Here is a 459,128-nt window from a genome sequence, read left to right on the forward strand (position 1 = left end):
CGACCAGCCGCCATTTGGAAGCCGTTCTGGTCCAGGTCATGTGGCCAGAGTTCATTGCGAACCTGGAGGGCACCGACTACACGAACGCACTGTTCGTTCCGCTGCGCTTTGTCGACTTCACCGAAGGCTACGACACCAATTCAGCGGTGCTGTTCCCGGAATCCGTAGCCATTCGAGAGACCCCCTCATTTACCTGGGGCGCAATCTTCCAGGATCGCGAAGCAGCCCGGTTCCGCAAGGTGCTGCAAGAGGCCGCTTCCATCACCAATTTGCAGTTGCCTGACGACGCGGCCGAGCTGCTGGCAGATCAGCACCTGACCGAAGAAACCTTCATCATGTGGGATCTGATCCACGACCGCACCCACATGCGCGGCGATCTTCCCTTCGACCCGTTCATGATCAAGCAGCGCATGCCGTTCTTCCTCTACTCGCTCGAAGAGCTGCGCTGCGATCTGACCGCCTTCCGCGAGTCCATGAAGATTGCGGGCAACCCGAAGACCGATGAGAAAACCGCCAAGATGGCCAAGCTGGTCCAGTATGCGGTGATCTTCGATCGGATCTTCCGTTTTGCCATCACCGGCTCGCGCGTTCGAAACTACGATGGACTCGGTGGCCAGCTGCTCTTCGCGTGGATGCACCAGCACCACGTACTGCACTGGACAGACACCAAGTTGAGCATCGATTGGGACCAGGTTCCCGAGGTGGTTGCCTCCTTGGGAGATGCGATCGACGAACTGTACTGGAAGTCCATCGATCGCCCGAAGCTGGCCCACTGGCTGGCCGCCTACGAGCTGGTTTCGGCAACGGTCACTCCCAACCCTGCCTCGCAGTGGGCCAAGGGCCCGGAAGCACTGCCGCTGACCGCGCCACTGCGGGAAATCACCGACCAGGTGATGGACGATGAATTCCCGCTGTCGATGTTCTACGAAGCACTGAACAAGAAGATGTCCAGCGTTATCGAATCCACCAAGGGCATGACCGGCGCCACCGAAATCTAGCACTTCTGCCTTAGGCTAGGAAGCGTGAGCAAAGAAAGTTTCTTCTTGAACCAAACACCACGATTAGTGCTCATCGCCGGTGCCACCTCGGCCTCCGGCATCGCCTGCGCCCACGCGCTGAGCGATGCCGGAGTACGGGTGCTTGCCGTCGGCAGCAATCAAGCCCGATTAGATGAACGCCTGCCCTTTGCCGAGGCCCGCTTCGCCTGCGACCTCGCGGATTTCGCGGCAGTGCGCGAACTGGCCGAAAGCATCCACGCGGCTTACGGCCCGATTGATGGGCTGATCCACCTGGTCGGCGGCTGGCGAGGTGGCAAGTCCATTGCCGGCCAAAGCGATGAGGACTGGGATTTCCTGCACCGCAGCATTTTGACCACTCTGCGCAACACCACGAGAGTGTTTGTCGACGATCTGATCCTCTCGCCGTCCGGTCGCCTGGCGATCGTCAGCGCCGAAGCGGTGCAGAACCCGACTCCCTCCAATGCCAACTACGGGGCCGCCAAGGCCGCGGCTGAGCACTGGGTCAACGCGATCGCAAGGCTGTTCAGCAAGAACGCCGAAAATGCCTCCGCAATCAGCTGGGTGGTCAAAGCGCTCAGCGACTCGGCGCCTGGAGAAGCCGCTCCGGGGCATACTCCGGTGGCGTGGCTCGCCGAGGCGGCACTCGAATTGCTTTCTGATCAATCGGTAGCGCTCAACGGCACCAGGGTTGCCCTGCCCCAAGCCTGAGCCTGCCGCGCAATGGCAGCCCGCACCCGCAGTGACCCAGTTTTTCTCTTACACCCTTTTAAGGACCACATAACGATGACCACACTTCATGACACCGCTGTGCGGGGTTTTGCTTCAGACAACTACTCTGGCGTTCATCCGCGAATCCTCGATGCGATCGCACGGGCTAATGGCGGGCACCAGATTTCCTATGGCGAAGACCAGTACACCGAAGCATTGGGCCAGGTCGCGCACGATGTCTTCGGCGAGGATGCAGCCATCTTCCCGGTCTTCAATGGCACCGGTGCGAACGTCACCGCACTGCAGTCGCTCCTGCCGCGCTGGGGCGCGGTCATCTGCGCCACCACAGCGCATATCAACGTCGATGAAAATGGCGCCCCCGAACGGGTCGGCGGATTCAAGCTGCTCCAGGTGGCAACGCCTGATGGCAAGCTCACCCCGGAACTGATCGACCAGGAAGCCTGGGGCTTCGGCGACGAGCACCGCGCCCAGCCGCTGGCGGTCTCCATCACCCAGGCCACCGAGCTCGGAACCCTGTACTCCCCCGAAGAGATCAAAGCGATCACCGAGCATGCGCACAAGCTGGGCATGAAGGTGCACCTCGATGGTTCGCGCTTGTCCAATGCGGCAGCTTCACTGGGCGTTCCGTTGCGCGCGCTGACCACCGATGCCGGCGTCGACATCGTCTCGCTGGGCGGGACCAAGAACGGCATCCTGCTGGGCGAAGGAATCTTGACCCTGCGCAAGGAACTTGCCGAGGACATGAAGTACCTGCGCAAGATGAACATGCAGCTGGGCAGCAAAATGCGCTTCATCTCAGCCCAGCTGATCGAGCTATACGGCACCGGGCTATGGCGCGAACTTGCCAGCCACTCGAATCTGATGGCGGCCAAGCTCTCTGAGGCAGTGGAGCAGATCGACGGCGTTGAGCTGGTCTACCCAACACAGGCCAACGGCGTCTTCGCGCAGCTGCCAACCGAGGTCAGCGATGAGCTGCGCAAGCATTTCCGCTTCTACGACTGGGATCGCGCGGCCGGCGAGGTGCGCTGGATGTGCTCCTTCGACACCACCGAACAGGACGTGGCGGCATTCATCGCCAAGCTGCGCGAGCTGATGAACGCGCATCTGGCCGCGTAGCTTGCAGGATGGGTCGGCGTGCCGTACCGCACCTCGGGTACGGCACGTTTAGACTCAAATTGTGACCTACGATCGCCCTGCTTCCGCCATCCCGAGCGCCTTTGCGAAGGCCCTCGATGAGTTGTCGCATGCCAAGGTGCGCAAAGAACTGAAGTTCACCGAAATTCCAGCGCCGGGCCGACTGGCTCCCTTCGCCCTGGCGCTCAGCGGAGACGTGATCGACGTTGTTCCTCCCGATCACGGTCCGCACGGGCAAGAGATTGGCCGCACGCCATTCCTGCAGCCCCAGGAGCAATTGGCCACCGGGCGATTCATCCTCCTCCATGATCCGGCTGGACAGGAACTGTGGAATGGGCAGTTCCGCATTGTCACCTATATCCGGGCGCGCTTGGACCACGACATGGGCCAAGATGCCATGCTCGCCTCGGTGGCCTGGTCGTGGCTGGAAGATTCCCTGCGCGAACGCGAGGCATTCCACCACTCGGCCGGGGGCACCGCCACGCGCGTGATCTCCGAGTCCTTTGGCGATCTCGCCGGGGAACAAGACCATATCGACATCGAGCTGCGGGCATCCTGGTCCCCCGATTCGGAGCACCTCGGCCCCCATTTGAGCGCTTGGGCGGACCTGGTGTGCACTTTCGCAGGGTTGCCACCACTGCCTGAGGGCGTGCAGCAGCTGCCGCATCGCCGGCTGAGTTAACCGCCTGTTCCCCGCGGCAGATGCCGGTTGGACCTAGAATGGAAGCATCATGCCGAATTCTGACTCCACCGCTTCCGCATCATCCGCCGCCGGCCTTGAGCCCAATCAACCGGTGCTGGCCCCGCTCACCCATCCACGTGATGGCATTCCCGAGGTCATCAATACCCAAGCAGCCCTGTCCCGCGCGGTGCGCGAACTGAGCGCTGGAACCGGCGATCTTGCTGTTGATACCGAGCGAGCCAGCGGTTTCCGCTACGGACAGCGCGCTTTCCTGCTGCAGATTCGCCGCGAAGGCGCCGGCACCTGGCTCATCGACCCCGAGGTATTGGATGACCTTGGCGAGTTGCGCAGCTTTGTGAACCAGCAACCATGGATTCTTCACGCCGCAACTCAGGATCTGCCCTGCCTCCATGAATTGGGCATGTCGCCTACCGCCTTGTTCGACACCGAATTGGCAGGCCGGCTGGCTGGTTTCCCCCGGGTCTCGCTTGGAACGATGGTCGGCGAATTGCTGGGATTGCAGCTGGCCAAGGAGCATTCGGCAGTAGATTGGTCCACCCGCCCATTGCCCGAATCGTGGTTGAATTACGCCGCGCTAGACGTTGAGGTCCTCGAAGAGCTGCGCCAGAAAATCGCCAAGGTCCTCGAAGAGCAGGGCAAGATGGACTTTGCCCTCCAGGAATTCGAATACGAGCGGAACCTGCCTGATCCGCAGCCGGCCGAAGAACCATGGCGCAAGCTCTCCGGGATCCACAAGCTCAAGGGGCGGCGCAATCTGGCCATCGCCCGCGAGCTGTGGCTCTCGCGCGAAGCCCTGGCTCGCACCCAGGATGTTGCCCCCGGGCGGCTGCTGCCCGATCGCGCCATCATGGCGGCCATTGAACAGCGGGCGGCCAGCGTCCCGGCGCTGCTGCAGATCCCTGGGTTCCACACCAGAAATGCCAAGCGCGATGCTCCGCGATGGATGGATGCGATTCAGCGTGGGCGCAATACCCGCGATTTGCCTGAACTGCGCTCAAGCAAAGCTGGCCTGCCCCATCCCCGGTCATGGGCGGAAAAGAACCCGGCGGCAGCGGCCCGGCTCGACGCCGCAAAGGCCGTGCTCGGCGAAGTGGGCGAATACTGGAACATCCCGGCGGAGAATCTGCTGACGCCCAAATACCTGCGGGAGTTGTGCTGGAACCCGCCGGTGCTGATCAGCGTCGAGACCGTGGCTGAAAAGCTGGATTCGATGGGCGCCCGCCCGTGGCAGCAAGAGCTGCTCTCGGCAGGGTTGGCCCAGGCGTTCGCCAGCAGTTAGGGCCTCTTGCCCGCTTCCAGGCGCACAGGACATGGCGTCTTGTGATGTGCTGCACTTGCACTTCAAGTTACTCCTGAGTAACCTATGGTTTAGGTCACAGTGATGCTGGCCGCTGCCCACTCCCGGGCAGCATGAATCAACCTCAAGGAGCCTTACGGTGAGTGCCAACGCTTCGACCGCGCCCCATACCGCACATCCCTCCCTGGACGATCGCGACGTCGTGTTCATTGATGGAGTGCGCACCCCTTTCGGCAAAGCAGGCGAAAAGGGAATCTACCATGGAACCCGTGCCGATGATCTGGCCGTCAAAGCGGTCCGCGGACTGCTTGAACGAAACCAAAAAGTTCCTGCCGAGAAGATCGACGAAATCTCCATCGCCGCCACCACGCAGTCCGGAGACCAGGGACTGACGCTGGGCCGCACCGTGGGACTGCTGTCCGGCATCCCGAAGTCGGTTCCCGGCTTTGCCATCGACCGCATGTGCGCCGGTGCGATGACCGCTGTCACCGCAACTGCAGGCGGCATTGCCTTTGGCGCCTATGACGTAGTTGTCGCCGGCGGCGTGGAACATATGGGAAACCACCCGATGGGCGCAGGGGCCGACCCCAACCCGCGTTTCCTCTCGGAAAGGATCGTGGACCCGCAGGCCCTGAACATGGGCAACACCGCGGAGAACCTGCACGACCGATTCCCCGCCATCACCAAGGAGCGCGCCGACCGCTACGCAGTGGCTTCGCAGTCCAAGCTTGCCAAAGCCTACGAGAACCAGCAGATCCAGCCTGACCTGATTCCCGTGGCCGCCAAGCGCCCGGGCGAAGGCTGGGCCGTGAATACCCGCGACGAGCCGCCTCGCCCGGGAACCACCATGGAATCGCTGGCCCAGCTGCGCACGCCGTTCCGCGCTCATGGACGCGTCAGCGCCGGCAACGCCGCGGGCCTCAACGACGGTGCCACCGCAGCCCTGCTCGCCAGCGGCCAAGCAGTTCGGGAATTGGGGCTGGAGCCCAAGATGCGCATGGTCTCCTTCGCCTTTGCCGGTGTTGAACCAGATGTCATGGGCTACGGGCCAGTTCCCGCCACCGAAAAGGCGCTGGCCAAGGCCGGATTGGGCATCGAGGACATAGGCCTATTCGAGATCAACGAGGCGTTCGCCGTCCAGGTGCTCTCCTTCCTGGACTACTACGGCATCGATCAGGATGACGATCGGGTCAACCGCTACGGTGGCGCCATTGCGGTCGGCCACCCGCTGGCTTCCTCGGGCGTTCGACTGATGACCCAGCTGGCCCGCCAGTTTTCCGAAGACCACTCCGTGCGATACGGCATCACCACCATGTGCATTGGCCTGGGAATGGGTGGCACCGTCATTTGGGAAAACCCCAATCATCCAGATTTCGGCAGCAAGGCGTAAGGAAAAGACCATGACTGCAACCACCACTTCCTACTCGGCTGTCGCCGAGCTCATGCAGGACGAAACCGTAACCCACTCCTACGTCAGCGATGTGGCCTTGCCCGGAGGCAAGACCCTGGCCCTGCTGACCCTGGACAACGGCCTGGACCACAAGAAGCCAACTACACTGGGTCCTAACGGACTGCTGGAGCTGCGCTCGGCCCTTGAAACCCAAGCGGCACGTGCCAAGGCCGGCGAGATTGACGCCCTGGCCATCACCGGGAAGCCATACTTCCTGATTGCCGGCGCAGACCTGTCGGCGGTCACCCGCCTCAGCGCCCCGGACCAGGCCACCGCCATGGCTTCGCTTGGCCATTACACCTATGAACTGCTTGCCGATCTCGGAGTTCCCACCTTCGCATTCATCAACGGGCTGGCGCTCGGTGGCGGGCTGGAAATCGCCCTGGCGTGCAATTACCGCACGGTGAGCACCGCGGCCGGGGCCCTCGGACTGCCTGAATCCTTCCTTGGCCTGATCCCTGGTTGGGCCGGTGTCTACCGCCTGCCACGGCTGGTAGGCCCGGAGAACGCCTTGAAGGTAATGATCGAAAACCCGCTGAACAACAACCGGACTCTGTCCGGCCCAGCTGCCTTCAAGATGGGCGTTGCCGACGCGCTGTTCGAAGCGGCAGATTTCATCGAGCACTCCACCAAATTTGTTGGCGCCGTCTTGTCCGGAGAAACTGAAGTTCAACGCCCCAACGCTGTTGATCCCAGCGATCCCGAGGTGGCTCGCCGCTGGCTCGACGCAGCTGACCAGGCTGAAAAATTTGTCGATGCCAAGCTCTCTGGCGCAGCGCCCGCCCCGTACAAGGTCTTGGAGGTCTTCCGCAAGGGAATGAGCCTGACCCAGCCTGAATCTGCGCAACTTGAAGTTGAAGCCCTGACCGGCCTGATGCGCACCAATCAATTCCAGAACACCGTGTATGCCTTTTTGGATTTGGTGCAAAAGCGTGGCAAGCGTCCAGCCGGCGCACCGGATGCAAAGCTCGCCCGCCCCGTCTCGAAGGTCGGCGTTGTCGGCGCCGGGCTGATGGCCAGCCAGCTGGCGTTGCTCTTTGTGCGCCGCTTGGGTGTGCCCGTGGTGATCACCGACCTGGATCAGTCACGCGTGGATAAGGGCCTGGCCTACATCAGCGGTGAAATCGACAAGCTGCATAGCAAGGGCCGCATGAGCCAAGACGCGGTGAACCGCGCCAAGGCCCTGGTCACCGGTTCGGTCACCAAGGATGCCTTTGCCGATGCCGATTTTGTCATCGAGGCAGTCTTCGAAGAGCTCAACGTCAAGAAGCAGGTCTTCGCCGAAGTCGAAGCCGTCGTCTCCCCCGAGTGTATTCTCGCAACCAATACCTCTTCGCTGTCGGTGACCGAGATGGGACGCGACCTCAAGCACCCGGAACGCCTCGTTGGCTTCCACTTCTTCAACCCGGTAGCCGTGATGCCGCTGCTGGAAATCGCTGCGACGCAATGGACCAATGAATCCTCGCTGTCCACCGCTTTTGTGCTTGGCAAGAAGCTGAAGAAGACAACCGTCAAAACCCAGGACGCGGCGGCATTTGTCGTGAACCGGGTCTTGCTGCGCCTGATGAGTGAAGTGCAGGCAGCCTTCGATGAGGGCACTGACGCAGCTACTGCCGATTCTGCCTTGACTCCGATGGGGCTTCCGATGAGCCCATTCACGCTGCTGTCCATGGTGGGGCTGCCGGTGGCACAGCACGTCAACGAGTCCCTGAATGCCGCTTTCGGTGACCGCTTCGTGGTTTCCGAGAACCTTCAAAAGCTGATCGATGCAAAGATCACTGCCCTGTGGGTTAAGAACGAACAAGGAGCACAAGTACTCAACCCCTTGGCCGAAGAGCTGCTGGTTCAGGGTTCGAACCCATCTACCAGCGAGGAAATTCTTCTTCGCGTGCAAGATGCGCTTGCGGAAGAAATCGGCTTGCTCCTTGCTGAAGGCGTCGTCGCCGAAGCAGCGGATGTCGATCTGTGCATGATCACTGGTGCCGGCTGGCCCATGCACTTGGGCGGGATCACCCCGTACCTCGACCAGGTCGGCGCTTCCGAGCGCGTAAACGGCAAGAAATTCAACAGCTAGCATCCGGCTGAAAATTTGGGCTCCATCCCTTGCGGGTTGGAGCCCAAAGTTTTCTGGCGCGCTCGGCCGCCCACAGCGGAAACGAGACCGGGCCGTTAGCGATAGCTGGTTCGCAAGGCTGAACTGCTAATGAAAGTTTGGCTTAGCTCTTAGCACCGCCACAGGGTGTTCTGTCAGAATAATTCCATGACTGACATCGCTCAACCAGCCCGCCGCACCGTCATGTGCGCCTCCGCCGCCCTCGGTTCCGCAGCTCTTCTGACTGCATGTGGCGACGGACATTCTGAAGCGCAAGTTCCGGAGGCCTCGCCAGTTCCGTCACCTACCGGTGAAGGCCAGGCAGTGATCGACCTCGCCGAATTGGCGGTTGGGGCGAGAGCCACTGTGCAAGCCAAGCATCCCACGGGGGCTGAAATTCCGGTGCTGCTTTTCCGGCCGGACGAGAAATCTGTCCTCGCCTACTCCAGTGTCTGCACGCACCAGGGCTGTGTGGTCACAACAAAATCCACGAAAGACGACTTTTTCTGCGCCTGCCACGGATCACGCTTTCAACCATCGGACGGCACGGTGACCGATGGACCGGCGATCGCTCCCCTGGCGCGCTACGCGACGGAGATCAAGGACGACAAGGTCATCGTCTTTATCACCGACTCCAAATAAGTCGAGAAATTTTGCAGAAAAGCGGAATGCCGCAACCCCTGTGCGTGTTGCAGCATTCCGCTTTGTGCGCAACCGGCAATTAGAAAAGTGCCACCTTCTGCGGAGCTGGGAAGATGGAATCCAGTTCGGCACGCTCGGCATCCGACGGAACCCAGCGTACTGCCTTGGCGTTCATCTGGATTTGCTCGGGGCGGGTAGCTCCAGCGATGACCGATGACACGGGTAGCTGCGCTGCCAGCCAGGAGAAAGCAAGCTCGATTGGCGCCAGATCGCGATCTGCGGCAAACTGCGCAAAACGATCAAGCTGCTCAAAATCAGAGGTTTCAACCAGCTGCTGACGAGCATGAGTAAGGCGGCTGCCTTCAGGGGCGTATCCCTTGGAATACTTTCCGGTCAGCAATCCGTTGGCTAGCGGGAAGTACGGAAGAACGCCGAGTCCAAACTCGCGCGCAGCAGGCAGCACTTCCAGCTCTGCGCGACGGTCAATGAGATTGTAATGGTTCTGTGCTGAGATGAATCGCTCGGTGCCCAGCTCACGGGCCACATACTCTGCCTGGGCGATCTGCCACCCTGCGCGGTTGGAATGGCCAATATATTGGACCTTTCCGCTGGTGACCAGATCGTCCAAGGCGCGCAGCGTCTCGTCGATCGGGGTATTGGCATCTGGCGTGTGGAATTGGTACAGATCGATATGATCCGTGCCAAGGCGCTTCAGGGAAGCTTCCACTGCCTTCATGATGTACCGGCGAGAACCGCGGGCATTGAAGTCCGGCCCGTTGGCCCCACTGACATCCATGCCGAATTTGGTGGCCAGGACAATGTTCTCGCGGTTCTTGCCCAGGGCCTTGCCCAGGCGCTGCTCGGATAATCCTGCAGTTTTTCCGTAGTTGTCCGCGACGTCGAAGAACGTGATACCGGCGTCCAAGGCGGCGTGAACTACTGCGTCCGAGCCTTCCTGGGACTCGGTAGCGGTACCGGTTCGGCCCAAATTGTTGCAGCCCAAACCCACGACGGAAACGCTCAAGCCACTGTGTCCTAGTTGACGGAATTCCATGCACACCTCGCTGTTTTTCCTTCGCCGCTTTTCTGCGCGACCTTATACCCATAGGCTATCGGGTAGGTGCTGTAACCGAAGAGTTCACGACACAATTCACTGCATTGCATATTTATCCATTAGGATGGAAACATGTCTAAAGTTCTTACCAATCTTCCTGTAGGCGAACGCGTCGGAATCGCGTTCTCCGGTGGCCTCGACACGTCGGTGGCAGTAGCTTGGATGCGCGACAAGGGCGCCATTCCTTACACCTACACTGGCGATCTCGGCCAGTACGACGAACCAGATATTGACGCCGTTCCTGGCCGTGCACTGGAGTACGGCGCCGAGAACTCCCGTCTGGTCGACTGCAAGCCGGCACTCGTCGAGGAAGGCTTTGCAGCTCTTGCCTGCGGCGCCTTCCATATCCGCACCGGTGGCAAAACCTACTTCAACACCACCCCACTGGGCCGCGCCGTCACCGGCACGCTGCTGGTACGTGCCATGCGCGAAGACGGTGTGGATGTCTGGGGCGATGGTTCGACCTACAAGGGCAACGACATCGAGCGCTTCTACCGCTACGGCCTGATGGCCAACCCGAAGCTGCGCATCTACAAGCCATGGCTTGACCCGAACTTCGTCGCTGAGCTAGGCGGTCGCCAGGAAATGTCGGAGTGGCTGCAGGAGCACGGCTTCCCATACCGTGACTCGGCCGAAAAGGCCTACTCGACCGACGCCAACATCTGGGGCGCAACCCACGAAGCCAAGACCCTGGAACTGCTCAACAGCTCGATTGAGACCGTTGAGCCGATCATGGGTGTGAAGTACTGGGACGAGAACGTTGAGATCAAGACCGAAGACGTCTCGGTTTCCTTCGTTGCCGGCCGCCCGGTAGCCATCAACGGCAAGGAATACACCGACGCTGTGGCTCTCGTGAATGAAGCCAACATCATTGGTGGACGCCACGGTCTGGGCATGAGCGACCAGATCGAGAACCGCATCATCGAGGCCAAGTCGCGCGGCATCTACGAAGCGCCTGCCATGGCTCTGCTGTACATCGCGTACGAGCGCCTGGTCAACGCCATCCACAACGAAGACACCGTGGCCAGCTACCACAACGAGGGCCGCCGCCTGGGCCGCCTGATGTACGAAGGCCGCTGGCTGGACCCACAGGCCCTGATGCTGCGCGAATCGCTGCAGCGCTGGGTCGGCTCGGCCATCACCGGTACCGTCACCATCCGCCTGCGCCGCGGCGACGACTACACGATCGTGAACACCGAGGGCGATAACCTCAGCTACCACCCGGACAAGCTGTCGATGGAACGCGTGGGCGACGCAGCCTTCGGTCCAGTTGACCGCATCGGCCAGCTGACCATGCGCAACCTGGACATCGCCGACTCGCGCGGCCGCCTGGAGCAGTACGCCAACATGGGCCTGGTCGGTGGAACCACCGCAGAACTCGTTGGTTCGCTGGAAGCCGGTGGCGCCAATGATATCATCAACGCCACAGCTGTGGACAGCGACGATCTGGCTACCGATCGCGCCATTGAATCGGCTGCTTTCGACGCTGGTACCGACTAAAGGCTAGCCGCTAGTCAAAAACGGATCAGGGCTTCTCTTGAAGAGAAGCCCTGATCCGTTTTAATTTTTACCTTGGTTCCCAGCAGAACAATCCATTGACAGCTGCGAGGAACTGCAACTCCATGATGGAACCACCCAGGGCCAATAGCCGCACAGACTCAGGAATAATTGCCGCGGCCTTAGTGCACTTCGCCATGAACATGAACGCTACATAGACCAAGCAGGTCCCGAGGGTGATTTAGGTACCGAACCAGGCCGCTTGCTGGTTAGGCAGGGCCATCGACTTGCCCGTTTCCGGCCCGATGACAAATCCAGCAACCGTTTGCACCGCGGCTGCGAAGTCCACTCGAACCTAGGCTTCCAGCAATGCCAGCAGCGGGCTGAGAGCCAGCGTGAAGCCAATGAGCGAGACCATCCGCAGGATCAAGCGCACGCGGGCACCTTGCTTGGAATTAGGTGCTGGAAGGTTGAACCCGTGCTCGATAATCCAGGCCACGATCGTCACCAAGACACCGGCCAGAGCCAATTGCGCATGAGCTACCTCGCTGAGAAGCGAAACAATTCCAATTCCAATAATGACACCGACGAATGCTTGGAATACCAGATGAAGGGGCACGCGGGTAGCGCCCATCTGCGGCGACTTACGAGGGGCACCGGGAGTCTCATCCCGATCTTCCTGAGGAATCATATCTCCTAATTTCCTATATCAATCAAGCCGAGAGGATCATGGCGTCTTCGCTGAGTTCTTTGCGAAGCAATAGACCACAGCCTCCGCTGAACGACACCGCCCCGAAGTGCGAAGCCCTCGCTATTTCTTTGAAGCCGAAAGATGCCTGCAAGGCAAGCGAGCTGGTATTCCGTGCATTGACGATGCACCATGCGGTAGTGTCCCGCTCGGCGACCCACTTCAGCCGCGCAGCGGTCAGTATCGAGGCGAATCCACGATGCTGATGCGCTCGCGAAATTTCGACACCAGAGAGGTAGTAGCCAGCCGGAGCAAGCTGATCGCTTGGATCCCACCAGCCAGCTCTCGCCCACCCGACAAGCTGGCCTTGCGGATCCTTCAGCACCAATTGGCATTCATTATCGCCAAATCGGGAGGGTTCTGAAGAACGCCCCAGGGACCGCGACAGTTTCCATATGGCTTCGTGGTCAGAAGCCTGCATGGCTTCAGGCTGAAGGGCAGGCACGGTTCTCTAGTCGAGGGTCATTGGCTTCGGCGGCATTGGGTGCACGCTCTTGAGCTTCTCGGGCGTTGCGTATTCCGCGGTGCCGATGCTCATTTTGGTGAAGTCCAGCTTCGCTTCACGGATGCACGTCTTGATCGCTGCGACTGCCAGTTTAGGCGCCGGGGTGAGAATACGGATGTTGATCTTCCGAGGTGCAAAGTCGCTGGACTCCACGGTGCCCAATCCACGCCATGCCAGGTGCCCGGTCAAAGCTTCCTTGGCCTTCTTTTCCAAGTAGTGGTCACGCTCGGTGCCGGTGGCCGACTTCAACGCGTATTGCACGATGACCCATGACTGATCTTCCTCGCTGATTTCGGCGTAGCCTTCATCGGCGCAAGTCTGCAAGAATCCAGCGAACAGCTCATCGGCACGATCGTTATCTACGTCCTGGACATTGCTGGTGGTGGACATATGGCCCACGCTGCCATGGTTAATGACGAACTGGCCTACTTCTTCGTCCTCGAATTGCTGGAACCACGCTTCGCGGAAGTGCAGTACGTTTTTCTCGTCCAAACGATAGGTGCGAATAATCGCCATTGGTTTCCCTTTACAAGGTCAGTAGATCAATGAAGTGCTTGTGGTTATAAGTTGTGAAGCTGGTCGGCCTTTTCAAGCCAGCCTTGACGGTGCGAGTGGTTGAAGGGTACTTCATCCCGTTGAACCGCATCGAGGAGTTTCGTGCTGGCTGCGCGTATCTCGTTCTTGAGTACCTCGGGGTAGTCCATTGACCGCCCATGTTCCTCGAATTCGTCTTCGTCGTCGAGGAAAGTACCGCGGCTTCGCGACCGGATGACGTCGAGGTCAAGGTCCACCGAATTCACTTCCCAGCCGCCATGCTGCAGCGGACGCCATCCGATGGCATCGGAGAGATCGATGTAGACATCAAAATCCTCGGCAGGATCCGCATACAGCGTGGCGATCCATGACCCCGCGTGAGGAATCAGGCACAGAGCATTTGTTTGAGCCAAGTGGGCGGCGCCAGGCCTTGCGACCAGTGAGCCAGCGGGTTGGAACAACCAGTGCCCGTGCGCATCTTTTCCGAGGTAGAACCCCGGAACCACCCAATGCGGCTGGCCGTTGTATTTCCAGGCGCGGGCTACCACCAAGGCGCCGAAATCGATGCTTTCAGGGTTGCGCGGCAAATCAACGGGGAAGCTGTGCAGTGCACTCATAGCTTGGGAATCTGTCCTGTGGGCAGATCCTGGCCTGGCAGTGGACGGGCAAACGGAACCTTGGTGCCAAGCACTTGGGCGAGCGTGTCCCTTGCCACCTGCTGGGCGGTCAAGCCGACCCGATCAAGAACTTCGGCTCGTGAACCGTGGGCAAGAAATTCGGTAGGCAAGCCGACTTCGTTCAGTGCAGTGTCGACACCAGCTGCACGCATTTCGGTACGCAGACGGGAGCCAACGCCGCCAGCCCGGACTCCATCTTCGATGCACACCACGATGCGGTGGCGAGCAGCCAATGAAATTACCGACTTCGGCATCGGCAGGACCCAACGAGGATCCACCACGGTAACCGAGACACCTTGGCTATTGAGCCGCTGGGCAACGTCAAGGGACAACTCGCTCATGGCGCCGACCGAAACGATCAGGACGTCTGGCGCAGCCTTGTCACCCAGGCGGGCCAATACATCTACGCCATCTGGCAAGCGGTCGATTGCATCAATGGGTTCGCCAACGGAGCCCTTGGAGAAGCGAACAACGCTCGGTGCATCGTTGATGTCCAATGCCTCACGCAGTTCTTCACGCAGCCGGGATGCGTCGCGTGGTGCTGCCAAATGCAGGTTCGGGACAATTTGGGTCAGCGCCATGTCCCACATGCCATGGTGGCTTGCACCATCCGGGCCTGTAACGCCGGCACGGTCAAGAACGATGGTGACCCCGGCCTTGTGCAAGGCGACGTCCATGAGCAATTGGTCGAAGGCACGGTTCAGGAATGTCGCATAAACGCAGACCACTGGGTGCAGTCCGCCGAAAGCCAATCCGGCTGCGGTGGTCATGGCATGCTGTTCTGCGATGCCGACATCGATCACGCGCTCGGGATGCTCCTGAGCCATTTTCTTGAGGCCCACCGGTTGCAGCATTGCGCCGGTGATCGCGACAATATCGTCGCGTTCCTTGGCCACCTTGGCGATTTCTTCGCCGAAGACGCTGGTCCAGCTTTGCGCGCTGGACTTGGATACGGGCAGGCCGGTCACCGGGTCGATGATGCCCACCGCATGGAATTGGTCAGCTTCATCGGCGCGGGCTGGCGCGTAGCCGTGCCCCTTTTCGGTCAAGGCATGGACAAGCACTGGACCGGAATATTGCTTGGCCTGCTGCAGCGCTTCTTCGACTGCGCGCTGGTTGTGCCCATCAATCGGGCCAATGTATTTCAGCCCGAGATCTTCAAAAAGCCCCTGCGGAGCCCACCAGTCCTTGATTCCCTTTTTGGTTGCGTGAAGGGACTTGTAGGTGAATCCACCTACGGGTCCTGCGCCCTTGAGCTTGTCCTTGAGCTTTTCCATCGCGGTTTCGTACGCGGGATGGGTGCGGAACTTATCCAGTTGCTGCCGAAGTCCCGAGAGCTGATTAGCCAAGCCGCCAATAGTCGGGGCGTACGAACGGCCGTTATCGTTGACCACAATCACGGCTTTGCGGTCCTTATCGGCCGCGATGTTATTTACAGCTTCCCAGGCCATGCCACCGGTCAAGGCACCGTCGCCGACGAGGGCCACGGCATAGCGCTCATTGTTGCGCATCAGCTTATTGGCACGGGAAATGCCATCAATCCACGAAAGCGAGGAGGAAGCGTGGGAGGACTCGACCACGTCATGTTCTGATTCGGCCCGGTCGGGGTAGCCGGACAAGCCGCCCTGCTGGCGCAAGGTCTCAAAGTTCTGGCGCCCGGTCACGAGCTTATGAACATACGACTGGTGTCCGGTGTCAAAGACGATGGAGTCTTGTGGCGAGTCAAAGACTCGGTGGATGCCCAGAGTCAGTTCGACGACGCCGAGGTTAGGGCCCAAGTGGCCGCCGGTGCGAGCAACGTTATCGATGAGAAAAGTACGAATTTCATCCGCGAGCTCGTGAAGTTGTTCCAGGGTCAGCGCCCGCAGATCGCTTGGTTTCTTGATGGTCTTCAGCAAAGACACGCTCGTCCCCTTTACAAATTCGCCCGTGGTGGCCGTGAGCCCATGCGAAATACTTAGTCTACCGCGTTGGAAGCTTCTCCTATTATCCGCCACTGCTCCGGATAGCGCGAATTTCCAGGCAATGACGTTCAATACCTCGTCCTGCATTGGTGAACAGCGGATGCTTATTCGAACCTCGCCAGCGCGTCCTGAATCATCCGGTGTCCTTGCGCCTCAAATTCGGCGTCGCCCACTTGATATGCCCAGATGGCCGTTCCGATGGCTTCTCGCAGGAGCATGAGCCGCCATGATGGCTCGTGGCGGGGATCCTCACCGTAGCCTTCGATGAAGGCGGACTCCAGCTCCGGGTGCCCTTTGAATTGCTGGCTGCCCAATCTGGCCAGATCGCTGGCAGCTGGTCGAAACCCGAACCTGCCAAAATCTATGGCTCGCAATTGGCCTTGATCCACCAGCCAATTGCGTGGCTGCCAGTCACCATGAGTTGGAACAAGCACCGCATCTCGGGGCTCTTGCGCGGTCAAGATCCGTTCGATCTCCTTGCATTGGCCCACGCTGATTCGATGTTCCGAGGACAATAATCGACGGAACTTTACGAGCAATCGGGATTCGTAGTCCGGGTCAAGCCGGTGAGCCTGAGAATGGAAGGCCTTTAGCGCGGCACCGGCCTGACGGTGGATAGCTGGACTAAATTCGTCGCCCGTTCCCGCGCAGAGCGTGCCTGGCAAGTAGTCCAAAACCATTAGGCGCAGTTCCTCGCTAGAAAACAGCATTTCTGCAGCGAGACCGCGTGTTTTCAGTTCCCTGGTGTAACTTTGATGCGCGATAAGCTCACGAGAAATATGGTGGTTGCCTTCTCCCCCGGTTTTGACGATGCATTCCTGCTGGCTCGTTCGAAGATGCAGCACTCTTGTGTCGGTAAGGTTCCATGAAAGGTCTCGAACGACCTCAACGTTGCCAAACCAGGCACGCAGTTGAGCTGCTTGTTCAGCGGTCAGGAACTGCGCAGGATCATTTCCAGTCATCGCAAAACCATGGGCTAGCTTCTGGCCGATGGCGCCACATAGACCAGGTGTTCAGCACTGGCGTATCCGCGGGTACGGCCGAAACGTTGTAGCCCCAAACGATCGCAAATTTTCTGTGATGCCTCGTTGCGCGGATCTACAATGGCGAAAACCTGCTGATCCGCGTTCGCCTGGTTGGCGTAGCCAAGCACTGCGCGAGCAGCTTCCGTGGCACACCCTTGGCCTTGAGCCTCAGGGTGCAAATGCCACCCTATTTCGCTGGGTTGATGATCGAAGTCGATGCCGATGGCGCGCTGCATTTCATCGCTCATGGGCTTGCACAATAGGTTTCCGACGAGCCTGCCGGTGTCGCGGCGCGCTACCGCCCAAATCCCTTGCCCGGCTCCACGCACAGCGCGTCGACGGCCAATGGAGGCCAATGCTTCCTCCATCGTCGTCATGAGCGTTGCACCGGGCCCCAAGTACCGCATGGTTTCCGTGCGTGATTCCAAATCCAGCAGGAATGAAGCATCCGACGGCTCCCACGCACGCAGGATCAATCGATGGGTGTGAAGCTCTTTCACAGGCCCTCCTTCCACGCCACGTTTACGCCTGTTCGGCAAAGTTCCACTGGGGTTGGCCGTGCAGCTCGCTAGGCTGTGAGCATGCCACAGATATATTCCGCAATTCCCACGGCCCAGCGCTACGCTTCCTTGTCCGAAGCCTATATTGAATTGTTCGGCCGAGTCGAGCAGGCGGAGCCGGAAGACCGGGAACTGATCACCCAGTGGGCCCAGGACTTGGCAGGCCCTGTACTGGATGCGGGTTGCGGCCCCGGGCAGTGGACGCAAGCCGTTGCAAGCGCTGAACGCCCGGCCATCGGTGTGGACATGGTGCCCGAGTTCATAGAACATGCCACAGCAAACTATCCAGAGTGCACTTTTCAGCAAGCGGACATGAGTGCATTGCCCTTTCCCGATGGCAGTTTTTCTGGGATTCTCGCATGGTATTCAATCATCCACACGCCGCCGGAGCAGCTGCCTGAAGTTCTGAATTCATTGGCCAGAGTGCTGGAACCGGGCGGGGCATTGCTCCTGGGTTTTTTCGCTGCCCAGAAGGTTCATCCATTCGAGCACAAGGTCGCACCGGCATGGTACTGGCCGGTTGGGGAACTATCAATGCTGGTTGAGGCTGCAGGTTTCGAGATCGTGGATCGGGGAACCAGAGACCGAAGCGGGGCCAGGTGCCATGGGCAGATCGTGGCCCAGCGCAATCACATAGATGGCTCGGGGATTAAATAGATTTGAGGCCCAAGGCAAATGCCTTGGGCCTCAAATCTTTGGGTGTTGCGTAACTACCTGAGATTCACCCCGGCGTGTGCCGGGACGGATCTGCTAGTTAGCAGCAGCGATCTGGCGCAGTACGTACTGCAGGATGCCGCCGTTGCGGTAGTAGTCAGCTTCGCCTGGGGTATCGATGCGCAGAACTGCGTCGAACTCGGTCACCTTGCCGTCAACAGCGGTGGCGGTAACCTTCAGGGTCTTCGGGGTGGTGCCGTTGTTCAGCTCGGTCACGCCGGCGACTGCGAAGGTCTCGGTACCGGTCAGGCCCAGCGAATCAGCGGACTCGCCCTCTGGGAACTGCAGTGGCAGAACGCCCATGCCGATCAGGTTCGAGCGGTGGATGCGCTCGAAGGACTCGGTGATGACGGCCTTGACGCCCAGCAATGCGGTGCCCTTGGCAGCCCAGTCACGCGAGGATCCCGAACCGTATTCCTTGCCACCCAGAACGACCAGCGGGGTGCCGGCAGCCTTGTAGTTCTCTGCAGCGTCGTAGACGTAAGCCTGCGGAGCACCTTCCTGGGTGAAGTCGCGGGTGAAGCCACCCTCGACGCCGTCCAGCAGCTGGTTCTTGATGCGGATGTTCGCGAAGGTACCGCGGATCATGACCTCGTGGTTGCCACGGCGCGAGCCGTAGGAGTTGAAGTCCTTGCGATCCACGCCATTCTCGATCAAGTAGCGGCCAGCCGGGGTCTCCGACTTGAACGAACCTGCAGGAGAGATGTGGTCGGTGGTGACCGAGTCGCCCAGCTTCAGCAGCACGCGAGCGCCGGAAATGTCCGACACAGGCTGTGGCTCAGCGGTCATGCCCTCGAAGTATGGTGCCTTGCGCGCGTAGGTCGACTTCTCGTCCCAAGCGAAGGTCGACCCCTCTGGGGTGTCCAGTGCCTTCCAGCGGTCATCGCCGTCGAAGACTCCTTCGTAGCCCTTGGCGAACATGTCCTTGTCGATCGACGAATCGATGATCTCCTGGACCTCGACAGGCGATGGCCAGATGTCCTTCAAGAAGACATCGTTGCCCTCGGCGTCCTGGCCCAGTGCGTCGGTCTCGAAGTCGAAGTCCATGGTGCCGGCCAGTGCGTAGGCGATGACCAGTGGCGGGGAAGCCAGGTAGTTCATCTTCACGTCTGGGTTGATGCGGCCTTCGAAGTTTCGGTTGCCCGAAAGAACTGCGGTGGCTGCGAGGTCGTTGGCGTTGATGGCCTCGGAGATCTCGGCATCCAATGGACCGGAGTTGCCGATGCACGTCGCGCAACCGTAGCCGACAACGAAGAAGCCGAGCTTCTCCAGGTATGGCAGCAGGCCGGACTTCTCGTAGTACTCGGTGACAACCTTCGAGCCCGGTGCGACCGAAGTCTTGACCCAAGGCTTGGAGGACAGGCCCTTTTCGGCGGCATTGCGAGCCAGAACGGCTGCGGCCAGCATGACCGAAGGGTTGGAGGTGTTGGTGCACGAGGTGATCGAAGCGATCGAAACCAGGCCGTGGTCCAGGGTGAACTGGGTGCCATCTTCCTTGGTCACGTCCACGGCTACCGATGGGCGGCCAGCGCCCTGGGTGTCCTCGGAGTCCGATACGTAGTTGTGCAGGTCCTTGCGGAACTGCTCCTTCGCAGAGGACAGCTCGATCCGGTCCTGCGGACGCTTCGGGCCAGAGATCGATGGAACAACGGTGGACAGGTCCAGCTCGAGGTATTCCGAGAAACGGATTTCGCGGCTTGCATCATGCCACATGCCTTGTTCCTTGGCGTAAGCCTCGACCAGTGCCACGTTCTCGTCGCTGCGGCCGGTCAGGCGCAGGTAGTCGAGGGTGACATCGTCGATAGGGAACATTGCGGCGGTCGAGCCGAATTCTGGGGACATGTTGCCGATAGTTGCACGGTTGGCCAGTGGCACAGCTGCCACGCCCTCGCCGTAGAACTCGACGAACTTGCCGACCACACCGTGCTTGCGCAGCATTTCGGTGATGGTCAAAACCACGTCGGTTGCGGTGGCGCCAGCTGGGATCGAGCCAGCGAGCTTGAAGCCGACAACGCGTGGGATCAGCATGGACACTGGCTGGCCGAGCATTGCTGCTTCAGCCTCGATGCCGCCAACGCCCCAGCCCAGCACGCCCAGGCCGTTGACCATGGTGGTGTGCGAGTCGGTGCCGACGCAGGTATCAGGGTAAGCGCGCAGTACGCCGCCCACTTCGCGGGTCATGACGGTGCGAGCCAGGAACTCGATGTTGACCTGGTGCACGATGCCGGTTCCTGGCGGGACGACCTTGAAGTCGTCAAATGCGGTCTGTCCCCAGCGCAGGAACTGGTAACGCTCGCCATTACGCTGGTATTCGATTTCCATGTTGCGCTCAACAGCGCCTGCGAAACCGAATGTGTCGATCTGCACGGAGTGGTCGATGACCATTTCAGCAGGTGCCAATGGGTTCACGCGGGTTGGATCGCCACCAAGGTCCTTGACGGCTTCGCGCATGGTTGCCAAGTCGACAACACAAGGGACACCGGTGAAGTCCTGCATGATGACACGAGCCGGGGTGAACTGGATTTCGGTGTTCGGCTGAGCCGAAGCATCCCACTGGCCCAGTGCATTGATGTGCTCGCTCGTTACGTTCGCGCCGTCTTCGGTACGAAGCAGGTTCTCCAGCAGAACCTTAAGGCTGTAGGGAAGGCTTTCTGAGCCTTCAACCTTGTTCAGTCGGTAAATTTCATATTCGGTTCCATTGACGTCAAGTACGCCCTTGGCACCGAAGCTGTCCACATTGCTCACGTGGGACTCCTCTCGCCAGACACTCATTCTGTTGCACACGCACACTGTAATTCCAGTTAGGAGTTCCTAACTGAGATAGTCAGGATCCTAGCGCGGCAGAGCTAAAAACAGTCTATCGCCAACTGTGAGAAAAAGACTCCTCGGAATAAACTTTCATCGAAATTCGTGTCTGAATGTACGATTTCAGCTCGTTAATGGCGTACAAAGAGCCCGATGGACTCCATATGATGGGTATGCGGGTATAAATCGTGAATCTCGACGTGCTCTAATTCATAGCCGCGTGACGTCAACCGGGCGATATCCCGGGCAAAAGACGCTGGGTCGCAGGAGACGTAACAAATGCGCGAAACACCGCTGGAACCTAGTTCTGCGGCTACATCCTTGTCGATTCCTGCACGCGGCGGATCAAGCACGACCGCGTCCAACTCGGCATCGCGGGACACCTGGCGCAAAACCCGCTCAACGCGGCCGCGAATCACGGTAGCTTGCCCGAACGCCTTCAGATTTTTCTTCGCATCGGCGTGGGTCCCCGGGGCGCCTTCGATCGAAAAAATCCGGCCCTGCTGTCCCACGGACTTAGCCAAGGGCAACGAGAACAGTCCTGCTCCGGCATAAAGATCGGCAATCTGCTCACCACGCACCGGCTCGATCAAGTCGAGAACGCGTTCGCTGAGCAAGCTGGCTGCTGAACGGTGCACCTGCCAGAAACCTTCGCCGGTAATGCGGTACTTCTCTCCCAGGACTTTTTCGCTCAGCCATGGGTTGCCGGCCAAAACCTGCAAGGACCCCTTGCCATCTGCCGCCGACCCGCCATGCTGGCTGAAGGAGGCAACATTCACCCCTTCGGGGAATTGCTTGGCTACCTTAGCGGCTGCACCCTGCATGGTTTCAGAAAGCAGAACCAGGATCGTTTGATCATCCGCGCTGGACACCGCGACTTCCACGCGGTCAATGCCCGTGTAGTCCACTGCGTAGATCCCGCTGCTCTCGATGGCGGAATGCGCCAAGGGCATCGAGTCGATGCTCGTGAGCTTGTTGCTGCGAAAAGCGCTCATCGCCAGGTGGCCCGAGCCATCCACCGAGTACGACATGCGGGTACGCCACCCCAGGCCACCGGCTGCTCCAGCGACCGCTTGAACCGGCGGGAAGTTGTAGTCTTCTGCCTTCAGCCCGGCCAGGCGGGTGAACTGTTCGGCGGCCACCCGTGCTTTGAGCTCGCGCTGATGCTCCAGCGAAATATGCCCGAATTCTGCGCCACCCACCGGGTCGCGGTGCTTCAGCGCGTCAGCTGCATCCCAGAAATGCGGTACTCGGTGCTCGCTGGCCTCGTGCACCTCAACGACGTCCGCGCGCCAGAATTTTGCATCGGGCCCCGATTCGGTCAGCCGAACCGATACCAATTCACCGGGAATGCCGTGGCGCACAAAAATCACGCGCCCCTCGTGGCGGGCCACCGTGTGCCCTCCATGGGCGATATTGCCCAAGCGAACCTGCAGCAGTGGTGATTCAGTCATGTTTTCGTCTTTCATCAGAAGCATTGTTAGCGGTGTGCCGAGTATTCTTCGGTGGCCCCGCCACCGACAGCGCGCGAAGCGCTGAGCAAGCGCCAGGGCACCGAAGCGATGAGCACCCCTGGTTCATAGTGCAGGCGATTTTTCACTCTCAGCGCGGTCTGGTTGTGGACCAGTTGCTCCCACCAATGCCCGACCACGTATTCGGGGATGTACACCACGATCAGTTCGCGTGGCGACTCGCGCTTGATGGAACGAATATGTTCGATCAGCGCACCGGGGATGTCGCGGTAGGGCGAAGCCAAGGCCGTAATCGGCACGGGAATGCCCAAACGCTCCCAGTCTTCAAGGGTCTTTTCAGTCTTCGCGCGCTCCACGTCAACGATGATTGCCTCCAGCTTCGAAGGCCGGGAAGCGCGGGCGAAGGCCAGTGCCCGAAGCACGGGCTTGCGCACCGTGGAGACCAAGACCAGGGCATGCACTCGCGAAGGCAAGGCGGTGGCCGCATAATCCTCGTCGACTGCCAATTCCGCATCGACCTTCTGATAGTGCCGTTGCAGGGAATCCATGACCAGCATCAGCACCACAATGCCCAGCAGCGCCAGCCATGCGCCGTGCACGAACCTGGTAGCCAGGACGACCACCAGCACCAAAGCCGAGAGAATCAAACCGACCAGATTCAGCATGCGCTTGCGCTGTTTTGCAGCGCGAATCCTCCGGTCCGCGACGGGGACCAGAACACGCTTCCAGTGCTTGAGCATGCCCAGCTGGCTGAGTGTAAAGGAGACGAAAACGCCGACAACGTAGAGCTGCACGAGCAAGGTCACGTCGCCTTGGAAGAGCAGCACCAGGACAATGGCGGCCACGCCCAAGGACAGGATGCCGTTGGAGAACCCCAGCCGGTCGCCGCGGGTTCGCAATTGGCGCGGCAGGAAACCGTCGGTGGCCAAGTGGCTGGCCAGCGACGGGAATGAATTAAAGGCCTGGTTTCCAGCCAAGAGCAGCACCGCGATAGTCAACACCGACACGAGGATGAGGCCCAGCGTGTAGTCGCCGAAGACCGCCTGGGCTAATTGCCCCAATACCGGCACCTGGACGAAGCCCTCAGGGATCGGTCCGCCGTGGAGCAGGAATGATTCGTGCGGATCGGCGACCACTTTAATGCCGGTGGCGCGAGCAAGCATCAGGGTGCCAAGCGTGAGTACGCCGGAGAGCAAGCCCAGTACCAGCAGGATCCGGCCGGCGTTTTTGGCCCGGGGCTTGGCCAGTGTCTGGACGTTGGAAATCGGCACTTCGATACCGGTCAAGGCTGCCGATCCGGTGCTGAAGGCACGGAGGATCAGAAGTGCGCCCACCATCCCTTGCAAACCGGTAGAAAATTCTGCTTCGGGGACGATCGTGAATTCTGCGCTGGGCGCCAAGCCGAGGTTTCCGGTGAGAGCCATTACGCCGCCAATGGCAATAAGCAACAGCATCCCGGCAACAAAGAGATACACCGGAATAGCCAGGGTCCACCGCCCCTGGCCGGTGCCACGGAGGTTTCCCACCACCAGCAAGGCCACCAGAGCGGCCGCAACCCAGGCCTTGTACTCACCCAGTAACGGGAATATTGCGCTGAGATACGCGGCCGCCGAAGAGCTGGAGACGGCAACTGTCAGCACAAAGTCAACGAGCAAGGCGGCAGCTACAGCAGTGCCCGAACGTGCGCCAAGATTCTTTTTGACGATCTCGTAATCGCCGCCGCCAGAAGGATACTCAACCACCGATTGACGGTAGGAAAGCACCAATACCACCAGTACGGCCAAGACGGCGACGCCCACGGCCGGGGAGAGCATCGTTGCAGCAATGCCGGCCATGGCCAGGGTCAGCAGAATTTCATCTGGCGCATAGGCCAATGACGACAGGGCGCTGGAGGAGAAAATCGGCAACGCAACATTCGGTGGCAACGGCTTCTTTTTCAGCTGTTCGGTGCTGAAGGGCCGTCCCACCAAAATCCTCTTGAGACCATCAAATAATGCAGGCACGTCATAACGTTATCGCAGGTGCGCAAGGCACACGGGCGGTTCGCCGCCAAGAATCTGGGACCGAACAGCGCTATTGTTGCATTCGGAGCACCGTTAGGCGGTGCTCCGGACTAATCATCGCAAGCAGCAATCCAAGGAGTTCTCGGTGGCACATTTTGTGATCATGGGGTGCGGCCGCGTCGGCGTTTCGCTAGCCCATACACTGGATTCAGCGGGACATTCGGTGGCAATCATCGATCAAGACCCTCATGCTTTCCGCCGTCTGGGCAAGGACTTCGCCGGTCTTACGGTGACCGGACGAGGATTTGACCGCGACACCTTGGAAGCGGCCAAAATCGATGGCGCCTATGCGTTTGCTGCCGTATCCAGCGGTGATAATTCCAACATTCTCGCTACTCGAGTAGCCCGCGAAACCTATAACGTTCCTCATGTGGTGGCCCGTATTTATGATCCGGGACGCGCCGAAATCTACCAGCGCCTGGGCATACCCACGGTAGCTGCAGTGCGCTGGAGCACCGATCAGGTATTGCGCCGAATTCTGCCGGACTATTCGATGCGCGGGGACTTCCGGGAGCCTTCGGGACGTTTGGTTCTCACTGAAGTAGCGCTGAACCGGGACTGGTACGGCCGCCTGGTCAAGGATCTGGAAGCCGCCGCTGGCGTGCGCGTTGCCTACCTCACCAGATTTGGTGAAGGCACAATTCCGCAGAACCGCACCCGCCTGCAGGGCGGGGATCTGGTCCATGTCATGATGCGCATAGACCAGCTCAAGGACGTTGAAAAGATCCTTGCCAGCCCTCCCGCTCCCCTGCCCAACGACTGACTGAGAGGACCCCATGAAGGTCATGATTGCCGGAGCCGGTTCGGTCGGTTCCTCCATCGCCCGCGAACTGCTGATCAACGACCACGAGGTCTTGCTCATCGATATCCAGCCCGAGATGGCGCAGCGCGATGATCTCCAAGGAGTGAAATGGCTGATCGGCGACGCCTGCGAGCTTGCGGTTCTGCAGCAAGCGCATCTAGAGGATTACGATGTGGTGGTCTCCGCCAGCGGTGATGACAAGGTCAATCTTGTTGTCTCGCTGTTGGCAAAGAGCGAATTTGGCATCCGTCGCACCGTAGGCCGGGTGAATAATCCAAAAAATGAATGGATGTTCGACGATGCCTGGGGAGTCGACGTTGCCGTCAGCACCCCGCGCTTGATGACTGCTCTGGTTGAAGAAGCCGTGGAAGTCGGCGACCTGGTGCGCCTGCTGACATTGAAAACCGGCGAGGTCTACATGGTGGAATTTACCGTACCCCACGACTCCGCGCTCATTGGACGCACCATCGGGCGAATTCCCTGGCCGCAGGACACCACGCTCATGGCAGTGGTCCGCGACAAGACGCCCTTCCCGCCAAGTGCAGATGACGTAGTTGAGGGTGGCGATGAAATCTTCTTCATCACCACCCCCCAAGCAGAACCGCTATTGCGCCGGACCTTGCGCGAAGCCACCCGCTAGTTCGCCACTGCCCCCGAGGCGTCGCCGGTTGCGGTTTCAGCTGGCTTGGACAACAGCCAAGCAAACCACAGCCCGGCGGCGTACAGCGGAACGCCCATCAGGGCCCGTGCAACGCCCAATGCCACCACATGATCGGTGTAGTACATCGGCAGCTGCACCGCCAGGCGCAAGGCAAAGACTGCGATGATGATCCACGTCGCGATCTGGTAGCGGCGCAGCCGATCGGCCTTATTCCGCCATTCCACGCCTTCGTTGCGGATGAATCCGAACAGCAGGCCAATCAATGGCCACCGGACCACTACGGAGACAATCAGGGCGAGCAGGTAGGCGCCGGAAGTATAGAACCCGGGGATGTAGTAGTCTTTCGCGTTGCCCGTATGTCGGGCGGCGAAGGCACAAATCAAGATTCCGATCAGGCCAGAAGCTGACTGAATCAACGTGGAGCGCTTGGCCAGGCGGATGACCATGAAGATCACGCCAAGGCCGATCGAGGCAATCAGTGCCCAGGTCAGGTTGCTGCTCAAGGCAAAAACCATGATGAAGATAAAACCGGGCAGCACCGTTTCAAGGATTCCGCGTACGCCGCCGACGGTCGACAGCAGATCAATCCCGCCATCCGCGTTCTGGGCGATATTGGAATTCGCTCCAATCATCGAGGCAAAAGACGGTTTGGCCTCTGGCTCAGGTTGCTGGTCGCCGTCGCGCCCTGATTCCTCGTCGTGCATGATGCCCACTTCCATATTTCAAACAGCACACAGGCTGCCCCGCCACTGCGGAAATTAGTCTCCAGCTACCCGCGGGGAACCGGGACAATTACATAGCGCGGATTAAAGATCGTTGGGATCTGCTCCACCGGAGCGACCATCCCAGAATAGGTAACTTTCACCCCGGGCTTGATACCCGGTACCGACTTCTGCCCCATGAAGATCAAACGCACATGGGCCACCGTGCCACGTCGAGCCGCAACGCTGCCAAGCTTGTCGACTACCACCGCTTTGAGCAATGGCGCCTCGTTGGGCGCGGAGTAGCTGACAGATTGGACGTACCCGGTGTGCTTGACCCTGCCTTTGACGGGCAACTGGTCCAGCGAATCCAGGCACTGATAGTTCACTGTCGGATCCGATGGGCCCAGATGCGCCGCGACCGGCTTATCCTTCAACGACATGATTAGCCGATCTGGGTAATCTCTGGTCCGCGCTCGGGACGCTTGATCTCAGGCTGAGCGTCCTCCTGAACTGGACGGGTCTGAGCATTTGCCGGCACATTCAAGGGCAGCAATTCTGCGGGAGGCAATGGCTTGTCGCCGCGGTTGACGATGACGTCGCGCAAGATCTCATCCACGGTTGCCGCTGCCTCTTCATTGGCAATGGCATTGCCACCGATGACTGCACGAAGGAACCAGCGAGGTCCGTCAATTCCCACGAAACGCAGTGCGACATGGCCAGCGCGGCCATCTGGCAACTGCTGAGGAACCTTGGCCAGCAGCTCTTCGCCATAGTCGCCATCGCGCTTGAATATCTCGCCGTTTTGCGCGGTGATATCGCTCTTGATTTTGTCCTTGATGCCCGGCCATAGCGACTCGGACTTCGAAGAGGAGAAGGCCATGAGCTGCACTCGCGACTCGGCAATTTCCAGCGAAACCGCGATCACTCGCTTATTGGACTCTTCGACGTCCATTCGAACCTTGAGCCCGCTTACCGGCTTGATCAGGATCGAACCGAAGTCGAGGTATTCATTGGTGTCCGCTACATCGTTGATGTCGTAAGGACCAGTTTTTGGTTCGTCAGAACTGGCGGAAACCTCGTTCGATTCAACCGGGGCTTCCTGCTCTTTGGTTTTCTTGCGCTTAAAAATCATGGTTTCCTTAGAAAACTTGGCTGATTGTCAATCAGTGCTTAGTTGGCGCTGAATCCACCGGTGGATCCGAAGCCACCGGCGCCACGGGCCGTCTCCTCGAGGGAATCAACTTGGCTGAACACTGCCTGTTCGACCTTCTGGATTACGAGCTGGGCAATGCGGTCGCCGCGGTTGATCGAAAAGGCTTCTGCCTTGTCGGTATTCAACAGCGTGACCATGATCTCACCGCGGTACCCCGCATCAACAGTTCCCGGGGCATTAACAACCGTTATCCCATGCTTGGTAGCCAGCCCGCTGCGCGGGTGCACAAGCCCGACATACCCATGGGGAATAGCCAGCGCGATGCCTGTGCGAACCAGTGCGCGTTCACCTGGCTGAAGCACCAGTCCTTCGCGTGCGTGCAAGTCAGCGCCAGCGTCCGAAGGATGAGCATAACCAGGCACTGGCAATTCGCTGTCTAGCATCTTGATGGCGATCGAGATTGTTGGCTCACTCATCAGTTTGGTTATCCCCCGGGAGTTTTGTGAAGTGGTCGTTCGATAGTTTCGTTGAGTTAACTCTATCGTGTGCGGCTAGGAATGGGCTGTCACATGCACCCCGTTCTTGGCTCAAAGAATTATTGCCTAGACTTGGAATCATGAGTAACACCAGCCCAGCGGCATCGAGCGTCCTGTACAGCGAAAAACTTTGGCCTTCGGCCAGCACCTGGATTTGGCCAATCATTATCGCAATGACCGCCGGTATCGCTGTTGCGCCGATCAGCGCCCCGCTCGGCTGGGGCATCGGAGCGGCAATGCTCGTTGCCCTCGTGGTCATTTTCCTCGTTCGCGTGCCGAGCATCGAAGTCACCGATTCGACAGTCACTGTCGGCCGTGCCAGCATCGAACGACAGTTTGTCGGCGAAGTAGTAGGCTACCGCGGTGGAGAAGCCTTCAAGCAGCGTGGACAGAAATTGCACGGCCTGGCTTACATGTTGTTGCGTGGATGGCTCGATGGCGTGGTCAAAATGGAAGTTACAGATGAGCGGGATACCACCCCGTACTGGCTTACTTCCACCCGCCGCCCCGAAGAATTGGCGGCTTCCCTAGGCGGAGTCATGTATGAGTTCACCGAAGAAGGCAAGGCAGAAGCCGAAGCCGGGGAAGACTCTCCGCTGACTCCTGAAGACTGATTTCGAGGCTGCCAGAGCAAGAATATCCGCATAGAAGATCCCCAATGCTGAACGATCAGTGTTGGGGATTTATCCTTCGCACTCGCTGCAGAACTTTTGGCCGCTCTCTTCGCGCACCAGCTGCGTACGGTGCCGCACCATGAAGCAAGACGCGCATGTGAATTCATCAGCTTGTTCGCTAAGAATTTCTACGCTGGCTTCCTCCTGGGCCGCTTCTCCGCCCGGCAACACATAATCTTCGGCCAACGATGCTTCAGACTCATCGATCAGGTTTGCCATTTCAGCGGTCTTGCCCGCTTTAAGCTGAGCGATCTCCTTGGCACGATCCTCTTCCGAGATAACGGCTGGTGCAGCAGATTCAATTGCCATGATCGTTTTTCGCTCTTTCCTGCAGGTATTCAATCGAGCCGGTAGGTTCACATCGTGAAAAATCCACACCGGCCTAAAAGTATAACGTTCTTCCGGGCAATCCATTCCCATGGGGCAGGACATCAGCCACCGGCTGAAGATATCGGGAAATAAGGCGTGAAGTTGATGACTATTCTTGCGCCACACCCGGGGCGGTGGTAGGAATTCAGCCTTCGAGGTGGCAGAGTTTTACTCAGGAAATAGAGCGTGTGGAGGGTATTAATGCGTCAGCTGAGACTGGTAGGAATTCATGAAAATGGTTCCAGCCTGCAGGTCAGCAGTGACGACGGGATGAGCTACGAGCTCCCCGTTGATGATGCACTGCGCAGTGCAATGGCAGAAATAGCTCGCTCGCGGGCACCGAGAAATCGCGAAGAGTCCTCGGTCCACTCGCCACGTGAAATTCAGGCCCGCGTGCGTGCCGGTGCTTCTGCCTACGATCTGTCCCTTGAATGGGACATTCCCGTTGAGGACATCGTGAAGTACGAAGGTCCGGTGCTTGCCGAGCGCGAACACATAGCCGAACTGGCTCGCCGTGTGGAGGTCTCCGGTCCTCAAACCGATGCTGAATATCGCGAAGTCTTTGGAGAAGAACCTGCCGATCTGGGCTCCATGGTCGTGCACCGCTTCAACCAGTTGCACATCGATAGCGAAACCGCTCGGTGGAACTCGTGGAAGGATCCAGAAGGCCAGTGGATCATTACCGTTGAATTCGATTCGCCGTTGCCCACTGAAAATGTTGAATCCTTGGGAGCTGACTCCTCTGAGGTATCCGGGAACGTCGCCCGCTGGGCCTTTGCCCCGGCACGCAAAACGTTGAAGAACCTGAATCGCTGGGCCCAGACGCTCAGCGAACAGGTCGCGCCGGAATACTTTCGCCCGATCTCGGCAGTAAGCCAGCCGGAGCCAGAGCAGCCTGCGACCAACACCCCTGAAGCTGACGAAACTGAAGAGCTGGTAACACTGCTCAATGCTCGTCGAGGCCAGCGGCCAAAGGATCAGGATCCAGAACGCGAATCCCGTTTCAATGACATCATTGAACGCGGCATGAGCAAGTACGACACTGATGACGAGGATTCGCTGCCTCACCTTCCGCAGGGAATCTCGCCGCGGACCTCGCAGTTGGTGGTCGTCACCGATTCTGATCAAGGTGACTCCGACGCCGAGGACAAGCAAGGCGAGCAGAACAACGATGATTCCTCGCCGCGCAAGGCGAAGCGCTCATCGGTACCGAGCTGGGACGACATCATGTTCGGCAAGCGCAAGAAGGATACGGATTCCTAATCCGGAACAAGCCGTGCTTGAATGCGATCGGGCAACACCTTCAGGTGTTGCCCGATCGCATTTTCTATTTAGTTCGATGCACCAGCAGCGGAACGTATCGCTCCCCCGCCGTGAGAGAGCCATGCTGACCAACCATTTCAAAGGCCATGGGAGCAACCCTACGACCATCGTAAAAAGCAATGGATTCCGCAGCCAGAATCATCAGGTCCCCGAGCCTGGCTTCATGTTCTGGGGTGATTGGCCCAAAATAGCCACGATCTACGGCCTCTCGACGGGTCAAGATCCACGCCTTGGAACCAAATTCCTTATGCCATGCGTGCTTGACTTTGAGCCTGCTGGCTTCGTCTGTCCCCGGTGCGAAGGTCAGCTGGACTCCACGCGGTTCCCCGCTCGTCAACTCGACGCCATCAACCAGTTCCGGATACCGGCTGTAGTCGATCCGCTGCGATTCTGGAACATCCACCATCCCGTGGTCGCCCGTAATCAGCACCGTGGTTTCTTCCGGCAACCGTGACACGAGGCTCTTGATGACGTAGTCAAGCTCTTCCAAAGTGTCACGCCACTGGCTGGAATCGACGCCGAATTTGTGGCCAGTCTTGTCCAGCTCATTAAAGTACGTGTACACCAGCGCATTGCGCTGGGATTCAAAGACGGTGTGCGTAGCTCGTGCCCGTGCCAACGCCTGATTCGCGGCCACAAATTTAGGCCCGCGCAGCGATGCCCTGGTTAATGCGGACTTCGCAAACATTGGGATAGACACCGTTGCGACATGTATGCCGTGCTCCGCCACCCTTTCGAAAACCGTAGGACGGGTTTGCCAGGCTTCCGGGTTGAGGTCGCTAGGCCAGCCGCCAAGCTGATTGACAACGCGACGCCGGGCCGGATCCACCACGTCATAGCCGAGCATTCCGTGTTCGCCCGGGGTAACGCCGGTGGCAAAACTGCTCAGAGAGGTTGCCGTGGTAGAGGGGAATCCTGTTCCAAGCTTGCGGCCTTCGGCAAATAGTGAACGCAAAAACGGTGCATGCCCAACGTGGCTCTTGAGCTGGTTCCACCCCAAGCCATCAACCATGATCACCACAACGCGCTTAGTCGGTTGGAGCCCCAGAGCGTTGCTGAATCCAGGAACCCCCAATGCAGTTGCAGCCGAGGGAAGAATTTCAGATAGCGTCGCTTGGCCATACTGCGGCGCATCCGGGATTTTTTGTGCTGGCACCGAAAGATCAGCTGCGTTCAGCGACTCGTTCATGCTCAAGCGATCGTTGCCAATCGCAGCCGCACCGCAAATTCGCGTGCTTTATTGACAGCACGCTGTCCATCAGCCTCGGCGCTGACCCGAATAACCAGGTCTTCGGGCTGGGACGTACCGTTGAGCCCGTGGTCGGCATCGCACTGGGGATCGCCGCAGGCAGCCGGAGCCAGGTCAATGCGCTTGGTGCCGCCCCAGGACATGCCGAAGGTCAATTCCTTCACTGGATCCCCGGATGAATAGTGCTGTGGCTGGTGGTACACATAGCTCGTTGCTACCGACGAGATACGTGATAGTGCAATCATTTCAACGGAAACCTGAGCCATAACGTCCTTGCCATGGTCATCAAGCTGCTGGTCATCGACGTGCAAAATGAAAAGCACCTTTTCGCTCTTCACCATGACCGTAATATGGCGGTGCACTTCGGTGTGGTCGAAATGAGTTTCCAGATGTACATAGTGGTCGCGTACTGGCTGCCCGGTCATTGCTTCAGCAAGGACATCTTGAACCATCTGCGGGTAGAAGCCCGCCCGTACCAGATCGTCGAGAAGCTCAGCGCCCGGAGCAGTCGAATATGTTGGAGAACTCATAGGCCAATTCTACTCAGTAGCTACGCCCAATTCACGTTTTGCCCAGCTACTCAGCTTCGCAATGCTCGGCGCACGCTGTCAGTCCGTTGCTCAGCGTTACTGATCTGGATATTAACCGACAAGACACTCAGCGAATTGGCCGAGACCGAGATTGGTGCGAACTTTGCGACAGTGACCTCAGGATGATTGTCCTTGAAGAGCGATACGCGGGTAACAAAATCCTTTAATGCCTCCAGATCCACCGCGGCAAGCCCTTGATATCCCAGTAGCCTGACGCTGCTTCGGGGACGACGAATCAGCTGTTCCAGATCATGTGTTGAGAGGGGTGCCACGCCGTGGGCCCAATCGTCCAAGAGGTTCACGGGATCGCCGCTGAGCCCGAAGGAGATCACGGGGCCAAGCAACGGGTCCTCGACCGCTTTCACTACACAGGCTTGCCCGGCCGGCGCCATGCTTTGAACTTCGAGAGCATCGACGCCGTAGTTCCGCATCAGCAGCTTCATATGGGTGAAGTTTGCCTCCAGGCTCTGCTTATCTGGAATGCTCAAGCGGACCCCTCCGAGGTCCAGTCTTTGGCGCAGGTCTGGATCGTTCGCTTTCAGGGCGACCGGCCAGCCAAGTTCATCCGCTGCTTCAACGGCTTCTGAAACCGTGTTGACTACCCGGGAACCGTAGATCTGAATTCCGTAGAACCCCAGCAGCTTTTGCGCTTGGGCTTCGGAAAGTTCAAGCAGGTTGGTGCCTGAAACCGAAGCCACTAGTTCTGCGAGGTATTCGCCCGCCCCTTCGGCATCGATTCCGTCAGGATCCTCGATGGGTTCGTAGGGAACATCGAGCCATTGCTGATAGCCGTACGCTTTCGCCAAGGCGCCAATGGCCGTAGTGGGCGACGTGTATAGCGGAACCCCTTGCTTCACGCCGCCGGTAATTTCAGAGCTTGACAGGCCTGGCACCAAAGCCACGATCGGCTTCGGCTGGTCAAGGAATTCGCGGGCAACTTTTAAGACCGCTGAGGTTTCCAGTCCGGAATAGGGCAGGTGCGCAAGAAGCACAGTATGCACGTCCGAGTCCTCAACGAGCTCTTTGAGCCGCCGCCGGAGCATGGGAATGGCCCGTGATTGCCCGATGCTGTAATCAAGTTCTTCGCCATGAATGGCGGCGTTGAGGTTCCGGTCTTCGGCAACATCGCAAATAACTTCGGCGATGGTCAAAGAATTCGAAATGATTGCGACATTTGGCCCCTGGGGTGGCGGGAATACCGACAGCAAGGACGTCACATCCAATAATTCTTCCGATGAGCGAACGCGAATGACACCGGATTGGCGCAAGATCGCATTCATCGCGCCTGCTGGCGCTTGCCCGACACGTACCGAGTGGCCTGGCGGGAGCCGGCGGCCCATGACATCAGTCTTGGCCACGACCACCGGCTTGCGGCGCGCTAGCCTGCGTGCAATGCGGGCAAATTTTCGTGGATTACCGAAGGATTCCAAGTACATGGCGACAACGTCCGTACGCAGATCATCCTCGAAAAACTGCATGGCGTCATTGCCCGACACGTCGGCGCGCAAGCCAGCTGAAATTGCGCTGCTGACGCCGACGCCATGTTGAATGCCCATGCCCTGGAGGATCATCCCCATGGCTGCCGATTGGCTGAAAAAACCCACATTGCCCCGGCTCGGAACTCCGGGACTACCCGAAACATGCAGATTGACCGAGGGATCGGTGTTGATGAGCCCAAGGGATGCCGGCCCCAGCACACGCATGCCGTTGGCCCGGGCCAAAGCGACCAATTCGCGTTGTGCCGAGAGCCCTTGAGCAGATTCATATCCGGCGGACATGATGACCAGTGCCTTCACCCCATGCTTGGCGCAGTCTTGGATGGCTTCCAGGACTCGCTCTCGTGGGATGCATAGGACGGCCACGTCAACGGGGCCGGGAAGTTCGGTAACCCTGCCATACGCGACCATCCCTCCAACTTCAAGAGCAGCATCGTTCACCGCATAGACGGTGCCTGTGTAACCGGATTCGACGATTCTCTCCAAAACGTCATGGCCTAATTTTCCCCAGGTGCGGCTTGCACCGATCACCGCTATCGACTGTGGTGATAATAGGCCTGCAACGCTGCTCGCTTCCGCTCGGTGCTCCCGGGACTCGGTGACTTCACGAGACTTCTCGGTGGGGCTGATGGAAAATTCCAGCATCACCACCCCGTCTTCAAAGTGCCTGGCCACCGCGTAACCTGCATCCGAAAAGACCGTCAGCATCTTGCGGTTTTCCGGAAGTACCTCGGCCGAGAATTTCTCGATGCCGTTTTCGCGGGCTGCTGCTGCCAAGTGCTCCAGCAAGATCGAGCCAATGCCAGTCCCCTGATATTCGTCGGAGACGTTGAAGGCAACTTCGGCCTCTTGCGGGTCATCGAGCCGGTCATAACGGCCGACACCAATAATCCTTGATCCGCGCACCACGGTGAAGGCGACTCGATTCACATGGTCGACGTTGGTGAACCGTTCGAGCTCTTTAGGGGTCAGGGAGGACTTGTACGTAAAATAGCGTAGGTAGACCGAGGTTTCGGATTGATGCTTGTGCATCTCTTGCAGGGCCTGCGCATCCATTGGGGTGATGGGCCGCAGATGTGCCGTTGTTCCGTCGCGAAGCACAACATCTGCTTCCCAATGCGCTGGATATGCCGCCGAAAGTTTACGATCCACCATAGGCTTAGAATAGTCGCGACCTTGGTGATGTGCCCAGACGCAACACGAAGTATCGACGGCCCCGGCCGCACCACAGCAGATGAAGGACAAATAGAGTAATGGCTCGTAAGAAGTCTGAAGAGATTCCAGAGGATTTCGTTGAAAATATCGTCGATATCGACGTCACCAATGAAATGGAATCCTCCTTCTTGGAGTACGCCTACTCCGTCATCTATTCGCGTGCCCTTCCCGACGCCCGTGACGGTCTGAAACCAGTACAGCGTCGAATTCTTTTTCAGATGTCCCAAATGGGGCTGCGCCCCGAAAAGGGCCACGTCAAGTCCGCCCGCGTGGTTGGCGAAGTCATGGGAAAGCTGCACCCGCATGGCGACGCCGCCATCTATGATGCGATGGTTCGACTGGCCCAGGATTTCTCGCTGCGCCTGCCGCTCATTGATGGGCACGGCAACTTCGGCTCGCTCGATGATGGACCTGCGGCGCCACGTTATACCGAGGCGCGACTGGCCGCATCCGCTGTGGCGATGACGGCGAACCTGGATGAAGACGTCGTGAACTTCATTCCGAACTACGACAACCAGTTCATGCAGCCCGAGGTGCTCCCGGCGGCTTTCCCCAACCTCCTGGTTAACGGAACCACCGGCATCGCGGTGGGCATGGCAACGAACATGGCACCTCATAACCTCGGCGAGGTGATCGCGGCCGCTCGGCATCTGCTCATAGAGCCCGAAGCCACGGTCGAAGAACTGATGAAGTTCATCCCGGGTCCTGACTTGCCGTCAGGCGGTAGCATCATCGGCCTCGACGGCGTTAAAGATGCGTACCGCACCGGGCGAGGCCTGTTCCGCACCCGGGCTACGGTAGCGCTGGAAAAAGTCTCGGCACGCAAGTCGGCGCTGGTGGTCACAGAGCTGCCGTACGGCGTAGGGCCTGAAAAGGTGATCGAGAAGATCAAGGACGGCGTCAACAACAAGAAGATTGTCGGCATCTCTGATGTTGTTGATCTGACTGATCGCCACCACGGGCTGAAGCTGGTCATTGAGCTGAAGAATGGCTTCAACGCCAATGCGGTGCTGGCTAGCCTGTTCAAGTACACCCCCATGGAGGATTCCTTCGGCATCAATAACGTTGCCCTGGTCAATGGGCAACCGCGAACCATGGGATTGCGTGAACTGCTCACGGTCTATGTCGACCACCGGCTTGATGTCGTGCGCCGACGCACCGTTTACCGTTTGGCCAAGCGTGAAGACCGCCTGCATCTGGTCGAGGGCTTGCTGATCGCCATCGTGGATATTGATGACGTCATCGCCATCATCCGCTCCTCGGAACAGACCAATGAAGCACGCCAAAGGCTGATGACGGTCTTTGACCTCAGCGAGCCACAAGCAAACCATATTCTGGAACTGCGCCTGCGCCAGCTGACCAAATATTCAAAGCTTGAGCTGGAAACCGAAGCAGAGCAGCTGCGCGAGGAAATCGAGAAGCTACGAGCCATCTTGGAATCCGATCAATTGCTGCGTTCTGTGGTCTCCGAGGAGTTGGAAGCCATGGCGGAGACCTTCGGCACGCCTCGTCGGACAAAACTCCTCAAGTCCGCGCAGCTCGCTCCGCTCAAGGGCACCGCCTTGCCGGAAGCGGTCGGCAGCGGCAAGCAGGTCAAGCTGACTATGGAGATTTCCGATAGCGCGTGCTGGGCGCTGCTCTCAGCCACCGGCCAGATCGCTCGCACACACGATCGGGCCCAGCTGGACTTCGCTTCAGCCAGGATTAAGCACGATGTGCTGATCTCCCAGGTGGCCTCCAGTGCCCGTGGCGAAATCGGCGCACTAACCAGCACCGGCAGGATCATGCGCATTTCCTTGATTGATGTGCCCGTGCTGCCTGAGTCCCACGGATTCCCGCAGCTGGCACAGGGTGTTCCGGTGGCCGAATTCCTGAGACTTCCCAAGAATGAAACGGTCATCGCGCTCGTTCCATTAAATGAGGTCCTGGCAATCGGTACCCGCCAGGGCGTCGTGAAGCGAGTGACCCCGGAGTACCCGTTGAACCGTGACGAGTTCGAGGCCATTACGCTCAAGGACGACGATGCGGTGGTGGCCGCTGCGGTAGCTGGAGAAGACGACGAATTGGTCTTCCTCACCCGCGGTGCGCAACTGCTGCGATTCCCCGCCGCTGCTGTGCGCCCGCAGGGGCGCACCGGTCGCGGCATGGCCGGAATCAAGCTCAGCGCCGATGACCACGTTATCTTCTTCGGTGTCGTCCCCCCGTCGGCACAGAATGCCGTAGTGGCAACCATCGCAGCGGGTTCGCAAACCTTGCCTGGAACTTCTGGCCAGTCGGTGAAACTCACCGAGTTTGCCGAATTCCCCGCCAAGGGGCGTGCCACGGCCGGTGTTCGCGCCCACCGCTTCATCAAGGGTGAAGACCACCTGCAGCTTGCCTTTGCCGGGCAGGGACCAGCGCGAGCTAGTTCAAGTGCCGGTGTGGTTCGGGCCTTGCCGACAGAGTTCGGAAAGCGTGATGGATCCGGGGCACCGCTTGCGCAGACCGTCAACATCCTCGGCGGTACTTTGAGCGCTGCCGAATCCTCCGCTGCCCAGGCACCGGACTCACCTGCCGATGCACCAGTCGGCAACGCGGTTCAAGACGAGCATCCGAAGGCAGCCCCGGCGTTCAACCCTGGCGAAGATACCTTGCCCTTTGACGACGGTGGAGTAATTCTCTAAGCAGCTGGGTTCGAGACGAAAAAGGTGCTGCAACAGATTCGAGATCTGTTGCAGCACCTTTCTAGATGGATCAAGCAGCAACCTTGGCTTCCAGCTGGATGCGTTCATGGCACTGTTCGGCCAAACGCTCATCGTGGGTAATGAGCACGACCGTGCGATCCTGCAGTGCACGGCGCAGCGTATCCATCAGTTCAGCGGCCTCGTCTACTCCCAAGTGCGCTGTGGGCTCATCGAGCAGAACCACTTGATGTCCGCCAAGCAGGGCACGGGCAACGGCCATCTTGCAGCGCTGGCCGCCCGAAAGGTGATGTCCGCCAGAACCAATCCTTGTTTCTAGCCCCTCGGCTTGCTGCTGATACCAGGAGTGCAATCCAACTTGCTGTAGCACCTCGACAAGTTGCGCATCCTCGCGTTGCTCCCCTTCGGCTACGCCGAGCATCAGGTTGCGGCGTATCGACGAATCAAACAAGTGGGCTTCCTGTGGGCACCAGGCCACCGAGTTCAGCTTGGCCCCGTGAATCGGACTGCGCATGCCGTGTTCGTCAATGAGGCTCAAGGTGCCAGCGCGCACCGGCAAGGCACCAAGCAATGCGGTCATAAGAGTGGACTTCCCGGAACCGGAAGGACCAACGATGGAGGTCCATCGGCGTTGCGGAATGGTCGCGGTCAGCGTGTCGACCACATTTGGTCCATGGCCATACCCCAGGCTGACTTCGGCCAGCTCGAATCCTGCAACCTCGGGGGTGAAACTGGCAGCGTGATCGTTTTCGCGGCTTTGCTGGTCCTGGTTGGATAGCCCGTGTTGCCCCAGAAGCCCGGTCAATTGTTTCAAGGCTTGCCCTTGCTGGACCGCCAGCAAGGCGCTGGTGGCGCTATCACCCAAGGCCAGGCTCAGCAGCACGGCCAACGCAGTCAACGATGCCGAACTTTGGGAAACCGCGGCCACCACGATCGCCATCAGCACGCTGAGCAATACGGCGAGCGCGGGAGCACTCCCCTGGCCAAGCGCGTGGCGTTGCGCGTCCTTGGTATTTTCCTGTTCAGCGCTATCGACTGAAACGAGAGCCGCGTTGAGGGAACCGTTAATACGCAATGCTGATTTATGCCGCAAGATTCCCAGAATGGATTGGTTCATAGCCATTCGATGGGTCATTTGGCGTACCAGATGCTGTCCTTCAATTCTCTGGACCAGCCATCTAACGGGGAAAGCCAGGAGAATGCCAGCGATGACTGCTGTCCATCCGAATTCCGGCTGGATGAGGAACAAGGCTACGGTTGCGACACCCCAGAGGGTAATGGCTGAGAGTGGCGGGAAAACCACTCGCGCAAGCTGGTCACGCAGTTCATCCACTTCGGCCAGGAAGAAACGCAATACGACAGACGACCGGCTAAAAAGTCCCCAGCGGGCCGGGTCGGCCACCATGGCGTTCCAAATTTTTTCGCGAAGCTTCCCGGCGTATTCGAGGACTGCATCGTGAATGGCCAGCTGTTCCAAGTAGCGGAAAGCTGCTCTGCCGATTCCCAGGGCGCGGACCATGACAAAAGCGACGCTCAAGTGGAGGATCGGTGGCTGATAGCTGGCTTCAACAATCAGCCATCCGCTCAATGCCGCCAAGGCGACGGCACACAAGACACTGATGGTCCCCCACGCCACGGCTTTGGGCGCGCTGCTATAGTCTCTGAGCAGTTCTCGTCGAGGGTTAAACCGCTGTCGGCTCTGATCCAATGCCGCGGAGGCCACTGCATCTTGAACGCCGCTAGCCCGATGATCGGATTCCTGGCCCGACCATGCCGGGTTCGGCGTGATACTGGCTCCACGTCCCTGCGAGTTGTCGATCAACGGATCATGGCTTGCAATGAGAACTGCACAGCGTGCAGGGATTTCGCTGAGCAATTGGCGTACCACCGACGCGTTATCATCATCAAGGTGAGCCGTTGGCTCATCAGCCAGGAGCAAGGTGCATTGGGGGTCGCTGTGCAGACGTGCCACGGCCCGCAGTACTTCTAATCGGCGTAGTTCGCCGGGCGAGTATTCGGCGATTTTGCGCCCAAGCATGTGACCCATCGACAGGCGTTCTGCCAGCTCACTGACAAGTTCGGGCCTAGGTATGTGAATGTCTTGAGCTAGTTGCTCTTCCCCGGTCTCCGCATCAAAACGCGGATGCTGATTGATCAAAGCTATGGAACCCGAAGTTCGAATGGTGCCCTGAACCAGTTCTGGATCAAAAGCATTGTCGCTGCAGCTTGCTTCCACGATCAGCGTGATCAGAGTTGTCTTTCCTGTACCGCTCGACGTAGCGAGGATCTTCCGCTCCCCCGCGCCCAGGCTGAGGTTCAGGTTTTTGCATATTGGTTCGTTGCCTTCGTATCGCACACTGAGATTCTCAATTTCCAGAACCTTCGATGCCCGCGCTGGCGAGGCACCGATAGTGGCAGTGCTTGGAGCAGCTGCAGTCATATTCTGGTACCGCTGATAGGCTGCCAGGCCGTCGTCGGCCGCGTGATAGGAAGACCCGACTTCACGAAGGGCCGAGAAGAGCTCCGGCGCCAGAATCAGGATGGTCAATCCTGCGGACAGTTCCATCGAGCCGTTGACGAGTCTCACTCCGATGAAAACCGCTAGCACTGCTACCGAGAGCGTTGAAATAAGTTCCAGCCAGAAGCTGGACATGAACACGGTCCGGAGGTTGGCCATGGTGGCAATACGGTTCTTCTCGCCGACCTGCGCGATGGCGTTGCCTTGTTGACGTGCCCGGCCCAGGCCTAGGAGCGCAGGTAGCCCTTGGGCTAGTTCATAGAGCTGGCTCGCCAACCTGTCGAGGGATGATTGCGATTCTTTGAGCGTGTCTTGCGTATGCATTCCAATGAGTGCCATGAACAACGGAATCAAGGGAATCGTCAGTAGCAGGATCACCGCGCTGATCCAGTCGAGTCGCAGAATGTAGATGCCGAGCAAAAGCGGAACAGCAGCAGCACCAATGAGAGCTGGAATGAACTTTGTGAAGTAATCGTCCAGCTTCTCAATTCCATGGCTGGCCAGTGTGGCTACCACAGGGATTGAGTTTTGCGTTGCCGGAACAATCACAGGGTGCGAGGCCTCGGTCCTCAGCAGCTGCATCCGCATCCGTTCCTTGGCTCCCATCCCCATACGCCTCGCGCCCGCGTTTAATCCCCACGCGGCGAGTGCACGCAGTATGGCACCAGCACTTGCAACGATCAATAACCGGGGATCGCTCTCTGCGCCGGAGGCCATGGTGGCAATCCACGTTCCCAACGAGTACGCGACAAGCACCAGCCCCAATACTTTGAACACTGAAAAACACGTCAACACGGCGAATTGGCGTGGCGAAATCAGTTCTTTTGGAAGGAATCTTGGGGCTGGCATAGCTCGACTTTCAGGTCCGGTTCAATTATTTAACGATTGAAATCACGTGGTGAGTTTCAGGAATATGTTCCTCACGTAGCCGTTTGCGAAATACCCAGTAACTCCACGCCTGATAGGCCAAAACCAATGGCACGCCAAAAGCTGCCACGATGCTCATCAGCTTGAGCGTGTAGGGAGTGCTGGATGCGTTGTCAACGGTTAGATCAAACGCCGAGTCCAGCGTTGAAGGCAGTACCACTGGATAGGCCGCGACAAATATCGCTGCAACTGCTGCCAGGAGCATGACTCCGAGCGCGATGAAGGACTTTCCTTCTTTTCCAGACCGGCCCATGACACCTGCGGCGATCAGCGCCACAACTGACAGCGCTAGGCACACCCAGGCGAGTGTTGAATTGTTGTTGGAGAGCACCCAGACAGCCCAAAGCAGCATTGGAAGTGCAGCTACCGGCAGCCAGCGTCCCACGAGCTTTCCGGCTTCCTCCCGTACTGGTCCATCGGTTTTCAACCGCAGGAAAGCCAGTGCATGAATCCAGCAGAACGCCACCACGGCGACTCCACCGAGCACTGCATGCCACGTGAGCCAGCCGAAAGCGCCGCCGATGCGGTCCCCATTTTCGTTCAGCGGCAGGCCCAACGTGGTGGACGCGAGCATAGCGCCGACGCCAAATGCTGCAACTAGGGAGCCCAGGCCCAATGCGAAATCCCATGCCTTGCGGGTCAGCGCAGTGATTGCCTTGCCTCGATATTCGATTGCAACCGCACGGAAGATCAAGGCGATCAGCACTATGGTGAGCGGAATATAGAGCGCAGAGAAGAGCGAAGCGTACCAATGCGGGAAGGCGGCGAAGGTGGCACCGCCGGCAGTAAGCAGCCATACTTCGTTGCCGTCCCATACCGGGCCGATGGTATTGAGCAGCAAACGCTTTCTTTTTTCGGTGCTCTTCCCGAGGCCGATAAGCATGCCTACGCCGAGGTCGAAGCCCTCAAGAAAGAGGTAGCCACACCAAAGTACCGCAATGACAATGAACCAGAGTGTTGGTAGCCATTCCATGGTTTTCTCCTTCGTCCGTGAGGCTAGTAGGCGAATGCCAAGACGTCATCGTCGTCATTGTCATCGTGTGGTTTTGCGCCGGTATCATCGTGCTTTTCTGCTGATGAGAGTTCCGTCATGGCAGAAGCTACTCCACCGCGGATATAACGGGTCAAAAGCACCATTTCCACAACGAGCAGGACTGCGTAGATCGAAGTCAGGGAGATCAGCGAGAACAAAAGTTCTCCAGCGCTTACCGTGGGCGAGACAGAGGCCGCCGTGTACATGAAGACCTGGTCAACCCCTCCCATTTGAGGGTTGGGTGCCACGGTGAATGGCTGACGGCCCATTTCGGTGAAGATCCACCCAGTGGCGTTGGCTCCGAAGGGAGCCGCAATTCCCAATACCGCGAGTCGGGAGATCCATTTATTATCTGGAACGGTTCCCTTGCGCGTGATCCATAATGCGAAAGCGGCAGCAACTGCGGAGAGCCCGCCGAAGGTGATCATCAAGCGGAAACCCCAGTAGGTAACTTCCATGACTGGCAAGTAGTCGATTTCTTGCCCTGCGTACTGGCCGAAGGATTCGTCCTCGGGGTAGTACTTTCCGTATTTTTCCTGGTATTCCGGAATCAGTGAATTGACGCCTTTAATTTCGGTGGTGAAATCTCCGTTGGCAAGGAAGGAAAGAATCCCCGGGATTTCAAATACTGCCACGACATCGTCGCAGTCGGTTGAGCCATGAGCAGTGATATCGCCCAGTGACAGGACCGAGAAACCCGTCCCGTCGTGGCATGCGGCTTCGGCAGAGGCCATTTTCATCGGTTGCTGCTCGAACATGAGCTTGGCCTGTTCATGCCCGGTCAACGCGACGCCGAGGAATGCGACCACAGCAACGCTTGCACCGATGCGCAGGGATTTGATCCACACATGGTAGTCGGTCTTGTCGCGGTTCTTCCCTCGACTCAGATCCTCGCCAATGATCACCCGGCCGTTTGCATCAACTGTGTCGATTCCAGCTTTGCGACGACGGTAAAGGTGGAACCAGGAGATACCGAGCAGGAATCCGCCTGCGACGGCGAAGGCCCCGAAAAGTGTGTGCGGGAAGGTGACCAGGGCTGTGTTGTTGGTGAATACTGCCCAGGCATCGGTCATTACGGCGCGACCATCGACAATCTGGGTGCCGACCGGATGTTGCATCCACGAATTCGCGACGAGAATGAAATACGCCGAGAGCATGGTAGCCAGCGACGCGCACCAGATAGTCGCCAGATGCAGGCGCTTCGGCAATTTTTTCCAGCCAAAAATCCAGAGTCCGAGGAAGGTGGATTCTACGAAGAATGCGAGGAGCGCCTCCATGGCCAGTGGCGCACCGAATACGTCGCCGACGTAGCGGCTGTATTCGCTCCATGCCATCCCGAACTGGAATTCCTGCACGATTCCGGTAGCCACGCCCATGATGAAGTTGATCAGAAACAACTTGCCCCAGAATTTTGTCATCCGCAGCCAGTGTTCGTTACCGGTGCGATGCCAAATGGTTTGCAAGACGGCGACTGTTAGTCCCAGCCCAATGGTCAGCGGAACCATCAGGAAGTGGTAAACCGTGGTTATGCCAAACTGCCAGCGGGCAATTTCTAGTGCATCCATTGAATCCTCAATTTATTGCGTGTTGGGATCTTCCAAGACTTTTCTACGTTCCGTAGAAATGCCCTCAAGTATCACCATAGACCATTTCGACAGCCTGTAGAAGTCGCAGGACGTTGATCCCAGCCACATCGCTAAGACCCGGCCCCACCGGAAGAAAGCGAGCACCAATCCGAAGGGCCCTTGCGGGTTCGGCATCCGTTCGCACCGTGGGAAGAAGCCGGCCATTGGCCAGGCGACGGCAAGCTGAAACCCGAATCCGCCACTCTTTTACGTGTCGTAGAAATCTCGGACAAAAATCGCTACAATAGGTGTTTCAAGCAGTGCGCCCAGGACAAGTCCCCGGGCGTGCGGCGAAAGTACTAATGCAAGTGAGGTAAGACCTAGTGGCCAGCCTTGGCGATCTAGAACGTTCCGTCATGGATTTGCTGTGGGATTCCACAGAACCGCTCACCGCGAACGACCTTCGCGATGAGCTCGCGGCGCTTGGCACCGATGCGAAAGAACTCGCAGTTACAACGGTGCTCACTGTGCTTGCGCGTCTTGAAAAGAAGGGCTTGGTTGAGCGCGAGCGCTCCAGCCGCCCACACCGCTACGCTGCTTCATCCTCTCGAGAAGACCACACCGTTGGCCTTCTTAACGAAGCACTGGGCACAGCCCAGGATCGCGAAGCAGTTCTTGCCCGATTCATCGGTGGAATCTCCGCAGATGAAGCAGCTTCATTGCGTGCTATCTTGGACTCAGTAAAGTCCGCATAATTTATTCACACTTCGGGGACTGAGTGCTTCTCACCTCATATTTCCTAGCGGCGTTGGCCATCGCATTAGCCTGGCCGACGCCGTTGGCCTTATCAAAGGCTAAATGGACCACTCGCGCGCCTGTCCAGGCCGTACTCCTATGGCAAGCCATCGCTTTGGGCGGTGGCCTGTCCATGATCGGCTCGATGCTGGTCTGGGGGCTGACGCCATTGGGCGATGATCTCATCTCGGCTATACACGGCAGCTGGCGGCTTCTCACAGGTGATCCGACCGTACGCTACCCCGGTGTCGTCCATCTTTTTGCGCTGAGCACGGCGCTTCTATTCGGGTTTCATTTGGTGTTGACCCTGATTCGCGCTGCCTGGAGAACTTCTAGGCAGCGGGCTAAACACCGGCACCTCCTGCGATTGCTCAGCAACCCGTCGGAAACTCGCCCCAATACTCTGGTCATTGATCACGATATGCCAGTAGCCTACTGTGTTCCGGGCATCTCGCAATCAGTGACTGTTCTCTCCCGTGGACTGATCACACAACTCACTGCCGAAGAACAACAAGCAGTCATCTCCCACGAGCGCTCGCATCTGGATCAACGGCATGACTTGCTGATTCTGGCGTTCACAGCGTGGAACGAAGCCTTGCCGTGGTTGCCAACGTCTAAGCTCTCGCTGGAGGCCGTGCGCCAGCTAATTGAAATGCTGGCCGATGATAAAGCCCTGGAAAGGGTAAACCGCCAAACCCTCTTGAAAGCCATCATTGCGGTGGCCGCTGCCGCAGCAGACGCTGATGGAGTATCCGCCCAACGGAACGCATCGAACGCAGAATTGGTGGGCATGCCCGGCGGGGAAGTTTCGTCACGACGCTTGCAACGCCTGCTGACTCCGGTTGCTCCGCTAGGTCGGGCATCACGCTATCTCGTATTGGCCTGCACGATTCTCTTGCTGGTTTGCCCGACCGTCCTGCTCGTGGCGCCGCGGCTGCTTGCGTGATGAAGCAGCCTTGTCGTTTTCGCGTTAATGCATGTAGTCGCTGGCTTAAGCAGAATTGCCCAAGCCAGCGACTTCACCTTGTAATGCCTAGACGTCGATTCGTTCGCGTTCCAGATCGTCCGCACCGTCAATAATAAATTTCTTGCGCGGCGCAACGTCAGATCCCATAAGCAAATCGAAGACTTCTTCAGCAGCTTGAGCGTGTTCGATACCCACTCGGCGCAGCATTCGATGACGCTGGTCCATGGTGGTCTCTGCCAGCTGATCGGCATCCATTTCGCCAAGGCCCTTGTAGCGCTGAATCGGCTCCTTGTATCGCTTGCCGTCCTTCTCCAACTGAGCAAGCAGCTTGTTCATCTCTGCTTCTGAATAGGTGTAAACCACTTCATTTTGTTTCGATCCGGGATTGACCACTTCGATGCGATGCAAAGGCGGCACAGCAGCATAGACTCGCCCGTGCTCGATCATCGGTCGCATGTAGCGGTAGAAGAGCGTGAGCAACAGCGTGCGGATGTGTGCACCGTCCACATCGGCATCGGTCATGAGAATAATTTTTCCATACCGGGCCTGCTCGATATCGAAGCTTCGGCCCGAGCCGGCACCGATGACCTGAATCATCGCGGCGCATTCCGCGTTGGAAAGCATATCCGAGATGGAAGCCTTCTGAACATTCAGGATCTTGCCTCGAATGGGCAACAACGCCTGGTACTCGCTGGAACGAGCTAGGCGTGCCGTGCCCAGGGCGCTGTCGCCTTCGACGATGAACAGTTCAGACTTGCCGACTTCCTTGCTTCGGCAGTCCAACAATTTTGTGGGAAGCGTTGAGGATTCCAAAGCGGTTTTCCGTCGCTGAGTTTCCTTGTGCATCCGGGCGGAGACACGAGATTTCATCTCGTTAACCACCTTTTCCAACAAAGTGGATGCCTCAGCCTTTTCCGCACGCTTGCTGGAGCCCAGCCGATCGTTAAGCGCCTTCTCGACTACTTTGGAGACGATCTGGCGTACCTGCGGGGTGCCCAGAATTTCTTTCGTCTGCCCCTCGAACTGCGGCTCGGCGAGGCGGACCGTAAGAACTGCAGTCAACCCGGCTAGAACATCGTCCTTTTCTAGCTTGTCTTTCTGCCCGAACTTTAGCTTTCGGGCATTTGCCTCGACGTTTTTGCGGAATGACTTGAGCAGCGCCTGCTCGAATCCGGCGCTATGCGTACCGCCCTTGGGTGTGGCGATAATGTTGACAAAACTGCGGAGCGAAGTGTCATAGCCGATCCCCCACCGTAGCGCGACGTCGACCTCGCACACGCGCTGTACGTCTTCGATGTGGCTGCGACCCTTGTCGTCAATGACAGGAACCTTCTCATGGAAAGAGCCGCTTCCCTGAAAGCGCCAAATATCAGTTACTGGCGAGTCGCTGCTGAGATATTCCGCAAACTCGCTGATGCCGCCGTCGTGCTGGAAAATCTCTTCATGCGGCCCATCAGCACCGGGTGTATCCGGTAGGCCCCGTTCGTCTCGAAGCGTGATGCGCAGGCCGGGAACCAAGAACGAGGTCTGTCGCGCCCGGTCTTGCAAATCCTTGTACGAGAACTTCGCATCGGGGGTGAAGATATGATTATCCGCCCAGTACCGAATGCGTGTACCGGTTACTCCGCGCTTAGCTTTACCAATGACTTCTGGGGACGTTGCCGCCTCGTAGGGAGTGAATGCTGCTTCAGCCTTCTTCCGTCCCTTGTCGGCAAATTTTCCTGGCTCGCCACGACGGAACTGCATGCCGTACGTTTTACCACCGCGGTCCACTTCCACATCTAGACGTGCAGAAAGTGCGTTAACGACCGAAGCACCGACGCCGTGAAGACCTCCGGAGGCGCTATACGATCCGCCACCAAATTTTCCACCAGCGTGAAGCTTGGTGAATACGACTTCCAGGCCGCTCAGTCCAGTTTTAGGTTCGATATCCACGGGGATACCGCGGCCATCATCTCGGACTTCAACGGAGCCATCGGCATGCAGGACTACGCCAATCGCCTGGCCGAAACCGCCCAATGCTTCGTCAACCGAGTTATCGATGATTTCCCAGAGGCAATGCATCAAGCCTCGCGAGTCCGTGGATCCGATGTACATGCCGGGACGTTTGCGGACCGCTTCCAATCCTTCAAGGACTGAAAGGTGTCGAGCGTTGTAATTGTCGGATGAAGCCACTGGGCCTTTGTCTCCTACCTACATAAGAAAGGACGTCGTGAGTCCTATTCTAATCGTTGATGTGTTCGAATATCCGCCATTTTCCGCTGTCTTCGCGTGCTTTCGATAGCTATGACCTTATCCACATCTACTACGCGGTGAGCGAAAGACACCAGTTTTCGGGATAAAGTCAGGGCTCGAACTGGTTCTATTGAGTAACCATCAACTTTAGGAGGCTGGCAATGACTACTACGACCGCTAGTCGTGAATTGAACGCACTCGACCGGTGCGACCGTTGCGGCGCACAGGCCTATGTGCGAGCCGTGCTGGCTTCAACCGGCGGTGAACTGCTGTTTTGCGCTCACCACGCCCGCGATGTGGAACCAAAGCTGCGCCCGCAGTCCTCAGTTTGGCAGGACGAATCTTCGCGACTCTACGAAAAGCCGAAGGTCGAAGCTAACGACTGATTCCGTTCGAGACTAATTGCAAACTGGTGGCCCAACAAGCGTTGAGCCACCAGTTCTTTTTAAACGGCGAATAAAAAATATGGCCAGCGGAACAGTCTGTTCCGCTGGCCATATGATCATGTTGGCTTAGTCGAGGTAGTCGCGCAGCACCTGGGAGCGCGACGGATGGCGAAGCTTGGACATGGTCTTGGATTCGATCTGGCGGATACGCTCACGCGTAACGCCATAGACCTTGCCAATTTCGTCTAAAGTCTTAGGCTGGCCATCGGTCAAGCCGAAGCGCATTGCAACAACGCCCGCCTCACGCTCTGAGAGCGTATCCAGAACGGAGTGAAGCTGCTCCTGCAACAGCGTGAACGAGACTGCGTCAGCGGGAACGACAGCTTCGGAGTCTTCAATGAGGTCACCGAATTCAGAGTCGCCATCTTCACCCAGTGGAGTGTGCAGGGAAATAGGCTCGCGACCGTACTTCTGAACTTCAACAACCTTTTCAGGGGTCATGTCCAGTTCTTTGGCCAGCTCTTCAGGAGTTGGTTCACGACCAAGATCCTGCAACATCTGGCGCTGTACGCGAGCCAGCTTGTTAATGACTTCCACCATGTGAACCGGAATACGGATGGTGCGAGCCTGGTCAGCCATTGCACGGGTAATTGCCTGGCGGATCCACCAAGTTGCGTACGTCGAGAACTTGAAGCCCTTGGTGTAATCGAATTTTTCAACCGCGCGGATTAGGCCCAGGTTGCCTTCCTGGATCAGGTCCAGGAAGAGCATGCCGCGGCCGGTATAGCGCTTTGCCAGCGATACAACCAAGCGGAGGTTGGCTTCGAGCAAGTGGTTCTTGGCGATCTTGCCGTCGTGAATGATCTGCTCGTAGTCCCAGCGCAAACGCTGATCCATGGAGCCGTCGTCTTTTTCCAGCTTATCTGCTGCAAACAGGCCAGCTTCGATGCGCAGTGCCAAGTCGACTTCCTGCTCTGCATTCAGCAGGGCGACCTTACCGATCTGCTTCAGGTAGTCCTTGACGGGGTCAGCGGTTGCGCCGGCAACCATGACCTGCTGCTGCGGGGCATCGTCATCTCCGGTGGAAAGCGTGAAGCCCTTGGAATCGTCTTCAGGCTTGGAATCGGCTCCAGCCTCGGCTTCCTCGTCGCCTTCTGCCACCGCTGCGGTTGATTCGTCCTGTGCTGCAGTGTCTGCAGCTACCTTTTTGGTCCGAGGCTTGGCCTTGGTAGCACGCTTCTTCGCCGCAGGAGTTTCTGCCGATGCTTCAGCCTCGTTGACCTCGGCTTCAGTTGCTTGACGATTAGCGTTCGTCTCAGAAGATGACACGAATAACCTTTCTAACGATGCGTTCCGGATGCACCTGCCGGTAACACCACTATGACCCTGTCAAGTCCGATGACGTTTAATCACTGACTAAACGCCGCAGGGCTGGCACATTGTTATCAACGCTTCAAGCCCGCCTTATGTTCCCAAAATCCATAGATTTCAGGCGAAGGCAATTCGAACCTAACCGGGTCTGTTATCTCATTATCCATGAATTACCACCCAGACACCACTTGAGACACCCCAAGGGCTGAGTTTCAGGAAAAGTTCGCGCGCCACGCCCGCAGTTGATCCGTTGCCCATGAGGGCATCACTCCGTGTTCCATAAGCTTTTGGAGAAGCATGGCTAGTTCATACTTTTCGTTTTCCAGCACTGCTTGTTCCAATAGCACCAGCGCCATCGAACCGCGACCTCGCGCCCATTCAATCCAGGCCAATATGCACAGCAGCGCCTGTCGTGGTTCATCTTGGGCTACACCCAATAGATCACGCGACAGTTCCCACAACCGGTCAACTCGTTCCCAATCTGGCGCGTACCATCCGCGGCCCAATAGGTAATCGGCCAACGGGGCGACCGCGCCTTCTCGCTCGTCGACTGAAATCCCGAAAATAATGTCCAGCGCGCTTTCCAAACCCTCACCCGCCAAAAACGGCAACAGGTCCCTGACTAATTTTGTTTGCAACGATCCCACGTGGATGGCCGCCCGCTGCGGATCTGAATGAAGCTCGGCTGTTGATATGGCGGCGGGCTGTGACAATGATTCGTGCCACGCATCGAGAGACACCATGATGTTGGCGTCTTGGTTACCCACCAATTGGAGCACGTCGTCAGCGTTCGACCATTCCGGTACGCCACTGCCATCCCATGGCTGCTCCAATGGCGCCGAGCCCGCCAGGACCATGGACAGATTAGTTTCATTTGTATCGAGCGCCGGCACATCTTGCACATCTGGCCCGTCCTCGGTGCCATAGGTCCAAATTCTGGAATCCTGCCGACACCAAGCATGTCGCAAACGAATCGATTGATGCGTCAGAGCGGTCTCAAGTTTGGTAACTAGGCTCGAAAACGGCACAACCTGCGAGCCACCGGCATTGCCTGAAACATAGAAGACTACAGCGATATCATCGATGTTCGGAATACGGTGCAGCAAACGGCATACCTGGCCGATCCAGATTTCAAGATCGGGCGCATGTTCCGTAGGCGGTAGATCGACCCGGAGAGTCGCTTCGAGACGATCGTCGTCGATTAGCAGTAATACCGCTGAATTGCGTGGATGAAATCCCAAAGCATGCGGCACATAGGCCAAGATGTCCTTGTAGCTGGACAGTGAAATTGGCTGGCGTTCTGGAGTAGTTGTCATGCATCCACGGTGCACGAGCATGAATCATCAGGTGCTGCTCTCACCACTACTTGTGGAGAACTTCGAAGCCCTGAAACAGGTTCTACTGCTCCGCCAGGTAGCGCCGCGCCTTCCGGCGTTCGATCAGCATGAAGGTTATGCCCAGCGCTGCCATGACGAACTGGAACGACAGCGCAATTCTGAACGACCCCAGGTTGTACAGCTCACCAGAAGAACCATTGGCTTTGTTCAGCATGTCGAGGATGAATCCAATGACATAAATAGTGATGAATGCGCCAACGAAACCGCCGGTGTTCACTAGTCCAGTTGCCGTTCCCAATACACGTGGGGGATTAAAAGTTCGGGCGAAATCGAATCCGATAACCGATGCGGGACCGCCTGCTGCCACGCTGATCATCAATACGATGAGCACCCAGAGCGGAGCCTGCCCTGGCCAGAACAGGACCACTGCCCACATTGCGAGCATCAATCCAATGATGCCCAGAGCATAGTTCGAACGGTGTTCGGCACGTCGCGCGGTAAGGGCGCCAAGTACAGGCCCTAGCACAACAGCTACGACAACGAAGATCGACATCATTCCCGACGCTAGCGTGCTATCCAGGCCTTGGCCCTCAACAAGGAAGGGGTATCCCCAAGTCATCATGAACGTGTTAATCATGAACGCGGTGGTGAAGTGCGTCCAGAAACCAAGCCGGGTGCCAGGCTGCTTGAGCGCTTGCGCAATGCGCGACCTGGACGAGTGTGTTCCGTGTGAAGGACCAGCCCAGCCGTTGCCGTTGCGCACGAAGGCGATCGTGGTAATAAATGTGGCGAAAGCAAAACCCGACATGACCGAGAAAGAGGTAGACCATCCGGCGTTCAGCAATATCATGTGGAACGGGAAAATGCTGATCAGCTGGCCGAGCTGGCCAAATGTACCGGTGAGCTGGGTGAGGACCGGAATTTTCGATCCAGAGAACCATAGCGGCAGGAGCTTGAGGACTGAAACGAAGACCATCGCGTCGCCCATGCCTACCATCACGCGGCCGATCAATCCCATAGGGACGTTCACTGAGATGGCAAGGAAAGCTTGCCCGGCAGCCATCAGCAACGCACCGCAGGTGATCAGGATCCTTGGGCCGAATTTGTCCAGAAGCAATCCGACTGGCACTTGCGCGCCCGCATAAACGACTAGCTGGACGACGGAGAAGGTCGCGAGAATTTGAGCACTGGCGTGAAAGCGTTCTGTTGCTTCAATGCCTGCCACGCCGAAACTAGTGCGCTGGGATATTGCAGATATGTAGGCAACGACGGCAAAGCCATAAACCAACCATGCTTTGGTCGAATTCAAATGTGATTGGCTCACTGGTCTTGATCACCTGACGACGAATCGTCTTGTCCGTTTCTTAACCAATCATCGGTATTTTCGATGGCCGCCAGGAAGTGCTCGGCGCTGGCTCCCAGTTCTTCTGCGTCCGGCATTTGTTTGTCTTCGTCAAGCAACAGTGAACGGGGCTCATGTTCCTGAACATGCGCATCAAAGCGTTCTTCAAATCCGTCGACCATCTGGCGCACGTCATTATTTGCCTCGAGCTGCTCAGCCAGCTGCTGATCGACCAGGCGGCCAGCTTCACGAAGCTTGTCCGTTGGAAGTGCGAGCTTCAGTGCTGCTCCAACATATTCCAGAGTTGCCACGGCAACTGCCGGATATTCGGATTCAGCAAGGTAGTGAGGCGTATGAAGTGAGTAGCCTATGATATCTCTGCCAATTTCAGTCATCCGGATCTCCAACAGGGATGTGATCCCGGCTGGCGACTCCACCGTGGGGCTCCAAGTGGAAATGTTCTCAATCAGATCCTTGCGGTTTCCGTGCGCGGTCACGCCCACAGGCCGAGTGTGCGGAACTGGCATTGGAAGCGATGCTGATCCAACAACGAGAGAGACATTGAACGCTTCGATGAAGCCCAGGAGTTCGGCGATAACCCGCTCCCATTTGAGGTCAGGTTCCACTCCGGTTAAGAACCAGAAGTTGCGGTCCATCTCATCGGTCATCAAGTAGATTTCGATGCGAGGTGCTTGGTATCCGGCAAAGTGGTCGCCGAGGAAAGTCAGCCGAGGTCGCTGAGAGGTGTAGGCAACCAATTCATCGGCGTCAAAGGTGGCAAAAAGCTTGGAGTCGAGGCGTCCGAAAAGTTCATTTGTCACTTGGGAATGCGTCTGCCCGGCGTCGCTCATGCTCTTGAGCAGGACGTACATGCCAAGTCCTTGGAGGCGTGAATCATCCAAGTCGTTTGCGACCATCGTCATCAACGATTCCTTGGACATTTTCTCCTCGATTCGATGCCGAACTCCCTAAAACCCGAGTTCAGCACCACTAGACACTGCTTGGCACCCCATATTCAGAGCGATATTACATACTATCGCTTCTGCGCTTACGCTCGCTGTGAAGTGACGCACGATGAACTGATTCCTCGGATAACATCGGAGATAGCAGATGCGTTGCCCGCGAGCATGCACTACCTTCCGGATTACCATTCCGGAATTCTTGACCTTAGACCCTACAAAGGCACAGAAGGAATGATTTTGTGATCAACTCAAGTGACCTCACTTTGAGCGCCATTGGCACTGACATTAAACGCAAGAGCGCCGACACCTTGGTATTGGGCGTGCTGAAGAACGATGGAAAAGCAACCATCGCAGCTTCACCGTTCACCTCGGAAACCACATCGTCGCTAGAGCAGTCGCTGACTGCCTTGGGGATGTCAGGGAAAGCCGATGAAGTTACCCTGCTTCCAGGAGTAGAAGGTTCTAAGGCAAAGGTCCTGTTGTTCATTGGCCTGGGCATCGCGAAATTGTCCGACCTGACCGACGAACAGCTTCGCCGTGCGGCCGGATCAGCTGCACGTCAGCTCAGCAATGCCAAAACAGCCATCTTCGCGCTGCCTTCCGAAAGCGTCGAGCGCGTGGCGGCTATTGCCGAAGGCATTGCCCTGGGCAGCTACCGCTACGAGAACCAGCGCTCGAAGAAGAGCGACAAGCCGGTGCTGGCCGAGGCGCAGATCGCCACCGCCGTCGCGACTTCCAAAGACGTCCCCGCAGCGCTCAAGCGCGCTGCCATTCTCGGCCGCGCCGTCCGCGGCACGCGCGACCTGATCAATGCCCCGGCAAACTTGCTGTACCCAGAATCCTTCGCAACTGCAGTCAAGGACTACTCAAAGCCACTGCCGTTGAAGGTCACGGTCTTCGATGAGAAGCGCTTGGCCAAGGACGGCTTTGGCGGTTTGCTTGGCGTCGGCGGCGGTTCGGTGCGCCAGCCTCGCATGGTCAAGGTCGAGTACTCCCCTGCCAAGGCCGCTAAGCATATTGCGCTGATCGGCAAGGGCATCACTTTTGATACCGGCGGCACCTCGCTGAAGCCAGCTGCCGGCATGCACGCCATGAAGTCGGACATGTCCGGCGCCGCTGCGGCTTTCCAGGCCGTCGCTGCCATCTCGGAGTTGGGCTTGAACGTCAAGGTCACTGCATGGCTGTGCCTGGCTGAGAATATGCCCGGTGGCGCGTCGACCCGTCCGGGAGACGTGCTGACCATGTTCGGCGGCAAGACTGTTGAGGTATTGAATACGGATGCAGAAGGCCGCCTGGTCATGGCCGATGGGTTGGCTGCCGCCAGCTTGGAAAAGCCAGATGTCATAATCGACATCGCTACCCTGACCGGCGCCCAGATGCTTGCTTTGGGTCTGCGCACCGCGGGAATCATGGGCAATGAGCAGGTGCGGGACGATCTCGTGTCCGTTTCGGACAAGGTTGGCGAATTGGCCTGGGGCATGCCGCTGCCCGAGGAACTGCGTCCAAGCATTGAGTCCCAGGTAGCCGACTTGGCAAATATTGGTGAGCGCATGGGTGGCATGATGACCGCCGCCGTATTCCTGGAAGAATTTGTTGGCGAGGTCGACGGCAAGAAGATTCCGTGGGCTCACATTGACTTCGCTGGTCCAGCATTCAATGAAGGCAGTGCCTGGGGCTACACGCCGAAGAACGGCACCGGCTCGCAGGTGCGCACGCTCGTAGCCTACGCAGAGCAGCTCGCCTCGAATTAATGACCGCCTGACAGCTCACTGATTGGCCTGCGCTGAAACAAAAGTGTTCCCGGCATCAACGCACACCTGCGATTGCTGCCGGGAACAGATTAAAAATAAGAGACATGCCTGACTTTTACGCCCGCGAAGGTGACTCTTTCCGGTTGGCGGTACTAAGGTAAGTTTTGAAACATCACCGTGGATCAATGGTGCGCGCTAACAGGCGTCATGCTCCCAATGATCTGCGACCGATCCCCTGGTCGGCCAAAGCCGGCCACACTTAGCGAATACGAGGGAGCGTTCACGTGGCCGATTCGGCAGCAACGCAAGAATTTGATGTCCTCATCCTCGGCGGTGGATCCGCTGGATACTCGGCAGCATTGCGTGCCATCCAGCTGGGCTACACCGTTGGATTGATTGAAAAAGAAAAGCTGGGCGGCACCTGCCTGCACACCGGCTGCATCCCAACCAAGGCCTACCTGCACGCTGCAGAGCTGGCCGAAAACGCTCGCGAGGGTGCCAAGTACGGCATCAACACCTCGCTGGAGTCGATCGACTTGGCTGGCGTGCGCAAGTACAAGGAAGGCATTGTTGCTGGAAAGCACAAGGGCCTGCAGGGTTTGCTCAAGATGAAGAAGGTCAACGTTATCACTGGTAACGGCCGTCTTGTCTCCCAGGATTCCATCGATGTTGATGGCACCGTTTACAAGGGCAAGTACATCATCCTGGCTACCGGCTCCACCTCCAAGACCTTCGGTCTGGAAATCGGCGGTCGCGTGCTGACCAGCACCGAAGCGCTGAACATGGAAGACCTGCCAAAGAGCGCCATCGTGCTCGGTGGCGGTGTCATCGGCGTTGAATTCGCATCGGTATGGAACTCCTTCGGTGTCGATGTCACCATCGTTGAAGGCCTGCCTTCGCTCGTGCCGAACGAAGACCCAGCCATCATCAAGACCTTGGAGCGCGCTTTCAAGAAGCGCGGCATCAAGTTCAACACCGGCGTCTTCTTCGAAAAGGTCGAGCAGGATGCCAACGGCGTCAAGGTCTCGCTGGCTGACGGCAACGTACTGGAAGCAGACATCGTTCTGGTTGCAGTCGGCCGTGGCCCAGTCACCGAAGGCTTGGGCTTCGAGGAGCAGGGCGTCACTATCGATCGCGGCTTCGTGATCACCGACGAGCGCCTGCACACCGGCGTCGGCAACATCTACGCAATTGGCGACATCGTCCCAGGCGTACAGCTGGCACACCGCGGCTACCAGCATGGCCGCTTCGTTGCCGAGGAAATCCACGGCATGAAGCCAACCATCATCGAGGACATCAACATCCCGAAGGTGACCTTCTGCGAGCCGGAGATCGCTTCGGTCGGCTACTCCGAGCCAAAGGCCAAGGAGAAGTTCGGCGCCGACCAGATCGAAACCACCGAATACAACCTGGCTGGCAACGGCAAGTCTTCGATCCTGGGCACCAGCGGCCTGATCAAGATGGTGCGCGTCAAGAACGGCCCAATCGTGGGCGTTCACGGCATCGGCGGCCGTATCGGCGAGCAGATCGGCGAAGCCCAGCTGATCGTCAACTGGGAAGCTTACCCAGAGGATGTTTCGCAGCTGATTCACGCACACCCAACTCAGAACGAGTCCCTTGGCGAAGCCGCAATGGCTCTCGCCGGTGCTCCACTGCACGGCTAATAGCTTTTGGCTCACCTAGGCAGCGCGTTTTTGCAACGCGCTGCCTAGTCCGCAAAGCTCGGAGGCTCCGCCTCCACCCACAATTCAAGTTTTAAAAACCAAGGAGATACGGGACGATGTCTGAAACCGTAAACCTACCCGCACTGGGTGAAAGCGTTACCGAAGGTACGGTAACCCGCTGGCTGAAGCAAGTTGGCGACCGTGTAGAGGTAGACGAGCCGTTGGTGGAAGTTTCCACCGACAAGGTAGACACTGAAGTTCCTTCGCCAGTAGCTGGCGTCATCGAGGAAATTTTTGTCGCAGAGGACGAGGACGCTGAAGTTGGCGCGCCTCTGGTCCGCATTGGCGATGGTTCCGGTTCGGGCGAATCTGCTCCAGCTGCACCCGCTGCACAGGAAGCACCAGCCAAGGAAGAAGCACCTGCTGCACCAGCTGCACAGGAAGCACCAACCAAGGAAGAAGCACCTGCTGCACCAGCTGCAGCCGGCTCCGCTTCCGGCACCGAGGTCACTTTGCCTGCACTGGGCGAATCGGTGACCGAAGGTACCGTTACCCGCTGGTTGAAGGAAGTTGGCGAGGAAGTCGCCGTTGACGAGCCGCTGCTCGAAGTTTCCACCGACAAGGTTGACACCGAAGTTCCTTCGCCAGTAGCCGGGACTCTGCTGGAAATTCGCGTTCCAGAAGACGAGACCGCTGAAGTTGGCGCCGTGCTCGCAGTGATCGGTGCCGCTGGCGCTGCACCTGCCGCTGCCCCAGCCAAGGAAGAAGCACCAGCTGCTGCTCCAGCGCCTGCAAAGGAAGAGGCCCCGGCCGCTCCTGCAGCACCGGCACCAGCGGCTCCGGCCGCTCCAGCTGCTCCAGCTGCTCCAGCTGCTCCAGCTGCCGAGTCGAACAACGAGTCGGGTTATGTAACCCCGCTGGTTCGCCGCCTTGCCAACCAGCACGACATCGACATCGCTTCGGTCAAGGGCACCGGCGTTGGCGGTCGCATCCGCAAGCAGGACGTGCTTGACGCAGTTGCCGCCAAGGAAGCTGCTGCACCGGCCGCTCCTGTTGCCGCCGCACCAGCTGCTGCAAAGCCAGCTGCACCAGCGGTTGAGGTTTCCTCGCTGCGCGGTACCACCGAGAAGGCTCCACGCATCCGTCAGGTCATCGCCCGTCGCATGCGCGAGTCCCTGGACGTATCGACTCAGCTGACCCAGGTCCACGAGATCGACATGACCCGCATCGTCAAGCTGCGCGGTTCGGCCAAGGCCAGCTTCAAGGCCACCAACGGCGTGAACCTGACCTACCTGCCATTCATCGCCAAGGCTGTTGCCGAAGGCCTGAAGGCTCACCCGAAGCTGAACGCTGAGTACAACGAAGAGACCCAGCAGATCACCTACCACAATGCCGAGCACCTGGCATTCGCAGTCGATACCGACAAGGGCCTGTTGGTTCCAGTGGTTTCGAACGCTGGTGACCTGAACCTGGCTGGCCTGGCTTCGCGCATCGCCGACGTTGCTGCACGTACCCGCAGCAACAAGATCGGTCCAGATGAGCTGTCCGGCGGCACCTTCTCGATCACCAACATCGGCTCGGTTGGCGCACTGTTCGACACCCCGATCATCAACCAGCCTCAGGTAGCTATCCTGGGCACCGGTGCGATCGTCAAGCGTCCAATGGTCATCACCGATGCAGATGGCAACGATTCGATTGCCATCCGCCACATGATGTACCTGTGCCTGACCTACGATCACCGCCTGGTTGACGGCGCTGACGCAGGCCGCTTCCTGCAGACCGTCAAGGCTCGCCTTGAGGGTGGCGCTTTCGAGGGAGACTTGGGACTCTAAGCTCCTAATAGGGCTTCTAGCCATAGCGACGATCGCCCCTGCTGACGAATCAGCAGGGGCGATCGTCGCTTTTCTACGTTCAGTCGAATTTAGATTAGGCTAGGACTATGGAATTCCTGAAACTCATTTTGGTATTTGTGCATGTGCTTGGTGCAGCCGCGATTTTCGGTGGCTGGCTAGCTAACTTCAAGACCCCCACCGTCAGTGTCTGGCAGTGGTACGGTGCCCTCGTTCAGCTGGTGACCGGATTGGCACTCGTGGGTATTGCTGAAGCCGGCACTGACCCGGTCAACCACGCAAAGATTGGCGTGAAGCTGGTCATCGCCATCGTGATCGCTGTAGCTGCGTTTATCGGCCGCAAGAAGATCAAGGCTGGCGAAGAAGTATCGACGGGCATTGCTCATGCTGTTGGAGGCATGGCCTTCATCAATATCGCAGTGGCGACCCTCTGGTCCTAATCCTTATTAGGATCCGCTGCAGGAACCGCAATCCGATGCGCTGAGCATGCATGGGATTGCGGTTCCTGCATCTAATGGCGAAGAACCTTGCCGATTTTCCAGCCGTGCTCTGAAAGCACCAGTTCAATTTCGATCCGCTGAGTCTGGGCAGCCTTGACCGTGTGAATTTGTTTTCCCTTGCGATCGACATAGTTGTATTCGCCTTGGGTTGAATCCGCAGCCAGAATCACGGCATCCCCTTGGCCACGAGCAACAACGGAAACATTTCGAAGCTGCGTCGCCAAACCCTTAAAACTCAGATCCATTTCCCGCAGCGTTTTGATCGTTTCCAGATCCCGCTCCAGCTGCTCAGAGTCAGGTGCGTAAATGGCTTTCAAGTCCCCAGCCGCCAATTTGCTCATGGCCTGATCACGCCGTTGCGTCAGGCTCAGGAAGGCCGAGACAATGGTGTCCTGGTTCAAAGCGCACGCTGGAACTTGGGCGACATCATTGATGCGGCACGAGGATTCAACCGGTGCCGACGGTTCAGATCCCGTATCAGATGCTGTCGCCGCGCGAAGATGGTTGACGCCTACAAGGCTTCCGGCCAATACCGCAATACCCATCACACCGGCACCAACAATTTTCATGGCTCCAGGGGTCCGCCGAAGCGGATGAACAGCCCAATTTTCAGGCTGCCCCTGGTCTTGTGGTGTCAATGATGCTTGTTTCCTCCCCCGCCGTCCTCTGGCCCTATGCTGGGACAGGATATCTGGATGTATGGTTTCCATCAGATGGGTAGCTTCCGGCGAAACGTGGCCTTCCCACCTGATAGGTTCAGCCTGGGCGCTAGAGAACAGCGTCCTCGCAAATTGTTCGGCGCTTGGTCGTTCATGTGGATCCGGGTTGAGGCAATCAATCAATAGGTCTTGGATGATCTGCGGAATACTTGGAAACTTGACCTGCACCGGTGGCCGAATGTTTTGCGCATCCGGTGGCTTGCCTGCCAAGAGGAACCATAAGCAGGCGCCCAGGGAGTAGACGTCCTGCTCCCCCACCGATAGTTCTCGTCCGCCAGGAACTATTTCTGGAGCCATATATCCTGGCGTGCCAGCGCCCGACAACGATTGGGCATCTGAGGCGGACTCCTGAAAGTCAATAATCTTTGGCATGCCGCTTGCAGTCAGCAAAACGTTTGCCGGTGATATGTCCCCATGGCGGATACCCTCTGCGTGCATCATCGATAGCGTTTGCGCCACGGGAGCCAACGCAGTGATGCATTCGCCCAGGCTGAAAACACCTCGACTGTTCACGAGGTCGCCGATGCTTCCGCCCGGGCAATATTCCATGATCAAACCATCGCCCAGTTGGGTCGAGTGCGTGCCGTAAAAATCGACGACATATTTCCGCGACCGAGTGACCGAATTCTGCCTCAAGGACGAGACATCTTCCATAGTCAAACTAAGTTTTAGCACCATGTAAGTTTGGTCACTCTCCCTGCGGATTAGCCAAACTTTACATGGTGACTTGGTACTTAATGGTCTAACGGTGACATGTCCAGAGCTCAAAGGCCACGCAAGAACATTTGTTGATTCATTCATAGCTCCGTTGTAGTTCAAAAACGGAAAACACAAGTTCGTTATCCACAAGTTTGCTGTCATCTATCGAATTAGCGACCAGCGGGACAACGGCGTAGGGTAACCTTCATGGCGATCGAATTCGAACGAGTCGGACTTGGCTCAAAATTTGTGCCCTACATGGAAGCCTGGGACTACCAAATCCAGTTACATGATGCGGTAGCCGCGGACGAACAGTCCCCGAGAGTCCTGTTCCTGGAGCATGAAGCGGTATACACCGCAGGCAAAAGAACTGAACCCGAAGATCTCCCGTTAGACGGAACCCCTGTCGTAGACGTGGATCGAGGCGGCAAGCTCACCTGGCACGGGCCAGGACAACTTATTGGCTACCCCATCGTCAAACTTCGCAAAATGAGCGCGATACGACTTTATGTGGAAACCATCGAAGAAGCGCTGATCAATGTCGTGAGCGACATGGGCATTGCCACGGCGCAGATCAAAGGCCGCTCAGGTGTCTGGGTTCCCGGCAAAAACGGCGAACAAGACCGAAAAATCGCAGCCATCGGACTTCGTATCAGCCACGGAGTAACCATGCACGGTTTTGCATTGAACTGCTCCAACGAGCTAGCGGCCTACGAACAAATCATTCCTTGCGGTATCACCGATGCAGGAGTCACTTCCATCTCGGAAGAGCTCGGCCGAACCGTAACCCCGGAAGACGTTGTCGACCGAGTCCAGACCGAACTCGAACGTCTCCTCACCCCACAAGTCGTCTAGACAATCATTCCCTCCGAAAGAAAGAGCCGATAATGAGCGTCGCACCTGAAGGCCGCCGCATGCTTCGCGTTGAAAAGCGCAACGCTGCCGTACCAGTGGAGCGTAAGCCCGAGTGGATCAAAGCCAAACTAAACATTGGTCCCGAATACGTAGGCCTAAAGAATCTCGTACAGTCCGAAGGACTGCACACCGTCTGCGAAGAAGCAGGCTGCCCAAACATCTTTGAATGCTGGGAAGACCGTGAAGCATCTTTCCTCATCGGTGGTTCCGAGTGCACCCGCCGCTGCGATTTCTGCCAGATCGCTACCGGTAAACCATCACCAATCGATCGCTCCGAACCATTCAAGGTTGCGATGAGCGTGAAGAAGATGGATCTTCGCTACGCAACCGTCACTGGCGTGGCCCGCGATGACCTCGAAGATGAGGGCGTGTGGCTGTATGCGGAGACGGTTCGCCAGATCCACAAGATGAACCCAACCACCGGTGTCGAATTGCTGATCCCGGACTTCAGCGGAAAACCAGAGAACCTGGACGCCATCTGCGATTCGGCCCCGGAAGTCTACGCCCACAACGTCGAGACCGTTCCTCGAATTTTCAAGCGCATCCGTCCCGCTTTCCGCTACGACCGTTCCATGGACGTCATTTCGCACGGACGCAAGCGTGGACTGATCACCAAGTCGAACCTGATCCTCGGTATGGGCGAAACCCGCGAAGAAATTTCCGAGGCCATGCGCGACCTGCACGAAGCCGGTTGCGACCTGTTGACCCTGACGCAGTACCTTCGCCCCACCGATCTCCACCTTCCAGTGGACCGCTGGGTCACCCCACAAGAATTCGTTGAACTGCAGCAAGAGGCAGAAGAAATCGGATTTGCCGGTGTCATGTCTGGTCCGCTGGTCCGCTCTTCCTACCGTGCAGGACGGTTGTGGGCCGGAGCGATGCGCAAGAAGGGTCGCGAAATTCCAGAGGCTCTCTCCCACATCGAGTCTTCCGGGAACACGCGTCAGGAAGCAGCATCCCTGATCAAATAATGATCGATTGAACGTTCCGCAGACCACGACCCCGCAGCCCCCTGGCATCTCACACGCCATGGCTGCGGGGTTGTCTGCCATCTTGCTAGCGACATATGCACCAAAAAAATTTCGCTCCTGATCCAGCGCGACTTAGAACTATCGTCAACATCGCGTAGAATTGAGGCACTATGGCCAAAAACTCCGACAACGACGCTGCTGCGCAACCAAAGCGCGGTTTGTTTTCGCGTAAACCAAAAGCTGAGAAAAAGAACAAAGAACCAGGCCGGCTGAAGCAAATCGGCCAAGTCTTCCAGATGACGCGCCGCAACGACCCTATGGTCGTTTGGTGGATGGCATTGGCTGCCTTGGCTGTAATCGCAGTCTGCTTGGTTATCGGTATCTTGATCAACAACTGGATCACCATGTTGATCATTTCCATTCCTTTGGCTCTTCTTGCGGCGATGTTCATCATGTCCCGCCGGGCTGAAAAAGCTGCCTTCTCCCAGCTAGAAGGACGCCCAGGTGCTGCAGGTGCAGCCATGAGCGTGCTGCGTCGCGGATGGATCCTCAAGCAGGAACCAGTCGCCTATAACCGTCACCAGGATTTGGTCTTCCTCGCCATTGGCCGCCCAGGCATCGTCCTGGTCACCGAAGGGCCTAAGTCGCGAGTTCGCGAACTCGTCGCCTCGGAACGCAAGCGCATTGCCCGTGTTCTGCCGAACGTTCCAGTTCACGTGATCCATGCAGGACAGGACGCGGACCAGACCAGCTTGGTTGATGTCAGCAAGGAAATGAAGAAGCTTCCCAAGTCCATCACCAAGCTCGAGGTCAGTGCCATCGACAAGCGACTGAGCACCCTGACTGCAAATCGCCTGCCGATCCCCAAGGGCGTAGACCCCACCCGCGTTCGGCCTAACCGCCGCGCAACCCGCGGTCGCTAAAAACCTCAATACATAAGAAGCCGCAACAGGATTCCCTGTTGCGGCTTCTTCGTTGTTCTGGCGCATTTGAATTATTTGATGTTAACCAAGATGGTCTTCGGTAGCCGATCGTGCAATCCCCGCTGATCCTGATCGGTAACAAAGACCGGGATGGCCAGGCAAAGTAGCAGCGAGCGAATCAACCCCTGCAAGGGCTTCACCGCACTTCCGTCCATTGACTGCACTTGAAGGCCAAAGGTCCGATGGCCAATAGTATGACCGGTGAATCCGACGCCAATAATCTGCCCGACGCAAAACAGCAACAGGGTTGCAAGGTCATTGAAGTTGAAGAGCCACCAGCTCAGCAGCATGGACAGTCCCCAGTCGATGCACAATGCTCCAATCCTGCGAGGGAATCTTCCAATTGACCCGGGGCCCTTGTCCGGTCGGCCTAGATCCTGTCCAGGCCACTCCTGCGAGTTATGTTGTGGCGGGCCTTCAAGCCACGAACTGAAGTCTTTTCTTTCCACCGCTACAGTCTATCGAGGGATTCTGTGCATCAGTGCGGGCTCAATTTGCCCTGTCTGAGCCCGCCAAGACTCCAAGTCAGTTTGTTACGAACTGCATCGTCCCAAATCAGCGCAATACGATACGCCCGAGCCTCACCCTTGTAACAGGCTGGAAACAATAGAGACACCATTCAGAAATGGATTGTGGGTAAGCTCTATACGTAAGCAAGGGAACCAGCCAGCTCATTCTGTCTGATCGTTCTGTTTACCAATTCTCATATCTCACCAGGGAGTCACCTGCACATGTTTACCAGTCCAGAAGAAGTCTTGGCATATATTGCCGATGAGGACATCAAGTTCGTCGATATCCGTTTCACCGATCTTCCAGGCGTACAGCAGCACTTCAACGTGCCAGCAAAGTCTGTAGATGCCGACTTCTTCGTCAACGGCCAGCTCTTCGATGGTTCGTCCATCCGCGGCTTCGCTGGCATCTCTGAATCAGACATGCAGTTGATCCCAGATGTCACCACCGGTTTCATCGATCCATTCCGCATCGAAAAGACCTTGGCATTCAACTTCTCGATCATCAACCCACGTACCGGTGAGCCTTACCACCGCGATCCACGTGGCGTTGCAGAGCGTGCCGAAGCTTACCTCGAATCCACCGGAATCGCCGATACCGCATTCTTCGCTCCAGAAGCAGAATTCTTCATCTTCGAAGACGTTCGCTACGAGTCGAAGCCAGAAGGCGCTTTCTACTCGATCGATTCCGATGAAGCTCCATGGAACACCGGCCGCAAGGAAGAAGGCGGCAACCAGGGTTACAAGACCGCTTTCAAGGGCGGCTACTTCCCAGTTGCACCAACTGACAAGCAGGCTGACCTGCGTGACGCTATCTGCGTTGAGCTGGACAAGGCTGGCCTTGAGGTCGAGCGCAGCCACCACGAAGTTGGCGCTGCTGGCCAGGCTGAAATCAACTACAAGTTCAACACCATGGTTCACGCCGCTGACGAGCTGATGCTCTTCAAGTACGTAGTCAAGAACGTGGCAGACGCCTGGGGCAAGTCCGCAACCTTCATGCCAAAGCCAGTCTTCGGCGACAACGGTTCGGGCATGCACGTGCACCAGTCGCTGTGGTCCAACGGCGACCCGCTGTTCTACGACGAAAAGGGCTACGCTGGCCTGTCCGACGTCGCTCGCTGGTACATCGGTGGCCTGCTGAAGCACGCTGATGCAGTGCTTGCCTTCACCAACCCAACTGTGAACTCCTACCGTCGACTGGTCAAGGGCTTCGAGGCTCCAGTGAACATGGTTTACTCGCAGGGTAACCGTTCGGCAGGTATCCGTATCCCGATCACCGGTTCGAACCCCAAGGCGAAGCGCATCGAATTCCGCGCACCGGATGCTTCTTCCAACCCTTACCTGGCTTTCGCAGCCCAGCTGATGGCTGGCCTGGACGGCATCAAGAACCGCATCGAACCAGCAGAGCCAATCGACAAGGACCTCTACGAGCTTCCTGCCGAGGAAGCCAAGGACATCCAGCGCGCTCCGGAGAGCCTTGAAGATGCACTGAAGGCACTGGAAGCCGACCACGACTTCCTGCTCGAAGGCGGCGTCTTCACCGAGGACCTGGTCCAGACTTGGATCGAGTACAAGCGTGAAAACGAAATCAAGCCACTGAGCCTGCGCCCGAACCCATACGAGTTCGAGCTGTACTACGGTTGCTAATTCCGATCCTGCGGTAGTCGCGGATTAGTTAGTCAAAAGCTGGGCCCCACCATTGGTGGGACCCAGCTTTTTTGCTTTGCTAGCCTGTAGGCCATGGACATTTCCCAGTGGATCAGCGGACAACGCGACGACGGAGAAATAGTCGGCTATCTTGAACCAATCGCTGAAGACTAGAGCAGGGTCCTGCCCCGCCATGTCCCAGGCCACGCCATTTCCAATGCCTGCGAATATGCGGACGGTGACGGGCTCTTGCAAGAACGTGGAATCAAGGAGCTAATGCAGCCGTGGCGTGGACGCTCGACGGGAACTTCGGCGACGCAACCAGCGAGCTGGCAATCTTAGAACCCTCCGCCCAAGGGATCGTTGTGGCCAATGCGCTGCGCACTAAAGCGCTGAAACCTGCCGAGCGGATCCACGTGGACGGACCCGATGGGCAGCAACGGCTGAAACCCTCTGCGGCACGCGCCAGAATTTGAAATTCAAGCAACGGATGACTGGGCGGACCCTTGTCATCTCTTAATGGTGAGCGCCCTGCCATACCGCCACCGCGTGAATTTTTGCGCCACCAATAGCAATGGAAATACAACCCGCCACCCAAGAAGATCAGAAGGCGCGGTCAACGAACGGATCTCCAGGAAGACGTGCGCAGCGCTACGCGTGAGAATAAAAGCTTCCTCGCCACTGACGGGATGCCCAGGGCGGGTCTTATAGGCGAATCCCACGCGATCAGCGCTGTGGACTGTATCCACCACTTCAATGGGCTCGTCGATGGCTATGGGCCCGAGCACGGCACTGAGCTGGGGACGTGCGCCCATTCGCACCGGTTCTTGCGGTTGCACGACGAACCCGCTGCGGGTTTTTATTTCCCAGCGCATGAGCGACTCGGCAGCTTCGCTCCACACTAAGTCACCAGAGCCCAGGTAGTGCCGCCGTTGCCAAACCCGGTGGGAGGTGGTTATCGGGGCCCAATGCTCTTGCTGGATGCGGGTCAGCGACATGCTGAGTCAGTCTTCGAAGCCATAAAAGAGCTGTTCAAAAACGCTTCGGGCATGACGAGTGGCGCGCAGGTAATCTTCCTCTAGCTCAACGCCGAAGTGCGGCTCATAGCCGCACCATCGTGCTACGGCCTCCATATCCCTCGATGAACTTGGCAGGACATCGCTGGAGCGTCCCGAGGTGATGATTTCAGCGCTTCGGATACGCGTCGCCAACCGCCAGGCGACGGCGAGCTGTTCGCTGTCGTCCTCAGTGATGAAATCCAGCTTCGCCAGCTCTTCCAGGGCTTTCAGGGTCGAGGTGGTTTGCAGCGTCTCATGCTTCCATGCGTGCTGGAGCTGGTAGAACTGAACTAGCCATTCAATGTCGGACAGCGAACCGCGCCCTAGCTTCAAATGGCGATTGGGATCGGCGCCGCGGGGAAGCCTTTCAGATTCAACACGGGCCTTGATCTTGCGAATGTCCCGGATTTCGTTGTCGTCCAGGCCTTTGCCGTAGCGCACGGGCTTGATCAGGTCGATGAAGTCCTGCGCCAGAGCGGCATCACCGGCGAAGGGACGCGCCCGCTGCAGTGCCTGCCGCTCCCAGACTTCGACCCAACGCTCGTAATAGCTTGCATAGGCATCGATGGATCGAACCAGAATTCCCTGGCGTCCTTCGGGACGCAGGTCCGAATCGACCTTGAGTTTCACTTCAGCAGGAATTGCCGGCTTCAAAGGCTTGGAAGTCCACGAAACGAGCTCGGTCACCACGCGCAAGGCTTGTTCCTGTGCCGCTTGGGCCTTGGCTCCGGGAAGCGGACGCTGAATGAACAATACGTCGGCATCGGAGCCGTAGCCGATTTCCTTGCCTCCTTGGCGCCCCATCGCGATCACTGAAATTACGGCGTGTTCGCCATGCTTTTGACGGTCTGCAGCGAGCAGCACCTGAAGCACGCCGTCGACCATTGCTCCATCAATATTCGACAGGGCCTTGCCCACTTCATCGACCGATAGCAGACCCGCGCCATCGGCCAGGGCCACGCGCAAGAACTCACGCCGGCGCACCATGCGGATCATCCGAATGGCGCTTTCGGGCTGCTTGGTGCGGTGAATGATCGACTGGTTCTGCTGCAACAGGCTTTCAAGGTTCTGTGGCATCAAGGATGAATCCGAGCCCAGCCACGCGGCGGCGGCCGGTTCATTAGCCAGCAGGTCGGTCAGGAAACGGGTGTTGGAAAGCAAGTGGCTCAGCCGCTCCGCCGCCGCATTGGTATCGCGCAGCATGCCAAGGAACCAATGGGACTTGCCCAGCGACTCGCTCAACCGCCGGAAGCCCAGCAGCCCGGCGTCGGGATCGACTCCACGGGCGAACCAGTCCAGCAGAACGGGCAACAGCTGGCGTTGCAACGAGGACCTGCGGGATACTCCCCCGGTCAACGCTTCAATATGGCGCATGGCCGCCTTGGGATCCAAATAGCCCAGAGCGCGAAGGCGCGCTTGTGCAGATTCGGCGGTGAGCTTGACGTCGTCTGCCGAGAGATTGGAGCTGCTGACCAGCAAGGGGCGGTAGAAAATCCGTTCGTGGAGGGAACGCACCATGCGCTTGGTCTCGTTCCAGCGGCGCATGAGCTTCTCTGGGCTTGTCGGCTGCAGATCCCCGGCACCGCGAATCGAGCGTGCCAGAACTCGCTGTGCGCTTTCCACGCGTGGCATCAGGTGGGTCCGCCGGAGCTGGTTCAGCTGAATTCGGTGTTCCAGCAGCCGCAAGAAGCGGTACGAATCATCAAAATTCGTTGCGTCTTCGCGCCCGATATAGCCAATCTCGCTCATGGCCTGGATTGCCAAGGTGGTCGTGGGAATCTGGATATCCGGATCTACACGGCCGTGAACCAGCTGGAGAAGCTGGACGGTGAATTCAACATCCCTCAGGCCGCCTGGGCCGAGTTTGATTTGCCACGCAACGTCGTCCTTGTCGATGTTGTTGCTGACCCGTCGACGCATGGCTTGGACAGATTCAACGAAGCCATCCCGTTCGGAACTGGACCAGACCATGGGCGAGACCATGCGCTCGTAGGAACGACCGAGTTCTGTGTCGCCGGCGATACAGCGGGCCTTGAGCAACGCCTGGAACTCCCACGAATGTGCCCACCTGCGGTAGTAGGCCTCATGGGAGGATAAAGTTCGGGTGAGCGCCCCGTCTTTGCCTTCTGGGCGCAGATTCGCATCCACTTCCCAGAGCATCGGCTCGGGGCCCGGGACCATCAGGGCGCGGGCAGTATTCCCGCAAATCACGGTGGCAATGGCCGCTGCCAGGTCCTCTTCAATGCCCGGCGCAGAACCGTGGACGTAAATGACATCCACATCTGAAATGTAGTTGAGCTCTCGGGCGCCGCATTTGCCCATGCCGATAATGGCGATGTTAACGCGGTCTACGTCAAACGGGTCGTACTGTTCAGCTACCTCAGCGCGGGCAATCGCCAGTGCGCCTTCCAGCGCCGCTCCGGCCATATCGGCCAGCTCGGCCGCGACGTTCGGCAGGATTCGTTGCGGGTTGCCCGAGCCCAGATCACGGTGCGCCAAGGAGAGCAGTGCCATCCGGTAGCTTGTGCGTAAACGTTGTCTGGCTTCGGCACCGGTAACCGAGGAGACCCAATGGCCTCGGCTGGTGCGCTGGGCATCGATGGATGTGAGCATGCTTTGCACCAGGTGCTCGCTGGTGGCCTGCACGAACTCTGCCGATGGCGCAGTGCGGACTGTGTCGAGCGCCTGGGGGCAACGTATCAGGAATTCACCGAGCGCCGACGAACTGCCCAGTATTCGGACCAGCCCTTGGCAGCTCTCCGGGTCCATGAAGATATCGATGGCTTCAGGATGGCGGTCAACTAGACGCAGGGCCAAAAGCAGGGCCTGGTCAGGATCGGGCGCATGAGCCATCTTGCTCACGATCAATTTCGGATCAATCGGTGCCAGTTCCTTGGCTTGAAGGAATTTCTTGGCCCGCTCTATATCGCTGAAACCAGCGTTGATCAATGATCGCGAGGATACGTCCGGCATGGTGATTCTTGTTTCTCCCACAAGTCGCCGTGTGCGGGCACACGGCGACATTTCTAGAGGATACTTAGATTTTTATTGAGCTCGTAGGGAGTCACGACCTGGCGGTATTCTTCCCATTCGGCCTTCTTGTTCGAGATGAAGGAGTTGAATACCTGTTCACCGAGGATCTCGGCCATGAATTCGGACTCTTCCATCACACGCAGCGCTTCATGCAGGCTTCCTGGCAACGGCACGTGGCCCGAAGCTCGACGCTCAGCGGTGGACAGGTTCCAGACGTCATCCTCGGTTGGCTCTTCGAGCTCGTAGCCTTCACGGATGCCCTTCAGGCCAGCGCCCAATAGGCAGGCATAGGCGAGGTAAGGGTTGGCCGCAGAGTCGATGCCGCGGTACTCAACTCGAGCGCTTTGCCCCTTGCCGGGCTTGTACAGCGGAACACGCAGCAGCGCCGATCGGTTGTTGTGGCCCCACGAACGGTGGCTTGGGGCCTCTCCCCCGCCCCACAAGCGCTTGTACGAGTTCACGTACTGATTGGTGATTGCGGTCATTTCCGGAGCATGGTGCAATATGCCTGCAATGAAGGAGCGGGCAACATCAGAGAGCTGGTATTCGCGCCCAGCCTCAAAGAAGGCGTTGCTGTCTCCCTCGAAGAGCGAGAAGTGCGTGTGCATGCCGCTGCCCGGGTGCTCAGAGAAGGGCTTGGGCATGAAGGTGGCATGAATCCCCTTCTGCATTGCCATCTCCTTGATAACAGTGCGGAAGGTCATGATGTTATCGGCAGTTTGCAGGGCATCCGCGTAGCGCAGGTCGATTTCATTCTGGCCTGGGCCGGTTTCATGGTGGGAGAACTCCACTGAAATGCCCAGCGCCTCCAAAGTCGTCACGGATGCGCGGCGGAAATCTTGTCCTACGCCGTCGGGCACATGGTCGAAGTAGCCACCGGTGTCGATGGGACGCGGGCGCCCGTTGGCATCCAGCTCCGAGGATTCCAGAAGGTAGAACTCGATTTCTGGATGGGTGTAGCACGTGAAGCCCATATCGGAGGCTTCGCCCAACTGGCGCTTGAGAACCTGGCGCGGGTCAGCACTGGATGGCTGGCCCTCTGGTGTCAGGATGTCGCAGAACATGCGAGAGGTCGGCTCGACCTCACCTCGCCATGGCAAAATCTGGAAAGTGGACGGATCCGGCTGAAGCAGCATGTCAGATTCTGAGATCCGGGAAAGCCCGTCAATGGACGAACCGTCGAAGCCCAGACCCTCTTCAAAGGCATCTTCAACTTCAGCAGGAGCCAACGCCACGGATTTCAGTGATCCAACGACGTCGGTAAACCACATTCGCACAAATCGAACATCACGTTCTTCAATGGTGCGCAGCACAAATTCCTGCTGACGATCCATTTTCCACCACCTTTGAATTTCTAATACCGGCACTGATTACGGCCGGTAAGAAAATTGACCTGTGGCAACACTATATCGGTTCCCACCGGGGCATCCAGTAAGCATCGCCCAGTTCAAGTACGATAAAGTCATTTTATGCCTCAACCTTACCTAGGGAATCCTGAGAAAGGCCCATCCCGCATCCGAATTCATCATTTGCAGCAGGCAAAAAATCGCGGTGAAAAATTCGCGATGTTAACTGCCTACGACGTAATGATGGCCGAAATTTTCGATTCTGCCGGCATCGAGATCCTGCTGGTTGGCGATTCAGCAGCCAATACGGTCATTGGCTATGACTCAACGCTGCCCATCACCCTCGACGAAATGGTGGTCTTCACCAAGGCCGTGGCAAATGGCGCCCAACGAGCCATGGTGGTTGCAGATCTGCCTTTCGGAAGTTATGAGCAATCTCCTGCACAAGCGGTTGAGACTGCGGTTCGCCTCATGAAAGAGGGCGGCGCCCAAGCCGTCAAGATGGAGGGTACCGCCCAGTATGCGGAACATGTTCGCGCCATGGTGCTCGCCGGCGTCCCGGTCATTGGCCACATCGGGTTCACTCCGCAGTCAGAGCACGCTCTTGGAGGATTCCGAGTTCAGGGCCGCGGCGATGCCATGGCTCAAATGAAGGCTGATGCACTGGCGTTGCAGGACGCGGGAGCCTTCTGCATCTTGATGGAGATGGTGCCAAGCACGGCTGCAGCCGAAATTGACGCCGCCTTGAGGGTTCCGACCATCGGCATTGGCGCAGGCGCTTCCACTACGGGCCAGGTGCTGGTTTGGCAGGACATGCTGGGCCTCGGCGCGCGCCGCACGCCTCGATTCGTCAAAAAGTACGCCGATCTTCGCAGCGTCATAGGACAGGCCGTCAGCGAATACCACCAGGACGTCATTTCCGGTTCGTTCCCCTCGGAAGAGTACGAATTCAAGGAATAGCCCCTTCGCGCCGCACGCCAAAGGCGGTGCCCCGAACCAAGTTTTGATCTGGTTCCGGGTACCGCCTTTGCCGTTGCCTACAGGGCGATGGGCCTTTTGGACTACTCGTCGTTTTCCTCGGCCTCATCCCACGCCTCATTGCGCGCCTGGACTTTGCTCATTGCGGCTTCTGCTTCCGCAGCGGACTCATATGGACCTAATAATTGCGACCAATCCGACTGGGGTCCCTTTTCCACGCTCTTGGTGGAAACGTTATACCAGTACTGGCCTTCACCAGGGGTGCCAGCTGAGCTCATTGGAAACTCCTCAATTCTAGGTTGGTACTTCCATCTCCACGTTAGACCACCACGAGAAAATTAGGTGGAACACCACCCTATGCCACGGCCAATCCTGAGCAAGCCAAAACCCGTGTGAAGCTAGAATAAGTTCTATGGCTACAGCTTCAATCGCACCCATTGGAAACCTCACCGCCGGCACCATCTCCCCCGAGCTTCCGGTCCCGAAACATATCGAGCGACCTGAGTACGTGGGCAAAAAAGAACCGTCGGAGAATACTGCGTCGGAAGTCAAGAGCCCCGAAGTCATTGAACGCATACGCGTGGCTTCCAGAATCGCGGCACAGGCCCTCCAAGAGGTTGGCAAAGCGTGCCAGCCCGGAACCACCACGGACGAATTGGATCGTCTTGGCCACGAGTTCCTCATGGACCACAACGCCTACCCTTCGACGCTCGGCTACCGCGGCTTCCCGAAGTCCCTGTGCTCCTCGCTCAATGAGGTGATCTGCCACGGCATCCCTGATAGCACTGTGCTCCAGGATGGCGACATCATCAACATTGATATCACTGCCTACATTGGTGGCGTTCATGGCGATAATAACGCTACGTTCCTGGTCGGTGACGTCGACGAAGAATCGCGCTTGTTGGTTGAACGCACGGAGAACTCGCTGAAGCGTGCCATCAAGGCCGTCATGCCTGGACGTGAAATCAACGTAATTGGCCGCAGCATTGAAACTTATGCCAAGCGTTTTGGCTATGGCGTAGTCAAGGACTTCACCGGCCACGGCGTCGGCGAATCCTTCCATTCGGGTTTGATCATCCCGCATTACGATGCGGCCCCTGCCTACAACACGCTGATTGAGCCGGGCATGGTCTTCACCATTGAGCCGATGCTCACCCTTGGAACTATTGAATGGGACATGTGGGCGGATGACTGGACCGTAACGACCAAGGACAAGAAGCGCACCGCGCAGTTCGAGCACACCCTGCTGGTGACCGACAACGGCGCGGAAATTCTGACTCTCCCATAGCCCCCGCAGGAAAGAGCAAGGCCGGCATTTATCTCCCAGTGGGGATTGAACGCCGGCCTTGCTCATTCTTTATTACGTTGTCACTCCGCGGTCAGCGGCCGCTGGTTGCCCTGCGGAGTGTTGCTTCGGCGGTCGCGCAGTCGTCCGATCGCGTTTTCAAAATCAGTCAACGACTGGAAATTGTGATAAACGCTGGCAAATCGCAGATAAGCCACTTCGTCCAAACGCGACAGCGGTTCAAGGATGGCCAAGCCCACCTGGTGCGCCGGAATTTCGGCCGCTCCCGACGTACGCACAGCTTCTTCCACTTCTTGAGCAAGAATCGCCAGATCGTGGTCGGTAACCGGGCGGCCCTGGCAGGCTTTGCGCACGCCGTTGATGACCTTATTGCGCGAGAATGGCTCCACGGCACCGGACTGCTTGAGCACGCTGAGGCTCGCTGTCTCAGTGGTAGTGAAGCGTCGAGAACACGCGGTGCACTGGCGACGCCTGCGGATGGACACGCCGTCATCAGCAACTCGGCTGTCGACCACGCGGGAATCAGCATTACGGCAATACGGGCAATTCACGGCACCTCCATCTGTAGCTATCGAAGCATTCTCGGTTATTCACGGGTGACGAGAATCCACTCATGTCACCTACCAGTTTAGCGTCTATTGCGCGTTTCGCACTGCGACAGCGTCGCCGTGCGCTGGCAGGTCCTCAGCGTTGGCCAGATTGATCACGTGCGCAGCCACATCGCCAAGCGCGGCCTTGCTGTAATTGATCACCTGGATTGCCTTCAAGAAGGTATTCACGTTCAGGCCCGAGGCGTGCAGGGCAGTGCCGTTGGTGGGAAGTACGTGATTTGATCCGGCGCAGTAGTCCCCTAGTGACACCGGGGCATACGGTCCTACGAAAATTGCTCCGGCAGCGGTAATGCGTGCCGCCGTAGATTCTGGATCGCTGACCATGATTTCAAGGTGCTCGGCCGCATAGGCATTGCAGACCTCGATGCCCTGTTCCAAGTCCTTGACCAGGATGATGGCTGACTGGGTTCCTGACAAGGCCTGGCGAACACGCTCGGTGTGCTTCGTGGCCGCAACCTGCTTGAGCAGTTCGCCTCGTACCGAGCTTGCTAGTTGTGCAGAGTCGGTAATGAGCACCGCAGCGGCATTGGCGTCGTGTTCCGCCTGGGAGATCATGTCGGCAGCGACAAATCTGGGATCCGCGCCCTGGTCGGCAAGGATCGCAATTTCTGTAGGGCCGGCTTCAGCATCAATGCCGACGACGCCCTTAACCAGGCGCTTGGCAGTGGCCACAAATACGTTGCCCGGCCCGGAGATCACGTCAACCGGCTCGATCCCGCCACGCTCGTCATTTTCGACCTCAACACCGTAGGCGAAGGCGGCCACGGCCTGCGCCCCGCCCATGGCGTGGACTTCATCAATGCCCAGCAACTTGGCAGCAGCCAAGATGGTTGGGTGTGGCAGTCCCCCGAATTCTTGCTGCGGCGGGCTTGCCAGCGCAAGGGAAGCAACACCGGCGGCCTGGGCCGGCACGGTGTTCATGATGACCGAGGATGGATACACGGCCAGGCCACCCGGCACGTACAACCCAACGCGACGTACGGCGACCCAACGCTGGGTTACCGTTGCGCCATTGGCGTAGTTCACTTCCGTGTCCTGTGGGCGCTGGGCTGCGGCAAATACCCGGGCACGGTCAATGGACTCTTCCAGGGCCAGGCGGACTTGCGGATCGAGTTCTTCAAGGGCCCGATCCAGCTCATGCTGCGGGACGCGCGTGTGGTCCAGATCCACAAGGTCAAATCTCTTGGCAAGATCCTTGAGAGTTTGCATGCCACGACTGCGGACATCATCGATAATCGCCTGCACGGTCTCGGTAGCGGTTTGCGTGTTCATCTCGGGACGCGGCAAATGAGCTTTGAGCTGTGCATAGCTCAGGGATTCGTTGCGCCAGTCGATGGTGGCGAGGTCTGAAAATTCGGTCTCTGGAATTGTGCTCACCTACCTAGTTTAACGCCGATGACCGGGTGAGGTTTTATTGATTACCTCACCCGGTCATGCAAGCCACCATTATGGGAACTGACAGGTCAACAAACTGGCTGATTTCCGGCGCTACACATCCAAGCAGTGCGGGCCAAGCAGGACCTTCAAGTCGCCAAAGAGCGCTGGATTCGGGTTGACTCGGAAGTTCATCCCCAGGCGCATCAGCGACGTCCCTCGGCTGCCGGTGAGCTTAACGCGCACTTCGGTGTTCCCGCTGTGGGTCCTGAGCACGTCGCCAAGGCGTTGAACCAACGATTCGGTGGCCTTGTGCGTCGGGATGCCGATCACCACAGGGCCGCCATTGGCGTCCTCTGAAATTTCGGGAATCATCATTTCTTGGGCGTTCAACGTAATCGAGCCGTCGTCGCGCCGCTGGACGCGTCCCTTGATCACCACGATCAGGTCATCGGCCAGGATCTCCGCAATCGGCTGGTAGGCCTGTCCGAAGAACATCACTTCCATCGAACCGGAGAGGTCTTCGATTTCACAGCGCGCATAGGGATTGCCGCTCTTCTTGGCGATGCGGCGCTGCAAACCTGAAATCATGCCCGCAATGGAGATGATGTGCCCGTCTTGCGGGCCGTCATCCGAGAGAACATGGGTCACCGGCATGTCCGCGTACTGGTCCAGGGCGGACCCCAGTCCCTGCAATGGGTGATCCGATACGTACAGGCCCAGCATGTCGCGTTCGTACGCGAGCTTTTCCTTTTTGTCCCAGTCGGGCAAGTCCGGAATGGCCACGCTCATGGATTCCGAGGCCTCTTCGGAGCCGAGCGCGCTGAACAAATCAAACTGGTTGGCAGCCTCGTTGCGCTTGACCTGGATAACTGAATCAACAGCTTCTTCGTGAATGGCTACCAGCGCGCGGCGCGGGTGCTTCAACGAGTCGAAGGCACCGGCCTTGATCAGCGATTCAACGGTTCGCTTATTGCATACAACTGCAGGGACTTTGCCCAGGAAATCGCTGAAATCGTTGTAGTGCCCCTTTTCCTTGCGGGCTTCTACGATGCCGGCCACGGCGTTGGTGCCCACGTTGCGAATAGCACCCATGCCGAAGCGGATGTCCTTGCCCACAGGAGTGAAGTTCAAGGCGGATTCGTTCACATCAGGTGGCAACACGGTAATACCGATATGCCGGCATTCATTCAGGTACAGGGCCAGCTTGTCCTTGTCGTCACCGACCGAAGTCAGCAGCGCGGCCATGTATTCGGCAGGGTAATGCGCCTTCAAATAGGCGGTCCAATACGACACCACGCCATAGGCGGCCGAGTGGGCCTTGTTGAACGCGTAGTCGGAGAACGGCAGCAAAATATCCCACAGCGTCTGCACGGCAGCATCGGAATATCCGTTGTCGTTCATGCCCTGCTTGAAGCCAGCGAACTGCTTGTCCAGCTCGGACTTCTTCTTCTTGCCCATGGCTCGGCGCAAGATATCTGCCTGGCCCAAGGAGTATCCAGCCAGCTTCTGGGCAATAGCCATAACCTGCTCTTGGTACACAATCAAGCCATAGGTACCACCGAGGATTTCAGCCAACGGCTCTGCGAGCTCGGGGTGGATCGGGGTAACTTCCTGCAGCCCGGTCTTGCGCAAAGCGTAGTTGGTGTGCGAGTTGGCGCCCATGGGACCCGGGCGGTACAGCGCGATCACTGCGGAGATGTCTTCGAAGTTATCCGGGCGCATCATTTTCAGCAGTGAGCGCATCGGGCCGCCATCGAGCTGGAACACGCCGAGGGTATCGCCTCGGGCCAGCAAGTTATAGGCTTCCGGATCCTCGATGCCCAGGGTTTCCAGGTCAATCTCATCGCCGGTGTTATACCGGATGTTCTCTAGCGCATCGGAGATGATGGTGAGATTTCGCAATCCCAGGAAGTCCATCTTGATCAAGCCCAAGCCTTCGCAGGTTGGGTAGTCGAATTGGGTAATAACCTGGCCGTCCTGGATGCGGCGCATGATTGGCACCACATCAATAATCGGATCGGAGCTCATGATGACACCTGCCGCGTGCACGCCCCATTGGCGCTTCAGGCCTTCAAGTCCCTTGGCGGTTTCGAAGACTCGTGCGGCTTCGGGGTCGGTGGCGACCAAATTGCGGAAGTCCCCTGCTTCCGCGTAGCGCTTGGAGTTCTGGTTCTCGATGTCGTTGAGCGGAATGTCCTTGGCCATCACGGCCGGTGGCAACGCCTTGGTCAGGGTCTCGCCCATGCTAAATGGATATCCGAGCACGCGCGAGGAGTCCTTCAGGGCCTGCTTGGTCTTGATGGAACCGTAGGTCACGATCATTGATACACGTTCATCGCCATACTTCTCGGTCACATACTTGATGACCTCAGAACGACGGCGATCATCGAAGTCGACGTCGAAGTCGGGCATGGAAACACGTTCCGGGTTCAAGAAGCGCTCGAAGATCAAACCGTGCTTGAGCGGGTCCAGGTCGGTAATTCGCATCGCGTAGGCAACCATGGAACCTGCACCGGAGCCACGGCCGGGACCTACACGGATCCCGTGGTCCTTGGACCAGTTGATAAAGTCGGCCACCACGAGGAAGTAGCCCGGGAAGCCCATCTTGATGATGACGTCGAGCTCGTAGTCAGCCTGCTTGCGCGAGGCTTCGGGCACGCCATCGGGGTAACGGTAGTGAAGCCCCTTGTCGACTTCCTTGATCAGCCAGCTGGTTTCATCCTCGCCCGGTGGGCATGGGAACTTTGGCATGTAGTTCGCGCTGGTGTCGAATGAAACCTCGACGCGGTCTGCGATCTCCAGGGTGTTGTCACACGCGTCAGGAAATTCTTTAAAGAGTTCGCGCATTTCGCGCGCGCTCTTCAGATAGTAGCCGGTGCCGGAGAAGGCGAAGCGGCTTCCGCCTTGATCATAGGTCGGCTCATCAAGCGTGGAGCCCGAGTTGATCGCGAGCAAGGCTTCGTGCGCCTTGGCGTCTGCTTCGTGCGTGTAATGCAGGTCATTGGTGGCGACCAGCGGAATGTTCAGTTCCTTGGCGAGGCGCAGCAGGTCCTTGGTGATCCGTCGCTCGATCTCCAGGCCATGGTCCATGATCTCGCAGAAGTAATTCTCCTTGCCAAAGAGGTCCTGCAGTTCAGCCGCCGCTGCCTTGGCCGCGTCATACTGTCCCAAGCGAAGTTTCGTTTGCACTTCGCCAGAAGGGCAACCGGTGGTCGCAATAATGCCTTCGTGGTGTTCGTTGAGCAGCTCGCGGTCCCAGCGAGGGTACTTTCCGAAGACGGAGTCCAGCGATGCGCGGGAGGAACCTTTGAAGAGGTTGTTCATGCCCACGTTGTTGTAGGACAACAGCGTCATGTGGTTGTACAAGCCACCGCCGGAAACGTCGTCGCCTTTTTGCGATTCGTCGGTGCGCCATTTGACGCGCGTCTTGTCATCACGTGCAGTGCCCGGAGTGACGTAGGCTTCAACGCCGATGATGGGTTTCACCCCAGCACCAGTTGCCTGCCGCCAGAAGTCGAAGGCACCGAAGAGATAACCGTGGTCAGTGATCGCCAAAGCCTCCATGCCCTGGCGATTGGCCTCGGCAAAAAGCTCGCCGAGACGCGCAGCACCGTCCAGCATGGAGTATTCGGTATGGGTATGAAGATGAACGAATCCGTCGCGTGTTGCACTCACCCAACCAGTCTAGCGATGAAAACCCTTGGCGGGGTTCAGCAAAGCCCGAGCGGTAGATGTGGTTATTGCGACAGCATGGATTCCTCTGCCTTTGACCTAGTAGTCGCCGCTACGCAGAAGTTCGACGGCACCTTCAAGGTCGGCCGGGTAATCACTTTCATATTCCACCCACTGGCCCGAGACCGGGTGGCTGAAACCGAGCCTTTTGGCATGCAGCCACTGGCGGGTGAGCCCGAGTGCTGCGCCAAGTTTTGGATCAGCGCCATAGGTCTGGTCGCCTGCACAAGGATGGCCAAAGGCTGAGAAGTGGACTCGAATCTGGTGGGTACGCCCGGTTTCCAGATGCACTTCCACCAGTGATGCACGGCCGAAGGCTTCGATGACCTTGTAGTGCGTGACCGATTGGCGTCCACCTTCCAGGACTGCGAACTTCCAATCGTGCCCTGGGTGACGCCCAATAGGAGCATCGATGGTGCCCTCCAATGGATCAGGCAATCCTTGAACCACTGCGTGATAAATCTTCTTGGGGGTGCGCTCTTTGAAAGCCCGTTTCAACGCGGTGTACGCGCGTTCGGACTTGGCTACGACCATCAGGCCGCTGGTACCGACATCCAGGCGATGAACAATGCCCTGGCGTTCCGCGGCACCGGAAGTCGAGATGTTATATCCCTCTGCCATCAAAGCTCCGACAACCGTGGGTCCTACCCAGCCCGGAGAAGGGTGAGCGGCAACTCCAACCGGCTTGTCAATGACTACATAGTCATCGTCATCCGCGATGATCTTCAGCTCTTCCACTTTCTCAACCTTAATTTCCAATGGGTCTCGTTGCGGAGGAATCGTCACGTTCACACGATCGCCAGCCTTGAGCTTCAATGATTTTGCAATGATGCGCCCATTTACTTGAACGTGTGAGTCCTTGCACAGGCTTGAGGCCAAAGTACGAGGGATGTCCAGATGTCGCGCGAGGTAGGCGTCGAGGCGGGCTCCAGCATCTGCTGGTTCGACAAGGAAATCCTGGATAACGGTTTCGTCAGAAATCATTCTTTGGATTCCGTTTCGCCCTGGTCTGATTTCTGCTTAGCCGGGGCATCCCCGATGGTTCCGTCGAGGTTGCGTCCGCGAATCAGCATGTAAGCGACAACGATCATCGAACAAACGATGAATGAGTCCGCAACATTGAAAATCGCAAAATGGGTTACGGAGAACATGTCCACGACGTGGCCGAATCCAAAAGCCGGCTGGCGGAAAATTCGGTCTCCCAGATTTCCGAGAACACCACCGAGCAAGCAGCCCAATACGACTGCCCAACTGAGAACCAATACTCTGCGTGACAGCAGGTAGATCACGAAAATGGCCACTGCTGCTTGGAGCAGCGCGAAGATGATCGTAAAGTCTTCACCGATGGAGAATGCGGCGCCTGGATTCAAGATGTAATGAATATTGAAGATCCCGGGGATGACTTCAATCGACTCGCCGAGCCGCATGTTCCGCTCCACCAAAATCTTCACGACCTGGTCAATGACCAAAGCGATCAGCGCAATTACTAGGCCCGTGCCCAAGAATTTCTTCGGTGACGGGGACTTACCCCCAGTTTGAACTGCGTCCACAGTGATACCTATTAGTTCCTCTTAAACGTCAACGGTGGTACCCGGATAAAATCCGTGCACCACCGTTGATCTTACTAGAAAGCCAGATCAGGTTCTTACCTGTCAGCGACTAGTTCGACTTGCTTGCGTCTGCATCAATCGAGCCCTGGGACTCGAGGTCGCGCAGCTGACCTTCGATGTAGGTCTTCAGGCGAGCACGGTAGTCGCGCTCGAATCCGCGCAGCTGCTCAAGCTTGCGCTCAAGAACAGACTTCTGCTGTTCAAGGGCGGACAAGGTCTTGCGGCTCTTTTCTTCAGCAGAGGTAACCAGCGAATTCGCCTCGGTCTTTGCTTCCGAAATGATCTTGTCACGCTGTTCTACACCGGCAGCAACGTACTCGTCGTGCAAACGCTGAGCCATCGACAGCACGTTGGCTGCGGACTCGGCGGATTCGGTACGTGGTGCTGCGGCAGGAGCGGCTGGTGCAGCCTGAGCTGCTGGAGCAGTTGCAGCAGGAGCTGCGGCTGGCTTCTCCGCGGCAGCAGGCTTGGCTTCGGCCTTCTTCTCTTCGGCCGGCTTCGGAGCTGGAGTTGCAGCCTTAGCTGGCTCAGCTGGCTTGGCCTCAGCCTTCTTCTCCTCAGCTGGCTTTGCAGCAGGAGCAGCCGAAACAGGTGCAGGCACTGCCTGCTCCTTCGATACCGAACCGGCATCCTCACCAAGTTCGGCAAGTCGACTACGAAGAGCCTCGTTCTCACCGGTTAGGCGACGCAGCTCCACTACGATTTCGTCGAGGAAGTCATCTACCTCGTCTTGGTCGTAGCCTTCACGGAACTTGGTCGGCTGAAACCGCTTATTGACTACGTCTTCTGGCGTCAAAGCCATTGGGTCACCTCAATACTGGGATCATTTCCGCACGACCATGTCTTGCCTTGCGAAACACTTACCGTTGTTGTCAGTGTCGCGACCGGTGAAGTCGGAGCACCATTTCCTAAAGGATATAACGATTTGGACACTAAATACGAAATCGAGCTTACGCCCGTGTCTCATATTCTTTGAATCTACAGGGTTTGAACTCTTAGAACAATCCCCGGTTTAGACGAAAATCGCCTAATCAGATCCCTGTAGTACTGCCTAAACTACTTACCACAGCTTTGAGAAGCATTACAACGATAAACAGCAGCAGAAACGACAGGTCAAGACGGATTCCGCCGAGATCTAGGGGTTTAATTCTTCTGCGCAACCACCGCAGAGGAGGGTCGGTTATCGACACAATCGCCGTTGCTGCGATCAAAGCGATACCCGTGGGACGCCAGTGGCGAGCAAAGCTTTCAGTTATATCCAACACAATTCGCATCAAGAGCAGAATTTGCAGGATTGCTAAAGCGAGATAGATGATCCCGAACACCATTTTGCGCTTGTGCTCCTGGTAACTTAGCTCTGATTGAAGAAAGTAGCCTGGGCTTCAGACTGCTTACGGTCTTCTCCAAGCACCTCAACGGTCGCTGGAGAGAGCAGGAACACCTTGTTGGTAACCCGCTCGATGGAGCCGTGCAGGGCGAAAACCAGCCCTGCGGAGAAATCTACGAGGCGCTTGGCATCGGTCTCTCCCATATCAGTGACATTCATAATCACTGGGATTCCGTCACGGAAGTTCTCACCGATGATCTTGGCATCGTTGTAAGAACGCGGGTGAACGGTTGTAATCTGACGCAATTCGGAATCCTCATCCCGTACTGAAGGGGCACGCTTGATTGGGGTGACCGGAGCGCGGTATTCCGACTCTGGTTCTCTAGCTTGTGTTTGCGGTGCAGCCGGCCGTGCGACAGCCTGCGGGCGTGGGGCTTCAGCAGTGCGCTTGGGGGCTGCATCTTCAACAACACGTACCTGGCTCCTAGGCTCGGCTTGTGCTGTTTGGGTTTCTTCTTGCTCGACGGCATCCGCCAAGCCGAGATATACCATTGCTTTGCGCAGTCCGTCAGCCACGATGTTTCTCCTTGTTTATCCCTTGCACGCAACCCCAGTGCATGCTTCCGCTACTTCGACGCTACCGCACAAATTTCGGCAGATAACGTTCATTCGCTCAATTTTGCGCGGTGTGTCGCGCACGCCTAGGCTGCGGGCCAGATCAGACCAGCGAGCCGTCCGGCGTCGCTTGAACGGCGATAGGAAAAGTAGTTTTCGTCTTCCAGAGTGCACACGCCACTTTGTCGCACTGCGACTCCAAGCTGGGCTAGTTCTTGACCGGCTGAGGCTGGAAGGTCCAATCCTGCCGTGCCCCAACGAGTCTCTGAGCGAATCCCGGTTCTGATGCGTTCAGATTCTTCTGCCATCTCAGGGGAAACTTCATAACAAGACCCGCAAATCGATGGACCGATAACTGCTTCGATCTCTGTGGCGCCCAGCATGCTCAGCTGCTCCACGGTGCGGGTAAGGATGCCGTCCAGCAATCCACGGCGTCCTGCATGCGTCGCGGCAGTCAACGTTTCTTGGCCGTTTTTGCTTCGTCCGACAAAAAGAACCGGGAGGCAATCTGCAACCATGACCGCCAGGGCTTGGGTCCCGGTCGGATCAACAAGTCCGTCGCAGGTTGGAGCGGGAGGCTCTGACCATGAAGTGCGCGCCGCAGGTTGCACCGTCAGGACATCTGCTGAATGCACCTGGTTCATGAAGTTAAGCGAGAAACGCCGGACCCCGATCAAGTCCTCCAGCCGGCTTCGATTCTCTGCCACACAGCGAGGATCATCGTTCACATGCAGGGCGAGGTTTCCCTCATCCTGCGAAGTGAACGCCAGTTGAATACTCGGATCAAGGTCCGACGTGAAATGTAGCACTGCTCAGCTTCTCGCTGTTATTTACTTCAGGAAGTCAGGGACATCCAGGTCGTCATTGGAACCGTTGAGGTCCGAATCGACAACATCAGGAAGTTCCTGGAACGAGCCCGCGCTTTCAGCTGCAGGCTTTTCCTCAGCTACAGGTGCTGGCTTTGCAGCTTCAGGCGCTGGGTGCGACTGCGCTTCTGGAACCGAAGCAGGTACCGGCTCAACTGGACGCGATGATACAGCTGGCTTTGCTGCGACCGGGGCCATTGGCTTGCTGGTGACATCTGGCTCGTCGAAGCCGGCAGCAATCACGGTAACGCGTGCTTCATCGCCCAGGGCGTCGTCAATGACGGCACCGAAGATGATGTTGGCTTCCGGGTGGGCAACTTCCTGCACCAGGCGTGCAGCTTCGTTGATTTCAAACAGGCCGAGGTCCGAGCCGCCCTGGATGGACAGCAGGACGCCGTGGGCGCCATCGATGGAAGCTTCGAGCAGTGGCGAGGCAATAGCCAGTTCGGCTGCCTTGACTGCGCGGTCTTCGCCCCGTGCCGAACCAATGCCCATGAGTGCCGAGCCTGCCCCCTGCATCACGGACTTCACGTCGGCGAAGTCGAGGTTGATCAGGCCCGAGGTAGTGATCAGGTCGGTAATGCCCTGCACACCGGAAAGCAGGACCTGGTCTGCTTGGCGGAATGCATCGAGCACCGATACGTTGCGATCCGAGATCGACAGCAGTCGATCGTTCGGGATCACGATGAGGGTATCTACTTCGTCGCGCAGGGCTTCAATGCCCGACTCGGCGGAGTTCGCACGGCGGCGACCCTCGAAGGTGAATGGACGGGTGACGACACCGATGGTCAGTGCGCCGAGCGAACGGGCAATGCGTGCCACGACTGGTGCGCCACCGGTACCGGTACCGCCGCCTTCGCCTGCGGTCACGAAGACCATATCGGCGCCGCGCAGGACGTCTTCGATTTCTTCTACATGATCTTCAGCTGCCTGGCGTCCCACATCAGGGTTGGCGCCAGCGCCCAGGCCACGAGTAAGTTCGCGTCCCACGTCGAGCTTGACGTCGGCATCACTCATAAGCAGAGCCTGGGCATCGGTATTAATGGCGATGAACTCAACGCCCTTGAGACCGACTTCGATCATTCGATTGACTGCGTTTACACCGCCACCGCCGATTCCGACGACTTTAATGACCGCGAGGTAATTCTGTGGAGCTGCCACGTCCCGCTTCCCTTGTTAGATGTGCTACATGTTTACGACTTCAGCCAAAAACCTTCACCTTTAGCCTTAAGGTTTAGGATCTGTCAAGCTATCGCTATTAGAAACGCTATGAGCCGTATGGTCTTTCTGCAACGACCACTTAGGCGTGTCGCTTATTCAAAACTATCTTTCCAGAATTTGTCGGCTTATTGGTCTTCCCGCGCCCAGAGGAACGCGACTTAATAAACCACCGGATTCTCTGGATTGGTCACGTCGATAGTCGTCTTTGAGGCGTACTTGTCGCTCAAGCCCTTGACAAAGATTTTCGCGACCTCGTTTTTCAGTGCCGGTTTAGAAGCGTCTCCCCAAATCAAGGTCCGTTTCTTAGGCAACAACAATTCGGCGAACCCTGCTTTGGACAGCGACGCAGTGGAAACCTGTTTCAGCACCGACCCGTCAACTGTGCTCAAGATCCCGGTCAGCAGCTTGAACTTCTCCGGGTCCTTGGTTTCATCGCTGGCTTTCACTCTGGGCAGCTTCGTCTTGTCGTTCTTGCCCAAGGTTCGCAGCTTCTTGCCGGTATCCGCCACCAAATATTGTTTGTCGCCTTCCACCAGGATGGCCACGGGGACTGCTTCGATGACTTCGACTACCAGGGTGTCTGGCATTTGCGCCTTCACCACGATTTGGTCAATGGCCGGCTGGTTGCCCATCAGCTCTTGAACCTTGGATTCAGAAATTCTCGGCAACGGGGTGCCTTTGAGCGGCTCCAGCGATTCGGCCAGCTTGCCGGCATTGACCAATTTCGTTCCAGTGACCTCAATTTTCTTTGCCGCAAGAACAGGTGAAAAACTCAAGATCAACACCGCTGCCAGACTCAAGACCACGATGCAGGCAGCGATAATAATCAAGAGCTTGCGCCGTCTCTTCTCTGGACTTTCTGGAAGTTCTACGACTTTTGCTTCTTCACCCATGGAACACCTTGTTTGGTTGAAACGACCAACGTCAGTGGCCTATGACAATTTCAAGTTGACGCTAGCTCAGCGACTCAATGATCTGCGAACCCAGCGCCGTAACATCTCCGGCACCGATGGTCATCACTACATCTCCTGGCTCGGCTTGCTCCACCACGTGCGCGACCGCCGCGGCAGGATTCAGCACGTGAGCTGGAACCTCAACACGCGAGGCAATTAATTCACTGGTAACGCCCGGAATTGGTTCTTCACGCGCAGGGTAGATTTCAAGTACTGCCACTGAGTCGGCAAGCGAAAGAGCTTTCGCGAACTCGCGGTAGAACTCCTTTGTGCGGCTGAACAGGTGGGGCTGGAATACCACATGGAGGTGCCCTTCCCCCGCCATCGTACGTCCTGCGGAGAGCGCAGCGAGCACCTCGGTCGGGTGGTGCGCGTAGTCGTCGTAAACCCTCACATCGCCGACGCTGCCTTTGAGCTCGAATCGACGGGCGGCGCCCGAGAAGCTCGCCAGAGCTGCCAGTGCTTCCTCGACGTCGAGACCGGCATCCATGCCAACCGACAGTGCCGCAGTGGCATTGAGCAAGTTGTGCTGGCCGGGGACAGCCAGGTCCAAGGTATAGCTCTGGCCGCTGCCCCACTCGACGCGGGCGGTGAACCGGCCGTTGTCGGTTGCTTGTGCCTGTGAGAGTCGGCGGTCCGCATGGTCGCTGAATCCATAGGTCTGAACTCGAAGGTCACTGCGTTCATGGCGCATCTTGCGAGCAAGGTTATTGGCACCCGGATCATCGGCGCAGCAAATCAGCAGCCCATCTTCCGGAAGCAACCGGGCAAAATCGACAAAGGCCTGATGAACTGCCTCTTCGGTGCCGTAGTGGTCCAGGTGGTCCGCTTCCACATTGGTCACGATGATGACGTCAGGACGGTAGTTCAGGAACGAGGCATCGGATTCATCGGCTTCGGCCACAAAGTAGCCACCCTCCCCCAGCTCGGCGTTGGTACCCAGGCTCGCTATGTTGGCTCCTACGGCGAAGCTGGGACGAGCGCCAACAGCCTTGAGCATGTGGGCGGTGAGCGAAGTTGTGGTGGTCTTTCCGTGGGTGCCCGCGATAGTCACGATCTTATCGTGGCCGCGCATGGTGGCTTCCAGGCCTTCAGAGCGGTGCAGGATCTTCAGGCCTCGGCGAACTGCCTCGTCATATTCCGGGTTGCCCGGTTTGATGATCGAAGAAATCACCACGGTTTGCGCATCGCCCAAATTGGCAGGATCGTATCCGACCTCTATTCGGGCTCCGCGCTGGCGCAAATCCTCCAGCACCGGCAGGTCCTTGGCATCTGTTCCAGAAACTTCCAGGCCATAATCCAGCAGCAATCGAGCAACCGCTGAAACGCCTACACCGCCAACGCCCATGAGGTGTACCTTGCCAAGTTCAGCGTGCAGTTCGTTGGCGCGCAATGCCATGGTCCTACCCTTCCTGCCCCGCACGACGACGGGTTGAAACTTCTTCAATAATTCGACGCGCCATGATTTGTGCGGCGTCGCGTTGCCCTAGCGAGCTGGCTGCCTGAGACATCTGTTCAAGTTTATGCTGATCGCCAAGCAGCTTAATGACATTTTCGGTGATGTAGGACTTGGTGAAATCATCGTCCGAGACCAGAACTGCTCCACCGGCTGCTACAAGTTCGCGGGCATTGAGCTTCTGTTCCCCATTGCCAATAGGCAGCGGAACCAGAACGGCAGCGGTTCCGGCGACGGCGAGCTCGCACACCGTTCCGGCCCCCGAGCGGCACACCATCAGATCCGCGACGGCGTACGCGTAGTCCATGCGGTCCACGTACTCGATCTGGGTGTATCCCTCGTGGGCCAAGACCTGTCCATCCGCATCGAGAATCTGTTTCCCTCGACCGGTGATGTGCACCGTGTGCACGCCGGCCTCATTCAGTTCCGCCAGCGAGGCAGCGATGGAGGTATTGATGCTTTGAGCGCCGGAGGATCCGCCAGTCACCAGCAGAACGATCTTCTCACCGGTAACACCGAAATACTCGCGAGCCTCATCTCGAAGAGATTCGCGGTTCATCTGGGCCACGTTCGAACGCATTGGCATGCCCACCTTCACTTCACCGGGCAAGCCGGTATTGGCGAAAGTCGTCCCGACAAAGGCAGCGGACTTTGCGCCCAGCTTGTTGGCCATGCCTGCCACAGAATTGGCTTCGTGGACAAAAATCGGAATCCTGAGTTGCTTGGCTGCCAGGTAGGCGGGGGTGCACACATATCCGCCAACGCCCAGAACTGCCTCAGCGCCCGTCTGCTTCAAGACACGCTTGGCTTGATTCAAGGCAGCGATAAATCGGAACGGGAACTTCAGCAAATCAAGGTTGAGGCTGCGCGGCATCGGCGCCTTGGGAATCAATTCAAGCGGGTAGCCGGCGTCCGGAACCAATTTTGTTTCCAGGCCGCCAGGTGAACCAAGTGCGGTGATCTGAGCATCTGCTTGCTCATCCTTGACGGCGTCAGCAATTGCCAGCATGGGCGAGATATGACCGGCGGTTCCGCCGCCGGCAACAACAAGACGCATCGCTTCAGTCATCTGGTCTTATGCTCCTTCGTCCCGATCATGCGGGATCAGCGCCCGACGTCATCGATTCGAAGGGCTACAACTTCACTTAGCATGTGAAAATCACAGGCTACTTTGCGTTATTCGGCTTAGCGGTTTTCTTCTCTTCCGAGGAATCAAAGGCAAGTTTTTGGGCCCTGGCCGAAGACAGTACAAACCCCATGGCCAGCATGATTGCCAACATGGCCGAACCACCAGAAGAGATGAACGGCAGCGGCACGCCGATTACCGGCAGGACGCCGGTCACGGTGCCAAGGTTCACGAAAGTCTGCCCGATAACCCACGACATCAAGCAGCCCATCAGGACCTTGGTGTAGAGGTCGCTGGCACGTAAAGCGATGCGGTACATGGCCAGCGCCAGCAGGATGAACATCACCAGCACGAACAGGACGCCGATCAGGCCGAACTCTTCGCCCAAGATGGAGAAGATGAAGTCATTTTGCGCTTCGGGCACGTAGGACCACTTCATGCGCGACTGGCCGGCGCCAACACCGAACCATCCGCCGGAGGCGAAGGCGTGAAGGCCCATGCTCGCCTGGTAGCATAGCTGATCGCTTGGACCGCAGTCGGTATCAAGCCATGCCAAAACGCGCTGTCGGCGGTTGGAAGATCCCATCACTGCAACCGCCAGGCCCACCATGCCGATAAAGCCGAACCCCGCGAGCCACTTCATCTTGATGCCACCGAGGAACATCGCCGACGCAATGATCATCAGCAGCACCAGCGCGGTACCAACGTCCTTGCCGACAACCACGAGGCCAACGATGGCAATACCTGCCGGTGCCACCACCGGAACCACCAGGTGCTTGATGTCATGGAGCATGTGCTGTTTCCGTTCAAGCATGAACGCTGCAAAAACTGCCAGGGCAAGCTTGGCGAACTCACTGGGCTGCAGGCCGACGGGGCCGATCTTGATCCAGTTTCGGTTGCCGAGGACAGTATGCCCAAGGGGCGTAAAGGCGACGAGGAACAGCAGGAGGAAGGCCGCGATTACCGACAACCACGCGAGCTTCTTCAGATTCTCGGGTTTTATGAACTGCATCCCGAGCATGCAGATTATTCCGATGCCAGCAAACATCGCTTGCGACAAGGCGACAGTGAATCCGTCCTTGCCTTTGGCAATTGCCTCAACCGATGCGGAGGACTGCACCATCAGCACGCCGAAGATCGCGAGCACGATGGAGACCACGACGACTAGCCAGTAGTCCATCGAAGCCATGCGACCGCTGGCGTTTTCGACACCGCCGATCAGCTTGGCGAACCAGGGCGTTTTCTGTTTGGCGCCCGTGGACGGTCGTTGCTGCTTCATCGCCATCGGTGCCTCCTGCCTCGGTGTCATCTGTTCGGTAAACGGTTGCCTAGTTGCCTTCGCCAGCTCTATCCATCAGATCACTGACGGCGCTGATAAATGCGTTGCCACGCTGGGCATAGGAGCTGAATTGATCCATGGAAGCTGCTGCCGGCGCCATCAGGACGGTGTCACCTGGCTGGGCCACCTCGGCTGCCTTGTGGACAGCCCGGGTCATCACCTGCGTACCGGATGGCGCGATCCCATCAGCGGCTAGCGCCTGGGCGGTGATGTTGATGACTTCCACCTGGGGCGCCTTGGCAGCCAGGGCCTCAACCAGGCCTGCGGTATCGGTGCCGATCAGCAGCACCTTCGCCAGCCGGTGGGCGTGCTTGGCGATCAGCTCGTCGTATTCCACGCCCTTGGACAGGCCGCCAGCGATCCATACGACGCGCGTAAATGCTGCCAGCGAGGCATCGGCTGCGTGGGGGTTGGTGGCCTTGGAATCATTGATCCACAGAATGTCGTTCTTGCGGGCAACTGCCTGGATGCGGTGATCCCCGGCATCGAATCCGCTCAGGCCCTGGGCGATTGCCTCGGGTTCCACACCATAGGCGCGGGTCAGGGCGGCTGCGGCAGCGGCGTTGGCGGCAGTGTGCCGCGGGACGATCTCGCCGATCTGGTCCAGCGGAATCAGTTCAACCGCATTAGTCCTGCGGTCCTCGATATAGGCGCGATCCACCAGGAGGTTTTCGACAACGCCGATCATGGACACCGCTGGCGAATCGGTGGTGAAGCCAATGGCTCGGCAGCCATCGATCACGTCGGCATTTTCAACCATGCGGATGGTGGTTTCTTCTTCGGCGTTGAAGATCGCAGCGACCTGGGTGCGCTCGTAGATCTTGGCCTTGGCAGCCTTGTAGTTCTCGAATCCGCCATGCCAATCCACATGGTCCTCGGCGATGTTCAGCACCACGGAGGCCAGCGGGGAAATGCTGTGGGTGTAGTGCAGCTGGAAGCTGGAGAGCTCCACCGCGAAGACATCGTAGTCCACCGGTTCGCGGACCGCATCCAAGATCGGGGTGCCAACGTTTCCCACGGCGATGGCCTTGAGGCCTGCAGCCTGCAGAATCGACTCGGTCATGCCCACGGTGGTGGTTTTGCCATTGGTGCCGGTGATCGCCAGCCACTTCGGAGCCGAGTGCCCGGCACGGTTCTGCACGCGCCATGCCAACTCGATATCGCTCCAGATCTCGATCCCTGCTTCATCGGCCTCTGCGATAACCGGGTGGCGCGGGTTCCAGCCTGGCGACACCATCACCAGCTGTGCCCGCTGGCCATCCACCAGGGGCAGGCTCTGGACATTCTGGGCGCCAAGCAGCACATCGTGTGCGCCGACGATCTTCAGTGTTTCTGCCCGCTGCTGGTTCAGCTCGCCGTCTTTGCCGTCAATGACGGTGACGATCGCGCCCAGCTCAATCAGCGTGTCGGCCGCGGAGAATCCGGAGAGCCCGAGGCCCGCAACGACAACCCGCAGCCCTTTCCAGTCGGCATCCCAGCTGGTTAGCGAATCCAGCAATTTCTTGGCATCTGCGCTCACAGTGCGACAACCCATTCAGAGTAGAAGAGTCCCAGTCCGGCGGCGACAAAGAGGCCAGCCAGGATCCAGAAGCGGATAACGACATTTTCTTCGGACCAGCCTGAGAGCTCGAAGTGGTGCTGCAGCGGCGCCATCTTGAACACGCGCTTGCCACCGGAGAGCTTGAAGTAGCCCACCTGGATGATCACCGACAGCGAGATGATCACGAACAGGCCAGCGATCACCACCAGCAGCAGCTGGGTGCGCGAGAGGATCGCGAAGGCGGCAACAGCGCCACCGATGGCCAGCGAACCGGTATCGCCCATGAAGATCTTTGCCGGCTTGGCATTGAACCAGAGGAAGGCGATGAGCGCTCCCGAAAGGGTGGCGCCCAGCAGGGCGAGGTCCTGGGGGTCGCGCACCGAGTAGCAAACATCCAGCGAGTTCATATTGGAGCAGGCCTGGTTCTGCTGCCAGATGCCCATCAGGGTGTAGGCACCGAAGACCATGATCGAGGCACCGGTGGCCAGGCCATCGAGTCCGTCGGTGAGGTTGACAGCGTTGGTGGTGCCGGTAACGATGAAGTTCGCCCAGATGACAAACAGGATCAATCCCAGCATCGGGCCGGCGAAGGCCAAATCGATATTGCTATCGCGCAGGAAGGAAATCGCGGTAGAGCCTGGCGTCAGGCCCTGCTCGTTCGGGAACTGAAGGGCCAGCACGGCGAAGCTGATGCCGATGACGGCCTGCAGCACGATCTTCTGCCAGGCGCGAAGGCCCAGCGAGCGCTTCTTGAAGATCTTGATGAAGTCATCGAGGAAGCCGACCAGGCCCATGCCGCCGAAGAGCAGGAGGACAAGAAGTCCAGAGGCCGTAATTCCGGAGGAGGAGCGTCCCATGAGGGCCAGGATGCCATGGGTGGCGAAGTAGGCAACGAAGACGGCCAGGACAAAGACGACACCGCCCATGGTGGGGGTACCGGACTTGACCGCGTGGGAGTTCGGCCCATCATCGCGAACCACCTGGCCATACTGCTTTTTGGTCAGAAGCTGGATGTACAGCGGCATGGCCACCATGGTTAGTACAAGGGCAATACCTGCGCCCAGGATCAATGCGATCACGCGTCTTCGCCTTCCTTCACGAACGCTGCAATGTCGTCGCCGAGGAAGCGCAGACCGGCCCCATTTGAGGACTTGAACAAGGCGATATCGCCTGGCTGGAGTTCCTTTTGCAGCAGGTCACGAGCCTCGTCCACGCTCTCCACGTAGAAGGCTTCGTCACCCCAGCTGCCTTCAAGCACGGCAGAGTTATATGCTGGCTTGGCTCCCCGGCCAACCACAACAAGTTTCTTGATGTTCATTCGGACTGCCATTCGTCCGAGCAAATCATGTTCGTGGATGCTCTCGTCGCCAAGCTCCAGCATTTCGCCCAGGACAGCCCAGGTGCGGCGGCCAGGAGCACCGTCCTCCCCCAGGCCCAGCTCGGCCAGTGTCACCAGGGCCGCACGCATGGATTCCGGATTGGCGTTGTAGGCATCGTTGATGATGCTCACGCCGTCGGCACGCTCGCTGCGTTCCATGCGCCAACGGCTGTTGGCTCTTTGGCCCTCCAGGCTTTCGGCGATGATCTGCGGGCTGATATCCAGCGCATAGGCGGCATTGGCGGCAGCCAAGATATTGCCCACGTGGTGGCGGCCCAGCAAACCAGAAGTAATCCGCTGGCTGTAGCCGTCGGGGAACTGCAAGGTCAGCTGCGGCTGGCCGGAGCCATTGACGACCACGTCGGCGGCCCAGACCCCTGCGCGTTCGGGCTTCTGCTCGCTGGTGCCGAAGAATCGAACCTGCGCGCGGGCTCGCGATTCCATGCGGGCAACGCGGGGATCCTCTGCATTCAAAATGGCAATGCCGTCGGCGTCCAGGGCTTCTACGAGTTCGCCCTTGGCCTTCTCGATATTCTCGACCCCGCCAAATTCTCCGGCGTGCGCGGTGCCAACACAGAGCACCACGCCAACGTGCGGGTGCACCATATCGGTCAGGTAGGTCAGGTGGCCTACCCCGGTAGCGCCCATTTCGATGACAAAAAACTTGGTATCTTCGGTCGCGCTAAAGACGGTCAGCGGCACGCCAACTTCGCCGTTATAGGAGCCGATAGGTGAAACGGTCGGCGCTACCCGGGACAGAATTCCGGCCAGCAGGTCCTTGGTCGTGGTCTTGCCGGCTGAACCGGTTATGCCGATGACCTTGGCATCGTTATTGGCTTTAAGGTATTCGACGATGTGAGCGGCAATCTTGCCCATGGCTTCAACAGCGTCGTCGACGATGATCGAGGGGTGCACCGCGCGGGCATCGTCGTAGGTCTGGCGCTCGGCCAATGCCAATACGGCGCCGGAGGCCAGAGCTTTATCAATGAAAGCGTGCCCGTCGGAAAATTCCCCGGGCTTGGCTACAAATAAGCAACCAGCGGTGACTTCGCGTGAATCCGTGGTCACAGAAGTAACCACCGTGTCGGAAGCGGCTGAAGCAGTCGCTTCTCCCCCGGTGATCTTCAAAAGGTCGGTTAAAGACAGTTCAATCATGGCATTAAGGACTTTACACTTGAGCGGTGGTGATCGTGGTCTTGTGCCGACTAGGAATTGGTCACAAATCCATGAAGTTTCAGGGCATTTGCCAGTTCAACTCGGTCGTCGAGTTCTACATCGATTCCCGCGACGTCTTGGCTGACTTCGTGTCCGCGACCAGCGACCAGGATCGCGTCATTGGCCTGCGCTAAACTCACAGCGAATTCCACGGCTTTAGCGCGTGGCGCGATGTTGAAAAGCTGGGTTTCTGCCCGTTCGGCGTCAATGGCGCCTTGCGCACCGGCAGCTAGCTGCTCGCGGATCGGCTCTGGCGCTTCGCCATGCGGGTCGTCATCGGTGACAATTACGATGTCTGCGTGGCGTGCGGCCACCGCTCCCATATCCGGGCGCTTGGTCTTGTCGCGCTCACCGGTGGCACCGAAGACCACGATCCTGCGCCCGTTGGCGCCCGGACGGATGGAATCCAGGGCCTTGGCCAGTGCGTCGGAGTTATGCGCGAAGTCGACTACGGCCACTGGGGATTCGGCAACCACCTGCATGCGTCCCGGTACTGCTACCGACAGCGGGTCCTTGGCGTCAAGGGCCTTCTGCAGTGCATCAAGCTCTGCCCCGCTGGCCAGCACCATGACGGTGGCCAAAGCGGCGTTGGCGACGTTGAACATGCCGGGCAGTGCGGTGCGCGTGCGCAGCAGTCGTCCGTCACGGTTCAGCAGCGTGAAGCTATGTCCGAGCCCGGAGTGCGCCAGGTCGGTGACACGCCAGTCGGCTAGTTCATTGTTCTCGTCCAGGCTCAGCGACTGGGTGGGGATCTGAGCATGCTCGGCGAGGCGAGCGCCATAGGGGTCATCAACCATGACGACCGCCGAGGCGCTGTGTTCGGAGGTGAACAGCTGGGCCTTGGTCTGGAAGTAGTCTTCCATCGTGCCGTGCAGGTCCAGATGATCCTGGGTCAGGTTGGTATAGCCGGCGACGGCAAAATTCAACGCATCAACGCGGCCATAGCTCAGCGAGTGGCTGGAAACCTCCATCGCCACAGAACTCACGTCTTGTTGTGCCATGCGAGCCAATACGCCATGGAGCTGCGTGGATTCCGGGGTGGTCAGCACGCTCGGGATGATCTGTCCGCGTGCGGACATCTCGATGGTTCCAATCAGGCCGGTTTCTTCACCGAGGGCCTCGAGGATCGCGCGAATCATGAACGTCGTGGTGGTCTTGCCGTTGGTTCCGGTCACCGCAAATAGCTGGGGGCTGCGTTGATCGGTGCCGTAGACCGCCTGGGCAACCTGGGCGGCGGCCTTGCGCACATCGGCGACAACAGCCACAGGAATCGATAGTTCTTCTGGCAGGAAGTCCAAGCCAGCGGTATCGGTGATGATGGCGCGGGCACCGTTGGAAATGGCAGTGTCAACGAATTCGGCCCCGTGGCGCTTGGCCCCCGAGATGCCCAGGAAGACGTCGCCAGGCTGGACGATCTGCGGGTTCAGGCTGACACCGAGAATCTGCGGAGCGGCGTTGAATTGCGCTCCGGTCCGCACGGCGCCGGCAGCGCCGCACACCTGGTCAAAGCCCACGCCGGCCATATTCTCTGGACGAAGGTACCGTTCCAACTCACGCGGAGTACCGGGATTCTGGACTACCAAGATTTCTTTTGTTCCTTGCCTACAAAGACGTCGTACGCCTCTGACTTAGTCGTGCTCGGTGGCACATTGAATGTGTTGAGCGTATGGCTCATCACGTCGGTAAACGTGTCCGCTACCGAGAAGTCCTTCCAGTTGCCCTTGGGGCGGTACATGGTCGCAACAACAACGAACTGCGGATCTTCCAGCGGGGCCACACCTGCAAATGAATAAGTATAGCCGTCGTAGCCCTTGGCGCTGGCGGCCTGGCCGGTACCGGTCTTGCCTCCGACGCGGTATCCGGGGATCGCTTCCTTGTAGCCGGTTCCGAAGTCGACCACGGATTCCATGATCTTCAGCATTTCCTTGGAGGTGGATTCCTTGACGACACGCTTCTCTTCGGGGTCTGGAATCTTCGTGACCGAGCCGTCATCGTTCCGGTAGCCTTCGATCAGGCTCGGCGACAAGCGGACGCCGCCATTAGCCAGGGTCTGGAAGATCGATGCCGTGTGCAGCACGGTCTGCGAGTAGCCCTGGCCGAACATGGTGGTGTACTGCTGGCGGCGATCCCAATTTTCTGGAGCCGCAAGCTGGCCAGCGCTGGCACCGTTCAGTCCAACTTGGATTGGAGTGCCAAGGCCGAAGGCCTTCATGTAGTCATAGCGAGTCTGCTTGCTCATCTTGTTGCCGACCATCACGGTACCGGTGTTGTACGAGCGGGCGAAGATGCCCGCCGCGGTCATGTCGTAGGTGGCGTGTTCCAAGGAGTCGTTGATCGTTTCCTTGGTAAAGGTCTTTTTGTTCGGGACGGTGAATTCGTCGGTGGGCTTGACTACCCCTTGGTCGAGGGCAGCAGCGAAGATCGGTGCCTTGCCTGTCGAGCCTGGTTCGAAGGCACGGGTGATCGACGTTGAGCGCCGGAACTCCGGAGCGGTGGCACCGGGGTCGTTGGGATCCAGTTCTGCAGAATCGCCAATGGCCAGGATCTTGCCCGTCTTGACCTCGATGGCGATCACGGACACCCACTCGGCGTTGAACTGCGCCTGCTTCTTTTCAGCTGCGCGCTGGGCCACGTAGTTGATGTCCGAGTCGATGGTCAGGATGACGTCTTGTCCATTGACCGCTGGAGTTTCTTCAACCTCGGTGACCGGAATACGCACACCGTCGGCGCTGATTTCGTATTTGCGGCTGCCCGCGGTGCCAGCGAGGTGGTCTTCCTGGCTCAGTTCGAGCCCCTCGGCACCGACCACGGATGTCTGGTCCTCCGAGTTGCGCACAAAGCCGAGCAGCGGGCCGGCGATAACGCCCTGCGGGTACTGGCGTTCGCTGCGCAACAACGATGAGAGGCGAGGGATTCCGATTTCACGGACTTCGTTGCGAACTTCCGGGGTGACGCTCTTGGCGAGCACCACGTACCCCTTGGGCTTGGCGTCCCCTTGCGGGCGAACTTTCTTTGCCAGTTCCTCAGGATCCTGATCGAGCGCCTTGGCCAATTCCTGGATGGCCTGGTCCCAGCTGATGCGTTCGTGCCCGTTGGAGCCGTCGCGTTTGGCGCGGCGAATATCCTCATTCTGTTCGCGCTGATCGATGACGAGGTCATAGCGGTCGACGGAAACGGCGAGGGTGGTTCCATTGCGGTCTTCGATGGAACCGCGCATGGGCGCAATGACCTCTTCGCGTTCGCGGTTCTGCTGGGCCGCGTTGGCAACCGTGGCGGCGTTGATTCCCTGGACCCAGACGAGCCGGGCGAGAATGATCACCAGCAGGGTCACCGAGAGGATCAGTACGAAGCGCATCCGCTTTTTCGCAGTATCGATTGCCGTCGAACTCACAATGAACCTAACTTTCCCTCAGCGTGGATTCCAGCAGTATCAGCTAGCTCTGTTCCAGCTTAGAAAGATCTCGCTACTTTGCTGGGGATTTGATGCTTGGCGCCGGGATCGTGCCGCCATTGAGTTCTGCATCCTGGAAGACCGGGCGACCATCCTCAGCGACCTCCCGATCGCGCTTTTCGGTCTTCACTTCGGCTTCCTTGGAGTCTTGTGCAGACTCGGTCTTCTTCTCTGCTTCTGTTGAGGTCTTGCCCACAGTGGTCTTTGGCGTCGAGGATTTTTTGGATTCAGCCTCCGCCTGGGTCCCCTCGCCTTCGCTGACACTGGCGCCAGGCAATGGCAGGGTTCCATATTCCTGCTTATTGCCCTTGGCCTTGACGGCATCTTCGGCTTCCTGGGTTACCTTGCCTTCTGAGAGGCTGATCAGACCGGGAGCCCCTGGCGAAACCAGTCCAAGGTCCTTGGCCTTTGCCGCCAAAGCCTGCGGTGCAGCCAGTGACTGGGCTTCCTTGAGCAGGGCCTGGTTCTCTTGGGACAGCGCGCGCTCCTGGTTGCGCAGCGAAACAATGTCGTACTGTCGCTGGGCAACGGAGGTGTTGAGCAGCACCAGGGTGACAATGACGCTGAAGGCCAGCAGTACGAGAATCGCGGACATCGTAACCATAGAGCGACGGTTCGATTCCTTGATTCGAGGCACCAAGGAAAGGGTCACTCGCTGACGAGACTCGCCTTTAGGCAATTGGCTGGCAAGCACGGGCTCTGGGCGCAAGGCTCGTGCAGCGCTGCCTTCGACAACTGGCTGGTTGTTCACGGCTGCAATTTTCTGCACGCGACGCGGGGCTCGTTGGCTCATCCTAGCTCCTCTTCAACACTCGCTCCACAGCTCGCAAACGAGCTGAGGCTGCACGGGAATTTTCCGCAATTTCCTGGTCGCTTGGCTTTTCGGTGCCCTTGGTCAGGACCTTGTATTCGGCCTTATGTTCTTCCAGCTCCACCGGGAACCCTGGAGGAGCAGAAGAGGTTGCACCCTGCACAAAGTGCCTCTTGGTGATCTTGTCTTCAAGGGAGTGGTAGCTCATCACGACGACTCGGCCGCCGACATTCAAAGCGCCCATCGCCGCAGGAATTGCGCGCTCCAGCACGTCGAGTTCCTCATTAACTGCGATGCGCAGGGCCTGGAAGGTCCGCTTGGCTGGATGTCCGCCATTTCTGGCGGCGGCGGCAGGAACCACATTCCGAATAATCTCGACAAGTTCCGCCGTCGTCGTAATCCGCGATTTTGCGCGTGCTTCAACGATGGCTGTTGAGATCCGACCCGCGAATTTCTCTTCACCCCACTGGCGAATGATTCGCAGCAACTCGTCGCGCTCCAAGTCATTAACCAGATCCTCGGCGGTTGGCCCTACCGAGGTGTCCATGCGCATATCCAGCGGAGCGTCATAGGAGTAGGCGAAACCACGTTCGCGCTCATCAAGCTGGAGCGATGAAACGCCGAGGTCAAAAAGCACCCCGTCGACACCGGGAAAACCCAGATCGTCGACGACGTCGGCAATTTCGTCATATACGGCGTGGACGAGATCGATGCGATCCTCAAAGGGCTTCAGCCGAGCGCCGGCCAGCTCGTGAGCTTGCTCGTCACGGTCGAGACCAACGAGGTGGAGGTTGTCGAATCGTTTCAGAATTGCTTCCGAGTGTCCGCCCATTCCAAGGGTGCAGTCCACAACGATTGCCCTACGGCCTTCAGCATTTGCACGCTGAATACCTGGTGCGAGGAGATTGACGCAACGGTCCAGAAGTACTGGAACATGGCGTTCGGATGCTGGTCGCTGGGAATCCTGATTTGGCACTGCGCCCCCTTTCGCTGTTCGATCTGTTGTTGAGATCAGATCCCCCTCCAACCAAGTGGTGGTCCACCTTCTGGCTCCGGGGAAGTGAAGCCAGATGATTTGCCCCGCTAGGTGGCTGGAGATCTCATCCCAACATCAACTGTTGCTGGATTGAACCTTGGCCTGGCGGCCTCAGTCCTCATCAGTATCGGAGAAAACATCTTCCTGTTCGTCCAAATACTGCTGCCAAGCCTGCGTGTCCCAGATTTCAATGCGGTTGCCCGCACCAATAACTGTCACTTCACGGTCAAGGCCGCCGTAAGTGCGAAGCACTTGCGGAATCGTGACGCGTCCCTGCTTGTCCGGAACTTCATCAGAGGCCCCAGAGAGGAACACACGTGCGTAGTCGCGTGCTCGTCGTGAGGTCAAAGATGCCTGCGCTAGTTGTTCGTGCTGCTTCTCGAACTCCCGCTGGCTAAAAACGTATATGCAACGTTCCTGACCACGAGTAAGCACCAGCCCGTAGGACAACTCATCACGATATTTAGCAGGAAGAATCAGTCGGCCCTTCTCGTCAAGTTTCGGCGTGTACGTTCCCAGGAACATGCACACCGCCTTTCCGCGAAGTGGCCGGAACCCCCACTCTTCTCTACTTGCCTCCACTTTACTCCACAACCCCCCACTGTCAATGCGATTTTGCTGTTTTCGCGAGAGTCTGGAGTTAAAAATTGGCTAAATTTAGCGGTTTCTTGCACCAACTTCCGGTGGAGCGAAAATGGAGATCACACTCCGATACGGTCTTCGCTTCATAGATTTTTCCTGCAAACCCTGCGGAATCTAGGCAAATCTACGGCCCGTGGTGGGAAGTGGAGGGCCTCGGGGAGGAAAGTGGGGCACGGTTCGCAACGCCGCTGAAAACTGAATCTTGGAATCTCCAGAGAATCCGAATTCCCGGATTGAGGCGTGTCGCGGTCCGTGGCCGCCACTGGCGAGAACACCTGGCCCAGGGGCACGGCGAGACCAATCCTGCGCCTGTTTCAATGCCGTCGGCTCTCAGAGGCGAGATAGGTGGCCATTGCGACTGGAGGTTCTAATCAAAGACAGGCTTTAAAGTAAAAAGAGGTGTAACCCTTGGGCTACACCTCAATGTCTATATGTACGCGTATCAGCTGTCGGACTGATCCCGTTTACGCTGATTCCATCGTTCTTCAAGGCTAGACATGAACTGTGAATTGCTCTTCGCAGCAGACTTCGCTCCATTACCGCCTGCGCGACCGACTTTTCCTGAGGCTGATTTGGTCAGCGCCAACAGCACGCCGCCAAACATAACAGCGAAACCAACAACCCCGAGGATGATGATGTGCTGCGAGATACCAAAAATCAGACCGGCCAGGCCAATGATGACCAGAAGAATGCCCAGCGCAATGTTTCGCGTAGAAAGGCGCCCTACGTTTGCAGGCCCCTTCATACTAGAGGCGAAGCGACGGTCTTCATGCAACTGCTTTTCAAGCTGCTCCAACAAACGCTGCTCGTGTTCCGATAGCGGCATCGTCTTCTCCTTCCAAAGGCAAACTCAACGGTCGTTTACCGTCCTTAGGTTCAACGCCGAGTCAAGGGAAAAAGTTCCCCGATTCTTATGAGCCTTACTACTAGGATAGTCTCTTTTACGGCCAACTTGCCAGTTGATCTTCACCACTGGTCTCATATACTCACCTGGCTCACAGAATACCTTTACTCCCTCGGTCGCAAAAAACGTGCCGGAGTCACCAACGATTGCGGGAACTTCTGTCCAATGAGGTCAGCCACCCGTTCAGCATCCCTCACCTTCTCATCCTTTGGATCAAGACTCAGCTGCAGTCCAGCGGCGGAATCCTCGAGCCGCTCAGCGCGAACACCAATCAATCGCACGGGCTGGGATAGCGGCAACAACTTCGTCAAGAGCAGCATGGCTGCCTCGCCCACGGTTGCCGAGGAGTCCGTCGCGGCTCCGAGCGCCCTTGAACGCGTCAGACCAGTGAAATCACGATATTTTATTTTCAGCCCGACGCCACCAGCCGCCTTGCCATGATCCCTCAAACGCTTGGCCACACGGTGGCTCTGGCGCATCAGTTCATCTTCCAGCAACCGCACTTCAGAGATGTCAACGGCGAACGTGTGTTCAGCTGAGATGCTCTTTTCGTCACGGGTTACCTCCACTGGACGTTCATCGATCCCGTTGGCAAGTCGATGCAAGGATCGACCATGCTCCCCCATCCGGTCAATCAATCGTTCTTCGGGCTCGCGTGACAGCTGCCCGACGGTCTCGATACCCAGTGCGTGCAATTGCTGCCCGGTGCGCTTTCCTACACCCCACATTTTGGACACCGGAAGATCCTCGAGGAACTCCTCTGTGCGTTCTGGTGCGATTACGGCCATGCCATCAGGTTTGGCATAAGTGGATGCAAGCTTTGCGATGAATTTGTTCTTGGCGATGCCCACGCTCGCTGGCAAACCCATGTTTTTCCGTATGTGCTCTCGAATGGTCCGACCTATTTCCATGGGGCCGCCGAGCATGCGCATGCTTCCAGTGACATCCAAAAATGCTTCATCAACGCTGACTTGCTCGACCAAGGGCGTCAGCGTGCGGAAGTAGGCCATGATTTCCCCAGAAGCCTGAGCATACAAGTGGTGACTCGGTTCAATTATTGTCGCCTCTGGCATAAGTGGAATAGCCTGGCTCATTGGCATCGCAGAGTGGATTCCCCTGGCACGGCAGTCATACGAGGCGGAGAGCACAACGCTTCGCCCTTCGGGGAATCCGACGATGACTGGCTTGCCGACCAATTCGGGACGATTGCGCAGTTCCACCGAAACGAAAAAGGCATCCATATCGACATGCAATACCGCGCGATGCACCATCTATGCCTCCCTGTCCCTAATACAACGAACAACTCCACCATACTCGAATATATGTTCGGATTACACCCTAGTTGCATTTGAGGACCTGCGAAGCGCGATCCCAATCAATCACCGGTAGAGTTGTGTCTAACCAGTCGCACTTACCCGAAGAAATGATTTTGCATGTCGCTGCCTGATTCTTTGCCATCCGTCGAGGCCAAAGCCTTGGAGCTGAGCCAAACGTACACCGTTGAAGTTGCACGGTTGCTAGAAGAATTCTTGGCCACGAAAAGTGTTGAAGTTAGCCACATTACTTCCAGTGCAGTCGAAATCGTCAACGCCATCAGCTCGCTCACCAAGGGCGGAAAGCGTTTGCGTCCGCTCTTTGCTTTCTGGGGATATCTAGGAGCTGGCGGGAACAAGGATTCAACCGACATTGTCCGCCTCGGTGTTGCTTTGGAACTATTCCAGGCGGCTGCGCTGATACACGATGACATCATCGACAATTCGGATACGCGCCGCGGGCAACCTAGCGTGCACAAGCGATTCGAAGCGCAACATCAAAAATTGGGATTAGCGGGAAGCGCTGCGGCATACGGCAGTGCGAGCGCCATTCTGACCGGGGATCTTTGCCTGTCGTTGAGCGAAGAAGCATTCTCCGAAATCGACCATCTCCCTAAAGAGGCGCGCGTCATCTTCAACCAGATGCGAACTCAAGTAATGGCCGGTCAATATCTGGACGTTCTCGAGGAATCAGCAGGCCCAGCCTATGATCCTCGTGAAGCGGTGAAGCGCGCGCGCACCATCGTAAGGTTCAAGTCAGCAAAGTACTCCACGGAAAATCCGTTTTTGCTAGGAGGCGCATTAGCCGGAGCTGACGCCGAGCTCATGAACAGCTATTCAGCCTTCGCTTTGCCCCTCGGTGAAGCCTTCCAGCTTCGCGACGATGTTCTAGGGGTATTTGGTGACGCAGACGTTACCGGCAAGCCAACCGGTGGAGACCTATTGGAAGGTAAGCGAACCGAGCTCATCGCCCATGCCCTGCTGCTTTCCACCCTGGAAGAGCGCAGCTTCATTCAGTCGCGTCTCGGTGCTGCAGATATGTCAGTACAGGAAGTAGAACAGCTCAGCAGCATACTTCGCGATAGCGGGGCCCTCGAAGCAACTGAGAACAGCATTAGCGAACTAACTGAACAATCGCGTCAAGCACTCGAAAAATTGCCAATCGACTCGCAGGCTCGTGCCGGGCTCCAACAACTAAGCGACGCCGTCACCAAGCGCATAAAATAGACGCAATAATCACCGGCATATAACAACGGGTCTCAACCCCCCTGATCACTCGGGGCTAGGTTGAGACCCATTCGTTGTTTTTCAAGCAAAACTCCGCGAAGAAAAGAGCTACCAGGCCAGCGCCTGCGCCCTCCTTCTAATTTCAGTTTTACGTCCGGAGCGCAGGGCATTCATCGGCGTACCCGGCAGCGAGTCATCGTCCGTGAACAGCCACGAAATTGACTCTTCGTCGGAATAACCAGCGTCCAATAGAACCGAAAGAGTTCCCTTTAGGCTCTCTACCACCGAGCCGTCCTGGAGAAAATCAGCTGGGATGGAACGGATGTTCCGTTCACCGATTCGCACCGAGATAATTGCACGCTCGTCCAGCAAGCGGTGCACGCGGCGAATGTCTACATCTAATTCTTCTGCCAAATCTGGCAGGGTCAGCCACTGGCCGACTAGTTCTACGATTTCCTTCACCCATCAAGGTTCCCACAAATTCGGAAACTCCGCAGAAACTTTGGGAAAACTCACCTCAGCAGTTTCCATGCGCCACATGAGTAGTGTAAATTTCCTTGTATCACTTTGATAACAATTGCATCACAGACAACATTAGGAACGTAAGCCTCTGGTGTTACCTGTGACGCAATGCCCGTTATTTTCACCGTATATATGAGGATCGACTCCATGCCCCACGAATCCAAACATGTCTCGAAGCATGCGTTAGGCGTAGTAGCAGGCGCGGCCATCCCAGCCGCGGTCATTGGTAGCCTCGCGTTGGCACCTGCCGCGCAGGCAGCCCCCGTATCCCTCCCCAAGACCTCAGGCAGCCTGGCTAAGGCGGTCACCCCAGAATCAATCAAGGTCGCCGAAGACCAGATCAAAGCTCATTTGATCGCATCACGGGTCTCAACCCTCGGCTTGCCCGCCAAGCGCGATGTCAAGGAATTCAGGATTCCTGCTGGCGCGACTTTGTCGAGCATCGCTGTCGAATACCACACTTCTGTCTCCGAGCTGAAGAAGCTCAACGGGCTCAAGAGCGACGTGATCATTGCGGGCAAGACCCTCAAGGTCTCCGGCAATTCGTCGAGCTCCAAGACGACCAAGGGCGGCTCCTCAGGAACGACGACCTATACGGTGAAGAACGGCGATACGCTCAGTGCAATCGCCAGCAAGCACAATATGAGCTTGTCTTCGCTGCTGAGCAAGAACGACATCTCGGCAAGAAAGGTCATCTACCCTGGCAACAAGCTCAAGGTCAACGGCTCCAGCTCAGATACCAAGTCGCCAAGCTCACATACCAAGAGCAAGGGCTCCTCGTCGGGGTCCGCGACCTATACTGTCAAGTCAGGCGACACGCTAGGTAGCATCGCGGTCAAGCACAATATGAGCCTGTCCTCCTTGCTGAGCAAGAACAACATCTCGGCAAGCAAGGTCATTTACCCTGGTGACAAGCTCAAGATCAACGGGTCAGCTTCGAAGAACGAGTCCAATGCTTCTGACAAGAAGTCCTCGTCGAACACTTCTAGCTACACCGTCAAGTCGGGCGATACGCTCAGTGGGATTGCGGCCAAGCACCAAATGGGCCTCTCGGAGTTGCTCAAGATCAACAACATCTCCTCGAGCAAGCGTATTTACCCTGGAGACAAGATCAAGGTGTCAGGCGGATCTTCGACGTCTAAGCCGCAGGCCCCAAGCAAGCCCAAGACTACGACCTCGACTTACACTGTCAAGTCAGGCGATACGCTCGGTGGCATCGCAGTAAAGCACGGCATGTCCTTGAAGTCCCTGTTGGATCTGAACCCTGAGTTCAGCGCTAGCACGCCTTTGAAGATTGGTGCCAAGCTCAAGGTTTCAGGTTCCTCAGTAGCTCCGACTGGTGAGACCAAGAAGGAAAAAATCGGTAACACCTTCGAAGGCCGCACCTACGCTGATCATGTTGTTCGCGATGCCAATGCGAACAAGGATTACCTGGACTCGGTTGATGTCCCAAGCCGTTCCGAAATGCAGGCCCTTATCCGTTCCACCGCCCGGAGCATGGGTGTAGATCCTGCTTTGGCCATGGCACACGCATACCAGGAATCCGGATTCAACATGCGTGCAGTATCACCTGCCAATGCTGTGGGTGTCATGCAGGTACTTCCTAGCACAAGCGACTGGATTGCTTCCCGAATCGGCCAGGACCTCAACGTCTTGAACCCTCGGGACAACGTCACCGCTGGTGTCGCAGTTATTGCCTACAACTTGGACAACACCGATGACCTGGATACCGCCATTGCGGCGTACTACCAGGGTCTTGCTGGCGTCAACAAGAACGGCATGTACGAAGATACCAAGCGATATGTTGCCAGCATCAAGGCACACATGAAGAACTTCCGCTAAGACAACGCAGTGAAGGCGGGGTTAGCACCTAGGTGCTGACCCCGCCTTTAGTCATTTTAAGTACGTTGTGAACAAGTCACGAGTTTCGACGTTCAAGGTCCAATGGCATGTCGATGACAACCCTGGTGCCACCGCTCTCCCCCGCGTCCCAACGGATTTCGCCAGAGAGCTCGCTCGTGACGAGCGTACGGACAATCTGCAGGCCCAGCCCTTCGCGGCGCGGCTCTGCAGGCAAGCCGTGCCCATCATCTTCGATGACCACTCGCAACCAATCAGTCCGATCCGCACCGAGATAGCGTTCGGCCAGCAACGATACCTCACCGTCACGTTGCGCCAGCCCATGCTCAACCGCATTGGTCACCAGCTCATTAATGACCAGCGACAATGGCGTAGCCAAATCGGCATCGAGCATGCCGAATTCGCCTTCGCGTCGTGTTGATACACGCTGTTCTGGCGAAGCGATTTCCACGATGAGCCGGAATTGGCGATCCATCAGGTCGTCAAACTTCACTGTCTCGTTCAATCCCTTGGACAGGAAATCGTGGACCGAGGCGATGGTCGAGACGCGGCGCATCGCCTGTTCAAGGCCCTGCTTGCCATCTTCGGACTTCATACGGCGCGACTGCATGCGCAGCAATGCCGCGACAGTCTGCAAGTTGTTCTTGACCCGATGGTGGATCTCTCGAATCGTGGCATCCTTGGTGACGAGTTCTTTTTCTCGCCGACGGAGTTCGGTCACATCGCGGCAGAGCACCAAGGCACCCCAGCGTTTGGATTTGTTGCGCAAAGGGATCGCTCGCAGCGACAAGGTCACACCGCGGTGTTCCACTTCGGTACGCCACGGCATCTTGCCCTGAAGCACCAGGGGAAGCGTCTCATCCACCACACGCCGGTCGCTAACAAGGGCCATGGTGAGGTCGGCCAAGGGCTGGCCTTGGAGCACATCAGCTGCTCCAAGCCGGCGGAATCCTGAAACCGCGTTGGGACTGGCGAATTCCACGGCACCGTCGACGTTCAAGCGTATGAATCCATCCCCCACACGTGGAGCTCCTCGACGGGAACCTGTTGGGCTGGAGAACTCTGGCCATAGACCCTGAGTTCCCATTTGCAGCAGATCGTCCGCGCTCTGCCGGTAGACCAATTCCAAATTGGACGGGGTGCGAGACTGATTTGGGTCGAAATGCGAGGTGATCACGGCAACCGGGCGGTTTTTACGGACCAGCGGGATCGCCTGGACAGTGGTGAGGCCCATGATGATGTCGTTGCCCGCTTGCTCGGCGGAACGCTGGACCTGCAAGCTTTCCCACGCCCGGTCAACCATGATGCGAAGATCCTTGCGGATTCGCTCTCCCACGAAATCGCTATGGAACGCGGTATGGGATGTGGAAGGGCGAACATGGGCCAAGGCGATATATGAACCATCTCCAGTGGGGAACCACAGTACGAGGTCTGAGAACGCAAGGTCCGAGACCAACTGCCAGTCCCCCACCAGGAGATGGAGCCAGTCCTCATCACCGGGTGCTAGTGCGGCACGTTGACGTAATTCTTCGGTGATGAGGGCCATTGGCGGTGTTTACCTTCTTACGATGGAACGCAACAGGCGAAGTGCCACGGACAGTGAAGCCATGTCGTCGCGTTCGAGGCTGTTTACTTCCTCGAACATAGTCTTCGCACGATCAAGGTTAGCCGCGTTTGCCTCTTCCCACGCAGCAACACGCTCTGCAGGATCCGCAATGTCGCCATGAGCATCCAAGATGTTACCGGTCAGATCCATGATGGTGGTGTACAGGTCATCGCGCATTGCCGCGCGAGCCAGTGCCTGCCAGCGGTCCGAACGCGGCAACATGGTGATCCGGTTCAGAAGGCTGTCGACGCCGAACAGATCGTAGAGCACGAAGTACGTCTCGGCGACCTGGACCGGGGCAACCGAAGCACGGTGCACATACTCTGCAATATCCAGCAACGCATAGGACTCGAACTGAGTAGCCCACATGCTGGCACGCAACTCCGGAATGCCGAAGCCCAGGGCTTCGTCGCGCCATTCGTTGAAGCGCACCAGGTCGTTGCCTCGAAGGATCGATGGCAATGCCTTGCGCAGCTCGGTCACGGTGTTCTGGAACCGGGTTACGGCCTCGGTGACCAGCAGGGTCTCATCAACACGGTTAATGAACCAGCGCGTGGCCCGATCCAGCAGTCGACGCATGTCGTGGTGCTGGCGACCCCAGTGCTTCAGGCTCGTTCCGGCTGGCTGGGCGTTGATTGCATCGAACTGTCGATCGAAGCCGTACACCTCACGCAACGCGCAGAAGACCTTGGCAATCTGGACCTCGCTGGCGCCGGTCTCTTCCATTGCGCGGAAGACATAGGTAATGCCTCCGACGTTCACAATGTCGTTGGCGATCACCGTTGCGATGATTTCCTTGCGCAGCGGGTGGCTCTCCAACTGATCGCCAAAGCGTTCCACGAGCTTCTCAGGGAAGTAGCGGCGCAGGGTTTCAGCAAAGTACGGATCGTCGGCCAAATCTGATTCTGCCAGGGCATTGGCTAATTGGATCTTGGAGTAGGCAGCCAACACCGACAGTTCCGGCGTTGTCATCGATCCACCTGAGGAGCGGCGTTCCTCCAGCGCCGCGGTGCTTGGCAGGAATTCGAGCTCGCGGTTCAGATCCGCTGCGCTTTCCAGCCATTGCATCAGACGCTCGTAGGCAGGAGCCCACGTCAGCGCGGCATGCTTTTCATTGAGCAAGAGTATGTTCTGCTCAAAGTTGGTTTTCAGAACCAGATCTCCCACATTGTCGGTCATCGACAGCAGGAAATCAGTGCGCTCATCGGCGGTGAGATTGCCAGCGGCAATCTGGCGGTCCACGAAGATCTTGATGTTGACCTCGCGGTCCGAGGTGTCCACACCGGCCGAGTTGTCGATGGCGTCGGTGTTCAACAGGACGCCACGGCGCGCAGCTTCGATACGGCCCAGCTGGGTCATGCCGAGGTTACCGCCCTCGCCAACCACCTTGGCGCGCAAATCCTGCCCGTCGATGCGGATCGCATCGTTCGCGCGGTCGCCTACCTGGCCATGAGTTTCGCTGGAGGCCTTGACGTACGTTCCGATGCCGCCGTTGTACAGGAGGTCAACCGGAGCCGACAAGATCGCCTTCAGCAATTCATTGGGGCTCATCTTGGCGGTGTTCTCCGCCAATCCCAGCACGGCACGAATCTCGGCGCTGATTGGAATCGACTTCAGGCTGCGTGAGTACACGCCACCGCCGGCCGAGATCAGGTCCTTGTTGTAGTCGGCCCAGCTGGAGCGAGGCAGGTCATAGAGGCGTTGGCGCTCGTCAAACCCGACTTGGGCATCAGGATTCGGATCAAGGAAGATATCGCGGTGATCGAAGGCAGCCACGAGCTTGACCGTTGGAGTACGACGCAAGCCGTTGCCAAACACGTCGCCAGACATGTCGCCAACGCCTACCGCGGTGAACTCGTCGCGCTGGGTGTCGATACCCAGCTGGAAGAAGTGGCGCTTCACGGACTCCCAGGCACCGCGGGCTGTAATGCCCATGCCCTTATGGTCATAGCCCACGGAGCCGCCAGAGGCAAAGGCGTCGCCCAGCCAATGGCCCTTTTCCGCAGAGAGCGAGTTGGCGATATCGGAGAAGCTGGCGGTGCCCTTATCGGCGGCAACAACTAGGTACGAGTCATCACCGTCACGGCGAACGATGTTTTCAGGGGGAACAATGTGCTCGCCGGTTCCGTCCGTGACCATATTGTCCGTGAGCTGCAAGAGCGTGCGGATGAAGACCTTGTAGGCTCCCTTGCCTTCTTCCATCCAGGCAGCGCGATCTTGTGCCGGGTTCGGAAGCTGCTTGGCGTAGAAGCCGCCCTTGGCACCGGTAGGAACGATCACGGAGTTCTTGACCATCTGGGCTTTCACCAGGCCCAGGACTTCGGTGCGGAAATCTTCTCGGCGGTCCGACCAACGCAGCCCGCCTCGGGCCACGGCGCCGAAACGGAAGTGGGTTCCTTCAACACGAGGCGAATAGACCCAAAGCTCGTGCTTGGGGCGCGGGAACGGCGCGAAGTCGATCTCCTCGGGCGCAAGCTTGAAGGCCAAAGCCTGGTGGCCGGTGAAGTAATTGGTGCGCTTGGTGGCTTCGATGACCTTCACGAAACGGCGAAGCAGCGTATCTGCGTCCAGAGTTGGAACAGCTTCCAAGGCCTCGGTGATCTTCGTTTTTGCCTGTTCACGGGCAGCCTCAGATGCTTCAGCGCTGAGTGCAGGATCGAAGGTCGCTTGGAACAGCTCGACGATGCTGTGGGTGACCGAGGCGTTGCCGACCAAGGTGTTGGCGATGAAGCCGGTCGAGTTCGGCACCCCGAGCTGCAGTAGATAGTGGGCGTAGGCACGAAGCATGGCTACCTGCTGCCAGGAAAGGCCTTCGCGCAGCACCAAGGCGTTGAGGCTATCGGATTCCGCCTCATTGCGTACGACGGCGCAGTAGGCTTCAGCCAGCTTGCTTTCGATGTGGCTGAATTCGATCTCCTGGTCGAATTTCAGGCCCATGTCATAAATGTAGCGCTGTCCGACGCCCTCCGGGTTCAGCTGGTAGGGACGCTCGTCGACGACCTGAAGACCGAGATCCTGCAAGACCGGCAAAATACGTGACAGAAGCAGCGGCTGAGTCACGAAGATCTTCATGCGCTTGGACACCGGCGAATCTGCGTCAACCGGGGTTGGGTCGTAGAAGGATACGATCGGGCCGCTGTCAGCAGAGTCATTCAGGCTGGAGAGCAGGTTGATGTCTTTGAGCGCATCTTCAATTTCGAACTGAACTTTGTACGAGGCCGGGAAAGCTTCGGACCACGCGTTCGAAAGGGTGTTGGCGTCGCCTAGTTCCAGGCTTGCTCGCGCGGTATCGACGATGGCGTCCGACCACGAGCGAACTGCCTTGGCAATGCGCTCTTCCAGCGCGGCGTGATCCACTGCAGGAAGCTGTCCATCGCGCTGCAGGCGCAGGCGGTAGAACAAGCGCACCAGTGCGCCGGCACCAAGCTGAGCTTCATACTCAATGGATTCCGCGACGAAGCTGTCCTTGAGTTCCTTTTCGACGCGCAGTCGGACATCCGTCGAGAAACGATCTCGCGGCAAGAACACCATCGCCGTCACGAAGCGGCCGTAGTCGTCGATGCGCAGGAACACGGAGGTTCGCCGGCGTTCCTGCAGGCGCAGGATGCCCAAGGCGGCCTGGGTCAGATCGTCGACGGAAATCTGGAACATCTCATCACGAGGGTAGGTTTCCAGAATCGTCGTGATGTCTTTGCCCGAGTGGGAGTTCGCGGCAAATCCGGTGTTTTTCAACACGGCTTGGACCTTTTCGCGGACCACAGGTACGGTCTTGACGCTCGAGGTGTAGACGCTTGACGAGAACAGGCCGATGAAACGACGCTCGCCGTTTACCTCGCCATTAGCGTCAAAGCTCTTCACGCCGACGTAGTCCAAGTACACGCCACGGTGCACCGTTGAGCGGGCGTTGGCCTTGGTGATGATCAGTGCGCTCTTGTCGCGAGCGGTAATGCGACCGCGCTTGGTCAGGTGCTGTGGCCCCTGCGTTTCCAAGTCGCGCATGAGTCCCAGGCCGCTGCCGGCGCGTGCTACCAGGACATCTTCGCCATTGACGGATTCCAGATCATATTCTCGGTAGCCAAGGAAGGTGAATTGTCCGTCCGCCATCCAGTCCAGCAATTCCGCAGCTTGGGGAAGCTCGGCAATCTGCTCTGCATGCGCGGTCTGTGGCAAGGTGCGTGCGATGTCCTTGGCGCGGTCGAGCATTGACGGCCAGTCCTTGACGGCAATGCGCACATCGCCCAGGACACTGTACAGGCGCTCTACGAATTCCTCCGCCTGTTCGTCGCTTAGCTCGCGTGCAAGCTCAACGGAAATCCACGATTCAACGTGAGTTTCGGTTCCTGCGGAAATGAGCGTGCTCAGATCCGACAGGGCCGCGGTGTCGCCGCTTGCCACGTGCTGCAGACCGGCGTGGTTGATCTTCACGATCTCGCCCGTCTCGGCTTTGCGTGAAACCACGAACGTTGGGTGCACTACCAGCTGGATCGGTGAATTAAGCCGCACCAATGCAGCGGTGACTGAGTCAACCAAAAACGGCATGTCATCGGTGACAATGTGCACCACCGAGATTCCGTTGTTTCGCGTAATCGCGACGTTGGGGCTTTCCGCTTCGCGTTCGTAGCCGATTTCTAGGTGTGCAGCCACGCGGGACTCGAGTTCGTCTGGCCGGTAGGCCGCCACGTCCTCAGTCGCAATTTGGCTATAGTACTCGCTCACCAATTTTGGGGTGAGAGTCGCATCCATGAATGATTCTGACATGCTGGATTCCGACGAGTTCAACTGAACGCCTCCAAGAACAAAGTTCGATGGACCCGCGCCGTTGCGGGTCACTAGTCTAGTCAACCCTACCCGTTTTTTACGCCTTCAGTTCATGCCGACTTGCTAAAACGACGACTAACCCGTTTCTTGGGTAGATTCGAAGATTTTATGCCGGCCAAGGAACGTATTTCCATACGCAATGAACTTCTGGGAGCTATCTCGAGTAAAGGGCTCCCTGCTAACACTGACGCACTGCATACCGCGCTGTCATTAGGCAGAAAGCCAACGACGTCGTGCATCGGACCAAAGCGATCCCAAGCTTCGATAAGTCTGCGCTTCGGGCTTCTTCCGCTACGGGAAACGCTGACTCTGTTGAAGATGATTTTCGGTTGTAGATCAGCATGGGATTCTTCAAGTTCATCGATAGCTCGAAGGGCTCGTGGAATGCCGACGCTATCTGATTGCACCACCATGAAAATATCATCCGAGCAGCGCAGCATCTCAACCGTCACGGCATTGCGTTGCGGTGCTTGGGTGTCAAAGCTTAACTGCTCATCCAATGCGATATGCGGTGCGACGTCCAAGACAACCAAATCGTAATGGTCCTTGAACGCCAGAGTCGCTCGACGCAGTGCGGACGGCCTGACTTCTGGCCAACGGCTCGATCGGGGAATCCCGGTGCCCACCCGGATGGTTGTGTCCCCTACTTGGACTAGCGAGCACGCTGCGTTAAGGCGGCTAATGTCGGCGCTTCCGGAATCCATGATGCGACAAATTTGCGCTACGGACGCTGACTCATCCATCAGGCCAAGTTGAATAGAGATCGACGCAGCGTACGTGTCGGCATCCAGCAAGACAACGGATCTGCCTGCGGCCGCCGCCTCGACGGCAAAGTTCAGAGCAACTGTGCTGCGTCCTGGAGACCCCGGAGCACTCCAGAAGGAAACTATCCTCCCCTTGTCCCTTGATTCGAGATCTGCCGTCTCACGATCAGCCTTTTCCGGGTTCCCTTCTGGCAGTTTCAGGGATCGAACGGTTGCCGTGATTCGTTGTTCCAAGTCAGACATGGCGATATCGGCCGGAAGCTGCAGCACCTCGGGCATCGGACTGATAGCAGCCGAGCCATCGAGCAAATATACAACTGCAGTGCCCTGACTCAACAGTTCATCAACCTGTTCCATGAGTGGAACTTGTTGAGCATCGGCGATCAGAAGCACTTCCGCGCCAGCCGTTAGACAGGCTGCAACCGCTTCTGCGATTTCGGAACAGACTCTGGTGACGATCAGTTCGCCTTGATAGCTCTCAATTTGGCGAACCATGGATTCCTGTTCATCCAACAGGACTACGGAGATACTCATTATTCAGCTCCAGCAGGGTTGTAAATCACGATAATCCGGGAATCATTTGCCAGTGCTTGCAACAGTGGTTCCAGCTGGTTCGGCTCCACTAGCAGTTCAAGATTGGTGCCTTGCCGGTTGACTAGTCCGCCTCCACTTTCTACACGCGCTGCGACCTCGACCATCGAAGAGAGCTTTTCCGGAACACCGTATGCGTTTCCGCCTGATTCACGTTTAGCGATCCATACGTCAACGAAGCTTCCCGGTCCGATGGATGAAGTTAGGTCCGCTGGCAGTTCGATATTGATGGGTCGACGCGATCCAAGTTCGCTATGCGTCACCGAGGTTACCGGGATCAATTCTCCTGCGCTGATGAAGGTGTTGGCTCGTGCCAGCTCATCCAAGCCTGATTCCGGGTGGAGGTATCGACTGGCCGTCTCGCCGAGCTGAACCTCTTGAGTTTTCATGTTCTCCGACGTGAGCTGCTCGCCGAGGGTGATGTTGGAGCGGGCCACATAAACGGTGGTTGTTTCATGCATTTCGCCGACGAGGTACATGGTTCCGGCCACTGATGCGACAACGAGGACCGTGCCCAGCGCCAAACGTGGATCCTTCCATCCTGGACGCCTGATTCTCGCAGCTTTTGCCGTTGCTGCCCCTTGGACGCCTTGCTCACTCATCGAGGCCCATCCTTCCACCGGGAAATGTGCTTATGGGTGGTGAGCCTACGACAAGTTACTCCGGTAGAAAAGACCCGTTTACTAGGTGTGGATTAATTTAGCGTCGTCGCGACGACCCAGCCTATGGATCCCAGCGGAATCATCCGCTGCGCCGACGGCTCGCTGGAACGCACATACTCATCACGCTGGTGCGTTGAAATGACCAAAAAATCCTTGGCAGCTTGGTCCAGAGTTCCTTCCGCAATCGGTAGTCCATTAATTCCGTAGATTTGGCAGAGGGACCTGTCCCTCAGCATTCCGCGGATAACCGCCGAAAATCGAATTGCCCTACCTTGTGTACTTCTTGCAGCAGCTGGTCTAGTGGCGGCAGGCAAGGCAATGGATTCGACGGCTTGATATCGAATAACCCATTGGGAGAGGTCTGTTTCCAGGCAAAAGTAATCTTCAGCGCTGGGTCCCAGCCGCGCGCGGATCTCTGTGCTGCCGGCCAGCTTGACTGAAAGTTCACACCCGTGAAAACGCGACAAACTTTCACTCAGTTCAGCAGCTGCCCGCTCAATCCGAGTATTCTCAGCGATTTCATCTCGAAGTTGAGCGCGGCTTTGTTCGGCAAGTTGAGCCTCAAGATCATCAAAGAGTGAATCCCAGCGCATGTGCCAACTGTACGAGACAAACTCTTGTTCCAACAGGTCTTCACAAAAACACTTCTAAGTGTCATTATCTTTATCAAATAGCATCAAATGCTATGAAACTACACCTAAGGAAGTGTTAGCGATAATGAAGATGCGCACACAGATCACGCTCGTCCTCTTCACGAGCGCGTGCTTCGTCATCATTTATGTGGGAATAAGTTCAATCCTCGATTTCGTCTCCACGGCAAAGTCCGGCGTGGAACCGGCAGAGTACATCAAATTCCTGGCCAGCATTTCGGCCTTTTTCCTCGCTGCCTTGCTAGTGGTACGCGTGGCAGCTGCAAAAACGCTAGCCTGGGCGGCACAGCATGAGCACCGACAGGTCCTCGGGTTTTTCCATAGGATTGCGCCGCGGTTCACCCGGCGGATCCTCAGCTCCATCGTTGGCACTTCGATTGCGCTCTCTGCCACCGTGGCGGCAAACGCCGGTGGAACAATTCCGGAGGCCGGCCTTCAGAACGCATATGCCGCTGAGCGCGGGAGCTTGCCAGGGGCAACAGAGGCAACTCAGCGAACTGTCCCCAACGCCCAATGGTTTCCTGAGCAGGTCTCCGTGCCGCTAGGCCGGCTGGTCTCTTCAAGTGCACAGCCGAAGCAGGAACATCTAAGAACCACCACTGAGGTGGTTGTGGCCCAAGGCGAGAACTTATGGAGCATCTCCGCAAGGCTTCTCGGCGCGCAGGCAACAGCAGAGGAGATTTCCGTTTATTGGCCACAGATCTACCAAGCCAATCGCCAAGCCATTGGTCCGGATCCCAACCATTTGGAGGTCGGAACGGTTCTCGTCCTTCCCCCAGCCGAATAACTGGCACCCCATCTCACGCGTCACCGAATCAAGGAGTCATCATCATGAGTACCATCACCATCAGCGCACGTTCCACGGCAGCTCTCCCTGTCCCCCGTTCAACGGAATGGACTTCCCGCGAATCATCCGGGGCTGGGGCACCCTGCGAAGCTCCAGCACACCTGCGAAGGGCGTTGGACCACATATTTCATCGTTCGGAGGTTTGCCGTTCCGAGCACCGGGCTGTCGTGGAAATTACCCATTCCGTGGCGCGCGCAGTTTTCGAAATAGTTGCCGGGTATCGAAGCGTGAGCCAGCTGGCCTTTGTTATGGAACCAAATTGCATCGCCAAGCTACAGCGCCGAGCTCTGCTGGAGACGGCGCAATATACCCTGGAACCGGTGCCCGGCACCGCACATGGCCAAATACTATCGTTGCATTTGGACCGCTGCCTATCCGGCAGTTGGGAGTGCACCGCCATCCTCGGCTTTAAAAGCCGCGTCCGTGCCGTGGCTCTCAAGATTGAGCCATGGCACGGACGTTGGCAAGTCACCGACGTGGAACTTATCTAGTTCCGCTTGGCCTTCTTTTTCTTCTTGGTGTTGGTTGCCTGTGCACGCGTGGTGCTGGCTTCCCCATCTTCGTCTGGCCCGGTGAACTGGAGGTTCTTCGGCTTCGCGGATTCATCGATCACTGGAGCGTCAGCGGCAGCCGCCGAACCCGATGGAATGTCCAGATTGAACAGCGCGCCGATGCTTTCCTCGCGGATGCCTTCCATCATGGTCTGGAACATTGTGAAGCCCTCGCGCTGGTATTCCACCAGCGGGTCACGCTGCGCCATGGCACGCAAGCCAATGCCTTCCTTGAGGTAGTCCATCTCGTACAGGTGCTCTTGCCACTTGCGCCCGATCGTGGACAGTACAACGCGCCGTTCGAGATCACGCATGGTGGATGAACCAACCAGCTTCTCGCGCTCCTCGTACTGGTACTTAGCATCAGAATGGATCTCACGCTCCAGGAACTGCGCCGAGAGGTGGCCCACGCCGCCAGCTTCCTCTACAACTTCATCGAGCGTGATGCCAATCGGGTACAGCTGCTTGAGGTTGGCCCAAAGCTGCTTGAGCTCCCACTCGTCCGGGTTGCCCACCTGAGTCGCTTCCAGGACCATGGCCTTGACGACGTCTTCCAGGAAGTGTCCGACCTTCTCTTCCAGATCGCCGCCTTCCAGGATGGCACGGCGGTCCGCGTAGATCGCCTCGCGCTGGCGGTTCATCACGTCATCGTATTTCAGCACGTTTTTGCGCTGTTCCGCGTTGACGCCTTCCACCTGGGCCTGGGCCGACTCGATGGCTCGGGAAACCATCTTGGACTCCAATGCCACGTCTTCTGGCATCGAAGGATTGTTCATGATGCGCTCGGCCATGCCGGAATTAAAGCGGCGCATCAGGTCATCGGTCATCGACAGGTAGAAGCGGGACTCGCCCGGGTCGCCCTGGCGGCCAGCACGACCACGCAGCTGGTTATCGATTCGGCGTGATTCGTGACGCTCAGTGCCAAGGACATACAGGCCGCCAAGCTCGGCGACCTCCTTGGCTTCCTTGGCTACGGTTTCCTTGGCCTTGGCAAAGACTTCGTCCCAGACCTTGTTGTACTCTTCCGGGTTATTCTCCGCGTTCAGCCCGCGGCGTTCCATCTCGGCTACTGCCAGGAATTCGGCGTTGCCACCGAGCATGATGTCAGTACCGCGACCAGCCATGTTGGTCGAAACGGTCACGCCGTTCTTGCGACCGGCCATGGCGACAACGGCAGCTTCGCGGGCGTGCTGCTTGGCGTTCAGCACTTCGTGGCGGATGCCCTTCTTCGAGAGCAGCCGCGAGAGGTATTCGCTCTTCTCCACGCTGGTGGTACCCACCAGGATGGGCTGGCCGGTAGCGTGGCGTTCAGCGATGTCTTCGACGACTGCGTTGAACTTGGCGACTTCGTTCTTGTAGATGTAGTCGGACTGGTCCTTGCGGATTGCCGGCTTGTTGGTCGGGATTTCCACAACGCCCAATTTGTAGGTGCCCATGAACTCGGCGGCCTCAGTCTGCGCGGTACCGGTCATGCCAGAGATCTTCTCGTACATGCGGAAGTAGTTCTGCAAGGTGATCGTGGCCAACGTCTGGTTTTCGGCCTTGATGGTCACGCTTTCCTTGGCTTCAATAGCCTGGTGCATGCCTTCGGAGTAGCGGCGTCCCTGCAGGGCACGGCCGGTGTGCTCATCAACGATCATGACTTCGCCGTTGACTACAACGTAGTCCTTGTCCTTCTTGAACAGTTCCTTGGCCTTGATGGCATTGTTCAGGAAACCGATCAGTGGGGTGTTATTGGCTTCGTAGAGGTTATCGATGCCCAGGTAATCCTCGACCTTTTCGATACCGGCTTCGAGCACGCCAATGGTGCGCTTCTTTTCGTCGACCTCGTAGTCGTCCTCGCGCTTGAGGCGGGAGACAATCTTGGAGAATTCGGTGTACCAGCGGTTGACATCGCCGGAGGCCTGGCCCGAGATGATCAACGGGGTACGGGCTTCATCGATCAGAATAGAGTCGACCTCATCGACAATGACAAAGTTGTGGCCGCGCTGAACCAGTTCATCCTTGCTCCACGCCATGTTGTCGCGCAGGTAGTCGAAACCGAACTCGTTGTTCGTGCCGTAAGTAATATCAGCTTCGTACTGCTTGCGGCGCTCATCCGGCTTCATATTTGCCAGGATGCAACCGCAGCTCAGGCCTAGGAAACGGAACACTCGGCCCATCAGGTCGGACTGGTACTGGGCCAGGAAATCGTTGGTGGTAACCACGTGCACGCCCTTGCCGGTGAGGGCGTTGAGGTAGGCCGGTGCGGTGGCAACCAGGGTTTTACCTTCACCGGTGCGCATTTCAGCGATATTGCCCAGGTGCAGCGCTGCACCACCCATGAGCTGGACGTCGAAGTGGCGCATGCCCAAAACACGGTCGGAAGCCTCGCGAACCACGGCAAACGCTTCGGGGAGCAGATCATCGAGCGTCTCGCCGTTAGCCAAACGTTCGCGGAACTTGTCGGTTTCGCCCTTGAGCTCTTCGTCTGAAAGTTCGCGAATTTCGACTTCCAACGTATTGATCGTGTCGGCGTACTTACGAAGAGTTTTTAGAGTCTTCTTGTCGCCGGTACGCAAAATACGTTCTAGCAATGATGCCACGTGGTAGCTCCCAATATCTCAAGCACAGTATTTTCTGGCGTCTTTAGTCTACGTGAGGATTTCAGCGCATCTGGCAAATCCTCGCCGTTGAGCACTGCTCTTCTAGCGAACAACAATTTGATGGACAGCCTGTTCACAGCCCAACTTGCACTGCATCAAGCCCCAGCCAGCCGGCCATGCGTTCCAACTCGGCCAGCAGTGGCGGGTGGGCCTCAGTTTCCCAGCCACGTTCAAAATGCACGCTTTTGGCGTGCAGCACCCCTCGGGCTCGATCGGCTTTCAAATCCACACGACCCACAAATTCATCGCCGTAGAGGACTGGAAAGACATAATAACCGTAGCGCCGCTTGTGCTCAGGGACATAAATTTCAATCCGGTACTCGAAGTTGAAGAAGCGTTCCAAGCGTCGTCGATTAAAAACCATGGAATCAAACGGCGATAGCAGCCGCAGGTCAGGTTCGATCTTGCGCGGAATCTTGGTTCCCGGCACCATGTAACAAGGTTCGGCTAGTCCAGATACCTGCACCTGTTCAATGCTCCCGGCCGCTGCCTGATGCGCAAGCGCCGATTTGACGTCTCTAATGGGCAAGCGGAAATATTCAGCGACGCAGTGTGCTGTCGCAATTCCCTGAGCCGCCAGCGAGCGGTGGATCAATCGTTCAAGCGCTGCTTGGCGATGCAGTCCGTCGATCTCCAGAGGCTTTCCAAGAACGTCGTGGGCCAGGGCATACCGGCGTTCGAATTGCGAGTTCCTGCCGAGCGTGAGGATCTTGGCCCGCGCGAAGAGTGATTCCGTGACGTATTTGGTGTCGTTCCAGTTCCAGCCCCAATGCTCCTTGGAGGAGGCCGGCGCAACGTCCAATGCCGAGCTAATTTCTCGGGCGCTGGACCCGGGATTTGTCGCAAGGTAGTCCATTACCCGATGGGATAAATCCTGCTGTTCATCGGTGAACCCATCGGACTTGTCAATCCACGTGCGTCGCTGCCACAGGAGCAGATCCGGGACGAGTTCAGAACTCACCACCGAAGCCTCATGAGCCCAATATTCGGTCAAGGGGCCGCCAGGAGTCGATAGGACTTTGTCCAGGCTGCCAATGTCGTAGGCGCCCAGCCTTGCGAAGACCGGCATGTAATGCGCTCGGCGTACTACGTTGACTGAGTCTATTTGCAGTTGCGATATCGCGTGGACGGTGCTGACCATTTTCCGGGCAGTAACTGCTTGTTCGGTTCTGCTTCGAGACAGGCCTTGGGCGGCCAACGCGATTCGCCGGGCCTGCTTTTGGCTCACGACGCGCTGACCGCCCAATGTGGATTGTGCGCTGATGCTTAACCCTCGGTAACTAGTGACTTGTCGCGGTACCCGCGAGTTTCAATTGTCGATTCTTCATTGGAACTCAGCGATGGGTCCAACGAGATGACACCGTACTGGTATTGGGTGCGGCCGTATACAACCGCGTGCTCGCCCGTGGCTTCATCGATGAACAGGTAGAACGGATGCCCGACCAGCTCCATTCGATCTACTGCATCGTCAACGCTCATCACTTCAGCTGGGAAAGACTTGCGGCGAATGACCACTGGCGAATATTCGGCCACTTCTTCGGCCTGAACGGCCTCTGCCGCCTTTTGGGCTTCGAGTGTCGATTCCACCAGGGACTTCTCGCTTGAGACGGTTGGCAGGGCGCTAGTTGCCTCATGCACCGCGACCGGAGTGTGGTTGCCGCGGTGGACCTTGCGCTTGTCGCGAGCCTTGCGCAGTCGTTCCAGAAGCTTTGCGAAGGCGATGTCGAAGGCCGCAAACTTGTCTGCTCCACGAGCTTCGGCTCGAATTGCTGGCCCGCGGCTAACAACGGTCAATTCAACGGACAGCGCCGTGCTCTGGTCACGGGCATGTGATTCTTTGAGGACCTTGACGTCGATGCGTTGAACCTTGGTGGCCAGCTGGTCGACCTTGGTTATTTTTTCATCCACGTACTCACGGAAACGATCCGAAATGGTGATATTGCGTCCGCTGTAGTTCAGCTCCATGGTGTCCTCCAATAGGGAGTCGGGTGACACAACAGTCCGAAAATTCCATCCTTTCGGACTGAAGATGGGCTTTTCGCTGCATCTGTGATGCAACCCATACTTCACCTTAGGCCACCACAGCGAAGATTCAAGTCTCTAAGCGTAGTTTTCCTATCGCGTTCAGCGTAATCACTGTTCAGGCTCATGATTAGGGGGCTTGGTCAAGGCCAATACAATGCCCAAAGTGACGCTGTAACCCGCTTTATGACAGGCCATTGCAGCCTGCCTCAGGGTCGCCCCGGTGGTGAGGACATCGTCAACCAATATGACGGGGCGTCCAGGAGCATCGGCGCGCTCGGCGATGAAATGTTCTTGCCCGCCGCGTCGGGCTGTTCCGCTCTTGAGTTTCTGCGCGCCCGCAAGAACCGAGCGTGCACGGTAGTGAAGCAGGGGCCTGATGACCAGTTCGCTGGGGTACAGCCCCCTGGCCATGCCATGCTCCAGCATCGAAGCCACCGGTGAATAGCCACGCTTGCCCACGGCCTTGAGTGAACTGGGAACGGCAACAATATAGGTGGCCACCGTCCCCGGCTGCGGAATACAGCTGGAATTGATCGCTGCGGCCACGTACGGGGCAAAGACTGCGGCAAGAAAGTAGCGCTGCTTGTTCTTGAACGCCAGCATGGCACGGGCCAATTCCCTGCCATAGATACCGCATGAACTGACCGGCAGCTGATGGGCTAGCAGCGGCAATTCGACGTAGTGGTGATGTCCATCTGGCAGCGGCGGGAGGAAAAGCTGATGCTGGATCTCGGTTCGGCATTCGGGACAGAGCCGAAAGTCAGCTCTGGAGCACACTGCGCAGCTTGTCGGTACCAGAAAATTGGCCAGCTCCCGAAGGCCGAAACTCATCCACCTCATCGGACGCCACTGGCTAAGAGTGTCCAAGGCGCGCAACCATGCTGTCGGTATTTCCATCTTTTGAGGATGGCTTGCAAGATCGTGACTGAGGCCAAGCGGCCGACCGGATGTGGAAAGTGCGGGGGTCTATCCAGGGTAGGCAACGTCCTGTGCAAAATCGTCGAGCTCGTGCCATGAATTGCCCACACGCGTGTAGAGCTTCTCGTTGGTTTCAGCGTAGACCTCGCGCCGTTCGCCAACGCCGGTGGCGATACCGACCATGCCCAGAAGCAGCTGCAGGTGCTCGCTGCCGCCTTCAAAGGTCATCTGCGCCGCCTCTACAGCTTCAGAGTCGTCCAGTGCTGCCACGATAATCGAGCTGTCTGAATCCCATAGCGCGGTATTCACCGGAACCTCCGGATACAGGCGCATCGGAGAATCGGTCAGGCCGCGCGGCACTCCTTCGGCATCGCGGATGATGCCAGCGACATAAACGGTGGTTGAATTGCCATCGGTGGCCACGATCAGGGCCCGGGCGCCATCACGGGAAATCCGCAAGGAATCAATGTTGGCACCTTCCAGCCATGCCACATCGATCGGTCGCGCTTCGCCTTTGGTTTCGGTGTCAGCAGGAATGGCCATGATCGGGGTTTTTGCCCCGTTATCGGCCGTCCAGGTCCAGCCGGCCACGTCCATCGATGGCTGGATCAAATCCTTGCCTGAAAGCGCCAGCCGAAGCTTGCCCGAGTCGTCGATTCTCAAAAGCTGCGTGCGCCGGCCGTTGAGGAACGCGTAGCTGTTGCCCACCGGCGACATCGCAGGATCCCTTGGATCATAGGCCGACACATCTGGCAGTCCGCCCACCGGGATGATCGACCGGCCCTTGACATAAACCAGATCCTGGTCGGAGATACCCACCAGCGTGTCTTGGGTGCTCGGATTGATTTCCGCCGGCTCAATCGCCGATTCATTCGAAGCCAAGTTAACGTCGTTTTCTTCGCGCAGCATCTTGACCGAGTCCACCGAAGACAAGCTGGTCAACGAGGCCTCAAGCTGCTGCATCATCAACAGCAAGGTCTGGTCGGTGGTATCGGCAAAGGAATCAGAATTCAGGTCAATGGTTGCCTCGCGATCGCGCACTGGCACCGCGGAGCGAACCAATTGGCTGGCCGAGGAGAAGGCCGAAACCACCGCGTTCTGCAGGTATGGGGCCGGCCCCTTGAGCAATGCTTCGACCATGGAGGTGGCAGTCCCGGATCCGGAGGTAAACCAGCGGACATCTGGAACGAGGTAGGCGTAGCTGGCGTCATAGAAGTACAGGGTCTGCGCGGCGAAGATCTTGGTGAAAGTCGAGGCTTCGAGCATGGTGCCATCGGGGGCATCAATAATGCGCCACTGGTCATCGACCTTGGCTACCTTGATATCCACGGCCCGGGTTGAATGGCTCGCGTAATTGGTCCGCACCCCTTGAGCGTCCACTTCCCCAGTGATTTCCAATTGGATGGTGTACTGGTTGGCGTCGGCCCCGTTAACCACGTTGAAGGCCTCATAGATCAGCGTTTGGGTGTCTCCGCGCCATGAGTTTTTCAGCTCGGCTGTCATATATTCGCGGGCCACCGCATAGTCCTCGGCGACCGATCGTCCAGCCTCGACAAAACCCTCGACGATGGCCCGGGCATCGGCGCCATCGGACGGCCCTTCAGCTGCGTAGCTGTAGCTTTCGCCGCCGCCGTCTTCTGTTGCTGCCTCGATCTGCTGGACACTGGAGGAACGCGGAATCGAAGCACAACCGGAGAGGACCAGCAGCCCCGCCAAGAGCGAGCAGAGCAATACCCGCAGTTTGTGAGCCACTAGTTCTCCTCCTTTTTCGTTTCGCTGCTCGGCGCGCCCGGATCAGTCACGTCGTCGTCGGCCAGGGCATCATCGAGGCCGAGGATCAATGGCGTGTAGCCGATCTTGGGCACCTCGCCGGTCAGCGGGAAGCTGTCACCCACCGGAGGCAGGATGTTTTCCGGGACGGCCGGTTCCAGGGGCAGTGGCGAAGAATCAATTTCATGGTCTTCGGACTTGGGCAGTGTCAGGCGGAATACCGAGCCAACCTTCGGCTTGCCCCACGCCTCCAAACGCCCCTCATGCAGGCGGGTGTCTTCCATGGAGATCGACAGGCCGAGCCCGGAGCCGCCAGTGGTTCTCGCACGGGCCGGATCGGCACGCCAGAACCTGTCGAAGACGTGCTGGCAAGCATCCTGGGACATGCCAATGCCGTAGTCGCGAACGGAAACTGCCACGGCACCCTGGTTCGCGGCGATAGTGATGTCAATCGGGTTGCTTTCGCCGTGTTCCACCGCGTTTAGAACAAGGTTGCGAATGATTCGCTCGACGCGGCGCGGATCGACTTCCGCCACGCAGCCTTCGCTTGGCGCGTTTAGCCGAATGATCGACCCGTATTCATCGGCGACCGGCGTGGCAGTCTCGATCACCTTGCGGGCGATCGCATTCAAGTCGGTGGACTCCCGGTCCAAGACCGCCACACCGGCGTCAAAGCGGGAGACTTCGAGCAGGTCATTGAGCAGGTGCTGGAAGCGCTCGATCTGGTTGTACATCAGCTCGGCAGAGCGTGCGGTGAGCGGATCGAAACCCTCGCGCGCGTCGTGGATGACTTCCGCGGCCATGCGCACCGTGGTCAGCGGAGTACGCAGCTCATGCGAGACATCGGAGACGAAGCGCTGCTGCATCGCGGAGAGATTGTTCAGCTGGGTGATCTGCTCCTGCAAGGAATGTGCCATGTGGTTGAATGCAGTACCCAAACGGGCCACCTCGTCCTTGCCTGCAACCTTCATGCGCCGGTCGAGATCGCCGGAGGCAATCCGCTCGGAAACATAGGCCGCATCGGCTACGGGTCGGACCACGGTACGCGCCACCGACCAGGCCACAAAACCGACTACGGCAAGAAGGATCAAGCCGGTGAATGCCAGGGCGCGGTTGATGAATTCCAAGGTGGACTGGACGCTGGACAGGTCGTAGACAAGGTACAGCCCGTACTCGCGGCCCGGCGGAATCAGGACCTTGGTGCCAACAACGAGGCCTGGCTGGGCTTGGTCGTCATTGCCCAGTTCAACAGAACGCCAATAGATGCCCTGCTCGCCGGCGATCCTTTCGGCAAGATCCGCCGGGATCACCCGCGTGGTCAGCGATCCCGAAGCCATCGGGCCGACATAGAGGCTCTGGTCTCCGGCGATGGGCATGAGAACAAAGTCGCGCACCACGGTGGCGCCATCGCCCTCGAGGGAGGCGAGCGTCGAGTTGACCAGCGCCTGGGTCGAGGCGCGGTCGGTGGTTGACGCCGATTCGAGGATAGACCGGGCCTGGGTCAGGCCCCGCTCGGACTCCTTGGAGATCTGGTTAACACGCTCCTCGTAGAGCGTGGAAGCAATCTGGTTCGAGAGAAAAGCGCCGGCCGCCAACAGGGCCAACGTGGTGAACAGCAGGGTGGAGATCACCGTGCGATAGATCAAATGCCGTTGCCAGCGCTGCCTGAGCGCCAGCAATGGGCGCCTGAGCCAGGGCTGCAGCTTGGCTGGGGAGAACCGCTTCGATCGAGTTTGGGCAGACACGTCGAGCGGAATCAGCTCCTTGCCGGTCGACGCGGGTGAGCTCAACTCGCCGTACCAGCTTTGTATCCCACCCCGCGTACGGTTTGGATGATCTGTGGCTTCTCGGGGTCGATTTCGATCTTGGAACGCAGGCGCTGGACGTGGACGTTAACCAGCCGGGTATCTGCCGCGTGGCGGTAGCCCCAGACGGCTTCGAGCAGCTGTTCGCGGCTGAAGACCTGCCACGGCTTGCGGGCCATGGTCACCAGCAAATCAAATTCCAGCGGGGTCAGCGAAACGGAATCCTTGCCACGGGTGACCTGATGGCCGGCAACATCGATGGAGACTTCGCCAACCTGCAGGGTTTCGGCCGCGTGGGTCTCGCTCGGGCGCAAGCGGGCGCGCACACGAGCCACAAGTTCGGCGGGCTTGAACGGCTTGGGCACGTAGTCGTCGGCGCCGGATTCCAAGCCACGAACCACGTCGGCGGTATCCGATTTGGCGGTCAGCATGACCACTGGAACATCGGATTCGGCACGGATCTGCTTGCAGACTTCAATGCCGTCGATGCCCGGGAGCATCAGGTCCAGAAGTACCAGGTCGGGGTTGAACTCACGGAATGCTGCTAGTGCACCGGATCCTTCATAGCAAAATGATGCTTCAAAGCCGTCATTTTGCAGAACGATGCCAATCATTTCCGACAATGCCTCATCGTCGTCAACGACTAAAATCCGTGCTTTCATTCCATGTCCCCTATAACCGTAGGCCTGAGGTTCCAACCGTCTGGTCAAACCGGGCAGATCAGCTACCCCACTACTCCTAAGATACATGAACAGCTGCCGTATTCCGGCTGTGACCGGCACGAATAAACCAAACCGTTATGCGTCGACGCGCGTTTGCTCCAACGCCTGGGCATAGGAGGAAAGATGCTGCAAGGTGCTGACCGCCTCAGCGCTGGTGCATCGGGTGAAATCCCCACGGGGCATCAGCGTCATCGAGCCTAGCTGGCTATCTGCCAAGCCAAGTTGCCGCCACGGGCGCAAGATCGAATTAACTGCTTCGACCACCCCCGGAGCCCGCAGCCCGGGAGCGAGCACCTGCAGGAAGACCCTGCCGCCGCCCTCGACAAATCCGGCCACCCGTTCCCATTGGCGATGGCCCATTCCCTGCGGGTCGATGGCCACCGCAGTGGTGCCGGCTTGGGTGAGCAGGTCCATCCGATCGATCCAGCGCTCGTCGCCCGTGGGCAGGTTCAGCAAGGGCTGGATCTGGTGCTGCGGCGCATCGGCGCGGAGCACCTTGAAGAACTCCTCATAGCTGTTGCGCACTTCGGATCGCGGAATCGAGCGCAGCGAGCGGTAGCCGCTGGAGGTTTTGATGGTGCCATCGAGCACGTCAGCGAACTGCGGCTCATCAAGCTGCACGGTGAATGAACGCACGCTGGTGATGCGCGCGAGCCGGTCGAGGTGCTCCTTGAGCCCATGGGCGTAGGCGGCAATGATGTCCCGGCGAGCGCCGTGATCGCTGATCGTCCGCTCGCCACTGGAGAGGTAGAGGCGTGCCGCGAGGCTCCATGGCCCGAGCACCGTGAGCTTGAGCCGCTGGGCAGGCTTCTGCTCGGCACCGAGCACGTCGGCCAGCAGATTTTCGTCGCTGCGCAGGATGCTGCGTGCCCTGCGGGCATCAACACCGTCGTTCACGCCGACGCGCCAGCCGTGCGGCTGCAGGTCGAATCCGATCTCGGCGAGCAGCGTGGCGCTGCGGCCGACCGGGTCGGCCCCTACTCCCCGGTCGGCAAGCTGCGGGAAGACCGCAAGGTTCGGCTCTCCCAGCTCTCCGCGAATGATCTCGTGGATTTGCAGCGGGTCGGTTCCGGGAAACTGGCAGAACGCGGTGGCATGCACGTCGTTGCGCTCTGGCTGATGGGGCTGCTCAGGCATCGTTGTGCGAGTCGGAAATATTCTGGTGGTGGCGGATCACTTCGGAAATCACGAAATTCAGGAACTTCTCGGCAAATTCCGGATCGAGGTGCGCCTCGTGCGCCAGGGCCCGCAGGCGCTCGATCTGTGACTTTTCGCGGTTGGGATCGCTCGGTGGAAGCTTGTGTTGGGCTTTGAGGTGTCCTACCCGCTGGGTCGCCTTGAAGCGCTCGGCCAACAGGTAGACCAATTGTGCATCGAAATTGTCGATGCTGCCGCGGATGGCGTATAGCTCCTGAAGCACTTCATTCTGGACCTCACCGTGCAACGAGCTGGCGTGCGGGTCGAATGACTCATTCAGTGCAGTGTTTTTCGGCTCGTTCATGGTGTTAAGTTTACGGGTTCACCTGCCAGATCTCCCACAAAGTGACATGCCCCCGCTGCGCGGGTCGCGCTGCGGGGGCATGCCAGCCGGTGGTCGAATCAGGGTTAGGCCTGGTTCAGTTCTTCGATCAGTTTTCGGCGCTGGGCCTGCTCGCGCGGGTCCGGGACCGGCAGCGAGGCGATCAGCCGCTGGGTGTAGCTGTGCTGCGGGTTCGCCAGGACCTTGGACCCCAGGCCTTCTTCGATCAGGCTTCCCCGGTAGAGCACGCCCACCCAGGTGGCCAGCTGGTCAACCACGGCCAAATCGTGGGACACGAAGAGCGCGGCGAAACCGAGCTCGTTTTGCAATTCCCGGAACAGCTCAAGGACCTTGGCCTGCACTGACACGTCCAGGGCGCTGGTCGGCTCGTCGGCGATCAGCAGTTTCGGATCCAGGGCCAGAGCACGGGCCAGGGAAGCGCGCTGACGCTGGCCGCCGGAAAGTTCGTGCGGGTAGCGCTGGGCAAATCCTGCCGGCAGCTGGACAGCCTCTAGCAACTGCGCGACCTTGGCCCGGCTTTGCGCCGGGTTGAGGTCGCGATGAACGGCCAGCGGCTCCGCAACGCATTCGCCCACGGTCAGGTGCGGGTTGAAACTTGCAGCCGGGTCCTGGAAGACAAAACCGATCTGTTCGCGCAAGGGCTTGAAGCTGCGCTCCTTGAATTGCGCCATCTCGTAGCCCAGGACCTTGAGGGATCCCGAGGTGATGCGGTTCAACCCCGCAATGCTGCGCCCAATGGTGGTCTTGCCCGATCCCGACTCGCCCACCAGGCCGTAGACCTCGCCGGCATGGATTTTCAGGTCTACGTCCTTGACCGCGGTGAATCCTGGGGCACCCAGGCGCCCGGGGAAATGAACCCCCAGCCCGGCGGCTTCCACCAGGACCTGTGCATCCTCATGGGGGCGCTGGTCCAGATGCTCGGAGGCGCTGTCCCGGCCGAGGTGCGGCACAGCGGCCAGCAAGGACTTGGTGTAGTCCTCCTGGGGCCGTTCGAACAGTTCCAGTGCCGGCGCCTGCTCGACGATCTGCCCCTGGTTCATTACGACCACGCGATCGGCGATGTCGGCGACCACGCCCATATTGTGGGTGATGATCACGATGGCGGTGCCCAGTTCCTCGCGCAGCCCACGCAGCAGCGAGAGGATTTCTGCCTGCACGGTGACGTCCAGGGCGGTGGTCGGCTCGTCGGCAACGATGAGCTTCGGTTTCAGGGCCAGGGCGGCGGCGATGACCACGCGCTGCTTCTGCCCGCCGGAGAATTGGTGCGGGTAGTAGTTCACCCGTTGCTCCGGGTCGGGGATGCCGACCTGGCGCATGGCTTCAATGGCGCGGGCCTTGGCTTCCTTCTTGGAGATCTTGTTGTGGGTGCGAATCCCTTCCATGATCTGCCAGCCCACGGTGAACACCGGGTTCAGCGCCGTGGAAGGCTCCTGGAACACCATGGCCACATCGCGGCCGCGCACGGCGCGCAATTGGGAGCCGTGCAGGGTGAGCATGTTCTTGCCGTTGAGGTAGACCCCGCCATGGGCGGCACCGTTTTCCGCGAGAATGCCCAGGGCGGTGCGGGCCGTGACCGACTTGCCCGAGCCTGATTCGCCAACAATCGCCAGGATCTCTCCGGCCTTGACTTTGAGGTCCACTCCCCGCACCGCTGGCACTGCCCCGGCGTCGGTGACAAAGTCGATATTCAGCCCGTCAATGCGAAGGACATCGGCCCCCGCGTCCTGAGCGCGACGGGTATCAGTTGAACTCTGCTTCACTGGGCTGCTCCTGCCTGTGCGGACTGCGTGATTCGCTTGGCTTTCTTCCGGCTGAAGCGCCGCAGCCGTGGATCATTCAGGTCATTCATGGATTCCCCGACCAGGGTCAGGCCCATGACGGTCAGCACGATGGCCAAGCCCGGGAACAGGCCCGTCCACCAGATGCCGCTGGTGGCATCGGACATCGCGCGGTTCAGGTCATAGCCCCATTCGGAGGCCGCGGTTGGTTCGATGCCAAAGCCCAGGAAGCCCAGGCCCGCCAAGGTCAGCAGCGCCTCGGTGGCGTTCAGGGTGAAGATCAGCGGCAGGGTGCGAGTGGAATTGCGCAACAGGTGGGTGAACATCACTCGCCACGGGCTGGCGCCGATCACCTGTGCCGACTCGACAAACGGTTCGGCTTTCAGGCGCATGACTTCGGCGCGGACCACTCGGAAATACTGCGGTATGAACACCACGGTGATGGAAATGGCCGCGGCCATGATGCCGCCAAAGAGCGAGGACTGCCCCTGCGAGATCACGATGGACATGACAATGGCCAGCAGCAGCGAGGGGAAAGCGTAGATCGCGTCGGCGAGGACAACCATGATCCGGTCGAACCAGCCGCCGAGGTAGCCAGAGACCAAGCCCAGCAGCACGCCGACGAACAGGGACATGATCACGGCGGTCACGATGACCCAGATGGCGGTTTGCGCGCCATACAGGGTGCGGGTGAACACGTCATAGCCAGTGGAGGTGGTACCCCAGATGAACTTTCCATCCGGTGCGGCCTGCCGCGGGAAATCCCCGGAGGCATCCGAGGACTGGGCGAAGTCGAAGGGCACGATCAGCGGCGCCAGGAGCGCGCACAGGAGGAATAGTGCCGAGAGCACGAGCCCGGCAATCAGCATGCCGCGCTGCAGCCCTGAGGACATCCGCAGGTGCGAAATTACCGGGAGTTGTTTCAGCCGGGAACCGGCGGAGGTTGGCAAGGTGGGCGTAGCCATGTTTAGTACCTGACTCTCGGATCGATCAATGCGGCCAGCACGTCAACGATGAAGTTGGTGACGGCAACGATTATGGCCAGCAGCACCACGATGCCCTGCACTGCGACAAAGTCGCGGGCCGTGAGGTATTCGGCGAGCTTGAAGCCCAGGCCGGACCATTCGAAGGTGGTTTCGGTCAGCACGGCCCCGCCGAGCAGCATGGCGATTTGCAGTCCCATGACGGTGATGATGGGAATCAGCGCCGGACGATAGGCGTGCTTGGTGGTCAGGCGGAATTCGCTCACGCCACGTGAACGTCCCGCTTCGACATATTCGCGTCCCAGGGTTCCGATGGCGTTGGTGCGCACCAGGCGCAGGAACACGCCGCCGGTGAGCAGGCCGAGAGCCAGTGCGGGAAGCAGGGCGTGCTCGGCGACATTCCAGAAGGCTCCCATGTTGCCGCTGCGAAGCGCATCGAGCCAATAAATGCCCGAGGGGCTCTGCAGGCCGGTGAGCTCCAGTTCGGTCTGCCAGTCGGCACGGCCGCTGATCGGAAGCCAGCCCAGCCAGACGCCGAAAATCAGCTTCAGGACAAGCCCGGCAAAGAAGACCGGGGTGGCGTAGCCCAGGATGGCCAGGATGCGCAGAATAGCGTCCGGGTAGCGGTCGCGGAATTTCGCGGCGACCAGGCCCAGCGGGATGCCCACCAGCAGGGCAACGATCACCGAGTTGATGGCCAGTTCCAAGGTGGCGGCGCCATAGGTGGTCAGCACCTCGGTCACCGCACGGTTGTCGCTCAGGGTCCGGCCCAGATCGCCGCTGAAGACCTGCCCCAGGTATTCGAAGTACTGGATCAGGATTGGCCGGTCATATCCGGCCTCGTGGATTCGCGCGGCGAGCTGGTCGGGGGTCAGCCGTCCGCCCATGGCTGCGGTGATCGGATCTCCGGTCACTCGCATCAGGAAGAACACCACTGTGATGAGGATGAAGACAGTGGGAATGATCAGCAAAAAACGCGTGATCAAGTAGCGCAGGAACCCGCCGCCTTGATTCTTGGCTTTGGGTGCTGCTATCGGGCTGGTTTCTTGGCCCGGTGGTGACGTGGTGGTCATCGTCAGTCCTTATAGTTCAGGATGCTTGGCACTGTGCCACCGCAAGGTGCTGCGATGGCACATGCCAAGGGGATCCAGCATGCGCGTGGTGTACGGCGCACGCCGGATCCCCTTCGATTTGATGTTTGCAGGCAGGCGGATTACTTGCTCAGCACGCCCAGGCGGAACTTGAATGAAGCATCCAAGGTCTTGTCGACGTCCTTGACGTCCTTGCCTGCGACGGCTACCTGTGAACCCTGCAGCAGCGGCAGCGTGGAGAGGTCCTCAGCTACCATGGTCTGCAGTTTCCCGATCGCCGCGGTTCGCTCGCCAGCGTCGGTCATGCCGCGCTGGTCAGCGATCAGCTTGTCGACTTCTGGATTGTCGTAGTTGTTCGACAGGAAGTTGTCCTTGGCGAAGAACGGCGAGAGGTAGTTGTCGGCATCCGAGTAGTCCGGGAACCAGCCCAGCTGGTAGGCCGGGTAGTCGGTGACGCGCTGCTTCTGGTAGGTCACCCATTCGGTGGACTTCAGATCGACGTCGAACAGGCCATCGGCCTCCAGCTGCTTTTCAACCAGTGCGTATTCGTCACCGGAATTCGGACCGTAGTGATCCGGGTTGTACTGCAGGGCCAGCTTGACCGGAGTGTCCACACCGGCATCTTCCAGCACCTTCTTGGCTTTGGCGGCATCTGGCTTGCCGTCGGTGCCGTACAGGTCCTTGAGTGGTTCGGCTGCCCCGGTGAAGCCCTGCGGAACATAGGAGTATGCCGGGGTGTAGGTGTCCTTGTAGACGTTCTTCGCGATTGCTTCGCGGTCGACCAGATGGGCCGCTGCCTGGCGGACCGCCAGGGACTTTGCCTCATCGGCATCGGCAGTCTTGGCGCCGAATGGCATGGTGTCGAAGTTGAAGACGATGTAGCGCAATTCTCCGCCTGGACCCTTGTGCACGGCCAGGTTCTCGTCCTTGCCAAGGTCCTCGATATCGGTTGGCGTCAGCGAACGCCAGGCGACATCGATCTTGCCTTCCTGGACCTCAAGCTTGAGGTTGTTGGCATCCGCGTAGTACTTGATCGCGGCTTTGCTGTTGGCTGGCTTTCCAAGCACGCCCGCGTAGGAGTCGTTGGCGCTGAACGAGATCAGGTTGTTCTTGCTGTAGGAATCAATAACGTACTGTCCGCCAAAGGCCTTGCCCTCAACGATCTTCTGGTCCTCCAGGAGCTTGTCCGCCGGGAAGACTTCATCATCAACGATCGGGCCAACTGGCGAGGTGAGCACCTGCGGGAAGGTCTGGTCGTTGCCGACCTTCAGCTTGAATACGACGGTGGTGGCGTCGGGCGCTTCTATGGATTCCACGTTGCCGAGCAGCGATGATGGTCCGTTCGGGTCGGCGATCTTCAGCTGGCGGTCAAAGGTGAACTTCACGTCCTTGGAGTCGAGGTCGTGTCCGTTGGCCCACTTCAAACCGCTCTTGAGCTTCACAGTGTATTCGGTAGGCGTAGTGAATTCCGCCGATTCTGCCAAGCTCATCGAAGGCTCGGGGCTGCCCGGCTCGGAGTTCAGCAAGAACGGGAAAATCTGGTTCATGACCATGAATGAGCCGTTGTCGTAGGAACCGGCTGGGTCAAGGGAGGTCACTTTGTCGGTGGTGCCCAAGGTGATAGGGGCACTGGATTCGCCCGAGCCACCGGAGTTGCTGTCTTCTGAGGCTGAGGTGCAACCAGTCAGAGCCAGGGCAGAAATACCCACAACGGCTGCTGCGAGTCGCAGTCCGTTCTTTGTGCGAGTCATGAATCATCCTTTTCTAGATACACGCATATGTTGTGATGATCAACACATGTTTCACATATCCTATGTGATGCACGGCACTATTGACGAACGGTCATCGCGATTATCGGCAAAAAGTGTGCCCTCGGCCGTATCTCGTTGTGCTTGGGGCCACGGGGATTTTCGGCGATGCCGGCATCGCCAAAAAAGTTCTTACCGAGCGTATTCCCCGGTGGCATAAGCTAGATGACAATGATGACTCGTAGAGACGCGGCAATCGCGTTAGATATCCCTGTAGAGATGGCCAAGCGCCATGGCGTACCTTCGCGCATGTCTGAAGCAGAATTCCGGGAGCTGAACACCAACCCGCCTGCGTGGCTGGTTCAGTCAAGGGCCAACCGAACTGGCAAACGCCCGGTATGGGTTCACCTGGTATGCGAAGTCTGCGGGTTCAGCGAATATGAGCGCCCGAAGAAGTGGTGGCCGACCTTCGACTTTGTGCACTGCCACAGCCACTCCCCGGCCCAGCTTCCAAAGCTAGAGGCCGGCAAGACTCGCGTTGAGTACCAAGATATTTCAGCACATATGTTTGGCATCGTTGACGAGGACTACCAAGAGCAAGATACATGCCTTCGAAAATGAAAAGGGCATAAAAATGCCTCCGGGATCAGATGCCAACGCATCCGGTCCCGGAGGTATTTTGCTGTATTAGCGGACCTTTTCGGAGTCCCAAGCGCTCGAACGAGCCGAATCGATGGTTGCCTGTCCAAGCACTCGGCTGCCTTGGTAAACCACCATGGTCTGGCCGGGCGCTACTCCGCGCATGCCTTCTGGCAGGTTGACGACCAGTTCGTCGTGCCCTTCTTCAGAACGCTCCATGTGCGCCACGGCTTCTACAGGATCGCCGTGGGCACGGACCTGGACCATGCAGTTGAACTTCTCGCCGGTGAATACCTCGGCGATAGGCAAACCGGCCCATGAGATGCGGATTCCGCGTAGCTGGTCTACGGCCAGCAACGCCTCTGGTCCGACGATCACCTTGTTTTCCTTCGGACGGATTTCCAGCACAAAGCGCGGCTTTCCGTCGGAAGCTGGGCGGCCCAGGCGCAATCCCTTGCGCTGGCCCACGGTGAAGGCCTGGGCGCCTTCGTGCTCGCCAAGTGGATTGCCCTCATGGTCTACGATCTCGCCTGGCTTCATTTCGATGCGCTCTGCGAGCCACCCTCGGGTGTCGCCGTCCGGGATGAAGCAGATGTCGTAGCTATCCGGCTTATTTGCAACGGTCAGGCCACGGGCAGCAGCTTCGGCGCGGACTTCGGCTTTGGATGGGGTCTCGGCCAGCGGGAACATGCAGTGCTCCAGTTGTTCGTGGGTCAGCACACCCAGAACATAGGACTGGTCCTTGGCCCAGTCAGCTGCTCGATGCAGCTGGGGCGCACCGTTCTCGTCACGCAGGACCTTGGCGTAGTGGCCGGTGCACACCGCGTCAAAGCCCAAGGCCAACGCCTTCTCCAGCAGCGCAGCGAACTTGATCTTCTCGTTGCAACGCATGCAAGGGTTCGGGGTGCGTCCTGCTTCGTATTCATCCACGAAGTCCTGTACGACGTCTTCAGCGAAGCGGTCGGAGAAGTCCCACACGTAGAACGGGATACCCAATTTATCGCAGGCGCGCCACGCATCATTGGAGTCTTCGACGGTGCAGCAACCACGCGAACCAGTGCGCAAAGTTCCTGGCATGCGCGAAAGCGCCAAGTGCACGCCGACAACGTCGTGGCCGGCTTCAACTGCGCGGGCCGCGGCTACTGCCGAGTCCACGCCTCCGGACATCGCTGCTAGTACCTTCATCGTGTAAAACCTGTTCCTGCCGTGTGGATGCTGCTTTCATCGGCTGCCATGCCAGCCTTTTTTGCCCGTGCATATGCTTCGGGCAAAGCGTCTATTAATGCGTCAACGTCGGAGCGCGTCGATGTATGCCCCAATGTGAAGCGTTGCACACTTCGTGCGCTGCGCGCATCGCGTCCCATCGCCAATAGAACATGTGAGGGTTGCGGAACGCCAGCGGTGCACGCCGAGCCAGTGGATGATGCGATTCCGAACATGTCCAAGAGGAAGAGCAACGAGTCGCCCTCGCATTCGGGGAACGTGAAATGAAGGTTCCCGGGAAGCCTCTTGCCTTCGTTGGCGGCATCGCGGGGGCCGTTGAGGACCGCTTCTGGAATCATTTGGGTGATTCGCTGTACTGCGTATTCCCTCAATTCGCTCAGCCGTGAAGCCTCATCATCCAGCTGCGCCTGTACCGCCGTCGCTGCTGCGGCAAAACCCGCCGCGCTAGCTGCGTTGAGCGTTCCGGACCGCAGCTTCCGTTCATGTCCGCCGCCATGCTGCACCGGGGTGAGCACGATATCCCGGCGCACCAGCAAACCGCCAATGCCCACTGGCCCGCCAATCTTATGCGCGCTGATAGCCATGGTGGCGAGGTGGGATTCTGCAAAATTCACGTCCACGGCGCCGAAAGCCTGCACCGCGTCAGAATGCACCGGAATTCCATACTGGGATGCCAACGCGGCAAATTCGGCTACCGGTTGCACGGTGCCCACCTCGTTATTGGCCCACATCAATGTGGCCAGGGCAATCTGTTCGTGATGCTGTTCAAAAAGCGACGCCGCGGTTGAAAGATCCACGACCCCATCCTGATCCACTGGAAGCCACAGCAGGGTCGCGTTTTCGTGTTCTTCAAGCCACATGGCGGTATCCAATACCGCATGGTGCTCTATTCCGGTTAGCGCGATAGTACGCGCCTGGTCGTTTGCGGCGACGCGGTTCCAGAACAAGCCCTTGATGGCCAAATTGTCAGACTCCGTACCACCGGAAGTGAAAATCAGCTCGCTCAGGTGCGCGCCGGCTGCCTGGGCAACAGCGAGGCGGGCGTCATCCACTGCCCTGTTCGCACTGCGTCCGGCGCCATGCAGGGACGAGGGGTTGCCGGTGCGCGAGTACTGCTCAGTGATGGCAGCCAAGGCAGCAGGATTCAGATCGGTGGTTGCCGCGTGATCCAGGTATACGGCGGAAGTATTCATAACCCTTTAATGGTACGGCTTTACCGGCCCTCGTTTGAATGGCCAATACGTGTGAATTGGCCGACCTCAATGGTTTCAAGGCCAGGATTCTCTAGCACCGCCTCGATCAGCGCCGCAGGCCCGCCGAGAAGGGTGCAGTCATCGTAAGGCTCAGTTGAGAGCATCCAGCTGCGATCCGCCGGAAAAGCCAGGGCCGGTCGCTGGCGTTGTGCTCCGTCCACCGTTTCGGCCCACAGCGGGTGTGCCAGGAACTGCGCATCGGCTTCGAACAGGTGATAGTTCCGGTATCCGCCGCCCAATTCCAGTGGTGCCGCGTTCAAGATTTCTGGCCCGAATGCCGGCTTTTGGGCCTCGGCCAACGCCGTTTGGTACGCCTCCCGATTCTCTTCATCGCTCAGCTGCGGATCCGACTCTTGCTCGATTTGGATTCTCTCGCCACCCTCAATGAAGGCATAGCCGGCCCACAGCCCGAGAACATATTCCTGTTCTGGCCTTGCGCCATGGATGAGGGTATCGATGAGCGATTGCCATTGCTGCTCTGGAAGCTGATCCAGCGGCAAGTCGGTGTCTACCCACGCGTCTTCTTCCACCGGATCGCCTTGGGCGTCCAAACCGGCCACAGTTTCAAACAAGTCTGCCGCTGTAATGATGTGGTTGCGGCTCTGGGCTACAGTCCCCCAGTTGACCAGTTGGTCGTCTTCGTCCAAAGCTGGGTGCAAGATCCGAACGTATCGTTCGTAGCCTTCCGGAACCTGTGCCACCACAGTTAAAGGATCCGCCGACGAGCAGGCCGAGGCAATCCATTGGCCTTGCTCTGCTGAAATATGTGAAAACTGCATGTTCTTAGCCTAGCCATGTCCATGTGTGAATTCTGCTTTGGGAATGAGGTCGGTGGTATGAATGAATAAATACCTCGTGACCCGCGACGTTTACTGCAAGGGAGCTTTCATCGATGTTCAGGCCCGAGTTGCTAGATCCCATCCACGAGTTTTCTCGGCAGTCCATCGATTTCTCTCGACGAATAGCCATCATGGCAGTGATCAACCGCACCCCGGATTCCTTTTACGATGCCGGGTCCACCTTCGGACTTGACCAGGCCGTGTCCGCAGCTTTGCAGGCTGTCAATGACGGCGCCGATTGGGTTGATATTGGAGGCGTGCCCTTCTCGCCTGGGCCCGAGCTTGCGTGGGAAGAGGAAGCCGAAAGAATTGTTCCCGTCATACAGGCTGTTCGAGAATACAGCGACGCGATCATTTCAGCGGACACTTTTCAGCCCAGGGTTGCCCAAGCGGCTATCGATGCCGGCGCCGATGTCATCAATGACACGACCGGCCTCGCCTATCCCGAACTGGCAGAAGTCGTCGCCAAGAACAATGTGCATTTAGTGATAACCCACTCGCTGGCCAAGCCGCGAACGATTTACCCTCGACCGCATTATGCCGATGTGGTTGCGGACGTAAGACAGTATTTGAAGGACAAAATTGAAGTGGCTATCGCTGCTGGAATTTCACCATCAAAAATCATTGTTGACCCGGGTCATGATCTCAATAAAAACACAAGGCACACTCTTGAGATCACCAAGAATTTCCAAGCCTTTGCGGACTTGGGATTCCCGGCACTTGCCGCCGTTTCGAACAAGGACTTCATCGGCGAAACCTTGGACCTGCCAAAAGCCGAGCGTACTCTCGGCTCCATGGTCGCAGCCACAATTTGCGCCATGAATGGTGCCCGAATTTTGCGCATGCACAACATCCCCGAGTCGGTGCAAACTGTTCGACTTATTGAAGCCGCGCAGGGCTGGCGCGAGCCGGCTTACCAGATTCACAATATGGGTGATGTGAATCCGCCGGCGCATCCTGAACGAGAACCCAGCAAGTAAAGGAACGACATACATGCGAGCCCTGCTTCCAGAGCCAATCAACAACGTCAGCGATGAACAGTTATTGGAACGCTATAACAGTGCACAACGCCCCTTTGTACGTTTCAATTTTGTCAGCAGCATCGATGGCAGCGCCCAAGCCGATGGCTTGTCCGCGAAATTGGGTTCAAAGGGCGACCAGAGAATTTTCGCTCTGCTTCGCCGTCTAGCAGACGTTATCGTCGTTGGCGCCGGCACTGTCCGTGCCGAAGGTTACGAAGGCGACCTGGTTTCGGCAGAAGACCGAGAGTGGCGCACCCGCAATGGGCTATCCGCCCATCCGGCATTGGCACTAATCTCTGCCGGTTTGCATTTGAACCCCTCCGCAGAGATCTTCAGCCAGTCGCCTGTTCCGGTCATCGTCTTCACCACCGTTGAAGTCACGGACGAGCAACGCGAATCCTATGGAAACGGCGTTGAGCTCATTCAGGTTTCGGAGAGGGAAGGAGGATGCGACCCCAAGGAAGTCGTAGGCCACCTGACCCAGCGCGGACTGGGATTCGTTCATTGCGAGGGCGGGCCTCATATCTTCGGCCAGTTCATGGCTGCTGGCATGGTGGATTCGGCTTGCCTCAGCTACTCTCCGGTTGTCGTAGCCGGCAACGGAATGCGTATTGCAGCCCATGCCCGGCAGACATTCCAGCGCTTTTCCTTGAACCATTTATTCGAAGAAGAGAGCATGCTCTTCTGCGACTACAGGATCGACCAATAAACGCGAAGGTTCTGGAGAGGATGCGAACACCGTTGTGCAGTCCTCCTGGCAACAAGCGGTTGTTTCGACCAGTTCGCGCAAATACCCAATGCACGCTGTGGTGGAGCAAATTCCTGGACGTGATGTAGACCCGCAGCATTGCCAGCGAACGGTCGGAAAACCATGTGGTCGCTCCCGACAAGATCAAAAGTCTTCGCGTGAAACGTGATTGCTGAGCTGTGAGCACAACCCGATTATTTGTGGGGCTCCATTAGCTAAACTGGAATGCACTGGCACATTGCCTTCCCATTCGAGAGGACCTATCTGGACCATGAGCACGCCGAGCCCTTACGAAATCCTTGGTGTTGCTCCTTCGGCCAGCATGGAAGAGATCAAGATTGCTTATCGCCGGGCAGCCAGGGCAACACATCCCGATCTGGGTGGCAGCGAGGAAAAATTCAAGGAAGTCCAACAGGCATTTCAGGATGTCTCTGTTCTGGCGAACCCTTTAAGCCACGACGAAACTTTTCAAAAGCCTGGCGAAGCACCCCGAGCCGGATTCTCCGCCCGTCCATTTGATGAGCGACTGCGCAAATCGCCCCAGCAACCAAAAGCGCAGCTGTCTACGGAATACGTTCCTGAGTTCTCAGATGCGTCGTTCACCTGGTTGAGCAGAGAACTTTCCGAACAGAAGATTCACGGCGAACCACGCAAGCGCGGCTTGTTCGCCAACAGGGCGCGATTGGTCCGCGAAGCCAACACAATCAACTTGCTGAGCAAGAACGTGCTGAACGTATTGCCTGCCGCCCGCCTCGTGAATGGGGTGGCCGCACCGCACGGTGGCCACTATGACCACGTGCTGGTGGCCGGTTATCGCATGGCAGTCATCAATACCATGACACTGCCAGAGGGCTACTACTCTTTCGACGGCAATGTGCTGCGTCATGGAAATAAGATGACCCAACCGCCCGCCTTCTCAATCTCTGCACTCCAGCGAAGCTTCATGCAGATGAACGTGATGGCATTTACCTTGGTCCTCTCCCCAAACGGGAATCGGCACGAACCGGTTATCGAATACCACCGCAATGCGAATCCGGCCCTTGCAACGACCCCGAATGTGCTCAACGCGGCTGGGCTCGTGAGGGAACTAAAACTGTTCTTGGGGTCGGGACCTACCCCAAATGTTGTCGACCGTGCTTCCTTGGCCCATTTACGCGAGGCGATGTACTGAGTTCAATGACGCGAATGCCCACCGGCAGCGCTTAAACTGGTTAAGTGTTTCGTATCGTATTCAACGCCCCAGAGATCCCGGGTAATTCCGGAAATGCCATCCGCCTATCGGCCATTACCGGTGCCGAGCTGCACTTGGTCAAGCCGCTAGGCTTCAATTTCGATGATGCCAATTTGCGTCGTGCGGGGTTGGATTACCATGACATGGCGAACGTCACGGTCCACGAAAATCTTGACGCTGCCTTTGAAGCCTTGGGGGAAGGACGCGTTTTCGCTTTCACTTCTGAGGGCCAAGCGGTCTACTCGGACATTAGCTATGAACCAGGCGACATCTTGCTGTTCGGCAAAGAGTCATCGGGACTCAGCGCGGAAGATAAGAAGCATCCGCGTGTCACAGAACTGGTGCGGCTGCCGATGCTGCCGGGCCGCCGGTCGCTGAATCTGGCTAATACTGCATCGATTGTTGCCTACGAGGCTTGGCGGCAGCATGGATTTGCCGGCGCTTAAAGTACCAGTCTTCAATCGCCGCGTATACAGCTTTACCTAATCTTTATAAAGTAAGCTCTTTACTGTGCCCGTAAGCGTGCGGGTATTGAACTGTGCCGACGACCTTTCGGGAGAATCCAAGACAATGAACGGTAGCCATTCCCAGCACCGCGACGAGCCTCAGGACGAAGACCTGGGACTAGACCTGGTGAGCCACGTGGCCAGCAGTTCACGAGCTGAACGAAAAACCAGACCACGACGCTGGATTTTCGCGGTCGTGGGCGTAGCGGTCATCGCCGTTCTGGCGCTAGTCATCTTCTCCCTGCTCAATGGTGGAACTAAAGCGTCCAAGGCATCCAAGGCCGACGACGCCATCTCAGTTCCGGTCGAGCTCAAAAGTGGCGGGCAAGCTAATCTGAGCAGCTCAAAGTCGGAAGACGCCATCGGCGTTGAACTGACTTCGCTGCCTCCTTTGGAAGAGTCGGAGCAGTATGTTGCTTGGGCCATCCACGAATCGGGCAGCGTCTCGGTCATCACGACAAGCAATGGCGAGGATGCTTCAGCAGGATACGCGCCAGCCGATGACATCATCGCCATTCATATCACCGTCGAAAGCTCGGATACGCCTTCGGCGCCTTCGGAAGATACCGAGGCTTCTGTGGACCTTCCATTGAGCAAGGATGCAAGCTCCCAGGCCAGCCAGGGCTCTTAGCCTAAGCATCAGGCTTCAACTAAAGGTGCCTGTGGCCGATGAGGAATATTTCCTCCATCGGCCGCAGGCACCTTTGGTTTTTGACTGGACCTCGGCTAGAAGCCAGCGATTGTATCGTCAGCGTTCACAGCTACCAGATGGAAGGCTTCAGCTAATCGTCCTTCGGCAAGCTGCGCGCGCTGGCCGTTGGCGACACACTGTTGAAGTACGAACCGCTCCATGGCCGCGACGTCCGGATGCTGCGTGAAATGGGCGCGCAAGGCATCCATTTTCTTATCGAAGTACTCCGTGATGTCGACAAAACCGTTTTCTCGTTCCTTCGGCGCGCCATAGAGCCACAACCAAGGAACCCTGTAGGCTTCCAGGCCTTCTTCTCGAAGTAGCTCCGGGTAGGCGAAGGGATTCTCCACCGCCGGATAAATAGCACGTGTTACCGCCTCGCCACAGGCTAGATGATCCGGATGCGAACGTTGGATTCGATCCCAGTTGCGTTCAGGATGCATCGCCATGACGATGGTTGGCTTGACCTGTCGGATTAGCCGCACGACCTTGCGCATGACGTCGTGGTTAGCTTCGAGGAAGCCGTCGCGTTCGCCCAAGAAGTGCACGGTCTTGACGCCGACTTTTTCAGCCGCCTGCTTCTGCTCGGCGTGGCGCAAAGCGGCGGTTTCTTGTGGGTCTCGATCATCAAAACCACCGGCATCACCATCGGTCATGATGCAATATTGCACCTCGACGCCCGCGGTGGTGAATGCCGCAATGGTGCCCGCAGCGCCAAAATCCAGGTCGTCTGGATGCGCGCCGAAAGCGAGGACCCGTCGGGTTTGCGCACCGAAGAATCTAGATGTTTCGATCATGCTTGGCGGCGTCGAATCTCTTCTGCGGCTTGTGGAAGCACCTTTGACAGATCGCCAACGATACCGAAATCAGCGATTTCGAAAACAGGTGCGTCGACATCCTTATTGATGGCAATGATGCACTTGCTGGTCTGCATGCCAGCCTTCTGCTGAATCGCACCAGAAATGCCAGCAGAAATGAACAACTGCGGTGACACCGTCACACCGGTCTGGCCGATCTGCGCGTCATGCGAGATCCAACCAGCGTCTGTCGCGGCGCGCGAGGCGCCAACAGCACCGGATAGAGCGTCGGCAAGGTCCTCAACAGGGCCGAAGTCCCCGTTGACGCCGCGTCCGCCCGCGACTACTACTCGAGCTTCGGTCAGCTTTGGACGATCCGATACGGCCTTCGCTTCGGTTGCTACAACGCGAATTTGCGGCGCAGCTGCCCCTGGAAGTTCCAGGGCAAGAACGTAAAGCTGCTTGTCCTGCTCCCCCGGCGCGTCTTCGATGCTGTTTGGTTTCATGGTGACAAGTAGTGTTCCACTGGTTGCCTTGGCCTGGGCGCTGTAGCTGCCAGCCAATTCGTCCTTGGTAACGACGAGATCTGCCGAAACATCGGTAGCGTCCGTAATTACTGCTCCATCGAGTCGCACAGCCAAACGAGCTGCGATCTCGCGGTTGAAATTATCGTTGGCAACCAGGACTACATCCGCGGCACTCAGCTTCACCGCGGCTTCGAGGACCGAGAGCGAATGGTCGATGAACGCGTCGTCGCCACCGGAGGCAACAAGAAGCTTGGCTACCCCGTAGCCGTTGACTACTTCTTGAGCTTCCTGCGAAACCTCAGAGGCAACGGCCAGTGTTGCCTCGTCGAAGCGCGATGCGAGGGTCAAAAGCTCGCGTTGTGCCTTGGACGGGACATCGGAAAGTTCGTTGAAAAATACTAGTGCTGAAGGCATGTTCAATATTCCTTAGATCAGCTTTTGTTCGGCCAAGAAATCAACCAAGGCAATTCCAGCCTGGCCACTGTCATTAATGACAGTTCCGGCTTCGCGGGCAGGTCGAGCATTCGCGTTGAGCACAGCAGAATGTGATCCTGACGCTCCAACTGCATCAGCAGCCAAACCAATGCCGGCCAAGTCCACTTCGGTGAGGCCCTTTTTCTTGGCGGCCATGATGGCTTTGAAGTTCGGGTAACGAGGCTCATTGGCCTGATCAGTCACCGATAATACTGCTGGCAGGGCCGCAGCCAGGCTCAGTGTGCGGTCCGCATGGTCGCGTCGAATGGTCAGCTCTCGGCTGGCCGCGTCAAAATCGACGGCCAGGGCATGAGTCAGTTGAGCAAAATTCAGGCGCTCGGCCAGCTGCGCTGGAACAACCGAAGTTTCAGCGTCGGTCGAGGACATGCCAGTGACGACTAGATCCACATCTCCAACATGCTCGACAAGAGCCGCCAACGCCTTGGACGTGGCGATGGTGTCCGATCCAGCCAATGCTTCGTCGTTCAGGTGAAGCCCCGAGCTGGCCCCCATCTGCAAGGCTTTCTTCACAGAATTGCTTGCGCTCTTACCGCCCATAGTTGCTGCAATGACCTCATGCCCAGCGGCGAAGCCTCCCTGAGACTCGACAAGGGCTACGGCCGCTTCGACCGCATATTCGTCAAGTTCTGAAAGTACCGACTCTGCACGGTCAAGACGCAACGACCCAGAGTCGATGTGACGATCAAATTGAACGTCGGGAACATGTTTTACCAGCACCACTATTTTCAGCGGTGCCGTGGTTTCCTCGGTCATTCGAGCCTTCCTACAAGCTTTCGTGTCCAACAGCCCTGGGACTGGTTGGACTTTTTATTCACTGCCTATCGTATCGATACATCACGATTGGCTCGTTCTTTATCGCCGAAAGTGCAAGAAGTGACGCAGGCTGGTTCGTCACCAGCCTGCGTCACCCACTTCACTGCGTCATCATGAAGATTTATTTAGTTTTTTGACAATTCCCCAACAGTGACCTTGGCCGTTTTCTCCTGGCCATTGCGCAGGTACCGAATTTCGGCTTCACCGTTGGCTGCAATTTCTCGAATTGCCGCAGTCACGGTTTGAGAATCGTGTACTGCACGCCCGTTCACGCCAGTGATGACGTCTCCGGACTTCAGGCCTGCCTTTTCGGCGGCCGAGCCGGCGCTCACATCAACAACCTTGGCTCCCACCGAGAAGGACGAAGTATTTTGCGCGCCCTGTTCAGAAGTACCCTGCGCAGTCACCGTGGCTCCGAGCAATCCGTGAGTGGCTGAGCCGTTTTCAATGAGTTCCTGGGCGATGCGCTTCGCATAGTCGATCGGGATCGCAAAGCCCACACCGATGGATCCGCCTTCTTCGCTGGATCCGGAAGAAGCGATGGCAACGTTCACGCCGATGATCTCGCCGTTGGCATTGACCAATGCGCCACCCGAATTACCGTGGTTGATCGCTGCGTCGGTCTGAATGACGTTGACATAGATCGAGCCGCTGGACTGCTGTTGCTGCTGCTGGCCCGGGAATTGGAAGTTGAACTGGCTGTCGTCATCGCCATTGGATTGATCGCTTTCCTCTGGAACAGCGGAAGAAGCGATGGAAATTGTACGGTTCAGGGTGGAGATGATGCCGTCAGTGACCGTTCCGCTCAATCCAAGAGGTGCGCCGATGGCTACAGCAGTGTCACCGACGTTCAGTTCAGAAGATGATCCTAGTGTTGCCGGGACAAGTCCGTCAGCCTGGATGTTGATGACGGCCAGATCTGAAAGTGGATCCGTTCCGACGACCTTGGCCGCGTGCACCGTCCCGTCATTCATTTGGACGGTGATTGTCGGGTCGGACACTTCGCCACCAAGCGTGACCACATGGGTGTTGGTCAGAATGTTGCCCTTGTTGTCCAGCACGATGCCCGAGCCCGAACCGCCGTTTCCGTTTCCTGAAACTTCGATGGTGACCACGCTGGGGCTGGCCTTGGCCGCGGCCGCGGTAACTTCGGTGACCTTGTCGGGATTGTTGATCACCACTCCCTCACGTGGTGCTGAACCTCCGGTGGTTGAGGTGCTGTTTCCATCATTCATGAGGTACGTAGTGCCAGCTGCGGTCAGCCCGCCTACCAGTGCCGCAGCGACCATGCCAGCGATTAAGGTGCTTCCGGCAAATCGCTTCTTGTCCCCGGGCTGCTTCTCTGGAGGAACAGGATATGCGGTTTGCGTATACGCGCCGCCGGCATAGGGAGCACCGTAGGGCGAATTGGACTGGCTATTTTGTCCCGCGCTGTTCTGCGACTGGTAGGAAGATGCTGAATGAGAGCCTGCAGAGTTTTGAGTGGCTGCGCTCATCGGCTCAGTGCGTGGAGCGGTTGGCGACTCGCCAGTGCCTGGCTGCTGGACGCTGGCTGGGTCCTGGTCCATGCGAGGGTAGCGGGCTGTCGGTTCGTTGGAACCGGAAGGCTGGCTATTGTGATCGTTTGATGGCCGTGCAGAATCACCCAAGTTTTCTTCACGTGGCTCATTCGGGGTCTGGCTCATTTCATGCCTCTTTCGAACTATCGAATCTCTTGGGTTTAATTATTCAGGTCTGGTCTGTGGCATCGAATTGTGGTGACTTTGCATCGCCTGTGAGTTAACTATTCTGGCAGCTGAATGTCATAGACGTGCTTCATTAGGACAAATAGAATCAATTCTAAGTGTGAATCCAGTCTCTGGATACACCAGATCGGGTACATCCTGGTTTTAGTGTGACTTAGCTTTTCAGGCAGGAACGGGAAATGGGAATGAAGAGTCGGAAACTGCTAGCCAGTGCAATGGTGGCTTCGGTTGTATCGCTTGGAATAGCTGCGCCGGCATTGGCCGAGTCGCCGGTCACCATCCCGCCTGGCGACTTTGTCATCGATAATTCCGGGGTGCTCGGTTCTGACGAAGCACGCATTGAACAAGAAATCAAAGAGCTCCGAAACGATACCGGACTCAGCCTCTTCGCCATCTACGTTGACGAATTTTCCAGCCCAGCGAAGGCCGATGAATGGGTTAAAGAAGTCGCGGACAAGAAAGGCTTGGGAAAATCCGACGTTATTCTCGCGGTAGCTACCCAAACCCGGCAGGCAAAATTCGTTGGTTCGGACAATGGTCCCCTGGGCGAGCAGGACTCGGAGATCTATAGGTCGCTGATTAGCCCAGAACTCGGTGAAAGCAACTGGGTCGGTGCAGTTGACGGAGCCATCGAGGGCATCAGGAACGTCGAGAGCGGCGGTACAGCGGAGGGCTCTTCAGGCGGCGGCAGCTTCATGACCATTCTTCTCGTGGTCGCTGCGCTGGCAGTGGGTGGCTATTTCCTTCTCGCCCGCCGAAGCCGGAAAAACACCCTCGGGCTTCCGCCACAACAGAACAATTACCCGGGCATGGCGGGGGCTCCTGCTCGGCAGCAGCCGCTGGTCGCATTGGATGAGCTTCGCCTGCAGGCTGATCAGCTGCTCGTGGCTGCCGATGATTCCATCCGCTCCTCGCAACAAGAACTTGGCTTCGCCGAGGCCCAGTATGGCAAGGAAGCGGTATCGGTCTTCGTGCAAGACCTGGCCAAGGCCAAGGAGCACCTCACCGAATCATTCCGCTTGCAGCAGCAGCTGGATGACGACATTCCCGATACCGAAGCAGATCAGCGGTCATGGCTCAACGAGATCATCAACCGCTGCAAGGACGTCAACCAGTCTTTGCAAGAACATGCCGATGAATTCAAGCAACTTCGCCAGCTGGAACAGAATGCTGAAGCCCGCATCACCGAGGTGAAGGCGAATCAGGAACCGTTGAATCAAAGGCTTTCCGCTCGTGTAGCCGACTTTGAACAGCTCTCCGCCAAGTACGATCCGAGTGCAGTCACCCAGATCAAGGACAACGCGCAGCAAGCCGGTGAGCGCCTGACGTTTGCCGCTTCCTCATTGCAGCGGGCTTCTGAGAAGCTCGGGACGAACCGCTCCGACGCTGCGGTACTCATCCAGAACGCCGAAGAGGCCCAAGACCAGGCCAACGTCCTTCTGGAGGCAATCGCCAAGGCTGGCGCATCATTAGAGCAGGCTGAACAGGACCTTCGTGCAGCCGTCGCGCTGGCAGAACGCGACCTGGCCCAAGCTAAGGCGACTTTCGCGTCAGGAACCAGTTCCGATCTCGCCGGACCGATCGCCGGCGTTGAAAGCGCGCTGTCCACAACGCGCCAAGCCATGGCCAGTGGAAAGTACAACCCGCTTGCGCTGATCACGCTTTTGGATGACGCGACTACTCCCCTCGGGCAGGCACTGGCAACGCTTCGCGGCCGCGCTCAGCAGGACCAGGCAGCCAGGGATCAATTGCAGTCCTTGCTCCACACGGCCGCATCCCGTATCAACGGTACAGACGACTACATCCGAGCACGTCGAGGAGGCGTCCGCTCTTCGGCCCGCACTCGTCTTGCCGAGGCACAACGCACCCTGGATGAAGCGCATTCCTTTGCGCACTCGGACCCAGCTCGCGCGGTAGCCGCTGCACAACGATCCATCCAGCTGGCAGACCAGGCAGCCCAAATGGCGGAGAACGATGTCAGCGGCTTCGGCGGGTTTGGCGATGGCGTCGGCATGGGCGGCTATGGGCGTGGACGTGGCGGCGGAGTATTTGACGGTGTTGGTGGTGCGGTGCTCGGTGGCATCCTCATCAATACCATCCTCGGTGGAGGCCACGGCGGTGGTCATTCCGGAGGCAACGACGGCTTCTTCGGTGGCGGCGGCTTCGGCGGGTTTGACGGCGGAGGCGGCGGTGGATTTGGAGGAGGTGACTTCGGCGGAGGCGACGGAGGCAACTTCTAGTCCGCCGATCCAGATTGACCGGCAGTTCATGCAGCATCAACGATTACTTACTCAATAAGGAAGGTCCCATCATGACCAAACAATCAATCTTCGGGCGCATCTCACAGCTGGCCAAAGCCAACATCAATGCCTTGTTGGACTCGGCGGAAGATCCACAGAAAATGATGGATCAGATGGTTCGCGACTACAACGACAACATTGCCGAAGCCGAACAGGCCATTGCCCAGACCATCGGCAATCTGCGCATGTTGGAGGACGATTACCGCGAAGACGAAGAAGCAGTTGCCGAGTGGAGCAACAAGGCTCTAGCCGCGTCGAACAAGGCAGACGAGTTCCGCGCTTCGGGCAAATCGGATGATGCTGCCAAGTTTGATAACTTGGCGAAGGTTGCCATCCAGCGCCAGATGCAAGCTGAATCGGAGATGAAGTCTGCAGAGCCAACCATAAGCTCCCAGCGCGAAATCGTCGAGAAGCTCAAGACCGGCCTGAACCAGATGAAGGAAAAGCGCACTGAACTTGCTGGCAAGCGCGATGAGCTGGTGGCACGTGCTAAGGCAGCTCACGCCCAGAACCAGGTCCACGAGGCTATTAAGTCCGTGAACATCATGGATCCTTCCAGCGAAATCGGACGCTTCGAAGAAAAGGTACGTCGCGAAGAAGCACGCGTTCGTGGAGCTGCTGAACTGGCATCGTCGAGCCTGGACGCGCAATTTGAATCGTTGGAAGACCTGGGCGAGCAGACCGAAGTTGAAGCTCGTCTGGCGGCACTGAAGTCCAAGCAGACAGGTGCTCTTGAAGGCTGAGCCTCTTTGCTAGGATCTTGTGGATTGCGGTGGTGTGCTGATGCTAAGCATCGGCGCACCACCGTTGTTTAACTCGTTAAACAAGAACGGAGACCCTTTCGGATCTCCGTTTCCACTTTCGTGGCGGGGAGAGGATTTGAACCTCTGACCTCCGGGTTATGAGCCCGGCGAGCTACCGAACTGCTCCACCCCGCGTCGGTAAATACAACATTACCAATCGGTGAATGACTTGGCCAATTGAGAGGCAGTGTCCTTTGTCACGCCCTCGATTTAGAGACACTCCGGGCATTCTGGTTGCTGTTGGGGCATTGCTCCATCATGGGCATTTCGCATCCGGCCGTGTTCAGAAGAATAGCCTGGAGACCCTTTTGGCCTCCAGTTCCACTTTCGTGGCGGGTGAAGCGTGGAGTTCCACGACATCCTAGACACCTGGGCCGAGACATCGTTGGCACCATGACGTGTCCAGAAACCACGTCATCTACCACAAGATCAGCGACGCCGGCTTGAGCTCCACTCGGCATCTCCCGCCGCCACATAATCCCTCGACAACGCTACTACCAACTGCCCTGCGCCCACGGCGGCGTCGACAGCGCACTGGCACCGGCCAGCAAAAAACCGCACACCAACCTGCGCCGCACTCCAATGTTTAAAGTCCGCATCCTCGAGCTACGCCGCACTCTCAGCACTGGCTGACTCGATGACAGCTCGCGATACCTACTGCGCTGCTCCGTGCACGAAGAGATCACTGACCAAATCGTCATCGACAGTTTCACCTGGTGCATCAACCACTACGGCCCACCACGAAGCCCCCTGAGAGGCAACGGACTGGTTTACACCACACGGAGCACCTCTGGGTCAACGCACGCCCACGAGCCGAATCGATCGCTGAGCTGCAAAGGATTCTGGATGAATTCCAGCAGGTTTACAACACTGAACGTCCACACCGCGCACTGAACCGGGAAACACCGCATCAGTGGTACAACCGAACGCTCACAGGCCGTCCAAGCGCCAGGAACATCTCTCGTGACCGCGAGTTCCGCATCGGGCATCACCGGGTCGACAGCGGCGGAAAAGTAACCTTGAGGCACGACGGGAAACTGCGTCGCCTAGGGGTGCGGAAAATACACAGGAGAAAGAAAGTCGTGATGCTCATCGACACCGAAGAAGTGACGGTTGTGGACGCAGAAACCTCAGAAGTGCTCAGCAGCCACGTTATCGATCCCGCAAATTCTATTGGCCCGACAAACAGAAATCCCCCGGCCGATGGCCGGGGGAATCTGATAGTTATTTGTAAAGCATGTCGCAACTCATCTGTAGATGATGTTTTGACCCTTCACTTTTGTGGCGGGGAGAGGATTTGAACCTCTGACCTCCGGGTTATGAGCCCGGCGAGCTACCGAACTGCTCCACCCCGCGTCGGTAAATACAACATTACCAACTGATGAACTCAATAGCCAATCGAGCCAAGTGACCTTGATCGCAGGCCGCATTCGGCCCTGGCTCGAAGGAACTCGCCACCCCAGATCCGAAACCGACTCAGGAAATCATCGCCCCTCGCGACAAAATAAATCTCGACAACCCCAAGCAGATTAAAACCATCAATTACCGGGTGGCAATCGACCACAAATCAATTCCCGACCGAGGCCGCAATTTGGTCCAGATATACAAAAATGGAGACCCTCGCGGATCTCCATTTTCGACTTTCGTGGCGGGGAGAGGATTTGAACCTCTGACCTCCGGGTTATGAGCCCGGCGAGCTACCGAACTGCTCCACCCCGCGATGACTAGACAATTCTTGCATCATCGCGGAGCGAAAGCAAATCGGGAGCCCCGTTCCCTATTACCCCTCGGAGCCTTCGCTCGGTGCCGAAGGCTGTGGAGTCTCAGAGGAGCCGCTATCGTCCAGCTTCACTTCCCCATCAACTTCGGTCCCGTTGATCGCCGCATCGGCTTCCACAGCACGGTCCAAGGCATTCTGCAGCTGCTTCTGAGCCTCGCCGTAAGCTGCGAAGTCACCCTTGGCCAGCGCTTCCTGGCCCTTCTTGATGGCCGCGTTAGCATCAGAAAGGGCAGTGGACAGCTTCTGCTCATTGGACTGGCTTGGCGCCTTTTCCCCCTCTGGGCTGTCGCCCGGTGAAACACCTTCTGTTTCACCGGTTACAGCACCCGAGTTGCCGCCAAATACTTCGTCCAGTGCTTCAGCCAATGTATCGGCGAAGCCAACCTGGTCACCGAAGGACACCAGAACCTTGCGCAGGGTCGGGTAGCTGGTCTGGCCAGAGGACTGGACATAGACAGGCTGGACGTAAAGGATACCGCCGCCAACAGGCAAGGACAGCAAGTTGCCGTTCTTGACCTCGGAGGCGCCCTGGCGCAGCAGGTTCAGCTCCTGCGTGACACGAGTATTGGTGTCGAAGTTCTGCTGGGCCTGGCCCGGACCTGGAACAGCCGTGTCTCGTGGCAGTTCCAGCAGCCTGAGCTTGCCGTAGTCTTCGGACTTCACGCCGGCTTGTGAACCAGCGTCAGCTGATGCCGATAGGAAACCGAACAAGACGTTGCGCTGTTGCCCGTTGGAAGCTGCTGCTGGAATGAATGTCGAGGTCAGGGAGAAGCTGGCTTCGTCCTGGGTCGGCATCTTGAGCGACATGAAATATGGTGGCTGCTTAACTCCGGCGGTCGACGAGGTCGGGTCGTCAGGGACGGCCCAGGCGTCATTCGACTCGTAGAAAGCATCCGGGTTATCCACGTGGTACGTCGTAAGCACTTCGCGCTGCACCTTGAACAAATCCTCTGGGTAGCGGACGTGCTCAATCAGATCAGCGGACATATCCTTCAAAGGCTTGTACGAGGTCGGGAAGACCTTCTGCCACGACTTCAGAATCGGATCCTCGGTGTCCCAGGCGTACAACTTCACCGATCCGTCATAGGCGTCAACTGTCGCCTTGACCGAGTTCCTCAAGTAGTTGACCCGACCGGTCATGGACAGGTCCTGGGCATTAGTCAGAGAGTCGGTAACGGCCGAGTCCAACTGCTTTTGCTGCGAATACGGGAAGTCGTTGGAGGTAGTGTAGCCATCGACGATCCATTGCACACGGCCATCAACGATCGCTGGGTATGCGCTGGAGTCCAGAGTCAGGTATGGAGCTACCTTACTAACGCGGTCCCGTGGGTCACGGTCGTAGAGAATCTGCGATTCGGAATTGACCTGCTGGGAGAGCAGAAGGTCAGTTGAAGCGAACTTCAAGGCGTAGACCAAGCGGTTGAACATGTTGCCAACGTTGGGTCCGCCCTCACCGGTAAAGGTGTAGCGCGTGTCCTGGTTCTCGCCACCGGTGCCGGGACGGTCAAGCTCCTGGTCCGTCCAGCCTTCATCCGGTCCACCGACAACAGAGTACTCCGGTGAGTTCTCGCCGAAGTAAATGCGTGGCTCGTAGTCCTTGTCGGTGATCAAGTCACCTGAGGTAGGAATACCGCCCAGCATGAAATCAGGTCGGCCGCCAGCGGCAACTCGATTGCCGTAGGCAGCGACAAGTCCATAACCGTGCGTGTAGTTGATGTGCTGGTTGACCCAGGTATCGGACGGGTCGACGTTCACTTCACGTGCCGCGATCACGGTGTCCTCTACCTTGCCGTCGATTTTGTAGCGGTCGACGTTCAAGTTCTTGGGGAACGTGTAATACCCGCGGAACTGCTGAAGCTGCGCGAAGGCGGTGGAGACCAAGTTCGGGTCCAGCAAGCGAATATTGGCAGTGGTTGCGGTTTCCTCGGCCAGGGCATTTTTCTCGGTGGAGATCTTGGCGTCGTAGTCGGTGACTTCAACATCATCCAGGCCATAGGCCAGGCGAGTCATTTCGATGTTTCGATCGATATAGTCTCGTTCAAGTTCTCGCTGCGAAGGCACTACCTGGTACTGCTGGACCAGGAATGGGTAGACGCCGCTGACCACGATCATCGTGACGACCAGCATCGCCGTACCGATTAGGGGAATCCTCCAGCGCCCATTGAACGCGGCAATGGCAAAGGTGATTGCGATCAGGATGGCGATAATGGCCAGAATCATCCGGGCAGGGATGACTGCGTGGACATCCTTGTAAAGGGCGCCGGCAACACGTCCAGACTGGTCGGTCAGCGTCTCATATTGGCCGATCCAGAAATTGGCTGCCTGCAAAATCAGGAAGACAGCAACGACGATAGCGGTATGAACCCGGGCTGCCTTGCCCACGGTGATGCCGCCACGTTCCTCGACACGAATGCCGCCGTAGAGGTAATGGGTCAGCAACCCGGCAACGCCGCTCAAGAGCACCACTGAAACGAGGAACCCGATAATGAGCGCGATAAACGGCAACGAGAATATGAAGAAGCTCAAGTCCAAGTTGAACTGCGGGTCGTTGTTCCCGAAGGGCGTCTGGTTGAAGAACAGCAGGACGGTCTTCCACTGGCCGGCAACTGCCACGGCGGCAAAGATTCCGACAACCAGCGGAATGCCCACCATGAGGAAACGGCGAATAGGCTCCAACTGAGATTGGTAGCGGGACATGGAATCTTGCTGATTCGCATTCGGCGCGTATACCGGCCGGTGCTTGTAGGCGCTGCGCATCGAGAACCACATAGGCACAGCCATCAACACCAAGGCAATGGCGAAGATGATTAATTTGGCAACGCGCTCAGTCCAGTAGACCTGCGAGAATCCCAACTGGTTAAACCAGAGGATATCTGCATAAAAGTTAGACAAGAAAACGAAGACCGCGACCAAAATAACCACCGCAAAGATGGTCAATGTCAGTGGCGACACTTTCTTGCCAGATGGGCTGGCAGGCCTCTGCGGTTCACGAGGCCTTGGCGGGCCTCCGAACGGACTATCCGATCCGTATGACACTATCTATTCCTTACCTTGGGTTCTCTCCGTTGTTGCCAACGGTGGAACTCGTGTACCTAATTCTTAGACGAGCGAGTACAAGCTTTGATTGTTGCGTCACATTCTTCCCCCGACGCTGGGCTAAATCTATTCACATGACGCGAAGTTCGCTGGGCTTTCTCCGTCCGCGATTTTTGTCAACGCTGTCCGTGCTTGTGACAACGTTGATATCTTCAGGACGTTCAACCCTTCGGGGACTCTTCCCACGACCTCGTTGCAGTTATCCGCAGGTGCCAGGAAAATGGTCGCGCCAGCATTTTTCGCAGCAACCATTTTCTGGGCTATGCCGCCAATCGGACCAACATTCCCTTCAGCCGAGATCTCCCCCGTGCCTGCCACATGGTGATTTCCCGCCAACGAGCCTTCGGTCAGCCGATCAATAATGCCCAAGGCAAACATCATTCCCGCGCTAGGCCCACCCACATTCTGCAGCCCAAACTGAACGTCAATGGGAAACTTGTGTTCGGTACTCAGGTAGATGCCCAGCTGGCGTTCGCCGTCGGCTTCGCCGGTTGTCACTGGAACAACGACATCCTTGTAGTTGCCTTGCTTGTCCTTGCGGCCAACGGTGAGTTCTGCTGGCTTCTCCCCATTGGCATTGAGCGACTTCTTCAGCTCGTCCAGAGAGACGATTTCTTTTCCGTTGTATTTCAAAAGGCGATCGCCCTTTTCCAACGACTTGCTGTTGGCATCAGACGAAAAGTCTGCGACGGTAAGCCAAGTTTTGAAGTCATAGCCGAGTTCTGTAAGTGCCGCGGCAATTGCCAGATCCTGGGATGAGGTCATCATCTGATCGTTCTGCTCATTTTGTTGCTGCGTCGACGTGTTGCGAGAAATGATCGTCTCTTCGGGCACAACGTCTTTGGCAGGATTGAGCAATGCTTCCAGGACTACCGGAATCGTGACCCGGTTCTGCCCTCCCCCTTGGACATAAATGGTCAAGAGGTCTAATTCGCTCTGCGAGGGATAGGTCTTGTCCCCCTCAATCGAAATGACGTCTTTCCCGTTGTCCTCGTCTTTGCCCAGGGTGTTGAAGACTGGGCCGGGAGAACGAATCATGAAGTTTGTCGGCAGGAACAGCATGATGCCAATGAGCAGCAGTGCAAGAACGCCAGCACTGGTTCGTTTAATGGCTTTGGAACCTTGGGGTGCTCGGCCAAATTCGCCGACCACTTTCATCGAGTCCTGTGGTTCCCGTTCGTGCACTGCTCTTGCTCCCGCCAACTATCAAAAAAGATGCGGATCCGTCCTTGCGAACTTCACCACTCTTAGCCTACTGAAGCTTGAGCTCTAAAGGCATCAGCAAGAAGGCGTATTCAGTGTGCCGAAAGCGAACTGTCGCCCAGATTCATGGGAACTAATTGCAAGGCACGGTAGTTTTAAAGGCATGGCACAGAACCCCCCGAATAACCGCCCCAACGGCGACGACGACGATAACAATCAGCAGGATCCTTTTTCTGCCATGTTTGGTCAGCTCTTCGGTGGCGGATTTGATCCCAACAATCTTCCTCCGCAACTTCGCGATGCGCTAGGCGCCCAGGGTGACCCCGAAGCGATGCAAAAGATGATGCAGCAGGCACAAGCAATGATGTCGGCCATGATGAGCAACAATGCTTCATCGGGTCCGGTGAACTGGAAGCTTGCCTCCGATACCGCGCTTCAGGCGTACGCCAGCGACGATCCAGCCGTGTCAGAATCACGTCAGAGCGCAATCAACGACGCTTCGAACCTGGCCGACCTTTGGCTGAATAACTCAACGTCTTTCGAATCCAATGGCTTGGTGACCGAAGCGTGGACGCGCAAGCGCTGGTACGACAAGACCTTGGTAACCTGGAAACAGGTCACCGAGCCAGTTGCCGAATCAGTGGCAACAGCGATCACCGCCGCCATGAAAGAACAAATCCCTGAAGAGATGAAGGGAATGCTTGGCAATTCCGATGGCATGTTCCGCAATCTGGGTGCCAGCATGTTCGGCATGCAACTGGGCACCGCCCTTGGCGGATTGGCAACGGATGTTCTTGGTGGCACCGACATTGGCCTTCCGTTGGCCGGCAGCACCCCCGGAATCATCGCCACCAACGTGGCGAAGTTTGGAGAGGGCCTGGAAATCCCAGAGCAGGAAGTGCTGCTCTACGTCATCCTTCGAGAGAATGCACATGCACGACTGTTCAATCGTGTTCCGTGGCTGAGTTCAAAGCTTATCGGCGCTGTTGAATCCTATGCTCGCGGCATTCACATCGACATGTCTCGAATTGAAGAAGCCGTTCGCGACATCGACCCTTCAAATCCTGAAGCCCTGCAGTCCATGCTGGGTGAAGGACTATTCGCCCCGCAGCGCACGCCGGAACAAGATAAGGCGCTCGAGAACCTTGAGCTAACCCTTGCTCTCATTGAAGGCTGGGTCGACCACGTAGTGTCCCTGGCAGCGGCGAATCTTCCGTTTGCCGAGCACCTGCGGGAGACCATGCGTCGGCGCAGAGCATCGGGCGGGCCCGCAGAGTCAGCTTTTGCCTCGCTAGTCGGCTTGGAGCTACGCCCTCGAAAGCTGCGTGAAGCAGCAGCCCTGTGGCAACACCTTAACGACGAGCGCGGCATCGATGGACGCGACGCCGTCTGGGATCACCCGGATCTCATGCCAACGCATGAAGATCTCAAAGATCCGACGACTTTCACTCAGCGTCGCGAGTTGGCGGATACCGAATTCGACGACTTTGATGTTGCCTTGGGAAAATTGCTGTCCGGTGGGTTCGACAATGTTGATCCCGAGAATGAAGGCGCGGACCCGGAAAAGCCGACGGATCCGAATTCATCTGAAGACCCAGAGAAATAATCACCAGATCCAAGCGGTGGGGAGGAACGCAGTTGCGTTCCTCCCCACCGCTGTTTCAATTGCCACTATTCGGCGTCTTCGCCAAAACCATCGAGCTCGTCTATTGGCCCGCCTAGCTCCTTGGCATGAGAGTTGTAGCCAGCGTGGAAAGCCTCAAGATACAAATCCGCTTCCGAACGCCGCGGAAATCTGTTGAGCAATTTCTGAAATTCAGGCCCATGCCCCGAACGTGGCGCTACCAGATGGGCCAATTCATGAACCAGGACATAGTCGCGGACCCATGAGGGCATTTGCTGGAGCTTTGACGAGAGCCTAATGCTTCTCTGCTGGTAGGAAGCTGATCCCCACCGCTTATTTTGGTTGGTAACCCATCGCACCGTTGTTGGCGAAGCCGAGCCGTCAAAGAAGTGCTGGTCCAGTTCGTGGGCTCTGCGTCCTAGCTCGGTGTCGGTATGCCCAGCATTTCGTCGTTGTCGACTCTGCCGGAATTTTTTGAGCATCTCATCAACGAACGAACGCTCAGTTTTCTCATCAAGCGTGGCTGGAACCTGGATAATCAAGGTTTCGTCGCGCCACTGCGAAGAGATGGTCTTTCGGCGCTTGGTGGAACGCACGACCCGCACCGGAATATCGTCAGGGGCAACGAATTCAAAAATACTCGGTGAAACAGGCATCGAGCTGTGCTCCTCACACACGTAGTCAGTCGGATTCATGCTGCTTGCTGGCGCTTGAGCAACTAGCCCCACGCTAAGGCCGAGGTGTCGGCAAGCAGCCCACCTCGACGCGGCATGTGAACAACTTCTATCCCCGGTAGGATTCAAGAACAGCTAGTACAGCTTCCCCATAGCGTTCGAGCTTGCTGCGCCCGACTCCCGGAATTTTCGATAGCCCCTGGATGGAGCCAGGTTGATGTTCAGCAATGGACATCAGAGTGGCATCAGTGAAAATCACGAAAGCCGGGACCGAATTTGAGCGGGCTACTTCGGATCGCCAGGTGCGCAAGTTATCGAACAAGGCCTCATCATAGGCGGCTGGGCAGGACGCGCAGCGCTTCAGCTTGCGTTCTTTTGCACTGGTCAAGAACGAACCGCAGTTGGAACAGACGGCCGGAATTAGCTTGTATTCACGTTTCTTATAGGTAGTTTGCTGTCGGCTGCTAGCCTGGCGAACTGACTTGATCCCATCCAGGAAGCGAGAGGGGTAGCGATGCGCCCTTCCGCCCGGAGTGCGCGCTAGCGACCAAGACAGGAATAGATGCTTCCGAGCACGGGTAATGCCCACATAGAGCAGGCGGCGTTCTTCGTCAAAACCAGCCTGGTCCTTGGCATAGGAAATGGGCACCAGTCCCTCACTGAGTCCAACGAGGAACACAGCATCCCATTCCAGGCCCTTGGCTGCGTGGAATGACGCCAAAGTGACGCCATCCAGCGTGGGCGCATGCTGGATCGCTGCGCGATCTTCAAGTTCCTTAACCACGTCGTGCAAGGTCGCTTCAGTGCCCTGCTCAATTTTGAGTGCAACGACTTCATCAGCCAGGCGCACCAGAGCGGACAATGATTCCCACCGTTGCCGGACGGCGCCGGTACCTCCGCTGGGAGCATTCACCGAATAGCCATGCGAGGAAAGCACGTCTCGAACTAATTGCGGCACCGAGGTTTCGGCAGCAACGCTCAATGCTGCCCGCAGGGCCAGCATGCCTTCTTTGACTTCTCGGCGAGAGAAGAACCGCTCTGCACCGCGCATGACATAAGGAATCGAATGTGCGGCGAGCGCCTGCTCGAAAGCCTGCGACTGCCCGTTTGTGCGGTAGAGAATGGCAATCTCAGAGATGTCTTGCCCCTCTCCCCGCAGCTTCTTGATGCGCTGGGCGACTTCCTCTGCCTCGTTCTCATCGTCCCTGGCTTCAAAGAAATCCGGGTTTGGACCATGGTCGCGTTGTGCAATCAATTCCAGGGGCTCAGGCCAAGTGACGTTTCGATCCGGAACGGAGGACTCAATCCGCCGAGTCGACAGCACCTTGTTGGCCAGGTTCACTACTTCGGGGGTGGAGCGGTAGTCCCGGACGAGCTTGACCACCTTGGCTTCCGGAAAACGCGTACCAAAGTTCAACAGGAAGTCAGGGCGCGCACCGGTGAACGAGTAAATCGTCTGCGAAGCATCACCAACAACGCACAATTCATTTCGTTGCCCCAACCACAGATCGAGCAGCCGTTGCTGCAATGGAGAAACATCCTGGTATTCGTCCACAACGAAGTGACGATATTGCTGGCGGACATGTGCAGCTACCTTCTCGTTGTCTTCGAGAATGGCAATGGTCAGCAGGAGCACGTCTTCGAAATCGATAACCCCTCGGTCATCTTTGAGTTCTTCGTAGGTTTGGAAAATCCTCGCCATGCTTACCGGCTCCAGGCCATTGGGCATCTCACGAGTTGGGGCGATTTTCGCATAGCTTTCCGGGGTGTGCATCGACACCTTGGCCCATTCAATTTCTGCCGCGAGATCACGCACCATGGCGCGGTCGCTGGAAATACGCAGTCGACGGGCAGCCTCTGCAATCAACGGGGCCTTATGCTCAACCAGATTTGGCAAAGTACTGCCAATGGCCTGCGGCCAAAAGTACTGCAGCTGGCGCAGCGCGGCCGCGTGGAAGGTTCTGGTCTGAACACCCGGCGCACCGAGCTGGCGTAAACGGGTCCGCATTTCTGCGGCAGCACGGGTGGTGAAGGTCAATGCAAGAACACTCGAGGGATTATAAATTCCCGTGTGCACCCCGTGCGCAATACGATGGGTAATGGCCCTGGTTTTACCTGTGCCTGCGCCGGCCAGAATACACAATGGACCGCTGAGCGTTTCAGCTGCTTGCCGTTGTTCAGCGTCCAGTCCCGCCAGCAAATCCTGTACTGGTGGAGCATCGTGTTCTGTCACTTGTCTAGGGCCTCCGGAAGGGGTTCTCCGTACCAACTACGGATCAACGCATGTGCTATTGAAACGCCACGCGGTATGTCTATTGTTCCTGATTCCAGGGCAAGACGCAGATCCTCTCGGCTGAACCAGCGCAGATCCTTGATCTCGGCCCCATCAGGAATCAATTCTTCGCTGATGGCTTCAGCAGCAAACCCGAGCATCAGGGAACGCGGCAATGGCCACGGCTGCGAGCCGCGGTAGGCCACGTCGCCTACATGGACACCAGATTCTTCAAAGATTTCTCGCCGAACCGCTGATTCCAGCGACTCCCCCGCTTCGACGAAGCCGGCGAGCACCGAATACATATGCGTTCTAAAAGTGGCGTTGGCGCCCAGCAATATGCGGTCGTGGCGGTCAATCACCGATGCAATAATCGCAGGATCGGTACGGGGAAATAGCTCATGATCATTCAAAACGCAGCGCTGTCCCCACCCAAAGGTTGAGGACCGGACCTCCGAACCACACTGCGGGCAGAATCGTTCAGAGCGGATCCAGTTGGAGATTGCCTGTGCTTCAACCAACAGCTCGGCTTGGACTTCGGAGAGGAACGTGAAAGCTTCCCGCAGAGAAATCCAGCGCTCAATATCCGCATTCGAATAGTTCTCTGCGTCGACAATGGCCAAAACGTAATCGCTCGAGCCGGATGCGCCGAGATAAACCAGGCGATCAGAATCATGGGCCACGTAACTGGGCCCGTCCACAAAGTACAGTTCCGTGCCACAGGCGGCAGCGCCAAGATCGGAAATCAGCATGACCTTGGTGGAATTCATGGAAAGTTTCTCGCCAAGCAACTCTGGGTTCGGCCGTTCAGTCAGCGGACGCGAAATAAGCGACTGCGCAAAAGGTAGTCCCGTGATTGGAGTTTGATAGTTCTCTGCCAAAGCCATACTTCTAACTTAGTGCACTTGCCCCATCGCTCTTCTGTTCCAAACCGGGTGTGGATAGCCACGTTCGGCGAATTTTCACGTCAAGCCTGAACATTGCCGGTGAATCCCACCATATTCTGTGCGTCATTCAGCCTCTAAGGTCACGATCTCGCATACGGTGGAACTTGTGAAACGCTCTGCCATGGAACTCGCCGCAATTGCCACCGCCGCCGTACCCGGATTAGCTCCGGTGGGTTTTGCGGCATTGTCAGACGACGCAGAAGATTTTGATTCAGCACTAATTGTCGACGCCCTCAAGCACCGGTGGCGTGTTCGCTCGCCGCGGCACGATGAAGCAAGCATGCGATTGGAAGCGGAGCTTTCCGCCCTCCGCGCCTTCTCGGCCAAAGTGCGGGCCTCGCTGCCGTTTGCTCTTCCTTCGGTAGCGGGAACTGTCCGCCAAGGCTCATTGCGTACCTTCGTGTACAAGGACATGCCAGGACACGTTCCTGCCTTGGATGAGCTGGTTGACGAGGGCAGCAGCTTGGCCAAGGCGCTGGGCCAGTGCATGGCGGCCATTCACCAGATCCCAGATGAAGCTGTGGAAGTGGCCGGCCTGCCGACCTACACCGCAGATGAAGTACGCCAGCGCAGGCTCAATGAACTCGATACCGCGGCGGCTACCGGCAAGGTGCCCAGCAGGCTGTTGCGCCGCTGGGAGCACGCCATGGAAGATGTTGCGCTGTGGCGGTTTAACGCATCCGTAGTGCACGGCGACTTCGATGAAGAGCAGCTGCAAATTTCTCACTCAAGCATTACTGCCGTTAAGGGATGGACCGACTTGCATGTTGGCGACCCGGCAGATGATTTTGCCTGGCTCTCGTCTATCGAAGACCAGAAGTTCACGGACCGCGTTTTTGAATCGTATGTTGAAGCCCGCGGCAAGGCCGCCGATCCACACATCATGCGCCGTGCCGCGCTGGCCGCAGAATTCGCCCTGGCGCAGTGGCTCGTCAAATCGCTTGATTCCAAGGATCCACAGCGCATCGCCGAAGCTGATGAGATGCTCCAAGAGCTTGACCACAATATTGCCGAGTTCGGCGGGCAGCCTCTGTCAGTAGTCGAGGCGCCACGTCCCCTGGCTCCGCAAAGCAGCGCACCAGGGCCCAAGCCATCCGACGCGGACAAGGAAACTCCCGTAGCGCAGAAGCCCGCCCCGCTTCCATCGTCGGGCTCGACCGCACCCCGGATTAATACGGCAAAGGTCACTGCCTTGTCGGACCAGGCAACGGATTCAGGCAACTCGCCAACTGCCGTGGCTGCGGAACCTGAAGCGCCAGGCAAGGGCTCGGACGATGACGTGGAGCCTTCGCCGGCTCCGCACGCAGGCAAGGGCGCAGAAGACAACAAGCCCAAAGTCGAGTCGAATATCGAGTCCGGCCAAAAGCCGCCCTCACACAAACCTCAACAAGAGCCGAGTGCATCGAAGTCTGAAGCCGACACAGCGAAACGCAAGGAAGACCAGGACGGCGCCGCAAAGTAGCCCTCCGGGTTCCTTTGCGGCGCCAGCAGCCTCAGCTATCCAGCTGTTCAAAGGCGCTCGATATCATCTGCTCCAGCTCGGTTTCATTCGACAAGTGCTCCGCACGAACCGTCACGCCGGCAGCAACATAATAGAAAGCTGCCTTGATGTCTTCCAGCGCAATTGAGTGCAGCCGGGACCATCCCAACCGGTACACCGCAAGCTGGACAAGCTTGCTCTTCAAGTCCTTGCCATGAGGGACTCGTCCCGTCTTCCAGTCAAGCAGCAGCCATGTGCCATCGTCCATCTGGAAGACTGCATCGATCCTGCCTCGCACTGCCACCGGGCCGACGCGGGTTTCCAACGGAACTTCCACATAGGCTGGCTGCAGCTGGGCCCATTCGCTGGCCAGGAATGCTTCCTTCATTGATTCCAGGTCCAAGGCTTCATCAAGATAGCTGTCGGCAGGCTCGACGAGATCGCCGAGATCCAGCATCGAGGTCTTTTCGTAGAATTCCTCAATCCACGCGTGGAAGGCCGTGCCGCGTCGCGCAGCAAGTCCAGGCCGCCTTGGCACGGGACGGCGAAGATTCTCCAATACCGACACCGGGTCCTCAGCCAATTCGACAAACAGCGAAGCACGCACATGTTCTGGTGCTTCAACGGCTCGTTCGCGATTGCCGAGGAAGGCACGCTGAGCGAGAAGTTTGTGCGCTTCTTCCGCCCATTGCTGGCCTTCGGGGGTTATCGGCTGGCTGCCAGGGTCAGCGCTGAGCACATCGTCGGCGATTTCCTGGATCACTGCGCGTCGCGAATACGCAAGTTCCTTGTTTTTGATTGCTCCGGTAATCCGAGGGCCCACAAGCGGGTCGTAGGGCCACAAGGCCTCCAGCGGAGTCAGCCTGTTGGGGTTCTGCTCTGGCGCCTGGTCGTCCTCTACCCAGAACCCAATTTCAGCTTTTGCTCCAGGGCCCTGGGCCAGCGGCAGCAGCGCGGAGAAGAACTCGGAAGCTTCGGTGGGTTTGCTTCGCGTAGCGGTCCAGATGCTGCTGCTGCAAATGAGCAGCGATTTGGCACGCGTGACCGCAACGTACGCCAATCGGCGTTCCTCGGCAATGTGGTGGTCCTCGACGTGATCCTTGAACAGGGATTCAGCTTCCAATAGCTCCTTGAGCGCTGGCTGGTCGGTGTCCCACTGTGGCAGATCTTTGGCGTCACCGCGCAAAGGCCAAGGCAGGGCCTTGTCGCCGCTGGTCCATCGGTCGGACTGCGAGCCGGGGAATACCCCGTCGTTTAATGACATGACGGCGACGGTGTCCCACTCCAGGCCCTTTGAAGCGTGGACCGTCATCAGCTGAACGGCTTCTGGATCAGCATCCTCGCTGGGAAGCGGCAAGCCCTTTTCCTTTTCAGCCGCTTGCTCCAGCCACATCAGGAAGCCGGCCAGCTCAACGCGCGGAGCGTTGCGGCAATACTCGCGGGCAACATCGGCAAAGGCATCAAGATTGGCTCGCGAGGCATCGCGGTCCACCCAGGGTCGAACAGCAACCTCGATATCGAGATTCATGGCCCGTTCAACTTCGCGGATCAACGTTTCCAGATCATCATTGGCCATGAGCCTCAGGCTGGTCAGCTCGTCTTTGAGAGCTGCGAGCCGGCGCCGGCCTTCTGCACTCAGGCTTCGGCCATCGGAGCTGCTCCAGCCCTCGGATGGCAAGAAATCCAGGGCTTCAATAAGGCTGGCCGCGTCATTGAGTTCTGCTCGGGCCGACTCAACGGCTTCAGCGTCAAGGCCGCCATCGGCCGCGGCGGCCTTGGAATTCAGCCCATGGGAGCGACGCCGTTCGAGCTGGCGGGACCAGTCGGCGAATGCCGCGAGATCGGCGGTGCCGATGCGCCATCGTGCCCCGGAGAGCAGGCGCATCAGCTTGTCTGACCGCAGTGGATCCACCAGCACATGCAGGCAAGCAACAAGATCGGCCACCTCCGCAGTGCTCAGCAACCCGGACAGGCCCACCAGCTGGTAGCGCATGCCGCGCTCGGAAAGAACCTCGCCCATGATGCTCAACTGGCTGCGGTTGCGCGAGAGCACGGCACTGGTTTTCGCGGTCTGCGGATCGTTCTGCTGCTCGGCGGCAATCAAGTCCGCGATGGCCTCGGCTTCCTGGCGAACCGTTGCACAGCGGTTGAGCACCACGCGCCCCGGCTGTGCGAAGGCGGAGGGTTCCAATGGCTTAACGGTGACCGGCCCTGAATGGGCTACTCCCCCGGCGGTGATCTGGTTGGCAGCGGCGAGCACGTTCACGGTATTGCGCCAGGCTATCGTCAGGTGCTTAACGTGGGCGATCTCGCGCTGTTCGCCGCGGACGATGGGGAAGGTTTCCGGGAACCTGAACAGCTGGCCTGCGCTGGCCCCGCGGAACCCGTAGATCGATTGGTTCGGATCGCCGACCGCGGTCACCGGATGGCCTTGGCCATAGAGCTGGGAGAACAACTCCATCTGGGCATGGGAGGTGTCTTGGAATTCGTCGAGCAAGACCACCTGGTGGCTGGCGCGTTCGGCGAGCGCGGCCGCGGGGACTTCCTGTGCGATCCTGGCGGCGTGGGCGACGAGGTCGCCGTAGTCCATGACCCCCAATCGCTTTTTCTCGCGCCCGTATTCCTCGGCAAGTTCGGCGATGGTTGCCCTCGAGGCAAGCTTGTCGATGAGTTTCAGCGCTGCTTGCGTGGGAGCCTTGTCCTTCTCCGCATCCATGGGCAGTGCCCGCAATTTCAGGACCAGGTCGTCGATCCATTGATGCGCTTCGGGGACAGCGGCCAAGTGCTCGGATGCTTCGGAGCTGAAGGAGACGATGGCATCGATGAGGGTGCTGCTCGCGCTGTTGAGGTGCTGGTAGTCCCCCGTGTATTTCTCCAGTACCGAATGCCCCAGCTGCCACGATTGGGCCGCGCCGAGCAGGACGCTATCCTCCTCCAGGCCCAGCCGAAGCCCGTAGTCCTGGACCAGGGTGTTGGCATAGGAATGATAGGTGGACACCGCTGGGTCGAGGAAGTCGCGGGTATCCTCTTCGCTCAGCAGCCCGGTGGCCACCAGTTGTGCGATCTTGGCCCGGATTCGCAGCGACAGCTCACCGGCGGCCTTGCGGGTAAAGGTCACGCCGAGGATCTGCTCGGGTCGAACCAGCTGGTTGGCTACCAGCCAGACGACTTTGTCCGCCATGGTTTTGGTTTTGCCAGAGCCGGCGCCGGCGATAACGAGCATCGGCTCTAGTGGAGCGGCAACAATCTCGGCTTGCTGCTCGGTGGGCGGGAACTTCTCGCCCAGGGCTATCGAGAGTTCTTGCGGGCTGTATTTGATGCTGCTCATGGTTCGGTGACCTGTCGTCCTTCGGCGCAAAGTGGGCAGATTTCCGGCAAGGTGCAGTTGCCCAGAATCCCCGAGGAACCCGCAACGTGGCGGGTAATGAATTCGCTATGCCCCATGAGGCTGGCAGCCTCCAGAATGAGGGTTTTCGCCCAGTCGTCCTCGGCCAGGGACGGTTGTTCCCTGATGGTGGGGCTTTTGGTATTGGTGCCAACGTAGACCAGCGATGCCCCGGCGGGCTGATCGGAAAGTCCCGCGGTGTCCGGGTTCTCCTGCAGCGCCCCTAGCTGGATGGCTGTTTGGTAGACGCCCAGCTGGGGGTGCTCCAGCGTGTCGTTTTTGCTTGGCGCCATGGAACCTGTTTTGAGGTCAACCACGGTGACCCTGCCATTGGCGTCAGCCTCGACCCGGTCAATAATGCCTCGCAGCTGGACCTGCGTTCCATCAGGGGTGGGAACCTCGATTTGGAAGGGCATTTCGCGGGCCACCAGTTCGCGGCCTTCTTGCCTCATGGCGATGCAGTATTGGGCGAACTTCTTGAGCATCAGGGTCGCCCGGTCGAAGTCGCGCTGTCCTTCCCAGTTATCCAATTTCTCCAGTTCCGGCCAGCGCTGCTCCAGGATCCGCTGGTACTCGGAACCGCTGGCTTCAGGGTGCTCTTCTGCTATGGAGTGAATCAGTGTGCCCAAGGACGCTGCGAAGTCATGCGCGGCCGTGCCGCCGGCGCTTTGCACAAACCAATTCAGCGGAGACTTGACCAGCGTCTCGACCTTTGACGGCGAAACTCGTCGTGGCTGATCCTCGGGAACCACCGGTGCGCTAGAAGACAACGGGAGCAAACCCCACCACTGCTCCGGATGGGCACCGCGCACCGGTTGCTGTGACGTGGCCAGCTGGGCCAGGACATTGACCGCGTCGCGATACTGTTCGACGGGGTCGGATCCCTCGGCAACCGGGATGGCGCCAAGCTGGGCGGCTTTGCTTGATTCGGCGGTATTGCGTAGCTGGGCCACAAGGGTTGGCAGGGAGCGTATGCGCGGCACCGCAGTAGTTTCCCTGCCCTCGGGCCCGGGCGGATCGACGAGATCCAGGAATGACGAGGGCTGGCTGTCTTCATTATCGACTGCGGTGCAGATCAGCTGTTCGGAAGCTCGCGACACCGCGTTGCTGAAACTGCGCAGCTCGTCGTTCCTGATCTGGCGCACCAGATGTGTTGGCGTTCGCGTGGCCAGGAATCCGATGCCGTGCTCGACAACGTCAGCTAGCGCGTTGGAGCCCAGCAGTTCGCCGCGCAAGCGCAGATTTGGCCACGATCCCTCTTGCAATCCGGGAATGAACACGATGGGCCATTCCTTGCCGGCGGCAGCTGCCGTGGTCAGCACGGTCACCATATGCCCGCCGGCGGCACGGGTGGCCAGGGAGTCCATCGGCAAGTCCTGATTCAGAATGTGCTCGATGAATTGGGGCACGCTGGCACCTGGCAGCTGGTCAACAAAGCGTTCAGCCGCTTGGAAAAGCGAGAGCACCGCATCCAAGTCATGATCGGCCCGGCGCGCAGTCGTTCCGGTGCCTAGTGCTTCCTCGCGCCAGGCTTGGGCCCGGCCGGAGGCTTCCCACATGGCCCAGAGCGCGGTCTCGGGGGTAGCAGTTCCACTGACAAGCTCGGCATTCAGGGCGCCATACATTTTCAGCAGGCGTTGCAGCCCAAAGGCCGGCTTGCCAAGGTCTTGAGCCAGCTCGGGCTCCCGCAGGCAAGTTTCAAGAAGTTCCTGGCTGGAGCGGCGGCCGCCTTGGGCCGCCTCATGCTGGCGCAAAAGCTGGCGCAAGCGCCGGATTTCCAGTGCTGTGCTCATGCCGTAGCGGGATAGGAGCAGATTCTGCATCAGCAGCGGGTCATCAGCTGCCGAGTTGTTGAAAGCCAATTCCAGAAGGTCCAGCAGCGGGCGAACGGCTCCCTCGTCTTTGAGCGGGATTTCGGCCGGTGGCACTTGCACGGCGATCCCCTGCCCTTCAAGGAATCGGCTGTAGGAACGAACCTGCGATCCGTTGCGAACCACGATGGCTATATCTGAAAGGCTCCGGTTTTCAAAGAGGCTCAACTGGACGATGCGCTGGGCGATGAAGCGTTCTTCTAGCGTTGAATTCTCAAAAGCGAGTGCGTGGCATGCGTCGTCATTGCCCGCCTGCCGCGGTTCAATTGTTCTTCCCCGCAGTCCCGCGGCCAAAGGAACTCGTTGCACGATCCGTTCCCACGCTTTGGTGATCTGTGGCGGCATCCGGTAGCCATGGGCCAGTTCAAGCAATGTGGCTTCGGTGGTGCTCGTGTAATTCTGGGCGAAGCGATGCAGTTCGTCGGTACGGGCGCCTCGGAATCCCTGAACCACGCTATCCGGGGCGGCGAAAGCCACCAACGGCCTGTCTTTGGACAGGAGTGCCAAGAGCCGGTGTTGTGACAACGTTGCTTCTTGAAGATCATCAACGAGGACCAGGGCAAGACGGTCCTGTTCGGCGTGGAGGAAGTCCGGGTGTTCTTCAAGCAGTTCGGCGGCACGGGTAATGAGCCCGGCAGGGTCAAAGGCTTCCGCACTGCCAAGGTCCAGCAGGTCGCGGTACTCCTGGTAGAAATGGGCAGCGGCAACCCATTCAGGCCTGGCAGCTTCTTCTCCGCGCTGCTCGATATCGGCTGGTTCCAGCCCCAGCTCGGAAACACGGTCAAAGAATTCTCGGATCTCCTTGCGGAAACCACGAGTTTCTATAGCCAATTCCAGTTCGCTGGGCCACTGCGGACCAGTGGTCAGGCCCGTGGCGTGCCCTTCGAGCAGGTTGCCGATGAGCGTGTCTTGCTCCGGCCCGGACAGCAGCCGCGGCGGACGTTCCAAGAACGGCAAGAGCCCTTCTACGCGAGCTCGGCGGATGAGGTCAAACGCGTAGGCGGACCAGGTGCGCACGACCGGCTCGGTGAAAGTTCGTTCGGCGCGGCGGCTCAAGTCATCGCGAATGGAGGCGGCGGTCAAGCGCGTGGGGGCAATAATCAACAGCGACTGCGGATCCAGTCCGGCGTCCAGGTGCGCGACGGCCGTGTTGATGAGGGCATTCGTCTTGCCGGTTCCTGGCGCACCGGCAACAAGCACCGGCCCATTTATCGTCTGAAGCTGATCCACGATGTCCTGCCAATCCGACCGTGCCTCATATCGCGTTTCATCCATGGTTATAGTTCATCATCCAATTCGGACATTTTGGGGTTGCCCAGTGACAGCCTGAGGATATCGATTTTCTCCCACTGCGACGGCGTGGGGTTCCATCGGAGCTTCTTCATGTCTACTCGTCGACCCGGTTGTGCGAGTTGTTCGCTATCCCATTGCTCGCGGGCTCTTGGACGGAGCGGTTCAGCAATGTTTCCGTCGGCCCGCAACACCCGCCACCAGGGAGTTCCGCTGGGTGCAGTGGACATGGCTTTGCCTACCTGTCGTGGTCCGCCGCTGCCCAGGAGCTCGGCGATGTCGCCGTAGCTGAGCACGGCACCTGTTGGAATCAGCTGGGCTAGTTGATATACGGCCTGAACGTAGTCGAGCTGGCTTGGCGCTGCAGCATCTGTCATGGTCCTATTCTGCCAAGGAGCAGGCATTGATCCACAACGGGCGCGTCTGGCCGTGGCAGTATCTTGATCTGCCTGTAGCGTTGTACCCATGAATGAATGGCACAAGGGCCTCGCAATTGGCTTTGACTTGGAAACTACCGGCGTCGACACCACCACTGCACGTATCGTGACCGCATCTGTTGTGCTGCTTGACGAACATGGCAATGTGGTTAATCGCCGCGAGTGGCTGGTCAATCCGGAAGTTGAGATTCCTGAGGCGGCTACCGCAGTACACGGCATCTCCACCGAGAAGGCCAGAACAGAGGGCGCCCCGGCCAAGCAGTCGGTTCAAGAAATTCTGCAGCTGTTGATGTTCGCTTCTGAGCAATCGCCCATCGTGGCTTTTAACGCATCCTACGATTTTTCAGTGCTATATCACGAGGCAGTCAGGTACGACCTGCCGCCGTTCTTCCCGGGCAATGTCATTGATCCTTTCATCATCGACAAACAGGTCGACAAGTTCCGCAAAGGCAAGCGCACCTTGGCGGCGGCGTGCGAGTTCTATGGCGTAGTTCTAGAAAACGCGCATACTTCCTTGGCCGATGCCATCGCCTGCGTGGCCGTCGCTCGGCAAATCGGAGAGCGCTACCCGCAGTTGCAGGTGGATCCTCAAGTACTTCATGGTTGGCAGATTGGCTGGGCGCGCGAGCAGGCTGAAAGCTTCCAAGCTTACCTTCGGAAAACGAAACCTGATGCCGTTGTTGACGGCGCATGGCCGATCATGGAGGCATAGGTCACAGGCCCACAAGGCTCTGTGCCTGATATCACAACTCGGCTGATCCCTGATGCGAGATTCCGCGGAAGTCAATAGTTCATGTTCTGTCACAAATCGAAGAATAATCTTCGAGCCGGACAGCTTGATGACTCCCAGCTAAGAATTTTAACCCGGTTTTCACACCCATTCGGGCGATTTTGTTCGATAATGGTTCAATGGAGGGTACTCTCTGTACCCAATTGAGAACTAAAGGAACACGCCTAGTGATCACAGTCAGTGACCTGCGCAAGGTCTACCAGCAGGGCAGCAAGGATGTTGTTGCTCTTGATGGTGTCAGTCTTGAAGTCCCCACCGGGAAAATTCATGGCATCGTCGGACATTCCGGGGCTGGCAAGTCCACCCTTGTTCGTTGCTTGACCTTGCTTGACCAACCGACTTCCGGCACCGTATCCGTCAACGGAAAAGAACTGACTAATGTCAGCTCCGAGGAGCTGCGCAACGCTCGTCGTCGCATCGGCATGGTGTTCCAGCACGCTAATCTTTTTGATTCGCGTACGACCGAGCAGAACGTTGCTTACCCGTTGGAATTGGTTGGCACCCCGAAGGACCAGGTTGCCAGCAAGGTCGCTGAGCTATTGGAACTAGTCGGCCTTTCACAGTTCGCCAAGGCGTACCCATCGCAGCTTTCCGGCGGTCAGCGTCAACGTGTTGGCATCGCCCGCGCGCTGACCACCGATCCGGATGTTTTGCTGTGCGATGAGCCAACCAGTGCTCTCGATCCGAAAACCACGGACGAAATTCTTGAACTGGTCAGGAAGCTGCGTGATCGCCTGAACATCACGGTGCTGATCATCACCCACGAAATGCACGTGGTGAAGCAGGCCTGCGACTCCGTTTCCCTGCTGGAAGGCGGCAAAATCGTCGAGCATGGCGACATCGAGGCCGTCATTACCAACGCTTCGGGACGCCTGGCTTCGACTTTGCTTCCGCTTCCTGGCGACGCGCCCCGCGCTGAAGGCTCAGGCCCGATCCTTGATCTGCTCTACACCGGCCAGCAGGCAACCGAGCCAGTGATTTCCTCCTTGGCCCGCAAGTTCAACACTGACGTCAACGTCCTGGCCGGATCCGTCGAACAACTAGGTGAGCAGCAGTATGCACACCTGCGTCTGCAACTGACCGCAGACGCTGATTTGGAAGCTATCGTGAATCACCTGTCCTCCACTGGAATCGCAGTGACCGTGAAGGGAGCCAAGTAGATCATGGATTTCTTCACTCCAACAGTTCTCAAGGCCATGGGCACCGCCACAGTTGAAACCCTGCAGATGGTAGTCATCTCTGGAATTATCACTGTTGTGATCGGCTTGATCCTGGGCATCTTGCTGCACGTCACCGACAAGGGCGGGCTGACACCCATCCGCTGGCTCAATGTCGTGCTTTCAGCAATCATCGTCAACATCACCCGTTCGATACCGTTCGCCATTCTGATGGTCGCCCTGATCCCGTTCTCCGCGATGGTGGTTGGAGCTTCGCTGGGGCCCATTGCGGCCTCGGTCTCGCTGACCATCGGCACCGTCCCGTTCTTCGCCCGCCTCGTTGAGACCGCACTGCGTGATGTCTCCACTGGCAAGGTTGATGCAGCATTGGTCATGGGTTCAACCAAGATGCAGACTGTCCGCAAGGTGCTCGTGCCTGAGGCCATGCCCGGCATCATCGCCGCCGTTACCACCACCGTGGTGACGCTGATCGGCTATTCCGCCATGGCCGGACTGGTCGGTGGCGGCGGCCTGGGCCGCATGGCCTACACCTACGGCTACACCCGCTACAACATGCCGATCATGCTTGCGACGATCATCATCATTGTGTTAATGGTGCAACTGGTCCAGCTCATCGGCGATGCCATCGCCCGCAAGGTCGACCACCGCTAAGGCAACTCTAGATTTCCACCGGTCCTGCCGGTGGAGCCGTGGAATATGTCATGACACGGCAAACCTCACTCGCAACCGTGCCCCACGGCTCGAAACCAAAGGAAGACAAGCTATGCGCAAAAAGCTCGCACTTGCAATCACCGGCATCGCCACTGCGTTCGCCCTGACCGCCTGCGGCAGCAGCGACCCATCGGCAGACGCCACTGCAACTTTGGACCCGGCAAACCCGGTCACCATCAAGGTCGGCGCCAGCCCCGTCCCGCAGTCCGACATCCTGAACTACATTGACGAGAACCTGGCCAAGGATGCCGGTATCGACCTGGACGTCGTGGAAATCGACGACTATGTCACTCCGAACACCTCGCTCAATGAGGGCACCCTGGACGCCAACTACTTCCAGACCGAGGCCTATCTGAAGACCGAAACCGAGGAAAAGGGCTACAAGTTCGCCCACGGCGCTGGTATCCACGTGGAGCCAATGACCGCCTTCTCGAAGACCTTCAAGGATCCAAAGGACGTCGCCGAGGGCACCACGGTTCTGCTGAACAACGACCCAGTGAACCAGATCCGCGGCATGCGCGTTCTGGAACAGGCTGGCCTGCTGAAGAACATTGCCGACGATGATTCCATCCTCACCGTCCAGGACGACAAGGAAAAGAACCCTCTGTCCCTGAAGCTCAAGGATGCCAACGCAGAGCAGGTAGTCCAGTACTACAAGAGCGACGACTCCATCGGCGTAGCCGTGATCAACGGCAATTTCATCGTCCAGGCCAAGCTGAACAAGGACGAAATCCTGGCTCAGGAATCTGGCGACAACAACCCTAACGCCAACTTCCTGACCTGGCGCGAGGGCGAAGAGACCCCAGCAATCAAGAAGCTTGACGAGCTGCTGCACTCGGATGAGGTTCGCGCCTACATCGAGAAGACCTGGACCGACGGAAGCGTCATCCCAGCGTTCTAATCCAGCCAGTCCTCCCAGGGCCACGACTGTCAACTGCCCGAGATCCACATGGATCTCGGGCAGTTTCGTTTTGCGCCACGTTGTACATCGGCGGATGCAAGGCATAAAAAAACCGGGGGCGGCGGGCACCAAGATCAGTTGGTGCCCACCGTCCCCGGTCGCGTTATGGCGCTTAGGCCTTGGCAGCAGCTGCGGCCTTGGCGGCTGCAGGCAGTGCGGCGAAGATCTTCTCCATCGCGGCATCATCGTGCGCTGCAGAGACGAACCATGCCTCGAATACGCTCGGTGGCAGGTAGATGCCGGAGTCAAGCATGGAGTGGAAGAACGGAGCGTAGCGGAACCCTTCCTGCGCCTGCGCATCGGCGTAGTTGTGCACGCCCTTCGCGGAGGTGCCAAAGGCCACCGAGAACAAGGTCCCAGCACGCTGGATGGAGTGGTCCAGGCCGGCTGCGTTGAAGGACTCGGTGATCGCTGCCTGCAATGCCTCGGACTGCTTCCCCAGGTGGGCGTAGACGTCTTCGGTAGCATGGGTCAACTGGGCGATACCGGCAGCCATCGCTACCGGGTTGCCGGACAGGGTACCGGCCTGGTAAACCGGGCCCAGTGGCGCCAGGTAATCCATGACCTCTGCGCGGCCGCCCAGGGCAGCCGTCGGCAGGCCGCCACCAATCACCTTGCCGAAGGTGTACAAATCTGCAGTCCAGTCCTCGGCCTTTCCTGTCAGGCCCCAGTAGCCGGAGGAGGATGCACGGAAGCCGGTGAGCACCTCATCGAGGATCAGCAGCGCGCCGTGCTTGCTGGTCGTATCCTTCAAGAACTTGTTGAAGCCCTCTTCTGGAGTGACTACGCCCATGTTGCACGGGGCCGACTCGGTGATCACTGCGGCAATGTTGGCGCCATGCTCGGCGAAGGCGGCTTCGAGGGCTGCACGGTCGTTGTACGGCAGCACCAAGGTCTCGGCGGCCGTGGCCGCGGTGACACCTGCAGAACCAGGCAATGCCAGGGTGGCAACACCCGAACCGGCATCAGCCAGCAGCCCATCAAGGTGGCCGTGGTAGCAGCCGGAGAACTTGATGATCAGGTCGCGGCCGGTGTAGCCGCGAGCCAAGCGCACGGCGGTCATGGTGGCTTCGGTACCGGTGGAGACCATGCGGACTCGATCCACACCGCCCATGCGGGATTTGATCAATTGGCCGAGCTTGGCCTCAGCCGGGGTGGAAGCTCCGAAGGACAGGCCACGATCCACCGCGGCATGCACGGCAGCCTGGATTTCCGGGTGGGCGTGGCCCAGCAGCGCCGGACCCCAGGAGCAGACCAGATCGACATACTCCTTGCCGTCGGCATCGGTCAGGTAGGCGCCCTTGGCCCCCACCATGAATGGCGGAACGCCGCCGACAGAACCGAAGGCGCGTACCGGGGAGTTAACGCCGCCGGGCATGACCTCGCGGGCCTCCGCAAAGAGCTGTTCAGAGTTCGACATCAGTCTTACTTACCTTCCTTGAGCCAGCCGGCAACTTCGGCTGCGTAGTATGTGAGGATTTGCTGGGCACCGGCCCGCTTGATGGACAACAGGGATTCAAGGACGGAGGACCTGCGGTCAATCCAGCCGTTGGCGCTGGCTGCTTCGATCATCGAGTACTCGCCGGAAATCTGGTAGGCGGACACCGGTACCGGGGAGAACTCGGCGATGTCCCGCACGATGTCCAGGTAGCTCATTGCTGGCTTCACCATGATCATGTCGGCGCCCTCGGAAATATCCAATTCGGCTTCGATCACCGCTTCGCTGCGGTTGGCCGCATCCATCTGGTAGGTCCGGCGGTCCCCCTGCAGCTGGGAGTCCACAGCTTCGCGGAATGGGCCGTAGAACGCGCTGGCGTACTTGGCGCTGTAGGCCAGCAGCGAAACGTCCTGGCGTCCTGCGGCATCCAGCGCTTGGCGGATGACACCGATCTGGCCATCCATCATGCCCGAGGGGCCGAGCATATGGGCCCCGGCTTCAGCCTGGGCCACGGCCATCTGGCCGTAGATTTCCAGAGTCGCGTCGTTATCCACGGCGCCGTTGGCGTCGAGCACCCCGCAGTGCCCGTGGGAGGTGAATTCGTCCAGGCACACGTCGGACATGACGACCAGTTCATCGCCAACTTCTTCGCGCACGGCTTTGATCCCCTGGTTCAGGATGCCTTGCGGGTCCAGGCCGGCGGAACCGGTTTCGTCGCGTTCCTCGGGAATGCCAAAGAGCATGATGCCGCCCAGGCCGCGTTGCGCAGCATCGTTGGCAGCGGCCTTGAGCGAGTCCATGGAGTGCTGGAAGACCCCTGGCATGGAGGTGATCTCGTTGGGCCGGCTCAGCCCCTCGCGCACGAAGGCGGGAAGGATCAGCTGGCGTGCCGACAGCTCATTTTCTGCGACCAGGCGGCGGATAGCTGGATTCTGCCGCAACCGGCGTGGTCGATGCTGGGGGAAACCCATGGCTCTTCTTTCTCTCGTGACTACTTGGTCTCTTCAGCTGCGGCAACGCCGTCGAGCTGAAGCAAATCCTTGGCCGCGCGGGCCAGGCCCTGCGGGGTTGGTTCTGCAGCGATCGCATGCACCGGCAGCCCTGCTGCTGCCATGGCCTTGGCAGTGGGCGCACCGATCGCGATGGTGTGCACGCTGGGCGGCAGCTGGTCGCCGGCCAGCTGGGTAAAGCGCCGGGCCACGCTGGGCGCCGAGAAGACGACCAGATCCATCTCAATCAGTTTCCCACCAATAGCCCCGGGCGGCAGGATGTTCAGTGCCCCCTTGGCCGTGGCGTCATCCAGCACAGTGCCGGATGCAGGGGCATTGACATTCTGGTAGGCGATCACTTCATCCACCGTGACCGGCTGCCCGGCCAGTCCGGCAGCCAAGGCGGGACTGGCCAGGTCGCCATGCGGATAGCAAATGCGTGCGCCCGGCTCGGGATGCCACTGTTGCAGCATTCCGGCAGCCGATTGCAGTTGCGGCTGGACCTCGGCCTTCCGGCCCAGCGTGGCGGCAATGGCCTGGCTGGTTTTTTCACCCACCGAGGCGATGCGCAACTGCGGTGGCAGAGGCCGCCCGGCCAGCAGCTGCCCCAGCACCCGCACGGTGCTCACCGAGGTCAGCACCAGCCACGAGTACTGCCCGTCGACAAGCCTGCTTGCCATGCGATCCAGGGCTTCGCGGTCCTGCGGCCAGATGGTTTCGATCAGCTGGGCACACCACGAGGTGATACCCAGCTTGTCGAACTCCTGCACGGTGGCCTCGGCTCGCGCCGGGTTGCGCAGGATCAATGCGTGATAGGCCATGGGTGGATGATCTAGGCCAATCCGGCGATCACGGCCGCGCCATCGGCGATCATGGCATGGGCCAGGTCGCGGCCCAATTGCTGGGCCGAGGCGATGCCGGCGGCGGCAGTGCGCGCGCTTCGGCGCATGGTCTGGGATCCATCGGGATTGCACGCCACGGCTTCCAGCACCAGCTCTCCCCCGTCCAGATGCGCCAAGGCACCGATCGGTGCCGCGCAGCCTGCCTCCAGGGTGGAGAGCAGCGAGCGCTCGGCCACCACCTGCAGGCGCGTAGCCTCATCGTCGAAGGCCGCCAGCGCCTGGTCCAGTGCTTCATGGCCGGAGCCCGCGGTGCGCGTTTCCAGCGCCAGGGCGCCTTGGCCCGGTGCCGGGAGCATGATCGAGGGATCGAGGTATTCGGTGATGTACTTTTCCAGGCCCAGCCGGCGCATTCCGGCCGCGGCAAGGATGACGGCGTCCAGGTCCCCCTGGGTGCCGCGTCCGACGCTGCCGTCATCCAGGGTTTCGCCGATCCCATTGACCCGGCCCAGCCTGGTAGGCACGTTGCCCCGGATATCCACGATCTGCAGGTCCGGGCGATGAGCCAGCAGCTGTGCCCCGCGGCGCGGCGAGCCGGTGCCCACCTTGGCGCCCTGCGGCAATTCATCGAGGCCAAGCCCGTCATGCGAGCACAGCGCGTCGCGCACATCTTCACGCGCGGGGATGCAGGAAAGCACCAAGCCCTCGGGCTGGGCGGTCGGCAGGTCCTTCAGGGAATGGACCGCCAAATCGCAGCCGGAGTCCAGGAGGTGCTGGCGCAGCGCCGCGGCAAAGACGCCGGTCCCGCCGAGGCTGGCCAGCGATCCGGTGACCACATCGCCTTCGGTTTTCACCAGCACGGTTTCCACGCCCAGCCCGGAAATTTCGGACAGCTTCTGGGCTGCCCAGCCGGTTTGCGTGGTGGCCAGCGCGCTGCCGCGGGTGCCCACCTTGAAAGTTGCGCTCATGGCTGGGGAACTCCCACTTCCGAGTCGACAGCTGCAATAGTTGGCCGCAGCGTTCCGTCCAGGGCCCGCTTTTCGCAGCATCCCGGACGGCACACATCGAACCACGGCCCGCCTTCAACAACGGATTGGCGCCCCTCGCGCAGGGCCTTGCCGTCGGCGCCGAGCAGGCGTTCTTCGATCAAATCAACCAGGCCGGAGACGAAGGCCGCATGCGTGCCGGGGGTTGCCACCCGGTCAAAGGCCAGGCCCAGTTCCGCGCAGCTGTCCTTGGCTTCGGTATCCAGGTCCCACAGCACTTCCATGTGATCGGAGATGAAGCCAATGGGCACCACCACAACGCCGGCCACGCCAGCGGCGGCATCGGCTTCCAAGGCGTCGTTGATATCCGGTTCCAGCCACGGGGTGTGCGGCGCGCCCGAACGCGACTGGTACACCAGCGAATGCTCCAGTCCGGCAGCTTCATCCACCTGGGACAGGATGTATCGGGCTACCGCGCGGTGCTGGGCGGTGTAGAGGTTTTCGCCCAGGGTCTCGCGGATTTCCTGCGGACCGGCGGCGTTGGCATCACCCAGCGGGATCGAGTGGGTGACAAAAACGATCTTGATCGCACCCCCGGCCTTGCCGGCCTGCTCGAGCTGGGCGCGAACCGTGGCCAGGGAGCTGCGAAGCCCCTCGACAAACGGCTGAACAAAGGCCGGGGTGTCAAAGAACTGGCGCAGCTTGTCGACTTCGACCTCGCGATCCAGGCCGGTGGCCAGAAGACCCATGCCCAAGTCTTCGCGGTATTGGCGGCAGGCCGAATAGCCGGAGTAGGCACCGGTGCCCAGCATCAGCACCTTGCGATGGCCATCATCGGCCAGCTGCTGCAGGGTGTCATTGACGAAGGGGTGCCAGTTGCGGTTGCCCCAGTAGATCGGCAAGTTGATGCCGCGTGCTGCCAATTCGGTTTCCAGCGCGGACTTCAGTTCGCGATTCTGCTCATTGATCGGCGAGACGCCGCCGTTCTTGCGGTAGTGCACCGCAACCTCTTCGAGGCGTTCATCGGGGATGCCGCGTCCGCCGGTGACATTGCGCAGGAAGGGCAGGACGTCGTCCTGCCCTTCAGGGCCGCCAAATGAGGCCAGCAGCAGGGCATCGTACGCTTTGGGGGCCATCCGGCCGTTCTGGTCATAGCCCTCGCGCGGATCGAAGGACTGGCTCACTTCAGTACCTCAAGCGCCTCGGCGGCCGAAATGCGGCGTCCGGTGTAGAACGGGGTCTCCTCACGCACGTGGTGGCGGGCCTCGGTGTAGCGCAGGTGGCGCATCATGTCGACCAGGTCGATCATGTCGTCAGCTTCCAGGCAGATCTGCCACTCATAGTCGCCGAAGGAGAAGGCGGCCACGGTATTGGCCAAGACGTTCGGGAACTCGCGGCCCAGGATGCCGTGGTCGCGCAGCATCTTTCCGCGCTCCGCAGGGTCCATGGTGTACCAGTCGGTGGAGCGAACGAACGGGTAGACGGTCATCCATTCCTTGGCGCGGATGCCCCGCGCGAAGGCCGGCGAGTGGTTCTTGGCGAACTCTGCTTCGCGGTGCACCGCCATGGTCGAGTAGGCGATCTGGGTGCCTTCCAGCAGCGCCGAACGGCGGATCTGGCGCATCGAGGCCTGCAGCAGCTGCGCCGAAGGCCCGTGGACCCACACCATGATGTCGGCATCCTCGCGCATGGCCGAGACATCGTAGATGCCACGCACGGTGGCGCCCTCGGCGGCCAGCTGCTCGATCAGGGCGTCGAACTCGGTGGCGGCCTCTTCGCTGCGATCGATCATTTCGGAGCGCTTGAAAATGGTCCAGAGCGTGTAGAAGAAGGTCGGGTTCTCCCCGGCATTCGCCCGTTCATTCATAACCGGCGAATTGTGCTCAGGTGCGTTGCTCACGTGATGTTCTCCTTGATCTGGGAATCTGAAATTGGATGTGGACATCCACAGTTGTTTGCTAAGTTCTCAGCGGGCGCTGATGGCCACGGCGCGGCGTGCCTGGCCGATCACCCGCGCCAGGCCCGTGCCCGAAATCCAGGCGCCAACCACATCAAGCCCGTCAAAGGGGGCAAGCGCCTGTTCCAGTTGCTTCCGGCGTTCCATGGCGGCTTCGCCTTGCAGCGGCACCATATCGCTGAAGCGCGAGACGGCACTGCCCAAGACATCATCCCGATGCAATTGAACACCGAGAATCTTTGAAGCGTCTTTGATTGCCAACTCGATCAGCTGCTGGTCATCACCGGAATCCACTACGGGATCCTGCTCGCCGATCCGCCCGAAGGACAGGCGCAGGACGTGGGTTCCGGGTCCTGCCTCATCGGCAAGCCACGGCCACTTCGCCGTGGAGTGGGTCAGCGCCTTGGCGGTCAACGGCGCTTGCTTGGAGACCAGCACGCCCGAGCCGCGCGGCGCGTCGTCCAGCTCCGGCTTGTCCACCACCAAGATGGCCAGGGCAATAGCGTTCGGCGCGTTGTCGTTGCTAATTCGCGCCTTGTCCGCCAGCAGCGGGTTGATCAGTTCCAGCGCCCCGGCCGCCGGGGTGGCGATCACTACGCGGTCGGCGCGGATCTCCTGGCCGAGGCTGCTGAGCGCATAGGGAACCGGCGCCTGCGCGTCGTAGCTGATCGCGGTGACCGGCGAGTTCCGGACCAGTGCGGCCCCGTCCTCCTCCAGCTGCTGCACCAACGCCTGGACCATGGTGTGCATGCCGCCGTCGAGCCCGCCAACGCGCGAGCCAGCCGGAGCGGAAGCCTGCAGCGCGGCCACCGCCTTGGCCAGCGATCCGGTTTCCTGCATGGCCTGGCGCAGCCCCGGGGCCGCGGCATCAATTGAAATCTTCGCCGGGTCGGTGGAGTAGACGCCGTTGACCACCGGGGCCACCAGCTGGTCCAGGACCGCCTGCCCCATGCGGGTGCGAACCACCTCGGCCACGGAAAGCTTTTCGGTGGCCCACTTCTTGTTCATTGGCGTAATCAAGTCGGCTGCGGCACGCACCGTGGCAGCACGGCCGATAATATTGCGCACCTCATCGCTGCGGACATCAGCAGGGATGCCCATCAGGGCCGTTGCCGGCATCGGATGCGCGAGAATCCCGTCCTGGCCGTCCTGGATCATCCATGCTGGCTTGCCAGAAGTCTTGGCAATCCGCGGTGACAGCCCCAGCTCATCGAGGTAGCTGGCTACGGTCCCCTGGCGCAGGGCAAAGGATTCGGCACCGGCATCTACCGTCAAGCCGGCCACTTCGGTGGTACGCAGGCATCCGCCAAAGCTGTTGCCAGCTTCCAGGACGGTTACTTCATGTCCGCTCTGGCGCAGGTCCCGGGCCGCGACCAGCCCGGCAATGCCGCCGCCGACGATGACCGCGTGCGGGGCTTGGGCCGGCTCTTCGCCGTGGTGGACCTGCTTGGCGTGCCGTGCCTCGCTGGCCTTGCGCACCTTTTCGAGCAAGCGCAAAGCATGGGCCGGCGCTTCTGCCGCCTTGTCCCGACGCGTAGCTGCTGCGGGCGTTGATTCCTTGCTCACGTACTTAGCACCTTCTACCTTCACACTTTGCGGCCGGAGTCTTGGGCAGGGCATTGCACAGGCTCACCCAAGGCATTGCTTCCAGCTTAGACCCGATGAATTACAGCGAGTGAATGAGCTCGACCACTTTGGTCAGCACCGTCGGGTCCGTGGTCGGCGGAACACCATGTCCCAGGTTCACCACATGTCCGCGAGCCTGCTTGCCTGCCTCAACCACTTCACGCACATGGGCTTCGAGGACCTCCCATGGCGCGGTGAGCAGCGCCGGGTCGATGTTGCCCTGCACCGACACCTCCTGGCCAAGACGGCCGATGGCGGTCTGAAGCGGAATGCGGTAGTCCACGCCCACGGTGTCCACGCCGATATCGCGCATGGCGCTCAGCAGTTCTCCGGTCCCGGTGCCAAAGTGGATCATCGGCACTCCCAGGTCGCGCACGTGGTCCAGAGCCAGGGAAGAATAGGGGGCAACATATTTTTCGTAGTCCGGCAGCGACAGCGAGCCAGCCCAGGAGTCGAAAAGCTGGGCGGCGGAAGCACCGGCTTCAACCTGCGCGCGCAGGAACAGGCCCGATGCCTTGGCGGCCCACTTCATCAGCCCATCCCACACTTCGGGCTCGCTGTGCATCATGGTGCGCGGGCCCAGGTGGTCGCGGCTTGGCTTGCCCTCGACCATGTAGGCGGCCACGGTAAACGGCGCGCCGGCGAAGCCGATCAATGGGGTCTTGCCCAGTTCGGCGACGGTGAGCTTCACCGCTTCGCGGATTGGTTCCAGCGACTCGTCGGTGAGCTCTGGCAGCGCCGCCACCTGCTCTGCGGTACGAATCGGGGTGTCAAGCACCGGACCCACACCGGGAACGATGTCCACGCCGATCCCTGCCAAGCGCAGCGGGATGACAATGTCGGAGAAGAAGATCCCGGCATCAACCTTGTGGCGGCGCACCGGCTGCAAGGTGATTTCGCTGGCCATGGCGGGATCCAGGCAGGAATCGAGCATGCTCACGCCTTCGCGCAGCTTCATGTACTCAGGCAGTGAACGGCCAGCCTGGCGCATGAACCACACGGGGTGATGCGACGGCGTTTTGCCGGTCAAAGCCTGGATCAAAGCGGAATCTCGGGTACGTCCATCAAGCATCGGATGGTTCTGCGACAGGGTCATGTTCCAATTCTGCCAACTCTTGAGTTTAAATGCTCATTCAGGACGTTCGCCTGAAGCCGAAGGTGAGCAACCTAACCCACTGCGGGCGCCCGAATTTAGGCAAACCTGCGTTGTTTGGCTTCCCGATCCGGCTTATTCTAGGGGCACTGTGGTTTTCTTATCTCTTGTCGCTTCGCATTCGCAGCTCGATCTTGAGACCGTCGCGCAAATTAGCGCCTCGGCCGACGGGCTGGCAGCTGCCTCCGTTAACGGCTCGGCGGCCATCAATGGTGCCGTCGTCCTTGCCACCTGCAACCGTTTCGAGGTGTACGCGGATGTTGAACAAGCCGATGACGCCGCCGATCATCTGGTGGCGACGCTGGCGCAGCACACCGACCTCTCCCCTGACTTCCTGGCACGTCGGCTGACCACCCTCGAAGGCGAACCAGTCATCGAGCACCTTTTCTCGGTGGGTGCCGGCCTGGATTCGGCAGTGGTCGGAGAACGCGAAATTGCCGGACAGGTCCGCCGCGCGCTAACCCAGGCGCAGCAGGAAAAAACCACCACCAGCAACCTTACCCGCCTCTTCCAGAACGCCACCCGAGCTGCCAAGGACGTCGGCTCGAACACCGATCTGGGAATGCAGGGCAAATCCGTTGTTTCGGTCGCTCTCGATCTTGCCGAAGAGCTGATGGCCGGCGACCGCGAGTGGTCCGAACAGGATGTTGTGCTCTTTGGCACCGGCTCCTACGCAGGGGCCACCATGGCGCTGCTCAAGGAACGCGGCGTCAAGCGCATTTCTGTGTACTCGCACTCCGGCCGCGCCGCAGACTTCACCGCCAAGCGCGGCGGGTTCCCGCTCTCCGATGAGCTTTTGCCCCAGGCACTGCGTGAAGCAGATGTCATCGTTGGCTGCTCCGGCGGCGGACACCAGCTTTCGCGTGCCGAGCTCGAAGAGCTGCGCGTGAAAAACCACCCGCTGATCGCCATCGACATGGCCTTGACCCACGATTTTGATCCGACGCTGGTTGAATTGCCTGACGCCGAGCTGATCACCCTTGAATCGGTCCGCATGGCGGCACCGACCGAGCAGGCCATGGCCGTGCATGCAGCAAGTCGAATCGTCAAGAAGGCCACCGCAGAGTTCGCCGCTGCCCAGCGCGAGCGCGAAGCCGATTTCGCTATTGTTGCCTTGCGCCAGCACACCAAAACGGTTCTTGATGCGGAGATCGCCAAGGTGCGTGCGCAACACGGTTGCACCGCCGCCGCGGAAGAAGTCGAACTGGCCATGCGCCGCATGGTCCGCCAGCTCTTGCACGTCCCAACGATACGTGCGCGTGAATTGGCCGGCGAAGGCCGCACCGATGAATACGTTGCAGCCCTCGAAACCCTTTATGGCTTGGAGTTCTCCGAGCCACAGGCCACGGAACCCGCTGTACAGCCAGTCCAGGAGCACGCCTCGGCCCTGGCGGCCAGCTGCCCGGTGAACTCCGAATCAAAATCCGCGTAACTAGTACACGAGGATTGATTTTCAGTTCCGCATTCCAAGTCAAAGCATGGAATACTACTTTCAACTAGATCACTTCCCGCAAAGTTCGAGTTGGACGTGGGAGTTGATTGCCTAGCAGGTGGAAAGGCCGGATTCGACATGACGGAACTTGAAAATATCAAAGGTGCCCGTTCACAGCGCCTGCCGCGTGAAGCCCGGCGCCGTCAACTCCTGCAAGCCGCGCACCAGGTTTTTGTTGCCCATGGCTACCACCGTGCGTCCATGGATGAAATCGCTGAAGTCGCTCTCGTCTCCAAGCCGGTGCTCTATCAGCACTTCCCCGGCAAGCGTGAACTGTACCTGGCGTTGCTTGACTCGCACCTTGCCGACTTCAGCCGGCAGCTCGATGAGGCGATCGAATCAACCACCGACAACCGCCAGCGCGTCTTTGCCACCATCAACACCTACTACAGCTACATCAAGGGCGAATCCCAGGCCTATCGCCTGATTTTTGAATCCGATGTTCTTTCCGATGCCCTGATCGCGGGACGCATCGAGAAATTCAACAATGCCCTGGCCACCTCCATCGCCCGAGTTGTTGTTCAAGACACCGACATGAGTGAAGCCGAGGGCCTCTTGGCCGGCCGGGCACTGGCTGGCCTTAGCCAGGTTTCGGCACGTTATTGGGCGTCCACCGACGAAGAAGTGGACCAGTCCACAGCCGTTGATCTGATTTCGCGTTTAGCTTGGCGCGGAATTTCGCAGTTCCCCAAGGAAACATAGCTAAATTAGTCTTCAGGGAACCCATACGGGACACCTAATTCTTTCGAGAGGATCAGCGACAATCATGGAAATCCGGATTGGCATTCAGAATGTAGCCCGCGAAGTTGTACTTGAATCCGAGCTCAGCAACGCAGAAGTCAACGATCTGGTTTCAAAGGCCATCGCCGATGGAACAAGCCTGGCGCTCAAGGACCCCAAGGGCCGCGAAGTATTGATTCCATCTGCTGGGATCGCATACGTCGAGATTGGCCCAGAAGAGGTCCGCCGCGTGGGCTTCGCCCAGTAGCATTTGCACCATGGCAGGCTTCCAGTGCCTGCAAGATTTGGCTGGCTTCCCTTCAAGGGAATCCAGCCATTCTTTGTCTCAATGGTGATTTGATTCACGCAACTGTGGTAGTGCTAAAGGGTGACCGATCGACGAATCCGCAGCCCCCGCCCAGCACCAGCCAGCGACTTGGCCCAACTCCTGCTGGGACTCGAAACAGAATTCGAGGTGCCCGCGCCCTTCGACGAGGCAACCCTTGCTGCCGCCGAGATTGCGGTGGCGAATCTGGTCTTGCCAGCCGAAGACGCCACGGGGATCCCGTTTTTCACCATTGATCCAGAGGGCGCCACCGATTTGGATCAGGCGATGTATCTGGAAAAGACCGGCGATGGCTACATCGTCAACTATGCGATCGCCGATGTGCCGGCCTTTGTTGAACTCGGTGGTGCACTGGACCAGGTAGCCCGCGAACGAGGACAAACCTACTACCTCCCGCATCGCAAGATCACCCTTCACCCGCCCTTGATCTCGGAGGACCAAGGTTCCCTGCTGCCCGAACAGATCCGTCCGGCCTTTCACTGGAAAATCTCCCTTGACCAGCAGGGCGCGCTAGGCGCCGTGGAGCTGAAGCGCGTGCGGATCAAGTCTCGCGCCCAGCTGGACTACGCCACGGCGCAGCAACAGCTCGATGGCGGCTCCAAAGATGAACAGCTTGCACTGCTGGCCGAAATCGGCGCATTGCGAATTGAGCAGGAAAGGCTGCGTGGCGGAGCCTCGCTGAATCTTCCAGACCAGGAAATCGAGCCAGACGGCGACGGCTATCGGCTAGTCAGCCGGGTGCCCCTGCCGCTGGAAGATCACAACGCCCAGATCTCCCTGCTCACCGGAATTGCCGCGGCACGCCTGATGCTCGACTCCGGGGTGGGAATCCTTCGGACCATGCCGCAGCCCGAAGAGCAAAACCTGCAGGAGTTCCGTGCTCAAACCCAGCTGCTGGGCCAACCATGGGATGAAGGGGTCAGCTACGGCCAGTATCTTCATGCCTTGGATGTCAGTGATCCAAAGCAACTGGTCATCATGCATCGCGCCGCTTCCTTGTTCCGCGGGGCCGACTACCACGTCATCAATGGCCAGCCCGAGGCGGAAATGATCCAGGCCGCGCTGGCCGCACCCTACGCGCACACCACCGCCCCGCTGCGCCGCTTGGTTGACCGATTCGTGTTGCTCACCTGCCATTTGCTGGCCACCGGCGAAAGCATCCCCGATGAGCTGAAATCCGCTTTGGAGCAATTGCCATCCCTGATGCGCGAGAGCTCCGCCGCAGCTAATCGGGTCAACCGCGCTTCATTGGACCTCATGGAAGCCTATGTCCTGCAAAGCCGAGTCGGCGAGCAGTTCCACGCCATCATCTTGCAAGGGCAGGGCAACGGCCAGGGGAAAGCTTCCGAAGGGCACCTCCAGCTGGTGGATTTGCCCGTGACAGCCAGCTTCACCGGCACAGCCGAACCAGGTTCATTGGCGACCGTGAGGCTCGTTCGCGCAGATCCGCTGCATCGAAAGATCAGCTTCGAAATCGTGGCCCAAAACTCCTAAGCCAAGGTTTTTGGGCAAAACCCGTTATGCTTGGGCTATTAGAAAATAGGATGCCCGATCGCAATGGGCTGAGAAATTAAACAGTATCTTGGTGGCTTCCCAGCGGTCACCATTCCCTGGGGCAAAGAAATTCCCTTGAGTGAAAGAAGCGATCGGCTCCGCTGGAATTGCGCGGCACCGAGCCGCTCATGCTCACAGAAGCATGGGATGAGCAGGTGCTGTGCCCACATGAAACGAGAATATTAATATCGTGAGTGACACGACTTTGGCAGCAGAGGCTGTCGAACCACAAGACAATGAAACGGTCGCGGAACCAGTCCAGGAAAGTTTTGCCGATCTGAACGTGCGCGAAGACATTGTGGCTTCGCTCTCCGAAGCAGGGATCCTTTACCCCTTCCCGATCCAGGCGCTGACCCTGCCGGTCGCCCTGGGCGGCAACGACATCATCGGCCAGGCGAAAACCGGTACCGGCAAGACCCTGGGCTTCGGCATCCCCGCCTTGCAGCGCGTGATCCGCGAAGGCGACAAGGGCTACGAGGACCTCGAATTCCCGGGCGCCCCGCAGGCCCTGATCGTCGCCCCGACCCGCGAATTGGCCATCCAGGTCGGAGCCGACCTGGCCCAGGCCTCGAAGCACTCGAACATCTCGATCACCACCATCTACGGCGGCCGCCCCTATGAAGAGCAGATCAACGCGCTCAAGGCCGGCACCGACGTCATCGTCGGCACCCCGGGACGCCTGATCGACCTGAACCGCCAGCGCGTGCTGAACCTCAAGCAGGTCAAGACCGTGGTCCTCGACGAGGCCGACGAGATGCTGGACCTGGGCTTCCTGCCCGACGTCGAGCGCATCCTGGCCGCCCTGCCGCCAGTGCGCCAGGCGATGCTGTTCTCAGCCACCATGCCTGGCGCCGTGATCACCATGGCCCGCCGCTACATGACCCGCCCGACGCACATCCGAGCCCAGGATCCAGGTGACGACGATTCGCTGACCAAGCGCAACATCCGCCAGCTGGTCTACCGCGCGCACAACATGGACAAGGACGAGATGGTCGCCCGGCTGCTGCAGGCCGAGGGCCGCGGCAAGACCATCATCTTCACCCAGACCAAGCGTTCGGCCGCCAAGCTCTCCGATGAGCTGGTCGACCGCGGCTTCAACGCCGGATCGCTGCACGGCGACCTGGGCCAGGGAGCCCGCGAACAGGCGCTGAAGGCCTTCCGCGCCGGCAAGGTCGATATCCTGGTCGCCACCGATGTCGCTGCCCGCGGCATCGACGTGGACGACGTGACCCACGTGGTCAACCTGCAGTGCCCGGATGACGAGAACACCTACCTGCACCGCGTGGGCCGCACAGGCCGTGCCGGCAACACCGGTACCGCGGTCACCTTCGTGGACTGGGATTCGGTGCCTCGCTGGTCGCTGATCAATAAGGCCCTGGGCTTGAACGTGCCTGAGCCAGTGGAAACCTACTCCTCCTCGCCGCACTTCTTCGCCGACCTTGATATCCCCAAGGGCACCAAGGGGCGCCTGCCACGGGCGAAGAAGGCCAGCAGCGCCGAGGGCGAAGGCTCCGAACGCGCTTCTGATTCCCCGCGCACACCACGCCGCCGAAGCAATTCGCGCTCGCGCACTCGCACCGTCAACGGCCAGCGCACCGACAAGCCTGCCGTCCAGGGCGAGGCTGTCGAGGCAGAGAGCTCGCGCCACGGCCACTCCAAGGGCAAGCAAGATCGTCCGGCACGGGAGAACGAGCGCCATCGCGAGACTCACAAGCCTGGCGCCGACGCTGAAGAGAACTCGAACGCTGCCGCGCAGGCTCGCCGTCGCCGTCCGCGCCGCCGCACCCGCAGCACCGATGAAGGCGGCCAGGGCTAGTTCCCGATCCCCTCGTCAGTACGTTTTTCCGAAAGGAACCTAAGCCAGCGGTGCTTGCTCAACCCGAAGAATCAGCAATACCTGAAACCGGACCTTCTGGCGCCGACGCGCCAGAGGGTCCGGCGACAGCCAATACCGTGTACCACGGGGATAACCTCAGTGCGCTCTCGGCCTTGCCGGAGCAGAGCTTCACGTTGATCTATGTGGATCCACCGTTCAATACCGGGCGGAAGCAAACCCGCGCCCAACGCACCATGGTGCGTGCCACCGAGGGCGAAGGCGATCGCACGGGGTTCCAGGGCCGCGCCTACAACACCGAGCTGGGTACGGCACGGTCGTATCATGACACCTTCGATGACTACCTCAGCTTCATTGAGCCGCGGCTGCGCCAAGCTCATCGATTGCTCGCTGAAGATGGCACCTTGTATGTGCACCTTGATTACCGCGAGGTCCACTACGTGAAGGTTCTCCTCGACGAGATTTTTGGCCGCGAATGCTTCCTCAATGAGCTGATTTGGGCTTATGACTATGGGGCTCGCGCCAAGAACCGTTGGCCTGCCAAGCACGACACGATTCTGGTGTATGTGAAGGATCCAAAGCGCTATCACTTTGATTCCACCGAGGTGGACCGCGAACCGTATATGGCTCCCGGCTTGGTGACCCCTGAGAAGCGCGCCCTGGGCAAGCTGCCTACCGACGTGTGGTGGCATACGATTGTTTCGCCCACCGGCAAGGAAAAGACCGGCTACCCCACGCAGAAGCCTGAAGGGATTTTGCGCCGGATCATTTCGGCGTCATCACGCCCGGGCGACTGGGTGCTGGACTTCTTTGCAGGCTCTGGAACTACCGGTGCCGTGGCAGCCAAGCTGGGCCGCCAGTTTGTCCTGGTAGACCAGAATCCTGAAGCAATTGACGTGATGCGTTCACGGCTTCCCGAGTCGACGACCTACATCAAGGCCTGAGATCCGGTACCTTCCTGAATAATACGTTGCAGCATTTCCGGCTCGGTGAGATTCTCACCGAGCCGGTTCAGTTTTCCGGTTCCGTGATAGTCGGAAGAGCCGGTGACGATCAAATCGTGTTCGGCAGCGAGTTCTAGCAGCCAGCGTTTGCCTTCCTCGCTGTTATCCCGATGATGCACTTCCACTCCGCCCAGGCCCGCATCAATCATGTCGTGGAAGGTCGAATCGGCTACGACACGTCCGCGCTTTGATGCTTTGGGATGGGCAAATATCGGAACGCCACCTGCTTCACGAACCAATTGCACCGCCTTGGACGGGTCCACGGCCGGGTGGGCGACATAGTAGCGCGAACGGTACGAAAGCACGTTGGCAAAGGCCTCATTGCGGTTTTCCACGACTCCGGCCGTTACCAGCGCATCGGCGATATGGGGCCGCCCCACAGTGGAGCCCGGCTGGCAATGGTTGCGCACCAGGTCCCAAGTAATCGGGTAGTCCTCAGCCAGGCGTTCTACGATGCGCTGCGCGCGAATGATGCGGGCATTCAACGCGAGGTCCAGTTCGTCTAGCAGCGGTTGATAGTTGGGATCGTGGAGGTAGCTCAGCAAGTGAACGCTGATGCCATTGGGGTCCTGGCAGGTGATCTCCATGCCGGGGATGAACCCGAGGCCGATTTCCCTTGCGGTAGCTGCCGCCGGCGCCCAACCGGTGGTCTGGTCATGATCCGTCAGCGCCACCACATCCAGCCCAGCGGCAGCCGCAGAGCGTATCAGCTCGGACGGGGTTTCCGTTCCGTCGGACACATTGGAGTGGGTGTGCAGGTCAATTCGCATAAGCCTAGATTATCCCCTGCGCTGATTCTTTGCTGGGATACCGCCGATGGTGACACACTTGGACTATGACCAATCAAGATTCAACTGCACAAGGCGCAGATCAGCCGTTGGAAGACCGAGTGAACAACCGTTCCCAGCGTCCAACGTCCAAAGCATTCCAAGAATTCATGGCCTCCTCGTGGGCTACCGATACCTCTGCATTGCCCGAACAGGATGCAGCTGCAGGCTTTGCAGCGGCCCGTCGCGCAAAGCTCTCGGAGAATTTTGCAGGCGAACGCCTTGTGATTCCGGCCGGTCCGTTGAAGGTCCGTTCCAACGACACCGACTACCGCTTCCGTCCGCACTCGGCCTTCGCGCACCTCACCGGCCTCGGCGTGGACCATGAGCCAGATGCCGTGCTGGTTATGGAGCCTACCGACGATGGCGCCGGCGAAAAGGGCAGCAACCACGTTTCCACCCTGTACTTCGCTCCCATGGCAGGTCGCGACAGCAGCGACTTCTACCTGAATTCGCGTTCTGGCGAATTCTGGGTTGGCCCACGCCCAACATTGTCGTCGTTGGCCGCCCGCACCGGCCTGCCGACCGATTCGCTGGATCAGCTGGAAATGGCGATCACCAAGAATTCCGGTCCTCAGGCCCTGGGCGGCATTCGCATCCGCCTGGTGCGCGAAGTGGACCTGAATATGGACGCCCTGGTGGATACCTCGCGCATCAACACCGGGCAGGACCTGGAAGCCAGCGACGCGATGGACACCGAGCTTTCGGAGTTCGTCTCGGAAATCCGCTTGGTGAAGGACGAGTACGAAATCGCAGAATTGCGCAAGTCTGTGGCCGCCACCATCAATGGTTTCGAGGACGTGGTGCGCAGCCTGGACAAGGCCATGGCGCATCAGCGGGGTGAACGCGTAGTCGAAGGAGCATTCTTTGCCCGGGCGCGTTTGGAAGGCAACGAGCTGGGCTACGACACCATCGCTGCTTCCGGCAACAACGCGACCATCCTGCATTGGATCCGCAACACCGGTTCCGTCAACGACGGCGAGGTGCTGTTGCTCGACGCTGGTGTCGAAGCTGACTCGCTGTACACCGCCGACATCACCCGCTCGTTGCCAGTATCCGGCAAGTACACCGACGTGCAGCGCAAGGTATACCAGGCGGTCCTCGATGCTGCTGATGCCGCGTTCGCTGCAGTGAAGCCGGGGCTCAAGTTCCGCGACTTGCACCTGATCGCTACGCGGGTACTGGCCGAGCGCCTATCCGAATGGGGCATCCTGCCAGTCTCGGTCGACGAAGCCATGAGCCAGGAGGGCCAGCACCACCGCCGTTGGATGCCGCATGGCACCAGCCACCACCTGGGCCTGGATGTACACGACTGCGCGCAGGCGCGTGCCGAGCTGTACTTGGATGCAGAGTTGAAGGAAGGCATGGTTTTCACCATCGAGCCTGGCCTGTACTTCAAGGATGAGGACCTGGCGATTCCGGAAGAGTACCGTGGCCTGGGTGTGCGCATCGAGGATGACATTCTTGTCACCGCTGATGGCGCCGAGAACCTGAGCGCAGCCTTGCCGCGCAACCCGGATGAGGTTGAAGCGTGGATGGCCAAGCTTCGCGGCTAAGAACGGAGCCTGAAGCTTAAAAACCGAGGGTCCCGGTTCAGTTGCTCAACGCAGCTGAACCGGGACCCTCAAGGCTTTAATTCTGCTTTATGCCCCGGACTCGTTGTCCTTGGACTGGGTCGCAGCAGTGTTCTCCGGGTTCACCTTCGGTTCAACCGAGGAAAGGTCTTGCTCCGGCTGGGAGCCAGCCGACCTGTCCTGCGCAACTGGCTTCTCCTGCTCTGGCTTCGGCGCATCCTCAGCCTGTTCCGGCAGGCTTGCGGCAGGTTCTGCTGCGGGCTGTGAATCATTGACTCGCACGCCGTAACGCGGACGTCCATCAGGCAAGTCGGGGAACTGGCCGCGAGGTGGATCGCTGGACTCGGCGGGCTCCGCAGAACCCTGAGGCTGAGCCGGTGCCTGCACCGGATCTGCTGGTGCTTGCTGCTGTACCGGAGCCGGCTGCGCTGCAGCTGGATGCGGGCGCATTGGCAGTTTTGCCGCCAGGGTGCGGGCTGCCTGGGCATGTTCAAAATCGACAACCACGTCAAAGCTGGTGGCCACGAACTGGCTCGAGGATGCGAAGTCGCGCTTTCCGCGGCGGGTCGAATAGCTCACCACTCCGGCAATCATCCAAATAGCCATGCCCAAGCCAATAGATGACAGGATCTGGTACAGGCCGTTGCCGCCACCGCCAAAGAGCGAGAGCAGCAGGCCAACAAACAGGCCCATCATGCCACCCTGGGCTGCGCCAGACAGCGCCACCTTCGGGTAGGAAAGTTTCGCCGTGACTCGCTCAACCGTGCGCACATCATTGCCGACAATGCTTACCGAGGCGACGGGAAAGTCATTGTCTGCCAGGTAGTCAACGAGCTTCTGCGCGTCGAGGTAGCTGGTGTAGCGTCCAAGCAGTTCTCCGCGAGGCAAACCGTTGGGGCTGATCGAATTTACTCCATGAGGCGAGGTCATATCTATATTGTGCACAGGTTTACTGTGAGCCTGCCTAGTTGTGAACTAACTATCGCTGAGGGTGAAAGAAACAGTTGAGAGCTTGTGGCTTTGCACACCGCAATGATCAATGGGACACGATAGTCTAGAGGTGTGAGCGCACAAGTGTCTAAAATCTTCGTCGCCCGGCTTCTCGGGCTTGATGTCTTCGACCCCTTGGGCGACCGCCTGGGCCGTTTGCGCGATGTAGTTGTTGTCTCCCGCGGCCCTCAGAAACCTGCCGCTTGTGTAGGTCTGGTGGTCGAGGTCCCCGGCAAGCGACGGGTATTCGTGCCGATGACCCGTATCCAATCCATGGAAGCCAACCAGGTCATCTGCTCGGGCTTGGTCAACATGCGCCGCTTCCAGCAGCGTGGCCAGGAAATCCTGGTTGTTGCCGAAATGTTTGACCGCACCATCACCTTTGTCGAGGGCTCGGGCCGAGGCGTCATTGAAGACGTGGGCTTGACCCAGACCCGTCGTGGCGACTGGGAAATCAACGAATACTACGTGCAACGCGGCGTTCCCACTTCCTCCCTCTTGGGCTTGCGCTCGCGCCGACGCGACAAGGTGCTGGTGTCCTGGCAGGACATTCGCCACGGCTCCCAGAACGAGCCCCAGTCCGCTGATACCTTCGTGGCTACGCACGATGAGATGAAGCCGGCCGACTTTGCCGACGCGCTGCATGAAATGAATGAAAAGCGCCGTCTGGAAATTGCCGCACACCTCCAAGATGAGCGTCTGGCTGACGTGCTTCAGGAACTTCCAGACCGCGAACAGGTTGAAATTCTCTCGGCTCTGGGCCTGGAACGCGCCGCGGACGTGCTCGAAGAAATGGATCCGGACGATGCGGCGGACCTTTTGGCCGGCATTGGCGAGGAAACCAAGCACCAGCTGCTGGATTTGATGAACGAGGACGAGGCCAAGGACGTTCGCCGCCTGCTCGCCTATCCCGAGGGCACTGCCGGTTCGGTGATGACCCCGGTGCCGGTGATTCTCACGCCGGAATCGACGGTGGCAGAGGCGCTCGCCTCGGTGCGCCTGGAAGAACTGAGCCCGGCACTAGCTTCCACCGTCTACGTGGTTCGGCCTCCATTGGAAACGCCCACCGGCCGTTACCTCGGCCAGGTTCATATCCAGGCGCTGTTGCGCGCCGCTCCCCCCGAACCGCTGGGCGACATTCTTGATACCGAGCTGGAGTCCATGTCGGATCTTGCCGATATTTCAGACGTTGTCAGGCATCTGGCTACATACAACCTCACCAGCGTCGGAGTCACCAACAAAGAAGGCCGACTTGTTGGAGCCATTACCGTCGACGACGTGTTGGACCACATTCTTCCCGATGATTGGCGCTCTCAAGACTAAACGAGCCCCATCCATAGACAGATCAGCAGAGGAGTTCCAGCTATGGCTGAGCAGCGTAAGACTAATGGCCTGGACACCCCACTGGCAGCACGACAACGATTCTGGCCTCGCTTCTCCCCCAACCCGGACCTGTTTGGCTCGGCCACGGAGAAGTTTGCCCGTTTCATGGGTACCCCGCAATTCCTGCTGTACATGACGGTGTTCTGTGCGTTCTGGCTGATCTGGAATTCCGTAGCCCCCCAAGGCTGGCGTTTTGATGATGCCACCATTGGTTTCACCGCCCTGACGCTGATGCTCTCACTCCAGGCTTCCTACGCTGCGCCGTTGCTGCTGCTGGCGCAGAACCGCCAGGATGACCGTGACCGTGTCTCCCTGTCTGAAGACCGCGCCCGCGCCGAGCGCAACCTCTACGACACCGAATATCTGACACGAGAATTGGCTTCGCTGCGTTTGGCCCTGCGTGATGTGGCGACTCGCGACTATGTCCGCTCGGAATTGCGCAATGTGCTCGAAGAACTGCTGGAGACTGCAGACGGCGAAGAGCTGAATCTTCGCGCCAAGAAAAAGAACAGCGGCAAGAACTCATCCCCGCAGACCGGAATCATCGAAACGGTTGCACCCCAGCAGCGGAAGAATACCAGCAAGTGAGCAATTCAGAAGTACTGTTTGAAGCACTGAAAACTGTCAACGATCCTGAGCTTCGCCGCCCCATCACCGAGCTGGATATGGTGCAGTCCGCCCAGCTGGATGGCCAGAAGGCGCGAGTGACGATCTTGTTGACCATCGCTGGCTGCCCCATGCGCTCGACCATTGAAGCGGATGTGACCGCTGCCCTGCTAGGTGTTGCCGAAGTAGAAGATGTCGATGTCACCCTTGGCGTGATGGATCCCCAGCAGCGGGCCGCATTGCGCGAGCGGCTAGCCAGCCGACGCACGCCGTTCTCTGATCCACAGTCCCTGACGCGTGTTATCGCAGTGGCCAGCGGCAAAGGCGGCGTGGGCAAGTCCTCGATCACCGCGAACCTCGCCGCGCATCTTGCATCCCAAGGGCTGAAGGTCGGACTGATTGATGCCGATGTGCACGGCTTTTCCATCCCGTCGCTGATGGGCATTACGCAGAATCCCACACGCATGGACGATATGATCCTGCCACCGGTGGCGCATGGCGTAAAGGTCATTTCCATTGGCATGTTCCTGGATTCGAATCAGCCGGTCATTTGGCGCGGGCCGATGCTGCACCGTGCCTTGGAGCAGTTCCTATCCGATGTCTACTTTGGCGATCTGGACTACCTGTTCCTTGATCTGCCGCCAGGCACCGGAGACATGGCCATCTCGGTATCCCAGCTTTTGCCGAACAGCGAACTTCTGGTGATCACCACCCCGCAGTCCACCGCAACCGAGGTGGCCGAGCGTGCGGGAACGATTGCGCTGCAAACCGATCAAAAGGTCATCGGCGTGGTGGAAAATATGAGTTTCCTGCAATTGCCCGATGGCACGCGCATGGAGGTCTTCGGTTCCGGCGGCGGAGAGAACCTCAGTGAGTCATTGACCCGCCAACTGGGGTATGACGTCAACTTGTTATCCCAGATCCCGTTGGAAGAATCCGTGCGCGTTGGTTCGGACCAGGGCACTCCGGTGGTTCTTGGCGCCTTGCAGTCGCCAGCAGCCCTGGCACTGCAGGAACTGGCGGAGAAACTAGTACAGCGACCGCGCGGACTAGCCGGGCGATCGCTGCCAATGTCGTTCTAAGCCTGTTGTTCTAGGTAGCTTCGGAATCAAAGGGAGCGGCTTCATTGGCCGCGAGCGGTGGCTGCTTCTGGGTTTCTGTAGCAATCGCTGTGCGGACCGGAGCCGCCGCAGCATTCGGAGCGCTCTTGGCCGCATTGATGGCGTCATCAAATTCGTCGACCAGCGCTTCCTTGATGATGCGGCGTGGATCGTACTGCCGGGGATCGAGTTTTCGCCAGTCGATGTCGGCGACTTCATCGCCGACTTCGTCGCGCAACTGCTCCTTGGCCCCATTAGCCATGCGTCGCACTTCTTTGACGAGGTTGGCTAGCTTTTTGGCGTATTCAGGCAGCTTTTCGGGGCCGAGTATGACGACCGCGAGCACCGCGAGAACAATGAACTCGCTACCGTTAATTCCAAAAAGATCCACGTAGAAAGATTACCCTGTCCCAAGCGAACTCACGAAGTCACCGCGCCACAATGCCGGCCCGGGCACCGCTGGTCAACAGTTAATTGGCGGCCCGAAGCCCCAGAGGAATTCGCGGCAACGACATGGTTTTCGCCGGGCGATTGGCCGGATTGCGATGCGCCAGGGCATCGCGAAGCATGGCGCGGCCGCGGTGGATTCGTGACCGAACCGTTCCGAGCTTCACATTGAGGATCCGGGAAACCTCCTCATAGGAGAAACCTTCCATATCGCACAATACGATGGCGGCACGGAATTCCGGAGACAGCGCCCGCAACGCTTCTTGCACGTCCACATCCAAGTTGTTGAATTCGAAGTAGCGCTCGGGGGTGATGACGTTCCCTGGCAGGCGCTCTTCAGCGCCATCGGCAAATCCATCAAAGCGGATCTTGCTCTTGCGTCGAGCCTGGTCCAGGAAGAGGTTAGTGGTGATGCGATGCAACCAGCCGCCCATGGTTCCAGGAGTGTAGCCATCCAGGGCTTTGAAGGCGCGAACGAATGCTTCTTGGGAGAGATCCTCCGCGTCGTGGCGGTTGCCAGTTAAGCGGTAAGCCAGCCTGAATACCTGTTCGCCGTGCTCATGGACCATTTGTTCCCATGTCGGCGTCGTGGTTTCTGGGGCCGCAACGGCCGAAACTGATTCACTTGGTACATTGTTCACTCTTCAAGTATGAGCTGGGAAGCTGAGCTGAAGCTAAGAATCCCCTACAGGTGAACTATCAAGTTGAACAATTTCGCTTCTCGCGCTGGGTACGATTGATACTGGCCGTCAACTGACAACGTTATTGAGGATCCCCGCCCATGCCTTCGATGAATCCAGAACTCTTCGCGAGCTGGACCTACACCCAGAACCACATCAGCGAGCCCGAGCATGTTGCCCCGGTACGCGAACGTGCGGAGGACCTGGGAGTACGATGCATCGATCCAGCCGGCCGGTCCATGCTGCAGCTGCTGTGCACCTTGCGCCGCCCACGCAACGCGGTAGAAATCGGCTCGGGCGTCGGTGTTGCTTCCCTGGCCATGCTCGAAGCCGTTGGCCCTTCACTGACCTTGACAGCAATCGAATCCGATCTGGAACATGCCAACGCCATGCGCCAGGGGTTGCGCGAGTCCGGAATTCCTCTGGCCCGCGCCAGGATCATCACCGAACGCGCCGAAAACGTGCTCTCGCGCCTGGCTGATCACGCCTATGACCTGGTGCTGATCGATGCCGGCGCTGATTTGCTGCTGGAGTATGTTGCCGAGGCCAAGCGCCTTGTGGGCGTTGGCGGAGTGATTATCGTGAACAATGCCTTTGACGAGCACCGCTTGGCCAAACCGGCCGTACGAAAGACATCCACCGTCATGACCCGTGATGCGTTGCGGATGCTGCGCGAGGACCCGCGATTGCAGACCCATCTGTTCCCCACCGAGCAAGGATTATTCGTAGCCACCGTCATGCCGCCGGCAGCTCCAAAGCCTAGGTAGGCAGGCAAAAAGGACCGACGTGGTTGTCGGTCCTTTATTACTATCGCGTGGTTGCGATCAAGCTGAATCAGTCAGTGACCTTTAGAAGGCAGTCGCGCAATTCGGTCGCTTCAGCGTCATTCAACTCGACGACCAGCCGTCCACCGCCATCGATTGGCAGGCGCAGGATCAGGCTCCGGCCCTCTTTAACGACTTCCATTGGCCCATCACCAGTACGTGGCTTCATAGCAGCCATTGAGCTGTTCCCTTCGTCTGTGGCTAACGCGCGCAACAATTTTTGCGTTACGCACAACCGAATGCCTTGTCCAACATCTGCCCAGATTCCCGGCTGAGTTGGGACTCTTATCTTCTATTATTACTAATTTTCTCTCGTGTCGCTAATCACACGCCGTGACTCCAGGTCACGAATGGTATTTTCCAGAGTCGTGATTTCGGCTGCAAGCACGTCCAGCACATCATCAACCTGATCGCAGCGGTAACCTCGCAGGCCCAGGGAAAAACGCACTTTGTCGATATGTTCTGCGCGCGGATTCTCAGGGAGCAATACTGGCGGCAAAGACGCCTGGTGTTCCACCAATCCGACGATCGGCTCGTGGGGCGACTCGAAGTGCCGGCCCACGCCCAGTTTTTTGCGCTGCCCAGAGAGCAGCATCGCGACGGCCCCCACCAGGAGCAGCGCGATCAAGATCAGCAAGAATGGCATCGACTTCCCCTACACCGCTTGTTCTGGGGCAGGCTGCTTATCAGCCATGCCCAGGACCAGATCCACGGCTTCGTCCGGATCATCGGTCACCGTAAACAAGTTCAAGTCCTTCGCAGCGATGGCCCGTTCCGCGGCGACCGTATTGGTCAGCCAGTCCACCATCCCGCCCCAATAGGATTTGCCAACCAGGACAATTGGGAAGCTCGTGATCTTCTGGGTTTGCACCAAGGTCAAGGCCTCAAATAGTTCATCCAGCGTGCCAAAGCCGCCAGGAAGAACGATGAAGCCTTGCGAGTACTTGACGAACATGGTCTTGCGAACGAAGAAGTACCGGAAGTTCAGGCCCTTGTTCACCGACGCATTCAATCCGGTTTCGAAAGGCAGCTCAATGCCCAGCCCCACCGAAATGCCGTCATTGTCGGCGGCACCCTTGTTGGCCGCTTCCATTACGCCTGGCCCGCCACCGGTGATGGTGGTGATTCCGGCTTCAGCCAAACGGCTTCCGATGCGGTGGGCCATCTGGTAATACGGGCTTTGCGGATCAGTCCGAGCAGATCCGAACACCGCAATCGCTGGGCCGGTACCCGCAAGAGTGCCAAACCCGTTGACGAATTCAGATTGGATCCGCAGGACACGCCACACGTCGGTGTGGGTCACATCTTCCTGCGGGCTCTCCAATAGGTAGTGGTCGAGCTGGTCTTCTGGACGCTTGCCTGGCCAATTCGCTTCGACGTGACGTTGCCCCGCACGAGCGTTCTCTTCGCTCTTTCGCTGATGAACCATAACTTCACTCTATCTGTAAATTCACTCCGAGCCGGACTGTGTCGCGACACCATTAAAGTGACAGTTATGTAACAACTAAGTGTGACTTATTCGAAGTAGCGCGTAGCAAGCGTCACATCAAGTAATGTCTATTGCATGAACAGCGATCATCAGGCTCAGGCTTCTACAGCTGGCCCCATCGTCCAACTGACTGGGGTCAATAAGCACTACGGTGCCCTGCATGTACTCAACAACATCAACCTCGAAGTCACCAAGGGCGAGGTAGTTGTGATCTTGGGTCCGTCGGGCTCGGGCAAGTCCACCTTGTGCCGTGCCATCAACCGACTGGAAACCATCGACGAGGGCACCATCAAGATTGACGGCAACACGCTGCCTTCTGAAGGCAAGGCACTTGCCAAGTTGCGCGCCGACGTTGGAATGGTCTTCCAGTCCTTCAACCTCTTCGCGCACAAGTCCATTCTGGAGAACGTGACCCTCGGCCCGATCCGGGTCAAGGGCATGAAGAAGCCAAAGGCCAAGGAATTGGCAATGCAGCTTCTTGAACGAGTCGGAGTGGCGAACCAGGCCGACAAGCTTCCCGCCCAGCTTTCTGGCGGACAGCAGCAGCGTGTGGCCATCGCGCGAGCCCTGGCCATGAAACCCAAGGTCATGCTCTTTGACGAGCCCACCAGTGCGCTGGACCCGGAAATGATCAACGAGGTGCTCGACACCATGGTGGGGCTGGCCAAGGAAGGCATGACCATGCTTGTGGTCACCCATGAGATGGGCTTCGCACGCAAGGCCGCAGACCGCGTGATCTTCATGGCCGACGGACAAATCGTTGAACAGGCCACTCCGGAAGAATTCTTTACCAATCCGCAATCTGACCGTGCCAAGGACTTCCTCGGCAAGCTCATTACCAACCACTGATTTCATCATCCCGCATCCAACAGGAGGAACCATGCGTAAAACTCGTTTTGGCACCATCGCAGCAATGGCAGCTATCGGGGCAATGGCCCTGACATCATGTGGCGGCTCGGGCAACGAGGCTGACGGCGACAAGATCCGCATCGGCATCAAGTTCGACCAGCCAGGTCTGGGATTCAAGGACGGCGACAACTACACCGGCTTCGATGTGGACGTTGCAAAGTACGTAGCCAACGAGCTGGGCTACCCCGAAGACAAGATCGAATTCGTTTCGGCTCCTTCGGCCAACCGCGAGACCATGCTGCAAAACAAGCAGGTCGACATGATCTTCGCAACCTATTCGATCACCGATGAGCGCAACAAGGTCATCGACTTCGCTGGCCCGTACTTTGTCGCTGGCCAAGATCTGCTGGTTGCTTCCGATTCCGACATTGATGGCCCAGAGGCCTTGAACGGCAAGAACCTGTGCTCGGTAACCGGTTCCACCTCGGCCCAGAAGGTCAAGGACAAGTACGCCGAGGGAACGAATCTGCAGGAGCTCCCGGGCTACGCAGAATGCGTCACCCAGATGAGCGGCGGCACCATCGACGCGGTCACCACCGATGACATCATCCTTGCCGGTTTGGCAGCCCAGCCTGCATACAAGGGCAAGTTCAAGGTTGTAGGCAAGCCATTCAGCGAAGAGAATTATGGCGTCGGCCTGCCAGACGGGACCGACAAGTGCAAGGCCATCAACGAAGCGATCACTAAGATGATCGACTCCGGCGACTGGCAGAAGGCGTTGGACAAGAACACCGAGGGCACCGGATACACTCCAAACTCGAAGACCAACCCGCCAAAGCTCGCAGATACCTGCGCCTAGCATTTCCTGATACAGCGGGGGTCAAGGACTGCCCTTGACCCCCGCAGCATTATTGCTTTCTCATTTGAGCGACTTTTTCGCTCATCGTTCCCCTAGCCGCTTGGCCCTCACCATGGCCACCGAGACAGAGGCTTGCAGTGGAGAATTATTTATCCATATTCACTGAGTACGACATCCCAGGGGCATTCTGGGTCAATATCCAACTAACTTTCTGGGCGGCCATCGGCGCGCTGGTGCTGGGCACAATTCTTGCGCTGCTTCGCATCTCCCCAGTGGCTAGCTTCCAGGCCATCGGCACGAGCTACGTTAACCTGGTTCGAAATACGCCACTGACCATCATCATCCTGTTCGCTGTTCTGGCCCTCTACGGCCAGCTTGGTTTCACCCTCGGCGGAGATTTCCATGCGAACTTCTTCCGCCTGTCGGTTTTGGGCCTTGCGGTGTATCACGCGGCATTCGTCTGCGAAGCCATCCGATCGGGTGTCAATACCGTTCCGCTGGGACAAGCCGAGGCCGCACGAGCGATCGGGCTGAGCTTCTTGCCCGCGGCCCGGCTGGTCATTTTGCCCCAGGCGTTTCGCGGCGCAATCGTCCCGCTGGGTAATACGCTGATCGCCTTGATCAAGAACTCCACCGTTGCTGCTGTTGGTTCGGTAGCCACCGAATCTTCGTCGGTGATGAAGACGATGATCGAGTTCCGCTCCGATATTGTCATTCCGATCTTCTTGACCTTTGCCATTGGCTTCGTGATCATTGTGATCCCTGTGGGACTGTTGACCACGTGGCTGTCCAAGAAACTGGCGGTGGCACGATGAGTGCTTCAATTCTTTTTGATACCCCCGGCCCCAAGGCCCGTCGCCGTATTCTGATTATCAATATCGTCGGCGCACTTATTGCCCTGGGCATCGTGACCTGGATTTTCCTAGGCCTCGCAGCCAAGGGGCAGATGCAGCCAGAGCAGTGGGATGACTTCATCCAAGGCAGCACCTGGAAGAACTATTTGCTTCCCGGCCTGTTGAACACCGTCAAGGCGGCAATCCTGGGAATCATCGGCTCGGTGGTTTTTGGCTTGGTCTTCGGTGTCGGACGCCTATCCCAGAACAAGATGGTCAACGGATTCTGCACGGTCATCGTGGAATTCTTCCGCGCCGTACCAGTGCTGCTGATGATCGTGTTCTTCAACGTGTTCTTCTCGCGCTCCCTGGAGCTGCCAGGGAATACCGCCTTGTGGGCAGTTGTGGCCGCTTTGGTGTTCTACAACGGTTCCGTCGTTGCCGAGCTGGTCCGATCAGGTGTCCACAACCTGCCTAAGGGACAGCGGGAAGCTGGTATCGCCATCGGCCTGACCCGTGGCATGTCGTTGCGGCATATCGAAATCCCGCAGGCGCTTGTTGCGATGCTGCCGGCTTTGATTGGCCAATTCGTCGTGATCTTGAAGGACTCGGCGCTGGGTTACATCATCAGCTTCAACGAGCTCTTGTTCTTCGCGCGAACCTATTCCTCGCCTAACGGCAACGTCTTGCAGGCTTTGATTGTCACGGCGGTCATCTTCATCTTGATCAACTTCACCTTGAGCAAGATCGCAGAATTGACCTCCAAGCGGTTGAGCAGCCGAGTCAAGAAAGACAAGAATGCTCCAGCAGTCGTTGGTACCACTGCCGTGACCTTTGCCGAGACCGGCCCACAAGATGGTCCCAAGGACCATTAGCTTGTAGAACGGCCTCCATCTGGTCAGCAGCGACAGAAGCGCTCCTTGCATCGTGCAAGGGGCGCTTCTGTTTTTATTGCCCTGGTCTTCTCGCCATGGCTAGCTCAGCCATGTGCGCAAGGATTTCAGGCACGTTCGGATATCGTCCTGCGCCACATGCTCGTCATCACTGTGGGCCAATAATGCGTCGCCAGGACCAAAGTTCACGGCAGAAACGCCAAGGGCCGAGAAGCGGGACACATCGGTCCAGCCGTATTTGGGCTTGGGCTCTTGGCCAAGAATCTTGATGAGGTCGGCTGCGATCTCCTGGTCCAAGCCAGGCTTGGCCCCTTCGGCGCCATCGGTTCGCTCGATTTCAAAGCCATCAAAGAGTTCGAAGACGAGGGCTTGTGCTTCAGCCAGCGTCTTGTCCGGGGCAAAACGATAGTTGATCTCGACTTCGCAGTAGTCCGGGATGACGTTTCCGGCGATTCCACCGTTGATACGCACCGCGTTCATTCCTTCGCGGTAGTCCAGGCCCTCCACGGTAATGGTCTGGGGCTCGTAGTCTGAGAGCCGCTGGAGGATCGGTGCGGCGTCATGGATGGCGTTATGGCCCATCCAGGCGCGTCCTGAGTGCGCTGCCTTGCCCCGCGTGCGAATCACGAATCGGCTAGTGCCATTGCAGCCACCCTCAACCGTTCCGTTGGTTGGCTCAAGCAGGATGGCAAAATCAGCTTCGAGCAGTTCCGGGCTGTTCTTCGCCAAACGTCCCAGACCGGATTTGGCGGCTTCCACTTCCTCGTGGTCATAGAAGACGTAGGTGACATCGTATTTGGCATCGGTCAGCTCGGCAGCCAGGGCCAGCTGCACCGCGACCCCGCCCTTCATGTCGGTCGCCCCGCGTCCATAGAGCACGCCGTCGATCACCTGGGCCGGGACCGTGCCCTTGGCGCCTTGGGTGCGCGGCAATGGAACGGTGTCCAGATGGCCCGCCAGCACGACTCTGCGTTCGCGGCCGAAATTGGTGCGGGCAACGATGGCATCCTGATCGCGATGAACCTTCAAGTGCTCCAGCTTCAGCAAGGCCTGATGCACCTGATCAGCAATTTCTTGTTCATTCCCGGAAACAGATTCAATGTTCATGATCTGTTCGGTCAGCACTGCGACGTCCTGTAGCAGGTCCAATTCGTTCACGGTATTCATCGTCCTACGTCTCTAGCTTCACTAGCCTGTCATCTATCAACGTTACCCGGCGTTTCGAGGATACGATCAGTGTATGACTTCAGAATCTGTGACTTCATCCAGTGACTCCACCGTCCGTTTGGCCTCCGGTCATGGTCTTGCCACGATTGCCGCGGATGGAACCGTCCTTGACGTTTGGTACCCAGCCCCTGTCCTTGGCGAGCTTTCATCGGCCGACGAGCTTTCCGGCGAGCTAGCGGCAGCTGCCCAAGACGATGCTGGCCGTGGCACCACCCAGAAGGTGGTCTCGCTGACCATCGATCTTGACGTAGCACCGGCTGACACCGCTGATGTGTGGCTGCGCCTGCATCTGCTATCCCACCGTTTGGCGCAGCCGAACACCATCAATCTTGACGGCATCTTCGGCCACTTGGCCAACGTGGTCTGGACCAACTTCGGCCCATGCCAGGTTGATGGCTTCGAGGTAACCCGCCTGAAGCTGCGTGCTCGCGGCGCGGTCACCGTATATGGCGTGGACAAGTTCCCGCGCATGGTCGATTACGTCGTTCCGACGGGCGTCCGCATTGCTGACGCTGACCGCGTTCGCCTGGGCGCACACCTTGCCGAAGGTACCACCGTCATGCACGAAGGCTTCGTGAACTTCAATGCTGGCACTCTGGGCACCTCAATGGTCGAGGGCCGCATCTCGGCTTCGGTCGTTGTGGGCGACGGTTCCGATGTCGGAGGCGGCGCCTCGATCATGGGTACGCTTTCCGGCGGCGGACGCGAGCGCATCGTCATTGGCGAGCGTGTCCTGCTGGGCGCCAACGCTGGTGTAGGCATTTCGGTGGGCGATGACTCGGTGGTCGAAGCCGGACTCTACGTGACCGCTGGCACCCGGGTGCTTTTGGGCGAGAAGCAGGTCAAGGCCCTTGAACTGTCCGGAGTTTCCAACCTGCTGTTCCGTCGCAACTCGATTTCTGGCGCGGTCGAGGCTTTGCCTCGCGCCGGCCAGACCGTGGAGCTGAACAGCGCACTGCACGCCAACTAAAGACGTTTAGGGGCTCGCTGGATATTCGAGATATTCAGCGGGCCCCGATTCTTTTAAGCTCCCGGGAAAATGATGGTGACCATGGGCTGGATGAACCCGTGGAACGCCTTGGAATCCTGCAGCAATGATGTGCTGGCAACAATTGTCGCTCGGCCGGTGAGCCAGGCACGTGGCTCGTCCAGGGGCATGTCAATAAGCTGGATCTGCTGCTGGGGTGCTGTCGTATCGTGATCCACCCCGTGGTCCAATAAGATCCTCTCTAATTCATCGAGGCGCAGCGGCACATAGTCCAAGCTCTTTTCGACAAATTCCTCGGCATGCTGCTGCGCAAACAGCGTTACTTGGCCGAAATGGGCTTTAGCCAGCTTGGCAAGTGCTGGATAGCCTTCATGGTCCAGCTGCTCGTGCAGTGTCTGCTCAGGAGCGCTCTCCGCCGCGACCTCTCCCGAGGTCAAAGCTCCCCACCAGGCGCTCCACTCCTGCTTGAACTGCCCGTGTGCGGCATCAGTGCCATGGCGGTTCTTTATCACTGAGGTTAAGCGACAGTTGGGCCCGGCTTCGGCGGGATCCACCCCGCCGAGCTCACGTAAGTACAAGGCCATCAACATCGTCTGATTGGTTTTTACCGCCAAAGACCAATTGTTTCCACGACGAAAGTACATGCATACCACCTGACTTTTAGGCATACCCCCCGCAGTCTTAGACTCACAGGATACTCCCGTCCCCGCGCTTAAAACAGACAAGGAGCCTTCCACCATTTGAATGGTGGAAAGCTCCTTGTCAGTGAACGCTACTCGCCCTGTGGCTTAGAGGCCCGGGTAGTTGCGAGCGGTTTCACCCATGTACAACTGGCGTGGGCGGCCGATCTTCAGTTCAGGATCCTTGATCATTTCACGCCACTGCGCGATCCAGCCTGGCAGGCGTCCGATCGCGAACAGCACGGTGAACATCTTCTCCGGGAAGCCCATGGCGGTGTAGATCAGGCCGGTGTAGAAGTCTACGTTCGGGTAGAGCTTGCGCGAGATGAAATACTCATCGTTCAGCGCAGTTTCTTCCAGCTTCATCGCGATCTCAAGCAGCTCGTTCTTGCCCTGCTTGGCCAGCAGGTCGTGAGCGGTCTTCTTGATGATCTTGGCGCGTGGATCGTAGTTCTTGTACACGCGGTGGCCGAAGCCCATCAGGCGTACGCCGTCTTCCTTGTTCTTGACCTTCTGCATGAAGTCTTCCGGGGAGATTCCGGAGGACTGGATCTCGCGCAGCATCTTCAGCACAGCCTCGTTGGCGCCACCGTGGGCCGGGCCGGACAGGGCGTGGATGCCTGCAGAAACCGATGCGAACATGTTGGCTTCGGAAGAACCTACCAGGCGCACGGTGGAAGTTGAGCAGTTCTGCTCGTGGTCCGCATGCAGGATCAGCAGCAGGTCAAGGGCCTTGACCACATCTGGATCCAGCAGGTATGGCTCGGCAGCGGTGCCGAAGCACAGGCGCAGGAAGTTCTCGACCATGTTCATCGAGTTGTCCGGGTACAGCAGAGCCTGGCCGATGGACTTCTTGTGGGCATAGGCAGCCAGCACTGGCAGCTTTGCCAGCAGGCGCAGGGTGGAGCGTTCCACCTGCTCGTCGTCCTTTGGATCCAGGGAGTCCTGGTACCAGGTCGACAGTGCCGAAACTGCGGAAGACAGAACCGGCATTGGGTGCGCATCGCGCGGGAAGCCGCCGAAGAAGCCCTTGAGCTCTTCGTGCAGCAGGGTGTGGCGGCGCAGCGAGTTGTCGAATTCTGCGAGCTGGTCTGCGGTAGGCAGTTCACCGTAGATCAGCAGGTAGGTGACCTCGATGAAGCTGGACTTCTCGGCCAGCTGCTCGATGGGGTATCCGCGGTAGCGCAGGATGCCGGCATCGCCGTCGATGTAGGTGATCGCGGATTTGGTGGCCGCGGTGTTCATGAAGCCAGGATCGTAGGTCACGTTCCCAGTGGTCTTCAAAAGTGGGGCTACGCTGAATCCGTCATTGCCCTCAGCAGCCGGGATAACCGGAAGCTCAAGATTGGATTCTCCAAAGTGTAGCTGTGCAGATGTAGTATCTGTCATTGCTTCTCCTAACCGGAAAGCGTGTAGTTCCGAAAGGTCAGTCGTCACCGTAGAACATACCGCGATTTGACCCTATCCCGCTAATCAGGCTGTCATCTTCACCGGTTGGCGGAGGAATTCAGCCGTTCAACGGCGGCCGCGATCCGTTCATCGGAGGCGGTCAATGCCACGCGGACGTGGCGTTCTCCAGCGGTTCCATAAAAAGCACCCGGGCCGGCAACGATTCCCAGCTCCGCAAGGGCGCCGATGGTCTCGAAGCTTGGCCGATCCTGGGTGCACCACAGGTACAAGCCGGCCACCGAATCTTCAATTCTGAGGCCGAAGTTTCCGAGGGCGGGGCGCAATGCGTCGCGTCGCGCCCGGTACAGTTCGCGCTGCTTGGCTACGTGCTGGTCATCGTTCAGCGCCACCGCCATGGCGTGCTGGATGGGTCCAGGCACGATCATTCCGGCGTGCTTGCGGCTGTTGACCAGCGTTGGCATGAGGTTTGGCGCTCCGGCAACAAATGCCGCGCGGTAGCCTGCGAGGTTCGATTGCTTGGACAGCGAGTACAAAGCCAGCAGGTTATCGAGATTTCCGCCGTTGACCTCTGGGTCAAGGATACTCGGGACCTGGCCTTCAAAGTCTTCCCAACCGAGTTCTGCGTAGCACTCGTCGGAGGCCACGACGGCGCCGATATCGCGGGCCCGTTCAACGATTCGCTGCAGCTGCCCAACGCCGGTTACCTTGCCGGTGGGGTTGCCTGGCGAGTTCACCCAGATGAGCTTCACGCGCGAGAGTTCTTCGGTGCCCAGTTCATCAAGGTCATCGGTGGCGATAGCTGTCGCACCGACAAGTTGGGCGCCAATGTCGTAGGTTGGGTACGCAATTTTTGGACGCACCACGATATCCCCTGCGCCGATTCCCAGGAGCAGCGGCAACCATGCCACCATTTCCTTTGATCCCACGGTTGGCATGACGTCGTTGATGCCCAGGCCGGTGACCTGGCGGCGACGAGCGAACCAATCGACAATGGCCTGGCGGACTTCTGCGGTTCCATGCGTGGTGGGGTAGCCGTGGGAGTTTGCGCCCTCGGCCAGCGCGTCCTGGATGAGCTGCGGGGTGTCATCAACTGGCGTGCCGATGGAAAGGTCCACGACTCCCCCTGGATGCTTCGCTGCCTGCTCGCGGTATGGAGCGAGCTGGTTCCAGGGGTAATCGGGGAGCTCAAGCATAAAAGTAAAACCTAGCCTTGGTTCTGAGGTGGCAAAGCACTGACGAATGGGTGGTCAGTACCGGTGTTACCAATTTTAGCGGCGCCGCCCGGGGAACCAAGTTCATCGAAAAAGTCGACGTTGGCCTTGTAATAGTCGGCCCATTCGTCCGGCACATCATCTTCGTAGTAGATGGCTTCAACGGGGCAGACCGGCTCGCAAGCGCCGCAGTCTACGCATTCATCCGGGTGAATGTACAGCGAGCGCTCGCCTTCATAAATACAATCTACCGGGCACTCTTCGACGCACGCCTTGTCTTTCACGTCGACGCACGGCTGAGCGATGATGTAAGTCACGAGGGCCGAGACCTTTCCTTGCACTTGGTGGTTTCAACACGAGCTGGCCGGATTCCTGGATGCTCTTTGAATCCCTTACCAGCTCAAACTACAGTCTAGTCCTGATATCAATACATCAAAGCGCCCGCGGGCCTGCTGTGACGTAACCGACCATTCACATTTCAGCTTCAGAGGGTTTAGATGAATTCTTCTTACGAAAAGATGACGCGCAAGAATGCTTAGTTTTAGTGATATGACTCCCGGTGAACGTCTAGTTGTGCGCTACCGCCTGCCTGTGGAAGCCAGCACGGCAAGTGGGCGCTTTAGCGACGCGTTGGGCGAGTTGCGGGAAGTCACGGTGGATTCGATCAGCGTGCAGACCCGATCGGGTCTTGTGGTCATCCCGCGGGCTTTGATCACCCATGCCAAACTCGTCCCTCCGGCCCCTCAGCGCCGCCGGCCCCGGACGCCGAAGAACTAGTATCCGGCAGGATCGATGCATCGCGCCGAACCGCTGTTGTGCGACATGTGATTTGATTCTGCCAATCACTCAACGATTTTCCCGTATGCTGTTTTTATGCCTTCTGACAAACTTGTCCAATCGCGAGCACGTGCACTCAGCTCACCGCTGAGGCTTCGTATCCTGCGCTTGTGCCTCCACGAGTCACGAACCAATAAGGAAATCGCGGACATTCTTGATCTGAATCCGGCCACGTCGCTGCACCATGTCCGGACCTTGGTGAACAACGGCTACCTCGCCCCGGAAGAGGCCCGGCGCGGCAACCGTGGCGCAAAGGAAGTTCCCTACCGGAGTACCAAGCAGTCGTGGGGAACGCGCATCCCAGACGCTGCTCCCATGCTTGTCGATACCTTCCTGCAGGAAATTGAGGGACTGGATCCCCAAGAAATCCAGATCATCCGTGTGGGCCTGAAGCTCAGCGAAGAGTCCCGTCAGGAAATGATGTCGCGGCTGCGTTCGGTTATTGAAGACTACGCGATGCGTGAGCCCGAAGAAGATGGCGTGGCAACCTCGCTCTTCCTGGCCCACCACCTGGACATCACTGGCAATAAGAGCAGCTAGAACTGCAGATTCCAAGATCTTTGCACCTGGCATTAACCAGCGAAGGCGCACTCCCCAATCGCGGGAAGTGCGCCTTCGGTGTTTAGTCCGGGCGATGCTGTTTGCGAATAGCTCGCAGGGCCAGCACCAGGCCGATGATCGCAGGAACGATCATTCCATACATCCACAGAGCCGAAGCCAGCGCCGGTCCGGGAAGGTATTGGTAGTACTGCATGCCGAGGATCAGCTGGTCATTGCCGACGTAGGATATCAATCCCACGCAGACATAGCAGCCGATCAGCGCCAGCGCCCCGGACCACAGTTTCCCTGAGGACACCGCAGCCCAGTACACCAGCAGGCCAAGCAGCAGCCAGGCTACTGCAACGCCCCACACCAGCGGCACGTCGTTTCCGGTGTAGCTGATGGAGGCGTGGATAGCAGTGCCAAATAGTCCTGCTACCAGGGCGGCAACAGCTCCGCGCCAAAGCGCTGAGAGGTTGCTGCCCTGGTTTTTTCGCTGATTAGGCGCGAGCGCGTGCACGGGTTGCCTTGGCACGGTCATTGGCGTTCAGCAGCACCTTGCGGATACGGATAGCTTCTGGGGTAACCTCAACGCACTCGTCTTCGCGAGCGAATTCCAGGGACTCTTCCAGGGTCAGAGTCTGTGGCGGGGTCAGGTTCTCGAAGCTGTCCGAGGAAGCTGCACGCATGTTGGTGAGCTTCTTTTCCTTGGTGATGTTCACGTCCATGTCATCGGCGCGCGAGTTCTCGCCAACGATCATGCCCTCGTAAACCTCTTCGGTTGGCTTCACGAAGAAGCTCATGCGTTCCTGCAGGTTGATCATTGCGAATGGAGTCACAACGCCAGCGCGGTCGGCAACAATCGATCCGTTGATGCGGTATTCGATGGCACCTGCCCATGGCTCGTAGCCTTCAGCCAGCGACGAAGCGATGCCTGCGCCACGGGTTTCGGTCAGGAAGCGGGTACGGAAGCCGATCAGGCCACGTGCAGGAACCATGAATTCCATGCGAACCCAGCCGGTGCCGTGGTTGGCCATGTTGGTCATGCGGCCCTTGCGCGAAGCCATCAACTGGGTGATGGCACCCAGGTACTCTTCGGGCACGTCAATGATCATGTGCTCCATTGGCTCGTGGACCTTGCCGTCAACCATCTTGGTCACTACCTGTGGCTTGCCAACGGTCAGCTCGAAGCCTTCGCGACGCATCTGCTCAACGAGGATAGCCAGTGCCAATTCGCCACGGCCCTGGACTTCCCAAGCGTCCGGACGCTCGGTCGGCAGGATGTTCAGCGAAACGTTACCGATCAGTTCCTTGTCAAGGCGGTCCTTGACCTGGCGTGCGGTGACCTTGGCGCCCTTGACCTTGCCAGCAAGTGGCGAGGTGTTGATACCGATGGTCATCGAAATTGCTGGTGGATCAACGGTGATCAGTGGCAGCGGCTTTGGGTTCTCCAAGTCGGTGAGGGTTTCACCAATCATGATGTCCTCGATACCGGCCACTGCGACAATCTCGCCTGGTCCAGCTTCTTCAGCTGGAACACGCTGCAGACCCTTGGTAGCCAGAAGCTCGGTGATCTTCACCTGCTTCATGGTGCCGTCCTGGCGGGCCCAGTTAACCTGCTGGCCCTTGCGCAGGGTGCCGTTGATCATGCGCAGCAGGGCCAGACGGCCGAGGAATGGCGATGCATCAAGGTTGGTGACGTGTGCCTGCAGAACTTCGCCCTCTTCGTAGGTCGGAGCAGGAACGTGCTTGATGATGGTCTCGAACAGCGGCTCGAGATCTTCGTTGTCTGGCAAGGTGCCATCGGCTGGCTGGTTCATCGAAGCGTAACCGGCCTTGCCCGACGCGAAGACCACAGGGACGTTCAAGATGGCGTCCAGATCCAGGTCTGGAGCTTCATCAGCCAGGTCTGATGCCAGGCCCAGCAACAGGTCCATGGAGTCCGAGATGACGCCATCGATGCGGGAGTCCGGGCGGTCGGTCTTGTTGACCACGATGATGACTGGCAGGTTGGCGCTCAAGGCCTTGCGCAGCACGAAGCGGGTCTGTGGCAGTGGGCCTTCAGAAGCATCAACGAGCAGAACCACGCCGTCCACCATGGACAGGCCGCGCTCGACCTCGCCACCGAAGTCAGCGTGACCCGGGGTGTCGATAACGTTGATGGTCATGTTCTTGCCGTCAGCAGCTGGGCCGTTGTAGAACACGGTGGTGTTCTTGGCAAGAATGGTGATGCCCTTCTCGCGTTCCAGCTCGCCGGAGTCCATCACGCGATCTTCGGTTTCACCATGGCTGTCGAATGCGCCGGTCTGCTGGAGCATTGCGTTGACCAGGGTGGTCTTGCCGTGGTCAACGTGTGCAACGATGGCTACATTGCGAAGTTCGTCGCGACTAATGGTGTTAACTGACATGCGTGAAGGCTCACTTCCGCTCGAGGATTTTGGGTCTAAGGAGTCGGGGCCAAAGTCGACCCAACAAACAAGTTTACGCTGTTCCAGCAAATACTCCGGCGCTCTGTGTCAGAACATACAAGAATTTCACGTAAAGTCGCGGAAAATCATGGGGTGGATTGAGTGGAAATCCAGTAGCGCAGGGTCTTGGACCCGTCGGCTGCTTTCAGGTACGGAACCTGCGAGTCTGGAACTCCCCCGCACTTTTGTATCGTCGCGATGGAACCGAAGTTCGTGCTGTCGCAGGTGACCAGCGCGCTCGACACGCCGGCCTCCTGGACTTCACGCAGGCCAAACTGGCAAAGCGCAGTTGCCAAGCCACGGCGGCGGTGCTCGGAAAGAACTCCGTAGCCGATGTGCCCGCCATTTTGAAGCAAGAAATCGTTAAGCTCGTATCTCACCGAGACACGCCCTACCAATTCACCATCATCGAAAGCGCCGAAGAGCGCCGAACGCACCCAGCCCTGAGGGATATGCTCGCCGCGGCGTCCTGCGCTCATCCGGTAGGTGTAGTCCTCCCACAGCTCATCGGCAGACCAAGTCGGCAAGAATTCGAAATCGTCGTCCAGCATGGCCCGATGGGCGTCGATGGCCTGCTGCTCGTCTTGACTAGCTAGTTCACGGAATTCCAGTGCGGCTGAAAGTGTCATGAAGCCATTATGCCAGTGCACCATTCCTTGCCAGTCCAGCGTCCGGCTAGTAGGCGATTTTCTGCCCCTCGATTTCTGCGAACCACTGCACTGTCCCGCCATCCAGGCTGTAGATCTTGCCGGTTCCCGCCTGTTGCCGCGACATATGGCTGGCGGCCTTTCGGGAGCGGACACCGCTCTTGCAAACCATCACGATGATGCCGGCATCGCGTGGTATTTGCGCATGCTCTCCCGCCAGCAATCGGTCCAACGGCACATGAATGCTGTGGGGAATCGCGGCGATGCCACGCTCCCACGACTCGCGCACATCAACGACGAGCACCTCGTTATCCCGTTGCATTGCAGCCAGCTCATGCACGCTCAGGCTGGCGAAAGGATCTTCAATGGCGCAAGAGACCGGCTGGTACTGGCCCAGCTGGACTACTCGCTCGCGCTGCGGGTCGGCGACAAATTCCAAGGACCGAACACTGGCAGCCAAGGCATCGTAGAGCCAGAGCTTGCCGCTGAGCGTGAGGCCAATACCTGTAATCAGCTTGAGCGCTTCGGTGCTCATTACCGAACCCACCACTCCGCACAGTGCTCCGAAGACACCGCCTTCGGCGCAGCTCGGAACCGAATCAGCATCCGGGATTTCCGGGAAGATATCGCGCAGCATCGGGCCGGTTCGCGGGTCAAAAACCGATACCTGGCCCGAAAACTGGAAGAGCGTGCCCCACACCAGCGGGGTCCCGGTGATTTCGGCAGCGTCGGAGGCGAGGTATCTCGTGGAGAAGTTGTCGCTGCCATCAACGACAAGGTCGTAGGCGGCGAAAAGCTCCAGGGCGTTGTCTTCGCTGAGCCGCTGGTTGAGCGGTTCAATGACAACAGTGCTGTTGTGTTCGGCGGCCAGCCTCTGCACGGAATCGACTTTTGGCCGGCCGACATCGGATTCGCGATGCATGATCTGGCGCTGCAAGTTCGACAGCTCTACCGAGTCATCATCGAGTACGCCGATCCGGCCTACTCCGGCGGCAATCAGATAACTGGCGATGGGACTGCCCAGTCCCCCGGCGCCAATAATCAGGACCTTGGCATTGATGATGCGCCGCTGCCCCTCTTCCCCTACCCCGGGCAGGGTAAGATGCCGTGAATAGCGGGCCAGCTGGCCCGGATCGATCCCTGCGGCAGGTTCGCAGAGCGGTTGGCGCAGCATTAGAATTCACCGACCAAGGTTTGCATCATTCCCTGTGCGGGCGAGGACGCAAGTGCGGTATCGCGTCGTGGAATCCTGCCGGCCAGACGGGCCGCGCGGCCAGCTCGCACAGCGTCCCTCATGGCCGCGGCCATCAGCGGAGCGTTATGCGCGCGGGTCACTGCGCTGGCCAGCAGCACGGCATCGCAGCCTAGTTCCATGGCCAGCGCCGCGTCGGAGGCTGTTCCCACCCCGGCATCCAGGATCACCGGAACATTGGCACGGGAAACAATGGTGGAAATATTGTGCGGGTTCAAAATTCCCAGACCTGAACCGATCGGAGCGCCAGCAGGCATGATGGCTGCCACGCCGGCATCCTGGAGCCGCTGCGCCAGTGCAGGGTCATCATTGGTGTAGGCGAATACCTGGAATCCATCGGCCACAAGCTGCTCGGTTGCCGAGTACAGTTCCAGCGGATCTGGCAGCAAGGTGTGCTCGTCTGCAATCACTTCAAGTTTGATCCAGTCCGTTTCCAGCGCTTCACGGGCCAGCTGCGCGGTCAGTACCGCATCACGGGCGGTGAAACACCCTGCGGTATTAGGCAAAGGAATGACGTTGTTGCGCTGGAGCAGCTCATAGACGTTGCCTGCCCCGGCAGCAGAGAAATGGCGGATGGCAACGGTGGTCAATTCCGTGCCAGAAATGGTGAGCGCGCTATCCAGCGTAGTTAATGAGGTGGCCCCTCCCGTGCCCAGGATAAGCCGCGAGGAAAGGGTGCGTCCGGCGACGACAAAAGGGTCGTTGTTGAGATCCAGCTCGGTGAATTCTTGCGATTCCATGCTTAGCCTCCCTGGGCTGCGGTAACGAGTTCTATGCTGTGCCCGTCTTCAAGCGCTTTGCTGTTCCAGCTGCTGCGGGGAATGACTGCGCCGTTCACGGCCGCGGCCACCCCGAGCTTGCTGCCGTCGACTGCTTTTGAATCTGTGTCGAGTTCCTTGCCGATTTGCGCGCTAATGAAGTCACGCAGGCTGGTACCGGCTTCCAGCTGAACTTGCTGGGAATTAAAAATGATGTTGATCAATGTCATCCGAGTTGCTCCAGTGCGGCGGTTGCGGAAAGTGTTGGAAAACGTTGTGGATCAACGTCATTCAACAGTGGATTTCTTTTGTTGTTTTCGGCGAGATCCGCAGTCAATTCGGATCCCAAGGGGCTGAGCAGCACCCCATGGCGCGAATAGCCGGTGGAGAGCACCAGGCCCGGGTCAATGCGCCCGATCAGCGGGCGGTCATCGGCAGTTGCCGGCCTTGGCCTTGCGATGACTTCGTTCAGTGAACAGTCGATAATTCCCGGGACAAGCCTGCGGGCGTTGTCGAGCAAGTTGTACATGGCGCCCACATTGACTTCCGGGTTCTGGTCTTCCCGAACGCTGGCACCGAGCACGAGGCTGCCGTCCTTGCGCGGAACCAGATACACGTTCTGCCGGTGGACAATGCCTCGAATAATCCTGGACAGCAGGGCGGGGCCCGGCGGGCTTTGAATCCGCAGGATGTCACCGTGCACTGGGCGCAATGGCAGCTTGCCCAGTCCCTTCACCGTGCCCAGCGCGGTGGCGATAATGGTTTGATCGGCTGCGAAAACTTTTCCTGAGGCCGTGCGAACGGCGCAGGTGCCTGATCCTTCGGTGACCAGCTCTTCGGCCTGCTCATGGACCAGGTCATTGTGAAAATGCTGGAGCAGGATGCGCACGACGGAACGGGGATCGATCTGATGGTCTTCAGCGCAGAGCACCGCCCCGGAGATATTGCTGGCCAAGGCTGGTTCCAAGGACCTGGCTTGGCTCGGCAACAGTTTTTCGGCGGACAATCCCAATGAGTTCTGCAGCTCCACTAGATCGTGGAGCGCTTCGCGGTCGGCAGGTTCAGCCGCGACGACCAGGGTTGTGCTTTGCAGGTAGTCAGGGCGCACGCCCGTGGCCGCTTCCAGGCGATCAATGAACTGGGGGTAGCGGGCGCTGGATGCGGACAGCAGCTGGTGCAGGGGGCCTTGGCCCCAGACGGTTTCGGCTGCTGGGGCCAGCATCCCGGCTGCTGCGTAGCTGGCGCCCTGGCCAGGTGCCGGGTCGATGATGGTGGTGGTGTGGCCGCGTGAGCTGAGCTCGAATGCGGTGGCTAGGCCGATGATTCCGGAGCCAACAATGTTGACATGCACAGTGGCACGCTTCCTTCCTACGGCGGCATGACCCGCATCAGGTGTAGCGGTCGGCTCAGTGCCCTCTCAGCCTGGTCGGTCTCAGGCTCCCGCGGAGTATTTGCGATTATAAGCATGAGCCAGCCCTGAAAAGCGAACTGCTGTTGACTTAGTCCCGTCATCTTTTGTGATGTACTTACGGACATGGCGCAACAGGAATATCCCGCAGAATTGCCCGTCGATTCTCAACTGTTCAGAGCGGTTGCCGGTCTGGAACAGCAGCTGCTCACTGCCTCGCTGCGTGGCAACCGAAAATTGCTTGGCGAAATCCTGCATGAGAACTTCTTTGAAATCGGCGCAAGCGGAAGAACGTACGACAGGGACCAAGTCATAGAATTGCTGGCTACTGAAGATCCTTCCGCCGAGCGGTTGCGCGTTAGCGAGCCCTTGGCCATCCGGCTATCAGAAAACCTCATCCAGTTGCGCTGGAAGGCCAGCGGCCGTCGCCCGGCACTTCGCAGCTCATTATGGTTCCGCGAGCAAGGCGAGTGGCAGATGCTGTTTCACCAAGGCACGCTCACAGGCCACGGCGCAAGCAAGCCTGCAGGGCTTGTCAGCGTCCGGGCAACAGGCGTTGCCGAGGAATTTAGCGTGAGGCAGCTCAGCGCGTTGGACGCCGGCTCCGTATACGAGGCGTTCATTTCCCATCCGGATATGCGGCGCCAAGGCGATGCCGATACGCCGGAAAAGGCACGGGCCTACGTGGATGCCCTGTTGAACGGCGAACAAAGCCAATTCCCGTTGGCGATCACTGCCAATGACCGGTTGATCGGGCTTGTTTGCGGGACTCTGGATCATTCAAATGCCAATGCTTGGATTTGGTACTGGATGCATCAGGAGTATCGCGGTCGTTCGCTCACTGCGAGGGCAGTTGCCACACTGGCGAATTATCTTTTTGATGATCTTGATTTCTACCGCTTGGAGCTTGGCCTGCGGGCCAATAATCCCGGTTCACGCAGCGTAGCCGAAAACAATGGTTTTCTGCGTGAAGGAACCGAGCGGGGCAAATTCCTTGTCAACGGTGAACGCATCGACGTCTACACCTACGCCCGGCTAAGAACGGATCCGCCCGGCGCTGTAGCTCCGCTGCCACTTCGCCTGGCTTAGGGCTGGGCCCAGACGCAGAAACGCCGCGAAATCCTCGGTGGATTCCGCGACGCTCCTGATGTCCCCTTAGGTTCTGTTCGGGATGTTTATATGCCTGGCGACGTCGGCGGTGCCGGTGGTGCCGAATCCGGGCCGTTGGAGCTCAGCTTGTCGGTATCGATCTTGTTCAGGGTGCGAGCTGCTGCTTCGCGGCCGCCAAGCCCGAAGGCCAGGGCCGCTGCCAGGGCTGCGCCGATGACAATTGCACCGAAGGCCATGTTGATGATCGAGTCCGCAATGCCCATGTATTTCAGGCCCATTGCAACGAACAGCGCGATGGCCGTGTAGCGGATAATCTTCGAGGCAGTGGTGTCGCCCATGAACTTGCCGATCACGTTAGCGACGACGAAGCCTGCGGCAACGATTGCTGCACCGAAGAGGATCTTGCCACCCAGTTCCAGAATCTCATTGAGGATATTGGTGATTGCCGGGAAGTTCAGCATCTGCGCTGCCATCACGCCGAAGAACAGCACGATAGCAATCTTCACGATGCCGGCGATGATGCCCGATGCACTCTTGCCTTCTGGAACAACGCCCCAGCCGGCAACGACGCGATCAGTGCCTACACCGTGCAGGGTGGACTCCAGCAGCTGTCCAACAAACTTTGCAATCAGGAAGCCAACTGCCAACAGCACCAGTGCCATGATGACCTGTGGGATGGCGGTGAAGACCAGCTGTAGCATTTGCTCAGCAGGCTGCGAAATGGCCGCGATTCCCAGGACCTGCAGTGCAGATATGGCAACAACCAGAAGGATCAGGGCGAAGACGATATTCGCGATGATATCGACGATCTTTGCTTGGGCCTCGCGAGACTGGACTTCATCTACCGGCTCATCGCCTGGAGTCAGCTTGCGGACTAGTCCGCTGAAGTCGACAGTTCCCAGGCCAGTGGTCAACAGCTGACGAACAATGTTTGCGATGACATAGCCAATGAAGAAGATAAAGCCGGCGCCGATGAGGTTCGGGATGAATGCCATGACTCCGCCGAGCAGGCCCTGAACCGGCGTAAGAACTTCAGAGAGTGCAAAGACCTGAAGGATTGCGACGAGGCCAAAAAGCCAAACAATCAGTCCAGCGACCTTGCCAAGAGATTGGCCTATTTGAGCTCCGTCGTTTCCCTGCTTCTGCAGGAATTTCACCCTGGTCACTAGTTTGGCTGCAGCCCAGCGAACTATTCGCGCCACAAGCCACGTAATGATGAGAATGACTAGCGCAATGGCTACCTTTTGTAGCATTGACGCCCAGTCGATGTTGCCTAAGACGTTCTCAGTTTGCATGTCTGCTCCTTCAACGTAGGGACACCTTGACCCTACGATGAAGGACCAGCTCTGACTAGGGCAAAGAGTTGAATTTACAGCCTGATTCATTGGAGTTACACAGCTCCAACTGCGAAAACCGAATCTTCCAAGCAAGGATTCAACTAAAACCGCAGAAAGTGATCTCAAACACTACTGAAACGCAAAAAATTTGAAAGTTCTCAAATCGTCAATTCCGTGAATTTCCTTGGAGTGACTTGTAGTTTCTACTTTCCAGCGCTAGCTCACGAGTAGAAAAGTTGAGCCTTAACTATTTATTCAACTACTTCACTGACGACCGAAGCCCCGAGTTCGACCGTGCGTGAGACAGTGCAGTATTTATCGTGCGACAACTTCACAATTCGCTCGACCATGCTGGCTGCTTTACGGCCCTCTTCGGTATCAGGGAATTTCAAATCGAACTCGAGATGAATGTCGTCCATGCGGCTGGCACCGTCTTCGGAAATCTTGTAGCCGCTGGCGCGCACATCAAATTTCTCTGGTTCGCTGCGACGAGTCGTCGCTACGTCAACATCGATTGACGAGCAGCCGGCAATAGCTGCGAGCATCAGCTCAACCGGTGTTAGCAGTCCATCACCCTGGCCAAATTCAACGCTTGCCCCTGTTGCAAGGCTGGTGGCTGTGTACTTGCTTGATTCGGTGCGCTGAACAATAACTTCACGAATTTCTCGGCTGTTTTCACTCATGAAACTATCGTGCCACGTTATCCACTCGCGAGAAGTCGTAACGCCATAAAAGCCGCGGTGAAGACTCATTAACAACAATTGGCACCTGCCGGAACCCGCAGTTTTGGAAAAACTCAATGGCAAGTGTCCGTTGCGCGTCCAAATGAACGCCAGCTTCAGGGCTGTGTTCGATGATGTGGCTCAGGAGCAATCTGCCCACTCCATGGTGGCGATCAGCATGCCGCACCCATAGAATTTCAATTTCCGAATCATTCCAAGCGGCGAAACCCAGAATCTGATCTCCTTGTTGGGCAATTCCCACGTGCAAAGTTTGCGAATATATGGATTCTAGAGCCGTGGCTACAGCATCGAGGTCATATGCCGAGAGGAAATCTAGCCGGCATTCAACAGAGCCTTTCCAGACATCTAACAAGTCCGGAACTTCATCGATGCTCGTCCATTCGCGAAGGACAATCGAGTCTTCCATAAGCTGATTCCTGCTTTCGAACAACTAACCACCATGCTTGAAGGAAATCTAATCCCAGATCAGACTTTACTCAACAACTATTTTCAAGAATCAATCGGATTAGTAGTGGTAGACATCGGTAATCCAGGCTGCTACTTCGACAAAGGCAAACGCTGGACTCGTTCTGCCCAAGCCCGAATTTCGTGCGCCACTAACGCCGGTTGCTCAATATGCACGTTGTGCCCAGCCGATTCAATAATCTTTAAATGCAAGTCCGGGTAGCGCATTGTTAATCGTTGAGGATCTTCGAATCCGGTGACATGATCATCCCTGCCGCAGACGATTGAGACTGGATTGGAGAGTTGATTCTCGCGATGAAGCGGCAGTGGTTCAAGGAAATAGCGCTTGGCAAGTTTGGCCATGGCCCTTAAATCAGCCGACAAAATTCCGGGCAGAACCCATTTCGAGAATTCTTCCCATGCATCCCGAGTTTGGATGACGGCAACATCGGCGAATAGCTCAGCGTCTCTCTTGCTCAGGGACAGAAACAATTCTTGATCGTGGATTGCCACAGCACGTTCTGGAAGCGTCCGCTGCTGGCTATCCGGGTATACCGCCGGAGCAATGAGGAACATCCCTTGCACAGCATCACCGAATCTGTCAGCGATCTCTTGGCATAGGAGCCCGCCCATTGAATTGCCCAATAGAGCGAACGGCCCATCGCCGATGATGGAACGAATTTCGCTCTCCAGCCAATCCGCCAGCTCAGGAAGTCCTCCAGCATTGTAAAGTGGATCGCATTCCCCGAAGCCAGGCAAGTCGATGTAGTGGCGTTCGAAGGTCCCGCTTTCGGCGAGCGCCCCGTCCAGCGGCAACAGGATCCGGTGATCGACACCATTACCGTGAATCATGAATAGCGGTAAACCACTGCCGTGGATCTTGTGCATCGGGTGTCGCTCATTTCCTTCGTGGGTGCTGGTCCAGGCTTGCTGGGACAGGACCGTGGCCAGGCTTTCAATTGGTCGTCCTTGCCCTTCCAATACGCGTGGTTTTCAAGCTCTCGCTACTCTTGCCCGGCAGCGACATGGATTTTTGGCAATCTGCTATGGCTGGCTGTTAGCGGCAGGGGCAGGCAAGATGCAGAATTCGTTTCCCGACGGATCCAAAAATACTCGCCAGGGAACCTCGCCCCATTTGTGATCAAGTTCAGTTCCACCCTGCTCTTGAACCATTTCCACAATCTGCCTGGGGTCATCTCCCGGCTCCAGCCGCAGATCGAGATGGACCGAAGACTTGGCTGCGGTTTTAGGCTGCGTTTCGGGAACCAGCCTGATTAGCGCTCCGGTACCGCTAGGGTGCACCAGAACGGTCGGGTCCTGGGAATCAGTGCGAAAACCGGTGAGATTTGCCCAAAACTGCGCGTCGCGTTCTGGATCGGCGCTGTGCAATTCTACGGCGAATAAATTCAGCGGGCGCCCTCTTTCGGCAGAGCCATTCAGGACGAAGTACTGCCGGCCCGCGATGTCAGTGCGCTCTTCGCGAGGCGGATTCTTCTTGCCGGCATCCGATGATGCGGTACGGCCGCTGGAAGCTAATACCGGATAGACCCGTTGTGAAGCGGGTTCGGGATCGCTGACCGTGGGAAAACATAAATCCAGATATCGTTCGCCGGAGAATTGAAGCCGGGTTTCCAGCCCTCCTTCGTTGTCCGTAAAGGTTTCGGTATCCAGCAGTTCTTCCCAATACTTGCCCTGCTCGTGTGGCATCGCAGCATCAAAAACCAGGTTCTCCCAGTACATCTAGCCTCACTCATTCTTGTGCCGGCAGCTGGCACCTTTCCAGCGGCCTATTGGCCCGCCGCACCCAACTTCATTGCGGCAGGACCAATTTCAGCGGTTACTATTTTCTAGCTCTGGCGCCATGCGCTGAGCTGCTGGGAAGAAACTTCGGCCAGCCATTTCTGCCATAGCGGCCCGAAACTCACGCGCCGCACTCCAAGTTTGCGCAAAGCCGAAAGGTCCCCGGCAGCGTGCGCTGTGACCGGGTGAGCCGTGACATTCATGGGAATCGAGACAGCTTGAACTGCTTGTTCCACCTGATCTGCTGTTGAGAGGGCCACCGGGTAAACGCTGCGGGCACCGGCTTGTTCAAGCAGCTTGATTCGCTCGATAGCTTCAGCAAAAGGGTCCGCGAAGTGCTCGGTAAGTTTCACTGCGTCGGTGCGCCCATTGATCACAAAATCCACGCCGGCTGCATCCGCGGCTGCTCGAACGCCATGGATGTAGTCTGCATGTTCTTGGCGGGCACGCACGCGCTTGCCTTCCCTGTGCACGACATCTTCAATATTGACCCCGACCGCGCCTGCCGCAAATACACGCTCGAACAATTCTTGCGGGCTCAAGCCATACCCGGATTCCACGTCTGCACTCACGGGCACGTTCACCGCCGAGGTGATCCGCTGGACTACAGCAAGGTAGTCGGCAAAATCCATCTTTTCCCCATCAGCGCTGCCGATGGAATCTGCGACCGGATGGCTGCCAATCGTCAAGCTGGCAAACCCGGCATCGGCGGCCAATGCGGCACTGAAGGTATCCCACACTGTGGGCATGACTAGAAGATCACCAGATTCGTGCTGGTTCGCCAGTGTCCGGGCACGTTCTTTAAAATCCGACAAAGCTGCCTCCTGAAGAAAGTGGTTCGAGCCCAGTCTACGGAGCCTGAACCACTTGCCAACAGGTCAAAGGCAATTTTTCAGCCTCAAGCGGATGCAGCCACCTGGGCTAGCGGCTTGACCATGATCAAACACGGGGTCCCAGGTCCCCAAAGCTCGGTTTCTTCCAGTGAAAGGAACCCCAGCTTTTCGTAGAATCTCCTCGTCTTGGCATAGCCGGCATCAGGATGCGAAGCACCTAGCGTCTTGACCTGCATCAGCCTCACGTTCCCGGCGAGCGCATCGCGCTCAATGGCCGCAACAAGTTCGCTGCCGATTCCAAGTCCATGGTGCGCCCGATCCACCACAATGAGGTGTATCTCAATGGCTTGCGGAAAGTGGCGATCTACCAGGGCCACTGCGATAACCTGCTGCTGGGTGTCGCGAACTGTCCAGGTTTCCTTGGAGCTCGCTGCCCGGATGTATTGCGCGTTGGATTCTTGCTGGGCAAACCATTCGGGCACGCTGGCTAGCAGCCGTGCAACGTCCTCCGGCACGGGTTCATCACGCTTCGCAATAATATCGCTGGGATTCACTGGTTCATTGCCCCTTCACCGGAAACAGGCGCATTCAAGGCATAAACCAATGACTCTTTCCTTCCTTCAGCGGCCGGTTCAATGGCCACCCGGCGCTGGACAAATCTAAATCCAGATTTTTCCAAGACGCGAATGGAAGCAGCATTCCCGGGGTCGCAGGTGGCTTCAACCCTGGTGAGACCCAATTTTTCGAACCCCAGCTTGAGCAGCAAATTTGCTACTTCAGTAGCAAGACCTTGACCCCAATATTCCTGGCTCAAGGTATAGCCCATCTCCCCTGCCCTTTGCCGTTCGCCGGTTCGCCAAATGGCGGCGGAACCTATGACCTTCCCTGCCACCATCACTGCCGCAATGATCCGTCCGGGCTGCAGTTCCATCGCATCGGCGAGGAATTCCTCGGTTTCAGCGAGAGTGTTCGGCCCCCAGGTGCTATAGCGGCAGACCTCGGGATTTGATGTGTAGGAGTGAACAGCCGCAAGATCGCTTCTGAGGAATTCTGCGAGCTCGACTCTTCGGCCAATGGCCATGACTTGCCGGGATCCAGCTAGAGGCGATGCCGGTCTTTGCCTGTATTGGCCTTCAGATCCAGATTTGATGACTCATTCCTTAGGTTTGTCGGGGCCTTTGCGGATGAAGCGCCGCAGCCTGGCGCCAGGTTCGGGGCCGGACCCTATCTGATTCCACAGCTTACCTGTGAGGATATTTCGCAGCTGTTAAGCGCGTTTGAGATTCTGAGTTGTTTTTGGAATCGTGGCACCCACATGCCCTGACCTTGGTATGTCCGCAACCGGAAGGAGAGCCACCGTGCTCGCACTGACCGATCAAGCAGCATCCATCGTGACCGCTATCGTCACCAACCAGTCCGAGGCCGAAAAGGCTGGCCTGCGCATCCACCAGGCAGAAAAGACCAACACGCCTGAGGAAGCAGCCTTGGCCATTCAGATCGTTCCCGAGCCGGAGGAAACCGATACGGTTATTTCCGGCGAAGGCAGCCCGGTCTACCTTGATGAACTAGTGGCCGACGAGCTAGACGACAAGGTACTGGACGCCGCCGTTGATGAACAGGGAAGCGTCAGCTTCCAAATCCTCGTACAGAACTGACCCGCTCTGGCTGGGAACCCCAAATGCTTCCAATGGGAGCCGCCTGTTCTGGCGGCTCCCATTGATTTTGAGGTTCATGTTCGGCTGATTCGCGCATTGTCGGATTCCGGTAAAGAATGGCCTCATGCCTTTTGCCGATCAGCTCATTGGCGTTCCTGTCGCCGAGCAACTTATCCGAGAGCTGCAGGACGCTGCCCCTGAGCATGCCTTGAACTCCCTGAACGCTGCAACAAAAAATCTGCCTGATTTGAGTTTGCGGGAACGCTCAGATGCACTGCGCGACGGGCTCCTGGCGGACTTCCCGGAGAACTACTCCCAGCTCGCCGACGTCATCAAGGCAGCAGCACATGAATCGCCGTCCTTCACCGGTTGGATGATCTGGCCGGTCACCTCGGCCCTGGCCACTCGTGCTGCGAGTGAAAATACGCAGGCCACGTTCGAGGATGCAATGGACATGCTGGCCTTGCTCACCCCTCGCTTGAGCTCAGAATTCGCAATCCGCGTCCTGCTCAAACACGACCTTGAGGCAGCCCTGCGTTTTGCACAGCAATGGACTGCCTCGCCCGATGAGCATGTGAGGCGGCTGGCCAGTGAAGGAACCCGCCCGTATTTGCCATGGGCTGCTCGTGTCCCGCAAATTATCAAGAATCCCACGCTCACCATTCCAGTCTTGGACGCCCTGTACCGAGATCCAAGCGAGTACGTTCGACGTTCGGTTGCAAATCATCTCAATGATCTGAGCCGCCACGATCCCGAGCTGGTCCTGCACACCGCACAGCGTTGGTTGCGGGCTGCAGATTCGACCACTTTGGCCGTGGTGAAGCACGGACTTCGGACCCTGGTCAAGCGAGGCAATCCTGAAGCCTTGGCATTGCTCGGCTTTGGCACCCCGACCGTGGAGATCGACGGTCCGCACATTGCCCACCCGCAGGTGCCGTGGGGCGCAGAGGTCGCTTTCACCGCGACCGTGCGCAACACCGGCACTGAGCCAATGCCCCTTGCCATCGACTACGTGCTGCACCACCGCAAGGCCAACGGATCAACAACTGCCAAGGTTTTCAAGCTCACCACACGCACCCTGTCCCCCGGCGAAGAATTGGAGATCAATCGGTCCCATTCGTTCAGGGCGATTACCACCCGGCGCTATTACCCCGGCACCCACTCGGTGGCCCTTCAAGTCAATGGGTTGCCTACCGGAAAAACAGAGTTTGAGCTGATGGCTGCTTTAACCGACTAGCGGCATTGGCGAGCCACCCGCGCGTGGAGGGCAATTGGCGGTGACGAGCAGGTTTTTGTCGGGCACTTCTCTTGTATTTTTGCCTCCAGTAGACGATTGTTCATGTTAGGAGCAAAGGAGCGCACCGTGGCCATGGAAGCAGCAAGTCGCAACGATTGGGCCACGGTCCCGAACGCGATCACGCTGCTTCGCTTCTTCCTTGTCATCCCAATCTGCATTTTTTTGATCTCTGATTCACGTCCGACTTTAACTGCAGTACTATTGCTGGCCTTTGGGCTCAGCGATTGGGTGGACGGGTTTATTGCTCGTAAATTTTCCCAAGTCTCGAGCCTGGGCATATTGCTTGATCCCATAGCTGACCGCTTGGGTATCGTCGCTATCGCCGTGGCCCTCGTTGCCGGTGGATTCATCCCTGTGTGGATCGGTGTGGTGATTTTCTTAACCGACTTGATCTTGCTCTGCGCCTACTTTTTCCTGCGATTGAGCGAACCGCCAAGTTCAACTCTCCTCGGCAAGTTCCGGACAGCATTGATCATGCTGGGACTGGCCTTCGTCGCGGCCGGACGGATTGACCAACTCTCCATCTTCTATGTTCCAGGCATCTATATCCTCTATGCCGGGGCACTGCTGCACGTCGTGGTGGGGTTCGGCTACCTCCGGTACATGCGAAGTGAAGCCAGAACCGCCAACCACCCCGGCGAGGAGACCAAACCCTAGGGGTCTATGCGGTCCCCATCCCCGGCAGAAAATGTGGAACGAGAATAGGCACTTCAGCGTCCGCCGCTCGGATCCAGAACTCGCGCTTGCACCGCCAAAGGGCACCGATGCGAAATGATCCGATGCTGTTGCTGGATTATTCTCCGGCCAGCAGGGTCAATTGCTGGATTTTGGGTTTCCACAACGCCGCCCGTGCTGCGGTGAACTCCAGCTGATGCTCGCTCCCCAGCTCATCTAGCGCCCTGATGTAATCCGGGACAATTTCTCTCGGAATCCGTAATCCCATGGTGAGGTGCGGTATCCACCGTGGACCGCGCCCGTGGATATTCAGCGCGCTGATTTCCCTGGCTGCGATTTCAAGGTCATCGGTGGTTTCCATAAGCCACGCAACGGTCTGTTTGCGCTTGGTTCCAAAAACCACTGTGCCAACGCGTCGAAGACTAGCCGGAACGGCCGCTGGAAGCAGTTGAGCCGCACGCAGCGCGACTTCATCAGATAATTCCGGTGCAAAGGTGATAGTGATGTGCGGAGTTTGATTTTGCCTAGGAAATCCACGCGATTCCAGGTCAGCAAAGATTCCCCGAAGCTGCTCTTCTTCCTGCGCTTCCAGGTACAACAGAATGTTCTCAGGTGATCTGCTCATCGTCCTACATCCGGCTACGCATTGCAGCGGTAGCGTCCTTCGGCCATCTGACAGGTTCCTTCATCCGTGGGGCCCTACTTTGCAATCTTTTCATTCCACGCCACAAGTTCTTGACCAGAACTACGCCCAGCGTTCCTGGAACGCTGTCGGCGCATCTGCTGCCGAGAACATTGCTGCTGGCTCGCGGTTCTCATGCTGTGATGATAGCAAGCACCCGGAGAGCGGAAAGTGCAAGGAATGCCGCCGCCCGTTGGTTGACGGTGCGGTCGATCAGGGACAGGATGAGCCTTGGAAGCACCGCTTCCAAGGACATCGGACGACCCCCATGCAGCCGCAGGTTCGCAATCATCCAATGAGGTGCTACAGACATGGCAACATATGCAATCAATGGTGTCCAACTAGGCGCGGAAAGCTTTGGCGACCCCGCCGATCCCCTCATGCTATGCGTTGGCGGGACGACCATGCTCTCGTGGCCTGATGCACTGTGCGAAGCGCTTTCCTCTTCCGGCCGGCATGTAGTCCGCTACGACCTGCGTGATAGTGGCCAATCGACAACGCTGGACCCGATGAATCCCTCATATACCTTGCGTGATCTGGCCAACGATGCCGCATCGCTTGCCCAGGCCTTTGACCAGCGGCGGGCACACCTGGCCGGCATCGGTGTAGGTGGCATGGTTGCGCAAGTTGCCGCCTTGGAGCATCCCGAAGCGTTCTCGGCGCTCACCCTGTACGGGACACGGCCTGTTGCACCAGGCCCGGTAGATGACGATCTTCCGGATCATGACCAAGCCACCATGGGCCAATTGTTTTCTCGCCCGATGCCGGATTGGGCCGATCGCGAGGCAGTGGCCGAGCATGCTGCGCAAGGCGCCAGCATCTTAAGCAATGATCCACACGAGGCCCGGCTCCTGGCAGCGCGCATTTGGGACCGAACGCCAGATCCTTCCGCATCCATCCACATGGCCAACCAGCTTGGCATGGTCTTTTCACGGCTCGACTGAACTCCGCGTTGGCGCGAACGCCTCGGCGGGATCACGCAATCGACGCTGGTGGTCCACGGAGCCAAGGACCCTTTCTTTCCAGTCGGCAACGGGCAGGCCTTGGCACGCGAGATTCCCGAGGCCACGTTGCTTGTGCTGGAGCAGGCATCTACTGCCCTTCCTGGACCAGCGGTTTCCCAGGTCGCCCAGGCAATGCTTGAGCTGGCCGACCTTCCCTAGACAATGGCCATGCTCTTGGGCATTGTTGTTCAAGCAACCACTAATGACTTGAGCATTTTTTGGAGGAACCTCATGGCCGAGGCATACATCATCGATGCACTGCGCACTCCAGTGGGAAGGCGCGGAAAGTCGCTCGCGGATCTGCACCCATTGGATCTCGCTGCAGCTCCGCTCGCCGAACTTATCCAGCGCAATAACGTTGATTCCAAAGAATATGACGAGTTCATTCTCGGCTGCATCGACCAAGTAGGCCCGCAAGCCATGGACATCGCGCGCAATGCATGGCTCGCTGCCGGGCTGTCCGAAGAAGTCCCGGGAACCACTGTGGAACGCCAATGCGGCTCCGGCCAGCAGGCAGTCTCCTATGCGGCCCAAGCGGTGATGAGCGGCAGCAGCGATCTTGTGGTGGCTGGCGGTGTCCAATCGATGTCCAGCATCCCGCTTTCCTATTCCAACTCCGCAGCTGCAGATTTTGGCTTCCCGGACCCTTATCGAGGTTCCAGGCTCTGGGCCGCCCGCTACGGCGATCAGGAGATCTCGCAGTTTCGTGGTGCGGAAATGATGGCCAAGCATTGGGGATTATCGCGCGAACAGCTCGAGGACTTCGCTGTCGGCTCCCACGAACGGGCGCTCAAAGCCCAGGCGCTTGGATATTTTGACCGTGAGATCTTGGCTCTTGGCCAATTGCAGGCGGATGAAGGCCCCAGGGCTGTGGATCGCGGCAAGATGGCCAGCTTGTCCCCCATAGTCGAAGGCGGACTGCATACTGCTGCCACTGCTTCGCAAATGTCTGATGGCGCGGCCATGCTCCTGATTGCCTCGGAAGCCGCGGTCAAGCGATACGGTTTGAAGCCACGAGCGCGCATCCACCATGTCTCCGCGCGGGGCGATGATCCAATCATGATGCTCTCAGCACCAATTCGCGCCACCAAGTATGCGCTGGAACGCACGGGCATGTCTTTAAAGGACATGGACCGCATTGAAATCAATGAAGCGTTCGCAGCGGTCGTCCTGGCATGGCAGAAGGAAACCGGCGCGGACATGTCCAAGGTCAATGTCAACGGCGGTGCCATCGCCCTAGGCCATCCCATCGGCGCCACCGGGGCCCGTTTGTTGACCTCGTTGCTGCATGAGCTGGAACGCAGCGGCACCAAGTGGGGCCTGCAAACGATGTGCGAAGGCGGCGGGCAGGCAAACGTCACCATCATTGAACGGCTTTAGCGTTGCGCCGGAGCGGGAATATCTGCGGGCCATATGCGCCGCTGGGAAAGGGCAGGAATCGTGACCACTGATCCTTGGAAAGCCTACGACCTGAGCCAGCCGCTGGACACCGACTATCTATCGGCCTTCGCAGGAATCACCCCGGCGGACCGGGGCCATTGGCAGCGGGCCCGGCTATTTGCCCAGGAAGTCATCCCGGTCATCAATGGGCACTGGGACGCAGCGCACTATCCAACGGAATTGGTCCGGCGGATGGGCGAGCTGGATCTGCTGACCGATGGCCTGGAGATTCCCGGTCATGCGGTGTTCTCCCCGCTCGCCGCAGGCCTGGTGGCCATGGAGATTTCCCGGGCGGACGGATCGATGGCCGCCGCCGCCGGAGTGCAGGGAGGACTGGTTCTGCGCAGCTTGAAGCTCTTTGGCACCGCGGAACAACAAGAGCGCTATCTCGAACCGGTCGCCACCGGAACACTCCTGGGCGGATTTGCGCTCACCGAGCCACACCATGGTTCTGACTCCGTCAGCCTGGAAACCAGCGCTCGCTTGCAAGGCGACCAGTGGATTCTCAACGGCCACAAGAAATGGATTGGCAATGGAGCAGCTGGCGGCATCACCGTTGTGTGGGCCCGGGACCAAGCCGACGGGCAAATCAAGGGATTCATCGTTGAGCAGCAAGCTCCGGGATATGAGGCCACTCCCGTTCGCGGCAAGGGCGTGCTCAGGGCCATCGAGCAAGCGGAGATCAGGCTCCACGAGGTGCGCGTGCCGCGTTCTGCCCTGCTGGCCAACGCGGATTCTTTCAAGGATGTATCGAAGGCGCTGGTTGATACCCGGGTCAATGTGGGCTGGTCTGCGCTGGGCCACGCATTGTTCGTATTTGAAGCCGCGCTTCAATATGCCAAGCAGCGCGAACAGTTCGGCAAGCCGCTGGGCGCCCATCAAATGGTGCAAGAGCGCCTGGCACAAATGCTCGCAGAGCTGACCAACATGCAGCTGCAGTGTGCCGCGGTGGCGGCCGAACAATCCGCTGGCAGGCTTCGTCCGGCACAGGCCTCATTGCTCAAGTATCACAACACCCGGGCCGCCCGGCGCGTCGCGGCGACGGCGAGGGATATGCTCGGCGGCAACGGGATTCTGCTGGAGAACCATGTGATCCGCCATGTGGGGGACATCGAAGCGCTGCATACCTATGAAGGCACCGAATCGGTGCAGGCGCTGATCTTGGGCCGCGATCTGACCGGGATGAGCGCGTTCGGCTGAAACCGTCAGCCTTGATCGCCTACGATGAGCTGTACCGTCGAAGTTCTAGTGCAAAGGATTGAATATGGCGTATCTGGTCGATTTCAAGGATGTCTCCACCGCGGGATTCGAATCCTCCCCCGCGGCCCAGGCTCTTGCCGGATTGCGGGCCAATGAGGCCCGCTACCTGAAGAACAAATTCGATTACGATCTGGTGCTTGAAAACGCCTCGGATGCCGACGGCGTCATCGCGTGGGTCCACAACATCTTGGCCGAGGAACGTGATCTCCACATCGCTTCCCGCCCCTTGCAGGCCTGTGCTTTTGAAGCCGACGGAGCCAAGCGCGCCTACGTCTTCTACGAGTCGGGGCTGTCCATCAACGTGCTCTACGGACTAGCCGACGGGGAAAAACGTGCCGTGGGGTTCAAGCTGTCTGATGGCATGGAAGTTCCCGAGGAGCTCGCCGACAAATTCAAGTTCGCACGCCAGAAGTCCAAACTGGCCGGCACCATCCGCGGATCCTATTTCGTCATCAAGAACGAGTACTAGTCCCCAACTGGGCGTACACGTCTTGGGCCGCTTCGCGCAGGAATTGAGCTGGCCAGATTTGCAGCAGTCCAGCAGAAAAACGGATCTTCCCGGCCGGGATCTCTTGCGCGTGGGCGGCGCTCAATTCATCGGCGAGCAGTTCAAGCTGCTGCTGTTGCCGAACAACGAAAGCGCGATCCACCTGCGTGCCATGCCCAGGAATAATGGCATCGGACTTGCCGATCCGCTCCAGCAGGGATTCGAGGACCAGTGGCCACCCCAGCGGATGCGCGCCGGATCCGAACATCGGCGGTCCTGATTCTTCAATGATGTCGCCGAGGAACCAGATCCCTGCATCCGGGATGCGCACTGCAAGATCCGTATCGGTATGGCCCGGCGCCAGCGGCAACAACTCGATATCCCGGCCTCCCGGGCCAATGGTGATTGGCGCTTCGACCGGGACGGAGGGCGGTGTAAGAACCACCTCTTGCCACGACTTGTCAGGCTCCGTGCCGGGATGGTTCTTGACCTTGTCCAGACGGGGTTTCTCGTAGTTCGCATAGTGCCGGGCAATCAAATGGTGCCCATAGATGGGGATGCCTTTGGCCTTGAAGACCTGGTTGCCGAAACTATGGTCGTAGTGGGCGTGGGTATTGATGGCGGCCATTATGGGCAGCCCGAAGCCTTCGGCCACATCCTCGATGATCGCCAAGGCCTCGGCGGGATTATTGCGAGTATCAATGACCACGGCTCCGGCGGGTCCCAAAACCAGTCCGATGGAAACATCCAGCGGGTCATAGCGCCGCTGGAATACGCCATTGCCTACTTCAATCCACTGGCCACTGCCCATGTCCGCTCCCCCTGTTCCCGCAGATGAGGCCTACTGCCCACCACGCCGCACAGCTTGGTGAACCAGATCTGATACTAGCGCGGTTTCCGCCACCTGTCCTTGCAGGCTCTTTCTGATTCGCCCGCGGGAGGACAGTGCTCCTGGGCCGCGGCGAAGCCGTTTGGACATGGGGTGTGCTTCTTCGCGACAGGGCGGAATACCGCCAAATTCTCGCATGGCTTCCACCAGATGGCTAGGCTGGGATCATGGCCACAGTAATTCTTGTGCGGCACGGCCGCACTACCGCCAACGCCTCTGGTGTTCTGGCCGGACGAGCCTCTGGAGTAAGCCTCGACGAAACTGGCAAAACGCAGGCCGCAAGAACTGCGCTGCGGCTGGCCGAGGTGCCACTGGCAGGTATCGTTTCAAGCCCGCTGGAACGCTGCCAGCAGACAGCCCAACATATTATCCAAGCGCAAAAGAACGCACCAGAACTGCTGCTTGCACCAGAGCTCACCGAGTGCGATTATGGCGCCTGGCAAGGCAGCGCCCTGGCCGAGCTTTCAACCCAGGCATTGTGGTCGCAGGTGCAGGCCAACCCCTCTGCTGTCACTTTCCCGCAGGGCGAGTCGATGGCGGGCATGCAAGCACGGGCCGTTGCCGAGATCCGGCGCCTTGACGCCGGATTCGAGGCGGAACATGGAATGGGAGCGGTGTGGGTTGCCGTGAGCCATGGCGATATCATCAAGTCGGTACTGGCTGATGCGTTGGGCATGCACTTGGACCTGTTCCAGCGCATCAACGTCGGCCCGGCGTCTGCATCGATTGTCCACTACGGTTCAGGTTCGCCTCGTGTGCACTCGGTTAATACTGGCGACGGGGACCTGTCTTGGCTAGCCCCGGGATTGCAAGCAGCTGACGCCCCTGTGGGTGGCGGAGCGGGAAACTAAGGAAGTAGACATGGCGAGCGAAGTCCACGAATTCAACTGGCCGGATCGAGTAGTCATTGGCACCATCGGCGAGCCCGGTTCTCGCACCTTTTATCTGCAAGCGCGCGCCGGATCAGACTTGACCAGCATTGCCCTGGAAAAGCAGCAGGCAGCTGTCGTGGCGGAAATGATCGATGAGATTCTCGACCAGGTCGCGACCGTTGCGGGGAATTCTTTCAGCGTTCCGACCCATACTCCAGTGGAGCTGGTGGATAACGATCCGTTGGAAGAGGTCGACGAAGCCTTCAGGGTCGGCTCGTTGAACCTGGGATGGGATGCCACCGTGGCCCAGGTGGTGCTGGAAGCCTTTTCCCTTGACGAAGCCCATCCCGAAGACGAGCCTGAGGCAGTCATGCAGGTTCGCATGCCCGTGGGCACGGCGCGGGCCTTTGCCATGCGCACCCACGAAGTTGTTGCCGCCGGCCGCCCGGTCTGCTCGTCGTGCGGCTATCCAATCGATCCAGAGGGACATGCCTGCCAGGACCCTGAGCTTTCATGACCCAGCCGGATCTGCTCGCCGGCCAACTCGAACTCACCGGCCGTATCGCCACGGCATCCAATGCCACCTTTTTGGGCACCATCGGAGGGTTGAACGTGGTCTACAAGCCCATTGCCGGTGAAAAGCCGCTCTGGGATTTCCCGCAGCACACCCTGGCCAACCGCGAGGTTGCCGCCTACCTCGTCTCCGAGGCGCTGGGCTGGAACCTTGTCCCGCAGACCTGGCTGCGCGATGGCCCCTTTGGCGAAGGCATGGTGCAGCTGTGGCAAGAAGTGGACTCCGAGCAGCATGCGGTGGATCTCGTGGCCACCGGCAATCTCCCCGCCAAAGGCTGGAAGACGGTCTTGCACGGGCAAGACGACACGGGGCGCCAGGTGAGCTTGCTTCATGAGGACACCACTGCGCTGCGCCGAATGGCGGTCTTCGACATCGTGGCCAATAATGCGGACCGCAAGGGCGACCACGTGCTGGCGATGCCTGACGGCCACCGTTATGGAGTAGACCATGGGCTGAGCTTCCATGATGAGCACAAGCTTCGCACGGTGCTTTGGGGGTGGATTGGCCTGCCGCTGGACGACGAAGAACTCTCCGGCATTGACCGGGTCAATACCGCATTGGGCTCAACGCTGGGCGAGAAATTGGGCAAGCTGCTCAGCGATGTGGAGCTCGAAGCTTTGCAGCAGCGGTGCCTCCAGCTTCGCCAGGATGCCCGTTTCCCCGGCCCGAGCGGTGACATGCCAGCGGTCCCCTGGCCGCTGTTCTAAATAGGCCCGGTTGATGCCTCTGAGCTGCAGCCAAGCTTTCGGCGCCAGATCCGCGAGCCGGATTCCACCGTCCCCTGTCGATGCGCTGCCATCTGGCTCGTGGGCTGATAGCCCATCTTCTTCCAGAATGGTTCAGCCACGTCCGCATTCGTATCCACGATGGCCAGCCGAAGGCAGCCGAGGCCGTCGACTCCGCGCAATTCCGTGACGATGGCTTCATGCAGCCTTCGTCCGAGCCCCTCGCCAACCCGCTGGGAGTCGGTCATGAGCAGCCCGATATGCGCGGTCCCTGGCTCGGGCCAGCCAATGATGACATCTGCGAAGGCCAGCAATCGATTGCCTTCCCACAATCCATAGCCACGCTTCTGGGCGGCATCAGCATTGGGTGGCAGCGCCGTGAGCGCTTCCTGCGCCGCTCCGGGCTCAACGCCATGGCCCTGGATGCGCACTGCATAGCCTGCGTTGGATTCCATGAGCCGTTGCAAGGCGCGCGCATCCTGAAGTCCGACAAGCCCGAAGATGCTCATGCTGCCCGCGCTTCAAAAATCATAAGCGTTTGGCTTCCGTCAAATGGTGTCCGGTTCCAGTCACCCCAGATTCCATTGACCTTGAATCCAGCTGCCTGCAGCTGGATTTCCAGTTGTGTGACGGTGCGGAAAGCCAGCACCAGATCTTCATGCACTGTCGCTCCCGTGGTCGCGAATTTCGAGAATGATTCGAGGAGTATCTTCCCTTCACCGAGTTCTTGAACCTGGCACCATTCAGTCACCGGTCCAAATGGCGTGCTTCTGGTGGATGGCTCCTCGCGCGCCCAGGAATCCCACGCTCGTCGTTCCGGGTTTCGGCTTTCAAAAGCGAGAACAGATCCGGAGGACAGGCTGCGCCTCAAATCCTGCAAGGTTCGTTCCCACTGCTGGTCCGGAATGTGCTGCACTACGTTGCCCGTCATGACCGCCAAATCGAACAACCCATGGTCAAGGGCGCTTGAGTCGCCCTGGACCCATAGGACTTCGCTGGCGCCGGATCGCTGGCGGGCATAGCCAAGCATGGTCGGCGATGGATCCATGCCCACGACTTCACGCCCTTCCTGCGCCAAGGTGACGGTGAGAATTCCGGTGCCGCAACCGAGATCCAAAACGCGCTGCACACCAGGCCGAACGGCGAGGGATCGGTAGTAGTCGTGGTCGGGCCCGTCAGGATTTTCTCCGTCATACAACGCGACAATTCGAGGGTCGTAATCAGCCAAGTAATTCTCGATTCATTGATTGTCATGCACCTCGCTGTCGGGCGCAATTAGCGAAGTCGAAGGAGCCATGATTTCGATGCGATTCCCGAAACTGTCGCGGGCATGAAATCGAATATACCCTTCGAAAGATTCCCGCTCTGCCCATAAGACCTCAAAGCCGCCTGACTTGATCCGGTGTGCCGTGGCCTCTAGCTCTGCCAAGGAATCGCACACGAGTCCTGGATGCGCTTTGCGGGCGGGGTTGAATCGCTCCTCTACACCGAGATGGATTTCAGCGACGATGGCGTCGCCGTCATAGGCGCGAAACCAGCAGCCGCCGCGGCCCGCCAGGGCTTCAGGCTTATCCACCTCATGAAGCCCCAGGGCTTGGGCATAGAATCGGCGGGCTTCTGCTTCTTGCCCTTGCGGCATTGAGATTTGCACATGATGCAGTTTCACTTCTTGCTCCAAACCGCGCGTTAGTGAGTGATGCCAGTTGGCTAGTCCAGACAGCTTGGGTCCGCGAGTCCCAGCAGGAACTAGCTTTTGAAAAATTTCTTCAATCTCGTGATTAGCCCGTCTGCCCGCTGATCCCGTTGGTGCCGCAAGTCCCGTGCCGCTTCTTCTGCATACTCCAGTGCATAGTCATCCTGGCCATCAAAAGCCTGCAGAACTTCGCTCAGATCCCCAATGACCAGTAAATCAATATGGATTCCGGTGATTCGATCCTGCGCATCCCTCGTCTCCAGCACCGGAAATACCCTCCCGGGGCGGGCGATGAGAATTGCTATATTCTCTGCATCCGCTGCCTTGGGCAATCGGGTGAAGAGCGAGCCGAGCGGACCATCGATCTCCGTATCCATGCGGTCGAACCACCCTGTGCCATCGATCGGTGAAATCACCGAATCGAACCAGGTTCCAGGATCATCGGGCATGGCCCGAACGATGGCTTCGGCGTCCACCATTGCAACACTGGACATCTGTGACGACGGTATTCCCTGAAGACCCGGCATCGCGGCTACGCCCTCGACCGGGCGGACGCCACGTTCTAAACCGCCCGTGGCAAAAACCACTGGGTGGATCGAGGCAGTGGGCTCACCGGACAGCATCAGGCTCAGATAGGCTGGCCTGCTCATCGCCAGATCATAGCTTTCCGGAACCCGCGCAATCGTAGCTATCACCTTGTAGTCTCCCGGAGGGATGGTGAGCAGGCCTGGGTTCTGCAGATATAGCGGATCGCAAAGAGCCAGTTTGCCCGAGCGTACGCAGAGCGTTCCGAGTACATGCGTTTCGAGCGTTGCCGGTTGGCCGTCGGGCAGCCTGAATACACCTGTGCGCAAAGCGAATAATCCGTCGGGGCCCATCGCCATCCTTCCTCGTCCATTCCGTGTTTCAGGAAGCACTGTCGCCAGATTCAGCGTACCTCCCTCCAGAGTCTCCGGGCCTTCGGCGTTCAACTTTCATGGTCAAGGATCCAGTACGGGTGCAGAATGGGATTATGAACATTACGGATGTCTTTGCCGATTTCGCCATGCGCCCCGTGGAGGCCGTCCGCAATCTCCCCGCGCTTTCCGCCGATCAGCTTAATGCCCACCCAGCCGGGCACCCCAACTCGATCGCGTGGCTGCTGTGGCACACGGGAAGGGAAATCGATGTTCAGCTCGCCCACCTTGCCGGAGAGAAAGAAGTCTGGGAATCCTATCGCGGCAAATTTGGCCTGGGCGAACTCGGCGAATCCGTGGGGTACGGCCATTCAAGGGATCAGGCCCATCAGATCCAGGTTGCAGATCAGCAGTTGCTGGTGGACTATGTTCATGCCTCCCTGCAAGCTCTCATGAGCTACGCCCAAACGCTCACGGAAGAGGACTTGGACGAGGTGATTGACCACCACTGGGATCCCCCAGTGACTCGTGGTGTTCGCCTGGTCTCCGTCATTGATGATGCTACCCAGCACATCGCCCAAGCCGCCTATGCAGCCGGCGCTGTTGCAGGACAATAGCCGTAGCTGTGCAACACGTGCACTGTTGATGGCCATCAAGAACGCAGGAGCCCTGAGAAGTCATCGAGGTGTCTGCCAATGAAGCGGCCGACAAGCCATGGGCTGTCGTTCCCTGCTATTAGGGGTCCAGAGGGCAACCTGATGAACCTCTCCACGTCGATCAGCAACGCAGTGCAGTCTAGATTCCAAGCCAATTTCACGGCATGTTGAAATAAGTTCCGGCACGAGCCCGCAATCGAGCCAAAGCATCAGAAGCTCACTGACGGGCTTTCCTGTTCCACAGCTGATGCGTCAGTCCGCTGGATGTGCTGACCGATTCGATGGTGAACCGGTGTTCCATGCCAGCCAGATGATCCCAGATCCGTACCCCAGAGCCGAGCACGATCGGAACGATGACAATGTGCAGGAAGTCGATGAGATCAGTCCGCAGGAACTCGCCCACCGTCGACGGTCCTCCGCCGATCCGTACGTCCAACCCGCCGGCAGCGTCCTGTGCCAGGCGCAGCGCCTCGCGCGGCGATGCGTCTACGAAGTGGAAGCTGGTGCCATTGGCGAACTCGATGCTTTTGCGAGGGTAGTGGGTAAGGATGAAGCACGGGGTGCGGAAGGGCGGCGCGTCGCCCCACCACCCTTCCCATCCATCGTCAGGCCATTCCCCAGACTGCGGACCGAATTTCCGACGGCCCATGATTTCCGCCCCGACGCCTTGGCCCCACAGGCTGAACATGGCCTGATCTACCGTCGTCGGACCGTCAACGCCTTGAATGCCGTGAATGACACGTCCGTCGAATCTGGCGAACAGTGCCCCGGCAGCACCGATCGGCCTGTCGATCGTCACCTCATCTCCCGCTGCATATCCATCCGAGGAAACCAAGAGACTGTGAACTCGCGTGCGATGCATGGCATCTCCCTGAACGCTGGCAAAGTGAAATCACTCGAACACTAACCTCGAACAGTATCGCATGGCAAGCATTTCCGAGGACCATGAGCCGGCGGCCACCGCCAGTTCAGCGATCCAGGACCTGCCAGGCCACGGAGCTAGTTGGTAAAAAGCTCGGTACGGGCCACAACCCGGTCGCGCTCCGCGGCGAGCGCATTCCTCCAAGATTTCGCGAGCTGCGAATCGAGGGACAACTGCGCGGGACACGGCGAATCCGCACCACATGAAGGCCTGCCGGCTCGGAGGGCCTGGAGAAGAGATCCAGTACCTGTCCCCTGTTCCGGAATCAGCGCCATGACGCGATCCTCATAAGCCTCAAGATCCGCAGCTGCGCTCTCACGCGCCCACAGGCGGGAGCAGAGTGCCGTGCCTTGGATTTCGATCTTGAACAGCGTGCACCCGCTAGGCGATGACGGCACTGGGATGGAACTACGTGCTTTCATTGCCAATAGCAGGACTATGGTGTCCCGGTCGCCCAGGCGCGGTAACGCTCTCGGACCGCGGGAACCAGTACCTCCCATGCAGCAGGCCAAAACGTGCGAGCCACGCCGACTTGGACGTCGAGCCGGAACTCCAACGAGGTCCGGCACGCACCGACTGCTGGTTGCCGACCCGCAACCGCGCATTTATCCATTGCTACTAGGTTGCCTCCGGTGCCGTCCCAGGTCGAGTGACTGATTGCTCCGTATGCGAACAATACATAGAATGAACAAAAGTTCATTGAAAGGAATACCGTGCCCCGGACGGCTGAGCAGAACGAAGCGTTGCGCACCGCCACGCGCCGCGCCGTGGAGACGGCTGCTGTCCGGGTGTTCGCGCACCGCGGTTACGCGGCCACGAATATGCGCCAAATCGCGGCCAAGGCAGGAATCAGCACCGGCGCGATCTACCGGCATTATGCGAGCAAGGAAGAGCTATTCGATGAACTGATCGACCAGGCCTCGCGCGGGCTGGGGACAGTCACAGTGCAACTCTCGAGCGATGGAGATCCGCTATCCATGATCCGATCTTTCACCGAGGACTACGTGGCGGACCTCGCGGCGAACAATGGCTCAGCCGAGTTCTACATGATGGTAAATCAGTGCGTCACGACAGACACCCCCGAAGGAACCTCATCTCGGCTGGCCTCAGCTCAGCGAGCCACCTGGCAGGCATTCGACTCGCTCATCGCGCGAGGCCAGGACAAGGGCCAGATTGCCCAGGGGGACTCCTCTCGGCTGACCGCCCACTACTTCGCCATGCTGACCGGCATCACAACGTTGCACGTTGGACTGGGCGAGGAATCGGCGCAGCCCGATGTCAACCTGATTCTGCGAGTGCTAATTGGAGGATCCCAATGAAGATCGAAGTCGCCCGTGCGGACGAACTCGGAGAGGAATACCGGTACCAGATCGCGGAAGTTCTCACGCAAGGATTCGCCGAGGATTTCGCCTTCTTCTCCAAGAACGCGAAGGCACTCGCCGACGCGTTCGCCCCGATGCTTATCCTGGAGCGCTTCCACATCGCGCTCGTCGACGGCGAGCCCGCGGCGGTCGCGGCCGTCACCGAAAGCGAGCAGGAGTGCTTCAAGCCTGATCGGCGCAAGCTCCAGCGCGTGCTCGGTCCAATACACGGGATGATCAGTTATCGGATCACCCGAAGCCAATTCATGGGGGCCTATGACGGTGCCCGCGACGGCCTGGCCGAGATTGCATTCGTCACGACAGCGCCGCAGCATCAGGGCAAAGGCGTAGCCACTGCGCTAATGCATCGGCTCCTGGAGTTGCCCTCCGACGAGTTCGTGCTGCGCGATATCAAGGACACCAACACCGCTGCCCTCGGTCTGTACGCCAAGCTCGGATTCACCGAAACGCAACGGCGACGCATCAGGTTCGCGAAACGAGCCGGGTTCTCCGCATATGTCTCGATGAGCCTCAACCGTGCTGAGGCAGATGAGTGAAGGACACCCGAATTAGACAGGCAGGGAGGCACCTTTCGGTTTTCTCTCCCCTAGCCTGAACCATAGGGAAAAAGCGAAGTTCAACAGGATTGCGGCGCGGTTCAGCCTTTGAGGCTGTCCATTCACCCGCCGCAACGTGGGGACTGGTAGCGTCGATTGCTTTCGGCGTTGTCCTTGGAGGAAACGTGGCTGGTGTCCCTTGAGTGGCATCCCTGTTGCGGAGAAGCGATCTTTTCCGCCCGGAATAATTTCTGATGACTCGGATCCGAGATGCACGAGCGCCCCCGGCTTCACTAGAAACCGAGGGCGTTTGAGCTGAGAAGTCTTAGACGTTGAAGCGGAACTCCACTGAGTTCCGGCACATACCAACCTCTCAAATTTGAAGCGGGAACATCAGCACCTGCTCAAGCTCACCAGCGCACGAACGTCTTTAGCGCGTTCCTGCCGGTGCTGCACACGTAAGTCCCTAGGTCCCGCCGCCCAAGCTCGACCTGCACTTTCCCATCGCTGAGCTGCCACGCGGATGCACACCGGCCAGGGGCTAGCGACCTGCCCAACGTGCAATGACATCCAGGCTCGGCGCGTCAACGAAACATCGATGTCATCCGAAACCATAGAGGCCGTTCGATGCCCGTTCACCGACCCATGCGCTTTGCCGCTGGCCAGCGTTCCGGGCTCAGAAGAACGGACAAATCAACGCCTGGCCATCTCCGCAAGCCTCTCAAACCAACCCTTCACGTCGCCGTCAGGATCCGACTCATCCAACCGCTCTAGCGTCATGTGCCCGAAGCCCGCGTCCGCGAGGCGTGTCTTTACGATCCCCTTCTTGACGGGCCGCACACCAGCTGTGGTTCTCGTGGCCTCGGCCACGACATCCGGAACGTTGCATGCGACTGTAACCTCGACATGCACTCCTAATGCGTCAAATATGGCATCAGGATGAAGATAGTTCTCCATCATTAGCTTTGAAGTTATCAACGCAAGCGAGCCGTCACCCCGAGCATTCACCTGTTTGGCAGTCTCCTTGTACTCATCCACGTCATTGTCGTACAGGTGGAACTCCACCCGATTGAGGTCCTTTAAGTATCGCTTGCTCACCCACTGTCCAAGAGTCCCTCCACCTTGGGGAACGAACGCAAACCTGCGATCCAATGTGAGGTCCGGATAGAGCTCCGGGCGCGCCTGGTTCAGTATTCGCGAGAGGTGTTGAAGCGAAGTGACATCGTGAGGCCCCTCTACGCAGATGAGCACTTTGACACGGTTGTCGGGCTGCACTCCAAGCTCGTCAGCAAGCTCGGCCCAAAGGTCATCATCACCACTGGCAACAACCGGAATCCCGGACCCTGGGTCTTTTCGTACGTACCGCAGACTTTCCGCAGGCAGATGGGAGACAAACCCAGGACTGTGCGAAGTCAGAATGACTTGAGTGCCGGGGACTAAAGACATCGCCTGGAATGAATCAAGCAGGATTCGTTGATTGCGTGGATGCTGCGATGTCTCCGGCTCTTCGAGTGCGTAGATTACTGACGTCTTCTCGTTCGACTCAATCATCCGCTTGGCTTCGGCCTTGAAGAAGCTCACCAGGATCAACCGCCGAACCCCGGAACCACGCTTGTTGATGGCTACGCCATTGGAACCTTGCAACGCCACCGAAAAGAGGCCGCTCCAGCGTGGATCGTTCTTGAACTCCGGGATCAGTCCCTCGGCGATGGCTGGATCAATCTCTGCGAGAGCCTCGTGGGTCCGAGTGGCCAGGTCAGTCGCCTTGGCTCGAACTGCTTCAACAACATCATCGAGAAGTTTCTGGACAGACTCTTCTGCCAGGGCCGAAGCCACAGCCATTTTCATAGGCTCCTGCACCTCATCATCAGCATCGGTGCTTTTGCGATCTGACTGGAAGAGCGCGAAGTGTGGCAGGTGCAATGCAAGCTTTGACCAGATCTTCCCGCCATCCTCCTTGCCTAGCGGTACGACCGTTTCCTTCAGGGTCAGGTCTTCGCTTGCCCACAAAGCGGCGCGCAGATGAGGATTGGACGCCTTGTTCACGGCCGCATGATCCGTATCACTCAAACGTTCCTTAGCCAGCTTTTTGAGTGCGGCGTTTCCAAGGGTCACCAGGTCATTAATCCCCTCGTTGGACGGGTGCTGGCAAACGGCGCGAACCTCCTCCTTCGGCTTTGCAGTTGAGCAAATCCATCGCTTCTGAAGCTGCAGGAAGCCGTCAGCATCCAACAAGTACTCGTTCGAGAGGCTCGTGGTGGCCTGCGCATCCAGGACCAGCTGAGGTGGAAGGTCGGAGAACTTACAGGTGATCTGGAAGTAGTTGTCGAGCGTGGACACGTTCTTGTCGGTTATTTCCGGCTTCACAACATTGCCACCAAAAAAGATGTCCAGTGCCTCCAGGATCGTTGATTTGCCGACATCATTGCGGCCCACGACAGTGGTGAGGTCACTGAAGCTAACCCACTGCTCTTCCTGGTATCCGCGAAAGTTTTTGAGCGCGACAGCGACGAGCTTCATTGAGGTTCAGCCTTTCAAGGGTGAGATGAGATTCCAGCCAGGAATCGCGAGTACTTGTTTGAATTGCACACACGTGCTTCAACGGGCGGTGCCATTAACGCTGACGAGGCAGGGCTTCCCCGTTTGAGTCTATAGTGCCAGCTGGGGCTGACATGCGGCCGGGCATATTGAACCTCAATTTTGCGTGCCCCTCTGTGCAGCTAGCGGTGGCCGAGGGACTTACTCCCCCAGCAGTCAGAGGTTATATGGCGAAACGAAATTCCACCGAGTTTCGGCACATACCAACCTTTGGTTGCATACCGCATGTGGCTACTCCAGCGGCTGGATCCGGGGGTTGGTCCGCAGAGGCAGATCCCAGCCGTGACGTTCATGGATGTCCTTGACCAACTCTTCCGCGTTGGCCTGGAGCTTGGCAAGGGCAGCCGCGTCGTGGCCGATCGATCGGACGTGGCGCAGGTTGCTGCTCAGGGCGTGCGCCCAGCTCATCAACGGGTCGAGGTTCGCCACCCTCCGGTCAACGGTGTCGCCGGGCTTGGCTGCCTCCATCACCTGCCGGCCGACGGCCGCGCCCAAAGTTCGCTCGGCCTCCAGCCAGGAGTCGATGCCGTCCCAGCCCTTGAGCTGGTCCACGAGCGCGATCGACGTGATGCGCAGGTTGGCCAGCCGCTCCCCCAACGGCTCTGCAGTCGGATCGAATCCAATCAGGCGTTGTACTGCTTCCTGGACTGCGAACCAGCGTGCGTCCTCGGCGGCCTTGCGCGACTCGGCGAGTGCCTCGTTGGCGCGCTTGTTCGCTTGGTACGTGCCGACGCCGGCGACGAGCAGGGACAGGGCCGAGATCACGAGCGCAAGAACATCCATGGCTTAATCCTGCCATGATGCGCAGACACGGCGGAGGCGCTGCCGGCCATTGTCGGCGTGAGCCATGTCGATTGTGCGCCGAGGCGACGAGCACGCGGGATCACGTGCTGGAGAGGAGATCCGGCCTGGCGGCCGGCGGGCCCCGGTCTTCACTCGTCAGAGTTCCACGTCGTAGAGGAGGGGTCAGGGATGAGGGTGAGCACGAGGTGGGTGCCGCCCTTGGTGCTGCGGGATGGTGCATCGACGTCGCGAGCCAGTGGAGGGGTGCAGGCGAGCGTAACGGATGTTACGGATGTTTTAACCATCAGTAACACCATCGGTAACACCCAAATAGGCCGGTCAGACAGGTAATTACTGTACTTGTTACTGATGTAACGGATGATTTAGAGGTTCGTGCACATGCGCACCCGCGCCTGCGCACACAACCCTCTCTTGCGAGGTATCCGTAACATCCGTAACGCTTGCAAAATATCTGGTCTGACCTGTGCAGAGAGGTGTTACCGATGGCACCTTCCGATCCGTAACATTTTCCACCGAGCTCATCCCCTCCCTCGTGACGCCCGTCCTGGCAAGGGGCCTCCTGATGCACTCGGCGAAGCCGAGCTGCCGGCATGTCAGTCCGGGTGCTGCGACGAGTACCGCACGATAGTGGGCATCTCCGGATGCTCCTGGCCTGCAGCGCGCTGCTCCTCGAGGTGATCGACAATGATCGACAGCCGCGTCATCTCGGCGCGCACCTCCTCGAACCGAGCCTGCGCCGCGGCCAGTGCCATGCGGTGCTCCGCGAGGACGCGCTCCAGCTCAGAGGATCCGACCAGCATGGAGGTCAGCTCGACGCCCAGCACTTGCGCCATGGCGACAGCCTCCTCGAGCTTGACCGACCGCTCCCCCTTCTCGACGCGTGTAATGCCGCTGCCGTAGACAGCGGTTCCCAACACGTCGCTGATCCGCGTCGCAAGCTCGGACTGCGTGAGCCCGGCACGGGTGCGTTCCTCGCGCAGACGCTGGGCGAACACTTGGCTGACCACTGCAGACATACTGGATCCTCTCATAGACGAGTCAATTCTACTGCTGTTTTGGTAGCTAGAGAAAGAAAGTTGCCAGAATCGCACGAAACCTGTAGACTTGAACTATGACCTCGAAGGTCATCCCGCCGTACGACTGATAGCTGGTCGGCGAAGCGGGTGACAGGACCAGTGCAGTGCCGGAAAGCTGAGATGCTCCGGCGTCTTGTACACGATTGGCAAATCGGTACTCGCGTAATCAGTGCAGCTCCAGGGTTGAGATACCCCGTAGCCGTGACCCGGATGTGAATAGCGCCATCTGGGACCACGCGTAGAGCGCTCCGCATGACCATCGCGAGGTGTTCCTCATGGCACTGTCCACTATCTCCGCACCAGCCCTCGACGTTTCCGAGCTGGACATCAACGACCTGCTGACCGTTCGCCAGGTCTCCGATCTCGGCTACGGCCACCGTCAGACCATCTGCGCCCGCATCAACGACGGAACCCTACCTGCAGTGCGAGTGGGCAACCGCTTCGAAGTTCGCCGCGGGGATCTCCAACTTCTGGCCAAGCCGGTTCGGGCTGCCGCTGAAGACCAGCTCGACTCTTTGGTCAAGGGCATCGTCGACAACTTCCCGAAGCTCAGCGCCGAGCAGAAGTCGCAGCTCGGACGCCTGCTGGCCCCGGCCGCCTGAGCGACGACGCGACTCAAAGACAAAAAGAGAAGCCCCGGCGAACCGGGGCTTCTCCACAATCAATCTTCATCGCACTGACGAGTTACCAGCTCATGTATCAGGCGATTCGAAAGGAATCTTCATCATGAGTCTACATGATAATGACACTCATTCCAAGTCTTCCCCCGAGGCTGCATCTGTGCAGCCTGAGCGGCCAGATCAGGATCCTCGCCATGAGGATTCGGAGTCCAGCGCACCTGATGCCGGCGCTGCGCCGGCGTCGCGTCGGATCACTTCGCGGGTCGACCTGGTACGTAAGGCGACCAAAGGATTCTTCGGACTGTACCCCACCGTGAACGACGTCTACAGGGTTGAGCCGAGGCTCCTGAGCTTCATCAACGACATGATCAATGTCGCCAACCAGGACCGCGCCAAGAACGATAAGATCGATCTGCTCAAGAGCCTGACAGCATCTGCTGTGGCCGAATGCGTCCTCTACTGCTTCCCTGTGTGCATCGTCGTCCAGTCGGACCAGGAAGACCGCTGGAAGGACATGCTCGCCGTCTACGAAAGCGACGGACCGAACACCGGCCTGCATATCGGCGAACCGGGTCGTCTGCGCCAGCTTGTCCACGTCTTCGATCCGAACATCGGCCGCAAGAGTGCCGACGACATCGTCGAACTGATCCGCGCCAAGGCTCCGATGCGGCAGATGACCATCGACCGGGATCTTGTACCCGTGCAGAACGGCATCTTCAACTACAAGACGAAGGAGCTGCTTCCGTTCGACAAGAGCTACGTCTTCACCACGAAGGTGCGCACCCGGTACGTCGATGCCCCTTCCTCCCCTGTCATCCACGACTCCTTCGGCCCGTGGGATATCGAGTCGTGGGTCAAGGAGCTCCACGACGATCCGGAGCTGGTCGACTTGACCTGGAAGGTCATCGGTGCGCTGGTCCGCCCTTTGGTCGGCTGGAAGAGGTGCATCATGCCCTTCGACGAGCGAGGCAACAACGGCAAGGGCACCCTGCTGGTGCTCATGCGTCATCTGGTCGGCCCGCAGTCGTGGACGTCCATCCAGATCAACCGCTTCAGCGACAAGAACGAGCGCGGGAAGATCGTCGGCAAGATGGCGGTCCTCACGGACGAGAACGACGTGGGCGCGTTCGCCAAGGAGTCGGCTGACTTCAAGTCCTGCGTGACGCACGACCCTGTCAGCATCGAGATGAAGTACGAGAAGCCGTTCAACTACACCTTCTGGGGCCTGATGGTCCAGTGCCTGAACGGCTGGCCGAAGGCCAAGGACAAGTCCGACAGCTTCTACCGCCGCCCGCTGTTCTTCCCGTTCACCAAGTCCTTCGCTGGCCGCGAGAACAGCGCGATCAAGGACGACTACCTGACCCGGCCTGAAGTCGCCGAGTACGTCTTGCACAAGGTGCTGACGATGGAGGACTTCTACACGCTGCCCGAGCCGGCTGCTTGCAAGGCCGTGATGGAGGAGTACAAGCAGAGCAACGATCCCGTCCGGTTGTTCTGGGGCGAGTACTGCAATGACTACGTCTGGGATCTGCTCCCCACGTCGTTCCTGTACGAGCACTTCAAGGCCTGGTTCGCCTACAGCAGCCCGTCGGGAACCGTCATGGGACTCACTGAGTTCTCGCGACAGCTTGCGGCGATCGTCCGTGACGACGACGGCTGGAAGCAGGGCACGCATCGCGTCTCGAAGCGCATGTCCGCTGCCGAGCCGCTGCTCTCACGCTGGGGGCTGCTGGGCTGGACCTCGTACAGCCCCAACAAGCCCGTCAAGGGGTTCTTGCGCACTACCGCTCCGCGGCCGGCTGTCCACGGAGTGAGCGGCCCTGACCTCAGCGATCTCGTGGACGAGGTGATGGGCAATGCGCCGACTGACTGACCGCGAGACGGTGCGCCTTGCCGCTGCCATTGGCGGGCGTCGCAGCGCTGTCGCAGTAGCCCAGATGCTTCCGCTTCGGCGAGAAGCGGCCAGGACGTACATCAGGTTCTTCCGCGTCGATCAGCACTGGATGGCATCGAACGCAGACCCCTCGCAGATCCACTGGCTGGTCGACGACCCTTCGTGGGCTATGAACCGCGACCTGCTCGACGAGCTGGATGCCGCCGACCGCCGCAGGCAGCTGGACTTCATCCTCCTGTGGGCTGGAGCCGAGCAGCGCGATGAGCGCTTGATCGCATCCGACGAGCGCTTCCGCGACGCCGTGCAGGCGGCGATGCACCGATGCTCGATCTCGATCCATCGCCACAACCTCAGTGACTTGGTCGATACGGCCCCGGCGATGGCGGAGACGGAGATCCGCAGCTTCTTGCAGCGGATCTACACGGCGGTCCCCGGCGGACTGCCGAGGGCCATCGAGGGCTACGTCTCTTCCTACGTCAGAGAGGAGCCGGGCGTCCGGGCGTCCGGCGAAGTCGGTATCGAACGCCGGCTGATCGACCCGCACGACGCCTTGGGGTTCTCCCTTGACGTCACCACCACTACTCCAAAGGAGAACTGATCATGACGACCACGAACGTTTGCCCGCACCAGATCCAAGGGGTGAGGTTCCGGCAGCTGCTTCTCGGCGATGGCCGGCCCAGCGTCTGCGAGATGTGCACCGATGCACAGACCCGTGCACTGGTCGCCGAGCTTGACAGCCAGGCAACCTCGATCGGTGTCAAGCGCGTTCCTCCCGAGATGAAGTGCTGGTCGCTGAACTACGGCTGGCCCTACGGAGCCGATATCGACCTCGCCGCTCGCCAGTCGATGGTCGCCTGGGCACGGGGGAACAGCTTGACGCTGGCAAATGGGTCCACGGACCAGTGCCTCCATCGCCTGATTGGCCAGAGGTGCTCTGACCCCCATTGCTACACGACCAAGATCCACGGCTTCAGCGATCTGCGTGTGGGTGGCATCGAGCTGAGCACCACCTGGATCGATCACACCACCGCGTGGAAGCGCGATGGGCAGCTCGCAGCGCTTGTCGCACAGCCGTATGGGCTCGGCGACGACGATCGTGCGGCACTGCTCCGGCTGGGAACCAAGCCGGGCCTTCGCGTCGAGATTGACGACGGTGGCGGATGGTACGGACACGGCACCGTCTGGATCGCTATCTGGCGCGCAGGCGAGGTCTCCCTGGCAGACGTTGCCACTGAGTGCTCCGGGTGCTCCGTGCGCTTCCCCGGTGCCTGGCTCATGCGCTGCGCCGACAAGGCATTGCTTTGCGGACGGTGCGTTCCAGACTTCGACGGAAACCTCTTGGCATTCATTGACTTTGATCGTCCCTTCAGCGATTCAGCCGATTCCGAATGGGTCTCAGGCACGCTGCCTGCTCTTCGAAAGTGGGCCCGAATGGCGACCTTCATGCACGACGCGACGAGCGTGCCAGCCACCACCACCACCACTACTCCAGAGGAAAACTGACCATGACCACCAACACCAATCCCCCCATCACCGGCCTGCGCGCCTGGGCGGACACGTCGCTGGAGCGCGCAGCTGTCGAGCTGCTGATCGGCTTCAACAGCGGCCACCTCGTGGACGGCCCGTGGATCCGCCGCGGAGCCCCTGGGCTCTTCTGGTTCGACCCCGACACCGCGGCCACGGAGTGCGGGCACCTCAGTGGAGGAGAGCGTCGCGTGCTGGCTGTGGCGACCAGCCTGGTCTCGCCCACCCGCCCCGTCGACCTCGGCGACGTGATGACCGGCATCGACCCCAGCGCCTTCGCGCTGGTCATCCAGGCCATGGGACAGGCGTACGGGCTGACTTCCGCTGACGACGAGAAGGGAGCGTAGCGATGACGGAACTGGCCAGCGCCGGCCTGTACGAGTGGCTCAAGTGCCGCGACCCGCAACTGCTGGTCGCGTTCCACGAGGAGGCCATCGAGCAGCACCGCAACGGTCTTGATGCCGCGCTCGTGGCCTGGGACGAGCACTTCGAGCCGGCCGGCCCATCTTCCGCTCCCGCTCCAGATGGCACCGGCAAGTCCTCCCCCGACGCTCCCGCTCTGGGCGAGGACGAGATGTAACTCCACACCGGATCAACCAGAAACATCACAATGGAAAGGGTGGTCACCATGACCAAGCTCAGTATCGAAGAAGAGATGAAGCTGGCCAAGAAGGCCCACAACGAGAAGATGGCGAAGCTCAAGCGCAAGCAGGCCGCCGAGGAGAAGCGCATCACCGATCGCGTACTGGAACTGCTCAAGGGCGATGAGCACACCGAGCTCTACAAGGCGCTGTACCAGCAGGTGTTCCAGGAGCTGCTGGCCGAGCGCGAGGAGCGCAGCCGCAAGGCGAAGGAAGCCCGCGAGATGGCACCTGCTGGCGCACACAACGAGGTCGAAGCCACCTCGCTGACCTCGACTTACTGACGCGCAGGCGTCGCCCCGAGAGAACGAGCCCCGGTTGCTGTTGCAGCCGGGGCTCTTTGCTGCCCAGAACCGGTCTCTCTCTGACCAGGTTGCGGCCATGCCCAGACCAGTAGAAGCCCAGCAATGGGCCAGCGGTGACCAGGTGGGATCTGATTAGAAAGACCATGGCCTTCCTGTGGGCATTAGGCACCCATCCGAGGTCTTGCTCGGGCCAAATCTTGGCCAACTTCGACCAGAGCGAATAGTGCAGGCCATTTCAGGACCGCTGGAGGGCTCTCTGAGGTCAGTATTTGGCCACCTTCAGCCCGCCATGAGCCCTCAAATGACCGGGTGATGCCTGATGCCGAGTCCGGTTGCATTCATGGCCTCCTTCTGGCCAATTTGAGCCCATTGATGGTCTCCCGCTGACCACGTAGAGACCTCGTTCGGCCAGTCCACTTTCCTTTGGCCATTGCTGGCCTCTCTCCGGCCAACTGAGGGCCAAAATGAGCCGGACACAGCCCTTGAATGGGCCAGCAATTGAGCGCTGGTCACGAATAGGCCAAATGAAGCCCGCAAACGGGATCAGAATGGCCAGACTCGGACCGGCAAAAGCCCACCAAGGACCAGGCAGAGACGTCCGTCCGGGGATGCGGCCGACTTTATGCGGTGCATAGCAGGCTTGCGCGCTCGCATCGCAGCATCGATGCCGCAGAGATACGCCAGCGCGTTCATGCCAGAGCGACTGAGGGCGGTCGGATCATGCGCTGCTTATTGACGAGCGACTGCGACGGATGCGGGCTTGTTGTTGCCGCCAAGCTGTTGCCGGATGACCCTCCGCTCCCGCTTCGTGAGATGTGCGGGGCATTGGCAACGGCGCTGCGGCAGTTAAGTCCGAAGCAGCGCGGAGGGTTTTCCTGACCGGGTATCGGGCCGGAGCCTATGGAGCGGAGCGGAATAGGCGTGAGGCCTGATCGAGAGTGATGGGGGCCGACGCAGCCGGGGTTGAGAGCAGCGAAACTGTATACACCATCACTACTCGTCGCAATTGTTATTGCGCGATAGAATAGTTGCAGGTGCGAAGCATCGAAAACATCGCGCAATCTGGTATTTGGAGATAGAGAAGGGAATTGCCATGGCGACGAAGGAGCAGCAGGGCATTCCCGAGCTGTCGGAGAATACCGAGAGCCACGGCGCAGCCAGGGTTGATACAGCTGTTGCCGGTGAGCCGAAGGCGAAGCGGTCTTCCACGTACCCGATCAGCGGCCGCGTAGCGGTAGAGCACTTGCAGCTGATCGACGAGGCGGCGGAACGCCGTGAGATGAAGCGTTCGGATCTCGTTGTGGCCGCGGTCCTCCAGTTCGTCGGCAAGGGGCGTGCTGGTGCCCGCAAGGTGCGGGTCGACGTGCCGGACGAGGTGCGCCGTGAAGTGAGGGCAACGCAGGAGTCGATGGACCGGCAGACCACTGCGTTGAACCGCTTGGGGCACAACGTGCTGCCGCAGCTGAAGAAGCTGTGGGCCGGCGAGGACGTGCACGACCCCGAGATCATCGAGCTGCTGACGCGCATCGACAAGAACCTCGAGTCGATGAAGTCCGAGGCCGCTGCGGTCGCCGTGGATCTGCGCACCGTGCTCGAACGCCCATCGTGGTGATGCCCAGGTGTACACAGGCATCCAGAGCACAGAAGTCGCAGACCGCATCGCCGACTACGTCCAGAACCCGAAGGACGACGACAGCATCGACCGCTGCGTCTACGCCTCGGGCATCGGTTGTTCCGCAGCGACTGTCAAGGCCGACTTCGCAGATACGCGGGCGCGCTATGACCCGAACTCCAAGCTGAGGATCGAGGCCTTTGCGCTCGTCCTGAGCGCCTCGCGCGAGGAGTTCGATCCCGAGGACCCGGAGCAGGTGCACCAGCTGCACCAGGTCTCGCTGGAGGTCTATCGTCGCGCGTTCCCTGGCCGCCAGCTGCTGGCTGGCACGCAGATCGATGGCGAGTCCGGACTGGCGCACACTCATGGCATCGTCTCCAACCTCGCCCACGAAGACGCCGAGATGACCCACACGGTCAAGGGTCGGAAGGTCACCGAGCAGGTAGTGGCAGGCAAGCCGTTCAGCTCGCGGATGTCCAACGCCTTCCGCATCCGGGCGGTCACCAACGAGGTGCTGGCGGACGAAGAGTTCATGGCTTCCATCGGCTACGACAACAGCCGGCTGGGCGACCTGATGAAGGACCGCGCCGGCCTGGATGGCACCAAGTTCAACGGTCTGATCGGCAAGCATGCCTACGACAACCGGGAACTGGTGCGCGTCACAAGGAGCACCAACGCCTGGCTGCAGGCGCTCAAGGACCGCATCAAGGACGCGGCGTCCAAGAGCGCCGACGAGGCCTCGTTCAGGCAGGAACTATCGCAGGACGGAGCTGTGGAGCTCGTCGAACGCGGCAATAAGAAGGTCTGGTCGTACAAGTACACCGACGAGGACGGAAAGAGCCGTACCGTGCGCTCCGGCTCCAAGCGGCTGCACCTGGACGAGGGCGGCCGAGAGGCGATCCTGCAGACCCTTGACGCCAACCGCATCGACGCTGCTGTCCAGAAGAAGTCGGCTGCCGCGCTGGCCTTCGAAAGGCGCGAGGCCGAGCGTGTTGCCCGCTGGAAGAAGCGGGCTGCCGAGCGCGACGCGGCGATCCGCGCCAAGCACGAAGCGCAGTCGGTGCTCATCGCACAGGAGGCCGCACTTCATAGCGCACAGCAGGCCAATCGCGACGCCCAGCGGGCTGAAGCGACTTCACAGCAGCAAGTGGCACGACGCGCGGTCCTCGACAACCCTCCGGCGCGATTCCAGCAACTGCCGGAACCTGAGCTCTCGCAGCAGGTTGAAGAGCTGGTCGTCGTGAAGAAGGAGCGCCTGGTGGGCTTGTGGTCACTTACCCGGATTGCTGATCGCGATGCGATGCACAAGCGCCATGGCCTGACCTTCGAGGAGGCCAAGTACCTTGACGTGCTGTGGGAGGACCTGGGGCGGCCTGAGACCTCCTCAGAACGGCCAGAAGAGCTGGAGGCGACCGTTCATGCCCCGGAGCCATCCGAGGCGACTGTCAAGCCTGGACCAAGCGCGATTCCTGCGCAGGCGGATGCCGGCTCTCGCGACTTCGAAGAAGTGCTGGCCGAGGCGATGGCTGCTGAAGTCGAGACCGACATGTCATGGCTTGAACGGTTGCATCCGAAGCGGAAGCGCCCAATGCCTGCGGCGAAACCCGCAGAGCTCGAGGATCACGAGGAAGCCGAAGCTGTCGTCCTGCCAACTGATGAGCCGTCACAAGATGTCGTGGATCTGCACGAGGTCGAGGTGCATGCACAGCTCGCGGACGAGGAACAGCAGGCACCTGAGGTCGAGGCCGCGCCAATTTCCCAGCCGATCGCCGTGGAGCCTATGACCTCGACACCGGAAGACGAGCCAACGGCACCCCTCCGGGAGTCCAATCTGCGGTTGATCAAGCGCACCAACGAGCGCAAGCAGCGCACGCTGGATGCCATGGCCGACTTCGAAGAACAGCACGCCTGGTCGACTCTGGCCCGAGGAGAGCATCTCGACGAGACCCTCGTGCCCTGCGGCGTGGGCAGGGCTTGGATGACCGAGTTCGGCGAGTACCTGGACCCGGCCGTCAGCGAACAGCTTTGGCTGCGCGTGGCGCTGATCGAGGAGCACGACGCGGAGTTCAAGGCAGGCCGCGAAGCGCTGTCGCAGCGCAAAGAGTTGCGGGCCACGCTGGTCTCTCGTAGCGAGTCTTCGAAGGAATTCTTGCGGCTGGAGACCTCGGTGCGCCGTTCAAAATTGCGATGCCAGTGGCTGAAGTCTAAGCGGGCAGCTGGCGACTACGACCTGGGCGACGAGGACCGCAGCGCGTACACCAAGATCATCATCGCCGAACGCGTGGCACAGCTCGATCAGACTGCCACCTCGGAGCTGCAGCAGCCTTCCAAGTAGGGCCTCTGAGGTGGCCAGCCTCCAGCGTCAGAAGCCCACTTGGCACTTGTTGGCAAGTGGGTTTTTCCGTGGGCCTGACATTTACCTAGGCCCGACACACCTGTCGCCACCCCGGCACCAAACAGGTGGCCACCTTAATGAATTACTGATTCATACCTGCATCGGCAAAGCCTGCTTGAATGAGTTCACGGACCGCCCCTTCCATCAGCGCGCAACTAGGGTGTCGCATACCCCAACTTGAGTAACGAAATATCGAATACACTTCTGGTCCCGCGGCTCGGGTGGAGTGCAAAGCATCTCAACCTTACAGCGGCTGTCTCACTCAGTGCAGGGCCAGGGGCAATAAACCGAGCAGGAAATTGCGCTGTTCCTAGAAGGCTGCTATCGATAGAGTCCAATGTTGACTGCCGGGGATTACGAACTCAGTAACCAGAAATACAGCGCGTACCTGGAGGTCGTTATCTGTGAGAACGCGAGACAGCTCAATATCCAAAACTACAAAGTCGTCCAGTATCAATCGGTTTAGTCGGCCCAGGGGGTCAAGAGCTGGCTTCATGGGGTCGGAATACTTCACTGCCTAATGCTGCGGCGGCGTGGCACCAGCCGGTTACGCCGAGGATACTCCTGGATCTCGAGAAATCCGCATCCTAACGGCTTAGACCAATTTGGCTTCAAACGCCAATCATTGAGAGGCATTTGAGTTATTAAATGGTGCCGAGGACAGGGCTGCACTTTACCGGTTGGAAGGCGGTAGAAGTCAGGTTCACCAAGAAGTGCGGTGAATTCGCAGGCTCGATGCCGACAATCCTTCCCTGAGGAATAACGGCCCGTTGTATACACATAAAGCGGGACACCTCCCGCGGTCTTGCCTCGCGTTCTGTAGCCTAAATGTCGATCGTCCATGGAAGACTTGCCAAAGAATCAGTGGAATAGACCAAGGGCGGTAAGTATGCGTATTAAGTCAGTCGGTATCGAGAATTTTCGATGCCTAAACAAAGCGGATATCGATTTTAGCCAGATTACGACATTTATCGGCCCCAATGGGGCAGGAAAAAGCTCAGTTCTTCGTGCCTTGGACTGGTTTTTCAACGGTGGCGTCATCGACGAGAAGGATGTCTGGTCGGGAAGCAACCAACAGCGAGTACGAGTGCGCGTAACTTTTGACACATTGACGGGCACGGACCGTGTGGCCCTGGGTGACAAGTACGCTCCAGCAGGCGCAGATACATTCACTGCTTGGCGCACTTGGTCGAACGGCCAGGACAAGATGACAGGCAATGCTTTATCCTTCCCGCCATTCGAAGATGTCCGAAATGCCGTTGGAGCCGGCCCCAAGAAAGAAGCCTGGTTAAAGGTTCTCGAAGCTCATCCGGATCAAGATCTGCCTAAATGGTCGTCTGCCGCCAAAATCGAGTCCTCTATGGATGACTGGGAACGCGCTCATCCTGAACACCTTGCGGAGTCTGAATCAGGTGGAAATCACCTATTTGGATTCAACGGACAAAACGTTCTGTCTGGAATTTTCGATTTCGTTTTAGTAACAGCAGATCTTCGAGCGAACGAAGAAAGTCAAGACGCCAGAGGCACGATTATCAGTCGCATTCTGGAAAAAACGGTTGACCGGGCAGCTGCCGACGAGGCGTATGCCCAGCTCGCCGAAGAAGTAGCAACTCGCCGCGAAGCCATCTCAAAAGCGCATCTCACGGCACAGCTTGAAAAGCTCGGCGCTGACCTAAGCAGTGAAATTGAAGCATTCACCTCCGGTCGCAAGATCCAACTAGCGGCAGAAGAGCCCGAATTGAAACCTCAAATGTCGAAAATCCGAGTCACCGTCAGGGATCAACTGACTCAAACGGATGTCGACCGCCAAGGGCATGGGTTCCAACGCGCCCTATTGATCTCCAGTCTAAAAATGCTTGCCAGCAAGAGCGCTAGCGAAGATTCTGAGAGTGTCATTTGCTTAGCCATCGAAGAGCCCGAGCTCTTCCAGCATCCCACTCAGGCTCGTGCATTCTCCAGCGTCCTGCGAACACTCGCGAGTGACCTCGCCAACGGTTTGCAAATTACCTATGCAACACACTCACCCTATTTTGTAGACGCGCGATACTTCGATGAGATTCGGCGAGTTCGGAGAAGCGCGGCTGCCTCAGATCGGCACGCTGAAGTCACAATCTCGCATGCGAAGCTGGATGCAGTTGCATCCAGATTGACTGGTTACGTCGACCCGAAGGTTGTAACCGCACGGTGGGACATGGTTTGCAATCAACACCTATCCGAAGCGCTCTTTGCCGATGCCGTGATGCTGGTAGAGGGCGATGACGATAAGGCAGTATTCGAGGGCATTGCTGCGCGGTCCAAGCACCTTTCCGCGGACGGCATTGCTGTCGCCGCGGCACAAGGAAAAGGACATCTGTACATCCCACATGCAATCTTGAGTGAACTAAAAATTCCCACGATGGTCGTCTTCGACAATGACTCGGGCTGCGAAGCAAGGATGACCGAGAATAAAAAGAATGAGAAGAATCCTGAAAAGATCAGAGAGAACGAGAGGACTATCAAGCACGCCGTGCGCAACCATGTCAAAGATAACCGTGCTCTCCAACGCTACTTCGACCTTGACGAGCTCGATTACCCCATTGGATTGTTGTCGCCTGAGCTTCACGCTATTGACGACACTCTTGAGACAGTCATCAACAATGATTGGCCAAGCTGGCACGACGCCCTACAGACATTAGTTGACAGCGGTCAGGGTGTAGGCAACAAAAATGCAGCGACATACGCCCTTGCCTCAACGAAATGCGAAGAGGAACCGAGCGGGCAAATCGCAGTGCCAGTCGAGAGCATCAGAACCTTGGTTCGCGCCGCCAACGGGTGACTACACTTCTTGTATTGAATCCTTCACTGTCCATGCGACAAACAGGGTCAAATGGCCAGTGAAGGCTCAACCGCATTGGTGATATGTCGGTTGAGATTTGCGTCAGGTGCAGATTTGTGCAGCTCGCAATGCGCTCAACGTTCGGTCGTTTTCCGTGCTCCCAAGAAAAAAGAGCCGTCTGGAGAAGTCGTAATCCGAAAAGTACATATTTGCCGCAACAGGTAGTTACGCGAGCTGGTCAAGCCTCAACCAACGCAAGCTCTTCCCTGGAAACGGAGTGGATTGGGAGGGCAGAAATCGTAAGAAAGTGACATAAGTTCAATTTGTCCCTAGATGATCAATTCAGCCTGAAAAGGAAAATTAGCAGTATAGTAGCCGAGTGATCTGCCCATTCCATACCACCTACTCGGTGGTAGGACACCGCTGATCCCCAACCACGTCACATTCATAAAGGTAAACTCACCCATGTCTACGAATCCCCTACGCCATGCTCTCTCCCGCATGGGAGGCCGCGATCCGCACGAAACACACCGTGCCGCGACTCCCCTGGAGCTTTTCTTTGATCTAACATTCGTTATCGCGTTCGGGGTCGCCGGTAGCCAATTCGCCCATGCGATAGCGGAGGCCCATTTCTTCCCAGGCCTTCTTGCATTCGCCTTCGCCATGTTCTGCATTATCTGGGCTTGGATCAATTTCTCCTGGTTCGCCAGTGCCTATGACACCGATGACTGGGTGTTCCGCGTCGTGACGATGGTCCAGATGGTAGGTGTTCTCGTCCTGGCGATGGGAATCGAACCACTATTCCACTCGATCATCGAAGGCGAGCACGTAGACAACGCCACCATGGTGGCCGGATACATCATCATGCGCGTCGCCCTGATCTTCCAATGGCTGCGTGCAGCCCGACAAGACCCTGACCGCCGCAAGGTGTGCCTGCGCTACGCAGCATACCTGGCCATTGTCCAGGTCGGCTGGGTTACCGTGTTGTTGATCAATACCGACATACCCACCATGCTTCTCATGGCAGCACCGCTGTTCATCCTCGAAGTGATGATCCCCTACACGGCAGAACGAAAAGGCAACGGAACTCCTTGGAACGCCCATCACATGGCCGAGCGGTTCGGGCTGCTGGCCATCATCGCCCTGGGCGAGTGCCTGATTGGAGCCATCGAGACCTTGCGCGCGATCGTGGCTGTAGACGGCTGGAGCGCGGAAACAGCACTGGTCGGGCTGAGCGGCACAGGGCTGGCGTTCGCAATGTGGTGGATCTACTTCGTCTTGCCTTCCGGTCAAGCGTTGCACGCCCGTCGGGAGCGAGGCCCGAGATTCGGATACTGGCACATGCCCGTATTCGCCGCGATCGCCGCAACAGGTGCCGGACTGCATGTAGCCGCGTACTTCATCGGCCACGAAACCCACATCAGCGCAACGATTGCAGTGGCGTCCATCGCGATACCCATCGCAATCTTCCAGATCTCACTCACCTCCCTATATACGTCCCTGCTGGGAGTCGACCGGCGATTCGTGGGGGCTGCCGTGTTTGTCGTGGCCGGGCTTGGCATCGGGGTCGTAATGGCAGCTGCCGGGGTTCCAATATCACTTTGCATGCTCGAAATGATGGTAGTTCTAGGTTTAGTGATCGTTTTCGATGAACGAAGCAGCCACAAAGGTAGGGCTGCCGCTCTCCAACGGTTGGAATCAGCAACGAGCTAATGCCCATCATCCTGAGCTAAACCCCTCCCTCCCATTAGGATCTGGAAACAAACTGAATAGGGAAGGCTGTCTTCGTTGGTTTCTAACGGCCTAAGATAGACATGTCATGCGCCAGATTTGCGAATTCAGCAACCTCCTCCAACCCGAATAAGTAACTCATGCCACATACAATTGGCAAAAATCCCTAGGTCATGTGCATTCCGTTTCACAGAGAGAGTCTTCATGAATACAACGGCCGACAGCATTGCGCTTCCGACCAGTGTTCGTGTTCATTTGGTCGACGAAGATGAGTTTTCCCGCTCAGCCATTGCGGCCCAATTCAATGAAGCGAATGATCTGCTTTTGGAGACTTGCTTCAACACGGTTGATCAGCCCTTGATCGAGGAAAGTTACGCTCCTCCTGACGTCTTGCTGGTTAACGTTCGCTCCCGGGACTTCTCAGCCGTCTGCAACCTTAGTGAGACAGTATCGAAGCTGCCAGAGACAAAAGTCGCGCTGCTAACCATGAATCCGAGCATGGAGTTTCTTGATGATGCTTATGAGTCGGGGGTCGCGGCAGTCATTTCCAAATGCGTGGTCAGCGCCGGGTTGCCGAACTACATACGAGCCATAGCTGAGGGATATTGGATTTTCATCCGACCTGACACTGGAGGCCCCTGCGCTGCAGAGCCACTGCGCGAAGGCCTGTATAAGGCTTATCTTCGAGGCTTGAATGCACGTGACCAAGAAATCGTGAGGTACGTGGCCCTTGGGCTAACGAACTTACAGATCGCAAGGAAAACGCACCAAAGCGAAGGGACCGTCAAGAAACGTCTCGGCGATATCCTCACCGAACTAGGGCTGTTCAAACGAGTTCACCTTGCCCTCATCGCTTGTGACGCGGGGTTAGTCCGGGCCAAAGATCTCATAGCCACGTTGCCTGAGGATCAACGACTGGTGGACCCAGAACCCGCCAAGTAGTTTGCAGCAATGTCGGTCCGGGACTATTTGTAGTCGAATGAGCGTCTATCACAATGGCCCAGAAGGAAACGAGGAAAATCGATTGCTGAAACGGTTTCCCTAAACGATGTACTGGGTATTGGTCTAGTATGACTGCAAAACGCCCAGGTCCGCAGACTGGCTCCCAATATTCAACATTGGGAGCTTTTCTGTAGGATCCAGTAGCCGGAGCGACTCATAATTACTGTATTGCTCGGTTGATCTCCCAGGCCTATAGCATCACGAGAATGATCATGACACCCGTGAAAGCGACAAAGACGCGCGTAGACAAAAATGAGGTCGAAACAGCCATTGCGTAGGCCAACAAGATGCTCTTTATCCGCTATGCGCTGCGTTCCAGCTGGTCGATCGGGGAAATGTTCAAAAAAGGGTCGATCAGACGAACACCTGAAGAGTGCCCGAGGAAACCGTGTTTCGTGGCTCAATTCGTTCAATAACTCGTTCAATAACAGGTACCATGGGGATTGGCAATTGAACACGTTTTATGAACGGAGCAAGCCATGGCCCTGGTGGGATTGGTGCGAGTCAGCACGAAGGGTCAGGACACCGCGCGGCAACATGACGCACTGGACCCGATCTGCGTTAAGGTCTTCGAGGAAAAAGTAAGCGGTAGCTTGAAGGTCGAGAACCGGCCAGGCTTGTGCGCCACGATCGACTACATGCGCGAGGGCGACATGCTCGCCGTCCAGGAAGTTGATCGCCTCGGCCGAAACCTGATCGAGGGGCTGGTCGTGCTCACGGACTTGTTCGAACGCGGAATCGCAGTCAAGGTCATCGAGGGCATCGCCAAGGGCGAGCACACCGAGCGGAGCTTCGTCCTGGATATGGCCATGGCCCTCGCCGAGGACCGTCGCCGCGACATCGTGCGCAAGACCAAGAACGGGCTCGAAGCAGCGCGCAAGCGCGGCAGGGTCGGCGGCCGCCCGCGGGTGATCGACGACGACAAGCGCGCGGTCATCATCTCCCGGCGCGAGAGGGGCGAGTCGATTAGGGAGATCGCTTCGGCTGTCGGAATCTCAATCGGGACAGTGCATTCTGCTCTGGCCGTGGATGAGCAGGAAGCCAGCTGATGGCGCGGGACATAGGCGAGCAGATGATCCTCGCCGAGTGGCTCTTCGTCGAGACGATCGACGACCTCCGCTGCCGCATTGACGATCCGTCGTCTCGAACAAGGTACGAGTTGCTGGGAATCGCACCGCTCCTGAGGAAACTGCTGCTCGATGGCGCGCCGCTTCTAGAGACAGTGAGGGTCGCTAGGCCGGAGGTGCCTGTAGAGTTCCGCATCCGTCCCTGGACCGAACTGGAGGACAAGTTCGCAGACAAAGGACTGGAGCGCTACCTCGGCCTCGGGGATGCGCGGCTGATCGGCGACCCTGGCGATCACGCCATCACGAATCTGGAGGAGCTGAGAAGAACAGTGGTCGGCGTCGCCCAAGGCAAACATCTGACGTTCCGGAGCGTCGTCCGGTACTACGCCCACGTTGAAGGCGGAGTCCACTTCGGTACGGCGAAGGATCCTGGCGAGTCTACGCTGAGCAGCATGGCCACAATGCTGCTATGGCATTCCACTGGCCAGATCCAGACGCTTGCGCACCTCGGCCAAATTGCAGTTGACGCACTGGAGCCCATGCACCGTTCGATCCTTGCCGGGCCTACTATCCACACCTTGTTGCACCTAGAGGACGCTCGGGGCTTGTTTATGAATCACTGGACGACCGACTACTTCAAAGCATTGGACCGTTTCGGCAATGAACCAGAAGAGGAGCCAATTGAAGTTCCGCCCAATGCTGAGTCCCGAACGCACCATCCTGACTCAGGACCTTCGAAATACAGCTCCTGAGACCCTTGTTGTCGCGTGACACCGAAGGCATGCAGAACTCTCGCCAAGGAGATACTTGCGAATCGCCTGATCCCTTGGCCCCACGCGACCTCTTGACCATCGCGAGGACTGAGTTGGCAAAAGCAGAAGTCCACCTGCCCGAAGGCAGGTGGACTTCTGCTGGTTAGCCATCCTCGCTGAGGATCAGCGGCGTGAACCCACTCAGTGCCTCCGGTGACGCGCAGGCCATGCAAATGACCAGTCCGAGGCTCAGGCACTGCAGCAGCTCATCGCGGTCATGCCCTGTATTCCAGTCACCGGTGAGGTGATCCGGCCCCGGGATCGCACCGCAGTACGGCAGCAGATCCCCTGGCCGGTTGTAAAGGTGGTGGACGACGTCGCCAGTTACCGTGCTCATGCTGAATCTTCTTCCGTTGCGTGCGGGTTGGGTGTGTTGACTGCCTTGGAGAGCCTCGTTGGCATTGGTGCTGTGAACAGTTTCGCCAGGAGCGGCTCCAGTGCGCCGATGGCCTCTGCCGTCTGGTCGTCGGTGGGCTCACGGCCCAGCTCCTGCTTGAGTTCCTTGATCAGGTCGCTGAACTGGTGCAGAACGGGCTGCCGACCTTGAGACATCTCAAACGCCGACTCGAAGCCGTGGACGTAGGCCAGTACGCTTTCGAACGTGGCGGGGCCGCCAACGAACGTGCTCGGCCTCATGACGAACTCGTGAGCCTGCTCCTCGGAAGCTGCTACGCCGCCGATGCCGTACGACGCGCTGCCCGCGTCCAGGTGCGAGTCGTCGACGCGCTCCGTGCATGCTTGGGCATCGAACACTGCTCGGCGCACATGCTCCGCTCTGTCGTCGATGTAGTGCTGGCACGCGGCGCGGCATCGCTCGGAGTCGCTGATCTGGAGGATCGACCAGATCTTGCCCTGGCTGATACGGATGTCCCGGGAGAACCCCTGCCACGTGCTCACCTCGATGACGATCTCATCGCGACCTGCATCCGTCTTGCGCAAGGACAGGTTCATCTGCGCAGGGTCATCCTGTGGGATCGGCCTGCTCGCCGCGCGCATGGCCGCGTGGCCGATGTTGGTCGCGTTGATGATGAAGAACTCGCCGATCATCTGTCCTCCTCGAAGGGATCAATCTTGCCGCTTGCGGCCCAGATCTGAATCGCTCACCACTCGGGCCTGTCACCAGCGGAGATCGTTCAGCTTGGGAGGCGTGTTCCGGGTAGTTGGCGAGTCCTGCCCCGGGCCCACCTCCCAGACGAGGTTGGCCCAGCCGGATTCGGATGCGAATGCGACCAGGCGGTCTTGGGTGCGCCTTGCAAGGATGCGCTGCAGATCTTTGACCTCGCAATGGACATGTTCGAGCTTCTGCTCGGTGACCCTGCTGTACGTGACCAGAAAGACGTCGTCCATGCGGTCCATGCTCTCGACCTTCCAGCCTTGCTCGGCCATCTGGTTGAGGTTGCCATCGAACTTGCCCTTGTCGGCCCGGTACTTCACTTGCTTGTACTCGTACTTCATCCGTAAAAGGACCTCAGCTTTCTTCCGAGCAGGGCGCGTGGAAGCTCGCTATTGCAGCAGCACTGAGATCGCTCTCGTTGATCGAATGCGTTCGCTTCCCCTGTGATTATGTCGTGCTGCGCAACGAGCCAAGTTTAGTTGGTCTATGAGTCAAACCTATCAAACTTAGGCGCGTTTAGGTTACTGTGCAATGAACGCGCCTGCGGGAACGTGGAAGCATGCCTGCCCCAGTACCCGACACCCATGCCCTTGGCATCGAGATCGCACGCGCCCGACGGGAGCAGGGCATGTCGATCGACCGCCTCGCCGAAGCTGCTGGAGTGCATCGGAAATCGATCATCCAAATCGAGGCCGGCCGCGTCGCCGCAAAGATCAGCACGCTCCACGGGATCGCCCATGCGCTGGGCGTGCCTCTGACAGATCTGGTGGCCGTCGTCTGCGCACGTCATCCGAAGTCGATCCACGTGAAGACGAGACTCGTTGAGCGCTGATCGCAGCCTGGTCACACCGATCTGAAGACGAACACCCCGCCGCCTGGCGCACTGGCCGTCGAGTGCTCTTGCTCAAGGTCGCGGGCCCAGGCCTGCCAGTTGAAGTACCGGCGTACTTCTTCGTTCACTCCATCAAGCAAGGCGATGCCATCAACCAGCTCCCTGGCGTAGTCGTCGAACGAGTCCCAGCGCCCCGCGTACTGGTCTTGGAATGCTTCGAGACCTCCGTCCGCGGAACTGTTCTCGCCGGAGTGCTCCCAAGCGCAGAACGCAGACCAGAGATCGTTGCCCAGGCGCTCGTACGCCTCGGCCCACGGAACCACATCAAGGGGCGAGCACTCGCCTTCGATGGGCAGGTTCTCCTGGTCAAAGACCCATAGTTCCTCGTGGTCGCCTACGGGGCGGCGCACTGCGTCATGCAGGCCCTGAATCGTAACTGCCGTTGCCTCGTACAAGTCGTACCACTCGCCTATTAGGCGACCCTCGTTGTAGCAAGCCAGGCAGCCGATCCAGACGCTGGGCTTGTTCTCTTCAGGCATGATGCCGTCCTCTCCAGGAAGGGTTTCAGTCGATCGAGGAGGATCCCGGAGCCGATGGCTCGGCTCGGAAGATGGAGAGGCGAGTTGAAAGAGAAGACCTCCTGCCGCTCCAAAGAGCAGCAGGAGGTCAGTCCGGCAAAGCTATCCATCAACCGGCATGGCACTCCTCATCCACGGTCTCGACAGCCCGTGAGAGCACGGCCTTCCGACCAAGTGCACCAACCAGCACCGCCAGCACAACAGCCACAGCTTGCGCGCTGAGCGCCCAGTACGGCAGATCGCCCGCCGGGGTTCCGCCACTCAGCAACGCTGTGCCAACAGCGGAGCCCACGGCGGAGCCGAGGTACATTGCGGCCATCTGGAACGCCACGATGGTCGTCGTGGCCTTCGGACGAGTCCGGGTCAGCGCATCCTGCAAGGTCGGAACGCTGGCCCAGCCCGTCGCACCCCAGATGAGCGCAGCAGCGAGCCATGCCACTGGCTGCGGCAGGAAGGCCACGACCGCGAATGAGGCCAGCAATGCTCCAGCCAGGATCGGCAGCAGCTTCCTGGACCCGACTGCGTCGATCTGGCGTCCGATCAGCATCGAGCCGAGCACGCCCCCGATGCCCCAGACCCAGATCAGGGCGAAGCCCCAGGAACTGAGTCCCCGATCTGCGGCCATCGGCAGCATGTAGGTATACAGGCCAAGGCTGGTCAAGCCGAACACGAAGGCCAGCAGGATTCCCAGAAGCATCTGGGGGGACTTCAGGATCACCGATGTGCCCGAACCCGGTTCATCTGGGATCGCGGGAATCTCGCCGCCGCGGAATGCCAGGGCTGCCATCGATACGACACCGACGGCGACAACGAGGCCCATGGTCCAGCGCCAGCCGATCTGCTCGCCGATCAGCATGCCGATCGGGACGCCCGCCACGGTGCCTGTGGACAGCCCGAAGGTGACCAGGGCCATGGCGCGGCCCCGGTTTTCCTCGGCGACCATCCCGGCTGCAGCCGCGGTGGCGACTGCAGTGAGGATGCCGGCTCCCGCCCCGGAGAGCACGCGGGAGCCCAGGAACACGGTGAGATCCGGCGACAGCGCAGTGATCAGGTTGGCGAGGTTGAAGACGCCCAGCGAGACCAGCAGGGCACGCTTGGTCGAGCCCCTCGTCGCCCGTTTGGCCAGGGTCGTGCCGGCCAGCGCGTATGCGCCGGTGAACGCCGTGACTCCAAGCCCGATCGCGCCCACCGTGGTCGCCAGGGAATTCGCGATCTGCGGGAGCACTCCAGCCAGGACGTAGGCGTCGATCCCCAGGGATACTGCGGCCACTACCAGCGGCCATACTCTTCTCATCACTGCTCGCATACCTCTTCAGTTGTCGTTGCGCATGTCCGGTACACGACGCTATTCATCCTTTGACAGTGTTACAAGATTGCCGTTTATGCTGTTACTGAAAGTGATTCTCACGGAAGGAGCCCCGGCGATGCCGACCAGCACGCGGCGGATGGAGCGCAAGAGGACGGAGCTGGCGGAGTTCCTCCGCAGCCGGCGGGAGCGGGTCTCCCCGCAGGAGCTCGGTCTCACGGTCTCCGGAAGACGTCGCACGCCCGGGCTGCGGCGAGAAGAGGTGGCTGCGCTTTCGGGCGTGGGGATCACCTGGTACACCTGGCTGGAACAGGGCCGTGACATCGGCGTATCCGCCGAATTCCTCGACGATCTGTGCAAGGTGCTCAAGCTCGACGCAGCGGAGCGTCGGCATCTATACCTGCTCACGCAGAAGCGGCTCCCAAAGGAGCCGGCGCGCACCGCTTGCACAGTGCCACAGGTCGCCCACGACCTGCTCCAAAGGCTCCCAGAGAGCCCGTCATACGTCCTTAATCTGAAGTGGGATGTGCTGGCCTGGAACGACGCTGCCGACAAGCTGTTCGGGTTCAGCCGCATGCCGGACGAGCAGCGCAACATGCTCTGGATGGTGTTCGCGGATGAAAGTCTCCGGTCGCGGCTCGCGCCATGGGAGGAGCAGGCCCGACAGATCCTCACGAGCTTCAAGCGGGACTTCGCGCACGCTCCGCAAGACAAGGAGATCATCGCCCTGACGGAGAACTTGTCGCGCATGGATTCGACGTTCCACGACTGGTGGAAGCGCTCTGATATCGACGGCAAATGCTCCGGGCGCAGGACGTTCGACATCGAGGGCCTGGGCAAGATCGAGCTCACGCACATGACCATGACGTTGGAGAGTGACAAGCATCTGCGGTTCGTCTATTATACGCCTCTCGGCGAGGCGGCACAGGCCTTTGGAGAATGGGCGCTGGCTTGAAGCTATGCCTGACCTGATCAAGGATGGATTCGAGCCCACCATTGCACATGACGACGCGAGGGCTTGACGCAAGAAATAACCCTGTAGCCATGGTGGCTACAGGGTTATTTCTTGCGTGGTGCTTGTGGGGCTCAGAGAGTCAGGGTCGCATAGAGGCCAATGCAGAAGAAGACCAGCACTACCGCACCAATGCCGATCGCAGCGCACGACAGGAGTCGAAGCGCCAAACGCCGGGTCACTCGCAAGTTCGACTTGATGGTGTTGTTCATTGGCAGTCCTTAGTTCACGGCCGTGATCCAACACCCAGCAAAGTGGTTGCCCATCGGTCAGCTGCAGGCCGCGTCGAAGGCCTCGTCCTCGGGCATGGCTTTCCAGGGCTGGTTCTTGAGCTGGATGGAGCTGCCGTCGGCGGCGAAGACGATGTCGTCGGTGCCTGACTCACTCTCGGTCCAGACGATCTGGTTGCCATCGGCGCTCAGCGATCCGCGCCATCCGCCGTCGGTGTAGAGGGATGCGGTGTCCCCGTCGCACTTGAAGCTGTAGACCGCGACAGAGCTCCCGTCGATCACGAGCTGGCGTTCCGCGACGTCGCCGGTGCCGTGCATGTTCATCTGGTAGAAGACCTGGGTCCGGGTTTCGCCGACGGTGTTCTGGTCACTAATGCCTTCAGCCGCGCCATCGGTGCGATCAGAATCGCCGCAACCAGTCAGAGCAATCAGTACTCCGAGAGCCAGCGCGGAGAAACCAGCGACCTTCTTGTTGGCGGCATGCCTGGAGACGCGGTTCATAAGCAGATTGCTCACTTTCGATAGGGCTTATCCCAAACCCTCATTTAGGTTGATATGCGAAACAAATGTATCTTAAATAGTAACCTTTACGCCACTGCGCGTTGCCATGTTGAGGTGTATAAACCAGCTGCGCTTGTCGCCACAAGTGCCATTGGAAAGCGCCCACCGCGATCGCCAATTGGGCATGCCGAAAGAACAGCCCGCCGTGACGCCAGGAAGGCGGGACCTACTGCTCGGCAGTCGAATGCAGCGCTGGAGCATGGCGCTTGAGTGCCGCGTCGACCAGCGACCGGCCTTATGCGGCCGTTCCGGCTGTAGCGCCCGGCACTGCTCTGGGAGTGATCTCCACCGTTGCGGGGTCGAAAGTCTTCTTGCCCCGCGGATGCGGATGCAGCTTCACCGTCATGAAGAAGTCGATGACCCGGCGCTTGACCATCAGATCGGCATCGTCGAACGCCTTCACTGGGCTCTTGGCATCCAGCACTCCCCCGAGATCCGTGGTGATCGTCAAGCTGCGGCGCTCCTTCTCCAGCGCAGCGATCTTGGCGAGCTCTCTGTCCCTGGTGCGCTTGAGATCGTGGCCCTCGATCAGCTCGTTGTCGTAATCATTCTGGGCACGCTTGATTTTGCCCTCATGGATGCCGATTTCGGCCCTGATCGCCTGGAGCCGAGGTTCATCAAGGCTCGGGATCGTGTCAACCAGGTCAGGGCGACCCAGTCGCTCGCGGACGACAGCCAATACGAACTGGTCGATCTGCTCCCTTGAACGCATGATGTGGCCCTCGCAGCGGTAGCGCTGGCTGTGGGCCTTGACCGGCTTCTCGCAGATACCGCAGATGAAGAGACCCGAGCCGATGTGCTTGCGAGCAGTCGAGCCGGTGCGGTTGGTGACCCTCTCGGGCGCGTTCAGGCGCTCTTGGACCGTCCACCACACATCGGGCTCAACGATGGGGGTCCACTGCCCTGCAATGGGATCCCCGTCCTCGTCGCGCACGATCTGGGCGTACCAGGTCCTGCGCTTGTTCTCGGCGCGAGCGTTGCGATCGGTGTATACCGAGTAGCCGGCGTAGCGGGGATTGCGCAGGATGCCGAGCACGGTCGAAGAGTCCCAAGGACCGTCGGCGGGCACCGGCACGGGGTCCTCGCCATTGGCTGTCCTGCGCACGTTGCGCTCGATCGCCAGCGTCCTGTTGCGCTTGGGCAGGTGCGGCAGCGAGGCCGGGATGTAGTCGGCTTCGAGGCCGGACAGCCCCTTGGCGATCGACGCGATAGAAGGCCCATCACTGATGGCGAACAGGCGGAAGATCTCATGGACCGCTGCTGCCTCGTCCTCGATCAGATCGCCGTTGGTGGCATACCCCAGTGGGCGCACGCCCTTGGGAGCACGGCCCTGCATGGCCCGCTGCAGCTGCGCCCGCGACTGGCGCTCGGCCTTGCGCCGCACTTCGAAGCGGGCAATGGCAGCCAGCATCGTCGCGCGGAACTCTCCATCGGCGGTCGACAGGTCGATGTCGCCACTTACCGTCACCGCCATGAGGTTGTGCTCAATGAGCACGAGCAAGTCCTGGAGACTGCGCAGGAGGCGGTCCAAGTCAACACCGATGACGGTGTCGATCTTGCCGGCATCGGCGTCGGCGAGCATCCGCGCCCAGTTCGAGCCCGGACCGCGGCTCTTGGATGCGGAGAGGCCATCATCGACGTACTCGTCCACGATGACCCAGCCCCGCTCGTTCGCCAGCTTCCTGATGCGCGGCAGCTGCCGGTCGATGCCATCAGGGTCGGCTTTGGACTGGCGGGCGTACAGAGCTGCGCGGCGAGGTTCAGAAGACGAGTTCAACACGTATACGAGTGTAGCCACAGACGGTTCACATTGTGGGCACACCCTTTGTGGTCCCGTTAAACGTCTGGGAGCTTTGGGGCGCTTAGGAGTGTCCCAGATGGTCTAGGGCACAACGTCATCGGGGGGAAGTAGCCGACCCGTTACCCGACCAGCGCAGCACGCGCCCGTTCGGCGGGTGTACGCACGTCATCGATCCGAGCAGCGACCGAAGCCGAGAACGGCAGACCCCGCATCACTGACTCCATGTATTCCCAATTAGGGTTACCATCTGCAGTCACAGGGAGCCGTATCTCCGTTTTCTTCATGCGAGCCATGTTCCACTTGTAGCCGTAGCTGAATCGAGAACGTTCAAATCGGATCAATGCAGCAATGAACAGCAAAGCCCACTGGCTTGTCTCGCCCTTGGGGACCAAGACCTGAACGTCGTCAGACGCGAAGAACGGTTTGTCTTGGTAGAAGGCCCAACCAACGGAACCGTTATAGGGGACAGTCAAGCAGTGTGCATCAAAAATCGGCGCGAGGTCACACATATCCGTGATGCCATTGTTCTTCTCCGAAGCACCAATGAATCGAGTTCCACCAGGGGCGCGCTGAGCTTTGGTTACTCTCTTTCCCTTCTTGACGGTGAAGATGTCACTAAGCGAAAACGGTAGCCATGACGAGGAGTCCGAAAGAGCTACACCTGGTGCGATCGCCGCCGCGAGTCCCTCATGAGTTGGCATATTTGCTTCCGCGACCCAGGGCGGAACTACCTCTGGGACTTCCAAAGTCGCGAGCGTGCGGTTAGCTTCCCGTCCGAAGGCGCTGTACCGGAAAGCATTTGCACGGATACACATCGCGTAGTAGAGACGATGTGTTAGAGGCATCTTTGGGTCTTTCGGCGTCAGCACCGCAACGTTTTGCGCTGTGTAAAACGGAAGCTGCTGGACGTACGCCGACAGAAGCTTAGATCCACCGAGAGCCACCGTGATGAGTCCAGCAACGTAGGGCGTGACACCGGCGAGTGGCTCAACGTAACCAGCGACACCAGATTTTCCATTTAGGCCACCGATACGACCTACGAAAGCGACACCTTTCAGGCGCTCCGTTCGCGTCATCTTATTCATGTCGAGCTTGTTCCCATACTCAACGCGGAACAAGTCGTCCAGTCGTGTCATTCGGCGATCTCCTCGCTTTCGGAGACGTCCTCCATCGAGCTACTCAGAGAGAAGACGGCATAGTCAAGGAGGATCTTCTCAAACTCCGCCATGCCGAGCTTGGAGTAATCGGTCTCCATGTATGCCTCAGCAACCCATTCATCTTCGGCATCCACTCGCTGCATGACAGCTTCGCCCGGTCCCACTTCCCGGTTGCGATACATCTGCACCCAGCGGTCGCGGACATCAGGCCAGGTCTGACCCTTATCGACGCGCCCCAGGTTCTTGACCTTGACAAAGGTATCGTCACGCCAGTAGCCGAACCATGTTTTCCGATTCGACTTTGCATGAGGAACACGTGCTGTGAACACCATGATGCAGGTGATCACTCCGACCGGGTAGAACACCTCCGGAGGCATGGACATCACAGCTTCGAGCGTGTGCTTCTTCAACAGGTTGCGCTTGTGAACGCTGGGTGCGGTCGCGCAGGTGACAGGGACAATGGCAATCCCCACGCCCCCGGCGTCCAGACCATCAAGCATCTGCTCCACGAACCGCAGCTCGTGGAGGTCTTCCTTGGTCTTGGCGTACGGCGGATTGATCATGCCGACGTTAGCCTTGTGCTTCTTGACGCCGGCATGAATTGCCGGATCGAAGCAGGATCCCTGGTGCAGGTTGGCTTTGCCGTCGCCACGCAGAATCATGTTTGATGCGGCAAGCGCATACATCGTCGGATTTTGCTCGACACCAATGAGGCGGTTCTTCTTAATGTCCTCAACTTCAGCCTCGGTCGTAGCGGACTTCATCATCTGCACCATCGCTGAGATAAGAAAGCCGCCGGTGCCGGCGCAAATGTCAAGGACCTTGTCGTCCTTGCTGACGTTGGCGATGAGCCCGAAAAGCTCGGTCACATGCTTGGGCGTCAGGACAATCCCAAGGCCCTTACCGTCGCCGCCAGTGTACTTGAGGAACTCTCCATAGAACGCACCCACGACGTCGAAGTCGTGATAAATCGTCAAGAAGGGCATGACTTTCTCAGCCAGCATGGTGACGATTTCGTTGAGTAAGCCCTTCGGATACCCCTTGGTCGGCTTGCGCAGCTCGGGGTGGACCTGAATGTTGGTGAACGGCTGAGTAATATTCTCCAGCTTCGACACCGGCAGGTTTGCATCCTTAATTACCCGCTTGATCGACTGGATCCAGAACTCAGGCAAGTCTGCTGCCGGGTACGAGTCGTAGGTCTTGGCGAAGATCTGGTCGTTGAGAGCAATTAGCGTGCCGGCGACGGCCAGCGGCTTCTCTTTCTCCTCAAGCTCAGCCTCGTCACGCATGAACTCGTGCATCTCCATTGAGAACGCTATGAGGTCGTGCTCGCGCTGCTGCTGCACCTTTGGATCGAAGGATGCCGCTGCGAAGAGGTCGTTGAGGCCGATCATCTCAGTGACCGGAGCACCCATAGGCGAGACGAGATCGTGTTCCTGCGTCGTGCCCTTTGGCGTTACGAAGAATGACCATTCGTTCGACTGCGGGGTGCCGGATACCGCAATCGAGATGACGGTGTAGTTGGGCGTCAGGTACCGGGCGTAGTGCAGTACGCCGTCAACGGCGTAGTCGCGTGCAAGATCGCGGCTCCCCGACTCGTGGTAGCGCACGTCAGCCTTACACTCCACGAGCACGACCATGTCAGGGGTGCTGGGTGAGGTGACGATGAACTCGGGGTATCCGGCTGCTTTACCTTTGCCAGTCTTGGACGCCTTGGACAGCGCCTTACGTATGTCCTGCACGACTGATTGTTGCTTTTCTACGACGATTTTTTCGTCATCGTCATAGAAGCCCAGTGCGCGAAGCTGGTCATCAACAAGATCTTCGGTGATCCGTTCGTTCGCCATGAATCAGGAATCCTCTCCGAGCGTACACTCCTGCGGTTCACACTCTGCGCAGTAAACCGACCTGACCTTCATGCCGGCCGCGAGCCACTCTGCCGGCACCTCAGCACCGAAGACATCTCCGCATGACGGGCACGTTGTCCGCAGCCGGACGAGGTTAGATCCCCCAGTCACTTCTTGCTTCCAGAGGTTGTATTGTGCCGGAACTCCACGACGTCGCCGTCCTTCATAATGTAGTCCTTGCCTTCAATGCGGGCCTTGCCCGCAGACTTGGCGTTGGCGATCGAGCCCAGCTCCACCAGATCATCAAAGGCCACAACCTCGGCCTTGATGAAGCCACGCTGGAAGTCGGTGTGGATCACGCCGGCGGCTTCAGGAGCGGTCGCTCCGCGGCGGATGGTCCACGCACGGGTTTCCTTTGGACCAGCGGTCAGGTAGGACTGCAGGCCCAAGGTGTCGTAGCCAACGCGAGCCAGCTTATCCAGGCCGGATTCCTCGATGCCGGCATCTTCCATCATCTCGGCGGCTTCGTCTTCTTCAAGCTCGGCCAGCTCGGATTCGAACTGGGCGTCCAAGAAGATGGCCTCGGCAGGTGCCACCAGCTCGGAGAGCTTGGCCTGCATCTCGGTGTCGGCCAGCCCGGCCTCATCGGTGTTGAACACGTAGATGAATGGCTTGGTGGTCATCAGCTGCATTGGAGCAAGCTCTTCAAGGTCGATGCCCTTGGTCTTGGCCGCGGCAAACAGGGTGATGCCCTCTTCAAGCACCTTCTGCGCGTTGAGCACTGCGTCCAGGAAGGACTTCTCGATCTTCTTGCTGCGCAGTTCCTTTTCAAGGCGTGGCAGCTGGTTCTCGATGGTCTGCAAATCCGCGAGGATCAGCTCGGTAGCGATAGTCTCGATATCCGAAGCCGGATCCACCTTGCCGTTCACGTGGATGACGTCGTCATTGACGAACGCACGGGTGACCTGGCAGATCGCGTCGGCTTCGCGGATGGTGGCCAGGAACTTGTTGCCCAGGCCCTCGCCCTCGGAAGCGCCCTTGACGATGCCAGCGATATCCACGAAGGATACGGTGGCTGGCAAGATGCGCTCGGAACCGAAGATCCCGGCGAGCACCTTCAGGCGCGAATCTGGCAACGGCACGACACCCACATTGGGTTCAATGGTTGCGAACGGGTAGTTGGCTGCCAGCACCTGGGCACGGGTCAGCGCGTTGAACATGGTGGACTTGCCGACGTTGGGCAGTCCGACGATTCCGATAGTAAGAGCCACGGGAGAAAATTCTACCTTTTGCTAGTGATGAGCGCGCAATTGCCTGCGGCGCAGGAATTCTTTAGTTGGACTGCGGGCGGGTGCCGCGGCCGCCCAGGGCGCGGTCCTCGTCGCCGGCTTCCTTGAGCTTGCCGCGGATTTCCTTGGGCAGCGAGAAGATGATGTCCTCTTCAGCGGTGGTCACCTCGGCCACGTCGGTGAATCCATAGTCGGCAAGCAGCGAGACGACCTCGCGCACCAGCACCTCGGGCACCGAAGCCCCGGAGGTCACGCCCACAGTGGAAACGCCCTCGAACCAGCTCTCGTCCACTTCATTGGCGAAGTCAACGCGGTAGGCGGCCTTGGCCCCGTGATCCAGGGCCACTTCGACCAGGCGCACCGAATTCGAGGAATTGGCCGAACCGACCACGATCACCAAGTCGGCCTGCGGGGCGATGTTCTTGATCGCGGCCTGGCGGTTGGTGGTGGCGTAGCAGATGTCATCGCTGGGCGGATCCTGCAGATTCGGGAAGCGCTTGCGCAGCCGGCGCACGATCTCCATGGTCTCGTCCACGCTCAAGGTGGTCTGCGAAAGCCAGATCAGCTTGTCCGGATCCTTCACCTGCACGGTGTCGGCCTCCTCCGGATTGTTCACGATGGTGGTGACCTCCGGGGCTTCCCCGTAGGTGCCCTCGACCTCCTCGTGGCCTTCATGGCCGATCAGCAGGATCTCGTAGTCGTTCTTGGCGAAGCGCACGGCCTCGCGGTGCACCTTGGTGACCAGCGGGCAGGTGGCGTCGATGGTCTGCAGGTTGCGGTCCGCGGCGGACTGGACCACCGCTGGGGAGACGCCGTGGGCGGAGAAGACCACCAGGGCGCCTTCGGGAACTTCCTCGTTCTCCTCCACGAAGATCGCTCCGCGGGACTCCAATTCGGAAACCACATGGAGGTTGTGCACGATCTGCTTGCGCACGTACACCGGAGGCCCGTAGTGCTCCAGGGCTTTCTCGACAGCCACCACGGCGCGATCCACGCCGGCACAGTAGCCGCGCGGGGCCGCGAGCAGGACCTTGCGCTCGGAAACCTGCGGGGACGCAGCGGCGATCTCGGCCGGGGTACGGCGAACGCGCGGGATCCGTGGAACTGGCAGCGATACCGGGATGGAAGTGGAAGTAGCCATACCTCTAGTCTACGAACCTCATGCAAGTTAGCCCATGCTCATATGATGCGCGCCACCATCTGCCGGCTGTGAGTTCTGCCTCCACGCTCCCCCTGCCCACTCAGCAAGGCAGCGAGCTAGGCAGCTTCACGCTGGTGCTCACAATCGATCCGGTGCCATCCGATCCCCGGTAGGCACGGCAAACCCCGATGCCGCGGTTGGCCAAGTTGGCTTTGATCTGGCGCAGCGAATCGGGTGAGAACCCATACCACTGCATGTGCATCAAGACGGTGTCGCCAGGGACCGCCGCGGAGGCTCGAGAAATGGTGATCGACTTGGATTTCACCTCCCAGTCCTCGGTGTCCCGCGTCCAGATCCATATGGCCATGCCGCGGCTGTCGTAGCCGCAGCGCACCGACCCGTCCACGGCGCCGTAGGGCGGGCGCCCGAAGTTGGTGTGCACCCCGGTGCCGCTCAATTGAGCCCCGGCTTGTTGGCAGCTGAGCGGGCGCAGATCGGGATGGCTGATCGAATGGTTGATAACCCATTGGCCCTTGGCTCGGGCCAGGCTCGGCAGGTCCACCCCATAGCGGGATTTGTAGGAGGCAATGCAGTCACCCGTGGGAGCGAGCACCAGGCCGATATTGGCGCTGGCGGCATAGTCGATGGCCGCCTTGTACTCGGCCAGGGTGCGCGGGCAGTCATCAAAGGTCAGCACGACTCGCGAGGTCCGATTCGGGCCGCTATACAGCGGAGCCGACGGCGGCTTGGGATAAGTGGTCACATAAGTGCCGCTGACCCAGCCGGTATATCCGCCATAGCTCACCTTGTACCAGCCGTTGGAGGCCCGCGCATAGGCGGGAACCGTGGTTCCTTTCGGGATAGTGATCAGGATCCGGTAGCTGGTTGAGCTGCCGGTGCGCAGATTCAAGCTGTCGAGGGTTCGCACATTGGCCGCGACCACGTAGTAGTCGCTGACATACCCGGTGCGCCCGTCATAGCTGACCTTGTACCAGCCGCTGGAAGCCCGCCCCAGGACCGGAACCGAGGTGCCTTTGGGAATGCTCAGCAGCACGGAATAGGCCGTGGAGGGCCCGGTGCGCAGGTTCAGATTGTCGGTGGTTCTGACCCGGGCAGGCAGGTCGATGGACAATTCGCTGGCCACCGCAACGCTAGCTGCTCGCGCCACGGGCGCTACGCTGCTTGCCGGAATGGCCGCCGCAGCCAACGGAATCGAACCGGCCACGAGGGACGCGGCGAGCGCGAGGGCCCCTAGCGAGCGAGTGGCAAAGCCATGAAAATTTTCCCCAAGCATGTTGACTGCGTCCTTATGAAGTTGTTCCCCAATGCTCAACAGTGTCCGCCCGCGATGGACACTGGGCAATACTACGGACAAGGCTTGACCAAATTGTTGGAAATACTCCTTGCCGCTCTTGGTCGCCGGGGTAATGACCACAAACTTCACCCGTTTTGTCACCAATGCTCCACTTTGCTGGTGCCCGTACCCCTGCCCCCAATCCGCTGAACCGTCGGCCTCATGCGGTAGTCTCACTTGTGCAGCAGCAAACGCGCAGGCTGGTGCCACGTTTCGATTCCCAAGGAGCGGCCCGGATGGAGTCCCAAACAGCAGCGAGCTTGCCAGGCACGGCAGGGCAGACCACGGCGGATAATCCTTGGCCGTTGCGAGTCCTTTCGGAAAAGCTCAAAATCCATATTGAGAACTCCCCCTTTGCCTGGGTAGAAGGGCAGCTTCTGGAAGCCAATGTACGCAATGGTCACGCCTACCTGACCCTGCGCGATGTCGATGCAGACAATTCGTTTTCCGTGACCATCTGGTCCTCGGTCATGCGCAAGCTGGAGACCACGCCACAGGTCGGCTCCCGCGTCGTTGCCCGAGTCAAGCCAAGCTTTTATGCCAAGACCGGTCGCCTTTCGCTGAACGCCACCGACCTGCGGCCGGTCGGTCTGGGCGAGCTATTGGTGCGCCTGGAGCGGCTACGCCAAGCATTGGGTGCCGAAGGCCTTTTCGACCCGGGCCACAAGCGCGCGCTCCCGGTGCTTCCAGGACGCATCGGCTTGATCACCGGACGCGACTCGGATGCCGAAAAGGATGTGCTGCGCAATGCCACGCTGCGTTGGCCCTCGGCTCAGTTCAGGGTCATCAATACCGCGGTGCAGGGTGTTGACGCTGCCGCCCAGGTCATGGCGGCACTCAAGGAACTCGATGCTGATCCAGACGTTGATGTGATCGTCATTGCCCGCGGCGGTGGCGCTTTGGAAGACCTTCTTCCGTTTTCCAATGAGGAGCTGGTCCGCGCGGTCTTCGCCGCGCAGACCCCGGTGGTCTCGGCCATTGGCCACGAGGCTGACCGGCCGATCCTCGACGACGTGGCGGACTTGCGCGCCTCAACCCCGACGGACGCGGCCAAGCGCATCGTTCCGGATCTCAATGAGGAATTCACCGGATTGCGGTTGGCACGCAACCGCCTTGAGCGCTCCATCAACAATTTGCTGGAACGCGAGGCTCAATTGCTGGCCGCCGTCCGTGAACGTCCGGTTCTGGCCAACCCGCAGGTCATGGTGACCAGCCGTGCCGAGGACCTGGCCCGGTATCGGCAGCGTTCCAGCGACCTATTGCACTACCGGGTGCAGCGTGCCCGCGACGAGATCACCCATCTGAAATCGCAGGTTCGCGCCCTCTCCCCGCAGCAGACCTTGGACCGCGGCTATTCGGTCACCCAGTTGGCCGACGGCAGCATTGTGCGTGAAGCCGCCAACGCTCCGGTCAACGCCGAAATCTTCATTCGGTTGGCATCGGGCCAATTGGCGGCGCAAACCACCGAATCCCTGCCTGCCGGCGATGCCGCACGCTAACTCGAACTAACGCGAACTACCCTGGAGCCATCATGACTGCACAAATCCCTGAAGATATTGCCAAGCTCTCCTACGAGCAAGCCCGCGAAGAACTGCTTACCGTGGTCAACCAGCTGGAGACTGGCGGTGTTGCCCTGGAGGCTTCACTGGCTTTGTGGGAACGCGGCGAAGCCCTTGCCGCCCACTGCGAAAATTGGCTCAATGGAGTTTCGCAGCGCCTGGAGCAGGCCCGCGCCAAGCAGGTCGGCGCAGATTCGGAATAATCCTGATTGGCTGAAGGCTACTTGGTAGCTTCCAGCCGGGCTTTTTCAGCGGCCACATCGAAGTCGGCTGCTGGCCATGGCACGGTAATTCGCTGCAGCATGTCCAACAGCAGCTCCGCAACGCACAGCCGCGCCCGCCATTTCTGATCCGCTGGAACTACCTGCCATGGGGCTGCGGAATTATCGGTCCGGTTGATGGCGATCTCGTAGGCCTGCTGGTAATCGCCCCACAGCAAGCGGTCATCGATATCCCCGGGCGAGTACTTCCAATGCTTGTCCGGGCGTTCCAGTCGTTCAGCCAGGCGCTCATACTGCTCCTCCTTGCTGATATGCAGCATGATCTTGATCGGGTGGATGTTCTGCTGTGCCAGTTGCTTCTCGAAGTCCACGATTTTCATGTAGCGCGAATCAAGGATGTCCGGGCTGGCCAGCTGCTTGACACGAGCGATCAAGACGTCCTCATAGTGGGATCGGTCAAAGACTCCAACCATTCCCCTGCCTGGCAAGCGCTTGGTGATGCGCCACAAGAAATCATGGGCGGATTCCTCGGGCGTGGGAGCCTTGAACGCATAGTGGTCCACTCCTTGAGGGTCCAACATGCCCATCACGTGGCGAACAATGCCGCCCTTCCCCGAGGTATCCATGCCCTGGAGAATCAGCAGTACCGCGGGCGCGGCCTGTCCCTGAACTGATGCCGCGAAGAGCCGTTCTTGGAGATCCGAGAGCGGCTGGGCGATCTCTTCCAGGCGCTGTTGCGCTGCGTTCTTATTCTGTGGCGCATCGTCGGGCCACCACCCGGGATCCTTGGTTGCCCTTTGTGAAAGTTTCAGGCCCGGTTCGGCACGCAGGGCTTCGAGCAGGTTCGCGGGGTATGTGCTCAAGGCATGCTCCTTCTTCGGTCTTCACTACCGTGAATCTGGATATTTGCCAGCGTACTGGCATTAGCCCGCGGTGTCTCGGAGAATGAATTGGAACGGTGAGTCTTTTCAAGAATTGATCGCCCGGAAAGCCGACAGTTCTGGATCAGCCAACTGGCCCGGAAGGGTTCCACAGATGAATTTGGACAAAAGAAAACACCATCGCACGACCACAATTAATGGCCGTTGTGCGATGGTGTTTTCCGTTGCTTCTATGCGCGGGCGCGCCAGTCCTCCAAGAACTGTCCGATCCGTCCCACGGCGTCGGTCAAGTCCCGCACGCTAGGCAGGGTCACCAGCCGGAAATGGTCGGGACGCACCCAGTTGAAGGCGGTGCCCTGGGTAATCAGGATTTTCTGCGCCTTGAGCAGTTCCAAGGCGAAAATCTCGTCGTCGTGCATCGGATACACTTCTGGATCCAGTTTCGGGAACATGTACAGCGAGCCCTTGGCCTTCTGCACCGAGACTCCTGGGATGGCCGAGAGCAGGTCATAGGCCGCATCGCGCTGTTCCAGCAGGCGTCCGCCGGGCAGGATCAGGTCGTTGATGGACTGGTATCCGCCCAAAGCCGTCTGAATCGCATGTTGCGCTGGCACGTTGGCACATAGGCGCATATTGGTCAGCAGGTTGATGCCCTCGATGTAGTCCGCGGCTTGGTGCTTGGGACCGGAGATGGCCATCCAGCCTGCGCGGAAACCACATACGCGGTACGCCTTGGACAATCCGGAGAAGGTCAGGATCAGCACGTCATCGGCCAGCGAAGCGGTGTTGATGTGCACTGCGTCTTCGTAGAGGATCTTTTCGTAGATCTCATCCGAGTAAACAATCAGACCATGCTTGCGTGCCAGTTCCAGAATCCCCTCAAGGGTTTCCTTCGGATAGACGGCACCGGTGGGGTTGTTCGGGTTGATGACCACGATGCCCTTGGTGCGATCGGTGATCTTGGCTTCCATGTCTTCCAGGTCGGGAAGCCATCCCTCTTCCTCGGTATTCAGGTAGTGCACCGGGGTGCCACCGGCCAGCGAAACCGATGCGGTCCACAGCGGGTAGTCAGGGGCGGGGATCAGGATCTCGTCGCCGTTGTTCAATAGCGCATTCAGCGACAGGGTGATGAGCTCGGAAACACCGTTGCCAAGGTAGATGTCGTCCACGCCAATGGTCTGGATGCCACGGGTCTGATAGTACTGCGAGACCGCGGTACGAGCAGAAAGGATGCCGCGGGAGTCCGAGTAGCCCTGGGCATTTGGCAGGTTGCGAATCATGTCGACAAGCACCGCGTCGGGCGCCTCGAAGCCGAACGGCGCGGGATTGCCGATGTTCAGCTTCAGGATACGGTGCCCTTCGGACTCCATGCGCTGCGCATGCTCCAGCAGCGGACCGCGGATGTCGTAGAGGACGTTGTGCAGTTTCGTCGATTGCTTGAATTCTGCCATGATTACACTTTCTCATGTCAGGTGTGCAGAACACACCTTGTTACTCGGCCACCGTCAGGTGGGGCCGAAATCCTTGGTGGTCGAATTGCTGGAGCAGTGCCATGCGCTGCTAGTCGATAATCCATTCCCAGCGGGTCGCGGCCTGCGCGGGCTTCATCGCCCCGGGCCCGGTGACCATTCGATTCAAATCCACCAAGGTCTGCTGTGACAGATCCCCGGTGATTTTGTTCAATTCGCCGCGGGCCTTGTCATCCACGTTGCCGTTGGCCAGCAACATGAAAGGCTGCGCGTCAAAGAGCTTGGCGGTATCCGTAATGCTCTTGAAGCCCTCATCGGAAATCATCGCGTTGCCGGCGCTCAGGGCGACGGCGCGGTCCACTGAAGCTCGCAGCTGAGTCGCAAGATCAGCGCTCTCCACCACAGAAACCTTCGGCTTCTCGCAACCTTCGGTTTTGAGTGCCGCTTCCAGATTCTTCGTCTCGGAATCATCGGTAATGATGGTTATCTTTTGGCAATCACCAGCCAACGAGGACAGGGAATCAACACTGTGCGTTTGCGCCTCGGCCGAGCTCATCACCAGGACTTTGCCTGAATCAGCGGCACTCAAGTCCAATGCGGCGGCCTTGCCATCCGAATCATTGATCTCGGTGCGCAAATTCTTCAATTCATCAACGGAGAGCACACCGTCTTCGCCGGCGATGCCGGCGGCGTCCTTGGACATGCCCAGCGCAGCTCCTGCGTAATCCACGGCGATGTCTGCTTGCCCGTCAAGTACTTGCTGATAGGGGCTGTCCGGGGACTTGTTGATCTCTACGTCGTATCCCTTGGCCGTCAAAGCATTCTTGTAGACCTCGGCTAGTGCCTGCTGCACCGGTTGCCCGCCACGTGCCAACTTCAAAATTGCGCCCCGGCTCGACTCAGCCGGAGCCGCCGGTTCGTTATCGGTGCAAGCAGACAGTGGCAACAACAGGGCGAGGCACAGGACACCAAGACTGGAGGTTTTTTGCAAGTTCATATCCCTATTGATTCTATGGCAGAGTTTTTTGATTCGACGGTTACTCGCGAGGCGCGGTCAGTCGCAAAATGCTGTCCACCCGCTCAATGCAATTGAGCTGGTCGATTTCTTCGCGCGAGAACCACGCGGCCTGGCTGGTAGATCCATTGACCTCATGGCGCAATTCGCCACCGGTAAGTTTCGCCCGGTAGGTCACGGCCACGGTTTGCATCGGATGCCCTTCGCCCGAGTAGCGTTTTGCTCCGGGAATCACACCGGTGGTGACATCCAGCAGGGACAGCTCCCCCACCGCGTAACCGGTCTCTTCATACACTTCGCGTTTTGCGCCTTCGACAATTGGTTCGCCCAGGTCGATGCCGCCGCCGGGAAGCGACCAGCGAGGCGTGAATTTCGGATCACGATGGCGCATGTCCCAGAGCGTCAGCAGTATCTTTCCTTCGTGTTCCACCAAGCAGTAGGCCGCAAGCCTGGTATCGAAGAATTCACCGGTATGCTCTGAACGTCGTGTCATAACCCCAATATATCGGTTTGTTCACCGTTTATTTTCCCTATCGCTCAGGGCATGAGCTGGTTTATTGGCCAAATATCGCGCTGAAGGCTTGCGAATGTGATGAAATATTCTTATGGCCCAGCACTCAGAGCATTCTTCAAACGTCGATCTTGATGAAATAGATCGAATCATCATCGACGAATTGGTCGCCAACGCGCGCATCTCCAATGCCACACTCGCCCAGCGTGCAGGCATCGCCCCGTCCACGGCCCTGCTGCGCACCCGCTCACTGGTTGAGCGCGGCATCCTCACCGGCTACCACGCAGAGGTTGCCCTCGGCACAGTAGGCCGCACCGTCCAGGCCCTCATCTCGGTGAAGCTTCGCGCCCATGACCGCGAAAAGATCGATACCTTCGTGGAGCGCATCCCCAGCCTTCCAGAGGTGCTCTCGATGTTCCATGTTTCGGGCGGAACCGACTACCTTCTGCATATCGCGGTCGGGTCCACCGACCACTTGCGCGACTGGGTGCTGGACAACCTGGCCACCGACGAATCGGTGGGCCACACCGAAACCACTTTGGTCTTTGCCCACCACCGCGGCAACCGAGGGCCACTGCCTTCAGACGACATGTTGAGCTAGCCGGCACCCCAGGAACTCAGCTCCCAGGCAAAGCGATGGCCCCCACTGAATTTTTTCGGTGGGGACCATCGGCCTCTAGTGCGAAATCTTTATGCGCGGCGGCGCTGCATCACTGCATCCAAGTTCAGCCGCGGCTTGGTGCTGGAAACCGAAAGATCAGCCGCAGGCAAGGTCCCGGTAACTGGAGGAACAGTTTCGGCCACGGGCGCCTCGGGCTCCTTGGGAGCCGATTCCTTGGCGTTCTCTTCACGCTTGACGGCTACCGAGGTCACGGCGGCACGCTCTTCAGCGGAAACTTCCGAAGCCAGGCGCTTGGCGTCTTCGGAGGCCTTCAGGCTGATCTGCTTGCTTGGACGCAGCGGCTCTTCCGCTGGAAGCGGAGCTTTCGGCATGCGCTGGGCAGCGGTTTCGCTGGAAGCCTGGGCAACCTTGGCGATGCGTTCAGATGCCGCAACGTAGGTTGGCTTCGGCACGCGGGTTGGCGCCCAGGTATCAGGCTGCTTCACGCCGCCATGGCCGTGGGCCACACGCAGCGCTTCGGCGCGAAGTTCTTCTGCGGTGATAGCTGGCGCGCGACGGGAGGATCCCGGACGAGCGTCAAAGACCTCTTCGCCTTCGTGCTTGCGGGCGATGACCTGGTTGGCCGAGTCTTCAAAGGCTGGAGTCTGCATCGCCTTCTGGCGGGTTGCTTCCAAATGCTCCAGCAGCTTGCGGTTCCGGTCCCGGACCGCGAGCATGCGCAAGGTGGCGAATGAGAGCACTGCGACCAGGGCGAAGACCCCTACTGTTCCGAAGGACAGTGCGGTGAAGGGGGCCAAAACGACTCCGAGGACGGTGGCGATAACTGCCAGCGCGCCCACCAGCGCGACGGACAATCGGCCATAGCGCACACGTATCTTGAGTTTGGTCGCAGCAACTTCCTGCGAAGCGCTCTGTGACGTGCCAGCCATGTGCGTCCTCCATCACCGATTGAGTCGGTCAACTTCCTTAGAACCGGGTACGGCTCTTTCAAATCAACCCTATGCAACCTTTCTTGCGGTGACACGCACATATGTCGGTGTGTCTATAAGTTTTCAGCACTACTTTGCGCGTTTCCAAGGGCCATTGGCTGAAGAAACTCGCATTCAAGCTTTGCGTTCGTAGATGCGTTCGAGCATCGTGCTGGAAAGCTCTTCGCGGTTCAAGGCAAAGGTCCGATGATCACGCCACGCGCCATCGATGTGCAGGTACGCCCGGCGCACCCCTTCGTCCCGGAATCCCAGCTTCTCGACTACTCGCAGGCTCGGGGCATTTTCGGGGCGGATGTTGATCTCAAGGCGATGCAACTGCAGGTCATCAAAACAGTGGTCGACCACCAGCGCACAGGCTTCGGGCATCAGCCCGAAGCCTGCATGGTTGCGATCAATCCAATAGCCGATGGAAGCAGTGCGCGCGGCACCGTATTGGACAGCGGACAGCGATACCTGTCCGATCAATGGCGGCCTGGACTGATGCAGCTGTGGCAGGGCAATGGCCCATGAATAGCCGGTGCCGTCGCGCGCCGCCTCATCCTTGCCAGCGATCATCTGCCGATAAGTCATCGATTCCGGCGGCCCCATCGGGCTGGTGGGATCCCACGGGCTTAGCCATTGCGCATTGGCATACCGCAGGTTGATCCATTCGGTCTCGTCGCGCATGGTCAACTGGCGCAGCAGCAAACGGTCCGAACCCAATTCGGGAACCAGCTGTGAGGCACGGCGAGAGAAGAACATGAGCACATCTTAATACTCCCGGGTGGCTTAAAATGCATTGCATTGCCGGCCAGATGCAATTCGTTGCATTTTGCGTAAGCTGGTGCCATGACTGCGAAGAACCACGAGACCGAGAAGAAGGCTGTCCGCGCATCCATCCGAGCGTCCAGAGATTCGATGGATACCCGGACGCGTACCGAGCTTGGCGAAAAGCTGGCTGGAACAGTTCTCGGATATCTAGCGCAGAGCACCGGTATCGTCCGCAAGGTTGCCGCCTATACTTCCTCCCCCGGCGAGCCTGATACCGCGAAGCTCCTGGATGCCATGGCCGATGAAGGCATCGAGGTGTTCCTGCCCGTATGCGAACCAGGGTTCGCCTTGTCTTGGGCTGCCTATGTACCGGGGATTGAATTCAAGCGCAGCACCCTGGCCCCGGTGATGGAACCGGTAGGGCCACGGCTGGGAACGCAGCTGTTTGAAGACATCAATACGCTGATCATCCCGGCGCTTGCCATCGATGAGCAGGGGCTTCGCCTAGGACAGGGCGGCGGCTACTACGACCGCTTCCTGCCGCTCATCGAGGATTCCCCGGTGCGGGTCGCGGCGATCGTTTACGACAATGAATTCGTCCCTGCCGGCACCTTCCCTGTCGCCGAGCATGACCAGCCGGTGGACCTCGTGTTTACCCCGGCACAGGTGCACCAGATCATCTAGGGTGCGTGCCGCCGGGGTCCCTGCTTACTCACATTTCGCAACCGGGCGAGCCAAGCGGTGGACGTCCACAGCTTGCATGGGAGGATGAACTATTTCTCCAGGCCCTCCACGGCGCCCCGTCCCCCAACGATTCCCCGGCCGAAACTGCGTCCTGTCCGCACGCGCAGCGAACTGCTGCGGCGCTATCGGAAGCCACTTGCCATCGCCTTTGCGCTCTTGGCCTTGGCTGGTCTGCTCAATGTCTTCTCTTCGGGGCAATTGACCCAGCGCGAAGTGGTCATAGTGACCAGCGATATTGCCGCAGGAAGCGAAATCTCCGCCGCCCAGATTTCGCTGCAGACAGTTCGGCTCGACCCGCAGGATGAGGAAGTGTTCCATTCCCCCGAACAGCTGGTTGGCCAGCGCATCGCGGTGGGGCTCAGCGCAGGAACGGTAATTCGCAAGTATGCGTTGGTGGGCGAGCAACTCCTCGCCGGCACTGCTGAAGGCACCGTGGCCGTCCCGTTGCGCTTGAGCGATCCCGCAACGGTGACCCTGCTTCATCCCGGCCAGCTGGTGGATATCGTCCTGACCACCGGTGACGGTTTTGACCGTGAGATCGCCTCGCGCACTATTGCCCGATCGGTGCCGGTGCTGTGGGTGCCGCACAGTGCCGCTGATTCCGAATTCGGCATGCTCAACGGCGCGGCCCCGACCGGTGAAGGGATTATCGTGGTCGCGGCGGCCAGCAGCCTCTCGGATGACCTGTCCGGCGCGGTGTCGAGGGGCAAGGTCTCAGCCGTCTTGGTCAACTAGCAAGGCGCTCAGCCCCAGTGCGGCGGTTTTTCCCGCTTCATGAGCTCGGCGAGATCTTCTTTCGCTTCGCCCCACATCCGAGGGTCCTGGTCCTTGGCGACAAATTCAGCCAATGGATCAGCGCTGCGTTGCGCCGGGTTTCGGGCAGTAGCCGAGGCCGGGCCATCAGCGGATTGCGGGTCCGCCAAGGCACGGTCAACCGAGGCCGGGTGCGGGACCGGCGAGTAGCTTCCGGTAAGTTGAACGCGCTGTTCCAAATGCTGTGGTGGTGCGACAACGCGCGGCCGCTTGCGGCGGCCGCGCGTTGGTTCTTGCTCAGAAGTCATGACTCCTTGGGCTCCGACCGCTCAGCGGACTGGCTGGCTGGAACCGGTGCCGGTGTGTCGCTCGCCTGCGCGTCGGCAGCGGATGTTTCCGCGGCCTTGGCTTCCTTGCCATCAGCCTGCTTCTCGCCAGAAGGCTCGCCGGCCGCACCCTGCTTGGTCTCCAGCTTGGACTTCGCCGTCTTTAGCAATCCGGTCTTTTCCTTGGGCGCTGGTTCGGTGGTCACCTCGCGGGCTGACACCGGGCGGGCTGCTGCCACAGCACTGCGCGAAGGCGAATCCCCGGAAGGTGCCGGGCTGCTGGATGATTTCAGCGCCAGGGCCCTGGCCAGGCGTTCGGTGACGGCTCCCGGGTCGGTGAACACGTCAATGGTCCACAGCGGGACGTAGCGCCAGCCATGCTTCTCGAAGAATTCCGGGCGCAGCCGGCTGCGCTCGCGAACGGTGAGCTCTGAATAGTGTTCGGTGCCGTCATACACTACCGCCAACGGGCGGATTCCAGTGTCAGCGGCATCAAAGACGTGGGCCGAGAGGTCGAGTACGCCGCGGTAGTCTTCCGAGACGATAGCCCCGCGTTCGCGCAGGCGGCGTGCCAGGTCCGAGACCAGCGGGTCAAAGCGCGGGTTGCGCATGGCGCTGACTCCCGAGTCTCCGGCCTCAACGCGGCCGAAGAGCTCGAAGAACTGGCGGGCGCCGCGGTAGACGCGGTTCAGATCCACATCGCCTGGCAACAGGCTGGAGACCAGGGTCATGCGGCTTCGCGAACGAGTCATCGCAGCGACAAAGAGCTGTTCTCCGCCTTCGCGGGACAGCGCGCCGAATTCGTGCAAGGTCTTGCCGTGCGGAGTGCGGCCATAGCCCCAGGCAAAGATCACGGCATCACGGCGCAGGCCGATCAGGCGATCCATGGTGGTCACAACGAATGGTTCCTGCTTGGAACGCAGGTAGTCCATGGCGTACTTGTGATTTGGCAGCTGGACCCGAATGGCTTCGGCAATGGCTGCCGCGTGGCTGCGATTCGAGGCGATGACCGCCAGGGATTCGCGGCCCTGGTTCTTGAAGTGCTCGAAGACCAGGTCGACAACGCGAGCCACCTCGGCCGCGGTGGTCTGCACGCCATCTTCGCTATTGGACAGCGAACCGGTGGCGTCAGGCACGTACTCGCTGCGCAGCAGCGGCGAATTGCCGCTGATATTCACGGCCATCGGCAGGCGCGAGATGCTGGAGTCGTAGTAGGTGTTGGACAGCTGCTCCACCAGTCCCTCGTCAATCCCCCGGTACACGGTGGACAGCGAACCCGAAACCAGGACCTTGTTCAGCGCGCTGAGCGCCGAACGCTCCTGCTGGAGTTCCACCGCGCGGGCGGTCGGGTCAACCGACACTTCAAAGCGCTTTGGCCCGCCAAGCATTTCATCGCCGATGGCGATGACCTGGCTGGAGCGACGCAAGGCATCAAGGACCTCGCGCAGGGCAAGGTAGTTGGCTTCCAGGAGGATGACCGCGTCGAATTCCGCGTCTTCGGGCAGCGCGCTGCCCAGCAGCAGCGGAGCCGAAACGATCACCGGCGTCAGCGAGTTGGCCAGCGGGGCGCCGAGCTGCAAGAGGCCGGCAATGCTCGGGTTGCCGGACTTGAGCATCTCGCGCAAGGCCCGCGAACCGGCGCGGTGGTCGGCCAGGGCGGCCTTCCAGTTGCGCGACAGGGCCCAGCGGATGCGCTGCGGGCCGGCAGCGATATGCGCGCCGTCGGCCAGGCGGTAGTCGGCTTCGATTTTCTCAAGCTTGGAGCCGTCGTTCATCGCCAGGAAGTCATCCCCGGAAATCATGGCGTCCAGGACGGACTGCCACCAGGCCAGTTCCAGTTCGCTGTCGACCGCGTCGGCGTCGATCTCGCGCTCGGCGAAGTCGTCCAGCAGATCGCCCAGTCCGGCTTCGGCCAGCTGCTCGGAGATCAGGGTGCGCTCGGGCAGTTCTCCCAGATCTTCGCGGCGGTCAACGAGCGCTGCAATGGTATCGAGCAGCTCGGCGATAGGCATTTCGCGCAAGCGCGAGCCCAGGGCCGCTGGAAGCATGCCCGCCAGCTTGTCGATCCGGGCTCCTGCGTCATGGTAGCCGGCTTCAACATCCAGCAATCCGCCGGGAACCTGCGGGTTGCGCTGGCTGGTGGCGATGGCGCGCCAGGCGTCGCGCTGCACCGATACTGCCTGCAGGGCTGCCTGCAGGTCGGCGACGTGCATGCCCGGGCGGACGTATTCCTTGGCGATCTTGCGCAGCCGGGAACGGACGATGGAGCCCATTTCCACGCCGTGCTCGCGGCGCCATGCGCTGGTGGCGGTGGCCGCGATCAGATCGTCGATGTCGCCCTCGAAGATGTCCGATTCGAACTTGTCCAGCGAACCGCGCACGGCGACGAGCAGCTGGAGCTGGTCGCCCCACTTGTCGTAGCTGTCTTCCAGGCGGATCTGCGACTGCTTGGCGATCTTCTCCATGTGCTCGTGGAGAATTGGCAGGTCGCGGCCCAGGCCGCTGGCCAGGTTCAGGGCCTGTTCGGTGGCTTCGGCATTGCGCAGCGGCGCACCGTGCCATGGGCTGGTGGTGTGCTCCTTGGAGTACGCGCCGAGCTGTGCCGCGCGCTTGAGCTGCGCGGCAACATGGCCGCGCTGCCCCATGGAATCGAGGACCGAGCGCTTCAGGCGCACGGTGGTTGATGGCGCCGGTTCCAGCGCGGAGAGCCGCGCCAGCTCCTGCATGGCCTGGTACGGCGAGCAGCCCCAGCGGCTGCGGACCGAGTGCAGCGACTTGACGTGTTCGTGCAGCGCGTGGCGGGATTCGCGCAGGCGCTTGAAGAGCGAGCCGAGCTGCGGCTCGCTGGCCTTCTCGTTGCGCAAGATGGCCTTGGTGAGCAGGGTGCGCAGCTGCTCTGGATCCTCATTGGGTTCCAGCAACAGGCTCGCGGCATCCAGCTGTTCGTTGAACAGCGTCACGAATTCTTCGGCGGCTGAGCGCTGCTCGGCCACCACCAGTACGCGCTTGCCCTGCGAGGCCAAGAGCGCGGCGGCATTCAGCGCGGTCTGGGTGGCACCGGTGCCGGCGGCCGCATTGATGGCTACCGATTCCCCGGCGGCGACGTAGTCGAGCATCTTCGACTGCGACTCATCGGCATCCAGCAGGTAGAGTTCGTCTTCCGGGTCGCGTTCATCCGAGGACTTGACCAGGGTGCTGCTTCCGGTGTGGACCTTGCGGGTGGAAGGCTCGTCCACGGCGCCGGCATCGGATTGCTTGCGCGGGCGGGTGCTGTCCTTGAGGATGTTGCGCACCCGGCGAAGACGCGAGCCTCCCTCTTCGGCGGACTTGGCCTCCTCGGGCTTGGCATCTGCCGCTTCGGGCGCGTCGCCGCTGGCGGCGCCGGCCGGCTTGGGGGCTTCAGGCTTGGCCGCCGCGGTGTTTCCCGGCTTGGCTGCTACCAGGTTGGCCAGGGCTTCGGAGGCCTTGGAGTCAGCGGAGTCCTTGGCCTGCTTTTCGCTCAGGTCCTGGCGGATCAGCGCCTCGATGACCGGGTGCGATCCGGTGAGCTTGGCCGGGTCTGCCGGGTCCATCAGCTCGGAGAAGGTGGACAGCAGCAGCCGGTGGCCCACGACCACGCCGGGCACTTCTGCCATCTGGTGGCGCAGCGCGTCCATGCCGCGCACCGGATCAAAACGGGCAATGGAGTAGGCTGCGGAGTCAACGGCGCTGACATCCACCTTGGCGTTGTGGTCTGCCTCGAATTGGCGGACGAATGCTGGGGAGACGGTGGCACGGCCAACAAGCTGCAGGTCGTAGTCGTCGGCATCAACGTGCTTGGTCAGGGTGATCCGGCCCAGCATGATCGGCGCGGAAACCGGTTCGCTCTTGCCCTCGTGCACGGCACGCCAGTTGGCGACACCGGCGGCCAGGTAGCCGACATCGATGCCGCGCTCTTCCCAGAGCTCGCTGATCTTCGAGGCCAGGGCGCGGGCGGTGCGCCGCGCGGTGGCATACTGCTCGGCATCATGCAGCAGCGTAGAGAGCCGGGTGCGCCGTCCGGCAAGAAATTGCGCCAGCCCGGAGGGATTTGCATGGGTGATGTCGATGCTGTTGGACGTCGACGGGGCAAACCGCAAGGTGGTATCTGCACCCGCGCTTTGTCCCAGGGATTTCACCCAGGTTGCTACCCGCTCGGCGGCAGCATTCTGTCCACTAGCCACGACAGTCATTCCCTTCACTGAACCGACCACTTTCGGGCGCACTGCGGTGCAGAGGCGCCTCTTTCTAACGTAGTGCACAAGCCCGGCAGATCAGGGATGCGAAACACGTTTTAACTGCGGGAAGCGGAACCGCAACCGGTGAGCGCACCTGTTTGAGGTGCAGCTCACCGGCATGCCGGTTCCGCTTCCGATCCGCCAGCCGAAGCTGCGTGGACTAGCAGTATTGCGGGATTACTCCCACTCGATGGTTCCTGGCGGCTTGGAAGTCACGTCCAGCACCACTCGGTTGACCCCATCGACCTCATTGGTGATGCGGTTGGAGATCTTCGAGAGCAGATCGTAGGGCAGGTGCGACCAGTCCGCGGTCATGGCGTCCTCGGAGGATACCGGGCGCAGCACGATCGGGTGGCCGTAGGTGCGGTGATCGCCCTGCACGCCTACCGAGCGAACGTCGGCGAGCAGCACTACCGGCATCTGCCAGACATCCTCATCCAGTCCTGCAGCGGTCAGCTCGGCGCGAGCGATCGCGTCGGCCTTGCGCAGGATGGACAGGCGCTCCTCGTTGACCGCACCGATGATGCGGATGCCCAGGCCCGGGCCGGGGAACGGCTGGCGGCCGACGATTTCCTCTGGCAGGCCGAGTTCGCGGCCTACGGCGCGGACCTCGTCCTTGAACAGGGTGCGCAGCGGCTCGACCAGTTCGAACTGCAGGTCCTCTGGCAAGCCGCCCACGTTGTGGTGGCTCTTGATGTTCGAGGTGCCTTCGCCGCCGCCGGATTCGACGATGTCCGGGTACAGGGTGCCCTGGACCAGGAACTTCACCGGCTCGCCCTCGGAAGCTGCTTCGGCGATGATCGCCGCTTCTGCTGCTTCGAAGGCGCGGATGAATTCGCGGCCGATGATCTTGCGCTTGGTCTCCGGGTCGGTGACCCCGTCCAGAGCGGTCAAGAAGCGCTCGCGCTCGTCGGCAATGTAGAGCTTGGCGCCGGTGGAAGCGACAAAGTCCTTTTCAACCTGCTCTGCTTCGCCTTCGCGCAGCAGGCCGTGGTTGACGAAGACACAGGTCAGCTGGTCGCCGATGGCGCGCTGCACCAGGGCAGCTGCAACAGCGGAGTCTACGCCGCCGGACAGGCCGCAGATGGCCTTGCCGGTGCCCACCTGGGTGCGGATGCGCTCGATCTGCTCCTCGGCGATGTTGTCGGCGGTCCAGTCGCCGGCCAGGCCCGCACCGTTGTACAGGAAGTTCTCCAGGACGTCCTGGCCGAACTCGCAGTGCTTGACTTCCGGGTGCCACTGCACGCCGTAGAGGCGCTTTGCCTCATTGGCGAAAGCTGCGACCGGAGCACCAGCGGTGGTGGCCAGTACTTCGAAGCCCTCTGGAGCTACGGAAACGGAGTCGCCGTGGCTCATCCACACGGTGGGAGCCTGTGCGGCCCCTGCCAGAATGGAGCGTGCTTCGCCGTCAAAGGCGGTTGCGGTGCGGCCGTACTCGCGCAGGCCGGTCTCCGCTACGGTGCCGCCCAGGGCGTTGGCCATGGCCTGGAAGCCATAGCAAATGCCCAAGACCGGCACGCCGGCTTCAAACAGGTCGGCCCCGACGGAAGGGGCGCCATCGGCGTAGACGCTGGAGGGACCACCGGAGAGGATGATCGCTGCAGGGTTCTTGGCCAGGATGGCTTCGGTGGACAGGGTGTGCGGAACGATCTCCGAGTACACACGGGCCTCGCGTACGCGGCGAGCGATAAGCTGCGCGTATTGGGCCCCGTAGTCGACGACCAGAACCGGCTTATGTTCTGGATTGAGGGGAGCAGTAGTCACCGTTACAGTCTACGCGGTTCGCCGCCCGCGAAACAGCCGAAGAACTGTCATCAGCGTCACCAAGCGCCAAGCCGCCAACCCGGGGACAGGACATGAACGCAAACAGCGGGCGAACCAGGTGTTCTGGTTCGCCCGCTGGCTGATGGCTTATTGCCCGATTAGTAGCGCTTGGCGGCCTTGGGGTGGGCTGCCAATTCGCGGTCCACTTCTGCATGCACCTTGGACTCGGTGTAGAAGGACAGGAATGGAATCACGCCACCGAGAGCGATCGTAATGAAGCGCATAAATGGCCAGCGCATCAGCGACCACAGGCGGAAGTCAGAGAACAGGTAAACAACATACAGCCAGCCGTGGGCGATCAGGATGCCCAAGGAGATGTTTGCTCCCCCGACCACTTCAGCGCGGTTGTACAGGCCGATGGAGTTCGCTGCCCCGTCTGCCAGGGTGCCGCCGACAAAGAGTTCCAGGGACCAGAAGTACTTGAAGATCATCTCCACGACCAGCAGCAACAGCATCACACCGGTGATGTAGGCAAAGACCTTGTAGAACTTTGCGGCGCTGCGAATCTGCGCTGGGGTGCCGCCAAATTTCCGGGGCTTCGGTGCGGGGGTGGTGCTGGACATGGCTGGTGGTTCCTTCCGAGTCATGAAAGAGGTCGGTAATGCGTGATGCTAGTCGTTCGTGGTGCCCGGCGGGCTCTGTTCGGTGCCTGCGTCGCGGGCTTGGGCGGCCCGCTCGGCAATCTCGTCGAGGTCCCGCTGATAATCATCGCGGACCATGCGGTACCAGAGGAAGACTGCGAAGCCGGCGAAGAGCACCCATTCGATTCCGTAGAAGACGTTGAGCCAGTTAACCTGGGCTTCCTGTGGCTGTGGCCCGACGTAGATCATGCCGATGCCAGGCTGTTGAACGCTCTCGCCCTTGATAGTGGTGATCTCGTGGGCCGAGATGAATCCGTCATAAAGGACCGAATCCCACATATTCGCAAGCTGCGCCGAAGCGATCGATGGGAGGGTCTTGCTGCGCAGGTCGTGCTCGTTCTCCGGGCCTTCGCTCGGCAGCAGGCGGCCGGTGATTTTCAGTTCGCCCTGAGGCGCTGCCGAGGGCGTGGTTTCCTCTGGCTGCCAGCCGCGCACTACCGCGATGCCGGCCTCCTGCTCCGCGCCATCAACCTTGAATTCGCTGATGACCCAGACGCCTTTTTTGCCGTTTTCGAGTCGCTCGTCGATGAGCCGGTCGGTTCCGGGAACAAATTCACCGGTGAAGGTGACGATCTGGTCCGCTTTGGTGCCCAGAAGCTCGGTGCCGACCTCTTGGTGCTTGATCAGTTCTACCGGCTTCTCGGTCTTGTCGACCTTGACGATGGGCTCGCTCTCGGAGGCGCCGAACTGCCAACCCGAGAGGGCGACGAATCCGGTGGCGAGGGCGAGCGCGGCAATGAGGGCGCCGATCCACTTGGGCTTCAGAGCGGTTTTAAACACCCTCTAACCGTACTTCTATTTGGTGTAGAACTCGAAATAATGAGGGCGTGAGATTGGCCTAACAACCATATTTTTGGTTCTTGGGAACGAACCACGCAAGTTGTTCGTTGAGTTCCAGCGCCCAAGGCTGCACACGCAGACCCGAGGGGCGACGTCGTTAAACGAATCGAGCCCAGTTCATTTTCGTGAACTGGGCTCGAATCCTGGAGATCAGAAGCGGTCAGACTCGTATGGGGAAAGCACCACGTCTACACGCTGGAATTCCTTCAGGGTCGAGTAGCCGGTAGTGGCCATCGAACGGCGCAGTGCGCCAACCAGGTTGGAGGTGCCGTTGGTTTCATGGGATGGGCCATAGAGGACCTTCTCCAGCGAACCGACGGTGCCAACCTTGGCACGGTCGCCACGTGGGCTGGCCTCGTGAACTGCTTCCATGCCCCAGTGGTAGCCGGCGCCCGGTGCTTCTTCGGCGCGAGCCAGTGCGGTGCCGAGCATGACAGCGTCGGCGCCCATGGCGATGGCCTTGACGATGTCCCCGGAGTTGCCCATGCCGCCATCGGCGATGACGTGGACATAGCGTCCGCCGGACTCTTCGATGTAATCGCGGCGTGCAGCAGCCACGTCTGCAATGGCGGTAGCCATCGGCGCGTGAATGCCCAAGGTACGACGGGTGGTCGACGAAGCGCCACCACCGAAGCCGACCAGGACACCGGCAGCACCGGTGCGCATCAGGTGCATTGCCGGGGTGTAGCCAGCGGCGCCTCCAACAATGACAGGGACGTCGAGTTCATAAATGAACTGCTTGAGGTTCAGTGGTTCCGTGGTCTTCGAGACATGCTCAGCAGAAACGGTGGTACCGCGGATGACAAAGATGTCTACGCCGGCAGCAACTACGGTCTTGTAGTGCTCCTGGGTGCGCTGTGGAGTCAGCGATCCGGCAACAACAACGCCGGAGTCGCGGATCTCGGAGATGCGCGAGGTGATCAGTTCCGGCTGGATGGGTGCCGAGTACAGTTCCTGCAGCTTGGCGGTGATCATCGGGTCGTTGCGGGTTGCCGCCTCGGACTTCAAACCGGCGATTTCGGCCAGCACGGCTTCCGGGTTCTCGTAACGGGTCCACAGGCCTTCGAGGTTCAGCACGCCCAAGCCGCCGAGCTTGCCCAGGGCAATGGCGGTGGCCGGCGAGGTCACCGAGTCCATCGGTGCGCCCAGGATAGGGGTGTCAAACTGGAATGCGTCAATCTGCCAGGACACTGAAACGTCCTTCGGATCACGGGTACGGCGATTCGGTACGATCGCTACGTCGTCCAGGGAATATGCCTTCTGTGCCCGCTTGCCGCGGCCGATCTCAATCTCATTGCTCACCTAACTAGGTTACCAAGTCTCGGCCGAATTCCCGCTTTTCATAGAGCTAGGGCACTCTGTCGTGACGTTTCTAAAGCCCCTCATAGCAACAAAACTGTCACCGGAACAGACGAAAATACCCTGCCCTGCGGTGAAAGCTGGTCACCGCAGGGCAGGGCTGAGAAACTAATAGTTTCGTTTTTATTGAGTTTTCGGAACCAAGGATTGAGCGGTACGTGCCAGCGCCGACGCTGCTTGGTGTTCGGCTTCGGCAATCCGGTCCATGGCCTCGGCCATTCGCTCAAACATTGCACTGCGATCGTCCACCGCGACTTCTGGATCGACGAGGTCCGCGAATTCATCCCAGAGCTGGGCCAGCTGCACGTAGTCTGCGCTGTGCTCGCCCAGTGCCGACAATCCTGGCAGGCCGGAAGCTTCGTCGAGGAAGTCCGCGTAGAGTCCGCGCAAAGCGCCTTCGCCGCCAAAACGCGTGTCCGTGAGGAACCCGGAGAGCTGGTTCATGCCACCGGCTAGTCGTTCAGGGTCGGCAAACATGCGAGTCCATCCGGTTTTGGTGGTGGTGTCGCGCAGCCGGGCTGCAAAGCTGTGCATCCCGGTGATGCCGAAGTTCTTGGCGAAGTGCTCCGGAATGCCGGAGAGCTCGCGGGTTCCCAAAAGGCGCGAGGTGGTTTCCTCGATGGCTTCCAGTGCATTGGCGGCCAGGGTTTCCGCCTCCGGCGAGCGCGTGGAAGGCACCCATGCCTGCCAGTGCTTTTCCTTCTTGCGCTTGGCCCGGGCGAATGCCAGGTCCTCTGGGCTGATGACATTCAGTAGGCCCGAGCCATCATCGACCAGCAGATCATCTTCGTGGTCCCCCACGACAACCAGGTCAATGGTTTCAGCTTCATCAACTTCATTGCCATCAATCCATGGCAGTGCGTTGATGGCTACTCGAACCACTACAGCGCGTCCGGCATCCAGTGCTGCATCCATGTATTCGGCAGCCTTCTGGGCGGAGCCAGTGGTGCGTTCATTGATCTTGGCACCGCAGCGAGCCAGCAGGTTCTGGGTATATGGCTCCGGGTGGGCACGGGTGACCAGGGTCGCGGTGGTGGATTCGGCATATTCAAAGGTGAAGACCATGAAGCCGATGCCGCCTGCCAGCCCTGCCAGCAGTGCCTGGCTCAGTGGAGCGCTGGTCAACGGATTGGTGACGCCGGCTTGAACCAGGACGCGGTGCCAGAGCGCGGCATCGTATTGGATGACATCTTCTGGTGCCGGGTACTCCGGCAGTTCGTCTTGCGGAGCTGGCGCGGGTGCAGGTTTAGGAGCCTTGGGCTTGGCCCCGATTTTTCCTTCCCTGGCTTCTTTGGCGTAGTCACGTGCCTGGGCAGCACGAGCAGCTTTAGGGCTTTCCGGTTTCCCGGTGAGGATGTTCTTGCGCGCGGTGGTGTAGCTCTCCCCCGTGCGCGCCATGCGTTCTCGTGCTTGCTTCTTCAGGTTGGCTGGCTGGCCCAAAATGTAGTCCTTTATTGGCGGTCGCGCACAGTCCGCGGGATCCCGCGCCGATTGGTGCTGTTTGCCCATAATTCTACGCGTGGTCGATCAGTCCCCGGTCGCTATCCGTGGTGAGAAATGTCTGGCTCAGGGTGGCAGCCTCTGCGCCCGTTATTCTCCCTGCCATCAGCTAAGCAGGCCAAGGCGCTTTGTTCCCCAGGGCGGTGATCCGCCGTCATTTCCGTGGCGTTCCGGGTGCCCGTTGGAAGTTTCCCGCGCCGACGGATTCTCCCGGGAGCAGTAGATTTTCCGCCACCATCTCGTTTTGCGCCCTTCGGGGTTTCCTGCCTTTCAGGGAACAGGTGAACTATTGAGTAGCGGTTATCTAAAGGTTGGTAATGCGAGCGATGGCGCTTCGGACTTCTTCAGGGTCGCGTGCTTCTGAGTCCAGGGCCCTGTGAATGGTCAGCCCCTCGATCATGGCGTCCAGCAGACGGGCGGTCTGCGGGTCGAAGTGGGCCCCTAGCGCTAACTGGCTGCGCCCCATCCACCAGGTGGTGATGGAGCGGAAGGATGCATCACGGGTGGCGAGGGTATATAGCTCATGCGACAAGATCAGTTCATCGCCTTGACCGCTACTGGCTTGCAGTATCCGTTCAAACACCGCTTGGCAGGCAGATTCCCTATCGGCTGCCTCGGCCATCTGGCGCTCAAATCCATTGCTGATGCTTGTGGCGAATCGGCTGAAGGCGCTGTGCAGGAGGTCGTGCATGCCGTCAAAGTAGTAGGTCATCGCCCCGAGCGGCACGCCTGCCTGGGCCGCGACTTTTCGGTGTGAGGTGCCCGTGACACCGGAGTGCGCAATCACTTCAAGACACGCATCCATGATCTTCTCGCGGCGTTCAGGGTCATTGCGGCGCCCCAGGCGTGAACCGGTGGAGGAGTGTTGAGAGGACATCTAATTATCCAATGGCCCTGATGACCCGAGCTGGGTTGCCCACGGCAACGGTGTTAGCTGGAATGTCCTTGGTGACAACAGCGCCGGCGCCAATAACCGAATTCTCCCCGATGCTCACTCCCGGGCACACAATTACACCGCCTCCAAGCCAGACATTGTCCCCGAGGATAATCGGCGCGGCTGCTTCAAGCTTGTCGCGGCGAGGTTGCGGGTCAATCGGGTGGGTGGGCGTCAGAAGCTGGACATTGGGTCCAATCTGGCAGTCTTCACCAATGGTTATGGTCGCAACATCCAATGCGGTGAGGTTGTAGTTGATGAAGGTGCGGGCTCCGATGTGCAGATTCTCGCCGTAGTCCACAAAGAGCGGGGAGTTTACATGGGCGCCTTCGCCCAAGGTACCGACAAGTTCTGCGAGGATCCCGCGTGCTTGCGGATCCGCCGAGACATCCGCGCGGCGATAGGCTTCAGCCAGCTGGACGCCACGCTGGTGCAGACGTTCATTCTCGGGATCATCCGCGATATACAGGTCACCTGCAAGCATGCGCTCGCGGTTGCTGCGGGAGTCTCCTTCAAAATAATTCTCAGTCATGGGAGCGAATATACACGAGATTTGGGTACACTCGTACATATAATTTGAGTAGTCGTCAAGGCAGTGGCGATGCTTCCATCCCCCCGGCACGGCGAAAGACACCAACGCCCCATGTATTCAATACTCCTGACCATCATCTACCTCGCTTTCATCAGCCTCGGACTCCCCGATTCACTTGTGGGCGCTGGGTGGCCGGTGATGCATCAAGACCTTGGCGTGCCGCAGTCTTTCGCCGGCATCCTCACCATGGTCATTGCCATCGGAACCATCTTTTCCAGCCTTGCTTCGGAACGGTTGACCCGCAGATTCGGCGCAGGTGCGGTGACGGCAGTCAGCGTTGGACTGACCGCAACCGCATTGTTCGGATTTTCGTTCTCCGGCTCATTCTGGATGCTTTGCCTCTGGGCTATTCCGTATGGCCTAGGCGCGGGAGCGGTAGACGCAGCTCTGAACAACTACGTAGCGCTGCACTACGCGGCACGGCATATGAATTGGCTGCACAGTTTCTGGGGCGTGGGGGCCTCGATCAGCCCTTTGATCATGAGCCAAGCCCTGACGTCCGGGATGGGATGGCCTGGTGCCTACAACGTTGTTGCCGTCATCCAAATCATCCTCACGGTGGCGCTGGTCCTCACCCTGCCTCTCTGGCGCAAAGTGAATACCATGACCCCGCGGAACCACAGCCGCACTGAGGTCGAAGCCGATCCAGATGACATTAAAGCGCCGACAACCGAACCTGCCCACATTCCGCTGACACAAGTCCTGAAAATCCCGGGCGTCATGCTGGTCCTCGCGGCGTTCTTCGCGTACTGCGCGCTAGAAAACACGACGATCCTCTGGGCTACGACGTACCTTGCTGGCGATCGTGGCGTGAACCCTGCAACAGCGGCCGCCTTCGCGTCATTCTTTTTGCTGGGCATCACCGGCGGACGCTTTCTCGCTGGATTCTTCGCTGATCGCATCGGCGACCGCAACCTGATTCGCGGCGGCTTCATGATGGTGGGAATCGGTGGCCTGATGCTCCTGCTGCCGCTGGAAACCAACGGCGTTGCCCTGGCCGGGCTCGCTATCGCCGGCCTGGGATCAGCACCGATTTACCCCGCCATTATTCACTCGACTCCGGCCAATTTCGGGCGCCACAACTCACACGCGATCATTGGCATTCAGATGGCCGCAGCCTACCTCGGCTCAACGTTGATGCCTCCGCTATTCGGAGTCTTGTCTTCCTGGGTGGGGCTGTGGCTCTTCCCGCTCTTTGTTCTGCTTCTCGCCGCCATGGGGATGATTTTCTCAGAACGCCTGAACCGTCTTGTGGATGCCAAGTAGCAACCCGCAAAGGAAACTCTGCCGAAGAATTAGAATCTATTCAGTGATTAGTTGCGGACAACGCTCTGACACCCGAATCCACCATCGGCTCCGAGGAATCCACTGAGAACCCAGTTCAACTACCCGATGCTCCGAATGTGGGCTTTGCCATCGCTGTACTTGCTGTCGATGATTGCCATAGCGTTTTGGCCAGTCCCCGTCGATTCTTCGGCTGGGCCGGCTCTAGCATGGACGCTGAACTGGCTACATGCCCACGGCGTTCCCGCTTTTGTGGACTACGGGTTCGTGGAATTTTCGGCGAACATTCTCTTCTTCATTCCGCTGGGAATCTTTCTTGGAATGGGTCTTCGTCGATTCTGGATAGCATTCATTGCCGGGATTGTTGCCTCGACTCTAATTGAGCTCGGACAGCTACTCTTTCTTCCTAACCGGTTCGCGACGCTATCTGACGTCGTGGCCAACTCTTTGGGTGCTGCTCTCGGCACTGCAATTTGGCTTGCCGCCTCTAGAACTCGATTGAAGCAAAAGGCCCGAAAGACATCTGATTTCTGAGTCGAAAAACGCAGCCGTGGTCAATTAGTCGTGGCCCCTGGCGTTCGCTCAAAGATTGCGCTGCGCTCATCATCGGCTGTTTCTAGATACATGCGGGCAGCGAGCTGATCCCATAACTGAGCCAATTTTGGGTTGCCTGCGCCATGTTCGCAGAGCACCGACAGCCTTGGCAGGGCGCTTCGTCGAGGAAAACTTCGGACTGCCTGTGCACAGCAGGTCCGCATCAGCATGAGCAGAATCAAGCTCGCTTGGCCCCTGGAGCACCCCTCCTCCTTAAGGATGACGCGCCTCGTCCACAAACCTTGTTACGGTGGGTTTCACGAGTTTAGCTGCTAAATTGCTCATCTAAACCCATGTAAACGTGCAATTTTCTAAATTCCGAGAGTAATGATAGGAAGGCCGCACGATGTACTTAGGAATCGGATTCGCGTTCTCCCTCGCGATTGCTTTCGCTAGTCCCTATTTCTGGGTCTCATCTGAAAATCCGTCGCTCTTTTCTTCGCTTACAACTACAGCTGCCTTCGCCGTGCTCTGCGGAATCGGGCTCGTGATTGATCGTCGACGCAAGAAGAAGCATTCAAATTCCTGAAACGGCCCCGCAATGAAGCGAATAGGCACTATTGCCACGGCTTCCTACGTCACGCTCGCCCTCGCTTCAGGATCTTCAGATTGGGCTTTCACAGAGCCAGGTGAGCCGCACACGTCGAAAAAGGACGTGGCGCGAAGTTGTCCTATAGGTGGCACAGAATGGAATTCCCGTTGGAAAATCATCGGATGAGTCAAAGAAGCCAAAGCGATCTTCTGAAGGGCCTCGGACTTTTGGCCAGCCGCCCCATGGAGCCAGTTCAGGGCGTAAGCGGACCAGAAGCTACCGATCCGGTGAATCAGCTCTAGTACTCAATGGAGTTGTCGCGGCCTGTTTCTAGTCAAATATCCGAAACGGTAGGGTGAAGTATGGCAATTGAAAAGACTAGGTTCCCATCACTTGGCCAATCAATCAGCGGCCATCTCATGACAGGAGCCATGAAAGGCGTTCTGGCCTTCGTGCTCGCCTGGTTATGCACTCTGGTTTTCAACTTAGATGCCGCACTCGGGCAATTGGCGGTTGCCCTCTTCTGTTCCTACTTCATCGCGGAAGTCATGAGCGCTGTCATTGAGCGACCGATAGTCTTACAGCGAAACCGGACACAGCCAGGAGGGCTTGCATTCGTCTTCCTGCCATTCTCAGCCGCCTTGCTAATTACCTTTGTTGTAGGCTTCGGAACCACCAAAGACACAACAGCCGCAATATTACTCGTTGCAATTGTTGCAGTTATTAATGCGGCAGAAGTAATTCTCACAAGAAGTTGGATTCCTGGTCCGTCTGCAGAACAAGAGCAGAGGATTTTTGATGAGTTTAAGAACATGACCAAAGATCACTTTTCTGACGACCTAGATCGAATTAAACCGCAAGCTCGCGAGAACACGAAGAAGAAATATTTTGAAAAGAAAGAACGGGGTGAAAACAGAAAATAGGTAGTAAACTCGCTCAATTCGTAGCGCACCCATGTCTTCTCCAACATTCTCGCCCAATGCATGCGTGATTTGTTTCCGCCATGAGTCTGGCCATCAACCACGTAATAGGTTGTCGCCGGGATCCCGGGACCCGTGTTGGCTTCTGAAAAGGTCTTGGCTCAAGACCGTCGAGGTTTCCTCATGACGTGTGTCCCGTCATCGGGTGCCAGGCAAACCTGTGATCAAAAGATTAAATTATCGGTGCGGGATCGTCACGGACACCCAATACGACATCTGGCTTGGACTTGACGTCGGGATCACAAGCCATCACAGTTCGGATCTATGCCAGCTGGCAAGTCGGACATCGAGCACGAACTCCCGCAGGATGAAGCCGACCTGCAGCACATGACACGATCGCGCAGCACGATCATGTTCGTGCTTTGTTCATTGCTGATCAGTCGAAACACCATCGGTGCTTTCCGCTCGTTGTAGCCCGGGATGGTCCCGCCGGTATCGCCTGCCTGCCAGTGCTAGAGCTACTCAGGCCCGCTGACCTGCATCCGTGGATTCCATAGAGGTCTCGGACAAGTGGATGAAGTGCCCATGTAGCCGGTCTGGAGCCGTTACTTTTGCCTACCGAATCCCAGCTGATTCAGCAGCAACAATGGCATCTCAAAATTCTTGAAACGAAAAATCCCGCCCCGAACAACGCTTGAGCGCCATTCCGGACGGGAAATTTTCAGATGGGTTTAGCGCGAACGGTAGTTCGGAGCCTCAACGGTCATCATGATGTCGTGCGGGTGCGATTCCTTCAGTCCGGCCGCGGTGATGCGGACAAACTTGCCGCGCGCCTTCAGCTCAGGAACGGTGCGACCGCCAACGTAGAACATGGTCTGGCGCAGGCCGCCAACCAGCTGGTGGGTCACTGCAGAGAGCGGGCCGCGGTAAGGAACCTGGCCTTCGATGCCCTCCGGGATCAGCTTCTCGTTGGTAGGCGCGTCAGCCTGGAAGTAGCGGTCCTTGGAGTACGAGGTGTTCTTTCCACGAGTCTCCATGGCACCCAGCGAACCCATGCCGCGGTAGGCCTTGAACTGCTTGCCGCCCATGAAGACCAGGTCGCCTGGGGACTCTGCAGTACCAGCCAGCAGGGAGCCGAGCATCACCGAGTCGGCGCCGGCAACCAGTGCCTTGCCGATGTCGCCCGAGTGCTGCAGGCCGCCGTCAGCGATCACTGGCACGCCAGCTGGGATCGCGGCCTTGGCTGCTTCGTAGATGGCGGTGACCTGTGGAACGCCCACACCGGCAACGATGCGGGTGGTGCAGATGGAGCCTGGGCCCACGCCGACCTTGATGGCGTCGGCGCCGGCGTCGATGATGGCCTTGGCGCCCTCGTAGGTAGCAGCCTGTCCGCCGATCACGTCAACGTGGGCAGCAGCAGGATCCTTCTTCAGTCGGGCGATCATTTCCAGCACGCCCTGGGAGTGCCCGTTGGCGGTGTCAACGACCAGTGCGTCGACGCCAGCGTCGATCAAGGTCATGGCGCGCTCGTAGCCTTCGCCGAAGAAGCCCACAGCGGCAGCCACGCGCAGGCGGCCTTCCTCGTCCTTGGTGGCCAGCGGGTACTGCTCGGCCTTGTCGAAGTCCTTGACGGTGATCAGGCCGGTCAGCTTGCCCTCGTCGTCGATCAGCGGGAGCTTCTCGATGCGGTTCTTGGACAACAGCTCGATAACCTTCTCGGGGGCCACGCCGTCCTGTGCGGTGATCAGCGGCATGCCGGTCATGACTTCGTAGACCTTGGTGGTCATGTACTGCTCGCGAGCCACAAAGCGGGTATCGCGGTTGGTGATGATGCCCAGCAGCTTGCGATCCTCGTCCACTACCGGCAGGCCGGAGACGCGGTACTGTGCGCACAGCTCATCCCATTCGGCCAAGGTGGCGCCTGGGTGCACGGTGACCGGGTCGGTGATCATGCCCGACTCGCTGCGCTTGACCTGGTCGACCTGCTTGGCCTGGTCCTCGATCGAAAGGTTGCGGTGGATCACGCCAATGCCGCCCTGGCGTGCCAGTGCGATCGCCATGGGAGCTTCGGTGACGGTGTCCATGGCCGCCGAGCTGATGGGCACCTGGATATTGATGCGCTTGGTGAAGCGGGTGGTGGTATCAGCTTCCGAAGGGATCACATCCGTCGGGCCAGGCAACAGCAATACGTCGTCGTAGGTGAGTCCTTCAAATGCAAAGGGGTTGAACTCAGTCACGTAGGAACCTTTCGGGGCGAGAACGGAGGTTGGTTAAATGGTAGAGCCCTTTTGGCGCTGCAGTTATTCCCTTGCGGGGCACTGTGTCCAAGCTCATGCCCCACCAGGTCTCCGACAGGACTTATTGCCAGCCGGTAGCCTTCTTGAAGGCTTCGGCAAACTGGCGCTTGGCACTGAGCACAAACGTCTTGGACAGGTGCGAATCATCCAAGTACGTCGATACATTGCCGATCACAGCTTTGCAGACCCCCTCGGGGCAGAGCAAGCCTGTCATGTCCAATGACACCACTTGCTGGCCGTAGTCGTGCTGGGCCAGGAATTCCTGGACCGGGTTGATCTGCGCCAATGCTTCGTGGGCGGAGCCGTCGCAGGCTTCAAGATGACTTGGATTCGAATCCACGCATTCGGGAATGGAGTAGGTGTAGCGCGGGGTATCGCGCATCGCGATCACCTGGCTGCCGGCGTCCAGGAAAGGCTGGATGGCTTCGGCATAGTGATCCACGATGGTTTCCTGCTCCCCAGGGCTGCGCAGGTACTCATCCGGGGCGGCTACGGTTTTGCTGGCGGTGGTGAGCACCATCTTCGGAGCTAGATCAGCGACGTACTCTTCAGCGGCGTCCTGGAAGTTGGCGCATTCGGCTTCATCGCGGTCGGCGTCGGAGCCGTAGCGGCATCCCGGGTGGAAGACCAGGATCCAGCTTCCGCCGGATTCCTCCATGGCGGCAGCCGCGGCCGCGGACCAGTGCTGCATATGCGAGTCGCCAAGCATGACCAGATCCGGGGAACCATCGAAGTTGCCGCCCTGCTCGCAGAACATGATCCGCTCATCATCGGGGTTGTTGGACCCTGCACAGGGGTTGCCCGGGGTCTGCCATTCGTCGGCCAGCTCGGTAGCCAGCGGCAGGGTCAGGGCCGCCGGTGCCGGGTCCCAGTCCTCGGGGGCCGTCGCCCCGGGGTTATCGGTGGCGGTTTGTGACGCGGCCAGCGCCCGGCGGTGCTCTACGTTGTTTTCCCATGCGGTGACCGACAGGCTGGCGATGCCCAACCCGATGGCCACGACTGCGATTTGGCTGATGGCCTTGAGCCCGGTGCTGGGCATCCAGTGCGGGAATGCGAGGTTGTTCTGCCAGGCGATGACCGGCTTTTCGACGAACCTTGTGGTGCACCATGAGGCGGCGATGGACGCGGCGATCAGCAGGGTTCCAGCCGGGAACGATGCCTTCTGATTGCCGGAGACCTCAAGGTAGAAGACCAGCATCGGCCAATGCCACAGATACATCCCGTAGGACAGATCCCCGAGCTTCATCAGGGGCTTCAGCGACAGGACACCCGACGGATTGGCCCAAGCACGTGTTGCCGGAGCCGCAATGATCAGCGCGGCGGCCATGGTGGGAATCAGTGCCATGAAGCCAGGGAATTGGCCTTGGACATCCAGCACGGCACCGCTGGCCACGATGGTGATCATTCCGGCCCAGCCTGCGATGCGGCGGATCTTCTCCGGGAGAGTTGAAAGCCATGGCAGGGCCAAAGCCAGCAGGGATCCCAGGGCGAATTCCCACAGCCGGGCACCGGTGTTGAAATAGGCAACCTGCTGGTTATTGGCGGTGATGTTGATGGAGAAGGCCAGCGAGCCAATGAAGATGGCGCTGAAGAACGCTCCTGCCACCCACGCGAAGTTGAAGCGGGAGAAGAACAGCTTCCAGACCAAAGCGCTGACCGCCAGGACCACCGGCCAGAGAATGAAGATCTGGCCCTGCACCGACAGCGACCAGAAATGCTGCAGTGGCGAGGCCGAGGAAGTATTGAAGGCGTAGTAGTCGACCTGGTGGTTGGCCAGATACCAATTCTGTTGATAGAACAGCGAGGCCCTGGACTGGTCGATGAGTTCCAGCCATCGAGTGCTGGGCAAAATGATCCAGGCGGCAACCACCACGCTGACAATGACTACCGCAGCTTGCGGGATGAGCCGGGAGAAGCGGTGGAGCCAGCCGGTGATCAATGGCGGGCGTTCACCGTGGGATATCCTGCGTGCGGTGGATGAGGTGAGGAAAAACGCGGAGAGCATCAGGAAGATGTCCACTCCACCGGAAACCTTGGAGAACCAGATGTGATAACACATCACCAGCAGCACTGCGAGGGCGCGCAGGCCCTGCAAGTCGACCCGGAAACCGGCACTTTTGGTACTGTTCCGGGGCTGATCGAGGGTGTGAGTCACAGGCTAGGCTTCCGTCGGGAACTCGGGCACGTCATCGGCAGCATGGATCTTGACACGTCAGACAACCATCCATATTATCAATCGACGCTGTGGGCCACCTGCAGAAGTGCGCTCCCCTGGTCCCCCTCAAGGCATTAAATGCAAAGACTGTAGGGCGATGACGTGCGCGGGATTAATGGCTTGTCGTGGCGAACCGGTTCAAACTTTTTCGGCGCGTTGATACTCATCACGTGCCAATGGCCGCGAATTCACCTATCGCCCACCTGCCAGCGGATTTGGGATAAACAAAAAGCCGCCGCCGGTCCACGAGTAAACGTGGTCCGGCGGCGGCTTCAAGGCCGTCACAGCTGACTAGTGGCTGTGCGCTTCTTCCGCAACCTCGGAAGCCTTTTCGGCAACCAGGGTTTCGGTGGTCAGCACCAGGGCTGCGATCGATGCCGCGTTGCGCAGCGCCGAACGGGTGACCTTGACCGGGTCGATGACACCTGCATTCAGCAGGTTCTCGTAGACGCCGGACTTGGCGTTGAAGCCCTCGTTGGCTGGGGACTCTGCCACCTTGGATACAACTACTGCACCGTCGAAGCCGGCGTTGGTAGCGATCCAGAACAGCGGCTGCACCAGTGCGCGGCGCACAATGGCCACACCTGCGGCGACGTCGCCTTCCAGGCCGGTGACGCGAGCGTCGGAATCCAGCGAGGTCAGTGCGTCGACCAGTGCGGTACCGCCACCGGCAACGATGCCCTCTTCCAAAGCGGCACGGGTGGAGGACACTGCGTCCTCGATGCGGTGCTTGCGCTCCTTCAGCTCGACCTCGGTGGAAGCACCCACCTTGATCACGCCGATGCCGCCAGCCAGCTTGGCCAGGCGCTCGGAGAGCTTCTCGCGGTCCCACTCCGAATCGGTGCGGTTCAGCTCAGCCTTCAGCTGGGCTACGCGCTCAGCAACATCTTCCTCGGTTCCCGAGCCATCAACGATGGTGGTGGAATCCTTGGTGATGGTGACGCGGCGTGCCGAGCCAAGAACCTCGGTGCCTACCTGGTCCAGGGACAAGCCCAGTTCCGGGGAGACAACCTGGGCACCGGTGAGGATGGCCAGATCCTGCATCATGGCCTTGCGGCGGTCGCCGAAGCCTGGAGCCTTGACGGCAACCACGTTCAGCAGGCCACGCAGCTTGTTGACCACCAGGGTGGACAGGGCTTCGCCCTCAACATCCTCGGCAATGATCAGCAGTGGCTTCTTGGCTTCAAGAACCTTTTCCAGCAGTGGCAGGAATTCTGCCACGGTGGAGATCTTGGAAGGGTTGATCAGGATCAGGGCGTCTTCCAGGACAACTTCCTGGCGCTCCTGGTCGGTGATGAACTGAGGCGAGAGGTAGCCCTTGTCGAACTGCATGCCCTCGGTCACTACCAATTCGGTAGCGGTGGTGGAGGATTCCTCGATGGTGATGACACCGTCGGTGCCAACAGTCTTGAAAGCCTCGGCCAGCAGTTCGCCGATTTCATCCGACTGGGCGGAGATCGCGGCAACGTTGGCAACCTTGTCGGCCACGGCAACAGCGTTGGCTGCCAGCGCCTCGGAAACAACCTCGGTAGCCAGCTCGATGCCCTTGCGAACATCGCCTGGTGCTGCACCGGCGGCAACGTTCTTCAGGCCTTCCTTGACCAGGGCCTGGGCGAGAACGGTGGCGGTGGTGGTGCCGTCGCCTGCTACGTCATTGGTCTTGGTGGCTACTTCCTTGGCCAGCTGCGCGCCAAGGTTCTCGTATGGATCTTCAAGATCGATATCACGAGCAATCGTGACACCATCGTTGGTGATGGTCGGGGCGCCCCAGGTCTTGGCAAGCACCACGTTACGGCCTCGTGGGCCGAGGGTGACCTTCACCGTGTTTGCGAGCTTATCGATGCCCGCTTCGAGTGCGCGTCGCGCTTCCTCGTTGAATGCTAGCTGCTTAGCCATGCATTTTCTCCTGAAACTTTAGAGAGGTTGGCGTTACTTTACGACGACTGCCAGTACGTCGCGAGCCGAGAGCACCAGGTACTCTTCGTTGCCGACCTTGACCTCGGTTCCGCCGTACTTCGAGTACAGGACTACGTCGCCTTCAGCAACGTCTACAGGAACGCGGTTGCCCTTGTCGTCGATGCGGCCTGGGCCTACTGCAACAACGGTGCCTTCCTGTGGCTTTTCCTTGGCGGAGTCTGGGATAACAAGGCCCGAAGCGGTGGTGGTTACGGCTTCGACCTGCTTGATGACAATGCGGTCTTCGAGCGGCTTGATGGAGACAGACATGGTCTCTCCTTTTCGTGTATGAACCAATGGTGGTAGGGGTGCGCCCTATGGCATTGGACCAACCGTCGTCGCGGTGCCAGTTGGTGGTATCCAGTCAGGCGGTGGTTCTGCAAGCACGATGCATGCAGAACTTCCACCACTGACTTTAGGACGAGATTTAGCACTCGGTCAAGGCGAGTGCTAATCAAGCCCCTTAGTTCGTCACACCGGTTCGCGCAGAGCGCACAGCGGCCGACTCTTCAATGTCCTCTGGAGCAGTGAGATCCATATCGGAGAGCTTGACCATCTTGGACTTGGTCATCATGCGATGCCCCAGCCACAGGCCCAGGAACAGCGGCAAGCCGATGTAGGAAGAAAGCACTTCCAGCCCGTGCCCGGCCAGGACTGCCTGGTAGTTTTGGCCGACAATCACTGCAATGAGCATCAAGAACGCCACGATGGGACCCAGCGGGAAGAATGGTGCACGGTAAGGCAGGTCCTTGACGCTGTACCCCTGGGCCAGATAGCCGCGGCGGAAGCGATAGTGCGAGACCGCAATACCCACCCAGACAATGAAACCGCACAGGCCAGAAACATTCAGCAGCCAGGTATAGGCAGCACCCTGGCCCACCAATGCGGTCAGGAAGCCGAAGAGGCCCACGGCGGCAGTTGCCAGCAAGGCCATAACCGGCACACCCCGGGAATTGGTCTTCCCGAAGACCTTTGGCGCTTTGCCATCATGGGCCATCGAGTAGAGCATGCGGGTTGACGCGTAGAGGCCCGAATTGCCTGCAGAGAGGATAGCGGTGAGGATGACAGCGTTCATAGCAGCTGCCGCGAAGGCAATGCCGGCGCGCTCGAAGACCAGGGTAAATGGCGAGGAAGCAACGTCAGCTTCGCCGCTGGCCAGCAGGCTCGGATCAGCGAATGGGATCAGGCATCCGATGATGAAGATGGCGCCAATGTAGAACAGCATGATGCGCCAGAAGACCCGGCGGATGGCCTTGGGCACTTCGCGCCGCGGATCCTTGGCTTCACCGGCGGCCACACCCACCAGTTCCGTGCCCTGGAAAGAGAACCCGGCAATCATGAAGACCGAGATAATCGAAAGCCAGCCGCCATGGAAAACGTCTTTGCCTTCCTTCCAGTTGGCCAATGGATCAACCTGTGATCCAAGAACGCCAAAGATCATCAGAACGCCGGCAGCCAGGAAGGCGATCACAGTAACTACCTTGATCAACGCCAGCCAGAATTCGCCTTCGCCAAAGGCCTTGGCCGATAGCGCGTTCAGTGCAGTCAATGCTGCCAGGAAGAGCCCAGCCCAGACCCATCCGGGGACATCGGGCAACCAGAAGCTCATGACGATGCCTGCCGCTACGAGCTCGGCCGCAACGGTGATGGCCCAGTTGAACCAGTAGTTCCAGCCAATGGCGAAGCCGAAGGACGGCGAGACGAAGCGGGTGGCGAAGGTCTGGAATGAACCAGCCACGGGGATCTTGGCGGTCATCTCCCCCAGCGACTGCATCAGCAGATAGACCATCAGGCCCACTGCCGCATAGGCCACCAAGGCGCCGCCCGGCCCGGACTGCGCGATGGTTCCGCCCGAGGCGACGAACAAGCCGGTACCGATAGACCCGCCGATGGCAATCATCTGCAGGTGGCGGCTGCTCATGCCTCGCTTGAGTTGATTCTGGGCCAGCGGCGCAGGGTCGCTCATGCCCTTGGCGCCTAGGGGCGATTGATTGCTCGACGCCATCGTCGTTCGCTGCATAGATTTCTTCACAGGTGCCATGGAACACCAAAGCGAGCGCGAATGCGACCTGAGTCACTTCAGTTTTTCCGCGTGCATTTCAGCTTTGCCAAGCAAGGCCAGCGATGCACCTGTCGATCAAGCCAAACTGAACGGCAGACTGTAAATCAGCCAAAGCGCTACCTGCCAGAAGCTCTTGGAGGTTTCCACAAAGGATTACGCTTGCTAAACAAATGACGTTCCATGAAATAGCATCACTTACCCAAGGGAAAAGCCCGCTTCATAATCCCCGTACCCGGATCGACGCTCGGAACGAGCGGATGCGTCATCTTGAACCGCCCTGCCTGAACTTCGAGACGATCAAAAGAATCCGAATATGACGCCGTTATGTCACATAGCTCACAACAGCCAATCGGCCGCAATGGGTCCCGCGAACGAAGAGGCAAAGCATCAACGCTAGGCTTGAACTATGGCCCAGGCTTCTAACGACTCAACGCTCAACGAACAATTCGCCGCTCTGCTTTCCGCGGACGGATGGCAATTGCTCTCCACCATTGATCCATCCATGGTTGCTTCCAAGGATGCCGCGTGGACATTGAACGAAAAACTGCGCAAAGAAGGCCACGACCCCCAGGTGGTCCGCGCCGTCATTGCGCAATCAGAGCTTCGCTTCAAAGCACGAGTGAAATTCGGGCCCTTCGCTGATTCCCTGATCTTTACGCCAGCAGGCCTGGAACAGGCAACACGCTTGACCATTGCAGGCTTGCACGCGCAGCGCTTCACCAAGGCCGGGGCCACTCACGTGGCAGACCTCGGTTGCGGAATTGGCACGGACTCCATCGCGCTGGCCAGCGCCGGATTGCAGGTGACCGCGGTGGAGAAGGATGAAACTACGGCTGCAGCCACCACCTTGAACCTGATGCCCTTTGAGAATGCCACTGTGATTCACGGCGGTGCCGAAGAAACCGACCTCGCCGGAATCGACGGTGTCTGGCTGGATCCAGCACGGCGCACCGATATTGCTGGCAGCACCCGCCGGCTCTTTGATCCAGAAGCCTTCTCCCCTCCCCTGTCATTTGTTGAGAAGCTCGTGGACTCTGGGCTCGACGTCGGTGTCAAGCTGGGCCCGGGCCTGCCGCATGAAGCCATTCCTGCCAATGCGGAGTCCGTGTGGATTTCAGACCACGGCTCGGTCATCGAAGCCTGCCTGTGGTTCGGCAAGCTCAAGCGCGAGAATGTTGCGCGCGCCGCGCTGGTGATCGACAAGGATGGTGCGCATGAGCTCACCAGCGACATTGCTGCCAAGGAGGATCCGGTGGCCGACGTGGGCGAGCTGGCAGCGCACATCTACGAACCCGACGGTGCAGTCATCCGCTCGCACCTGATCTCCAAGCTCTTGGAAAGCACCGGCGGACATCTGCTCGATGAGCATATTGCGTACTTCACCCACGAGGAACAAATCGCGACGCCTTTCGCGCGGGGCTACAACGTGCTGGCAGTCCACGACTACAACGTGAAGAAGCTTCGCAACTGGGTCAAGGCCAATGGAATTGGCACCTTGGACATCAAGAAGCGTGGTGTTGACGCAACTCCAGAGGAACTTCGCAAGATCCTCCTGGCCGGCGCACCCAAGGGCGCAAAGAACCGGGCAACATTGATGCTGGCACGCATTGGAGAGAAACGTGTGGCGTTCGAGGTCTCGCCTCACTAATCTAGGGTGATGCACCTCCCATCGGCTGGGTATCCCGCCCGATGAGTTGCACTACATAGAATAGGTATGGAGGAACATCGATTTTCGGTGAATTTCCAGTCCTGTTTCTCGGCTCCGGAGCAATCCGTCCGAGACGTCATCACTAGGAGCGCCGTGCAAAAAATCGAGTTCGCCCAATCTGCCCAATCCACCATCGGTGTTGAATGGGAAATCGCCTTGGTCAATCGCGAAGATGCGGACTTGTGCTCGGTAGCCGAAAAAGTGCTTGATCAGCTTAAGGAAGATGCAGGACTGGGCCACGAGGATGAGCATCCAACGGTCAAGCCTGAACTCCTGATGAATACCGTTGAGGTAGTCACCGGAGTGCACAACACCGTTGCCGGTGCCACCGAAGAATTGCGCACCAACGTGCGCATGCTCAATGACGTTGCCGGTGATCATGGAGTGGACCTCTACTCCGCTGGATCCCACCCTTTTGCGGCGCCGACCTTGCAGCCGGTTACCGACAAGGACCGCTACGCCAAGCTCATCGACCGGACCCAGTGGTGGGGGCGCCAGATGGTGATCTATGGCGTACACGTTCACGTTGGCTTGGACAGCCGCGACAAGGCTCTGCCCATCACCGATGGCCTGATCAACTACCAGCCGCACTTCCAGGCGCTCAGCGCTTCCAGCCCGTACTGGGGTGGGGAAGATACTGGTTACGCTTCGCAGCGTTCACTGATGTTCCAGCAGCTGCCCGCGGCCGGCATCCCCTTCCACTTCAATTCATGGTCTGAATACGAATCCCACATCGCAGACATGCTGCACACCGGCGTGATTGACGACGTCTCGGAAATCCGCTGGGACGTTCGCCCTGTGCCACGTTTTGGAACCGTTGAAATGCGCATCTGTGATGGCTTGAGTTCGCTGGAAGACATCGCCGCGATTACCGCGTTGACCCAGTGCCTGGTCCATGACATGTCGATGTCGATTGAAGCCGGCTACAAGATCCCGATCATGCCAGCGTGGTTCCGCGTGGAGAACAAGTGGCGCGCGGCCCGTTATGGCTTGGACGCCATCATCATCTTGAACGCCCAGGGCGATGAAATGCTCGTGACCGATCACCTGCGCGCCGAGGTCAAGCGCCTAGCTCCGGTTGCTGAACAGCTGGGCTGCTCCAAGGAGCTGCAGGGCATCATCAGCCTGATTGAATCCGGCGCCGAGTACCAGCGCCAGCGCAAAGTCTTCGCTTCGTCTGGCGGGGACTTCCATGCCGTCGTGCGCGATAACGTGGCGCGGATGAAGGCCGTCTAAAACTAGCCACAATTCTTCAACGACAAGGGCGGCTGGATTTTTCCAGCCGCCCTTTGCCTATTCAATTCCTGACACGGATTTACGCACAAGAGGTTCGCAGTTCGCCAAGACGGTGGCGGACTCAAGTGGCCTGCTGCTGACGCCTACAGCAATCACTAGCAAACTTGCGATTGACGAACATTCATCGCCATCAGCCATTGAAAATTCCGTTCGCAGGACACCCAGACCCATCCGGTGGTTGCACCTTCCTGTACCAGCTGATGCGCCGCACCCCTGCCCTTTAATCCAATTCGTGGTTATACTGAGTCGCGATGACCGTTCACGAATACTGGAAGGCACAATCATGATGAAGAAAGCACTTGCCCGCTTGGCTGTCTCAACGGCCGCCATAGCGCTCGCTGTGGGAGGGCTAACCGCCGTAGCGCTGCCCGCCCAAGCAGGCTATACCTACCTCTATCCCACCGACTACTCGACTTTTGACGCGTGCAATACCAAACGCCTCACCATGAATTCTTCATGGACCCGTTCTAGCCAGTGCTTCATCTATTACGACACCGACCGCTACGGCAACCGCGTTGGACCCAACGTATGGAAGTTCTACGTCACTGTACGGTAGGCGCTTGAGCTTGTTCTGAGGGACAAGCAACGCACCAGCACCAGCACCAGCCCAGGCCAGAAGCAAACAATTGCCGCGCGAGCTTCTGCATTGGCTGGCATTCGGGACTGGAAACGCAGTCGCGTATTTTCTGCGGTTCGTTGCAAGCGAAGTCGAAGTAAGTCGCTAGCGTTCCTTCCTGGTTGAGCATTGCCTATACGCACAAAGCCCACGGGCGGTTCCCGATCAATGATCGGGAACCGCCCGTGGGCTTTGCTTCTGCTATGTCAACGCCTAGTCGCGGAAGCGCTCTTCCACTTGTTCAGAGAAACGCAAGAGGAGCGATGCGAGTTCCGAGACATCTCGCGGATCCCACGCTGCGAAGATGTTCCAGTACTCGGAACGCGTGGACCGCTTGATCTCCTTGAATCGATCGAGCGCGAACTCGGTGGGGCTGACCAAATACACCCGTGCATCATGCTCCGAACGCTCCAGCTGAATCAGGCCCCATTGCTTCAGGTCCTTGAGCTGCCGTGAGACCACCGACTTGTCCATGTGGCAGCCAGCAACCAAATCGGAAACCGTCAGGTCCTCTCCGGGACGGCGCAGTGCGCACAGCAGCACTGCCCGCAACACCGAGAACCCGGCGCCACGCAGTTCAGGATGGAACTTCCTGGCGTTGTGAGCCATGCGCTCCTTGATTGCGGGAGCCAGCCTGGCGAATGCTGCTTCGATGTCATCTAGCGCCGCACCGTTGGCGTCGTTCACGACTGCTCACTCCGATTCGGCTCTGTCGCACCGCCTGATGGTTCCTCGACTGCAGGTGATGGCGCGACAGGCTCGTCAGCAGCTTTTGGTTCGGTGTTGCCGGCCCCAGCAGCGTGGCGCCCCTGCATCCTGCTGACAGCACGACGCTCGGCTCGGGCCTGCAGCTGCAGTTCACGCTGAACGCGCTCGGTGTCATCCACGCGCTCCCCCAGAACATTCAATCGCTGGTCATAGGATTTCAACGCCTGGACGACGTCGCCGACCTGCTCTTCTATCTGGGCATGGGCGGCACGGGCCTTTTCCAGCGTGGTTTGGAGCTCTTCCACCATGAATTCAACGCGAGCGGACTCGTGATGGGCGTCAATCTCCGCTGCCTCCAGCGGCTGGGAGATGGTCGGCTCGGTGCCTGGCTGGCGAACATCAGTGTTGGCACCAGTGCCCTGCTGGGCATTGCGGGTGCGCATGACCTGCTCGGCAAGATCGCGCTCATCCATCCGGCGAGCCTGGCGCACCTGGCGACGGGCCTCGCTCAGTTCATCCTCGGAAGGAAGAGCGATGGCCCCGGTGGCAACGAGCTCCTCGTAGCCACGGCCTCCGCGTTCAGCAGGCTCCAGTGCGGAAAGTTCTCCGCCCAGCTCCTCTTCGATTTGCTCCGAAGCGGACTTCTTGGACAGCGGCTTGTTCGGGAGGAAGATGGCACAGATCAAGGTGACGATCGCCAGTGGGACTACCAGCAAGAACAGGAAGGCGATGGACTGGCCGTAGGAGCTTTCCACGACGGCGCGCACTGGTTCGCACAGGTCATTCACCGCGGGCACGGTGCCGCTGCCCAATGACTTGAGGCTGTCGGCGCAATCAGGATTATCAACCAGGAGCTGCGGAACACCGGCTGCCTTGTTGATCTCCTCGACGGCCTTGGCCAGGCCGTCCTTCATCTTGTCAGCCACCTGGGTGCCCAAGACGGAACCCAGAACGGAGACGCCAATGGTGCCGCCAAGGCTGCGGAAGAAGGCGATGGCACCGGAACCGGCACCAATCATGCGTGGCGGCAGGGAGTTCTGCGTGACCAGCACCAGGTTCTGCATCAGTACGCCGGAGCCCAAACCGAGCAGGAACATGCCCAGGTCAACGAACCACAGCGGGGTGTCGTAGTCGATTCGCGACATCAGGTACAGGCCAACGCTGAGCACCACGCCGCCACCGACAACATACTTCTTCCAGCGGCCGGTGCGCGAGATCAGCTGGCCGACGATAATGGCACCGAACATGGAGCCAAGAACCATTGGCAGGGTCTGCAGGCCTGCGTGTGTGGGCGTGAATCCTCGGGCGAGCTGCAGGTACTGGCTCAGGAAGACCGAGGTGCCGAACATGGTGACGCCCACGGCGACCGATGCGATGGATGCCAACGCAAAAGTGCGCTGGGCAAAAAGGCGGATCGGGATGATGGGTTCCTTGACATGCAGTTCCCAGAGCACGGTGGCAATGATCAGCACGCCGGCAGCAGCGGCCATGGTGATGCTCTGCGAGGAGTCCCAGGCAAATCCGCCGGAGTCCGGGGTCTTGCCGCCGAGGCTGATCCAGATCAGCAGCAGGCTGATGCCCGCAATGATCAGTGCCGAGCCGAGGAAGTCGATCTTCGTGGTTCCCTTTACGTGCTTTATGCGCAAGGTGGCCTGGATCAGGATCAATGCGCCAACAGCGAAAGGAACGCAGACGAAGAAGCACCATTCCCAGCCCCAATTATCGGCAATAACGCCGCCGAGCAGCGGGCCGCCAATCTGCCCAACAGCCATCACGGCACCCATGATGCCCATGTACTTGCCACGCTCGCGAGGCGAAATGATGTCTGCGATCACCACCTGGACCAGGGCCATCAGTCCACCGGTGCCAACCGACTGGACCAGGCGCCAGCCAATCAGCCATGACATCGCGCCCTCATGGGTATCGCCGCCGATCTGGCTGGAGAAGCCAGCCGCTACGGTACCGGCTACGAAGATGACCAAGGCAATTTGCAGCATCACCTTGCGGTTGAAGATATCGGAGAGCTTGCCCCAGATCGGGGTGGTGACGGTCATGGAAAGGAAAGCCGCAACCAGCACCCAGGTGTACTGGGTATTCGTGCCGTGGAGGTCGGCAACGATCAATGGCATTGGCGTGGCGATCACCGTCGATGACACCAATACGGTGAACATCGCGGCCATCAGGCCTGAGATGGAAAGCATTACCTGCGCCGGCTTCATGGCGGCTGCAGGTTTTGCCTCGGTTTCTAAAGGCGGTGCAGAAGTTGACATTACTCAACCATCTAAAAAAGGTTGAGTATTGTCAACTTCTTATTTTGAGCTAAGTGGCGATCGAAAATTGCATTGCCAGGCTATTTATTACGCTGATTTCCGGGAGTCGCACCCCGCTGCCAACCTGCCCGCCAGGCGGTGCGGGAAAGCAAAATGTCGCCAAGCTCACAAGACATTTTCCTGATTAAACCCGCAAAGGAAAGCGGCCGCTGGGAAATTACCCAGACAGCACCGGAACAGCAGTGGCCGCCTTGGCAGCTATGGCATCCAGCTCATGCAGTAGTCAAGATTCTCGATCACTGTTCTGGCCGCAGCATCAGGGTCTCCGGCTTCGATGGCGTCAACGAGCGTTTCATGCCCCTCGCGCAGGCAGCCATCAAACCCATCAGCGAGCCGTTGGACCATCTTGGCACCATGGAAAACATCGCCGAATCCTTCATAGATCTCATGCATCAGCGGGACCCCAGAGGCACGCGCCACTTCCAGATGGAACTGCCAATCGGCCTGCGACCATGCTTGAAAGTCCCGCGCCGTCCACGCGTCATCGCGTTGCGCCAAGAGCGCGCGCAAAAGCTGGACAACATGCGCATCGGCCGCATGGGCGGCGAGCCTCGCCGATTGGGTGTCGAGAGCAAAACGAACCTGCAGCACGTCACGGTCCGAATGCTCGCGGTAGATCCGCTGCGCGGTGCCGCTGATCTCATTGGTGGCCCGAACGTAGGTCCCGTCACCCCGGCGGACTTCGAACATGCCGGTGCGCGCCAAGGCCTTGATGGCTTCGCGCAGGGTGCCGCGCGAAATGCCGAACTCCGCCATCAGCTCGGGCTCGGAAGGAATGCGCTCGCCAACCGGCCAGCGCCCCCGGGCGACCGCGTCTTGCAGCTTGGCGGCTACTTCATCGGCCAGGGGCCGTCGCATCTGCGTGGCACTCATGCCTGTCCCTTCTCGGATGCCGCATCCACCTCAACGAGGTGCCGTGAATCATGATCCTGGCGAAGACCCCCGAGCTTGTAGCAAAACAGCAGCTGCACCACGGCGCAGGCCAGGATGATCACCAAACCGGTCGTCCATGACCCCAGGGCGCCTTGCATAATGCCCAGGGCAAAGGGGCCGATAGCGGCAATCAGGTAGCCAACGGATTGCGCCACGGTGGACAGGGCCGTGGTTTCTTCTGCACTGCCCCCGCTGCGGCTGAGCATGAGCATGACCAGCGGGAACACCCCGAATCCAAGGCCGATCAGAAGCGAGGTCAACAGCGACAATTCCACCGGCAAGAACAGCAAGGCAGTGAAGCCCAGGACCGAGCAACTGGCAGTCAATACGAAAGCGGCGCGTTGCAACCCCGGCTTCGAAGCCATCCAGAGCACCGCCAGGACGGCAAGAATGCTGACGCCCTGAACGATTCCCAGCATCAAGCCCGCTGCGACCGGTTCCAGCCCCCTGGATATCAGAATGTGGGGCAACCAGCTGACCACCGTGTAGACCAGCAAGGACTGGATGCCGAACACTGTGGTGAAGAGCAGGCCCTTGCGCGTAGCCAGCAAGGCCCAGGGAGAGACGTGGGCACCCGGTGAGACGGTGGCCCGCTTGCTCGAGAATGCCAGCGGTATGAAGACCAGCAGTGCCATGAAGGCCGGAATTGCCCACAGGGCCAAAGCTGTTGTCGGCGAACCTGCCTTGGCGGCCAGCGGGACGCTGATCGATGAGGCCAGGGTTGCTCCAATGGACATGGTGGTCGTGTAGGCCGCCGTCATCGTAGCCGCGCGGTTCCCATGATATTGGCGGATGAACGAGGGCATGGCGACATTGCAAACAGCCAGCCCGCACATGCCTACTACCGTTCCGCCCAGTAGGGCCCACGTTGAATCAGCAACGCGCAGCGCCAATCCGGCCGTAAGCAACAACAGGGAAAGGGCTATTCCAAGCTCAAGGCCCGTCCGCCGAAGCAACGTGCTGGTCGCTGCTCCAGCCACCGCAAAGCACAACACCGGAATGGTTGGCAACAGGGAGGCGACGAAGGTCCCGTACCCCATCAGCTCTTGAAGGTCATGGAACAACGGCGGTGCCGACGCGATTCCCATGCGCAGGTTCAGGCCGACAAGGATGACGGCCACAACCGCTAGGAGATTCGCCCTCCATGCAGGCTTTAGGGCTTCTTGAACTGGTGGCTGGCTCGATGGTCCAGTTGAATTGACGCTCACTCCTAAACATTAGACGTTTGACGTTTGAGAACGCGATTTATGTGGCCCGTCTTACATCGCACTGGCCCATGGCCCATCGGTGGAAGACGGCATTGAACAAGAATCGCAGGCCCGTGGCCGTGGACGGCAAAGCGCTCTGCCCAGGACACAAAACATCGCCAACCACAGGACCACCCCGCTTCAGTAGGTAGGATTCGAACATGCCTGAAGCCGTTTACCGAATCGCGCGCGTTCGCCCCAAAGACAGTGGACCATCAGCAATCGCCGAACAATTTTTTGTCCGCAATGACGCTGCTGATTTCGATTCTGCGGAAGGCCGCATGTGGAAAGTCGTCGCTTCACCATTCGCTGGCTCGCGATCGAATCAGAATAGCCCTGCACGGCCAGGCTGGCACATCGATGACCTGGTAGCCGAAGAGCAGTTTGATCTCCTATCCCCCTGCAACCCAACGAACATCTTCGGGATGGCGCACAACACCGGGGCACCAGGCCGCGCCTTGCCGCCGCAAGCCTTCCACAAGGCAGCCAGCTCGGTCGTGGGTCCTATGGACGCCATAAAGCTGGACGATAGCGGTGCACGCGTTGATCCGGAAGCAGAGTTGGCAATCGTCATTGGTCGGCCCACCAAGAACCTCACGCTGGAAAATGCCCGTGAAGCTGTTCTCGGTGTAACCATCGGCAATGACGTGACGGACCGTGACGCCCAAAAGGCTGATGAGCTGTGGATCAGCGCCAAGAGCCCTGATACCTTCACTCCGGTGGGCCCGTGGATTGTTGCCGGCTTAGATGACAGCGATCTGGAAGTCGGCATCGTGCACAATGGCGAGGCTCTTGCGACCTCGACCACTCAGAATCTCGGGTGGGGCGTTGAAGAGATCCTGGTTTACCTCAGCGGATTCATGACCCTGCAACCGGGCGATCTCATCTTGACCGGTTTCCCTGCCAAGTCCCGGCCAATTGCCGCGGGCGATGACGTCATTTGCAAGATCCAGGGCATCGGGGAGCTGAAGAATCCAGTAGTTCAGGCCAGCTAATGCACTTCGAAGGAGTCGAAACGGGCAGGTGCCCAGGAAATTCATTTCCTGGGCACCTGCCCGTTTTTCTATGCGAAGCTCAGGTTGCGCACCGTGAGATTCTTGTACGTTGCCTTGCCTCCGGAGACGAAAAGCTTTATCCCGGAATCTGATGCCAGGGGGAACACTCGATGCGAATGAACTATCCGTCCGTCGCCAAAGAACACTTCGACGCTGGAGCGGTCAACCAGGATCCGCACCTTGATTTTCCCTCCGGGTACTTCCAGCGGGCTCTTGGTTTCGCTCTTGTCCCCCGGGTGGAAGCTTGGCTTGCGGTTCACGTAGGCGAACCCGCCGGCCAGGTAAAGCCCGGTGGCCACGTGGCGGGTGCCGGTCTGTGCCCTGCATATCTCGAATCCGATGTTCTCAGGTGGATCCGCGGGGTCCCAGTTCAAGTCGCATTCCAGCTCATAGGCGCTGCTGGAGAAGGTCAAGACCTGCTCGCTGGAAACTGTTGGGCTGCCCAGGCTGGTGCTCGGGCCAGCCAGCTGCGCCAGTTCAGCCACCGGAACCGAAGCGAAGTAGTAGCCTTCGGAGCCGGCAATCAAGCGGATTTCGCGCACAATCATGTCGTCACCGTTATAGCCATCGGTGGCCATGCTCGGAGCATTGTGCGGGTAATCCCAGAAGTTGTTCCAGCCGATGGCACGGCGCAGCTCGGGGTTGACGCTGCCATCGGCACGGTGATCCGGATAGGTGACCGCTCCGTAGAAGTCGAATCCCCAGTCCAGCCACTGCGGGTCATCGTCCTTGGCAGTGAAGGCCCTGCCATCAAATTCGCCCAGCCAATAGGCATAGGTAGCCGGCAAATCACGTGGTTTGCCGTTGGCGCTCGTGCCTAGCACCCAGTGTTGTGTTCCATCCGAGGCCCGAATCTGGAATAGGTCCGGGCATTCGAGAATGCCCAAGTTGGTCCGCACAAATTCGCTGGTACGCTTCCACCGCTTCAGGTTCGGCGAAACGTAAATTCCAAGACGATCACCCTCTGCGTTCAGCATGACCCAGCGGGAGGTTTGCTCATGCCAGATGACCTTCGGATCGCGGAATGCTTCTTGGCCAGGGTTAGCCAGAACCGGTTTGGTACCGCCTGGCTTGAACGAGCGTCCCTTGTCCGTGGAGTACCAGAGGAACTGTGCTTGTTCGTTCCCAGGCGCCTGGGTTACCAGTGCTATGAGGGCGTTCTTCCCGTAGCCAGCGGTGTTGTTTTCATCAATGACAATTGACCCTGACCAGCAGTCGCCATTTGGACTGTCATGCTTGCTGATGGCGACGCCATGGTCAGTGAAATTCACGTGATCAGTGGTGGTCGTCAGGCGCCAGCTCGTACCCGCGCCGCCAAGGATGTAATCCTCGTTGTACAGGTAGTAATACAGGTATTCACCGTCCAGGTAGATGGGACGTTGCGGGTCATTTTTCCAATTGTCCGGAACGCTGAAGTGGTAGCTGGGACGGTAGCTCATCGCGCTGGACACATTATTCCCTGTTTCTGTTCGCGGGGTCGCCGGTGCAGCGTGAGTTGTTCCCGCGCCAAGACCGGTCAGGCCCAAGGCGGTCGCGGAGGCCAGAGTGGTCACGATGCTTCGACGAGACGGACCAGCATTGGCCACGCTGTTCGTATTCAGATTCAAATCGTTTCACTTTCGTCAGCCAGCACCCAGTGCTGGTTGGCTTCATCGATGACATGCTTTTTCAAATTTGAACTGCTTGACCAGCGTGCGATTTGCTCACGCAGGACAGCACGCTTGGAAGCGTCGAGGCTGCCATCGCGGTCTGGATTAGGCACGGCTCCAACGAGAAGCTGGGTGTATGGATGCCTCGGGTTCTCCAGCAGCTGCACGGATTCCCCGGACTCTACAATTCGTCCTTCGTTGAGCACCGCAATTCGATCCGACAAGTAGCGGGCCGAGGCCAAATCATGGGTTACGTACAGGATGGCGATCCCGCGCTCGTCGCGGAGCTTATGCAGCAGGTTCAGGACGCCAATGCGCACGGATACGTCAAGCATGGAAGTAGGCTCGTCCGCCAGGATGACACTGGGCTTGGCTGCCAGGACACGGGCGATGGCGATACGCTGGCGTTGCCCGCCGGAGAGCTCATGCGGGAAGGAGGAGAGCACGTCCGGACTAAGCCCCACGGTGCTGACCAATTTGGCCATTTCGCTGCGCTTCGACTTGAACTCGGGCTGATGCAAAGCCAGGGAACGTTCCAAAATGTGCTCCACGCGAAAGGTCGGATTCAACGATCCGAATGGATCTTGGAAGACCATCTGCACTTCACTGCGGTACTCGCGGGCGGCTGCGCCGTTGAGCCCGGCAATGTTCTGCCCATTAACTAAAACTTCTCCGGAATCCGGAGTCTCAAGCAGGGCCAAGCAACGCGCCAATGTGGATTTGCCAGAGCCCGACTCCCCCACCAGAGCGACGATTTCTCCGCGCTGAATCTCCAGGTCAACATTCCTCAAAGCAGGAACCTTCTTGCGGCTGAAGAGCGATGAGCTGTTGTAGGACTTGCTCAGTGAACGGATGTTCACGGCCGGGCTAATTGCGGTCTTTTCTGTTGTCGTTGTAGTCATAGCGCTTCTCCTTGCGACAGCACTGGTTGATTACTCGGTGCAACCCAATGGCCTTCGCCGATGTCTTCCAAGTCCTGGACATTCGTGAATTTGACGCCTTCTGCCAGTCCAGTGAGTTTGACCTTTGGTCCGTGCAACGGTGGGAACGCACCAAGCAGCGCCTGGGTATAGGGATGGCGGGAACCATGGCGCAGGATGCCTGATGGCGCCAGCTCAACAATGCGGCCTCCGTACATGATGCCAATGCGGTTCGAGAGTTCCAGCATCAACGACATGTCGTGAGTGATAAACAGGATGGCAAAGCCCAATTCTTTTTGCAGTTCACGGATCTGCTCCAGAATCTCTTGCTGCACCACCACGTCCAGTGCCGTGGTTGGTTCATCAAGGATCAACAATCGAGGGTTCAGCGCACAGGCCATGGCAATGACGATGCGCTGACGCTGTCCGCCAGAAAGCTGATGCGGGTAGGCGCGCAAACGCGCTGGATCAATGCGCACCATTTTCAGCAGCTCTTCAGCGCGCTGCATTACTGCGGCACGGGTACCACCACGATGTGTGCGGATCACGTCAACAAATTGCTCGCCAATCCGGGTGACCGGATTCAACGAGTTCATAGCTGACTGGAACACCATGGCGACATTGTTCCAACGCCATGCGCGAAGTTCTGCCTCGGCCATGCCCAACACATCTTTGCCGTCGAAGAGGATCTTGCCGTGGGTGATCCGGGCAGGATCTTTCAATAAGCGCATGATCGAGTTGGCAATGGTCGACTTGCCACAGCCAGATTCCCCGGCCAGGCCAAAGATCTCACCGGAGTGGATGGTGAAGCTGACCCGGTCCGCACCGCGCACGGCACGTTCATCGCTGACGTATTCAACAGTCAGGTCCTGGACTTCCAATACCGGGACGCTCATTTTTCTTCCTTTCGCGCAACGGTAGTTGCCGCGGTGCTCTTCGTTGCGTGTTTTGGACGGCGAAGACGCGGGTTGGTGATTTCGTCTACTGCGTAGTTGCACAGTGCCAGCGCGAATGCGACCAACGCGATAGCAAGACCCGATGGCACAAAAATCCACCATTGGCCGAGCATCAAAGAGCCGTCACTGGTGGCCCAGAACAGGTTGGTGCCCCAGGAGATCGTATTGACATCTCCCAAGCCGAGGAATTCAAGACCGGCCTGTGCGCCGATGGAACCAATGATGCAACCAAGCAATGTGGTCATTACCACCGAAGCCATGTTGGGTAGCATTTCGCGGACCATAACGCGCAGCGGGCGCTCACCCGATACCAGGGCCGCGGCAACATAGTCTTTTCCGCGGATGGACATGGCTTGGGAACGCATGACACGCGCGCTGCCCGCCCAACCGGTAATCACCAGGACAACAATGACCGTGCCAATGCCAGGAGGCATGAAGGCCGCGAGGATCACGAGCAATGGAAGCCCGGGAACCAAGAGGAAAACGTTGGTGACCAAGGACAGTACTTCGTCCAGGCCGCGCCCGAAGTAGGCTCCGCTTAGACCAACCAGGACACCAACTACGGTCGAAAAGATGCCAGCGGCGAAGCCGACAAATAGCGAGGAGCGTGCTCCCCACAAGGTGAGCCCCAGGACATCCTGACCCTTGGCGGTGGTGCCCAGCCAGTGTTCCACGCTCGGCATGCTTGCACCGGCGTTGGTAATCCGGGATGGGTCTCCGGGGAAGATCACGGGAGCAAGCAAGGCCAAGATGATGAAGGCCAGCAAGATGCTGAGGCCAGCTACAGCCTTGCCGTTGCGCAGCAAGGTCCGAACTAATCTGGCGGCACTGATGCGGGCGCGCGCGGAGGTGCTCTCTTCGGCTGTTTGCTCCGCGACGAGGGTCTGAGGATCTGTTACATTCTGGCTCATGATGATCAGCCCTTCCGCACACGAGGGTCAAGCCGGACGTAGACCAGGTCTACGAGGAAGTTTGCAATGAGCACCGCAGCGGTGATGGTCAAGAACATGCCCTGCATCAGCGGGTAGTCAAGGCCTTGGACCGCGCCGAGCAGCTGGTAGCCAACACCTGGGTAAGCGAACACCACTTCCGTCAGCAGCGCGCCGCCGACAATGAACCCGATGCTCATGCCCATGCTGGTGACCGACGGCAGCATTGCATTGCGTGCTGCGTAGTTCAGCATGATGCGTTGCGGACGCAAGCCCTTGGCCTCGGCCATCAAAATGTAATCTTCAGAGTTGGTGGCAATCATGGTGTTTCTCATGCCCAGCATCCAGCCGCCCAATGAGACCAGAACGATGGTCAAAGCGGGCAAGACCAGGTGTGCCGCTACGTCCAGGATGAATTCGAGATTGAACCCCGGAACCAGCCCAACAGAGAAGGCGTGGCGCATCGGTGCAATCCCCATGTTGATTCCAAAGATGTACAGGGCACCCATGGCTAGCCAGAAGTACGGGAATGAGCCGATGAACACCAGCAGTGGTGGTGCCACGGAGTCCAGGAAGCCGCCGCGGCGCCAGGCCGCAAGGATGCCCAAGAGATTGCCGAGGACCACGGCGAAGATCAGTGCCGTTAATCCAAGCAGCAGGGTCCATGGCAGCTGCGAGGCAATGACCTCAGAGACTGGAGTGGGGAAACGGGAGATCGACATCCCAAAGTCGCCAGTCAGGATGCGGCCAAGATAGCCAAAATATTCAGGGATGATGGGGCCGCCGTCAACGCCCATCAACGTTCTAAGTGATTCGACTTGCTGCGGCTCAAGTCGTTGCTGCGATCGCGATAGCATGCGGGTGACGGGATCACCTGGCATCAGCCTCGGGAGCAGGAAGTTCAGGGTGATGGACGCCCAGAAGGCTAGGAGATAAAAGCCCAGGCGTCGTAAGAGGAAACTCATGATGTGTGTCCTTGACTAAGGATCGCAACGCGGTGGGCGGATGGCATCCGCCCACCGCGGGGGAAATGTTGCTAATTCGCTGGTTCCAGGCTGGTGAGCACAAGAACAGTGGTTGGTGCCCGGTTGCTCAGAGTCGCGTAAGGGTTCTCTTCAGTTGGCCAGCCAACGAAATTCTCGGTGGTGTAGGCGCCCCACTCTGGGCCAGCGAACAGTGGAACGACTGGTGCCAGTTCGCTGTAGCGTGCCTGCAGATCATTTACGACCTGCTTTTGTTCGCCTTCATCGCTGGCAGCAACGAATTTGCTAAGTAGCTCATCTGCTTTCTTGTCGCTGAAACGGTGGTAGTTATCGAAGGTTTGCTTGCCTACCGGCTTCACATTCTGGCTGCCCATGAGGTTCAAGTAGTACTGGTACGGGGTTGGCGCGTTGGCGGTCCAAACGATGCCAGTATCAAACTCACCGGTTTCGTAGCTTGCGGTCACTGCTGCCCAGTCAGGGGAATCGACGGTGGCCTTGATGCCTACATCCTGGAGGTTCTGGGCGATGATGTTCGCTACAGAGAGCCAGTCAGAAGAGGTTGATCCTACAGAGATGTCAAAGGTGAAAGGCTTGCCAGCAGGTGTCGTGCGCTGGCCCTGTGCATTCTCCTTGTAGCCGGCCTCGTCGAGAAGCTTCTTGGCTCCTTCAACATCATGCTTGGTCCAGTTGCACTTCTCTACCACTGAAGCGTCGCGCCATTTGTCGTAGTTGCCTGACAGGCCGGTGCAGTCTGCTGGTTCGGTGTAGGCAGACATGCCAACCTTGACTACCTGTTCACGGTCAACTGCCATGCTCAGCGCCTTGCGCACACGAACATCGGAGAATTCCTTCTTGGTGGTGTTCAGCTGCCAATTGATTTCTGCGCCGGTGGTTGGGAACCAGAAGTGGCGGTGCTCTGGATCCTTGTCCACGTACGTGGATTGGATATCGGGCATGTACGTTTGCGTCCAGTCAACGTCACCGGAGATGGCAGCCAAGTTGGCACCGTCGTTTCCGGCGAAGGCGAGCATGCGAATGCCACCGATTTTCTGCTTTTCTGGTTGCCAGTAATTCGGGTTCTTACCCAGTTCGAAGGACTGTGCCTGGAAGTTGGCTACCTCGGTGTATGGGCCGGTGCCGATTGGTTTCGGGTTCTCCTCATTTCCAGGCTTCTTGAACTTTGACCATATATGCGCCGGAACGATAACTTGCTGCCCCAGTTCATACAAAGCCGGAGTGTAGGCCTTCTTGAAGGTGAACTCCACGGTGGAGTCATCTGGAGTCTGGATGGACTTCAAATAGTCGTAGCTGCCAAGTAGCTTCTTCTGCAGTTCTACAGAAAGCTTGACGTCCTTGGAAGTCAGCGTGCTGCCGTCAGAGAACTTAACGCCTGGACGCAGGTTGAAGGTCAAGGATTTGCCGTCCTTGCCTGCGCTCCAGTCAGTGGCCAGCCACGGCACGGTGTCGCCACCTGCTGGGTTGTAAACCAGCATGGACTCATAGATGGACTGGCCGGTCATCGGCGCAGCGTTAGGCGAGAATGGGTTGAAGTTCCTGGAGAAAGTTCCCATGTCTTCCCGCGGAATGGTGAGGAACGCGGCGCTTGCTGTAGCCTCGCCTCCTTCAGTTCCGCCAGGATTAGAAGCGACGCACCCGCTCAAAGCGAGTGTGCCGACCACAGCGGTTGCCGCCACGGCAAGGTGCGCGCGGCGTAAGTATTTGATTATCATTGAAGTTCCTCATCCATTCATGTGATGTGTAGCGGAGGGGAAGCTCATCTTTGGCCGTGCATGGCCACAGATGAACGAATGCGTGGAGGGCAGCCGATGGTAATTTGGCGATTCTCAATCGGTGAGCCCTCTACCATTTGATTCAGTAGAGACACCCCGGCCATACCCAATTCTTCAAAGGGCAAGGCAATGGTTGTCAGTTTTGGTCGCATATGCGGTGCCAGAATTTCTTGATCATCAAATCCGACGATTGAAATATCTTCTCCCACACGCAAACCACGTTCTTTGATTGCGTCATAGGCGCCCATAGCGATCCGGTCATTTCCGCAGAAAATTGCGGTTGGCGGATCAGGCTGGCTTAGTAACGCTTGCGTCCCGTGATATCCGCTGTCGGCTGTTCCATCACCGGGGACGATTTTTGTATCGTCTGGTTCTATCCCGTAGTCACGCAGGGCCTGCTTCATACCGGTTTGGCGCCCGATTTGTGCAGGGATCCCCATGGCAACGGTGATATGTCCAATGTTGGTGTGCCCGGCCTTGGCAAGAATTTCAGCAGCAGCGTAGCCGCCACCGATTTCGTCCGGAACTATTGACGGAAACTCACCGTCAGCGTCGAAACAATTGACCAGTACGCAGGGAACTGATTTTGCGTTGTCCGGCACAGTGATTTGACGGTGCCAAGTGGTTGCAATGATCAATCCTCCGACTTGCTGTTCCAGCAGTTTCTCCACGGCACGTTGATCCATGCCGGGTTCCGCATCGCTAGGCGCGACGAGTAGAAAATTTCCGTCTTTCCATGCTGCCTGTTGTGCTCCTTTGATCACATCAGTGGCAAAGGGCGACGTCGCAATTTCGGTTACCAGACCGAACCAAGAACTGCGTTTGCTGGCCAAGGTTCGTGCGGCTGCGTTGGGGCGGTAGCCCAGTTCGCGGGCCGCCTGGTTGATTCTTTCCCGCGTGGTTTCGGGGATGCTCGATTCCATCCGTCCATTGAGTACAAATGACACCGTTGTTCGGCTGACTCCGGCTGCCTTGGCGACATCAGCCATGGTGACGGACTGCTGGGACATGTCCCCTCCTCCCCTATGAGATCACTGCGTATCCTGCCGTGCAAATGATTTGCTAACACGATTCAGTAACGCGCGTTACTACGCTGAGAAATAAGGTAACCCACATCACTTAGGAGTGTCAAGAAGGTTGGCCTGGGAGGACTCAAACCCATAGTCCGCCGCAATTTTTGGCGCGCAAAGCCCTAAATCGCATGCAGGAGCTTGTAGTGCTTTCATGATCCTGTGTAGGGATTTCGCAACAAGTAGCAACTAACCGGCACTACACAATTCACGACGGAACATGGAACACATTCCACACAAAGCCACTAGTGGGACGTCCAGGAAAACCGCGTAGATTTTTTGTAGCAAGCGCAAAAGGACAGACGTTGATTCGTTTAGTTTCGCTTCATGGAGTCGCGTTCAATGAGCGGCATATCAATCTGGTGCTCGCCAGGCTCCAGGCTTCCCTCGAGCAGCAAATCAACAGCAAGGGCACCCATTTCCTCATAGGGAAGCCGGATAGAGCTCAGCTGCGGTCGCAAGTAGCTGGCAATGATCTCATCATCGAAGGACAGGACCGACAGATCCACTCCCGGGGTCAAGCCCTTTTCGGCGAGCGCTTGGAAGACGCCCATCGCCACACGGTCGTTGGCACAAATTATCGCTTCGGGCTTGTACCCCTCGGAAAGCATCTGCGTTGTGGCTTGGTACCCGTCAGTGGGGTTCCAGTCGTCGAGCACCCAGTGACCCAGAACTTCCAGGTTCGCATCGGACAAGGACCTTCGCAGAGAGCCGAAGCGGCGTGTGATGCTGGGATACGTCCTGGGATCTTTTTCAGCGATTCCAAGCTCGCCGATGACTGCGACGCTGCGAGCACCGGATTCAACGATATGCCGCACCGCTTTAGCGCCGGATTCATTTTCATTGGGAAGAACCGCGGTGCAGGGGCTGTCATCAATGCCGTTGACCAGCACGGTGGGTAATCCAGTCTGGGGAATCTTCAAATCACGCTGACGGGAATCCATGAATCCGAGAATGAGCCCGTCCACATCTCGGTGTGCCATCTGCTTTATGGCTTCAGCCATTTGCTCAGGTTTTCCAAAGGTCTCAGCAATGAGTACCGTATGCTCTCGACTTTCCGCGGCGCGCAGGATGCCAGTGATCATTTCCGAAGCGAAGCGGGTGACCGTCACTTGGTCGGAAATGAAGCCAAGTGTGCGTGTCTTGCCACTGCGCAATGATTGGGCCGCGGCATTTGGACGGTACCCCAGTTCCTTTGCCACCCCGCGGACTCGTTCAGTTGCCTCAGCTGACAGTCGCGATCCCGGCTTGTTATTCAGAATCATGCTGACTGCCGCTTTGGACATGCCCGAGGCTTCTGCCACATCGGCTAGTGTGACCCGTTTTGCTTTGTGCGATTCCACGTTTCCCTCTTGCGAATGACCTAAATGCAATTATTCGACCCTAGCCTATTGCAGGGCTTGGATCACACTGTTAGAGTTTTTTGCTAAATGCATTTAGCAACCACTTATTGAAGGATGGCATCGTTGCCCAAAACTCAGCTGGTCGCGGTGAAGCGACCGCAACTGCACTTCACTGCGAAGAAAAACTGGATCAATGATCCCAACGGATTGTTCTTTGATGGAAAGCAGTACCACCTGTACTTCCAGCACAATCCCAATGGCGTTGGCCACGGCTACATGTCGTGGGGCCACGCGGTGAGCACCGACCTGGTGAACTGGGAAGAATTGCCCATCGCCATCCTGCATGGCGATGTCGCTGACATCTTCTCGGGGTCCATCGTGGTGGACCACGAAAACACCAGCGGCTTCGGCGACGGCACAGTTCCACCGGTTATTGCCATCTACACCGCAGCGGCCAAGGACGAGTCTAACCAGTCCCAGGCCATCGCCTACTCGCTTGATGGCGGGGTATCCTTCACCAAGTACGAGCAGAATCCAGTGCTTGACCGTGGTTCCAAGGACTTCCGAGATCCCAAGGTCATCCGCTACGAATCCGGGCAAGGTTCCTACTGGGTCATGGTTGCTGTTGAAGCCATCGAACGTCGGGTGCTGGTCTATCGTTCTGAGAACCTCAAGGACTGGACCGAGCTATCCAGCTTTGGCCCTCAGTCCGCCATCGCAGGAATCTGGGAATGCCCAGACCTCTTCCAACTGCCAGTAGCCGGCACCGACCAGCTCAAGTGGGTACTGATTGTTTCACTGAACCCAGGAGGCGTTGCCGGCGGCTCTGGTACCCAGTACTTCATTGGAGAATTCAATGGCACCTCCTTCACCCCTGATCAGGATCAACAAGTCCGGGATAGCTTCGAATACGAATCCTTGAAGCAGGGCAACTGGCTGGATTGGGGTCGCGACTTCTATGCGGGCGTCAGCTTCCACGGCCTGCCAGCAGACCAGCAGACAGTCATTGCCTGGATGAGCAACTGGGATTACGCACGGGAACTCCCCCACGATGGATGGCGCGGATCCATGAGCACCGCCCGGCGTCTCGACCTCGTAAAGAATTCTGACGGAAAGTTTGAGATTCGCCAGTGCATTCTTGGATTGCCGGCAAGCGAAGTTGCTGCTGTTGCTCCAGCTGGCGATGGCCGTATCGAGCTTGGCTCCCCTGCCCTGCTTGAGTTGGCCGTTGGCGGCGATGCGAATGGATCAGCGGCCCTTTCCCTGTTCCGTGCTGATGACACACTTATCAGTGAACTCACCATTGAATCCGAATTGATTCAGCACCGCCGCGAAACAGGCAAGGTGGATCATGAGCTCTACGCCTCCAACCAGCGCATGCCGCTGCCAGCGGATTCGGGTAATCTAGCTGTGCAAGTTTTGGTGGACCACGGATCTGTAGAAATCCTTGCGGCTAATGGCCTGCGTTCCCTGACGGATCAGCTGACCGGTGAAGAAGCACCAGCCTATGCGACGCTGCGCGTAGCAACCGGCGCGAGCGTGAGTTTCAAAGTCCTGCCACTCTCGGATAAGTCAGTGGAGCTCAACGCATGAGCCGCATCAACGTATTAGGCGAATCCCTCGTCGACGTTGTCGGCGATAAAGCTCATCCAGGTGGTTCACCGCTGAATGTCGCTGTCGGACTGGCTCGGCTGGGCCACGAAGTTCAGTTCTATACCGAATTCGGACAAGACGCCCACGGTAATCTAATTGCTGGACACCTTGGGCAAGCTGGGGTACATGTGGCCGCAGGCTCAGTGACTGAACGCTCCACGTCCGTGGCACAGGTGGAGATGGATGAGCATGCCAATGCGCACTACAGCTTTGATATCCACCAGCAGATCCCTTCGGTCCCAGTAGCTGAAGGCGCGAATCTGCTTCACACCGGTTCGATTGCGGCGTGGATTGAACCATCAGGAGAATGCATTGTTGACGCTTTCAAGAATGCAACGGACGATGCGCTACTAAGCTACGACCCAAACTTGCGCCCAGATCTTGTTGTGGACCGAGACGCAGCACTACAACGTATCGAATTGCTCATGAGCTTAAGCCATATCGTGAAGCTCAGCGACGTCGATGGACAGTGGCTCTATCCAGATCTAGATGCATGGGAAGTTCTGGAGCACGTAGCTAATCTCGGTCCAGCTTTGGCAGTGCTGACTCAAGGCGGAGACGGGTGTTTGGCTCTTTCGTCCGGTCAGCGATTCGATGCTGCTGCTTCACCTACCAATCTGGTTGACACCATCGGAGCAGGCGACGCGTTCATGTCCGGGTTGCTCTTTGGCCTTCTGGACAAGCCTGGTTTAGCTGAAGCACTTCGTAACGGCGTGGATGCAGACTCTGATGAGGTTGAAGATGTACTTCGTCATGCGTTAACCTCAGCTGCACTGACCGTGGCCCAAGCCGGAGCCAATCCCCCGTGGATTCAAGACTTCTCCCTCGCAATTTCCAAGTAACTTCGCTTCATAGCTTTCACGAAAGAATCCAGGACAATGATGGCTGGCTTTACAACAACTCTGAAAAATCCCACTTACCGCCAAAGCTCATTCTCGATGCTCTTATTCTTCGCATCGTGGGGCATCTGGTGGTCCTTCTTCCAGATTTGGCTCACGAGCGAATCAGCTGGACTGGCTTTGAATGGCGCCCAAGTGGGTACCGTCTACTCGGTGAATTCTCTGGCAACACTGGTTTTGATGTTTGCCTACGGAGCCATTCAGGACCGCCTAGGCATTAGAAAGCATCTGGCCGTCATTTTGGCTTCAGTGACCGCGCTGGTGGGTCCGTTCTGTACTTGGGTTTATCAGCCTCTGCTGCAATCGCACTTCATGACTGGCGTTATTTTGGGTGCCATCGTGCTGTCGATTGGATTCCTTGCAGGTGTTGGCCTATTTGAAGCCTTGACCGAACGCTTCAGCCGTCGATTCAACTTTGAATACGGGCAGGCCCGCATGTGGGGATCCTTCGGCTACGCCGTCGTCGCGCTGGCCGCTGGCTTCCTTTTCACTATCAATCCAGCACTGAACTTCTGGATTGGTTCCGCATTGGGCTTGGTCCACCTCTTGTTGCTGGTCTTCTCCCGCACTGGTGAACCGCCCGTGATCAAAAAGACTGCAGTTGAGGGAATCTTGTCTCCTGCTTCAACTCCGACGATTCGCGATATGCTCAGGCTCTTCCGGTTGCCGAGCCTCTGGCTGATCATTCTCTTTGTGATGCTGTCCTGGACTTTCTACACTGTCTTTGATCAGCAGATGTTCCCTGATTTCTACACCGGGCTCTTTGAAACTCCGGAGATTGGCCAGCGGGTCTACGGCATTCTGAACTCGGTTCAGGTCTTCCTGGAAGCCGCCATGTTAGGCATCGTGCCCCTCGTCATGCGCCGCGTTGGCGTTCGCACTTCATTGCTCCTGGGTGTTTCAATCATGTTCATCCGCATTCTCGGATGCGCCCTGGTTGATGATCCAATCTGGGTTTCGGCAATCAAGATGCTGCACGCCATCGAGACCCCGCTGTTCATCTTGCCCGTTTTCCGTTACTTCACCCTGCACTTCAACCCCGCTTTGTCGGCAACCCTGTACATGGTTGGGTTCCAGGTGTCGGCACAGATCGGCAACGTCATTCTGTCCACTCCCCTCGGTGCCCTTCATGACCGCATGGGATACCAGCAGACCTTCATCACGATCTCGGTCGTGGTTCTGTTTGCTGGCGTGTACGGATTCTTTGCCCTAAAGAAAGACGATCAACAGGTTGATGGTGATCCATTTTTGCGGCACTCAAAAGCTAAGGTTGACGCATAGCTCAACTAGCTAAGGACAACTGCTGCAACAAGGGCTGGCACCCATCAAGAGTGATGGTTGCCCGCCCTTACTCCCTTGGCAACGACCTACTAGTCCAGGTACCAAGGCGGGGTCGGCAGTGAGTCCCGTTTTTCTTAACGAACGCAGTTAGGTAAGTGCCTAGCGGGCACATCTGACGGTAATCGCGGCGAGAAGTAGAAACACTAATGGCACGGCATCAATTGATGCCGTGCCATTAGCGTTGTAACCAACAATTATCCCGATGACTCACCAGAGCGTACATCTCATGGCAATCGAAAATATCTTGATCCGTTTGTTGGACGACGAGTCGTTCGAAGATAAAAATATGAATCTAGTTCAGAACAATGTTCGTCACTGGCTGAGACGAGTCTGTCGCGAAGTCCAGCCCCGATGGAGCAACTCCATCAGCCACTAACTGCGCGCCGAGAGCCGCAACCATTCCACCATTGTCGGTGCACAAGCTGAAAGGTGGAACCACCAAGGCAATACCCGCTGATGCGCACCGAGCCGCGAGCAACTCGCGCAGTCGAGTATTTGCCGCTACTCCCCCGCCAAGAAGCACCGTCTTCAGACCATGCTCTTGCATTGCCCGGACAGCCTTGGACGTGATCACGTCAACAACGGCTTCCTGGAAAGATGCTGCGATGTCTGCCACTGGAATTTCTTCCCCGTTGGCTTCGAAATGCTCTACGCAGCGAGCAACTGCGGTCTTCAATCCGGAGAATGAGAAGTTATGGCGGTGCTTGCCAGGATTCTCTTCGCTACCCACAAACTTAGGCAGGGTCAGTCCTCGTGGGAAGCGGAAAGCCTTGCGGTCTCCATCTTTGGCTGCCTTATCGATGGCAGGTCCACCCGGGTAACCCAGACCTAGCAGGCGAGCAGTCTTGTCGTACGCTTCACCGGCTGCATCATCGATGGTGGAACCCAGCAATTGCACGTCGTTGGTCAGCGACGTGACCTTCAAGATTTCAGTATGACCACCCGATACCAGCAATGCGCCGAAGGTCGGTGGCAGCACTGTTCCTTCAAGCACTCCAACACCAACGTGAGCCACGAGGTGGTTGATTCCGTATAGTGGCTTGCCGGTTGCCAGAGCCAATGCCTTAGCGGCCGAGACTCCCACCATCAGTGCGCCAGCTAGCCCGGGTCCGCTGGTCACGGCAATGGCGTCAATGTCGTCGAGAGTTAACTCAGCGGTGTCCAATGCAGACTGCAAAGTGGGAACAAATGCTTCGAGGTGTGCACGCGCAGCAATCTCGGGAATCACTCCGCCAAAGCGTACGTGCTCATCCATGGAGCTAGAAACTGCGTTGGCCAAGAGGCGGTTACCGCGCACAATGCCCACACCAGTTTCATCGCATGAAGATTCAATGCCTAGAACTATAGGTTCGGTGGTGCTCATGCTTTGTGCTCTTCCTCTTGTCCCTGCAGGGCATCCAATTGCAGTCTCATGATCAATGCGTCAACGCCGCCCTTGTAGTAGCCCACGCGGCGATGAATGGTTACAAATCCCATTGATTCATACAGTCCAATTGCCGTTGGATTATCAAACCGGACTTCCAGCATGACATCCAACGCGTTGCGTTCTTTGGCCGTTTCAACAAGAAGCTTCAGCAGCTTGCGCCCCAGCCCCTGCCCCTGGAATCCAGGGCTGATGGCAATAGTCTGAACATCGCTGATCGGCAAGACAGTGCACAGACCGGCATAGCCAAAAACCTTGCCGTCGCTTTCATACACCCAGTAATTGCGAGTTTCGCTTTGTGCCAGTTCGGATTCGAAGGCAGCCAGTGGCCAGGCATCTTCTGGGAACAGTTCAGTCTCAAGCTGGTGGACCACAGGGATATCACTGACGGTCATCTCACGAAGAATCACGTTCATACTTTAGCCTGCTTCATGAAGGCAGGCACTTGGGCGTCTGACTCTCGCAAATACTGCGGCCCTGTGTCGGCCAGGTCTTTTCCTGCGGCCAGGTCGCGCATGCCTCGTTGTGCCAAATTCTCAGCGTCCGCAATCCAGTCAAAGGACTGTTCTTGCGGGTGCGCTCCAGCTTCTCGAAGCTGCTCGGCATAGATCCCTGCACCAACGCCGAAAACAGGTAGCGCTGGCAGCGTTGATGCCGCCGCTACATGCGGACCGTCAACGATCTGACCGGTTTGGTCGTAGCGAGCCCAGTACACTTCTTTGCGGCGTGCGTCAGAGGCAACGATAAATTCTGCCGGAACGCTATCCGTTGCAAGTACTCGTTCGGCGAGCGCGTGGAGGGACATCACGCCATATACCGGGATGTTCCAGACGAAGCTGAAAGTACGTGAAGCAACAAGGCCAACGCGAAGCCCCGTGAAGGGACCTGGGCCAATGCCAACAAAGATGCCGGCCAGATTTTGGCCTTCTTCGCTGTTTTCGTCCAGCAGATCACGCACGTAGGAGGCCAAGGTTTCTGTTTGGTCATTGCCCTTGGGCGACGTCTTCTGGGCGATAACTGAACCAGTCGTGGACTCGACCAGTGCAACAGAGGCGTGCGCCGAGGTGTCGATGGACAGATAGTTAGGCATGCTTCTCTCCGGTGCGCTGTGCATTGATAGCAGAGCGCAGGTTGTCTTTCAGCTGGGCGAAGTTTTCCGAGTCCCAGCGTGGTCCGATGGCTTTGAGAGCGAACTCCCTGGGCTCATCCAATTCTTCTTCGGATTCTTCCCATGGATTCTCTACGGCTACGACGTTGACCTCGCGGTCCAGAGTGATTTCCAGACGCGAATCCGTAAGATGTTCCACCTTGCCCAGGCCCCACTCCACGACAGTGACCGATTCAGCCAAAGTGGATTCAAGGTCGAGAGTGTCTACGTCATTCTGATCTTTCAGACGGTAGGCATCTACGTGAATCAAGGTAGGACCATCAGCCAACGACGGGTGCTGGCGTGCCAGAACGAAGGTTGGCGAGATGATTCCTTCACGGACATTCAGTCCGACACCCAGTGATTGAGTCAGCGTTGTCTTGCCGGCGCCTAATGCGCCAGTGAGGATCACAAGATCTCCAGCTTTTAGATGCTTGCCTAGCGCTTCGCCTAAGGCTTCGGTCTGCGCAAGGTCAGTGAGCTGGCAGTTAAATTCTTTAATCGCTTCATTCACCGGCTTCACCCCAGCTGCCCTCCACGTAATGGCGCGGCACTCGTGGCGAAATTCGCGTCACCACTTCGTAGTTGATGGTGTTGGCAGCATGGGCCCAGGTATTCACTGATTGGCCTCCTGCGCCAAAGATGATTGCCTCTGCGCCCAAGTAGTCTTCCGGGGAGATCTCTGGGCCAAGGTCGATGACGCACTGGTCCATGGCAATGCGACCCCGTACCGGATAGCTGCGTCCTTTCACCGTCACCGGTGCTCCGGTGCCAATGCGTGGCAGACCATCCGCGTAGCCCATAGGAATCAAGCCCAGGAAGGTTTCGCCTTCGGTCTTGTAGTTCAGTCCATAGGAAACACCTTGCCCGGCATGCACCTTCTTGACGTTGGCCACTCGGGTGACCAGCTTCATGGCTGGGCGCAGCCCGAAACTATCCGGCGAATCATTTTCGAATGGGCTCAGTCCATAGAGGCCCAGGCCGAGGCGAACCATGTCATGGTGCGCATCAGGGCGGGAGAGGATGGCTGGGGTGTTGGCAATATGGCGGACTTCCAAATCGAAGCCTGCCGCTTCCACCAGCTCAATGGCCTTGCTGAACACTTCCAGCTGCTCATCGGTTTCCGGCCGTTCTGGCTCATCTGCCACGGCAAGGTGGGAGAACAGTCCAACGACGCGCAGCAGCCCTTCTTCCTGGAAGACGCTGGCGCGGTTGAGCAAATCCGGGAAGTCATCCATAGTGGATCCGTTGCGTCCCAGCCCGGTATCAATTTTCAGATGAATGCGGGCCGGAGTCTGTACCGAGCGCGCCGCGGCAGCTACCCGTTCTAGTTCCCATCCGGATACTCCAAGGTCAAGGCTGGCATCAACGGCAGCCTCGAATGGGGTGTCTGCGGTATGCAACCAGGCAAGCATAGGGGTTTGGATTCCGGCCTCGCGAAGAGCCAGGGCTTCGGTGACATGTGCGCAGCCGAGCCAGCTGGCACCGCCCTCCACTGCCGCTTTGGCCACTGGGATAGCACCGTGGCCGTAGGCGTCTGCTTTGACGACGGCCATGACTGCAGCGGGGGCCACCAAGTCGGAGATCTGCTTGACGTTGTTGCGGATGGCGGACAGATCTATCACTGCGCGCCGTTCAAATCCGCTGGCCTGTGCACTGCTGGTACTGGTTGTCACGTTGCTTACTTCAAGTGCTTCAGAGTTCACCTAATCATCTTCCCACTTTTCTTTTGCCGTTGCTGTGTTGCGACCTGCGCGGTTGAGCACATCTGCGTTTTAACGCTAGAAGGGGCGGGCCGAAGCATCATGCGATGCTTCGGCCCGCCCCTTGGGAGACGGTTGGCTTGTGCGTCTAGCGCAGGCTCTTCAATTCGTCGCGGATCTGAGCCAGCAGTTCCAGCTGGGGATCGACTTCTTCCTCTGGCTCTTCTTCGCCGGCGGCGCGGCGAGCAGCGAGGTGGTTGTTCAGCTTCTGCATAGGCATAACCAGAGCGAAGTAGACAGCTGCGGCGATGAGCAGGAAGTTGACCAGTGCGGTCAAGAAGACGCCGAACTTGATGTCAACCCCATTGATGTTCAGCAGCAGGAAGCTGTCGAAGTTCGGGGAGCCTACCAATGCGGCGATCAATGGCATCAGCACATTGTCCACAAGGGCGGTAATAACGGCGCCGAAGGCAGCACCGATCACAACAGCAACGGCCAGATCGACAACGTTGCCCTTCATAATAAAATCGCGGAAACCTTTAAGCATGTTTAGAGCATACACAGGCGAATCACAGGATCAAGCACAAATTCCCATATGAAATCGATAAGTTAGGCAAACTCTCAGCTTTTGTTTCCCTGCCGATGAGCTGGTGAATTTTGATCTTCAGATCAGATTTTCCGCAACAGCATTCGCCGCACCGAGTGATCCGCCGATTTTCTCAGAACCAGCTGGGCCCGCCCACGGGTCGGCAGCACATTCTCTTTCAGATTCGGCTCATTGATCCGCTTCCAGATTCCGTGAGCTGTTTCGCGCGCCTCGTCATCGGTCAACTGCGAATAGCGATGGAAGTAGCTGGCCGGATCCGCGAAGGCCCCGGAACGCAATCGCATGAATCGGCTGATGTACCACTCTTCAATGTCATTGGTGCGCGCATCGACATAGACGGAGAAATCGAAGAAGTCGCTCAGCGCCAGGCCCACGGTTCCATCTGGACGGGTCCGCGCAGGCTGCAGAACGTTCAGCCCTTCGACAATCAGCACCTGCGGGCTGCGCACCACATTGCGCTCCCCCGGAACGATGTCGTAGGTCAGATGCGAGTACACCGGGGTGCTGACTTCCGGCACTCCGGACTTCACCGCGGAGACAAAACGCAGCAACGCACGGCGGTCATAGGATTCCGGGAAGCCCTTGCGGTGCATGATGCCACGCCGCTCCAGCTCGGCGTTGGGGTACAGGAAACCGTCAGTGGTGATGAGCTGGACGTCGGGTGTTTGCGGCCAGCGGCGCAGCATTTCCTGCAGCACACGGGCCGTTGTTGACTTGCCAACAGCCACCGAGCCGGCCACGCCGATGACAAATGGCGTGCGGGAGGTCTGCTCCCCCAGGAAAGTAGTGGTGGCCTGATGTGTCGCTCCGGCGCCTTCGACGTAGAGATACAGCAGGCGGCTCAATGGCAGGTAAACGTCCCGGACCTCCTGGAGGTCCAGTTCATCACCGAGGCCACGCAGCCGTTCGATGTCGGAGAGGTTCAACGGCTGTTCCATTTGGTCGGAGAGCCGCGCCCAGGTCTCGCGCTCAAGGTCGACAAAAGGCGAGATGGGTGTTTCAAGTGTTCCGTGTGGTTCCACGAGGTCAAATTCTGCCAAGAATATGCTCCACATCCCAATTAACAGGTTCTTACGTCCGTTGTCCGCCGTGGCCCGCACGCCACCGGGGTGAGCCACTGCACATCGATTTTTGAGGGGTGAAACACGATTGTTCCCGTCGTTGGGCATTGAGCCGGTAGGATTTTACCCATGTGCGGAATTGTTGGATATGCAGGAACCTCGAGCCGAGTCACCGACCACGGTGCCCTCGACGTTCTGATTGAAGGTTTGCGCCGGTTGGAATACCGCGGCTATGACTCGGCTGGTGTCGCTGTTGTCGCCGATGGCGCGATTCACTCTCGCAAGAAGGCCGGCAAGCTGGCCAACTTGGAGAATGAAATTGCTGAAGCTCCACTGCCCCAGTCGATGACTGGCATTGGACATACCCGTTGGGCAACCCACGGTGGGCCAAGTGATGGCAACGCCCACCCACACCTCGCCGATGGTGGCAAGCTTGCCATGATCCACAACGGAATTATCGAGAACTTCGCTAGCATCAAGGCCGAGCTGCTCGCCGAAGGCGTTGCTTTCCTCTCGGAAACCGACACCGAAGTTGCAGCCGCCTTGCTGGGCAAGATCTACACCAACGAAGCCGAAGGTGATTTGACCCGCGCCATGCGGTTGGCCGTTCAGCGCCTGGAGGGCGCCTTCACCCTGTTGGCCGTCCACCAGGACCACCCAGGTGTTGTTGTGGCGGCTCGCCGCAACTCGCCACTGGTCCTCGGTTTGGGCGACGGCGAGAACTTCCTGGGATCCGATGTTTCCGGCTTCATCGACTTCACCCGTCGTGCTGTGGAACTGGGCCAGGACCAGATCGTCACCATCACCCCTCAGAGCCACTCCATCATCGACTTCAACGGCACCCCTGCAGAGGGCAAGGAATTCACCGTTGACTGGGATGCAGCCAGCGCCGAGAAGGGCGGCTTCGCCTCCTTCATGGAGAAGGAAATCTTCGACCAGCCTGCCGCTGTCGCCGACACCCTGCTGGGCCGCTCGGACGCTAACGGCCGCTTGACCCTCGATGAGCTTCGCATCTCTCCCGAAGAGCTGGCGAAGATCACCAAGATTGTGGTCCTTGCATGCGGCACCAGCGCTTACGCCGGCACCGTAGCAAAGTACGCCATCGAATCCTGGTGCCGCATCCCGGTTGAGGTCGAGCTCTCCCACGAGTTCCGCTACCGCGAACCAATCGTGGACGAGAACACCCTGATTGTGTCCATCTCCCAGTCCGGCGAGACCATGGATACCCTGATGGCTGTGCGCTACGCCAAGGAGCAGGGCGCCAAGACCCTGTCCATCTGCAACACCAACGGGTCCACCATCCCGCGTGAATCCGATGCGGTGCTGTATACCCACGCAGGTCCGGAAATCGCCGTGGCCTCCACCAAGGCATTCCTGGCACAGATCACCGCAACCTACCTGCTGGGCCTGTACCTGGCGCAGCTGCGCGGCAACCTGTTCTCCGGCCAGATCAAGGACATCCTTGCCGACCTGGGCAAGATCCCTTCCAAGATCCAGGACATCCTGGACCGCGCTGAAGAAATCAAGACGGTGGCCCGCAAGATGGCTGACACCCCATCGGTATTGTTCCTGGGCCGCCACGTTGGCTACCCGGTAGCAATGGAAGGCGCCTTGAAGCTCAAGGAAATCGCCTACATCCATGCAGAAGGCTTCGCCGCCGGCGAGCTCAAGCACGGTCCGATCGCCCTGATCGAGCAGGACCAGCCGGTCTTCGTGGTGGTTCCGTCCCCGCGCGGCCGCGACTCCCTGCACTCGAAGGTTGTCTCCAACATCCAGGAAGTTCGCGCCCGCGGTGCAAACACCCTGGTGATCGCGGAGTCCGGCGATGAGGACGTCCGCGCCTACGCGGAGTTCGTCTTCTACGTGCCAGAGACCCCAACCCTGCTGATGCCGTTGCTGACCACCGTTCCGCTGCAGCTGTTCGCTTGCGAGCTGGCTTCAGCCAAGGGCTACGACGTGGACCAGCCGCGCAACTTGGCCAAGTCGGTGACCGTGGAGTAATCCACGCGTCGCCCCACGCAAAGAGTCCACACCATTTTGGTGTGGACTCTTTGCTGTTAATTCAAGAAGATCTCGGCAGGACTACTAGCTGGCGTCGTGGTCGGTTTCCAGGACTGCCGCCAGTGCATCCAACGCATCTTGCGCGCCGGCATCTTCGCTGCGCAGCACCACCACTTCCCCGTGCCCGGCGCCCAGGCCCATCAGGGTCAGGATGCTGCTGGCATCGCCCGCGTCTTCCGCCGGCTCGCCCTGGCGTGCAATGGTGATGTCAAAGTCGTAGTCGCTGGCGGCCTCGGCGAAGATCGCTGCCGGACGCGCGTGCAAGCCGACCCTGCTGCCGATGGTGGCTGTACGTTCAATCATGGTGTTGTTCCTTCTCTGGTTGTTGGTTCGTGACAGGCTTCTAGGGCTAGAGCCCGAGCTGATCGAGAATGGGCAGGCCGGCGCGCACCTGCTGCTGGGCTTGCTGTGCGGTACGCGCGTTCAGCGCCAACTCGGCCAGTTCTTGCGCCTGCGCCAGGGTGACCGAGCGCAACACCGAGCTGACCGCGGGAATCGAGCGTGCGCTCATGGACAGGGTGGCAACGCCCAGGCCCACCAGGACCACCGCCATGGAAGGATCGCCTGCGGACTCCCCGCACACGCCGACCGGGCGATGGCCTGCCAGCTGCGCGCCGTCCACCGCGTGCTTGACCAGCTGCAAAACGGCAGGCTGCCATCCAGTGTTCAACGCGGCCAAAGAGCCAAGCTGCCGGTCTGCGGCCATCGCGTACTGGGTGAGGTCATTGGTGCCCAGCGAGGCGAACTTCACCGGTTGCAGCACGTGCCGGGAGTTGAGCGCAGCGGAAGGCACCTCGATCATCACCCCGGGAGTCCTCAGACCGGCGTCAGCGCACATCCGGGCAAAGGCCTCGGAATCCTCGACGGTGGAAATCATCGGGGCCATGACCCAGACCTCGGCGTTGCTCCCGGCAGCGGCCTGGGCGATGGCCTGCAGCTGGCGCTGCAGCACGCCGGGGTTGCTCCAATCCGTGCGGTAGCCGCGCACGCCCAGCGCGGGGTTCGGCTCTGTCGAGTCGGTCAGGAAAGGCAACGGCTTATCAGCGCCGGCATCCAGGGTGCGGACCACGACCTTCTTGCCGGCAAAGGCATCAAAGACCCCGGCATAGGCGGCAGCCTGTTCCTCCACGCTGGGCTCGCTATCGCGTTCCAGGAAGCAGAATTCCGTGCGGAACAATCCAACGCCTTCGGCGCCGTCGGCAGCGGCTTGGCGGGCGCTATCGGCGCCCCCGACGTTGGCCAGCAGCGGCACCGTGTGCCCATCGGCGGTGGCGCCGGTGCCGTCAAAACTCTGCAGCAGGGCCGAGGCCTGCCACCGTTCTGCGGCCTGGCGCTCGGGCTGCCCCGGTTCCAGATGGATCTCTCCGGTGGCGCCGTCCACATAGATCTCGGCATCCCCCGGGATCTGTTCGGCGCCAGCAGCGGCCACCACCGCTGGAAGCCCCAGCGAGCGGGCGATGATCGCGGTGTGCGACTGCGGACCGCCTTCGGAGGTCAGCAGGGCCAGCACCTGCGCGGGATCCAGGGTGGCTGTGTCGGCGGGAGCAAGGTCCTGGGCTACGAGGATGAACGGGGAGTCGCTGTGCGGAATGCCCGGGGCCGGGACGCCGCGCAGCTCGGCGACGATGCGCTGGCGCACGTCCAGCACGTCGGTGGCGCGTTCGGCCATATACCCTCCCAGGGCGCCCAGCTGGGTGGCCACGTTCTGGGCTGAGTCCCAGATGGCCCGCTCGGCAGAGATGCCGGCGGTGATCTTCTTGGCCGCGGTCTTGAGCAGCATGCTGTCCTTGGCCATGAGGGCGGTGGCTTCCAAGACGGCCTTGGCATCTCCCTGGGCGTGACTGGCCCGGTCTTTGAGCTGTTCATGCACGCGTCCAGCGGCCGCTTTCAGCTGCGCAATCGCGTCCTCGGCTGAGACATCTGGTGACAGCCGCTGCTCGGCGTGCGGTTCTTGAACCGGTTGCGGCATGTGGCGGATTGTTCCGATAATGCGGCCGGGGCTGACCCCGACGCCCTTCAAATTTTGCATGGTCGTTCCTTGTCTTGGCGCGGGCGCACCCATCTCCGCTGCAGTGCGGGTATGGTGCGGGTTTCGCGATAAGTTCTTGGCGTTTGCGCGATGCTGTGATTCAATTCATATAACAGCGCTATAAGTGATAGGGTAACGCTTATGAGTTCCAATGACCAGTTGCCTCCGAAAACTCGCCTGTTGCTAGCAGCCACCGAACTGCTGGCGAATGCAGGCAGCGAGCCGGTGTCGACTCGGCAGATCACCAAACTCGCTGGTGTCACCGCGCCAACCCTTTACCACCACTTCGGAGACAAGGAAGGACTGTTCAATGCAGTAGTCACCGCAGGTTTCGAAGAGTACCTGGAAGGCGAACGAGCCATCAATTTGGATTCCAATCCAATCGAGGACATCCGCCGCCTCTGGGATGGCCATGTGCAGTTTGGCCTTGATAAGACCCACCTTTATCTGGTGTTGTTCGGCAACATCCGCCCCGAGAGCCGCCCGGCAATCGTGGCAGAGGCTGAACAGCTGGTGGCCGAACGGCTTAACCGTGCGGCCATAGCCGGGCAGTTGAAAGTTCCACCGCATGAAGCGGCACGCAGCATCATGGCCGCCAACGTCGGCGTCACCCTGATGCTCATCGCCGAATCAGCGGACCGGAGAAATCTGGAGTTGTCCACGATGACGCGCGACTCCATGATCCAGGCCGTGTTCAATGACGAAGCGCACGCCCAGTTCTCCGAACCCACCAATCAGTCCTCCGTCGTCGTTGCCGCTATTGCCTTGAATGCGGCACTGCAGTCTTCGAACTCCAACGAGCTATCCAGTACAGAACTCAAGCTGTTTTTGGAATGGCTTCACAGGATCTCTTCCTCCGGATAGCCTCGAAGTCCCACGACCACCCATAATCTCCAGATCTACTACCCGCCCACGGGCGAATTCTTAGGATTAGTCATGGAAACAGAAACGGTTGAAAAACCACGCGCCGGCTTGAGAGTCGGTGTCCAGAAGTTCGGCACCTTCCTCTCGGGCATGATCATGCCCAATATCGGCGCATTCATCGCCTGGGGCCTGATAACAGCCCTGTTCATCCCGGACGGCTTCCTGCCAAACGAGAAGCTGGCACTGCTGGTGAGCCCGATGATCACCTTCCTGTTGCCGTTGCTCATCGGCTATACCGGCGGACATGCCATCTACGGCTTGCGCGGCGGCGTTGTCGGCGCCGCGGCAACCATGGGCGTGATCGTGGGAACCGATATCCCGATGTTCATTGGCGCGATGATCATGGGCCCGCTGGCGGCTTGGGTCATGAAGAAGCTGGATGCGCTGTGGGAAGGCCGCATCAAGCCCGGCTTCGAGATGCTGGTGAACAACTTCTCGGCGGGTATTGTTGCCGCCATCATGGCCATCATCGGCATGCTGCTCGTGGGCCCAGCCGTCAAGGCCTTCAGCCAGGGCGCAGCCACCGCAGTTGATTTCCTGGTCCAGCATGGCCTGCTGCCGCTGACCAGCATCCTGATCGAGCCGGCCAAGATCCTGTTCCTGAACAACGCCATCAACCACGGCATCCTCACCCCGCTGGGCACCGAGGAATCCTTGAACGCCGGCAAGTCGATGCTGTTCCTGCTCGAGTCCAACCCCGGCCCGGGTCTCGGACTGCTGCTGGCCTACACGGTCTTCGGACGCGGCATGGCCCGCGCCTCGGCTCCCGGTGCCGCGCTGATCCAGTTCGTCGGCGGTATCCACGAAATCTACTTCCCTTACGTGCTGATGAAGCCAGTAATCGTTCTGGCTCCGATCCTCGGCGGCATGACCGGCGTCTTCACCCTGGTCGTGACTGGTGCCGGCCTGCGATCGCCTGCGGCTCCCGGCAGCATCTTGGCCGTATTCGCCGCGGCTTCCTCGGATAGCTATCTTGGCGTCACTCTCTCGGTGCTCTTTGCCACCATCGTTTCCTTTGTCGTTGCAGGGCTGATCCTGAAGCTGAGCAAGAACACCGAAGGCGACGAGCTGGGGGAAGCCACCTCGAAGATGGAGGCCATGAAGGGCAAGAAGAGCTCGGTAGCTTCTGCTTTGGTTTCCGCGGCCGCCACCTCCGGTCCAATCCGCACCGTCGTTTTTGCTTGCGATGCAGGCATGGGCTCGAGTGCCATGGGCGCTTCGGTACTGCGCAACAAGATCAAGGACGCCGGCTTTGGCGACATCAAGGTCACCAACTCGGCCATTGCCAACCTGACCGACACCTACGACATCGTGGTGACGCATCAGGACCTCACGGATCGCGCCAAGCCGAAGACCGGAAGTGCCACGCACGTCTCGGTGGACAACTTCATGAACAGCCCTCGCTATGACGAAATAGTTGAGCTGGTGCGCACGAGCAACACTGTCCCAGCCGATGCCGCGTCTGCCGAAACCGTCCCGGCGGCTCCCGCTGCTGCGGACGCAGCCTCCGAGTACGTGAATGCCGAAGCCCAGCCAGCCCACGAGGTTCTGGCGGCTGATGGCGTGGTGCTCCAGGGCACCGCGACCGAGCGCGATGCAGCCATCGACGAGGTAGGACAGTTGCTGATGCAGCGTGGTTCCGTGGACGCGGACTACGTGTTGGCCATGCACGAACGCGAGACCTCGGTGTCCACCTACATGGGCAACTTCTTGGCCATCCCGCACGGCACCAATGACGCCAAGGAGCATATCAACCACTCGGCCGTCGCCGTGGTCCGCTACCCGGAAGGCATCGACTGGGGCGGCAAGGACGTGAAGTTTGTCGTGGGTGTTGCGGGCTTGAACAATGAACATCTGAAGATCCTGGCCTCCATTGCCAAGATCTTCACCAACAAGGACCAGGTCGCCCAGTTGGAGCAGGCCACCTCCGTCGAGGAAATCCTTGATCTATTCGGAAAGGTCAACACCAAGTGAAAGCCGTACATTTTGGAGCGGGAAACATCGGCCGGGGCTTCGTTGGCTTGCTGCTGCACGAAGCCGGCTATGAGATCGTCTTCGCTGACGTAGCTGCAGAGCTCATCGACAGCCTTGCCGCTGCCGAGAGCTACACCGTGCATGAAGTTGGACAGCAAGGACAGGACAAGGTCGTCACCGGCTTCAGCGCCCTGAATTCCGGTTCCCAGCAGGCCGAGGTCATCGAACAGATCGCCACGGCGGACCTGGTGACCACCGCGGTGGGCCCGCACATTCTGAAGTTCGTCGCCCCAGCTATCGCACAGGCCCTGGCCCAGCGCCCAGCCCAGTTGGCTCCGTTGCACGTGATGGCCTGCGAGAATGCCATCAATGCCACCGATATCCTGCAGCAGGAAATCCAGGGAGCATGGGAGGGCACGGAGCAGGAACTGGCCTCCCGCGCCATCTTCGCCAACACCGCGGTGGATCGCATTGTCCCGGCACAGGCACCAGGGCAGAACCTGGATGTCACCGTTGAGACCTTCTACGAGTGGGTCATCGACCGCACCCCCTTCAATGGCAACGAGCCAGTGATCCCCGGGGCAACCTTCGTTGATGAATTGCTGCCGTACATTGAACGCAAGCTGTTCACCGTGAATACGGGACATGCCAGCGCAGCGTACTTCGGCGCCGTAGCGGGAATTGAGAAGATCTCTGATGCGATGGATGATGAGCAGATCTCGCAAAAGGTGAATGCAGTCCTGCAGGAGACCAAGGCGCTGCTGGTGACCAAGCACGGACTGGATCCAGTAGCGCAGGAAGCCTATGTGCAGAAGATCCTGACCCGCTTCACCAACCCGCACCTGCCTGACACCGTGGGCCGCGTGGGCCGTGCGCCAATGCGCAAGCTCAGCCGCCATGAACGATTCATCGGCCCAGCTGCGGACCTGGCTGAACGCGGAATGCCAACCTCTGCCTTGGCTCTAGCCATTGCCGCGGCTCTGCAGTTCAACGCACCAGGAGATGAAGAGGCCGTGACCCTGCACCAGATCCTGGCAAGCCAGTCCCCTGATGAGGCCACCGCCTCGATCACCGGACTAGAGCCAGAGCATCCGCTCTTCGCGCAGGTCAGCTCGCTCATCGCTGAAGCCGTCTAGCAGCAGCAGGGTTTGTGCAAACTCGCGGGGTTCCGCGTTGCCATGGGGCAACGCGGAACCCCGCGATTTTGTATCCGAGAACCATCCAGGCATTTCGCCCAGATGGCGGCCGATATAATGGAATCCATGATTGCAGGTATCGGAGTGGACATTGTCGACGTGCCCCGTTTTGGCCGACAACTCGAAAAGACCCCGCGCCTGAGAGAACGCCTCTTCACGGAAGAAGAACGCGACCTGCCTCTGCGCTCGCTGGCCGCCCGCTTTGCAGCCAAGGAAGCCATCGCCAAAGCGCTTGGCGGACCCGCTGGGATGAACTGGCAAGACTGCACCATCCGCAAAGATGAAGCCGGGGATCCACAAATCCACAACACCGGATCCGTCGCCAAAGCCAGCGAACAGCGGGGAATCACTTCATGGCATCTGACCATGTCACACGATGGCGACATGGCCATCGCCATGGTCATTGCCGAAAGCTAACACTTCCAGAACAAAAGAATAACGACACGATTGGCATTAAATAAGGATTCAGACGACCGCCTTGAGTATTGTTTGAATTATGATCCCTGTCTACAGTGTTGCGCAGATTCGTGCGGTTGAGGCCCAGGAGATTTCCAAGCGCGGCGAAGCGAGCCTGATGAAGCAAGCCGCCGCCGCATTGGCTTCAACGGCAGCCACCATGCTGGCCGAAAAACCAGGCACGGAACCTGCCTTTGTTATCGCCCTGATTGGACCCGGCAATAACGGTGGAGATGGCCTTTATGCACTGGCTCAGCTCCAGGAGCAAGGAATCTCCACGCTCGCCTTACAGTTCGGGGACCACGTACATGCCGAGGCCGCCACAGCGTACCAGAACGCTGGCGGAACACTGACTGATTATTCTGATGGTCAAAGTGAACTGGCTAATGCTTCACTGATCATCGACGCGCTGTACGGCTTGGGGTACCGCGCTGGTTCCCCACTGCCGACACTTCCTGCACACAGCCGCGTGCTTGCTTGCGACGTACCCTCGGGGTTGCACCCGGATACCGGGGTCGCTGAAGACAACGTGTTGCGCGCCGAGCGCACCGTGACCTTTGGTGCCATGAAGTCGGGGCTGCTGACCGTTGATGCACCACTGGTCACCGGGGAAATCTCCATTGCTGGTCTTGGATTTGATTTTTCTGCAGTGGCACCCGAAACCCAGCTGGTCGATGAGTCTGCTGCGCAAGAACTTCTGGACGAGCACCGTTCGTGGCGCGACGCTGGACGCCACAAATACCAGCGCGGAGTCTTGGGCCTGATCGCAGGCTCTGACCTCTATCCTGGTGCTGCCCAGCTGACAGCCAAGGCGGCCGTGAACTGCGGTGTCGGCTTGCTGCGTACTCATGTTCCGGACTCCGTGCGCCCATTGGTTGCCGTCTCGGTTCCGGAATCCGTCCCGCTGGATGATCAGCAGATCAAGGAAGCACTCTCTTCCTCGCGTCGCCACCTGCATGGCAAGGGTGCCAAGATCTCGGCCTGGGCCATCGGTCCCGGCCTTGACGGACGGACTCCCCCAACTGGTGTCATTGCCGAAGTGTTCGCCAGCCGCCAGCCAGCGGTCATTGACGCTTCTGGCCTGGAAGTCGTTCCAACTGGCCCCAGCGAACAACCACGCGTCCTGACCCCGCATGCCAAGGAACTGCGGATGCTGCTGGGCCGCGCCGGCGTCAAGGTGACTCCCGACGAGATTGCCCAGGATCCGATCCGGTGGACCCGCTGGGCTGCCTTGGCCTACAACGCAGTTGTCCTTCTGAAGGGTCCGACCAACTACATCGTCGCCCCGAATGGCAGCAGCCTCGTGGTAACCCACTCGTCGCCTCAGTTGGCCACAGCCGGCAGCGGCGACGTGCTCACGGGCATCCTCGGCTACCTGCTTTCCGACGGATCCCTGACCGGTACGCAGGGCATGCGAACCGTGCCTAACCGTCGCATCATGGAACTCTCTGCCTGTGCTGCGATCATCCACGGCCACCTTGGACGAATGACTGCAGAAGATGGAACGGTCAGCGCTTCGCGCCTGATCGATAACCTGCCAAAGGTCATGAAGCACTTCGGCTTCTAGGCGTCGACGCCAAGAGGCAAAAATGCGGTTGTCTTTCGACAACCGCATTTTTGCTATCCACGTAGCGCTAGGACTGAACCGGAACCGGCCCGGTTGCAACGTTGTTGCTGTTGAGCTCGAAATACTCGCCTGGACCGGTCATGACCCAGCCCTGCTCGCGCCAGGCCGGACGGTCCAGCACGTTGCGGCCGTCGATGAGCATCTTCGATGCCACGACTTCACCCAGCTGTTGCGGATCCAGATCGCGGAATTCCTGCCACTCGGTCAGCACCAAGGTCAGGTCTGCGTTGCGGGCAGCTTCCTGATGCGAATCCACGTAGTTCAAACGCGGGAAGCGGCCTGCGGCATTGGCATTGCCCTCAGGGTCATAGACCGAGACTTCGGCGCCAGCGTTATACAGGCGTACCGCGATGTCCAATGCAGGGGAATCGCGCACGTCATCACTGTTGGGCTTGAACGTGACTCCGAGGACGCAAATATGCTTGCCAGCCAGCACATTGCCCAGCATATTTTCAGCCAGCGAAACAACGCGGTCTCGACGGCGCAGGTTGATCTGGTCAACCTCGGAGAGGAAGTTCATGGTCTGGGTCAGCCCGAGCTCGCTCACGCGCGCTTGGAGGGCGCGAATGTCCTTCGGCAGGCATCCACCGCCAAAGCCCACTCCGGCGTTCAGGAAACGACGGCCAATGCGCTTATCGTGGCCAATGGCGTCGGCCAGGGTCTTGATGTCGCCGCCCACGGTTTCAGTCACCTCGGCAAAGGCATTGATGAAAGAAATCTTGGTCGCCAGGAACGCATTGGCGGCCACCTTGACCAGCTCCGCGGTCTCAAGGTCGGTGACGATTTCAGGGATTTCCTGGGCCAGCACCGGTGCGTACACTTCGCGCAGCAGCTCAAGGCCGCGCTCGCCTTCAAGGCCATAGACCAGGCGGTCAGGCCGCAGCGTATCGTTCACCGCGAAACCTTCACGCAAGAATTCAGGATTCCATGCCAGCGCAATGGAGCTTCCGGGCTTGGCATCTTGAGCAATTTTTTCGCTCAACCGGCGGGCGGTGCCCACCGGCACGGTCGACTTGCCGACAATCAACGCTTCCGAGGTGATGTGCTCAAGCAGCGAGTCGACAGCCCCGTCTACGTAAGACATGTCTGCTGACTGCGAATCAGCACGCTGGGGCGTACCCACGGTAATGAAATGGATGTCCGCGTTGGCCGCTACATCGGCATAGTCGTCGGTGAATCGCAGGCGTCCGGAGGAAACATGTTTGCGCAGCAGTTCCGGCAGGCCTGGTTCATGGAAGGGCAGCACGCCGGCGGCCAGCGCATCGAGCTTGGCCTTATCCACATCGACGCCGATGACTTCATAGCCCAATTCGGCCATGCAGGCGGCATGGGTTGCACCGAGGTAGCCGGTGCCGATCACGCTGATGCGTAGAGTCACGAAAGTCCTTCTCTCCGAGAACACGAACCGATGTCTGTTTCTACTTGTTAGCATGCCACACCCCCGCAGGCTGTTCTTATGCAGAACACCCTGCGGGGGTGTGAGTTTTCTTGATATTTCCGTACTAGTTGCCGAACGCCCGCTGAACTACAGGGAAAGGTGTTCCTTGACCGAGGCGCTCAGTGTCTCGGCTTCAGCCTGGGCCTGGTCATGCGTAGCCGCTTCAACCATGACGCGAACCACTGGCTCGGTGCCCGATGGACGCAAGAGCACGCGGCCGGTGGAACCCAAACGGGCTTCCGCGGCAGCGATATCCCGCTGCAGCGGCTCGCAATCCGGTGCCGCAGCCTTGTCCACGCCACGGACGTTGATCAGCACCTGCGGCAGGACTGTCAGCACCGAGGCTAGTTCCTTCAAGGTTTTGCCGGTGGCCTTCACCCGGGCTGCGATCATCAGGCCGGTCAGAACGCCGTCACCGGTGGTTGCGTGCTTGGAGAAAATCACGTGGCCTGACTGCTCGCCGCCAAGCGAGTAGTTTCCTTCGTGCATTCCTTCAAGTACGTAGCGATCCCCCACACCAGTCTGCTTCAACGTGATCCCTGCAGCTTCCATGGCCAGATTCAAGCCGAGGTTGCTCATCACGGTGGCAACAAGCGTGTCATCCTTCAGCTCACCGCGGTCTTTCATGTCCAGCGCCATGATAGCCATGATCTGGTCGCCATCGACAATGGAGCCTTCGTGGTCTACCGCGAGGCAACGGTCTGCGTCACCGTCGTGGGCGATGCCCAGATCAGCTTGGTGCTCCAACACGGCAGCCTGCAGCTTCGCCAAGTGGGTGGATCCATAGCCATCATTGATGTTGATGCCATCTGGGTCTGCGCCAATGACGATGACATCGGCGCCTGCAGCCTTGAATACTTCTGGTGAGCAGCCCGAAGCTGCACCGTGGGCGCAATCCAGAACGACCTTCAAACCGTCGATGCGGTTAGGCAGCGCCTGCAGCAGGTGCATGACGTAGCGGTCTTCAGCGTCGGCGAAACGTGCGACGCGGCCCACTTCGCCACCGGTTGGGCGGGGCTTGGGCATTTTCAGGCACGCTTCAATGGCGTCTTCCAAAGAGTCATCGAGCTTCTTGCCACCGCGGGCCAAGAACTTGATTCCGTTATCCGGAGCTGCGTTGTGCGACGCGGAGATCATGACACCGAAATCAGCGTCCAGGTCCCCTACCAGGAAGGCTGCTGCGGGAGTTGGCAGCGTGCCTGCGTCCATGACGTCCACACCTGAGGCGGCGAGGCCGGCCTCAATTGCTGCGGAGAGGAAGTCACCGCTGATACGCGGATCTTTTGCCACCACCGCAACAGGCTTGTGCCCGTCTTCAGGTTGGCTCAAGCCCAGCACCACGGATGCTGCCTGCGCCAGCTCCAGCGCCAACTCGGGAGTTAACAGTTCGTTTGCTTTTCCTCGGACCCCATCGGTCCCAAATAATCTTGCCATCGTTTCCAATCATATGCCCTCTGCTTCGATTTATCTTCGTTGAAGAGATGCGACGGGTGTGGAATGGGAGAAGATTATTATCGACCCCGAGAATGCCACCGTTAATGGACCAAAGGCCCCAACTTCCCTTGCGGGATGTTGGAGCCTCCGGAAAAGACCTTGAAGTAAGGTTTAGCGCTTCGAGAACTGCGAAGCCTTACGTGCCTTCTTCAGACCAGCCTTCTTGCGCTCGATGACGCGTGCGTCACGAGTCAAGTAGCCAGCCTTCTTCAGGGTTGCGCGGTTTGCATCGCGATCGATCTCGTTCAGCGAGCGAGCGATACCCAAACGCAGTGCACCGGCCTGGCCGGAAATGCCGCCACCGTTGATACGAGCGATAACGTCGTAAGCACCCTCAAGACCAAGGATCTTGAAAGGCTCGTTGACGTCCTGCTGGTGCAGCTTGTTAGGGAAGAAGTTCTCCAGGGTGCGACCGTTAACGGTCCACTTGCCGGTACCTGGTACCAGGCGAACGCGGGCGATAGCCTGCTTGCGACGGCCAACTGCTGCACCTGGAACGGTCAGCGGAGCGCGCTCGGTTTCGGCAACTACGGCCGAAGCAGAGGTCTCGGTGGTGTAAGTCGAAGGGGTCTCGCCTTCGAATTCAGTGGTTTCTTCAGCGTTCTGAGCCACGATAATCTCCTATTAAGTATTTCTTCTCGGGGCCAGGACTACTGAGCGACCTGGGTGATTTCCAGTGCCTTTGGCGACTGAGCAGCGTGTGGGTGCTCGGCGCCGCGGTATACCTTCAGCTTCGAGAGCTGAGCAGCAGACAGCTTGTTCTTAGGCAGCATGCCCTTGATAGCCTTCTCAACAGCCAGAACTGGGTTCTTCTCCAGCAGATCTGCATAGTTGATGCTCTTCAAGCCACCTGGGAAACCGGAGTGGCGGTAAGCGCGCTTGTTCTCAAGCTTCTTACCGGTCAGTGCAACCTTTTCTGCGTTGATGATGATGACATGGTCGCCCATGTCCATGTGTGCAGCGAAGGTTGGCTTGTGCTTGCCGCGCAGCAGGGTTGCGGCCTGGACGGCGAGACGGCCGAGTACTACATCGGTGGCGTCAATGACATACCACTGACGAGTCTGGTCAGCCGGCTTTGGGGTGTACGTACGCACAGTAATTGCCTTACGTTGATTCGTTTCTGGTCAAACAGTCGCTTGGCTGAAGGCGGTGAGATCCCCCAGTGACAGGCACTGTCGTGTTGTTCTTGTGTTTAGACCAGTACGTCAGGTGAGGACTGATGATAACCGGCCGTCCATATGTTGTTCGCACACCCAGCAGACCAGCGACTATGCAACTAAGCCGTCACGCTTGGGCGTGTAGTGTCGAACGTGGACATACACAACTCATAAAAGTTTAGCGGATTAAAGTGTTTCCGGCCAAAAAAGCATCTGCGTCGTGAGCAACAACACCCTTAAGATCCCGGGGATTATCGGCCGCTCAAGCCTGGGCCGATGCTTCTCCAGCTTCATCTTCGCTGCGCCGAGCTCGCGTCTGCAAAGCCCGGGCGGCAAGCTCGCCGGCGTCTGGATAGTAGACCTCTTCGAGAACAAGCGCCCGCGGATGCGAGAGCTTGGTCTTGGAATCGCGCACCATCTGCTCCAGCCGAGCCGCCAGGAATCCAGGCTTCTCACGCCCATCACCCACCATCATGGCCGCCCCAATGAGAGCGCGGACCATATTGTGGCAGAAAGCATCGGCTCTCAAATGAGCGAGGATCAGCCCATCAGCACCACGGGTGAAGCTGAACTCCTGCAATGTACGAATGGTCGTCGCATGAGGACGTGGCTTGCAGTAGGTCAAGAAGTCGTGGCGCCCCAACACACTCTGCGCTTCGCGGTTCATGGCTTCAACGTCCAGCTCTTCGCGGTGCCATGTAGTCAGATGCCGGGTGAGCGGATCCCAGCGGTGCTGGCCATCGGCAATGCGGTAGGAGTACCGGCGGGCCAACGCCGAGAAGCGGGCATCAAAGCCTTCGGGAGCGCGCAGAGCTTCGTGGACCCAGACGGCTCCGTCCTGGCGGCCAAGGATGCCATTGATTCGGCGCACCAAAGCTGGGCCAGGTTCCAGCGAGGCCTTGCGCGGCAGGCTGTCATATTCATCCTGCGTCAAATCGAAATGCACTACCTGTCGGCGCGCGTGCACACCGGCATCGGTGCGGCCTGCAACAACAACGCGCACCCTGCGGCGCACCAGCATTTCCAGTGCCTCTTCCACGAGCTGCTGCACGCCGATGACATTGGGCTGGCGCGCCCAGCCGTTGTAGGCGGCACCGTCGTAGCCGAGCACCATCTGCATGCGGATCCATGCGGGGGTTTCGGTGCTTCCTACTGCGGAAGTTCCCATTGGATCGAGGCTGTCAGGCTGCGTGCTCATACCCTCAATTATGCGTGTTCTCATGCATCTAGATCCAATTGGCACCGATACGCGCGACGCCCAACAACCTGCAGCGATACTCGCTCATCACATGGATTCCAGCGTTTCTGGACTCCTCCATGGATCATGCTCTACGTGCGTAGTTTGCGATCGGCCGGCTTGGTTATGCAACGAGCTTCATACTGTAACGCCTACGACAACGATATTTTCCGCATGTAGAGTAAAGGTCAATTGCCAACTTGGATCATATCCATTGGGGCCCATCATCACTACATGAGGAACATATGCTCAAGAAAATTGGCGTGACGACAGCCGTTGTTGCACTTGGACTCTCAGCCCTGACCGGTTGCTCGTCAGGAAAACTCTCCACTGAAGAAACCTGCACTTTGCTCACTGACAAGGCTAAAGAATTGAGCCTCGCAGAGACAACTGATAGTGCCGTACAAGATATGCTCGATGGCGACGGCGACGGTTTTAAGGCAAAGATGGCTGAGGTTACTGCCTTCTTGCAAGAGGCATCAGACAAAACCGAAGATGAGAAATTGGCAGAAGCTCTGCAAGCCTCTATCGATCAGAACAACCAAATGATTGAACTCATGACCGACAATGATCTGACATTGATGGAAAAGTCGTCAAAGGTTCAGGGCCTCAGCACCGCAGAAGATTCCAAGACAATGGCCTATGTGAGTACGGCGTGTCCAAGCCTCGCGGAATTGGGCCAATAGCGACTACGCTGCATGAAAAAGCACGGCCCCCAAAAAATTCGGTGGCTATACACTGAACTGGTTCAATTCGTGAAGAGCCTCTCCTGTACTTTGATTTAGCTATGCCCTTCCCACCGGACACCGCCTTATCGCCTGGAGCGGCCTGCATCAGGCCAGCGGCAACACCGCCTCGTTTACTCTTCTTAAGACATGCCCGTTAATCGATGAACCGCTGTTGTCGTCCAAGACCGGCTGATCTTACGACGGAAGGCTAAAAAGGAACATAGCAAAAGCGCTTCGCTTATAAAGGTCTGTTGTGGCCGCATCGGTTGCTATTCATTCGCGCCAACGGATGCTTGAGCCTGCATGTTGCCTTGTCGCCGGACCAACATATCGACGTCGCTTGTGTAGGCTTAAAACAATGTTGACAAGGCTTTCAATGCCCGCAGTCACTCGATCATCCCAAGGCAAGGAATTACATGCTCAAGAAGGTTGCTGCTAGCGCCGCAGTGCTGACGCTGGCCGCTACGGCTATCACCGGTTGCTCCTCGGGAAAGCTGAAGACCGAAGAGACCTGTTCTTACATCAATGACCAGGTTGCTGAAAAAGACTTGCTGCACAAGGCGGACGATCTCAGCGAGCAGCTCATCGCCGGTGAGACCAAGGACTACGCGAAGATCATGGACGAATTCGATGCGATCCTGGTGGACGCGGCGTCCAAGACCAAGGACAAGAAACTTGTTGATGCCTTGACCGCTGCCTCGCAGCAGAGTCAGGAAATCTCCAAGCTCATGGCACAGGGCACCAAGGAGAACGTCACTGAGATCTCTGAAAAGATCTCGGCGCTGGATACCGACGACGCGGCAGAAGCCACGGCCTATCTGGATGAGGCCTGCCCGGATATGGAGAGCTTCAGCTAGGCCTCCAGCGTTCTGCTCCCCCGGTTCCTGCTGATTAAAGCAAAAAAAGATTCCCGTTGTTTCCTTTCGGATCCAACGGGAATCTTTTTATCACCCCTGGGGGTGCGAGCTTCAGCTCGAAGGGGGCTTATGCCTCTTCGGTGGCCTCTGCCTCAGGTGCTTCAGCAGCCTTCTCGGCAGCCTTGGTGGCTTCCTTGACGACGGCCTGCTTTGGCGAAACTGGCTCCATCACGAGCTCGATAACAGCCATAGGAGCGTTGTCGCCCTTGCGGTTGCCGATCTTGGTGATGCGGGTGTAGCCACCCTCGCGGTTTGCCATTGCTGGTGCGATGTTCTCGAACAGCTCGTGAACGATCGACTTGTTGGTGCGCGAACGCGAAGCGATGACAGCCTGAACGCGACGACGCGATGCCAGGTCTCCGCGCTTAGCGAAGGTGATCAGGCGCTCTGCGTGTGGACGCAGACGCTTGGCGCGGGTCAGGGTGGTGGTGATCTTCTTGTTCTCGAAGAGCTGTGCCGACATGTTAGCGAAAATCAGTCGCTCATGTGCTGCACTGCCGCCGAGACGCGGACCCTTGGTAGGGGTAGGCATTGTGGTTCTCCTAGATGAATAACCCGTCCGGCACGATCTTCTCGTGCCAGCGGATGAAGTAGTGTGTCGCTAGACGCGGGTCTTTACAGACCTTCGTCGTATTCGTCGCCATCTTCGAGGGCGCTACGAGCGGCCAGATCAAATCCTGGAGGGGAATCCTTCAGGGCCAGACCCAGTTCAACCAGCTTGGCCTTGACTTCGTCAATGGACTTTGCACCGAAGTTGCGGATGTCCATCAAGTCAGCCTCGGAGCGGGTAACGAGTTCACCCACAGAGTGGATGCCCTCACGCTTCAAGCAGTTGTACGAACGAACGGTCAGTTCCAGATCCTCGATCGGCAGTGCCATGTCGGCAGCCATGGCTGCGTCCGTTGGCGATGGACCGATTTCGATACCTTCAGCTGCGGTGTTCAGTTCGCGGAACAAGCCGAACAGCTCAACCAGGGTGGTACCTGCGGATGCCACGGCATCGCGCGGGGCGATCGATTCCTTGGTCTCCACGTCAACGATCAGGCGATCGAAGTCGGTGCGCTGCTCAACACGGGTGGCTTCCACGCGGAAAGTCACCTTCAGAACTGGGGAGTAGATCGAATCCACAGGGATGCGGCCGATCTCGCCATCGATGTTCTTGTTCTGAGCGGCAGACACATAGCCACGGCCACGCTCAATGGTCAGTTCCATATCGAACTTGCCGTTGGCGTTCAAGGTTGCAATATGCAGATCAGGGTTGTGGAACTCCACACCGGCTGGCGGGGTGATGTCCGCTGCAGTAACGATGCCCGGGCCCTGCTTGCGCAGGTAGGCAACGACTGGCTCGTCGTGCTCGGAAGAAACCGACAGGTTCTTGATGTTCAAGACCAGTTCGGTGACATCTTCCTTGACACCGGCTACGGTGGTGAACTCGTGCAGTACTCCGTCAATTCGAACACTGGTGACAGAGGCACCAGGGATCGAGGAGAGCAGGGTACGGCGAAGCGAGTTACCCAGGGTGTAGCCAAAGCCTGGCTCCAGTGGTTCAATGACGAACCGGGAGCGGTTTTCGGCAACTACTTCTTCGGTCAGGGTTGGGCGCTGCGTAATGAGCACTTACATTTCCTTTCAGCGAGCGTCCGCTATATGACGCTTCACGGGGGTGGAAACGACGGTAGCCTTAGGTGGCCGTTCGTCTTTTGCAGGCGAATGAGTCCAAGATAGCCACCGGAGCATTCTGTGAATGCTTCGGTGACTTCTTAGGCCTAGCCTAGCGAATCAATTAGACGCGGCGACGCTTTGATGGGCGGCAACCGTTGTGAGCGCTTGGGGAAACATCCTGGATGGATCCAACCTCAAGGCCAGCAGCCTGCAGCGAACGGATCGCGGTTTCGCGTCCCGAGCCCGGGCCCTTGACGAAAACGTCAACCTTGCGCATGCCGTGCTCCTGAGCGCGCTTTGCAGCAGCTTCAGCAGCCATCTGGGCAGCGTATGGGGTCGACTTGCGCGAGCCCTTCATGCCTACCTCGCCGGCCGAAGCCCACGAGATCACAGCGCCAGTCGGATCGGTGATCGATACGATGGTGTTGTTGAAGGTGCTCTTGATATGCGCCTGTCCCTGCGCAATATTCTTTTTGTCCTTGCGACGCGGCTTACGTACCGCTCCACGAGTCTTTGGGGGCATTTCTTCTCCTACGAAAAAAGTATTTGAGTTAGATCGCTAAGATTTAGCGAGTCTTCTTCTTACCTGCGACGGTACGCTTCGGGCCCTTGCGGGTACGTGCGTTGGTCTTGGTGCGCTGACCGCGGACCGGCAGGCCCTTACGGTGACGAATACCTTCGTAGGATCCGATTTCTACCTTACGGCGGATGTCAGCCTGAACCTCACGGCGCAGGTCACCTTCTACCTTGTAAGTGCCTTCGACGAAGTCGCGCAGCTGCACGAGCTGGTCATCGGTGAGATCCTTGACGCGAGTGTCCGGGTTGATACCGGTCGCTGCGATGGTCTCTTCTGCACGGGTCTTGCCCACGCCGTAGATGTAAGTCAGCGCGATGATTACGCGCTTCTCGCGTGGAATATCCACGCCTGCTAAACGAGCCAAGTGGCTACCTTTCAACGAACGGAGGTCTGGAGCAGTACCATCCGTGATCTCTCACGGCCCCGGCCTCCGAATCCGGGGGTACACCAGGACAAAAGTCCTGGCTGATACTGCCTAATTGACTACGCGTGGGAATCCCGTAAAAACGGAATTAGCCCTGACGCTGCTTGTGGCGTGGGTTTTCGCAGATCACCATGACGCGACCATTGCGGCGGATTACCTTGCACTTGTCGCAGATCGGCTTCACGCTAGGGTTAACCTTCAAGGGTTTACTCCTCTTGCGGTTGCAGTTAAATGTGGAGCAGTAAAAAGCTTGTCCAAGAACAATCATTCAGCGATCGAGATCACCTTGCGGTGACCGCGGTCGCTGAGAAAGTTTTCAGTCTGCAGATTTACTTGTAGCGGTAAACGATACGACCTCGGTTGAGATCGTATGGGCTCATTTCAACCTGCACTCGGTCCTCTGGGAGGATTCGAATGTAGTGCTGACGCATCTTACCCGAGATAGTGGCGAGCACTACGTGTCCATTCGGCAGCTCCACGCGGAACATCGCGTTCGGCAGTGCCTCTGAGACGGTGCCCTCTACCTGGATGACGCCTTCCTTCTTGCCCATTTTCCCCGCTAACTTTTTTTGTTGGCAATTTTCGCCAACAAGTAATTGGTTCTGGCTCATGAACCGGTAATGTCCAAACATAGAATTTTGGGCACACTTAATTCACGAACCAACAGTCAACGATACGCCATTGAAGCGTTCAGTGCCAATCGTTCACTGATCTAAAAATGTTAGATCCAGCACGCCACAAGCTTATGGCGTACTGGATCTAGAAAAAACCGCTAATTCTCACGCCTTGATCGGCGATGGGGCTACTCCGAATGGAGCCAGCCCGGCCTCTCCCCCATCGTGGGCGGAGAGCACCCAGATGCCACCCATGTGGAATGCCACGGTGTGCTCCCACTGCGAGGCGTTGGACTTGTCGTTGGTGACCACGGTCCAGTCGTCCTCCAGCACGGAGGTCTCGATGCCGCCGCGCACCAGCATCGGCTCGATGGCCAGCGCCATGCCCGGCTTGATGCGCGGACCGCGGTGCCCGGAGTTGTAATTCAGGACATCGGGCGCCATGTGCATGGCCGAGCCGATCCCGTGTCCGCAGTAGTCTTCCAGTATGCCCAGCTCAGCGCCTGGCTGGCTAGTGACATAGTCGTCGATGGCTTCGCCGATCTGGCCGATGAAGCGCGCGTTGGCGGCCGCAGCGATGCCGGCCCACATGGCCTGCTCAGTGATCTCGCTCAGGCGCTGATCGGCCGGGTCGATGTTCTTGCCCACCAGCACGGTGCGTGCCGAGTCGGAGTGCCAGCCGTCGATGATGGCGCCGCCATCGATCTTCAGCACGTCGCCGTCCTTCAGCTCGTAGCCCGATGGGAAGCCGTGGACCACTTCGTGGTTGACCGAGGCACAGATATTCGCCGGGAAACCGTGGTAGCCCAGGAAGTTGCTGGTCGCGTTGTGGCGTTCGAGCACCTTCCCGAAGACCTTGTTGATCGCTTCGGTGGTCACGCCGGGGCGAGCCATCGCAACGGCTTCATCCAATGCTTCAGCCAGCACCAAGCCAGCCTGGCGCATCTTCAGGATTTCGGAGTTGGATTTGTACTCGATTTTCGGCTGTCCAAAAGCCAATGTGATTCCCCTAGCTCAGTGGTGGATCCGCGCAAGCAGTGATCCGTGCAAAAGTGCGCAGGGACCGCGCTGCAACTTTCATTGTTGCTGCACGATCCCTGCGCGATGTTCTTCGAGGTGCCTAGGCGTTGACGTTCAACGCTGCCAGCACGCGCTCGGTTACTTCGTCAATCGCGCCAAGGCCGTCGACCTTGCGCACGATGCCGCGTTCCTCATAGCGCTCCACGACAACCCGGGTCTCTTCGTTGTACAGGCCCAGGCGGTGGCGGATGACCTCTTCGGTGTCATCTGCGCGGCCTTCGATCTCTGCACGCTTGAGCAATCGGGCAACCAGCTCGTCGTCATCGGCGGTCAGCTGCAGCACAGCGTCCAGGGCGATGCCCTTGCCGGCCAGCATGGCGTCCAGCGCGTCGACCTGCGCGCTGGTGCGCGGGTAGCCATCGAGCAGGAAGCCCTGGGCCACGTCGTCCTGGTTCAGGCGATCCTCGACCATGTTGTTGGTTACCGAATCGGGGACAAAGTCGCCATTGTCAATGTACTTGCTCGCTTCGATTCCCAGCGGGGTGCCGCCCTTGACGTTGGCACGGAAGATGTCGCCGGTGGAGATGGCGACAATGTCCAAACGCTCGGAGATCTTTACGGCCTGGGTGCCCTTGCCGGCACCTGGAGGTCCGATAATTAGCAGTCGACTCATCGCAGTAGCCCTTCGTAGTTTCGTTGCTGCATTTGAGCATTGATTTGCTTGACGGTTTCCAATCCCACACCAACCATGATGAGGATCGATGTTCCGCCAAATGGGAAGCTCTGATCGGCGTTGAACAGCACGAAGGCAATCAGTGGGATCAACGCAACGAACGCGAGGTACAGCGCGCCCGGGAAGGTAATTCGAGAAATCACGTACTGGAGGTATTCGGCGGTTGGACGTCCAGCGCGAATGCCTGGAATGAATCCACCGTACTTCTTCATGTTCTCGGCAACCTCAACCGGGTTGAAGGTGATCGCAACATAGAAGTAGGCAAAGCCGATGATCATCAGCGTGTAGGCCAGCATGTACCAAGGCGACGAGGTCGAGGAGTGCTCCTGTAACCACATGGCCCAAGCCGGCAAGGTGCCATCGTCATTCTGGTTGAACTGCACCAGCATCTGTGGCAGGGCCAAGATGGAGCTGGCGAAGATCACCGGGATCACGTTGGCCATATTCAGCTTCAGCGGGATGTAGGTGGAGGTGCCGCCCACGGTGCGGCGGCCCACGGTGCGCTTTGCGTACTGGACCGGGATGCGCCGCTGGGACTGTTCCACGAAGACCACAAGCCCGACGATCAGCAGGCCGATCAGCAGCACGCCGATGAAGGTCATGACGCCCTGGGCCTGCAGGATCGCGCCCATTGCCGACGGGAAGCCCGAAGCAATGGAGATGAAGATCAGAATGGACATGCCGTTGCCGATACCGCGTTCGGTGATCAGCTCGCCCATCCACATGATCAGGCCGGTGCCTGCGGTGAGGGTGATGACCATCAGCAGGATCACGATCAGCGAGTCATCCGGGACCAGCGGGAGGGAGCAACTCGGGAAGAGGCTTCCGGTGCGGGCCAGGGTCACTAGCGTGGTGCCCTGCAGCAGCGCGAGGGCGATAGTGAGGTAACGCGTGTACTGCGTCAGCTTGGCTTGCCCGGCTTGGCCTTCCTTGTGCAAGGTCTCGAAGTGCGGGATCACCACACGCAGCAGCTGGGTAATGATGGATGCCGTAATGTACGGCATGATTCCCATTGCAAAGATGGAGACCTGCAACAGGGCGCCGCCACTGAAGAGGTTCACGAACGAATAAAGTCCACCGGTGGTTTCACCCATTGCCAGACACTGCTGAACGTTGCTGTAGTCAATGCCCGGAGCGGGAATGAATACACCGACACGATAGATCGCAATGATCCCAAGCGTGAACAGCAACTTGTTGCGCAGATCAGGCGTCCGAAAAACTCGGGCTATGGCGCTGAACAAGCGTCCTCCTGAAGTATGTGCTAGAGCCCAGGAAGAGATACTTCCCATGACCTAACGATTCTAGCCGTCCACAGTGCTCTCCTGCCAAATACGCCACACGAATTAGACGCAAATGTTTATGGACAGAAATGTTTATGGCCTGATCAACCAAGCATTGATGGTGTTCTTGGAAAATTTCTCGCCGATAGCAGAATGGTCCCGGTTCACGTCGATTACTCGACGCGAACCGGGACCATTCAAAGGCTAAACCCTGGTTTAGAGGGTGTTTGCCGAGCCGCCAGCAGCAGCGATCTTCTCGGATGCGGAAGTCGAGAAGGCGTCAACCTTCACGTCAACCTTGACCGTGATCTCGCCGGTGCCCAGTACCTTGACAGGCTGGTTCTTGCGAACAGCGCCCTTGGCAACCAGTGCCTCAACGGTGACTTCGCCGCCTTCTGGGAACAATTCCGAGATCTTGTCCAGGTTTACAACCTGGAACTCGACACGGAATGGGTTCTTGAAGCCGCGCAGCTTTGGCAGACGCATGTGCAGCGGAAGCTGACCACCTGCGAAACCTGCCTTCACCTGGTAACGAGCCTTGGTACCCTTGGTACCGCGACCTGCGGTCTTACCCTTGGAACCTTCACCGCGACCAACGCGGGTCTTGGCGGTCTTTGCACCCTCAGCTGGGCGCAGGTGGTGAATCTTCAGTGCTTTTTCTTCAGCCATCTCTACTTCGCCTCCTCAACCTTCAACAGGTGTGGGACCTTGTTGACCATACCAACAGTCACAGGGTCAGCGGAGCGGACAACGGTCTGTCCGATGCGCTTCAGGCCCAACGAGCGAACAACGTCGCGCTGGGACTGGTTACCACCGATGATGGACTTGATCTGGGTGATTTCCAGCTTGGCGTCGCTTGGAACAATGTTCTTAGCCATTGATTAAGCACCTGCCTTCTGGCTCTGGATGTGACGCAGCATTGCTGCTGGTGCAACTTCGTCCAGCGGAAGACCGCGGCGAGCTGCAACAGCTGCTGGCTCTTCAAGAGCCTTCAGCGCAGCAATGGTGCCCTGAACGATGTTGATCTGGTTGCTAGAACCCATCGACTTCGACAGGATGTCGTGGATGCCTGCGCACTCCAACACGGCGCGCACTGGACCACCGGCGATAACACCGGTACCAGGAGCAGCTGGACGAAGCATGACGACGCCAGCGGCGGCCTCACCCTTGACCAGGTGTGGAATGGTGGTGCCAACGCGTGGAACGCGGAAGAAGGACTTCTTGGCTTCTTCAACGCCCTTGGCGATAGCTGCAGGAACTTCCTTGGCCTTACCGTAGCCAACGCCTACCAGACCGTTGCCGTCACCAACAACGACAAGTGCGGTGAAGCTGAAGCGACGACCACCCTTGACGACCTTGGAGACGCGGTTGATAGCTACAACGCGCTCAAGGAACTTGTCCTTGTCTTCGTTGCGGTTATCCTTCTGGTCACGGCCACGGCCGCGGCCTTCGCCACGTCCACGACCTTCACCACGACCGCGGCCTTCGCCGCGACGGGATCCAGCGTTCTCGGTAGCGGGAGCCGATGCAGTCTCGACTGCTTCAGTAGCTTCAGACACCTGAGTTTCCTTCTTGTTAGTAGCTTCGCTCACAGTGCCAGCCCACCTTCACGTGCGCCGTCAGCAACAGCAGCCACGCGACCGTGGTACTTGTTGCCGCCGCGGTCGAAGACTACTGCTTCGATGCCAGCTGCCTTGGCGCGCTCTGCAACGAGCTCGCCAATCTGCTTAGCCTTGGCGGTCTTGTCGGCTTCGCTTGCACGAAGCTCGGCTTCCATGGTCGAAGCGCTGGCCAGGGTGATGCCCTGCGAGTCGTCTACGATCTGTACGAAGATGTGACGAGCCGAGCGGTTGACAACCAGGCGTGGACGAACGGTGGTACCAACGATGTGCTTGCGCAAACGCTGGTGACGACGACCGCGCTGAGCGGACTTGCTCTTGCCCTTGATTCCGATAGCCATGATTACTTACCAGCCTTTCCGACCTTGCGGCGGATGATCTCGCCAGCGTAACGGATACCCTTGCCCTTGTAAGGCTCGGTCTTACGCAGCTTGCGGATGTTGGCGGCAACTTCACCGACGTGCTGCTTATCAATACCAGCAACGGTGATCTTGTTGTTGCCCTCGACCGAGAAGGTGATGCCGTCAACGGCAGTAACCTTCACTGGGTGCGAGTAACCCAGAGCGAGCTCCAGGTCAGCGCCCTTGGCCTGTACGCGGTAACCGGTTCCGTGGATTTCGAGCTTCTTCTCGTAACCCTCGGTCACACCGATGATCATGTTGTTGATCAGGGTGCGGGTCAGACCGTGCAGCGAACGAGACTCGCGGGAATCGTTCGGGCGAACAACGGTAACAGTGTTCTCGTCCTTGGAAACGGTGATTGGAGCCGAAACGGTGATCGAAAGTTCACCCTTCGGGCCCTTAACGGCGACCTGCTGGCCGTCGATGTTCAATTCAACGTTGGCAGGAACGGTGATCGGAAGACGTCCAATACGTGACATTGTATGTTTCTCCCTTCCCGTTACCAGACGTAGGCGAGGACTTCCCCACCCACGCCCTTCTTTGCAGCCTGACGGTCAGTAAGCAGACCGGAGGAGGTGGACAGGATCGCGATGCCAAGACCACCGAGCACGTGAGGCAGGTTGGTGGACTTTGCGTATACGCGAAGACCTGGCTTGGAGATACGGCGCACGCCAGCGATCGAACGCTCGCGCGATGGGCCGTACTTCAAAGTGATAGTCAGAGTCTTGCCGACTTCTGCTGCAACTTCCTCGAACGAGGCAATGTAGCCCTGTTCCTTCAGGATGTTTGCAATGCGTACCTTGAGCTTGCTCGACGGCATCGACACAGTGTCGTGGTATGCCGAGTTAGCGTTACGCAGACGAGTCAGCATATCTGCGACTGGATCTGTCATAGACATGTGGGCTTCAGCCCTTCCTCGTTACGGTTTCCTTAGCGGACCTGTAACGTAGTGAGATTAGTTGTTGGTCTTGAATGGGAAGCCCAGAGCCTTAAGCAAGGCACGGCCTTCGTCATCAGTCTTGGCGGTGGTCACCACAGTGATGTCCATACCGCGCACGCGATCGATCTTGTCCTGATCGATTTCATGGAACATCGACTGTTCGGTCAGACCGAAAGTGTAGTTGCCATTGCCATCGAACTGGCGGTCGCTCAGGCCGCGGAAGTCGCGGATACGAGGCAGTGCCAGGGTGATCAAGCGATCAACGAATTCCCACATGCGGTCGTTGCGCAAGGTGGTGTGCGTACCGATTGGCATGCCTTCGCGCAGCTTGAACTGTGCGATGGACTTGCGGGCACGGGTGATCACTGGCTTCTGACCGGTAATAGCGGTCAGGTCGCGAACTGCGCCTTCGATAAGCTTCGAGTCCTTGGCAGCTTCGCCGACACCCATGTTAACTACAACCTTGGTCAGGGATGGTACCTGCATTGGGTTTGCGTAGTTGAACTGCTCCTGCATGGCAGGGCGGATCTCTGCGTTGTACTTTGCCTTCAGACGTGGCTGGATCTTGGTGGCTGCTTCAGTCATTACAGATCCTTTCCGGAAGCCTTGGCGAAACGAACGCGTACAGTCTTGGACACGCCGTTCTTTTCTACGGTTTCCTCGCGGAAGCCGACGCGGGTTGGCTTCTTGGTTTCTGGGTCAACCACAGCAACGTTCGATACGTGCAATGGAGCCTCGACAACCTCGATGCCGCCAGTGGTCGAACCGGATTCGGTCTGACCAGCCTTGGTGTGCTTGGTGACGCGGTTTACGCCTTCAACCAGCACGCGGGAGGACTCGGTGATGACCTTCAGGACCTTGCCCTGCTTGCCACGTTCCTTGCCTGAGATGACCTGAACCAGGTCACCCTTCTTGATCTTTGCGCCCATGGTTACAGCACCTCCGGAGCCAGGGAAACGATCTTCATGAACTTCTTGTCACGAAGCTCGCGGCCCACTGGGCCGAAAATACGAGTACCACGAGGATCTGCAGCGTCACCCTTGAGGATAACTGCAGCGTTCTCGTCGAACTTGATGTAGGAACCGTCTGCGCGACGGATTTCCTTCTTAGTGCGAACGATGACTGCCTTGACGACGTCACCCTTCTTCACGTTGCCGCCAGGAATTGCATCCTTGACGGTAGCGACAATGGTGTCGCCAATGCTTGCGTAGCGACGCTTCGAGCCACCAAGAACACGAATGGTAAGGATTTCCTTAGCACCGGTGTTATCGGCAACCTTAAGTCGCGACTCCTGCTGAATCACTTCTTACTCCTGTCGTCTCGCTGGTTCTCTGAACGAGCCTTGCGGAACGGATATGGTCTCCACGATACGTATCGCTTACCCCCACCGACGCGGGCGCACCGAATGCTGATCCCAATTGGCGGCAGGGCCGAGGCGTAAAATATCGAGGCTGCACTTGTGCGTCTAAACTGATTTAGACCGCACCGCATAGTTTCGGAGGTGGATAGTCCCCGAACACAATGCGCACAGATTCTTAAGTCTAGCGCAGAGTGGCACAAAACCGAAATGGTGTGGTATGCGGAAAGAAGGCGTCGTTCGTCACATGAACCGACGCGCACTTCCCCGGCTTTACGGGGCTCCGGCACCACGGAACTCAAGGATTCACGTAGCTCCAAATTGCCCGGCTGGCTTTGGGCCACGAGATTACCGCGGACTCGATGTTCCAGGAAGATTTTTCTTCCATCAATGCCGTGAGCAGCCGGCACGTATTTGCTGGCACTCGCTGCCCTCGAATACACAGCGTCGCCAATCGGCAATCGGCAATCGGCAATCGGCAAACAAGACCGGGCTATGCAATTCCACCGAGTCAAGTACCCGTCTCAATATAGTAATTTGTTGGATTTTAGGGGAGGATAAGCACTCATCCACCCCCGATGCCTCGGCGCCTTGATCGCTGGACATCAAATCCACGACTATCGGAGTTCACGATGAAACGATCATTGGCCCTGTGCACTGCAGGCATTCTTGCGCTCTCCGCCCTAACAGGTTGCACCTCATCCACCGATGAGGCCCCATCCAATGCCTCTTCCACCGAAGGAACCTCAGCCTCTGCAACGACGCAGTCGCCGTCCGGGGAATCGGAAACACCCACTGCTCCTGTTGATACCTCAAACGTCATTGCCACCAAGGAATTCACCGTCCCTGGACATAAAGACGACAAAGTCACGGTGGGCATCCAGTCTCTGAAAGTTGAGGGCAAAACCATGACCCTCCAGTACGTGCTCACTCCTGATTTTGCCTCTGCCGGTGACTCCGCAGCCATCTCGATCTACGACATGTTCGGGAATTCCTCGCCACGCACGACTCTCGTTGATCGGGAAAACCTCAAGGAATATAGTGTCATTTCGGATGTGGGCCGAACTTGGGCCGCAGATTCCGTCCGAACTTCAACCTCAAATCATGAGCCCGTTATTTGGTGGGGAGTTTATGCCGCTCCCGAGGACGGCAATGAAAGCTTTGATATCCGTGTAATCGATTCGATGGCGGAGTTCACTGACGTACCGGTGACACGATGAAAGCACTACCAGTTCGGCTCATAGGAGCCGGGGTTTTGCTGGCCTGCCTCGGGTGCCAGTTGCCAGCTGCACAGGCAACCGCAACGAATGCGCAGGAACTGCCCGAACCTTCAAGCGAGCTTATTGCGAAGTCCGTGCTCGTTTGGGACCCGGGTACAAGTGTCCTCGCCTGGGATCTCACCGGATCCGTGAAGGCTGTTGAACAGGTTCAGGAGAAGGACGGGGAAACTACCATTACCCTGGCAGCCGACATCCTTTTCACTCCAGATAGTTCGAAGCTTCCAGCCACAGCTTCTGCCAAGTTGGAGTCATTGGTTTCCAAGATACCCAAAGGCGCAGACGTCCAAGTTAATGGCCATACGGACTCCGTTCATGGCGCGAAGGATAACAAGACTCTCTCCACCGACAGGGCCAAGGCTGTCGCCGCGATGCTCAAGAAAGCCCGTCCCGACCTGAACGCAAAGGTCAAGGGGTTCGCCGATACCCAACCAGCGGTTCGAGAAGACCCGAAAGATCTGTCGACCTACGCCGCTAATCGTCGAGTGGAAATCATTTACGCCGGCTAGCAATTTTGTGCTTCCTATTTCGCGCGGATATTCACCGCTCGGTGGGCCATGTCTGCGGGGCAATGGCTCTACGCGTGCCCTGCTAATGTGGCACACCGAGTTTCACGATGAGTGCCAGGTGATCGGACCCATCAATCTTGGCTGCCTCTTGCTTGAGCGGAACGAGGCCGCGGGCTAAAACGTGGTCAATCCCAATCATCGGCGGCACCCTTCCCCCAGTTGGCCATGTCGATACGGGAAACAGCGATCGTTCAGGTCCCATGCTGGAGACAAGTTCTCGAAACTGTGGATGGGCTCGGGTGGAGTTGAAGTCCCCTGCCAAGATCATTGGTTCGTCTTCCTTCTTGTCAACCCACTGCTGCATAGCCAGCAGCCCACCCTGCCACCGCCGCGCATCTTGCAGCGGAGGATAAATGTGTACCCCAACGACCGTGATTGGCCCGCGTGGAGACGCAATGTCGACGATGGGCAATCCGTACCAATTGGTCGCATCCGGGCCAAGCGAACCTGATCGTTCTCTCGCCGGATAACGCGAATAAATCACCGTATCGGCTTCTCCCCCGGCAGGCGCCGGTGCGCTTCGGTATGGCAAGGTATCCAATGCTCCTTGGGCAGCCAATCTCTGGTGAAGAGCTTCACTTGTCTCTTCGAGCACCAGGACCTCAGGGTCGGCCATTTTAATGCTCTGCGATAATTGCCTAGCATCAGCGCCAGCCTTGAGCGCATTGAAGGAAAGACTGATGACTCCGGGGGTGCATCCGATGGCAACGATTCCCCGGTTGTCATAGCCAAGTTCGGGACCGCACCGATGGCCAGCAAGACCAAGAAGACTACCGAAACCAGCCACCGGCATTTGAATGAGGCCAGCAATACGGCCAGGGCAACGCCGAGCAGCATCCATGGTTGGGATGCTTGGAGCCGCGGAACCCATCTGGCAACTGTCCACGTTATATAGGGCAGAATTCCAATGCCCAGGCAAGGGAGCATGAGAATCGCCCACAGCCACTGTGAACGTGGTTGCGGGCGATTCATTGTCGTGGCTTCAGCTTAGTTCAGCGTCTGGCACGGACAGCTCAATTCGAGGCCGCTTCCGACTGCTGCGCAGCCCAGACTGCCACCCGTTGAGCACTTTCCTCTTCGCTCAGATCTTCAATTCTGCTCATGATGGACCACCTCACTCCGTAAGGATCAATTATGGATGCGAATCTGTCGCCGGAAACAAAATTGGTCACCGGTTCCCTTACCGTAGCGCCTGCCTCTGTAGCTCTTGCCAGCACTGCATCCACGTCTTCGCAATACAACCCGAGCGAATAGCAAGCATTCGGGGCAGCTGGCGGCGGCACCAAGCCGTACGCGGGACTGGGCTCACCAATTTGCAGGTGTCCTTGGCCAAAGTCAATCTCGGCATGGACAACGACCCCGCCCATGTTGGTGACATCAATGATCCGTGCTCCAAACACGTCTTTGTAGAACTCCAGGGCCTTCGCCGCATTTGGTACAGCGAGGAATGGAGTTAGTGACGTTACTCCGTGTGGAACACCAGCGGTGGTGTGAGTTCCGGTGACACCATGCACCAATTCGTTGTGATTTTGCATATCTCAAGGCTATGAAGTTATGGAATGCTGGGGCTTGTAAATTTGCGACAAATTTGAGGTGCTGCTGCATGGTCGATATTCATGACGGTCGAGGGGTTTTGTATCCGGCCCGGCTGCCGGAATTCCAGCGCATCCTGCCTCCCGAACATTTGCAGCAGTACGTCAGCTGGTATTGGATCTCGCGCTGGGATATTGCTGCCGGCCGGATTTCCCGCCAGCAGATCCTGCCTTTCCCGCTGATGAATCTTGTGGTGCAACCTGAGGGGGTGACAGTCGCTGGTCCAAGCCGCGGTGCATCTCATAGGGATCTGCGCGGTACCAGCTGGGCGGTAGCTGCCCTGCTCCGCCCCGCTGCAGCTCCCTATTTGGCCTCCTTGGTCAAGAGCACGCCGCAGCAGCTGCTGGACCAAGAAGCAACCATTGATGCAGGTGCACTTCATCAGGCCCTGCTGGACGAACACCAGCTGAGTGACGACGCAAACTCGAATGCAGGCTGTGCTCATCAATTATCTTTATGGCTGGAACAGCGTCTGCCGCCAATCACCGAGTCCGGCGAACTAGCCAATAATTTCTTGGATCATGTATCGACTAACAGCTCAGCCTTGCGTGTTGACCACGTCGCGAAAGATTTGAATCTCACCGTACGCAGCCTGCAGCGCTTGTCCCTGAAATACTTGGGACTTTCACCGTTGGCAGTCATTCGGCGCTATCGCTTGCAAGAAGCTGCCCTGCATTTGCGTGAGCATCCGCAAACTTCACTTGCTTCGCTGGCCGTGGACCTCGGCTATGCCGACCAGGCCCACCTGTCGACAGACTTCCGAAAAGTACTCGGCTACTCCCCTAGCGAGTATCGAAGCAGCTAGCGGGAAACGCTGACTCGTGCTTTGGAAATCCGTCTCCTAATCAATGAACAACGCCGCAACTGCGCTGATTTCAATCAGACCGCCAGGGATGCCTAGCTGGGAGACAATGGCCGCGCACACCAGCGGTGGTTCATCAGAAACCAGTTCTGGGCCGATAGCCGCATAGACGCTATTGATATCCACGCCGTCCACCAAAAGGACGTTCCATTGGACTACATCGTCAAACGTTGCTCCGGTTGCTGCCAACGCTGCCTTTGCATTGTGCAACGCATATCTTGCTTGTTCCGCGGCATCGCCTTCGCCAATCAGTGTGCCATTCTCGTCAACCGCATTCTGTCCGCCAAGGTAGACGGTGCTGGCTCCCGGCGGGACGATGGCTACGTGGCTGAAGGCTGGCGACCGGACAAGGCCTTCTGGACGCAGTTTCTGAATTGATTGCATAATCCAGTGTCGTATCCGCGAACTACAGGGTCAATGCAGAAATGCCCCGAACTCTTCTTGCGAAGTGTTCGGGGCATTCTTCAATCACGAGATCCGTGAAATCGAAGCGAAAGCTTACTTAGCCTTCTCTACGATCTCAACGAGACGCCAGCGCTTGTCAGCAGACAGCGGGCGGGTCTCAGCGATGACAACCAAGTCGCCGATGCCGGCTTCGTTGTTCTCATCGTGAGCCTTGACGTTCTTGTTGCGACGCATAACCTTGCCGTAAAGGGCGTGCTTTACACGGTCCTCAACGTCAACGACGATGGTCTTCTGCATCTTGTCGGAAACCACGTAACCACGGAGGGTCTTGCGGTCGTTACGCTCGGTAGCGTTATCCACACCGTTCTCCTTCTCGCTCATTACTTGGATTCCTTCTTGGTTTCTTCAACCGGAACGACGACATCCTGACGAATGCCCAGCTCGCGCTCGCGCAGCACAGTGTAAATGCGGGCGATATCGCGCTTGATAGCCTTCAGGTTCGCGTTGCTCTCCAGCTGGCCGGTAGCCGACTGGAAGCGCAGGTTGAACAGTTCTGCCTTGGCCTTCTTCAATTCCTCGTTCAAACGAGCGGTATCGAAGCCGTCCAGGGACTCAATGCTAAGGTCCTTAGAACCGATAGACATCCCTATTCACCACCTTCACGACGCACGATGCGTGCCTTCATTGGCAGCTTGTGGATTGCAAGACGCAATGCCTCTTTAGCTACCTCTTCACTGACGCCACCGAGTTCAAACATGACTCGTCCTGGCTTGACGTTGGCGACCCACCACTCTGGGGAACCCTTACCGGAACCCATACGGGTTTCAGCAGGCTTCTTGGTCAGCGGACGGTCTGGGTAGATGTTAATCCACACCTTACCGCCACGCTTGATGTAACGGGTCATGGCGATACGAGCGGCTTCGATCTGACGGTTAGTCACGTAAGCCGGGGTCAACGCCTGGATACCGAACTCACCGAAAGCAACGGTGGTTCCGCCCTTGGCAGCACCCGAACGCTTTGGGTGGTGCTGCTTACGGAACTTGACTCGACGTGGGATAAGCATTTAAGCCTCTCCTCCTTCCGCAGCAGGAGCTGCAGCGCCCTTACGGTCGTTACGACGACGGCGTTCGCCGCCACGTGGACGATCGTTGCCACCGCGACCACCGCGAGCTGGAGCAGCAGCAGCCTGCTGTGCAGCCAGTTCCTTGGCGGTTACGTCACCCTTGTAGATCCAAACCTTCACGCCGATGCGGCCGAAGGTGGTCTTGGCTTCGAACTTGCCGAAGTCGATGTTCGCACGCAGGGTGTGCAGCGGCACACGGCCTTCGCGGTAGAACTCCTTGCGGGACATTTCTGCACCGCCAAGACGACCGGAGCACTGAACGCGGATGCCCTTGGCACCAGCGCGCATTGCCGACTGCATTGCCTTCTTCATCGCACGGCGGAAAGCCACGCGGGAAGCAAGCTGCTCGGCGATGCCCTGGGCGACCAGCTGGGCCTCCATGTCAGGGTTCTTGACCTCGAGGATGTTCAGCTGAACCTGCTTCTTGGTGAGCTTTTCCAGCTCGCCGCGAATACGGTCGGCTTCTGCACCACGGCGGCCGATAACGATACCTGGACGTGCAGTGTGGATATCCACACGTACGCGGTCACGGGTACGCTCGATCTCTACGCGGGCAATGCCTGCGCGATCCATTCCCTTGGACAGCAGTGCACGGATCTGTACGTCTTCTTTTACGTAGTCCGCGTAACGCTGGCCTGGCTTGCTGGAATCAGCAAACCAGTGCGAGATGTGGTCAGTGGTGATGCCGAGACGGAAACCGTTCGGATTTACCTTCTGTCCCATTTAGTTCTCCCCACCCTTCTGGGTTGAAACAACCACAGTCACGTGGCTGGTGCGCTTCTTGATCTGGAATGCGCGACCCTGTGCACGCGGCTGGAACCGCTTCATGGTCGGACCTTCGTCAACAAACGCTTCGCTGATAATCAGCTCGTCCTCATTGAATGCTTCACCTGCGCGGTCCGCGGCGGCACGGGCGTTAGCCACTGCCGATGCGACAACCTTGTATACCGGCTCCGAAGCTGCCTGTGGGGCAAACTTCAAGATGGCCAGTGCTTCGTTGGTCTGCAGACCACGAACAAGGTTGACGACGCGCCGGGCCTTCATAGGCGTTACGCGGATGTGACGCGCAATTGCCTTGGCTTCCATTGCTATCCTTCTCTCGTCTATCGAAGAAGTGCTAAGCGATACTAGTTCCCTTGCGGGGCCTAGCGGCGCTTGCCCTTCTTGTCGTCCTTTACGTGGCCACGGAACGTACGGGTTGGGGCAAACTCTCCGAGCTTGTGTCCAACCATCGATTCGGTGACGAACACAGGAATGTGCTTGCGACCGTCGTGTACGGCGATGGTGTGTCCCAGCATGTCCGGGATGATCATCGAACGGCGGGACCACGTCTTGATGACGTTCTTGGTGCCCTTTTCGTTTTCAGCAACGACCTTCAGGAACAGGTGCTGATCGACGAAGGGGCCTTTCTTCAGGCTGCGTGGCATGTTTCCAGGCTCCTATCGCTTGTTCTTGCCGGTCTTGCGACGACGCACAATGAGCTTGTCGCTTTCCTTGTTCGGACGACGGGTGCGTCCTTCACGCTTACCGTTAGGGTTGACCGGGTGACGACCACCGGAGGTCTTACCTTCACCACCACCGTGTGGGTGATCAACAGGGTTCATGACTACACCACGAACGGTTGGGCGTACGCCCTTCCAGCGCATACGGCCGGCCTTACCCCAGTTGATGTTGATCTGCTCAGCGTTGCCGACCTCGCCGATGGTTGCGCGGCAGCGCACATCAACGTTGCGGATTTCGCCCGAAGGCAAACGCAGCTGAGCGAAGCGGCCCTCACGGGCTACCAGCTGGATCGAGGCACCTGCGGAACGAGCCATCTTGGCGCCGCCACCTGGGCGAAGCTCCACAGCGTGAATCACGGTACCAACCGGGATGTTACGCAGTGGCAGGTTGTTACCTGGCTTGATGTCGGCGTTGACGCCGGCCTCAATCTGGTCACCCTGCTTGAGGTTGTTCGGTGCGATGATGTAGCGCTTGGTGCCGTCCACGTAGTGGAGCAGTGCGATACGAGCGGTACGGTTCGGGTCGTACTCAATGTGAGCGACCTTTGCCGGAACGCCGTCCTTATCGTGACGACGGAAGTCGATAACACGGTAAGCGCGCTTGTGTCCGCCACCCTTGTGTCGGGTGGTGATCTTACCGGAGTTGTTACGGCCGCCAGTCTTGGTGAGTGGACGAACCAGCGACTTTTCCGGAGTCGATCGGGTGATTTCTGCGAAGTCGGCTACCGACGAGCCGCGAAGGCCCGGGGTAGTCGGCTTGTACTTACGAATTCCCATTTATATTATTCCTCGTTAAAGTGGTCTCCGCTTAGGAAAGCGGACCGCCGAAGATGTCAATCGAGCCTTCCTTCAGGGTGATGATGGCGCGCTTGGTGCTCTTGCGCGATCCCCACCCGAAGCGGGTGCGCTTGCGCTTACCGGCTCGGTTGATGGTGTTTACGGAGTCAACCTTGACGTTGAAGATAGCTTCAACGGCGTACTTGATTTCCGTCTTGTTGGAGCTTGGTGCCACCTCGAAGGTGTACTGACCTTGATCGATCAGACCGTAGCTCTTTTCCGATACGACTGGTGCGATGACCACGTCGTGTGGAGCCTTGGAGTTGATGCTCACTTGGCTTCCTCCTTCTGGACCAGGGCGTCGAAGGCAGCCTTGGTGAAGACTACGTCATCCGAAACCAGAACATCGTAGGTGTTCAGCTGGTCGACGTACAGAACGTGCACAAGGTCGAGGTTGCGAACCGAAAGGGCTGCAACATCGTTGGCGCGATCGATGACGACAAGCAGGTTCTTGCGCTCGGTGAGCGAACGCAAGGTAGCCAGAGCTTCCTTGGTCGATGGGGTTTCCCCTGCAACCAAGTTCTCAATCACGTGGACGCGGCCGAAGCGTGCGCGATCAGACAAAGCGCCGCGCAGTGCAGCAGCCTTCATCTTCTTCGGGGTACGCTGCGAGTAGTCACGTGGGGTTGGACCGTGGACAATGCCACCGCCGGTCATGTGAGGTGCACGGATCGAACCCTGACGGGCGCGGCCGGTACCCTTCTGCTTGAACGGCTTGCGACCTGCACCCGATACCTCGGAGCGGTCCTTGGTCTTGTGGGTACCCTGGCGGGCAGCAGCAAGCTGTGCAACGACAACCTGGTGCAGCAGCGGGACGTTGGTCTGTACGTCGAAGATCTCTGCAGGCAGTTCGACGTTAAGTGCCTTAGTCATTTACTTATGCTCCCTTCACGGCGTTGCGTACGAGAACGACGCGGCCGCGGGCACCTGGAACGGCACCCTTGATCAGCAGGAGGTTCTTCTCAGCGTCGATAGCGTGAATGGTCAGGTTCTGAGTGGTAACACGCTCAGCACCCATGCGACCGGCCATCTTCTGTCCACGGAAAACGCGACCTGGGGTCGATGCGCCGCCGATGGAACCTGGCTTGCGGTGGTTCTTGTGAGCACCGTGCGATGCGCCAACACCATGGAAGTTGTGGCGCTTCATCACACCGGCGAAGCCCTTACCCTTGGAGGTGCCAACGACGTCGACCTTCTGGCCGGCTTCGAAGAGCTCCACGGAGAGTTCCTGGCCCGGGGTGTACTCGGCAGCGTCTGCGGTGCGCAGTTCTACCAAGTGGCGACGTGGGGTGACGCCTGCAGCCTCGAAGTGACCAGCCAGTGGCTTGGTGACCTTGCGAGGATCGATCTGGCCGTAGCCGATCTGAACTGCGGTGTAGCCATCGCGCTCAGCATTGATGAGCTTGGTGACAACGTTGCTGTCAGCCTGCACGACGGTGACAGGGATCAGGTTGTTGTTCGAATCCCAAACCTGGGTCATGCCGAGCTTCGTGCCCAGCAGGCCCTTGAAATTACGGGTTGCGGTCATAGTTTTCTCGCCACCTCCCCTTAAAGCTTGATTTCGATGTTGACATCCGCTGGCAGGTCGAGACGCATCAGCGAATCAACAGCCTTCGGGGTCGGATCAACGATGTCGATCAGACGCTTGTGCGTGCGCATTTCGAAGTGCTCACGGCTGTCCTTGTACTTGTGTGGCGAACGGATAACGCAGTACACGTTCTTCTCCGTTGGCAGCGGCACTGGGCCGACTACGGTTGCGCCTGCGCGCGTGACCGTCTCAACGATCTTCCGGGCCGAAACGTCAATGACCTCGTGGTCATACGACTTCAGCCGGATGCGGATTTTCTGTCCCGCCATGGCGTCATGCCTCTTTCTGTTAGCACTATCTAAGATTGCTGTGCCTATATACGGGTTCTTGCGAACCGGCACGCCTTGCGCTGCGGCTGAATCCGGATCAGATCCGGGTTCCTCACCCGCAGGAGGCTCCGACCCCCGAACTCGGGCGTGTCGCGAAATTTTCAGTCGCGACAAGACCGCAAAGTTTTCACTTTATCGAAGGCCTTATAATTTGAAACTGTTGTATCGATCCCGAACCACAGGCATTATCCTGCGTGAGAGCCGATCCCGGTTGTTCAAATCAGATTCGATTACCCCAATAACGGGGATCGAGTTGCACTCAAGCAACTTATCTAGTCTGACAGGTCGGCAACGATCGCGCAAATCTTTTATGGGCTTCGAGCCCCGTGATCTTGACCTCACCGACCTGCCGCTAGCACTACTCCCGCTCGCCTGGCTCCTGCGGCGAAGCTGGCGGCCGCTGCTCCTGCGGCTGCACTGGCGGTTGCGCGGGCTGCTGCCACGGCAGTCGCGGCGGGCCCTGCTGGACTACCGGCGGTTGATAGGCCGGCGGCTCGGCTGCTGGCTGGCCGGCCTTGTCGACCTTCACCAGCTTGTAAACGGCGGCGGCGATCAGTCCCAGCCCGATAATAACCAGCCACAAGAAGACGAGTTCACGCAGGAACCAGATGACGGACAGGGTGATCGCAATGGCACCCCACCAGATGAACAACCGCTCCCCCAGCTTCAAGGCCCAGGCGATCAGGCAGCCAAAGAACGCCAAGCCCATGACTTGGGCGAGCGTATTGGATTCGGCCAAGGAGGCGAACAGCGCCATGCTGCCAGCCACGGAGGCAGCGATGAGATAGGCCTGTTCAAGAAGCCGGTGGGCCTTGATATTGCGCCAAACCACCAGCACGACCGCGATCACGCAGAAGTAGGCCATGATGCTGCTGAATTGCAGAACCGCGATAATTCGTGAATAGGAGGTCAGGACAAGAACCGCACCAAGCACGATCAACCCGTCCACCGCGTAGGGAACAGCACTGGCCGGCAGCTCGAAGAAGCGAACCACCACGGCCACGCCGAAGATGAGCGCCGCGGCCCCAATAATGCTCCAGGTCTGCGAGCTGTCGACGTGGGCAATGCAGCCGGCCGCCAACAGGGCCAGCAGCATGGACGCAAAATAGATCCGTGACGCCGCGCCAACCGGGTCTGCATGGCGGTAACCGGATTCCGGATAACCAGGCGCCGGATCTTTCATTCGCCCATGGGCCATCGCCAGGAGATAGAGCGCTATTCCCGTGCCGATCAAGGACCATGAGACATCCATCGATGACAGCCATCGAGTTCCCCCGATATGCCGCGTTTCCATCACGGTCCGCAAGATCGCCACCGTGAGCATCAGCGCGCCGCCGATCGCATACCAGGCGCTCCTGCGCGAGTGCACCAGCAGCATCAGCGCGACAGCCATCAGCGCATGGGCGCCAACGGCCCACCAGGTTCCAGCCTGCCACCATGCAGCGAGCGCTGCCGGCAAGAAGATGGCCAGCGCGATGGCGACGGAGTACTTCTTGTTGCCCCGCCAGCGCCATTCGGCCAGCACAGCCAACAGGCACATGAACAGCAGCATGGCGCTGGCAACGTCGGTGCTCCACCATTGCGCTCGAATCCAACCGGTGTCATCTGGCATCGTGCTTGCCTGGACCCCGATCACAACGATCAGCGACACAATGGGGGCAAAAAGGTAGAACTGCCGCGGGATTTCAGGGATCGCTTCGCCGGCCTTGAAAGCCATGGCCCCATGGATCCCGATGCACAGGGCAGCCAAGAGGATCACTCCGCGATCAAAGCCGCCCGCGAACCATCCGTACCCCAGCGTTGCCGCCGGCATGCCAATGAGCAGTCCGATGGCCACCCAGCGCAATTCCTGGCGAAGCGGTGCGCCCCGGCGAATGCTGAGCAGCAATCGGGCTACCTGCGGAATGCTCAGCGATACGAGCAGCAATGCGAATCGGCCGTGGAGATCAAAGTCCATTGCGCGGGCGAACCACCAAACCATCGAGCTGAAGAGCAGCTGGGCGAGGCTCGCATAGATGATCTTCCATTGCGTGCTGGTGCTGCGTCGAAGGTTCACCAGGTAGTCGGCCAGCGCAGCTACACCGATGAGCAGCGCAAATCCCCAGGTGCCTTCAGCAAAGCTCAGCGCATACAGCATCAGGAGCAGAGCCGCCGCCGCTGACTTGATGGGCTGCTCCAGCTCCGTGCGCTGCCCAGCAACAGAACGCAAACGCCACCCGCTGGCAATCCCCAAGCCGGTGGCCGCCACCGCGGTGATCATGAACCAGATGAATCCTCCGAGCCCGATGAACTCCACGAGCTCATGTGGATACATCTCTTCGGCAGCCAGCACTCGAAGGTAGCACAAGGAGGCTATGGCAATCGCCGCAGAAGCCGCGATCCGACCCAAAAGGTGGTTCTGCGGCATGCCCTTCTCGGCAAGGTGCCGGCTTGCCAGGTCGATAGCCCAGAGCATCAGCGCCATCGCCAGAACGGTGACGAGCTTTGCTGCTGCCTCGGATCTTCCGGCGGAACCGTCCAGGGATTCATGGATGGCCGCACCCAGCACCCCGGCGCCAACCAGCAGCAGCGCCCAACGAGCGTGCTGGCAAACCTGCTGGAGGAGGCCAGCTGATCGATGCCGCGCGATGCTCAGTCCGATAATGGCCACTACAAACAGCAGGAGCGGTCGCCAGCTATGGCGCTGCATATCCAGCAGTGCCACCAGCGGAAGCGCCGAGACCACCGCAACTTCCGTCTTGGCCCCGCGCAGCAAGCCGGGCAGGCAGAGCAGTGCCAGCAGTGGAACGACCAGGACGCTGAGCACCAGCGAGGTCTCGCCGTTCGAGGAGGCGTAGGCCCCGATCACCGAGATCACGCTCAGGCCCCAAAGCGCGCTTCGCTCAAAGCGCAGATGTCGGGGATCCAGGCCCATGCGTTGCTGGTACGCCGCGGAATACATCAGCACCGCGAGTGCTTGCAGGGCAAGGCTGAACGCGAGGATCATTGTCGTGGTCGTCGCGGAGAATCCAACATAATTGCTGCCGGCAACCAGCATCAGCATAAAGGTAACGCGGGCTGCGTAGAAACGCGCCATTCGCAAATTGCCCAGCAGCCGCATGCTGAGCAGCAGTTGCGCGGTGAGCAATGCGAAAATCCAGAAGAAGTCGCGGCTTCGGAGGGACTCAAAGAGAATTGCTGACAGCACGATGACGAAGGCAGGCAGCAACTGCGCGGTGCCCATAACAGCTTGGAAGAAAATCGAACGGCGCACCCGCTGGCTGCGCACGGCCAAGTAAAGCAGCACGAGGGAAAGCAGCAGCAGTACCAGCATGTAGTTCAAGATTCCGCGCTGCAGTGTTGCGGCCCCGGCCATGCCGGTGCTGACCAAGATCAGCACGGCTACCCAAGACAGCACGCGCGACTTCAGCTTGAGCGTGGCATAGCCAACGGCCAGCGTGCCGATGGCCGAGAAGATCAGCCAGGTGGCAGCCCCGCTGATATCAAGGGTGTTGTACGTGGCGATGGCGCACAACGGAAGCAGCGCCAGGCCAGTTCCGGCGAAGGCTGCACCTGCAGGACGCAGCGATGGCTTCAGCGCGTAGGTGGTCAAGCCCCCGGCGTAGAACGCGGCGGCCAGGAAGAAGAAGGCCACGAGCTTGGCTACCGGCGGGAGCGCGAAGCTGAGGAACAGTGCGCCGGCGGCGACAATCATCAAGGCGGCCACATACAAGGTGATGTTGATATTGCGCAATTCCCGCTCGCGCTTGGTCAGCACCTTGACCGGCTTGGGTGGCGCGGCGGGCCTGGAGACCATTTGGCTTGGCTGCGGGATATTGACCGGGTTCTGCTGCCCGAAGGTCTGGTCCGTTGCCGGGTAGGTGGCGTTTGTTGATCCAGCCGCCACCGGTTGATCTGGCCAGGGCTGCGGGCTATAGGGCTGTCCAGCCGGTGGGGCTTGCTTCCTGGCCGGCGCCTGCTCGGACGGTGGAGCTTGAGGCTGGGTCCCGGAGCGTCGCAGAAACTCGCTGGCCGCTTCATACCCTTGTTGCCATGCCTCGCGCAGCTGCTCTGCTGACGTGCCGGGAAGCTGTTTTTGGGATTGCTTGCGCCCCCTCGCCTGTCCGAAGAAGAACGCGGCAACAGCCAGCACGATAGCAAGCAGGATCCAACCGGTCATCGATGCCACTCCCCTAGTGAATTTTCAGTGCGCCCTCTAATTGGACCACCTTCTAGAAATATTCACTAGTTCGAATTGCTTGTTAGCGCAAAAAAATCCCCCAGCACTGTAATAGTGCTGGGGGAATTCTCAGATCTCTATGGATCTAAATCATCAAGTAATGACTACTTGGTGATTGCGGTGACCTTGCCCGAACCAACGGTGCGACCGCCTTCGCGAATTGCGAAGCCGAGGCCCTCTTCCATAGCGATTGGCTGGATCAGCTCAACCGACATTTCGGTGTTGTCGCCAGGCATAACCATTTCGGTGCCCTCTGGGAGGGTGATAACGCCGGTTACGTCGGTGGTGCGGAAGTAGAACTGCGGACGGTAGTTCGAGTAGAACGGGTTGTGACGTCCGCCTTCGTCCTTCGACAGGATGTAGACGTTTGCATCGAAGTTGGTGTGTGGGGTGATCGAGCCTGGGGCTACGACAACCTGGCCACGCTCAACATCGTCGCGCTTCAGACCGCGAAGCAGCAGACCACAGTTCTCGCCTGCCCATGCTTCGTCGAGCTGCTTGTGGAACATCTCGATACCGGTAACGGTGGTCTTCTGGATTGGGCGGATGCCAACAATCTCAACTTCCGAGTTGATGGCAAGGGTGCCACGCTCGGCGCGACCGGTTACAACGGTACCGCGACCGGTGATGGTGAAGACATCCTCGATAGGCATCAGGAATGGCTTGTCACGGTCACGTACTGGGTCCGGAATGAAGGTGTCAACAGCTTCCATCAGTTCCTCAACAGCTGCAACCCACTTCTCGTCGCCTTCCAGAGCCTTCAGGCCGGAAACGCGAACAACTGGTGCGTCGTCGCCATCGAAGCCCTGGGAGGACAGAAGTTCGCGAACTTCCATCTCCACGAGCTCGAGCAGCTCTTCGTCGTCGACCATGTCGGACTTGTTCAGTGCGACCATCAGGGTTGGAACACCAACCTGGCGGGCCAACAGAACGTGCTCGCGGGTCTGAGCCATTGGACCATCGGTAGCAGCAACCACGAGGATTGCGCCGTCCATCTGAGCAGCACCGGTGATCATGTTCTTGACATAGTCAGCGTGACCTGGAGCGTCAACGTGTGCGTAGTGACGCTTCTCGGTCTGGTACTCGATGTGCGAGATATTGATGGTAATACCGCGCTGGCGCTCTTCTGGAGCCGAGTCGATGTTAGCGAAGTCGCGCTTTTCGTTCAGGTCTGGGTACTTTTCAGCCAGAACCTTGGAGATAGCTGCGGTCAGAGTGGTCTTACCGTGGTCAACGTGACCGATGGTACCAATGTTGACGTGCGGCTTGTTGCGCTCGAACTTTGCCTTTGCCACAAGTTCCTCCTAGAAACATTTACAGAAGACTTTTTTCGTCTGCGCGGTTCGCAAACGAACTTCAATTAGTCTACTGGGGGCGTGGATAATTTTGGAAATTTCGGTCCTCTGCGGGCCCTGCATGTGATGCAAATCCCTCGTTGGCCGTTTGCGGGGCCGGCCTCAATGGCGTTGAAGCCGGCTCCGCGATCGGCCACTTCCCCACAATGGGGGTCACGGCCAAGTTTTGGTTCCGAAGCGATTATTCGCCGCGGGACTTCTGGATGATCTCGTCGGCAACTGCCTTCGGGACCTCGGAGTAGCTGTCGAAAGTCATCGAGTAAACAGCACGGCCCTGGGTCTTCGAACGCAGGTCACCAATGTAACCGAACATCTCAGACAGCGGCACGCCTGCACGGATGACCTTGACACCCGCAGCGTCGGACATCTCGGTGATCGAACCACGACGGGAGTTCAGGTCGCCGATAACGTCGCCCATGTACTCTTCCGGGGTACGAACTTCAACAGCCATCAGCGGTTCAAGCAAAACAGGGTTAGCGCGGCGTGCGCCTTCCTTGAATACCTGCGAACCAGCGATCTTGAAGGCCATTTCCGAGGAGTCAACATCGTGGTAAGCACCATCGATGAGGGTAGCCTTGACACCAACCAGTGGGTAGCCTGCGAGGATACCGTACTGCATTGCGTCCTGGATACCAGCGTCAACGGATGGGATGTACTCACGAGGAACACGACCACCGGTCACGGCGTTCTTGAACTCGTAGGTTACGCCGTCAACAACTTCCAGAGGCTCGAACGAGACCTGGACCTTTGCAAACTGACCCGAACCACCGGTCTGCTTCTTGTGGGTGAAGTCAACCTTCTCCACAGCCTTCTTGATGGTTTCGCGGTATGCAACCTGTGGCTTACCAACGTTTGCTTCCACGCGGAATTCGCGCTTCATGCGGTCAACCAGGATGTCCAGGTGAAGCTCGCCCATGCCGCCAATGACGGTCTGGCCGGTGTCTTCGTTCAGGGACACGGTGAAGGTTGGATCTTCTGCCGACAGCTTCTGGATAGCGGTCGACAGCTTTTCCTGGTCACCCTTGGTCTTTGGTTCGATGGCCACGGAGATCACTGGATCCGGGAAGGTCATCGATTCGAGAACGATTGGGTGGGCTGGATCGCACAGGGTGTCACCGGTGGTGGTGGCCTTCAGGCCGATCACAGCGTAGATGTGACCTGCGTGGATCTCGTCTACCGGATTCTCCTTGTTGGAGTGCATCTGGAAGAGCTTGCCTACGCGTTCCTTCTTGCCCTTGGTGGAGTTCAGCAGCTGTGCGCCGGACTCTGCCTTGCCGGAGTAAACGCGGATGAAGTTCAACTGGCCGAAGAACGGGTGAGCGGCGATCTTGAACGCAAGTGCCGAGAACGGTGCGTCCTCCGAAGGCTCGCGGGTCAGCTCAACTTCTTCATCCTTCGGATCGTGACCGATGGTGGCGCCAACGTCCAGTGGGTTTGGCAGGAAGTCGATAACTGCATCCAGCATTGGCTGAACGCCGCGGTTCTTGAAGGCCGAACCACAGAATACTGGGTAGGCTTCCGAGTTCACGGTCAGCTTGCGGATGCCAGCCTTCAGTTCCTCAACGGAGATTTCTTCACCTTCGAGGTACTTCTCCATGAGCTCTTCGGATGCCTCAGCGACATCTTCAACCAGCTTGGCGCGGTACTCTTCAGCACGCTCAACCAAGTCGGCAGGGATTTCGCGGGTTTCGTAAGCAGCACCCATGGTGACGTCGCCCTTGGCGTCGCCTTCCCAAACGAATGCCTTCATGGACAGCAGGTCAACGACGCCGGTGAACTCGGACTCGGAGCCGATTGGCAGCTGCATAACCAGCGGCTTGGCACCAAGGCGCTGGATGATGGTATCTACGGTGAAGTAGAAGTCGGCACCCAGCTTGTCCATCTTGTTGACGAAGCAGATACGAGGAACGTCGTACTTGTCAGCCTGGCGCCAAACGGTCTCAGACTGAGGCTCAACGCCTTCCTTGCCATCGAATACGGCAACGGCGCCATCGAGCACGCGAAGCGAACGCTCCACCTCAACGGTGAAGTCAACGTGGCCTGGGGTATCGATGATGTTGATCTGGTTCTTGTTCCAGAAGCAGGTAACGGCCGCGGAGGTAATGGTGATACCGCGTTCCTTTTCCTGTTCCATCCAGTCGGTGGTCGACGCACCGTCGTGGGTCTCACCGAGCTTGTGGTTCACACCCGTGTAGAAAAGGATGCGCTCAGTAGTAGTGGTCTTACCGGCATCGATGTGGGCCATGATGCCGATATTGCGGACCTTGTTCAGGTCAGTAAGCACGTCCTGTGCCACGTTGTCTCCCTAAAAGGTGAGGCCGGAACTGCTGGGCATCGGTTGATGCCCAGCATGTTCAAGCATTTCTTACCAGCGGTAGTGTGCGAAGGCCTTGTTGGACTCGGCCATCTTGTGAGTGTCTTCGCGACGCTTCACAGCGGCACCCAGACCGTTCGATGCATCCAGGATCTCGTTCATCAAACGTTCGATCATGGTCTTCTCGCGGCGAGCCTTCGAGTAGCCAACCAACCAGCGCAATGCCAGTGCGGTTGCACGGCCTGGCTTGACCTCAACAGGAACCTGGTAGGTCGCGCCACCGACACGGCGGGAACGAACCTCAAGGGCTGGACGGATGTTGTCCATGGCCTTCTTGAGGGTCGAAACAGCGTCGGTACCGGACTTTGCAGCGGCACCTTCGAGTGCACCGTAAACAATGCGCTCTGCAGTGGACTTCTTGCCGTCTACGAGAACCTTGTTGATCAGCTGGGTGACCAATGGGGATTCGAAGACTGGATCAGAAACTAGTGGGCGCTTTGGCGCCGGACCCTTACGAGGCATTACTTACCATCCTTCTTTGCACCGTAGCGGGAACGAGCCTGCTTACGATCCTTCACACCCTGGGTATCCAGAGCACCACGTACAATCTTGTAGCGAACACCCGGAAGGTCCTTTACACGACCACCGCGAACGAGCACGATGGAGTGTTCCTGCAGGTTGTGTCCGACACCTGGAATGTAAGCGGTCACTTCGATGCCACCGGCAAGGCGCACACGTGCGACCTTACGCAGAGCCGAGTTTGGCTTCTTCGGGGTGGTGGTGTACACACGGGTGCATACGCCACGGCGCATTGGGTTGCCCTTCAGGGCAGGGGCCTTGGTCTTGACGACCTTAGGCGAGCGGCCCTTGCGGACCAGCTGCTGAATAGTAGGCACTTTCGTGTCCTTCCATTGTCTAAGTTTGTCGGCACCACGTCATAAGCACTGTTGCCTAGTAGAGTTTCGGTGCTTCCTTCGTGGAGCTAGCTGCTTGCTTTACCGCTCAACCAGGATCTAAAAGTCCCTAGGCGTGCGAAAGTGTGGCATTCGTTGCGCAACCTACCCGCAACCCGGACTGAGTCCATTTTGCCACACATAAAACAATTGATTTCAGTCTAGCATTAATCCGCTGGCCAACCATCTCCAGTAACCGAGATCACCGTGCTCGCCCCGGGCGGCCGCGCACTGCGCCGGCTCGGCAATCCCGCATCTTCAGGCTATCGCGCCCTGCCGAACAGCGGCCGACGCCCAGGCGAAGGGCAGATGAACCCGCTGGGCAGCACCTCTCCCCCGCCGCAAACGACCGCGACTTATTCTCTAGTTGTCTTATCTCCCAGATGATTTTTCAACTATGTCAAGGGGTGATCGCTCGTTGCTGCCCGCCGCACCGCGCCTTTCCCTGCACGAGCCTGGCGGTCAACGGTTAAACGCCCAGCGCCTGCCCGCACTTTCGTGCGGGCAGGCGCTGGGTCAACTACCTAGCGGTGTTCTTTCCGAATTTACCGGAAGTCCGAACCGTGGTCGTAGTCGTCCATCGAGATGGCACGGAATTCAGGCGACAGCCCGCCTTCCAGCGCATCGTCGTACAGACCCGAGGAGAAGGCCGAGGTGCCGGTGAACAAAGTTGCCTTTGCCTCATCGGTTGGCTCGACGTTGACCTGGGTGTAGCGATCCAGACCGGTACCGGCCGGGATCAGCTTACCGATGATCACGTTCTCCTTCAGGCCGCGCAGCGGATCTTCCTTGCCTTCCATCGCGGCCTGGGTCAGGACGCGAGTGGTTTCCTGGAAGGAAGCAGCCGACAGCCACGAGTCCGTAGCCAGCGATGCCTTGGTAATACCCATCATCTCGTCACGACCGGCAGCTGGGCGCTTGCCTTCGGTGACAGCCTTGCGGTTCGCAGCGGTGAAGCGCGAACGGTCGGCCAACTCGCCTGGCAGCAACTCGGTCTCGCCGGACTCGATCACGGTGACGCGACGCAGCATCTGGCGGACGATGACTTCCACGTGCTTATCGTGGATGCCTACACCCTGGGACTGGTACACATCCTGGACTTCGCGGACCAGGAACTTCTGTGCTTCACGTGGGCCGAGGACTCGAAGAACCTGCTTCGGATCCAAGGTACCGCTGGTGAGCTGGGTACCGGCAACAATGTTCTGGCCTTCCTCGACCAACAGGCGAGCACGACGCAGAACCGGGTAGGCCTGCTTCTCGTCGCCGTTGTCCGGGGTGACCACAACACGCAGCTGCTTCTCGTCGTCCTCGATCGACACGCGACCGGTGACCTCGGACATCGGAGCCACACCCTTAGGGGTACGGGCTTCGAACAATTCCTGGATACGAGGCAGACCCTGGGTGATATCGTCAGCCGATGCCACACCACCGGTGTGGAAGGTACGCATGGTCAGCTGGGTACCAGGCTCGCCGATGGACTGCGCGGCGATAATGCCAACAGCCTCGCCGATGTCCACGGTCTTGCCGCTGGCCAGCGAACGGCCGTAGCACAGTGCACAGGTTCCAACAGCCGAGTCGCAGGTCAGCACGGAGCGAACGCGGATTTCATCCACGCCTGCGTTGTACAGCGACTCGATCAGCACGTCGCCCACATCGGAACCGGCGGTTGCCAGTACGGTGCCTTCGGCGTCCTTGACGTCGGCGGCCAGCGTACGGGTGTAAGCCGAGTTCTCAACGGTTTCGTGCTTGACACGAATGCCCGCGGAGTTATCCGCGATGGCAACGGTCAGGCCGCGCTTGGTGCCGCAGTCCTCTTCGCGAACGATGACATCCTGCGACACGTCGACCAGACGACGGGTCAGGTAACCCGAGTTTGCGGTCTTCAGTGCGGTATCGGCCAGGCCCTTACGCGCACCGTGGGTCGCGATGAAGTACTCCAGAACCGACAGGCCTTCACGGTAGGAAGACTTGATCGGGCGAGGAATAATTTCACCCTTAGGGTTGGACACCAGACCACGAATACCGGCAATCTGGCGCAATTGCAGGTAGTTACCACGGGCCTTGGAAGTCACCATTCGGTTAATGGTGTTCAACTCTTCCATGCCGTTCTTCATGGCCTCGGCAACCTCGTCGGTAGCCTTGGTCCAGATGTCGATCAGGTCCTGGCGGCGTTCGGTATCCGCAATCAGGCCCTTGTCGTAGGAAGCCTGCACCTTGGCGGCACGTTCCTCGTATGGCGCAAGGATGGCTGCCTTGTCCATGTTCGAGGTGATGTCCGAGATTGCCACGGTGACGCCCGAGCGGGTAGCCCAGTAGAAACCGGCATCCTTCAGGTTATCCAGGGTAGCTGCGGCGATGATCTTCGGGTAGCGCTCTGCCAGATCGTTGACGATCTCCGAGAGTGCATCCTTGCCGGCGACGCGGGCAACCCATGGGTAGTCCGCTGGCAGGGTGTCGTTGAACAGCACCTGGCCCAGCGAGGTCTCCAGCAATGCGTCGGTGCCTGGCTCCCAGCCCTCAGGAGCAGGCTGCTCCTCGGAAGGAACGAAGTTCGGCACGCGGACCTTGATCGGTGCGTTCAGGTGCAGCTCGCCACGGTCCTTGGCCATGATGGCCTCGGAGATCGTGGAGAACACGCGGCCGGCGCCGATCTCGTGAGCACGCTTGGTGGTCAAGTGATGCAAGCCGATGATCATATCCTGCGAAGGCAATGCCACTGGGCGGCCATCGGAAGGCTTCAAGATGTTGTGCGAGGACAGCATCAAGATGCGGGCTTCAGCCTGGGCTTCTGGGCTCAGCGGCAGGTGGACTGCCATCTGGTCACCGTCGAAGTCGGCGTTGAAGGCGCCACAAACCAATGGGTGCAGCTGAAGGGCCTTGCCTTCAACCAGCTGTGGCTCGAAGGCCTGGATGCCCAAGCGGTGCAGGGTTGGTGCACGGTTGAGCAATACCGGGTGCTCGGTGATGATCTCTTCGAGAACGTCCCAGACCTGCGGGCGGTAGCGCTCGACCATGCGCTTGGCCGACTTGATGTTCTGTGCGTGGTTGAGGTCAACCAGGCGCTTCATCACGAACGGCTTGAAGAGCTCCAAGGCCATCTGCTTAGGCAGACCGCACTGGTGCAGCTTCAGCTGCGGGCCAACCACGATGACCGAACGGCCCGAGTAGTCAACGCGCTTGCCGAGCAGGTTCTGGCGGAAACGACCCTGCTTGCCCTTGAGCATGTCGCTCAGGGACTTCAGCGGGCGGTTACCTGGACCGGTGACCGGACGGCCACGACGGCCGTTGTCGAACAGCGAGTCAACAGCTTCCTGCATCATGCGCTTTTCGTTATTCACGATGATCTCTGGCGCACCGAGATCAAGCAGGCGCTTGAGGCGGTTGTTGCGGTTGATCACGCGGCGGTACAGGTCGTTCAGGTCCGAGGTGGCGAAACGGCCACCATCGAGCTGGACCATTGGGCGCAGTTCTGGCGGGATCACTGGAACGGCGTCAAGCACCATGCCCTTAGGCGAGTTGCCATTGACCAGGAAGGCGTTGACAACCTTCAGGCGCTTGAGGGCGCGGGCCTTCTTCTGGCCCTTGCCGTTCTCGATGATGGTCTTCAGCTCTTCAGCTTCGCCGGCCAGATCGAAGTTCTCAAGGCGCTTCTGGATCGCTTCTGCACCCATGGAGCCCTCGAAGTACAGTCCGTACTTCTCGCGCATGGTGCGGTACAGGCCCTCGTCGCCTTCGAGGTCGGCGACCTTCAGGCCCTTGAAGCGCTCCCAGACCGCACGCAGGCGCTCGGCCTCGGCCTTGGCGCGCTTGTCGATCTGCAGAACGGTCTTCTCGGCCAGGGTACGGGCCTTGTTCAGCTCGGCGTTCTTGGCGCCATCTGCTTCCAGGCGCTCCAGCTCGGCTTCCAGGTCGGCTGCAACAGCCTTCTTGTCAGCTTCTGCATTGTTCGCCAGGTTGCGCAGTTCCAGGTCGTGCTGGGCCTGCAGGTTAGGCATTTCGGCGTGGCGACGTGCCTCGTCAACACCGGTGATCATGTAGGCAGCGAAGTAGATGACCTTTTCGAGGTCCTTCGGAGCCAGATCAAGCAGGTAGCCCAAGCGCGATGGAACGCCCTTGAAGTACCAGATGTGGGTCACTGGAGCTGCAAGCTCGATGTGGCCCATGCGCTCACGACGAACGTTCGCACGGGTCACCTCAACGCCACATCGCTCGCAGATGATGCCCTTGAAGCGCACGCGCTTGTACTTGCCGCAGTAGCATTCCCAGTCGCGGGAAGGGCCGAAGATCTTTTCGCAGAAAAGACCGTCCTTCTCCGGCTTCAGGGTGCGGTAGTTAATGGTTTCCGGCTTCTTGACCTCGCCGTAGCTCCATCCACGGATTTCATCCGCGGTGGCAAGGTTGATTCGCATGAGGCCGAATGAGGAATCGCTGGACATATGGTCCTTTTCTCTCTTCTGTGGTGTCTGAAGTCGATACGAATGAGGGTTGAATTCTCGGCCGCTGCCTGCAGGTTCACTGCAGGCAGGGCGTCAAATTAAACTTCCTCTACGGAGTTCGGCTCCGACCGTGAAAGGTCGATGCCCAGCTCTTCAGCGGCGCGGAACGATTCCTCGTCCGACTCACGCATTTCGATAGTGTTGCCGTCAGTACCAAGTACCTCGACGTTCAAGCACAGCGACTGCATTTCCTTGATGAGCACCTTGAACGATTCTGGAACACCAGGCTCTGGAACGTTCTCGCCCTTGACGATAGCTTCGTAGACCTTAACGCGACCGTGGATATCATCCGACTTGATGGTCAGGATTTCCTGCAGCGTGTAAGCGGCACCGTAAGCCTCCAGTGCCCAAACTTCCATTTCACCGAAGCGCTGGCCACCGAACTGGGCCTTACCACCCAATGGCTGCTGGGTGATCATGGAGTATGGACCGGTGGAACGGGCGTGGATCTTGTCGTCCACCAGGTGGTGGAGCTTCAAGATGTACATGTAGCCAACGGAAATCGGATCTGGCAACGGATCGCCGGAGCGGCCGTCAAACAGCTTCGCCTTGCCGGAGTTGCCAATCAGGCGCACCCCGTCGCGGGTCTTATTGGTCGAATCCAGGATGCCGCGGATTTCTTCTTCCGAAGCGCCGTCGAACACTGGAGTTGCCACGGTGGTGGACTCGGACTCGCGTGGCAGGTTCGGCAGATCGCGAACCCATGCAGGCTCGCCCTCGATCTTCCAGCCCTGCTTGGCAGCCCAGCCCAGGTGGATTTCCATAACCTGGCCGACGTTCATACGGCCTGGTACACCCAGCGGGTTCAGGATGATATCCAGCGGGGTGCCGTCCTCGAGGAATGGCATATCCTCCAGCGGCAGGATGCGGGAAATAACACCCTTGTTACCGTGGCGGCCAGCGAGCTTGTCACCGATGGAGATCTTGCGCTTCTGGGCAACGTAGACGCGGACCAGCTGGTTGACACCAGGGGAAAGGTCATCGTCGTTGTCGCGGTCGAAGATGCGAACACCAATGACGGTGCCGGACTCGCCGTGCGGAACCTTCAGCGAAGTATCGCGGACTTCGCGGGACTTCTCGCCGAAGATGGCACGCAGCAGGCGCTCTTCCGGGGTCAGCTCGGTCTCGCCCTTCGGGGTGACACGGCCTACCAGCACGTCGCCGGCTTCAACCTCGGCACCGATGTAGACGATGCCGCGGTCATCAAGCTGGGAGAGGATGTCTTCCGAGACATTCGGGATGTCGCGGGTGATTTCCTCGGCACCGAGCTTGGTGTCGCGGGCGTCAACTTCGTGCTCTTCGATGTGGATCGAGGTGAGCACGTCGTCGAAGATCATGCGCTGGGAGAGGATGATCGCATCCTCGTAGTTGTAGCCTTCCCAGGACATGAATGCCACGAGCAGGTTCTTGCCCAGGGACAGCTCACCGGAGTCGGTGGACGGACCGTCGGCGATAATCGACTGGAACTCCAAGCGATCGCCTTCGGACACGCGAACGCGCTGGTTGTAGGCGTTGCCCTGGTTCGAGCGTGCGAACTTCATGATCGGGTACATCGACTCGGTGCCGTCATCGTTCATGACAACAACCAGGTCAGCCGAGACCTCGGTGACCACACCTGGCTTGGAAGCCACCACGGAGTCGCCGGCGTCAACTGCCGCGAACTTCTCCATGCCGGTACCAACCAGCGGGCGCTCCGACTTCAGCAGCGGCACAGCCTGGCGCTGCATGTTGGCGCCCATCAGTGCTCGGTTGGCATCGTCGTGCTCGAGGAATGGAATCAGCGCGGTAGCTACCGACACCATCTGGCGAGGCGAAACGTCCATGAAGGTCACTTCAGCCGCGTCGACGATAACAGGCTCGCCGCCACCGCCCTTTTCACGAACCAGAACGGTCTCTTCCATGAAGCGGCCGTTCTCATCCAGAGGCGCGTTGGCCTGTGCGATGTAGTGCTGCAGCTCGTCGTCTGCGGTCAGGTAGTCAACCTCGTTGGAGACAACACCGTTGGATACGCGGCGGTATGGGGTTTCGATGAAACCGAAGGCGTTGATGCGGCCGTAGGTTGCCAACGAACCGATCAGACCGATGTTCGGGCCTTCGGGAGTTTCAATCGGGCACATGCGTCCGTAGTGCGACGGGTGAACGTCTCGAACTTCCATGCCTGCGCGGTCACGGGACAGGCCGCCTGGGCCTAGAGCCGACAAGCGGCGCTTGTGGGTCAGGCCGGCCAGCGGGTTATTCTGGTCCATGAACTGCGAGAGCTGCGAGGTTCCGAAGAACTCCTTGATGGCAGCCACGACAGGGCGGATGTTGATCAGGGTCTGCGGGGTGATCGCCTCGACGTCCTGGGTGGTCATGCGCTCGCGCACAACACGCTCCATGCGGGACAGGCCGGTGCGGACCTGGTTCTCGATCAGTTCGCCCACGGCGCGGATGCGACGGTTGCCGAAGTGGTCGATGTCATCCACGTTGACCGGGATGTCAACGATCTCGCCCTTGCGGGTGCCCTGAACGGTCTTCTCGCCGGCGTGCAGCGCAACGAGGTAGCGGATCATGGCAACGAGGTCGTCAAGTGCCAGCACCGATGCGTTCTCGGCGTTAACCGGGGTCTCGACACCGAGCTTGCGGTTGATCTTGTAGCGGCCAACCTTGGCCAGGTCGTAGCGCTTAGGCTCGAAGTACATGTTCTTCAACAGTGCCTGAGCGGCCTCGACCGTTGGAGGCTCGCCTGGACGCAGCTTGCGGTAGATATCCAGCAGCGCTTCGTCCTGGTCCTTGATGCTGTCCTTTTCCAAGGTGGCGCGCATCGAATCGTACTGGCCGAACTCGGACAGGATCTGCTCTTCGCTCCAGCCCAGGGCCTTGAGCAGCACGGTGACCGACTGCTTGCGCTTGCGGTCAAGGCGCACGCCGATCTGGTCGCGCTTGTCGATTTCCAGCTCGAACCATGCACCACGCGATGGGATGATACGTGCCGAGTAGATCGTCTTGTCACTGGTCTTGTCCGGTGCGGACTCGAAGTAAGCACCTGGGGAGCGAACCAGCTGGGACACAACGACACGCTCGGTGCCGTTGATGATGAAGGTGCCCTTTTCGCTCATCAGCGGGAAATCGCCCATGAACACGGTCTGCTGCTTGATTTCGCCGGTTTCATTGTTCATGAATTCGGCCTTGACATACAGCGGTGCCGAGTAAGTGGCGTCGCGGTCCTTGCACTCGGCAATCGAGTACTTGGGATCAGCGAACTCCGGCTCCGAGAAGCTCAAGGACATGGTGTCCTGGAAGTCCTCGATCGGGGAGATTTCCTCGAAGATTTCAGCCAGGCCCGAGGCGTTGGGCACGCTGAAGTCGCCAGCGGCTTCTGCCTTGGCCAGACGCTCTACCCAGTTCTGGTTGCCGACGAGGCGATCAAAGCTCTCGGTCTGCAATGCCAGCAGGTTAGGCACTTCAAGTGGTTCGTGAATCTTTGCAAAAGAAAGTCGGCCAGCGTATGCAGCATCGCGAGCCGAACTAGCGGTTTGGTTGTTAGGGTTGCTCGAGGCGACCAAGATGGATCCTTCCAAAGACCGTCAGGTTTCCGAACGCTTACCGTGCTAAGGTACCTGCCATAGGACAGTTCCTCTTTTGGGACCGCACGAACCCACCGCTATATGAAGGTCGCGCGCGCAAACAGTAAGGCGCAAATTTCTACTCTACCGGAGTAATTTCCGGTTGTCGATACTCGGTGCACAAATCCGTGCTATAGTTTTCGCCCCTGGATTACGCCCGGCCCTAGCGATGCCAATTCCCCGAGAAACCGCTGGCTTCCCCGCAATCGTCGGCCTACTCCCCTCAGCGCATTTAGCCTACTGATCCCGCAGATTCTTGGCACATACGCTACTGCGGTGGAACGCTTGACGCGCACATCAGTCACGCGAAAACACTATTTGCCCGAAGCGGTATGCGTTTTGTCACATCACCGAATTTGCCGCCTCTGACGACCCAGTGGCGCCCCGTGGATCATTTGCAACCGAATTTTTTCATTCCCCGCGGACCTGTCCTTGTAACAGTTTCATTCCCGTGCCCTCTCCGGTGGGCAGATGGCCGAACCCCGCCTGGACATGCACCCGTGCATCATGGAATCTTCACTCCCTAATGACTATGCTGGGGCAAACATCGACGCTCAGGAGATCCAGTGAACAAGTTGCAGTCCGACGAAGCATTGACCCGAGTAACGCTCGACGCTTCCCGCCGAAACATCCCCATTGAGCTGGTACCGCGCGACAAGGTGAAGTCCTTGGAGGAGGCGGCCGAGGCCTTGGGAATCAAGCCCGCCCACCTGTTGAAGTCCCTGGTGATCAAGAAATCTGATGACACCTTCGTTTTCGCGTTGATTCCCGGAGGCCGCAAGCTGGACTGGGCAAAATTGCGCAGCCAGCTGGGCGTCAACAAGCTCTCGCTGCCCGATTCCGGCGTTGCCTGGGATGTCACGCGCTACGAAAGCGGAACCATTACCCCCTTCGGCTCGCATTCGGTACTTCCGGTGTACATCGATGCCAGCGTTTTCGAGGAGCCGGTACCTGAGCATATCGGGCTGGGCAGCGGCGATCGTGGCCACGGGCTGCTGGTTCACCCGCAGGACCTGGTTACCGGGTTTGATGCCACGATTGCTGATATTTCGGCTCCGGAATAGATAGCGGCGGACGGCTCAGCGCCTTCTTGACCCAATCGGAGGTGACGTTCAGCGTCTTGATCGTGGCGTTGCGCAAGGGCAAGCCAACTGGCCGCTCGACAAATCGGGCTACCAGGTACGCCCAGCCGAGCATGAACACAACCAATCCGAAGAGCAGCACGTACTTGTTCATGACGCCGTGAAGTTCTTCGATGATCCACCAGCCCCACAGCTGGTGGAAGAGGTATAGCGGGAAAGTCAGCGAACCAGCAACGGCCATCCATCGTGCCTCGATGTGCTTTAGCGGCGTCAGCGTGCATACTGCCAAAATAGCTACGCAAGCCACCGCGAGTACTTGGAAGTGCCACGCTGGAACGTCGAGTCCGGAAAGATAGCCAGCATCGAAGCGGCCCTTGATTCCAGTGAAGAATGCGGCGATTGCGGTATCAAGAATCAGCAGCAGCCAGCGCAGGAACGTGTGGCCGTTTTGGTAGATCAAGTACATCATCATGCCAGCGGCGAAGAGAGCGGCATATTGGCCAGCGAACCAGTCCTGAACCTTATCCAGCTGGGTGAAGTGAAGATAGAGGCCAATGGCCGGCCACAACGCGCACAACCACATAATGTGCTTGTTCTTGACCAGCCCGAGGGCCAGCAGCAGGCCGAGCAGAATATAAAAGCGCAGCTCAACCCACAGCGTCCAATAGACGCCATCTAGGTCCTGGATGTTGAAGGCCGACTGCATCATCGTCAGGTTTGGCAGGATATCGCTGGCAGTTCGCCCGTCGTTGCCCGCTGGCCAGATTTTCAATGACAGCACTGCTGCGGCAATGACGGCCAGCCAATAGGCTGGATAAAGCCTTCCGACGCGTGATCCGATGAATCCGATGACGTTTTTGCCCTGCAGGGACATCAGGATCACGAAGCCTGAAATCAAGAAAAAAAGCTGCACTCCCAATTGGCCGTACCGGGTGATTTCAGAGAGCACCGGCCAGAATTCTGGAGCCTTGGCCCCCCAGTGGTCATGTCCCCAAGCCGTGTAGTGGTAGAACACCACTATCAGAGCAGCGGTGATACGCAGTGCGTCTAATAGACCAAGTCTCGGCGCAGTTGCATGGGTCCGGGGAGTTAGAGAATTCGACACCTATTTAGCGTATACATTGAACTTGAATAAACGCTGTTAATAGAAACGTTATAAAACAATTCAGATGAAAGTACCAGTTAACGGCCAAGGGGCCCACAGGCTTTCGCCTGTGGGCCCCTTGGCAATAAGTTGCGAGTGACCGCGGAACTTACTTAACGGTGACGGTAGCGCCGGCAGCTTCGAGAGCTTCCTTAGCCTTCTCGGCAGCGTCCTTTGCAACACCCTCAAGCAGAGCCTTTGGAGCGCTGTCAACGAGCTCCTTGGCTTCCTTCAGGCCCAGGGAAGTGATTGCGCGAACTTCCTTGATCACTGCGATCTTCTTGTCGCCAGCCGATTCCAGAACTACGTCGAATTCGGTCTGCTCTTCAGCAGCAGCTTCGCCGCCGCCAGCTGGACCGGCAACTGCAACAGCAGCAGCGGTTACGTCGAAGGTCTCTTCGAATTCCTTAACGAACTCGGAAAGCTCGATGATGGTCATTTCCTTGAATGCGGAAAGCAGCTCTTCGTTGCTGAGCTTCGCCATGGTCGGCGTCCTTTCGGTTTTGGCCCGGGGGCCTAATGAATTTGGGATTACGTTGCGAGAGATCGCGAAAGCTTAGGCTTCTGCCGGAGCTTCCTCGGCAGCAGCGCCACCGTTGTCCTCTTCGAGCTTTGCACGCAGTGCTTCGACGACGCGAGCAGCAGCGGAGGCCGGAGCCTGCAGTACTGCAGCAACGCGAGCGAGCTGGGTTTCGCGGGATTCCAGTGCGGCCAGTGCAGCGATGCCGCTCTGGTCCAGCGCCTTGCCTTCGAACCAGCCGGTCTTGATAACCAGCTTGTCGTTGGTCTTGGCGAATTCCGTGAGGCTCTTAGCAGCAGCAACAGCATCGCCCTTTACGAAGGCGATAGCAGTTGGGCCGGAAAGCTGCTCATCGAATGCATCGATGCCAGCGTTCTTAGCTGCGATTGCGGTCAAGGTGTTCTTCACAACTGCGTACTTGGTCTCCTGACCAAGCGAGCGGCGCAGATCCTTGAGCTGTGCAACGGTAAGCCCACGGTATTCGGTCAAGACAGCCGCGGTTGCTTCGTTAAAGTCCGCAGTGATTTCTTCAATCGCTGCAGTCTTGCTCGGGGTTGCCATAACACTCCTTCCGGGGATTTGTTCGGTACCGTTTCAAAACCGGCGAGGCCATAAAAATAGCCCCGCGCAGGAGCACAGGGCAGTTCAACTCATTCAAGTTAAAGCAAATCTATGTAACCTGCGTTGGTTGTCCTTGCGGACCTTTAGGAACATTGGGAATCCAATTGTTCAACCGACGGTCTTCGGTAGTTCCAGTCTAAGCCAGATCATCCTGGCACAGCAAATCGAAGCTGGACCCAGGATCATGATACTGATCACTTAGAAGTGGTTTGGGGTGACGGGACTTATTTACCTGCGCTTGGGGAACACGGGCAATAAGTCCCGTCGGACCTAGAAGCTTGGGGAACTTCTAAGCCTCATCGGTGTATAGCCTTGGGGGATCCATACACAGATGTCCGAATTACTCGGCAATCCAAGCCTATCACCGGCAATTATGGTTTCCTATCCGCACACGGGCTTCGCGGAACAGGTTGGAATCGCCGGTTAAACACTGAGGGAGCATGCCGGTAATCGGCATGCTCCCTCAATTGATTAAGCTACTAGGCTTAGGCCTCGACGCGGGTCACGTTCGGGTCAACAGGGATGCCTGGACCGAAGGTGGTTGCGAGGGTGGCCTTCGAGATGTAGCGGCCCTTCGAAGCCGAAGGCTTCAGGCGCAATACCTCTTCAAGAGCTGCTGCGTAGTTCTCGGTCAGCTGCTTCTGGTCGAACGAAACCTTGCCAATGATGAAGTGCAGGTTCGAGTGCTTGTCGACGCGGAAGTCGATCTTGCCGCCCTTGATGTCGGTAACTGCCTTGGCAACATCCATGGTTACGGTACCGGTCTTAGGGTTTGGCATCAGGTTACGAGGACCCAGTACCTTACCCAAGCGGCCAACCTTGCCCATCAGGTCAGGGGTAGCAACTGCTGCGTCGAAGTCAACCCAGCCGCCCTGGATCTTTTCGATCAGGTCGTCCGAGCCAACGAAGTCGGCGCCAGCTTCGCGAGCTGCTTCTGCCTTGTCGCCGTTAGCGAAAACAACCACGCGGGCGGTCTTGCCGGTGCCGTGTGGAAGGTTGACGGTACCGCGGACCATCTGGTCAGCCTTGCGTGGGTCAACACCCAAGCGGAAAGCAACCTCAACGGTCGAGTTGGTCTTCTCGCCTGCGGTCTCCTTGGCCAGGGCAATTGCCTGGGCCGGAGCGTAGACGTTGTTGTCGGCATCGATCTTAGCCGCGGCGGCTACGTATGCTTTGCTGCGCTTTGCCATCTGCGTTTTCTCCTTATGCAGTCGTGGTCATATGGACCGCGCGCGGTCCTGCCACGGGCGAATCGATCAGCTGATCGTTTCGCCTTAGATTAAATTCTTTGTTGCTCTTCACCAGGTGAACAGCGGAAGGCGGAATTAGCCTTCTACGGTCACACCCATGGAGCGAGCGGTACCGGCGATGATCTTGGCTGCGGCAGCCAGATCGTTTGCGTTCAGGTCAGCCATCTTGGAGGTGGCGATTTCCTCAACCTGTGCCTGGGTCAGGTTTGCAACCTTCAGGGACTGAGGAGTGCCCGAACCCTTTGCAATGCCAGCAGCCTTCTTGATCAGCTCTGCTGCAGGAGGAGTCTTGGTGATGAAAGTGAACGAACGGTCTTCGTAGACGGTGATTTCAACTGGAATCACGTTACCGCGCTGCGACTCGGTCGCTGCGTTGTAAGCCTTGCAGAATTCCATGATGTTGACGCCGTGCTGACCAAGGGCTGGACCAATTGGCGGAGCTGGGTTAGCAGCACCTGCCTGGATCTGCAGCTTGATGAGTCCGGTGACCTTTTTCTTTGGGGCCATGTCGGGTCCTTCTTACTCTTGCGTTTCCCGCGGCACAGGAGCGTGGCACGGGGATCTGGCTATCGTGGCGCGACAGCCAAACGCGCCCTCACATCGATAAGCGACCGATATGGGGCACGAAGACTTAATACTACTGGATCTTGGTGACCTGGTTGAAGTTCAGGGTCACTGGGGTTTCGCGTTCGAAGATCGAAACCAGTACCACCAGCTGAGCTGCATCCAGCTTGATTTCCGAGATCGTGGCCGGCATCGTTTCGAATGGACCATCGTTGACGATAACCGATTCGCCAACCTCGAAGTCCACAGTGACCTCAGTGATTGGAGCACGGCCAGGCTTGGACGCCGATGGCTGCTCTACTGGGTCGACCACGGTGTGCTCAAGCATGGAGAACACTTCGTCGAGGTTCAGCGGGTTGGGATCGTGGGCGTTTCCAACGAAACCGGTGACGCCTGGAGTGTGTCGAACAACACCCCACGAAGCGTCGGTGAGCTCCATGCGAACCAGGACGTACCCCGGGATGCGCACGCGGCGGACAATCTTGCGCTGAGTGTTCTTGACCTCAACGACTTCTTCCATCGGCACCTGGATGTCGTAGATGAACTCTTCCATGTCCTGGGTCTGGATACGGGTTTCCAGGTTCACCTTGACGCGGTTTTCGTAACCGGCGTAGGTGTGGATGACAAACCAGTCACCAGGCAGGCGGCGCAGCTTCGAACGGAATTCTTCCTTGAGGCGAGCAACCTTGTCTTCGCCGGATTCCTCGGCGTCGGCTTCTTCAACCTCTACGTCAGATTCAGCGACCTGAGCATCTTCGTCAGATTCAGCATCAGCAACCTGGGCATCTTCAGCATCTGCGGCTGGGGCTTCGGTCGAGTCGATATCAACCTCAGCGGCTGCATCTACCTGATCGCTGTCGGCTTCAACGAACTCGTTTTCGACCTCGTCATTAATCTGCGGTTCGAGTTCCTTGTCGGACACTGCAGCTCCTGCTTTCTTTGACTGAATGACACTGAAATTGCCTCGGGGGCGATTATACCTCCGAGGCAACTAAACTTACTGTTCTACCTGTTTAGTGAACAGGAGGATCGAACCTTGCCCAAAGACGAAATCCAGGGCTGTCACGATCAGCATCACCACGACAACAAATCCGACAACTACCAAGAAGTAATTGAGCAATTCGCTACGGGTCGGGGTGACTACCTTTTTAAGTTCCGCGATTACCTGACGGAAAAACAGCATGATTTGGGCAAAAAAGCCCTTCTTCTGCTTACTCTTTCCAGAGTTGAGAGCAGATTCGGTCACGTTCTTCCTCGTTTCAATTTTTTTGGCCAGTTGAAACAATCACGGTGCGTCGTAGCCTGACCGACCACAACACACCGTGACGTGAGTAATTCGCTGAGCGACAAAATCGCTACTGCGCAGGGCAGACAGGACTCGAACCTGCAACCTGCGGTTTTGGAGACCGCTGCGCTACCAATTGCGCCACTACCCTTCGGAGCTTTTCTCGCTCCCACCTAGATCATCTTAGCGGATAAAAGCATCGAGCTTGTTCCGTTGCGATGTCTCGGCAACGAGAAATAACTTTACGCAACGAAATCGCAAATGTCGAACTGACAACCCATGGTGTGGCGCAGAACGCATAGATCAGCGTCCATTGATCCGCGTTGATGTCATTTTCACTCATGGTCGATTGATCTGGGGTTCAGGGATCTAAACTGGGAAACAACAGCTGACCCCATAGACTTCAGGACGAATTCTCACATGTCTCGAATTTCTCGCCGCATCGGCGCAATCTCCGAATCCGCAACCCTCGCCGTCGACGCCAAGGCCAAGGCCCTGAAAGCCGCTGGACGCCCAGTCATCGGGTTCGGTGCCGGTGAACCTGACTTCCCAACGCCTGGCTACATTGTTGAAGCTGCGCTCAAAGCTGCAACAGATCCGAAGAACCACCGCTACTCCCCTGCTGCTGGCCTTCCAGAGCTGCGCGAAGCCATTGCGGAAAAGACCCTGCGCGACTCCGGCTATGAGATCTCCGCATCCCAGGTCCTGGTGACCAATGGCGGCAAGCAGGCCGTGTACAACACCTTCGCCACCTTGCTCGATCCAGGCGACGAGGTCATTGTTCCAGCTCCATACTGGACCACCTACCCTGAAGCTATTCAGTTGGCCGGCGGCAAGGCCGTCTCGATCTTCGCCGGTCCGGAACAGGGCTACAAGGTCACTGTTGAGCAGCTCGAGTCCGTGCTGACCGATCGCACCAAGGTGCTGCTATTCGTTTCGCCGTCGAACCCTACGGGCGCCGTGTACTCGCCAGAGCAGGTTCGCGAGATCGGCCAGTGGGCAGCTTCCAAGGGCCTGTGGGTTGTCACCGACGAAATCTACGAGCACCTGACATACGGAGATGCCAGCTTCAGCTCCATCGCCACCCTGGCCCCGGAGCTGGAAGATCGCGTCGTCATCCTCAACGGCGTCGCCAAGACCTACGCCATGACCGGTTGGCGCGTTGGATGGATGGCCGGCCCAGCCGACGTCATCAAGGCCGCCACCAACCTGCAGTCGCACGCCACCTCGAACGTTGCCAACGTTTCCCAGCGTGCCGCGCTGGCTGCCGTCTCCGGCCCATTGGATGCTGTCAATGAAATGAAGACCGCTTTCAACCGCCGCCGCCTGGCCATCGTCGAGGGCCTGAACGCCATTGACGGCCTGCACTGCCCAACTCCGGAAGGCGCGTTCTACGCGTACTCGGACGTTCGAGGACTGCTCGGCCGGGAAATCCGTGGAGTCGTCAACAACACCAGCGCCGAATTGGCCGCCTTCATCCTGGAACAGGCCGAGGTAGCCGTTGTCCCAGGCGAAGCCTTTGGTCCATCGGGCTACATCCGCATGTCCTACGCGCTGGGGGATGCCGATCTCGCTGAAGGCGTAGCACGCATCGCCAAATTGCTCGGCGAAGCCAAGTAGACACAGCATCAACGCAGACTGCCGGTGGGCCAAGGAACTCCTTGGGCCACCGGCAGTTTTTTGCCCAGCTGCGATTAAAGGATCTTGCGGTCCACGGCCCAGCGGGTGAGCTCATGCCGGTTGGATAGCTGGAGCTTGCGCAGGACATTCGATACGTGGGACTCCACGGTTTTCACCGAGATGAACAATTCCGTAGCCACTTCCTTGTAGCTATAGCCACGGGCGATCAAGCGCATGACCTGCAATTCGCGGTCCGAGAGCAGATCCAGTTCTTCATCGACTGCCGATACTGCGGTGCTGCTGCCAAATGCATCAAGCACAAAACCGGCCAGTCGCGGCGAAAAGACCGCGTCGCCAGCAGCCACACGACGCACCGCATCTGAGATTTCCTCACCGGAAATGCTCTTGGTGACATAGCCGCGCGCTCCGGCGCGGATCACCGTGACCACATCTTGCGCTGCATCAGAAACGCTCAGCGCCAGGAACTTCGTTGTCCCCAGTAGCTGGGTGCAATTCTTCAGTACTTCGGCGCCTCCCCCGGCCCGGCCGCCAGGCAGGTGGACATCGAGCAGCACCACATCAGGCTTTTGCTCGGTAATCACCGCGATGGCTTCCTCAACGCTTCCTGCCTCCCCAACAATTTGCATGTCATTGGCGAGGTCCGCTTTCAGGCCGGAGCGAAAAATCGCGTGATCGTCGACAAGGACTACACGATAGCTTTGGGTGCTGTTTTCGGTGCTCATGAATGTGGTTCTTCCTGCGTAGTGTTCCTAGGCATGCTCAGCCGGATCTCGGTTCCGGTTTCGCTGCTGCGTATCGTGGCCTTGCCACCAGCACGCTGCATGCGTCCAATAATCGACTCCCGCACTCCATGGCGGTCCTCGGGAATCTCGCCGAAGTCAAAGCCCTCGCCGCGGTCGCGGACAAAGACTTCAACGGCCGTCTCCGAGCACTCGATGTACACGGAGATCTTGCCCGGCGCGTGCTTGGCCGCATTCATCATTGCTTCCCTGGTAGCCGCGACCAGCGCCTGCTGCCCTTCGAAGCCTTGGGCGTTTCCCACGGCGATGACTTCAACATCGCGCAGCAGCAATTGTTCGATGTCGCTGGCTTCGTGTTGCACCTCGACCACAACGTCTTCATCGTCCAGGTCCTGGTTGCCGTAAAGCCACTGGCGCAACTCGCGTTCCTGGATGCGGGCCAAGGTCCGCACTGCGGCGGGGTCATCACTGCGCTTTTGGATGACGGCCAAGGTCTGCAAGACCGAATCGTGCAAGTGGGCTGCGAACTCCGCGCGTTGTGCGGATGCCTGCCTGGAACTTCTTTCGGCCAGGAAATCTCGCCAAAGCCTAGTCCCCCATGGCAGCAAGACGACCACTGCACCGACGATAATGGCTATCGCGGCCCACATCCCGCCCAGCAGGTCCGCCACGCCAACGGAACCACTGAGGATGGCGAGCAAGCCACCGATGACCAGCAACAAACCAAGGCCAAGCCGGATCAGAAGCGGCGCCGATTTCTTCCTGCCCGGCCTGGTGACCTGTTCGTCCAGTTGCAGCCATGCCAAGAGTATTCCGGCAATGATTCCCAGCGAAGGCCAGATCAGATCCCAGCGGATATTCCATCCTGCCCACTGGGCCAAAGCCAGCACGGCCAGCACCAGCAGCCCGCAGCCGATCAGAAGTTCACGCCAGGAGGAATTCTTCTCCCATCCTTCCCGGGAGCGGAACAAGCCCTGCTGGACCCTGTTCATCTCCTCGGCAAGGCTTCGCCTTCTTGTCCCCCAGGACCTGATTTCATCGGCCTGTGCTTCTTCCACGCTTGGGACAAAGACCCAAAGCCACGCGTAGAGCAGGATTCCGATACCGCCACAGGCGGTCAAGGCGATAAACCCCAGCCGGACGTAATTCAGTGGAATTCCCAGATGGGCTGCCAGTCCGCCACTGACGCCAGCGATCATGCGATGCTCGCTGCGCACCAAGAGGCTTCGTTCAGGGCTTTCCATAGTTCTAAGTCAAGCACGTTATGACCGATTTTTGGTGTTTGATCACCACATCTAGGGGCACCCCTAGGGGAAGTTCAGGGTATCCCCTCATAGCGGTGCCCGGCAGGAACACGAGATCATGGAGCTATGAACAATTCGGAGTCTGGGCGTCGGGGCTTTTTCAGCCAGCTGGGCAAATCACCAATTATCCGCAAAGAGTCGCGGTGGCTCGGTGGTGTCGCCACAGGAATAGCAGATTATTTCAAGATCGATGTGATTCTGGCGCGCGGCATCGTCGTCGTGCTCAGCTTCCTCGGTGGCCTGGGGCTCATTCTCTACGGCTTGGCCTGGGCACTGTTGCCTGACCAGCAAGGCCGCATCCACTTGGAACGAGCAATCGACAAGGACTGGACCAGCGGCATGACCGGTGCGGTGGTTCTGGTGGCCTTGGGAATCTTTCCTGCACAGTGGATTCTGGATTCAGTAGCTCCTGTCTTGTGGCCGGTGGCAATCGTTGCCGCTGTTCTTTTCATCATTTTCAGCCGGAAGAATACAAAGTTCGAGAGGCAACGGCCGGCTAAGCCTGCCAAGGAGCAAGCACCACCCGCTGCCTCGCCTCACACCACCGCGATGGAAATGCCTTGGCGCAAGGATGCGTTCACCTTTAGCAGCAGCGCCCCGCCCAGCACGCAGCCGACCAGCGCGAACCATATCGATCAGGAGGAAACCGTGGCTAACGGCAACCCGGATCCACAGCAACAGACCAGTGGTTACGACTATGCGTATGCTCCTGATCCCAAATACACCCGGCCTTACAACCATGATTCATTCAAGGGCAAGGCTGCTCGCAAAGCGCAAGCTGCTGAACCGATCCCAGGGTGGCTATCCACGACTGCAGCAGGCTTGAGCATTCTGGCGATCGCCGCGGTGCTCTGCGCTGACTACCTTCACATCATCGATTTACCCGGTGCCGGTTGGGGCGTAGCACTAGCCGCCGGTTTGCTGATCACCGGACTCTTCGTCGTCTCCGCATCCCTCGTGCGGCGCACCAGCGGCGGGCTTCTGGGCTTGGGCATTCCCTTGCTGGTGCTGACTCTGGTCTTCTCCGGTTCCTCGTTTGGCACCGAGGACCGCCAGGCGGTTCGCTCGGAACCCGGCGGCAATGAGTACAGCGCAGTTTTCAGCCGCTCCACCATTGATCTGACCTACCTTGACTCGATCAGCACGCCAACTATCGTGGAAGTTGATTCGGTGTTCTCCCGATTGGATTTGAAGCTCCCGCCGAACGTGCCAGTGAAAGTGACTTCGGATGGCGTCTTCAACTCCCAGATGGATCTTGAGCTGCCGCAGGATCAACGCCAATTGGATCAGGACGCACCGCTGCTGACCATCGAAGTCGACGGGTTGTTCTCGTCCTTCAGCACCGAGGTGGCCACCACGGCTACGCCCACCGTCATCAACCCGGAATTCTAAGGACTGAGCACCCATGGGCAACGATTCCCTGCAAACTAAAAAGTTTCCCACCGGAACCTTGGTCTTCGGACTGATCCTGATTGTGGTCTCCGTGGCAACACTGAGCCGGACATTCTTCCACTGGAGCTTTGACATGCCATTGTTCCTGATCATCGTTGTCGCCTTTGCCGGCGTGGCAATGATCATTTCGGGACTGTCCGCGGCAGGCAAACGCCGTCAACGCGAAACGGAAATTCCCGCACCAAGCGACCCTAGCCTCTAGCTTTTCAAACTCATCCAATTCAAAGGAGATTCACCATGGACAAATTCTTCAATTCCCTTCGTTCAATGCCACTTCGCCGCGGGCCTTCACGCCTTGCTGGCGGTGTCGCCGGCGGCATCGCCGACAAGTTCGGCTGGGATGTCACGATCGTGCGCATCGCGCTGCTGCTTTCCTTCTTGCTGCCGGTCTTCGGCATCGGTGCCTACATCGTCGCCTGGCTTCTGATCCCGGCTCAGGACAACAACATCATTTTGCAGAACTGGCTGCGAAAGTTTTAAGACCTCTAGATTTCCGCAGTGTTTCGCGGAATTCATGACGACAGGTTGAGCAACAGGGCGAGATGCGGTCACTTCGGTGACGTGCAACTCGCCCTTGTGGCATTAAGCACGTAGACTGTCATGCAGAATTGATGCTCAATGACGCGCGGATATTAATTGACATCCGAACGGAATTCCTTGTTGCTCTAGTGCCGTTGCCATGCAATAGCGTCCAACCAGTTGCACAAGGATTTCCAAGTTTACGAAGCGAGGCCCAATGCGCGTTGGAATCATGACCTCGGGCGGAGACTGCCCGGGCTTGAATGCCGTCATCCGAGGAGCCGTTCTGAACGGCATCAAAAGCTACGACTATGAGTTCGTTGGCTTCCGCGACGGCTGGCGCGGTGTCAAAGAAGGCGACTTCTTTGATCTGCCTCGCACCGCTGTCCGAGGCATCGCCAAGCAGGGTGGCACCATCTTGGGCACCTCGCGCACCAACGCCTTTGAAGGCGAGCTAGGCGGGGCAGAGAATATCGCCCGCGTGCTCAAGGACAACAACATTGACGCCCTGATCGCCATTGGCGGCGAAGGCACCCTGGCCGGGGCACAGCGCTTGTGCGCCGAGGGACTGCCTATTGTCGGTGTCCCAAAAACCATCGACAACGACTTGGACGCTACCGACTACACTTTCGGTTTCGACACGGCCAACCAGATTGCGGTTGAAGCAATAGACCGCCTGCGCACCACCGGCGACTCGCACCACCGCTGCATGGTTGCCGAAGTGATGGGCCGCCACGTTGGCTGGATTGCCTTGCACGCTGGCATGGCTTCGGGCGCTCACGCAGTGCTGATTCCTGAAGTGTCCACGCCGATGGAACAGATCTGCCAGTGGGTTACCGAAGCGCATGAGCGCGGTCGTGCACCGTTGGTAGTGGTTGCCGAAGGTTTTGTTCCCGAAGGCATGGAAGAAGCCTTCTCGGTTCGAGGCGTGGATACCTTTGGCCGTGCACGCTTGGGCGGCATTGGCGAAATGCTCGCCCCGGTCATCGAAGAGCGCACCGGAATCGAAACTCGCGCCACGGTTCTTGGACATATCCAGCGCGGTGGCGTGCCAACCGCATTCGACCGTGTATTGGCTACGCGGTTGGGCATGGCCGCCGTGGACTCCGTGAACGAAACCGCTTGGGGCACCATGGTTGCCCTGCACGGCACCAAGGTCCTGCGCGTGCCGTTGCGGGCCGCTTTGAATAACCTCAAGCGCGTTCCAATGGACCGCTACGAGGAAGCCGCAGTCCTCTTCGGTTAATACCGAGGTCTGGCAGGCATACGAAGATGGCCGGGAATGCTTAGCATTCCCGGCCATCTTCGTATGTGCAGCTTATTCCAGCCTTCTGCAGTTTGGCGCGATTCCTAGCCCTGTGGCGGGGTGCGGAGGAATCCGGTAAAGCGTCCTGCCACCTGGCCAGCGTCAGGAGTCACGATGACATCCTGCGACGCCGGGTAGCTGGTCTCGCCGTCGACAACAGACAGAACCGTTTCTGGATCCACGTTGCGCTTGATCACTGCCAGGGCAATCGGCCCTGCCTCATAGTGCAACGTGGCCGAGGTGACGCGTCCGACGATGCGCTCCCCCACCTTGACCTCTGCCCCGGTGGACGGCAGGGTGTGCATCGAACCGTCAAGGTCCAAGAATACGACACGGCGCGGCGGATGCCCGATGTTGTGCACGCGGGCAATCGTTTCCTGGCCCTTGTAGCAGCCCTTTTCCAGGTGCACAGCGGTGCGCAGCCAATCCAGCTCATGCGGGATGGTCTTGTCGTCGATTTCCGCGCCGAAGCGTGGCTCCCAGGCGGCAATTCGCAGAGCCTCAACCGCCATCATGCCGGCCAGATCCTCGTCAGCTGCCGCTGACGCCAGCTCATCGATAGCCACCACATGCAACAGCCAAGGCCGTTCCTTGCCCGGATGGTCCTCGCGAGAGTAGGCCCACCCTCCCGGAACGACACCCGGCCACGGGTCAGTCCACACCGGCGCCTCGGTGCCCGGAATCGGCCGGGTAGCCGCCAGGACGCCATGGGTACGGGAAAGGTTATTGACCTCAACACGCAGCATGAAACGCATGGAGTTCAAGAACTGCTCCAGCGCGGCACCCGCGCCAGGTTCAGCTATGAGAATCAACCGGTCCTGGTCGGCCAGCACCTTCATCTCGTGCTCAATACGGCCCTGGATCGAGAGCAGCAGCGTCTGGGTGCTCTGACCCGGTTCCAGGTTATTAATACGCTGGCTGCTGAGGGTATCGAGCCAGCTTCGACGGTCTTCGCCACGGATCTCAAGCACATCAAAATGGCTCAGATCGGCAATAGCCTTGCCTTCGGCCAGCTTGCGAGCTTCACGCGTGGGAGCACCATAATGTGCTGCCACTCCGGCATCGACGCCACCTGCTTCTACGGCGCCGTCGCGCTGCAGGAGAACGGACTGGTATCCAGTGCCCATGGCTAGTTCACCGAATCTTCGGCGGCTACGCGCTTGAGGGCCGCAGAGGCGTGGGCCTGCAGATCCAGGTTGCCCTGGGATACATCCCAACGCCAGAACAGCTCGCCGTTGACCAGCCCGTAGATGCGGGTAGATGATGCATAGGGTTTGGCGTTCTTGCTGCGCAGAAGGCCTTCGGTGGCCAGCTGGATGCGCGGGCCATCAATCAGCCCATAGTAGAGCTCGGAGAGACCTCCAGGATGCACGATGTGCGCTTGGATCTTGAAGCCTTCATCGGTGTGCAGCTTCTGCACGTCATCGGCTGAACGCAGTACCGGGAAGATGTCGCCTGGGGTCATTCCTGGGCCAGCGTCAGCATCTTGCTGCTGGCGATCCAGGGACCAGAAGCCGTTTTCAACGGCAAGAATCCGCAGCTTGGTTCCGTCGGCTTCGGTGAGCCACGATTCGCTGCGGTATTCAAGATATGGGCCGCCAACGTCACGGAAAGTGACTTGCTGCCAAAAGTACCCGTCCTCGGCTTCGCCTTCGCCAAGCCGGCCAGCACCTTCCCAAGTGCCAATGAGCCATGCGAAAGGTACTAGTTCCGGGGTGAGGTCCGTAGGGAGATCAAATGCCATGGACTACTCGCTCCTATTCGTCAGTGGTGAAATGAAAAGCAGCGCACACGTTATTGTGTGCGCTGCTTTTACTTCTGCCCTTGGAAGAGGCGCTTTACTACCAAGCCTGCGAAGCCCGCCATGCCTAGACCGGCGATCACGACAAGTGCCTGGAAGAAAATTTCGAGTGCAAGATAATTTTCATTCATGGCTTCATCTTAGCGCGACACGAAGCATAACTTCGACACGCGTGACATACCCCGCACGATGTTGCGCTATATGAACACCAGGACCTCCATGGCGTACCAGCTGGCAGCACCACTGAGCAGGATGATTCCGCACGACAGGCCAAGAATCCCGCTGACATTGCGCACGCTCTTGCTCGCCAACGCGAGTGCTCGCAATGAACCGACGAGCAGCCCAGCCAGCAGGCCCATCACAGCACCTTGGAACCACAGGATGTCTATGGGAAGCGCACTGGCGGCAGCGCCCAGAGCCACGGCCACCAATGGCGCCAGCAGCATCGTGATCCGATTCGGCAATCGGGTGACAACGACTGCGCCAGCCCCAAGCAGTGAAATGACGGTGACGACGGTGAGCCCAAATCCATAGCCAACCAGCGCGCTGGCAGCCCACGCTGAGCCCAAGACGGCCAGGACCATGCCAGTAACACCAGACACGACGCCTGCGAGGCGGCCTTCGGCTTCTGCTCCACGCAACACCTGGCTGATGAACACCAAAAGCACGCCGACCGCGATGGCTTCAACGCTATGTGACATCACCGAGGCGCCGGGCATGAAAATTGTTGCGGCGGTGGCAGCTAGCGAGCACAACGCAAGAATTATGGTGATGGGCCACGGCGCATCGGAGCGGACCATGCGCGGCCAGGTGTAGGCAAAAACCAGCTGTAATATTGCGGTGACCGCGCCCATGGGCCACGTCAGTGAAGACAGGCTGGATGCCAAGGTCAATAGGGCGACAGCGATGAGCCCACACAATAAAACTTTGATTCTCAATCTATGTTTCCTGACGGTAATGTGTCTGCATCTGCGTGTTCACATGCATGATTCAACGGATTCATTCCTTATACTGTGACACGTAAAGATGATTTATTCGCAACCAATTGGCAGGAGGACGACCTATTGGCCCACCTACTGCTACTTAGCAATCATGCCGAAAATGCGGCCGAAGTTCTTCCGGCACTCGAATTACTACTGCATGAAATTTCTTTTCTCCCCGCAAGCACCGAATCGCTGAGTCAAGTTCCAGAATGTGACGCCGTCATCTTGGATGCACGCACGGATCTGATTCCAGCGCGATCGCTGGCACAGATACTTCACGCGAATCTGAATTTGCCGCTCCTGCTGGTGGTCAGCGAGGGCGCCTTGGGCATCTTGAATTCTGAATGGCATGCAGCCGACTTCCTGTTGCCGTCGGCCATCCCGGCTGAATTGGACGCCCGCATCCGCTTGATGCTCGCAACCATTTCCAACACTGCACCAGCTCCGGAACCAGCCGAGAACACCTCGGGCCTGCGCATCGATGAGCTGAGCTATACCGCTCGCATCGATAACCGCATGCTGGATCTGACGTACAAGGAATTCGAGCTCCTGAAGTACCTCGCTCAGTTCCCAGGACGGGTATTCACTCGCGAACAATTGCTGCATGAAGTTTGGGGTTACGACTACTACGGTGGCACTCGAACCGTGGATGTTCACGTCCGTCGCCTGCGCGCAAAACTGGGCACTGATCACGAACAACTCATCGGAACTGTGCGTAACGTAGGCTACCGTTTCCACACCGAATCATAACTTTCAGCCATTTTGTGGCGAGTTCAAACCTTCACCCACTATCGTGAATGACATGAGTGAACTGCCACAGACCACAGTATCCGTTCAACACGTGACCGCTGAACTAGATGAACGCACCCTGAGCGATGTGCGCCAGCTCGCTTCAGATGCCCAGGACGTCGATGGCAATCCCCCGCTGAGCGACCAAACGCTGGTTGCCCTGGCATCGGATGAATCCGGTGACAACATCACCACGTTGCTCGCCGAAGTCGGAGAGGGCGCGGAGGCAGTTCTCGCAGGCGTTGCCGTTCTGGTGCGTGAAGCACAAGATCAGCCATGGGTGATGGAACTTGTGGTGCATCCCGAACACCGCCAGTCAGGTATTGGCCGCGCCTTGCTGACCAAGCTCAACGAGCTGGTGGACCTGGCCACGGTTCAAGCATGGGCTCACGGAGACCATGAAGCAGCCAAAAAGCTGGCAGCCAAGATTGGCCTGAGCCGAGTACGCGAGCTCTACCGCATGCGCCGCGAAGGCACCGATTTTGTTGAAGAGCCACCGGCTGATCGCCGCTTTACCGTTCGCACCTTCCGTGTCGGTGAAGACGAGCCCGCCTGGCTCGAGGCAAACTCAAAGGCCTTCGCCCATCATCCCGAGCAGGGTTCGCTGACCCTTTCAGATCTTGACGCCCGCATGGCCGAGGATTGGTTTGATCCTTCCGGCTTCTTCCTTGCCTTCGATGCTGAGCAGAACCTCTTGGCATACCACTGGACCAAGCTCCACCCTGCCTCCGGCGATGCCATTCGCCCTACCGGCGAAGTTTATGTCGTCGGCGTTGTCCCCGAGGCACAGGGCATGGGATTGGGCCGGTCTTTGACCATTACCGGCATCAACTATCTGCTGGAGCTCGGAGTCGACGCCGTCATCCTCTACGTTGATGCCGAAAACGAACCCGCCGTCAAGCTGTACCGGTCGCTGGGTTTCACACTATGGGACGCCGACATTATGTACGGTCCGCAACCGATAGACTAGTAGTACCAGCGGTTTCGTGTACCAGCAGGACCGCTCTCACGAGGTGTTTTGACATCTACTCGCAGGAAGAAATGAGTTCAGCAGATGACTAGCTCCCCCCAGGAAACTACTTCTCACTTACGCGACGTTCCCTCTTCGAAAGTCAACGAAGACAGAATTGAGCCAGCTGAATCACTTCCGGACCTGCACCCCGCGGGCGAATTCCACAACGAGCGTTTTCTCGATCGCGAACTGAGCTGGCTGCACTTTAATGCCCGCGTGCTGGAACTGGCTGAAGACACGACACTGCCGCTCCTGGAGCGCGTGAACTTCTTGTCCATCTTTGCCTCGAACCTCGATGAATTCTTCATGGTTCGCGTCGCCGGCCTCAAGCGCCGCATTGCCGCAGGGCTCGCAGTGCCCGCGGCCAATGGCATGAATCCGGTTGACCAGCTTGAGCTGCTGCTGTCCTCCGCCCACGCGTTGCAAACGCGGCACGCAAAAGTATTCTCCGATTCGGTCACTCCGGATTTGGCTGAGCAGGGCATCCGCATCACTACCTGGGAAGATCTCTCGGCAAGCGAACGAGACGTGCTCTCCAAGTGGTTCGTCTCCCAGGTCTTCCCGGTGCTCACCCCACTGGCCGTTGACCCGGCGCACCCTTTCCCCTACATCTCAGGCTTGTCGCTGAATCTTGCCGTGGTCGTCCGCAACCCGCTGACCGGCAAGCAGCTCTTTGCCCGACTGAAGGTTCCGGACACCATCGCGCGCCTGATCAGCATTGACGGCACCCGTGCCGCCCATTCATCGCATCGCACCGCGCGTTTCATTCCCCTTGAGGCGCTCATCGCAGTGCACCTTGAGCTGCTCTTCCCGGGCATGGAAATCGTTGAACACCATTTCTTCCGCGTCACCCGCAACGAGGATCTGGAAGTCGAAGAAGACGACGCGGAAAACCTGCTCCAGGCTCTGGAGAAGGAGCTGTTGCGCCGCCGCTTCGGCCCACCGGTGCGGCTTGAGGTTGCCGATGACATCAACCCGGAAATCATGGAGTTGCTAACCCGGGAATTGGCGGTCGAAGAAGACGAAGTCTTCAAGCTGCCAGCCCCGCTGGATCTGCGTGGACTCGGCGTCATCGCTTCGCTGGACCGTGCCGAATTGCATTACACGAAGCACATGGGCCACACTTCGCGGCACTTGAACGAATCGGAAACGGCCAAGGCAGCCAACGTATTTGCCGCCGTTCGCCGGCGCGACATCTTGTTGCACCACCCGTATGATTCCTTCTCCACCAGCGTTCAGGCGTTCTTGGAGCAGGCTGCTGCCGACCCGAAAGTCATGGCGATCAAGCAGACCTTGTACCGCACTAGTGGCGATTCACCCATCGTCGATGCTTTGATTGACGCTGCCGAAGCTGGCAAGCAGGTTTTGGCCCTGGTGGAAATCAAGGCTCGCTTTGACGAGCAGGCGAATATTTCCTGGGCGAGGAAGCTAGAACAGGCCGGCGTCCACGTCGTATATGGCATCGTGGGCCTCAAGACCCACTCCAAGTTGTCCCTCGTGGTGCGCCGCGAAGGGGACAAGCTGCGGCGCTACTGCCACATCGGCACCGGCAACTACCACCCGCGCACCGCTCGCTACTACGAAGACTTCGGGTTGCTCACTTGTGACGACGCGGTCGGCGAAGACGTGTCCAAGCTCTTCAACCAGCTTTCCGGGTATGCTCCGCGCTCCACCTACAGCCGTTTGCTCGTGGCCCCGCGCTCGGTGCGCACCGGCTTGCTGGCACACATCGAAAAGGAAATCGCCAACGCAAAGTCGGGCCTTGAGGCCAAGGTGGTCATCAAGGTGAACTCCATCGTTGATGAAGCGATTATCGATTCGCTGTACCGGGCCAGCCAGGCAGGTGTCAAAGTTGAAGTGATTGTTCGCGGCATCTGCGCCCTGCGCCCAGGTGTTCCGGGTTTGAGCGAAAACATCGAAGTGCGTTCCATCCTGGGCCGCTTCTTGGAGCACAGCCGCGTCTTCATGTTTGCCAACGCCGGAGACCCGCTGGTCTACATCGGTTCGGCCGACATGATGCACCGCAACTTGGACCGCCGAGTCGAGGCTTTGGTCTCCCTGCACAACCCAGAAGACGTGGAGGACCTGACCAATCAGCTGGAGCTCTACATGGCCGACTCCACGGCCTCGTGGCACCTGAACTCCGACGGGGAATGGATCCGCCATTCCCAGGATGAAGAAGGCAACCCGTTGACCGATATCCAGTTCTGGCTTATCGAAGACCATGCCCGCCGACGCAATAGTGGACGTAACAGCTAGTGATCGAGCCTCAACTGCACGAAGCCGCTTCGCGGGTTCGTGAGATCATCCGCTCGGTGGATGCCGAGGAAATCACTCTCGGCGACTTTGACATCGTCGCCGCCGGTGCGATCCCCTGGCGGATCGTCGATGGCAAATTGCAAGTGCTGCTGATTCATCGGCCAAAGTATGACGACTGGTCATGGCCCAAGGGCAAACTGGATCCGGGCGAGTCCATCGCCGAATGCGCCGTGCGCGAAGTGCGTGAAGAAATCGGACTGCGCATTACACTCGGCCTCCCGCTCTCGGCTACGGCTTACTCGGTGAAGCAGAAGTCCAAGGTGGTGTACTACTGGGCGGCCAAGACCGATCCGCAAACATCCATTGATCCCGATGGCGCCGAATGCGACGACACTCGATGGGTCAGCGCCAAAAAGGCTGCGCAGCTGCTGACCAATCCCACCGACGCGCAACCGCTGGTGGATCTGGCCAAGGCCCACAAGAATGGGACGCTTGATGCCCTTCCCGTCTTGATTGTCCGGCATGCCAAGGCAAAGCCCCGTGGAAACTGGACCCGGGCCGAGGACGAACGCCCTTTGGCAGCCACCGGCCGGCGCCAGGCACAAGCGGTTTCCCGCATGCTCGAAGCGTGGCAACCAGCTAATATCGCTTCCTCCCCGTGGCTGCGCTGCGTCCAGACCTTCGCCCCGTACGCCACCTTGCACGCGATGAAGATGAAGAACCTTCGGTCGCTCACCGAGCATGCCGCGACACGGCACCCGGAACGCGCGCGCCGCGCCGTCCAGAAGCTTTTCGATAAATATCGCTCGCAGGCCATCTGCACGCACCGGCCGGTCCTGCCGTTCGTTTTGGAAGTCCTGGCTGAGAACTCGTCGACTGAATTGGTGAAGTCCCTGCCGAAGGATGACCCCTATCTTGAGCCCGGCTCGCTGATTGTCGCCCAGCAGGTGCAAGGCGCAAAACAGCGGATCGTCTCCTTCGAGATCCACAACCCGTTCCACGACTGATTTCCTGCTCGGCCCTGCCTCTCGGCGGGGTCTTGCCATATTCTCCAGAACTGCTCAAAGCCGTTGCATTCGGCTCCGATTAGGGATAAGACTGTAATCAGCAAACGTTTTAACCCGAAATCGAGGTACGGTCATGACTGCTCAACAGCCGCGGCAACCAGTGGAAAAAGTTGTTCACCATGGACTGCGCCTTGACCACGACGAAAGCCGCGGACGCTTTTCGCTGTGGCATGGTTCCACCTTCGTGGGCTTCCTTGGCTATTACCGGGAAGGTGACGTCGTTACCCTCCAGCACACCATCGTCAATGAAGAATTCGGCCGTCGCGGATATGCCCGCGCCTTGGTGACTCTGGTGCTGGATCGCTTCAAAAATGAAGGCTTGAAGATCATTCCTGAGTGCAGCTACGTCCAGGATTACCTGCGCCGCTATCCGGAATACAACAGCATGGTTGTCAAGAAGAGCTAGTTTCCACCACTGCGAGATGTATCATCACGCCCAGTAGTTCACGGTGCGGTTGCCGTGAACTAAACTTGGGTGGGTGAACATCGCGACACCCTATGAAGACCTGCTCGAAGATGTGCTGGAGAACGGCACCTCTAAAGAAGACCGCACCGGGACCGGAACCATTTCCGTCTTTGGCCGCCAAATCCGCTTTGATCTTCAAGACTCATTTCCGCTGATCACCACGAAAAGAGTGCACTTCAAGTCGGTCGCAGCTGAGCTGCTGTGGTTCTTGCGCGGCGAATCCAACGTGAAGTGGCTGCAGGACCAAGGTGTGCGCATCTGGAACGAATGGGCCGACGAAGACGGCGAGCTCGGACCGGTGTACGGAGTCCAGTGGCGCAGCTGGCCAACGCCCGATGGCGGCCACATCGACCAGATTTCCCAGCTGGTCGACTCATTGCGCAACAATCCTGACTCTCGTCGCCATATCGTCTCGGCATGGAACGTCTCCGAGATCCAGAACATGGCATTGCCGCCATGCCACGTCTTCTTCCAGTTCTACGTTGCCGACGGCAAGCTCTCCTGCCAGCTCTACCAGCGCAGTGCAGACATGTTCCTCGGCGTGCCATTCAACATCGCTTCCTACGCCTTGCTGACCATGATGCTGGCACAGCAGCTGGATCTTGAGCCCGGTGAATTCATTTGGACCGGTGGCGACGTGCACATCTACACAAACCACCTGGAACAGGTCAAGGAACAGCTACGCCGGGATCCCTACCCGTACCCGACCTTGAGCTTCACTTCCAAGCCTTCCTCAATTTTTGACTACACGCTGGAAGACTTCACGATCAACGATTACCAGCACCACCCGACGATCAAGGGAACTGTCGCCGTATGACCGAAGCACCACGCCACGCTGAGAGATTAGAACCACTGCTCGGAGCTATTTGGGCCCAGGCGAACAACGGGATTATTGGCGCGCAGGGCACCATGCCGTGGCATGTGCCAGAAGATCTGGCGCACTTCAAGCGCATCACTGCCGGGCACCCGGTGGTCATGGGGCGCACGACATGGAATTCATTCCCCGCAAAGTTCCGCCCGCTTCCCGGACGCACCAACATTGTGCTGACCGGCCAAGCCGAGCTGCATGAGCAGCTGCGCAAGGACGGAGCCGTTCCGGCATCGACCTTGGATGAAGCCTTGGCTTTGGCTCGCAAGGCCGAAGGCGGCGAAGAAGTGTGGATCATTGGTGGCGGAAAAGTTTATGCCCAGGCGCTGTCGCTCTTGGACGTAGCGGTGATTACCAAGCTGGATCTGGAGCCAGCTGGTGATACTTCTGCCCCGCAGCTTTCCAGCGACTTCGCCATCGGAGCCACCGAACCTGCACAAGATCCGGATGAAGCCAACTGGCGTGCCTCCTCCACCGGTATCCGCTACCGCTTTGAAACCTGGCTGCGCCAGAAGGACTAGGACAACCATGAAAAAATACCTCGGAGAGCTCAAGCAGCACTCGGAAGCACTATTCGTTCTCGGCTACATGCTTTTCCCGCTGCTGGCACTGGTTGTCGCGGCCCTCGGCTTCTTCATGGTGCTGGGAGGCCACAAGATCTTCGGCTTGGTCCTCTTGCTGGTTCCAGCGCAGATCTTCATCTTCTCGGCCGTCTGGGCCATTAATAACCGCAAGCGCCTGCTTGAGGAAAAGTAAAACTTTTGCTGTACCGAATCACACCTGAACCCTGCTGGGGCTTGGGTGTGATTCTGCTTTAACTGCTGTAACGAACCGGGCTCCATAGCCTGATCGCCCCTACCATGGAGACATGACTTCATCTGTTGGTTTTGTAGGTTACCGTGGCATGGTTGGCTCCGTGCTGATGCAGCGCATGCTCGACGAGGGCGACTTTGCGCAGATCGATCCGGTATTTTTCTCCACGTCGAATGCCGGCGGCCAGGCACCTTCCTTCGCAGAAGGCGCCGGCGCGCTAGAGGATGCGTATGACATCCAGACGCTGTCCAAGCTGCCGATTATCGTCACCGCGCAGGGCGGGGACTACACAACCAAGGTCCATGCAGAACTGCGCAAAACGGGCTGGGATGGCCTGTGGATCGATGCCGCGTCCACGCTGCGCATGAATGATGACTCGGTCATCGTCTTGGATCCCGTGAACCGCAGCGTCATCGACCAGTCCCTTGAATCTGGCGTGAAGGACTTTGTCGGCGGCAACTGCACCGTCTCGTGCATGCTGATGGGCTTGGGCGGGCTGTTCAAGAACAACCTGGTCGAGTGGGGCACCGCGATGACCTACCAGGCCGCTTCCGGCGGCGGCGCCCGCCATATGCGCGAGCTGCTCACCCAGTTCGGCGACATCAACGCCTCGGTAGGTGCCGAATTGGCCGACCCGGCCAGCGCGATCCTGGACATTGACCGCAAGGTGCTCGAAACCCAGCGCGGCGCTTTGGATGCTGCGCAATTCGGCGTCCCGCTCGGCGGCTCGCTGATCCCGTGGATCGACGCCGATCTGGGTAATGGCCAGTCCCGCGAAGAGTGGAAGGCCGGCATGGAAACCAACAAGATCCTGCAGACCTCGGGCGAAGACCACATCATCATGGACGGCCTGTGCGTGCGCATCGGCGCCATGCGCTCGCACTCGCAGGCGCTGACCTTGAAGCTGAAGGAAGACCTGCCGGTTTCCGAGATCGAGTCCATTCTGGCGGCCGACAACGAGTGGGCCAAGGTCATTCCCAATGAAAAGGAAGCGACCATGAACCAGCTGACCCCGGTGGCTGCCTCCGGCACCTTGGACATCCCTGTGGGCCGAATCCGCAAGCTGGAAATGGGCCCCGAATACATCTCGGCCTTCACCGTGGGCGACCAGCTGCTCTGGGGCGCCGCTGAGCCGCTGCGCCGCATGCTGGCCATCGCCCAGGGCCGCCTCTAAGCTCCCTGGGTCATCCAATAATTACGGCTCGGGCCGGAACAGGAATCTGTTCCGGCCCGAGCCGTTTGCCTTGCCGGTCGGCAACTTACATCGACCGCGAAAATTCGTGGCGAAGCAATGAATAAATGTGTTGGTCATGCCAGCGGCCATGACGCCACTGGGACTGCCGGATAACCCCTTCACGGCTGAATCCCGCTTTTTCCAGACTGCGCTGTTCGGCAATATTCCCAGCTGCCGTGGTCGCTTGGATGCGATGGCGCGGGTAATGGGCAAAGAGGTAGTCGGCCAGCAGCCGCTGGGCTTGGGTTCCATGGCCCTGGCCCCGGTGCTCCGCGAAGATGCCGATCGCGATCTCCCAGCAGGCCGAGGTATTGGCCCGTCCCCAACTGGTGACGGTGAACCAATCAACTTTGCCGATGGTCCGCTCCCCCAGGCAGATAGCCAGGGCTCCATCATTGCCGCCGATAAATTGGTCGTGGCTCAGCCGGGTGCGCAGCTTCTGGGTATCCCAGAATCCAAACCATTGGGATTCGCCGGCTCCTTCGAGCGACTGGAAGTTTTCCTCGATTAAATCGATATCGCCGCTGGAGAGCTTGCGCAAGGTCAGTTCTGGCATCAGCGTGGCACTTTCTGGATAGGTACAGCCCTTGGCCCCAGGCTATTAAAGCTCCAGGCCGATGAGCAATGGCTCGTTGACCAGCATAATCCCAAAGCGTTCTTGCACCCCGGCACGCACAGCGCGGGCTATGGCCACAATGTCCGCGGCCTTTGCCCCGCCTCGGTTGGTGATGGCCAGGGTGTGCTTGGTGGACAGCGAGGCACGGCCTTCTGCCACGCTGAAGCCGCCGGTGCCTTCAAGCCCGTAGCCCTTGCCGAAGCCCGCCTGGTCAATCAGCCAGGCCGCGGACAGTTTCACCATGCCTTCTTGCGGCACCGGGTAGTTCGGGGCATTTTCCGGAAGCCGCCCAAGGACCCCGGCATCGACGATCGGGTTGGTGAAGAAGGAGCCGGTGGAGTGCGAGTCGGGATCCTTCAGGTCGAAAACCATTCCCTTGGAACGGCGCAGTTCAAGAACCGTCTGGCGCACCAGGAGCGCGTCGGCACGATCGCCGGCCTCCACATCCAAGCGCCGGGCCAGCTCGGCGTAGCGGATCGGCGCCGACAGGCTCTCACGCTCAAGCAGGAAGGCAACTTCCAGGACCACGTAGCGTGGCGATCCGTCATTGCTGGTTCGCTTGATGACCGAATCGCGATAGGCAAATTCCAGCTGGGAGTTATCCAGCTTGAGCACCTGGCTGGTTTGGCGGTCGTAGACCCTGGCCCACGCAAGGCTCTGGGAGACGTCTGCCCCGTAGGCGCCGACGTTCTGCACTGGCGTGGCTCCGGTGCATCCAGGAATTCCGGAGAGCGCTTCAAGGCCGCTGAGCCCCTGGACGAGGCTGTATTCAACGGTGGCGTCCCAGCTTTCACCGGCGGCAGCACGGAGCAGGACTTTGCCCGATGGCTGTTCGTCGAGGTGCAGGCCGCGGGTGGCGATCTGGATGGCCACGCCCGGGAATCCTTCGTCGCTGATGACCAGGTTCGACCCACCCCCGATCAGCAGGACTTTCTGGCCCGCGCTATCCGCGGCCGCGACAGCTTGGGCGAGTTCGGCCTCGCTCGTGGCGGTGACCAGCTGATGCGCGGGCCCGCCAACGCGGGTTGTCGTCAGGTTTTTCAGCATTGATTCCATGTGCTTTCAGTGTCGAGGCCATAGCGTGCAGCCAGGTCAACAATCTAGTTTTCGGTTGCTTCGTCGTGTTGCGGATATCCTGCGGCATTCGAAGAGAGGATGTATGCGACAACGATCAGCAGGGAGATCGAGCCCAGCGCTGGCAGCAGGCCAATGGCCTGGGCCAACAGGCCCAGCAGCGGCGGGCCGCCGAGGAATGCGCCATAGCCGATGGTGGAGACCACTGCGACACGCGTGGCAGCATGCAGCGGATCATCGGAGGCGGCGCTCATTGCCAGCGGGAAGGTCAAGGCTACGCCCATGCCCCAAATGGCCAGGGCGGCAAAGGCCAGCGGCAGGCTATTGCCAAAAGCGAAGAGCAATACGCCGATCAATGCGCTCATGGCGCTGGCACGGATCATGGTGACCCGGCCTAGCCGCAAGATCAGATCGCCGGACAACAATCTGGTCAGGGTCATGGCCGTGACAAAAATGCCATAGCCGATCGCTCCGGTTGCTTCCGTGGTATGATACCCGTCGGCCAGGGCCAATGCCACCCAGTCCCCCGCAGCGCCTTCGGCGAGCGCCATGCCCAAAACCAGCACGCCGAGCAGCACGGTCTGCGGTTCGCTCCACGCGCGCCGCAGCGACGGGCCATTGGATGTTCGCGGGGTGCGGCTGAAGTCTTCACCGAAGAACCGCGAGCTGTAGAGCACCGTGCCGATGATGACCAGGCCGATCAGCCCATAGTGGTATTGAAGCGGCAGGCCGATGGCGGCGGCCAGTGCGCCGATCCCGGCGCCGATGACGGTTCCGATGGAAAAGAATCCGTGCAGGGCCGGCATGATGCTCTTGCCCAGGGCCCGTTCCATGGCAGCGCCCTGGACGTTCGAGGCCACATTCCACGAAGCGGTCCCCAGCCCCTGGGTGAACAGGAAAATGCCACAGGCCAGGGTGCTGCCCAGGACTCCGGTGCTGAATCCGACAAGGAGCAGGGAGCCGCCACCGATGGTTGCGGCAATGCGCATGACGTTGGCTGCGCCCAGGCGCAGCACCAATTGGCCTGAGACCGAGACCGACAGGAAGGATCCTGCGCTCATGCACAACAGGAGCAGGCCCACGTTGGCGTGGTCGAGGTCAAGTGCGTCGCGCACTGCTGGCAGTCGCGAGACCAGAGCGGAGATCAATAGTCCGCTGGCCAGGTAGGCTGCCATCAACGCGTTGCGCCAGCGGGTTGCCAGCTGGTGCGCATTGCCGTTTGGGTGCATCTCTAGAGCTGCACCACTGCTTGGCACTTGAGCAGCACCTTGCTGTCGTTGGCGGTGACGGCCAGATCGATGCGGGCGGTGCGCTGTTCGCTATCGAGCGCGCCGACCTTGCCTTCCACCTGGATGCTGGTGCCTTCAAAGTCACCCGGGTTGCTGCCCTCGGGATCTTCGACCACCACCGGCTTGGTGAAGCGGGTCTGGTAGTCGATGATGGCTCCGGGGTTTCCCACCCACTGCGATACCAGGTCGATGACCGAGCCCATGGTGAACATGCCGTGGGCGATGACCGAGGGAAGCTCTACTTCCTTGGCGAAGCGCTCATTCCAGTGGATCGGGTTGAAGTCCCCCGAGGCGCCTGCGTAGCGTACGAGGTCCGCGCGGTTGACCTGCACAATGCGGGAACCGATGACCGTTCCCTTTTCAAGGCTTTCGAATTCGATCATGCTTAGTCCTCAGCTCGTACCAGTAGCGATGAGATGGTGGTGGCGACCGATTCGCCGGCCACGGTGGTGATTTCGGCGCGCGTGGTGATCATCGCACCGGCGCCCATTTCGCGGACCTGGTCAACATGCAGTTCTGCAACCAGTTCGTCGCCGGCGACAATTGGGCGGTGGTGGGTGAAGCGCTGGTCTGCGTGGACCACCCGGGAGAAATCGATGCCCGAGGCCGGGTCGGCAATCAGCTGCGCGTCGGCGCGCTGTGCCACGATGATGGCGAAAGTTGGGGGCGCGACCACGTCGGCGTAGCCCAGCTCCTGGGCTGCCTGCACGTCGAAGTGAGCTGGCGAAGTGGCCTTGGTTGCCTGGGCAAATTCGCGGATTTTTTCGCGTCCTACCTGGTAGGACTCTCCAGCGGGGAATACGCGCCCCACTAGTTCGGGATTGATGCCCATGGATTCTCCTGAACGTTGATGTAACTGAAAATGACGTGCTGGAGCAAGAAGTGTTCCTGCTCTGGCCCGCCATCTGCGGTGTGGTTCTAGCTAAAACTTACTGTGCGTCGTCGGCTGGGCGCTTGGAAGCCCGTGGGGCGGCCAGGCCGTTCTCGACGCGCCACTGGCGGGCGTCCTTGGCCCGGACCATCATGCCGGCGATGTGGCAGAGCATGCCGACGATCATGATGCCGATGGCAGTGTACACCGTGGGCAAGGATGGAATGTTGGCGCCGATGATCGCCAGGATGATGCCTATTCCCATGATGGCCATGGCCGTGAAGACGAGCTTCTTATAGCGTGGTGAGGCAGCTTCCCAAGGAGTGTTGGTCATGGATCAAGTCTAGTTCAGCTCTGGCTTCAGGGCTCATTGGCGCAACGGCATTTCCTCGTGACTCCACCGACAGGGTCTGGACGATGAATCTAGAACAACGCCGACTGCTCTTCCCTGAATTCCCCGCGTTCCTCAGCCAGATCCACCTGGCGGGTTTTCAGCTCGGCCGCATCAAGCAGGCGCAAGGTGGTGCCATCCCCGCTATCGGCCATGATGCTTTGGCCCAGCACCCCTCGGATGCGCAGCTTGTGCCGCGCACCGGGCACCGGGGAGGACCAGGCGTGCAGGGCGCGGGTGTTCCACGCATCGATGACCGGGCGGGCGAAGCCCGGTTGCTCCCAGAGCTCATCACGCAGCTGGACCCCGTAGGTTTCCAGTCCCCGTTGGGCAGCCAAGAAGTCGCGGGCCTGGTTGGCTGCCTGGCCATTGATGGCATCCAGCTGCTGGTAGTCAAGCTCCCAGCCGACCAGTCCCTTGATCTTGGATTTTTGCCGCACCTGCTGGCTCAATCCCACGTGCTCGGTGACCAGGTCTTCAAGTACCCGGATTGCTGTGCCGTCGTTGGCGCGGGCAATGTAGCGGGCAATCGCTGCTCCCTGCTGCGCCAGGCGGGTCCATTGGCTCTGGGCCGAGGTGGTTCCCACCTTGGTGGCACCGTGGGCGAAGCTGGCGATATACAGGAAATGCGGCTGTTCCAGGTATTTGCGCATGCCTTCGGGGGCTTCCCCCGTCTTGTGGAAGTGGTGCATGAATTTGGAATGGTCCAGCCTGCGGCAGCTCTCGCACTGGGTGCCGGTGCGCAAGGCCTTGATTTTGGGGCAGGGCAGAACATTGCGTGAGCCATCGCGATTCATGGTGATGTAGCCGAGGCAGAATTTCAGATCCCCGACCGCCAGGCTCAGCGAGCGGTTCAGCTCCAGGTATTCGGTTTTCCAGTTCTCCCCGGTGCGCAGCCGGAGCATGGGCGCCTGCTCGTGCTGGGAGAATCCGATGCCGTGGCAAAGTTGCCGGGAAACGCTAGCGAGTTCCATCAATACCTTCCTGAAGCTATCCCTACAACCTTAGGGCACGCCGCATTGCCGGCTACGCTCCGGCATGCTCCAGCATGTGGTGCCTTCCTGCCGGCAGGATCAATGGCTTGAGGGTGCTCGGGTCGGCAATCACCTGGCACTGAAGCCCGAAGACCTCGTGGACCACCTGTGCGGTGAGGATGTCTTCCGGCTTGCCCTGCGCGCGGATGGAACCATCGCGCAGGGCAATGAGGTGGTCCGAGTAGCGGGCGGCCAGATTCAGGTCATGGAGCACCATCACCACGGTAGTCCCTCGTTGCCGGTTCAAGTCGGTGAGCAGATCCAGCACATCCAACTGGTGGCTGACATCCAAAAAGGTGGTGGGTTCATCAAGCAGGAGCGTCTCAGTGCCCTGGGCAAGCGCCATCGCAATCCAAACACGCTGCCGCTGCCCGCCGGAGAGTTCATCTACCGGGCGGTCGGCTAATTCCACGGTGTTGGTGACTTCCAGGGCCTCGGCCACCGCGGCGTCGTCGTCTTTGCTCCAGCGGGCAAACAGGCCCTGATGTGGTTGCCGTCCTCGGCCTACGAGGTCCGCGACGGTGATGCCTTCTGGAGCGATCGGGTTTTGCGGCAGCAGCCCTAGGATCTTGGCCAGGGCCTTGGGCTGCATTCGGTGGATGTCCTTGCCATCGAGCAGCACCTGGCCTGCCTTGGGATGCAGCAGCCGGGACATCGAGCGCAACAGGGTGGATTTTCCGCAGGCGTTGGGGCCGACGATGCAGGTGATCTCGCCCGGCGGAATGCGAAGTTCCAGGCCGTCGATGATGGTGCGTTCGCCGTATCCGACCCGAAGGCCGGCAACGGTCAGTTCACGAGGTGGCATTAGAGCGAGCCTCCAGCCCGATTGGTTCGAATGATGAGGTAGACCAGATACGGTGCTCCGAGCACTCCGGTGATAACTCCCACCGGGAATCTGGTGCCCAGCAGGTATTGGCCAGCAAAGTCTGCAACAAGCACCAGCAGCGCGCCGATGAGGGCCGCCGGGATGAGCTTGGAGCCGCGGGCCCCGATGATGCGGCTGGCTATGGGACCCGACAAGAACGCGACAAAGGCGATGGGGCCGGTGGCGGCGGTGGCGAAGGAAATCAAGCCGACGGCCGCCATGATCACGAGGATTCGAGTGCGCTCTACCCGCATCCCCAGCGCAGCAGCGGTGTCATCGCCCATCTGCAGGCTGTCCAGGTGCCTTGTTTGGCTCAACAGCACGGGGCCGAGCACGCCGAGCGCGATCAACGCTGGCATGGTTTCGCCCCAGGTGCTGCCGTTCAAGCTTCCGGTCAGCCAGCGGGTGGCTTCTTGCAGGTCCCATTGCCCAGCTTGGGTCAGCACCCAGCTGATCAGCGATTCCAGCATGGCTGCCACGCCGATGCCAACCAGGATCAGCCGTGTTCCTGCCGCGCCGCCCTTGTAGGCGAGCAAATAGATCAGCGTCGCGATCAGCAGTCCTGCCACGATGGCGAAGACCGAGACCACGCTCCCTGACAGCGACAGGATGACAATCGCGAAAGCTGCGGCTGCGGAGGCACCGGTGCTGATGCCGATGACGTCGGGGCTGGCCAATGGATTGCGCAAGAGGGTCTGGAAGCTGACCCCGGCTAGTCCGAAACTCAGGCCGGCGATCAGGGCGATGGCGGTTCGCGGCAGGCGCAGCGTACCCACGGTGAAGCTGGCGCCGGGCACCTCATGCCCTTGGATCACTTGCCACACCTGGGCTGGCGAATAGTTGGTTTGCCCCAGGCACAGGCTCAGCACGATCATGGCCAGAACCAGCAGGCTGAGCACTGCAACGATGATTCGCCGCTGCTTTGAGCGCTGGTTGCGCGCTCCGCGCAACCGCTGGATCAGGGCTGCGCGCTCCTGGCGCACGATGGTCGCTGCCTGGACACCGGGCTGGGTTGCGGTGCCCGAAATGGAATTGTTCACAGTTCTCGCACCTTAGAACGGCGCACGATGATGATGAATACCGGGGCACCTATCAGTGCGGTCAGGATGCCGACATCCAGTTCTCCGGGCCGGGCGACAACCCGCCCGATGATATCCGAGAGCACCAGCAGCCCGGCTCCGGCCAGGGCCGAAAAAGGCAGGAGCCAGCGCTGGTCAATGCCGACCAGCAGCCGGCACATGTGCGGGACAACCAGCCCGACAAAACCGATGGGGCCCGCCATGGCGGTGGCAGCGCCGCACAAGATCACCGCCGCCAAGGCTGAAACGGCTCGAACGACCATGACCTTCTCGCCGAGGCCGGCGGCCAGTTCGTCGCCCAGGGCCAGCGAATTCAGCGAATTGGCGCTGCCTATGGCAATAGCCAGCCCCACGGCCAGGAAGGGCAGCATGGGCGCAATGTTGGCGAAGGTGGCCCCTCCAACGCCTCCTATTTGCCACGAGCGGATGATGTCGGCCAGGTCTGCGCGCGGCAGCGAGATCGCGGTGACAAATGATGCCAGCGCGGCAGAGGTTGCTGCCCCTGCCAGTGCCAATTTCAAAGGCGTCGCTCCCCCGCGTCCCATGGAGCCGACCACGTAGACGAATACCGCGGCCATGGCGGCGCCCAGGATGGCGGCCCAGATATACCCGTGCGCGGTGCTGATGCCAAACCAGGTAATGCCCATAACCACTGCGAGCGATGCGCCCATGTTGACGCCGAGGATGCTCGGATCAGCCAGGGGATTTCTGGTGACTGCTTGCATGATCGCCCCGGAGAGTCCCAGCGCTGCGCCGATGACCAGTGCCAGCACTGTTCGCGGCACACGTTTGACGACGGCCGCTTGCGGCACGTTGTCGCTGTGTCCGAGAAATCCTGCCCAAATGTCTGATGGAGCCACGTGCCTGGCGCCGATGGAAACTGATCCAACGGCCAGTATGAGCACTATTAGTACGGCCATAACCAGCCAGAACAGACGCCGACGGCGTGGCTGGCGAACGGGTGCGCCGGCCACGCCGCGACGTGTAGCAACTTCATTCATAGTGAGGTAATTCCCCGACCTTCAACTTTCGGTGCGTGCGTCGAAGCCAATTGGCGGTTACTTGCCTGCTTTGGATGCTGCTTCATCTAGCAGGTCAAGGTAGTCATCGAGCACCCATGAAATTGCCAGCGGCGTAGGGTTTGCCGCGGTGCCCAGCGGACCGCTTCCATCAAGGGCCACGATTGCTTCGTTCTTGACTGCTGGCATCTGCGACAGCAGCGGATCTGCTTCGAGCGTGTCAATGAGGGTGTCGTTGCCATAGGTGACAATCACATCGACGTCCGAGAGCTCGTCAACGTTTTCGGCTGAGATTTCACCGGAGAATTTCACTTCACCGCTGGAGGCTTCTGCCACTGCCTTGGGAGTGGTCATCCCCAGGTCATCAAAGAATGCGGTGCGGGTGTCGTGCGTGGTGTAGTAGTTGACCGTGGACAGGTCCGCTGGGTCTACGTGAGTCACGAACATCACCGATTTTCCGGTGATGTTGGGGTGCTTTTCGAGACCTTCAGCAATGTCCTGTTCAATGCCCGCGATCAGTTCCTTGCCTTCGGCTTCTTGGCCCATGGCTTCGGAGCTGAGTTCAATATTCTCGCGCCAGCTGGTGGACCATGCTGCTTGAGGGTAGGCCACTACAGGAGCGATTTGGCTCAGGGTGTCGTAGTCTTCCTCGGTGAGTCCCGAGTATCCAGCCAAGATCAGGTCCGGGTTGGAATTTGCTACGGCTTCAAAGTCCACGCCATCGGTTTCGTCGAAAAGCACCGGGGTGTCTCCACCGAGCTCGGTGAGCTTTTCCTCGACCCATGGCAGGATTCCGTCGCCGTCATCATCACCAAAATTCGCTGCGGCCATTCCCACTGGGACGACGCCGAGTGCGAGTGGAACTTCCTGGTTGGACCAGTTCACGGTGGCAATGCGTTCGGGCTTCTTGGAGATCTCTGCCGTGCCCAGGGCGTGTTTGATGCTCTTTGGGAAGCCCTGATTTTCTCCGGATGCGGCGGTGGCCTGTTCATCAGAACCCGTGGCGGCTGATGAACATCCTGCCAGCGCCAATGCACCTGCGGTGATGAGGGCGGCAGGTTTCCAGAAGTTGCGGCGTGATGCGAGCATGGGTGATTCTCCACGAGGTGTCAGCGAGTGTGCCCAACAGGGAGGGTGCTTATTTGTCAGAGAATCATTGCCGGCAATAGGTGCAATTCTCGTTTAGCAATCCACTTAGGTGAGCCTTTCCTCTCTATCGTATTGATCGCATGGAATGTTCGCAATCACGCGAAATTGACAATATTCGCGCAAAACGGACACGGCTATTTTGAATCGCGAAAAGTTGAGAGCGTAAATCCCGTATTCCGGCGAAATGCTGCACCCAGTGAGCTCTGGGAGCTGAAGCCAAGCAGCTGGGCAATATCCTGGAGGTCATCGCCTCGAGCCACCATTTCCATGGCTTGCTGCGCATGCAACGAGGCGACCCACCGTGAATAGCCGCTGCCCGTTTCAGCTTGAAACGCCCTGGAGATCGTTCGCCCACTGACCCCCAACCGATCAGACCATTGCTGAAGGCCTAGCGCGGGCTGGGGCTCATCAACCATGACACTGACTATTGGCTGCAGCAGATCCGCCTGTGGCATATGAATGGACAGATGGCCTGGTGCGGGTTCCAAATTATCCATCGCTGCAGCTTCCGTGATGGCACGCGACGTTGGATTCAAGCCCGGATCCGCCAGACGCTCCAAGAGCAGCCTCAACAGAGGTGTTATGACGACCGGGACAGGCTCCAGGGCAATTGGCTCAACACTGTCGATCCCGAAATGGCTCATATTGCACACGCTCCCGGCACAAGCCCGGCCTTCATGCAAGACGCCGGCTGGCAGCCAGACACCCATCACTGGCGTAATGGTCCACATTCGCGGGCCGACGCTCACAGTGGAAGCGCCACGCTGATTCCATAGCAGCTCGTGCGTTGGGTGGGAATGCGATGGCCAGCAAGTGTCGATGTCAACGCGCTCTTGAAAGAACCCGATAACGAACGGAACATCGATAGCGCCTGCTGCGTAGGCCGGAAGCTTCCGTTGTTCAATCATGACCGCACCTCAGTTGCCTAACGCTCCACGTCCACCCGATAGATTCACGACTTCTTCTGGCCCAATTCTTAGATGGATGACCTACGCTAAAACTATAGAGCGTTCGTGTCTGTTGACATCGCCCCAACCTGCAGAGGTGATTTAGGATTTCCACTCCAAACCCAGAAGACAACGGCGGCGTTATCCCGCTGCCTTCTACGGCAAACCTGAGTTCAGGCGAACTACAAGAAATGACCCAGGCATTCCGGCTACAGTTCCAGCGATTCATGATGGAATACCAGTTTGCCGTCGACGAAGTTCTGACCAAAGTCTCGATTCTTCGTGAAGAGTTCCTCTACCTGCACAAGTACAATCCCATTGAGCACATTACCTCCCGGGTAAAAACTCCGGAAAGCATCATGCGCAAGGTGAGCCAGAGGAATATCCATCCTTCCCTCTCGGCCATCAGGGAGAACATCAGCGACATCGCCGGTGTCCGAATCACCTGCAGCTTCGTGAAGGACATCTACAAGGTACTCAATACCTTGACCGCGCAAAATGACATTCGAGTCATCCAGATCAAGGATTACATCAAGAATCCAAAGCCAAGCGGTTACAAGAGCGTGCATGCCATCGTTGAAATCCCGGTCTTCCTCTCGGACGGACCGGTGAATGTCATTGTTGAGCTGCAGATCCGCACTATCGCCCAAGACTTCTGGGCCAGCCTGGAACACAAGATCTTTTACAAGTACGAAGGCGAAGTCCCTGCCTATTTGGCTTCAGAACTTGCCGAAGCCGCAGCCGTAGCCACCAAGCTTGATATGCAGATGCAGCGACTGCATACAGAGGTTCATGGCCACGACGCCAACGACGAAAACGCTAACGGGCAAGAAGTAGACGCGGAAGTAATACAAGGACTGCTCATGCTTGCCAAGGAAGCTTCAACAGGCAAGGAGCACCGCGATAAGGGCGCAACCCAGTAGCGATAGCCCAAAAATAGAGCAAGGCCTCCGAGCGAAAGATTGTTGCGCTCGGAGGACTTGCTCGTTACAGATATTTTCAGAAACGAAAAAGCCCCGAAATCCAAGGATTTCGGGGCAAAATCTGTAGCGGCGCCGGGACTCGATCCCGGGACCTCACGATTATGAGTCGTGCGCTCTAACCAGCTGAGCTACGCCGCCACAAGTGAGAAGCAATCCAGTAGAAGCCAAGAAAGCTTCTCACTCAGAGCCCCCTGCCGGAATCGATCCGGCGACCTCGTTCTTACCAAGAACGCGCTCTACCACTGAGCTAAGGGGGCAACGAGTAAATACTCTACACGGATTCGCGCACAAACAAAAATCGGCGTTCAACCCTCTAATTCGACACCAGTCGGGAGAATAACCACTAGTCAGATTCGGTTATTGGCGATTTAGGCACTCACGCGGCACAACCAGTGGCACAAAAGTGCTTTGGTGACGATGCTCACTGAGGGGAATTTGGTGATCAGCCTGCAATTATCCGCCCCCTTAATTCACTTCTAATTTGCATGGCAAGCAAGCCCGGCACCCTTCAAACACAGCAGGAATGCTGCAACGGCTCCGGGTGCGAATGGGCAAGCCCCAAGAACGCCCCTAATGCGGTCGGAAGAGCCAGAATAAATCGATGATCCCTGTGGCGCCAATAGACTTTTCCCCTGATCGAATACTGGTGCCTGGAAAACTTCCGCAGGCAGTGACCCACCGCCCGCATTCCGGGCTTGAGTAGTACGCTTGTGACCTCAGCTACAAATCCATTCAGGATTTTGCAAACGTCAGAAACCTGTGTAGAGTATTTACTCGTTGCCCCCTTAGCTCAGTGGTAGAGCGCGTTCTTGGTAAGAACGAGGTCGCCGGATCGATTCCGGCAGGGGGCTCGAAATAAGAGAGACAATCTGATTGCAGATTGTCTCTCTTTTCGTTTACCCAGAACTTTTATTCTGGACCGAATATGGCCAGAATTTCATCCTCGCTTCGCAAAAAACATTTCGCTGGCCGATCGTCACCTTGTGGACTGTTTGCCTCCGATAGAAATTTTCGTGCTAGTGTCATCTGCGACCACACGGGAGCCCCATGGCAAGGGCTGAGATCGGACTGCAGCTGTCCGCGACCGTTGAACCTGTCCGGGTAATGCCGGCGAAGGAAGTGAGTTTCTCAATGGAACAATTTGAACAGCATTCCGCCCACTCTCTCGCGTTCCGCGAAGCCGATGGGATTTCAGTTCCGGTTACGCAGATCCAGCTTGCGGACTCCCCCAATGGCCAGCCCAACGAGCCGGTGGTTGTGTATCGCACCAGCGGGCCGGGAAGCGAACCAACGCAGGGACTGAAACCGTTTCGGGAATCTTGGATACTTGAGCGTGGAGACGTGCAGCGATATGCGGGACGCGAGCGGAACCTGCATGACGATGGGCGTTCAGCGGTCCGCCGCGGTACTGCCAGCGATGAGTGGGCTGGACGTTCCGCTCAGCCGCTCAAGGCCGTAGACGGGGCAGCAGTGACTCAAATGCACTACGCTCGTGCTGGAGTCATCACCCCGGAAATGCGCTATGTAGCATTGCGCGAAGAATGCGATGTAGAGCTGGTGCGCAGCGAGCTTGCCGCCGGACGAGCGATCATTCCCTCGAATATCAACCACCCTGAATCCGAACCGATGATCATCGGCAAAGCGTTTCTCGTAAAGATCAATGCGAATATCGGCAATTCAGCAGTGACCAGCTCCATCGCTGAAGAAGTCTCCAAATTGCAGTGGGCCACCAAATGGGGCGCAGACACTGTCATGGACCTTTCGACCGGCGATGACATCCACACCACCCGCGAATGGATCATTCGAAATTCGCCGGTCCCCATCGGCACCGTGCCGATCTACCAGGCACTGGAAAAGGTCAATGGCGAAGCGAACGCCCTGACCTGGGAGATTTTCCGGGACACCGTCATTGAGCAATGCGAGCAGGGCGTGGACTACATGACCATCCATGCCGGCGTGCTCTTGCGCTATGTCCCGCTGACAGCCAACCGCGTCACCGGAATCGTTTCGCGCGGCGGATCCATCATGGCCGGATGGTGCCTGGCTCATCACCAGGAGAATTTCCTCTACACGCACTTTGACGAGCTGTGTGAAATCTTTGCGCAGTACGACGTGGCCTTCTCATTGGGCGACGGGCTGCGTCCGGGATCCATTGCCGACGCCAATGATGCGGCCCAATTCGCTGAACTTGATACCCTTGCCGAATTGACCAAGCGCGCGTGGAAGTACGATGTTCAGGTGATGGTGGAAGGACCGGGGCACATCCCTTTCCACATGGTCCGCGAGAACGTGGAACGCCAGCAGGAACTGTGCGACGGCGCGCCCTTCTATACGCTAGGCCCGTTGGTCACCGATGTCGCACCCGGCTACGATCACGTCACCAGCGCCATTGGCGCCACCGAAATCGCCCGTTATGGCACCGCCATGCTTTGCTATGTCACGCCCAAGGAACATCTGGGATTGCCTAATCGCGATGATGTGAAAACCGGTGTGATTACCTACAAGATTGCAGCACATGCCGCAGATCTGGCCAAGGGGCATCCTGGGGCCACCGCCCGCGACGACGCGCTGAGCAAGGCTCGCTTCGAGTTCCGCTGGAACGACCAGTTCTCCCTGAGCCTGGACCCTGTCACGGCGCAGGAATTCCATGATGAGACGTTGCCTGCGGAACCTGCCAAGACGGCCCACTTCTGCTCGATGTGCGGCCCGAAGTTCTGTTCCATGCGCATCTCCCAGGACATTCGCAACGAGTACGGCTCAGCGGAAGCGCAAGCTGCGTTGGCGGGCATGGCGCAGAAGAGCCGGGAGTTCGTAGAAAGCGGCGGAAAAGTCTATCTCGGCGATGATATTCCGGTAGGCAGTACCGCCCCGTAGAGCTGGGGCTGCGGCCCCTATTGTTGTGGAAACGATAATGCCCCTGGATCAAGCCTTTTGGCTTGATCCAGGGGCATTATGCTGTGCTAGCTAATAAGCTGCAGCGGGCGCTGGCTTAGTAGTCGCGACGTCCACCGCTGCGACCCGAATCGCTGAAGCGATCCTTGCCACCACGGCCACCGAAGCGCTTTTCGCCGCCACCACGACGGTCGTTGAAGCCGCCACCGCGTCCACCGCGGAATCCACCACGGTCGCCACCGCCGCGTCCACCACGGAATCCACCGCGGTCGCCTTCGTCATCGCCACGTGGCTTGCGGCCGGAATCCAGCTCCATGCTGATCAGCTCGCCGCCGATGCGGGTCTTGGACAGTGCACGCCACTGGTCCTTACTCAGCTCTGCTGGCAACTCAACCAAGGTGTGGTCCGAACGGATCTCAATGCCACCGATTTCGGAGGAGTTGAAGCCGCCTTCGTTAGCCAAAGCGCCAACGATCGAGCCTGGCTGCACGCGGTTGCGGCGGCCGATGGCCAAACGGTACATGGCGTTGCCTTCGGCAGCGGTCTTGCGCGCACGTGGGCCGCGGTCTCCGCGATCGCCACGGTCACCGCGGTCGCCACGCTCTGGGCGATCGCGATCCATGCGGGCCTTCTTCGAAGCAGGAATCACTGGTTCGGTCATCAACAGCGGGCGTCCACCCTGGGCCATCAAGGCCAAAGCGGCAGCGATTTCCAGCTGATCGAGATCTTCGTGATCAGCAGCGAACTTCTCGACGATTTCGCGGAAGGTGGTCAGATCCTGGCCGCTGATGGTCTTGTCGATGCGATCGGTGAACTTCTGGATGCGGCGGTCGTTGACCGAGTCCAGGGAAGGCAACTGCATCTGGGTCACCGGCTGGCGGGTAGCCTTTTCGATGGCACGCAGCAAGTACTTCTCGCGCGGGGTCATGAACAGGATCGCGTCACCCGAGCGGCCGGCACGGCCGGTACGGCCAATGCGGTGCACGTAGGACTCGGTGTCATGCGGGATGTCGAAGTTGATGACGTGGGAGATGCGCTCCACGTCCAAACCACGAGCTGCAACGTCGGTAGCAACCAGGATGTCGATCTTGCCCGAGCGCAGGTTCTCAACGGTGCGCTCACGCTGCTGCTGAGGGATGTCGCCGTTGATGGCTGCAGCGGTGAAGCCGCGGGCCTTCAGCTTGTCAGCCAAGTCCTCGGTAGCCATCTTGGTGCGAACGAAGGTGATGACACCCTCGAATTCCTCGGATTCGAGGATGCGGGTCATCGCGTCCAGCTTGTGGGCACCCATGACCTGCAGGTAACGCTGGGTGATGTTGGTGCCGGTGGACTGCTTGGACTTCACGGCAACTTCCTGCGGGTTGCGCAGGTATTCCGAAGCGATGCGGCGGATGGTGCGTGGCATGGTTGCCGAGAACAGGGCAACCTGCTTGTCCTCAGGGGTGGCTTCCAAGATCTTGTCGACCTCTTCGGCGAAGCCCATGCGCAGCATTTCGTCGGCCTCATCGAGTACCACGTACTGCAGGTTCGACAGGTCCAGGGAACCCTTGTTGATGTGGTCGATAACGCGACCCGGGGTACCGACGACTACCTGTGCTCCACGGCGCAGGCCGTTGAGCTGCGGGCCGTATGGCGAGCCACCGTACACTGGCAGAACGGTGAAGTTCGGCAGGTACTTGGCGTAGGAAGTGAAGGCTTCGGCGACCTGGAGGGCCAGCTCGCGCGTTGGAGCCAGAACCAGGATCTGCGGGGTCTTGGCTGGACCATTGGTGTCAGCCAGTTCTGCCATGCGGGACAGGGCAGGAAGTGCGAAAGCAGCGGTCTTACCGGTACCGGTCTGAGCCAGACCGACAACGTCGCGGCCTTCGAGAAGCAGTGGAATGGTTGCTGCCTGAATTGGCGATGGCTTTTCGTAGCCAAGGTCGGCAAGCGAGGCAAGCACGCGGGCATCCAGACCAAGTTCGGAGAAGAGCACGGTTGGCTCTTCTGGGGTCTGGTTGTCGTCAGTGTTTACGGGCATGTCAGAAGACACGAAGAATTACCTCATTCGTTGGGGATGGGCCTTGGCCGTCCCCAAAGAAACGACGTATAGGCTGCACAGTCAGATACAAGTCACGCTCACCAAGCGCTCCCCTATGACATAAAGACCCGCACACACTTTGCGGAAAATACAACACGAGAAGGCTCCGGCCTCAAAAATTGGGCTGGATGCGAGAGGGATACCCTGATGTTCGCGAACACTTAACACTAACGTGTAACCCCTGTAATTGTCAGTGCTCAGCCCGTGTGAGATCGGGCACCGCGACAAAGCACGTAGTGTTATAGGTGTGAAAAATCCTCTATTGGCGCGACGCCCGGACGAGCCCGTCCCCGGTGGCCTGCTCATCGCCCAGGTGCTCTGGTTCCTTGCCGGAGTGCTGTTCCTTGGCTTTGGAGGCTTCCTGATTTATGAGCACAGCGACACGGCATCGCTGAACTTTGGCGCCGTTGCCTTGGCTTTGTTTTTTGCCGTGGCAGGCTGTGCCTGCGCAGTGCTCGGATACCGGCTATTCATCGGCGAGCGCTCTGCCCGCGCCAATTTGACCTGGCTCGGCGTGATCACGGCCCTGCCGCTGCTTCTGCGTTTCGGACGCTATTCCCTGCTCGCTGCCATCATCATGTTCAGCGTGGCCTTGATGTGGACACCCAGCAGCAATCGCTACTTCAAGATTGTCTCGCCCAAGCCGGCAAAAACCCGCCGGTAGCGCCAGCCACCTCACCGCGGAAACGAACAAGTACGCGGGGATCAGTTCTGAACCGAACTGTTCCCCGCGTCCTTGATTTGTGCTGCCTAGAGGTTGGTGAAGGCCTTATCCAGGTCTTCGATGAGATCCGCTGGATCCTCGATGCCCACCGACAGGCGCAGCAGGTTCACTGGTACTGCCAGCTCGGTGCCCTTGACCGAAGCGTGCGTCATTTCCGATGGGTAGTTCATCAGCGACTCGATGCCGCCCAAGGACTCAGCCAGGGTGAACAACCTGGTGCTTTCGGCAATCTTGCGGGCCGCTGCTTCGCCGCCCTTGAACTGAACCGACACCATGCCGCCAAAGCCGCTCATCTGCTTCTTGGCAATCTCGTGGCCCGGGTGGTCCTCGAAGCCCGGGTACAGGACGCGCTCAACTTCGCTGCGCTCGCGCAGCCACTGGGCAACCTGTGCGGCGTTCTCCGAGTGGGCGCGCATGCGCACACCTAGGGTCTTCAGGCCGCGCGTGGTCAGGAAGGCATCCATGGGTCCGGAGACGGCGCCGACGGCGAACTGGATGAATCCAATCTTTTCTGCCAGCGCGGCGTCCTTGACGATAACTGCACCGCCGACAACATCGGAGTGCCCGCCGATGTACTTGGTGGTTGAATGCACCACGATGTCCGCGCCCAATGTCAGCGGCTGCTGCAGGAAGGGGCTGGCGAAGGTATTGTCAACGACCAGCAAGGCACCGGCAGCATGGGCCACTTCGGCGACCTTGGCGATGTCGGTGATGGTCATCATCGGGTTCGATGGGGTCTCTACCCACACCAGCTTGGCCTTGTTCTTTTCAATGGCTGCAGCCAAAGCCGCTTCATCGGCCATATTCACCGGCGTATTGCCGATGCCCCAGTCACCGAGCACGCGGTCGATGAGCCGGAAGGTTCCGCCGTAGGCGTCATTGCCAAGAACAATGTGGTCACCCGGGCGCAAGATGGCACGGATCAGCGAGTCTTCCGCCGCTAGTCCCGAGCTGAAGGAGAAGGCATGCGTGCCAAACTCGGCGCCAGCCAGCTGTGTCTGCAAGGCGTCACGGGTCGGGTTGCCGCCACGGCCGTATTCGTAGCCGCTGCGCAGGTTGCCAATGCCGTCCTGTGCGTAGGTCGAAGAGAAATGCAGTGGTGGTACGACGGCACCGGTGCGCGGCTCGAATTCCTGTCCGGCGTGGACGAAGCGAGTGTTGGAGCCCTGAATGTTTTCGGTCATCGATATCAGTCCTTTAGTGAATTCTTTAGCGGGTCGAGTAGGCCAGCAGGTCCGCTGCGGTGGCGGCGGCAATAACTTCGCCGGCCTTGGTCACCAGTACGGCCGGGTGGGCCTGGAGCAGTTCCTGGGCATTGTCGAGGGTGTCGGCCACACCGATCAGCGGCATGGGCAGGCTGCCCAGTTCCTTGATGGTGCTCGTGCCCTCGGCCCCCGAGAGCAATGCTTCGGTCAGGGTGCCAGCACCAATGACTCCGCGCACCTCGCCGATACGGGCAGGCAAGGCAGCGGCCGAGACGACCAGCGCGTCGGCACCCTGTTCGCGCAAGGCCATGGCAGCTTCAAGCAGCGTGGCATCTTCGCTAATAGTCTCTGGGCCCTGCTTGGATAGTGCCGAGCCGATGAAGTCCAAGGCGGAGTAGTCATCGGTGGTGAAGCCCTGCTGCAGCATCCAGCTGTCGTTGAAGATCTTGGCGAGGTAGCCGCGTCCACCATCCGGTGCTATCACGACGACAACATCATCTTCGCCCAGATTGCGGGCTGCGCGCAGGGCGGCGACGACTGCCATTCCCGAAGACCCGCCAAGCAGCAGCCCTTCTTCTTTCGCCAATCGACGAGTCATCTCGAAAGCTTCAGCATCGGTGACTGCCTCGACTTCGTCGGGCACCGATGGGTCGTAGTTCCCCGGCCACATGTCTTCGCCAACGCCCTCGACAAAGTAGGGGCGTCCGGTTCCGCCTGAATAGACCGAGCCGTCCGGGTCGGCTGCGATGATCTTGACTGGGCCTGAAGCGCGGTCGGCCGAAATCTGCTTCAGGTAGCGCCCGGTGCCGGTAATGGTGCCGCCGGTTCCGGCGCTGATCACCGCGTGGGTGACTTTTCCATCGGTGTCATTCCAAATTTCTGGACCAGTGGTTTCAAAGTGGCTGTCTGGAGCACCGGGGTTGGAGAACTGGTCTGGCTTGTATGCGCCCTCGATTTCGGTCACCAGCCGGTCAGAGACACCGTAGTAGGACTCTGGTGAATCTGGTGCGACGGCGGTTGGGGTGACCACAACTTGGGCTCCGTAGGCGCGCAGCACGTCGCGCTTTTCTTCGCCAACTTTGTCCGGGGTGACAAAGATTGTCTTGTAGCCCTTGAGCTGGCCCACCATGGCCAAGCCAACGCCGGTGTTGCCACTGGTTGGTTCCACAATGGTTCCGCCTGGCTTGAGCTGGCCGCGCTCTTCAGCGCGTTCAACCATCTTCAACGCGATGCGGTCTTTGATGGAACCGCCTGGGTTCAAGTATTCAAGTTTGACCAATACCGTGGCTTTGACGCCATCGGCAACGCGGTTGAGCTTCACCAGCGGGGTATTGCCGATCAGATCTAAAACTGTGGACGCATACTTCATGTCAAGAACTTTACCGGCGCCCGTCATACATGTCGTTCCGAAACGTAGCGAAACGTCATGCAGTGGACGCGGTCTTTTCATCAGTGTTATCAGCCCAGGGTTGTTTTCCTGTCTGGGTCACGCTATATGATGCGAAATATGCAGAAATCTTGGAGCGCCAGCTTCTCCCCCGGACGGCCGGTGTCTCTGGTTAAGTCCTTGGGAATACTGCGTCGCGGTCAAGGCGACCCAACGATCCGGATTTCTGAATCCGAAGCCTGGCTGGCATTTTCCACGCCCGAAGGCCCAGCGACCCTGCACATTTCCAAGCCACTGCGCCTGGGGCCGGCCGAGTTCCGTGCTTGGGGGCCCGGTGGCGAATGGGCAGTTCATAGTGCACCAAACCTGCTCGGCGCCGGGGACGACTGGAGCGAGTTTGACGACCTGCTCCACAGGGGACTTTTTCCAGAAATTGTCGTCCGCTCGCGAGCCGAGCACCCGGATCTTGTGCTGCCCGCGACCGGCAGGATCTTCGAGCATGCCATCGGGGCCATTCTGGAACAGCGAGTCACCGGAATTGAAGCGAACTACGCCTGGCGTTGGCTTATCAGGCATCATGGACAACCAGCGCCTGGCCCGGTCCCGGTCGGCTTGAGAATTTTTCCCTCGGCGCAGGAGCTTGCTCCGCTTCGCCGCTGGGATTGGCAGATTGCCCGTGTTGAAGGCAAGCGTGCTGAGGCCATCCGGAATTTTGTTCAGGCATCCGGTGCCCTGAATTGGTGGGCCGACAAGCCCTTGGATCAGCCAAAGCCGACGGCGAAAACGCCGGGAACACTTGAATCGGCTCTAGGATCAGTGCCTGGAATTGGGCCTTGGACGATTGCCGAAACGCTGCAGCGTTCTCATGGCTCAACCGACCACATATCCGTGGGAGATTTCCATTTGGCCGATTTCGTGGGACAAGTCCTGACCGGACGTCGAATCACTGATCAGCAGATGCTGGAGCTCATGGCTCCCTTTGCCCCGCACCGGCAGCGGGTCGTCCGGCTTTTGGGACTTTCCGGCGAGAGAAAACAAAGCTTCGGGCCCCGCTACGCTCCGCTGGATCACCGGCAGAGGTAGGGCCCGAAGCCCACAAACAGTCTTAGGAGTTGGCCTGGGCGGCTTCCTCGGCGATCTGCTTGTGTACTTCACTCATATCAATGCCCTTGACCGCGGTCACCAAATCTTCAAGCTGCGGCTGGTTCAACGCACCGGCCTGCGAGAAAACGAGAACCTGCTCGCGGAACGCCATGATGGTAGGAATCGAGGTCACGTTGGCTGCACGTGCCAGTCCCTGCTCGGCTTCGGTATCCACCTTGGCAAAAACAACATCAGTGAACTTTTCCGAGGTCTGATCATAAACCGGAGCGAACTGCTTGCACGGTCCACACCAATCAGCCCAGAAGTCCACGAGGACGATGTCGTTGTCTTCAATCAACTTCGCGAAGTCATCTTCGCTTACATTTCTAGTTGCCATGCCTATACGGTAGCCGAATTTCAGATGAAATACGTAGAAAGGTGATCTTCATTGAGAGCGGGAATAGATCCGGATCACAATGAAACTTTATCGGGGAAGCAAAAAAACTCCCGGATCAAGGATCCGGGAGTTATTTGTGGCAGATACTGGATTCGAACCAGTGAAGGCGTTGCCAGCTGATTTACAGTCAGCCCCCTTTGGCCACTCGGGTAATCTGCCGAGATTGCTCTTTCAAGAACATTTGTTCTTGTCGGAACGAGAAATAACTCTACAGGAGATTTTCGACGAAGTGAAATCGAGGGGGCTATTTTCCCTGTAAGCCTGATCACAGCCCGATTTCAAGGCATAAAACCGGTAGGCTATGTAGCGAATAAGACCCGTTACAGCTAGGAGCATTCACATGGCTAGTGATTCCACATTCGACGTCGTCAGCAAGGTAGACAGCCAGGAAGTCGCTAACGCGATGAACCAGGCCCAGAAGGAAATTGTCCAGCGCTACGACTTCAAGGGCGTCGGCGCCGAGGTTGATTTCAGTGGCGAGAAGATCTTGATGAAGGCCAACTCGGAAGAGCGCGTCAATGCGGTCCTCGACGTTTTCCAGACCAAGCTGGTCAAGCGCGGCATCTCGCTGAAGTCCTTGGACGCTGGAGAGCCTTACGCATCCGGCAAGGAATACCGCATCGAGGCCAGCATCAAGGAAGGCATCGCACAGGATGTCGCCAAGAAGATCAACAAGTTGATCCGCGATGAAGCTCCCAAGGGCGTCAAGTCCACCATCCAGGGCGATGAGCTGCGCGTCTCCTCCAAGTCCCGCGATGACCTGCAGGCCACCATGGCCCTGCTGCGCGACTTCGATGAAGCAGACTTGCAGTTCGTGAACTTCCGCTAGGAACAGCACCGGCACCCTGTGTGCCAACAACATTGGAGGCGGCTTCCCACCGAAGTGGGAAGCCGCCTCCAATGTTGCTTTAAGGGCTCCTAGTACCCGCGTCCGCCAGCCATGGCCTCGAGACGGGCAATGCGCTGATCCATTGGCGGGTGCGTGGAGAACATCTGCTTCAGGCGCGAACCGAAGGGATTAGCGATCATCAGGTGGGAGCTGTTAACCAGCTTCTGGTCGCCGGCAGCCAAAGGCGCCTGGGAAATGCCCGATTCGAGCTTGCGCAACGCGCTGGCCAGGGCCAGCGGATCATTGGTCAGCTTGGCGCCATCCTCGTCTGCATCGTACTCACGAGTGCGGCTCACGGCCATCTGGATGATGGACGCGGCCAATGGAGCCAGCAGGGACAAGGCAATCAGCGCAATCGGATTGACGTTGCGGTTCTCGTTGCTACCGCCACCGCCGAAGAACATCAGGAACTGGGCGATGGAGGTGATGACACCCGCGACGGCGGCGGCTACCGAAGAGGTGAGGATGTCGCGGTTATACACGTGCATCAGCTCGTGGCCCAGCACCCCGCGCAATTCGCGTTCGTTGAGCAACTGCAAAATTCCCTCGGTGCAGCACACCGCGGCGTTCTGCGGATTGCGACCGGTGGCAAAGGCGTTGGGAGAGGAAGTTGGCGAGATGTACAAGCGCGGCATTGGCTGCTGGGCGTTCATCGACAGCTCCCGCACAATGCGGTACATCATCGGGTTCTCGGCTTCGCTCACCGGGTAGGCGTGCATGGAGCGCAAAGCGAGCTTGTCGCTATTCCAGTAGCCATAAGCAGTGGTTCCCAGGCCGATAAGCGCGAAAATCCAAATGAACATCGACCGGCCGGTTCCGGCAGAAATGAGCGAACCGATAGCCAAGAGCAGGGCGAACATTCCGCCAAGCAGCAATGCTGTTTTCAGTCCGTTGTTATGTCCATGCAACTTGACGCACTCCCCTAAATGACAAAGACCAAGATGGTACTTCCTAGTCTAGTCAACGGATGGATGGCACGGTCAGTTCCAGCAATTGCAGCTTCCGCCCAGGAGTGTGAGGCACCGCACTGGCTTCGAAACCCAGGTTTCGCTCAGCGGGGAATATTACTGTACCTGCGGCGTTGTAGTTTATTAGTTGCAAGGTGCAATTTTTTGTCGCCGCACTCCGACTGCTCCTGAATCACATTAGCTCGAAAGCGTACATCCTGAATGTCATCAAGCACCACCGCTCCCGTCCGTTCTGAACACAGCTATGGTCTGATCCAAGGCACATCTGCCTACCTCATTTGGGGCTTGCTGCCGGCTTACTTCCTGTTGCTTCCGCAAATCTCTGCCGTTGAGTTCGTCGCAGTACGAGTTCTCTTTTCATTGGTCTTCTGCTTCATACTGCTCGCGGCCACGTCGCAGATCCGCCAGTTTGCAGCGATGTTCCGCGATACCAAAACCATGGGCCAGCTGGCTTTGGCCAGCATCTTGATCGCCGCCAACTGGGTGCTCTACGCGTTGGCGGTATTGACCGGACACGTGCTTGAAGCATCACTGGGCTACTTCATCAACCCGATTGTCGCGATCCTGCTTGGCGTGCTGGTGCTCAAGGAGAAGCTGCGCCCGCTGCAGTGGGCCGCGGTTGCCCTGGCCACCGTCGCCGTGATTGTCCTGACCGTGGGCTTGGGACGGGTGCCATGGATTTCCCTGGGTCTTGCGTTCTCCTTCGGCTTCTATGGACTGGTCAAGAACAAGGTGGGATCCAAGGGCAGCGCTCTTGGCGCGCTGACCATCGAAACCCTGTGGCTGACCCCGTTGGCCATCATCTACGTGATCTGGCTGTCCCAGACTTCCGGATCGACCCTGCTGAACAGCAACTGGGCCGGAATCCTGCTGCTGGCCTCAAGCGGAATCATCACTGCTGTCCCGCTCCTGCTTTTTGGCGGTGCTGCCCGCCGCCTGCCGTTGAGCACGGTGGGGTCTCTGCAGTTCATCGCTCCCCTGCTCCAGTTCATTCTTGGTGTCCTGGTCTTCGGAGAACACATGCCCTTCGAACGCTGGATGGGCTTCGTCCTGGTGTGGATTGCGGTGATCTTCGTCCTGGTCGATATGCTTCGTGCTCCCAAGGCAGGGCGCCTGCCAGAACCCAAGAAGATCGGCTAGCTGCCGCAAGCACTGGGGCGGTTAACAAATAATGCTCCGGTTTCTCCCGCAGATGCGGGAGAAACCGGAGCATTATTTATTGTGCCCGGAACCCGGGGACTAGGAAGCCAACTTGCGGATTGCCGACTCCAGCACGTCAAGTGCGTCGTTGAGCAGCTCATCGCCGATGACCAGCGGTGGCAGCAGGCGAACGACGTTGCCGTAGGTGCCGCAGGTCAGGATGACAACACCCTGGGCCAGGCACTCGGCAGCAATTGCCTTGGTCAGATCGGCGTCTGGCTCCTTGCCGCCAGCCTTGACGAATTCAAGGGCGATCATGGCACCGCGGCCACGAACTTCACCGATGGCTGGGAACGCGGACTGCAAAGCGGTGAAGCGGGCGAAGAACTTCTCTTCGATTTCGCGGGCACGAGCTGGCAGGTCCTGCTCTTCCATGAACTTGATGGTCTCAAGAGCTGCGGCTACGGCTACCGGGTTGCCACCGTAGGTGCCGCCCAGGCCTCCGCCGTGGACCGAGTCCAGCAGGTCGGCACGGCCAACGATGCCCGACAGCGGCATGCCGCCGGCAATGCCCTTGGCAACGGTGATGATATCTGGTTCGATCTGCTCGATGTCCGAAGCGAACCATGCACCCGAACGGGCGAAGCCGGCCTGGACTTCATCGGCGATGAAGACGATGCCGTTTTCCTTGGCCCACTCGGCAACGCGTGGCAGGAAGCCGGTGGCAGGGACGATGAAGCCGCCCTCGCCCTGGATTGGCTCGATGATGATCGCAGCGATCTGGTCGCCGCCGATCTGCTTCTCCATGGCCAGGATGGCGCGCTCAGCAGCTTCCTTGCCGGAGATGTTCGGGTTCTCTTCGCGGAATGGGTAGCTCATTGGCATGCGGTAGATCTCCGGTGCCAGTGGGCCGAAGCCGCGCTTGTATGGTGCTGCCTTGGCAGTCAGGCCCATGGTGAGGTTGGTGCGGCCGTGGTAGGCGTGGTCGAAGGCGACAACTGCCTGGCGGCCGGTGGCGATGCGAGCTACCTTGATGGCGTTCTCCACCGCTTCGGAACCGGAGTTGAAGAAGACCGCGCGCTTCTCGAAATCACCGGGGGTGATCGCGGCCAGCTTCTCAGCCAGGGCGACGTAGTTCTCGTACGGGGCAACCATGAAGCAGGTGTGGGTGAAGTGCTGTGCCTGCTCGGCGACAGCTTTGGCCACGGCTGGGTTGGAAGCACCCACGGTGGTCACAGCAATGCCCGAGCCAAGGTCGATCAGCTGATTGCCGTCGACATCGACGATGATGCCACCGTCAACATCTGCTGCGTAGACTGGCAGGCTGGAAGCTACACCGGCAGCAACTGCCTTGGCGCGGCGTGCGGCGAGTTCTTCCGACTTGGGGCCGGGGAATGGCCCGTTGATCTTGCGCTTCTGTTCAATGCGGTAGCTAACGTCCACCTGCTTGTCCTTTCACTATGGTTTTACGAGCGCGTGGCTCGACGTGTTCTTACAAGAAGAATATTCTTCACGGCCCGTTGCCACTACCAGACTTGGCACAAATACCTCTGGGATCAGTAGTGCATCTGCACAGAAAAATACCTCCTCGCGCCAAGCGAGGCTCGGCGCAAGGAGGTATCGGTTGCTGCTGGATGTCCCTACAGGCTGTTATTGCCCGCAGTTCCAGCAGTTTCAATGACGTCGTCATCGTCCTTTTCAGGATGACGCGAAAGGTTGATCAATGCGAGGGCGAGGCCGCCCCAGATGGTCAGCATGGAAATGATCATGAAGACAATGGCTATGCCGGTCATGGCTAGTATTCCTTTCCGGCTGGTTCGGGAATTTCTTCGGCTTCAACGTTCTGCTGATGCACTTTGAACTCCGGGTCATTGGCCTTCGAGTTCTTGCTCCATGGAATCAAGGAGAGCACCAGGGCGCCGACGATCAGCAGGCCGGCCATGCCCCAGCCGAAGACTGCGTTGAACCACAACGGGTATCCGGAGTACGACTCACTGATCTTGGATTGGACTTCGTTGATCAGCATGTAGCCAAGGGCCGCTGGGCCGATGCCGCCAACAAGGACCTTCCAAGCGGTGCCCAGCTTGATGGAGCTGTGGCGGTTCATGTGCTTGGCCAGCTTTGGCAGCATGCCAAGGCCTGCCCCGAAGACGATGACCAGCACCAGTGCGCAGGCCAGGATGCCGAACTGGTTCACGAAGGCGTCCATGGTATCCAGCAGGTACAGGCCCGTGGTGGTTGGGAACAAGATCAGCGAGATGATCGCCACCGGGACAACAACGACCAAGGTGGCCGGGGTGCGCTTCCAACCCAGCTTGTCCTGGAAGGCCGCCACGATCACTTCGAGAATCGAGATCAGGGAGGTCAGGCCGGCGAAGACCAGCGAGCCGAAGAACAGCACGCCAATCAGCCCACCCAGAGGCGCCTGCGAGACGATGGTCGGGAAGGCAATGAAGGCCAGGCCGATGCCGCTGGTGGCCACCTCGTCAACGCTGGAGCCGGCGTTGTGCGCCATGAAGCCCAGGGCAGCGAAGACGCCGATACCGGCTAGCAGTTCAAAACTGGAGTTGGCGAACGCTACGACGTAGCCCGAACCGGTCAGATCGCTCTTGCGCTTCATGTAGGACGAGTAGGTCACCATGATGCCGAAGGCCACGGACAGCGAGAAGAAGATATGGCCGAAGGCGGCAGCCCAGACTGCAGGATTCTGCAGCGCTTCGAAGTCAGGGGTGAAGAAGGAGTTCAGGCCGTCAATTGCGCCAGGAAGGAATACGGACTGGACAACAAGGATCAAGAACATCACGATCAGCAATGGCATGAAAATGCCATTGGCACGGGAGATGCCCTTGTTAACTCCGGCCACCATGATCACGATGGCTACAAGCCACACGATCAGCATCGGCGTGAAAATATTGCCGACGAAGTCAAAGGAGACGTTGACGTTGTCCGAGACTTTCAGGAAGTCCTGCATGAAGAAGCCGGAAGCTCCCTCTGCGTTTTTCTCCCAGGCCTTGGTGATGGAGAACCAGCAATACATGGCGGCCCAGGCGATGATGGCTGCGTAGTAGATGGCGATAATGAAGCAGATCAGCACCTGCCACCAGCCGAGCATTTCGGTTTTCCGGTTGGCCCGCCGGTAGGCCAGCGGAGCCGAGCCGCGGTAGCGGTGGCCGATCGAGTAGTCGAGGAACAGCAGCGGAATACCTGCGCAGAGGATAGCTACGAGGTACGGGATCAGGAATGCACCGCCGCCGTTCTCGTAGGCGACGTACGGGAAACGCCAAATATTTCCCAGTCCAACGGCCGAACCAACCGCAGAAAGAATGAAGAGCTTTCGTGAACTGAAAGTCTCACGCTTTTCGGATGCGAGTGGAGCGCCCTGTTTTGAAGATGGAGAGCTCATGTGTCTAAGCTACTGCAAAAAGTTCACATTCTGGTCAATTTTCGGTAACGCGTGTCCATTATTTGAGCAATTTGCTGAAATGGGAACCTTCCGCAGGCCAACTAGAATGGTTCCATGGCAATTAGTTTACGCGGACTGCTGGAGCATGACGAGCTCGATCTCCGCCCGATGACCGAACATACCCATCGCGACGACATGGTCATCACCTGGTCAGCCATCACCGAGCTGCTGGACCCGTCCAAGTTCCTCACCGGCCGCGAAATCGTCTTGACCACCGGGGTGCGCCAGAAAACCAAAGCCGCGCAACGGGAATTTGTGCGCGTTCTTGCCGCCAATGATGCGGTGGCCCTGGGATTCGGCACCGGCCTGGAACATGCCTCCGTGCCTGAAGCCACCATCGTCGCGGCCCGCGAAGTCGGATTGCCTGTCTTCGAAGTCCCCTACCAGGTTCCCTTTGCGGCCATTACCCGGCTCATCGCTGAAGCCATGAATGCCGAGCATCTCAAGCGCGTGGAGAACTTGCTCAAATCGCACCAGAAGCTGGCCCGTTCCCTGCTCTCCTCCGACCTCGATAGCATGCTCGATGAACTGGCCCGCATGCTCGGGACGGACGTGGCGTTAAGTCTTCACGGCGAGGTGATCAGCGGTGATCATGATCCTGAACGCACTTGGCACGAACTGCCCGTGGCCACGGGCTTGCGTGATAAATGCATCCTGCATCTGGCCGAACCCTATATCCATGATCCGGTCGTGGATTATGCCCAGTCCCTGATCGGCCTGGAGATGGCCAACAAATCGCGGCTGCGCGCCTCGCAGCGCCAGGCCAATGGCCAGGTGCTCGCAGACTTGGCTGCTGGCACCCTGGTCGGGGCCGACGCCGCCGGGCGCCTTGGCGCCTTGGGCCTGAATCCGCAGCGCGAGCACTCGGTCATCCTGGTGCAGGCCTCCACTCAGGCCGAGCGCTTGCAGACCTTGCCCCTGCCCGCGGACCTTTCCTCCCAGGTTTCAGCGATGATGGAAGGCCGCTTGGCGGTGATCGTTGCGCACAGCAAGGTCCAGCTGTCCATCAAGCATCTCGATGAGTATCTTCAGGCCGCCGGGATCTCGGCCCGGGTTGGATATGGCGGCCGCTACTCGAATACCACCGGTATCCGCTGGAGCTATTTCGAAGCGCTCGAATCCCTGCGCCACGGCGAGCGCATCAACGTCCCCACCAAGCTCTCGCTCACTTCCCTGCTCCTGGCCGCCAGGGATGTGCCGCTGCAAGACCTTGCCGCAGAAGCACTCGGGCCGCTGCAGGACTTTGATTCCACCCATGATTCAGATCTCCTGCTGACGCTGCGCGAGTACCTGAACCGCGATGGCTCGGTAGGCGCCGTAGCCGAAGCGCTGGGCCTGCACCGCAATACCGTGCGCTACCGCATGCAGCAGATTTCGGAGCTCTCGGGCTACGACCCGAATGTGACAAGCGACCGAGTCCAGCTGTGGATCGCGTTGAGCGCACTTGAGCTTGGCTAATCTCGAATAGGATTAACCCATGGCTGACATGTTTCTAGAGAAGTTCCGTTCCTTGGTCCCCAAATATTTGGATGACCAGTGGAATGAAGCCGACGGGCTCAACGGTGAAGAACTGCGTGATGCCCTAGCCCAGTCCAAGGTTTCCATTCCCTTTGTGCTCGAGGAGTTCTACCTGGCGCTGGGCAACAATGAAGATTTCATGGAGGCCTACCACTACTTCTTCGACCCCGAGGAATTGGAAATCGAAGACGGCCACCTGTTGTTCCTGGAAGACGAAGAAGAAAAGTTCGTCTGGGCCTTCAAGGCCTCGCAGCTGGATGTTCCCGATCCCATCGTTTACCGCCGCAACAACGCCAAGGGCACATGGACCAGCGAAGAAGGCACGTTCAGCGAATTCACGCTGGACATGTTCGCATGGGTCTTTGACGAATTGGCAGCCGAACTGGAGGACTAGTGCTCCACCGTTCCCATCAGCCGGCCGAGTACCAGTGCCCTTTCTGCGAACTGGTGCAGGATCTGCCATTCAGCCAGGACAATCTTTGCGCGCCTACCGATCTGATCTATCAGACCGGCTTGGTGGCGGCGATCATGGCCTGTGATGGGTTCGGAAACTATGGCGGGCATGCCATGATCATTCCCACCCGGCATTTGGAAGCGCTCTACGATCTGGATGATGCCACCGGCACGGCCATCATGAAGGAAACCAAGCGCGTGGCATTGGCCATGAAGCTGGCGTGGGATCCGGAAGGCACCAGCACCCGGCAGCACAATGAGCCCGCGGGAAACCAGCATGTCTGGCATTACCACCAGCACGTATTTCCCCGCTATCACGATGACCAGCTGTATCAGCAGCTGCGCCATCGGGTCTCGGTAGAGGAACGGGCGATGAAGGCGCAGCAGCTGCGCCGGGCGCTCTTTTCCCCGGATCACCCTGAACCGCTTCAAGCTTCGGAAGTACTCCGTTGACGAGATGATTCGGCTGGTTAAACACCGCAGCGCATGAAGACCGTGATCTTCATGCGCTGCGGTGTTTTCAGTCTTTCGATTCCTGCTCAGGCGTCGCGGGTCACCACGGCGTCGGCGAAGGAAATCAAGGCCTGCTTCACGGTGCCTTCCGGCAACGGAGCCAGCGATTGGATCGCGTCATCGGCCCACTGGCGGGCGGCCTTCCATGCATCGTGCAGTACCGAGTGCGCGCGAACGGCTTCAACGGCCTTGGCCAGTGCTTCATCGGTGGAAAGGTCGGCATCCACCAGGGCCACGGCCTGCGCGGCTTGCTCATCGCCGGCTGCGGCGGCCTGGCGCAACAGCAGGATCGGCAAGGTCGGGACGCCTTCACGCAGATCAGTGCCCGGGGTCTTGCCCGAGTCGGCCTTCTCGGAGGCCAGGTCAATGACATCGTCAGCTACCTGGAAGGCAACGCCCACCTTTTCACCGTACTCGCGCAGTACCTCGATGAACTCCGGCGCTCCGCCAAAGCGCGCGCCAAAGGCTCCGGAGGTGGAAAGCAGCGAGGCGGTCTTGTCGCTGATGACCTGCAGGTGGTGCTCGATCTCATCGTCGCCTTCACGCGGCCCGATTGATTCGTGCAGCTGGCCCAGGCACAGGCGCTCGAAGGTGCGCGACTGCCACATCACCGCTTCAGGGCCAAGGTCGGCGCCGAAGACCGAAGCCCGGGCAAAGATGAGGTCCCCCGCCAGAATGGCAACGGAGTTGCCCCAGACCTCGTGGGCAGTGGGAGCACCGCGGCGCAGCGGAGCAGAGTCCATCACGTCGTCGTGGTACAGGGTTGCCAAGTGGGTCAGTTCCACGACGGCCGCGGCCTTGATCACTTCATCGGTCACGCCGTGGCCGAGCAGGGAGGTGAGCAACACCAAGAGCGGGCGCACCCGCTTCCCGCCGGCTTCGACCAGGTGCCGGCTGGAGGCATCGATCAACGGGTCGGAATTGGCCAGCGCATCGCGCAGCAGCTTCTCGACCTTGGCCATGCCGATGGAAATCGCCGGCCCGAAGTCCGGGTCCTCGGCAAGCATCGCAAAGCCCGAGGGAAGATTAATAGCCGCAGCTAATGCAGCGGTTTCAGGATTCAGCTCAATCGAGTCCGACACTTCATGTCCGGCTGCGGTCCAGTTGCTCTTCGAATCAGTCACTGTTCTACGGCTTACTTATCTTTCATCGGGGTGGCCATCGCGGTATGCGAAGACTTCGGCGCCTGCAATATGCAGACAAACATCTCTTCACTCTAGCCGATGCTGTCCACCACTGGATGCTGGCACGGTGCAACGCGCACGTGCATGCTGGCCAGCGACCTAGCAGTTCGTTCTAGAGTTTACCGGCTCAGGCCAGCAGTTATCACCAGACCCGCCATAACTCACAGTCGTGACTGGGGACACCTGCACGGCATTTTCCCCGGCACCGCGCGGTAGGCTTAGCCTTATCATGTCTGCAGATTCGCCCGTTCTCAGCGCCAGCGCCCATCAGCTGTCGGCTCCTAGTCTCACCAGCATCACCTTTGAATATGTCGATGCTCCGCAAACGCTGCTTGGCGACTCATTGCGTCACCGAAGCCTGGTTTGGACCCGCAATGGTCATGGCCTGGTCGGTTTTGGCACCGCTGCCCGATTGCATACCCATGGCGAGGAACGATTCGCACGGGCCCGGGCATGGTTTGCGCAGGTCATCGAGAACGCCCGGATCATCGACCCGCTGAATCGCCCGGGCACTGGCCTGGTCAGCTTCGGCTCCTTCGCGTTCTCCTTCACCAGCGTTTTCGAATCCCGCATGATCATTCCCCAGCTGGTCATTGGCCGCGATGAGCAGACCGCATGGATCACGCTCACCGGCACCGCCGAGGAACTCGATGGCGTCACCTACGAACAGGCCTTGGCTCGCGCATCGGACTTGATGGCCGATGCCGCCATTCCAGGGGCAACTGCCGGCAGCATCAAGCTGACCAGCGGGCAGTTGACCGCCGGTTCCTATGTCGAGGCCGTCAAAAAGGCCCTGCGGCATTTTGACGAGCGCGGCATTTCCAAGCTGGTGCTGGCCCGGGACGTGCTTGCCCACAGCAGCACGCCGATCGATCTGTCCAAGGTCGTCCATGCCTTGACCGAGCGCTACGGCAATTGCTGGACCTACAGCGTTGACGGCCTGGTCGGGGCAACTCCCGAGATGCTGGTGCGGGTCACCGATGGCTTGGCCGAGGCGCGCGTATTGGCCGGAACCCTGGACCGCGCAGCGGCCGGGGCCGATGACCCGGGCTTTGCCCAGCAGCGCCTTTTCGAGGACCCGAAGCAGCGCAATGAGCACCAGCTGGCTATTGACTCGTTGACCCATTCGCTGAATCCTATTTCGCACGGCATGAGCGCACCGGAAGAGCCATTCATTTTGCAGTTGCCCAATGTGTGGCATTTGGCCAGTGATGTACGGGCCCAATTGCGTGCGGATGCGACCGGCGCGTTGCCGTCGGCCCTGGATGTTGCCGAAATCTTCCATCCAACCGCGGCGGTGTGCGGAACCCCGACGAAAAAGGCCGGGGTGCTCCTGCGTGAATTGGAAGGCATGGATCGCGGCCCCTACGCCGGTCCCGTGGGCTGGGTTGATAGCCGTGGCGATGGGGAATTCGGCATCGCCTTGCGCGGCGGAATCCTGGAAGACGAGAAGCTCATGCGCCTGTACGCCGGGTGCGGTATCGTTCCCGGCTCAGTTCCGGAAGATGAGTTGGCCGAGTCATGGGCGAAAATGCGCCCTATGCGCCAGGCCCTGGGCGCCGAATAGCTCAACTGCCAATGTGGCCAGCATGGACGATCTTTCCGATATTCCGAAGCATAAGTTCTCCTTACTCTCGATAGCAGTTGTGTGAAGTGCGTCTCGTGCTGGTGCTGTCGCGGTTATGATTGTGGCATCGCAGTGATCCACTCGCAATGACCCGAAAGTAGGTTTTGATCCTATGCGTAACCCCAAGAAAAAATTCGCAGCCGCCGTCGCACTCAGCTCCGTAGCACTTCTAGCCATGACCGCCTGCGGTTCCGATAGCGGCTCCAGCTCGGAGTCCGAAGGCGCATCCTTCCCGATCAACGAGGGCAAGCTGACCATTTGCTCGGATATCCCCTACGAGCCATTTGAATTCGTCAAAGACGGCAAAAATGTCGGATTCGACATGGATGTCGCGGCGGAAATCGCCAAGGATGCCAAGCTGGAACTCAATGTCATCGACGCCAGCTTCGACTCCATCGAATCCGGCCTGTTCAGCACCCAGTGCGACATCGCCATCTCCTCGATCTCCATCACCGACGCACGCAAGGAGAAGATGGACTTCTCCACCCCTTACATGGATGACGACCTGGTCCTGATCGCCAAGAACGGCTCGGGCATCACCGACCTGGAAACCGCCAAGGACAAGAAGGTTGGCGTCCAGCAGGCTACCACCGGTGAAAAGTACGGCAAGGAACAAGGGCTGAATAACATCGTCGGCTACGAGGATGCCGGATTGCAGACCCAGGCACTGCTGGCAAACCAGGTTGATGCCGTATTGGGCAACCAGTCGGTTCTTGGCTACGCGGTAAAGGACAAGCCTGATTACAAGGCTGTCGCCAACTTCAAGACCGGCGAGCAGCTCGGTGTTGCCGTCCCGAAGGACAAGGCAGACACCCTGGAATTGGTCAATGGAACGCTCAAGCGCTTGACCGATGCAGGCACCATGGAAGAACTGACCGTGAAGTGGTTCGGCGAAAAGTAAGTCTCCGCTGAACACGGATTGATCTACCGGGCGGGGGTTCGCGACGCCATGCATGCCGCTGGGCATAGTTGCCGCCCGAGCCCCCGCTACCTTTACGAGAGGTACAAAACCAATGGCAATGACTACTAGTCAGCGCGCCCGCACAAGCAAAATCATTCAGATTGTGCTCTTCTTTGCCATCATCATCGCCCTGGTGGCAATCGTTGACTGGGAAAAAGCGTCTTACGCTTTCTTCTCCTTCGACAAGCTCGGCCCGATGTTCCCAGGCATGATTCTGGTCGGCCTGAAGAATACGATCTTCTATACCATCATTTCCTTTGCTTTCGGCTTGGTGCTGGGTCTACTCCTGGCCCTGATGAAAATGGCGTCTTTCGCGCCGTACCGGTGGTTTGCCACCGCATTCATCGAATTCTTCCGAGGCATCCCCGCAATCCTGGTGCTCTTGGCATTCGGATTTGGCTTGCCTCAAGCTTTCGGAACGACGTGGCCGCAGCCAGTGAACGTGATGTTCGCCTTGGGACTGGTTTCCGCGGCCTACATCGCTGAAACCCTGCGCGCCGGTTTGCAGGCCGTTCCGAAGGGGCAAACGGAAGCTGCTCGTTCCCTGGGCATGCCAGCATGGCGCGCCATGGTCACCATCGTCATCCCGCAGGCTTTCAAGATCGTCCTGCCGCCGATGACCAATGAAATCATCTTGCTGACCAAGGACACTTCCTTGGCCTTCATCCTCGGCGCGGCCGCCGCCCAGTACGAGATGACCAAATTCGGCCGCGATGGCATTTCCCAGCTGGATGCAGGCATCACCCCGCTGGTTGTGGCGGGCCTGTTCTACCTGGTGATCACCATCCCGCTGAGCCTGGTAGCCCGCAAATTCGAATCCCGCGCGGCGAAGACCAAGCGATAGTTAGGACTTGAGAATGTCGACTGACACTAATCAACTTTCGGTTCACGCCGCTGGCGTGGAGATCACCGGACTGCGCAAATCCTACGGCAATAACGAGGTGCTCAAGGGCATCGATCTGAACGTCAAGCCCGGCGAAGTAGTTTGCCTCATCGGTCCCTCGGGCTCAGGCAAGTCCACCCTGCTGCGCTGTGTGAATCTGCTGGAAAAGCCCAATGGGGGAACCATCACGGTCGGCGGCTTTGAGGTCACCGACCCGGAGGTGAATCTGGATAAGATGCGCCAACAAGTGGGCATGGTCTTCCAGCAGTTCAACCTCTTCCCGCACCTGACGGTGCTGGAGAACTGCACGGTTTCCCCGATTAAGGTGCTCAAGCGCAAAAAGGCCGACGCGGAGAAAGTCGCGCTGGGACACTTGGCGCGAGTGGGACTAGGCGATTTCGGAGATCGCTACCCTGATCAGCTTTCCGGCGGCCAGCAGCAGCGTGTGGCCATCGCCCGCGCTCTGTCCATGGAACCAACCCTGATGCTCTTCGACGAGCCCACCAGCGCGTTGGATCCTGAAACCGTCGGCGAGGTACTGGCCATCATGAAGAATCTGGCCAAGGCCGGCATGACCATGCTGGTGGTAACCCACGAGATGGCATTCGCCAAGGAAGTGGCGGACAGGGTGTTCTTCATGGACGGTGGCGTCGTGGTGGAAGAAGGCAAGGCAGCAGATGTCATTGGCAATCCGCAGCAGCCAAGGACCCAGGACTTCCTGCGCCGCGTCTTGGATCCGACCCACGTCGATATCTAGGCAAAGTTAATACGAATCATCCCTTGCACCGGGTTCCGTCAGGTCCTCGCTGCAAGGGATGAGTTGTTTCTGCAGTCAATCAAAGGGTTACGATCCAGGCCAGGACAGCTGCCCGATCCTGTGATTGAGCTCCTGGCTATCTGCCCGCAGGTGATCCCTCGACGCGGGTACCTCGATCAAGCGCAATCTGGATCCCCCGGTTTGCTCCAGCAGGTTTTTCAGCACAGCTTTTGTCGTGGCGCGTTCATACTGCCACCCATAGGCCTTGGCCAGTGACTGGATATCAAACTGCTGCGGTGTGGCAAACAGGCGCTCCACGGCGTCGACATAACGCCCGGAGCCATCAACTGCTCCGTGCTCCAATGTGGAGAAGATGGCGCCGCCGGCGTCGTTGTACACCACCACATCCAGTTGCGGCTGCGGCTCCCCTGGAGTCCACGACAGCGAGCTGGCGTCATGGGCGAAGGTAATGTCGCCCATGACTGCCACGGTCCGCCGCCCGCTTCCAACGGCCAGCCCCAGCGCGGTGGAGATTGTTCCGTCGATGCCGGCCAAACCTCGATTGGCATACACGGTAGTCTCATCAGCGGCACCCGGGCGGGCAGCCAGGTCGAAATCGCGAACGATATTCGAGGAGCCCAGCAGGAGCACTTCGGGTTGGCCTTCCCAGATCGCTTCGGCAACGTCAAGTCCGTTGATAGCGCCGTCGCGCTTCAAATCGCCTCGGAGGCCCCGGGCCCGGGCATCAAGTTCTTGCCAGTCCGCCAGCCAACTGCTTGGTGCGGATCCTGCGAATTCCTGAAGCTCATTCCACTGGCTGATAGGGGTTTCGCGGCGGCGGCCAGCCTCGTACCACGCCACGGGCGCAGGCTGCCAGATGGCGGATTGGATCTTCGGATCGGCTAAGAGCTTTGCAACAGGGCGGCTGAGGGTTGGCCGGCCGAAGAGCACTACTCGTTCAATGCGTTGCGCGCCGACAGCGATCAGCGGACGGTAGTGGGTGATGGCATGAGCCGAGAACCGGGCATTGGAGGACGGCTCGGCAAACAGCGGAAGGCCCAATTCCTGGGCGAACGCCTGCGCGGTGGCCCCCGCCCCGTGTCCAGCCACTACGACGGTTCGCCGGATGGGCAGGCCTGCGGCCGGCGCTGGCGCGGCCGCGGATAGCTCGTCGCCGGCAGCAGGCCAGGGGCCTGGCTGGATCCGGGTCCAGTACTGGTGCCCGATGCTCTCATTGTCTGCCGGAATGAGCGGATCCCGGAATTGCAGGTTCAGTTGGACCGGGCCAGGGGGAAGCAGCCCTGTGCCCTGCAACGCTTCCAGCGCTTGTTCAACGCAGGCGCCGGCCGGGTGACCGGCAGGCACGTTGAGAGCCACGCGCACGTGGTCGCCGAAAAGCTCCTTTTGCTTTGTGCTCTGGCTGGCGCCGGTGCCGTGCAATTCATCCGGGCGGTCTGCCGAAAGAACCAGCAGTGGCGTGGAAGTGTGGTTGGCTTCCATCACCGCCGGAAGCATCTGGCCGATGGCCGTGCCGCTGGTGGCTGCAAGGGCTACAGGCGTTGCGGTGCTTTGCGCCAGACCCAGGGCCATAAAGGCTGCCGAACGTTCATCGATTCGCACATGGACCCTGAGCAGCCCCGCAAATTCAGCTTCCGCCGCGGCATAGGCCAGTGGCGCACTGCGCGAGCCGGGAGAAATGACCAGGTGACGGATACCCGCTTGAATCAGAGTGCCGAGCACCGCACGAGCCGTGGTGATGGCCAATTGCTGATCTGGTTGCTGCAATCCCACGCGGTGTGGCTCCTTCGATTCCTATGCTGCGGCAGTTCTCCCAGTCTATGCCTTGGCACCGGTTCACGTGGTACGACGATGCGCGAAGGCGCCAGGGTGATCGGTGTTCCGATCACCCTGGCGCCTCAGGGCCAAAGAAGCTGCAGGCTACTTGTTCTTGCCCTTGCCATGCCCCTTGCCCGGGTGCGAGTCTTCCTTGAAGACCTGCACCACGCTTGGACGCGGACCGTAGAACTGGCCCGCCGAAGCAGCTGCCGAGTTGGCGAGGTAGTCCGGGAACAGCGACGTTGGGGCAGCGTAGGTTCCGCCTTCACCCGGGTGCTGGACCGCGACAAATACCGAGTTGTCCTTGTCATGGATCAGCGGGCCACAGGTCTCCGCGCCGGTTGGCACGGCGAGGAACTGCTCGACTCGGCCACGGTCCTTGCCGGTCAGGGTGACCTTGTGCAGGGCATCCGAATAGCCGATGGTGCTTGGAGCGCCGTCAGTTGAGATCCACAGGTTACCCTTCGAGTCGAAAGCCAAGTTATCCGGGCAGGAAATTGGCGAGACCTTGTCGGTGGGGTAACCGGAGAAGTAGGTGGAACCGTTGACCTTGGGATCACCGGCGACCAGCAGGATGTTCCAGGTGAACTTGGTGCTGGTTGCGTCGTTGCCGGCTTCGGTCAGTTCAATAACGTGGCCATCGCGGTTGGAGATGCGCGGGTTCGGCTCGGTGGCGCCTTCCTTGCCGGCCTTGCCGCGGTCCGAGTTGTTGGTCAGGGCCACGTAGAGCTTGCCGGAGATCGGGCTTGGCTCGACGTCTTCCGGGCGGTCCATCTTGGTTGCGCCCACCTTGTCAGCGGCCAGTCGGGTGTAGACCAGAACCTCTTCCACGCTCATGCCGTCGACTATGGAGGCACCGCCCTTGACCAGCGGCAGCCAGGTGCCGGCGCCGTCGAAGGCGCCGTCGGATGGAACTTGGCCGCTGCCGTCGATTTCGCTTGCTGGCGAGTTGCCGTTGAACTGAGCGACGTACAGGTCGCCCTCGGAGAGCAGCTTCATGTTCTGCTGGCGGTCATGCTTGGAGTAGGTGCCCTTGGAGACAAACTTGTACAGGTACTCGAAGCGCGAGTCGTCACCCGAGTAGGCCACGGCCTTGCCGTTCTTGGCGATGCGCACATTGGCGCCCTCGTGCTTGAAGCGTCCCAGGCTGGTGTGCTTGACCGGGGTGGACTTTGGATCCTGCGGATCGATCTCGATGACCCAGCCGAAGCGGTTTGCCTCGTTTTCGTAGCCTTCATTGCCCAGGCCAAAGCGTGGATCGGTGTCTTCCCAGCCGCGTTCGGTGGCGCCGGTGCCGATGCCGTAGCGCGCTTCCTCGGCGGTGCCCTTGCCGCTGAAGTACTGGTCAACGTTTTCTTCGCCGGAGAGAATGGTGCCCCATGGGGTGGTGCCGCCGGAGCAATTGTTCAAGGTGCCCAGGACCTTGGTTCCGGTCGGGTCGGCAACGGTCTTGAGCAGGTCGCTTCCTGCTGCTGGACCGTCCACGGTGAATTCAGTCTGCGCGGTAATGCGGCGGTTGCGCTCGCCGCCCTGGACGTAGCTCCACTTCTTGTCCTTCTTCTTGCGCTTGACCTCGACCACGCTGAAGCCGTGCGCGTTCATGGCGATGCGGCGGGCTTCATCCTTGTTCGCTTCGAACCAGGCAGCGTCAAACATCATGTCTTCATTGGTGTATTCGTGATTGGCTACCAGCACGCCGGTGCGGCCCGAGTACTTGTCAACGATGATGTCGAGGTAATCGCAGTTGTAGCCGAATTGTTCGGCCTGCTTGCGTGCGCTCTGCTTGGTGGCGTCGAATTGCGCAGTGTTCTTGAATAGCGGATCGCCCCAGCGGATGATGGCATTCCAGTCATATCCTTCAGGAACGCTGACGTTGTCTACCGATCGGGACACCGGCTCAATGGCGTCGAAGGACAGGTGGCCGCCGGCGTTGTTGCCGTTCTTCAGCGGCACCAATGGCGCCGCGCTGGCTTCTTGCGCGCCAAAGAGCTGTGGCCCGACAACCAAGGCCGACGCACCGATTGCGCCAAGGCCCAGCATGCTGCGGCGGGAGAGCGACTTGTCGGCGATGTCTTTGAAGTAGCTGTTGGTCGAGGTGTTGCAATCGGGCTTAACGCAGGCATCTCCACATTTGAAGTGGCAGGTTGCTGCGGACCGTCCGCCGCGGGTATGGCCTAGCATTGGCAAAAGGGTACGGGTTGGATTCATGATCCATCACTTCCTCAGTTAGGGCTCGCTGTCAGGGGAACGACGCGATATGAGGTTTTCACCCTGAAGTGTGCAAAATGCAACGCCCAAGTTAACTGCGGGGAAATAGATGGTTGTCGGAAACTAGTCTTTGACTAGTTGTTCGTAGCACTTCTCGACTCTTCGTAACCACCAGTCAACCCGCTGCTGCTCGGGGCGCAGCTGCTTCAGTTTTCGGGGATCGGCGTCAATGCGCCGCACCGGAAGATAACCAGCGGTAGCCAGCAGCGGTTCGGCGCAGACATCATCGGCAAAAAGGGTTCCGGTGGAGAGCCCGCAGGCATAAGGCAGCTCGGGCAGTGCGCTAGCCAGCGCAGCGGCCTGGGATAGGCCCACGGAGGTGTCCAAGGCGCTGGACACTACGACGTCGAGCTCCGCCTGTCGGGCAATGTCCAGGACAGCTTGGATTCCGCCCAGTGGCTGGGCTTTGATCACCATGAGGTCTGCGGCACCCAGCCGGGAGACTTCCAGCGGGTCGGTGTGCTTGCGCACCGCCTCGTCGGCAGCAATTTTCAGGTCGATGCCTGCCGTGCGCAATTGCTCTCGCACCTCGGCCAAGCCGGTGATGCCGGGCACTGGCTGTTCAGCGTATTGCAGATCGAATTCGCTCAGGGCCTTGAGCGCATGGACCGCTTGGCCGATATCCCAGCCCATATTGGCATCAACCCGAAGCGCCGCCTGCGGATAGAGGCGACGGGCTTCTGCGACCCTGGCCAAGTCCTGCTCGAGGCCCTGGCCTTGTTCGGCGACCTTGATCTTGATGGTGTGCGGTGCATCGTACTTTTCCAGCACGGCCCCTACTTCGCTCGCCGATACCGCGGGCAAGGTTGCGTTGACCGGAATGGTGGTGCGCAGCGGTTCGGGGAAAGGCTGGTACGCCGCTTCAATGCCAGCGGACAGCCAGCGCGACGCCTCGGCTGGGGCGTATTCGACAAAGGCCGAGAATTCGCCCCACCCTTCGGGGCCTTCGATGAGCAGTGCTTCTCGCTGGGTGATTCCCCTGAATTTAACGCGCATCGGGAGGCGGACCACGTAGCTATGTGCCAGCAAGTCAGCCAGCGGTGGAAGTTCAAAGCTCATGTTCTAAGCCTAGCGAGCGTGGCCATGGTTACAGTGTCATCGGCTGACGTTTGACGCAGAAATTGTGCAAGGCTAGAGATATGCCTCGACATTCAGCAGCCGCGCGCCCACACCACCTTCGGTGGTGGCTGGCCTTGCTGCTGCTGGTCTCCTTCTTCTGCATCGAGTATTTTTTCTTTGTCCACCTTCGCGCCGGACAGTGGGCCGATCAGGCTGGGTTCATGGCTTGGTCCCAATGGTGGCCGCGGACCGAATTATTGGATCCGGTCCGTGAATTCCTTGATCTGCTTCCGGTAATTTGCGGCGCGATTGCCGCGATTTTCCTGCTCTACCGGGTGATCAGGGATCGCCGGTTCCTTCGTGCCACGGTGGCGATTCTGGCCTGCGCCGCGGCATTGGCCACTACACAGTTGCTCAAGCATGAGGTCCTGGTCAGGCCGGATTTCAATTTTGGCACGACGGGCAATTCATTTCCCTCGGGGCACACCACTGCGGCGGCAGCGGCGATGGGATTGATGTATGTCATTTCTCCGCCCAGGCTGCGACCTGTGGTCCAGCCAATCGCATGGCTCTTTGCCACGATCACCGGTGTGGCCACTTTGGTGTGCGGTTGGCATCGGCCCAGCGACATCGCTGCCGGCTTCCTGGTGTCGGCCTTCTGGATGGTGCTGGCCAGCGCGGTCTTGCAACGCATCCAGCCGCTGAGCCACGAGGTGCGCAAGACCAGCTGGTCCAGGAGCGTCGGAGCAGCCAGCATCATCGTCTGGGCCATCATCATTGGCTTGTCGTTTTTCCTGCCGCACCCGCATATCCAGAAGATCCCCGATAATCTGCAACTGGTCTACGCGTGCCTTGGAATCTTCCACGTCATTGCCGCCTCGCTGATCTCGTCGCTGGCCTTGCGCTCCGTCGTGATCGGGCCGATGCGAACCTTCCAGAAGTAAAAAGCCTCTTAGGCCGCCGGCAAAGGAACTAGCAGGATCCGTTCCTCTGCATGAGCGCGTTCAGCTGCTCTGCGCCACGCTGGGAATTTGGAACGGTCACGGCAAATCTCGATGAATTCTTCAGCTCGAAGGCCAAACCCTCATGATGGCGCAGCACCACAGCTGATCCGCCAGGAAAGAAGCGCCAGCCCCATCCGCCCCAAGCCATGGGGTCGATTTCGGTGCTGGTCACCGATTGGATTTCCCCGGGCTTGATGGTGCGCAAAGGAAAGCCAAAGATAGCCGAAGCCACCCGAATGCGCTGTTCAGTGATAGTCACCCGGATCAAGCACAGTCCAAGGAGCAGCAGGGTAATGACCAGGCAAGTTGCCAGGCCGATCATGGCTGTGGTCCAATCCATCGCCCCTGGACGCATAGAGATTTGGAGGAGCAGGAATACTCCTGTTCCTGCAACGACAATCCCTAGCACCCACAGCCACCAAGGGGCCTTCATGGTTTCACAGAATTCGGTGTCGTCCGCACCCTGGGTGCCTCGCGGCGCGGGCGCCGCGACTCCTTGGCCCTGGTTGATTCGCGCCTGTCGCTGTTCTTGCACTTGCTTCGAA

423 protein-coding genes, 8 tRNA genes, 2 pseudogenes and 2 riboswitches (2 of these 435 only partly in view) are annotated in these 459,128 nt (G+C 58.8%); of the genes and pseudogenes, 154 read left to right on the forward strand and 279 right to left on the reverse strand.

Going from position 1 to position 459,128, the window contains the following annotated elements; all coding sequences use genetic code 11:
• From AC6CHO_RS00550 to AC6CHO_RS00585, 8 genes are all read left to right on the forward strand, one after another.
• Positions 1-998, forward strand: the 3' portion of a protein-coding gene (locus AC6CHO_RS00550; RefSeq protein WP_498213133.1) for a DUF6421 family protein. 388 nt of this gene lie to the left of the window's left edge; only the last 998 of its 1,386 coding nucleotides appear in the window; its start codon lies off the left edge, out of view; its stop codon occupies positions 996-998.
• 24 nt (positions 999-1,022) lie between these two features.
• A complete protein-coding gene (locus AC6CHO_RS00555; protein WP_498213134.1) occupies positions 1,023-1,727 on the forward strand; it encodes an SDR family NAD(P)-dependent oxidoreductase in 705 nt (234 codons plus the stop codon).
• Between the two features lie 75 nt (positions 1,728-1,802).
• Positions 1,803-2,864: a threonine aldolase family protein gene (locus AC6CHO_RS00560; protein WP_498213135.1), complete on the forward strand. Its 1,062-nt coding sequence runs from the start codon at positions 1,803-1,805 to the stop codon at positions 2,862-2,864.
• A 61-nt stretch (positions 2,865-2,925) separates the two neighbouring features.
• Positions 2,926-3,564 (forward strand): DUF3000 domain-containing protein, encoded by a 639-nt coding sequence (locus AC6CHO_RS00565; RefSeq protein ID WP_498213136.1) that lies wholly within the window; start codon positions 2,926-2,928, stop codon positions 3,562-3,564.
• Between the two features lie 49 nt (positions 3,565-3,613).
• Positions 3,614-4,864, forward strand: coding sequence for an HRDC domain-containing protein (locus AC6CHO_RS00570; RefSeq protein WP_498213137.1), 1,251 nt, complete (start codon positions 3,614-3,616; stop codon positions 4,862-4,864).
• A gap of 157 nt (positions 4,865-5,021) precedes the next feature.
• A complete protein-coding gene (locus AC6CHO_RS00575) occupies positions 5,022-6,272 on the forward strand; it encodes a thiolase family protein (RefSeq protein WP_257745256.1) in 1,251 nt (416 codons plus the stop codon).
• Between the two features lie 10 nt (positions 6,273-6,282).
• Positions 6,283-8,406: a 3-hydroxyacyl-CoA dehydrogenase NAD-binding domain-containing protein gene (locus tag AC6CHO_RS00580; RefSeq protein ID WP_498213139.1), complete on the forward strand. Its 2,124-nt coding sequence runs from the start codon at positions 6,283-6,285 to the stop codon at positions 8,404-8,406.
• Between the two features lie 186 nt (positions 8,407-8,592).
• Entirely contained in the window at positions 8,593-9,066 is a 474-nt protein-coding gene (locus AC6CHO_RS00585; protein WP_444663176.1) for a QcrA and Rieske domain-containing protein, read from the forward strand.
• A 79-nt stretch (positions 9,067-9,145) separates the two neighbouring features.
• Here AC6CHO_RS00585 and AC6CHO_RS00590 read toward each other — a convergent pair whose 3' ends face one another.
• Positions 9,146-10,120 (reverse strand): aldo/keto reductase, encoded by a 975-nt coding sequence (locus AC6CHO_RS00590; protein ID WP_498213140.1) that lies wholly within the window; start codon positions 10,118-10,120, stop codon positions 9,146-9,148.
• Positions 10,121-10,252: 132 nt separating this feature from the next.
• Between AC6CHO_RS00590 and argG the strand changes: the two genes are divergently transcribed.
• A complete protein-coding gene (argG, locus tag AC6CHO_RS00595; RefSeq protein ID WP_498213141.1) occupies positions 10,253-11,680 on the forward strand; it encodes an argininosuccinate synthase in 1,428 nt (475 codons plus the stop codon).
• Positions 11,681-12,032: 352 nt separating this feature from the next.
• Here argG and AC6CHO_RS00600 read toward each other — a convergent pair whose 3' ends face one another.
• The 7 genes from AC6CHO_RS00600 to AC6CHO_RS00630 all read right to left on the reverse strand — a co-directional run bounded on the left by AC6CHO_RS00600 (position 12,033) and on the right by AC6CHO_RS00630 (position 17,630).
• The gene (locus AC6CHO_RS00600; protein ID WP_498213142.1) at positions 12,033-12,368 is read right to left on the reverse strand and encodes a hypothetical protein; all 336 of its coding nucleotides are present in this window, start codon (positions 12,366-12,368) and stop codon (positions 12,033-12,035) included.
• 22 nt (positions 12,369-12,390) lie between these two features.
• Entirely contained in the window at positions 12,391-12,846 is a 456-nt protein-coding gene (locus AC6CHO_RS00605) for a GNAT family N-acetyltransferase (protein ID WP_498213143.1), read from the reverse strand.
• A 30-nt stretch (positions 12,847-12,876) separates the two neighbouring features.
• Positions 12,877-13,446, reverse strand: coding sequence for a hypothetical protein (locus tag AC6CHO_RS00610; RefSeq protein WP_444663169.1), 570 nt, complete (start codon positions 13,444-13,446; stop codon positions 12,877-12,879).
• Between the two features lie 44 nt (positions 13,447-13,490).
• On the reverse strand, positions 13,491-14,081 hold the full coding sequence (locus tag AC6CHO_RS00615) for a DUF402 domain-containing protein (RefSeq protein ID WP_444663167.1): 591 nt from the start codon (positions 14,079-14,081) through the stop codon (positions 13,491-13,493).
• On the reverse strand, positions 14,078-16,045 hold the full coding sequence (gene dxs / locus AC6CHO_RS00620; RefSeq protein ID WP_498213144.1) for a 1-deoxy-D-xylulose-5-phosphate synthase: 1,968 nt from the start codon (positions 16,043-16,045) through the stop codon (positions 14,078-14,080). Before dxs ends, AC6CHO_RS00615 begins: the two co-directional genes overlap by 4 nt.
• Before the next feature lie 164 nt (positions 16,046-16,209).
• Positions 16,210-17,067: a phosphotransferase gene (locus AC6CHO_RS00625; protein ID WP_498213145.1), complete on the reverse strand. Its 858-nt coding sequence runs from the start codon at positions 17,065-17,067 to the stop codon at positions 16,210-16,212.
• A gap of 14 nt (positions 17,068-17,081) precedes the next feature.
• Positions 17,082-17,630, reverse strand: a complete 549-nt coding sequence (locus tag AC6CHO_RS00630) for a GNAT family N-acetyltransferase (RefSeq protein WP_498213146.1) — start codon at positions 17,628-17,630, stop codon at positions 17,082-17,084.
• An 81-nt stretch (positions 17,631-17,711) separates the two neighbouring features.
• On the opposite strand from AC6CHO_RS00630, the gene AC6CHO_RS00635 reads away from it, so the two are divergent.
• Entirely contained in the window at positions 17,712-18,347 is a 636-nt protein-coding gene (locus AC6CHO_RS00635; protein ID WP_444663160.1) for a class I SAM-dependent methyltransferase, read from the forward strand.
• Between the two features lie 93 nt (positions 18,348-18,440).
• Here the strand turns inward: AC6CHO_RS00635 and acnA are convergent, their stop codons facing one another.
• From acnA to AC6CHO_RS00650, 3 genes are all read right to left on the reverse strand, one after another.
• The gene (acnA, locus tag AC6CHO_RS00640) at positions 18,441-21,149 is read right to left on the reverse strand and encodes an aconitate hydratase AcnA (RefSeq protein WP_498213147.1); all 2,709 of its coding nucleotides are present in this window, start codon (positions 21,147-21,149) and stop codon (positions 18,441-18,443) included.
• A 191-nt stretch (positions 21,150-21,340) separates the two neighbouring features.
• Positions 21,341-22,663: a class I SAM-dependent RNA methyltransferase gene (locus AC6CHO_RS00645; protein ID WP_498213148.1), complete on the reverse strand. Its 1,323-nt coding sequence runs from the start codon at positions 22,661-22,663 to the stop codon at positions 21,341-21,343.
• 26 nt (positions 22,664-22,689) lie between these two features.
• Positions 22,690-24,684, reverse strand: a complete 1,995-nt coding sequence (locus AC6CHO_RS00650) for an APC family permease (protein ID WP_444663154.1) — start codon at positions 24,682-24,684, stop codon at positions 22,690-22,692.
• Positions 24,685-24,829: 145 nt separating this feature from the next.
• Here AC6CHO_RS00650 and AC6CHO_RS00655 point away from each other — a divergent pair, with 145 nt between their 5' ends.
• Positions 24,830-25,507, forward strand: coding sequence for a potassium channel family protein (locus AC6CHO_RS00655; protein ID WP_060701928.1), 678 nt, complete (start codon positions 24,830-24,832; stop codon positions 25,505-25,507).
• Between the two features lie 13 nt (positions 25,508-25,520).
• Positions 25,521-26,186, forward strand: a complete 666-nt coding sequence (locus AC6CHO_RS00660; protein WP_444663152.1) for a potassium channel family protein — start codon at positions 25,521-25,523, stop codon at positions 26,184-26,186.
• On the opposite strand, the gene AC6CHO_RS00665 is transcribed toward AC6CHO_RS00660, so the two are convergent.
• The 4 genes from AC6CHO_RS00665 to dut all read right to left on the reverse strand — a co-directional run bounded on the left by AC6CHO_RS00665 (position 26,183) and on the right by dut (position 28,540).
• Positions 26,183-26,911: a DUF3159 domain-containing protein gene (locus AC6CHO_RS00665; protein ID WP_498213780.1), complete on the reverse strand. Its 729-nt coding sequence runs from the start codon at positions 26,909-26,911 to the stop codon at positions 26,183-26,185. The two genes, AC6CHO_RS00660 and AC6CHO_RS00665, sit on opposite strands and share 4 nt — an antisense overlap.
• A 65-nt stretch (positions 26,912-26,976) precedes the next feature.
• Complete coding sequence (locus AC6CHO_RS00670; protein WP_444663148.1) at positions 26,977-27,351, reverse strand: hypothetical protein; 375 nt, start codon at positions 27,349-27,351, stop codon at positions 26,977-26,979.
• A gap of 2 nt (positions 27,352-27,353) precedes the next feature.
• The gene (locus AC6CHO_RS00675) at positions 27,354-28,043 is read right to left on the reverse strand and encodes a DUF3710 domain-containing protein (protein WP_498213149.1); all 690 of its coding nucleotides are present in this window, start codon (positions 28,041-28,043) and stop codon (positions 27,354-27,356) included.
• 38 nt (positions 28,044-28,081) lie between these two features.
• Positions 28,082-28,540 carry a dUTP diphosphatase gene (gene dut, locus AC6CHO_RS00680; RefSeq protein ID WP_444663146.1) on the reverse strand — a complete coding sequence of 153 codons (459 nt, stop codon included), beginning with the start codon at positions 28,538-28,540 and terminating at the stop codon, positions 28,082-28,084.
• A gap of 140 nt (positions 28,541-28,680) precedes the next feature.
• On the opposite strand from dut, the gene AC6CHO_RS00685 reads away from it, so the two are divergent.
• Positions 28,681-29,214 (forward strand): DUF3093 domain-containing protein, encoded by a 534-nt coding sequence (locus AC6CHO_RS00685; RefSeq protein ID WP_498213150.1) that lies wholly within the window; start codon positions 28,681-28,683, stop codon positions 29,212-29,214.
• A gap of 69 nt (positions 29,215-29,283) precedes the next feature.
• Here the strand turns inward: AC6CHO_RS00685 and AC6CHO_RS00690 are convergent, their stop codons facing one another.
• Positions 29,284-29,583, reverse strand: a complete 300-nt coding sequence (locus tag AC6CHO_RS00690; RefSeq protein WP_444663142.1) for a DUF4193 family protein — start codon at positions 29,581-29,583, stop codon at positions 29,284-29,286.
• A 261-nt stretch (positions 29,584-29,844) separates the two neighbouring features.
• On the opposite strand from AC6CHO_RS00690, the gene sepH reads away from it, so the two are divergent.
• The gene (gene sepH, locus AC6CHO_RS00695; protein WP_444663140.1) at positions 29,845-30,906 is read left to right on the forward strand and encodes a septation protein SepH; all 1,062 of its coding nucleotides are present in this window, start codon (positions 29,845-29,847) and stop codon (positions 30,904-30,906) included.
• 64 nt (positions 30,907-30,970) lie between these two features.
• Here sepH and AC6CHO_RS00700 read toward each other — a convergent pair whose 3' ends face one another.
• The 3 genes from AC6CHO_RS00700 to AC6CHO_RS00710 are packed head-to-tail and all read right to left on the reverse strand — an operon-like array spanning position 30,971 to position 35,456.
• Positions 30,971-32,155 (reverse strand): alkaline phosphatase family protein, encoded by a 1,185-nt coding sequence (locus AC6CHO_RS00700; RefSeq protein ID WP_498213151.1) that lies wholly within the window; start codon positions 32,153-32,155, stop codon positions 30,971-30,973.
• 2 nt (positions 32,156-32,157) lie between these two features.
• On the reverse strand, positions 32,158-32,745 hold the full coding sequence (locus AC6CHO_RS00705) for a DUF5998 family protein (RefSeq protein WP_444663136.1): 588 nt from the start codon (positions 32,743-32,745) through the stop codon (positions 32,158-32,160).
• A 50-nt stretch (positions 32,746-32,795) separates the two neighbouring features.
• A complete protein-coding gene (locus AC6CHO_RS00710) occupies positions 32,796-35,456 on the reverse strand; it encodes a bifunctional acetate--CoA ligase family protein/GNAT family N-acetyltransferase (protein WP_498213152.1) in 2,661 nt (886 codons plus the stop codon).
• Between the two features lie 98 nt (positions 35,457-35,554).
• Here AC6CHO_RS00710 and AC6CHO_RS00715 point away from each other — a divergent pair, with 98 nt between their 5' ends.
• Positions 35,555-38,179 (forward strand): DNA gyrase/topoisomerase IV subunit A, encoded by a 2,625-nt coding sequence (locus AC6CHO_RS00715; RefSeq protein ID WP_498213153.1) that lies wholly within the window; start codon positions 35,555-35,557, stop codon positions 38,177-38,179.
• 70 nt (positions 38,180-38,249) lie between these two features.
• Here the strand turns inward: AC6CHO_RS00715 and cydC are convergent, their stop codons facing one another.
• Genes cydC through AC6CHO_RS00730 form a run of 3 tightly spaced genes read right to left on the reverse strand, consistent with a single transcriptional unit; the run spans position 38,250 to position 44,240 of the window.
• Positions 38,250-41,564, reverse strand: a complete 3,315-nt coding sequence (gene cydC / locus AC6CHO_RS00720) for a thiol reductant ABC exporter subunit CydC (protein WP_498213155.1) — start codon at positions 41,562-41,564, stop codon at positions 38,250-38,252.
• Positions 41,565-41,589: 25 nt separating this feature from the next.
• Entirely contained in the window at positions 41,590-42,615 is a 1,026-nt protein-coding gene (cydB, locus tag AC6CHO_RS00725; protein WP_498213156.1) for a cytochrome d ubiquinol oxidase subunit II, read from the reverse strand.
• 23 nt (positions 42,616-42,638) lie between these two features.
• A complete protein-coding gene (locus AC6CHO_RS00730; protein WP_498213157.1) occupies positions 42,639-44,240 on the reverse strand; it encodes a cytochrome ubiquinol oxidase subunit I in 1,602 nt (533 codons plus the stop codon).
• 383 nt (positions 44,241-44,623) lie between these two features.
• Between AC6CHO_RS00730 and AC6CHO_RS00735 the strand changes: the two genes are divergently transcribed.
• Together AC6CHO_RS00735 and AC6CHO_RS00740 are read left to right on the forward strand one after the other, a co-directional pair.
• Positions 44,624-44,995 carry a BlaI/MecI/CopY family transcriptional regulator gene (locus tag AC6CHO_RS00735; protein ID WP_146275372.1) on the forward strand — a complete coding sequence of 124 codons (372 nt, stop codon included), beginning with the start codon at positions 44,624-44,626 and terminating at the stop codon, positions 44,993-44,995.
• Between the two features lie 23 nt (positions 44,996-45,018).
• Positions 45,019-45,981, forward strand: coding sequence for a M56 family metallopeptidase (locus tag AC6CHO_RS00740; RefSeq protein ID WP_498213158.1), 963 nt, complete (start codon positions 45,019-45,021; stop codon positions 45,979-45,981).
• 87 nt (positions 45,982-46,068) lie between these two features.
• Here AC6CHO_RS00740 and AC6CHO_RS00745 read toward each other — a convergent pair whose 3' ends face one another.
• Positions 46,069-48,177, reverse strand: a complete 2,109-nt coding sequence (locus tag AC6CHO_RS00745) for a DNA gyrase/topoisomerase IV subunit B (protein ID WP_498213159.1) — start codon at positions 48,175-48,177, stop codon at positions 46,069-46,071.
• Between the two features lie 221 nt (positions 48,178-48,398).
• Here AC6CHO_RS00745 and AC6CHO_RS00750 point away from each other — a divergent pair, with 221 nt between their 5' ends.
• Positions 48,399-48,623, forward strand: a complete 225-nt coding sequence (locus AC6CHO_RS00750; RefSeq protein ID WP_060701946.1) for a DUF7455 domain-containing protein — start codon at positions 48,399-48,401, stop codon at positions 48,621-48,623.
• Between the two features lie 126 nt (positions 48,624-48,749).
• On the opposite strand, the gene AC6CHO_RS00755 is transcribed toward AC6CHO_RS00750, so the two are convergent.
• The 4 genes from AC6CHO_RS00755 to AC6CHO_RS00770 all read right to left on the reverse strand — a co-directional run bounded on the left by AC6CHO_RS00755 (position 48,750) and on the right by AC6CHO_RS00770 (position 53,596).
• Positions 48,750-49,952: an RNA polymerase sigma factor gene (locus AC6CHO_RS00755; RefSeq protein ID WP_195181773.1), complete on the reverse strand. Its 1,203-nt coding sequence runs from the start codon at positions 49,950-49,952 to the stop codon at positions 48,750-48,752.
• Between the two features lie 254 nt (positions 49,953-50,206).
• Complete coding sequence (locus tag AC6CHO_RS00760) at positions 50,207-51,310, reverse strand: DUF4192 domain-containing protein (protein WP_498213160.1); 1,104 nt, start codon at positions 51,308-51,310, stop codon at positions 50,207-50,209.
• Between the two features lie 82 nt (positions 51,311-51,392).
• Positions 51,393-52,655 (reverse strand): MFS transporter, encoded by a 1,263-nt coding sequence (locus AC6CHO_RS00765; protein WP_498213161.1) that lies wholly within the window; start codon positions 52,653-52,655, stop codon positions 51,393-51,395.
• A complete protein-coding gene (locus AC6CHO_RS00770; protein ID WP_498213162.1) occupies positions 52,652-53,596 on the reverse strand; it encodes a proteasome assembly chaperone family protein in 945 nt (314 codons plus the stop codon). Before AC6CHO_RS00770 ends, AC6CHO_RS00765 begins: the two co-directional genes overlap by 4 nt.
• A 278-nt stretch (positions 53,597-53,874) precedes the next feature.
• Between AC6CHO_RS00770 and AC6CHO_RS00775 the strand changes: the two genes are divergently transcribed.
• The 4 genes from AC6CHO_RS00775 to AC6CHO_RS00790 all read left to right on the forward strand — a co-directional run bounded on the left by AC6CHO_RS00775 (position 53,875) and on the right by AC6CHO_RS00790 (position 59,340).
• Entirely contained in the window at positions 53,875-55,386 is a 1,512-nt protein-coding gene (locus tag AC6CHO_RS00775; RefSeq protein ID WP_498213163.1) for a leucyl aminopeptidase, read from the forward strand.
• A gap of 284 nt (positions 55,387-55,670) precedes the next feature.
• Positions 55,671-57,050, forward strand: a complete 1,380-nt coding sequence (gene lpdA, locus AC6CHO_RS00780) for a dihydrolipoyl dehydrogenase (RefSeq protein ID WP_060701952.1) — start codon at positions 55,671-55,673, stop codon at positions 57,048-57,050.
• 116 nt (positions 57,051-57,166) lie between these two features.
• Positions 57,167-58,882 carry a 2-oxoglutarate dehydrogenase, E2 component, dihydrolipoamide succinyltransferase gene (gene sucB, locus AC6CHO_RS00785; protein WP_498213164.1) on the forward strand — a complete coding sequence of 572 codons (1,716 nt, stop codon included), beginning with the start codon at positions 57,167-57,169 and terminating at the stop codon, positions 58,880-58,882.
• A gap of 107 nt (positions 58,883-58,989) precedes the next feature.
• The gene (locus AC6CHO_RS00790; RefSeq protein ID WP_060701954.1) at positions 58,990-59,340 is read left to right on the forward strand and encodes a hypothetical protein; all 351 of its coding nucleotides are present in this window, start codon (positions 58,990-58,992) and stop codon (positions 59,338-59,340) included.
• Between the two features lie 71 nt (positions 59,341-59,411).
• Here AC6CHO_RS00790 and AC6CHO_RS00795 read toward each other — a convergent pair whose 3' ends face one another.
• On the reverse strand, positions 59,412-60,773 hold the full coding sequence (locus tag AC6CHO_RS00795) for a serine/threonine protein kinase (RefSeq protein ID WP_498213165.1): 1,362 nt from the start codon (positions 60,771-60,773) through the stop codon (positions 59,412-59,414).
• A gap of 234 nt (positions 60,774-61,007) precedes the next feature.
• On the opposite strand from AC6CHO_RS00795, the pseudogene lipB reads away from it, so the two are divergent.
• The 3 genes and pseudogenes from lipB to AC6CHO_RS00810 form a co-directional block, all read left to right on the forward strand.
• A pseudogene (gene lipB, locus AC6CHO_RS00800) lies at positions 61,008-61,673 on the forward strand (lipoyl(octanoyl) transferase LipB); the annotation flags it as partial.
• A gap of 32 nt (positions 61,674-61,705) precedes the next feature.
• The gene (gene lipA, locus AC6CHO_RS00805; RefSeq protein WP_444663109.1) at positions 61,706-62,704 is read left to right on the forward strand and encodes a lipoyl synthase; all 999 of its coding nucleotides are present in this window, start codon (positions 61,706-61,708) and stop codon (positions 62,702-62,704) included.
• A gap of 170 nt (positions 62,705-62,874) precedes the next feature.
• Entirely contained in the window at positions 62,875-63,627 is a 753-nt protein-coding gene (locus AC6CHO_RS00810) for a DUF4191 domain-containing protein (RefSeq protein ID WP_146275382.1), read from the forward strand.
• Positions 63,628-63,698: 71 nt separating this feature from the next.
• Here AC6CHO_RS00810 and AC6CHO_RS00815 read toward each other — a convergent pair whose 3' ends face one another.
• Positions 63,699-64,001, reverse strand: coding sequence for an RDD family protein (locus AC6CHO_RS00815; RefSeq protein WP_498213167.1), 303 nt, complete (start codon positions 63,999-64,001; stop codon positions 63,699-63,701).
• A 417-nt stretch (positions 64,002-64,418) separates the two neighbouring features.
• Here AC6CHO_RS00815 and glnA (AC6CHO_RS00820) point away from each other — a divergent pair, with 417 nt between their 5' ends.
• The gene (gene glnA, locus AC6CHO_RS00820) at positions 64,419-65,843 is read left to right on the forward strand and encodes a type I glutamate--ammonia ligase (RefSeq protein ID WP_146275384.1); all 1,425 of its coding nucleotides are present in this window, start codon (positions 64,419-64,421) and stop codon (positions 65,841-65,843) included.
• Between the two features lie 284 nt (positions 65,844-66,127).
• Positions 66,128-66,319 carry a hypothetical protein gene (locus AC6CHO_RS00825; RefSeq protein ID WP_444663104.1) on the forward strand — a complete coding sequence of 64 codons (192 nt, stop codon included), beginning with the start codon at positions 66,128-66,130 and terminating at the stop codon, positions 66,317-66,319.
• 33 nt (positions 66,320-66,352) lie between these two features.
• Here AC6CHO_RS00825 and AC6CHO_RS00830 read toward each other — a convergent pair whose 3' ends face one another.
• The 3 genes from AC6CHO_RS00830 to glnA (AC6CHO_RS00840) are packed head-to-tail and all read right to left on the reverse strand — an operon-like array spanning position 66,353 to position 71,268.
• Positions 66,353-66,841 (reverse strand): DUF1990 domain-containing protein, encoded by a 489-nt coding sequence (locus AC6CHO_RS00830; protein WP_498213169.1) that lies wholly within the window; start codon positions 66,839-66,841, stop codon positions 66,353-66,355.
• 6 nt (positions 66,842-66,847) lie between these two features.
• Complete coding sequence (locus tag AC6CHO_RS00835; RefSeq protein WP_498213171.1) at positions 66,848-69,874, reverse strand: bifunctional [glutamine synthetase] adenylyltransferase/[glutamine synthetase]-adenylyl-L-tyrosine phosphorylase; 3,027 nt, start codon at positions 69,872-69,874, stop codon at positions 66,848-66,850.
• Between the two features lie 53 nt (positions 69,875-69,927).
• On the reverse strand, positions 69,928-71,268 hold the full coding sequence (glnA, locus tag AC6CHO_RS00840; RefSeq protein ID WP_060701964.1) for a type I glutamate--ammonia ligase: 1,341 nt from the start codon (positions 71,266-71,268) through the stop codon (positions 69,928-69,930).
• A gap of 135 nt (positions 71,269-71,403) precedes the next feature.
• Between glnA (AC6CHO_RS00840) and panB the strand changes: the two genes are divergently transcribed.
• A complete protein-coding gene (gene panB, locus AC6CHO_RS00845) occupies positions 71,404-72,240 on the forward strand; it encodes a 3-methyl-2-oxobutanoate hydroxymethyltransferase (protein ID WP_498213172.1) in 837 nt (278 codons plus the stop codon).
• Between the two features lie 101 nt (positions 72,241-72,341).
• On the opposite strand, the gene AC6CHO_RS00850 is transcribed toward panB, so the two are convergent.
• Positions 72,342-72,536, reverse strand: coding sequence for an SPOR domain-containing protein (locus AC6CHO_RS00850; RefSeq protein WP_146275394.1), 195 nt, complete (start codon positions 72,534-72,536; stop codon positions 72,342-72,344).
• 134 nt (positions 72,537-72,670) lie between these two features.
• Between AC6CHO_RS00850 and map (AC6CHO_RS00855) the strand changes: the two genes are divergently transcribed.
• The gene (map, locus tag AC6CHO_RS00855) at positions 72,671-73,546 is read left to right on the forward strand and encodes a type I methionyl aminopeptidase (RefSeq protein WP_498213173.1); all 876 of its coding nucleotides are present in this window, start codon (positions 72,671-72,673) and stop codon (positions 73,544-73,546) included.
• An 80-nt stretch (positions 73,547-73,626) separates the two neighbouring features.
• Here the strand turns inward: map (AC6CHO_RS00855) and nrdR are convergent, their stop codons facing one another.
• From nrdR to dinB, 24 genes are all read right to left on the reverse strand, one after another.
• Positions 73,627-74,115, reverse strand: coding sequence for a transcriptional regulator NrdR (gene nrdR, locus AC6CHO_RS00860; protein WP_060701968.1), 489 nt, complete (start codon positions 74,113-74,115; stop codon positions 73,627-73,629).
• A gap of 84 nt (positions 74,116-74,199) precedes the next feature.
• A complete protein-coding gene (gene hisD, locus AC6CHO_RS00865) occupies positions 74,200-75,552 on the reverse strand; it encodes a histidinol dehydrogenase (RefSeq protein WP_498213174.1) in 1,353 nt (450 codons plus the stop codon).
• Positions 75,553-75,663: 111 nt separating this feature from the next.
• Positions 75,664-79,227: a DNA polymerase III subunit alpha gene (gene dnaE / locus AC6CHO_RS00870; protein WP_444663089.1), complete on the reverse strand. Its 3,564-nt coding sequence runs from the start codon at positions 79,225-79,227 to the stop codon at positions 75,664-75,666.
• A gap of 96 nt (positions 79,228-79,323) precedes the next feature.
• Entirely contained in the window at positions 79,324-80,268 is a 945-nt protein-coding gene (locus AC6CHO_RS00875; protein ID WP_498213175.1) for an RluA family pseudouridine synthase, read from the reverse strand.
• On the reverse strand, positions 80,265-80,834 hold the full coding sequence (gene lspA / locus AC6CHO_RS00880; protein ID WP_444663085.1) for a signal peptidase II: 570 nt from the start codon (positions 80,832-80,834) through the stop codon (positions 80,265-80,267). The genes AC6CHO_RS00875 and lspA overlap by 4 nt, the downstream gene beginning before the upstream one ends.
• A 109-nt stretch (positions 80,835-80,943) precedes the next feature.
• Positions 80,944-81,696, reverse strand: a complete 753-nt coding sequence (locus AC6CHO_RS00885) for a DivIVA domain-containing protein (protein WP_498213176.1) — start codon at positions 81,694-81,696, stop codon at positions 80,944-80,946.
• A gap of 229 nt (positions 81,697-81,925) precedes the next feature.
• Complete coding sequence (locus tag AC6CHO_RS00890; RefSeq protein ID WP_060701974.1) at positions 81,926-82,222, reverse strand: YggT family protein; 297 nt, start codon at positions 82,220-82,222, stop codon at positions 81,926-81,928.
• A gap of 23 nt (positions 82,223-82,245) precedes the next feature.
• Entirely contained in the window at positions 82,246-82,797 is a 552-nt protein-coding gene (locus AC6CHO_RS00895; protein WP_060701975.1) for a cell division protein SepF, read from the reverse strand.
• Positions 82,798-82,922: 125 nt separating this feature from the next.
• A complete protein-coding gene (locus AC6CHO_RS00900; RefSeq protein ID WP_498213177.1) occupies positions 82,923-83,645 on the reverse strand; it encodes a purine nucleoside phosphorylase YfiH/LACC1 family protein in 723 nt (240 codons plus the stop codon).
• A 21-nt stretch (positions 83,646-83,666) separates the two neighbouring features.
• Positions 83,667-84,863 (reverse strand): cell division protein FtsZ, encoded by a 1,197-nt coding sequence (ftsZ, locus tag AC6CHO_RS00905; RefSeq protein ID WP_171918577.1) that lies wholly within the window; start codon positions 84,861-84,863, stop codon positions 83,667-83,669.
• 218 nt (positions 84,864-85,081) lie between these two features.
• Positions 85,082-85,816, reverse strand: coding sequence for a cell division protein FtsQ/DivIB (locus AC6CHO_RS00910; protein WP_444663080.1), 735 nt, complete (start codon positions 85,814-85,816; stop codon positions 85,082-85,084).
• Between the two features lie 61 nt (positions 85,817-85,877).
• Complete coding sequence (gene murC / locus AC6CHO_RS00915) at positions 85,878-87,275, reverse strand: UDP-N-acetylmuramate--L-alanine ligase (protein ID WP_498213178.1); 1,398 nt, start codon at positions 87,273-87,275, stop codon at positions 85,878-85,880.
• Between the two features lie 4 nt (positions 87,276-87,279).
• On the reverse strand, positions 87,280-88,401 hold the full coding sequence (gene murG / locus AC6CHO_RS00920) for an undecaprenyldiphospho-muramoylpentapeptide beta-N-acetylglucosaminyltransferase (protein WP_444663077.1): 1,122 nt from the start codon (positions 88,399-88,401) through the stop codon (positions 87,280-87,282).
• 97 nt (positions 88,402-88,498) lie between these two features.
• Complete coding sequence (gene ftsW, locus AC6CHO_RS00925; protein WP_444663075.1) at positions 88,499-89,737, reverse strand: putative lipid II flippase FtsW; 1,239 nt, start codon at positions 89,735-89,737, stop codon at positions 88,499-88,501.
• A gap of 49 nt (positions 89,738-89,786) precedes the next feature.
• Positions 89,787-91,331, reverse strand: coding sequence for a UDP-N-acetylmuramoyl-L-alanine--D-glutamate ligase (gene murD, locus AC6CHO_RS00930; RefSeq protein WP_498213179.1), 1,545 nt, complete (start codon positions 91,329-91,331; stop codon positions 89,787-89,789).
• Positions 91,313-92,416: a phospho-N-acetylmuramoyl-pentapeptide-transferase gene (gene mraY / locus AC6CHO_RS00935; protein WP_444663072.1), complete on the reverse strand. Its 1,104-nt coding sequence runs from the start codon at positions 92,414-92,416 to the stop codon at positions 91,313-91,315. The genes murD and mraY overlap by 19 nt, the downstream gene beginning before the upstream one ends.
• A complete protein-coding gene (locus AC6CHO_RS00940; protein WP_498213182.1) occupies positions 92,413-93,870 on the reverse strand; it encodes a UDP-N-acetylmuramoyl-tripeptide--D-alanyl-D-alanine ligase in 1,458 nt (485 codons plus the stop codon). The genes mraY and AC6CHO_RS00940 overlap by 4 nt, the downstream gene beginning before the upstream one ends.
• A 50-nt stretch (positions 93,871-93,920) precedes the next feature.
• Complete coding sequence (locus tag AC6CHO_RS00945) at positions 93,921-95,513, reverse strand: UDP-N-acetylmuramoyl-L-alanyl-D-glutamate--2,6-diaminopimelate ligase (RefSeq protein ID WP_498213183.1); 1,593 nt, start codon at positions 95,511-95,513, stop codon at positions 93,921-93,923.
• Entirely contained in the window at positions 95,507-97,321 is a 1,815-nt protein-coding gene (locus AC6CHO_RS00950; protein WP_498213184.1) for a peptidoglycan D,D-transpeptidase FtsI family protein, read from the reverse strand. Before AC6CHO_RS00950 ends, AC6CHO_RS00945 begins: the two co-directional genes overlap by 7 nt.
• 73 nt (positions 97,322-97,394) lie before the next feature.
• Complete coding sequence (gene ftsL / locus AC6CHO_RS00955; RefSeq protein ID WP_498213185.1) at positions 97,395-98,174, reverse strand: cell division protein FtsL; 780 nt, start codon at positions 98,172-98,174, stop codon at positions 97,395-97,397.
• A 1-nt stretch (position 98,175) separates the two neighbouring features.
• The gene (rsmH, locus tag AC6CHO_RS00960; protein ID WP_444663063.1) at positions 98,176-99,168 is read right to left on the reverse strand and encodes a 16S rRNA (cytosine(1402)-N(4))-methyltransferase RsmH; all 993 of its coding nucleotides are present in this window, start codon (positions 99,166-99,168) and stop codon (positions 98,176-98,178) included.
• Positions 99,169-99,339: 171 nt separating this feature from the next.
• Entirely contained in the window at positions 99,340-99,753 is a 414-nt protein-coding gene (gene mraZ / locus AC6CHO_RS00965; RefSeq protein WP_060701988.1) for a division/cell wall cluster transcriptional repressor MraZ, read from the reverse strand.
• Positions 99,754-100,312: 559 nt separating this feature from the next.
• On the reverse strand, positions 100,313-100,696 hold the full coding sequence (locus tag AC6CHO_RS00970) for an SCO2097 family morphological protein (protein ID WP_498213187.1): 384 nt from the start codon (positions 100,694-100,696) through the stop codon (positions 100,313-100,315).
• A gap of 182 nt (positions 100,697-100,878) precedes the next feature.
• Positions 100,879-102,045: a DNA polymerase IV gene (dinB, locus tag AC6CHO_RS00975; protein ID WP_444663057.1), complete on the reverse strand. Its 1,167-nt coding sequence runs from the start codon at positions 102,043-102,045 to the stop codon at positions 100,879-100,881.
• Positions 102,046-102,207: 162 nt separating this feature from the next.
• Here dinB and AC6CHO_RS00980 point away from each other — a divergent pair, with 162 nt between their 5' ends.
• Entirely contained in the window at positions 102,208-103,314 is a 1,107-nt protein-coding gene (locus AC6CHO_RS00980; protein WP_498213188.1) for a polyprenyl synthetase family protein, read from the forward strand.
• 108 nt (positions 103,315-103,422) lie between these two features.
• Here AC6CHO_RS00980 and AC6CHO_RS00985 read toward each other — a convergent pair whose 3' ends face one another.
• Positions 103,423-103,776, reverse strand: coding sequence for an Rv2175c family DNA-binding protein (locus AC6CHO_RS00985; RefSeq protein WP_444663053.1), 354 nt, complete (start codon positions 103,774-103,776; stop codon positions 103,423-103,425).
• Between the two features lie 207 nt (positions 103,777-103,983).
• On the opposite strand from AC6CHO_RS00985, the gene AC6CHO_RS00990 reads away from it, so the two are divergent.
• Entirely contained in the window at positions 103,984-105,678 is a 1,695-nt protein-coding gene (locus AC6CHO_RS00990) for a LysM peptidoglycan-binding domain-containing protein (RefSeq protein ID WP_498213189.1), read from the forward strand.
• A gap of 76 nt (positions 105,679-105,754) precedes the next feature.
• Here the strand turns inward: AC6CHO_RS00990 and AC6CHO_RS00995 are convergent, their stop codons facing one another.
• From AC6CHO_RS00995 to AC6CHO_RS01015, 5 genes are all read right to left on the reverse strand, one after another.
• Positions 105,755-107,242, reverse strand: a complete 1,488-nt coding sequence (locus AC6CHO_RS00995) for a sensor histidine kinase (RefSeq protein ID WP_060701993.1) — start codon at positions 107,240-107,242, stop codon at positions 105,755-105,757.
• 9 nt (positions 107,243-107,251) lie between these two features.
• A complete protein-coding gene (locus tag AC6CHO_RS01000; protein WP_498213190.1) occupies positions 107,252-112,060 on the reverse strand; it encodes an NAD-glutamate dehydrogenase in 4,809 nt (1,602 codons plus the stop codon).
• A gap of 110 nt (positions 112,061-112,170) precedes the next feature.
• Positions 112,171-113,418, reverse strand: coding sequence for a CpaE/TadZ family protein (locus AC6CHO_RS01005; RefSeq protein WP_498213191.1), 1,248 nt, complete (start codon positions 113,416-113,418; stop codon positions 112,171-112,173).
• The gene (locus AC6CHO_RS01010) at positions 113,418-114,077 is read right to left on the reverse strand and encodes a hypothetical protein (RefSeq protein ID WP_498213192.1); all 660 of its coding nucleotides are present in this window, start codon (positions 114,075-114,077) and stop codon (positions 113,418-113,420) included. Before AC6CHO_RS01010 ends, AC6CHO_RS01005 begins: the two co-directional genes overlap by 1 nt.
• A gap of 92 nt (positions 114,078-114,169) precedes the next feature.
• Positions 114,170-114,730 (reverse strand): hypothetical protein, encoded by a 561-nt coding sequence (locus tag AC6CHO_RS01015; protein ID WP_498213193.1) that lies wholly within the window; start codon positions 114,728-114,730, stop codon positions 114,170-114,172.
• A 124-nt stretch (positions 114,731-114,854) separates the two neighbouring features.
• Between AC6CHO_RS01015 and AC6CHO_RS01020 the strand changes: the two genes are divergently transcribed.
• Positions 114,855-115,574 carry a LysM peptidoglycan-binding domain-containing protein gene (locus AC6CHO_RS01020; protein ID WP_498213194.1) on the forward strand — a complete coding sequence of 240 codons (720 nt, stop codon included), beginning with the start codon at positions 114,855-114,857 and terminating at the stop codon, positions 115,572-115,574.
• Positions 115,575-115,618: 44 nt separating this feature from the next.
• Complete coding sequence (locus AC6CHO_RS01025; RefSeq protein ID WP_498213195.1) at positions 115,619-116,125, forward strand: Rv3235 family protein; 507 nt, start codon at positions 115,619-115,621, stop codon at positions 116,123-116,125.
• On the opposite strand, the gene secA is transcribed toward AC6CHO_RS01025, so the two are convergent.
• From secA to AC6CHO_RS01090, 13 genes are all read right to left on the reverse strand, one after another.
• On the reverse strand, positions 116,122-118,770 hold the full coding sequence (gene secA, locus AC6CHO_RS01030; RefSeq protein WP_498213196.1) for a preprotein translocase subunit SecA: 2,649 nt from the start codon (positions 118,768-118,770) through the stop codon (positions 116,122-116,124). The two genes, AC6CHO_RS01025 and secA, sit on opposite strands and share 4 nt — an antisense overlap.
• 133 nt (positions 118,771-118,903) lie before the next feature.
• Complete coding sequence (locus AC6CHO_RS01035; protein WP_498213197.1) at positions 118,904-120,058, reverse strand: winged helix-turn-helix domain-containing protein; 1,155 nt, start codon at positions 120,056-120,058, stop codon at positions 118,904-118,906.
• Between the two features lie 38 nt (positions 120,059-120,096).
• Complete coding sequence (gene hpf, locus AC6CHO_RS01040) at positions 120,097-120,795, reverse strand: ribosome hibernation-promoting factor, HPF/YfiA family (protein ID WP_498213198.1); 699 nt, start codon at positions 120,793-120,795, stop codon at positions 120,097-120,099.
• Between the two features lie 168 nt (positions 120,796-120,963).
• Positions 120,964-121,458, reverse strand: a complete 495-nt coding sequence (locus AC6CHO_RS01045; RefSeq protein ID WP_498213199.1) for a ComF family protein — start codon at positions 121,456-121,458, stop codon at positions 120,964-120,966.
• A 363-nt stretch (positions 121,459-121,821) separates the two neighbouring features.
• A complete protein-coding gene (locus AC6CHO_RS01050; RefSeq protein ID WP_498213201.1) occupies positions 121,822-123,525 on the reverse strand; it encodes an LpqB family beta-propeller domain-containing protein in 1,704 nt (567 codons plus the stop codon).
• Positions 123,525-125,333, reverse strand: a complete 1,809-nt coding sequence (mtrB, locus tag AC6CHO_RS01055; protein WP_498213202.1) for an MtrAB system histidine kinase MtrB — start codon at positions 125,331-125,333, stop codon at positions 123,525-123,527. The genes AC6CHO_RS01050 and mtrB overlap by 1 nt, the downstream gene beginning before the upstream one ends.
• Positions 125,330-126,010: an MtrAB system response regulator MtrA gene (gene mtrA / locus AC6CHO_RS01060; protein ID WP_060702004.1), complete on the reverse strand. Its 681-nt coding sequence runs from the start codon at positions 126,008-126,010 to the stop codon at positions 125,330-125,332. The genes mtrB and mtrA overlap by 4 nt, the downstream gene beginning before the upstream one ends.
• A 135-nt stretch (positions 126,011-126,145) precedes the next feature.
• Positions 126,146-127,207, reverse strand: a complete 1,062-nt coding sequence (locus AC6CHO_RS01065; RefSeq protein WP_498213203.1) for a uroporphyrinogen decarboxylase/cobalamine-independent methonine synthase family protein — start codon at positions 127,205-127,207, stop codon at positions 126,146-126,148.
• Entirely contained in the window at positions 127,200-127,571 is a 372-nt protein-coding gene (locus tag AC6CHO_RS01070; RefSeq protein WP_498213204.1) for a chorismate mutase, read from the reverse strand. The genes AC6CHO_RS01065 and AC6CHO_RS01070 overlap by 8 nt, the downstream gene beginning before the upstream one ends.
• A gap of 104 nt (positions 127,572-127,675) precedes the next feature.
• On the reverse strand, positions 127,676-129,370 hold the full coding sequence (locus AC6CHO_RS01075; RefSeq protein WP_498213205.1) for a dipeptide ABC transporter ATP-binding protein: 1,695 nt from the start codon (positions 129,368-129,370) through the stop codon (positions 127,676-127,678).
• A complete protein-coding gene (locus AC6CHO_RS01080; RefSeq protein WP_498213206.1) occupies positions 129,367-130,353 on the reverse strand; it encodes an ABC transporter permease in 987 nt (328 codons plus the stop codon). The genes AC6CHO_RS01075 and AC6CHO_RS01080 overlap by 4 nt, the downstream gene beginning before the upstream one ends.
• 2 nt (positions 130,354-130,355) lie before the next feature.
• Positions 130,356-131,444, reverse strand: a complete 1,089-nt coding sequence (locus AC6CHO_RS01085; RefSeq protein ID WP_498213207.1) for an ABC transporter permease — start codon at positions 131,442-131,444, stop codon at positions 130,356-130,358.
• A gap of 140 nt (positions 131,445-131,584) precedes the next feature.
• On the reverse strand, positions 131,585-133,213 hold the full coding sequence (locus AC6CHO_RS01090) for an ABC transporter substrate-binding protein (protein WP_498213208.1): 1,629 nt from the start codon (positions 133,211-133,213) through the stop codon (positions 131,585-131,587).
• Between the two features lie 228 nt (positions 133,214-133,441).
• On the opposite strand from AC6CHO_RS01090, the gene AC6CHO_RS01095 reads away from it, so the two are divergent.
• Complete coding sequence (locus AC6CHO_RS01095; protein WP_498213209.1) at positions 133,442-133,831, forward strand: hypothetical protein; 390 nt, start codon at positions 133,442-133,444, stop codon at positions 133,829-133,831.
• 66 nt (positions 133,832-133,897) lie between these two features.
• Here AC6CHO_RS01095 and mnmA read toward each other — a convergent pair whose 3' ends face one another.
• Genes mnmA through AC6CHO_RS01110 form a run of 3 tightly spaced genes read right to left on the reverse strand, consistent with a single transcriptional unit; the run spans position 133,898 to position 137,105 of the window.
• Entirely contained in the window at positions 133,898-135,034 is a 1,137-nt protein-coding gene (gene mnmA / locus AC6CHO_RS01100) for a tRNA 2-thiouridine(34) synthase MnmA (RefSeq protein WP_498213210.1), read from the reverse strand.
• Positions 135,031-136,266 carry a cysteine desulfurase family protein gene (locus AC6CHO_RS01105; RefSeq protein ID WP_498213211.1) on the reverse strand — a complete coding sequence of 412 codons (1,236 nt, stop codon included), beginning with the start codon at positions 136,264-136,266 and terminating at the stop codon, positions 135,031-135,033. The genes mnmA and AC6CHO_RS01105 overlap by 4 nt, the downstream gene beginning before the upstream one ends.
• 20 nt (positions 136,267-136,286) lie before the next feature.
• Entirely contained in the window at positions 136,287-137,105 is an 819-nt protein-coding gene (locus AC6CHO_RS01110) for a hypothetical protein (RefSeq protein ID WP_498213212.1), read from the reverse strand.
• Between the two features lie 113 nt (positions 137,106-137,218).
• Here AC6CHO_RS01110 and folP point away from each other — a divergent pair, with 113 nt between their 5' ends.
• From folP to AC6CHO_RS01135, 5 genes are all read left to right on the forward strand, one after another.
• Positions 137,219-138,145: a dihydropteroate synthase gene (folP, locus tag AC6CHO_RS01115; protein WP_498213213.1), complete on the forward strand. Its 927-nt coding sequence runs from the start codon at positions 137,219-137,221 to the stop codon at positions 138,143-138,145.
• A 13-nt stretch (positions 138,146-138,158) separates the two neighbouring features.
• On the forward strand, positions 138,159-138,896 hold the full coding sequence (locus AC6CHO_RS01120; RefSeq protein WP_498213214.1) for a pyrimidine reductase family protein: 738 nt from the start codon (positions 138,159-138,161) through the stop codon (positions 138,894-138,896).
• A 310-nt stretch (positions 138,897-139,206) separates the two neighbouring features.
• On the forward strand, positions 139,207-140,106 hold the full coding sequence (locus AC6CHO_RS01125; RefSeq protein ID WP_498213215.1) for a J domain-containing protein: 900 nt from the start codon (positions 139,207-139,209) through the stop codon (positions 140,104-140,106).
• Positions 140,107-140,150: 44 nt separating this feature from the next.
• Complete coding sequence (locus AC6CHO_RS01130) at positions 140,151-140,612, forward strand: tRNA (cytidine(34)-2'-O)-methyltransferase (RefSeq protein WP_498213216.1); 462 nt, start codon at positions 140,151-140,153, stop codon at positions 140,610-140,612.
• A gap of 124 nt (positions 140,613-140,736) precedes the next feature.
• Positions 140,737-141,303 carry an anti-sigma factor domain-containing protein gene (locus AC6CHO_RS01135; RefSeq protein WP_171920139.1) on the forward strand — a complete coding sequence of 189 codons (567 nt, stop codon included), beginning with the start codon at positions 140,737-140,739 and terminating at the stop codon, positions 141,301-141,303.
• Positions 141,304-141,398: 95 nt separating this feature from the next.
• On the opposite strand, the gene AC6CHO_RS01140 is transcribed toward AC6CHO_RS01135, so the two are convergent.
• The 4 genes from AC6CHO_RS01140 to AC6CHO_RS01155 all read right to left on the reverse strand — a co-directional run bounded on the left by AC6CHO_RS01140 (position 141,399) and on the right by AC6CHO_RS01155 (position 145,680).
• On the reverse strand, positions 141,399-142,160 hold the full coding sequence (locus AC6CHO_RS01140) for a PIG-L deacetylase family protein (protein ID WP_498213217.1): 762 nt from the start codon (positions 142,158-142,160) through the stop codon (positions 141,399-141,401).
• Complete coding sequence (locus AC6CHO_RS01145) at positions 142,157-143,101, reverse strand: electron transfer flavoprotein subunit alpha/FixB family protein (protein WP_498213218.1); 945 nt, start codon at positions 143,099-143,101, stop codon at positions 142,157-142,159. The genes AC6CHO_RS01140 and AC6CHO_RS01145 overlap by 4 nt, the downstream gene beginning before the upstream one ends.
• Positions 143,102-143,113: 12 nt before the next feature.
• Positions 143,114-143,935 (reverse strand): electron transfer flavoprotein subunit beta/FixA family protein, encoded by an 822-nt coding sequence (locus AC6CHO_RS01150; protein ID WP_498213219.1) that lies wholly within the window; start codon positions 143,933-143,935, stop codon positions 143,114-143,116.
• Between the two features lie 185 nt (positions 143,936-144,120).
• Entirely contained in the window at positions 144,121-145,680 is a 1,560-nt protein-coding gene (locus AC6CHO_RS01155) for a S1C family serine protease (RefSeq protein ID WP_498213220.1), read from the reverse strand.
• A gap of 239 nt (positions 145,681-145,919) precedes the next feature.
• Between AC6CHO_RS01155 and AC6CHO_RS01160 the strand changes: the two genes are divergently transcribed.
• Both AC6CHO_RS01160 and AC6CHO_RS01165 read left to right on the forward strand, forming a co-directional pair.
• Positions 145,920-147,980 (forward strand): TPM domain-containing protein, encoded by a 2,061-nt coding sequence (locus AC6CHO_RS01160; RefSeq protein ID WP_498213221.1) that lies wholly within the window; start codon positions 145,920-145,922, stop codon positions 147,978-147,980.
• A gap of 71 nt (positions 147,981-148,051) precedes the next feature.
• Complete coding sequence (locus AC6CHO_RS01165) at positions 148,052-148,783, forward strand: PspA/IM30 family protein (RefSeq protein WP_060702023.1); 732 nt, start codon at positions 148,052-148,054, stop codon at positions 148,781-148,783.
• A gap of 121 nt (positions 148,784-148,904) precedes the next feature.
• Here AC6CHO_RS01165 and AC6CHO_RS01170 read toward each other — a convergent pair.
• Positions 148,905-148,978, reverse strand: a tRNA-Met gene (locus AC6CHO_RS01170).
• Positions 148,979-149,559: 581 nt separating this feature from the next.
• On the opposite strand from AC6CHO_RS01170, the gene AC6CHO_RS01175 reads away from it, so the two are divergent.
• A complete protein-coding gene (locus tag AC6CHO_RS01175) occupies positions 149,560-150,144 on the forward strand; it encodes an integrase core domain-containing protein (protein ID WP_498213222.1) in 585 nt (194 codons plus the stop codon).
• Here AC6CHO_RS01175 and AC6CHO_RS01180 read toward each other — a convergent pair.
• The 4 genes from AC6CHO_RS01180 to AC6CHO_RS01195 all read right to left on the reverse strand — a co-directional run bounded on the left by AC6CHO_RS01180 (position 150,126) and on the right by AC6CHO_RS01195 (position 154,904).
• A tRNA-Met gene (locus AC6CHO_RS01180) sits at positions 150,126-150,199 on the reverse strand. The two genes, AC6CHO_RS01175 and AC6CHO_RS01180, sit on opposite strands and share 19 nt — an antisense overlap.
• A gap of 290 nt (positions 150,200-150,489) precedes the next feature.
• Positions 150,490-150,563, reverse strand: a tRNA-Met gene (locus AC6CHO_RS01185).
• A 60-nt stretch (positions 150,564-150,623) separates the two neighbouring features.
• Positions 150,624-153,659, reverse strand: coding sequence for a UPF0182 family membrane protein (locus AC6CHO_RS01190; protein WP_498213223.1), 3,036 nt, complete (start codon positions 153,657-153,659; stop codon positions 150,624-150,626).
• Positions 153,660-153,785: 126 nt separating this feature from the next.
• A complete protein-coding gene (locus AC6CHO_RS01195; RefSeq protein ID WP_498213224.1) occupies positions 153,786-154,904 on the reverse strand; it encodes a YlbL family protein in 1,119 nt (372 codons plus the stop codon).
• Positions 154,905-155,085: 181 nt separating this feature from the next.
• On the opposite strand from AC6CHO_RS01195, the gene AC6CHO_RS01200 reads away from it, so the two are divergent.
• The gene (locus AC6CHO_RS01200; RefSeq protein WP_498213225.1) at positions 155,086-156,528 is read left to right on the forward strand and encodes a zinc-dependent metalloprotease; all 1,443 of its coding nucleotides are present in this window, start codon (positions 155,086-155,088) and stop codon (positions 156,526-156,528) included.
• Positions 156,529-156,593: 65 nt separating this feature from the next.
• Here the strand turns inward: AC6CHO_RS01200 and AC6CHO_RS01205 are convergent, their stop codons facing one another.
• The 3 genes from AC6CHO_RS01205 to nudC form a co-directional block, all read right to left on the reverse strand.
• Positions 156,594-157,202: a M48 family metallopeptidase gene (locus AC6CHO_RS01205; RefSeq protein ID WP_498213227.1), complete on the reverse strand. Its 609-nt coding sequence runs from the start codon at positions 157,200-157,202 to the stop codon at positions 156,594-156,596.
• A 127-nt stretch (positions 157,203-157,329) separates the two neighbouring features.
• Entirely contained in the window at positions 157,330-159,453 is a 2,124-nt protein-coding gene (locus AC6CHO_RS01210; protein WP_498213228.1) for an ATP-dependent DNA helicase UvrD2, read from the reverse strand.
• Positions 159,450-160,262 carry an NAD(+) diphosphatase gene (gene nudC / locus AC6CHO_RS01215; RefSeq protein ID WP_498213229.1) on the reverse strand — a complete coding sequence of 271 codons (813 nt, stop codon included), beginning with the start codon at positions 160,260-160,262 and terminating at the stop codon, positions 159,450-159,452. Before nudC ends, AC6CHO_RS01210 begins: the two co-directional genes overlap by 4 nt.
• A 283-nt stretch (positions 160,263-160,545) precedes the next feature.
• Here nudC and AC6CHO_RS01220 point away from each other — a divergent pair, with 283 nt between their 5' ends.
• On the forward strand, positions 160,546-161,901 hold the full coding sequence (locus tag AC6CHO_RS01220; RefSeq protein ID WP_498213231.1) for a phosphotransferase: 1,356 nt from the start codon (positions 160,546-160,548) through the stop codon (positions 161,899-161,901).
• A 31-nt stretch (positions 161,902-161,932) separates the two neighbouring features.
• Here the strand turns inward: AC6CHO_RS01220 and AC6CHO_RS01225 are convergent, their stop codons facing one another.
• The 3 genes from AC6CHO_RS01225 to AC6CHO_RS01235 are packed head-to-tail and all read right to left on the reverse strand — an operon-like array spanning position 161,933 to position 168,842.
• Positions 161,933-165,247, reverse strand: coding sequence for an ATP-dependent helicase (locus AC6CHO_RS01225; RefSeq protein ID WP_498213232.1), 3,315 nt, complete (start codon positions 165,245-165,247; stop codon positions 161,933-161,935).
• Positions 165,244-168,450: an ATP-dependent helicase gene (locus tag AC6CHO_RS01230; protein ID WP_498213234.1), complete on the reverse strand. Its 3,207-nt coding sequence runs from the start codon at positions 168,448-168,450 to the stop codon at positions 165,244-165,246. The genes AC6CHO_RS01225 and AC6CHO_RS01230 overlap by 4 nt, the downstream gene beginning before the upstream one ends.
• 2 nt (positions 168,451-168,452) lie before the next feature.
• Positions 168,453-168,842 carry an MGMT family protein gene (locus tag AC6CHO_RS01235; RefSeq protein ID WP_498213236.1) on the reverse strand — a complete coding sequence of 130 codons (390 nt, stop codon included), beginning with the start codon at positions 168,840-168,842 and terminating at the stop codon, positions 168,453-168,455.
• A gap of 88 nt (positions 168,843-168,930) precedes the next feature.
• Between AC6CHO_RS01235 and AC6CHO_RS01240 the strand changes: the two genes are divergently transcribed.
• The 4 genes from AC6CHO_RS01240 (at position 168,931) to AC6CHO_RS01255 (ending at position 172,482) form a co-directional block, all read left to right on the forward strand.
• Entirely contained in the window at positions 168,931-169,614 is a 684-nt protein-coding gene (locus AC6CHO_RS01240; protein WP_498213238.1) for a 3'-5' exonuclease, read from the forward strand.
• A gap of 245 nt (positions 169,615-169,859) precedes the next feature.
• Positions 169,860-170,852: a methionine ABC transporter ATP-binding protein gene (locus AC6CHO_RS01245; protein WP_498213240.1), complete on the forward strand. Its 993-nt coding sequence runs from the start codon at positions 169,860-169,862 to the stop codon at positions 170,850-170,852.
• A 3-nt stretch (positions 170,853-170,855) separates the two neighbouring features.
• On the forward strand, positions 170,856-171,521 hold the full coding sequence (locus AC6CHO_RS01250) for a methionine ABC transporter permease (RefSeq protein ID WP_498213242.1): 666 nt from the start codon (positions 170,856-170,858) through the stop codon (positions 171,519-171,521).
• A 112-nt stretch (positions 171,522-171,633) separates the two neighbouring features.
• The gene (locus AC6CHO_RS01255) at positions 171,634-172,482 is read left to right on the forward strand and encodes a MetQ/NlpA family ABC transporter substrate-binding protein (protein ID WP_498213244.1); all 849 of its coding nucleotides are present in this window, start codon (positions 171,634-171,636) and stop codon (positions 172,480-172,482) included.
• Positions 172,483-172,654: 172 nt separating this feature from the next.
• Here the strand turns inward: AC6CHO_RS01255 and hemL are convergent, their stop codons facing one another.
• From hemL to hemE, 8 genes are all read right to left on the reverse strand, one after another.
• Entirely contained in the window at positions 172,655-173,962 is a 1,308-nt protein-coding gene (gene hemL, locus AC6CHO_RS01260; protein ID WP_498213246.1) for a glutamate-1-semialdehyde 2,1-aminomutase, read from the reverse strand.
• Between the two features lie 5 nt (positions 173,963-173,967).
• Positions 173,968-174,951: a porphobilinogen synthase gene (gene hemB / locus AC6CHO_RS01265; protein ID WP_498213248.1), complete on the reverse strand. Its 984-nt coding sequence runs from the start codon at positions 174,949-174,951 to the stop codon at positions 173,968-173,970.
• Positions 174,952-174,971: 20 nt separating this feature from the next.
• Positions 174,972-175,790: a uroporphyrinogen-III synthase gene (locus AC6CHO_RS01270; protein WP_498213250.1), complete on the reverse strand. Its 819-nt coding sequence runs from the start codon at positions 175,788-175,790 to the stop codon at positions 174,972-174,974.
• 11 nt (positions 175,791-175,801) lie between these two features.
• Positions 175,802-176,776: a hydroxymethylbilane synthase gene (gene hemC / locus AC6CHO_RS01275; protein ID WP_498213252.1), complete on the reverse strand. Its 975-nt coding sequence runs from the start codon at positions 176,774-176,776 to the stop codon at positions 175,802-175,804.
• Positions 176,773-177,978, reverse strand: a complete 1,206-nt coding sequence (locus tag AC6CHO_RS01280) for a ferrochelatase (RefSeq protein WP_348536397.1) — start codon at positions 177,976-177,978, stop codon at positions 176,773-176,775. The genes hemC and AC6CHO_RS01280 overlap by 4 nt, the downstream gene beginning before the upstream one ends.
• Complete coding sequence (hemQ, locus tag AC6CHO_RS01285; protein WP_060703421.1) at positions 177,975-178,661, reverse strand: hydrogen peroxide-dependent heme synthase; 687 nt, start codon at positions 178,659-178,661, stop codon at positions 177,975-177,977. The genes AC6CHO_RS01280 and hemQ overlap by 4 nt, the downstream gene beginning before the upstream one ends.
• A gap of 99 nt (positions 178,662-178,760) precedes the next feature.
• Positions 178,761-180,317, reverse strand: a complete 1,557-nt coding sequence (gene hemG, locus AC6CHO_RS01290; RefSeq protein WP_498213254.1) for a protoporphyrinogen oxidase — start codon at positions 180,315-180,317, stop codon at positions 178,761-178,763.
• 100 nt (positions 180,318-180,417) lie between these two features.
• Entirely contained in the window at positions 180,418-181,473 is a 1,056-nt protein-coding gene (gene hemE / locus AC6CHO_RS01295) for a uroporphyrinogen decarboxylase (protein WP_444662953.1), read from the reverse strand.
• Between the two features lie 148 nt (positions 181,474-181,621).
• Here hemE and AC6CHO_RS01300 point away from each other — a divergent pair, with 148 nt between their 5' ends.
• The 6 genes from AC6CHO_RS01300 (at position 181,622) to AC6CHO_RS01325 (ending at position 188,420) form a co-directional block, all read left to right on the forward strand.
• The gene (locus AC6CHO_RS01300; RefSeq protein ID WP_498213257.1) at positions 181,622-182,962 is read left to right on the forward strand and encodes a glutamyl-tRNA reductase; all 1,341 of its coding nucleotides are present in this window, start codon (positions 181,622-181,624) and stop codon (positions 182,960-182,962) included.
• Positions 182,963-183,100: 138 nt separating this feature from the next.
• Entirely contained in the window at positions 183,101-183,724 is a 624-nt protein-coding gene (locus AC6CHO_RS01305) for a TetR/AcrR family transcriptional regulator (protein WP_444662950.1), read from the forward strand.
• Positions 183,725-183,788: 64 nt separating this feature from the next.
• Positions 183,789-184,010 (forward strand): DUF3107 domain-containing protein, encoded by a 222-nt coding sequence (locus AC6CHO_RS01310; RefSeq protein ID WP_022873951.1) that lies wholly within the window; start codon positions 183,789-183,791, stop codon positions 184,008-184,010.
• 120 nt (positions 184,011-184,130) lie between these two features.
• Positions 184,131-185,582, forward strand: coding sequence for an RNB domain-containing ribonuclease (locus AC6CHO_RS01315; protein WP_498213260.1), 1,452 nt, complete (start codon positions 184,131-184,133; stop codon positions 185,580-185,582).
• A gap of 250 nt (positions 185,583-185,832) precedes the next feature.
• The gene (locus tag AC6CHO_RS01320; protein ID WP_498213262.1) at positions 185,833-187,458 is read left to right on the forward strand and encodes a DEAD/DEAH box helicase; all 1,626 of its coding nucleotides are present in this window, start codon (positions 185,833-185,835) and stop codon (positions 187,456-187,458) included.
• Positions 187,459-187,535: 77 nt separating this feature from the next.
• Entirely contained in the window at positions 187,536-188,420 is an 885-nt protein-coding gene (locus AC6CHO_RS01325; RefSeq protein ID WP_498213781.1) for a DNA-methyltransferase, read from the forward strand.
• Here the strand turns inward: AC6CHO_RS01325 and AC6CHO_RS01330 are convergent.
• The gene (locus AC6CHO_RS01330; protein ID WP_498213263.1) at positions 188,405-189,250 is read right to left on the reverse strand and encodes a PHP domain-containing protein; all 846 of its coding nucleotides are present in this window, start codon (positions 189,248-189,250) and stop codon (positions 188,405-188,407) included. The two genes, AC6CHO_RS01325 and AC6CHO_RS01330, sit on opposite strands and share 16 nt — an antisense overlap.
• A gap of 65 nt (positions 189,251-189,315) precedes the next feature.
• On the opposite strand from AC6CHO_RS01330, the gene AC6CHO_RS01335 reads away from it, so the two are divergent.
• Complete coding sequence (locus AC6CHO_RS01335) at positions 189,316-190,863, forward strand: aminopeptidase P family protein (RefSeq protein ID WP_498213264.1); 1,548 nt, start codon at positions 189,316-189,318, stop codon at positions 190,861-190,863.
• A gap of 87 nt (positions 190,864-190,950) precedes the next feature.
• Here AC6CHO_RS01335 and AC6CHO_RS01340 read toward each other — a convergent pair whose 3' ends face one another.
• Positions 190,951-191,811, reverse strand: coding sequence for a YflT domain-containing protein (locus AC6CHO_RS01340; RefSeq protein WP_498213266.1), 861 nt, complete (start codon positions 191,809-191,811; stop codon positions 190,951-190,953).
• A 132-nt stretch (positions 191,812-191,943) separates the two neighbouring features.
• On the opposite strand from AC6CHO_RS01340, the gene AC6CHO_RS01345 reads away from it, so the two are divergent.
• From AC6CHO_RS01345 to AC6CHO_RS01355, 3 genes are read left to right on the forward strand one after another with little or no spacing between them, the layout of a single operon-like run.
• Positions 191,944-193,194, forward strand: a complete 1,251-nt coding sequence (locus AC6CHO_RS01345; protein WP_498213268.1) for a magnesium transporter MgtE N-terminal domain-containing protein — start codon at positions 191,944-191,946, stop codon at positions 193,192-193,194.
• Between the two features lie 42 nt (positions 193,195-193,236).
• A complete protein-coding gene (locus AC6CHO_RS01350) occupies positions 193,237-193,842 on the forward strand; it encodes a DUF1003 domain-containing protein (RefSeq protein WP_060702050.1) in 606 nt (201 codons plus the stop codon).
• Positions 193,839-194,942: an Mrp/NBP35 family ATP-binding protein gene (locus AC6CHO_RS01355; protein WP_498213270.1), complete on the forward strand. Its 1,104-nt coding sequence runs from the start codon at positions 193,839-193,841 to the stop codon at positions 194,940-194,942. Before AC6CHO_RS01350 ends, AC6CHO_RS01355 begins: the two co-directional genes overlap by 4 nt.
• A gap of 10 nt (positions 194,943-194,952) precedes the next feature.
• Here the strand turns inward: AC6CHO_RS01355 and AC6CHO_RS01360 are convergent, their stop codons facing one another.
• Together AC6CHO_RS01360 and sigE are read right to left on the reverse strand one after the other, a co-directional pair.
• A complete protein-coding gene (locus tag AC6CHO_RS01360) occupies positions 194,953-195,351 on the reverse strand; it encodes a sec-independent translocase (protein WP_060702052.1) in 399 nt (132 codons plus the stop codon).
• A gap of 79 nt (positions 195,352-195,430) precedes the next feature.
• Positions 195,431-195,976, reverse strand: coding sequence for an RNA polymerase sigma factor SigE (sigE, locus tag AC6CHO_RS01365; RefSeq protein ID WP_236995326.1), 546 nt, complete (start codon positions 195,974-195,976; stop codon positions 195,431-195,433).
• 212 nt (positions 195,977-196,188) lie between these two features.
• On the opposite strand from sigE, the gene AC6CHO_RS01370 reads away from it, so the two are divergent.
• Entirely contained in the window at positions 196,189-196,854 is a 666-nt protein-coding gene (locus AC6CHO_RS01370; RefSeq protein WP_498213272.1) for an O-methyltransferase, read from the forward strand.
• Between the two features lie 67 nt (positions 196,855-196,921).
• Here AC6CHO_RS01370 and AC6CHO_RS01375 read toward each other — a convergent pair whose 3' ends face one another.
• The 3 genes from AC6CHO_RS01375 to AC6CHO_RS01385 form a co-directional block, all read right to left on the reverse strand.
• Entirely contained in the window at positions 196,922-197,089 is a 168-nt protein-coding gene (locus AC6CHO_RS01375) for a DUF3117 domain-containing protein (RefSeq protein ID WP_074439749.1), read from the reverse strand.
• A gap of 123 nt (positions 197,090-197,212) precedes the next feature.
• The gene (locus tag AC6CHO_RS01380; protein WP_498213274.1) at positions 197,213-197,557 is read right to left on the reverse strand and encodes a DivIVA domain-containing protein; all 345 of its coding nucleotides are present in this window, start codon (positions 197,555-197,557) and stop codon (positions 197,213-197,215) included.
• A 9-nt stretch (positions 197,558-197,566) separates the two neighbouring features.
• On the reverse strand, positions 197,567-198,340 hold the full coding sequence (locus tag AC6CHO_RS01385) for an LOG family protein (protein ID WP_498213275.1): 774 nt from the start codon (positions 198,338-198,340) through the stop codon (positions 197,567-197,569).
• Positions 198,341-198,517: 177 nt separating this feature from the next.
• Here AC6CHO_RS01385 and AC6CHO_RS01390 point away from each other — a divergent pair, with 177 nt between their 5' ends.
• The 4 genes from AC6CHO_RS01390 to AC6CHO_RS01405 all read left to right on the forward strand — a co-directional run bounded on the left by AC6CHO_RS01390 (position 198,518) and on the right by AC6CHO_RS01405 (position 201,816).
• Positions 198,518-199,249 (forward strand): amino acid ABC transporter ATP-binding protein, encoded by a 732-nt coding sequence (locus AC6CHO_RS01390; protein WP_171919658.1) that lies wholly within the window; start codon positions 198,518-198,520, stop codon positions 199,247-199,249.
• A 31-nt stretch (positions 199,250-199,280) separates the two neighbouring features.
• Complete coding sequence (locus tag AC6CHO_RS01395; RefSeq protein ID WP_498213276.1) at positions 199,281-200,108, forward strand: glutamate ABC transporter substrate-binding protein; 828 nt, start codon at positions 199,281-199,283, stop codon at positions 200,106-200,108.
• 137 nt (positions 200,109-200,245) lie between these two features.
• A complete protein-coding gene (locus tag AC6CHO_RS01400; protein WP_498213278.1) occupies positions 200,246-200,923 on the forward strand; it encodes an amino acid ABC transporter permease in 678 nt (225 codons plus the stop codon).
• Positions 200,920-201,816 (forward strand): amino acid ABC transporter permease, encoded by an 897-nt coding sequence (locus AC6CHO_RS01405; protein ID WP_498213280.1) that lies wholly within the window; start codon positions 200,920-200,922, stop codon positions 201,814-201,816. The genes AC6CHO_RS01400 and AC6CHO_RS01405 overlap by 4 nt, the downstream gene beginning before the upstream one ends.
• Positions 201,817-201,915: 99 nt before the next feature.
• On the opposite strand, the gene dapE is transcribed toward AC6CHO_RS01405, so the two are convergent.
• On the reverse strand, positions 201,916-203,001 hold the full coding sequence (dapE, locus tag AC6CHO_RS01410) for a succinyl-diaminopimelate desuccinylase (RefSeq protein ID WP_498213281.1): 1,086 nt from the start codon (positions 202,999-203,001) through the stop codon (positions 201,916-201,918).
• A gap of 73 nt (positions 203,002-203,074) precedes the next feature.
• Here dapE and dapD point away from each other — a divergent pair, with 73 nt between their 5' ends.
• A complete protein-coding gene (gene dapD, locus AC6CHO_RS01415) occupies positions 203,075-204,031 on the forward strand; it encodes a 2,3,4,5-tetrahydropyridine-2,6-dicarboxylate N-succinyltransferase (RefSeq protein ID WP_498213283.1) in 957 nt (318 codons plus the stop codon).
• Positions 204,032-204,084: 53 nt separating this feature from the next.
• On the opposite strand, the gene AC6CHO_RS01420 is transcribed toward dapD, so the two are convergent.
• From AC6CHO_RS01420 to fdxA, 4 genes are all read right to left on the reverse strand, one after another.
• Positions 204,085-204,717, reverse strand: a complete 633-nt coding sequence (locus AC6CHO_RS01420) for a hypothetical protein (protein WP_498213284.1) — start codon at positions 204,715-204,717, stop codon at positions 204,085-204,087.
• Between the two features lie 120 nt (positions 204,718-204,837).
• The gene (locus AC6CHO_RS01425) at positions 204,838-206,118 is read right to left on the reverse strand and encodes a citrate synthase (RefSeq protein ID WP_022873974.1); all 1,281 of its coding nucleotides are present in this window, start codon (positions 206,116-206,118) and stop codon (positions 204,838-204,840) included.
• A gap of 98 nt (positions 206,119-206,216) precedes the next feature.
• Complete coding sequence (gene dapC / locus AC6CHO_RS01430) at positions 206,217-207,332, reverse strand: succinyldiaminopimelate transaminase (RefSeq protein ID WP_498213286.1); 1,116 nt, start codon at positions 207,330-207,332, stop codon at positions 206,217-206,219.
• An 11-nt stretch (positions 207,333-207,343) separates the two neighbouring features.
• The gene (gene fdxA / locus AC6CHO_RS01435; protein ID WP_060703425.1) at positions 207,344-207,667 is read right to left on the reverse strand and encodes a ferredoxin; all 324 of its coding nucleotides are present in this window, start codon (positions 207,665-207,667) and stop codon (positions 207,344-207,346) included.
• 232 nt (positions 207,668-207,899) lie between these two features.
• Between fdxA and AC6CHO_RS01440 the strand changes: the two genes are divergently transcribed.
• Both AC6CHO_RS01440 and AC6CHO_RS01445 read left to right on the forward strand, forming a co-directional pair.
• A complete protein-coding gene (locus AC6CHO_RS01440; RefSeq protein ID WP_498213288.1) occupies positions 207,900-208,127 on the forward strand; it encodes a putative acetyltransferase in 228 nt (75 codons plus the stop codon).
• 96 nt (positions 208,128-208,223) lie between these two features.
• A complete protein-coding gene (locus AC6CHO_RS01445; protein WP_060702065.1) occupies positions 208,224-208,727 on the forward strand; it encodes a helix-turn-helix domain-containing protein in 504 nt (167 codons plus the stop codon).
• Positions 208,728-208,809: 82 nt separating this feature from the next.
• On the opposite strand, the gene AC6CHO_RS01450 is transcribed toward AC6CHO_RS01445, so the two are convergent.
• The 7 genes from AC6CHO_RS01450 to thiO all read right to left on the reverse strand — a co-directional run bounded on the left by AC6CHO_RS01450 (position 208,810) and on the right by thiO (position 215,203).
• The gene (locus tag AC6CHO_RS01450) at positions 208,810-209,247 is read right to left on the reverse strand and encodes a hypothetical protein (RefSeq protein WP_498213290.1); all 438 of its coding nucleotides are present in this window, start codon (positions 209,245-209,247) and stop codon (positions 208,810-208,812) included.
• A complete protein-coding gene (gene typA / locus AC6CHO_RS01455) occupies positions 209,228-211,135 on the reverse strand; it encodes a translational GTPase TypA (protein ID WP_498213292.1) in 1,908 nt (635 codons plus the stop codon). The genes AC6CHO_RS01450 and typA overlap by 20 nt, the downstream gene beginning before the upstream one ends.
• A gap of 146 nt (positions 211,136-211,281) precedes the next feature.
• Entirely contained in the window at positions 211,282-211,824 is a 543-nt protein-coding gene (locus AC6CHO_RS01460) for a GNAT family N-acetyltransferase (protein WP_498213294.1), read from the reverse strand.
• Positions 211,825-211,870: 46 nt separating this feature from the next.
• The gene (locus AC6CHO_RS01465) at positions 211,871-213,016 is read right to left on the reverse strand and encodes a ThiF family adenylyltransferase (protein WP_498213295.1); all 1,146 of its coding nucleotides are present in this window, start codon (positions 213,014-213,016) and stop codon (positions 211,871-211,873) included.
• Positions 213,016-213,834: a thiazole synthase gene (locus tag AC6CHO_RS01470; RefSeq protein ID WP_146275530.1), complete on the reverse strand. Its 819-nt coding sequence runs from the start codon at positions 213,832-213,834 to the stop codon at positions 213,016-213,018. Before AC6CHO_RS01470 ends, AC6CHO_RS01465 begins: the two co-directional genes overlap by 1 nt.
• Positions 213,835-213,836: 2 nt before the next feature.
• Positions 213,837-214,082, reverse strand: a complete 246-nt coding sequence (gene thiS, locus AC6CHO_RS01475; RefSeq protein ID WP_498213297.1) for a sulfur carrier protein ThiS — start codon at positions 214,080-214,082, stop codon at positions 213,837-213,839.
• Positions 214,079-215,203: a glycine oxidase ThiO gene (gene thiO, locus AC6CHO_RS01480; protein WP_498213299.1), complete on the reverse strand. Its 1,125-nt coding sequence runs from the start codon at positions 215,201-215,203 to the stop codon at positions 214,079-214,081. The genes thiS and thiO overlap by 4 nt, the downstream gene beginning before the upstream one ends.
• Positions 215,201-215,306: riboswitch (TPP riboswitch) on the reverse strand. It overlaps the preceding gene by 3 nt.
• An 80-nt stretch (positions 215,307-215,386) precedes the next feature.
• Between thiO and AC6CHO_RS01485 the strand changes: the two genes are divergently transcribed.
• The gene (locus AC6CHO_RS01485; protein ID WP_498213301.1) at positions 215,387-216,349 is read left to right on the forward strand and encodes a GNAT family N-acetyltransferase; all 963 of its coding nucleotides are present in this window, start codon (positions 215,387-215,389) and stop codon (positions 216,347-216,349) included.
• An 86-nt stretch (positions 216,350-216,435) separates the two neighbouring features.
• Here the strand turns inward: AC6CHO_RS01485 and AC6CHO_RS01490 are convergent, their stop codons facing one another.
• The 8 genes from AC6CHO_RS01490 to AC6CHO_RS01525 all read right to left on the reverse strand — a co-directional run bounded on the left by AC6CHO_RS01490 (position 216,436) and on the right by AC6CHO_RS01525 (position 222,608).
• Entirely contained in the window at positions 216,436-217,665 is a 1,230-nt protein-coding gene (locus AC6CHO_RS01490) for a mechanosensitive ion channel (RefSeq protein WP_060702072.1), read from the reverse strand.
• A 293-nt stretch (positions 217,666-217,958) separates the two neighbouring features.
• Positions 217,959-218,390 (reverse strand): OsmC family protein, encoded by a 432-nt coding sequence (locus tag AC6CHO_RS01495; RefSeq protein WP_498213303.1) that lies wholly within the window; start codon positions 218,388-218,390, stop codon positions 217,959-217,961.
• A 4-nt stretch (positions 218,391-218,394) separates the two neighbouring features.
• Positions 218,395-218,856, reverse strand: a complete 462-nt coding sequence (locus AC6CHO_RS01500) for a GNAT family N-acetyltransferase (protein ID WP_498213305.1) — start codon at positions 218,854-218,856, stop codon at positions 218,395-218,397.
• A 131-nt stretch (positions 218,857-218,987) separates the two neighbouring features.
• Positions 218,988-219,782, reverse strand: coding sequence for an alpha/beta fold hydrolase (locus tag AC6CHO_RS01505; RefSeq protein ID WP_498213307.1), 795 nt, complete (start codon positions 219,780-219,782; stop codon positions 218,988-218,990).
• A gap of 156 nt (positions 219,783-219,938) precedes the next feature.
• Entirely contained in the window at positions 219,939-220,634 is a 696-nt protein-coding gene (locus AC6CHO_RS01510; protein ID WP_498213309.1) for a VOC family protein, read from the reverse strand.
• Positions 220,635-220,741: 107 nt separating this feature from the next.
• On the reverse strand, positions 220,742-221,509 hold the full coding sequence (locus AC6CHO_RS01515; RefSeq protein WP_498213311.1) for an isocitrate lyase/PEP mutase family protein: 768 nt from the start codon (positions 221,507-221,509) through the stop codon (positions 220,742-220,744).
• Between the two features lie 83 nt (positions 221,510-221,592).
• Positions 221,593-222,081 carry a GNAT family N-acetyltransferase gene (locus tag AC6CHO_RS01520; RefSeq protein WP_498213313.1) on the reverse strand — a complete coding sequence of 163 codons (489 nt, stop codon included), beginning with the start codon at positions 222,079-222,081 and terminating at the stop codon, positions 221,593-221,595.
• Entirely contained in the window at positions 222,078-222,608 is a 531-nt protein-coding gene (locus tag AC6CHO_RS01525) for a GNAT family N-acetyltransferase (protein WP_498213315.1), read from the reverse strand. The genes AC6CHO_RS01520 and AC6CHO_RS01525 overlap by 4 nt, the downstream gene beginning before the upstream one ends.
• Positions 222,609-222,885: 277 nt before the next feature.
• Here AC6CHO_RS01525 and AC6CHO_RS01530 point away from each other — a divergent pair, with 277 nt between their 5' ends.
• From AC6CHO_RS01530 to AC6CHO_RS01540, 3 genes are all read left to right on the forward strand, one after another.
• Positions 222,886-223,182 (forward strand): Fe-S cluster assembly protein HesB, encoded by a 297-nt coding sequence (locus AC6CHO_RS01530; RefSeq protein ID WP_498213317.1) that lies wholly within the window; start codon positions 222,886-222,888, stop codon positions 223,180-223,182.
• Positions 223,183-223,306: 124 nt separating this feature from the next.
• Complete coding sequence (locus AC6CHO_RS01535) at positions 223,307-224,419, forward strand: DNA alkylation repair protein (protein WP_498213318.1); 1,113 nt, start codon at positions 223,307-223,309, stop codon at positions 224,417-224,419.
• 102 nt (positions 224,420-224,521) lie between these two features.
• Positions 224,522-225,136, forward strand: coding sequence for a CDP-alcohol phosphatidyltransferase family protein (locus AC6CHO_RS01540; protein WP_498213319.1), 615 nt, complete (start codon positions 224,522-224,524; stop codon positions 225,134-225,136).
• 136 nt (positions 225,137-225,272) lie between these two features.
• On the opposite strand, the gene AC6CHO_RS01545 is transcribed toward AC6CHO_RS01540, so the two are convergent.
• Entirely contained in the window at positions 225,273-225,779 is a 507-nt protein-coding gene (locus tag AC6CHO_RS01545; protein ID WP_498213321.1) for a 2'-5' RNA ligase family protein, read from the reverse strand.
• 368 nt (positions 225,780-226,147) lie between these two features.
• On the opposite strand from AC6CHO_RS01545, the gene AC6CHO_RS01550 reads away from it, so the two are divergent.
• The 4 genes from AC6CHO_RS01550 to AC6CHO_RS01565 all read left to right on the forward strand — a co-directional run bounded on the left by AC6CHO_RS01550 (position 226,148) and on the right by AC6CHO_RS01565 (position 230,009).
• A complete protein-coding gene (locus tag AC6CHO_RS01550) occupies positions 226,148-226,780 on the forward strand; it encodes an alpha/beta fold hydrolase (RefSeq protein WP_498213323.1) in 633 nt (210 codons plus the stop codon).
• 291 nt (positions 226,781-227,071) lie between these two features.
• Positions 227,072-228,220, forward strand: coding sequence for an acetyl-CoA C-acetyltransferase (locus tag AC6CHO_RS01555; protein ID WP_498213325.1), 1,149 nt, complete (start codon positions 227,072-227,074; stop codon positions 228,218-228,220).
• 33 nt (positions 228,221-228,253) lie between these two features.
• Complete coding sequence (locus tag AC6CHO_RS01560) at positions 228,254-229,480, forward strand: acyl-CoA dehydrogenase family protein (RefSeq protein ID WP_498213326.1); 1,227 nt, start codon at positions 228,254-228,256, stop codon at positions 229,478-229,480.
• 64 nt (positions 229,481-229,544) lie between these two features.
• Positions 229,545-230,009 carry a DUF8821 family protein gene (locus AC6CHO_RS01565; RefSeq protein ID WP_498213327.1) on the forward strand — a complete coding sequence of 155 codons (465 nt, stop codon included), beginning with the start codon at positions 229,545-229,547 and terminating at the stop codon, positions 230,007-230,009.
• Here the strand turns inward: AC6CHO_RS01565 and AC6CHO_RS01570 are convergent.
• Positions 229,993-230,838, reverse strand: coding sequence for an MBL fold metallo-hydrolase (locus tag AC6CHO_RS01570; protein ID WP_498213328.1), 846 nt, complete (start codon positions 230,836-230,838; stop codon positions 229,993-229,995). The genes AC6CHO_RS01565 and AC6CHO_RS01570 overlap by 17 nt on opposite strands.
• 245 nt (positions 230,839-231,083) lie before the next feature.
• Between AC6CHO_RS01570 and AC6CHO_RS01575 the strand changes: the two genes are divergently transcribed.
• The 3 genes from AC6CHO_RS01575 to AC6CHO_RS01585 are packed head-to-tail and all read left to right on the forward strand — an operon-like array spanning position 231,084 to position 233,069.
• Positions 231,084-231,767, forward strand: a complete 684-nt coding sequence (locus AC6CHO_RS01575; protein WP_498213329.1) for an MSMEG_4193 family putative phosphomutase — start codon at positions 231,084-231,086, stop codon at positions 231,765-231,767.
• A gap of 10 nt (positions 231,768-231,777) precedes the next feature.
• Entirely contained in the window at positions 231,778-232,305 is a 528-nt protein-coding gene (locus AC6CHO_RS01580; RefSeq protein ID WP_498213330.1) for a DUF3090 domain-containing protein, read from the forward strand.
• Positions 232,302-233,069: an SCO1664 family protein gene (locus tag AC6CHO_RS01585; RefSeq protein ID WP_498213332.1), complete on the forward strand. Its 768-nt coding sequence runs from the start codon at positions 232,302-232,304 to the stop codon at positions 233,067-233,069. The genes AC6CHO_RS01580 and AC6CHO_RS01585 overlap by 4 nt, the downstream gene beginning before the upstream one ends.
• Here the strand turns inward: AC6CHO_RS01585 and AC6CHO_RS01590 are convergent.
• The 4 genes from AC6CHO_RS01590 to AC6CHO_RS01605 all read right to left on the reverse strand — a co-directional run bounded on the left by AC6CHO_RS01590 (position 233,066) and on the right by AC6CHO_RS01605 (position 235,751).
• Positions 233,066-233,596: a GNAT family N-acetyltransferase gene (locus tag AC6CHO_RS01590; protein ID WP_498213333.1), complete on the reverse strand. Its 531-nt coding sequence runs from the start codon at positions 233,594-233,596 to the stop codon at positions 233,066-233,068. The genes AC6CHO_RS01585 and AC6CHO_RS01590 overlap by 4 nt on opposite strands.
• Complete coding sequence (locus AC6CHO_RS01595; RefSeq protein WP_498213334.1) at positions 233,593-234,315, reverse strand: class I SAM-dependent methyltransferase; 723 nt, start codon at positions 234,313-234,315, stop codon at positions 233,593-233,595. Before AC6CHO_RS01595 ends, AC6CHO_RS01590 begins: the two co-directional genes overlap by 4 nt.
• A gap of 12 nt (positions 234,316-234,327) precedes the next feature.
• The gene (locus tag AC6CHO_RS01600; protein WP_498213336.1) at positions 234,328-234,753 is read right to left on the reverse strand and encodes a VOC family protein; all 426 of its coding nucleotides are present in this window, start codon (positions 234,751-234,753) and stop codon (positions 234,328-234,330) included.
• 80 nt (positions 234,754-234,833) lie between these two features.
• The gene (locus AC6CHO_RS01605) at positions 234,834-235,751 is read right to left on the reverse strand and encodes a hypothetical protein (protein ID WP_498213337.1); all 918 of its coding nucleotides are present in this window, start codon (positions 235,749-235,751) and stop codon (positions 234,834-234,836) included.
• A gap of 41 nt (positions 235,752-235,792) precedes the next feature.
• On the opposite strand from AC6CHO_RS01605, the gene AC6CHO_RS01610 reads away from it, so the two are divergent.
• On the forward strand, positions 235,793-236,293 hold the full coding sequence (locus AC6CHO_RS01610) for a mycothiol transferase (RefSeq protein ID WP_498213338.1): 501 nt from the start codon (positions 235,793-235,795) through the stop codon (positions 236,291-236,293).
• A 256-nt stretch (positions 236,294-236,549) separates the two neighbouring features.
• On the opposite strand, the gene AC6CHO_RS01615 is transcribed toward AC6CHO_RS01610, so the two are convergent.
• Positions 236,550-237,194: a dihydrofolate reductase family protein gene (locus tag AC6CHO_RS01615; protein WP_498213339.1), complete on the reverse strand. Its 645-nt coding sequence runs from the start codon at positions 237,192-237,194 to the stop codon at positions 236,550-236,552.
• Positions 237,195-237,967: 773 nt separating this feature from the next.
• Between AC6CHO_RS01615 and AC6CHO_RS01620 the strand changes: the two genes are divergently transcribed.
• Positions 237,968-238,573, forward strand: a complete 606-nt coding sequence (locus tag AC6CHO_RS01620; RefSeq protein ID WP_444662851.1) for a TetR/AcrR family transcriptional regulator — start codon at positions 237,968-237,970, stop codon at positions 238,571-238,573.
• Complete coding sequence (locus AC6CHO_RS01625; protein ID WP_444662849.1) at positions 238,570-239,172, forward strand: GNAT family N-acetyltransferase; 603 nt, start codon at positions 238,570-238,572, stop codon at positions 239,170-239,172. Before AC6CHO_RS01620 ends, AC6CHO_RS01625 begins: the two co-directional genes overlap by 4 nt.
• 693 nt (positions 239,173-239,865) lie before the next feature.
• Here the strand turns inward: AC6CHO_RS01625 and AC6CHO_RS01630 are convergent.
• From AC6CHO_RS01630 to AC6CHO_RS01645, 4 genes are all read right to left on the reverse strand, one after another.
• Complete coding sequence (locus AC6CHO_RS01630; protein ID WP_498213340.1) at positions 239,866-241,692, reverse strand: ATP-binding protein; 1,827 nt, start codon at positions 241,690-241,692, stop codon at positions 239,866-239,868.
• A gap of 309 nt (positions 241,693-242,001) precedes the next feature.
• A complete protein-coding gene (locus AC6CHO_RS01635) occupies positions 242,002-242,553 on the reverse strand; it encodes a hypothetical protein (RefSeq protein WP_498213341.1) in 552 nt (183 codons plus the stop codon).
• 149 nt (positions 242,554-242,702) lie between these two features.
• Positions 242,703-242,858 (reverse strand): hypothetical protein, encoded by a 156-nt coding sequence (locus AC6CHO_RS01640; RefSeq protein ID WP_498213342.1) that lies wholly within the window; start codon positions 242,856-242,858, stop codon positions 242,703-242,705.
• A gap of 309 nt (positions 242,859-243,167) precedes the next feature.
• The gene (locus AC6CHO_RS01645) at positions 243,168-243,590 is read right to left on the reverse strand and encodes a helix-turn-helix domain-containing protein (protein WP_498213343.1); all 423 of its coding nucleotides are present in this window, start codon (positions 243,588-243,590) and stop codon (positions 243,168-243,170) included.
• Positions 243,591-243,925: 335 nt separating this feature from the next.
• On the opposite strand from AC6CHO_RS01645, the gene AC6CHO_RS01650 reads away from it, so the two are divergent.
• The 14 genes from AC6CHO_RS01650 to AC6CHO_RS01715 all read left to right on the forward strand — a co-directional run bounded on the left by AC6CHO_RS01650 (position 243,926) and on the right by AC6CHO_RS01715 (position 260,008).
• Positions 243,926-244,252: a MerR family transcriptional regulator gene (locus AC6CHO_RS01650; RefSeq protein ID WP_498213344.1), complete on the forward strand. Its 327-nt coding sequence runs from the start codon at positions 243,926-243,928 to the stop codon at positions 244,250-244,252.
• A gap of 124 nt (positions 244,253-244,376) precedes the next feature.
• Positions 244,377-246,143, forward strand: a complete 1,767-nt coding sequence (locus tag AC6CHO_RS01655; protein ID WP_498213345.1) for a DNA primase family protein — start codon at positions 244,377-244,379, stop codon at positions 246,141-246,143.
• Positions 246,127-246,762 carry a hypothetical protein gene (locus tag AC6CHO_RS01660; protein ID WP_498213346.1) on the forward strand — a complete coding sequence of 212 codons (636 nt, stop codon included), beginning with the start codon at positions 246,127-246,129 and terminating at the stop codon, positions 246,760-246,762. Before AC6CHO_RS01655 ends, AC6CHO_RS01660 begins: the two co-directional genes overlap by 17 nt.
• Before the next feature lie 2 nt (positions 246,763-246,764).
• Positions 246,765-247,667: a hypothetical protein gene (locus AC6CHO_RS01665; protein ID WP_498213348.1), complete on the forward strand. Its 903-nt coding sequence runs from the start codon at positions 246,765-246,767 to the stop codon at positions 247,665-247,667.
• A gap of 2 nt (positions 247,668-247,669) precedes the next feature.
• The gene (locus tag AC6CHO_RS01670; RefSeq protein ID WP_498213349.1) at positions 247,670-248,035 is read left to right on the forward strand and encodes a hypothetical protein; all 366 of its coding nucleotides are present in this window, start codon (positions 247,670-247,672) and stop codon (positions 248,033-248,035) included.
• Positions 248,036-248,037: 2 nt separating this feature from the next.
• On the forward strand, positions 248,038-248,268 hold the full coding sequence (locus tag AC6CHO_RS01675) for a hypothetical protein (protein ID WP_498213350.1): 231 nt from the start codon (positions 248,038-248,040) through the stop codon (positions 248,266-248,268).
• A 48-nt stretch (positions 248,269-248,316) separates the two neighbouring features.
• Positions 248,317-248,613 (forward strand): hypothetical protein, encoded by a 297-nt coding sequence (locus AC6CHO_RS01680; RefSeq protein WP_498213351.1) that lies wholly within the window; start codon positions 248,317-248,319, stop codon positions 248,611-248,613.
• 1,114 nt (positions 248,614-249,727) lie between these two features.
• Positions 249,728-250,246, forward strand: a complete 519-nt coding sequence (locus tag AC6CHO_RS01685) for a hypothetical protein (RefSeq protein ID WP_498213352.1) — start codon at positions 249,728-249,730, stop codon at positions 250,244-250,246.
• Positions 250,247-250,253: 7 nt separating this feature from the next.
• Positions 250,254-252,581, forward strand: coding sequence for a hypothetical protein (locus AC6CHO_RS01690; RefSeq protein ID WP_498213354.1), 2,328 nt, complete (start codon positions 250,254-250,256; stop codon positions 252,579-252,581).
• 949 nt (positions 252,582-253,530) lie between these two features.
• On the forward strand, positions 253,531-255,456 hold the full coding sequence (locus tag AC6CHO_RS01695; RefSeq protein ID WP_498213355.1) for an ATP-dependent nuclease: 1,926 nt from the start codon (positions 253,531-253,533) through the stop codon (positions 255,454-255,456).
• A 465-nt stretch (positions 255,457-255,921) separates the two neighbouring features.
• Positions 255,922-257,169 (forward strand): low temperature requirement protein A, encoded by a 1,248-nt coding sequence (locus tag AC6CHO_RS01700; protein ID WP_498213356.1) that lies wholly within the window; start codon positions 255,922-255,924, stop codon positions 257,167-257,169.
• Between the two features lie 222 nt (positions 257,170-257,391).
• A complete protein-coding gene (locus tag AC6CHO_RS01705) occupies positions 257,392-258,129 on the forward strand; it encodes a response regulator transcription factor (protein WP_498213357.1) in 738 nt (245 codons plus the stop codon).
• A 539-nt stretch (positions 258,130-258,668) separates the two neighbouring features.
• Positions 258,669-259,238 (forward strand): recombinase family protein, encoded by a 570-nt coding sequence (locus AC6CHO_RS01710; protein ID WP_060702124.1) that lies wholly within the window; start codon positions 258,669-258,671, stop codon positions 259,236-259,238.
• Entirely contained in the window at positions 259,238-260,008 is a 771-nt protein-coding gene (locus tag AC6CHO_RS01715) for a hypothetical protein (protein WP_498213358.1), read from the forward strand. Before AC6CHO_RS01710 ends, AC6CHO_RS01715 begins: the two co-directional genes overlap by 1 nt.
• A gap of 163 nt (positions 260,009-260,171) precedes the next feature.
• On the opposite strand, the gene AC6CHO_RS01720 is transcribed toward AC6CHO_RS01715, so the two are convergent.
• From AC6CHO_RS01720 to AC6CHO_RS01730, 3 genes are all read right to left on the reverse strand, one after another.
• Entirely contained in the window at positions 260,172-260,405 is a 234-nt protein-coding gene (locus tag AC6CHO_RS01720; RefSeq protein WP_498213359.1) for a hypothetical protein, read from the reverse strand.
• On the reverse strand, positions 260,402-261,115 hold the full coding sequence (locus AC6CHO_RS01725; protein ID WP_498213360.1) for a hypothetical protein: 714 nt from the start codon (positions 261,113-261,115) through the stop codon (positions 260,402-260,404). Before AC6CHO_RS01725 ends, AC6CHO_RS01720 begins: the two co-directional genes overlap by 4 nt.
• 69 nt (positions 261,116-261,184) lie before the next feature.
• Positions 261,185-261,523 (reverse strand): hypothetical protein, encoded by a 339-nt coding sequence (locus AC6CHO_RS01730; RefSeq protein WP_060702128.1) that lies wholly within the window; start codon positions 261,521-261,523, stop codon positions 261,185-261,187.
• Positions 261,524-261,741: 218 nt separating this feature from the next.
• Here AC6CHO_RS01730 and AC6CHO_RS01735 point away from each other — a divergent pair, with 218 nt between their 5' ends.
• Entirely contained in the window at positions 261,742-262,014 is a 273-nt protein-coding gene (locus AC6CHO_RS01735) for a helix-turn-helix domain-containing protein (protein ID WP_498213362.1), read from the forward strand.
• 11 nt (positions 262,015-262,025) lie between these two features.
• Here the strand turns inward: AC6CHO_RS01735 and AC6CHO_RS01740 are convergent, their stop codons facing one another.
• Positions 262,026-262,553, reverse strand: coding sequence for an antirestriction protein ArdA (locus tag AC6CHO_RS01740; protein ID WP_498213363.1), 528 nt, complete (start codon positions 262,551-262,553; stop codon positions 262,026-262,028).
• A 148-nt stretch (positions 262,554-262,701) separates the two neighbouring features.
• A complete protein-coding gene (locus AC6CHO_RS01745) occupies positions 262,702-263,886 on the reverse strand; it encodes an MFS transporter (RefSeq protein ID WP_498213782.1) in 1,185 nt (394 codons plus the stop codon).
• A 130-nt stretch (positions 263,887-264,016) separates the two neighbouring features.
• Here AC6CHO_RS01745 and AC6CHO_RS01750 point away from each other — a divergent pair, with 130 nt between their 5' ends.
• Positions 264,017-264,853 (forward strand): helix-turn-helix transcriptional regulator, encoded by an 837-nt coding sequence (locus AC6CHO_RS01750; RefSeq protein WP_498213364.1) that lies wholly within the window; start codon positions 264,017-264,019, stop codon positions 264,851-264,853.
• Positions 264,854-264,984: 131 nt separating this feature from the next.
• Here the strand turns inward: AC6CHO_RS01750 and AC6CHO_RS01755 are convergent, their stop codons facing one another.
• The 8 genes from AC6CHO_RS01755 to AC6CHO_RS01790 form a co-directional block, all read right to left on the reverse strand.
• Positions 264,985-265,122 (reverse strand): hypothetical protein, encoded by a 138-nt coding sequence (locus tag AC6CHO_RS01755; RefSeq protein ID WP_498213365.1) that lies wholly within the window; start codon positions 265,120-265,122, stop codon positions 264,985-264,987.
• Positions 265,123-265,179: 57 nt separating this feature from the next.
• Positions 265,180-265,656 carry a hypothetical protein gene (locus AC6CHO_RS01760; RefSeq protein WP_498213366.1) on the reverse strand — a complete coding sequence of 159 codons (477 nt, stop codon included), beginning with the start codon at positions 265,654-265,656 and terminating at the stop codon, positions 265,180-265,182.
• 280 nt (positions 265,657-265,936) lie between these two features.
• Entirely contained in the window at positions 265,937-267,481 is a 1,545-nt protein-coding gene (locus tag AC6CHO_RS01765; protein WP_498213367.1) for a recombinase family protein, read from the reverse strand.
• 140 nt (positions 267,482-267,621) lie between these two features.
• Positions 267,622-268,638, reverse strand: a complete 1,017-nt coding sequence (locus tag AC6CHO_RS01770) for a restriction endonuclease subunit S (RefSeq protein WP_498213368.1) — start codon at positions 268,636-268,638, stop codon at positions 267,622-267,624.
• Positions 268,635-270,506 (reverse strand): HsdM family class I SAM-dependent methyltransferase, encoded by a 1,872-nt coding sequence (locus tag AC6CHO_RS01775; protein WP_498213369.1) that lies wholly within the window; start codon positions 270,504-270,506, stop codon positions 268,635-268,637. The genes AC6CHO_RS01770 and AC6CHO_RS01775 overlap by 4 nt, the downstream gene beginning before the upstream one ends.
• Before the next feature lie 167 nt (positions 270,507-270,673).
• Positions 270,674-271,777: a redox-regulated ATPase YchF gene (ychF, locus tag AC6CHO_RS01780; protein ID WP_498213370.1), complete on the reverse strand. Its 1,104-nt coding sequence runs from the start codon at positions 271,775-271,777 to the stop codon at positions 270,674-270,676.
• A 61-nt stretch (positions 271,778-271,838) separates the two neighbouring features.
• Positions 271,839-272,936 (reverse strand): 4-hydroxy-3-methylbut-2-enyl diphosphate reductase, encoded by a 1,098-nt coding sequence (locus AC6CHO_RS01785; RefSeq protein ID WP_060702139.1) that lies wholly within the window; start codon positions 272,934-272,936, stop codon positions 271,839-271,841.
• A gap of 100 nt (positions 272,937-273,036) precedes the next feature.
• Positions 273,037-274,230, reverse strand: coding sequence for an SH3 domain-containing protein (locus tag AC6CHO_RS01790; RefSeq protein ID WP_498213371.1), 1,194 nt, complete (start codon positions 274,228-274,230; stop codon positions 273,037-273,039).
• Between the two features lie 296 nt (positions 274,231-274,526).
• Here AC6CHO_RS01790 and xseA point away from each other — a divergent pair, with 296 nt between their 5' ends.
• Together xseA and AC6CHO_RS01800 are read left to right on the forward strand one after the other, a co-directional pair.
• Positions 274,527-275,789, forward strand: a complete 1,263-nt coding sequence (xseA, locus tag AC6CHO_RS01795; RefSeq protein ID WP_498213372.1) for an exodeoxyribonuclease VII large subunit — start codon at positions 274,527-274,529, stop codon at positions 275,787-275,789.
• 32 nt (positions 275,790-275,821) lie between these two features.
• Complete coding sequence (locus AC6CHO_RS01800; protein ID WP_060702142.1) at positions 275,822-276,052, forward strand: exodeoxyribonuclease VII small subunit; 231 nt, start codon at positions 275,822-275,824, stop codon at positions 276,050-276,052.
• Between the two features lie 17 nt (positions 276,053-276,069).
• Here the strand turns inward: AC6CHO_RS01800 and AC6CHO_RS01805 are convergent, their stop codons facing one another.
• The 4 genes from AC6CHO_RS01805 to AC6CHO_RS01820 all read right to left on the reverse strand — a co-directional run bounded on the left by AC6CHO_RS01805 (position 276,070) and on the right by AC6CHO_RS01820 (position 279,928).
• Positions 276,070-276,933: a PPK2 family polyphosphate kinase gene (locus AC6CHO_RS01805; protein ID WP_498213373.1), complete on the reverse strand. Its 864-nt coding sequence runs from the start codon at positions 276,931-276,933 to the stop codon at positions 276,070-276,072.
• Positions 276,934-277,181: 248 nt separating this feature from the next.
• On the reverse strand, positions 277,182-278,402 hold the full coding sequence (locus AC6CHO_RS01810; RefSeq protein WP_498213374.1) for a pyridoxal phosphate-dependent aminotransferase: 1,221 nt from the start codon (positions 278,400-278,402) through the stop codon (positions 277,182-277,184).
• 109 nt (positions 278,403-278,511) lie between these two features.
• Positions 278,512-279,417 carry a glycine betaine ABC transporter substrate-binding protein gene (locus AC6CHO_RS01815; RefSeq protein ID WP_498213375.1) on the reverse strand — a complete coding sequence of 302 codons (906 nt, stop codon included), beginning with the start codon at positions 279,415-279,417 and terminating at the stop codon, positions 278,512-278,514.
• 40 nt (positions 279,418-279,457) lie between these two features.
• Complete coding sequence (locus tag AC6CHO_RS01820; protein WP_146275627.1) at positions 279,458-279,928, reverse strand: NUDIX hydrolase; 471 nt, start codon at positions 279,926-279,928, stop codon at positions 279,458-279,460.
• Positions 279,929-280,040: 112 nt separating this feature from the next.
• Here AC6CHO_RS01820 and AC6CHO_RS01825 point away from each other — a divergent pair, with 112 nt between their 5' ends.
• Complete coding sequence (locus AC6CHO_RS01825; RefSeq protein WP_146275629.1) at positions 280,041-280,547, forward strand: Lrp/AsnC family transcriptional regulator; 507 nt, start codon at positions 280,041-280,043, stop codon at positions 280,545-280,547.
• A gap of 89 nt (positions 280,548-280,636) precedes the next feature.
• On the opposite strand, the gene AC6CHO_RS01830 is transcribed toward AC6CHO_RS01825, so the two are convergent.
• Both AC6CHO_RS01830 and AC6CHO_RS01835 read right to left on the reverse strand, forming a co-directional pair.
• Complete coding sequence (locus AC6CHO_RS01830; RefSeq protein ID WP_498213376.1) at positions 280,637-281,497, reverse strand: hypothetical protein; 861 nt, start codon at positions 281,495-281,497, stop codon at positions 280,637-280,639.
• A gap of 174 nt (positions 281,498-281,671) precedes the next feature.
• Positions 281,672-282,298, reverse strand: coding sequence for a GNAT family N-acetyltransferase (locus AC6CHO_RS01835; protein ID WP_146275633.1), 627 nt, complete (start codon positions 282,296-282,298; stop codon positions 281,672-281,674).
• An 87-nt stretch (positions 282,299-282,385) separates the two neighbouring features.
• Here AC6CHO_RS01835 and AC6CHO_RS01840 point away from each other — a divergent pair, with 87 nt between their 5' ends.
• Together AC6CHO_RS01840 and AC6CHO_RS01845 are read left to right on the forward strand one after the other, a co-directional pair.
• The gene (locus AC6CHO_RS01840) at positions 282,386-282,991 is read left to right on the forward strand and encodes a 5-formyltetrahydrofolate cyclo-ligase (RefSeq protein WP_498213377.1); all 606 of its coding nucleotides are present in this window, start codon (positions 282,386-282,388) and stop codon (positions 282,989-282,991) included.
• 84 nt (positions 282,992-283,075) lie between these two features.
• Entirely contained in the window at positions 283,076-283,786 is a 711-nt protein-coding gene (locus tag AC6CHO_RS01845; protein ID WP_498213378.1) for an SAF domain-containing protein, read from the forward strand.
• Between the two features lie 8 nt (positions 283,787-283,794).
• Here AC6CHO_RS01845 and AC6CHO_RS01850 read toward each other — a convergent pair whose 3' ends face one another.
• The 9 genes from AC6CHO_RS01850 to AC6CHO_RS01890 form a co-directional block, all read right to left on the reverse strand.
• Positions 283,795-284,112 carry a hypothetical protein gene (locus AC6CHO_RS01850; RefSeq protein ID WP_498213379.1) on the reverse strand — a complete coding sequence of 106 codons (318 nt, stop codon included), beginning with the start codon at positions 284,110-284,112 and terminating at the stop codon, positions 283,795-283,797.
• Positions 284,109-288,341: a DNA helicase gene (locus AC6CHO_RS01855; RefSeq protein WP_498213380.1), complete on the reverse strand. Its 4,233-nt coding sequence runs from the start codon at positions 288,339-288,341 to the stop codon at positions 284,109-284,111. The genes AC6CHO_RS01850 and AC6CHO_RS01855 overlap by 4 nt, the downstream gene beginning before the upstream one ends.
• 222 nt (positions 288,342-288,563) lie before the next feature.
• Positions 288,564-290,150: a glutamine-hydrolyzing GMP synthase gene (gene guaA / locus AC6CHO_RS01860; protein ID WP_498213381.1), complete on the reverse strand. Its 1,587-nt coding sequence runs from the start codon at positions 290,148-290,150 to the stop codon at positions 288,564-288,566.
• 158 nt (positions 290,151-290,308) lie between these two features.
• A complete protein-coding gene (locus AC6CHO_RS01865) occupies positions 290,309-290,773 on the reverse strand; it encodes a DUF3817 domain-containing protein (RefSeq protein ID WP_146275639.1) in 465 nt (154 codons plus the stop codon).
• A gap of 48 nt (positions 290,774-290,821) precedes the next feature.
• Positions 290,822-291,631, reverse strand: a complete 810-nt coding sequence (locus AC6CHO_RS01870) for an SURF1 family cytochrome oxidase biogenesis protein (RefSeq protein ID WP_498213382.1) — start codon at positions 291,629-291,631, stop codon at positions 290,822-290,824.
• Between the two features lie 210 nt (positions 291,632-291,841).
• A complete protein-coding gene (locus tag AC6CHO_RS01875) occupies positions 291,842-292,993 on the reverse strand; it encodes a GuaB3 family IMP dehydrogenase-related protein (protein WP_444662807.1) in 1,152 nt (383 codons plus the stop codon).
• A 180-nt stretch (positions 292,994-293,173) separates the two neighbouring features.
• The gene (locus tag AC6CHO_RS01880; protein ID WP_498213383.1) at positions 293,174-294,490 is read right to left on the reverse strand and encodes a BtrH N-terminal domain-containing protein; all 1,317 of its coding nucleotides are present in this window, start codon (positions 294,488-294,490) and stop codon (positions 293,174-293,176) included.
• A gap of 364 nt (positions 294,491-294,854) precedes the next feature.
• Positions 294,855-295,427, reverse strand: coding sequence for a TetR/AcrR family transcriptional regulator (locus tag AC6CHO_RS01885; RefSeq protein ID WP_498213384.1), 573 nt, complete (start codon positions 295,425-295,427; stop codon positions 294,855-294,857).
• Positions 295,428-295,431: 4 nt separating this feature from the next.
• Complete coding sequence (locus tag AC6CHO_RS01890; RefSeq protein WP_498213385.1) at positions 295,432-296,016, reverse strand: sugar O-acetyltransferase; 585 nt, start codon at positions 296,014-296,016, stop codon at positions 295,432-295,434.
• Positions 296,017-296,127: 111 nt separating this feature from the next.
• Between AC6CHO_RS01890 and AC6CHO_RS01895 the strand changes: the two genes are divergently transcribed.
• The 4 genes from AC6CHO_RS01895 to AC6CHO_RS01910 all read left to right on the forward strand — a co-directional run bounded on the left by AC6CHO_RS01895 (position 296,128) and on the right by AC6CHO_RS01910 (position 299,880).
• A complete protein-coding gene (locus AC6CHO_RS01895; RefSeq protein WP_498213387.1) occupies positions 296,128-297,342 on the forward strand; it encodes an MFS transporter in 1,215 nt (404 codons plus the stop codon).
• A gap of 135 nt (positions 297,343-297,477) precedes the next feature.
• Entirely contained in the window at positions 297,478-297,894 is a 417-nt protein-coding gene (locus AC6CHO_RS01900; RefSeq protein ID WP_498213783.1) for a VanZ family protein, read from the forward strand.
• A 954-nt stretch (positions 297,895-298,848) separates the two neighbouring features.
• Complete coding sequence (locus AC6CHO_RS01905) at positions 298,849-299,409, forward strand: hypothetical protein (RefSeq protein WP_498213388.1); 561 nt, start codon at positions 298,849-298,851, stop codon at positions 299,407-299,409.
• Between the two features lie 321 nt (positions 299,410-299,730).
• A complete protein-coding gene (locus AC6CHO_RS01910; protein WP_498213389.1) occupies positions 299,731-299,880 on the forward strand; it encodes a hypothetical protein in 150 nt (49 codons plus the stop codon).
• A gap of 257 nt (positions 299,881-300,137) precedes the next feature.
• On the opposite strand, the gene guaB is transcribed toward AC6CHO_RS01910, so the two are convergent.
• From guaB to AC6CHO_RS01935, 5 genes are all read right to left on the reverse strand, one after another.
• Positions 300,138-301,643, reverse strand: coding sequence for an IMP dehydrogenase (guaB, locus tag AC6CHO_RS01915; RefSeq protein ID WP_060702166.1), 1,506 nt, complete (start codon positions 301,641-301,643; stop codon positions 300,138-300,140).
• Positions 301,644-301,764: 121 nt separating this feature from the next.
• Complete coding sequence (locus AC6CHO_RS01920) at positions 301,765-303,858, reverse strand: acyltransferase family protein (RefSeq protein ID WP_498213391.1); 2,094 nt, start codon at positions 303,856-303,858, stop codon at positions 301,765-301,767.
• 351 nt (positions 303,859-304,209) lie between these two features.
• On the reverse strand, positions 304,210-305,814 hold the full coding sequence (groL, locus tag AC6CHO_RS01925) for a chaperonin GroEL (protein WP_498213392.1): 1,605 nt from the start codon (positions 305,812-305,814) through the stop codon (positions 304,210-304,212).
• 33 nt (positions 305,815-305,847) lie between these two features.
• Positions 305,848-306,144 carry a co-chaperone GroES gene (gene groES / locus AC6CHO_RS01930; RefSeq protein ID WP_022874060.1) on the reverse strand — a complete coding sequence of 99 codons (297 nt, stop codon included), beginning with the start codon at positions 306,142-306,144 and terminating at the stop codon, positions 305,848-305,850.
• Positions 306,145-306,337: 193 nt separating this feature from the next.
• Positions 306,338-307,840, reverse strand: coding sequence for an amino acid permease (locus AC6CHO_RS01935; protein WP_498213393.1), 1,503 nt, complete (start codon positions 307,838-307,840; stop codon positions 306,338-306,340).
• Positions 307,841-308,342: 502 nt separating this feature from the next.
• Between AC6CHO_RS01935 and AC6CHO_RS01940 the strand changes: the two genes are divergently transcribed.
• The 3 genes from AC6CHO_RS01940 to AC6CHO_RS01950 all read left to right on the forward strand — a co-directional run bounded on the left by AC6CHO_RS01940 (position 308,343) and on the right by AC6CHO_RS01950 (position 311,496).
• Entirely contained in the window at positions 308,343-309,584 is a 1,242-nt protein-coding gene (locus AC6CHO_RS01940; RefSeq protein WP_498213394.1) for a THUMP-like domain-containing protein, read from the forward strand.
• Positions 309,585-309,737: 153 nt separating this feature from the next.
• Positions 309,738-310,880 (forward strand): glutamate--cysteine ligase, encoded by a 1,143-nt coding sequence (locus AC6CHO_RS01945; RefSeq protein WP_444662788.1) that lies wholly within the window; start codon positions 309,738-309,740, stop codon positions 310,878-310,880.
• A 343-nt stretch (positions 310,881-311,223) separates the two neighbouring features.
• Complete coding sequence (locus AC6CHO_RS01950; RefSeq protein WP_498213395.1) at positions 311,224-311,496, forward strand: hypothetical protein; 273 nt, start codon at positions 311,224-311,226, stop codon at positions 311,494-311,496.
• A gap of 273 nt (positions 311,497-311,769) precedes the next feature.
• On the opposite strand, the gene AC6CHO_RS01955 is transcribed toward AC6CHO_RS01950, so the two are convergent.
• The 4 genes from AC6CHO_RS01955 to AC6CHO_RS01970 all read right to left on the reverse strand — a co-directional run bounded on the left by AC6CHO_RS01955 (position 311,770) and on the right by AC6CHO_RS01970 (position 316,735).
• Positions 311,770-312,243: a MarR family winged helix-turn-helix transcriptional regulator gene (locus tag AC6CHO_RS01955; RefSeq protein ID WP_444662784.1), complete on the reverse strand. Its 474-nt coding sequence runs from the start codon at positions 312,241-312,243 to the stop codon at positions 311,770-311,772.
• Positions 312,240-314,534, reverse strand: coding sequence for an MDR family MFS transporter (locus AC6CHO_RS01960; protein WP_498213397.1), 2,295 nt, complete (start codon positions 314,532-314,534; stop codon positions 312,240-312,242). Before AC6CHO_RS01960 ends, AC6CHO_RS01955 begins: the two co-directional genes overlap by 4 nt.
• A gap of 258 nt (positions 314,535-314,792) precedes the next feature.
• Positions 314,793-315,467 (reverse strand): FadR/GntR family transcriptional regulator, encoded by a 675-nt coding sequence (locus AC6CHO_RS01965; protein ID WP_498213398.1) that lies wholly within the window; start codon positions 315,465-315,467, stop codon positions 314,793-314,795.
• Positions 315,464-316,735: an MFS transporter gene (locus AC6CHO_RS01970; RefSeq protein WP_498213399.1), complete on the reverse strand. Its 1,272-nt coding sequence runs from the start codon at positions 316,733-316,735 to the stop codon at positions 315,464-315,466. The genes AC6CHO_RS01965 and AC6CHO_RS01970 overlap by 4 nt, the downstream gene beginning before the upstream one ends.
• A gap of 200 nt (positions 316,736-316,935) precedes the next feature.
• Between AC6CHO_RS01970 and AC6CHO_RS01975 the strand changes: the two genes are divergently transcribed.
• Positions 316,936-317,769, forward strand: coding sequence for a fumarylacetoacetate hydrolase family protein (locus AC6CHO_RS01975; protein WP_498213400.1), 834 nt, complete (start codon positions 316,936-316,938; stop codon positions 317,767-317,769).
• A gap of 68 nt (positions 317,770-317,837) precedes the next feature.
• Here the strand turns inward: AC6CHO_RS01975 and AC6CHO_RS01980 are convergent, their stop codons facing one another.
• The 8 genes from AC6CHO_RS01980 to AC6CHO_RS02015 all read right to left on the reverse strand — a co-directional run bounded on the left by AC6CHO_RS01980 (position 317,838) and on the right by AC6CHO_RS02015 (position 327,469).
• The gene (locus AC6CHO_RS01980) at positions 317,838-319,382 is read right to left on the reverse strand and encodes a glycoside hydrolase family 32 protein (RefSeq protein ID WP_498213401.1); all 1,545 of its coding nucleotides are present in this window, start codon (positions 319,380-319,382) and stop codon (positions 317,838-317,840) included.
• Between the two features lie 50 nt (positions 319,383-319,432).
• On the reverse strand, positions 319,433-320,380 hold the full coding sequence (locus tag AC6CHO_RS01985) for an ABC transporter ATP-binding protein (RefSeq protein WP_498213402.1): 948 nt from the start codon (positions 320,378-320,380) through the stop codon (positions 319,433-319,435).
• Positions 320,377-321,294, reverse strand: coding sequence for an ABC transporter ATP-binding protein (locus AC6CHO_RS01990; protein ID WP_498213403.1), 918 nt, complete (start codon positions 321,292-321,294; stop codon positions 320,377-320,379). Before AC6CHO_RS01990 ends, AC6CHO_RS01985 begins: the two co-directional genes overlap by 4 nt.
• Complete coding sequence (locus AC6CHO_RS01995; RefSeq protein ID WP_498213404.1) at positions 321,291-322,265, reverse strand: ABC transporter permease; 975 nt, start codon at positions 322,263-322,265, stop codon at positions 321,291-321,293. The genes AC6CHO_RS01990 and AC6CHO_RS01995 overlap by 4 nt, the downstream gene beginning before the upstream one ends.
• A gap of 5 nt (positions 322,266-322,270) precedes the next feature.
• Positions 322,271-323,248 carry an ABC transporter permease gene (locus AC6CHO_RS02000; protein ID WP_498213405.1) on the reverse strand — a complete coding sequence of 326 codons (978 nt, stop codon included), beginning with the start codon at positions 323,246-323,248 and terminating at the stop codon, positions 322,271-322,273.
• 71 nt (positions 323,249-323,319) lie between these two features.
• Positions 323,320-324,996, reverse strand: coding sequence for an ABC transporter substrate-binding protein (locus AC6CHO_RS02005; protein ID WP_444662767.1), 1,677 nt, complete (start codon positions 324,994-324,996; stop codon positions 323,320-323,322).
• 44 nt (positions 324,997-325,040) lie between these two features.
• Positions 325,041-326,066 (reverse strand): LacI family DNA-binding transcriptional regulator, encoded by a 1,026-nt coding sequence (locus AC6CHO_RS02010; RefSeq protein ID WP_498213406.1) that lies wholly within the window; start codon positions 326,064-326,066, stop codon positions 325,041-325,043.
• A gap of 374 nt (positions 326,067-326,440) precedes the next feature.
• Positions 326,441-327,469: a LacI family DNA-binding transcriptional regulator gene (locus AC6CHO_RS02015; RefSeq protein ID WP_498213407.1), complete on the reverse strand. Its 1,029-nt coding sequence runs from the start codon at positions 327,467-327,469 to the stop codon at positions 326,441-326,443.
• A gap of 123 nt (positions 327,470-327,592) precedes the next feature.
• Here AC6CHO_RS02015 and AC6CHO_RS02020 point away from each other — a divergent pair, with 123 nt between their 5' ends.
• The 3 genes from AC6CHO_RS02020 to AC6CHO_RS02030 are packed head-to-tail and all read left to right on the forward strand — an operon-like array spanning position 327,593 to position 331,302.
• The gene (locus tag AC6CHO_RS02020; protein ID WP_498213408.1) at positions 327,593-329,062 is read left to right on the forward strand and encodes a glycoside hydrolase family 32 protein; all 1,470 of its coding nucleotides are present in this window, start codon (positions 327,593-327,595) and stop codon (positions 329,060-329,062) included.
• Entirely contained in the window at positions 329,059-329,964 is a 906-nt protein-coding gene (locus tag AC6CHO_RS02025; protein WP_498213409.1) for a carbohydrate kinase family protein, read from the forward strand. The genes AC6CHO_RS02020 and AC6CHO_RS02025 overlap by 4 nt, the downstream gene beginning before the upstream one ends.
• A gap of 39 nt (positions 329,965-330,003) precedes the next feature.
• Positions 330,004-331,302 (forward strand): MFS transporter, encoded by a 1,299-nt coding sequence (locus AC6CHO_RS02030; RefSeq protein ID WP_498213784.1) that lies wholly within the window; start codon positions 330,004-330,006, stop codon positions 331,300-331,302.
• A gap of 352 nt (positions 331,303-331,654) precedes the next feature.
• On the opposite strand, the gene tsaD is transcribed toward AC6CHO_RS02030, so the two are convergent.
• From tsaD to coaA, 7 genes are all read right to left on the reverse strand, one after another.
• The gene (tsaD, locus tag AC6CHO_RS02035) at positions 331,655-332,725 is read right to left on the reverse strand and encodes a tRNA (adenosine(37)-N6)-threonylcarbamoyltransferase complex transferase subunit TsaD (protein WP_498213410.1); all 1,071 of its coding nucleotides are present in this window, start codon (positions 332,723-332,725) and stop codon (positions 331,655-331,657) included.
• Positions 332,722-333,195 (reverse strand): ribosomal protein S18-alanine N-acetyltransferase, encoded by a 474-nt coding sequence (gene rimI, locus AC6CHO_RS02040; protein WP_498213411.1) that lies wholly within the window; start codon positions 333,193-333,195, stop codon positions 332,722-332,724. Before rimI ends, tsaD begins: the two co-directional genes overlap by 4 nt.
• A 2-nt stretch (positions 333,196-333,197) precedes the next feature.
• The gene (gene tsaB, locus AC6CHO_RS02045) at positions 333,198-333,875 is read right to left on the reverse strand and encodes a tRNA (adenosine(37)-N6)-threonylcarbamoyltransferase complex dimerization subunit type 1 TsaB (RefSeq protein WP_498213412.1); all 678 of its coding nucleotides are present in this window, start codon (positions 333,873-333,875) and stop codon (positions 333,198-333,200) included.
• A complete protein-coding gene (tsaE, locus tag AC6CHO_RS02050; RefSeq protein ID WP_498213413.1) occupies positions 333,868-334,446 on the reverse strand; it encodes a tRNA (adenosine(37)-N6)-threonylcarbamoyltransferase complex ATPase subunit type 1 TsaE in 579 nt (192 codons plus the stop codon). Before tsaE ends, tsaB begins: the two co-directional genes overlap by 8 nt.
• A complete protein-coding gene (alr, locus tag AC6CHO_RS02055) occupies positions 334,439-335,638 on the reverse strand; it encodes an alanine racemase (protein ID WP_498213414.1) in 1,200 nt (399 codons plus the stop codon). Before alr ends, tsaE begins: the two co-directional genes overlap by 8 nt.
• Positions 335,639-335,783: 145 nt before the next feature.
• Positions 335,784-336,182, reverse strand: coding sequence for a large conductance mechanosensitive channel protein MscL (gene mscL, locus AC6CHO_RS02060; protein ID WP_498213415.1), 399 nt, complete (start codon positions 336,180-336,182; stop codon positions 335,784-335,786).
• Positions 336,183-336,304: 122 nt separating this feature from the next.
• On the reverse strand, positions 336,305-337,264 hold the full coding sequence (coaA, locus tag AC6CHO_RS02065; protein ID WP_498213785.1) for a type I pantothenate kinase: 960 nt from the start codon (positions 337,262-337,264) through the stop codon (positions 336,305-336,307).
• A gap of 168 nt (positions 337,265-337,432) precedes the next feature.
• On the opposite strand from coaA, the gene glmS reads away from it, so the two are divergent.
• Positions 337,433-339,304, forward strand: coding sequence for a glutamine--fructose-6-phosphate transaminase (isomerizing) (glmS, locus tag AC6CHO_RS02070; RefSeq protein WP_146275699.1), 1,872 nt, complete (start codon positions 337,433-337,435; stop codon positions 339,302-339,304).
• Between the two features lie 84 nt (positions 339,305-339,388).
• On the opposite strand, the gene AC6CHO_RS02075 is transcribed toward glmS, so the two are convergent.
• Both AC6CHO_RS02075 and ptsP read right to left on the reverse strand, forming a co-directional pair.
• Positions 339,389-339,667, reverse strand: a complete 279-nt coding sequence (locus AC6CHO_RS02075) for an HPr family phosphocarrier protein (RefSeq protein ID WP_498213417.1) — start codon at positions 339,665-339,667, stop codon at positions 339,389-339,391.
• 46 nt (positions 339,668-339,713) lie between these two features.
• A complete protein-coding gene (gene ptsP, locus AC6CHO_RS02080) occupies positions 339,714-341,393 on the reverse strand; it encodes a phosphoenolpyruvate--protein phosphotransferase (protein ID WP_498213419.1) in 1,680 nt (559 codons plus the stop codon).
• A gap of 141 nt (positions 341,394-341,534) precedes the next feature.
• Here ptsP and AC6CHO_RS02085 point away from each other — a divergent pair, with 141 nt between their 5' ends.
• From AC6CHO_RS02085 to AC6CHO_RS02105, 5 genes are all read left to right on the forward strand, one after another.
• The gene (locus AC6CHO_RS02085; RefSeq protein ID WP_444662742.1) at positions 341,535-342,257 is read left to right on the forward strand and encodes a TetR/AcrR family transcriptional regulator; all 723 of its coding nucleotides are present in this window, start codon (positions 341,535-341,537) and stop codon (positions 342,255-342,257) included.
• Positions 342,258-342,329: 72 nt separating this feature from the next.
• Positions 342,330-344,291, forward strand: coding sequence for a PTS mannitol transporter subunit IICBA (locus AC6CHO_RS02090; RefSeq protein ID WP_498213420.1), 1,962 nt, complete (start codon positions 342,330-342,332; stop codon positions 344,289-344,291).
• Positions 344,288-345,427, forward strand: coding sequence for a mannitol-1-phosphate 5-dehydrogenase (locus tag AC6CHO_RS02095; RefSeq protein ID WP_498213421.1), 1,140 nt, complete (start codon positions 344,288-344,290; stop codon positions 345,425-345,427). Before AC6CHO_RS02090 ends, AC6CHO_RS02095 begins: the two co-directional genes overlap by 4 nt.
• Before the next feature lie 126 nt (positions 345,428-345,553).
• A complete protein-coding gene (locus AC6CHO_RS02100; RefSeq protein WP_444662737.1) occupies positions 345,554-345,904 on the forward strand; it encodes a holo-ACP synthase in 351 nt (116 codons plus the stop codon).
• Positions 345,905-345,983: 79 nt separating this feature from the next.
• Positions 345,984-347,510, forward strand: a complete 1,527-nt coding sequence (locus AC6CHO_RS02105) for an NAD(P)H-hydrate dehydratase (protein ID WP_498213422.1) — start codon at positions 345,984-345,986, stop codon at positions 347,508-347,510.
• A gap of 67 nt (positions 347,511-347,577) precedes the next feature.
• On the opposite strand, the gene AC6CHO_RS02110 is transcribed toward AC6CHO_RS02105, so the two are convergent.
• From AC6CHO_RS02110 to truA, 5 genes are all read right to left on the reverse strand, one after another.
• Positions 347,578-348,948: a UDP-glucose dehydrogenase family protein gene (locus AC6CHO_RS02110; protein WP_444662733.1), complete on the reverse strand. Its 1,371-nt coding sequence runs from the start codon at positions 348,946-348,948 to the stop codon at positions 347,578-347,580.
• 147 nt (positions 348,949-349,095) lie between these two features.
• Complete coding sequence (gene glmM, locus AC6CHO_RS02115) at positions 349,096-350,442, reverse strand: phosphoglucosamine mutase (RefSeq protein ID WP_444662731.1); 1,347 nt, start codon at positions 350,440-350,442, stop codon at positions 349,096-349,098.
• A gap of 171 nt (positions 350,443-350,613) precedes the next feature.
• A complete protein-coding gene (gene rpsI / locus AC6CHO_RS02120; RefSeq protein WP_060702200.1) occupies positions 350,614-351,114 on the reverse strand; it encodes a 30S ribosomal protein S9 in 501 nt (166 codons plus the stop codon).
• 38 nt (positions 351,115-351,152) lie between these two features.
• Positions 351,153-351,596, reverse strand: coding sequence for a 50S ribosomal protein L13 (gene rplM / locus AC6CHO_RS02125; protein WP_022874108.1), 444 nt, complete (start codon positions 351,594-351,596; stop codon positions 351,153-351,155).
• 325 nt (positions 351,597-351,921) lie between these two features.
• Positions 351,922-352,857, reverse strand: coding sequence for a tRNA pseudouridine(38-40) synthase TruA (gene truA, locus AC6CHO_RS02130; protein ID WP_444662729.1), 936 nt, complete (start codon positions 352,855-352,857; stop codon positions 351,922-351,924).
• 284 nt (positions 352,858-353,141) lie between these two features.
• On the opposite strand from truA, the gene AC6CHO_RS02135 reads away from it, so the two are divergent.
• Positions 353,142-353,582 (forward strand): hypothetical protein, encoded by a 441-nt coding sequence (locus AC6CHO_RS02135; RefSeq protein ID WP_498213424.1) that lies wholly within the window; start codon positions 353,142-353,144, stop codon positions 353,580-353,582.
• Positions 353,583-354,040: 458 nt separating this feature from the next.
• Positions 354,041-354,481 (forward strand): hypothetical protein, encoded by a 441-nt coding sequence (locus tag AC6CHO_RS02140; RefSeq protein ID WP_444662726.1) that lies wholly within the window; start codon positions 354,041-354,043, stop codon positions 354,479-354,481.
• Positions 354,482-354,611: 130 nt separating this feature from the next.
• Here AC6CHO_RS02140 and rplQ read toward each other — a convergent pair.
• From rplQ to rplN, 18 genes and pseudogenes are all read right to left on the reverse strand, one after another.
• Positions 354,612-355,073 (reverse strand): annotated as a pseudogene (rplQ, locus tag AC6CHO_RS02145) (50S ribosomal protein L17); the annotation flags it as partial.
• Between the two features lie 83 nt (positions 355,074-355,156).
• Positions 355,157-356,158, reverse strand: a complete 1,002-nt coding sequence (locus AC6CHO_RS02150; RefSeq protein ID WP_060702204.1) for a DNA-directed RNA polymerase subunit alpha — start codon at positions 356,156-356,158, stop codon at positions 355,157-355,159.
• 166 nt (positions 356,159-356,324) lie between these two features.
• Entirely contained in the window at positions 356,325-356,726 is a 402-nt protein-coding gene (rpsK, locus tag AC6CHO_RS02155; RefSeq protein ID WP_022874114.1) for a 30S ribosomal protein S11, read from the reverse strand.
• Between the two features lie 43 nt (positions 356,727-356,769).
• Positions 356,770-357,144, reverse strand: coding sequence for a 30S ribosomal protein S13 (rpsM, locus tag AC6CHO_RS02160; RefSeq protein WP_022874115.1), 375 nt, complete (start codon positions 357,142-357,144; stop codon positions 356,770-356,772).
• Between the two features lie 148 nt (positions 357,145-357,292).
• On the reverse strand, positions 357,293-357,406 hold the full coding sequence (gene rpmJ / locus AC6CHO_RS02165) for a 50S ribosomal protein L36 (protein ID WP_071894985.1): 114 nt from the start codon (positions 357,404-357,406) through the stop codon (positions 357,293-357,295).
• A gap of 127 nt (positions 357,407-357,533) precedes the next feature.
• Positions 357,534-357,755 carry a translation initiation factor IF-1 gene (gene infA, locus AC6CHO_RS02170; protein WP_013349662.1) on the reverse strand — a complete coding sequence of 74 codons (222 nt, stop codon included), beginning with the start codon at positions 357,753-357,755 and terminating at the stop codon, positions 357,534-357,536.
• Between the two features lie 228 nt (positions 357,756-357,983).
• Positions 357,984-358,817 carry a type I methionyl aminopeptidase gene (map, locus tag AC6CHO_RS02175; protein WP_060702205.1) on the reverse strand — a complete coding sequence of 278 codons (834 nt, stop codon included), beginning with the start codon at positions 358,815-358,817 and terminating at the stop codon, positions 357,984-357,986.
• A gap of 121 nt (positions 358,818-358,938) precedes the next feature.
• Positions 358,939-359,511, reverse strand: coding sequence for an adenylate kinase (locus AC6CHO_RS02180; RefSeq protein ID WP_060702206.1), 573 nt, complete (start codon positions 359,509-359,511; stop codon positions 358,939-358,941).
• Positions 359,508-360,812 carry a preprotein translocase subunit SecY gene (gene secY, locus AC6CHO_RS02185; protein ID WP_498213786.1) on the reverse strand — a complete coding sequence of 435 codons (1,305 nt, stop codon included), beginning with the start codon at positions 360,810-360,812 and terminating at the stop codon, positions 359,508-359,510. Before secY ends, AC6CHO_RS02180 begins: the two co-directional genes overlap by 4 nt.
• Positions 360,813-361,067: 255 nt before the next feature.
• Entirely contained in the window at positions 361,068-361,520 is a 453-nt protein-coding gene (gene rplO / locus AC6CHO_RS02190; protein WP_058254881.1) for a 50S ribosomal protein L15, read from the reverse strand.
• A gap of 2 nt (positions 361,521-361,522) precedes the next feature.
• Positions 361,523-361,729: a 50S ribosomal protein L30 gene (rpmD, locus tag AC6CHO_RS02195; RefSeq protein WP_022874120.1), complete on the reverse strand. Its 207-nt coding sequence runs from the start codon at positions 361,727-361,729 to the stop codon at positions 361,523-361,525.
• Positions 361,730-361,732: 3 nt separating this feature from the next.
• Entirely contained in the window at positions 361,733-362,410 is a 678-nt protein-coding gene (gene rpsE, locus AC6CHO_RS02200) for a 30S ribosomal protein S5 (protein ID WP_171918424.1), read from the reverse strand.
• Positions 362,411-362,439: 29 nt separating this feature from the next.
• Entirely contained in the window at positions 362,440-362,811 is a 372-nt protein-coding gene (rplR, locus tag AC6CHO_RS02205; protein ID WP_060702209.1) for a 50S ribosomal protein L18, read from the reverse strand.
• A 2-nt stretch (positions 362,812-362,813) separates the two neighbouring features.
• Entirely contained in the window at positions 362,814-363,350 is a 537-nt protein-coding gene (gene rplF / locus AC6CHO_RS02210) for a 50S ribosomal protein L6 (protein ID WP_444662721.1), read from the reverse strand.
• A gap of 20 nt (positions 363,351-363,370) precedes the next feature.
• A complete protein-coding gene (gene rpsH, locus AC6CHO_RS02215) occupies positions 363,371-363,769 on the reverse strand; it encodes a 30S ribosomal protein S8 (RefSeq protein ID WP_013349671.1) in 399 nt (132 codons plus the stop codon).
• A 57-nt stretch (positions 363,770-363,826) separates the two neighbouring features.
• Positions 363,827-364,396, reverse strand: coding sequence for a 50S ribosomal protein L5 (gene rplE / locus AC6CHO_RS02220; RefSeq protein WP_060702211.1), 570 nt, complete (start codon positions 364,394-364,396; stop codon positions 363,827-363,829).
• Positions 364,396-364,740, reverse strand: a complete 345-nt coding sequence (gene rplX / locus AC6CHO_RS02225; RefSeq protein WP_060702212.1) for a 50S ribosomal protein L24 — start codon at positions 364,738-364,740, stop codon at positions 364,396-364,398. The genes rplE and rplX overlap by 1 nt, the downstream gene beginning before the upstream one ends.
• A gap of 2 nt (positions 364,741-364,742) precedes the next feature.
• Complete coding sequence (rplN, locus tag AC6CHO_RS02230) at positions 364,743-365,114, reverse strand: 50S ribosomal protein L14 (RefSeq protein WP_022874126.1); 372 nt, start codon at positions 365,112-365,114, stop codon at positions 364,743-364,745.
• A gap of 686 nt (positions 365,115-365,800) precedes the next feature.
• On the opposite strand from rplN, the gene AC6CHO_RS02235 reads away from it, so the two are divergent.
• Positions 365,801-366,388 carry a hypothetical protein gene (locus AC6CHO_RS02235; RefSeq protein WP_498213431.1) on the forward strand — a complete coding sequence of 196 codons (588 nt, stop codon included), beginning with the start codon at positions 365,801-365,803 and terminating at the stop codon, positions 366,386-366,388.
• Positions 366,385-366,954: an OmpA family protein gene (locus tag AC6CHO_RS02240; protein ID WP_498213433.1), complete on the forward strand. Its 570-nt coding sequence runs from the start codon at positions 366,385-366,387 to the stop codon at positions 366,952-366,954. The genes AC6CHO_RS02235 and AC6CHO_RS02240 overlap by 4 nt, the downstream gene beginning before the upstream one ends.
• Before the next feature lie 82 nt (positions 366,955-367,036).
• On the opposite strand, the gene AC6CHO_RS02245 is transcribed toward AC6CHO_RS02240, so the two are convergent.
• A complete protein-coding gene (locus AC6CHO_RS02245) occupies positions 367,037-367,630 on the reverse strand; it encodes an endonuclease/exonuclease/phosphatase family protein (protein ID WP_498213435.1) in 594 nt (197 codons plus the stop codon).
• Positions 367,631-367,648: 18 nt separating this feature from the next.
• Here AC6CHO_RS02245 and AC6CHO_RS02250 point away from each other — a divergent pair, with 18 nt between their 5' ends.
• Positions 367,649-367,909, forward strand: coding sequence for a hypothetical protein (locus AC6CHO_RS02250; RefSeq protein ID WP_498213437.1), 261 nt, complete (start codon positions 367,649-367,651; stop codon positions 367,907-367,909).
• 118 nt (positions 367,910-368,027) lie between these two features.
• Here the strand turns inward: AC6CHO_RS02250 and AC6CHO_RS02255 are convergent, their stop codons facing one another.
• Positions 368,028-368,549: a VOC family protein gene (locus AC6CHO_RS02255; protein WP_498213438.1), complete on the reverse strand. Its 522-nt coding sequence runs from the start codon at positions 368,547-368,549 to the stop codon at positions 368,028-368,030.
• 68 nt (positions 368,550-368,617) lie between these two features.
• Here AC6CHO_RS02255 and AC6CHO_RS02260 point away from each other — a divergent pair, with 68 nt between their 5' ends.
• Positions 368,618-369,412 (forward strand): AraC family transcriptional regulator, encoded by a 795-nt coding sequence (locus AC6CHO_RS02260; protein ID WP_498213439.1) that lies wholly within the window; start codon positions 368,618-368,620, stop codon positions 369,410-369,412.
• Between the two features lie 36 nt (positions 369,413-369,448).
• On the opposite strand, the gene AC6CHO_RS02265 is transcribed toward AC6CHO_RS02260, so the two are convergent.
• From AC6CHO_RS02265 to rpoB, 19 genes are all read right to left on the reverse strand, one after another.
• A complete protein-coding gene (locus AC6CHO_RS02265) occupies positions 369,449-369,853 on the reverse strand; it encodes a RidA family protein (protein ID WP_498213441.1) in 405 nt (134 codons plus the stop codon).
• Positions 369,854-369,967: 114 nt separating this feature from the next.
• Positions 369,968-370,255 carry a 30S ribosomal protein S17 gene (gene rpsQ, locus AC6CHO_RS02270; protein ID WP_013349679.1) on the reverse strand — a complete coding sequence of 96 codons (288 nt, stop codon included), beginning with the start codon at positions 370,253-370,255 and terminating at the stop codon, positions 369,968-369,970.
• The gene (rpmC, locus tag AC6CHO_RS02275; protein ID WP_022874130.1) at positions 370,255-370,518 is read right to left on the reverse strand and encodes a 50S ribosomal protein L29; all 264 of its coding nucleotides are present in this window, start codon (positions 370,516-370,518) and stop codon (positions 370,255-370,257) included. The genes rpsQ and rpmC overlap by 1 nt, the downstream gene beginning before the upstream one ends.
• Positions 370,519-370,520: 2 nt before the next feature.
• Entirely contained in the window at positions 370,521-370,937 is a 417-nt protein-coding gene (rplP, locus tag AC6CHO_RS02280) for a 50S ribosomal protein L16 (RefSeq protein ID WP_022874131.1), read from the reverse strand.
• A complete protein-coding gene (gene rpsC, locus AC6CHO_RS02285; RefSeq protein WP_060702219.1) occupies positions 370,938-371,720 on the reverse strand; it encodes a 30S ribosomal protein S3 in 783 nt (260 codons plus the stop codon).
• Positions 371,721-372,083, reverse strand: coding sequence for a 50S ribosomal protein L22 (gene rplV / locus AC6CHO_RS02290; RefSeq protein WP_022874133.1), 363 nt, complete (start codon positions 372,081-372,083; stop codon positions 371,721-371,723).
• A gap of 59 nt (positions 372,084-372,142) precedes the next feature.
• Positions 372,143-372,424: a 30S ribosomal protein S19 gene (gene rpsS / locus AC6CHO_RS02295; protein WP_022874134.1), complete on the reverse strand. Its 282-nt coding sequence runs from the start codon at positions 372,422-372,424 to the stop codon at positions 372,143-372,145.
• 12 nt (positions 372,425-372,436) lie between these two features.
• Positions 372,437-373,276: a 50S ribosomal protein L2 gene (gene rplB, locus AC6CHO_RS02300; RefSeq protein ID WP_060702220.1), complete on the reverse strand. Its 840-nt coding sequence runs from the start codon at positions 373,274-373,276 to the stop codon at positions 372,437-372,439.
• A 31-nt stretch (positions 373,277-373,307) separates the two neighbouring features.
• Entirely contained in the window at positions 373,308-373,610 is a 303-nt protein-coding gene (gene rplW / locus AC6CHO_RS02305) for a 50S ribosomal protein L23 (RefSeq protein ID WP_060702221.1), read from the reverse strand.
• Entirely contained in the window at positions 373,607-374,209 is a 603-nt protein-coding gene (gene rplD / locus AC6CHO_RS02310) for a 50S ribosomal protein L4 (RefSeq protein WP_022874137.1), read from the reverse strand. The genes rplW and rplD overlap by 4 nt, the downstream gene beginning before the upstream one ends.
• A gap of 4 nt (positions 374,210-374,213) precedes the next feature.
• Positions 374,214-374,864 carry a 50S ribosomal protein L3 gene (rplC, locus tag AC6CHO_RS02315; protein WP_060702223.1) on the reverse strand — a complete coding sequence of 217 codons (651 nt, stop codon included), beginning with the start codon at positions 374,862-374,864 and terminating at the stop codon, positions 374,214-374,216.
• A 20-nt stretch (positions 374,865-374,884) separates the two neighbouring features.
• Complete coding sequence (gene rpsJ / locus AC6CHO_RS02320; protein ID WP_013349689.1) at positions 374,885-375,193, reverse strand: 30S ribosomal protein S10; 309 nt, start codon at positions 375,191-375,193, stop codon at positions 374,885-374,887.
• Positions 375,194-375,611: 418 nt separating this feature from the next.
• Entirely contained in the window at positions 375,612-379,412 is a 3,801-nt protein-coding gene (locus tag AC6CHO_RS02325) for a hypothetical protein (protein ID WP_498213448.1), read from the reverse strand.
• A gap of 164 nt (positions 379,413-379,576) precedes the next feature.
• A complete protein-coding gene (tuf, locus tag AC6CHO_RS02330) occupies positions 379,577-380,767 on the reverse strand; it encodes an elongation factor Tu (protein ID WP_060702225.1) in 1,191 nt (396 codons plus the stop codon).
• Positions 380,768-381,008: 241 nt separating this feature from the next.
• Positions 381,009-383,123: an elongation factor G gene (gene fusA, locus AC6CHO_RS02335; RefSeq protein WP_498213451.1), complete on the reverse strand. Its 2,115-nt coding sequence runs from the start codon at positions 383,121-383,123 to the stop codon at positions 381,009-381,011.
• 69 nt (positions 383,124-383,192) lie between these two features.
• The gene (gene rpsG, locus AC6CHO_RS02340) at positions 383,193-383,663 is read right to left on the reverse strand and encodes a 30S ribosomal protein S7 (protein WP_022874142.1); all 471 of its coding nucleotides are present in this window, start codon (positions 383,661-383,663) and stop codon (positions 383,193-383,195) included.
• Positions 383,663-384,037, reverse strand: coding sequence for a 30S ribosomal protein S12 (rpsL, locus tag AC6CHO_RS02345; RefSeq protein WP_047119685.1), 375 nt, complete (start codon positions 384,035-384,037; stop codon positions 383,663-383,665). The genes rpsG and rpsL overlap by 1 nt, the downstream gene beginning before the upstream one ends.
• 602 nt (positions 384,038-384,639) lie before the next feature.
• Positions 384,640-388,530, reverse strand: coding sequence for a DNA-directed RNA polymerase subunit beta' (locus AC6CHO_RS02350; RefSeq protein ID WP_498213454.1), 3,891 nt, complete (start codon positions 388,528-388,530; stop codon positions 384,640-384,642).
• 98 nt (positions 388,531-388,628) lie between these two features.
• A complete protein-coding gene (gene rpoB, locus AC6CHO_RS02355) occupies positions 388,629-392,135 on the reverse strand; it encodes a DNA-directed RNA polymerase subunit beta (protein WP_498213456.1) in 3,507 nt (1,168 codons plus the stop codon).
• Positions 392,136-392,761: 626 nt separating this feature from the next.
• On the opposite strand from rpoB, the gene AC6CHO_RS02360 reads away from it, so the two are divergent.
• Complete coding sequence (locus tag AC6CHO_RS02360) at positions 392,762-393,259, forward strand: aminoacyl-tRNA deacylase (RefSeq protein ID WP_498213458.1); 498 nt, start codon at positions 392,762-392,764, stop codon at positions 393,257-393,259.
• Here AC6CHO_RS02360 and AC6CHO_RS02365 read toward each other — a convergent pair.
• The 8 genes from AC6CHO_RS02365 to AC6CHO_RS02400 all read right to left on the reverse strand — a co-directional run bounded on the left by AC6CHO_RS02365 (position 393,213) and on the right by AC6CHO_RS02400 (position 398,812).
• Positions 393,213-394,382, reverse strand: coding sequence for an acyltransferase family protein (locus AC6CHO_RS02365; RefSeq protein ID WP_498213460.1), 1,170 nt, complete (start codon positions 394,380-394,382; stop codon positions 393,213-393,215). The two genes, AC6CHO_RS02360 and AC6CHO_RS02365, sit on opposite strands and share 47 nt — an antisense overlap.
• Positions 394,383-394,530: 148 nt before the next feature.
• Positions 394,531-394,905, reverse strand: coding sequence for a 50S ribosomal protein L7/L12 (gene rplL / locus AC6CHO_RS02370; RefSeq protein WP_498213462.1), 375 nt, complete (start codon positions 394,903-394,905; stop codon positions 394,531-394,533).
• Between the two features lie 72 nt (positions 394,906-394,977).
• Complete coding sequence (rplJ, locus tag AC6CHO_RS02375) at positions 394,978-395,502, reverse strand: 50S ribosomal protein L10 (RefSeq protein ID WP_444662694.1); 525 nt, start codon at positions 395,500-395,502, stop codon at positions 394,978-394,980.
• Positions 395,503-396,047: 545 nt separating this feature from the next.
• Positions 396,048-396,752: a 50S ribosomal protein L1 gene (gene rplA, locus AC6CHO_RS02380; protein WP_060702232.1), complete on the reverse strand. Its 705-nt coding sequence runs from the start codon at positions 396,750-396,752 to the stop codon at positions 396,048-396,050.
• 135 nt (positions 396,753-396,887) lie between these two features.
• Entirely contained in the window at positions 396,888-397,319 is a 432-nt protein-coding gene (gene rplK / locus AC6CHO_RS02385; protein WP_060702233.1) for a 50S ribosomal protein L11, read from the reverse strand.
• A gap of 130 nt (positions 397,320-397,449) precedes the next feature.
• Positions 397,450-398,298: a transcription termination/antitermination protein NusG gene (nusG, locus tag AC6CHO_RS02390; protein ID WP_498213465.1), complete on the reverse strand. Its 849-nt coding sequence runs from the start codon at positions 398,296-398,298 to the stop codon at positions 397,450-397,452.
• 75 nt (positions 398,299-398,373) lie between these two features.
• Entirely contained in the window at positions 398,374-398,622 is a 249-nt protein-coding gene (gene secE / locus AC6CHO_RS02395) for a preprotein translocase subunit SecE (protein ID WP_060702235.1), read from the reverse strand.
• 117 nt (positions 398,623-398,739) lie between these two features.
• A tRNA-Trp gene (locus AC6CHO_RS02400) sits at positions 398,740-398,812 on the reverse strand.
• A 269-nt stretch (positions 398,813-399,081) separates the two neighbouring features.
• Between AC6CHO_RS02400 and AC6CHO_RS02405 the strand changes: the two genes are divergently transcribed.
• Positions 399,082-400,281 (forward strand): pyridoxal phosphate-dependent aminotransferase, encoded by a 1,200-nt coding sequence (locus AC6CHO_RS02405; protein WP_060702236.1) that lies wholly within the window; start codon positions 399,082-399,084, stop codon positions 400,279-400,281.
• A gap of 74 nt (positions 400,282-400,355) precedes the next feature.
• Here AC6CHO_RS02405 and AC6CHO_RS02410 read toward each other — a convergent pair whose 3' ends face one another.
• Positions 400,356-401,024: a LuxR C-terminal-related transcriptional regulator gene (locus AC6CHO_RS02410; RefSeq protein WP_498213468.1), complete on the reverse strand. Its 669-nt coding sequence runs from the start codon at positions 401,022-401,024 to the stop codon at positions 400,356-400,358.
• Positions 401,021-402,286 carry an ATP-binding protein gene (locus tag AC6CHO_RS02415; protein WP_498213470.1) on the reverse strand — a complete coding sequence of 422 codons (1,266 nt, stop codon included), beginning with the start codon at positions 402,284-402,286 and terminating at the stop codon, positions 401,021-401,023. The genes AC6CHO_RS02410 and AC6CHO_RS02415 overlap by 4 nt, the downstream gene beginning before the upstream one ends.
• Positions 402,287-402,412: 126 nt before the next feature.
• On the opposite strand from AC6CHO_RS02415, the gene AC6CHO_RS02420 reads away from it, so the two are divergent.
• The 4 genes from AC6CHO_RS02420 (at position 402,413) to AC6CHO_RS02435 (ending at position 405,563) form a co-directional block, all read left to right on the forward strand.
• A complete protein-coding gene (locus AC6CHO_RS02420; RefSeq protein ID WP_498213472.1) occupies positions 402,413-403,738 on the forward strand; it encodes a PspC domain-containing protein in 1,326 nt (441 codons plus the stop codon).
• Between the two features lie 13 nt (positions 403,739-403,751).
• Positions 403,752-404,000 (forward strand): LapA family protein, encoded by a 249-nt coding sequence (locus AC6CHO_RS02425; RefSeq protein WP_498213474.1) that lies wholly within the window; start codon positions 403,752-403,754, stop codon positions 403,998-404,000.
• A gap of 35 nt (positions 404,001-404,035) precedes the next feature.
• The gene (locus AC6CHO_RS02430; RefSeq protein ID WP_498213476.1) at positions 404,036-404,278 is read left to right on the forward strand and encodes a PspC domain-containing protein; all 243 of its coding nucleotides are present in this window, start codon (positions 404,036-404,038) and stop codon (positions 404,276-404,278) included.
• Positions 404,279-404,534: 256 nt separating this feature from the next.
• Positions 404,535-405,563: a 6-phosphofructokinase gene (locus tag AC6CHO_RS02435; protein WP_060702242.1), complete on the forward strand. Its 1,029-nt coding sequence runs from the start codon at positions 404,535-404,537 to the stop codon at positions 405,561-405,563.
• A 104-nt stretch (positions 405,564-405,667) separates the two neighbouring features.
• Here AC6CHO_RS02435 and ygfZ read toward each other — a convergent pair whose 3' ends face one another.
• The 3 genes from ygfZ to AC6CHO_RS02450 form a co-directional block, all read right to left on the reverse strand.
• Complete coding sequence (gene ygfZ / locus AC6CHO_RS02440; protein ID WP_498213479.1) at positions 405,668-406,750, reverse strand: CAF17-like 4Fe-4S cluster assembly/insertion protein YgfZ; 1,083 nt, start codon at positions 406,748-406,750, stop codon at positions 405,668-405,670.
• 2 nt (positions 406,751-406,752) lie between these two features.
• The gene (locus AC6CHO_RS02445) at positions 406,753-407,367 is read right to left on the reverse strand and encodes a heme-binding beta-barrel domain-containing protein (protein WP_060702243.1); all 615 of its coding nucleotides are present in this window, start codon (positions 407,365-407,367) and stop codon (positions 406,753-406,755) included.
• Positions 407,368-407,621: 254 nt separating this feature from the next.
• A complete protein-coding gene (locus tag AC6CHO_RS02450) occupies positions 407,622-408,362 on the reverse strand; it encodes a hypothetical protein (RefSeq protein WP_498213481.1) in 741 nt (246 codons plus the stop codon).
• Between the two features lie 75 nt (positions 408,363-408,437).
• Between AC6CHO_RS02450 and AC6CHO_RS02455 the strand changes: the two genes are divergently transcribed.
• The 9 genes from AC6CHO_RS02455 (at position 408,438) to asd (ending at position 416,855) form a co-directional block, all read left to right on the forward strand.
• Positions 408,438-409,157, forward strand: coding sequence for a winged helix-turn-helix domain-containing protein (locus AC6CHO_RS02455; RefSeq protein ID WP_498213483.1), 720 nt, complete (start codon positions 408,438-408,440; stop codon positions 409,155-409,157).
• Positions 409,158-409,209: 52 nt separating this feature from the next.
• Positions 409,210-410,166, forward strand: a complete 957-nt coding sequence (mshD, locus tag AC6CHO_RS02460; RefSeq protein ID WP_498213485.1) for a mycothiol synthase — start codon at positions 409,210-409,212, stop codon at positions 410,164-410,166.
• Positions 410,167-410,250: 84 nt separating this feature from the next.
• Entirely contained in the window at positions 410,251-412,467 is a 2,217-nt protein-coding gene (locus AC6CHO_RS02465; protein WP_498213487.1) for an RNA degradosome polyphosphate kinase, read from the forward strand.
• A gap of 2 nt (positions 412,468-412,469) precedes the next feature.
• Positions 412,470-413,474 (forward strand): NUDIX hydrolase, encoded by a 1,005-nt coding sequence (locus tag AC6CHO_RS02470; RefSeq protein ID WP_498213787.1) that lies wholly within the window; start codon positions 412,470-412,472, stop codon positions 413,472-413,474.
• Positions 413,475-413,607: 133 nt separating this feature from the next.
• On the forward strand, positions 413,608-413,940 hold the full coding sequence (locus tag AC6CHO_RS02475; RefSeq protein ID WP_060702248.1) for a GNAT family N-acetyltransferase: 333 nt from the start codon (positions 413,608-413,610) through the stop codon (positions 413,938-413,940).
• Positions 413,941-414,013: 73 nt separating this feature from the next.
• Complete coding sequence (locus AC6CHO_RS02480; protein ID WP_444662671.1) at positions 414,014-414,817, forward strand: thymidylate synthase; 804 nt, start codon at positions 414,014-414,016, stop codon at positions 414,815-414,817.
• Complete coding sequence (locus AC6CHO_RS02485) at positions 414,814-415,389, forward strand: dihydrofolate reductase (RefSeq protein WP_498213490.1); 576 nt, start codon at positions 414,814-414,816, stop codon at positions 415,387-415,389. The genes AC6CHO_RS02480 and AC6CHO_RS02485 overlap by 4 nt, the downstream gene beginning before the upstream one ends.
• A gap of 7 nt (positions 415,390-415,396) precedes the next feature.
• A complete protein-coding gene (locus AC6CHO_RS02490; RefSeq protein ID WP_444662668.1) occupies positions 415,397-415,624 on the forward strand; it encodes an NF038396 family protein in 228 nt (75 codons plus the stop codon).
• Positions 415,625-415,736: 112 nt separating this feature from the next.
• Entirely contained in the window at positions 415,737-416,855 is a 1,119-nt protein-coding gene (gene asd, locus AC6CHO_RS02495; RefSeq protein ID WP_195182109.1) for an aspartate-semialdehyde dehydrogenase, read from the forward strand.
• A gap of 85 nt (positions 416,856-416,940) precedes the next feature.
• Here asd and AC6CHO_RS02500 read toward each other — a convergent pair whose 3' ends face one another.
• The 12 genes from AC6CHO_RS02500 to AC6CHO_RS02555 form a co-directional block, all read right to left on the reverse strand.
• Complete coding sequence (locus tag AC6CHO_RS02500) at positions 416,941-417,471, reverse strand: GNAT family N-acetyltransferase (protein WP_498213493.1); 531 nt, start codon at positions 417,469-417,471, stop codon at positions 416,941-416,943.
• Positions 417,472-417,516: 45 nt separating this feature from the next.
• A complete protein-coding gene (locus tag AC6CHO_RS02505) occupies positions 417,517-418,578 on the reverse strand; it encodes a UDP-N-acetylmuramate dehydrogenase (protein ID WP_498213788.1) in 1,062 nt (353 codons plus the stop codon).
• Positions 418,579-418,631: 53 nt separating this feature from the next.
• Positions 418,632-419,861, reverse strand: a complete 1,230-nt coding sequence (locus tag AC6CHO_RS02510) for an MFS transporter (protein WP_498213495.1) — start codon at positions 419,859-419,861, stop codon at positions 418,632-418,634.
• Positions 419,837-420,277 carry a MaoC family dehydratase gene (locus AC6CHO_RS02515; protein ID WP_498213496.1) on the reverse strand — a complete coding sequence of 147 codons (441 nt, stop codon included), beginning with the start codon at positions 420,275-420,277 and terminating at the stop codon, positions 419,837-419,839. Before AC6CHO_RS02515 ends, AC6CHO_RS02510 begins: the two co-directional genes overlap by 25 nt.
• 2 nt (positions 420,278-420,279) lie before the next feature.
• Entirely contained in the window at positions 420,280-420,726 is a 447-nt protein-coding gene (locus AC6CHO_RS02520) for a MaoC family dehydratase N-terminal domain-containing protein (RefSeq protein WP_060702257.1), read from the reverse strand.
• 97 nt (positions 420,727-420,823) lie between these two features.
• A complete protein-coding gene (locus AC6CHO_RS02525; RefSeq protein WP_444662659.1) occupies positions 420,824-421,099 on the reverse strand; it encodes a hypothetical protein in 276 nt (91 codons plus the stop codon).
• A gap of 89 nt (positions 421,100-421,188) precedes the next feature.
• Positions 421,189-422,130 (reverse strand): DUF2797 domain-containing protein, encoded by a 942-nt coding sequence (locus AC6CHO_RS02530; protein ID WP_498213498.1) that lies wholly within the window; start codon positions 422,128-422,130, stop codon positions 421,189-421,191.
• Positions 422,131-422,182: 52 nt separating this feature from the next.
• Positions 422,183-422,995 (reverse strand): ABC transporter ATP-binding protein, encoded by an 813-nt coding sequence (locus tag AC6CHO_RS02535; protein WP_498213499.1) that lies wholly within the window; start codon positions 422,993-422,995, stop codon positions 422,183-422,185.
• Positions 422,995-424,095 (reverse strand): FecCD family ABC transporter permease, encoded by a 1,101-nt coding sequence (locus AC6CHO_RS02540; protein WP_498213500.1) that lies wholly within the window; start codon positions 424,093-424,095, stop codon positions 422,995-422,997. Before AC6CHO_RS02540 ends, AC6CHO_RS02535 begins: the two co-directional genes overlap by 1 nt.
• Positions 424,092-425,135 carry a FecCD family ABC transporter permease gene (locus AC6CHO_RS02545; RefSeq protein WP_498213501.1) on the reverse strand — a complete coding sequence of 348 codons (1,044 nt, stop codon included), beginning with the start codon at positions 425,133-425,135 and terminating at the stop codon, positions 424,092-424,094. Before AC6CHO_RS02545 ends, AC6CHO_RS02540 begins: the two co-directional genes overlap by 4 nt.
• 57 nt (positions 425,136-425,192) lie before the next feature.
• Positions 425,193-426,242: an iron-siderophore ABC transporter substrate-binding protein gene (locus AC6CHO_RS02550; protein WP_498213502.1), complete on the reverse strand. Its 1,050-nt coding sequence runs from the start codon at positions 426,240-426,242 to the stop codon at positions 425,193-425,195.
• 194 nt (positions 426,243-426,436) lie between these two features.
• Positions 426,437-427,210, reverse strand: coding sequence for a helix-turn-helix domain-containing protein (locus AC6CHO_RS02555; protein WP_498213503.1), 774 nt, complete (start codon positions 427,208-427,210; stop codon positions 426,437-426,439).
• Positions 427,211-427,440: 230 nt separating this feature from the next.
• On the opposite strand from AC6CHO_RS02555, the gene AC6CHO_RS02560 reads away from it, so the two are divergent.
• The gene (locus tag AC6CHO_RS02560) at positions 427,441-428,172 is read left to right on the forward strand and encodes a GTP pyrophosphokinase (RefSeq protein WP_084793245.1); all 732 of its coding nucleotides are present in this window, start codon (positions 427,441-427,443) and stop codon (positions 428,170-428,172) included.
• Between the two features lie 124 nt (positions 428,173-428,296).
• Here the strand turns inward: AC6CHO_RS02560 and AC6CHO_RS02565 are convergent.
• A tRNA-Met gene (locus AC6CHO_RS02565) sits at positions 428,297-428,370 on the reverse strand.
• A gap of 47 nt (positions 428,371-428,417) precedes the next feature.
• Positions 428,418-428,489, reverse strand: a tRNA-Thr gene (locus AC6CHO_RS02570).
• A gap of 522 nt (positions 428,490-429,011) precedes the next feature.
• On the opposite strand from AC6CHO_RS02570, the gene AC6CHO_RS02575 reads away from it, so the two are divergent.
• A tRNA-Thr gene (locus AC6CHO_RS02575) sits at positions 429,012-429,083 on the forward strand.
• Between the two features lie 175 nt (positions 429,084-429,258).
• Positions 429,259-429,368, forward strand: a riboswitch (TPP riboswitch).
• Positions 429,364-431,106: a phosphomethylpyrimidine synthase ThiC gene (gene thiC / locus AC6CHO_RS02580; protein ID WP_498213504.1), complete on the forward strand. Its 1,743-nt coding sequence runs from the start codon at positions 429,364-429,366 to the stop codon at positions 431,104-431,106. It overlaps the preceding riboswitch by 5 nt.
• Positions 431,107-431,221: 115 nt before the next feature.
• Here the strand turns inward: thiC and AC6CHO_RS02585 are convergent, their stop codons facing one another.
• Entirely contained in the window at positions 431,222-433,144 is a 1,923-nt protein-coding gene (locus tag AC6CHO_RS02585; protein WP_498213505.1) for a DEAD/DEAH box helicase, read from the reverse strand.
• Between the two features lie 307 nt (positions 433,145-433,451).
• Here AC6CHO_RS02585 and AC6CHO_RS02590 point away from each other — a divergent pair, with 307 nt between their 5' ends.
• Positions 433,452-433,868, forward strand: coding sequence for a hypothetical protein (locus AC6CHO_RS02590; protein ID WP_146275769.1), 417 nt, complete (start codon positions 433,452-433,454; stop codon positions 433,866-433,868).
• An 86-nt stretch (positions 433,869-433,954) separates the two neighbouring features.
• On the opposite strand, the gene AC6CHO_RS02595 is transcribed toward AC6CHO_RS02590, so the two are convergent.
• A complete protein-coding gene (locus tag AC6CHO_RS02595; protein WP_498213507.1) occupies positions 433,955-435,112 on the reverse strand; it encodes a cystathionine gamma-synthase in 1,158 nt (385 codons plus the stop codon).
• Between the two features lie 25 nt (positions 435,113-435,137).
• On the reverse strand, positions 435,138-436,502 hold the full coding sequence (locus AC6CHO_RS02600) for a cystathionine beta-synthase (RefSeq protein WP_498213508.1): 1,365 nt from the start codon (positions 436,500-436,502) through the stop codon (positions 435,138-435,140).
• Positions 436,503-436,640: 138 nt separating this feature from the next.
• Between AC6CHO_RS02600 and AC6CHO_RS02605 the strand changes: the two genes are divergently transcribed.
• On the forward strand, positions 436,641-437,603 hold the full coding sequence (locus tag AC6CHO_RS02605; RefSeq protein WP_498213509.1) for a DNA-3-methyladenine glycosylase family protein: 963 nt from the start codon (positions 436,641-436,643) through the stop codon (positions 437,601-437,603).
• Between the two features lie 22 nt (positions 437,604-437,625).
• Here AC6CHO_RS02605 and trxA read toward each other — a convergent pair whose 3' ends face one another.
• Positions 437,626-438,000, reverse strand: a complete 375-nt coding sequence (gene trxA / locus AC6CHO_RS02610; protein ID WP_060702270.1) for a thioredoxin — start codon at positions 437,998-438,000, stop codon at positions 437,626-437,628.
• Between the two features lie 137 nt (positions 438,001-438,137).
• A tRNA-Tyr gene (locus tag AC6CHO_RS02615) sits at positions 438,138-438,219 on the reverse strand.
• 181 nt (positions 438,220-438,400) lie between these two features.
• Here AC6CHO_RS02615 and AC6CHO_RS02620 point away from each other — a divergent pair.
• Entirely contained in the window at positions 438,401-438,889 is a 489-nt protein-coding gene (locus AC6CHO_RS02620) for a YajQ family cyclic di-GMP-binding protein (RefSeq protein WP_444662636.1), read from the forward strand.
• Positions 438,890-438,978: 89 nt separating this feature from the next.
• On the opposite strand, the gene htpX is transcribed toward AC6CHO_RS02620, so the two are convergent.
• Positions 438,979-439,857: a zinc metalloprotease HtpX gene (gene htpX, locus AC6CHO_RS02625; protein ID WP_498213511.1), complete on the reverse strand. Its 879-nt coding sequence runs from the start codon at positions 439,855-439,857 to the stop codon at positions 438,979-438,981.
• A gap of 261 nt (positions 439,858-440,118) precedes the next feature.
• On the opposite strand from htpX, the gene rarD reads away from it, so the two are divergent.
• Entirely contained in the window at positions 440,119-441,057 is a 939-nt protein-coding gene (rarD, locus tag AC6CHO_RS02630) for an EamA family transporter RarD (RefSeq protein WP_444662634.1), read from the forward strand.
• 99 nt (positions 441,058-441,156) lie between these two features.
• On the opposite strand, the gene gabT is transcribed toward rarD, so the two are convergent.
• The 3 genes from gabT to AC6CHO_RS02645 form a co-directional block, all read right to left on the reverse strand.
• Entirely contained in the window at positions 441,157-442,500 is a 1,344-nt protein-coding gene (gene gabT, locus AC6CHO_RS02635) for a 4-aminobutyrate--2-oxoglutarate transaminase (RefSeq protein ID WP_060702288.1), read from the reverse strand.
• 197 nt (positions 442,501-442,697) lie between these two features.
• The gene (locus tag AC6CHO_RS02640; RefSeq protein WP_498213512.1) at positions 442,698-442,850 is read right to left on the reverse strand and encodes a methionine/alanine import family NSS transporter small subunit; all 153 of its coding nucleotides are present in this window, start codon (positions 442,848-442,850) and stop codon (positions 442,698-442,700) included.
• Positions 442,851-442,852: 2 nt separating this feature from the next.
• Complete coding sequence (locus tag AC6CHO_RS02645) at positions 442,853-444,460, reverse strand: sodium-dependent transporter (protein ID WP_498213513.1); 1,608 nt, start codon at positions 444,458-444,460, stop codon at positions 442,853-442,855.
• A gap of 114 nt (positions 444,461-444,574) precedes the next feature.
• Here AC6CHO_RS02645 and AC6CHO_RS02650 point away from each other — a divergent pair, with 114 nt between their 5' ends.
• From AC6CHO_RS02650 to AC6CHO_RS02660, 3 genes are read left to right on the forward strand one after another with little or no spacing between them, the layout of a single operon-like run.
• Complete coding sequence (locus AC6CHO_RS02650; protein ID WP_498213514.1) at positions 444,575-445,978, forward strand: PucR family transcriptional regulator; 1,404 nt, start codon at positions 444,575-444,577, stop codon at positions 445,976-445,978.
• Between the two features lie 19 nt (positions 445,979-445,997).
• Positions 445,998-446,432, forward strand: coding sequence for a hypothetical protein (locus AC6CHO_RS02655; protein WP_060702291.1), 435 nt, complete (start codon positions 445,998-446,000; stop codon positions 446,430-446,432).
• Entirely contained in the window at positions 446,432-446,944 is a 513-nt protein-coding gene (locus tag AC6CHO_RS02660) for an HIT family protein (RefSeq protein WP_498213515.1), read from the forward strand. The genes AC6CHO_RS02655 and AC6CHO_RS02660 overlap by 1 nt, the downstream gene beginning before the upstream one ends.
• Before the next feature lie 86 nt (positions 446,945-447,030).
• On the opposite strand, the gene AC6CHO_RS02665 is transcribed toward AC6CHO_RS02660, so the two are convergent.
• Complete coding sequence (locus tag AC6CHO_RS02665) at positions 447,031-448,128, reverse strand: polyprenyl synthetase family protein (protein WP_060702293.1); 1,098 nt, start codon at positions 448,126-448,128, stop codon at positions 447,031-447,033.
• 289 nt (positions 448,129-448,417) lie between these two features.
• Between AC6CHO_RS02665 and AC6CHO_RS02670 the strand changes: the two genes are divergently transcribed.
• The 4 genes from AC6CHO_RS02670 (at position 448,418) to AC6CHO_RS02685 (ending at position 452,416) form a co-directional block, all read left to right on the forward strand.
• On the forward strand, positions 448,418-449,755 hold the full coding sequence (locus AC6CHO_RS02670; RefSeq protein ID WP_498213516.1) for an isochorismate synthase: 1,338 nt from the start codon (positions 448,418-448,420) through the stop codon (positions 449,753-449,755).
• A 172-nt stretch (positions 449,756-449,927) separates the two neighbouring features.
• Positions 449,928-450,716, forward strand: a complete 789-nt coding sequence (locus AC6CHO_RS02675; RefSeq protein WP_498213517.1) for an ABC transporter substrate-binding protein — start codon at positions 449,928-449,930, stop codon at positions 450,714-450,716.
• A gap of 112 nt (positions 450,717-450,828) precedes the next feature.
• On the forward strand, positions 450,829-451,620 hold the full coding sequence (locus tag AC6CHO_RS02680) for an amino acid ABC transporter permease (protein ID WP_498213518.1): 792 nt from the start codon (positions 450,829-450,831) through the stop codon (positions 451,618-451,620).
• A gap of 13 nt (positions 451,621-451,633) precedes the next feature.
• Positions 451,634-452,416, forward strand: coding sequence for an amino acid ABC transporter ATP-binding protein (locus AC6CHO_RS02685; RefSeq protein WP_498213519.1), 783 nt, complete (start codon positions 451,634-451,636; stop codon positions 452,414-452,416).
• 87 nt (positions 452,417-452,503) lie between these two features.
• Here the strand turns inward: AC6CHO_RS02685 and menD are convergent, their stop codons facing one another.
• From menD to AC6CHO_RS02700, 3 genes are all read right to left on the reverse strand, one after another.
• Complete coding sequence (gene menD / locus AC6CHO_RS02690; RefSeq protein WP_498213520.1) at positions 452,504-454,207, reverse strand: 2-succinyl-5-enolpyruvyl-6-hydroxy-3-cyclohexene-1-carboxylic-acid synthase; 1,704 nt, start codon at positions 454,205-454,207, stop codon at positions 452,504-452,506.
• 147 nt (positions 454,208-454,354) lie between these two features.
• A complete protein-coding gene (locus tag AC6CHO_RS02695) occupies positions 454,355-456,460 on the reverse strand; it encodes a PhoX family protein (protein ID WP_498213521.1) in 2,106 nt (701 codons plus the stop codon).
• Between the two features lie 123 nt (positions 456,461-456,583).
• Positions 456,584-457,579: an o-succinylbenzoate synthase gene (locus AC6CHO_RS02700; protein WP_498213522.1), complete on the reverse strand. Its 996-nt coding sequence runs from the start codon at positions 457,577-457,579 to the stop codon at positions 456,584-456,586.
• A gap of 80 nt (positions 457,580-457,659) precedes the next feature.
• Here AC6CHO_RS02700 and AC6CHO_RS02705 point away from each other — a divergent pair, with 80 nt between their 5' ends.
• On the forward strand, positions 457,660-458,523 hold the full coding sequence (locus AC6CHO_RS02705) for a phosphatase PAP2 family protein (protein WP_444662608.1): 864 nt from the start codon (positions 457,660-457,662) through the stop codon (positions 458,521-458,523).
• 28 nt (positions 458,524-458,551) lie between these two features.
• On the opposite strand, the gene AC6CHO_RS02710 is transcribed toward AC6CHO_RS02705, so the two are convergent.
• Positions 458,552-459,128: the 3' portion of a DUF3093 family protein gene (locus AC6CHO_RS02710; protein WP_498213524.1), read on the reverse strand. Its footprint extends 440 nt past the window's final position; the window shows 577 of its 1,017 coding nt (coding positions 441-1,017); the start codon falls outside the window, past its right edge — the gene reads right to left on this strand; it ends in the stop codon at positions 458,552-458,554.

The sequence above is a fragment of the Glutamicibacter sp. GQ173 genome, assembly GCF_059759215.1.

What these genes read in the sequence shown, in the direction of transcription:
- AC6CHO_RS01405 (WP_498213280.1), top strand. Translation starts at nt 200,920, where the DNA reads ATGAGTGCTTCAATTCTTTTTGATACCCCCGGCCCCAAGGCCCGTCGC.
- AC6CHO_RS01645 (WP_498213343.1), bottom strand. Translation starts at nt 243,590, where the DNA reads ATGTCTGCAGTGGTCAGCCAAGTGTTCGCCCAGCGTCTGCGCGAGGAA.
- rplK (WP_060702233.1), bottom strand. Translation starts at nt 397,319, where the DNA reads ATGGCCCCAAAGAAAAAGGTCACCGGACTCATCAAGCTGCAGATCCAG.
- AC6CHO_RS02520 (WP_060702257.1), bottom strand. Translation starts at nt 420,726, where the DNA reads ATGGGCATCAATCCCGAACTAGTGGGGCGCGTATTCCCCGCTGGAGAG.
- AC6CHO_RS02645 (WP_498213513.1), bottom strand. Translation starts at nt 444,460, where the DNA reads ATGAGCTCTCCATCTTCAAAACAGGGCGCTCCACTCGCATCCGAAAAG.
- map (WP_498213173.1), top strand. Translation starts at nt 72,671, where the DNA reads ATGGCTACAGCTTCAATCGCACCCATTGGAAACCTCACCGCCGGCACC.
- AC6CHO_RS01470 (WP_146275530.1), bottom strand. Translation starts at nt 213,834, where the DNA reads ATGGAATCGCAAGAATTCACCGAGCTGGATCTCAACAACGACCCTTTT.
- AC6CHO_RS02420 (WP_498213472.1), top strand. Translation starts at nt 402,413, where the DNA reads ATGAACAATTCGGAGTCTGGGCGTCGGGGCTTTTTCAGCCAGCTGGGC.
- AC6CHO_RS01670 (WP_498213349.1), top strand. Translation starts at nt 247,670, where the DNA reads ATGACCACCAACACCAATCCCCCCATCACCGGCCTGCGCGCCTGGGCG.
- AC6CHO_RS01535 (WP_498213318.1), top strand. Translation starts at nt 223,307, where the DNA reads ATGCCTTTTGCCGATCAGCTCATTGGCGTTCCTGTCGCCGAGCAACTT.
- AC6CHO_RS01005 (WP_498213191.1), bottom strand. Translation starts at nt 113,418, where the DNA reads ATGAGTATCTCCGTAGTCCTGTTGGATGAACAGGAATCCATGGTTCGC.
- AC6CHO_RS00610 (WP_444663169.1), bottom strand. Translation starts at nt 13,446, where the DNA reads ATGGCGATTATTCGCACCTATCGTTTGGACGAGAAAAACGTACTGCAC.
- AC6CHO_RS01610 (WP_498213338.1), top strand. Translation starts at nt 235,793, where the DNA reads ATGAACATTACGGATGTCTTTGCCGATTTCGCCATGCGCCCCGTGGAG.
- AC6CHO_RS02515 (WP_498213496.1), bottom strand. Translation starts at nt 420,277, where the DNA reads ATGATCGAATTCGAAAGCCTTGAAAAGGGAACGGTCATCGGTTCCCGC.
- rpsH (WP_013349671.1), bottom strand. Translation starts at nt 363,769, where the DNA reads ATGTCTATGACAGATCCAGTCGCAGATATGCTGACTCGTCTGCGTAAC.
- AC6CHO_RS01000 (WP_498213190.1), bottom strand. Translation starts at nt 112,060, where the DNA reads ATGTCAGAATCATTCATGGATGCGACTCTCACCCCAAAATTGGTGAGC.
- dapD (WP_498213283.1), top strand. Translation starts at nt 203,075, where the DNA reads ATGACTTCAGAATCTGTGACTTCATCCAGTGACTCCACCGTCCGTTTG.
- rpmD (WP_022874120.1), bottom strand. Translation starts at nt 361,729, where the DNA reads ATGGCTAAGAACATTGTTCCAAGCGACGCCAAGCTGGAAATCACCCAG.
- nudC (WP_498213229.1), bottom strand. Translation starts at nt 160,262, where the DNA reads ATGAATTCCACCAAGGTCATGCTGATTTCCGATCTTGGCGCTGCCGCC.
- hemC (WP_498213252.1), bottom strand. Translation starts at nt 176,776, where the DNA reads ATGAGCGCAACTTTCAAGGTGGGCACCCGCGGCAGCGCGCTGGCCACC.
- AC6CHO_RS00940 (WP_498213182.1), bottom strand. Translation starts at nt 93,870, where the DNA reads ATGATTGAACTGTCTTTAACCGACCTTTTGAAGATCACCGGGGGAGAA.
- AC6CHO_RS01090 (WP_498213208.1), bottom strand. Translation starts at nt 133,213, where the DNA reads ATGACTCGCACAAAGAACGGACTGCGACTCGCAGCAGCCGTTGTGGGT.
- AC6CHO_RS01545 (WP_498213321.1), bottom strand. Translation starts at nt 225,779, where the DNA reads ATGAGCAGATCACCTGAGAACATTCTGTTGTACCTGGAAGCGCAGGAA.
- mscL (WP_498213415.1), bottom strand. Translation starts at nt 336,182, where the DNA reads ATGCTTAAAGGTTTCCGCGATTTTATTATGAAGGGCAACGTTGTCGAT.
- AC6CHO_RS01370 (WP_498213272.1), top strand. Translation starts at nt 196,189, where the DNA reads ATGCCTTCGATGAATCCAGAACTCTTCGCGAGCTGGACCTACACCCAG.
- AC6CHO_RS01890 (WP_498213385.1), bottom strand. Translation starts at nt 296,016, where the DNA reads ATGACTGAGAATTATTTTGAAGGAGACTCCCGCAGCAACCGCGAGCGC.
- mnmA (WP_498213210.1), bottom strand. Translation starts at nt 135,034, where the DNA reads ATGAAGGTACTAGCAGCGATGTCCGGAGGCGTGGACTCGGCAGTAGCC.
- AC6CHO_RS01790 (WP_498213371.1), bottom strand. Translation starts at nt 274,230, where the DNA reads ATGCTTGGGGAAAATTTTCATGGCTTTGCCACTCGCTCGCTAGGGGCC.
- AC6CHO_RS02325 (WP_498213448.1), bottom strand. Translation starts at nt 379,412, where the DNA reads ATGACCGGTTGGATCCTGCTTGCTATCGTGCTGGCTGTTGCCGCGTTC.
- AC6CHO_RS02545 (WP_498213501.1), bottom strand. Translation starts at nt 425,135, where the DNA reads ATGAATGAAGTTGCTACACGTCGCGGCGTGGCCGGCGCACCCGTTCGC.
- AC6CHO_RS01720 (WP_498213359.1), bottom strand. Translation starts at nt 260,405, where the DNA reads ATGAGCACGGTAACTGGCGACGTCGTCCACCACCTTTACAACCGGCCA.
- AC6CHO_RS01155 (WP_498213220.1), bottom strand. Translation starts at nt 145,680, where the DNA reads ATGAGCCAGACCCCGAATGAGCCACGTGAAGAAAACTTGGGTGATTCT.
- AC6CHO_RS01985 (WP_498213402.1), bottom strand. Translation starts at nt 320,380, where the DNA reads ATGACTACAACGACAACAGAAAAGACCGCAATTAGCCCGGCCGTGAAC.
- AC6CHO_RS02705 (WP_444662608.1), top strand. Translation starts at nt 457,660, where the DNA reads ATGCCTCGACATTCAGCAGCCGCGCGCCCACACCACCTTCGGTGGTGG.
- AC6CHO_RS01775 (WP_498213369.1), bottom strand. Translation starts at nt 270,506, where the DNA reads ATGGCGAACGAACGGATCACCGAAGATCTTGTTGATGACCAGCTTCGC.
- AC6CHO_RS01270 (WP_498213250.1), bottom strand. Translation starts at nt 175,790, where the DNA reads ATGGCCTATCACGCATTGATCCTGCGCAACCCGGCGCGAGCCGAGGCC.
- rplE (WP_060702211.1), bottom strand. Translation starts at nt 364,396, where the DNA reads ATGACTGAAGCAGCCACCAAGATCCAGCCACGTCTGAAGGCAAAGTAC.
- dut (WP_444663146.1), bottom strand. Translation starts at nt 28,540, where the DNA reads ATGAGTGAGCCAACAATCTCGATCGCCATCAAGATGCTAGACAGCGAA.
- AC6CHO_RS00605 (WP_498213143.1), bottom strand. Translation starts at nt 12,846, where the DNA reads ATGCAGGCTTCTGACCACGAAGCCATATGGAAACTGTCGCGGTCCCTG.
- ptsP (WP_498213419.1), bottom strand. Translation starts at nt 341,393, where the DNA reads ATGCAAAATTTGAAGGGCGTCGGGGTCAGCCCCGGCCGCATTATCGGA.
- AC6CHO_RS01685 (WP_498213352.1), top strand. Translation starts at nt 249,728, where the DNA reads ATGGCGACGAAGGAGCAGCAGGGCATTCCCGAGCTGTCGGAGAATACC.
- AC6CHO_RS02090 (WP_498213420.1), top strand. Translation starts at nt 342,330, where the DNA reads ATGGAAACAGAAACGGTTGAAAAACCACGCGCCGGCTTGAGAGTCGGT.
- AC6CHO_RS01165 (WP_060702023.1), top strand. Translation starts at nt 148,052, where the DNA reads ATGACCAAACAATCAATCTTCGGGCGCATCTCACAGCTGGCCAAAGCC.
- AC6CHO_RS01440 (WP_498213288.1), top strand. Translation starts at nt 207,900, where the DNA reads ATGACTCCCGGTGAACGTCTAGTTGTGCGCTACCGCCTGCCTGTGGAA.
- AC6CHO_RS01225 (WP_498213232.1), bottom strand. Translation starts at nt 165,247, where the DNA reads ATGAGCAGCATCAAATACAGCCCGCAAGAACTCTCGATAGCCCTGGGC.
- AC6CHO_RS01850 (WP_498213379.1), bottom strand. Translation starts at nt 284,112, where the DNA reads ATGACTTCTGAGCAAGAACCAACGCGCGGCCGCCGCAAGCGGCCGCGC.
- AC6CHO_RS02105 (WP_498213422.1), top strand. Translation starts at nt 345,984, where the DNA reads ATGATCCCTGTCTACAGTGTTGCGCAGATTCGTGCGGTTGAGGCCCAG.
- AC6CHO_RS01150 (WP_498213219.1), bottom strand. Translation starts at nt 143,935, where the DNA reads ATGACCGAGGAAACCACGGCACCGCTGAAAATAGTGGTGCTGGTAAAA.
- AC6CHO_RS01065 (WP_498213203.1), bottom strand. Translation starts at nt 127,207, where the DNA reads ATGCCTGAGCAGCCCCATCAGCCAGAGCGCAACGACGTGCATGCCACC.
- AC6CHO_RS02255 (WP_498213438.1), bottom strand. Translation starts at nt 368,549, where the DNA reads ATGCAAAATCACAACGAATTGGTGCATGGTGTCACCGGAACTCACACC.
- rpsJ (WP_013349689.1), bottom strand. Translation starts at nt 375,193, where the DNA reads ATGGCGGGACAGAAAATCCGCATCCGGCTGAAGTCGTATGACCACGAG.
- AC6CHO_RS00645 (WP_498213148.1), bottom strand. Translation starts at nt 22,663, where the DNA reads ATGACTGAATCACCACTGCTGCAGGTTCGCTTGGGCAATATCGCCCAT.
- groES (WP_022874060.1), bottom strand. Translation starts at nt 306,144, where the DNA reads ATGTCTGTCTCCATCAAGCCGCTCGAAGACCGCATTGTCATCAAGCAG.
- AC6CHO_RS02525 (WP_444662659.1), bottom strand. Translation starts at nt 421,099, where the DNA reads ATGACCAACACTCCTTGGGAAGCTGCCTCACCACGCTATAAGAAGCTC.
- AC6CHO_RS02585 (WP_498213505.1), bottom strand. Translation starts at nt 433,144, where the DNA reads ATGCCCGTAAACACTGACGACAACCAGACCCCAGAAGAGCCAACCGTG.
- AC6CHO_RS01575 (WP_498213329.1), top strand. Translation starts at nt 231,084, where the DNA reads ATGGCCACAGTAATTCTTGTGCGGCACGGCCGCACTACCGCCAACGCC.
- AC6CHO_RS01485 (WP_498213301.1), top strand. Translation starts at nt 215,387, where the DNA reads ATGGCGCAACAGGAATATCCCGCAGAATTGCCCGTCGATTCTCAACTG.
- AC6CHO_RS01375 (WP_074439749.1), bottom strand. Translation starts at nt 197,089, where the DNA reads ATGGCTGCTATGAAGCCACGTACTGGTGATGGGCCAATGGAAGTCGTT.
- AC6CHO_RS02655 (WP_060702291.1), top strand. Translation starts at nt 445,998, where the DNA reads ATGGCTGACATGTTTCTAGAGAAGTTCCGTTCCTTGGTCCCCAAATAT.
- AC6CHO_RS02425 (WP_498213474.1), top strand. Translation starts at nt 403,752, where the DNA reads ATGGGCAACGATTCCCTGCAAACTAAAAAGTTTCCCACCGGAACCTTG.
- AC6CHO_RS01020 (WP_498213194.1), top strand. Translation starts at nt 114,855, where the DNA reads ATGAAGATGCGCACACAGATCACGCTCGTCCTCTTCACGAGCGCGTGC.
- murD (WP_498213179.1), bottom strand. Translation starts at nt 91,331, where the DNA reads ATGGGTTGTCGCACTGTGAGCGCAGATGCCAAGAAATTGCTGGATTCG.
- AC6CHO_RS02405 (WP_060702236.1), top strand. Translation starts at nt 399,082, where the DNA reads ATGTCTCGAATTTCTCGCCGCATCGGCGCAATCTCCGAATCCGCAACC.
- AC6CHO_RS01940 (WP_498213394.1), top strand. Translation starts at nt 308,343, where the DNA reads ATGGCCCAGGCTTCTAACGACTCAACGCTCAACGAACAATTCGCCGCT.
- AC6CHO_RS01555 (WP_498213325.1), top strand. Translation starts at nt 227,072, where the DNA reads ATGGCCGAGGCATACATCATCGATGCACTGCGCACTCCAGTGGGAAGG.
- rplP (WP_022874131.1), bottom strand. Translation starts at nt 370,937, where the DNA reads ATGCTTATCCCACGTCGAGTCAAGTTCCGTAAGCAGCACCACCCAAAG.
- AC6CHO_RS02475 (WP_060702248.1), top strand. Translation starts at nt 413,608, where the DNA reads ATGACTGCTCAACAGCCGCGGCAACCAGTGGAAAAAGTTGTTCACCAT.
- AC6CHO_RS02695 (WP_498213521.1), bottom strand. Translation starts at nt 456,460, where the DNA reads ATGAATCCAACCCGTACCCTTTTGCCAATGCTAGGCCATACCCGCGGC.
- AC6CHO_RS02605 (WP_498213509.1), top strand. Translation starts at nt 436,641, where the DNA reads ATGCAGAAATCTTGGAGCGCCAGCTTCTCCCCCGGACGGCCGGTGTCT.
- rplR (WP_060702209.1), bottom strand. Translation starts at nt 362,811, where the DNA reads ATGGCTATCGGAATCAAGGGCAAGAGCAAGTCCGCTCAGCGCGGTCGT.
- AC6CHO_RS01460 (WP_498213294.1), bottom strand. Translation starts at nt 211,824, where the DNA reads ATGACACTTTCAGCCGCACTGGAATTCCGTGAACTAGCTAGTCAAGAC.
- AC6CHO_RS01080 (WP_498213206.1), bottom strand. Translation starts at nt 130,353, where the DNA reads ATGGCTACGCCCACCTTGCCAACCTCCGCCGGTTCCCGGCTGAAACAA.
- AC6CHO_RS01255 (WP_498213244.1), top strand. Translation starts at nt 171,634, where the DNA reads ATGCGCAAAAAGCTCGCACTTGCAATCACCGGCATCGCCACTGCGTTC.
- AC6CHO_RS02410 (WP_498213468.1), bottom strand. Translation starts at nt 401,024, where the DNA reads ATGAGCACCGAAAACAGCACCCAAAGCTATCGTGTAGTCCTTGTCGAC.
- AC6CHO_RS01700 (WP_498213356.1), top strand. Translation starts at nt 255,922, where the DNA reads ATGTCTACGAATCCCCTACGCCATGCTCTCTCCCGCATGGGAGGCCGC.
- AC6CHO_RS01840 (WP_498213377.1), top strand. Translation starts at nt 282,386, where the DNA reads ATGACTGCGAAGAACCACGAGACCGAGAAGAAGGCTGTCCGCGCATCC.
- AC6CHO_RS02505 (WP_498213788.1), bottom strand. Translation starts at nt 418,578, where the DNA reads ATGCTGAAAAACCTGACGACAACCCGCGTTGGCGGGCCCGCGCATCAG.
- AC6CHO_RS00875 (WP_498213175.1), bottom strand. Translation starts at nt 80,268, where the DNA reads ATGATTTCTGACGAAACCGTTATCCAGGATTTCCTTGTCGAACCAGCA.
- AC6CHO_RS02560 (WP_084793245.1), top strand. Translation starts at nt 427,441, where the DNA reads ATGACCCAGGCATTCCGGCTACAGTTCCAGCGATTCATGATGGAATAC.
- AC6CHO_RS01505 (WP_498213307.1), bottom strand. Translation starts at nt 219,782, where the DNA reads ATGCACAAGATCCACGGCAGTGGTTTACCGCTATTCATGATTCACGGT.
- AC6CHO_RS02685 (WP_498213519.1), top strand. Translation starts at nt 451,634, where the DNA reads ATGTCGACTGACACTAATCAACTTTCGGTTCACGCCGCTGGCGTGGAG.
- ftsW (WP_444663075.1), bottom strand. Translation starts at nt 89,737, where the DNA reads ATGAAGCAGCAACGACCGTCCACGGGCGCCAAACAGAAAACGCCCTGG.
- AC6CHO_RS01910 (WP_498213389.1), top strand. Translation starts at nt 299,731, where the DNA reads ATGCCAGCTGGCAAGTCGGACATCGAGCACGAACTCCCGCAGGATGAA.
- glmS (WP_146275699.1), top strand. Translation starts at nt 337,433, where the DNA reads ATGTGCGGAATTGTTGGATATGCAGGAACCTCGAGCCGAGTCACCGAC.
- tsaD (WP_498213410.1), bottom strand. Translation starts at nt 332,725, where the DNA reads ATGAGCACCACCGAACCTATAGTTCTAGGCATTGAATCTTCATGCGAT.
- AC6CHO_RS01675 (WP_498213350.1), top strand. Translation starts at nt 248,038, where the DNA reads ATGACGGAACTGGCCAGCGCCGGCCTGTACGAGTGGCTCAAGTGCCGC.
- panB (WP_498213172.1), top strand. Translation starts at nt 71,404, where the DNA reads ATGCCTCAACCTTACCTAGGGAATCCTGAGAAAGGCCCATCCCGCATC.
- trxA (WP_060702270.1), bottom strand. Translation starts at nt 438,000, where the DNA reads ATGGCAACTAGAAATGTAAGCGAAGATGACTTCGCGAAGTTGATTGAA.
- asd (WP_195182109.1), top strand. Translation starts at nt 415,737, where the DNA reads ATGACTTCATCTGTTGGTTTTGTAGGTTACCGTGGCATGGTTGGCTCC.
- AC6CHO_RS01900 (WP_498213783.1), top strand. Translation starts at nt 297,478, where the DNA reads ATGTGGGCTTTGCCATCGCTGTACTTGCTGTCGATGATTGCCATAGCG.
- AC6CHO_RS00835 (WP_498213171.1), bottom strand. Translation starts at nt 69,874, where the DNA reads ATGCCGGACGTATCCTCGCGATCATTGATCAACGCTGGTTTCAGCGAT.
- argG (WP_498213141.1), top strand. Translation starts at nt 10,253, where the DNA reads ATGTCTAAAGTTCTTACCAATCTTCCTGTAGGCGAACGCGTCGGAATC.
- AC6CHO_RS01160 (WP_498213221.1), top strand. Translation starts at nt 145,920, where the DNA reads ATGGGAATGAAGAGTCGGAAACTGCTAGCCAGTGCAATGGTGGCTTCG.
- AC6CHO_RS01445 (WP_060702065.1), top strand. Translation starts at nt 208,224, where the DNA reads ATGCCTTCTGACAAACTTGTCCAATCGCGAGCACGTGCACTCAGCTCA.
- AC6CHO_RS00665 (WP_498213780.1), bottom strand. Translation starts at nt 26,911, where the DNA reads ATGCACGACGAGGAATCAGGGCGCGACGGCGACCAGCAACCTGAGCCA.
- AC6CHO_RS02235 (WP_498213431.1), top strand. Translation starts at nt 365,801, where the DNA reads ATGAAACGATCATTGGCCCTGTGCACTGCAGGCATTCTTGCGCTCTCC.
- AC6CHO_RS01630 (WP_498213340.1), bottom strand. Translation starts at nt 241,692, where the DNA reads ATGAAGCTCGTCGCTGTCGCGCTCAAAAACTTTCGCGGATACCAGGAA.
- rplF (WP_444662721.1), bottom strand. Translation starts at nt 363,350, where the DNA reads ATGTCACGTATTGGACGTCTTCCGATCACCGTTCCTGCCAACGTTGAA.
- AC6CHO_RS02435 (WP_060702242.1), top strand. Translation starts at nt 404,535, where the DNA reads ATGCGCGTTGGAATCATGACCTCGGGCGGAGACTGCCCGGGCTTGAAT.
- AC6CHO_RS00990 (WP_498213189.1), top strand. Translation starts at nt 103,984, where the DNA reads ATGCCCCACGAATCCAAACATGTCTCGAAGCATGCGTTAGGCGTAGTA.
- AC6CHO_RS00750 (WP_060701946.1), top strand. Translation starts at nt 48,399, where the DNA reads ATGACTACTACGACCGCTAGTCGTGAATTGAACGCACTCGACCGGTGC.
- AC6CHO_RS01800 (WP_060702142.1), top strand. Translation starts at nt 275,822, where the DNA reads ATGACTGCACAAATCCCTGAAGATATTGCCAAGCTCTCCTACGAGCAA.
- AC6CHO_RS02265 (WP_498213441.1), bottom strand. Translation starts at nt 369,853, where the DNA reads ATGCAATCAATTCAGAAACTGCGTCCAGAAGGCCTTGTCCGGTCGCCA.
- AC6CHO_RS00635 (WP_444663160.1), top strand. Translation starts at nt 17,712, where the DNA reads ATGCCACAGATATATTCCGCAATTCCCACGGCCCAGCGCTACGCTTCC.
- murG (WP_444663077.1), bottom strand. Translation starts at nt 88,401, where the DNA reads ATGACTGAAGCGATGCGTCTTGTTGTTGCCGGCGGCGGAACCGCCGGT.
- AC6CHO_RS01340 (WP_498213266.1), bottom strand. Translation starts at nt 191,811, where the DNA reads ATGACCTCGCCTCATGGAGTAAATTCGATCAGCCCCAACGGTTTGCCT.
- AC6CHO_RS01205 (WP_498213227.1), bottom strand. Translation starts at nt 157,202, where the DNA reads ATGCCTGTTTCACCGAGTATTTTTGAATTCGTTGCCCCTGACGATATT.
- AC6CHO_RS00700 (WP_498213151.1), bottom strand. Translation starts at nt 32,155, where the DNA reads ATGAACGAGTCGCTGAACGCAGCTGATCTTTCGGTGCCAGCACAAAAA.
- AC6CHO_RS01785 (WP_060702139.1), bottom strand. Translation starts at nt 272,936, where the DNA reads ATGGCTACTTCCACTTCCATCCCGGTATCGCTGCCAGTTCCACGGATC.
- AC6CHO_RS02650 (WP_498213514.1), top strand. Translation starts at nt 444,575, where the DNA reads ATGGCAATTAGTTTACGCGGACTGCTGGAGCATGACGAGCTCGATCTC.
- AC6CHO_RS02085 (WP_444662742.1), top strand. Translation starts at nt 341,535, where the DNA reads ATGAGTTCCAATGACCAGTTGCCTCCGAAAACTCGCCTGTTGCTAGCA.
- AC6CHO_RS01250 (WP_498213242.1), top strand. Translation starts at nt 170,856, where the DNA reads ATGGATTTCTTCACTCCAACAGTTCTCAAGGCCATGGGCACCGCCACA.
- AC6CHO_RS00760 (WP_498213160.1), bottom strand. Translation starts at nt 51,310, where the DNA reads ATGACAACTACTCCAGAACGCCAGCCAATTTCACTGTCCAGCTACAAG.
- AC6CHO_RS01025 (WP_498213195.1), top strand. Translation starts at nt 115,619, where the DNA reads ATGAGTACCATCACCATCAGCGCACGTTCCACGGCAGCTCTCCCTGTC.
- AC6CHO_RS00585 (WP_444663176.1), top strand. Translation starts at nt 8,593, where the DNA reads ATGACTGACATCGCTCAACCAGCCCGCCGCACCGTCATGTGCGCCTCC.
- dapC (WP_498213286.1), bottom strand. Translation starts at nt 207,332, where the DNA reads ATGCTTGAGCTCCCCGATTACCCCTGGAACCAGCTCGCTCCATACCGC.
- AC6CHO_RS02140 (WP_444662726.1), top strand. Translation starts at nt 354,041, where the DNA reads ATGCTCAAGAAGGTTGCTGCTAGCGCCGCAGTGCTGACGCTGGCCGCT.
- AC6CHO_RS00795 (WP_498213165.1), bottom strand. Translation starts at nt 60,773, where the DNA reads ATGGAAGATGTCTCGTCCTTGAGGCAGAATTCGGTCACTCGGTCGCGG.
- AC6CHO_RS02680 (WP_498213518.1), top strand. Translation starts at nt 450,829, where the DNA reads ATGGCAATGACTACTAGTCAGCGCGCCCGCACAAGCAAAATCATTCAG.
- AC6CHO_RS01045 (WP_498213199.1), bottom strand. Translation starts at nt 121,458, where the DNA reads ATGCTGGCGTTCAAGAACAAGCAGCGCTACTTTCTTGCCGCAGTCTTT.
- AC6CHO_RS01965 (WP_498213398.1), bottom strand. Translation starts at nt 315,467, where the DNA reads ATGAGTGCCACGCAGATGCGACGGCCCCTGGCCGATGAAGTAGCCGCC.
- AC6CHO_RS01905 (WP_498213388.1), top strand. Translation starts at nt 298,849, where the DNA reads ATGGCAATTGAAAAGACTAGGTTCCCATCACTTGGCCAATCAATCAGC.
- AC6CHO_RS01550 (WP_498213323.1), top strand. Translation starts at nt 226,148, where the DNA reads ATGGCAACATATGCAATCAATGGTGTCCAACTAGGCGCGGAAAGCTTT.
- AC6CHO_RS01820 (WP_146275627.1), bottom strand. Translation starts at nt 279,928, where the DNA reads ATGACACGACGTTCAGAGCATACCGGTGAATTCTTCGATACCAGGCTT.
- tsaB (WP_498213412.1), bottom strand. Translation starts at nt 333,875, where the DNA reads ATGCCTAACTATCTGTCCATCGACACCTCGGCGCACGCCTCTGTTGCA.
- AC6CHO_RS01665 (WP_498213348.1), top strand. Translation starts at nt 246,765, where the DNA reads ATGACGACCACGAACGTTTGCCCGCACCAGATCCAAGGGGTGAGGTTC.
- AC6CHO_RS01625 (WP_444662849.1), top strand. Translation starts at nt 238,570, where the DNA reads ATGAAGATCGAAGTCGCCCGTGCGGACGAACTCGGAGAGGAATACCGG.
- rplJ (WP_444662694.1), bottom strand. Translation starts at nt 395,502, where the DNA reads ATGGCAACCCCGAGCAAGACTGCAGCGATTGAAGAAATCACTGCGGAC.
- AC6CHO_RS01725 (WP_498213360.1), bottom strand. Translation starts at nt 261,115, where the DNA reads ATGATCGGCGAGTTCTTCATCATCAACGCGACCAACATCGGCCACGCG.
- AC6CHO_RS01425 (WP_022873974.1), bottom strand. Translation starts at nt 206,118, where the DNA reads ATGACAGATACTACATCTGCACAGCTACACTTTGGAGAATCCAATCTT.
- AC6CHO_RS00590 (WP_498213140.1), bottom strand. Translation starts at nt 10,120, where the DNA reads ATGGAATTCCGTCAACTAGGACACAGTGGCTTGAGCGTTTCCGTCGTG.
- AC6CHO_RS01120 (WP_498213214.1), top strand. Translation starts at nt 138,159, where the DNA reads ATGCGAGCCCTGCTTCCAGAGCCAATCAACAACGTCAGCGATGAACAG.
- AC6CHO_RS01815 (WP_498213375.1), bottom strand. Translation starts at nt 279,417, where the DNA reads ATGAACTTGCAAAAAACCTCCAGTCTTGGTGTCCTGTGCCTCGCCCTG.
- AC6CHO_RS01310 (WP_022873951.1), top strand. Translation starts at nt 183,789, where the DNA reads ATGGAAATCCGGATTGGCATTCAGAATGTAGCCCGCGAAGTTGTACTT.
- AC6CHO_RS01615 (WP_498213339.1), bottom strand. Translation starts at nt 237,194, where the DNA reads ATGCATCGCACGCGAGTTCACAGTCTCTTGGTTTCCTCGGATGGATAT.
- AC6CHO_RS02025 (WP_498213409.1), top strand. Translation starts at nt 329,059, where the DNA reads ATGAGCCGCATCAACGTATTAGGCGAATCCCTCGTCGACGTTGTCGGC.
- rarD (WP_444662634.1), top strand. Translation starts at nt 440,119, where the DNA reads ATGTCATCAAGCACCACCGCTCCCGTCCGTTCTGAACACAGCTATGGT.
- lipA (WP_444663109.1), top strand. Translation starts at nt 61,706, where the DNA reads ATGAGCGTCGCACCTGAAGGCCGCCGCATGCTTCGCGTTGAAAAGCGC.
- AC6CHO_RS02240 (WP_498213433.1), top strand. Translation starts at nt 366,385, where the DNA reads ATGAAAGCACTACCAGTTCGGCTCATAGGAGCCGGGGTTTTGCTGGCC.
- AC6CHO_RS01540 (WP_498213319.1), top strand. Translation starts at nt 224,522, where the DNA reads ATGTTAGGAGCAAAGGAGCGCACCGTGGCCATGGAAGCAGCAAGTCGC.
- AC6CHO_RS02700 (WP_498213522.1), bottom strand. Translation starts at nt 457,579, where the DNA reads ATGAGCTTTGAACTTCCACCGCTGGCTGACTTGCTGGCACATAGCTAC.
- rplL (WP_498213462.1), bottom strand. Translation starts at nt 394,905, where the DNA reads ATGGCGAAGCTCAGCAACGAAGAGCTGCTTTCCGCATTCAAGGAAATG.
- AC6CHO_RS01710 (WP_060702124.1), top strand. Translation starts at nt 258,669, where the DNA reads ATGGCCCTGGTGGGATTGGTGCGAGTCAGCACGAAGGGTCAGGACACC.
- AC6CHO_RS01395 (WP_498213276.1), top strand. Translation starts at nt 199,281, where the DNA reads ATGCGTAAAACTCGTTTTGGCACCATCGCAGCAATGGCAGCTATCGGG.
- AC6CHO_RS01495 (WP_498213303.1), bottom strand. Translation starts at nt 218,390, where the DNA reads ATGAGTGAAAACAGCCGAGAAATTCGTGAAGTTATTGTTCAGCGCACC.
- AC6CHO_RS01510 (WP_498213309.1), bottom strand. Translation starts at nt 220,634, where the DNA reads ATGTACTGGGAGAACCTGGTTTTTGATGCTGCGATGCCACACGAGCAG.
- AC6CHO_RS01660 (WP_498213346.1), top strand. Translation starts at nt 246,127, where the DNA reads ATGCGCCGACTGACTGACCGCGAGACGGTGCGCCTTGCCGCTGCCATT.
- AC6CHO_RS00715 (WP_498213153.1), top strand. Translation starts at nt 35,555, where the DNA reads ATGGCTCGTAAGAAGTCTGAAGAGATTCCAGAGGATTTCGTTGAAAAT.
- AC6CHO_RS01125 (WP_498213215.1), top strand. Translation starts at nt 139,207, where the DNA reads ATGAGCACGCCGAGCCCTTACGAAATCCTTGGTGTTGCTCCTTCGGCC.
- AC6CHO_RS00995 (WP_060701993.1), bottom strand. Translation starts at nt 107,242, where the DNA reads ATGGCCCTCATCACCGAAGAATTACGTCAACGTGCCGCACTAGCACCC.
- murC (WP_498213178.1), bottom strand. Translation starts at nt 87,275, where the DNA reads ATGGCATTGCGCGCCAACGAACTGCACGCTGAACTTGGCAAGGTACAC.
- groL (WP_498213392.1), bottom strand. Translation starts at nt 305,814, where the DNA reads ATGGCTAAGCAGCTAGCATTCAACGAGGAAGCGCGACGCGCACTCGAA.
- rpsQ (WP_013349679.1), bottom strand. Translation starts at nt 370,255, where the DNA reads ATGAGCGAGAAGGAGAACGGTGTGGATAACGCTACCGAGCGTAACGAC.
- mtrA (WP_060702004.1), bottom strand. Translation starts at nt 126,010, where the DNA reads ATGAAAGCACGGATTTTAGTCGTTGACGACGATGAGGCATTGTCGGAA.
- AC6CHO_RS02415 (WP_498213470.1), bottom strand. Translation starts at nt 402,286, where the DNA reads ATGGAAAGCCCTGAACGAAGCCTCTTGGTGCGCAGCGAGCATCGCATG.
- AC6CHO_RS00600 (WP_498213142.1), bottom strand. Translation starts at nt 12,368, where the DNA reads ATGATTCCTCAGGAAGATCGGGATGAGACTCCCGGTGCCCCTCGTAAG.
- AC6CHO_RS00885 (WP_498213176.1), bottom strand. Translation starts at nt 81,696, where the DNA reads ATGGCTTTGACGCCAGAAGACGTAGTCAATAAGCGGTTTCAGCCGACC.
- glnA (WP_060701964.1), bottom strand. Translation starts at nt 71,268, where the DNA reads ATGGATCGTCAGCAGGAATTTGTGCTGCGCACCATTGAAGAACGTGAT.
- AC6CHO_RS00675 (WP_498213149.1), bottom strand. Translation starts at nt 28,043, where the DNA reads ATGATTTTTAAGCGCAAGAAAACCAAAGAGCAGGAAGCCCCGGTTGAA.
- AC6CHO_RS01070 (WP_498213204.1), bottom strand. Translation starts at nt 127,571, where the DNA reads ATGAACGAGCCGAAAAACACTGCACTGAATGAGTCATTCGACCCGCAC.
- AC6CHO_RS01490 (WP_060702072.1), bottom strand. Translation starts at nt 217,665, where the DNA reads ATGCAAACTGAGAACGTCTTAGGCAACATCGACTGGGCGTCAATGCTA.
- AC6CHO_RS01385 (WP_498213275.1), bottom strand. Translation starts at nt 198,340, where the DNA reads ATGGTTCATCAGCGAAAGAGCGAAGAGAACGCTCGTGCGGGGCAACGT.
- AC6CHO_RS02010 (WP_498213406.1), bottom strand. Translation starts at nt 326,066, where the DNA reads ATGTCCCAGCAGTCCGTCACCATGGCTGATGTCGCCAAGGCAGCCGGA.
- AC6CHO_RS00850 (WP_146275394.1), bottom strand. Translation starts at nt 72,536, where the DNA reads ATGAGCTCAGCTGGCACCCCTGGTGAAGGCCAGTACTGGTATAACGTT.
- AC6CHO_RS02075 (WP_498213417.1), bottom strand. Translation starts at nt 339,667, where the DNA reads ATGATTGAACGTACAGCCACCATCGGCAGCAGGGTCGGCTTGCACGCG.
- typA (WP_498213292.1), bottom strand. Translation starts at nt 211,135, where the DNA reads ATGTCAGTTAACACCATTAGTCGCGACGAACTTCGCAATGTAGCCATC.
- AC6CHO_RS02180 (WP_060702206.1), bottom strand. Translation starts at nt 359,511, where the DNA reads ATGAGTCGACTGCTAATTATCGGACCTCCAGGTGCCGGCAAGGGCACC.
- AC6CHO_RS00660 (WP_444663152.1), top strand. Translation starts at nt 25,521, where the DNA reads ATGAAGGTCATGATTGCCGGAGCCGGTTCGGTCGGTTCCTCCATCGCC.
- AC6CHO_RS01810 (WP_498213374.1), bottom strand. Translation starts at nt 278,402, where the DNA reads ATGGCAGAATTCAAGCAATCGACGAAACTGCACAACGTCCTCTACGAC.
- AC6CHO_RS02005 (WP_444662767.1), bottom strand. Translation starts at nt 324,996, where the DNA reads ATGATAATCAAATACTTACGCCGCGCGCACCTTGCCGTGGCGGCAACC.
- AC6CHO_RS00685 (WP_498213150.1), top strand. Translation starts at nt 28,681, where the DNA reads ATGAGTAACACCAGCCCAGCGGCATCGAGCGTCCTGTACAGCGAAAAA.
- AC6CHO_RS01085 (WP_498213207.1), bottom strand. Translation starts at nt 131,444, where the DNA reads ATGACCACCACGTCACCACCGGGCCAAGAAACCAGCCCGATAGCAGCA.
- hemB (WP_498213248.1), bottom strand. Translation starts at nt 174,951, where the DNA reads ATGGGTTTCCCCCAGCATCGACCACGCCGGTTGCGGCAGAATCCAGCT.
- rpmC (WP_022874130.1), bottom strand. Translation starts at nt 370,518, where the DNA reads ATGTCTATCGGTTCTAAGGACCTTAGCATTGAGTCCCTGGACGGCTTC.
- AC6CHO_RS02245 (WP_498213435.1), bottom strand. Translation starts at nt 367,630, where the DNA reads ATGGCCGACCCTGAGGTCCTGGTGCTCGAAGAGACAAGTGAAGCTCTT.
- AC6CHO_RS01570 (WP_498213328.1), bottom strand. Translation starts at nt 230,838, where the DNA reads ATGGGCAGTGGCCAGTGGATTGAAGTAGGCAATGGCGTATTCCAGCGG.
- AC6CHO_RS01145 (WP_498213218.1), bottom strand. Translation starts at nt 143,101, where the DNA reads ATGCCTTCAGCACTAGTATTTTTCAACGAACTTTCCGATGTCCCGTCC.
- AC6CHO_RS00730 (WP_498213157.1), bottom strand. Translation starts at nt 44,240, where the DNA reads ATGGATGCACTAGAAATTGCCCGCTGGCAGTTTGGCATAACCACGGTT.
- hemL (WP_498213246.1), bottom strand. Translation starts at nt 173,962, where the DNA reads ATGTCGAACTCTGAACAGCTCTTTGCGGAGGCCCGCGAGGTCATGCCC.
- AC6CHO_RS02670 (WP_498213516.1), top strand. Translation starts at nt 448,418, where the DNA reads ATGTCTGCAGATTCGCCCGTTCTCAGCGCCAGCGCCCATCAGCTGTCG.
- AC6CHO_RS00790 (WP_060701954.1), top strand. Translation starts at nt 58,990, where the DNA reads ATGGAATTCCTGAAACTCATTTTGGTATTTGTGCATGTGCTTGGTGCA.
- AC6CHO_RS00570 (WP_498213137.1), top strand. Translation starts at nt 3,614, where the DNA reads ATGCCGAATTCTGACTCCACCGCTTCCGCATCATCCGCCGCCGGCCTT.
- mraZ (WP_060701988.1), bottom strand. Translation starts at nt 99,753, where the DNA reads ATGTTCCTGGGAACGTACACGCCGAAACTTGACGAGAAGGGCCGACTG.
- AC6CHO_RS01240 (WP_498213238.1), top strand. Translation starts at nt 168,931, where the DNA reads ATGAATGAATGGCACAAGGGCCTCGCAATTGGCTTTGACTTGGAAACT.
- rplV (WP_022874133.1), bottom strand. Translation starts at nt 372,083, where the DNA reads ATGGAAGCCAAGGCAATTGCGCGTCACATCCGCGTAACGCCTATGAAG.
- AC6CHO_RS01745 (WP_498213782.1), bottom strand. Translation starts at nt 263,886, where the DNA reads ATGAGAAGAGTATGGCCGCTGGTAGTGGCCGCAGTATCCCTGGGGATC.
- AC6CHO_RS01140 (WP_498213217.1), bottom strand. Translation starts at nt 142,160, where the DNA reads ATGATCGAAACATCTAGATTCTTCGGTGCGCAAACCCGACGGGTCCTC.
- hemE (WP_444662953.1), bottom strand. Translation starts at nt 181,473, where the DNA reads ATGACCCTGTCGCAGAACCATCCGATGCTTGATGGACGTACCCGAGAT.
- AC6CHO_RS00770 (WP_498213162.1), bottom strand. Translation starts at nt 53,596, where the DNA reads ATGACGATGGTCGCAAACGACTTGGATGATTCACGCCTCCAAGGACTT.
- AC6CHO_RS01200 (WP_498213225.1), top strand. Translation starts at nt 155,086, where the DNA reads ATGGCACAGAACCCCCCGAATAACCGCCCCAACGGCGACGACGACGAT.
- AC6CHO_RS01705 (WP_498213357.1), top strand. Translation starts at nt 257,392, where the DNA reads ATGAATACAACGGCCGACAGCATTGCGCTTCCGACCAGTGTTCGTGTT.
- AC6CHO_RS01830 (WP_498213376.1), bottom strand. Translation starts at nt 281,497, where the DNA reads ATGGCTGGCACGTCACAGAGCGCTTCGCAGGAAGTTGCTGCGACCAAA.
- AC6CHO_RS01835 (WP_146275633.1), bottom strand. Translation starts at nt 282,298, where the DNA reads ATGTTCTTCTCTCGCCGTGCCTCACAGCTGGTTCCCGAATTGGGTTCG.
- AC6CHO_RS01650 (WP_498213344.1), top strand. Translation starts at nt 243,926, where the DNA reads ATGGCACTGTCCACTATCTCCGCACCAGCCCTCGACGTTTCCGAGCTG.
- AC6CHO_RS01500 (WP_498213305.1), bottom strand. Translation starts at nt 218,856, where the DNA reads ATGGAAGACTCGATTGTCCTTCGCGAATGGACGAGCATCGATGAAGTT.
- AC6CHO_RS01730 (WP_060702128.1), bottom strand. Translation starts at nt 261,523, where the DNA reads ATGAAGTACGAGTACAAGCAAGTGAAGTACCGGGCCGACAAGGGCAAG.
- AC6CHO_RS02430 (WP_498213476.1), top strand. Translation starts at nt 404,036, where the DNA reads ATGGACAAATTCTTCAATTCCCTTCGTTCAATGCCACTTCGCCGCGGG.
- AC6CHO_RS02000 (WP_498213405.1), bottom strand. Translation starts at nt 323,248, where the DNA reads ATGAGTTTCCTCTTACGACGCCTGGGCTTTTATCTCCTAGCCTTCTGG.
- AC6CHO_RS01770 (WP_498213368.1), bottom strand. Translation starts at nt 268,638, where the DNA reads ATGACACGACTGGACGACTTGTTCCGCGTTGAGTATGGGAACAAGCTC.
- rplC (WP_060702223.1), bottom strand. Translation starts at nt 374,864, where the DNA reads ATGACCGCAACCCGTAATTTCAAGGGCCTGCTGGGCACGAAGCTCGGC.
- AC6CHO_RS00980 (WP_498213188.1), top strand. Translation starts at nt 102,208, where the DNA reads ATGTCGCTGCCTGATTCTTTGCCATCCGTCGAGGCCAAAGCCTTGGAG.
- glmM (WP_444662731.1), bottom strand. Translation starts at nt 350,442, where the DNA reads ATGGCAAGATTATTTGGGACCGATGGGGTCCGAGGAAAAGCAAACGAA.
- AC6CHO_RS02550 (WP_498213502.1), bottom strand. Translation starts at nt 426,242, where the DNA reads ATGCTCGCATCACGCCGCAACTTCTGGAAACCTGCCGCCCTCATCACC.
- sigE (WP_236995326.1), bottom strand. Translation starts at nt 195,976, where the DNA reads ATGGTCCATGAGCACGGCGAACAGGTATTCAGGCTGGCTTACCGCTTA.
- AC6CHO_RS01585 (WP_498213332.1), top strand. Translation starts at nt 232,302, where the DNA reads ATGACCCAGCCGGATCTGCTCGCCGGCCAACTCGAACTCACCGGCCGT.
- AC6CHO_RS01895 (WP_498213387.1), top strand. Translation starts at nt 296,128, where the DNA reads ATGTATTCAATACTCCTGACCATCATCTACCTCGCTTTCATCAGCCTC.
- dapE (WP_498213281.1), bottom strand. Translation starts at nt 203,001, where the DNA reads ATGAATACCGTGAACGAATTGGACCTGCTACAGGACGTCGCAGTGCTG.
- AC6CHO_RS01640 (WP_498213342.1), bottom strand. Translation starts at nt 242,858, where the DNA reads ATGGTTAAAACATCCGTAACATCCGTTACGCTCGCCTGCACCCCTCCA.
- AC6CHO_RS01235 (WP_498213236.1), bottom strand. Translation starts at nt 168,842, where the DNA reads ATGACAGATGCTGCAGCGCCAAGCCAGCTCGACTACGTTCAGGCCGTA.
- sepH (WP_444663140.1), top strand. Translation starts at nt 29,845, where the DNA reads ATGCGTCAGCTGAGACTGGTAGGAATTCATGAAAATGGTTCCAGCCTG.
- AC6CHO_RS01740 (WP_498213363.1), bottom strand. Translation starts at nt 262,553, where the DNA reads ATGCCTGAAGAGAACAAGCCCAGCGTCTGGATCGGCTGCCTGGCTTGC.
- AC6CHO_RS02535 (WP_498213499.1), bottom strand. Translation starts at nt 422,995, where the DNA reads ATGCCACCTCGTGAACTGACCGTTGCCGGCCTTCGGGTCGGATACGGC.
- AC6CHO_RS02620 (WP_444662636.1), top strand. Translation starts at nt 438,401, where the DNA reads ATGGCTAGTGATTCCACATTCGACGTCGTCAGCAAGGTAGACAGCCAG.
- AC6CHO_RS00890 (WP_060701974.1), bottom strand. Translation starts at nt 82,222, where the DNA reads ATGGTGTTCGGGATCATCTATCTCGCTTTAGCAATCCTGCAAATTCTG.
- AC6CHO_RS00690 (WP_444663142.1), bottom strand. Translation starts at nt 29,583, where the DNA reads ATGGCAATTGAATCTGCTGCACCAGCCGTTATCTCGGAAGAGGATCGT.
- sucB (WP_498213164.1), top strand. Translation starts at nt 57,167, where the DNA reads ATGTCTGAAACCGTAAACCTACCCGCACTGGGTGAAAGCGTTACCGAA.
- AC6CHO_RS02500 (WP_498213493.1), bottom strand. Translation starts at nt 417,471, where the DNA reads ATGCCAGAACTGACCTTGCGCAAGCTCTCCAGCGGCGATATCGATTTA.
- AC6CHO_RS01560 (WP_498213326.1), top strand. Translation starts at nt 228,254, where the DNA reads ATGCGCCGCTGGGAAAGGGCAGGAATCGTGACCACTGATCCTTGGAAA.
- folP (WP_498213213.1), top strand. Translation starts at nt 137,219, where the DNA reads ATGTTCAGGCCCGAGTTGCTAGATCCCATCCACGAGTTTTCTCGGCAG.
- AC6CHO_RS02595 (WP_498213507.1), bottom strand. Translation starts at nt 435,112, where the DNA reads ATGACCGAAAACATTCAGGGCTCCAACACTCGCTTCGTCCACGCCGGA.
- AC6CHO_RS00910 (WP_444663080.1), bottom strand. Translation starts at nt 85,816, where the DNA reads ATGGGTGAAGAAGCAAAAGTCGTAGAACTTCCAGAAAGTCCAGAGAAG.
- thiS (WP_498213297.1), bottom strand. Translation starts at nt 214,082, where the DNA reads ATGACATTGATCAACATCATTTTTAATTCCCAGCAAGTTCAGCTGGAA.
- infA (WP_013349662.1), bottom strand. Translation starts at nt 357,755, where the DNA reads ATGGGCAAGAAGGAAGGCGTCATCCAGGTAGAGGGCACCGTCTCAGAG.
- AC6CHO_RS01990 (WP_498213403.1), bottom strand. Translation starts at nt 321,294, where the DNA reads ATGAGCGTCCCGGTATTGGAAGTCCAGGACCTGACTGTTGAATACGTC.
- rpsK (WP_022874114.1), bottom strand. Translation starts at nt 356,726, where the DNA reads ATGCCCCCAAAGACTCGTGGAGCGGTACGTAAGCCGCGTCGCAAGGAC.
- AC6CHO_RS01735 (WP_498213362.1), top strand. Translation starts at nt 261,742, where the DNA reads ATGCCTGCCCCAGTACCCGACACCCATGCCCTTGGCATCGAGATCGCA.
- AC6CHO_RS01635 (WP_498213341.1), bottom strand. Translation starts at nt 242,553, where the DNA reads ATGGATGTTCTTGCGCTCGTGATCTCGGCCCTGTCCCTGCTCGTCGCC.
- xseA (WP_498213372.1), top strand. Translation starts at nt 274,527, where the DNA reads ATGGAGTCCCAAACAGCAGCGAGCTTGCCAGGCACGGCAGGGCAGACC.
- AC6CHO_RS01845 (WP_498213378.1), top strand. Translation starts at nt 283,076, where the DNA reads ATGAACTATTTCTCCAGGCCCTCCACGGCGCCCCGTCCCCCAACGATT.
- AC6CHO_RS02530 (WP_498213498.1), bottom strand. Translation starts at nt 422,130, where the DNA reads ATGGAACTCGCTAGCGTTTCCCGGCAACTTTGCCACGGCATCGGATTC.
- AC6CHO_RS01750 (WP_498213364.1), top strand. Translation starts at nt 264,017, where the DNA reads ATGCCGACCAGCACGCGGCGGATGGAGCGCAAGAGGACGGAGCTGGCG.
- AC6CHO_RS02490 (WP_444662668.1), top strand. Translation starts at nt 415,397, where the DNA reads ATGAAAAAATACCTCGGAGAGCTCAAGCAGCACTCGGAAGCACTATTC.
- AC6CHO_RS01995 (WP_498213404.1), bottom strand. Translation starts at nt 322,265, where the DNA reads ATGAGCCAGAATGTAACAGATCCTCAGACCCTCGTCGCGGAGCAAACA.
- glnA (WP_146275384.1), top strand. Translation starts at nt 64,419, where the DNA reads ATGTTTACCAGTCCAGAAGAAGTCTTGGCATATATTGCCGATGAGGAC.
- hpf (WP_498213198.1), bottom strand. Translation starts at nt 120,795, where the DNA reads ATGGAGCTGAACTACAGCGGACGCAATATCACCATTTCGGATCGTTTC.
- AC6CHO_RS02600 (WP_498213508.1), bottom strand. Translation starts at nt 436,502, where the DNA reads ATGAAGTATGCGTCCACAGTTTTAGATCTGATCGGCAATACCCCGCTG.
- AC6CHO_RS01885 (WP_498213384.1), bottom strand. Translation starts at nt 295,427, where the DNA reads ATGTCCTCTCAACACTCCTCCACCGGTTCACGCCTGGGGCGCCGCAAT.
- AC6CHO_RS01095 (WP_498213209.1), top strand. Translation starts at nt 133,442, where the DNA reads ATGATGACTCGTAGAGACGCGGCAATCGCGTTAGATATCCCTGTAGAG.
- AC6CHO_RS01655 (WP_498213345.1), top strand. Translation starts at nt 244,377, where the DNA reads ATGAGTCTACATGATAATGACACTCATTCCAAGTCTTCCCCCGAGGCT.
- rpsC (WP_060702219.1), bottom strand. Translation starts at nt 371,720, where the DNA reads ATGGGACAGAAGGTAAATCCGAACGGTTTCCGTCTCGGCATCACCACT.
- AC6CHO_RS01010 (WP_498213192.1), bottom strand. Translation starts at nt 114,077, where the DNA reads ATGAGTGAGCAAGGCGTCCAAGGGGCAGCAACGGCAAAAGCTGCGAGA.
- AC6CHO_RS02445 (WP_060702243.1), bottom strand. Translation starts at nt 407,367, where the DNA reads ATGGCATTTGATCTCCCTACGGACCTCACCCCGGAACTAGTACCTTTC.
- AC6CHO_RS01335 (WP_498213264.1), top strand. Translation starts at nt 189,316, where the DNA reads ATGACCAATCAAGATTCAACTGCACAAGGCGCAGATCAGCCGTTGGAA.
- AC6CHO_RS02555 (WP_498213503.1), bottom strand. Translation starts at nt 427,210, where the DNA reads ATGATTGAACAACGGAAGCTTCCGGCCTACGCAGCAGGCGCTATCGAT.
- AC6CHO_RS00625 (WP_498213145.1), bottom strand. Translation starts at nt 17,067, where the DNA reads ATGACTGGAAATGATCCTGCGCAGTTCCTGACCGCTGAACAAGCAGCT.
- AC6CHO_RS02030 (WP_498213784.1), top strand. Translation starts at nt 330,004, where the DNA reads ATGGCTGGCTTTACAACAACTCTGAAAAATCCCACTTACCGCCAAAGC.
- AC6CHO_RS00830 (WP_498213169.1), bottom strand. Translation starts at nt 66,841, where the DNA reads ATGTCGCTGACCCGCATCCAGCAAGAGCATTGGGCCCCGATAACCACC.
- cydB (WP_498213156.1), bottom strand. Translation starts at nt 42,615, where the DNA reads ATGGAATGGCTACCAACACTCTGGTTCATTGTCATTGCGGTACTTTGG.
- rplB (WP_060702220.1), bottom strand. Translation starts at nt 373,276, where the DNA reads ATGGGAATTCGTAAGTACAAGCCGACTACCCCGGGCCTTCGCGGCTCG.
- rplO (WP_058254881.1), bottom strand. Translation starts at nt 361,520, where the DNA reads ATGGCTGAAGAAAAAGCACTGAAGATTCACCACCTGCGCCCAGCTGAG.
- truA (WP_444662729.1), bottom strand. Translation starts at nt 352,857, where the DNA reads ATGAGCACGCAGCCTGACAGCCTCGATCCAATGGGAACTTCCGCAGTA.
- AC6CHO_RS01935 (WP_498213393.1), bottom strand. Translation starts at nt 307,840, where the DNA reads ATGAGCGACCCTGCGCCGCTGGCCCAGAATCAACTCAAGCGAGGCATG.
- AC6CHO_RS02100 (WP_444662737.1), top strand. Translation starts at nt 345,554, where the DNA reads ATGATTGCAGGTATCGGAGTGGACATTGTCGACGTGCCCCGTTTTGGC.
- ftsL (WP_498213185.1), bottom strand. Translation starts at nt 98,174, where the DNA reads ATGAGCCAACGAGCCCCGCGTCGCGTGCAGAAAATTGCAGCCGTGAAC.
- rplA (WP_060702232.1), bottom strand. Translation starts at nt 396,752, where the DNA reads ATGGCAAAGCGCAGCAAAGCATACGTAGCCGCCGCGGCTAAGATCGAT.
- AC6CHO_RS01950 (WP_498213395.1), top strand. Translation starts at nt 311,224, where the DNA reads ATGATGAAGAAAGCACTTGCCCGCTTGGCTGTCTCAACGGCCGCCATA.
- ygfZ (WP_498213479.1), bottom strand. Translation starts at nt 406,750, where the DNA reads ATGGGCACTGGATACCAGTCCGTTCTCCTGCAGCGCGACGGCGCCGTA.
- AC6CHO_RS01380 (WP_498213274.1), bottom strand. Translation starts at nt 197,557, where the DNA reads ATGCCATTCTTGCTGATCTTGATCGCGCTGCTCCTGGTGGGGGCCGTC.
- AC6CHO_RS01695 (WP_498213355.1), top strand. Translation starts at nt 253,531, where the DNA reads ATGCGTATTAAGTCAGTCGGTATCGAGAATTTTCGATGCCTAAACAAA.
- AC6CHO_RS00705 (WP_444663136.1), bottom strand. Translation starts at nt 32,745, where the DNA reads ATGAGTTCTCCAACATATTCGACTGCTCCGGGCGCTGAGCTTCTCGAC.
- AC6CHO_RS01855 (WP_498213380.1), bottom strand. Translation starts at nt 288,341, where the DNA reads ATGACTGTCGTGGCTAGTGGACAGAATGCTGCCGCCGAGCGGGTAGCA.
- thiC (WP_498213504.1), top strand. Translation starts at nt 429,364, where the DNA reads ATGGAACAATTTGAACAGCATTCCGCCCACTCTCTCGCGTTCCGCGAA.
- AC6CHO_RS01465 (WP_498213295.1), bottom strand. Translation starts at nt 213,016, where the DNA reads ATGCTGCGCCAACCGCTCTGCGAACCTGCCGCAGGGATCGATCCGGGC.
- AC6CHO_RS02485 (WP_498213490.1), top strand. Translation starts at nt 414,814, where the DNA reads ATGACCGAAGCACCACGCCACGCTGAGAGATTAGAACCACTGCTCGGA.
- AC6CHO_RS02350 (WP_498213454.1), bottom strand. Translation starts at nt 388,530, where the DNA reads ATGTCCAGCGATTCCTCATTCGGCCTCATGCGAATCAACCTTGCCACC.
- AC6CHO_RS01565 (WP_498213327.1), top strand. Translation starts at nt 229,545, where the DNA reads ATGGCGTATCTGGTCGATTTCAAGGATGTCTCCACCGCGGGATTCGAA.
- AC6CHO_RS01350 (WP_060702050.1), top strand. Translation starts at nt 193,237, where the DNA reads ATGGCTGAGCAGCGTAAGACTAATGGCCTGGACACCCCACTGGCAGCA.
- AC6CHO_RS01580 (WP_498213330.1), top strand. Translation starts at nt 231,778, where the DNA reads ATGGCGAGCGAAGTCCACGAATTCAACTGGCCGGATCGAGTAGTCATT.
- AC6CHO_RS01755 (WP_498213365.1), bottom strand. Translation starts at nt 265,122, where the DNA reads ATGAACAACACCATCAAGTCGAACTTGCGAGTGACCCGGCGTTTGGCG.
- AC6CHO_RS02675 (WP_498213517.1), top strand. Translation starts at nt 449,928, where the DNA reads ATGCGTAACCCCAAGAAAAAATTCGCAGCCGCCGTCGCACTCAGCTCC.
- AC6CHO_RS01525 (WP_498213315.1), bottom strand. Translation starts at nt 222,608, where the DNA reads ATGGCCATTGGCCGAAGAGTCGAGCTCGCAGAATTCCTCAGAAGCGAT.
- dinB (WP_444663057.1), bottom strand. Translation starts at nt 102,045, where the DNA reads ATGGTGCATCGCGCGGTATTGCATGTCGATATGGATGCCTTTTTCGTT.
- AC6CHO_RS02640 (WP_498213512.1), bottom strand. Translation starts at nt 442,850, where the DNA reads ATGACCGGCATAGCCATTGTCTTCATGATCATTTCCATGCTGACCATC.
- AC6CHO_RS01330 (WP_498213263.1), bottom strand. Translation starts at nt 189,250, where the DNA reads ATGCGAATTGACCTGCACACCCACTCCAATGTGTCCGACGGAACGGAA.
- hemQ (WP_060703421.1), bottom strand. Translation starts at nt 178,661, where the DNA reads ATGAATGAACGGGCGAATGCCGGGGAGAACCCGACCTTCTTCTACACG.
- AC6CHO_RS01135 (WP_171920139.1), top strand. Translation starts at nt 140,737, where the DNA reads ATGAACGGTAGCCATTCCCAGCACCGCGACGAGCCTCAGGACGAAGAC.
- AC6CHO_RS01110 (WP_498213212.1), bottom strand. Translation starts at nt 137,105, where the DNA reads ATGCAGTTTTCACATATTTCAGCAGAGCAAGGCCAATGGATTGCCTCG.
- AC6CHO_RS01680 (WP_498213351.1), top strand. Translation starts at nt 248,317, where the DNA reads ATGACCAAGCTCAGTATCGAAGAAGAGATGAAGCTGGCCAAGAAGGCC.
- AC6CHO_RS01305 (WP_444662950.1), top strand. Translation starts at nt 183,101, where the DNA reads ATGACGGAACTTGAAAATATCAAAGGTGCCCGTTCACAGCGCCTGCCG.
- AC6CHO_RS00710 (WP_498213152.1), bottom strand. Translation starts at nt 35,456, where the DNA reads ATGGTGGATCGTAAACTTTCGGCGGCATATCCAGCGCATTGGGAAGCA.
- AC6CHO_RS02135 (WP_498213424.1), top strand. Translation starts at nt 353,142, where the DNA reads ATGCTCAAGAAAATTGGCGTGACGACAGCCGTTGTTGCACTTGGACTC.
- AC6CHO_RS01960 (WP_498213397.1), bottom strand. Translation starts at nt 314,534, where the DNA reads ATGTCAACTTCTGCACCGCCTTTAGAAACCGAGGCAAAACCTGCAGCC.
- rpsG (WP_022874142.1), bottom strand. Translation starts at nt 383,663, where the DNA reads ATGCCTCGTAAGGGTCCGGCGCCAAAGCGCCCACTAGTTTCTGATCCA.
- rplD (WP_022874137.1), bottom strand. Translation starts at nt 374,209, where the DNA reads ATGACTAAGGCACTTAACGTCGAACTGCCTGCAGAGATCTTCGACGTA.
- AC6CHO_RS00970 (WP_498213187.1), bottom strand. Translation starts at nt 100,696, where the DNA reads ATGCCGCTATCGGAACACGAGCAGCGTTTGTTGGAGCAGCTTGAAAAG.
- rplX (WP_060702212.1), bottom strand. Translation starts at nt 364,740, where the DNA reads ATGGGCGCAAAGATCAAGAAGGGTGACCTGGTTCAGGTCATCTCAGGC.
- cydC (WP_498213155.1), bottom strand. Translation starts at nt 41,564, where the DNA reads ATGCCAGCCCCAAGATTCCTTCCAAAAGAACTGATTTCGCCACGCCAA.
- AC6CHO_RS00810 (WP_146275382.1), top strand. Translation starts at nt 62,875, where the DNA reads ATGGCCAAAAACTCCGACAACGACGCTGCTGCGCAACCAAAGCGCGGT.
- rpsS (WP_022874134.1), bottom strand. Translation starts at nt 372,424, where the DNA reads ATGCCACGCAGCCTGAAGAAAGGCCCCTTCGTCGATCAGCACCTGTTC.
- AC6CHO_RS00560 (WP_498213135.1), top strand. Translation starts at nt 1,803, where the DNA reads ATGACCACACTTCATGACACCGCTGTGCGGGGTTTTGCTTCAGACAAC.
- AC6CHO_RS02465 (WP_498213487.1), top strand. Translation starts at nt 410,251, where the DNA reads ATGACTAGCTCCCCCCAGGAAACTACTTCTCACTTACGCGACGTTCCC.
- AC6CHO_RS01105 (WP_498213211.1), bottom strand. Translation starts at nt 136,266, where the DNA reads ATGAATACTTCCGCCGTATACCTGGATCACGCGGCAACCACCGATCTG.
- AC6CHO_RS01865 (WP_146275639.1), bottom strand. Translation starts at nt 290,773, where the DNA reads ATGTCCAGCACCACCCCCGCACCGAAGCCCCGGAAATTTGGCGGCACC.
- AC6CHO_RS00670 (WP_444663148.1), bottom strand. Translation starts at nt 27,351, where the DNA reads ATGTCGTTGAAGGATAAGCCGGTCGCGGCGCATCTGGGCCCATCGGAT.
- AC6CHO_RS02260 (WP_498213439.1), top strand. Translation starts at nt 368,618, where the DNA reads ATGGTCGATATTCATGACGGTCGAGGGGTTTTGTATCCGGCCCGGCTG.
- AC6CHO_RS01420 (WP_498213284.1), bottom strand. Translation starts at nt 204,717, where the DNA reads ATGCCTAAAAGTCAGGTGGTATGCATGTACTTTCGTCGTGGAAACAAT.
- AC6CHO_RS00615 (WP_444663167.1), bottom strand. Translation starts at nt 14,081, where the DNA reads ATGAGTGCACTGCACAGCTTCCCCGTTGATTTGCCGCGCAACCCTGAA.
- mshD (WP_498213485.1), top strand. Translation starts at nt 409,210, where the DNA reads ATGAGTGAACTGCCACAGACCACAGTATCCGTTCAACACGTGACCGCT.
- AC6CHO_RS01230 (WP_498213234.1), bottom strand. Translation starts at nt 168,450, where the DNA reads ATGGATGAAACGCGATATGAGGCACGGTCGGATTGGCAGGACATCGTG.
- AC6CHO_RS01975 (WP_498213400.1), top strand. Translation starts at nt 316,936, where the DNA reads ATGCCTGAAGCCGTTTACCGAATCGCGCGCGTTCGCCCCAAAGACAGT.
- AC6CHO_RS01015 (WP_498213193.1), bottom strand. Translation starts at nt 114,730, where the DNA reads ATGCGCTGGGATTCACTCTTTGATGATCTTGAGGCTCAACTTGCCGAA.
- AC6CHO_RS00580 (WP_498213139.1), top strand. Translation starts at nt 6,283, where the DNA reads ATGACTGCAACCACCACTTCCTACTCGGCTGTCGCCGAGCTCATGCAG.
- AC6CHO_RS01590 (WP_498213333.1), bottom strand. Translation starts at nt 233,596, where the DNA reads ATGAGCATCTTCGGGCTTGTCGGACTTCAGGATGCGCGCGCCTTGCAA.
- AC6CHO_RS01825 (WP_146275629.1), top strand. Translation starts at nt 280,041, where the DNA reads ATGGCCCAGCACTCAGAGCATTCTTCAAACGTCGATCTTGATGAAATA.
- AC6CHO_RS01715 (WP_498213358.1), top strand. Translation starts at nt 259,238, where the DNA reads ATGGCGCGGGACATAGGCGAGCAGATGATCCTCGCCGAGTGGCTCTTC.